This is a genomic window from Rhodobacter sp. SY28-1, assembly GCF_005222785.1.
Taxonomy (GTDB): Bacteria; Pseudomonadota; Alphaproteobacteria; order Rhodobacterales; family Rhodobacteraceae; genus Tabrizicola.
In genome coordinates this window covers 609490-1019816 of record NZ_STGH01000002.1, presented here as the reverse complement: position 1 = coordinate 1019816, position 410327 = coordinate 609490, and the positions used below count along the sequence as shown (strand labels likewise).

At 65.7% G+C, this 410327-nt stretch carries 421 protein-coding genes, 1 tRNA gene, 1 other RNA gene and 2 pseudogenes; 205 read left to right on the top strand and 220 right to left on the bottom strand.

The features are described 5' to 3' along the window. Positions 1–334: 334 nt before the first annotated feature. From E8M84_RS21680 to E8M84_RS14050, 11 genes and pseudogenes are all read left to right on the top strand, one after another. Positions 335–675 (top strand): annotated as a pseudogene (locus tag E8M84_RS21680) (IS3 family transposase); the annotation flags it as partial. Positions 676–738: 63 nt separating this feature from the next. Next, a complete protein-coding gene (locus E8M84_RS21500; protein WP_170971940.1) occupies positions 739–906 on the top strand; it encodes a hypothetical protein in 168 nt (55 codons plus the stop codon). Positions 907–1681: 775 nt separating this feature from the next. After that, a complete protein-coding gene (locus tag E8M84_RS14090; RefSeq protein ID WP_137111793.1) occupies positions 1682–2692 on the top strand; it encodes a substrate-binding domain-containing protein in 1011 nt (336 codons plus the stop codon). A gap of 52 nt (positions 2693–2744) precedes the next feature. Further along, a complete protein-coding gene (locus tag E8M84_RS14085; protein ID WP_205914614.1) occupies positions 2745–4274 on the top strand; it encodes a sugar ABC transporter ATP-binding protein in 1530 nt (509 codons plus the stop codon). Further along, on the top strand, positions 4271–5257 hold the full coding sequence (locus E8M84_RS14080) for an ABC transporter permease (protein WP_137111792.1): 987 nt from the start codon (positions 4271–4273) through the stop codon (positions 5255–5257). Before E8M84_RS14085 ends, E8M84_RS14080 begins: the two co-directional genes overlap by 4 nt. Beyond that, entirely contained in the window at positions 5254–6225 is a 972-nt protein-coding gene (locus E8M84_RS14075) for a sugar-binding transcriptional regulator (RefSeq protein WP_137111791.1), read from the top strand. Before E8M84_RS14080 ends, E8M84_RS14075 begins: the two co-directional genes overlap by 4 nt. Before the next feature lie 5 nt (positions 6226–6230). Then, positions 6231–7211, top strand: a complete 981-nt coding sequence (locus tag E8M84_RS14070; protein WP_137111872.1) for an aldo/keto reductase — start codon at positions 6231–6233, stop codon at positions 7209–7211. Positions 7212–7271: 60 nt separating this feature from the next. Further along, positions 7272–8954: a glycerol-3-phosphate dehydrogenase/oxidase gene (locus E8M84_RS14065; RefSeq protein ID WP_137111790.1), complete on the top strand. Its 1683-nt coding sequence runs from the start codon at positions 7272–7274 to the stop codon at positions 8952–8954. Then, positions 8951–9796, top strand: coding sequence for a class I fructose-bisphosphate aldolase (locus E8M84_RS14060; RefSeq protein ID WP_137111789.1), 846 nt, complete (start codon positions 8951–8953; stop codon positions 9794–9796). Before E8M84_RS14065 ends, E8M84_RS14060 begins: the two co-directional genes overlap by 4 nt. After that, positions 9786–11294 carry an FGGY-family carbohydrate kinase gene (locus E8M84_RS14055; RefSeq protein ID WP_137111788.1) on the top strand — a complete coding sequence of 503 codons (1509 nt, stop codon included), beginning with the start codon at positions 9786–9788 and terminating at the stop codon, positions 11292–11294. Before E8M84_RS14060 ends, E8M84_RS14055 begins: the two co-directional genes overlap by 11 nt. Next, positions 11291–12892 carry a GMC family oxidoreductase gene (locus tag E8M84_RS14050; RefSeq protein ID WP_137111787.1) on the top strand — a complete coding sequence of 534 codons (1602 nt, stop codon included), beginning with the start codon at positions 11291–11293 and terminating at the stop codon, positions 12890–12892. The genes E8M84_RS14055 and E8M84_RS14050 overlap by 4 nt, the downstream gene beginning before the upstream one ends. A 76-nt stretch (positions 12893–12968) precedes the next feature. Here E8M84_RS14050 and E8M84_RS14045 read toward each other — a convergent pair whose 3' ends face one another. Both E8M84_RS14045 and E8M84_RS14040 read right to left on the bottom strand, forming a co-directional pair. Continuing rightward, entirely contained in the window at positions 12969–16127 is a 3159-nt protein-coding gene (locus E8M84_RS14045; protein ID WP_137111786.1) for an efflux RND transporter permease subunit, read from the bottom strand. A gap of 3 nt (positions 16128–16130) precedes the next feature. Beyond that, positions 16131–17270: an efflux RND transporter periplasmic adaptor subunit gene (locus E8M84_RS14040; protein ID WP_170971939.1), complete on the bottom strand. Its 1140-nt coding sequence runs from the start codon at positions 17268–17270 to the stop codon at positions 16131–16133. A 249-nt stretch (positions 17271–17519) separates the two neighbouring features. On the opposite strand from E8M84_RS14040, the gene E8M84_RS14035 reads away from it, so the two are divergent. Together E8M84_RS14035 and E8M84_RS14030 are read left to right on the top strand one after the other, a co-directional pair. Further along, entirely contained in the window at positions 17520–18395 is an 876-nt protein-coding gene (locus E8M84_RS14035) for a PfkB family carbohydrate kinase (RefSeq protein WP_240790388.1), read from the top strand. Positions 18396–18498: 103 nt separating this feature from the next. Beyond that, positions 18499–19344, top strand: coding sequence for an amidohydrolase (locus E8M84_RS14030; protein ID WP_137111783.1), 846 nt, complete (start codon positions 18499–18501; stop codon positions 19342–19344). On the opposite strand, the gene E8M84_RS14025 is transcribed toward E8M84_RS14030, so the two are convergent. Beyond that, positions 19337–20848 (bottom strand): UxaA family hydrolase, encoded by a 1512-nt coding sequence (locus E8M84_RS14025; protein WP_240790387.1) that lies wholly within the window; start codon positions 20846–20848, stop codon positions 19337–19339. The two genes, E8M84_RS14030 and E8M84_RS14025, sit on opposite strands and share 8 nt — an antisense overlap. A 57-nt stretch (positions 20849–20905) precedes the next feature. On the opposite strand from E8M84_RS14025, the gene E8M84_RS14020 reads away from it, so the two are divergent. Together E8M84_RS14020 and E8M84_RS14015 are read left to right on the top strand one after the other, a co-directional pair. Next, positions 20906–21643, top strand: coding sequence for a GntR family transcriptional regulator (locus E8M84_RS14020; protein WP_205914613.1), 738 nt, complete (start codon positions 20906–20908; stop codon positions 21641–21643). Beyond that, positions 21640–22602, top strand: coding sequence for a sugar phosphate isomerase/epimerase (locus E8M84_RS14015; RefSeq protein WP_137111781.1), 963 nt, complete (start codon positions 21640–21642; stop codon positions 22600–22602). The genes E8M84_RS14020 and E8M84_RS14015 overlap by 4 nt, the downstream gene beginning before the upstream one ends. Positions 22603–22681: 79 nt before the next feature. Here the strand turns inward: E8M84_RS14015 and E8M84_RS14010 are convergent, their stop codons facing one another. Next, entirely contained in the window at positions 22682–23704 is a 1023-nt protein-coding gene (locus E8M84_RS14010) for an aldo/keto reductase (protein ID WP_205914612.1), read from the bottom strand. Between the two features lie 90 nt (positions 23705–23794). Between E8M84_RS14010 and E8M84_RS14005 the strand changes: the two genes are divergently transcribed. From E8M84_RS14005 to E8M84_RS13985, 5 genes are read left to right on the top strand one after another with little or no spacing between them, the layout of a single operon-like run. Beyond that, positions 23795–24607 carry a BtpA/SgcQ family protein gene (locus tag E8M84_RS14005; protein WP_137111779.1) on the top strand — a complete coding sequence of 271 codons (813 nt, stop codon included), beginning with the start codon at positions 23795–23797 and terminating at the stop codon, positions 24605–24607. Positions 24608–24617: 10 nt separating this feature from the next. Next, on the top strand, positions 24618–25706 hold the full coding sequence (locus E8M84_RS14000) for a M42 family metallopeptidase (RefSeq protein ID WP_137111778.1): 1089 nt from the start codon (positions 24618–24620) through the stop codon (positions 25704–25706). After that, positions 25703–27178 carry an FGGY-family carbohydrate kinase gene (locus tag E8M84_RS13995; RefSeq protein ID WP_137111777.1) on the top strand — a complete coding sequence of 492 codons (1476 nt, stop codon included), beginning with the start codon at positions 25703–25705 and terminating at the stop codon, positions 27176–27178. Before E8M84_RS14000 ends, E8M84_RS13995 begins: the two co-directional genes overlap by 4 nt. After that, complete coding sequence (locus E8M84_RS13990; protein ID WP_137111776.1) at positions 27175–27720, top strand: SIS domain-containing protein; 546 nt, start codon at positions 27175–27177, stop codon at positions 27718–27720. The genes E8M84_RS13995 and E8M84_RS13990 overlap by 4 nt, the downstream gene beginning before the upstream one ends. Positions 27721–27723: 3 nt before the next feature. Next, on the top strand, positions 27724–28458 hold the full coding sequence (locus E8M84_RS13985) for a creatininase family protein (RefSeq protein WP_137111775.1): 735 nt from the start codon (positions 27724–27726) through the stop codon (positions 28456–28458). 89 nt (positions 28459–28547) lie between these two features. Here the strand turns inward: E8M84_RS13985 and E8M84_RS13980 are convergent, their stop codons facing one another. The 3 genes from E8M84_RS13980 to E8M84_RS13970 are packed head-to-tail and all read right to left on the bottom strand — an operon-like array spanning position 28548 to position 31119. Next, positions 28548–29003: an RbsD/FucU family protein gene (locus E8M84_RS13980; RefSeq protein ID WP_137111774.1), complete on the bottom strand. Its 456-nt coding sequence runs from the start codon at positions 29001–29003 to the stop codon at positions 28548–28550. Between the two features lie 36 nt (positions 29004–29039). After that, entirely contained in the window at positions 29040–30005 is a 966-nt protein-coding gene (locus E8M84_RS13975) for a carbohydrate ABC transporter permease (protein ID WP_137111773.1), read from the bottom strand. A gap of 10 nt (positions 30006–30015) precedes the next feature. Then, positions 30016–31119, bottom strand: a complete 1104-nt coding sequence (locus E8M84_RS13970) for a carbohydrate ABC transporter permease (RefSeq protein ID WP_240790386.1) — start codon at positions 31117–31119, stop codon at positions 30016–30018. Between the two features lie 168 nt (positions 31120–31287). On the opposite strand from E8M84_RS13970, the gene E8M84_RS13965 reads away from it, so the two are divergent. After that, positions 31288–32283: an NAD-dependent epimerase/dehydratase family protein gene (locus E8M84_RS13965; protein WP_137111771.1), complete on the top strand. Its 996-nt coding sequence runs from the start codon at positions 31288–31290 to the stop codon at positions 32281–32283. Here E8M84_RS13965 and E8M84_RS13960 read toward each other — a convergent pair. Continuing rightward, positions 32259–33887: an extracellular solute-binding protein gene (locus E8M84_RS13960; protein ID WP_137111770.1), complete on the bottom strand. Its 1629-nt coding sequence runs from the start codon at positions 33885–33887 to the stop codon at positions 32259–32261. The two genes, E8M84_RS13965 and E8M84_RS13960, sit on opposite strands and share 25 nt — an antisense overlap. A 289-nt stretch (positions 33888–34176) precedes the next feature. On the opposite strand from E8M84_RS13960, the gene E8M84_RS13955 reads away from it, so the two are divergent. From E8M84_RS13955 to rbsK, 3 genes are read left to right on the top strand one after another with little or no spacing between them, the layout of a single operon-like run. Then, entirely contained in the window at positions 34177–35226 is a 1050-nt protein-coding gene (locus E8M84_RS13955; RefSeq protein WP_137111769.1) for an ABC transporter ATP-binding protein, read from the top strand. A gap of 17 nt (positions 35227–35243) precedes the next feature. After that, entirely contained in the window at positions 35244–35696 is a 453-nt protein-coding gene (locus E8M84_RS13950; protein ID WP_137111768.1) for an RbsD/FucU family protein, read from the top strand. Between the two features lie 3 nt (positions 35697–35699). Then, positions 35700–36617: a ribokinase gene (gene rbsK, locus E8M84_RS13945; RefSeq protein WP_137111767.1), complete on the top strand. Its 918-nt coding sequence runs from the start codon at positions 35700–35702 to the stop codon at positions 36615–36617. Between the two features lie 72 nt (positions 36618–36689). On the opposite strand, the gene E8M84_RS13940 is transcribed toward rbsK, so the two are convergent. Both E8M84_RS13940 and E8M84_RS13935 read right to left on the bottom strand, forming a co-directional pair. After that, the gene (locus E8M84_RS13940; protein ID WP_137111766.1) at positions 36690–37511 is read right to left on the bottom strand and encodes a hypothetical protein; all 822 of its coding nucleotides are present in this window, start codon (positions 37509–37511) and stop codon (positions 36690–36692) included. 105 nt (positions 37512–37616) lie between these two features. Then, entirely contained in the window at positions 37617–38297 is a 681-nt protein-coding gene (locus E8M84_RS13935) for a hypothetical protein (RefSeq protein WP_137111765.1), read from the bottom strand. Positions 38298–38421: 124 nt separating this feature from the next. Between E8M84_RS13935 and argE the strand changes: the two genes are divergently transcribed. Both argE and E8M84_RS13925 read left to right on the top strand, forming a co-directional pair. Continuing rightward, entirely contained in the window at positions 38422–39573 is a 1152-nt protein-coding gene (argE, locus tag E8M84_RS13930; protein WP_276607121.1) for an acetylornithine deacetylase, read from the top strand. Positions 39574–39824: 251 nt separating this feature from the next. Then, positions 39825–40235 (top strand): fasciclin domain-containing protein, encoded by a 411-nt coding sequence (locus tag E8M84_RS13925; protein WP_240790385.1) that lies wholly within the window; start codon positions 39825–39827, stop codon positions 40233–40235. A gap of 82 nt (positions 40236–40317) precedes the next feature. Here the strand turns inward: E8M84_RS13925 and E8M84_RS13920 are convergent, their stop codons facing one another. Continuing rightward, on the bottom strand, positions 40318–40923 hold the full coding sequence (locus E8M84_RS13920) for a DUF1287 domain-containing protein (protein WP_137111762.1): 606 nt from the start codon (positions 40921–40923) through the stop codon (positions 40318–40320). Positions 40924–41023: 100 nt separating this feature from the next. On the opposite strand from E8M84_RS13920, the gene mnmH reads away from it, so the two are divergent. Further along, positions 41024–42079, top strand: coding sequence for a tRNA 2-selenouridine(34) synthase MnmH (gene mnmH, locus E8M84_RS13915; RefSeq protein WP_137111761.1), 1056 nt, complete (start codon positions 41024–41026; stop codon positions 42077–42079). A 4-nt stretch (positions 42080–42083) separates the two neighbouring features. On the opposite strand, the gene selD is transcribed toward mnmH, so the two are convergent. The 4 genes from selD to nth all read right to left on the bottom strand — a co-directional run bounded on the left by selD (position 42084) and on the right by nth (position 49332). Continuing rightward, complete coding sequence (selD, locus tag E8M84_RS13910) at positions 42084–44261, bottom strand: selenide, water dikinase SelD (RefSeq protein WP_137111760.1); 2178 nt, start codon at positions 44259–44261, stop codon at positions 42084–42086. A gap of 496 nt (positions 44262–44757) precedes the next feature. Continuing rightward, on the bottom strand, positions 44758–47646 hold the full coding sequence (locus E8M84_RS13905) for an error-prone DNA polymerase (RefSeq protein ID WP_170971937.1): 2889 nt from the start codon (positions 47644–47646) through the stop codon (positions 44758–44760). Between the two features lie 61 nt (positions 47647–47707). Further along, positions 47708–48691 carry an adenosine kinase gene (locus E8M84_RS13900; RefSeq protein WP_137111758.1) on the bottom strand — a complete coding sequence of 328 codons (984 nt, stop codon included), beginning with the start codon at positions 48689–48691 and terminating at the stop codon, positions 47708–47710. Then, positions 48688–49332 (bottom strand): endonuclease III, encoded by a 645-nt coding sequence (gene nth / locus E8M84_RS13895; RefSeq protein WP_137111757.1) that lies wholly within the window; start codon positions 49330–49332, stop codon positions 48688–48690. Before nth ends, E8M84_RS13900 begins: the two co-directional genes overlap by 4 nt. 99 nt (positions 49333–49431) lie before the next feature. Here nth and E8M84_RS13890 point away from each other — a divergent pair, with 99 nt between their 5' ends. From E8M84_RS13890 to E8M84_RS13880, 3 genes are all read left to right on the top strand, one after another. Continuing rightward, a complete protein-coding gene (locus E8M84_RS13890) occupies positions 49432–50262 on the top strand; it encodes a methylated-DNA--[protein]-cysteine S-methyltransferase (protein WP_137111756.1) in 831 nt (276 codons plus the stop codon). A gap of 117 nt (positions 50263–50379) precedes the next feature. After that, positions 50380–51036 carry an OmpA family protein gene (locus E8M84_RS13885; RefSeq protein WP_137111755.1) on the top strand — a complete coding sequence of 219 codons (657 nt, stop codon included), beginning with the start codon at positions 50380–50382 and terminating at the stop codon, positions 51034–51036. Positions 51037–51153: 117 nt separating this feature from the next. Beyond that, a complete protein-coding gene (locus E8M84_RS13880; protein WP_137111754.1) occupies positions 51154–51921 on the top strand; it encodes an FCD domain-containing protein in 768 nt (255 codons plus the stop codon). On the opposite strand, the gene E8M84_RS13875 is transcribed toward E8M84_RS13880, so the two are convergent. Beyond that, complete coding sequence (locus E8M84_RS13875) at positions 51918–52757, bottom strand: GyrI-like domain-containing protein (protein WP_137111753.1); 840 nt, start codon at positions 52755–52757, stop codon at positions 51918–51920. The two genes, E8M84_RS13880 and E8M84_RS13875, sit on opposite strands and share 4 nt — an antisense overlap. 110 nt (positions 52758–52867) lie before the next feature. On the opposite strand from E8M84_RS13875, the gene E8M84_RS13870 reads away from it, so the two are divergent. From E8M84_RS13870 to E8M84_RS13860, 3 genes are read left to right on the top strand one after another with little or no spacing between them, the layout of a single operon-like run. Then, the gene (locus E8M84_RS13870) at positions 52868–53827 is read left to right on the top strand and encodes an acetyl-CoA carboxylase carboxyltransferase subunit alpha (protein WP_137111752.1); all 960 of its coding nucleotides are present in this window, start codon (positions 52868–52870) and stop codon (positions 53825–53827) included. Then, positions 53824–54138: a multidrug efflux SMR transporter gene (locus E8M84_RS13865; protein WP_137111751.1), complete on the top strand. Its 315-nt coding sequence runs from the start codon at positions 53824–53826 to the stop codon at positions 54136–54138. Before E8M84_RS13870 ends, E8M84_RS13865 begins: the two co-directional genes overlap by 4 nt. Then, positions 54135–54620, top strand: coding sequence for a hypothetical protein (locus tag E8M84_RS13860; RefSeq protein WP_137111750.1), 486 nt, complete (start codon positions 54135–54137; stop codon positions 54618–54620). The genes E8M84_RS13865 and E8M84_RS13860 overlap by 4 nt, the downstream gene beginning before the upstream one ends. Positions 54621–54700: 80 nt before the next feature. Here the strand turns inward: E8M84_RS13860 and E8M84_RS13855 are convergent, their stop codons facing one another. The 4 genes from E8M84_RS13855 to E8M84_RS13840 form a co-directional block, all read right to left on the bottom strand. Then, positions 54701–55306, bottom strand: a complete 606-nt coding sequence (locus E8M84_RS13855) for a pyridoxamine 5'-phosphate oxidase family protein (RefSeq protein WP_137111749.1) — start codon at positions 55304–55306, stop codon at positions 54701–54703. Between the two features lie 165 nt (positions 55307–55471). Beyond that, positions 55472–56200 carry a 1-acyl-sn-glycerol-3-phosphate acyltransferase gene (locus E8M84_RS13850; protein ID WP_240790384.1) on the bottom strand — a complete coding sequence of 243 codons (729 nt, stop codon included), beginning with the start codon at positions 56198–56200 and terminating at the stop codon, positions 55472–55474. Further along, on the bottom strand, positions 56197–57093 hold the full coding sequence (locus tag E8M84_RS13845) for an ABC transporter permease (protein WP_137111748.1): 897 nt from the start codon (positions 57091–57093) through the stop codon (positions 56197–56199). The genes E8M84_RS13850 and E8M84_RS13845 overlap by 4 nt, the downstream gene beginning before the upstream one ends. Continuing rightward, positions 57090–57761 carry a cell division ATP-binding protein FtsE gene (locus E8M84_RS13840; RefSeq protein ID WP_137111747.1) on the bottom strand — a complete coding sequence of 224 codons (672 nt, stop codon included), beginning with the start codon at positions 57759–57761 and terminating at the stop codon, positions 57090–57092. Before E8M84_RS13840 ends, E8M84_RS13845 begins: the two co-directional genes overlap by 4 nt. A gap of 178 nt (positions 57762–57939) precedes the next feature. On the opposite strand from E8M84_RS13840, the pseudogene E8M84_RS21960 reads away from it, so the two are divergent. The 5 genes and pseudogenes from E8M84_RS21960 to E8M84_RS13820 all read left to right on the top strand — a co-directional run. After that, a pseudogene (locus E8M84_RS21960) lies at positions 57940–58038 on the top strand (zinc-ribbon domain-containing protein); the annotation flags it as partial. Positions 58039–58050: 12 nt separating this feature from the next. Then, positions 58051–59019 (top strand): hypothetical protein, encoded by a 969-nt coding sequence (locus E8M84_RS13835; protein ID WP_240790383.1) that lies wholly within the window; start codon positions 58051–58053, stop codon positions 59017–59019. 85 nt (positions 59020–59104) lie between these two features. Then, positions 59105–60838 carry a dihydroxy-acid dehydratase gene (gene ilvD, locus E8M84_RS13830; RefSeq protein ID WP_137111745.1) on the top strand — a complete coding sequence of 578 codons (1734 nt, stop codon included), beginning with the start codon at positions 59105–59107 and terminating at the stop codon, positions 60836–60838. A 6-nt stretch (positions 60839–60844) separates the two neighbouring features. Next, complete coding sequence (locus E8M84_RS13825) at positions 60845–61618, top strand: DUF6478 family protein (RefSeq protein WP_137111744.1); 774 nt, start codon at positions 60845–60847, stop codon at positions 61616–61618. A gap of 9 nt (positions 61619–61627) precedes the next feature. Continuing rightward, positions 61628–62002, top strand: coding sequence for a hypothetical protein (locus E8M84_RS13820; protein ID WP_240790382.1), 375 nt, complete (start codon positions 61628–61630; stop codon positions 62000–62002). 93 nt (positions 62003–62095) lie between these two features. On the opposite strand, the gene E8M84_RS13815 is transcribed toward E8M84_RS13820, so the two are convergent. Next, positions 62096–62581 carry a peroxiredoxin gene (locus E8M84_RS13815; protein ID WP_137111743.1) on the bottom strand — a complete coding sequence of 162 codons (486 nt, stop codon included), beginning with the start codon at positions 62579–62581 and terminating at the stop codon, positions 62096–62098. 89 nt (positions 62582–62670) lie between these two features. Here E8M84_RS13815 and E8M84_RS13810 point away from each other — a divergent pair, with 89 nt between their 5' ends. Genes E8M84_RS13810 through E8M84_RS13800 form a run of 3 tightly spaced genes read left to right on the top strand, consistent with a single transcriptional unit; the run spans position 62671 to position 65147 of the window. Further along, positions 62671–63873 carry an NAD(P)/FAD-dependent oxidoreductase gene (locus tag E8M84_RS13810; protein WP_137111742.1) on the top strand — a complete coding sequence of 401 codons (1203 nt, stop codon included), beginning with the start codon at positions 62671–62673 and terminating at the stop codon, positions 63871–63873. Between the two features lie 60 nt (positions 63874–63933). After that, positions 63934–64494 (top strand): 16S rRNA (guanine(966)-N(2))-methyltransferase RsmD, encoded by a 561-nt coding sequence (rsmD, locus tag E8M84_RS13805; protein ID WP_137111741.1) that lies wholly within the window; start codon positions 63934–63936, stop codon positions 64492–64494. Then, positions 64491–65147, top strand: a complete 657-nt coding sequence (locus tag E8M84_RS13800; protein WP_137111740.1) for an HAD family phosphatase — start codon at positions 64491–64493, stop codon at positions 65145–65147. The genes rsmD and E8M84_RS13800 overlap by 4 nt, the downstream gene beginning before the upstream one ends. A 58-nt stretch (positions 65148–65205) precedes the next feature. Here the strand turns inward: E8M84_RS13800 and recR are convergent, their stop codons facing one another. From recR to E8M84_RS13775, 5 genes are all read right to left on the bottom strand, one after another. Beyond that, complete coding sequence (gene recR / locus E8M84_RS13795) at positions 65206–65814, bottom strand: recombination mediator RecR (protein WP_137111739.1); 609 nt, start codon at positions 65812–65814, stop codon at positions 65206–65208. Beyond that, positions 65814–66167, bottom strand: a complete 354-nt coding sequence (locus E8M84_RS13790) for a YbaB/EbfC family nucleoid-associated protein (RefSeq protein WP_137111738.1) — start codon at positions 66165–66167, stop codon at positions 65814–65816. The genes recR and E8M84_RS13790 overlap by 1 nt, the downstream gene beginning before the upstream one ends. 54 nt (positions 66168–66221) lie before the next feature. Then, complete coding sequence (locus E8M84_RS13785) at positions 66222–66683, bottom strand: N-acetyltransferase (RefSeq protein ID WP_137111737.1); 462 nt, start codon at positions 66681–66683, stop codon at positions 66222–66224. Then, positions 66680–68428, bottom strand: coding sequence for a DNA polymerase III subunit gamma/tau (locus E8M84_RS13780; protein WP_137111736.1), 1749 nt, complete (start codon positions 68426–68428; stop codon positions 66680–66682). The genes E8M84_RS13785 and E8M84_RS13780 overlap by 4 nt, the downstream gene beginning before the upstream one ends. Positions 68429–68492: 64 nt before the next feature. Next, positions 68493–69053 carry a TetR/AcrR family transcriptional regulator gene (locus E8M84_RS13775; RefSeq protein ID WP_137111735.1) on the bottom strand — a complete coding sequence of 187 codons (561 nt, stop codon included), beginning with the start codon at positions 69051–69053 and terminating at the stop codon, positions 68493–68495. Positions 69054–69149: 96 nt separating this feature from the next. Between E8M84_RS13775 and E8M84_RS13770 the strand changes: the two genes are divergently transcribed. Continuing rightward, positions 69150–70016, top strand: coding sequence for an alpha/beta fold hydrolase (locus E8M84_RS13770; protein ID WP_137111734.1), 867 nt, complete (start codon positions 69150–69152; stop codon positions 70014–70016). Positions 70017–70091: 75 nt separating this feature from the next. On the opposite strand, the gene E8M84_RS13765 is transcribed toward E8M84_RS13770, so the two are convergent. The 5 genes from E8M84_RS13765 to E8M84_RS13755 all read right to left on the bottom strand — a co-directional run bounded on the left by E8M84_RS13765 (position 70092) and on the right by E8M84_RS13755 (position 72260). Further along, a complete protein-coding gene (locus E8M84_RS13765) occupies positions 70092–70649 on the bottom strand; it encodes a DinB family protein (protein ID WP_137111733.1) in 558 nt (185 codons plus the stop codon). Between the two features lie 136 nt (positions 70650–70785). Further along, the gene (locus E8M84_RS21495) at positions 70786–70941 is read right to left on the bottom strand and encodes a hypothetical protein (protein WP_170971936.1); all 156 of its coding nucleotides are present in this window, start codon (positions 70939–70941) and stop codon (positions 70786–70788) included. 12 nt (positions 70942–70953) lie between these two features. Next, on the bottom strand, positions 70954–71109 hold the full coding sequence (locus tag E8M84_RS21490; RefSeq protein ID WP_170971935.1) for a hypothetical protein: 156 nt from the start codon (positions 71107–71109) through the stop codon (positions 70954–70956). Then, positions 71106–71675 (bottom strand): alpha/beta hydrolase, encoded by a 570-nt coding sequence (locus E8M84_RS13760; protein WP_137111732.1) that lies wholly within the window; start codon positions 71673–71675, stop codon positions 71106–71108. The genes E8M84_RS21490 and E8M84_RS13760 overlap by 4 nt, the downstream gene beginning before the upstream one ends. A 111-nt stretch (positions 71676–71786) precedes the next feature. Continuing rightward, complete coding sequence (locus E8M84_RS13755; protein WP_137111731.1) at positions 71787–72260, bottom strand: Lrp/AsnC family transcriptional regulator; 474 nt, start codon at positions 72258–72260, stop codon at positions 71787–71789. Positions 72261–72455: 195 nt separating this feature from the next. Here E8M84_RS13755 and E8M84_RS13750 point away from each other — a divergent pair, with 195 nt between their 5' ends. The 6 genes from E8M84_RS13750 (at position 72456) to E8M84_RS13725 (ending at position 77056) form a co-directional block, all read left to right on the top strand. After that, positions 72456–72914: an Rrf2 family transcriptional regulator gene (locus E8M84_RS13750; protein ID WP_137111730.1), complete on the top strand. Its 459-nt coding sequence runs from the start codon at positions 72456–72458 to the stop codon at positions 72912–72914. 193 nt (positions 72915–73107) lie between these two features. Continuing rightward, positions 73108–73350: a hypothetical protein gene (locus tag E8M84_RS13745; protein ID WP_137111729.1), complete on the top strand. Its 243-nt coding sequence runs from the start codon at positions 73108–73110 to the stop codon at positions 73348–73350. 89 nt (positions 73351–73439) lie between these two features. Beyond that, on the top strand, positions 73440–74555 hold the full coding sequence (locus E8M84_RS13740; RefSeq protein ID WP_394347424.1) for a sulfate ABC transporter substrate-binding protein: 1116 nt from the start codon (positions 73440–73442) through the stop codon (positions 74553–74555). Between the two features lie 54 nt (positions 74556–74609). Next, positions 74610–75446, top strand: coding sequence for a sulfate ABC transporter permease subunit CysT (gene cysT / locus E8M84_RS13735; protein WP_137111727.1), 837 nt, complete (start codon positions 74610–74612; stop codon positions 75444–75446). Then, positions 75439–76302, top strand: a complete 864-nt coding sequence (cysW, locus tag E8M84_RS13730) for a sulfate ABC transporter permease subunit CysW (RefSeq protein ID WP_137111726.1) — start codon at positions 75439–75441, stop codon at positions 76300–76302. The genes cysT and cysW overlap by 8 nt, the downstream gene beginning before the upstream one ends. Before the next feature lie 10 nt (positions 76303–76312). Beyond that, on the top strand, positions 76313–77056 hold the full coding sequence (locus tag E8M84_RS13725) for a sulfate/molybdate ABC transporter ATP-binding protein (RefSeq protein ID WP_137111725.1): 744 nt from the start codon (positions 76313–76315) through the stop codon (positions 77054–77056). Between the two features lie 205 nt (positions 77057–77261). On the opposite strand, the gene E8M84_RS13720 is transcribed toward E8M84_RS13725, so the two are convergent. The 3 genes from E8M84_RS13720 to ffs all read right to left on the bottom strand — a co-directional run bounded on the left by E8M84_RS13720 (position 77262) and on the right by ffs (position 79711). After that, positions 77262–78707, bottom strand: coding sequence for a glycerate kinase (locus E8M84_RS13720; protein ID WP_137111724.1), 1446 nt, complete (start codon positions 78705–78707; stop codon positions 77262–77264). Positions 78708–78719: 12 nt separating this feature from the next. After that, the gene (locus E8M84_RS13715) at positions 78720–79430 is read right to left on the bottom strand and encodes a GMC family oxidoreductase (protein WP_240790381.1); all 711 of its coding nucleotides are present in this window, start codon (positions 79428–79430) and stop codon (positions 78720–78722) included. A 182-nt stretch (positions 79431–79612) separates the two neighbouring features. After that, an RNA gene (gene ffs / locus E8M84_RS13710) (signal recognition particle sRNA small type) lies at positions 79613–79711 on the bottom strand. Positions 79712–79860: 149 nt separating this feature from the next. Between ffs and E8M84_RS13705 the strand changes: the two genes are divergently transcribed. After that, complete coding sequence (locus E8M84_RS13705) at positions 79861–81234, top strand: aminopeptidase P family N-terminal domain-containing protein (protein WP_137111723.1); 1374 nt, start codon at positions 79861–79863, stop codon at positions 81232–81234. A gap of 102 nt (positions 81235–81336) precedes the next feature. Next, positions 81337–83361 (top strand): FAD-dependent oxidoreductase, encoded by a 2025-nt coding sequence (locus tag E8M84_RS13700; protein WP_137111722.1) that lies wholly within the window; start codon positions 81337–81339, stop codon positions 83359–83361. A gap of 29 nt (positions 83362–83390) precedes the next feature. On the opposite strand, the gene E8M84_RS13695 is transcribed toward E8M84_RS13700, so the two are convergent. Then, entirely contained in the window at positions 83391–83651 is a 261-nt protein-coding gene (locus tag E8M84_RS13695) for an EF-hand domain-containing protein (protein WP_137111721.1), read from the bottom strand. A 368-nt stretch (positions 83652–84019) separates the two neighbouring features. Between E8M84_RS13695 and E8M84_RS13690 the strand changes: the two genes are divergently transcribed. Further along, complete coding sequence (locus E8M84_RS13690) at positions 84020–84925, top strand: LysR family transcriptional regulator (protein WP_137111720.1); 906 nt, start codon at positions 84020–84022, stop codon at positions 84923–84925. A 53-nt stretch (positions 84926–84978) separates the two neighbouring features. Here E8M84_RS13690 and E8M84_RS13685 read toward each other — a convergent pair whose 3' ends face one another. The 3 genes from E8M84_RS13685 to E8M84_RS13675 are packed head-to-tail and all read right to left on the bottom strand — an operon-like array spanning position 84979 to position 87369. Beyond that, positions 84979–85923, bottom strand: coding sequence for an OmpA family protein (locus tag E8M84_RS13685; protein ID WP_240790380.1), 945 nt, complete (start codon positions 85921–85923; stop codon positions 84979–84981). A gap of 19 nt (positions 85924–85942) precedes the next feature. Continuing rightward, on the bottom strand, positions 85943–86638 hold the full coding sequence (locus tag E8M84_RS13680) for a GNAT family N-acetyltransferase (RefSeq protein ID WP_394347423.1): 696 nt from the start codon (positions 86636–86638) through the stop codon (positions 85943–85945). 11 nt (positions 86639–86649) lie between these two features. Continuing rightward, positions 86650–87369, bottom strand: a complete 720-nt coding sequence (locus E8M84_RS13675) for a molybdopterin-binding protein (RefSeq protein WP_137111718.1) — start codon at positions 87367–87369, stop codon at positions 86650–86652. Positions 87370–87463: 94 nt separating this feature from the next. Between E8M84_RS13675 and map the strand changes: the two genes are divergently transcribed. Continuing rightward, the gene (gene map / locus E8M84_RS13670) at positions 87464–88273 is read left to right on the top strand and encodes a type I methionyl aminopeptidase (protein ID WP_137111717.1); all 810 of its coding nucleotides are present in this window, start codon (positions 87464–87466) and stop codon (positions 88271–88273) included. A gap of 56 nt (positions 88274–88329) precedes the next feature. Here map and E8M84_RS13665 read toward each other — a convergent pair whose 3' ends face one another. Together E8M84_RS13665 and E8M84_RS13660 are read right to left on the bottom strand one after the other, a co-directional pair. Further along, positions 88330–89094 carry a molybdopterin-binding protein gene (locus E8M84_RS13665; protein ID WP_137111716.1) on the bottom strand — a complete coding sequence of 255 codons (765 nt, stop codon included), beginning with the start codon at positions 89092–89094 and terminating at the stop codon, positions 88330–88332. Beyond that, positions 89087–89878, bottom strand: coding sequence for a cytochrome b/b6 domain-containing protein (locus E8M84_RS13660; RefSeq protein WP_137111715.1), 792 nt, complete (start codon positions 89876–89878; stop codon positions 89087–89089). The genes E8M84_RS13665 and E8M84_RS13660 overlap by 8 nt, the downstream gene beginning before the upstream one ends. A 139-nt stretch (positions 89879–90017) precedes the next feature. Here E8M84_RS13660 and accD point away from each other — a divergent pair, with 139 nt between their 5' ends. Both accD and E8M84_RS13650 read left to right on the top strand, forming a co-directional pair. Then, positions 90018–90926 carry an acetyl-CoA carboxylase, carboxyltransferase subunit beta gene (accD, locus tag E8M84_RS13655; protein WP_137111714.1) on the top strand — a complete coding sequence of 303 codons (909 nt, stop codon included), beginning with the start codon at positions 90018–90020 and terminating at the stop codon, positions 90924–90926. 3 nt (positions 90927–90929) lie between these two features. After that, positions 90930–92201: a folylpolyglutamate synthase/dihydrofolate synthase family protein gene (locus E8M84_RS13650; protein WP_137111713.1), complete on the top strand. Its 1272-nt coding sequence runs from the start codon at positions 90930–90932 to the stop codon at positions 92199–92201. A 55-nt stretch (positions 92202–92256) separates the two neighbouring features. Here the strand turns inward: E8M84_RS13650 and E8M84_RS13645 are convergent, their stop codons facing one another. Together E8M84_RS13645 and E8M84_RS21485 are read right to left on the bottom strand one after the other, a co-directional pair. Continuing rightward, entirely contained in the window at positions 92257–92883 is a 627-nt protein-coding gene (locus tag E8M84_RS13645) for a TetR/AcrR family transcriptional regulator (RefSeq protein ID WP_137111712.1), read from the bottom strand. A gap of 59 nt (positions 92884–92942) precedes the next feature. Further along, positions 92943–93116: a hypothetical protein gene (locus E8M84_RS21485; protein WP_170971934.1), complete on the bottom strand. Its 174-nt coding sequence runs from the start codon at positions 93114–93116 to the stop codon at positions 92943–92945. Positions 93117–93271: 155 nt separating this feature from the next. On the opposite strand from E8M84_RS21485, the gene mbfA reads away from it, so the two are divergent. Both mbfA and E8M84_RS13635 read left to right on the top strand, forming a co-directional pair. Beyond that, on the top strand, positions 93272–94249 hold the full coding sequence (gene mbfA / locus E8M84_RS13640) for an iron exporter MbfA (protein ID WP_137111711.1): 978 nt from the start codon (positions 93272–93274) through the stop codon (positions 94247–94249). Beyond that, complete coding sequence (locus E8M84_RS13635) at positions 94249–94944, top strand: nitroreductase family protein (protein WP_137111710.1); 696 nt, start codon at positions 94249–94251, stop codon at positions 94942–94944. Before mbfA ends, E8M84_RS13635 begins: the two co-directional genes overlap by 1 nt. 12 nt (positions 94945–94956) lie before the next feature. Here the strand turns inward: E8M84_RS13635 and E8M84_RS13625 are convergent, their stop codons facing one another. From E8M84_RS13625 to E8M84_RS13615, 3 genes are read right to left on the bottom strand one after another with little or no spacing between them, the layout of a single operon-like run. Further along, positions 94957–96033, bottom strand: coding sequence for a PP2C family serine/threonine-protein phosphatase (locus E8M84_RS13625; RefSeq protein ID WP_240790379.1), 1077 nt, complete (start codon positions 96031–96033; stop codon positions 94957–94959). Beyond that, positions 96014–96862 (bottom strand): FHA domain-containing protein, encoded by an 849-nt coding sequence (locus tag E8M84_RS13620; RefSeq protein ID WP_137111708.1) that lies wholly within the window; start codon positions 96860–96862, stop codon positions 96014–96016. The genes E8M84_RS13625 and E8M84_RS13620 overlap by 20 nt, the downstream gene beginning before the upstream one ends. Before the next feature lie 38 nt (positions 96863–96900). Then, positions 96901–98532: a serine/threonine-protein kinase gene (locus E8M84_RS13615; protein WP_137111707.1), complete on the bottom strand. Its 1632-nt coding sequence runs from the start codon at positions 98530–98532 to the stop codon at positions 96901–96903. 393 nt (positions 98533–98925) lie between these two features. Here E8M84_RS13615 and E8M84_RS13610 point away from each other — a divergent pair, with 393 nt between their 5' ends. The 7 genes from E8M84_RS13610 (at position 98926) to E8M84_RS13580 (ending at position 104180) form a co-directional block, all read left to right on the top strand. Next, positions 98926–99861 carry an AEC family transporter gene (locus tag E8M84_RS13610; RefSeq protein WP_137111706.1) on the top strand — a complete coding sequence of 312 codons (936 nt, stop codon included), beginning with the start codon at positions 98926–98928 and terminating at the stop codon, positions 99859–99861. Next, positions 99858–100688 (top strand): S-formylglutathione hydrolase, encoded by an 831-nt coding sequence (fghA, locus tag E8M84_RS13605; RefSeq protein WP_137111705.1) that lies wholly within the window; start codon positions 99858–99860, stop codon positions 100686–100688. Before E8M84_RS13610 ends, fghA begins: the two co-directional genes overlap by 4 nt. Then, positions 100666–101151 (top strand): CAP domain-containing protein, encoded by a 486-nt coding sequence (locus E8M84_RS13600; RefSeq protein WP_170971933.1) that lies wholly within the window; start codon positions 100666–100668, stop codon positions 101149–101151. Before fghA ends, E8M84_RS13600 begins: the two co-directional genes overlap by 23 nt. 174 nt (positions 101152–101325) lie before the next feature. Beyond that, entirely contained in the window at positions 101326–101652 is a 327-nt protein-coding gene (locus tag E8M84_RS13595; RefSeq protein WP_137111703.1) for a hypothetical protein, read from the top strand. A 77-nt stretch (positions 101653–101729) separates the two neighbouring features. Beyond that, positions 101730–102665 (top strand): DMT family transporter, encoded by a 936-nt coding sequence (locus tag E8M84_RS13590; RefSeq protein ID WP_137111702.1) that lies wholly within the window; start codon positions 101730–101732, stop codon positions 102663–102665. Continuing rightward, complete coding sequence (locus tag E8M84_RS13585) at positions 102655–103278, top strand: HAD family phosphatase (protein WP_137111701.1); 624 nt, start codon at positions 102655–102657, stop codon at positions 103276–103278. The genes E8M84_RS13590 and E8M84_RS13585 overlap by 11 nt, the downstream gene beginning before the upstream one ends. Then, on the top strand, positions 103275–104180 hold the full coding sequence (locus tag E8M84_RS13580; RefSeq protein WP_137111700.1) for an ornithine cyclodeaminase family protein: 906 nt from the start codon (positions 103275–103277) through the stop codon (positions 104178–104180). Before E8M84_RS13585 ends, E8M84_RS13580 begins: the two co-directional genes overlap by 4 nt. Positions 104181–104196: 16 nt before the next feature. Here the strand turns inward: E8M84_RS13580 and E8M84_RS13575 are convergent. The 9 genes from E8M84_RS13575 to E8M84_RS13535 form a co-directional block, all read right to left on the bottom strand. Further along, positions 104197–104273: transfer RNA gene (locus E8M84_RS13575), tRNA-Pro, on the bottom strand. 47 nt (positions 104274–104320) lie between these two features. After that, positions 104321–105286 (bottom strand): DMT family transporter, encoded by a 966-nt coding sequence (locus E8M84_RS13570; RefSeq protein ID WP_137111699.1) that lies wholly within the window; start codon positions 105284–105286, stop codon positions 104321–104323. A 110-nt stretch (positions 105287–105396) separates the two neighbouring features. Then, entirely contained in the window at positions 105397–106269 is an 873-nt protein-coding gene (locus E8M84_RS13565) for a DMT family transporter (protein WP_137111698.1), read from the bottom strand. 209 nt (positions 106270–106478) lie between these two features. Continuing rightward, complete coding sequence (locus E8M84_RS13560; protein WP_137111697.1) at positions 106479–107567, bottom strand: glycosyltransferase family 87 protein; 1089 nt, start codon at positions 107565–107567, stop codon at positions 106479–106481. Positions 107568–107571: 4 nt separating this feature from the next. Beyond that, entirely contained in the window at positions 107572–108678 is a 1107-nt protein-coding gene (gene leuB / locus E8M84_RS13555; RefSeq protein ID WP_137111696.1) for a 3-isopropylmalate dehydrogenase, read from the bottom strand. 55 nt (positions 108679–108733) lie between these two features. Further along, the gene (locus E8M84_RS13550) at positions 108734–109816 is read right to left on the bottom strand and encodes an endonuclease/exonuclease/phosphatase family protein (protein WP_137111695.1); all 1083 of its coding nucleotides are present in this window, start codon (positions 109814–109816) and stop codon (positions 108734–108736) included. Next, positions 109800–110819 (bottom strand): hypothetical protein, encoded by a 1020-nt coding sequence (locus E8M84_RS13545; RefSeq protein ID WP_240790378.1) that lies wholly within the window; start codon positions 110817–110819, stop codon positions 109800–109802. The genes E8M84_RS13550 and E8M84_RS13545 overlap by 17 nt, the downstream gene beginning before the upstream one ends. A gap of 108 nt (positions 110820–110927) precedes the next feature. Beyond that, positions 110928–112226, bottom strand: coding sequence for an HlyD family type I secretion periplasmic adaptor subunit (locus E8M84_RS13540; RefSeq protein ID WP_394347418.1), 1299 nt, complete (start codon positions 112224–112226; stop codon positions 110928–110930). Continuing rightward, the gene (locus E8M84_RS13535) at positions 112223–113986 is read right to left on the bottom strand and encodes a type I secretion system permease/ATPase (RefSeq protein WP_137111694.1); all 1764 of its coding nucleotides are present in this window, start codon (positions 113984–113986) and stop codon (positions 112223–112225) included. Before E8M84_RS13535 ends, E8M84_RS13540 begins: the two co-directional genes overlap by 4 nt. Before the next feature lie 198 nt (positions 113987–114184). On the opposite strand from E8M84_RS13535, the gene E8M84_RS13530 reads away from it, so the two are divergent. Together E8M84_RS13530 and E8M84_RS13525 are read left to right on the top strand one after the other, a co-directional pair. Then, complete coding sequence (locus E8M84_RS13530; RefSeq protein ID WP_240790377.1) at positions 114185–114952, top strand: VacJ family lipoprotein; 768 nt, start codon at positions 114185–114187, stop codon at positions 114950–114952. Then, on the top strand, positions 114942–115550 hold the full coding sequence (locus E8M84_RS13525; protein WP_137111692.1) for a phospholipid-binding protein MlaC: 609 nt from the start codon (positions 114942–114944) through the stop codon (positions 115548–115550). The genes E8M84_RS13530 and E8M84_RS13525 overlap by 11 nt, the downstream gene beginning before the upstream one ends. A gap of 12 nt (positions 115551–115562) precedes the next feature. Here the strand turns inward: E8M84_RS13525 and E8M84_RS13520 are convergent, their stop codons facing one another. Both E8M84_RS13520 and E8M84_RS13515 read right to left on the bottom strand, forming a co-directional pair. Further along, the gene (locus E8M84_RS13520) at positions 115563–116549 is read right to left on the bottom strand and encodes a sensor histidine kinase (protein ID WP_137111691.1); all 987 of its coding nucleotides are present in this window, start codon (positions 116547–116549) and stop codon (positions 115563–115565) included. A gap of 106 nt (positions 116550–116655) precedes the next feature. Beyond that, on the bottom strand, positions 116656–118968 hold the full coding sequence (locus tag E8M84_RS13515) for a transglycosylase domain-containing protein (RefSeq protein ID WP_137111690.1): 2313 nt from the start codon (positions 118966–118968) through the stop codon (positions 116656–116658). A gap of 289 nt (positions 118969–119257) precedes the next feature. On the opposite strand from E8M84_RS13515, the gene E8M84_RS13510 reads away from it, so the two are divergent. The 4 genes from E8M84_RS13510 (at position 119258) to E8M84_RS13495 (ending at position 122533) form a co-directional block, all read left to right on the top strand. Beyond that, positions 119258–119596: a P-II family nitrogen regulator gene (locus E8M84_RS13510; protein ID WP_137111689.1), complete on the top strand. Its 339-nt coding sequence runs from the start codon at positions 119258–119260 to the stop codon at positions 119594–119596. A gap of 27 nt (positions 119597–119623) precedes the next feature. Continuing rightward, positions 119624–120991, top strand: coding sequence for an ammonium transporter (locus E8M84_RS13505; protein ID WP_137111688.1), 1368 nt, complete (start codon positions 119624–119626; stop codon positions 120989–120991). Positions 120992–121214: 223 nt separating this feature from the next. After that, complete coding sequence (locus tag E8M84_RS13500; protein ID WP_137111687.1) at positions 121215–121643, top strand: EamA family transporter; 429 nt, start codon at positions 121215–121217, stop codon at positions 121641–121643. Between the two features lie 26 nt (positions 121644–121669). Next, complete coding sequence (locus tag E8M84_RS13495; RefSeq protein WP_137111686.1) at positions 121670–122533, top strand: DMT family transporter; 864 nt, start codon at positions 121670–121672, stop codon at positions 122531–122533. Between the two features lie 239 nt (positions 122534–122772). Here the strand turns inward: E8M84_RS13495 and E8M84_RS13490 are convergent, their stop codons facing one another. The 6 genes from E8M84_RS13490 to smpB form a co-directional block, all read right to left on the bottom strand. Beyond that, entirely contained in the window at positions 122773–124092 is a 1320-nt protein-coding gene (locus E8M84_RS13490; RefSeq protein ID WP_137111685.1) for an acetyl-CoA hydrolase/transferase family protein, read from the bottom strand. Between the two features lie 57 nt (positions 124093–124149). Further along, complete coding sequence (locus E8M84_RS13485; protein WP_137111684.1) at positions 124150–125025, bottom strand: DMT family transporter; 876 nt, start codon at positions 125023–125025, stop codon at positions 124150–124152. 6 nt (positions 125026–125031) lie between these two features. Continuing rightward, entirely contained in the window at positions 125032–126207 is a 1176-nt protein-coding gene (locus tag E8M84_RS13480; protein ID WP_137111683.1) for an amino acid aminotransferase, read from the bottom strand. Positions 126208–126329: 122 nt separating this feature from the next. Further along, complete coding sequence (gene sseA, locus E8M84_RS13475; RefSeq protein WP_137111682.1) at positions 126330–127193, bottom strand: 3-mercaptopyruvate sulfurtransferase; 864 nt, start codon at positions 127191–127193, stop codon at positions 126330–126332. Positions 127194–127281: 88 nt separating this feature from the next. Next, positions 127282–127563 carry a hypothetical protein gene (locus E8M84_RS13470; protein ID WP_137111681.1) on the bottom strand — a complete coding sequence of 94 codons (282 nt, stop codon included), beginning with the start codon at positions 127561–127563 and terminating at the stop codon, positions 127282–127284. A gap of 133 nt (positions 127564–127696) precedes the next feature. After that, entirely contained in the window at positions 127697–128176 is a 480-nt protein-coding gene (gene smpB, locus E8M84_RS13465; RefSeq protein ID WP_137111680.1) for an SsrA-binding protein SmpB, read from the bottom strand. Positions 128177–128225: 49 nt separating this feature from the next. Here smpB and E8M84_RS13460 point away from each other — a divergent pair, with 49 nt between their 5' ends. Beyond that, a complete protein-coding gene (locus E8M84_RS13460) occupies positions 128226–128666 on the top strand; it encodes a potassium channel family protein (protein WP_137111679.1) in 441 nt (146 codons plus the stop codon). A gap of 6 nt (positions 128667–128672) precedes the next feature. Here the strand turns inward: E8M84_RS13460 and E8M84_RS13455 are convergent, their stop codons facing one another. Beyond that, positions 128673–130607, bottom strand: a complete 1935-nt coding sequence (locus E8M84_RS13455; RefSeq protein WP_137111678.1) for a lytic transglycosylase domain-containing protein — start codon at positions 130605–130607, stop codon at positions 128673–128675. A 137-nt stretch (positions 130608–130744) separates the two neighbouring features. On the opposite strand from E8M84_RS13455, the gene dapA reads away from it, so the two are divergent. The 3 genes from dapA to E8M84_RS13440 all read left to right on the top strand — a co-directional run bounded on the left by dapA (position 130745) and on the right by E8M84_RS13440 (position 133723). Further along, complete coding sequence (dapA, locus tag E8M84_RS13450; RefSeq protein WP_137111677.1) at positions 130745–131617, top strand: 4-hydroxy-tetrahydrodipicolinate synthase; 873 nt, start codon at positions 130745–130747, stop codon at positions 131615–131617. Between the two features lie 106 nt (positions 131618–131723). Then, positions 131724–132752 carry a proline racemase family protein gene (locus E8M84_RS13445; RefSeq protein ID WP_137111676.1) on the top strand — a complete coding sequence of 343 codons (1029 nt, stop codon included), beginning with the start codon at positions 131724–131726 and terminating at the stop codon, positions 132750–132752. A gap of 119 nt (positions 132753–132871) precedes the next feature. Then, entirely contained in the window at positions 132872–133723 is an 852-nt protein-coding gene (locus tag E8M84_RS13440; protein WP_205914609.1) for a DMT family transporter, read from the top strand. A 33-nt stretch (positions 133724–133756) separates the two neighbouring features. On the opposite strand, the gene E8M84_RS13435 is transcribed toward E8M84_RS13440, so the two are convergent. From E8M84_RS13435 to E8M84_RS13365, 15 genes are all read right to left on the bottom strand, one after another. Then, positions 133757–135946, bottom strand: a complete 2190-nt coding sequence (locus E8M84_RS13435) for a 3-hydroxyacyl-CoA dehydrogenase NAD-binding domain-containing protein (RefSeq protein ID WP_137111675.1) — start codon at positions 135944–135946, stop codon at positions 133757–133759. A gap of 1 nt (position 135947) precedes the next feature. Further along, complete coding sequence (locus E8M84_RS13430) at positions 135948–136589, bottom strand: hypothetical protein (RefSeq protein WP_137111674.1); 642 nt, start codon at positions 136587–136589, stop codon at positions 135948–135950. Beyond that, positions 136586–137566, bottom strand: a complete 981-nt coding sequence (locus E8M84_RS21480; protein ID WP_170971932.1) for a cupin domain-containing protein — start codon at positions 137564–137566, stop codon at positions 136586–136588. The genes E8M84_RS13430 and E8M84_RS21480 overlap by 4 nt, the downstream gene beginning before the upstream one ends. Beyond that, the gene (locus tag E8M84_RS13420) at positions 137563–138021 is read right to left on the bottom strand and encodes a hypothetical protein (protein WP_137111673.1); all 459 of its coding nucleotides are present in this window, start codon (positions 138019–138021) and stop codon (positions 137563–137565) included. The genes E8M84_RS21480 and E8M84_RS13420 overlap by 4 nt, the downstream gene beginning before the upstream one ends. Beyond that, complete coding sequence (locus E8M84_RS13415; RefSeq protein ID WP_137111672.1) at positions 138018–138488, bottom strand: cupin domain-containing protein; 471 nt, start codon at positions 138486–138488, stop codon at positions 138018–138020. The genes E8M84_RS13420 and E8M84_RS13415 overlap by 4 nt, the downstream gene beginning before the upstream one ends. Before the next feature lie 48 nt (positions 138489–138536). Next, positions 138537–138965 carry a hypothetical protein gene (locus E8M84_RS13410; protein ID WP_137111671.1) on the bottom strand — a complete coding sequence of 143 codons (429 nt, stop codon included), beginning with the start codon at positions 138963–138965 and terminating at the stop codon, positions 138537–138539. A 156-nt stretch (positions 138966–139121) separates the two neighbouring features. After that, complete coding sequence (locus tag E8M84_RS13405; protein WP_137111670.1) at positions 139122–140333, bottom strand: acetyl-CoA C-acetyltransferase; 1212 nt, start codon at positions 140331–140333, stop codon at positions 139122–139124. 18 nt (positions 140334–140351) lie between these two features. Further along, positions 140352–140714: a membrane protein insertion efficiency factor YidD gene (gene yidD, locus E8M84_RS13400; protein ID WP_137111669.1), complete on the bottom strand. Its 363-nt coding sequence runs from the start codon at positions 140712–140714 to the stop codon at positions 140352–140354. Between the two features lies 1 nt (position 140715). Further along, entirely contained in the window at positions 140716–141348 is a 633-nt protein-coding gene (locus E8M84_RS13395) for a glutathione S-transferase family protein (protein ID WP_137111668.1), read from the bottom strand. Between the two features lie 78 nt (positions 141349–141426). Further along, positions 141427–143199 carry an acyl-CoA dehydrogenase C-terminal domain-containing protein gene (locus E8M84_RS13390; protein ID WP_137111667.1) on the bottom strand — a complete coding sequence of 591 codons (1773 nt, stop codon included), beginning with the start codon at positions 143197–143199 and terminating at the stop codon, positions 141427–141429. A 51-nt stretch (positions 143200–143250) separates the two neighbouring features. Next, positions 143251–143625, bottom strand: a complete 375-nt coding sequence (locus E8M84_RS13385) for a MerR family DNA-binding transcriptional regulator (protein WP_240790376.1) — start codon at positions 143623–143625, stop codon at positions 143251–143253. A 241-nt stretch (positions 143626–143866) separates the two neighbouring features. After that, positions 143867–145498: a DUF4139 domain-containing protein gene (locus E8M84_RS13380; RefSeq protein WP_137111665.1), complete on the bottom strand. Its 1632-nt coding sequence runs from the start codon at positions 145496–145498 to the stop codon at positions 143867–143869. A 115-nt stretch (positions 145499–145613) separates the two neighbouring features. After that, the gene (locus E8M84_RS13375) at positions 145614–145991 is read right to left on the bottom strand and encodes a hypothetical protein (RefSeq protein WP_137111664.1); all 378 of its coding nucleotides are present in this window, start codon (positions 145989–145991) and stop codon (positions 145614–145616) included. 92 nt (positions 145992–146083) lie between these two features. After that, a complete protein-coding gene (locus E8M84_RS13370; RefSeq protein WP_137111663.1) occupies positions 146084–147106 on the bottom strand; it encodes an aspartate-semialdehyde dehydrogenase in 1023 nt (340 codons plus the stop codon). Between the two features lie 89 nt (positions 147107–147195). Further along, positions 147196–148365, bottom strand: coding sequence for an MFS transporter (locus E8M84_RS13365; protein ID WP_137111662.1), 1170 nt, complete (start codon positions 148363–148365; stop codon positions 147196–147198). 154 nt (positions 148366–148519) lie between these two features. On the opposite strand from E8M84_RS13365, the gene E8M84_RS13360 reads away from it, so the two are divergent. Beyond that, positions 148520–149566, top strand: coding sequence for a DUF4424 family protein (locus E8M84_RS13360; protein ID WP_170971931.1), 1047 nt, complete (start codon positions 148520–148522; stop codon positions 149564–149566). 81 nt (positions 149567–149647) lie between these two features. On the opposite strand, the gene E8M84_RS13355 is transcribed toward E8M84_RS13360, so the two are convergent. Further along, the gene (locus E8M84_RS13355; RefSeq protein ID WP_137111660.1) at positions 149648–150892 is read right to left on the bottom strand and encodes an MFS transporter; all 1245 of its coding nucleotides are present in this window, start codon (positions 150890–150892) and stop codon (positions 149648–149650) included. Between the two features lie 236 nt (positions 150893–151128). Here E8M84_RS13355 and E8M84_RS13350 point away from each other — a divergent pair, with 236 nt between their 5' ends. Next, complete coding sequence (locus E8M84_RS13350) at positions 151129–152739, top strand: alpha-amylase family glycosyl hydrolase (protein ID WP_137111863.1); 1611 nt, start codon at positions 151129–151131, stop codon at positions 152737–152739. Positions 152740–152785: 46 nt separating this feature from the next. Here the strand turns inward: E8M84_RS13350 and E8M84_RS13345 are convergent, their stop codons facing one another. The 8 genes from E8M84_RS13345 to E8M84_RS13310 form a co-directional block, all read right to left on the bottom strand. Then, positions 152786–154690 carry a beta-galactosidase gene (locus E8M84_RS13345; RefSeq protein ID WP_137111659.1) on the bottom strand — a complete coding sequence of 635 codons (1905 nt, stop codon included), beginning with the start codon at positions 154688–154690 and terminating at the stop codon, positions 152786–152788. Continuing rightward, entirely contained in the window at positions 154687–155523 is an 837-nt protein-coding gene (locus E8M84_RS13340) for an SMP-30/gluconolactonase/LRE family protein (RefSeq protein ID WP_137111658.1), read from the bottom strand. Before E8M84_RS13340 ends, E8M84_RS13345 begins: the two co-directional genes overlap by 4 nt. Next, positions 155520–156125, bottom strand: coding sequence for a 2-dehydro-3-deoxy-6-phosphogalactonate aldolase (locus E8M84_RS13335; RefSeq protein WP_137111657.1), 606 nt, complete (start codon positions 156123–156125; stop codon positions 155520–155522). Before E8M84_RS13335 ends, E8M84_RS13340 begins: the two co-directional genes overlap by 4 nt. Continuing rightward, positions 156122–157033, bottom strand: a complete 912-nt coding sequence (locus E8M84_RS13330; protein WP_137111656.1) for a 2-dehydro-3-deoxygalactonokinase — start codon at positions 157031–157033, stop codon at positions 156122–156124. The genes E8M84_RS13335 and E8M84_RS13330 overlap by 4 nt, the downstream gene beginning before the upstream one ends. Beyond that, the gene (locus tag E8M84_RS13325) at positions 157030–157791 is read right to left on the bottom strand and encodes an SDR family NAD(P)-dependent oxidoreductase (RefSeq protein WP_137111655.1); all 762 of its coding nucleotides are present in this window, start codon (positions 157789–157791) and stop codon (positions 157030–157032) included. The genes E8M84_RS13330 and E8M84_RS13325 overlap by 4 nt, the downstream gene beginning before the upstream one ends. 86 nt (positions 157792–157877) lie before the next feature. After that, positions 157878–158723 carry a carbohydrate ABC transporter permease gene (locus E8M84_RS13320; protein WP_137111654.1) on the bottom strand — a complete coding sequence of 282 codons (846 nt, stop codon included), beginning with the start codon at positions 158721–158723 and terminating at the stop codon, positions 157878–157880. A 1-nt stretch (position 158724) separates the two neighbouring features. Further along, positions 158725–159642, bottom strand: coding sequence for a carbohydrate ABC transporter permease (locus E8M84_RS13315; protein ID WP_137111653.1), 918 nt, complete (start codon positions 159640–159642; stop codon positions 158725–158727). Positions 159643–159704: 62 nt separating this feature from the next. Then, entirely contained in the window at positions 159705–160958 is a 1254-nt protein-coding gene (locus E8M84_RS13310; RefSeq protein WP_137111652.1) for an ABC transporter substrate-binding protein, read from the bottom strand. 104 nt (positions 160959–161062) lie between these two features. On the opposite strand from E8M84_RS13310, the gene E8M84_RS13305 reads away from it, so the two are divergent. The 3 genes from E8M84_RS13305 to E8M84_RS13295 all read left to right on the top strand — a co-directional run bounded on the left by E8M84_RS13305 (position 161063) and on the right by E8M84_RS13295 (position 163692). Then, positions 161063–161848 (top strand): IclR family transcriptional regulator, encoded by a 786-nt coding sequence (locus E8M84_RS13305; protein WP_137111651.1) that lies wholly within the window; start codon positions 161063–161065, stop codon positions 161846–161848. A 17-nt stretch (positions 161849–161865) separates the two neighbouring features. After that, positions 161866–162918: an ABC transporter ATP-binding protein gene (locus E8M84_RS13300; RefSeq protein WP_137111650.1), complete on the top strand. Its 1053-nt coding sequence runs from the start codon at positions 161866–161868 to the stop codon at positions 162916–162918. A gap of 105 nt (positions 162919–163023) precedes the next feature. Beyond that, positions 163024–163692: a hypothetical protein gene (locus E8M84_RS13295; RefSeq protein ID WP_137111649.1), complete on the top strand. Its 669-nt coding sequence runs from the start codon at positions 163024–163026 to the stop codon at positions 163690–163692. Between the two features lie 159 nt (positions 163693–163851). On the opposite strand, the gene trxB is transcribed toward E8M84_RS13295, so the two are convergent. Next, positions 163852–164790, bottom strand: a complete 939-nt coding sequence (gene trxB, locus E8M84_RS13290; protein ID WP_137111648.1) for a thioredoxin-disulfide reductase — start codon at positions 164788–164790, stop codon at positions 163852–163854. A 176-nt stretch (positions 164791–164966) separates the two neighbouring features. Here trxB and E8M84_RS13285 point away from each other — a divergent pair, with 176 nt between their 5' ends. After that, positions 164967–165467, top strand: a complete 501-nt coding sequence (locus E8M84_RS13285; RefSeq protein WP_137111647.1) for an Lrp/AsnC family transcriptional regulator — start codon at positions 164967–164969, stop codon at positions 165465–165467. Between the two features lie 3 nt (positions 165468–165470). Here the strand turns inward: E8M84_RS13285 and E8M84_RS13280 are convergent, their stop codons facing one another. The 4 genes from E8M84_RS13280 to lgt all read right to left on the bottom strand — a co-directional run bounded on the left by E8M84_RS13280 (position 165471) and on the right by lgt (position 168472). After that, on the bottom strand, positions 165471–165665 hold the full coding sequence (locus E8M84_RS13280) for a hypothetical protein (protein ID WP_137111646.1): 195 nt from the start codon (positions 165663–165665) through the stop codon (positions 165471–165473). Positions 165666–165776: 111 nt separating this feature from the next. Further along, positions 165777–166535 (bottom strand): peptidoglycan editing factor PgeF, encoded by a 759-nt coding sequence (gene pgeF, locus E8M84_RS13275; RefSeq protein ID WP_137111645.1) that lies wholly within the window; start codon positions 166533–166535, stop codon positions 165777–165779. Further along, complete coding sequence (locus E8M84_RS13270) at positions 166535–167590, bottom strand: class I SAM-dependent methyltransferase (protein WP_137111644.1); 1056 nt, start codon at positions 167588–167590, stop codon at positions 166535–166537. Before E8M84_RS13270 ends, pgeF begins: the two co-directional genes overlap by 1 nt. Positions 167591–167602: 12 nt before the next feature. After that, entirely contained in the window at positions 167603–168472 is an 870-nt protein-coding gene (gene lgt / locus E8M84_RS13265) for a prolipoprotein diacylglyceryl transferase (RefSeq protein ID WP_137111643.1), read from the bottom strand. 127 nt (positions 168473–168599) lie between these two features. Here lgt and E8M84_RS13260 point away from each other — a divergent pair, with 127 nt between their 5' ends. Further along, positions 168600–168854: an accessory factor UbiK family protein gene (locus E8M84_RS13260; protein WP_128513963.1), complete on the top strand. Its 255-nt coding sequence runs from the start codon at positions 168600–168602 to the stop codon at positions 168852–168854. Between the two features lie 83 nt (positions 168855–168937). Here the strand turns inward: E8M84_RS13260 and E8M84_RS13255 are convergent, their stop codons facing one another. The 17 genes from E8M84_RS13255 to E8M84_RS13180 all read right to left on the bottom strand — a co-directional run bounded on the left by E8M84_RS13255 (position 168938) and on the right by E8M84_RS13180 (position 183273). After that, positions 168938–169696: a TIGR02186 family protein gene (locus E8M84_RS13255; protein WP_137111642.1), complete on the bottom strand. Its 759-nt coding sequence runs from the start codon at positions 169694–169696 to the stop codon at positions 168938–168940. Next, entirely contained in the window at positions 169693–170616 is a 924-nt protein-coding gene (locus tag E8M84_RS13250; RefSeq protein ID WP_137111641.1) for a sulfite exporter TauE/SafE family protein, read from the bottom strand. The genes E8M84_RS13255 and E8M84_RS13250 overlap by 4 nt, the downstream gene beginning before the upstream one ends. A gap of 82 nt (positions 170617–170698) precedes the next feature. Continuing rightward, on the bottom strand, positions 170699–171502 hold the full coding sequence (locus E8M84_RS13245; protein ID WP_137111640.1) for a purine-nucleoside phosphorylase: 804 nt from the start codon (positions 171500–171502) through the stop codon (positions 170699–170701). After that, positions 171502–172470 carry an ABC transporter permease gene (locus E8M84_RS13240; RefSeq protein WP_137111639.1) on the bottom strand — a complete coding sequence of 323 codons (969 nt, stop codon included), beginning with the start codon at positions 172468–172470 and terminating at the stop codon, positions 171502–171504. Before E8M84_RS13240 ends, E8M84_RS13245 begins: the two co-directional genes overlap by 1 nt. Further along, positions 172470–173570 carry an ABC transporter permease gene (locus E8M84_RS13235; RefSeq protein WP_137111638.1) on the bottom strand — a complete coding sequence of 367 codons (1101 nt, stop codon included), beginning with the start codon at positions 173568–173570 and terminating at the stop codon, positions 172470–172472. The genes E8M84_RS13240 and E8M84_RS13235 overlap by 1 nt, the downstream gene beginning before the upstream one ends. Beyond that, positions 173570–175114, bottom strand: coding sequence for an ABC transporter ATP-binding protein (locus tag E8M84_RS13230; RefSeq protein WP_137111637.1), 1545 nt, complete (start codon positions 175112–175114; stop codon positions 173570–173572). The genes E8M84_RS13235 and E8M84_RS13230 overlap by 1 nt, the downstream gene beginning before the upstream one ends. 117 nt (positions 175115–175231) lie before the next feature. Continuing rightward, positions 175232–176227, bottom strand: a complete 996-nt coding sequence (locus tag E8M84_RS13225; RefSeq protein WP_137111636.1) for a BMP family protein — start codon at positions 176225–176227, stop codon at positions 175232–175234. A 157-nt stretch (positions 176228–176384) separates the two neighbouring features. Beyond that, positions 176385–176816, bottom strand: coding sequence for a ribosomal protein S18-alanine N-acetyltransferase (gene rimI, locus E8M84_RS13220; protein WP_137111635.1), 432 nt, complete (start codon positions 176814–176816; stop codon positions 176385–176387). After that, positions 176813–177433 (bottom strand): tRNA (adenosine(37)-N6)-threonylcarbamoyltransferase complex dimerization subunit type 1 TsaB, encoded by a 621-nt coding sequence (tsaB, locus tag E8M84_RS13215; RefSeq protein WP_137111634.1) that lies wholly within the window; start codon positions 177431–177433, stop codon positions 176813–176815. Before tsaB ends, rimI begins: the two co-directional genes overlap by 4 nt. 7 nt (positions 177434–177440) lie before the next feature. Continuing rightward, positions 177441–178004 carry a NifU family protein gene (locus E8M84_RS13210; RefSeq protein WP_137111633.1) on the bottom strand — a complete coding sequence of 188 codons (564 nt, stop codon included), beginning with the start codon at positions 178002–178004 and terminating at the stop codon, positions 177441–177443. 76 nt (positions 178005–178080) lie between these two features. Beyond that, positions 178081–178251 carry a hypothetical protein gene (locus E8M84_RS21475; protein WP_170971930.1) on the bottom strand — a complete coding sequence of 57 codons (171 nt, stop codon included), beginning with the start codon at positions 178249–178251 and terminating at the stop codon, positions 178081–178083. 119 nt (positions 178252–178370) lie between these two features. After that, positions 178371–178736 (bottom strand): diacylglycerol kinase, encoded by a 366-nt coding sequence (locus tag E8M84_RS13205; RefSeq protein WP_137111632.1) that lies wholly within the window; start codon positions 178734–178736, stop codon positions 178371–178373. Positions 178737–178745: 9 nt separating this feature from the next. Then, positions 178746–180392, bottom strand: a complete 1647-nt coding sequence (locus E8M84_RS13200; RefSeq protein WP_137111631.1) for a phosphoethanolamine transferase — start codon at positions 180390–180392, stop codon at positions 178746–178748. 134 nt (positions 180393–180526) lie between these two features. Beyond that, positions 180527–180982, bottom strand: a complete 456-nt coding sequence (locus tag E8M84_RS13195) for a universal stress protein (RefSeq protein WP_137111630.1) — start codon at positions 180980–180982, stop codon at positions 180527–180529. A 55-nt stretch (positions 180983–181037) separates the two neighbouring features. Next, positions 181038–182348 carry an MATE family efflux transporter gene (locus tag E8M84_RS13190; protein WP_137111629.1) on the bottom strand — a complete coding sequence of 437 codons (1311 nt, stop codon included), beginning with the start codon at positions 182346–182348 and terminating at the stop codon, positions 181038–181040. Further along, positions 182345–182854 carry a PaaI family thioesterase gene (locus E8M84_RS13185; RefSeq protein ID WP_137111628.1) on the bottom strand — a complete coding sequence of 170 codons (510 nt, stop codon included), beginning with the start codon at positions 182852–182854 and terminating at the stop codon, positions 182345–182347. Before E8M84_RS13185 ends, E8M84_RS13190 begins: the two co-directional genes overlap by 4 nt. Further along, positions 182851–183273: a PaaI family thioesterase gene (locus E8M84_RS13180; protein ID WP_137111627.1), complete on the bottom strand. Its 423-nt coding sequence runs from the start codon at positions 183271–183273 to the stop codon at positions 182851–182853. The genes E8M84_RS13185 and E8M84_RS13180 overlap by 4 nt, the downstream gene beginning before the upstream one ends. A 108-nt stretch (positions 183274–183381) precedes the next feature. On the opposite strand from E8M84_RS13180, the gene E8M84_RS13175 reads away from it, so the two are divergent. The 4 genes from E8M84_RS13175 (at position 183382) to wecB (ending at position 188167) form a co-directional block, all read left to right on the top strand. Next, positions 183382–183756 (top strand): MerR family DNA-binding transcriptional regulator, encoded by a 375-nt coding sequence (locus tag E8M84_RS13175; protein WP_137111626.1) that lies wholly within the window; start codon positions 183382–183384, stop codon positions 183754–183756. A gap of 208 nt (positions 183757–183964) precedes the next feature. Then, on the top strand, positions 183965–184378 hold the full coding sequence (locus tag E8M84_RS13170; protein ID WP_137111625.1) for a hypothetical protein: 414 nt from the start codon (positions 183965–183967) through the stop codon (positions 184376–184378). A gap of 24 nt (positions 184379–184402) precedes the next feature. Further along, the gene (locus tag E8M84_RS13165; protein ID WP_137111624.1) at positions 184403–186757 is read left to right on the top strand and encodes a M10 family metallopeptidase; all 2355 of its coding nucleotides are present in this window, start codon (positions 184403–184405) and stop codon (positions 186755–186757) included. A gap of 219 nt (positions 186758–186976) precedes the next feature. Further along, positions 186977–188167 (top strand): non-hydrolyzing UDP-N-acetylglucosamine 2-epimerase, encoded by a 1191-nt coding sequence (wecB, locus tag E8M84_RS13160; protein ID WP_170971929.1) that lies wholly within the window; start codon positions 186977–186979, stop codon positions 188165–188167. Between the two features lie 48 nt (positions 188168–188215). On the opposite strand, the gene E8M84_RS13155 is transcribed toward wecB, so the two are convergent. Beyond that, positions 188216–189061 carry a universal stress protein gene (locus tag E8M84_RS13155; protein WP_137111622.1) on the bottom strand — a complete coding sequence of 282 codons (846 nt, stop codon included), beginning with the start codon at positions 189059–189061 and terminating at the stop codon, positions 188216–188218. A 204-nt stretch (positions 189062–189265) separates the two neighbouring features. Between E8M84_RS13155 and ccoN the strand changes: the two genes are divergently transcribed. Genes ccoN through ccoP form a run of 4 tightly spaced genes read left to right on the top strand, consistent with a single transcriptional unit; the run spans position 189266 to position 192702 of the window. Then, positions 189266–190864 (top strand): cytochrome-c oxidase, cbb3-type subunit I, encoded by a 1599-nt coding sequence (gene ccoN / locus E8M84_RS13150; RefSeq protein ID WP_137111621.1) that lies wholly within the window; start codon positions 189266–189268, stop codon positions 190862–190864. Positions 190865–190876: 12 nt separating this feature from the next. Continuing rightward, positions 190877–191620, top strand: coding sequence for a cytochrome-c oxidase, cbb3-type subunit II (ccoO, locus tag E8M84_RS13145; RefSeq protein ID WP_137111620.1), 744 nt, complete (start codon positions 190877–190879; stop codon positions 191618–191620). Positions 191621–191630: 10 nt separating this feature from the next. Then, entirely contained in the window at positions 191631–191822 is a 192-nt protein-coding gene (locus E8M84_RS13140; protein ID WP_137111619.1) for a cbb3-type cytochrome c oxidase subunit 3, read from the top strand. Positions 191823–191826: 4 nt separating this feature from the next. Beyond that, the gene (gene ccoP, locus E8M84_RS13135) at positions 191827–192702 is read left to right on the top strand and encodes a cytochrome-c oxidase, cbb3-type subunit III (protein WP_137111618.1); all 876 of its coding nucleotides are present in this window, start codon (positions 191827–191829) and stop codon (positions 192700–192702) included. Positions 192703–192758: 56 nt separating this feature from the next. Here the strand turns inward: ccoP and E8M84_RS13130 are convergent, their stop codons facing one another. Then, the gene (locus E8M84_RS13130; protein WP_137111617.1) at positions 192759–193442 is read right to left on the bottom strand and encodes a DUF2270 domain-containing protein; all 684 of its coding nucleotides are present in this window, start codon (positions 193440–193442) and stop codon (positions 192759–192761) included. A 194-nt stretch (positions 193443–193636) separates the two neighbouring features. On the opposite strand from E8M84_RS13130, the gene ccoG reads away from it, so the two are divergent. Genes ccoG through ccoS form a run of 4 tightly spaced genes read left to right on the top strand, consistent with a single transcriptional unit; the run spans position 193637 to position 197909 of the window. Then, the gene (ccoG, locus tag E8M84_RS13125; RefSeq protein WP_394347417.1) at positions 193637–195103 is read left to right on the top strand and encodes a cytochrome c oxidase accessory protein CcoG; all 1467 of its coding nucleotides are present in this window, start codon (positions 193637–193639) and stop codon (positions 195101–195103) included. Continuing rightward, complete coding sequence (locus E8M84_RS13120; protein WP_137111616.1) at positions 195096–195548, top strand: FixH family protein; 453 nt, start codon at positions 195096–195098, stop codon at positions 195546–195548. Before ccoG ends, E8M84_RS13120 begins: the two co-directional genes overlap by 8 nt. Before the next feature lies 1 nt (position 195549). Beyond that, the gene (locus E8M84_RS13115; RefSeq protein ID WP_137111615.1) at positions 195550–197751 is read left to right on the top strand and encodes a heavy metal translocating P-type ATPase; all 2202 of its coding nucleotides are present in this window, start codon (positions 195550–195552) and stop codon (positions 197749–197751) included. Continuing rightward, positions 197751–197909: a cbb3-type cytochrome oxidase assembly protein CcoS gene (ccoS, locus tag E8M84_RS13110; RefSeq protein ID WP_137111614.1), complete on the top strand. Its 159-nt coding sequence runs from the start codon at positions 197751–197753 to the stop codon at positions 197907–197909. Before E8M84_RS13115 ends, ccoS begins: the two co-directional genes overlap by 1 nt. Before the next feature lie 84 nt (positions 197910–197993). Here the strand turns inward: ccoS and E8M84_RS13105 are convergent, their stop codons facing one another. The 3 genes from E8M84_RS13105 to E8M84_RS13095 all read right to left on the bottom strand — a co-directional run bounded on the left by E8M84_RS13105 (position 197994) and on the right by E8M84_RS13095 (position 201559). After that, positions 197994–198671 carry a fumarylacetoacetate hydrolase family protein gene (locus E8M84_RS13105; protein WP_137111613.1) on the bottom strand — a complete coding sequence of 226 codons (678 nt, stop codon included), beginning with the start codon at positions 198669–198671 and terminating at the stop codon, positions 197994–197996. A 1-nt stretch (position 198672) separates the two neighbouring features. Beyond that, positions 198673–200619 carry a serine hydrolase gene (locus tag E8M84_RS21675; RefSeq protein WP_276607120.1) on the bottom strand — a complete coding sequence of 649 codons (1947 nt, stop codon included), beginning with the start codon at positions 200617–200619 and terminating at the stop codon, positions 198673–198675. Positions 200620–200863: 244 nt separating this feature from the next. Beyond that, a complete protein-coding gene (locus E8M84_RS13095; RefSeq protein WP_137111612.1) occupies positions 200864–201559 on the bottom strand; it encodes an HAD family hydrolase in 696 nt (231 codons plus the stop codon). Positions 201560–201665: 106 nt separating this feature from the next. Between E8M84_RS13095 and clpS the strand changes: the two genes are divergently transcribed. From clpS to E8M84_RS13080, 3 genes are read left to right on the top strand one after another with little or no spacing between them, the layout of a single operon-like run. Then, complete coding sequence (gene clpS, locus E8M84_RS13090; protein ID WP_170971949.1) at positions 201666–201986, top strand: ATP-dependent Clp protease adapter ClpS; 321 nt, start codon at positions 201666–201668, stop codon at positions 201984–201986. A 45-nt stretch (positions 201987–202031) separates the two neighbouring features. Then, a complete protein-coding gene (locus E8M84_RS13085) occupies positions 202032–203012 on the top strand; it encodes a class I SAM-dependent methyltransferase (RefSeq protein ID WP_137111610.1) in 981 nt (326 codons plus the stop codon). A gap of 13 nt (positions 203013–203025) precedes the next feature. Beyond that, positions 203026–203838: an SDR family NAD(P)-dependent oxidoreductase gene (locus E8M84_RS13080; protein WP_137111609.1), complete on the top strand. Its 813-nt coding sequence runs from the start codon at positions 203026–203028 to the stop codon at positions 203836–203838. Positions 203839–203853: 15 nt separating this feature from the next. On the opposite strand, the gene E8M84_RS13075 is transcribed toward E8M84_RS13080, so the two are convergent. Then, complete coding sequence (locus E8M84_RS13075) at positions 203854–204246, bottom strand: hypothetical protein (protein WP_137111608.1); 393 nt, start codon at positions 204244–204246, stop codon at positions 203854–203856. A 75-nt stretch (positions 204247–204321) separates the two neighbouring features. On the opposite strand from E8M84_RS13075, the gene hemF reads away from it, so the two are divergent. Together hemF and E8M84_RS13065 are read left to right on the top strand one after the other, a co-directional pair. Continuing rightward, positions 204322–205182 (top strand): oxygen-dependent coproporphyrinogen oxidase, encoded by an 861-nt coding sequence (gene hemF, locus E8M84_RS13070; RefSeq protein WP_137111607.1) that lies wholly within the window; start codon positions 204322–204324, stop codon positions 205180–205182. A 138-nt stretch (positions 205183–205320) separates the two neighbouring features. After that, positions 205321–205674 (top strand): hypothetical protein, encoded by a 354-nt coding sequence (locus E8M84_RS13065; protein WP_137111606.1) that lies wholly within the window; start codon positions 205321–205323, stop codon positions 205672–205674. Between the two features lie 49 nt (positions 205675–205723). Here E8M84_RS13065 and E8M84_RS13060 read toward each other — a convergent pair whose 3' ends face one another. Genes E8M84_RS13060 through E8M84_RS13040 form a run of 6 tightly spaced genes read right to left on the bottom strand, consistent with a single transcriptional unit; the run spans position 205724 to position 208954 of the window. Then, positions 205724–205999, bottom strand: coding sequence for a hypothetical protein (locus E8M84_RS13060; protein ID WP_137111605.1), 276 nt, complete (start codon positions 205997–205999; stop codon positions 205724–205726). Beyond that, on the bottom strand, positions 205996–206670 hold the full coding sequence (locus E8M84_RS13055; RefSeq protein ID WP_137111604.1) for a hypothetical protein: 675 nt from the start codon (positions 206668–206670) through the stop codon (positions 205996–205998). Before E8M84_RS13055 ends, E8M84_RS13060 begins: the two co-directional genes overlap by 4 nt. A gap of 37 nt (positions 206671–206707) precedes the next feature. After that, positions 206708–208144, bottom strand: a complete 1437-nt coding sequence (locus E8M84_RS13050) for an APC family permease (protein ID WP_240790375.1) — start codon at positions 208142–208144, stop codon at positions 206708–206710. Position 208145: 1 nt separating this feature from the next. Beyond that, a complete protein-coding gene (locus tag E8M84_RS21470) occupies positions 208146–208316 on the bottom strand; it encodes a hypothetical protein (protein WP_170971928.1) in 171 nt (56 codons plus the stop codon). Between the two features lie 6 nt (positions 208317–208322). Next, complete coding sequence (locus E8M84_RS13045) at positions 208323–208700, bottom strand: hypothetical protein (RefSeq protein ID WP_137111603.1); 378 nt, start codon at positions 208698–208700, stop codon at positions 208323–208325. Further along, positions 208700–208954 carry a hypothetical protein gene (locus tag E8M84_RS13040; protein WP_137111860.1) on the bottom strand — a complete coding sequence of 85 codons (255 nt, stop codon included), beginning with the start codon at positions 208952–208954 and terminating at the stop codon, positions 208700–208702. Before E8M84_RS13040 ends, E8M84_RS13045 begins: the two co-directional genes overlap by 1 nt. A 267-nt stretch (positions 208955–209221) precedes the next feature. On the opposite strand from E8M84_RS13040, the gene E8M84_RS13035 reads away from it, so the two are divergent. The 4 genes from E8M84_RS13035 to glnT are packed head-to-tail and all read left to right on the top strand — an operon-like array spanning position 209222 to position 213508. After that, positions 209222–210118: a glutamine amidotransferase family protein gene (locus E8M84_RS13035; RefSeq protein WP_137111602.1), complete on the top strand. Its 897-nt coding sequence runs from the start codon at positions 209222–209224 to the stop codon at positions 210116–210118. Between the two features lie 4 nt (positions 210119–210122). Further along, the gene (locus E8M84_RS13030) at positions 210123–210812 is read left to right on the top strand and encodes a GXGXG domain-containing protein (RefSeq protein WP_137111601.1); all 690 of its coding nucleotides are present in this window, start codon (positions 210123–210125) and stop codon (positions 210810–210812) included. A 10-nt stretch (positions 210813–210822) separates the two neighbouring features. Beyond that, a complete protein-coding gene (locus E8M84_RS13025; RefSeq protein WP_137111600.1) occupies positions 210823–212151 on the top strand; it encodes an FMN-binding glutamate synthase family protein in 1329 nt (442 codons plus the stop codon). Between the two features lie 49 nt (positions 212152–212200). Continuing rightward, positions 212201–213508, top strand: a complete 1308-nt coding sequence (gene glnT / locus E8M84_RS13020; RefSeq protein ID WP_137111599.1) for a type III glutamate--ammonia ligase — start codon at positions 212201–212203, stop codon at positions 213506–213508. Positions 213509–213673: 165 nt separating this feature from the next. Here the strand turns inward: glnT and E8M84_RS13015 are convergent, their stop codons facing one another. After that, positions 213674–214036: a cupin domain-containing protein gene (locus tag E8M84_RS13015; protein WP_137111598.1), complete on the bottom strand. Its 363-nt coding sequence runs from the start codon at positions 214034–214036 to the stop codon at positions 213674–213676. Positions 214037–214145: 109 nt separating this feature from the next. Here E8M84_RS13015 and E8M84_RS13010 point away from each other — a divergent pair, with 109 nt between their 5' ends. From E8M84_RS13010 to E8M84_RS12970, 10 genes are all read left to right on the top strand, one after another. Beyond that, positions 214146–214559: a universal stress protein gene (locus tag E8M84_RS13010; RefSeq protein WP_137111597.1), complete on the top strand. Its 414-nt coding sequence runs from the start codon at positions 214146–214148 to the stop codon at positions 214557–214559. Between the two features lie 180 nt (positions 214560–214739). Beyond that, positions 214740–216083, top strand: coding sequence for an NAD(P)-binding domain-containing protein (locus E8M84_RS13005; RefSeq protein WP_137111596.1), 1344 nt, complete (start codon positions 214740–214742; stop codon positions 216081–216083). 241 nt (positions 216084–216324) lie between these two features. Then, entirely contained in the window at positions 216325–217713 is a 1389-nt protein-coding gene (locus E8M84_RS13000; protein WP_137111595.1) for an ammonium transporter, read from the top strand. Positions 217714–217726: 13 nt separating this feature from the next. Next, a complete protein-coding gene (locus E8M84_RS21465; protein WP_170971927.1) occupies positions 217727–217891 on the top strand; it encodes a hypothetical protein in 165 nt (54 codons plus the stop codon). Positions 217892–218262: 371 nt separating this feature from the next. Further along, a complete protein-coding gene (locus E8M84_RS12995; protein WP_137111594.1) occupies positions 218263–220026 on the top strand; it encodes an APC family permease in 1764 nt (587 codons plus the stop codon). A gap of 157 nt (positions 220027–220183) precedes the next feature. Next, a complete protein-coding gene (locus tag E8M84_RS12990) occupies positions 220184–221320 on the top strand; it encodes an aminomethyltransferase family protein (protein WP_137111593.1) in 1137 nt (378 codons plus the stop codon). A gap of 53 nt (positions 221321–221373) precedes the next feature. Then, positions 221374–222000 carry a dimethylamine monooxygenase subunit DmmA family protein gene (locus E8M84_RS12985; protein WP_137111592.1) on the top strand — a complete coding sequence of 209 codons (627 nt, stop codon included), beginning with the start codon at positions 221374–221376 and terminating at the stop codon, positions 221998–222000. Next, positions 221997–222959: a PDR/VanB family oxidoreductase gene (locus E8M84_RS12980; RefSeq protein WP_137111591.1), complete on the top strand. Its 963-nt coding sequence runs from the start codon at positions 221997–221999 to the stop codon at positions 222957–222959. Before E8M84_RS12985 ends, E8M84_RS12980 begins: the two co-directional genes overlap by 4 nt. Before the next feature lie 9 nt (positions 222960–222968). Further along, positions 222969–224039 (top strand): DUF3445 domain-containing protein, encoded by a 1071-nt coding sequence (locus E8M84_RS12975; RefSeq protein ID WP_137111590.1) that lies wholly within the window; start codon positions 222969–222971, stop codon positions 224037–224039. After that, positions 224032–225036, top strand: coding sequence for a GlxA family transcriptional regulator (locus E8M84_RS12970; RefSeq protein ID WP_137111589.1), 1005 nt, complete (start codon positions 224032–224034; stop codon positions 225034–225036). The genes E8M84_RS12975 and E8M84_RS12970 overlap by 8 nt, the downstream gene beginning before the upstream one ends. Before the next feature lie 19 nt (positions 225037–225055). Here E8M84_RS12970 and E8M84_RS12965 read toward each other — a convergent pair whose 3' ends face one another. Next, positions 225056–225913, bottom strand: a complete 858-nt coding sequence (locus E8M84_RS12965) for a DMT family transporter (protein WP_137111588.1) — start codon at positions 225911–225913, stop codon at positions 225056–225058. 115 nt (positions 225914–226028) lie between these two features. Between E8M84_RS12965 and E8M84_RS12960 the strand changes: the two genes are divergently transcribed. Together E8M84_RS12960 and E8M84_RS12955 are read left to right on the top strand one after the other, a co-directional pair. Then, the gene (locus E8M84_RS12960) at positions 226029–228398 is read left to right on the top strand and encodes a DUF1989 domain-containing protein (RefSeq protein ID WP_137111587.1); all 2370 of its coding nucleotides are present in this window, start codon (positions 226029–226031) and stop codon (positions 228396–228398) included. 13 nt (positions 228399–228411) lie between these two features. Further along, the gene (locus tag E8M84_RS12955) at positions 228412–228786 is read left to right on the top strand and encodes a group II truncated hemoglobin (protein ID WP_240790374.1); all 375 of its coding nucleotides are present in this window, start codon (positions 228412–228414) and stop codon (positions 228784–228786) included. On the opposite strand, the gene E8M84_RS12950 is transcribed toward E8M84_RS12955, so the two are convergent. The 3 genes from E8M84_RS12950 to cbiB are packed head-to-tail and all read right to left on the bottom strand — an operon-like array spanning position 228783 to position 231770. Further along, on the bottom strand, positions 228783–229688 hold the full coding sequence (locus tag E8M84_RS12950; RefSeq protein WP_137111585.1) for a glycosyltransferase family 2 protein: 906 nt from the start codon (positions 229686–229688) through the stop codon (positions 228783–228785). The two genes, E8M84_RS12955 and E8M84_RS12950, sit on opposite strands and share 4 nt — an antisense overlap. Beyond that, on the bottom strand, positions 229688–230845 hold the full coding sequence (locus E8M84_RS12945; RefSeq protein ID WP_137111584.1) for a peptidoglycan-binding protein: 1158 nt from the start codon (positions 230843–230845) through the stop codon (positions 229688–229690). The genes E8M84_RS12950 and E8M84_RS12945 overlap by 1 nt, the downstream gene beginning before the upstream one ends. 25 nt (positions 230846–230870) lie before the next feature. Next, entirely contained in the window at positions 230871–231770 is a 900-nt protein-coding gene (cbiB, locus tag E8M84_RS12940; protein ID WP_137111583.1) for an adenosylcobinamide-phosphate synthase CbiB, read from the bottom strand. Positions 231771–231994: 224 nt separating this feature from the next. Between cbiB and E8M84_RS12935 the strand changes: the two genes are divergently transcribed. After that, the gene (locus E8M84_RS12935; protein WP_137111582.1) at positions 231995–232348 is read left to right on the top strand and encodes a hypothetical protein; all 354 of its coding nucleotides are present in this window, start codon (positions 231995–231997) and stop codon (positions 232346–232348) included. 66 nt (positions 232349–232414) lie between these two features. Here the strand turns inward: E8M84_RS12935 and E8M84_RS12930 are convergent, their stop codons facing one another. Then, on the bottom strand, positions 232415–232954 hold the full coding sequence (locus E8M84_RS12930) for a murein L,D-transpeptidase family protein (protein ID WP_137111581.1): 540 nt from the start codon (positions 232952–232954) through the stop codon (positions 232415–232417). Continuing rightward, positions 232951–234123 (bottom strand): MalY/PatB family protein, encoded by a 1173-nt coding sequence (locus E8M84_RS12925; protein ID WP_137111859.1) that lies wholly within the window; start codon positions 234121–234123, stop codon positions 232951–232953. The genes E8M84_RS12930 and E8M84_RS12925 overlap by 4 nt, the downstream gene beginning before the upstream one ends. Positions 234124–234329: 206 nt before the next feature. Between E8M84_RS12925 and def (E8M84_RS12920) the strand changes: the two genes are divergently transcribed. Genes def (E8M84_RS12920) through E8M84_RS12905 form a run of 4 tightly spaced genes read left to right on the top strand, consistent with a single transcriptional unit; the run spans position 234330 to position 236516 of the window. Continuing rightward, positions 234330–234842: a peptide deformylase gene (def, locus tag E8M84_RS12920; RefSeq protein ID WP_137111580.1), complete on the top strand. Its 513-nt coding sequence runs from the start codon at positions 234330–234332 to the stop codon at positions 234840–234842. Continuing rightward, entirely contained in the window at positions 234839–235342 is a 504-nt protein-coding gene (gene def / locus E8M84_RS12915) for a peptide deformylase (RefSeq protein ID WP_170971926.1), read from the top strand. Before def (E8M84_RS12920) ends, def (E8M84_RS12915) begins: the two co-directional genes overlap by 4 nt. Beyond that, entirely contained in the window at positions 235339–236229 is an 891-nt protein-coding gene (gene fmt / locus E8M84_RS12910; RefSeq protein WP_137111579.1) for a methionyl-tRNA formyltransferase, read from the top strand. The genes def (E8M84_RS12915) and fmt overlap by 4 nt, the downstream gene beginning before the upstream one ends. Positions 236230–236282: 53 nt before the next feature. After that, positions 236283–236516: a GlsB/YeaQ/YmgE family stress response membrane protein gene (locus E8M84_RS12905; RefSeq protein ID WP_137111578.1), complete on the top strand. Its 234-nt coding sequence runs from the start codon at positions 236283–236285 to the stop codon at positions 236514–236516. Here the strand turns inward: E8M84_RS12905 and E8M84_RS12900 are convergent. The 9 genes from E8M84_RS12900 to E8M84_RS12860 form a co-directional block, all read right to left on the bottom strand. Further along, positions 236509–237009, bottom strand: a complete 501-nt coding sequence (locus E8M84_RS12900) for a transcriptional regulator (protein ID WP_137111577.1) — start codon at positions 237007–237009, stop codon at positions 236509–236511. The genes E8M84_RS12905 and E8M84_RS12900 overlap by 8 nt on opposite strands. Positions 237010–237052: 43 nt before the next feature. Continuing rightward, on the bottom strand, positions 237053–237697 hold the full coding sequence (locus E8M84_RS12895; protein ID WP_137111576.1) for a trimeric intracellular cation channel family protein: 645 nt from the start codon (positions 237695–237697) through the stop codon (positions 237053–237055). Beyond that, complete coding sequence (gene rnhA, locus E8M84_RS12890) at positions 237697–238155, bottom strand: ribonuclease HI (protein ID WP_137111575.1); 459 nt, start codon at positions 238153–238155, stop codon at positions 237697–237699. Before rnhA ends, E8M84_RS12895 begins: the two co-directional genes overlap by 1 nt. A gap of 4 nt (positions 238156–238159) precedes the next feature. Further along, entirely contained in the window at positions 238160–238621 is a 462-nt protein-coding gene (locus tag E8M84_RS12885) for a DUF3429 domain-containing protein (RefSeq protein WP_137111574.1), read from the bottom strand. Between the two features lie 36 nt (positions 238622–238657). Beyond that, the gene (locus E8M84_RS12880; RefSeq protein ID WP_137111573.1) at positions 238658–239134 is read right to left on the bottom strand and encodes a hypothetical protein; all 477 of its coding nucleotides are present in this window, start codon (positions 239132–239134) and stop codon (positions 238658–238660) included. Beyond that, positions 239131–239580 (bottom strand): YdeI/OmpD-associated family protein, encoded by a 450-nt coding sequence (locus tag E8M84_RS12875; protein WP_137111572.1) that lies wholly within the window; start codon positions 239578–239580, stop codon positions 239131–239133. Before E8M84_RS12875 ends, E8M84_RS12880 begins: the two co-directional genes overlap by 4 nt. Then, positions 239577–240530: a 4-hydroxy-3-methylbut-2-enyl diphosphate reductase gene (gene ispH / locus E8M84_RS12870; protein WP_137111571.1), complete on the bottom strand. Its 954-nt coding sequence runs from the start codon at positions 240528–240530 to the stop codon at positions 239577–239579. Before ispH ends, E8M84_RS12875 begins: the two co-directional genes overlap by 4 nt. A 216-nt stretch (positions 240531–240746) precedes the next feature. Continuing rightward, on the bottom strand, positions 240747–241175 hold the full coding sequence (locus E8M84_RS12865) for a YqaA family protein (RefSeq protein WP_137111570.1): 429 nt from the start codon (positions 241173–241175) through the stop codon (positions 240747–240749). A gap of 46 nt (positions 241176–241221) precedes the next feature. Beyond that, on the bottom strand, positions 241222–241797 hold the full coding sequence (locus tag E8M84_RS12860; RefSeq protein ID WP_137111569.1) for an NYN domain-containing protein: 576 nt from the start codon (positions 241795–241797) through the stop codon (positions 241222–241224). A 144-nt stretch (positions 241798–241941) separates the two neighbouring features. Between E8M84_RS12860 and folK the strand changes: the two genes are divergently transcribed. The 11 genes from folK (at position 241942) to E8M84_RS12805 (ending at position 251360) form a co-directional block, all read left to right on the top strand. Next, the gene (gene folK / locus E8M84_RS12855; protein ID WP_137111857.1) at positions 241942–242514 is read left to right on the top strand and encodes a 2-amino-4-hydroxy-6-hydroxymethyldihydropteridine diphosphokinase; all 573 of its coding nucleotides are present in this window, start codon (positions 241942–241944) and stop codon (positions 242512–242514) included. A gap of 120 nt (positions 242515–242634) precedes the next feature. Continuing rightward, positions 242635–242988: a DNA-directed RNA polymerase subunit omega gene (gene rpoZ, locus E8M84_RS12850; protein WP_137111568.1), complete on the top strand. Its 354-nt coding sequence runs from the start codon at positions 242635–242637 to the stop codon at positions 242986–242988. A 28-nt stretch (positions 242989–243016) separates the two neighbouring features. Next, positions 243017–245134 (top strand): bifunctional (p)ppGpp synthetase/guanosine-3',5'-bis(diphosphate) 3'-pyrophosphohydrolase, encoded by a 2118-nt coding sequence (locus E8M84_RS12845; protein ID WP_137111567.1) that lies wholly within the window; start codon positions 243017–243019, stop codon positions 245132–245134. A 38-nt stretch (positions 245135–245172) separates the two neighbouring features. Further along, positions 245173–245880 carry a DUF2062 domain-containing protein gene (locus tag E8M84_RS12840; RefSeq protein WP_137111566.1) on the top strand — a complete coding sequence of 236 codons (708 nt, stop codon included), beginning with the start codon at positions 245173–245175 and terminating at the stop codon, positions 245878–245880. Between the two features lie 41 nt (positions 245881–245921). Further along, on the top strand, positions 245922–246677 hold the full coding sequence (locus E8M84_RS12835; RefSeq protein ID WP_137111856.1) for a pyridoxine 5'-phosphate synthase: 756 nt from the start codon (positions 245922–245924) through the stop codon (positions 246675–246677). A 426-nt stretch (positions 246678–247103) separates the two neighbouring features. After that, positions 247104–247514, top strand: coding sequence for a holo-ACP synthase (gene acpS, locus E8M84_RS12830; RefSeq protein WP_137111565.1), 411 nt, complete (start codon positions 247104–247106; stop codon positions 247512–247514). Between the two features lie 3 nt (positions 247515–247517). Further along, positions 247518–248231, top strand: a complete 714-nt coding sequence (locus E8M84_RS12825) for a hypothetical protein (RefSeq protein ID WP_137111564.1) — start codon at positions 247518–247520, stop codon at positions 248229–248231. Positions 248232–248283: 52 nt separating this feature from the next. Continuing rightward, positions 248284–249084 carry a signal peptidase I gene (lepB, locus tag E8M84_RS12820; RefSeq protein WP_137111563.1) on the top strand — a complete coding sequence of 267 codons (801 nt, stop codon included), beginning with the start codon at positions 248284–248286 and terminating at the stop codon, positions 249082–249084. Positions 249085–249136: 52 nt separating this feature from the next. Next, the gene (gene rnc / locus E8M84_RS12815) at positions 249137–249823 is read left to right on the top strand and encodes a ribonuclease III (RefSeq protein WP_137111562.1); all 687 of its coding nucleotides are present in this window, start codon (positions 249137–249139) and stop codon (positions 249821–249823) included. Between the two features lie 163 nt (positions 249824–249986). Then, positions 249987–250898, top strand: a complete 912-nt coding sequence (gene era, locus E8M84_RS12810) for a GTPase Era (protein WP_137111561.1) — start codon at positions 249987–249989, stop codon at positions 250896–250898. Positions 250899–251024: 126 nt separating this feature from the next. After that, the gene (locus E8M84_RS12805; RefSeq protein ID WP_137111560.1) at positions 251025–251360 is read left to right on the top strand and encodes a DUF1491 family protein; all 336 of its coding nucleotides are present in this window, start codon (positions 251025–251027) and stop codon (positions 251358–251360) included. Here E8M84_RS12805 and E8M84_RS12800 read toward each other — a convergent pair. Then, the gene (locus E8M84_RS12800; RefSeq protein ID WP_137111559.1) at positions 251349–251957 is read right to left on the bottom strand and encodes a Pr6Pr family membrane protein; all 609 of its coding nucleotides are present in this window, start codon (positions 251955–251957) and stop codon (positions 251349–251351) included. The genes E8M84_RS12805 and E8M84_RS12800 overlap by 12 nt on opposite strands. Before the next feature lie 127 nt (positions 251958–252084). Between E8M84_RS12800 and recO the strand changes: the two genes are divergently transcribed. Continuing rightward, positions 252085–252804 carry a DNA repair protein RecO gene (recO, locus tag E8M84_RS12795; protein WP_137111558.1) on the top strand — a complete coding sequence of 240 codons (720 nt, stop codon included), beginning with the start codon at positions 252085–252087 and terminating at the stop codon, positions 252802–252804. Positions 252805–252866: 62 nt separating this feature from the next. After that, positions 252867–254090 carry an MFS transporter gene (locus tag E8M84_RS12790; protein WP_137111557.1) on the top strand — a complete coding sequence of 408 codons (1224 nt, stop codon included), beginning with the start codon at positions 252867–252869 and terminating at the stop codon, positions 254088–254090. Positions 254091–254170: 80 nt separating this feature from the next. Here the strand turns inward: E8M84_RS12790 and E8M84_RS12785 are convergent, their stop codons facing one another. The 4 genes from E8M84_RS12785 to E8M84_RS12770 all read right to left on the bottom strand — a co-directional run bounded on the left by E8M84_RS12785 (position 254171) and on the right by E8M84_RS12770 (position 259808). Further along, entirely contained in the window at positions 254171–255184 is a 1014-nt protein-coding gene (locus E8M84_RS12785; protein WP_137111556.1) for an aldehyde reductase, read from the bottom strand. 101 nt (positions 255185–255285) lie between these two features. Then, entirely contained in the window at positions 255286–257436 is a 2151-nt protein-coding gene (locus tag E8M84_RS12780; protein WP_137111555.1) for a hypothetical protein, read from the bottom strand. Between the two features lie 65 nt (positions 257437–257501). Then, positions 257502–259166 (bottom strand): acyl-CoA dehydrogenase family protein, encoded by a 1665-nt coding sequence (locus tag E8M84_RS12775; RefSeq protein ID WP_137111855.1) that lies wholly within the window; start codon positions 259164–259166, stop codon positions 257502–257504. A 114-nt stretch (positions 259167–259280) separates the two neighbouring features. Then, entirely contained in the window at positions 259281–259808 is a 528-nt protein-coding gene (locus E8M84_RS12770; RefSeq protein ID WP_137111554.1) for a DUF3859 domain-containing protein, read from the bottom strand. 120 nt (positions 259809–259928) lie between these two features. Here E8M84_RS12770 and E8M84_RS12765 point away from each other — a divergent pair, with 120 nt between their 5' ends. Next, on the top strand, positions 259929–260696 hold the full coding sequence (locus E8M84_RS12765) for a sulfite exporter TauE/SafE family protein (protein ID WP_240790373.1): 768 nt from the start codon (positions 259929–259931) through the stop codon (positions 260694–260696). Positions 260697–260771: 75 nt separating this feature from the next. On the opposite strand, the gene E8M84_RS12760 is transcribed toward E8M84_RS12765, so the two are convergent. Further along, positions 260772–262370, bottom strand: a complete 1599-nt coding sequence (locus E8M84_RS12760; protein WP_137111552.1) for a phosphoenolpyruvate carboxykinase — start codon at positions 262368–262370, stop codon at positions 260772–260774. Between the two features lie 359 nt (positions 262371–262729). Here E8M84_RS12760 and E8M84_RS12755 point away from each other — a divergent pair, with 359 nt between their 5' ends. The 8 genes from E8M84_RS12755 (at position 262730) to E8M84_RS12720 (ending at position 268499) form a co-directional block, all read left to right on the top strand. Next, complete coding sequence (locus E8M84_RS12755; RefSeq protein WP_137111551.1) at positions 262730–263431, top strand: response regulator transcription factor; 702 nt, start codon at positions 262730–262732, stop codon at positions 263429–263431. Positions 263432–263443: 12 nt separating this feature from the next. Next, positions 263444–265138 carry a sensor histidine kinase gene (locus E8M84_RS12750; RefSeq protein ID WP_137111550.1) on the top strand — a complete coding sequence of 565 codons (1695 nt, stop codon included), beginning with the start codon at positions 263444–263446 and terminating at the stop codon, positions 265136–265138. 7 nt (positions 265139–265145) lie between these two features. Beyond that, on the top strand, positions 265146–265574 hold the full coding sequence (locus tag E8M84_RS12745; protein ID WP_137111549.1) for an HPr kinase/phosphorylase: 429 nt from the start codon (positions 265146–265148) through the stop codon (positions 265572–265574). A gap of 20 nt (positions 265575–265594) precedes the next feature. After that, a complete protein-coding gene (rapZ, locus tag E8M84_RS12740; RefSeq protein ID WP_137111854.1) occupies positions 265595–266506 on the top strand; it encodes an RNase adapter RapZ in 912 nt (303 codons plus the stop codon). Beyond that, positions 266503–266898, top strand: a complete 396-nt coding sequence (locus E8M84_RS12735) for a PTS sugar transporter subunit IIA (RefSeq protein WP_137111548.1) — start codon at positions 266503–266505, stop codon at positions 266896–266898. Before rapZ ends, E8M84_RS12735 begins: the two co-directional genes overlap by 4 nt. 9 nt (positions 266899–266907) lie before the next feature. Beyond that, complete coding sequence (locus E8M84_RS12730; protein ID WP_137111547.1) at positions 266908–267177, top strand: HPr family phosphocarrier protein; 270 nt, start codon at positions 266908–266910, stop codon at positions 267175–267177. Between the two features lie 46 nt (positions 267178–267223). Next, the gene (locus E8M84_RS12725) at positions 267224–268108 is read left to right on the top strand and encodes a lysophospholipid acyltransferase family protein (protein ID WP_240790372.1); all 885 of its coding nucleotides are present in this window, start codon (positions 267224–267226) and stop codon (positions 268106–268108) included. Between the two features lie 91 nt (positions 268109–268199). Further along, entirely contained in the window at positions 268200–268499 is a 300-nt protein-coding gene (locus E8M84_RS12720; protein WP_137111546.1) for a hypothetical protein, read from the top strand. A gap of 28 nt (positions 268500–268527) precedes the next feature. Here E8M84_RS12720 and E8M84_RS12715 read toward each other — a convergent pair whose 3' ends face one another. After that, on the bottom strand, positions 268528–269403 hold the full coding sequence (locus E8M84_RS12715) for a 3-hydroxybutyryl-CoA dehydrogenase (protein ID WP_137111852.1): 876 nt from the start codon (positions 269401–269403) through the stop codon (positions 268528–268530). A 161-nt stretch (positions 269404–269564) separates the two neighbouring features. Here E8M84_RS12715 and E8M84_RS12710 point away from each other — a divergent pair, with 161 nt between their 5' ends. Beyond that, the gene (locus E8M84_RS12710; protein ID WP_137111545.1) at positions 269565–270419 is read left to right on the top strand and encodes a DUF6473 family protein; all 855 of its coding nucleotides are present in this window, start codon (positions 269565–269567) and stop codon (positions 270417–270419) included. 35 nt (positions 270420–270454) lie between these two features. Here E8M84_RS12710 and E8M84_RS12705 read toward each other — a convergent pair whose 3' ends face one another. The 5 genes from E8M84_RS12705 to E8M84_RS12685 form a co-directional block, all read right to left on the bottom strand. After that, complete coding sequence (locus tag E8M84_RS12705) at positions 270455–271381, bottom strand: electron transfer flavoprotein subunit alpha/FixB family protein (protein WP_137111544.1); 927 nt, start codon at positions 271379–271381, stop codon at positions 270455–270457. A gap of 1 nt (position 271382) precedes the next feature. Beyond that, a complete protein-coding gene (locus E8M84_RS12700; protein WP_137111543.1) occupies positions 271383–272144 on the bottom strand; it encodes an electron transfer flavoprotein subunit beta/FixA family protein in 762 nt (253 codons plus the stop codon). A 205-nt stretch (positions 272145–272349) separates the two neighbouring features. Further along, entirely contained in the window at positions 272350–272922 is a 573-nt protein-coding gene (locus tag E8M84_RS12695) for a cob(I)yrinic acid a,c-diamide adenosyltransferase (protein WP_137111542.1), read from the bottom strand. Continuing rightward, positions 272922–273128 (bottom strand): twin transmembrane helix small protein, encoded by a 207-nt coding sequence (locus E8M84_RS12690; protein ID WP_137111541.1) that lies wholly within the window; start codon positions 273126–273128, stop codon positions 272922–272924. Before E8M84_RS12690 ends, E8M84_RS12695 begins: the two co-directional genes overlap by 1 nt. A 127-nt stretch (positions 273129–273255) precedes the next feature. Next, positions 273256–273984, bottom strand: a complete 729-nt coding sequence (locus tag E8M84_RS12685) for a class II aldolase and adducin N-terminal domain-containing protein (RefSeq protein WP_205914607.1) — start codon at positions 273982–273984, stop codon at positions 273256–273258. Positions 273985–274262: 278 nt separating this feature from the next. Between E8M84_RS12685 and E8M84_RS12680 the strand changes: the two genes are divergently transcribed. Further along, the gene (locus E8M84_RS12680; protein WP_137111539.1) at positions 274263–274694 is read left to right on the top strand and encodes a hypothetical protein; all 432 of its coding nucleotides are present in this window, start codon (positions 274263–274265) and stop codon (positions 274692–274694) included. 51 nt (positions 274695–274745) lie between these two features. Here E8M84_RS12680 and E8M84_RS12675 read toward each other — a convergent pair whose 3' ends face one another. Continuing rightward, positions 274746–274952 (bottom strand): cold-shock protein, encoded by a 207-nt coding sequence (locus E8M84_RS12675; protein WP_103258321.1) that lies wholly within the window; start codon positions 274950–274952, stop codon positions 274746–274748. Positions 274953–275285: 333 nt separating this feature from the next. Here E8M84_RS12675 and E8M84_RS12670 point away from each other — a divergent pair, with 333 nt between their 5' ends. The 6 genes from E8M84_RS12670 (at position 275286) to E8M84_RS12645 (ending at position 279851) form a co-directional block, all read left to right on the top strand. Beyond that, entirely contained in the window at positions 275286–275876 is a 591-nt protein-coding gene (locus tag E8M84_RS12670; protein ID WP_137111538.1) for a d(CMP) kinase, read from the top strand. 76 nt (positions 275877–275952) lie between these two features. Continuing rightward, complete coding sequence (locus tag E8M84_RS12665; RefSeq protein ID WP_137111537.1) at positions 275953–276441, top strand: hypothetical protein; 489 nt, start codon at positions 275953–275955, stop codon at positions 276439–276441. A 176-nt stretch (positions 276442–276617) separates the two neighbouring features. Further along, positions 276618–278297 (top strand): 30S ribosomal protein S1, encoded by a 1680-nt coding sequence (gene rpsA / locus E8M84_RS12660; protein ID WP_137111536.1) that lies wholly within the window; start codon positions 276618–276620, stop codon positions 278295–278297. 178 nt (positions 278298–278475) lie between these two features. After that, on the top strand, positions 278476–278757 hold the full coding sequence (gene ihfB, locus E8M84_RS12655) for an integration host factor subunit beta (protein ID WP_137111535.1): 282 nt from the start codon (positions 278476–278478) through the stop codon (positions 278755–278757). A gap of 72 nt (positions 278758–278829) precedes the next feature. Then, entirely contained in the window at positions 278830–279183 is a 354-nt protein-coding gene (locus E8M84_RS12650; RefSeq protein ID WP_137111534.1) for a LapA family protein, read from the top strand. Continuing rightward, complete coding sequence (locus E8M84_RS12645; protein WP_137111533.1) at positions 279183–279851, top strand: phosphoribosylanthranilate isomerase; 669 nt, start codon at positions 279183–279185, stop codon at positions 279849–279851. Before E8M84_RS12650 ends, E8M84_RS12645 begins: the two co-directional genes overlap by 1 nt. 54 nt (positions 279852–279905) lie before the next feature. Here the strand turns inward: E8M84_RS12645 and E8M84_RS12640 are convergent, their stop codons facing one another. After that, positions 279906–280679: a DUF4394 domain-containing protein gene (locus tag E8M84_RS12640; RefSeq protein ID WP_137111532.1), complete on the bottom strand. Its 774-nt coding sequence runs from the start codon at positions 280677–280679 to the stop codon at positions 279906–279908. A 153-nt stretch (positions 280680–280832) separates the two neighbouring features. On the opposite strand from E8M84_RS12640, the gene trpB reads away from it, so the two are divergent. The 4 genes from trpB (at position 280833) to E8M84_RS12620 (ending at position 283921) form a co-directional block, all read left to right on the top strand. Then, positions 280833–282065 carry a tryptophan synthase subunit beta gene (gene trpB, locus E8M84_RS12635; protein WP_137111531.1) on the top strand — a complete coding sequence of 411 codons (1233 nt, stop codon included), beginning with the start codon at positions 280833–280835 and terminating at the stop codon, positions 282063–282065. A 299-nt stretch (positions 282066–282364) separates the two neighbouring features. Further along, a complete protein-coding gene (locus E8M84_RS21460; protein WP_170971924.1) occupies positions 282365–282835 on the top strand; it encodes a PepSY domain-containing protein in 471 nt (156 codons plus the stop codon). A 90-nt stretch (positions 282836–282925) separates the two neighbouring features. After that, positions 282926–283357 carry a hypothetical protein gene (locus tag E8M84_RS12625; RefSeq protein WP_205914606.1) on the top strand — a complete coding sequence of 144 codons (432 nt, stop codon included), beginning with the start codon at positions 282926–282928 and terminating at the stop codon, positions 283355–283357. Between the two features lie 27 nt (positions 283358–283384). Then, entirely contained in the window at positions 283385–283921 is a 537-nt protein-coding gene (locus tag E8M84_RS12620) for a helix-turn-helix transcriptional regulator (protein WP_137111530.1), read from the top strand. Here the strand turns inward: E8M84_RS12620 and E8M84_RS12615 are convergent. From E8M84_RS12615 to E8M84_RS12605, 3 genes are all read right to left on the bottom strand, one after another. After that, on the bottom strand, positions 283910–284302 hold the full coding sequence (locus E8M84_RS12615; RefSeq protein WP_137111529.1) for a group III truncated hemoglobin: 393 nt from the start codon (positions 284300–284302) through the stop codon (positions 283910–283912). The genes E8M84_RS12620 and E8M84_RS12615 overlap by 12 nt on opposite strands. 40 nt (positions 284303–284342) lie before the next feature. After that, entirely contained in the window at positions 284343–284711 is a 369-nt protein-coding gene (locus E8M84_RS12610) for a DUF2237 family protein (protein WP_137111528.1), read from the bottom strand. 97 nt (positions 284712–284808) lie between these two features. Next, complete coding sequence (locus E8M84_RS12605; protein WP_205914605.1) at positions 284809–286017, bottom strand: NAD(P)/FAD-dependent oxidoreductase; 1209 nt, start codon at positions 286015–286017, stop codon at positions 284809–284811. Positions 286018–286404: 387 nt separating this feature from the next. On the opposite strand from E8M84_RS12605, the gene ileS reads away from it, so the two are divergent. Beyond that, entirely contained in the window at positions 286405–289320 is a 2916-nt protein-coding gene (gene ileS, locus E8M84_RS12600; protein ID WP_137111526.1) for an isoleucine--tRNA ligase, read from the top strand. Between the two features lie 64 nt (positions 289321–289384). Continuing rightward, a complete protein-coding gene (locus E8M84_RS12595; RefSeq protein ID WP_137111525.1) occupies positions 289385–290911 on the top strand; it encodes an AMP-binding protein in 1527 nt (508 codons plus the stop codon). A 93-nt stretch (positions 290912–291004) separates the two neighbouring features. Here the strand turns inward: E8M84_RS12595 and E8M84_RS12590 are convergent, their stop codons facing one another. Further along, positions 291005–291220 carry a DUF1127 domain-containing protein gene (locus E8M84_RS12590; RefSeq protein ID WP_170971923.1) on the bottom strand — a complete coding sequence of 72 codons (216 nt, stop codon included), beginning with the start codon at positions 291218–291220 and terminating at the stop codon, positions 291005–291007. A 103-nt stretch (positions 291221–291323) separates the two neighbouring features. Between E8M84_RS12590 and E8M84_RS12585 the strand changes: the two genes are divergently transcribed. The 4 genes from E8M84_RS12585 (at position 291324) to E8M84_RS12570 (ending at position 293795) form a co-directional block, all read left to right on the top strand. Continuing rightward, a complete protein-coding gene (locus tag E8M84_RS12585; RefSeq protein WP_240790371.1) occupies positions 291324–292193 on the top strand; it encodes a LysR family transcriptional regulator in 870 nt (289 codons plus the stop codon). Then, positions 292193–292636, top strand: a complete 444-nt coding sequence (locus E8M84_RS12580; protein ID WP_137111851.1) for a methylated-DNA--[protein]-cysteine S-methyltransferase — start codon at positions 292193–292195, stop codon at positions 292634–292636. The genes E8M84_RS12585 and E8M84_RS12580 overlap by 1 nt, the downstream gene beginning before the upstream one ends. Then, a complete protein-coding gene (locus tag E8M84_RS12575) occupies positions 292633–292860 on the top strand; it encodes a DUF3253 domain-containing protein (protein WP_137111522.1) in 228 nt (75 codons plus the stop codon). The genes E8M84_RS12580 and E8M84_RS12575 overlap by 4 nt, the downstream gene beginning before the upstream one ends. 98 nt (positions 292861–292958) lie before the next feature. Further along, positions 292959–293795: a DMT family transporter gene (locus E8M84_RS12570; protein WP_137111521.1), complete on the top strand. Its 837-nt coding sequence runs from the start codon at positions 292959–292961 to the stop codon at positions 293793–293795. 57 nt (positions 293796–293852) lie between these two features. Here the strand turns inward: E8M84_RS12570 and E8M84_RS12565 are convergent, their stop codons facing one another. From E8M84_RS12565 to E8M84_RS12555, 3 genes are all read right to left on the bottom strand, one after another. Further along, entirely contained in the window at positions 293853–294557 is a 705-nt protein-coding gene (locus tag E8M84_RS12565; RefSeq protein WP_137111520.1) for a phosphatidylcholine/phosphatidylserine synthase, read from the bottom strand. 66 nt (positions 294558–294623) lie between these two features. Beyond that, a complete protein-coding gene (locus tag E8M84_RS12560) occupies positions 294624–295562 on the bottom strand; it encodes a tyrosine recombinase XerC (protein ID WP_240790370.1) in 939 nt (312 codons plus the stop codon). Next, entirely contained in the window at positions 295550–296248 is a 699-nt protein-coding gene (locus tag E8M84_RS12555; RefSeq protein ID WP_137111519.1) for a DUF484 family protein, read from the bottom strand. The genes E8M84_RS12560 and E8M84_RS12555 overlap by 13 nt, the downstream gene beginning before the upstream one ends. Before the next feature lie 294 nt (positions 296249–296542). Here E8M84_RS12555 and E8M84_RS12550 point away from each other — a divergent pair, with 294 nt between their 5' ends. Next, positions 296543–296971 carry a BrnA antitoxin family protein gene (locus tag E8M84_RS12550; RefSeq protein ID WP_170971922.1) on the top strand — a complete coding sequence of 143 codons (429 nt, stop codon included), beginning with the start codon at positions 296543–296545 and terminating at the stop codon, positions 296969–296971. 9 nt (positions 296972–296980) lie between these two features. On the opposite strand, the gene E8M84_RS12545 is transcribed toward E8M84_RS12550, so the two are convergent. Continuing rightward, on the bottom strand, positions 296981–297871 hold the full coding sequence (locus E8M84_RS12545) for a DUF2971 domain-containing protein (RefSeq protein WP_170971921.1): 891 nt from the start codon (positions 297869–297871) through the stop codon (positions 296981–296983). Positions 297872–298385: 514 nt separating this feature from the next. Then, positions 298386–299039, bottom strand: coding sequence for a fructose-6-phosphate aldolase (fsa, locus tag E8M84_RS12540; protein WP_137111516.1), 654 nt, complete (start codon positions 299037–299039; stop codon positions 298386–298388). Between the two features lie 79 nt (positions 299040–299118). Here fsa and E8M84_RS12535 point away from each other — a divergent pair, with 79 nt between their 5' ends. The 3 genes from E8M84_RS12535 (at position 299119) to E8M84_RS12525 (ending at position 302510) form a co-directional block, all read left to right on the top strand. Further along, the gene (locus tag E8M84_RS12535) at positions 299119–301329 is read left to right on the top strand and encodes a primosomal protein N' (RefSeq protein WP_137111515.1); all 2211 of its coding nucleotides are present in this window, start codon (positions 299119–299121) and stop codon (positions 301327–301329) included. Between the two features lie 123 nt (positions 301330–301452). After that, a complete protein-coding gene (locus E8M84_RS12530) occupies positions 301453–301836 on the top strand; it encodes a hypothetical protein (RefSeq protein ID WP_137111514.1) in 384 nt (127 codons plus the stop codon). Beyond that, positions 301836–302510 carry a toll/interleukin-1 receptor domain-containing protein gene (locus tag E8M84_RS12525; protein WP_137111513.1) on the top strand — a complete coding sequence of 225 codons (675 nt, stop codon included), beginning with the start codon at positions 301836–301838 and terminating at the stop codon, positions 302508–302510. Before E8M84_RS12530 ends, E8M84_RS12525 begins: the two co-directional genes overlap by 1 nt. 48 nt (positions 302511–302558) lie before the next feature. On the opposite strand, the gene E8M84_RS12520 is transcribed toward E8M84_RS12525, so the two are convergent. Genes E8M84_RS12520 through E8M84_RS12505 form a run of 4 tightly spaced genes read right to left on the bottom strand, consistent with a single transcriptional unit; the run spans position 302559 to position 306407 of the window. Beyond that, the gene (locus E8M84_RS12520) at positions 302559–302912 is read right to left on the bottom strand and encodes a hypothetical protein (RefSeq protein WP_137111512.1); all 354 of its coding nucleotides are present in this window, start codon (positions 302910–302912) and stop codon (positions 302559–302561) included. 11 nt (positions 302913–302923) lie between these two features. Beyond that, a complete protein-coding gene (locus tag E8M84_RS12515) occupies positions 302924–304702 on the bottom strand; it encodes an SLC13 family permease (protein WP_137111511.1) in 1779 nt (592 codons plus the stop codon). Further along, a complete protein-coding gene (locus tag E8M84_RS12510) occupies positions 304702–305598 on the bottom strand; it encodes a DMT family transporter (RefSeq protein ID WP_137111510.1) in 897 nt (298 codons plus the stop codon). Before E8M84_RS12510 ends, E8M84_RS12515 begins: the two co-directional genes overlap by 1 nt. Further along, positions 305595–306407, bottom strand: coding sequence for a TIGR00282 family metallophosphoesterase (locus E8M84_RS12505; protein ID WP_137111509.1), 813 nt, complete (start codon positions 306405–306407; stop codon positions 305595–305597). The genes E8M84_RS12510 and E8M84_RS12505 overlap by 4 nt, the downstream gene beginning before the upstream one ends. A gap of 215 nt (positions 306408–306622) precedes the next feature. Here E8M84_RS12505 and E8M84_RS12500 point away from each other — a divergent pair, with 215 nt between their 5' ends. Both E8M84_RS12500 and pdeM read left to right on the top strand, forming a co-directional pair. After that, complete coding sequence (locus tag E8M84_RS12500; RefSeq protein ID WP_137111508.1) at positions 306623–309010, top strand: ligase-associated DNA damage response DEXH box helicase; 2388 nt, start codon at positions 306623–306625, stop codon at positions 309008–309010. A gap of 79 nt (positions 309011–309089) precedes the next feature. Next, complete coding sequence (gene pdeM / locus E8M84_RS12495; protein WP_137111507.1) at positions 309090–309737, top strand: ligase-associated DNA damage response endonuclease PdeM; 648 nt, start codon at positions 309090–309092, stop codon at positions 309735–309737. 42 nt (positions 309738–309779) lie between these two features. Here pdeM and folD read toward each other — a convergent pair whose 3' ends face one another. The 21 genes from folD to ruvC all read right to left on the bottom strand — a co-directional run bounded on the left by folD (position 309780) and on the right by ruvC (position 328477). Then, on the bottom strand, positions 309780–310670 hold the full coding sequence (gene folD / locus E8M84_RS12490; protein WP_137111506.1) for a bifunctional methylenetetrahydrofolate dehydrogenase/methenyltetrahydrofolate cyclohydrolase FolD: 891 nt from the start codon (positions 310668–310670) through the stop codon (positions 309780–309782). Positions 310671–310702: 32 nt separating this feature from the next. After that, complete coding sequence (locus E8M84_RS12485; RefSeq protein ID WP_137111505.1) at positions 310703–311014, bottom strand: chorismate mutase; 312 nt, start codon at positions 311012–311014, stop codon at positions 310703–310705. 60 nt (positions 311015–311074) lie between these two features. After that, complete coding sequence (locus E8M84_RS12480; RefSeq protein WP_137111504.1) at positions 311075–312751, bottom strand: formate--tetrahydrofolate ligase; 1677 nt, start codon at positions 312749–312751, stop codon at positions 311075–311077. A gap of 200 nt (positions 312752–312951) precedes the next feature. Next, positions 312952–313542: an MOSC domain-containing protein gene (locus E8M84_RS12475; RefSeq protein WP_137111503.1), complete on the bottom strand. Its 591-nt coding sequence runs from the start codon at positions 313540–313542 to the stop codon at positions 312952–312954. Next, positions 313542–314354, bottom strand: coding sequence for a methyltransferase domain-containing protein (locus tag E8M84_RS12470; RefSeq protein WP_240790369.1), 813 nt, complete (start codon positions 314352–314354; stop codon positions 313542–313544). Before E8M84_RS12470 ends, E8M84_RS12475 begins: the two co-directional genes overlap by 1 nt. Continuing rightward, positions 314321–315298, bottom strand: coding sequence for a magnesium transporter CorA family protein (locus tag E8M84_RS12465; RefSeq protein ID WP_137111502.1), 978 nt, complete (start codon positions 315296–315298; stop codon positions 314321–314323). The genes E8M84_RS12470 and E8M84_RS12465 overlap by 34 nt, the downstream gene beginning before the upstream one ends. A gap of 81 nt (positions 315299–315379) precedes the next feature. Then, positions 315380–317305, bottom strand: coding sequence for an ATP-dependent zinc metalloprotease FtsH (gene ftsH / locus E8M84_RS12460; protein WP_137111501.1), 1926 nt, complete (start codon positions 317303–317305; stop codon positions 315380–315382). A gap of 84 nt (positions 317306–317389) precedes the next feature. Further along, on the bottom strand, positions 317390–318589 hold the full coding sequence (gene tilS, locus E8M84_RS12455) for a tRNA lysidine(34) synthetase TilS (protein ID WP_170971920.1): 1200 nt from the start codon (positions 318587–318589) through the stop codon (positions 317390–317392). Next, the gene (gene ybgF / locus E8M84_RS12450) at positions 318580–319416 is read right to left on the bottom strand and encodes a tol-pal system protein YbgF (RefSeq protein WP_137111499.1); all 837 of its coding nucleotides are present in this window, start codon (positions 319414–319416) and stop codon (positions 318580–318582) included. Before ybgF ends, tilS begins: the two co-directional genes overlap by 10 nt. A 4-nt stretch (positions 319417–319420) precedes the next feature. Then, a complete protein-coding gene (pal, locus tag E8M84_RS12445; protein WP_137111498.1) occupies positions 319421–319954 on the bottom strand; it encodes a peptidoglycan-associated lipoprotein Pal in 534 nt (177 codons plus the stop codon). Positions 319955–320049: 95 nt separating this feature from the next. After that, positions 320050–321378, bottom strand: a complete 1329-nt coding sequence (tolB, locus tag E8M84_RS12440; RefSeq protein ID WP_137111497.1) for a Tol-Pal system beta propeller repeat protein TolB — start codon at positions 321376–321378, stop codon at positions 320050–320052. Between the two features lie 104 nt (positions 321379–321482). Beyond that, a complete protein-coding gene (locus E8M84_RS12435; protein WP_137111496.1) occupies positions 321483–322703 on the bottom strand; it encodes a hypothetical protein in 1221 nt (406 codons plus the stop codon). A 5-nt stretch (positions 322704–322708) separates the two neighbouring features. After that, positions 322709–323212: a protein TolR gene (gene tolR / locus E8M84_RS12430; protein ID WP_137111495.1), complete on the bottom strand. Its 504-nt coding sequence runs from the start codon at positions 323210–323212 to the stop codon at positions 322709–322711. Between the two features lie 2 nt (positions 323213–323214). After that, on the bottom strand, positions 323215–323910 hold the full coding sequence (gene tolQ / locus E8M84_RS12425; RefSeq protein WP_137111494.1) for a protein TolQ: 696 nt from the start codon (positions 323908–323910) through the stop codon (positions 323215–323217). Positions 323911–324132: 222 nt separating this feature from the next. Then, on the bottom strand, positions 324133–324534 hold the full coding sequence (ybgC, locus tag E8M84_RS12420) for a tol-pal system-associated acyl-CoA thioesterase (RefSeq protein WP_137111493.1): 402 nt from the start codon (positions 324532–324534) through the stop codon (positions 324133–324135). A 44-nt stretch (positions 324535–324578) separates the two neighbouring features. After that, positions 324579–325004 carry an S-adenosylmethionine decarboxylase gene (gene speD / locus E8M84_RS12415; RefSeq protein WP_205914604.1) on the bottom strand — a complete coding sequence of 142 codons (426 nt, stop codon included), beginning with the start codon at positions 325002–325004 and terminating at the stop codon, positions 324579–324581. Then, on the bottom strand, positions 324997–325446 hold the full coding sequence (locus E8M84_RS12410) for a PACE efflux transporter (RefSeq protein WP_137111492.1): 450 nt from the start codon (positions 325444–325446) through the stop codon (positions 324997–324999). The genes speD and E8M84_RS12410 overlap by 8 nt, the downstream gene beginning before the upstream one ends. Positions 325447–325635: 189 nt before the next feature. Beyond that, positions 325636–326262, bottom strand: coding sequence for a hypothetical protein (locus E8M84_RS12405; protein ID WP_137111491.1), 627 nt, complete (start codon positions 326260–326262; stop codon positions 325636–325638). 6 nt (positions 326263–326268) lie between these two features. Continuing rightward, positions 326269–327297, bottom strand: coding sequence for a Holliday junction branch migration DNA helicase RuvB (ruvB, locus tag E8M84_RS12400; protein WP_137111490.1), 1029 nt, complete (start codon positions 327295–327297; stop codon positions 326269–326271). Continuing rightward, entirely contained in the window at positions 327294–327971 is a 678-nt protein-coding gene (gene ruvA / locus E8M84_RS12395; protein WP_137111489.1) for a Holliday junction branch migration protein RuvA, read from the bottom strand. The genes ruvB and ruvA overlap by 4 nt, the downstream gene beginning before the upstream one ends. Next, positions 327968–328477 carry a crossover junction endodeoxyribonuclease RuvC gene (gene ruvC, locus E8M84_RS12390; protein ID WP_137111488.1) on the bottom strand — a complete coding sequence of 170 codons (510 nt, stop codon included), beginning with the start codon at positions 328475–328477 and terminating at the stop codon, positions 327968–327970. Before ruvC ends, ruvA begins: the two co-directional genes overlap by 4 nt. 321 nt (positions 328478–328798) lie before the next feature. Here ruvC and E8M84_RS12385 point away from each other — a divergent pair, with 321 nt between their 5' ends. Continuing rightward, a complete protein-coding gene (locus E8M84_RS12385; protein ID WP_137111487.1) occupies positions 328799–329002 on the top strand; it encodes a DUF1127 domain-containing protein in 204 nt (67 codons plus the stop codon). A gap of 118 nt (positions 329003–329120) precedes the next feature. On the opposite strand, the gene E8M84_RS12380 is transcribed toward E8M84_RS12385, so the two are convergent. The 4 genes from E8M84_RS12380 to E8M84_RS12365 all read right to left on the bottom strand — a co-directional run bounded on the left by E8M84_RS12380 (position 329121) and on the right by E8M84_RS12365 (position 332517). Then, on the bottom strand, positions 329121–329468 hold the full coding sequence (locus tag E8M84_RS12380) for a hypothetical protein (protein ID WP_137111486.1): 348 nt from the start codon (positions 329466–329468) through the stop codon (positions 329121–329123). Between the two features lie 119 nt (positions 329469–329587). Continuing rightward, positions 329588–330460, bottom strand: a complete 873-nt coding sequence (locus tag E8M84_RS12375) for a 50S ribosomal protein L11 methyltransferase (RefSeq protein ID WP_137111485.1) — start codon at positions 330458–330460, stop codon at positions 329588–329590. 101 nt (positions 330461–330561) lie between these two features. Next, entirely contained in the window at positions 330562–331215 is a 654-nt protein-coding gene (gene msrA / locus E8M84_RS12370; RefSeq protein ID WP_137111484.1) for a peptide-methionine (S)-S-oxide reductase MsrA, read from the bottom strand. Between the two features lie 81 nt (positions 331216–331296). Next, positions 331297–332517 (bottom strand): MFS transporter, encoded by a 1221-nt coding sequence (locus E8M84_RS12365; RefSeq protein ID WP_240790368.1) that lies wholly within the window; start codon positions 332515–332517, stop codon positions 331297–331299. A 111-nt stretch (positions 332518–332628) separates the two neighbouring features. Between E8M84_RS12365 and E8M84_RS12360 the strand changes: the two genes are divergently transcribed. The 3 genes from E8M84_RS12360 (at position 332629) to E8M84_RS12350 (ending at position 334278) form a co-directional block, all read left to right on the top strand. Beyond that, a complete protein-coding gene (locus E8M84_RS12360) occupies positions 332629–332919 on the top strand; it encodes a DUF6958 family protein (protein ID WP_137111482.1) in 291 nt (96 codons plus the stop codon). Positions 332920–332994: 75 nt separating this feature from the next. Next, positions 332995–333735, top strand: a complete 741-nt coding sequence (locus E8M84_RS12355; protein WP_137111481.1) for a YebC/PmpR family DNA-binding transcriptional regulator — start codon at positions 332995–332997, stop codon at positions 333733–333735. Between the two features lie 135 nt (positions 333736–333870). Further along, positions 333871–334278 (top strand): cytochrome c, encoded by a 408-nt coding sequence (locus tag E8M84_RS12350; protein ID WP_137111480.1) that lies wholly within the window; start codon positions 333871–333873, stop codon positions 334276–334278. Between the two features lie 4 nt (positions 334279–334282). Here the strand turns inward: E8M84_RS12350 and E8M84_RS12345 are convergent, their stop codons facing one another. Next, positions 334283–335164: a LysR family transcriptional regulator ArgP gene (locus E8M84_RS12345; RefSeq protein WP_137111479.1), complete on the bottom strand. Its 882-nt coding sequence runs from the start codon at positions 335162–335164 to the stop codon at positions 334283–334285. A gap of 85 nt (positions 335165–335249) precedes the next feature. On the opposite strand from E8M84_RS12345, the gene E8M84_RS12340 reads away from it, so the two are divergent. From E8M84_RS12340 to galE, 8 genes are all read left to right on the top strand, one after another. Continuing rightward, positions 335250–335633, top strand: coding sequence for an ACT domain-containing protein (locus E8M84_RS12340; protein ID WP_137111478.1), 384 nt, complete (start codon positions 335250–335252; stop codon positions 335631–335633). After that, positions 335626–336231, top strand: coding sequence for a LysE/ArgO family amino acid transporter (locus tag E8M84_RS12335; protein ID WP_137111477.1), 606 nt, complete (start codon positions 335626–335628; stop codon positions 336229–336231). Before E8M84_RS12340 ends, E8M84_RS12335 begins: the two co-directional genes overlap by 8 nt. Before the next feature lie 164 nt (positions 336232–336395). Beyond that, positions 336396–337295, top strand: a complete 900-nt coding sequence (locus E8M84_RS12330; protein WP_240790367.1) for a DMT family transporter — start codon at positions 336396–336398, stop codon at positions 337293–337295. A 246-nt stretch (positions 337296–337541) separates the two neighbouring features. After that, a complete protein-coding gene (locus E8M84_RS21615) occupies positions 337542–340022 on the top strand; it encodes a DUF2793 domain-containing protein (protein ID WP_205914603.1) in 2481 nt (826 codons plus the stop codon). Between the two features lies 1 nt (position 340023). Next, entirely contained in the window at positions 340024–340395 is a 372-nt protein-coding gene (locus E8M84_RS12320; protein ID WP_137111476.1) for a hypothetical protein, read from the top strand. A 128-nt stretch (positions 340396–340523) separates the two neighbouring features. After that, the gene (locus E8M84_RS12315; RefSeq protein WP_137111475.1) at positions 340524–341828 is read left to right on the top strand and encodes a UDP-glucose/GDP-mannose dehydrogenase family protein; all 1305 of its coding nucleotides are present in this window, start codon (positions 340524–340526) and stop codon (positions 341826–341828) included. A 156-nt stretch (positions 341829–341984) separates the two neighbouring features. Further along, positions 341985–346478 (top strand): calcium-binding protein, encoded by a 4494-nt coding sequence (locus tag E8M84_RS12310; protein ID WP_137111474.1) that lies wholly within the window; start codon positions 341985–341987, stop codon positions 346476–346478. 102 nt (positions 346479–346580) lie between these two features. Further along, positions 346581–347567 carry a UDP-glucose 4-epimerase GalE gene (gene galE, locus E8M84_RS12305; protein WP_137111473.1) on the top strand — a complete coding sequence of 329 codons (987 nt, stop codon included), beginning with the start codon at positions 346581–346583 and terminating at the stop codon, positions 347565–347567. A gap of 3 nt (positions 347568–347570) precedes the next feature. Here the strand turns inward: galE and E8M84_RS12300 are convergent, their stop codons facing one another. The 3 genes from E8M84_RS12300 to E8M84_RS12290 form a co-directional block, all read right to left on the bottom strand. Continuing rightward, positions 347571–348677: a hypothetical protein gene (locus E8M84_RS12300; protein ID WP_137111472.1), complete on the bottom strand. Its 1107-nt coding sequence runs from the start codon at positions 348675–348677 to the stop codon at positions 347571–347573. A 61-nt stretch (positions 348678–348738) separates the two neighbouring features. Next, on the bottom strand, positions 348739–349152 hold the full coding sequence (gene cueR / locus E8M84_RS12295; RefSeq protein WP_137111846.1) for a Cu(I)-responsive transcriptional regulator: 414 nt from the start codon (positions 349150–349152) through the stop codon (positions 348739–348741). Further along, the gene (locus E8M84_RS12290) at positions 349152–351587 is read right to left on the bottom strand and encodes a heavy metal translocating P-type ATPase (protein ID WP_240790366.1); all 2436 of its coding nucleotides are present in this window, start codon (positions 351585–351587) and stop codon (positions 349152–349154) included. Before E8M84_RS12290 ends, cueR begins: the two co-directional genes overlap by 1 nt. Positions 351588–351864: 277 nt before the next feature. Here E8M84_RS12290 and E8M84_RS12285 point away from each other — a divergent pair, with 277 nt between their 5' ends. Further along, positions 351865–352068: a hypothetical protein gene (locus tag E8M84_RS12285; RefSeq protein ID WP_137111471.1), complete on the top strand. Its 204-nt coding sequence runs from the start codon at positions 351865–351867 to the stop codon at positions 352066–352068. 386 nt (positions 352069–352454) lie between these two features. Then, positions 352455–352664, top strand: a complete 210-nt coding sequence (locus E8M84_RS12280; RefSeq protein WP_137111470.1) for a hypothetical protein — start codon at positions 352455–352457, stop codon at positions 352662–352664. A gap of 82 nt (positions 352665–352746) precedes the next feature. On the opposite strand, the gene E8M84_RS12275 is transcribed toward E8M84_RS12280, so the two are convergent. The 13 genes from E8M84_RS12275 to E8M84_RS12215 form a co-directional block, all read right to left on the bottom strand. After that, positions 352747–353988, bottom strand: a complete 1242-nt coding sequence (locus tag E8M84_RS12275; RefSeq protein WP_137111469.1) for an FAD-binding oxidoreductase — start codon at positions 353986–353988, stop codon at positions 352747–352749. A gap of 42 nt (positions 353989–354030) precedes the next feature. Then, positions 354031–355191: an iron-containing alcohol dehydrogenase gene (locus E8M84_RS12270; protein WP_137111468.1), complete on the bottom strand. Its 1161-nt coding sequence runs from the start codon at positions 355189–355191 to the stop codon at positions 354031–354033. Positions 355192–355195: 4 nt separating this feature from the next. Further along, the gene (locus tag E8M84_RS12265) at positions 355196–356572 is read right to left on the bottom strand and encodes an aldehyde dehydrogenase family protein (RefSeq protein ID WP_137111467.1); all 1377 of its coding nucleotides are present in this window, start codon (positions 356570–356572) and stop codon (positions 355196–355198) included. Between the two features lie 68 nt (positions 356573–356640). Beyond that, the gene (locus tag E8M84_RS12260) at positions 356641–357138 is read right to left on the bottom strand and encodes a GFA family protein (protein WP_137111466.1); all 498 of its coding nucleotides are present in this window, start codon (positions 357136–357138) and stop codon (positions 356641–356643) included. 17 nt (positions 357139–357155) lie between these two features. Next, entirely contained in the window at positions 357156–358523 is a 1368-nt protein-coding gene (locus E8M84_RS12255) for a glutamine synthetase family protein (protein WP_137111465.1), read from the bottom strand. A 207-nt stretch (positions 358524–358730) separates the two neighbouring features. After that, positions 358731–359621, bottom strand: coding sequence for a DMT family transporter (locus tag E8M84_RS12250; RefSeq protein ID WP_137111464.1), 891 nt, complete (start codon positions 359619–359621; stop codon positions 358731–358733). 150 nt (positions 359622–359771) lie between these two features. Beyond that, positions 359772–360686, bottom strand: coding sequence for a glyoxylate/hydroxypyruvate reductase A (locus tag E8M84_RS12245; RefSeq protein ID WP_137111463.1), 915 nt, complete (start codon positions 360684–360686; stop codon positions 359772–359774). Between the two features lie 186 nt (positions 360687–360872). Beyond that, positions 360873–361421 carry a DUF1345 domain-containing protein gene (locus E8M84_RS12240; RefSeq protein WP_240790365.1) on the bottom strand — a complete coding sequence of 183 codons (549 nt, stop codon included), beginning with the start codon at positions 361419–361421 and terminating at the stop codon, positions 360873–360875. 78 nt (positions 361422–361499) lie between these two features. Next, the gene (rodA, locus tag E8M84_RS12235) at positions 361500–362639 is read right to left on the bottom strand and encodes a rod shape-determining protein RodA (RefSeq protein WP_137111461.1); all 1140 of its coding nucleotides are present in this window, start codon (positions 362637–362639) and stop codon (positions 361500–361502) included. A gap of 9 nt (positions 362640–362648) precedes the next feature. After that, the gene (gene mrdA, locus E8M84_RS12230; RefSeq protein ID WP_137111460.1) at positions 362649–364595 is read right to left on the bottom strand and encodes a penicillin-binding protein 2; all 1947 of its coding nucleotides are present in this window, start codon (positions 364593–364595) and stop codon (positions 362649–362651) included. Beyond that, positions 364592–365131, bottom strand: a complete 540-nt coding sequence (locus tag E8M84_RS12225; protein ID WP_137111459.1) for a rod shape-determining protein MreD — start codon at positions 365129–365131, stop codon at positions 364592–364594. The genes mrdA and E8M84_RS12225 overlap by 4 nt, the downstream gene beginning before the upstream one ends. Then, positions 365124–366125: a rod shape-determining protein MreC gene (mreC, locus tag E8M84_RS12220; protein WP_137111458.1), complete on the bottom strand. Its 1002-nt coding sequence runs from the start codon at positions 366123–366125 to the stop codon at positions 365124–365126. The genes E8M84_RS12225 and mreC overlap by 8 nt, the downstream gene beginning before the upstream one ends. Before the next feature lie 29 nt (positions 366126–366154). Further along, positions 366155–367192, bottom strand: coding sequence for a rod shape-determining protein (locus tag E8M84_RS12215; protein ID WP_128515005.1), 1038 nt, complete (start codon positions 367190–367192; stop codon positions 366155–366157). A 242-nt stretch (positions 367193–367434) separates the two neighbouring features. On the opposite strand from E8M84_RS12215, the gene E8M84_RS12210 reads away from it, so the two are divergent. The 3 genes from E8M84_RS12210 to E8M84_RS12200 all read left to right on the top strand — a co-directional run bounded on the left by E8M84_RS12210 (position 367435) and on the right by E8M84_RS12200 (position 370158). Continuing rightward, on the top strand, positions 367435–368190 hold the full coding sequence (locus tag E8M84_RS12210; RefSeq protein WP_137111457.1) for an SDR family NAD(P)-dependent oxidoreductase: 756 nt from the start codon (positions 367435–367437) through the stop codon (positions 368188–368190). Continuing rightward, positions 368187–368936: a PGN_0703 family putative restriction endonuclease gene (locus tag E8M84_RS12205; protein WP_137111456.1), complete on the top strand. Its 750-nt coding sequence runs from the start codon at positions 368187–368189 to the stop codon at positions 368934–368936. The genes E8M84_RS12210 and E8M84_RS12205 overlap by 4 nt, the downstream gene beginning before the upstream one ends. A 136-nt stretch (positions 368937–369072) precedes the next feature. Then, positions 369073–370158, top strand: a complete 1086-nt coding sequence (locus E8M84_RS12200; RefSeq protein WP_137111455.1) for a calcium:proton antiporter — start codon at positions 369073–369075, stop codon at positions 370156–370158. A gap of 31 nt (positions 370159–370189) precedes the next feature. Here the strand turns inward: E8M84_RS12200 and E8M84_RS12195 are convergent, their stop codons facing one another. Further along, a complete protein-coding gene (locus tag E8M84_RS12195; protein ID WP_137111454.1) occupies positions 370190–370390 on the bottom strand; it encodes a hypothetical protein in 201 nt (66 codons plus the stop codon). Positions 370391–370486: 96 nt separating this feature from the next. Here E8M84_RS12195 and E8M84_RS12190 point away from each other — a divergent pair, with 96 nt between their 5' ends. After that, positions 370487–371401 (top strand): LysR family transcriptional regulator, encoded by a 915-nt coding sequence (locus tag E8M84_RS12190; protein WP_137111453.1) that lies wholly within the window; start codon positions 370487–370489, stop codon positions 371399–371401. 72 nt (positions 371402–371473) lie between these two features. Here the strand turns inward: E8M84_RS12190 and E8M84_RS12185 are convergent, their stop codons facing one another. Next, positions 371474–373036 (bottom strand): 2-isopropylmalate synthase, encoded by a 1563-nt coding sequence (locus E8M84_RS12185; protein ID WP_137111452.1) that lies wholly within the window; start codon positions 373034–373036, stop codon positions 371474–371476. Between the two features lie 456 nt (positions 373037–373492). Between E8M84_RS12185 and E8M84_RS21880 the strand changes: the two genes are divergently transcribed. Then, positions 373493–374299, top strand: coding sequence for a HipA family kinase (locus tag E8M84_RS21880; RefSeq protein ID WP_346763692.1), 807 nt, complete (start codon positions 373493–373495; stop codon positions 374297–374299). Then, positions 374296–375117 carry a DUF3037 domain-containing protein gene (locus E8M84_RS12175; RefSeq protein ID WP_137111450.1) on the top strand — a complete coding sequence of 274 codons (822 nt, stop codon included), beginning with the start codon at positions 374296–374298 and terminating at the stop codon, positions 375115–375117. The genes E8M84_RS21880 and E8M84_RS12175 overlap by 4 nt, the downstream gene beginning before the upstream one ends. 27 nt (positions 375118–375144) lie before the next feature. On the opposite strand, the gene E8M84_RS12170 is transcribed toward E8M84_RS12175, so the two are convergent. Further along, on the bottom strand, positions 375145–375561 hold the full coding sequence (locus E8M84_RS12170; protein WP_137111449.1) for a tellurite resistance TerB family protein: 417 nt from the start codon (positions 375559–375561) through the stop codon (positions 375145–375147). Positions 375562–375666: 105 nt separating this feature from the next. On the opposite strand from E8M84_RS12170, the gene E8M84_RS12165 reads away from it, so the two are divergent. Then, positions 375667–377247, top strand: a complete 1581-nt coding sequence (locus E8M84_RS12165; protein WP_137111448.1) for a lysine--tRNA ligase — start codon at positions 375667–375669, stop codon at positions 377245–377247. A gap of 52 nt (positions 377248–377299) precedes the next feature. Further along, positions 377300–377893, top strand: coding sequence for a hypothetical protein (locus tag E8M84_RS12160; RefSeq protein ID WP_137111447.1), 594 nt, complete (start codon positions 377300–377302; stop codon positions 377891–377893). 36 nt (positions 377894–377929) lie between these two features. Here E8M84_RS12160 and E8M84_RS12155 read toward each other — a convergent pair whose 3' ends face one another. Continuing rightward, positions 377930–378658: a hypothetical protein gene (locus E8M84_RS12155; protein WP_137111446.1), complete on the bottom strand. Its 729-nt coding sequence runs from the start codon at positions 378656–378658 to the stop codon at positions 377930–377932. Positions 378659–378836: 178 nt separating this feature from the next. Here E8M84_RS12155 and E8M84_RS12150 point away from each other — a divergent pair, with 178 nt between their 5' ends. Both E8M84_RS12150 and E8M84_RS12145 read left to right on the top strand, forming a co-directional pair. Beyond that, complete coding sequence (locus E8M84_RS12150; protein ID WP_137111445.1) at positions 378837–379238, top strand: DUF4864 domain-containing protein; 402 nt, start codon at positions 378837–378839, stop codon at positions 379236–379238. A 289-nt stretch (positions 379239–379527) separates the two neighbouring features. Then, entirely contained in the window at positions 379528–381816 is a 2289-nt protein-coding gene (locus tag E8M84_RS12145; protein ID WP_137111444.1) for a glycosyl hydrolase family 28-related protein, read from the top strand. A 51-nt stretch (positions 381817–381867) separates the two neighbouring features. Here E8M84_RS12145 and E8M84_RS12140 read toward each other — a convergent pair whose 3' ends face one another. Further along, the gene (locus E8M84_RS12140) at positions 381868–382359 is read right to left on the bottom strand and encodes a HugZ family protein (protein WP_137111443.1); all 492 of its coding nucleotides are present in this window, start codon (positions 382357–382359) and stop codon (positions 381868–381870) included. A gap of 103 nt (positions 382360–382462) precedes the next feature. Here E8M84_RS12140 and E8M84_RS12135 point away from each other — a divergent pair, with 103 nt between their 5' ends. The 9 genes from E8M84_RS12135 (at position 382463) to E8M84_RS12095 (ending at position 394170) form a co-directional block, all read left to right on the top strand. Then, entirely contained in the window at positions 382463–384121 is a 1659-nt protein-coding gene (locus tag E8M84_RS12135) for a SulP family inorganic anion transporter (RefSeq protein ID WP_137111442.1), read from the top strand. Positions 384122–384407: 286 nt separating this feature from the next. Then, the gene (acs, locus tag E8M84_RS12130) at positions 384408–386366 is read left to right on the top strand and encodes an acetate--CoA ligase (RefSeq protein WP_137111441.1); all 1959 of its coding nucleotides are present in this window, start codon (positions 384408–384410) and stop codon (positions 386364–386366) included. After that, entirely contained in the window at positions 386366–387031 is a 666-nt protein-coding gene (locus E8M84_RS12125; RefSeq protein ID WP_137111440.1) for an adenylate kinase, read from the top strand. The genes acs and E8M84_RS12125 overlap by 1 nt, the downstream gene beginning before the upstream one ends. A 61-nt stretch (positions 387032–387092) precedes the next feature. Continuing rightward, on the top strand, positions 387093–387350 hold the full coding sequence (locus E8M84_RS12120) for a DUF4212 domain-containing protein (RefSeq protein ID WP_137111439.1): 258 nt from the start codon (positions 387093–387095) through the stop codon (positions 387348–387350). A 13-nt stretch (positions 387351–387363) separates the two neighbouring features. Then, complete coding sequence (locus E8M84_RS12115; protein ID WP_137111438.1) at positions 387364–389319, top strand: sodium:solute symporter family protein; 1956 nt, start codon at positions 387364–387366, stop codon at positions 389317–389319. Positions 389320–389380: 61 nt separating this feature from the next. After that, entirely contained in the window at positions 389381–391204 is a 1824-nt protein-coding gene (locus E8M84_RS12110; protein WP_137111844.1) for a DUF294 nucleotidyltransferase-like domain-containing protein, read from the top strand. Positions 391205–391207: 3 nt separating this feature from the next. After that, entirely contained in the window at positions 391208–391726 is a 519-nt protein-coding gene (locus tag E8M84_RS12105) for a hypothetical protein (protein WP_137111437.1), read from the top strand. 3 nt (positions 391727–391729) lie between these two features. Next, entirely contained in the window at positions 391730–392107 is a 378-nt protein-coding gene (locus E8M84_RS12100; RefSeq protein ID WP_137111436.1) for a response regulator transcription factor, read from the top strand. 5 nt (positions 392108–392112) lie between these two features. Beyond that, positions 392113–394170 (top strand): exonuclease domain-containing protein, encoded by a 2058-nt coding sequence (locus tag E8M84_RS12095; protein ID WP_137111435.1) that lies wholly within the window; start codon positions 392113–392115, stop codon positions 394168–394170. A gap of 70 nt (positions 394171–394240) precedes the next feature. Here the strand turns inward: E8M84_RS12095 and truA are convergent, their stop codons facing one another. Next, complete coding sequence (gene truA / locus E8M84_RS12090; protein WP_137111434.1) at positions 394241–395014, bottom strand: tRNA pseudouridine(38-40) synthase TruA; 774 nt, start codon at positions 395012–395014, stop codon at positions 394241–394243. A 213-nt stretch (positions 395015–395227) separates the two neighbouring features. On the opposite strand from truA, the gene E8M84_RS12085 reads away from it, so the two are divergent. After that, a complete protein-coding gene (locus tag E8M84_RS12085; RefSeq protein ID WP_240790393.1) occupies positions 395228–396643 on the top strand; it encodes a YcjX family protein in 1416 nt (471 codons plus the stop codon). 29 nt (positions 396644–396672) lie between these two features. Further along, a complete protein-coding gene (locus E8M84_RS12080; protein ID WP_137111843.1) occupies positions 396673–397623 on the top strand; it encodes a YcjF family protein in 951 nt (316 codons plus the stop codon). A gap of 164 nt (positions 397624–397787) precedes the next feature. Here E8M84_RS12080 and E8M84_RS12075 read toward each other — a convergent pair whose 3' ends face one another. Beyond that, positions 397788–398804 carry a DUF2332 domain-containing protein gene (locus E8M84_RS12075; protein WP_137111432.1) on the bottom strand — a complete coding sequence of 339 codons (1017 nt, stop codon included), beginning with the start codon at positions 398802–398804 and terminating at the stop codon, positions 397788–397790. After that, on the bottom strand, positions 398801–399475 hold the full coding sequence (gene pth / locus E8M84_RS12070) for an aminoacyl-tRNA hydrolase (protein WP_137111431.1): 675 nt from the start codon (positions 399473–399475) through the stop codon (positions 398801–398803). Before pth ends, E8M84_RS12075 begins: the two co-directional genes overlap by 4 nt. Positions 399476–399548: 73 nt before the next feature. Here pth and E8M84_RS12065 point away from each other — a divergent pair, with 73 nt between their 5' ends. Continuing rightward, positions 399549–400214 (top strand): FkbM family methyltransferase, encoded by a 666-nt coding sequence (locus tag E8M84_RS12065; protein ID WP_137111430.1) that lies wholly within the window; start codon positions 399549–399551, stop codon positions 400212–400214. 117 nt (positions 400215–400331) lie between these two features. On the opposite strand, the gene E8M84_RS12060 is transcribed toward E8M84_RS12065, so the two are convergent. Next, positions 400332–400937 (bottom strand): 50S ribosomal protein L25/general stress protein Ctc, encoded by a 606-nt coding sequence (locus E8M84_RS12060; RefSeq protein ID WP_137111429.1) that lies wholly within the window; start codon positions 400935–400937, stop codon positions 400332–400334. 205 nt (positions 400938–401142) lie between these two features. Between E8M84_RS12060 and E8M84_RS12055 the strand changes: the two genes are divergently transcribed. Next, the gene (locus tag E8M84_RS12055; protein WP_137111428.1) at positions 401143–402288 is read left to right on the top strand and encodes an MFS transporter; all 1146 of its coding nucleotides are present in this window, start codon (positions 401143–401145) and stop codon (positions 402286–402288) included. Here the strand turns inward: E8M84_RS12055 and E8M84_RS12050 are convergent. Genes E8M84_RS12050 through E8M84_RS12030 form a run of 5 tightly spaced genes read right to left on the bottom strand, consistent with a single transcriptional unit; the run spans position 402276 to position 407203 of the window. Continuing rightward, the gene (locus E8M84_RS12050) at positions 402276–403859 is read right to left on the bottom strand and encodes a 5-guanidino-2-oxopentanoate decarboxylase (protein WP_137111427.1); all 1584 of its coding nucleotides are present in this window, start codon (positions 403857–403859) and stop codon (positions 402276–402278) included. The genes E8M84_RS12055 and E8M84_RS12050 overlap by 13 nt on opposite strands. Continuing rightward, positions 403856–405043, bottom strand: coding sequence for a pyridoxal phosphate-dependent aminotransferase (locus E8M84_RS12045; protein ID WP_137111426.1), 1188 nt, complete (start codon positions 405041–405043; stop codon positions 403856–403858). Before E8M84_RS12045 ends, E8M84_RS12050 begins: the two co-directional genes overlap by 4 nt. Then, on the bottom strand, positions 405040–405699 hold the full coding sequence (locus E8M84_RS12040) for a TetR/AcrR family transcriptional regulator (protein ID WP_137111425.1): 660 nt from the start codon (positions 405697–405699) through the stop codon (positions 405040–405042). Before E8M84_RS12040 ends, E8M84_RS12045 begins: the two co-directional genes overlap by 4 nt. Before the next feature lie 48 nt (positions 405700–405747). After that, positions 405748–406671, bottom strand: coding sequence for a cation diffusion facilitator family transporter (locus E8M84_RS12035; protein ID WP_137111424.1), 924 nt, complete (start codon positions 406669–406671; stop codon positions 405748–405750). Continuing rightward, positions 406655–407203 (bottom strand): SH3 domain-containing protein, encoded by a 549-nt coding sequence (locus E8M84_RS12030; protein WP_137111423.1) that lies wholly within the window; start codon positions 407201–407203, stop codon positions 406655–406657. Before E8M84_RS12030 ends, E8M84_RS12035 begins: the two co-directional genes overlap by 17 nt. Positions 407204–407335: 132 nt before the next feature. Here E8M84_RS12030 and E8M84_RS12025 point away from each other — a divergent pair, with 132 nt between their 5' ends. The 4 genes from E8M84_RS12025 (at position 407336) to E8M84_RS12010 (ending at position 410303) form a co-directional block, all read left to right on the top strand. After that, complete coding sequence (locus tag E8M84_RS12025; RefSeq protein ID WP_137111422.1) at positions 407336–408322, top strand: D-glycerate dehydrogenase; 987 nt, start codon at positions 407336–407338, stop codon at positions 408320–408322. 205 nt (positions 408323–408527) lie between these two features. Then, positions 408528–408755 (top strand): hypothetical protein, encoded by a 228-nt coding sequence (locus E8M84_RS12020; RefSeq protein WP_137111421.1) that lies wholly within the window; start codon positions 408528–408530, stop codon positions 408753–408755. A 795-nt stretch (positions 408756–409550) separates the two neighbouring features. Beyond that, entirely contained in the window at positions 409551–409760 is a 210-nt protein-coding gene (locus E8M84_RS12015; RefSeq protein WP_137111420.1) for a hypothetical protein, read from the top strand. A 168-nt stretch (positions 409761–409928) separates the two neighbouring features. After that, complete coding sequence (locus E8M84_RS12010; protein ID WP_137111419.1) at positions 409929–410303, top strand: hypothetical protein; 375 nt, start codon at positions 409929–409931, stop codon at positions 410301–410303. The last annotated feature ends 24 nt before the right edge of the window (positions 410304–410327 follow it).

The following is a 410327-nucleotide window of genomic DNA, read 5'->3' as shown; positions in this document are numbered from 1 at the left end:
AAGAACTTGCTCTTTCAAAGACTTGCGCACCAAGTTGTTGAAATCAAAAGAGTCAGCAAAATCAATGGGTTCGGCTCATAACCTGAAGGCCGCAGGTTCAAATCCTGCCCCCGCAACCACCTTCACCGAACTGCCAAATGGCCCCGCAATCGCGGGGCGTTCTGCGTTCTGCGCCAGGCCAATCCTGGCCGTCAGTGCCCCGTCCAAGGCCACAACTGCCTGGCCGCCTTCCAAAAAGACCTCCTCCGCTGAAACCTCCCCACTCCGAGGTTAGTCTTTTCCTCTAAAGAGGAGACGGACGACGAAGCGCAGCAGGTGCAGCGAAGAACAGGTCATTGGCATCCCGAAGGAGTAGCAGGCCGGACTGAGCGCGGTGGAACTCTGCCGCGAGCACGGAGTCAACGAGGCTGCGCGAGATGACGGGAAAAAAACTTCCTAGGCCCAGTTCTAGGAGGTCTGCGGTGAACTCGGCCATCCCCGAGAAGCGTTTTTCCCAAAGGCGCCCCCGTGCCCTCGTCGGGATCGATCCGCGGGTCTATCGGGATCGTTCGACAAGGGGTGACGACCGGGGGCCCTGCGACAGAGCCAGCGCGAGCTGTCCTCCGAGCGGTGGCGGTTCGGTATCGGCGCCTGCATATCCTGCGCCGCCGCGAGGGCTGGAAGGTCAACTGGAAGTCCGAGATTGGCGAGAAACCGGTGCCGTCTATCCGCTAGCGGTCGACCATCGCCAAGCAGCCATTGGCAAAGGACATCGAAGAATTCGACTTTTCCAGCACGTCAACCAACGAAGGTCTGGTCAAGGATCTGGCTACCAGAAGCTTCGTGTCCATCGCGCGGGCAATCAACGACGCCGCAGGGACGTCAGTTTTGGACCCCGAAAAGGGGGCAGTTTTGCAGGCCGATTGACACTGGATCGCTGATTGCAACGCGACCAAGCCGCATTCCGCGCTCGGCTACCTGTCACCCAAAGCCGACGCCGCAAAACTCACCGCAATGGGCGACCGACATCTCGGGACGGAACGCTCCTCCGCTCGCCCGTTGCTCCCAGAGCGCAACCGCGCCAAGTCCAAACATCGACTCTGGTTCCAGGTGGATGAGTGAGGGGAGCACAGCAACCGTAGCTCTGCTCGGCTCGCTGGCTTCCCACTATTTGACCAGCCACCGCGTCAGCGTCGATAAGCCGATGCCCAGGTCGGCCGCGTCCGGACGCTGGTCCGCGCCAGCCGCACCGCTCACGCCGAGTGGCCAGCCACGATCTGTTCCCGTTTCCCAAAGAACATCTCCTCGCTTCTCAGATGGCGTTCTCCACGTCTTCCGGACAAGTCCAGTCCCGCTTCCTTATGCCCGCAGGCCAGGTCAGCGATTGTACGGGCGCGGCAGCATAGTTGAGCTCTTTGCCAAAGGCAGAACAGCTGCCGGAAAGCTGTGGCGTGATGCCGACTTGCTCAGAGATGCAATCAAATCAAGCCAATAGTGCGGTGGACCCCGGGCCGGACGCGGCGCGGACGCAGGTGCGCATAAGTCGCGGCGCGTCACTGCAATAAATTTCAACATTCGACAGAAATTCTTAAGTCGGTTGACGCTTCGAACTGCTGCCCTTACCGGTTCACATGCAATATCTTGCGTCACGCGGGAAAACTTGCAGAAATGGCGCAGAAGCGCGTCGTCATGGGAGGATCACATGAGCTACGTCAAGGCATTGGTACTGAGCGGGGCATCGGCCGTCGCGCTTTTGGGGGCGTCCCCGGCAGTCATGGCCGAAGGCGGTTTGCGCTGCGAACCGGGCGAAACCTACATCATGAACGTCATGGTCAGCGGGCACCCGTACTGGGTCCCGGTGTTCGAGGGCTTCAAGCAGGCAGCCGAAGCACTGGGGTGCGAGGCTGTCTTCTCGGGCACGCCCGACTATGACATCACCAAACAGATCGCATCCTTCGAGCAGGACCTGGTCACGAACCCGAAGGGCATCCTGCTGCACCCGATGCAGGCAGACCCATTCATCGACCCGATCAACCGCGCCATCGACGCAGGGGTGTCGGTCACGACCTTTGCGGCGGATTCGCCCAAGTCGAAGCGGACGGCCTACATCACCTCGGACAACCTGGCCGAGGCGGCCTTTGCGGCGGAAGAGATCGTCAAGACCGTCGGCGACAGCGCGGAATATGCGGTGCTGGAGAACCCCGGCCAGTCGAACCATGACCTGCGGGTGACGGCGCTGATCGCCTATATGGAAAAGAACTATCCGAACATGAAGCTGGTCGGGCGTCAGGCCACGAACCAGGACCCGAACGCGGCCTTTACCGCCGTGTCGGCGATGCTGCAGGCGAACCCCGATCTCGCGGCGCTTTGGATCCCGGAATCGGGGTCGGCCGAAGGGGCGGTCGCTGCGGTCAAGGCGGCGGGTGACAAGCTGATGATCATCCACGCGGACATCTCGCCCACGACGCTGGAAGAGATCAAGGCGGGGAACATCCACATGGCGCTGAACCCGAACCAGGGCATCCAGGGCTTTGTCGGCTTCATGAACACCTTCCTGGGCGCGCGTCCGGACCTGATCGACCCGTTCAACGACTACAAGACCTCGGGCTACAACCCGATGCAGATCCCCTTCGTGGACAACGGCTTTGCGGTGATCACCAAGGACAACGCCGACAGCTTCGTGCTGGAAGCCTACATGGAAGGCCGGATGTAAGGCCCTTGCCCCGCCGCCACGGTGGCGGGGCGTCCTTTCGTTGGAATGACTGATGACCCTGCCGTCCCCCCTTCTGCAGTTGACCGATATCGCCAAGTCCTTTGGCGCGGTGCGGGCCTTGCGTTCGGGCCAGTTCGAGCTGCGCGCGGGGGAAATCCACGCGCTGGCGGGCGAGAACGGAGCGGGCAAGTCGACGCTGATGAACATCATCGACGGCATCCTGCAGCCGGACAGCGGATCCATCCGAATCGACGGGCATTCCGTGCGGATCGACAGCCCCGCCATGGCGCAGCGGCTGGGGATCGGCTTTGTGCATCAGGAAATTGCGCTGTGTGCCGACATTTCCGTGGCCGAGAACATCTTCATGGCCGAAACCGCCCAGTCCCGGCGCAGGCTGATGGGTGGAGCGGACCTCATCAAGCGCGCCGCCGAGGTCCTGGCACCGCTCGGCGACATTGATCCCCGGCTTCCTGCGGGACGGCTGTCGATTTCCCAGCAGCAGCTGGTCGAGATCGCCAAGGCCCTGACGCTGGATTGCCGCATCCTGATCCTGGACGAACCCACCGCTGCCCTGACCGAGCACGAGGCGCAGAAGCTGTTCGGCATCATGCGCCGTCTTGCCGACAAGGGTATGGGGATCATCTACATCTCGCACCGGATGGCCGAAATCTTCCAGATCTGCGACCGCGTGACCGTGATGCGTGACGGTCAGCATATCCGCACCGACCGGATTGCAGACATCACCCCGGCGGATGTGGTGAATGCCATGGTCGGGCGACAGCTGGACGCGCTGTATCCGCCAAAGCTGGCGGGACCGCGCGGCCCTGAGATCCTGAGCGTCGCGAACCTGACCGACCGGCGCTACAAGGACGTGTCCTTTGCGCTGCACCGGGGCGAGATCCTTGGCTTTGCCGGGCTGATCGGCGCCGGGCGCAGCGAGATCGCCCGTGGCGTGACCCGTCTGGAGGGCAATGCCCGAGGCGAGGTCCGGCTTGACGGCGCCCCGGTGGTCTTGCGCGACTATGCCGACTGCATTGCGAAAGGCATCGTCTACCTGTCCGAGGACCGCAAAGGCGACGGGGTGTTCCTGGACCTGCCGATTGCTGCGAATGTCTCGGCGCTGGACCTGTCGCGGGTGGCACGGCGGGGCATGGTCGACGCGGCGCGCGAGACGGACCAGGCGCAACGCATCGGTGCCACGCTAAAGCTGAAGGCGGCCAGCATGGCGCACCGGGTGGCAAGCCTGTCAGGCGGCAACCAGCAAAAGGTGGCTCTGGCCAAGCTGCTGGCTGTCGAGCCGAAGGTGATCTTCCTTGATGAACCCACGAGAGGCGTCGATGTCGGTGCCAAGGCCGAGATACACGGGATCCTGCGGGCCCTTGCCGAAAGTGGCGTGGGTGTTGCCGTCATCTCGTCGGAGATGCCCGAGCTGATCGGCTTGTGCGACCGGGTGCTTGTCGTCAGTGAAGGCCGGGTTTCCGGTGAGCTTTCGGGGACCGATCTTACAGAAACCAACATCATGACACTCGCCGCGCCCGGTGCGATTTCCGGTGCGACGGCCCTGTCCGGGACACTTGCATGACGACGACCGCCCAAGACCGCAGCCTGCTGTCCCGCCTGTTCGGCGCCCGGGAAACCGGGTTGGTGCTGATAATCCTGACGCTGTTCATCCTGATGTCCTTCGCCAGCCCGCATTTCCTGACCTGGACCAACATGCGGGCGATGACGATGGCCTTTTCGGTCGAGGCGATCGTGGTGGTCGGCATGACGATCCTGCTGATATCGGGCGGGATCGACCTGTCGGTGGGGTCGGTCACCGCCTTGGCGATGGTGATCGCGGGTCTGCTGTTCCTGAACGGGGTGAACCCCTGGCTCGCCTCGCTAATCGCGATTGGCGCCTGCGCCGGGATCGGGGCGGTGATGGGATTCTTCGTCACCTATGTGGGCCTGCACCACTTCATCGTCACGCTGGCTGCCATGGTGATCGCACGGGGCTTGTGCCTTCTCGGCACCGGCGGGCGGCCGCTGGGGCTTTTTGAACTGCCTGACAGCTTCAAGTGGATCGGCATCGGATCGATTGGCGTGATCCCGGTGGCCATCGTGATCTTCGTGATCGTGGTAGTGGTCTTCGACTTCCTTTTGCGGCGGACCACGGCCTTCCGGCTGGTCTACTATACCGGGTCGAACGAAAAGGCCGCCGCCTATTCCGGGATCCGCACCAAGCGGGTGATCTTCCTGACGACGGTCCTTTGCTCCACTCTCTGCGGCGTTGCCGGGATCATCTACATGGCGCGGTTCGGATCGGCCCAGCCCACTTTCGGGGTCGGGATGGAGCTGAATGTGATCGCCGCGGCGGTCATTGGCGGCGCCAGCCTGTCAGGCGGCAAGGGCACCATTTTCGGCGCGATCCTGGGGGCGGTGCTTCTGTCGCTCGTCTCCTCCTCGCTCGCTCTGTTGAACGTTTCGGTCTATTGGCAGGACATCATTCGCGGGTCGATCCTGCTGGCCGCGGTCACCTTCGACCACTACCTCGTCAAACGTCAGGCGGCGGGAGGACGGGCATGACCGAAATGAACGACGACTTCACCTCGATGCGGCAGATGCATGCGGTGTTGGTCCGCCACTTTGTTGAAGGCCGCAAACAGGCCGAAATCGCCGAGGAGATGAACCTGTCGACCTCGAAGGTGAACCGGATCATCGCCCAGGCACGGCGGTCGGGCATGGTGAAGATCAGCATCGAGACACCGTTCCAGCGGCTGATGGACATCGAGCGGCAACTGATCGCGACGGGGCTGGTCGGGGGGGCCATCGTCTCGCCCACGGTGTCGGACAATGACGGGACGCGGCTGGCACAGATTGGGCAGGCGGCGGCGGCGCATCTGGTCGAGACGCTTCGGGATGGCGACATCCTGGGTATCTCGGGCGGCAAGGCGGTTGCGGCGGTGGTGGATGCGCTGTCGGTGGAACGGCCGATCGACGTGCAGGTGGTGCCGCTGACCGGGGGGGTGCAGGGGAAGTTCCACACCGACGTCAACAACCTCGCCTCGCGCATGGCGGAACGGCTGGGCGGGCGGTCGCTGCAACTGCATGCGCCCCTGTTCGCCGAACGCGCGGAACAGCGCGAGATGCTGATGAACATGACGGCGGTGAAAGAGGTGCTGGACCTTGGCCGTCGCGCCACGGCCTGTCTCGTGGGGATCGGGTCGATCACGCAGCCCGGGTCGTCCTATTTCGACCTGCATCCCCTTTCGGCCCCCGACCGCGCGATGCTGCCGGGCCTTGGGGTGATGGCCGAGTTTCTGGGGCATCTGGTGCATGACCGCGGGCAGGTTGCGAACTTCGCGCTGAACCAGCGGCTGGTCGCCCTGCGCCCCGATGAAATCAGGGCTTGTGGCCGGGTGGTCGCGGTTGCCGCGGGCGAAGACAAGGTGGGACCGGTCCGGTCGGTCCTGCGCGGGGGATATGTGTCGATGCTGGTGACCGACGAGGACACCGCGGGGCGGATACTGGAAACGGAAGGAAAATCAAGGTGAGCGACATGTTGATGCGTGAATTTGCCCCGGGTCTTCGGGCCAGCGCTGTCGGCCTTGGGACCTGGGCCATCGGCGGCTGGATGTGGGGCGGCACTGACGATGCGGCGGCCGAGGAGGCGATCCGCGCCGGCCTCGATGCCGGGATCACCCTGATCGACACCGCCCCGGCCTACGGGCTTGGCCATTCGGAAGAGGTCGTCGGCCGGGCGATCAAGGGGCGGCGCGATCAGGTGGTGCTTGCCACGAAATGCGGCCTGGTCTGGCACGCGCAGCGCGGTCCCTACTTCTTCTCGCAGGGCGGCCACGCCGTCCACCGCGACCTCAGCCCCGCTGCCATCCGGCATGAGGTCGAGGAAAGCCTGCGCCGCCTGCAGACCGACCGGATCGACCTGTACATCACCCACTGGCAGGACCCGACCACGCCGATCCCCGAGACGGTCGCGGCGCTGAAGGCGCTGCAGGCCGAAGGCAAGATCTTGGCCTTCGCCGCCTCGAACACCTCGCCCGAGGATCTGGAGGCCTATCGCGTGGCGGGCGGGATCGCAGCCGTGCAAGAGGAATACTCGATGCTTGAGCGCCGGATCGAGGCGACGCATCTGCCTGCCTGCCGCGAAAATGGCATTGCCGTTATGGGCTATTCCGTTCTGGGCCTTGGCCTGCTTTCGGGAGGCATCACCGCCGACCGCGTCTTTTCGGGTGACGACCAGCGCAAGGACAACCCGCGCTTTTCGCCGGAAAACCGCGCCCGGGTTGACCGGCTGATGCAGGTGATCCGGCCGATTGCCGACCAGCATGGCGCAAGCCCCTCGCAGGCGGTCATCGCCTGGACGCTGGCCCAGCCCGGCCTGACCTTCGCCCTCTGCGGTGCGCGCAACCCCGATCAGGCGCGCGAGAACGCCGCGGCGGGTCGACTGCACCTGACCAAGACCGAACAAGACGCCATTTCCCAAGCGATTGACCAGCACCTGAGCCCCATCACCGCCTGAACCGACCCCAAGACCTGCAAGACCACAACGGCGGAGCCCCCCTCCGCGAAGGATGACGTCATGCCTGAAACACGCCAGCAGAGGATCGACAGGATCGCCCGCGATGCGGCGTTCGACGTGATCGTCGTTGGCGGCGGGATCAACGGGATCGGCGTCTTCCACGACCTGGCGCATCAGGGTCTGCGGGTGCTTCTGGTCGAGATGAACGACTTCTGCTCGGGCTGTTCCGCGGCACCGTCCCGCATGATCCATGGCGGCTTGCGGTATCTGGAAAATGGCGAGATTTCCCTTGTCCGCGAAAGCCTGGTCGAGCGTGACCGGCTTCTTCGCAACGCGCCGCACCTGGTGCGCCCGCTGCCGACGACGGTTCCGATCGAACGCCTGGCCTCGGGTCTTGCGAATGCCGCGCTCAATTTCCTGGGCTTTACCGGCCGCCCAAGGCCGCGTGGCGCCGTGCCGATCAAGCTGGGGCTGATGCTGTATGATTTCATGACAAGGGCAGGGCGGGTATTGCCCCGCCACAGGTTCCGCGGGCGTGCGGCGACGCGGTCCGCTTTCCCGGCCCTGCGCCCCTCGATCCGCTTTTCGGCGACCTATTTCGATGCCTGGATTTCCCACCCCGAGCGGCTGGGCATTGAGTTGATCGGTGACGCAACGGCCCGGAACCCGCAGGCGGTGGCGCTGAACTATGCGCGTCTGACGCAGGCCGACGGCGGGCTGGTCCTGACCGATGGCGAGACGGCGCAGACCCTGCCTGTCAGCGCGCGGCTGATCGTCAACGCAACCGGCGCCTGGATCAATGACAGCGCGGCCACCCTGGGTGCGCGGCTGAACGAGCGGCTGGTATCGGGGACCAAGGGATCGCACCTGATCCTGGAAAATCCAGCGCTGATGGCGGCGCTGAATGGCCAGATGATCTACTTCGAACACAGCGACGGCCGCGTCTGCATCGTGTTTCCCTACCTTGGCCGCGTGCTGGCCGGTTCAACCGACCTGCGGGTCGACACGGTCGGCCGGACTGCCTGCAGCCCCGAGGAGCGCGACTACATCCTGGCGGCGCTGCAGGAACTGTTCCCGGCCATCCCGATTGCCGCTGACCAGATCGTCTACTCCTATGCCGGGATCCGCCCCTTGCCGGTCAGCGATGCCGATTTTACCGGGCGCATCTCGCGCGGGCATTCGGTGCGGCGATTGCACGGCGTGGTGCCGCAGATCGGCATGGTGGGTGGTAAATGGACGACCTACCGTGCCTTTGCCGAGGAAACGGTCGACAGGGTGCTGGGCGATCTGGGCCTTGCCCGCAAGACCACGACGCGCGACGTGCCCATCGGCGGTGGCGCTGGCTTTACCGACCGTCTGGTAGCTGACTTGGCGTCCTCGCACGGGCTGACTGCGGAACGCGCTGCATATCTGGTCGATCTTTATGGCGCGCGGGCGGCATTGGTCGCCGATTTCTGCCCCCGGGACGACCGCCCCTTGCCCGGCGTGCCGATGACCGAGGGCGAGGTGCTGTGGGCCCTGCGCCATGAACAGGCGCTGCACCTTGCCGATGTGCTGCAGCGGCGCAGCCCGCTGGCCATTCGCGGACTGCTTTCGCTGCCCCTGATCGACGCGGCAGCGCGGGTCATGGGCGGCGAACTCGGCTGGTCCGAAGCCCACACACAGGGTGAAGTCGCCCGCTTTCTGAACGATCTTTCAACCTGGCACGGGGTCACGCTGGCCCCGAAAGGAGTCCACCCATGAAAATCTCGTCCAAGGCCCGGATGAACCGGCTGTTCCGCAACGGCGGCTGCCTCGACGTGGCCGTCGATCACGGTGTCTGCAACGAGCCGAGCTTTCTGAACGGGCTGGAGGACATGCCGCGTGTCGTCGACATGCTGGTGGGCGCGAGACCCGACGCGATCCAGATGACCTATGGCCAGGCCGACCTCCTGCAAGGGCGGCCCGAACACGACAAGCCTGCATTGGTCCTGCGGCTGGACATGGGGAACCCCTACAATGCAACGCGCCATCGGGTGATGTGGGCCGAATTGCAGAATGCCGCCGACCCGGTGCTTCCGGCCGTGCAGATGGACGCGGCCTGCGTGGTGGTGAACCTGTTCATGCTGCCGGACGAGCCCGACCTGTTCCGTCAGTGCGTGCAGAACATCGCCCGCGTGCGCGAGGATTGCACGCGCTATGGCATGCCGCTGATGATCGAGCCGCTGGTGATGCTGCCCAATGACATTCGCGGCGGCTATCAGGTGGACGGCGACGCCGAGAAGATCGTCACCCTTACCCGCCTTGCGACCGACATGGGGGCCGACATCATCAAGGCCGATCCGACCAGCGACCCGCAGGACTTTCATCGCGTGGTCGAGGCTGCCCGCGTGCCGGTCCTGGCGCGTGGCGGCGGGAAAGAGGATCTGCGGCTGGTGTTGGAGAAATCGGCGGCACTGGTGGCGCAGGGGGCAAAAGGTCTCGTCTACGGGCGCAACATCTATCAGCATGCCAATCCGAAGGCGGTCGTCGCGGCGCTGATGGCGATCATCCATCAAGGTGCCGACGGAGCGGCCGCCTGGGAGGTCTACAACCGTGGCGCCTGACCTGCTGCTTGGCATCGACATCGGCAACACTGTCGTCAAGGCGGTGCTGTTCGATCTGGCGGGTCGACAGGTGGCACGCCACGGGGTCGACGGAACCACGCTGAAGCCCGCGCCGGGCATGGTCGAGCGTCCGGTGGAGGAGCTTTGGGCCAATGCGCGGGCGGCGATCCTGGGCTGTCTGGAAAAGGCCGCCGTCGTCCCGGACCGGATCGCCGCGATTGGTCTGGCAGGTCACGGCAACGGGCTTTATCTGCTGGATCGGGCAGGAGAGCCGCTTCTGGGGATCCAATCCCTCGACAGCCGCGCCGCGGATCTGGCGGCTGAGCTTGACCGCGCCGTCGGAACGGACCTGCACCGCATCTGCGGGCAACGCCCCTGGCCGTCGCAGACACCAACGCTGCTTGCCTGGGTCAAGGCGCATCTGCCAGAGGTCTATGCCCGGGCCGGAACCCTGTGCTTTTCCAAGGATGTCATCGGGTGGCACCTGACCGGCCAGCGCGCCAGCGAAGTGTCGGACATGTCCGGGGCAGGCCTGCTGCGCTTGCCGGAGGCAGAGTATGACGCAGGTCTGCTGTCGCTTTACGGCCTGTCCGACGCCATGCCGCTGTTGCCACGCCTTTGTCAGCCGACCGAGGTTGTGGGTCACGTCACCCCCACGGCTGCCACTGCGACCGGTCTGCGCGCGGGCACCCCGGTCGTCGCGGGATACTTCGATGTCGTGGCCTCGGCACTTGGGTCAGGCGCCATCGGGACGGGTACGGCCTCGATTGTTCTCGGCAGCTGGTCGATCAATCAGGTCTTTGCCAATGCTCCGGCGCGCGACCCTGATGTGTTCATGGTTGCCGCTTTCGGCCCCGGCCGATTTGCCAACATGGACAACAGCGCCACCTCGGCGGCCAATCTGGAGTGGTATGTCCGGACCCTGATCGAACGCGAGGGCCACACAGGCGACGCCTTCGCCGAGGTGAATGCGCTTGTCGGCAAAGCGGCAATCGCCTCCGATGATCCGATGTTCCACCCGTTTCTCTACGGTGGTCGGCAAGGCGCGCATCAGCGGGGTGGCTTTTACGGCCTGGCTGGCTGGCACGACGAAGGCCATCTGCTGCGCGCCCTTTACGAAGGGGTCGCCTTCGAACATCGCCGCCATGTCGAGGTGCTGACAGGCACTGGAACGCGCATCGGACAGGTCTTTCTGTCCGGCGGCGGCACAAGATCGCCACACTGGCCGCAGATGATGGCCGATGTGCTGGGTCTGCCCATCCGTCTGGGAAACGCCGAGGAAACCGGCGCGCTTGGCGGCGCCATCGCTGCCGCAATCGGGACCGGCCTTCATGCCGATGAGGAAACCGCCGTCGCCGCGATGACCACGCAGCGCGCGCTTCTGTCCCCCGATCCGGATCGCAAGGCTCTTCATGATCGCCGCTTTGCGGTCTGGCAGCGCATGACCCGCGCGATGGAGCCGTTCTGGGCCGACCTTGCAGACCTGGGGCGGCCATGACGGACGAAGGCACATATGACTACATCATCATCGGCGCCGGAACGGCGGGCTGTGTGCTCGCCAACCGACTGACCGCCGATGGCAAGACCCGCGTCCTGCTTTTGGAGGCCGGGGGATCGGACCGCTATCACTGGGTGCAGATTCCGGTCGGATACCTGTACTGCATCGGCAATCCGCGCACCGACTGGATGATGAAGACCGCCGCCGAGCCGGGCCTGAACGGCCGCTCGCTCAGCTATCCGCGCGGCAAGGTGCTGGGCGGCTGCACCTCGGTCAACGGCATGATCTACATGCGGGGTCAGGCCGCCGACTACGACCACTGGCGGCAGCTGGGAAATCCGGGCTGGGGCTGGGATGATGTGCTGCCCTATTTCCGTCGCTCAGAGGATCATTGCGACGGCGAAAGCCCGCTGCACGGTGCCGGAGGCGAATGGCGGGTCGAACGCCAGCGGCTCAGCTGGGAAATCCTGCGCGCGGTTCAGGACGGGGCGAAGGAATTCGGCATCCTGCCGCGGGAGGATTTCAACGATGGCACAAACGAAGGCTCGGGCTTCTTTCAGGTGAACCAGGCGCGTGGCCTGCGCTGGAATACGGCGCGCGGCTTCCTGCGCCCCGCCCTGAAACGCGGCAACCTGCGGGTCGTGACGCACGCGCTGGTGCGGCGGATCACGCTGGATGGCCGACGCGCGACGGGGGTGGAATGGCTGTCGGACAACGCCCCCTACCGCGCCAGCGCCGCGGCCGAGGTGATCCTTGCCGCCGGGGCGATCAACAGCCCGAAGCTCCTTGAGCTGTCGGGGATCGGACAATCCGCGCGCCTTGCGTCCCTGGGTATTCCGGTGGCCCTTGACCGGCCCGGGGTTGGCGAGAACCTGCAGGACCATCTTCAGATCCGCACGGTTTTCAAGGTGCGTGGCACAGAGACGCTGAACACCATGGCGGGCAACCTGATCGGAAAGGCGCGCATTGCGCTGCAATACGGGTTGACCCGCTCGGGCCCGATGTCGATGGCACCCAGCCAGTTCGGGATGTTCACGAAGTCGGATCCCGACCGCGAGACGCCCGACCTTGAATACCACGTTCAGCCCCTGTCGACCGACCGGTTGGGCGATCCGTTGCATTCCTTCCCGGCGATCACCGTGTCGGTCTGCAACCTGCGACCGACCTCGGTCGGCAGCGTCCATGCGACGACCGCCCGGCCCGATGTCCAGCCCGACATCCGTCTCAACTACCTCTCCACTCCCGAGGATCGAAGGATTGCCGTGGCGTCCATCCGGCAGGCGCGTCAGATCATGACCGCACGCGCCCTTGCGCCCTTTGCCCCCGAGGAATGGCTTCCCGGGCCGGCCGTCACGACCGATGCCGAACTGGCAGACAAGGCTGGCGACATCGCGACGACGATCTTTCATCCGGTCGGGACCTGCCGCATGGGGAGCGACCCGGAGTCCGTCGTCGACCCGGAGCTAAGGCTGCGCGGCATCGGTGGCTTGCGGGTTGTCGATGCGTCGATCATGCCCAGGATCGTCTCGGGCAACACCGCGTCGCCCGTCATCATGATCGCCGAACGTGCCGCCGACCTGATCCGTCGCCGCCCATGACGGGGGATTGAAGGCTGTTCGCGGAAAAGGTGTTCCCTGGTGTCGACGCCTCGCGCAGCATCGGTCGCGCGTCAGGCTAGGCCGTCCGCCCCGTGCCAGAGCCAACAGCGGTGCCGCGACGGACTGCAACTGCGCCTTGCAGCTCGCTCTGCAGCAGTTCCGTCTCGGCGGCGCGCGATCTGGCGAACCCTGCAAGCAGCAGATAGGCGACGGGAGTGACGTAGAGCGTGGCCAGCGTTGCCAGTCCAAGACCGCCGACGATGATCCAGCCCAGAACTTCGCGCGCCTCGGCGCCCGCGCCCTGCGCCAGGACCAGCGGCAGCCCGCCAAGCACCGTCGCGATCATCGTCATCATCACCGGCCGCAGCCGGACGATAGAGGCCTCTTCGATGGCGTCACGCACTGACGCGCCCCGCTCGCGCAGCTGGTCGGCGAACTCCACGATCAGGATGCCGTTCTTGGCCATGATCCCCACCAGCAGCACCAGCCCGATCTGGGAATAGACGTTCAGGCTGCCCCCCGTCAGCAACAGCGCAAAGACTGCGCAAGCCAGGCCCAGGGGCACGGTCGCCATCACGATGACGGCCGAGACGAAGCTTTCAAACTGCGCCGCCAGCACCAGGAACACCACTGCAAGCGCGATGCCGAAGGTCACGAACAACCCCGCCGAGGTCTCGCCAAGGGTCGCCGCCTCGGCCAGCGGCACAAGCTGCATGTCCTCGCCCAGCACCTCGTCCGCCATGGCCTGCAACTCGGTCAACGCCTCACCCAACGGCAACTCCGGTGTCAGCCCGGCGGTCAGCGGAACCGCCCGCCGCTGCGACTCGCGCCCAAGGTCCGGGGCAACGGCGCGTTCGGTCAGGGTGGCGAAGGACGACACAGGGACCATCTGTCCATCGCGACCAGTGACAAAGATGCGCTCCAGATCGCCGGGATCGTTCACCGGGTCAGAGGTCGAGACCAGCCGGATGTCATAGCTGTCGTCGTCCAGGAACAGCGTACCGACCGTGCGGCCGTCCAGCACCGCCTGGAACGCCTCGCCCAGACCGTCGATCTGGACCCCCAGATCCTCGGCCCGTGCCCGGTCAATCTCGACGAACAGCTGCGGTTGCGTTGTGTCATAGCCGAGGCGCACCTGCCCAAAGCGCGGGTCCTCCTCCATCCGCTCGACCAGCGTTCGCGCCGCGTCCGCCAGCCGCCCGTAGTCGTCTCCGACCAGGGCCACCGAAAGCCCTTGCCCGGCCCCCCTGATGCCCAGCGAGTTCGGCTGGATCGCGAAGGTCCGCACCCCGATGACTCCGCGCAGCTTTCCGTTCAATTCGGCCGCGATGTCCTGCTGGCTGCGGGTCCGATCGGCCCATTTGGCCAGTGTCACGACGATGAAGCCGCGGTTGTCCTGCCCGCCCATCCCGGCGATGGCGAAGACGCTGGTCACCTCGCCCGACGCGCGCAGCGGTTCGACCAGCGCCTCGATCTCCCGCATCTTGCTGTCGGTGTAGTCCAGCGACACGCCCTGCGGCGCCTGCACCGACAACAGGACCGCTGCACGATCCTCGGCCGGGGTCAGTTCCTGGCGCAGCGACCCGAAGCTTGCCACTGCGAGCGCCGCAAACAGGACCGCCAGCGCAACGGACACGATGGGCGCAGCAAGACAGAGGCGCAAGGTGAAGGCATAGACCCGCGCCAGCTTGTCGCCGACAAAGGTCATGATCCCCCGCTTTTCCGCATGCGGCTTCAGCATCCGCGCCGCCAGCACCGGACACAGCGTCAGCGCGGTGATTGATGACAGCAGCACGGCAATCGCCAGCGTGAAGCCGAATTCGCGGAACAGCCCCCCGGTCTGGCCCGGCAGGAAGGACAGCGGAATGAACACCGCCGCCAGCGTCGTCGTCGTGGCCAGGACGGCGAAGAACACCTGCTGCGTCCCCAGAACCGCCGCCGCCCGCGCCCCCATGCCTTCCGACCTGCGGCGCACGATGTTTTCCAGCACGACAATCGCATCGTCGACCACAAGGCCCGTCGCCAGCACAAGGGCCAGCAAGGTCATGATGTTGATCGAAAACCCCACCAGCCAGATCGCCGCCAGCGTGCCGATCAGCGAAACCGGCATCGCGATCACCGGGATCAGAGTCGCGCGGGCGTCGCGCAGGAAGATGAAGATCACCGCCGTCACGATCAGGACCGACAGGCCCAGCGCGATCTCGACCTCGTGGATCGCGCCCTCGATGAAATCGGCGCTGTCCGAGGTGACATACATCTCGACATCGTCGGGCAGCACGGGTTGCAGGTCAGCCACCACCTGCCGCACCGCTTCGGAAATCGCCAGCGAGTTGCCGTTGGCCTGCCGGATGATGCCAAGGCCGATGCCGGTCTGCCCGTTGGCCCGCAGGACCGACGCGCCGGGTTCAGGGCCCAGGGTCACCTGCGCCACATCGCCCAGCCGCACGTCGCCGGCGATGGTCAGCGCCTCGATCTGTTCGGCGGTGCGGATCGCGGCAGTCGTGCGGACCTGCAGGCTTTGCCGGTCCGAACTCAGCGCACCCGCCGGACTGTCCAGCGCGGCGTCGCCCAGAACGGCGCGCAGATCGGCCAGCGACAAGCCCCGGGCCGCCAGTTGCATCAGGTTCACATCCACCCGGAACGCGAGTTCCCGGTCACCGAAGATCTGCAGGTCGGCCACACCGGGCGCGGCCAGCAGACGGCTTTCGGCCAGATCGCGGACCAGCGCCGTCAGCTCATCCGCAGTCCGGCGCGACGAGGTCACCGCAATTCGCAGGATCGCATCGGAATCCGCGTCCGACTTCACCACACGCGGCGCATCTGCGGCATCGGGCAACGAATTCGCCACCCGCGCCACCGCGTCGCGCAGATCGGTCGCCGCCACATCAAGATCAACGTCATCGCGGAACTCGACCGTCACCCGGCTCGAGCCGAAGCGCGAGGAGGACGAGATCGACTTGACCCCCGCAATCCGGCTGACCGCCCCTTCGACAACCGCTGTCACCTCGCGGTCGATGGTTTCCGGTGCGGCACCGGGATACGAAGTCGAGACCGAAACGACCGGCCGGTCGACATTCGGCAACTCCCGCACATCGGCCCCCAGCAGCCCGGCAAGCCCGGCGATGACGATCAGCGCATTCAGCACGAAGGCCAGGATCGGACGGCGGATGAACAGCGCAGTGCCGTGGCTTCCGGCTGCGGGATCGATAGTTGAAGGTGGTTCGCGAAGGTCCATGGCTCAGCTCTCCGGCGCAGTCACAGTCACGTCCGCGCCCGGACGCAGGGCCTGGACCCCTTCAGTCACCACCAGATCCGAGGGTTGGAACTCCGCCTCGACCAGAACCGTCTCGGCATTGCGCTGCAAGATGCGGATCGGCTGACGCGCGGCCTTGGCGTCGCGCACCACCCAGACAAAGGCCCCGTCCGCCCCCCACTGGATCGCAAGCGGATCGACGGCAGGATGCTCCTCGCCAGTGAAGGTCAGGGTGATCTGGAACGCCATCCCGGCGCGCAGACGGTCGTCGGCATTGCCGATGGTCGCCTGCACGCGCAGGGTACGGCTGGCTTCGTCGATGCGGTTGTCGACCGCGACAATGCGACCCTCGATCACCTCGCCCGGCGTTGAAATGGCGGTCGCCTGGACCGCATCGCCCACGGCGACCATCGCCGCCAGACGTTCCGGCACACGGAATTCCAGGATCAGGCTCGACCGATCCTCGATCCGGGTGATCGGCGTCGAGGAGGACACCAGATCCCCGACCTGCGCCTCGACCAGACCGACATAGCCGGCAATCGGCGCAAGCAGGCGATGGTTGGACAGGTCCCGTTCGGCCGATTGCAGGGCAAGCTCGGCGGTCCGCAGGGACAGTTCCGCCTCCTGCCGCTGCAATTCGGTGGACGCGCCAGAGGCCGACAATTGCGCCAGCCGCTCGGCGGTCCGCCTTGCGTCCTCCAGCACCAGACGGCCCCGCTCGACCGCCAGCTGGGCCGTTTCCGCTTCCAGTTCCGCGATGACGTCGCCAGCCGCCACCCGGCTGCCGGGCGCGACCGCAACGGCCTGAAGCCGCCCGGTGACCTCGAACGACAGCTCGACCGCCTGAGCACCTCGGGCAGAGCCGATGGCCGACACCACATCCTTCAGACTCTCGATCCTGAAGGCGCTGGCGACGACCGGAACGCCACCGGCCCCGGGATTTGCTCCGCCCGGGCCTCTCGCCTCCTCACTTTGCCCCGCCGGGACCAGCCCCGCCGCGGCCAGTGGCTGCAGAAGGCCAATCTGGTCCAGCCAGGGCCGGGTTCCGGGGACGAGCCAGGCCGACAGGGGAACGGCGACAGCGCCGACCAGTGCCACAATCGCAAGCTGGGGGATGACCTTCATTGTGTTGGCCTGCTCTCGCAATAGTCGGAAGGCGTCTTGTGAGGACGTCAGGATCACACAAACCTGCAACATCCCGCCCGAATGACAACCCAACAAGTTGTTGATCGGGACATTTGCCGAAAGAATCATCATTGGAGGATCGCATACCAATCAGCGCCGCGCCTTCCGGCCCCTTTTCCCAACGCCGCAATCCGTGCATCCTGCCCGCGCCGGAGGATCGGCCAACTGACGCAGGAAGGAACAGAAACCGTGTCGCGGAACCCTGCGGTCCTTGTCGTCGGCTCGCTGCACCACGACATCATGGTCGAGGCGGACCACCTGCCGCGGGTCGATGAGACCGCGGTCGGGCGGCGCTGGTATCCGAAGTTTGGCGGCAAGGGTGGCAACCAGGCGGTGGCCGCCGGGGCGGCGGGGGCGACCGCGCGCCTTTATGGTGCGGTCGGAAAGGACGGGTTCGGGGCATTCCTGCTGGAGGCGCTGGACCGCGGCCAGGTCGACCGCCGCTATGTGCGCGAACTGGACGGTGTCGGCTCGGGGATGAGCGTGGCGATCCAGGACCAGGCCGGGGACTATGCGGCGACCATCGTCTCGGGCGCCAATCTTCGGCTGGATCCGGCCGGGCTGGACGATCACGCACTCTGGCAGGATGTGCAGGTCGTTCTCTTGCAAAATGAAATCCCTGAAGAGGTCAATCTTGCCGCCGCCCGTGCGGCGCGGAAGCGGAGTGTCCGGGTCATCCTCAACGCGGCTCCGGCTCGGGCGTTGCCGGTGGAGCTGCGCGGTCTGGTCGATGTGCTGGTGGTGAATGCGGTCGAAGCCGAGATGTCCGGGGCGGCCCAGGTGACGGACCTTTCCTCGGCGCTGTCGGCGGCGGTCCAGCTTGCGCAGGAGTACCGGGCCGTCATCGTCACGGCGGGGGCAAGCGGGTTGGCTCTATCTGCGCCCGGGACTGATCCCGTCACCCTGCCGGCGCGGAAGGTGAAGGTGTCCAGCACGCACGGGGCCGGGGACTGCTTTACCGGGACACTGGCGGCCGCACTAGCCTTGGGACAGCCGCTGGTCGAGGCCTGTGCCACAGCCTCGGACGCTGCGGCGCGGCATGTCGCGGGGGAAGTGGCGGCGTAGAGTGCGAACGTTTCGCAAAGTGACCCCGGCCACCGCAGGACGCTGGCCCCGTCCCTTCGTCCCGGTGTAGCATCCCTGAGACGCCCTTTCACGCGAGGCCCGGATGCCCAGCTTTCCGATCATCGACAGCCATCTGCACCTGTGGGACCCCCGGCGCCTGAGCTATCCTTGGCTTTTTGACCCGCTGGACCGGCCCTTCCTGCCTGCCGATTTCAAGGCGGCCAGCGCCGGGGTCGATATTGAAGCGCTGGTCTTCCTGGAATGTGCCGCAGTGCCGGACCAGACCTTTGTCGAGGCGGATCAGGTGCTGGCCTGGGCAGTGGAGGAGCCGCGGATCGCAGCAATGGTCTGCAATGCCCCGCTGGAAAAGGGCGACGGGGTGCGCGCCGATCTGGAACGGCTGGCCGGAATCGACAAGGTGCGGGGCATCCGGCGCATTTATCAGGATGAGCCCGACCCGGCTTTCTGCCTGCGGCCCGATTTCGTGGCGGGCGTGCGGGCGCTGGCGGATCACGGGCTGTCGTTCGATCTGTGCCTGAAGCATCCGCAGCTGCAGTCCACGATCACGCTGGTGGATGCCTGTCCGAACGTGCCAATGGTGCTTGACCACATCGCCAAGCCCGGGATCGCGGCGGGACTGATGCAGCCCTGGGCCGACCAGATGCGCGATCTGGCGCGGCGCGAGAACGTCGTGTGCAAGCTGTCCGGAGTCGCCACGGAAGCCGCCGCCGACTGGACAGCCGAGACCCTGCGCCCCTACATGGAGATGGCGCTGGAGGCCTTCGGACCGTCCCGCATCATGTTCGGCGGGGACTGGCCGGTCTCGACCCTGCGGATCAGCTATCCAGGCTGGGTGGCGGTGGTCGACGAGGTGATCGCCGACCTGTCCGACGCGGAGCAGCGCCTGATCTACCGCGACACCGCGCGCGCCTTCTACCGGCTTACATGACCGCGCCGATCTGCCAGGGCACGAACTCGGCCCCGCCGAAGCCCAGGTCCTCGGACAGGGTGCGCTGACCCGAGGCGACGGCGATGATCTTTTCAAGGATCTCGGCGCCCTTGGCCTCGATGGAGACCCCGTCGATGATGTCGCCGCAGTTGATGTCCATGTCTTCGGCCATCCGGGCATACATCTCGTTGTTGGTGGCCAGCTTGATGCAGGGGCTGGGCTTGTAGCCGGAAACCGACCCGCGCCCGGTGGTGAAGACGATCATGGTGGCCCCGCTGGCGATCTGTCCGGTGACGCTGCAGGGGTCGTAGCCGGGACTGTCCATGTAGACAAAGCCGGGGGAGGTTATCGGTTCGGCGAACTTGTAGACCCCGGACAGGGGCGCGGTGCCGCCCTTGGCCACCGCGCCCAGCGACTTTTCCAGGATTGTCGTCAACCCGCCGCGCTTGTTGCCGGGGCTGGGGTTGTTGTCCATCTCGCCGCCGTTTATCGCGGTGTAGTTTTCCCACCACCTGATCCGGTCGATCAGCTTTTCGCCCACCTCCTGTGTGACGGCGCGGCGTGTCAACAGGTGTTCGGCCCCGTAGATCTCGGGTGTCTCGGACAGGATCGTCGTGCCTCCCATACGCACCAGCAAATCGCTTGCATACCCCAGCGCGGGGTTCGCCGTGATCCCGGAATATCCGTCCGACCCCCCGCATTGCAGGCCGATGACCAGCTTTGACACCGGCGCGGGCACGCGGGCCACCTTGGAGGCCACTTCGGCCATCTCGCGCAGGACCTCCAGCCCCTTGGCGATGGTGGCCCGGGTGCCTCCGGTCCCCTGGATCGTCATGTAGCGGAAGTTGCCGTCGGGGCGCAGCCGTCCCTGGCCGACGAGGTCCGGGACCTGCATCACCTCGCACCCCAGGCCCACCAGCAGGATGCCCCCGAAGTTCGCGTTCCGCGCGTAGCCCTTCAGCGTGCGCATCAGAGTGTCGAAGCCCTCGTTCACCCCGGACATGCCGCAGCCGGTGTTGTGGACGATGGGGACAAAGCCGTCGATGTTCGGCATCGACGACAGGACGGGGTCCTTCTCCGCCGCCTCGGCGATGAAGCGCGCCACCGAGCCGGAGCAGTTCACCGAGGTGAGGATCCCGATGTAGTTCCGCGTCCCCACCTGGCCGTCGGCGCGGGGATAGCCCATGAACTCACGCGGGGGTAGCGGGGGCAGGGGCGTCGCTCCTTCGCCGATGGCATAGTCGGTGCTGTGTGGCCCCATGCCAAGGTTGTGGGAATGGATATGTCCGCCTTCGGGAATGTCCTCGGTCGCCTGGCCGATGGACTGGCCATAGCGCAGCACGATCTCGCCCCTGGCAATCGCCCGCGTCGCCAGCTTGTGCCCGCGCGGCACCGGACCGGGCAGCGGCACTGACACGCCGGCCACCATGGCGCCCTTCGCCAGATCGCCCAAGGCGATGACAAGGTTGTCTCTGTCGTGCAATCGGATAACAGGATCTGCCATCATTTCCCCCAACGCGGCCTTGCTTGACAGGCAGGCCGCCAAGCCTAACATGTTAGCATGCTACAAGCGCCCCGGACCGAACCACAAGACCAGAATGGCGCTGCCATGCTTCTGCCACTGGAACGTTTCCAGGGGTCCTTGGGCCAACGGGTCTATCAAAGCCTGAAACACGCGATCCTGACGCTGGACTTCCGGCCCGGTGACAGCATCCGCAAGCCCGAGATCTGTGACCGCCTTGGCGTCTCGCGCAGCCCGGTCGCCGATGCGGTTGCAAAGCTGGCCTCGGACGGCCTCGTGGATGTGATCCCGCAGGCGGGCACTTTCGTCACCCGCCTGTCGATGACCGACATCCGCGAAGGCGCCTTCATCCGCGAGGCGATCGAGGTCGCCGCCGCCGAACTGGTGGCGGAGCGGATCACCGAGGATCAGCTGCGCGACCTGCGCCGGAACGTCAAACTGCAAGAGGCGCTGGTGGCAGATGGCGACCGGCAGGGGTTCATGGCGCTCGACGCCCAATTTCACGAGCTGATGCTGTCCTACACCGGTTTTCCCCGCTTGCCGCAGGTCTCGCAGACCGCTTGGCTGTCAGTGCACCGCGCGCGCCAGCTGATCCTGCCGGTCGAAGGGCGCCTGGCTGCCACGCTTCTGGAACACCGCGCGATCCTTGCCGCCTTCGAGGAGCGGGACCCCGACAGCGCCCGCCTTGCCGTCCAGCATCACCTGCGCCAATTGCTGACATACCTTGCGCCGCTGGAACGCGCCCACCCCGAGCTTTTCGCAGCCCCTGCCCCATGATCCCGAACAAGCCCCGCTATGCCACCCGCCTGAATGCCTTCAAGCAGAAGGGCGATACAGTGGCCCAGATGATCGCAGCGGCAGGGCAGGTGGGGGGTCTTGATGCGGCCGACCTGAACTTCCCCGACCACTTTGACCACCATTCCCCGGCCGAGCTGTCCCGCATCCTCACTGACAACGGCATGGCGCTGAACGGCCTTGCGATGCGCTACTACACCGACCCGGGCTTCCGTCTGGGCGCGTTCAGCCATCCCGATCCGAAGGTCCGCCGCGCCGCCATCGACCTGACCAAACGCGGGATCGACGCGCTGGCGGCGATGGGCGGGCGGCTGATGACACTGTGGATGGGGCAGGACGGGTTCGACTATTCCTTCCAGGCCGACTACGCCCGGATGTGGGACGACAGCATTTCGGCCATTGCCGAGGTCGCGGACCACAACCCCACCATCGACATCGCCATCGAATACAAGCCGAATGAACCCCGTGCCCATGTCGTGATGCCCGACATGACCACGACGCTGCTGGCTCTGGCCGAGGTCGGCAGGCCCAACACCGGCGTCACTTTGGACTTCTGCCACATGCTGTTTGCCGGAGAGATGCCTGCCCGCGCGGCCATGCTGGCGGGCCGGAAAAGCCGCATCCTCGGCGTCCACCTCAACGACGGTTACGGCAAGCGCGACGACGGTCTGATCGCGGGCTCGGTCCACCCGGTGCAGACAGTGGAGCTATTCATGGCGCTGGACCGGCTGGGCTATGACGGGGTGATCTATTTCGACACTTTCCCCGACCATGGCGGGACCGACCCGGTGGGCGAGGCGCGGGCAAACATCGCTGTCAGCGACCGGCTACGAAGTGTTGCGCGGTCGCTGGCCGGGAATGCCGCACTTGCCGACGCGCAGGCCCGTCAGGACGCCGCTGCGGCCACGCGGATCGTGATGGGCGCACTCTACGGCGCCTGACGCGCTCGTCGGGGACTTCGTCCCTCCTCGCTGGGGCCGCCTTCCGACGAGAAGCCGAAGGCGCACGAGGAGGCAATCCTCAGATCGGCGCGTCCGCCCGGATCAGCCCCTCGGCCCGCAACTCCTGCCACAGTGCTTCCGGAACCTTTGTAGTAGCTGCCTGCAGGTTCGACGCCATCTCTTCCAGTCCCTGCCCACCGGGAATCATCGAGACCACCGCTGGATGTCGCAGCGGGAACTGGAAGGCTGCGTCGACCAGCCGGACGCCATGGCGCGTGCAGGCGGACTGCAGCCGAGCCGCCTTGTCCAGCACCCAGTCCAGCGCCGGGGCATAGTTGTAATGCACACCCGGCTTCGGCCCCACGGCCAGGATGCCCGAGTTGTAGGGCCCGCCCACGACAATCCCGACCCCACGGTCCACGCACATGGGCAGGAAGCTGTCCTGCGCTTCCTGCTCCAGCAACGTATAGCGCCCCGCCAGCAGGAACAGGTCGAAATCCCCCCGCTCCAGCAGCCATTGGCAGGGCTGCCATTCATTGATCCCGCCACCAAAGGCGCGGATCACCCCCTGATCGCGCAAGGCCACCAGCGCCCGGTAGCCGCCCGCCATGAAGGCATCCAGCCTTTCCTGCAACGCCGCCTGCGTGCCGTGGTTGAAGATGTCCAGGTCATGGGCATAGAGGATGTCGATCCGGTCCAACCCGAGGCGTTCCAGCGAAAACTCCAGGCTGCGCATCGTGCCGTCATAGCTGTAGTCGTAGACCTCTTTCCGCGAGGGCACATCGACCCACTTGCCCGCCCCATCGCCCTGACCGGGAGGAACCGCTTTCAGCAGGCGTCCGACCTTGGACGACAGGACATAGGAGTCGCGTGGTTTGTCCCTCAGCAGCCGGTTCAACCGGGTCTCGGACAGACCCAGCCCATACAGCGGCGCGGTATCGAAATAGCGTACTCCAGCGTCCCAGGCGGCCTGCAGGATGGCATGAGCGTCATCATCGCTGATCGCCCGGAACAGGTTGCCCAATGGCGCCGAGCCAAAGCCCAGTTCGGTGAAGGTCAGCCCGCCATTTCCAAGGCGATCCCAGTGTCTTGTGGCCAGCATCCGTGCCCTCCTGCTTGCTGACATGCTAGTATGATCCCGCTTCACGTCCAACGGCTTTCGCGCTAGCGTGACGGTCGCAGGGGGGATCAGATGTCACGTTTTCAAGCCGTCTTCGGCGACCGCAAGCCCGTGATCGCAATGGTGCATCTTGGCGCCATGCCGGGCACGCCACTGCATGATGCCAGACGCGGAGTGGAGGGAATCCTTGCCGACGCCCGCGCCGATCTCAAGGCCCTGCAGGCCGCCGGTTTCGATGCCGTGATGTTCGGCAACGAAAACGACCGTCCCTATGAGTTGCGGGTCGACACCGCCTCGTCTGCCACCATGGCCTATGTCATTGGCCGCCTGCGGGACGAGATCACGGTGCCCTTCGGCGTCAACGTGCTCTGGGACCCGATGTCCAGTTTCGCCGTCGCCGCCGCCACCGGCGCCGCCTTCGTGCGCGAGATCTTCACTGGCACCTATGCCTCGGACATGGGCGTCTGGGCCCCCGACGCGGGCGCTGCTGTCCGTTATGCTCAGCGCCTTGGGGCAGGGGGCGTGGCCCGGCTCTACAATGTCTCGGCCGAGTTTGCCGACAGCCTCGACCGCCGCCCGCTGCCCGACCGCGCCCGTTCCGCCGTCTTCTCCTCGATCCCGGACGCGGTGCTGGTGTCTGGCGCGATCACCGGCGAGGCCGCACGGATGGAGGACCTGGAGGGCGTCAAGCGCGTTCTGCCCAACACTCCGGTGCTGGCGAACACCGGCGTCAAGCACGCCACCGTTGCCGATGTGCTGGCCGTGGCTGACGGCTGCATCGTCGGCTCGGCCCTCAAGGTGGGCGGTGACACCTGGGCCGCCGTCGACCCCGACCGTGCTGCCGATTTCATGACCCGCGCCCGCGCCGCCCGAGGCGGGAAATGAGAGGCGGGAAATGACGCTCCCCTCCGTCGCAGACCTGACCGTCGAACTGATGCTGATCCCCGGCCTCGCGGGCTATGAGACCCGCGTCGCCGCCGCTATCTCGGCGCATCTGGACAGCCTTGGCCTTTCTCACCATTCTGATCGTCTCGGCAACCTGACCTGCACGATCCCCGGCGACCCGGCCCTGCCGCCCGTGATGGTTTTCACCCACATGGACCAGCTGGGTTTCATCGTCCGCAAGATCGAACCCTCCGGCCTCATCCGCCTCGAACGTCTTGGCGGTGTCCCCGAACGCGCCCTGCCCGCGCAAGGTGTCCTCCTTTGCACCGAACAGGGAGACCTCCCGGCCCTCATCGCCAACAAAAGCCACCACGCAACGACCCCCGAGGAGAAATACAAGGTCCTCCCCTACGCCGACCTCTACGTCGATGCCGGGTTCTCGACGAAAGCCGAAGCCGAGGCGGCAGGTGTCAAGATCGGCACGCCCGTCACCTATCTCCCCCGCGCCCTGCAACTGGCCAACAACCGCATCGCCGGGACTTCCGTGGACGATCGCGCGGGCTGCGCCTCCCTCCTGAAACTCGCCGAGGCCCGCAGAGGCAAACCCGGCCCCACCCTTCACCTCGTCTGGTCGGTGCAAGAGGAATACAACCTGCGCGGAGTCCTTCCCGCCGCGACCGCCCTGCAACCCGCCATCGCGTTGCAGATCGACCTCCTTCTCGCCTGCGACACGCCCGACATGACGGCCCGAGGCGACGTCACCCTCGGCGGCGGCCCCGGCATTTCGCTTTACTCCTTCCACGGTCGCGGCACCCTGAACGGCGTCATCCCCCACCCCGCCCTCGTCCGCCTGTTCGAGGACGCCGCCACCAACGCCAACCTCCCCCTCCAACGCTCCGCCCATACCGGGGCGCTCACCGACCTTAGCTACATCCAGTTCATGGGCCCCGAAGGCGTCGCCTGCCTCGATGTCGGCTTCCCGATGCGCTACTCCCACTCCGCCCTCGAAGTCGTCGACCCGCAGGACCTTGATGGCCTCGTTACCCTCGTCGACACCGCCCTTTCCGCCATCACCCCCGACCTCAAGCTCACCCGATGACCCACACACTCGGCATCGACATCGGCACCTTCGAATCCAAGGGCGTCCTCGTCGACGCCCAGGGCCGCATCACCGCCCAGGCCAGCAGACCGCACAAGATGATTGTTCCCCGCGCCGGTTGGGCCGAGCATCGCGCGGATGAGGACTGGTGGGGCGACTTCGTTCACATCACCAAGGCGCTGCTTGCCCAATCCGGCCTTGACCCCAAGGACATCAAAGCCGTCGCAGCCAGCGCTATCGGCCCCTGCATGCTGCCCGTCGATGCCATCGGCAAACCCCTGATGAACGGCGTCCTTTATGGCGTCGACACCCGCGCGACGGACCAGATCGCCGCCCTCAACGCCCAGATCGGCGAGGCGACCATCCACCAGAGCTGCGGCAATGCCCTCACCTCGCAATCGGTCGGGCCAAAGATCCTGTGGCTCAAGGAGACCCAGCCCGACCTCTATGCGCAGACCGCCAAGGTCCTGACCTCCACCAGCTACCTCACTTGGAAGCTGACCGGGGAATATGTGATCGACCACTACACCGCCGCGAACTTCTCGCCGCTCTACGACGTGACGACCCAGAACTGGATCACCGACCTTGCCCCCGACATCATCCCGCTGGACAAACTCCCGCGCCTGATGTGGTCCACCGAGATTGCCGGGCACGTTACCGCAGAAGCCGCCGCCGAGACCGGCCTCGCAGAAGGCACCCCCGTCACCTGCGGCACCATCGACGCGGCGGCCGAGGCGGTCAGCGTCGGCGTCCAGTATCCCGGCGAGATGATGCTGATGTATGGCTCGACCATCTTCATCATCCAGGTGACCGGCCAGCCGGTCCGCGACCCGCGGCTTTGGTATGCCCCCTGGCTTTTCCCTGGCACCCATGCCTCGATGGCGGGCCTTGCGACCTCCGGCACCCTCACCCACTGGTTTCGCGACCAGCTGGCCCGGGACACCGATTTCGCGGCCCTGGTCACCGAGGCGATGGACAGCCCCAAAGGGGCGAAGGGCCTCCTGTGCCTGCCCTACTTCTCCGGTGAACGCACCCCGATCCACGACCCCCACGCTCGGGGCAGCTTCTTCGGCCTGAACCTCACCCACACCCGCGCCGACCTCTTCCGCGCGGTCTGCGAAGGCATCGCCGCAGGCACCGCGCATGTGCTGGAAACCTATGCCGAGGCCGGAGCCTCCCCGGCCCGCGTGCTGGCGGTGGGCGGCGGCACGAAGAACCAGCTCTGGCTCCAGGCGACCTCCGACTTCGGCGGAGTCGCGCAGCATGTCTGCGAAAAGACCATCGGCGCAAGCTATGGCGACGCCTTCCTTGCCGCCTGCGCGATCGGGGCTGCCCAGCCGCAGGACATCCTGGCCTGGAACCCCAACGCGACGACGGTCCAGCCCGAAACCGTTCCCGCCTACGCCACGCAGTACCCGCTCTGGAAGCGGCTCTATTCGCAGACGAAAGACATCATGCAGGCTCTCCCATGAACCCCATGCTTTCCGCCCTGCGAGAGCTGGAAACGGTCGCCCTCACCCTCGACGATGCGCAGGTGGAAGCCGCCTGCCAGACCATCGCAAACGCCGGGAAGATCGTCCTTTACGGCTGCGGCCGCGAAGGCCTGATGATGCGCGCCCTTGCCATGCGGCTTCACCACCTTGGCCTGCACGTTACCATGCAGGGTGACATGGCGGCCCCGCCGCTGGGGACGGGCGATCTGTTCCTCTGCTCGGCCGGACCGGGCGAACTGTCCACCGTCACGGCGCTGATGGGGGTGGCCCAACGCGACGGCGCAAGGGTGCTGATGGTCACGGCCGAGCCGGACAAGCCCAGCCCGGCTCGCGCTGACCAACTGCTGGTGATCCCGGCGCAGACGATGGCTCGTGACCTTGGAGGCATTTCCACCCTGCCGATGGGCTCGCTGTTCGAAGGCGCGATGTTCCTGGTGTTCGAAATCATGGTCCTGCGCCTTGCTACGCTTTTGGGCCAGACGCCTGAGGCGATGCGCGCCCGCCACACGAACTTGGAGTAGGCGATGGACTTCGCCCGCCTCCGCCCGCACCAGCTGCAAGCGGCCATCGCGGCGAACACGCCCGTGGTCCTGCCGATCGGGGTGATGGAGTATCACGGCCAGCACCTGCCCGCAGGTGTGGACCTGCTGGCGGTGACCGAGGTTCTGGCACGGCTGGGCGACGCAATCATCACCCTGCCCCCCTTCGCCTATGGCGCGGCCAGCCATGCCGTGGCGGGGCCGGAGGGGACGGGGACGCTGCACATCGACGCGGGCGCGATCTTGCCGATAGCCGAGGGGCTATTCGGCGCACTTCTGAAGGCAGGCTTCCGCAACATCCGGGGCGTGATCCACCACCAGACCGAAGGCTTCGACCAGGGCATGCCCACCGACCTTGCCTTCCGCCTTGCGGGCCGCAATGCGATCATGCGGTTTCTGGAGGCGACCCGTGGCCCCGGGTGGTGGGGCGAACGGGGGATGCAGGACTACTACGCCCGGCAGGCCGAAGGCGCGGACCCGTTCAACTGGATCCGGATCCATCCCCTCTTTCCCAAGGGCGCGGATTTCCCGTTCGACCATGCCGGGAAAGGTGAAACCGCGCTGATGCAGGCCCTTGCGCCGGACACCGTGGACATGGCCCGAGCCGGGGATGGGGACCACTGGTATACCGGGGACGCTGGGGAGGCATCGCCCGCCATGGGGGAAGTCGGAGTGCAGATCGCGCTGGCTCATCTGCGGCAGGTGCTGGGACTGGGCTGACTCGCCACCCGGAACCGCTCGTCGATGACTTCGTCACTCCTCGCTGACCCACCGACGAGAAGCCGAAGGCGCGCGAGGAGGCGTCCACTCTACAATTCGGGAAGGTCCACCACGCCCTTCTTCAGGATGAAGCAGCCGTAGGGGCCGCTGTCGCTGGTCCGGATGATCGCAAAGGCGCGTTTCGCGGCGGCGTAGAAGTCGAAGCGTTCAAGCGCCTGGATTGACACGGTCCGGCCCTCGGCCTTGTCTACTACGGCCTGCATCCGGGCAAAGATCGGCACTTGGCCGTCAGGGTTGCCCACGACCTGCATGCGAGAGACCGGGGCGGGGACGAAGGTGTCCAGCGGCATCAGCGTCAGGATCGCGCGGGCGGCTGTGGGGATGTCGCAGCCCGCCATGTCGATCAGCCGGCCATAGGTCGTCTCCGCCGCGATGGCCGCCGCCGGGTGATTGACATCACAGATGACCAAGTCATCGCCATGCCCCAGCAGCATCAGGACATGGACGATCTCGGCGCTCAGCCTCTGGTCGATCCCTTTCAGCATGCGATCCCTTTCGTAGGGTGGGCAATCCTGCCCACCTTACTTTACCGCCCCCGCGGCCATGCCCTTGATGATGAACCGTTCCAGCACCACCCCGATCACGATCAAGGGCAGGATCGCGGCAAAGGACAGGGCCGCCATCGACCACCAGTTGATCCCCTGGCTGCCGGTTTGGCTTGCCACCATCACCGGCAGCGTGTTCGCGTGGGTCGAGGTGAGGAGGGCGGCGAAGAAATACTCGTTCCAGGTCAGGACGAGGCTCAGGATGAAGGCCGCCACCATCCCCGGCAGCGCGATGGGCACGATGATCGTCAGGAACGCCCCCCAGATCGACAGCCCGTCGACGAGGGCGGCCTCTTCCAACTCGGTCGGGATCGTCTCGAACTGGTCCTTCATGATCCAGATGACGATGGGCAGGACCGAGAGCGTGTAGAGAAGGATCAGGCCGATCCGGGTGTCAAGAAGCGCCAGCTCCTTGTAAAGGACAAGGAACGGCAGGGCGAGCACGACGGGCGGCAGGATCAGCTGCGACAAGAAGAAGAACAGGATGTCGTCGTTCTTCAACCAGGCCCATTTGTAGCGGAACCGCGACAGGCCATAGGCGGCCATCGCGCCCAGAACCACCGCCAGCGTCGACGACACCAGCGCCACGATAGTGGAATTGCCGAAGCGTTTCAGGAACTCCGCCCGGACGGTGCTTTCCTGGCTCAGGGTCTGGGGAGACAAGCCGATGGATTCCCAGCCCTTCCACTTCGGCGCGTAGAACAGCTTTTTCGCCCAGTCGCCCTCGGGCGTCCAGGATTGCGGGAAGGGAACCATCTGGCCCTGCATCACGTTCGGGGCCATCTTCAAGCTGGTCGTCGCGGTCCAGTAGATCGGGAACAGGCAGATCACCGCCCAAAAGGCGAGGACGCCGTAGATCGCGGTCCGGCTGGCCCACCATTTCATGCGGAAGCCGCGGTCGGTGTCGCTGTCGCGGAAGATCTGGACGGGGGTGTCGGTCATGGTTCCCTCGTCAGGTCCGGGGTTTCGTCAGGCGGTTGGCGAACTTCATCAAGACGGTCATCGCGATGACGATCAGCACCAGGTAGACCATCGCCAGCATCGTGCCGTAACCAACGTTGGACCTTTCCCGGTATTCGCGGAAGATGAAGCTGGTGACGGTGTCCGTGGCCCCCCCCGGCCCGCCGGAGGTGACGGTGATGACGATGTCGGCCAGCTTCAGCTTGAAGATGATGCGGATCAGGATCGCGGTCACCGACACCGGCAGCATCAGGGGGAAGGTGATCTCCCAGAAGCTTTTCCAGCCCGTCGCGCCATCGACGCGGCTGGCCTCCTGCAGTTCCTTCGGGATCGCCTGCAGACCTGCCAGCAGCATGATCATCATGAAGGGAATGAAGGTCCAGGCGTCCAGCACCATGATGGTCAGCTTGGCCATCCAAGGGGATTCAAAGAAACTCGGGTTCTCGATCCCCAGGCTGCGGGCGAGACGCGCGAGTGGGCCGAAGCGGGGTTCCAGCATCGACTTGCCGATCATCCAGCTGACCGCGACGGGCGACAGCATCAGCGGCATCAGGAAGGCCACGCGCCAGAACTTTCGCGCGCGGATCTGGCCGGCAAGGATCAGGGCAAGCCCGAACGCGATGGCGTATTCGACCAGGATCGCCAGGACGTAGATCACCATGTTGCCAAGGGCATTCCAGTAGAACGGGTCGTTCCACATCTGGACCAGGTTCGCGACGCCGTTGAACTGGCGACCGGACAGGCTGGACAGGTTCCAGTTGGAGAAGGCGATGATCAGCCCGAACAAGAGCGGGAAGACGGTCAGCGAGATCACGAACAGCGCGGCGGGCAGGACGAAGAGGGTTCGCTTGCCATGTTCCCCGCGCGTGATGACCTGCGCCCAGCACAGGGCGGTGGCCCAGAGGCAGTAGGCGTACAGCGTCGGGCGCCAGGTGTCGAAGCCGAAGTCATACCAGCCCGCGGTCTGCGCGAACTGGGCCAGCGCCACCAGCGCAAGGACTGCAGCCGCGCCCCAGACGAGGGATTTGCCAAACCGGACCCTGCCGGGGGTGATGTCGTCCGAGGTGACGACGTGCAACTGATCGCTTCCGCTCATAACTGACATGTTAGCCGGGCGACGTGGCGCTTGGGAAGCGGAATTCACCGCCCGGGCATCGCCAACTGCACGCACGGCACCAGCATGGGTCGGTCGCAAACGCCGGGTTGCAATCTGTGGTGAAACCGTGCCACCCCATTCGCGGTGGTAAAGGGTCGGGAACCGCAGATGCGATGTGTCGTCCTGGGTGGTTGCGGGTTCATCGGTTCGCATGTGGTGGACCGGCTTGTCGGTGCTGGCCATTCCGTGCGGGTGGTCTCGCGGCGTCCGGAAGCCCTGCGTGGTCCGGTTAAAGGAGTTGAGTACCGCTTCCTCGACTACGGCAATCGCGCATCCTTTGCGGCGACTATTGCCGGGGCGGACGTTGTCTTCCACATGATCAGCGCGACAACCCCGGCGTCGGGCGACCAGAACCCGATGCTGGACATCGAGGGCAACCTTGCGGCGACGGTCGGTCTTCTGGACCTGATGGAACAGGCCGGCATCCGTCGGCTGGTCTATGTCTCATCGGGGGGAGTGGTCTACGGGACCCCGCAGGAACTGCCGATCCCCGAGACGCATCCGTTGCGGCCGATCAATTCCTACGGGATCGTCAAGGTCGCCATCGAATCCTACATTGACCTTTCTGCACGCACCAAGGGCCTGATGCCGGTGATCCTGCGCCCGGCGAATGTCTATGGCACCCGGCTTGGCCGTGAGGGACACGAGTTTCTGGTGAGCCGGTTGCTGCGGTCCGCGCTATTGGGCCAGCCGGTCAGCATCTGGGGCGACGGGTCGATCGTGCGGGACTACCTGCATGTCAACGATCTGGCCCGGCTGGCCGTGTTGGCAGCGGAAAGCGGGATTACCGGGACCTTCAACGCGGGCAGCGGCACGGGAGTGTCGGTGCGCGCGCTGATCGACCTGGTGTCCGAGGTTTCCGGTCGGTCGCTTGTCGTGGACTATGGCAGCCCAAGGGCCTGTGATGTGCCAGTCTCGATCCTGGACTGCACGCGTGCCCGCGACGTGTTCGGATGGATGCCGGAAGTCGCGCTGCGGGAGGGGCTGGCCCAGACCTGGGCCTGGCATCTGGCGACCAGAAATGAAACGACCCTGCCCGGAGCTATCCCGGACAGGGCCAGTGTCACAGCGTCAGGCGATCACATCCCGAGCGATGCCTTGTAGAGCGCGATCTGGTTGTCGCGGCCGATCTGGTCGGTGATCTTTTCCCAGGCGGCGGCGATGGCGTCCGCAGTTTCCTGGGCCGACTTGTACTGCCCGGCAAAGCCCTTGGCCAATTCGTCCTCGGCCACCGAATAGTACTGGAAGATCCCCGGAATCCGCGGCTCGATCGCGGCGTTCGGGTGGTTGTAGCTGTCGGCGTTGGACCCGAGGTAGTCCTCGATGAACGCCCGGTCGTAGCCCGCCGCTTCCCATTCGTCGTAGTTGAAGTGCGAGTTGCGGTAGGGTTGGAAGCCCGACGGGTAGGCAGCTGTCCACAGGGACAGGTCCTTGCCGCCCAGATGCGCCGCAGCCGACCAGGCGGCCTTGCGCTTCTTCTCGTCGCCGGACACGCGCGAGGTGACGTAGATGCCCCAGCCGATGTAGGCCATCAGCGGCGCTTCGTTCGCGGTTTCCTCCCACGCACCCGCTGCCGAGTTGTAGCGGCGGGTCGAGCCGGGGTTGATCCCGAAGCCGACAACGTCACCCACGACCGAGGTGTCCGAGGTGCGCGCGTTCGAGCCCACGTCGCCCCACCACATCAGCATGGAACCGGTCCCGGCAAGGAACTGGCTGAAGGCGGTGGTGCCGGGGTCCGCGTTGATCTGGTCGGCCGGGTAGGCATTTGCGGCGATCAGGTCCATCACGTCCTGGAAGGCCTGGACCCAGCCGGGGTTGTTGACGCGTGGTTTCATCGTGTCCGGATCGAACAGCCAGGCGCGGTCGTCGGGGTGCTTGACATAGGCAGCCGCGCGGTTGGCGACGAAGTAGAAGCCAAAGCCGCCCCAGCCCTTCAGCGGGTCAAGGTAGCCATAGGCCGGGAGGCCGGTCAGCGGGTCGGTCTGGCCGACAAGCGCCTTCGACACGGCGTTGACGTCCTGCCAGGTCTTCGGAACCTCGGCCCCGCCGATCGCGCCCTCGCCGAAATAGTCTTTCCGGTACGAGAAGGTGTGGCAGTCGCCGTCGATGTTGATGCGGTAGGTCTTGCCGTCCCAGGTGCCGACGGGGGGCTGCAAATAGCCCACGAGGTCGTCGGCCTCGATCTGGGTCTTCACCCAATCCGGCATCTCGTCCAGAAGACCCTTCGACGCGGTGTCGCCCTCGAACGGCGCGCCCATCTCGACGATGTCGAAATCGACGGTGCCCGTGGCGATCGACTGCTGGAGACGCGGGTTGTAGTCGGCCTGGGCGAGGTCGATCCAGTTGATCTTGGCGCCGGTGTAGGCCTCCCACGGCTTTAGGAAGCCACGGAACAGGAAATTGTGCAGGTTCTGGTTGTTGAGGCCCAGGAAGGTCAGTTCCACACCGGCGAATTCACCCTCGGCCACGTTGGCCTTGGTGGCGCCAAGGCAGAGCTCGCCCACCTGCTGCCAATGCGCGTCGGTCGGGCTGCCGGCGCCCACTCCGGGAATTGCCAGGATCTGGGCGCGGATATTGTCCTGCGCCATGGCCGGGCCGCTCATCACCTTCGGCATCGCGGCCATCGCCCCAAGGGCAACCGAGCCCTGCAGCATCCGGCGACGGCTGAGCCGTGACCGGGACATCATCTCGTAAAGTTCGACCTTCAAGGTAGCTCCTCCCTTTGGAACATGCCCGCGTCTGGGGTCCAGATGCGGCTTGGTGTCTGGTTATCGTTGGTGCAGCAACAGCCTGCCTGCGACCCGGCTCCTCCCGTTCCGCGCGGCGACCGATGAACGGATGGGGTCTCCCTCTTCCCCTGTTTGGCAGCTTGCCTTGGTCAGCTTCGCAAGGCGGCAAGGGCCTGTCAAGATTCTAACATGTTAGTATGGTCAGCGGATGGACAGACCCCGCTTGGCTGGGTTACCACTCGATGAGAAGCTCCAGGGAGGCGGGCGCTTGGCCGAAGTGACGATCCGCGCGTTGCGCAAGAATTATGGCGGTCTGCAGGTCATTCACGGCCTTGATCTGGATATTCCCGACGGGGCCTTCGTGGTGCTGGTCGGGCCGTCGGGCTGCGGCAAGTCCACGCTACTGCGGATGATCGCGGGGCTGGAGGAGGTGACCGATGGCGACCTGATGATTGGCGACAAGCGGGTCAACAACCTGCCCCCGTCGGAACGCGACATCGCGATGGTGTTCCAGAACTACGCGCTTTACCCGCACAAGACCGTGGCCGCGAACATGGGCTTTGCGCTGAAGATGCGCGGGATGGAAAAGGACGCGGTCCGGGCCAAGGTCGAACATGCCGCCGCGATCCTGGGGCTGACGCCCTACCTCGACCGCTATCCCCGCGCCCTGTCGGGCGGCCAGCGGCAGCGGGTGGCGATGGGTCGGGCCATCGTGCGCGACCCGCAGGTGTTCCTGTTCGACGAACCGCTGTCGAATCTGGACGCCAAGCTGCGGGTCCAGATGCGGACCGAGATCAAGGAGCTGCACCAGCGGCTCAAGACCACCACGGTCTATGTCACCCACGACCAGATCGAGGCGATGACGATGGCCGACCGCATCGTCGTCATGCAGGGCGGGCGCATCGAACAGGTGGGCGCCCCCTTGGACCTTTATGACCGCCCCGCCAACACCTTCGTCGCGGCCTTCATCGGCAGCCCGTCGATGAACCTGCTTGAGGGCCGCGTTGCGGGCGGGAAGGTCGAAGTGGCGGGCGCTTCCCTGATCATGCCGCCTGGTGCGCAGGTGGCCGAAGGGCAAGAGGTCGTCTATGGCATCCGGCCCGAGCATCTGGCCTTGGCTGACCAGGGCCTGACCGGCACCGTCGCGGTCGTGGAACCCACGGGATCGGAGACCCACGTCGTCATCCGTCTGGAGGGGCGCGAGATGACGGCGGTCTTCCGCAATCGCGTCGCGTTCGGGCCGGGGGCCACGATCACTCTGGCGCCCGATGCCGCGGTGGCGCATCTATTCGACAAGGCGACCGGCAAGCGCCTGTAAGCCAACCGGGGGGAGACATGCTGAAGGGAATCGACAACCGCCTGAATGCGGAGGTGCTTGCCACCTTGCGCGCGATGGGACATGGCGACGTGCTGATCGTGGCCGATACCAACTTCCCGTCGGATTCCGTGGCGCGGGCCACGGTGACGGGCAAGCTTCTGCGGATGGAGAACCTGACCTGTGCCGAGGCGGTGAACGCGATCCTGTCGGTCCTGCCGCTGGACACCTTCGTCGATGATTTCGCCGGGCGGATGGAAGTCGTTGGCAAGCCTGACGAGATCCCGCCGGTGCAGCAGGAAGTGCAGGCCGAGATCGACCACGCCGAAGGCCGCCCTCGCAAGATGGTCAGCATCGAACGCTTTGCCTTCTACGACATGGCGCGGCAGTCCTATGCGGTGATCCAGACCGGGGAGCGTCGCTTCTACGGCTGCTTCATGTTCCGCAAGGGCGTGATCCCGCCGGAGGCCTGACGCATGAAACCGATCATTATCCTTGGCATCTTCGTTGCCGACACCGCCTATCGGGCCGAGCGTCAGCCCAAGATGGGCGAGACGATCCTTGGCACCTCCTTCGTCCTCGGGCCGGGTGGCAAGGGCTCGAACCAGTCGGTTGCCGCCGCGATGGCAGGGGGCCGGGTGCATTTCATCACGCGGTTGGGCGCGGACGCCTTTGCCGACATTGCGCGCGCGACCTGGGCCAAGGCGGGGGTGGTGCCCGAAGTGAAGGTGGACGCCGAAAGCTATACGGGTGCGGCCTATATCTTCATCGAGAATTCTACGGGCAACAACGCCATCATCGTCTCGCCGGGCGCGGCGGGCCGGGTGTCGGCCCAGGATGTCGAGGAAAAGGCCGATCTGATCCGGTCGGCTGCGATCTTCGTGACGCAGCTGGAACAGCCGATCCCTGCGGCCCTTCGCGCATTGCAGATCGCGCGCGAGGCGGGGGTGACCACGATCCTGAACCCCGCCCCTGCGGCGACCTTGTCGGACGAGATGCTGGCGCTGTGCGACTATGTGACCCCGAACGAATCCGAGGCCGAGGCGCTGACCGGCCTGCCGGTGACGACGGTCGATCAGGCGAAGGCGGCGGCCTCGGCGCTGTTGGCCAAGGGCGTGGGGGCGGTAGTCATCACGCTGGGCGACAAGGGGGCCCTTTATCACGATGCGCAGCGCACGGTGCATGTGCCGGTGATCTCGGCCGGTCCGGTCGTGGAAACGACCGGGGCAGGGGATGCCTTCAACGGCGGATTTGCAGTGGCGTTGGCCGAGGGGATGGACGTGATCGACGCGGTCCGCTTTGGCTGCGCCACCGCCGGGATTTCCGTGACGCGTCCGGGGACTGCGCCGTCGATGCCCGCGCGATCCGAGATCGAGGCGCTGCTGGCGCGATGAGCCGCTGGGACAGGGAAAGCACAAGGCCCCGGAGGCAAGTCTCCGGGGCCTTCTTGATTTGGTTGCGCTGGGTCAGTTCGTCAGCAGGTAATAGCTGTTCCGCGACCCGCCCATGTTCTGGACGGTGACGTAGAAATAGCCGTCCCAGGCCGGGGTCCAGTCACAGTAGAGCTTGTCCGACCAGCTGACGTCATAGCAGATGACATTGCCGTTTTCATCGGTCACCGCCACGTCGAGGTTCGCATCACCGTCGCCGACGATGGCGACCTCGGCGTAGGAATTGCCGTAATAGGGGATTTCCCAGACGTCGGTCTGACCCGCCGGCAGGCGCGAGAGCCACTCGACCGCGCCGCCGATCCGCCCGCGCGAACCCTCGGCCATCGCATCGTCGATCAGGCCCAGCACCGCCTCGTCGTCGGCGGCCAGTTCCTTGGCCTTGGCAAACATCGCGTCCGCAGTGACCGGAGCCTCGGCCGCGCCTTCATCCTCGGACGTGGCGCTGAAGAAAGTGGCCTTGGCCGCCGCGCGCGGGGTGCCGTCGTTCATCATCGGCGCCGGGGCCGCCGGGGCTGCGGGGGCGGCCTTCTTGCGGAAGGTTTCCTGGTCGCCCTCGCCGAACGTGATCTTCGCGGGGTCCAGCGCCGCGGGTTCGGCCGATTTGATATCGACCGATGCCGCCAGCTTGGCTGCGGCCAGCACGGTCACGGCATCACCCTGCGCCGCACCCAGCGCGTAGAGGTCCTGCGCGAGCCCCATCGTTGCCGCAGCGCCAGCGGTCGCATCGGCGGCAGCGGCGCCCACGTTGGGCCCGGAATTGTCCTGGGCGAGAGCGGGAAGGACAGTCGCGGCAATCGCGGTGGAGGCGAGGAGAAGCACAAATGTCTTGGGAGTCATGGCGGATCCTGAAGGTTTACCGCGCCGGAGTGGCACGGAACGGCGCAATCCTTGCAGGCCTTTGATCGATTGAGAAGATGTCTTGGCATGACAAATGCCGTCACATCAGCTTCCGACCAGCTGATAACTGTTCTGCACCTGCCCGATGTTGCGGATCTCGACCGTGAAAAAGCCGTTGCGCGCCGGGGTAAATCGGCACAGCGCCGGGGTGAGGCCGGGGGGAAGGGCGCAGACGATGCTGCCGGAGTCGTCGGTCACGGTAAGGCCAAGCGCGCCGTCTCTGTCCCCGATCAGGCCAAGTTCGGCCGGGACATCGCCCGACAGCGCGATGCGCCAGCTGTCGGTCTGGCCGCCTGCCAGAGCCGCCTCGGCCCGGATTGCGGTCGGTTGCCTGCCATGGGGGCGCTGGGCATCCAGATCGTAAGCAAGGTCCTGCAGCGTGATGTCTTCTCCGGCCAAGGCCTGGGCAATGGCCAGCACCTGGGGCGAGGCCGGGTCGGGGGCTGCAGACCGGCCGATGTCCTGGTCCGCCGCGCCTTCGTCCGAAGTGGTTCGGGTCCAGCCGGTCGGCGGGCGCACGGTCACCGACCGAGCCAGCCGGATCGCCGCCAGAAGAAGGATGGGATCGCCCTCGTCCATCGCGGCCAGGTACGATTGCTGCGCCAGGATCAGCCGCCCGGCGGCGCCGTCGGTTCCGGATCGGGCGAGGGCCACGTTCGCCGGATCGGCAAGGGCCGGGCTCGACGCGCAGAGGAGGGCAGCAAGAAGCGGGAGGGCAGGGCGCATCGGACACTTTCGGCAAAGATGCGGCGAGTCTCGCAAAGCCCGCGCATGGCGACAAGGGCGGAACGCACGGATCGGGTGCTTTCCGGGCGGTGGATTTCGCGCTAGCACGGACGAAAGGGAGACGATGATGCGCGAGATACTGGGGCAGCTTGTGGCGTTCGACACGGTCAGCCATCGGCCGAACATGGCTTTGATGGGCTATGTCCGCGATCTGCTGGAAGCGGCCAGACTGACTGTCACGCTGGTACCGGATGCGGGCGGCGGCAAGGCGAACCTTTTCGCCTCGACCGGGCCCGGCGCGGTGGGTGGGGTCATGCTGTCGGGCCATACCGATGTCGTGCCGGTCGAGGGGCAGGACTGGACCGTGCCCCCCTTCGCGCTGACCGAGGCGCGAGGCCGTTATTACGGGCGGGGTGCGGCGGACATGAAGGGGTTCGTGGCCTGTGCGGTGGAGGCGATGCTGCTGGCCGCGCGCCGTCCGCTGAAGGTGCCGCTGCACCTGGCGCTGTCCTATGACGAGGAGATCGGCTGCATGGGTGTGCGGTCGCTGATCGACCTTCTGGCGGCGGCCCCGGTCAAACCCCGGTTCTGCATCGTGGGGGAACCGACGGGAATGCAGGTCGCGACCGGGCACAAGGGAAAGGTCGCGCTTCGGGCAACCTGCCGGGGGCGCGAGGGGCATTCGGCTCTGGCCCCGCTGGCGCTGAACGCTCTGCATCTGTCGGGGGATTTCCTGGGCGCGGTGCGCCGTGTGCAGGCCGAGGTCGCGGCGACGGGGCTTCGGGACGGGGACTATGACGTGCCCTACACGACGCTGCATGTGGGCAAGATGTCGGGCGGGGTGCAGGTCAACATCGTGCCGAACCATGCCGTGCTGGATTTCGAGATCCGGTCCCTTGCTGGTGAGGACGTGGCGGGCTTGATCGGGCGGCTGGAAGCGGAGGCCGAGGCGATCGTCGCGCCCTTGCGGGGCGAGTTTCCGGAGGCGGCTATCACGGTGGAGCGGCTGTGGGACTACCCGGGCCTCGGGACGCCGTCAGACGCCGAGGTGGTGCGGTTCGTGAAGGGGCTGACCGGGGCGAACGGGACGATGAAGGTGGCCTTCGGGACGGAAGGCGGGCTGTTCGATGCCCGGCTGGGCGTGCCGACGGTGATCTGCGGGCCTGGGTCAATGGCGCAGGGGCACAAGCCGGACGAGTTTGTCTCGGTGGAGCAGATCGAGCGGTGTCGAGGGATGCTGGCGGCGCTGGTGGACCGGCTGGAGGCCGGGTTCTGAGGGAAGTGTCCACGGTGGACAGAATCGGATAAGCCTTCAATATTAACACCTTGGTCTTGGATGTTAGGGAAATCTTAGGATTTGCTATCACTATGGCGCACGGGTTCCGCCCGACCGCCCTCAAGCGCCCGAAACAACCTTGGCGCGATAGTGATGCGCCTTTGAATAAACCCGGGCGTGTCACTTACAATTGCCCGACCAAGGCGCCATATCTAATGAAGCGGGCCATCCGTCCGCACAAAAGGACTTTCATGAACATTGTTGAAACTGCCGCCGGTAACCCGGCCTTCTCGACACTTGTGACCGCGCTTTCTGCGGCCAACCTGACCTCTGCCTTGGGCGGCACCGGACCTTTCACGGTCTTCGCCCCCTCGAACGAAGCCTTCGCCAAGCTGCCCGCCGGGACCGTCGATGATCTGGTCCTGCCTGCGAACAAGGCCAAGCTGACGGCCATCCTGAAACTGCATGTCGTCTCGGGCAAGCACATGGCGTCGGAGTTCACCGGCAAGTCGTCCGAGATCGCTACTTTGGGTGGCGAGAAAGTCACCGTGACCGGCAAGGACGGGTCGGTCCATGTCGGCAAGGCCAAGGTCAGTTCGGCCGATCTTGGCGCGTCGAACGGCGTGATCCACGTCATCGACACGGTGATGATGCCAGCCTGACCCTAGGTCTGGTGAGTTGCGAGTGAGGGGGGCCGGTTGGCCCCCCGTTTTCATGCGAAGGCATTCCGTTGCCGGGTGCGACCTACTGCAGAGAGCGAAGCTTTTCGGCCTCATCCGCGCCGATCCGGTAGTGGCCGGTCATCGGGTAGGCGAACAGGATGTCTTCCTCCTGCGCGCCCCGGCCGATGTTGTGCAGGATCAGCGGCGTGCCGTCCGCAGACCGCTGGTCCGAGACGATGCCGATGTGGTCAAGGTTGCCGGGCAGCTTCCAGGTCACGATGTCGCCGGGCAGGAACGGCGCGGGAAGTTCATCCAGGGGCTGTTCGGCCCCGACGCGACTGAACAGCGTCTGCAGGTTCGGCACGCGGCGGTGGTCGATGTTGCGGTCGGTCCGGCTGAGGCCCCAGAGCGGCGGGTAGGCGGCGAAATTGGCCTTCATGTCGCGGTTCACGGCCAGTTGCAGGTCAATCCCCCAGCCGTCGCGCAGCGCGCGGATCACCACATCGGTGCAGACGCCCCGGTCACGCGGCAGGTCGCCGCCGGGGAAGTCGAGACTGACATAGGCCGGATCGTAGGTCACGGTCACACCGACCTGATCGCGCGCGGCTTCGGTCAGGCGCGAGGGTTCCGACCCTGCAAGGACCGGGCCGGTAGTGCAAAGCGACAGGATCAGGGCAAGGCTGCGCATGGATGGAATCATGCGCCTTTCCCGGGCGTAAGGCGAGTGGGGAAATCCGGCGCTTCACGCGCTCTGGCACCTTTCCGCCGGGTTCGGTAAGAGTTTCGTGATGGCAATCACCCTGACCTCTCTGACCGATCTGGCGACGCATGGCTTCGATGACATCATCGACGTCCGTGCCCCTGCGGAGTACGCCGAGGATCACCTGCCCGGGGCTGTCTCGCTTCCCGTGCTGGACGACGAGGAGCGGGCGCGGGTGGGTACGATCTACAAGCAGGTCAGCCCGTTTTCGGCGCGCAAGATCGGGGCGGCGCTGGTGGCGAAGAATGCCTCGATCCATCTGCAGGGTCCTTTGGCCGAGAAGGGCGGGGGCTGGCGGCCTCTGGTCTATTGCTGGCGGGGCGGGCAGCGGTCGGGGTCGTTTGCGACGATCCTTGGGCAGATCGGCTGGCGGGTTGAAACGCTGGTCGGCGGCTACAAGACCTGGAGGAGCCTCGTGGTGCGCGAGGTCTATGACACGCCGGTCCGCGCGCCGGTGGTGGTGCTGGACGGCAATACCGGATCGGCCAAGACCGAGGTCTTGAACCTGCTGCCGCAGTTCGGGGTGCAGGTGATCGACCTTGAGGGGCTGGCGCGGCATCGCGGGTCCTTGTTCGGCAACGTCGGGGTTCAGCCGTCGCAGAAGGCTTTCGAGGGGGCGCTGGCGCTGGCCCTCGCGGGGCTTGACCCGACGCGGCCCGTGGTGGTCGAGGCGGAAAGCTCCAAGATCGGCAACTGCCGCCTGCCGCCGGAGATCTGGAAGGCGATGGTTGCGGCCCCCCGCGTGTCGATCGCGGCCCCGAGGTCCGTGCGGGCGGAGTATCTGGCGCGGGCCTATGCCGACCTGACGGCAGAGACGGATCGGCTGGCGGCGACGGTGGGCCTTCTGCGACCCATGCATGCGGCTGAGGTGATCGAGGGTTGGCTGGCGCTGGCGGCGGCGGGCGACCATGCGGAGCTGGCTGACAGCCTGATGGAGCGGCACTATGATCCGCGCTATGGCAAGCACCGGGCGCGGATGGCGGTGCCGGTCGCGGAACTGGCGGTGGACAGTCTTGCCGCCGCAGACCTTCCCGGCGTGGCCGAGCGGGTCGCGGCGGCGATCAGGACCTTGGCCAAGGGCTGAAACGTCAGGCGACAACCGTCAAGTGCGGTATGCCTGCGGTGATCGTCCCGACAATTGCGGCATCATGGCCAGCAGCCCCGAGAGCGGAGATCAGATCCTTGGCGCGGTCCGCCGGAACAGCGGCAAGCAGTCCGCCCGCAGTCTGGGGATCGGACAGAAGATCGCTGCGGGGGTCCGCCGGCGCGCTCATCCGCCAGCTGACGGCGGCCAGGTTCGCCGGATGCAGCGAGGAGCCTTGGCCTGCCTGAGCAAGCTCCACCGCACCGGGCATCAGGGGGATGTCGCCCAGCCGGATCGTCGCGGCGACCTGTGAGGCGTCGAGTATTTCCAGCAGGTGCCCTGCCAGACCGAAGCCGGTGACATCGGTCATGGCATGGGCATGGGGCGCAAGGATCGTGGCCGCAGACCCTTGCGCGCGGGTCATCTGCCCGATGCAGGCGGTCCAGATTTCGCCCATCAGGAGGCCAGGGACCTGCGCCATCGCCATCTCGGCCGCGAGGATGGTGCCGGAGCCGAGGGGTTTCGTCAGGATCAGCGCGTCGCCCGCTTGCGCGCCGCCTTTGCCGATGGGGCGCGTGGCGGTGCCGGTCACGGTGAAGCCGATGGTCAGTTCCGCCCCTTCGGTGGAATGGCCGCCCACGATGTCGGCCCCGGCGTCGCGGAAGGTCTGCGCGGCCTGATCCATGATCTCGGCCAGCATGCGGGTCTGGAGGTCGGGGCCGAGGGGTGGAAGGGTGATCTGGGCGAGGGCCACCTGCGGTTCGGCGCCCATCGCCCAGACGTCTCCCATCGCATGGAGCGCGGCGATCCGGGCCATCAGGCGGGGATCGTGGCTGAAGGCGCGGAGGTGGTCGGTGGTGAGGACCTGCGCCCCGTTTGGGGTGGCAAGGATCGCGGCATCGTCGCCGGGGCCAGAGCGGACCTCGAGGCGCGCGGGGGCGGGCAGGGTGACGAGGGCCTGGGAGAGGACGTCCGGGCCCAGTTTCGCGCCGCAGCCGCCGCAGAGGGGGCGCTGGTTCAGGTGGGCGGCGAGGCCCTTGGTGGCGTCCGTCGGGGCCTTGGGCCGGGGCATCTGCGGATAGGCGCCGAAGCGGTCCATGAAGCGGCGGTCGATCCGGTCCTTGAGGCGCCAGAGCCGGGGGCCGGTGGCGGTGAGCCCCCATTTCTCGGCGAGCGCGGTTTGGGCGCCCAGGGCGATGAGCTTCAGGTAGTCGGACTGCGGGCGGAAGGGTTTCAGCGGTTTCCCGGTCAGGGCGGCGCGGAGGTTGTGGAGAAGGACCGGAGCGGCACGGACGGCGAAGACTCCGGCCTTGGGGCGCGGGGCGTCGGTCATCGTGGCACAGTCGCCGGACGCGAAGATCAGCGGGTCGGAGGTGCGCAGGGTGACGTCGGTCAGGAGGAAGCCGTCCTGGTGGTCGAGGCCGGTGTTCGCGAGCCAGGGATGCGGGCGGGCTCCGGTCGCGGTGAGGGTGAAGTCGGAGGGCAGGGTTTCGCCGCTGGCGAGAGTGACGGAGGTGGCGTCGGTTGCCGTGACGGCGGTGCCAAGGCGCAGGGTGACCCCGGCCTGCGCGAGGTAGCGGCCGAGGCTGGTGCGGGCGTTGCGCGACAGGGCGGGCAGGAACTGGTCGGCGCGGTCGATCAGGGTGACTTGTGCGTCTGCGCCAAGGGCCTGCAACCGGTGGGAAGAGGCGAGGGCCAGCTCCACCCCGCCAAGGCCCGCGCCCAGGATGGTGATGCGGGGGTTGGGCAGGCGGCCGGTAAGGAAAGTCTCCCACGCGGCGGCGTAGGGGCCGAGCGGCTTGGCGGCGATGGTGGCGGGCGCGCCGGGCAGATCAGAGGTGATGCCGATGTCGATGGCGGCGAGGTCGTAGGGGAGGGGCGGGCGGCCCGCGAGGTGGACAAGCCGGGCGTCGCGGTCGATGCCGGTGGCGCGGTCGAGGATCAGGCGGGCACCGGCGAACCGGGTGAGGCGGACAAGGTCGATCATCAGCTCCTCGCGCCGGTAGTGCCCGGCGATGACGCCGGGGAGCATGCCTGTATAGGGCGCGGCGGGGTCGGGATTGATGAGTGTGAGGCGGGTGCCGGGCAGGGGGGACATCGCCCACATCCTGAGGACCAGCGCGTGGCTGTGACCGCCGCCGATCAGCACGAGGTCCTTGATCTGTGGATAGGCGGGGGTCATCGGCGGCTGGAGTCTTGGGTTGGGGGTTTCGGGTCGGGGATAGCGCAGGCGGGGCGGAAAGGCCATTGCCTGAGCGGGGCAGCTGTCCTCGGGGCATCGAACCCCTCGGACAGCGCTGCCGCGGAAGATGATGGGGCGGGGAGTGAGGGTGGAGAGGGCGGATGCCTCCGGCGGGAGTATTTGTCGAAAAGAGCAAGGGACTAGAAGGTTTCTTTACCCTTTTGCGGTTGTCTTTCCCGGCGGTACAGGGAGGAGTCCCGATGACCGCAAAAGGGCAAGTCGCCCCGGCGGCGTGGGAAGCTCTCCCTTCGCACTGTAAGAGGTGCCGACCGCCGGGGTGCATTGTCCGAGAAAGCAGGCCTGGGCTTGCATTTGCTCTTTTCCCAAATACTCCCGCCGGAGGCATCGACATTGGCCACGGGCGCAGTGGTATCCGACAGACCCGCGGATGCGCCGCCGAGCGGGCCCTCGATGGGCCCCGAGGTGGCTTCCCTGTTCAGGCAGCGTCGAGCGCGGGGCGCAGCAGCGCCATCGGGTGGGATCGCAGCGTCAGGCGCATCGCGACGTAGTCTTCGACCACGGCCTCGCCCATGGTCATCTCGCGGAAGGCGATGGCGGGCTCGGTGATCCCCTCCCCGTCCATATCCCCGGCGAAAAGTGGCAGGGGCGCGCCTGCAGCCAGCGCCTCGGCGGACCAGAGCGCATCGCGGCGGGAGAGGCCCAGGGCCGCGAAGGCGTCGGCTTCGGCGAGGCGGGTCAGCGTGGCGGGGGCGACACCGGCACGGCGCCAGACGTCCTCGACCGTCTGATAGCCGTTGCCGCGCGCCCCGGTGATCCAGCGCGCCTCCTCCTCGGCGATCCCGCGGACCTGGCGGAAGCCGAGGCGGAGCGCGAGTTCCGGTGGTTTGCCCGGGTCGCGATCGGGCCGGTCGAGCCATTCCATCCGGTTGTCCCAGTGGCTGGTCTGGATGCAGGGCGGCAGGACGGTCACGCCATGTTCTCGCGCATCGCGGACGATCTGTGCGGGGGCGTAGAAGCCCATGGGTTGGGAGTTGAGGAGAGCGCAGGCGAAGATGCCGGGGTGGTGGCGTTTGATCCAGGCGCTGGCATAGACGAGGAGTGCGAAGCTCGCCGCATGGCTTTCGGGGAAGCCGTAGCTGCCGAAGCCTTCGATCTGGGCAAAGCAGCGGCGGGCGAAATCCGCGTCATAGCCCTTGGCCAGCATCCCGCCGATGAAGCGGTCGTGGAATTCGCTGACTGACCCATGTTTCTTGAAGGTGGCCAATGATCGGCGCAGGCGGTCGGCCTCGTCGGGCGTGAAGCCCGCGCCGACGATGGCGATCTGCATCGCCTGTTCCTGGAAGAGGGGCACGCCGAGGGTCTTGCCAAGGACGCGACCAAGCTCGTCCGAGGGGAAGCTGACCTTTTCCTGCCCGTTTCGCCTCCGCAGGAACGGGTGCACCATGTCGCCCTGGATTGGTCCGGGCCGTATGATCGCGACCTGGATGACGAGGTCGTAGAAGCATTTCGGCTTCATCCGGGGCAGGAAGTTCATCTGGGCGCGGCTTTCCACCTGAAAGACGCCCAGGGAATCCGCCCGGCAGAGCATGCGGTAGGTCTCCGGGTCCTCGGGCGGGAGCGTCGCCAGCGTGAAGTGCTGGTGGTGGTGCTTGTCGAGAAGGTCGAAGGCCTTGCGGATGCAACTGAGCATCCCCAGCGCCAGGATGTCGACCTTCAGGATCTTCAGCGTGTCGATGTCGTCCTTGTCCCAGGGGATCACCGTGCGATCCTCCATCGTGGCGTTTTCGACGGGGCAGAGTTCATCAAGGCGGCCCTCGGTGATGATGAAGCCGCCGACGTGCTGCGACAGGTGCCGAGGGAAGCCCTGGATTTCGTCGATCAGCGCCATGGTCTGGCGGAGGCGGCGGTCGGTCGGGTCGAGGCCGATTTCCTTGAGCCGCGTTTCGGTCACCCCGCCCGGGCCGCCCCAGCCCCAGATCTGGCTGGACATGGCAGCGAGGGTGTCCTCTGACAGGCCCATGGCGCGGCCCACTTCCCGCACCGCGCGCTTGCCGCGGTAGTGGATGACGGTCGCGCAAAGCCCCGCGCGGTGGCGGCCGTATTTTTCGTAGATGTGCTGGATCACCTCTTCCCGGCGTTCGTGTTCGAAGTCGACGTCGATGTCGGGGGGCTCATTGCGCGCCTCGGAGATGAAGCGTTCGAAGACCATGGTGCCGATTTCCGGCGAGACGGAGGTCACGCCCAACGCGTAGCAGACGACGGAATTGGCGGCGGACCCCCGGCCTTGGCAGAGGATGCCGCGTTTGCGGGCGAAGTCGACGATGTCGTGGACGGTGAGGAAGTAGGGCTCATACCGCAGCTTGGAGATGAGGGCGAGTTCGTGGGCCATCTGGGCGCGGACGCGATCCGGGGGGCCTTCGGGATAGCGCCAGTGCAGCCCCGCTTCGGCAAGGCGCGCGAGGCGCTGGGCGGCGCTTTCGCCTCCTGTCACTTCGGAGGGGTATTCATACTGGAGTTCGTCCAGGGAGAAGGTGGCGCGGGCGGCGATCTCTCCGGCGCGGTGGACCGCCGCTTCGTGGCCCGCGAAGATGCGGAGCATTTCGGTGTGGGACCGCAGGCGGCCTTCGTTGTTCGGCAGCGCCCGGCGGCCAAGTTTGTCGACGGGGACGCCCAGGCGGATCGCGGTCAGGACATCGGCGAGGCGGCGGCGCTTGCCGTGGTGGAGGAAGGGGAGGCCGGTGGCCACGGTGGGGATGTTCAGCGCCTTGGCGTGCCGGGTGAGGCTTTCGAAGCGGGTCGCGTCCTGCCCGTCATAGCGCGGGGCCATCGCAAGGCTGACCTGGCCGGGGAAGCGCTTCGCCAGCTGCCGGGCGTGGGACTGCCAGAGCCTTGGCTCGGCGGTCGTGCCGACGTCGGCCAGGGTGAGGCGCTGGCCATGGGGGAGGAGGAGCATCTCCATCCCCTCGCCCCATTGCAGAAGGTCGGGGAGGTGAAGCGTGCAGTCGCCCTTTGCGGCGCGGAGGCGGCCGAGGCTGAGGAGGCGGCAGAGGCGGCCCCAGGCAGCGCGGTTGCGGGGGAGGACTGTGACCTGGAAGCCGTCGGTGAGGATGATGCGGGCGGCGGGGATCAGGCGGATCTTCGGGCCGCCGTCGCGGGCAAGCTCACGCGCCTTGGTATGGGCGCGGACGATGCCGGCGACGGAGTTCACGTCGGCGACGGCGAGGGCGGGCATGTCCATCTCGGTCGCGCGCAGGATCATCTCCTCGGGGTGGGAGGCCCCGGTGAGGAAGGTGAAGTTGGTGAGTGCGGAGAGTTCGACGAAGGGCAAGGGCGACTCAGGGCAATCAGAACATAACAAGAACATTTTGCCATGATCGGGACGGTCGGGCCAGCCCAAGAATTTTCGGCGAAAATTCTTGGGTGCCCTAGATCAGGCCTTCCTTGCGGAAGAGGGCCTTGAGGTCGGCTTCGGGGCGGGCGCCGAAGTGGGAGATCACCTCGGCGGCGGCGACGCAGCCCATGCGACCGGAGGTGGCAAGCGACTGGCCGGTGGCGAGGCCGTAGAGGAAGCCCGCAGCGAACTGGTCGCCCGCGCCGGTGGCGTCCACGGGGACGACGCGTTTGACCGGGACGATGGCCTGTTCCTCGCCGCGCTGGACGATCACGTCGTGGCCGGAGCGGGTGCAGACGACGAGGCCTGCGTCGGCGGCGGCCTGTTCGAGGGCGGTGGAGAGATCGGTCTGGTAGAGCGAGGACCATTCGTGTTCGTTGCCGATGACGTAGTCGAGCGATTTGACCAGCCGCCGGAAATCGTCGCGGTGGCGGTCGACGCAGAACGGGTCGGAGAGGGCGATCCCGGCTTTGCCTCCGGCGCGGTGGCAAAGTTCCACGGCGCGTTCGAAGGCCTGTTTGCCCTTGGGTTTGTCGTAGAGATAGCCTTCGAGGAACAGGATCTCGGCGCTGCCGGCGACGGTGTCGGAAACGTCGTCGGGGCCGAGTTCCGAGGAGATGCCGAGGTAGGTGTTCATCGACCGCTCACCGTCGGGCGAGACGAAGATCATGCTGCGCGAGGTCGGGAGTTCACCGCCAGGGACGGGCGGGTTGACGAAATCGGTGCCCTCGTCGGCCATGGTGCGGGCGTAGAATTTCCCCAGCGCGTCGTCGTGGACGCGGCCGATGAAGGCGGTGGTGAGGCCGAGGTTGCCAAGGCCCGCGAGGGTGTTGGCGACCGACCCGCCGGGGGCCTGCTGGCGGTTGGTCATCGCGCTGTAGAGAAGCTCTCCGCGTTCGCGTTCGACCAGTTGCATGATGCCCTTCTGGATGCCCATCAGGTCGAGAAAGCTGTCATCGGCAGTGGAGAACACGTCCACAATGGCGTTGCCGATGCCGACGACCTGGTAGGATTTCATGCGGTCTTCTCCGGGTAAAGGCACCAGTCCCGGATCGGGCAGATGCCGCATTTGGGTTTGCGCGCGACGCAGATATACCGGCCGTGCAGGATAAGCCAGTGGTGGGCGTGGTGCTGGTATTCGACGGGGACGTTGTCCTCGATCGCGCGTTCGACCTGCGCTTCGTCCTTGCCGGGGCAGATGCCGGTGCGGTTGCCGACGCGGAAGATATGGGTGTCGACGGCCTGGGCCGGGTGGTGGAACCACATCGACAGGACCACGTTCGCGGTCTTGCGACCCACGCCCGGCAGGGTGACCAGGGCGGCGCGGGAGGAAGGGACCTCGCCACCGAAGTTGTCGATCAACAGGCGCGACAGCTTGATGACGTTCTTCGCCTTGTTGCGGAAGAGGCCGATGGTCTTGATATGCTCGATCAGGCCTTCCTCGCCGAGCGCGAGCATCTTTTCCGGCGTGTCGGCGATCGGAAACAGCTTGCGCGTCGCCTTGTTCACGCCGACGTCGGTCGCCTGTGCCGACAGGGCCACGGCCACCAGAAGGGTGAAGGCGTTGACGTGCTCAAGCTCGCCCTTCGGTTCAGGCTCGATCTCGGCGAAGCGCGCGAAGACCTGTTTCAGGGCGGAGTAGGGGAGTTGCGGGGTCATGCGGCCTTTGCAGCATGAAACCGGGATCGCGACAAGCCGCAGGAAACGGGTCGCGGTTGCGGGGGCGGGCCAATAGATTGGATGGCAAGGAGACCCAAGATGACTGACCAATCCCCGTCCTACCATTACCAGGTGATCGGCCGCGCCTTGCAGGTGATCGACACCGAGGGCCCGGCGCTGACGCTGGAGGACCTTGCGGCGAAGATGAACATGAGCCCGGCGCATTTCCAGCGGGTGTTCAGCCAGTGGGTCGGCGTCAGCCCCAAGCGCTATCAGCAATACCTGACGCTGGGCCATGCGCGGCGGCTGCTGGCGGAACGGCACACGATGCTGGGCACGGCGCTGGAGACGGGGCTGTCGGGGACAGGGCGGCTGCATGACCTGTTCCTGACATGGGAGGCGATGTCCCCGGGCGACTATGCGCGGGGCGGGCAGGGGCTGGAAATCAAGTGGGGCTGGTTCGAAAGCCCCTTCGGCCCGGCGTTGGTGATGGCCACGGCCAAGGGCATCTGCGGCATGGGGTTCGCCGACGAGGTCGGAGCCGAGGCCGCGCTGGAGGACCTGGTCAGCCGCTGGCCGAAGGCGAGGTATGTCGAGGATCCGACGACGATCCGCCCGCTGGTCGACGCGGCCTTTGGCGGGCAGGCCACCAGCCTGCACCTGATCGGTGCGCCGTTCCAGATCAAGGTCTGGGAGGCGCTGCTGGCGATCCCCTCGGGCCATGTCACCACCTATGCCGACATCGCCGGGGCCATCGGCCACCCACAGGCGCATAGGGCGGTCGGGACGGCTGTGGGGCGCAATCCGATCAGTTTCCTGATCCCCTGCCACCGTGCGCTGCGCCGCGACGGAGGCCTTGGCGGCTATCACTGGGGCCTGCCCCGAAAGCGTGCCATGCTGGCCTGGGAGGCTGCGCGCACAGAGATGTGATGCGCGGAACCCTGCCTAAACTGAAGGGAACCCGAAGCCTCTCGACGACGTTGATGTATTGTGGCAGGGGTCTAGCACAGGCCCGCCAATGGGCGATTTTTCGAGGCGAGAGCAAACATGATGATGAAGACCCCCCTGATCCTGGCAACGGCCGGTATGCTGGCGCTGACCGCCTGCGTCGATCCCAATGCCTATCCCGATGACCCGAATGCCCGCACCAAGAACGGTGCCGTGATCGGCGGCCTGCTGGGCGCTGCGGCCGGTGCTGCGACGGCGCGTGACGGTGACGAGTTCAAGGGTGCCGTTCTGGGTGGTGCGTTGGGTGCCGGTGCGGGCGCGATTGTCGGCGCCGACCTTGACCGTCAGGCCGCCGAACTGCGCGGTTCGCTGAACTCCAACATCTCGGTGACGAACACGGGCGAATACCTGATCGTCAACATGCCGCAGGACCTGTTGTTTGCCACCGACAGCGCGTCGGTCCGGTCGGACCTGCGCCGCGACCTGAACACGGTGGCCTCTAGCCTGCTGCGCTATCCCAACAGCCGGATCGAAGTGATCGGCCACACCGACAACACCGGCTCGGCCGCCTACAACCAGGACCTGTCGCAGCGCCGTGCCGTGGCCGTTGCAGGCGTCCTGCGCGATGCGGGCGTCCCGGGTGGTCGCCTTGCGGCCTATGGCCGTGGCGAGGACCAGCCGGTGGCCTCGAACCTGACGCCGGAAGGCCGCGCGCAGAACCGCCGGGTGGAGATCATCATCCGCCCGACCCGCTGATAGGCTTGGACAATTCGGAAAAGGGGCCGGGATCACCCGGCCCCTTTTTCATTGTGATTTGCGGCAATCGGTCATATTTCTGGACCAATCAGCAGGGTCAATGAGGCCGACGGTGCCATGCCATTCCTGAAGGTCACTTCGGAAAAGCTGTCGAGTGCGGTGGTGCGGCAGATCGAGCAGCTGATCCTGCGCGGCATCCTGCGGCCCGGGGAACGGCTGCCGTCCGAACGGGACCTCGCCGAAAAGCTGGGCGTCTCGCGCCCCTCATTGCGCGATGCCATTGCCGATCTGGCCGACCGGGGCCTGTTGGTCAGCCGGGCCGGGTCGGGGATCTTCGTCGCGGATGTGCTGGGTTCTGCCTTCTCGCCTGCGCTGATCGAGCTGTTCGCGTCGCATGACGAGGCGGTCTTCGACTACATCGCCTTTCGGCGCGACATCGAGGGGCTGGCGGCAGAACGGGCGGCGACCCTGGGGTCGGAGACGGACCTGAAGGTGATCGCGACGATCCTTGCCAAGATGGAGGCGGCGCACCAGAAGCGCGACCCGTCGGACGAGGCGCAGCTGGATGCGGAATTCCACATGGCGATCATCGAGGCGAGCCACAACGTCATCATGTTGCACATGCTGCGGTCGATGTTCGACCTTCTGCGTCAGGGGGTGTTCTACAACCGCCAGGTCATGTTCCGGAACCGGATGACGCGGGACCAGCTTCTGGACCAGCACCGGGCGATCAACGCCGCGATCCAGGCGCGCGACGCGCAGGCCGCGCGCGCTGCCGTGGCGGCGCATCTGGCCTATGTCGAGCAGGCCTTTCTCGACCAGATGCGCGCCGAAAAGCATGAATCGATTGCCCGGCAAAGACTGGAGCACGAAGCCAACCGCTAGCCCCTCAGCGGAAGGTGCAACTCGGTCACCAGGTCCTCGGGGGCCGTGTCCATCGGGGTGTTCAGATAGACCTCGAACGAAGGCGTGTCGGCGGGTTCCTCGCCCGAGTTGGGCAGCCAGACCCCGAAGAGTTCGTCATAGGCGGTGGGAAGTCCGGCGTAGGGGCCGGTGTAGGTCAGCACCGCGTGGCGACCGCCCGCAAGGGCCACCGCTTCCAGCGGCGCTGCAAGGTCGGCCGGGCCGGTCAGTTCGAACCCGGCATGGCTGCGCAAGGCCGATTCTGCGACGGACTGCGGGTCATCGTAGAAGACGGCGATCATCCGGCCGGAGTTGCGGAACAGGTCGCGGCTGGCCATCACGGCGCTGAGCTTCTGGAAGGCGCGGGAGATCTCGTGGTAGGCGCCCTTGTGCGGCAGGGCGGCCAGGCGGATCGGGGGTTCGGTTCGGATGATGACGGGGTGCATCGGGGCTCTCCTGGGCTGTGGGGTTCGGACGAAGGGACGCAACTCTCCCCGTTTGCGAAAGGTGGCGGGCGACATCAGGAAGGCGTCCGTGAAGCAGCGGTTGAAGCTGGCGAGGTTGTCCATCCCGACCGAGGCGGCAAGCGCTGCGATCGGCTGGTCGGTCATCACCAGAAGATACGACGCCCGCTGCATCCGGACGCGGCGCACGGCCTGGGCCAGGGTCTCGCCGGTCATCGCGCGGAAGACGCGGTGCCAGTGGAACCGGCTCATCGCGGCGACGTCGGACAGGGCGTCGAGCGACAGGTCCCCGGCGGGATTGTCGTGGATGTGGTCGAGGACCCGCAACAGCCGCTTTTCGTTCGCATTGGTCATGTCATTCCTTTCGCAAGGGCAGACTTGCATGTCCCCGCCGCACAAATCTTGCCGAGTTGCATCAGGCTTGCCCCGCGGGCATATAGAGGCGGTCCCGAAAAGGAAGTGCGATGCAATACCTCGAATTCGAAAAGCCGCTCGCTGATATCGAAGGCAAGGCCGAAGAGCTTCGCGCGATGGCGAAGACGGGCGGCGGCGTGGACATGACGAAAGAGGCCGAGGCACTGGACCGCAAGGCGGACCAGGCGCTGCGCGATCTCTACAAGACGCTGACGCCCTGGCAGAAATGTCAGGTGGCGCGGCATCCGGAACGGCCGCATTGCCTGGACTATGTCGGGCAGCTGTTCACCGAGTTCACTTCGCTGGCGGGCGACCGGGCATTTGCCGACGACCATGCGGTAATCGGCGGCCTTGCACGGTTCAACGACCAGCCGGTGGTGGTGATCGGACACGAGAAGGGCAACGACACCAAATCCCGCATCCAGCGGAACTTTGGCATGGCGCGGCCCGAGGGCTATCGCAAGGCGATCCGTCTGATGGACCTGGCGGACCGGTTCCGCATCCCGGTCATCACGCTGATCGACACGGCCGGGGCATATCCAGGCAAGGGGGCGGAGGAGCGGGGGCAGGCCGAGGCCATCGCGCGGTCGACCGAAAAGTGCCTGGCCATCGGGGTGCCGCTGATATCGGTGGTGATCGGCGAGGGCGGATCGGGGGGGGCGGTGGCCTTTGCGACGGCAAACCGGGTCGCGATGCTGGAACATTCGATCTATTCGGTCATCTCGCCCGAAGGCTGCGCGTCAATCCTGTGGAAGGACGCCGAGAAAATGCGCGAGGCGGCCGAAGCCTTGCGGCTGACGGCGCAGGATCTGCAGAAGCTGGGGATCATCGACCGGATCGTGAAGGAGCCTTTGGGCGGGGCGCAGCGCGCGCCGAAAGAGGCGATCGACGCGGTCGGCAAGGCCATCGAGGCGATGCTGGGCGAGTTGTCGGGCAAGAAGCCCGAGGCGCTGATCAAGGACCGGCGGCAGAAGTTCCTGGACATGGGGTCGAAGGGGCTGGCGGCTTGAACCCCTGGATCATCGTCGCGATTGCCGGGTTGATGGAAACGGGCTGGGCGCTGGGCTTGAAGTATTCCGAAGGCTTCACGCGGCTCTGGCCCTCGGTCGTGACCATCGTGCTGGCGCTGGGGTCGTTCTACCTTTTGTCCGTCGCGATGAAGTCGCTGCCGGTGGGCACGGCCTATGCGGTCTGGGTGGGCATCGGGGCCATCGGGACGGCCATTGCGGCGGTGTTCCTGTTCCAGGAGCCGGTCAACCTGATGCGGGTGACGGGCGTGCTATTGATCCTCGCGGGGATCGTCGCGCTGAAGTTCGCATGATCCGGGGGTTGGTCCTTGCGGCCCTGCTGGCGACGCCAACAGTCGCGGGCACGCTGGACGGGCGGCTGGTGACCTTCACAGTGGAAACCTGGGAAGACAGGGCGGCGCCGCTTCTGGTCGCGCGCGGCCGGACGGTGGTGGTGGGCCAGGGCACCGAGTTCGGGCTGGGCCCCGAGGGGTTCACCGGGGGGCTGGACGTGGTTCCGGTCGCGGTAGAGATCGGGCCGACGCGGATCGAGCTGAGCTATCCGCGCGGGATCGGGCGGTTCTACGAGGCCAAGTTCAACGGCTATGTGCTGCGCTTCGAGACGGACTGCGCGCTGTTCGAGAAGGTGGCTATCGACCCGGCGGGGACCACGATGAAGGTCAGCGAAGTCTGGGCCGAGACCGGGGCACTGTATATCAATGTCTCGGGTCTGGGCTATGGGCCGACCTCTACCTTGGCGCTGGACCTTGAGGTCGCGGACTGCCCACTCAGTTGAGACTGTCCGGCTTGTCGTGCGCCTTCGGCTTCTCCTCGCGAGGCGGTCAGCGATGAGGGACGAAGTCACCGAAGAGCGGTTCACCACATGGTCTGCGCGGCCCGGCCCGGCCAGTTGGCGTCATAGGCCTGGCCGTCGATCCGGCCTTCTGTGATCTCGCGCAGCATGTCGCCCACCGTGGGAAGGCCCTGCGATTGGTCGCCGGAAGTCCATAGGCCTGCGCGGATCAGGGCGCGGGCGCATTGCGAATAGACCTCACTGATGCGGATCACGATGACGGTGCGGGGCTGCCTGCCGTCGCGGTCGAAGCGGGCGCGGAGGGCCGGGTCGGAGGTGAGTTTGGCGGTGCCGTTGACCCGCAGCGCGTTATTCGCGCCGGGGATGAGGAACATCAGGCTGACGCGGCCATCGCGGACGATGTTGCGCAGGCTGTCGATGCGGTTGTTGCCGTACCAGTCGGGCAGCGCGAGCGTCTGCGGGTCGAGGACGCTGACCACCGGGCCTTCGTCGCCGCGGGGGCTGCCGTCGGTGCCTTCCGGGCCGACGGTCGTCAGGATGCAGAAGCGGGAGCGGTCGATCCAGGCGCGGTAGGCCGGGGTCAGGTGCGGCGTGACTTTGACGGTCGCGGCTTCGGCAGGCTGGCCGTAGTGGGTGTGGAGGTCGTCGAGGGTGGTGATCCAGGTCATGCGTGGCGCCTCTGTCTGGCCCCGGAGGGTTTCACACGCTCCGCTGTCCGCCGGTTTCTTGAACCGGTGGCGAAACCGGCTTCCTACCCGTGGAGTATTTCCGACATGGGCAAGATGCACAATGACCGAAGGTTTCCGAGCACCTGGACTCGTCGCTTTCGGTGATTATCGGGCGCTGAACCCGGCTTCGGCCATCAGGCGGTTGGAGTAGGTTTCGACCTCTGCCTCAAGTCGTGCCATGAAGTCGGGGATCGCAAGGCCCGGGGCGATGGGGTCCAGGAATTCGACGACGGCGAGGCCGGGTTTGCGCAGGATGCCGTGTTTTGGCCAGAAGACCCCGACATTCGCCGCGACCGGATGGCAGGGCTGGCCGAGCTGTTCGTAAAGCAGGCCGGTGCCGACCTTGTAGGGCTTGGTGGCACCGGGCGCGACGCGGGTGCCCTGCGGGTAGATGATCAGCTGGCCGGGCTCGGCGGTGCCCTTCGCCACATCGGCCTTCATCTTGGCGATGGCCGCGCCGCGCTTGCCGCGGTTCACCGGCACGCAGCCGATGCGCAGGGCGTATTGGCCGAGGAAGGGCGTATAGAGCAGTTCCCGCTTCATGATGAACTTGCCCGCAGGGACCGCGTTGAAGATCAGGATGATGTCGAGAAAGCTTTGGTGCTTGGCCGCAATGATGCATTCGCCGGTGGGGGGTGTGCCGCGCACTTCGGACCGGGTGCCGCACAGGGCGCGCAGGGTGAAGATCACCCAGCGGCAGAAGGTCTTGCAGGCGACCCGCGCACCGTGGCGGGAGAAGAGCGCCCAGGGGGCGAAGAGGACGGCGATCACGGCCATCGCCAGATACATCTGGATGATGAAGACGAGAGAGAGCAGCCAGCGGATCGGGGTCATGTCAGCTCTCGCAGTTTCTGGAAGGCCGCGCGGCGGGTGGCGAGGAACGCCACGATAGCCGCAAGAGGGGGCAGGGCAAAGGGCCAGAGCCAGCCCAGTCCGGTGAAGCCGAGGCCGGTCAGGAAGCCACCGGCGGCATCGGCAGCGGGAAGGGCGGCGACGCCGATCAGGCCCGCAGCGGCGCCCACGGCGGCCCCGGCCAGGGTGCGGAGCGTGAAGCGGCGGACGAAGGCACGGGCGATGTAGCTGTCCTTGGCGCCAACGAGGCGGAGGACGCGGATCACCTCGGCATTCGTTGCCAGTGCCGCGCGGGCGGCGAGGGTGATCATCGCGGCCATCGCGGCGCCGATCAGCGCGATGGAGAGGCCACCGAGCAGGCGGATACGGCTGGCGGCCTCAGCCAGGGGGCGGCGCCAGCGGGTGTGATCGTCGAGGAGCGCGCCGGGGGCCTCGGCGGCGAGGCGCTGTTTCAGCCCTTCGGAGTCGTAGGGCGGATCGGCCTCGACCACCTCGATCAGGCGGGGGATCGGCAGGGCCTCGACGGGCAGACCGGGACCGAACCAGGGTTCCAGAAGGGCGCGCGTCTCGGCATCGTCCAGCGCGCGGTAGCTGGCGATGCCGGGGGTGGTGGCGAGGGCGGCAAGGATCGCGTCGGTCTGGATCTGCACCTGTTCGGCCGGGGCGGAGAGGCGGATGGTCGAGGTCTTGGCGAGCGCCTCGGACCAGCGGTTGGCAAGGCGACCCGAAGCGAGGGAAAGGGCGAGGGCGAAGACGCAGAGAAAGGTCATCGCGCCGGCGGTGAAGGTGGTCAGCCAGGCGGTCGGGCCGGAAGGCGGAACGACCTCCAGCGCGCGGGTGGCGGGCGAGGCGGGTTTGGCGGCGGGGGGTCTCACAGGTCGGCCCCCGCAAGCTGGACGCGATGTTTCGCAATGCGCAGCACGCGGGCCTGGATCTGCGCCTTGGCCTGGCGGATCAGGTTCAGGTCGTGGGTGGCGACGAGGATGGTCTTGCCCATCTTGTTCAGTTCCACCAGCAGCGTGAGGATGCGCAGGGACATCTCCCAGTCGACGTTGCCGGTCGGTTCGTCCGCCAGGATCACGTCGGGGTCGACGATGACGGCGCGGGCGAGGGCCGCGCGCTGGCGTTCGCCGCCGGACAGTTGCGGGGGCAGCGCGTCGGCGAGGTGCTTGAGGCCGACCCAAGACAGAAGATCATCCAGGTCCTGGGGGCTGCTTTCGCGGTCCGAGACGGTGAAGGGGAGTGCCATGTTGGCGGCAAGGGTCATGTGGTCGAGGAACTTGCAGTCCTGGTGCACGATGCCGATGCGGCGGCGGGTGCGGGCAACATCGTCACGCGACAGCTTGGTCACGTCGTTGTCGAACAGGGTGACGCGGCCCGAGGTCGGGCGAAGCTCGGCATAGGCGAGTTTCAGGAAGGTGGATTTCCCCGCGCCCGACGGGCCGGTCAGGAAATGGAAGGACCCGGGTGCCAGCTTCAGCGACACATCGGACAGAAGCTCGCCTCCGCCATAGCTGTAGGCCACGTTCTCGAATGTGATCACGCCGTTCCCCTGCCGCAGTCCCCAGGGCGTCGGTCTTGTGCAGCGCCCCTGTCACTGCGCTTTCCATCGCACAGGGGGAAACGATTGCACAAGAGCGCGCGACAAGGCCTTGGAACGACAGGAATTAAGGTTTACACCTTTGCGAGGCGACCGGAAAAACAGGCTTTGAGGGACAATAATGCGGTTGGTTTGCCCGAATTGCGAGGCCAAGTACGAGGTACCCGAGGACGCGATTCCGGAAACGGGGCGCGACGTGCAGTGCGCGAATTGCGGACATGCGTGGTATCAGATGCGCTCACGCGCGGCGGTTGCAGAGACGGTGGCGGCGGCCCCGGTGGTTGCGCCGCCAAGTGCCAAGGTCCCTGAGCCAGAGCCTGCGCCAGTGCCGGAACCGACACCTGTGGCGGACACTGCCCCTGTGGTCGAACCCGTCGAGCCGGAGCCTGAGGTAAGGGCCGAGGCCGTGGAGCCGGATGCCCCTGCGGCGGCCATCGAGCCGGTCGTGGAGCCAGTCGTGGAGCCGACGGTCGAGCCGGTTGTCGAGGTGCAGGCCGAGCCGGACCCGGTTGAAGAGCCCAAGGTCGAGATTGTCGCGGCGAGTGCAGACCCGGCACCGATGGCAGCATCCGTTGCCGCCGATCCGGTTGTGGTGCAGCCGGTCGAGACGGATGCGGATGAGGACCTGACGGGTGATCCTCCGGCGGCTGCGGCGGCGGCACCGGCCGCCTATGCGGTGGACGAGTCAGTGCTGGCGATCCTGCGCGAGGAGGCCGAGCGCGAGGCTTTGGCGCGGAAGTCCGATGTCGGGAAGCCACTAGAAGTGCAGGCCGACCTGGGGATCGAGTCCGCCCCGGCGGTGAAGAAAAAGCCGGTCGAGGTCATCAGCACCGATGCGGACACCGTGGCGCCAGCCGAGGATGCGGATGACAAGCTTGCCGGACGCCGGACCCGACTGCCGGATGTTGAAGAGATCAACTCGACGCTGCGGCCCAGCGAGCAACTGATCGACACGGCAGCTGACGAGCCGGGTGACGTCGCGACGGAAGGGCGCAGCAGCTTCCGCAGCGGTTTCCTTCTGGTGATGACGCTCGCGATTGTCGGGGCCGCGCTTTACATCAGCGCCGATGCCCTGGCAGAGGCGGTGCCGGCGCTGGCTGGCGTGCTGAAAGCCTATGTCGGCCTCGTCGACGGGTTGCGTCTGCAACTTGACGGTCTGATGCAAAGTGCGACCGTCGCGATCAACGGCAGCGGTCCCTGAGGCCCAAATCGGCTTGCCCCGGGCGGGGCGGGCCTTTATCCCTTGCGGCGAGCCAACGCATGCCCATTGCCCGCAAGGAGCCGTCATGACCAATCAGCGTTTCGACAAGTCGAAGCTTCCCAGCCGCCATGTGACCGAGGGCCCAGCCCGTGCGCCGCACCGCAGCTATTTCTACGCGATGGGCATCACGGAAGAGGAAATCCACCAGCCCTGGGTCGGCGTCGCCACCTGCTGGAACGAAGCAGCCCCCTGCAACATCGCGCTGAACCGGCAGGCTCAGGTCGTGAAGCATGGCGTGAAGAAGGGCGGCGGCACCCCGCGCGAGTTCACGACGATCACCGTGACCGACGGGATCGCCATGGGGCATGAGGGGATGCGGTCCTCGCTGGCCTCGCGCGATGCGATTGCGGACACTGTGGAACTGACGATGCGCGGGCATTGCTATGACGCGATCGTGGGGCTTGCGGGTTGCGACAAGTCCCTGCCGGGGATGATGATGGCGATGGTTCGCCTGAATGTCCCCAGTGTGTTCATCTATGGCGGGTCGATCCTGCCCGGCCGCTACAATGGCCAGGACATCACCGTGCAGGACATGTTCGAGGCCGTGGGCAAGCACCAGGCCGGGAACCTGTCGGACGCGGAACTGGAAATCATGGAGCGAGTGGCCTGCCCGTCCAGCGGTGCCTGCGGCGCGCAGTATACCGCGAACACGATGGCCTGCGTGTCGGAAGCGATCGGGCTGGCGCTGCTCAACTCGTCGTCCGCCCCGGCGCCATATGAGTCCCGCGACCAGTTCTGCGAGGCTTCGGGCGTGGCTGTCATGAACTTGATCGAGAAGAACATCCGCGCGCGGGACATCGTGACGCGGAAGTCGCTGGAGAACGCGGCCCGCGTCGTCGGCTGCACGGGTGGTTCCACCAACGCGGCGCTGCACCTGCCCGCAATTGCGCATGAGGCGGGGATCGACTTTGACCTGTTCGACGTGGCGGCTTGCATGAAAGACACGCCTTACTTCGTCGACCTGCGTCCGGGCGGGAAGTATGTCGCCAAGGACCTGCACGAAGTGGGCGGTGTGGCCGTGGTGATGAAGGAGCTGGCGAAAGCGGGGCTTCTGCACCTCGACTGCATCACCGCATCCGGCAAGACGCTGGGCGAAAGCCTGGACGAGATCCGCGGCGAGGCGGACGGTCGCGTGATCTATGACATCGGCTCGCCCATCACCAAGACGGGCGGCGTGGTCAGCCTGAAGGGCAACCTTGCGCCCGACGGGGCCATCGTGAAGGTCGCAGGCATGACCGAGGCCGAGCAGAAGTTCACCGGCCCGGCGCGGGTGTTCGAGTGTGAGGAAGACGCCTTCGCCGCCGTCAAGGCGCGGGAATACAAGGAAGGCGAGGTCATCGTTATCCGCAACGAAGGCCCGGCAGGCGGCCCGGGGATGCGGGAGATGCTGGCGACCACGGCGGCGCTGTCGGGTCAGGGCATGGGCAAGAAAGTGGCGCTGATCACCGATGGCCGGTTCTCTGGCGCGACGCGGGGCTTCTGCGTGGGTCACGTCGGGCCGGAAGCGGCGCATGGCGGGCCGATTGCCCTGCTGAAAACAGGCGACATCATCACGCTGAACGCGGTCACGGGCGAACTGTCGGTGGCGCTGTCGGATGAGGAACTGGCCAAGCGCAAGGCCGAGTGGAAGGGACCGCGCAAGACGGCCTATACCTCTGGTGCGGTGCACAAGTTCGCCAAGCTCTGCGGCGGTGCGCGCTGGGGGGCGGTGACGCATCCGGGCGGCAAGGGCGAAAGCCACGTCTACATGGACCAGTAAGGCGTCATGGCCGGTCGCGTCGGGCAGTTTCTGGAAGGCTGGCATCAGCGCCGGGCCGAACAGCGCTGGGCGCGGCTGGCGGGGGCCGTTGGCGATCTGGAAAGCTTCGAGGTCCGCGCCTTGCGGGCCGAAGCGCGCGGCTTGCGGCGCCATCTCGACCGGGTCATGCAGGCGGCGGACGCCCGGATGGCGGTTCCGGCCTTGCAATCGGGCCTGCCCCAGATGCCTCTGGGCACCGACTGGGCCTGGCGTCCCGACCTGTGGCGCGGGGCGCTGGCCGAGCCGGGGGCGGTCGCCCAGTCGGACCGGACCGCGATCGGCGAGAACCTGGCGCTGTATCACGACTGCGCCCTGGGCGAGGTCGTGGTGCGGCAGGTCCGCAACGACAAGGCCGAGGACCGGGCGCCCTATGGGCTGGCCATCGACATCTTCGGCTTCAAGGGCACCTTCCTGTCGCTGGCGATGAACCTGCCCGAAGCGGCGGTCGAGGGCCTGAAGGCGCGGCATCTAGTGCGGGTCGAGATGGTGATCGACACGGAAACCCCATTGCGCGGCTATGCGAGGCTGAACATCAAGCACGGGCCGAACCTGTCGCAGCCAGTCAGCAGCCTGCCGCAGGAGGGTCGCGACAAGCTGGCTGAATTCGACCTTGCCTATGCCGACATGAACGAAAAGCGGGTGGAACGCGCCTGGGTCGACCTGATCCTGAACGACGTCGCGATGACGCGCATCGTGATCCGGGACCTGCTGATCAGCCGCCGGCCTCGGGCCGAGTTGTAAGGGGACAGGATGACCGAGGCGACCAAGATGATGCTGGTCCAGGTCCGGATTGCCGACGGGGTCTGGGAAGGCCTGCTGAGCGGTGCGGACACAGATGCGCCTGCGGTAGCGGCACTGCATGCGGGCCGGGCGGTCGAAGGGGTCGAGGTGACGCCGGTGCCGGGGAAGGCCGGGCAGTTCGCCGTGCGGGTGCCGATCCCGGCCTGGGCCCTGAACGAGGGGGTGCAGACCTTTGTCCTGCAGTCCGGGGGCCAGACGCTGGCGCAGTTCACCCTGGTCGCGGGGCAGCCGCTGGAGGAAGACATCCGGGCCGAAGTCAGCCTGCTGAGGGCCGAGCTGGACCTTCTGAAACGTGCCTTCCAGCGGCACGTCCGCGAGGGGTGACGCCCCCCGGCGACGGCCTCGTCGTGCGCCTTCGTCTACTCCTCGGAGGGCTGACGCCAGCGAGGAGCGACGAAGTCGACGACGAGCGATCCGTCAGAGTTGCGACAAGAGGTGCTCGCCTGCCGAAATCTCGCAGCCGGTGCCAGTTTCCGGGTTGAACTTCGTCACCACCCCGTCCTCGGCCAGAAGCGAATAGCGCTTGGACCGGTTGAAGAAGCCGAGGTGCGGCACGTCGAACGGCTGGCCGATGGCCTTGGTGAAGCTGGCATCCGCGTCGCCCAGCATGGTGATCCCGGCGGCGGTGGCCCCGGTCGCCTCGCCCCAGGCCTTCATCACGAAGGGGTCGTTGACGGCGACGCAGATGATCTCGTCCACGCCCTTTTCGGCGAACTTCTTGGCGGTGCGGATGAAGCTGGGGACATGCGCGGTGGAACAGGTGCCGGTATAGGCACCGGGCAGGCCGAAGATCACCACTTTGCGGCCCTTGAGCCTGTCGGCAAGGCTGACCGTCTCGGCCCCGTTTTCGCCCATCCGGAGAAGGGTGGCGTCGGGAAGTTTCGAGCCTTCGGCAATCGTCATTTTCGGCAGTCCTTTCTGTGTTGGCGCGTTGCACCTGTGATGCCTTGGGTTATAGGGTCCGGCGCGGAACATGCCAGAGGGGGACGGCGATGCGCGTGGTGATCGTGGGGGCGGGGCAGGCGGGCGCGGCACTGTCGGCAAAGCTGCGGGCGCTGGGACATGCGGGCGAGATCATCGTTCTGGGCGACGAGCCGGCCCCGCCCTACCAGCGGCCACCACTGTCCAAAGCCTATCTGCTGGGCGAGATGGAGGAAGACCGGCTGTGGCTGCGTGCGCCCGAGTTCTGGGCGGAGCAGGGAGTCGAGCTGCGGTTGGGTCAGCCGGTGACCGGGATCGACCCGGTGGCCAAGACGGTGACGGTCGGGGGCGAGGCCCTCAGCTATGACCATCTGGCACTGACCACGGGCTCGACGCCGCGCCGCCTGCCCGCAGCCATCGGTGGCGGGCTGGAGGGGGTCTACACCGTCCGTACTCTGGCCGATGTCGATGCGATGCGGGGCGAGTTCCAGCCGGGTCGCAAGGTCATCATCGTCGGTGGCGGCTATATCGGGCTTGAGGCGGCGGCGGTGGCTTCGAAGCTGGGCCTCGACGTCACGGTGCTGGAGATGGCGCCGCGAATCCTGCAACGGGTGGCGGCGCCGGAAACTTCGGATTTCGTGCGGTCGATGCATCAGGCGCATGGGGTGAAGGTGCTGGAGTCCACGGGTCTGGACCGGCTGGTCGGCGATGACCGGGTCGAGGGCGCGCTTCTGAAGGACGGGCGGACGCTGCCGGCGGACTTCGTGATCGTGGGGGTCGGCATCACGCCGAACGCCCAACTGGCCGAGGCGGCCGGGCTGGTGATCGACAACGGGATCGCCACCGACGAGATGGGCTGCACCTCGGACCCGTCGATCTGGTCGGCAGGGGATTGCGCGTCCTTTCCGTGGAAAGGTGGCCGCATCCGGCTGGAATCGGTGGGCAATGCCATCGACCAGGCCGAGGCAGTGGCGGGGAACATCCTGGGGGCGGGCCAGCCCTATCGGGCGAAGCCGTGGTTCTGGTCGGATCAGTACGACCTGAAGCTACAGATTGCGGGCCTCAACATCGGCTATGACCGGGTCGTCACCCGGAAGGGCGAGGGAGAGGCGGTCAGCTTCTGGTACTACCGGGGCGAGGACCTGCTGGCGGTGGATGCGATGAACGACAGCCGGGCCTATATGGTCGGCAAGCGGCTGATCGAGATGGGCAAGTCCCCGGCGGCCGAGGTCATCGTCTCGACCCCCGACCTGAAGGCGCTTCTGAAGGGCTGACCCCCCTCACCCCCGACCCCTCTCCCCAAATGGGAGAGGGGAGACACGCGCGGAGCGGACATGCGGATCATTGGTGGCAGCCGTCGTGGGTTGAAGCTGGCCGAGGTTGGCGAGGGGGATCAGGCTGCCCATCTGCGGCCAACCTCGGACCGGGTGCGCGAGGCGATCTTCAACCTTCTCATCAACGCGCATGGCAACCCGGTCACGGGCGCGCGGGTGCTGGATCTGTTCGCGGGGACCGGGGCCTTGGGCCTTGAGGCGTTGAGCCGGGGAGCGTCGGCGGTGACTTTCGTCGATGATGGCGCGAAGGCGCTGGCGCTGGTCCGGGCGAACATCGCGAAGCTGCAGGCCGAGGGCGAGACGCGGGTGATCCGGCAGGATGCGCGGAAGCTTGGGGCGAATGCAGGTGCGCCGTTCGGGCTGGTGTTCCTCGACCCGCCCTATGGCAAGGGGTTGGGCGAGGTGGCGCTGGCGGCGGCGCTGCGGGGCGGCTGGCTGACCCCGGGGGCGATGGTGGTCTGGGAAGAAGGCGCGGCTCTGGCGGTGCCGCAGGGGTTTGCGATGGTGGACCATAGAAAGTATGGCGACACTGTCGTAACCCTGTTGAAAGCGCCCGCATGACTCATCCGCAAGCTGTCCTGTTCGACTGTGACGGGGTGATCGTCGACAGCGAGAAGCCAAGCTTTCTTCTGTTCGTCGAAGAGCTGGCCGCGCATGGCCTGCCGTTGTCGCTGGAAGAGTTCGAGACCCGCTTTGTCGGCGGGACGGTCGAGATGGTTGCGGCCCGTGCGCGGGAGGCGGGGGCGCGGTTGCCGGAGGACTGGGTGGCCCGGTTCTATGACCGGATGTATGCGATGCTGGCCGCAGGGGTGCCGCTGGTCGCGGGGGTGACCGAGGTGCTGGACCGGCTGGATGCGGCGGGTGTGCCCTATGCGATGGGGTCCAACGGCTCGATGCAGAAGATGCAGATCACGATGGGGCAGCACGGGCTGATGGACCGGTTTCGCGTCGTGCTGTCGGGTCAGGCCATCGGCGCGCCAAAGCCCTTTCCGGATGTCTATCTGCAAGCGGCGGCGGCCTGCGGGGCGGACCCGGCGGGCTGTGTCGTGATCGAGGACAGCGCCTCTGGCGCGCGGGCCGGGCTGGCGGCGGGGATGCGGGTGCTGGGCTATGCCGAGCATGGGGCCGAGACGCCAAGCGCGCGGGCTCTGACCGCGCTGGGCGTGCCGCTGTTTCACCGGATGGCGGACTTGCCGGGGCTGCTTGGGGTTTAGAGCCGCCTCCTCGTGCGCCTTCGGCGTCTCGTCGGGAGGTCAGCGGCGAGCGGTGGCGTCAAATCCTGCGGCGGGCGCGGAGGGCCGCGCCGATGGTGCCGTCGTCGAGGTAGTCAAGCTCACCCCCGATGGGCACGCCCTGGGCCAGCGTGGTGATCTGCGCGTCGGTCCCGGCCAGCGCATCGGCGATGTAATGCGCGGTGGTCTGGCCGTCGACGGTGGCGTTCAGCGCCAGGATCACCTCACGGATGCCTTCATCCGTCACACGGGCGGCAAGGCGGGGGATGCCAAGCTCGTCCGGGCCGATGGCATCCAGCGCAGACAACGTGCCGCCCAGAACGTGGTAGCGGCCACGGAACACCTTGCCGCGTTCCATTGCCCAGAGGTCGGCCACATCCTCGACGACGCAGATTTCCCCGGTCGCGCGGGCCGGATCTGCGCAGATGCCGCAGATGTCGCTGGTGGAGATGTTGCCGCAGATCCGGCAGTCCTTGGCGGCCAGCGCGACCTCGGCCAGCGACTGGGCCAGCGGGGCCATCAGCTGCGCGCGCTTCTTCAGAAGGGTCAGGACAGCCCGGCGGGCCGAGCGCGGACCAAGGCCCGGCAGACGCGCCATCAGGTCGATCAGCGCCTCAATCCCGGTTTCGTCAGCAGGTCCCGAGGGCATCAGGTGGGAAGCTTCATTCCGGGCGGGATGCCGAGTTCGGTGGCAAGCCTGCCCATCTCCTGTTCGGTGCGCAGCTTGCCCTGCTGCAGGGCGTCGCGCACGGCGGCGAGGATCAGGTCCTCGGCCACTTCCTTTTCCGAGGCGACCAGGATGATCGGGTCGATGTCGAGCCCGGTGATGTCGCCCTTGGCAGTGGCGCGGACCTTGACCAGACCCGCCCCGGCTTCGCCCATGACGACGGTGCGGGCCAGTTCCTCGTTCAGTTCGGCCAGCTTGCCCTGCATTTCCTGAGCTGCCTTCATCATCTTGGCCATGTCGCCAAGGCCGCCCAGGTTCCCGAGACCTTTCAGCATGTCGTTCTCCATCCGTTTCGTCAGAGATACGGGTTGCGTGGCAGTGGCGCAAGCTCAGGGCGTGGCGCGGAACAGCATTCGGCGGGGTTGGAACCCGTTGGCGCGGAAGAAGGCATGGGCCTCGGTGTTCGCTTCCCAGGTGTCGAGCATGATCTCGCCGGCCTTGAGGTCGCGGGCGAGCGCGCGGGCAGCGGCAAGGAGGGCGCGGCCCTGGCCCTGGCGGCGGGCTTCGGGGGCGACGGAGATGTGGTCGACCATCAGGCGGCGGTAGCCGGGCGAAAAGATCGACGGGTCGCGGGTGTGAAGCTGGCAGAGCGCGTAGGCCGTGGCCGGATCGCCCGACAAGAAGGCGGTGCAGGAGGGGTCGGCAAGGCGTTCGGCGAACCAGGCGGTCAGGGCCTGAGGGTCGGGATGGGGGTGGAACGCCTCGGGGTAATGCGCGGCGTGCCAGCCCTGCACATGAGCGTTCAGCCGCGCAAGGGTTGCCGCGTCATCCGCTGTGGCGCGGCGGATCATTCCTCGAACGGGTCCCAGCCTTCGTCCACCTCGGGTTCGGCGGTGGGCAGGGCGGCCTCGGCAGCGGCGGCGGTGATGGTTTCGGGAGAGCGGACCTCGGCAATCCGGGCGCCGGGGAAGGCAGAGAAGACCGCCTGCACCAGGGGGTTGCCTTCGGCTTCAGACCGGACCTCGGCCAGTTCGCGATCGCGCTGTTCGGCAATCGTCGGGGCACCACCGGAGGAGACGACCGACACACCCCAGCGCGCGCCGGTCCAGCCTTGCAGGCGTTGGCCAAGCCGGGCGGCAAGGTCCGGTTTCGCGCCGGGCGCGGGTTCGAACTCGATCCGGCCGGGAGAGTAGCGGACGAGGCGGAGACCCATCTCGACCTCGTTCAACAAAAGGATGTCGCGCTTGGACCGGATAAGCTCGACCACCTGCGGGAAGGTGGCAAAGACCTGCAGCTGGCTTTCGGCAACCGCCGGGGCAGCGGCGGTCATTGTCGGGCCGCGGGTCGGCGCAGAGTGGACGGGGGCAAGGCGCGGGCTGTGCACGGTGCCACCACCGCCACCGGCGGGCGCGCCGCCTGGCATCGGCGGGGGACGCGGGCTGTCTTGCAGCTTCTTCACCAGCGTTTCCGGGTCGGGCAGGTCAGCGACATGGGTCAGGCGGATCACCGCCATCTCGGCTGCCATCATCGCGTTCGGGGCCAGCGCGACCTCTTCGATGGCCTTCAGCAGCATCTGCCACATCCGGGTCAGCGCCCGCATCGGCAGGCGGGCGGCCATGTCCTGGCCACGGGTCTGTTCGTCGGGCGGCGTGGTCGGGTCCTCGGCCGAAGCCGGGTTGATCTTGATGACGGATATCCAGTGGGTGATTTCTGCCAGATCGCGCAGCACCGCCATCGGGTCGGCGCCGTCGGCATATTGCGACGACAGTTCGGACAAGGCAGTTGCCGCGTCGCCCCGCATGATCATGTCGAACAGGTCCAGCGTCCGGCCCCGGTCGGCCAGTCCAAGCATCGCGCGGACCTGGTCGCCCGAGGTTTCCCCCGCACCATGCGCAATGGCCTGGTCCATCAGGCTCATCGCGTCGCGGACCGACCCTTCGGCGGCGCGGGTGATGAGGGCGAAGGCCTCTGGCGCAAGCTTGGCGCTTTCCAGATCGGCCACGCGGGCGAGGTGGGCCATCATCACCTCGGGTTCGATCCGTTTCAGGTCGAACCGCTGGCAGCGCGACAGGACGGTGACCGGGACCTTGCGGATTTCGGTGGTGGCGAAGATGAATTTGACGTGGGCGGGGGGTTCTTCCAACGTCTTGAGAAGTGCGTTGAAGGCCGCCGTCGACAGCATGTGCACTTCGTCGATGATGTAGACCTTGAACCGCGCGGATGCCGCCCGGTAGTGGACCGAGTCGATGATCTCGCGGATGTCGCCCACCCCAGTGCGCGAGGCCGCGTCCATCTCCATCACGTCAACGTGGCGGCCTTCGGTGATCGCCCGGCAGGGCTCGCACACACCGCAGGGTTCGGTCGTGGGTCCGCCAGTGCCGTCAGGGCCGATGCAGTTCAGCCCTTTGGCGATGATCCGGGCCGTGGTCGTCTTGCCGACCCCGCGCACGCCGGTCATCACGAAGGCATGCGCGATCCGGTCGGCGGCGAAAGCGTTCTTCAGGGTGCGGACCATCGCCTCTTGACCGATGAGGTCGGCAAAGGTCTGCGGGCGGTACTTGCGGGCAAGGACCTGGTAGGCTTTCTCGTCGGACATGGAACCCTCGTGACTCGGGCGACAGACTAGGGTGCGGGGGGCGGAAGGTCCACCGGGAAGGCGGTCAGGCGGGGCCGTAAAGCCGTGCAGGCAGGCCACGCAGCACGTCGGACTTGCGGCGGGTGCGGGCAAGGGTCCAGCTGCCCTGGAAGCCGATGATGAAGGTCTCGGCCGCGTCATGCGCGGTGTCGGGCGACATGCCCAAAGCCTGACCATAGCGGGCGGCGGCGGCGATGATGCGGTCGAAGGACTGTTCGGCCTGAGCACGAAAACGGTCGTGGTCGGGGCCTTCGAACAACAGGCCGAAGATCGGGCAGGCGTCGGCGCTGTTCAGGATGTCGAACAGCTTGGCCATCTTGTAGCAGAAGGTCGTCACCCCGTGCCGCCAGTCGGGGGCTGCGCGGAAGCTGTCGTCGATCACCCGGATGATTTCGGACGCGGTCCAGTCGGCGGCGGCGCAGGCGAGGTCTGCCTTGCCGTCGGGGAAGTGGTGATAGAGCGAGCCCTTGGGAACCCCGGCCTCGGTCAGGATCTCGGTCAGGCCGGTGCCGTCATAGCCGCGCTGGCGGAACAGGCGCGTGGCGGCCTGAACCAGGCGGTCGCGGGTGGAGGGTTCGTCGGTCATGGTCCGAACATAGGCGGTGACGCGGCTGCGGAAAAGTCTAGACCGATCGGTCCAGTCATGCTACTAGACCAATCGGTCTAATCGACGGAGCTGGCGATGCTGGATGCGACGCTGCAGGTGGGGCAGGATGCCGAAGACCTGGATATTCCCAGTGACGGGGCGGTCCTGCGCGGCCGGATCGTGCGGCCGAAGGGGACGCCACGCGCCGCGCTGGTCCTGCACGGGGCGACGGGCGCCCCCGCCGGGTTCTACCGGGGCTTCGCCGACTGGGCCGCGCGTGAAAGGGACCTGGCGGTCCTGACCTATGACTACCGGGATTTCGGCTGTTCGTTGCGACGGCCGATGCGCGGGTCGAAGGCGACCCTGGCGGACTGGGGTCGGCTGGATCAGGCGGCGGCGCTGGCCGCGCTGGCGCGGATGTATCCCGACACGCCGCTGTGGGTGCTGGGCCATTCCGTCGGAGGCCTCTGGATGGGTTGGCACGCCGCGATGGGGCGGGTCGCCCGTGCGATCACCATTGGTGCGGGGCTGACCCATGTCAGCGACCATCCCTGGCGCTATCAGTGGAAGGCGCGGGTGTTCTGGTCACCTCCGGTCCGGGCCCTGGCGGCGACGGCGGGCTATCTGCCGGGCCGGATGGTTGGCCTTGGTGCCGACCTGCCACTCGGGGTTTATGAGGACTGGCGGCGCTGGTGCATCACGCGCGGCTGGCATCTGTCGGACGTGGGGCGGACTTTGCCCTTGCCCGATCCGGCCCGGGTGACGGCGCGGCTGCGGATGATTGCGGTGGCGGATGACGACTTGGTGCCGCCGCAAGCGGTGTGGCGCGCGCGGGCGCTGTATCCCGAGGCGATGAAGGAACAGAAGGTGCTGCGGCCAGCGGATTTCGGGCTGGCAAGCATCGGGCATATCCCGCCCTTCAGCCGTCGTAACGCGGTGCTGTGGCCCGCGATCCTGGATTGAGGGACGGCTTGTCGGGGACTTCGTTCCTCCTCGCTGGGGCGACCGACGAGGAGACGACGTCGAACGAGGAGGGCTCTAGCGCATCAGGTCGGCTTCGGACCAGCCGAGGCGGCCCATGTCCTCGGCCCGGGCGGCGGCGTCGTCGCCGACGATGAACTCGTCCAGTTGCGGCGGCTTCACCGACGTGGCGGAGAGGAGGCCATGAACCTGCCCGCGGTGGTGGGTCTGGTGCTGGAACAGATGCGACAGCACGTCGTCACGGCGGTCATGCTGGATGCGGGCGCCGCGGTCGATGGCGACGATCTGGACCAGACTATCAGGGGTCAGACTTTCGACATGGGCGAGAAGCGCTTCGTCCGAAGCCGCTTGCCAGGCGGAAAGGGTTGCAAGGTCGGGGCAGAAGGTCGCTTCATCCAGATCGGCGCGGTTCAGAGCGCGGCCGAGGAGCGCGTTCAGGTAGAAGCGGTCGACCATCAGGATGTGGTTCAGCGTCTTCTGGATCGACCCGAAGAAGGCCGGGCGCGGCGCAGTCAGTTCGGCGGGATCGAGGTGCGCGCAAGCGAGGTGCAGGCGGGCATTGGCCAGTCGGTTGGCCTGGGCAAGTTTGCGGAAGGTGCGGCAAGGGTCGGTCAATTCGGAAACGCTGGACAATGGAAGGGCCGGACGACAGGGCGCGGGTTGACCTTAGACTTTTGCAGTCGCTTCGGACACCTCGATTTTCGGCAGTATCGGCAAGGCCGGCGCCCGGGGCGACATTGTCATTAAATGGTCAGCCCAGAAAACCAGCCCCAGCCGCGGCGACGAACCCGAGAAGACTGGCTACAAGCACAATCCTCCGCAGCACCCGCGCGAATTGAGGGTCATCTTCGGCATTGCTGGCCGCAAAAACTTCGGCAAAGTGTTGGTCGAAGCGTCCGTCGATCATCATGCTTTCCCTTCAATCAGTCGTTGCTGAGATGGGCGCGGAAAGCGCCGAGGTGACCTCGTCCGGGGCGATCACCAAAGCCAAAGTCGCGGCATAGGCCAAAAGGAACAGGGTCAGGGCAAGGTAGCCGGAAGGTCCCTGATGCGGCTGGCGGAGAAGGGCCTTCACAGCGCGACCCTCCGGCCAGCCGCTGCGCGCTGAGGATGCACGGAAGATGCGAGCATGAGGCGGTCGCGCAGGACCTTGCCTTCGGGCCAGGGTCCGAAGCCCGAGGCGACGTTGATGTGGCCTGCGAAGCCGAGATCAATCAGATCCGCCTCCCATTCCAGCGCCAGCCCCCTTGCGCGGGTGAAGCGCATCCAAGGGTCGTTTCGGCTGGCCACGACCATGGCGGGGATATCCAGCGATCGTTCGGGAATCGGGCCGAAGTGACCGATGCGGTCACTGCCCGCCGTTTCAGCCGGGGCGACCAGCAGGGCGGCACGGACCCGCAGTTGGGGCCATTTGGTAAGGATGCGCGCGACCAGCACTGCGCCCAGCGAGTGGCCGACAAGGATGCAATCGGGATGATGCAGGATCGTTGAGGCGAGTTCCGTCTCCCACACGGCGGGAACGGGGCGCGAGGCGTCGGACAGGTCGACCATCAGCGCCATCGGATCGGTCGCGGCCCACCAATGCTGCCAGTGCGGGTCGGGCGAGCCGTCAAGGCCAGGAACGATCAGGGTCTTGGTCATCTTGTGCCTCCTTAGACTGCGACTCGGGCTTGCAAAAAATCTAGCGGAATTGTCGTGTATTCGGGTTCCAAAGATGGGCGCAGAAAGGGAAGATTATTCTCTGCCTGCCCGTCAGCGTGATCGGGTGTCGACTGGATAGGCGGTGGTGAACTTCATCCGCTCCATCGCGAAATGGCTGGTTACGTTCTTGATCGGCACCGCGTCGGTCAGCCGCTTGTACAGAGCATCATAGGCCGCCATGTCGGGCACCGAGACGCGGAGGAGGTAGTCGAGCTCTCCCGCCATCCGGTAGACTTCCATGATCTCGGGGGTCGATTCGACCACGGTGGCAAAAGTTTCGCGCCAGGTCGAGGAATGGTCTGGCGCCTCGATGCCGACGAAGACGGTCAAGCCAAAGCCAAGCTTGGCCGGGTTGGCAAGGGCCACCCGACCGGTCAGCACGCCAGCGGCCTCCAGCTTCTGGATCCGCTTCCAGGCCGGGGTCTGCGACAGCCCGGCCTTGTCGGCGATCTGCGCAATGGGCAGCGTCGCGTCGCGCATCAGCTCGGCGACGATCTTGCGGTCGATCAGGTCGAGGTCGGTCATGTCGCGTCCTTTCGGCCAAGTCAGCCAGAAGCATGACGGAAATCACTAAAATGTCTACAGTGTTTATCGTGTATTTGATGCGCATTGTTTTTCTTCGGATTTTGCTGCGATTTTCGGGAAACACTACCTCGCCTTCGTACCCGGTACGGGAATCGCGACATTGATTCTCGACATTCGCGGGCGTAGCCTTCGGGCATGATCACGCAGAAGATGAAATATGCGCTTAAGGCACTTCTGGTTCTGGGCGACGAGGCCGCCAAGGACCGGCCGCTGGCGTTGACCATCGAGGAAATCGCCAAGCGGTCCGGAACGCCGAAGCGGTTTCTGGAGCATATCCTGCTGGAAGTGCGCAATGCGGGCGTGATCGCTTCGACCCGGGGTCGGTCGGGCGGCTATAGCCTCTTGAAGCGCCCGGCCGAGATTTCGATCTCGGAACTTCTGCGCACAATCGACGGCCCCATCGCGCCACTGCCCTGCCTGTCGCGGCGGGCCTACCAGCGCTGCGAGGATTGCACCGACGAGGCCACCTGCCGCATCCGCAAGGTCTTTGCCGAGGTGTTCTGGTCTTACCTGGTCATCATCGACTCGCTGACGCTGGAGGACATGCTTAAGTCCGGCGCGGTGGCGGATCAGGTGATGGGCGCGGCGCAGTAGGCCGGAAGGCGCTGATTTCCTTATGAATCCCATCGATTAGTCCGCCGCATCAGGCGCGGGCGGACGGAGAATAATCTTCTATAATCACGACTGAATTTAGCGTGAATATTCCTTTGCAATACTCGACTGCCTCTGTCGTTATTTGGGCATCGGCCGGGCACTGGGCCTTGCCGCCAAGCGAAGGAGATGACCGATGACCGCAGCCGCGTTCCCCCGCATTGCGTCGGACCAGGCGCCGACCGCCGTGACCCAGCCCCTTCGTCAAGCCTGTGCCGTTCGCCTTGTCGACCGGCGTACCGGGCTGACCCACCGGGTCAACGGAAGCCCGCTGGTGCTGTTCACCCGCAATCCCGTCGAGGCCATCGCCGAGCTTCTGTCCGGCCGTGACGCCGGCGTCTGGGAAGCCCGGGTCGAGCCGATTGGGGGTGCCGCATGACCGCGCTGCATCTGCCGCAATCCATCCTGGGGCTGGTGCCCTACCGCCCCATTCCCCTGCGTGCGCCGCAGGATCTTAAGGAGAATGCCGTGCTTGCCACCATCACAGTCGCCGGAACCGTCACGGCTCAGGGCCCGGTAACCGGGCACCACGACGACGGTCGCGTTACTATCGCCGACGGTCTGCGCCGACTGACCGGCTGGCCCGTCACCCGCCTGAAGGGCTTTGCCACAGCGGCGGCGCTTGCGGTGCTGGGCCTCGGTGCGGCACCGGCCCCGGTTGCGGCGGAGAGCCTGCTGAACGTCAGCTACGACCCGACGCGGGAACTTTACAAGGACATCAACGAGGCCTTCACTGCGTGGTGGACGGCGCAGGGCAATGAAGCGCCGACCATCGAGCAATCGCATGGGGGATCGGGAAGCCAGGCCCGTGCAGTGATCGAGGGGCTGGAAGCGCAGGTCGTCACGCTGGCCCTGTCGGGCGACATCGACAAGATCGCCGCCGAGGGCAAGCTGCCCGCCGACTGGCAGTCGAAGCTGCCGCACAACTCCTCGCCCTATACCTCGACCATCGTGTTCCTGGTGCGGGAGGGGAACCCCAAGGGACTGAACGACTGGGGCGATCTGACCGCCGAGGGCGTCGAGGTGATCACGCCGAACCCGAAGACCTCGGGCGGGGCGCGCTGGAACTACCTGGCCGCCTGGGCCTGGGCGGAAAAGAACGGCCAGGACCCGCAGGCCTTCGTCAAGGCGCTGTTCGAACATGTGCCCGTCCTGGACAAGGGCGCGCGGGATTCGACCACCACCTTCGCCCAGCGGGGCATCGGTGATGTGCTGCTGGCGTGGGAAAACGAGGCCTACCTTGCGCTGAACGAATTGGGCGAGGATCAGTTCGACATCGTCGTGCCTTCGGTTTCGGTCCTTGCCGAACCGCCGGTCGCGCTGGTGGAGGGCAACATCAAGACCGAAGATCAGCGCAAGCTGGCCGAGGCCTACCTGAACTTCCTCTACACCCCCGAGGCACAGGCGATCATCTTCGCGAACTACTATCGCGGCTGGGATACGTCAAAAGCCGCTCCGGAAGATGTCGCCCGCTTCCCGGAGCTTGACCTCGTCGACATCGCCTCGTTCGGCGGATGGTCGGAGGTTCAGGCCAAGCACTTCGCCGACGGCGGGGTCTTCGACCAGATCTACCTTACGCAGTAAGCGCAACCCCTTCGGGCCGGCATCCCAGCCGGCCCGCCCTGCAAAGGACAACCGATGCGCCGCCCCCTTATCCATCGCTCCCCGATCCCGGGCCTCGGGATCAGTGCGGGGATCACCCTCACGCTTCTGTCCCTGGTGGTCCTCTTGCCAATCGGGGCGCTTCTGTTGAATGGTGCCTTGGCCGGACCCGATCGGCTCTGGACCGAGGTCAACACCCCGCGGATCTGGGCCTCGCTTTGGCTCTCGTTCCGGCTCTCCTTCCTGGCGGCCGCCTTCAACCTGGTCTTCGGCGTGGCACTGGCCTGGGTGCTGGGACGCTACCGCTTTCCCGGCCGCCGGTTGATCGACGCGGCTGTCGACCTGCCCTTTGCCCTGCCAACCGCTGTCGCGGGCATCGCCCTGACTGCGCTTTACGCACCGAACGGGGCCTTCGGGGCCTTGGCTCGCGACCTCGGTTTCAAGATCGCCTACACGCAAACCGGCATCTTCATCGCGCTGATCTTCGTGGGCCTGCCCTTTGTCGTTCGCACCGTCCAACCGGTCATCGACGAGATCGAACGTGAGGTCGAGGAAGCGAGCGCCACCCTTGGTGCAACCCGGTTGCACACGATCCGCCATGTTATCCTGCCAATGCTGGCCCCCGCCGCGCTGACCGGCTTTGCGCTGGCACTGGCGCGGGCGGTCGGGGAATACGGCAGCGTGATTTTCATCGCGGGCAACCTGCCGATGCAGACCGAGATCGCACCGCTTCTCATCGTAATCAAACTGGAAGAGTTCAACTACGAGGGCGCCACGGCAATCGGCATCGCGATGCTGGTGATCTCGTTCGTCATGCTCTTCGTCATCAACGGTGTTCAGGTCTGGAGCCGCCGGAGGATCGGATATGTCTGAAATCACCCCGACAACCTTCCGCCCGGCCAGCGAGGATAGCCCGGCGTTCCGCATCGCGTTGACCGTCACGGTGCTGGCGGTGCTGGTGCTCCTCCTGTTCGCGCCGCTTATCGCCGTGTTCTACGAGGCGCTGCGCAAGGGCTGGGTCGAAGCAGTCACCTCCTTGGCTGAGCCCGAAGCGCTGGCGGCCATCCGCCTGACCCTGACCGTCGCGGCCATAGCGGTGCCCCTGAACGCGATCTTCGGGGTAGCGGCGGCCTGGTTCATCACCAAGTACGACTTTCGCGGCAAGGCCTTCCTGATCACCCTGATCGACCTGCCGTTCAGCGTCTCGCCCGTCGCCGTCGGCCTCTGCGTCGTCCTGACCTTCGGCGCGAACACCTGGATCGGCGCCAGCCTCGTCGAGGCAGGCTATCCCATCGTCTTCGCCTTGCCGGGCATCGTGCTGGCCACGATGATCGTGACCTTCCCCTTCGTCGCGCGAGAGCTGATCCCGGTGATGATCGAACAGGGCCGGGCCGAGGAAGAGGCGGCCCTGACCCTGGGCGCAAGCGGTTGGCGCACTTTCCTGACTGTGACCCTGCCGAACATACGCTGGGCGCTGCTGTATGGCGTCCTTCTCTGCAATGCCCGCGCGATGGGTGAGTTCGGGGCAGTGGCCGTCGTGTCCGGCAAGATCCGGGGCCAGACTGCCACGATGCCGATCACCATCGAGATGCTGTACAACGAATACATGTCGGTCGCGGCCTTCGCGCTGGCGGCGGTCCTTGCCTTCCTTGCCTTCCTGACGCTTGGCCTGAAGACCTTCCTTGAAATCCGGCACGCCGACGCGCTTGCCGCCAGCCGCCGCCATTAAGGGGGACACAATGCATATCGAAATCGACGAAATCTCGAAAAGCTTCGGCACCACCGCTGCGCTGACCCCGGTGTCGCTGGCGATCCCCTCGGGCGCATTGGTGGCGCTCCTCGGCCCCTCCGGCTCGGGCAAGACGACGCTTCTGCGCATCCTCGGCGGGCTGGAGTTCCCGACTTCGGGTAGGGTCATTTTCGACGGTGTCGATGCGACAGGACTGAGCGTGCAGGACCGCCGCGCGGGCTTCGTGTTCCAGTCCTACGCGCTCTTCCGCCATATGACCGTCTTCGACAACATCGCCTACGGCCTGAACGCTCGTCCCCGTGCCAGTCGCCCGACCAGGGCCGAGATTTCCCGTCGGGTGACCAAGCTTCTGGAGCTGATCCAGTTGCCCGATATCGGCGCGCGTTATCCTTCGCAGCTCTCCGGCGGCCAGCGGCAGCGTGTGGCGCTAGCCCGCGCGCTGGCGATCGAGCCCCGCATGCTCCTCCTCGATGAACCCTTCGGCGCGCTGGATGCGAAGGTGCGCAAGGAACTCCGTCAGGGCCTGCGCGACATCCACGACACCACCGGCCTCACCACGGTCTTCGTCACCCACGACCAGGACGAGGCAATGGAACTTGCCGACCTTGTCGTCGTCATGTCCGGCTCGACCACAGGCGGCAAGATCGAACAGATCGGCAAACCCCAGGACATCCGCGCCAAACCCGCAACTCCGTTCGTCAAGGAGTTCATCAGCGCCTGCGACTTCGTGTGAGCAAGGTCGTGGATGCGGTCGGCGAAAAAGCGTGAGGTGGCAGTGTTCCGATATGGGTTAGTCATATCGTCTCTTATGAAGTTGGTCCCGTGAGATACTTACCTTCCTGGCTCCAGGTGGTCGGGTGCGGAGTGCATGATGAATCTTGGGACTTTGTGCGAGCACGAAGTCTTAGAGAAATGTGACGACCAAGATGGGTATGCGTTCAGCCCCACTCAATCGGGGATGCCCGAATCCTCCACTGCCGTGATGCAGCAAATTTCCCCGCCCCCGAACTTCCCATGGATTTTGGTTTGGCGATACCGGTCCACGCCACCAGTCGTTTCTGGCACCGTCGTCGCCTATCCGCATCGAGGTGTTGCCAAGGCAACAGCCTCAACTCAGCTGATGGAGTTATCAGGATCGCGCGGAAATCGTTCACGTTGGTGAGGGTAGGCCCAGTAACGATTTGCCCGGAAACTGCAGCTAGGAGTGTGTGTGCGTCGTTGCCGGCAAGCGCGGATGCAGGATCCACGCCGGCCCGCCTTGCTGCGGCTAGTGTGCCAGGGCTGACGCATGCGCCTGCAATCTCTGCAGCGCCGTCCACACCATTTGTATCGCAGAAGAGGACATGGATACTTTCTGCGCCGTTCAGGGTCAGGGCGGCGGCCAGGGCGAACTCTGAATTCGGTCCGCCGATGCCATTGTCGCGCCGAGTGACCGTGCATTCGCCGCCTGAGAGGAGAACGAGGGGCTGGCCGCTGGCCCTGACTTCCGACCGGAGAGAAAAGGCCAGCCGAGCTTGCGCCGCGCCGAGGTCGCGCGCCTCGCCTTCCAGAGCGTCGCCCAGACTGCGAACCCGGCACCCTGCGGTCCCGGCAGCGCTGGCGGCGGCGGAGAGTGACTGGGAGGGCGCGGCGATGATCCTCGCCTCCGCGCGGGCTAGACGGGCATCCTCGGGTGCCACCACGCGGCACGGCTGCTGCAAGAGACTGCGCACCGACGTCGGGACTTCGATGCGGTGACGGTCGATGATTGCCAACGCTTCGGACGGCAGACTGGGTTCGCCTAGCGTCGGCCCTGACGCAATCTGGCTTGCATCGTCGCCCGGCACGTCTGAGATAAGTAAGGTCAATAGCTGCGCTGGGTGGCACGCAGCGGCAAGTTGCCCGCCCTTGACCCGGCTGAGGTGCTTTCGGACCACGTTCATCTCGGCAATGGGTGCGCCCGAGGCGAGGAGCGCGCGGTTGACCGCAACTTTGTCCGCGAGGGTGCGCCCGTCGGCCGGGGCGCAGAGAAGGGAGGACCCTCCGCCAGAGATCAACGCCAGCACAAGATCTTCCGGCCCAAGGTCCTTGACTAGGGCCAGCAGGCGTCGGGTGGCCGCCTCGCCAGATGCGTCGGGAACAGGGTGGGCGGCTTCGACAATCTCGATCCCCTGGCAGGGACGGCCATAGCCGTAGCGCGCAATGACCAACCCTTCGCATGGTCCCCAAGCAGCCTCAGCCGCTTCGGCCATTCGGGCGCTGGCTTTGCCAGCACCGATGACGAGGACGCGTCCTTTCGGTCGTTCGGGCAAATGTGGGGCGACCACCCGCATCGGATCAGCCGTTGCAACCGCCACCTGGAAGAGGTGGGTGAGGAAGGCACGAGGATCACTTGGTAGAGGCATCGTTGCGATCCCTCAGCGAGTCCGTACGTTGCCGGAAATCAGATCACTAGCCTTCTCGGCAAGCATGGCCGTCGGGGCGTTGGTGTTCGATCCGATCAGGCTTAGGAAAACGCTGCTGTCGCAGACCCGCAACCCCTCGAACCCGCGCAGCACCAGATGCGTGTCGACCACGCTCTTGTCGTCGGATCCCATCCGGCAGGTCCCGACCGGATGATACGATGTGCGACAGTGATTGCGCACGAAGCTGCGCAGATCGTCGTCGCTGCGGAGCGAGTCGTCGGGCAGGACCACCTTGCGGACGTATTTGGAGAGGGCAGGCTGCGCGAAGATTTCAAGGCTCGTCTTGAGGCCCTGAACTGTCATTTCCAGGTCATCGGGATGGCCCATGAAGTTGGGGTCAATAAGCGACGGATGATCGGGGTCTGCTGACGAGAGCCGGACCGTCCCGCGCGCCTTCGGGCGCAGGCCGTAGCAGTTAAGGGTGATGCCCGATCGACCCGGCGTTACGCCCGCCACGCAGTCCTCGGCCGACGCTCCGGCAAGGAAGTGAAATTGCAGGTCCGGTATTGACCGATCGTCGCCCGAATACCAGAAAAGGCCGCCCTCGACGACATTGCTTGCCACTGGCCCCGTGCGAAACAGCGCGTATTGCAGGCCAGCCCAAGCCGCCATGTGCGGCTTTCGATATTTGTCCAGGCTTTCATGGCCCGTGAACGCAGTCATTCGTCGTAAAGGCATCAAGACCGGCTTGCCCAAGTCGCGCTCAGGATAGATCACCAAGCCATTTTCGGTTGGACCTGCTCAACTTTCCTGCCCCGCAATGCCCGACCCCATCCTGGCAAAAAAAGTCGCCAACCCCTTGAGTTCAAGGAGGTTATTGCACATCACGACCTTAAGGGGTGATTGGGTGAGAGGCTGGACAACGACCCAAGCGGGGCTCGTTACGGCTGCTTCCTTCCGGACCTGACCGGGTTGGCGAGGCGCCTGCCCGCGCCAACCTCTCGACGGGTCATATAGGCTGGGGCGACGGGATTCGCAAGGAACTCGGTCATGTCGGGACGCTTGCCTCGTCGTTCACTTCGTGTCCTCCTCGGGAGATGAATGCTAGGAGGCACGAAGTGCACGACGAGCGGGGCGAAGCCGAGGGGAAACCATGACACGACTGCAGCGTCTGGACTGGCCGGACAGCGGGACTCCGGACCTGCCACCCGCCTTCTCGCTGGCCGAGGCCGAAGGGCGGCTTCAGTCCGTGCGGGCGGCGATGGCCAGGGCCGGATACGCGGCGCTGGCGATCTACGGCGACCGCGAGCATGCGGCGAACCTGCATTGGCTGACCGGCTTCGATCCGCGTTTTGAAGAGGCGGTGATGGTCGTGACGGCGGGTGATGCGCTGCTGGTCGCGGGGAACGAATGCCTTGCCTACACGGCGATCTCGCCGCTTGTCGCGGCGGGGCGAGTTCGCACCGGGCTCTGCGCCTCGCTGTCGCTGCCCAGCCAGCCGAGGGGGACCAGGCGGCTTTGGGAGTGGCTGGACGAAGTCATCCCGGCGGGCGCAACCATGGGCGCGGTGGGGTGGAAGTGGTACGAAGCAGACGAGCTGCCGCCCGGAACGGATCCGGCGCTGGCGCTGGATGTCCCGGCCTTCCTGGCCGACCCGCTGCGCGACCGCGCTGGGCGGGTCGAGAATGCGACTGCACTTTTCATGCATCCCGGCCATGGCCTGCGGGCGAAAGTCGGCGCCGATGATATCGCTCGGTTGGAGTTTTCGAACCACATGGCCGCCGCGGGTCTGAAACGGATGGTCTTTGCGCTGCAAGAGGGCATGACCGACTTCGCGGCGGTCGAGGCGGCGCGGATCGGCGGCTTGCCCCTGGGCTGCCACATCACCTTCGCCATGGGCGATACCCCTGGCCTCTCTGGCCCCATCGGCGACCGTATCCGGCGCGGGGTCCCTGCCAGCTTCAACATCGCGCATTGGGGCTCGAACATCTGCCGCGCCGGCTGGATGGCGCGGGGGGCGGGGGACCTGCCTGCCAGCGCGGCAGGATATCTGGAGGACTTCGTCTTTCCCTACACCCGCGCGATGTCGGACTGGTGCGCGATGATGCGGCCCGGGGTGGCCGGCGGGGAGGTCTGGGCGATGATCCACGACCGGCTGCCGCCCGAGTTCGGCATCACCCTGAACCCCGGCCACCTGATCGGGCTGGACGAATGGATGTCCTCACCCATCATGCCGGGGTCGGACATTCCGCTCGCCTCGGGGATGGCGATGCAGATGGACGTGATCCCGGCGCATCCCGATTGGGGCTCCACCCGGATGGAGGACGGCTATGTCATCGCGGATGAGGCCCTGCGGGACGACCTGGCGCGGAAGCATCCGAATGTGGCCCGGCGCTGCGCCCTGCGGGCCAAGTTCATGGCAAGCGTGATCGGGATGGAGGTGCCCGACAGCCTCCTCCCCCTCGCTGACACCTGCGGCATCATCGCGCCCTGGCTTCTGGATCCCGCGCAGGTGGTCGTCCTTTGACCAAGGCCCCCACATGGGGAAGGGAGGCGCATGATATGACGCCGCGTTTCGGGTGACGCGCGGGCCGCGCTTCGCCATTCTCCGGCGCCAAGGGAGACCACAATGACCGACTATCCGCATCTTCTGTCGCCGATCACTCTGGCCGGGGTGACCCTGCGCAACCGCAGCCTGATGGGCTCGATGCACACCGGGCTGGAGGAGACGGGGGATTGGGGTCGGGTCGCGGCCTTCTATGCCGCTCGGGCGCGCGGGGGTGCGGGACTGATCGTCACCGGCGGCATGGCCCCGAACCGCGAAGGCGGGGTCTTTCCCGGGGCGGCGGGGCTGTTCAGTGACAAGGACATCGCCAACCACCGCCGGGTGACGGACGCCGTCCATGCCGAGGGCGGCCACATCGCAATGCAGATCCTGCATGCCGGGCGCTATGCCTATGGCAAGGAGTGCGTCGCGCCCTCGGCCATCAAGTCCCCGATCTCTCCCTTCCCGCCGCGTGAGCTGGATGAGGACGGGATCGAAAAGCAGATCGCCGATATCGCCACAGCGGCGGCCCGGGCGGTCGAGGCAGGCTATGACGGCGTCGAGGTGATGGGGTCGGAAGGCTACTTCCTGAACCAGTTTCTGGTGACCCACACCAACCGCCGTACCGACCGCTGGGGTGGCGATTATGCCAACCGGATGCGCCTGCCGGTCGAAGTGGTCCGCCGGGTGCGCGCTGCGATGGGGCCGGCGGCGGTGCTGGTCTACCGCATCTCGCTAATCGACCTCGTGCCCGATGGGTCGACCTGGGAGGAGGTCGTGCAGCTTGCCAAGGCTATCGAGGCGGTGGGTGCCTCGGTCCTCAACACCGGGATCGGCTGGCACGAAGCGCGGGTACCGACGATTGCCACATCCGTCCCCCGCGCCGGGTTCGCCCATCTGACAGCGCGGTTGCGGCCCGAGGTTTCGATTCCCGTCATCACCTCGAACCGGATCAACGCGCCCGAGGTGGCAGAGACGCTGCTGGCGACGGGTGCGGCGGACATGGTGTCGATGGCGCGACCCTGGCTGGCGGATGCCGACTTCATCGCCAAGGCTGCAAGCGGGCGGGCGAAAGAGATCGCGCCCTGCATCGCCTGCAACCAAGCCTGCCTGGACCATACGTTCAGCGGCAAGCTGACCTCGTGCCTGGTGAACCCGCGCGCCTGCCATGAGACAGAGCTTGTCTATACGCCGACCGACAGCCCGAAACGGGTGGCCATTGTCGGGGCCGGTCCCGCCGGGATGATGACGGCCATCGTCGCCGCCGGGCGGGGGCATCAGGTGACGCTGTTCGACAAGGCGACGCAGGTCGGCGGCCAGCTGAACCTGGCCAAGCAGGTCCCCGGCAAGGAAGAGTTCCACGGTCTGGTGGACTGGTTTGCGACCATGCTTACTGCCCCCGGCATCACCCTGCGGCTGGGCCATTCAGCCAGCGCCGATGACCTTGCAGGCTTTGACGAAGTGGTCATCGCCACCGGAGTCACCCCGCGCGATCCGGGGATTCCGGTCGAAGAGGGGGCGAAGGTTCTCTCCTACATCGACGTGCTCCGCGGCGCAGACGTGGGCCGCCGTGTGGCCGTTGTCGGGGCGGGCGGAATCGGGTTCGACGTGGCCGAGACGCTGGTGCACGAGGGGACAAGCCCGACCCTCGACGCGGATCTCTGGCGCGAGGAGTGGGGCGTATCAACGCCTTGGCAGGACCGTGGCGGTCTGGACCCCGAGGGACCGAAGCCGCATCCGCCAGCGCGGGACGTGTATCTGTTGCAGCGCAAGGCCGAAAAGCCCGGGCGGCATCTCGGCAAGACCACCGGCTGGATCCACCGGGCAAGCCTGGCGATGAAACGGGTCAAGATGCAGGGCGGGGTGAACTACGACCGCATAACGCCCGAGGGCTTGTGGATCAGCCACGGGCCGAACCGCGAGCAACCGGAACTGCTCGCGGTCGATGCCGTGGTGCTCTGTGCGGGGCAAGAGCCGGAACGGGGGCTCAGCACCGAGCTGGACCGGCGTGGCATCCCCCACCATCGGGTTGGCGGGGCGGACGTTGCTGCCGAGCTGGACGCCAAGCGCGCGATAGATCAGGCCGCGCGCCTGGCAGCCCGGCTTTAGGGGGCGCTGTCTGCGCCCCCGGGCCTGCCTCAGCCGCCCGACGAGGCTTCCGGCGCGGTGATCACGCCATTGTCGAGCGCAGCCTGCAGCTCGGTCTGGTCGACCGCTCCGTCGGCGTTCGCGTCGATGCCCTTGAAGCCGTCCTCGGTGAGATCCGTCCAGACCGCCTGAAGCTCGGCCAGCGACCACGTGCCGTTGCCGTCGGTATCCGCCACCTCAGGCAGAGTCGCCTGGGCGAAAGCGGCCGAGGCCAGGGCCAGCGGTGCAAGCAGGATTGCGAAGCGTTTCATGGAAGTCTCCTTTTTCTACCCATGATTGCATGGTGCGGGTTTTCCCGCCCCGAGACGTAGCTAGGCGGTCCCGGAAGGATGTTCCATAGGTCCAAGACGGGCAGCCGTATTGGCGACGGATCGTTGCCATTCCGGGGTCAGTGTGCGAACATTTTCCTGCCGACCGGATCGCACCCTCCCTTTTGCCGCGCAGCAAAATACCCCTCTCAGGCGAAGGATTGCCGAACGCCCCGGCGCCGGAGTCGTTTCCCCTGCCACAACGATCCCACACAATACCCCGGATCGGTCGCTCGATTGCCGCCTTCCTGCCCGATTTGCCTGTGAAACCATATTGTCACAAACGGCGTGATTGTTCCCAAGAGGACACTATGGATCGACTGACGGAGATGGAGGCCTTTGCCACGGTTGTGGACCAGGGCGGCTTCACCGATGCAGCCAAGAAGATGGGGATCTCGAAGTCCGCCGTCTCGAAACACGTTTCGGCCCTCGAAGCCAGACTTGGCGCGCGCCTCCTGAATCGCACCACGCGGCGGGTCAGCCCGACCGAGATCGGCCTTGCCTATTACGACCGCGCCCGCCGTGTCCTGAACGACGCCGGCGAGGCGGACGCCCTTGTCACATCCATGCAATCCGCCCCTTCCGGCCTTCTGCGCGTGTCCGTCGCTACCGACTTCGGCGTGAATCTCCTGTCGCCGATCCTGGGGGATTTCCTGCTGGAATACCCCGACATCACCGTGAACATGGTCCTGAACAACCGCTACGTCGAACTGATCAGCGAAGGGTTCGACATGGCGATCCGGGTAGGAGAGCTGGAGGACAGCTCGCTTCGCGCCCGCAAGCTGACCGAGACGACCAAGCGGATGATCGGCTCGCCGTCCTATTTCCAGCGTTTCGGCCGTCCGCAGAAGATCGACGATCTGAACGACCACAAGCTGCTGCACTATTCGAATCAGGCCAATGGCAACGTCTGGAAGATCACCGCGCCCTCGGGCGAAAAGCGGCAGGTCCGGTCTGTCGGCTGGCTGACCGTGAACGACGGGCAAAGCCTGCTCAACGCCGCGATCTCGGGTCTGGGCATCGCCTACCTGCCATCCTTCCTTTACGCCGACGCCATGCGTCAGGGCCAGGTGGAAGAGGCGATCCCAGGTCTGCCGACCGAAGTGCTGGGCATCTATGCGGTCTACCCGCCGGGCCGGTTCACCCAGCCCAAGGTGCGCGCCTTCATCGATTTCCTTGCGCGGCGCTATGCCGACAAGGGACCCGACAACTGGTGAGCCGGGCCATCACCTTCCGCAACTGCTGACGGCCCCTATCCCTCTCACGGCCGTCAACGGGTCGAAGTGACAATCACTTCGACCCGTCTGTTTTTCTGCCGCCCCTCTTCGGTCTGATTCGTCGCGCGCGGGGCGAGGAAGCCCACGCCCTTCGCGATCACCCGGGCGCGGTCGGCGCCGTAGGTGTCGATCAGCACCTCGGCCACCGCCTCGGCGCGGCGTTCCGACAAGGCGATGTTGCCCGCCAGGCTGCCAGAGGCATCGGTATGCCCGACCAGCGCCACCGTCCCCTCGGGGTTGGCCTCCAGCCAGGCGGCTACCGCGGCCAGAGACGGGTAGTCGCCCTCGGTCAGCGTTGCAGCGCCGCTGGCAAAGACCAGATCGTCCAGCACCGCGACACCCGTCTGGTCCAGCGCCTGGGCAAGGCCGCTGTCGTCGGACGGGGTCACGACGGGCGCGGGGGCTGTGACTTCGTCGGGCAGGTCGACCACGGTCTGGGTCACGGGGGCGGTCAAGGGTGCCTTTGACACCCGGGTGATCTGGACATATCCCGCGCTGGCACTGCGGCTGACCAGGATCGACACCGCCTCCTCGCCCGAAACCGCGGACAGGAACCGGTAGTCGGACAGGTCGACATGCATGTCCGGCTCGGGCATCACGTCGGTGCCAAAGCGGAAATCAAATCCGCCGCAGCTGCGCGCCTCGCATTCGAAGATGATCTCGTAGCCGGCGGCCGTCACCTGATCGCGCAGCGGGGCCAGAACGGCAAGCGTCGTGATCCCGCCTGCCTCAAGTCGAAACGCGCGTTGGTCCAGTGCGCCTTCCACCACGCGCGAGGGCACGGTCGACCCGTCGAAGGCGGCGATGGGCAGGTCATAGCTTCCCGGCACTTCGCTCCGGCTCTCCTCGGCCAGAACCCTGGCCGGAAGCTCCAGCGTCAACGCGGCGGCAGGGGTTGCCAGCGACAGGATCAGAACTGATAGGATGGCCTTCGGCACTGCCCGTCGCTTTCCGCGATCATTTCATTCTATAGTGATACTGTCCCACAACGCTCATGCCAAGGCGAGCGTAGAGCGCGCGGGCGGCGGCGTTCTGCCGGGTGACGACCAGCGACAAGCGGGACGCCCCTTCCGCTGCAGCCCAGTTCGCGGCGGCATGCAAAAGCGCCTGCGCCGCGCCCTTGCGGCGTTGCTCCGGGCGGACCTCCAGCGCGTGCAGCATGGCCTCTCGCCCGTGGCAGGCCACGAAGGCCACCCCGGCGGGCCGGTCATCCGTCCGCGCCAGAAGCGCCGTTTTCGGCCCCTGCACCCGATCCATCACCGCAAGGCGGGCCGGACCGATGCCGCCGTCGGCCCAAAGGGCGCGGGCGATTTCCAGGGGCGGCCAATGCGGGAAGGCGGCCAGGGGCGGGAGATCGGCAGTCAGCATCTCGACCCGGGCGGCATAGGCGACCACCGGATCGATCACGCGCCAGCCGCGGCGGTCAAGGGCGCTGTCGAGGGTCGTGTCCGCTTCGCGGATCAGCATCAGCGGTTCCGCCATGGCCGCCTCGACCGCGTCCAGATCGGCGTCCGAGAATGCACCATCGACGCTTGCCGCCGACACCCGCTTGCCGCCCCCAGCCCCGTCGCGCAGGGTGAAGGGACCAAGGCTGCGGCGGCCGGCCGGAGGCCAGGTCGCCTCCATCACCTCGGCCAGAAGATCGGGGGCCAGCGTTTCGGGCGTCATCCGAACAACCGGGTCAGCTTGACCATGGCCTCGTCCAGACGTGCCGGATCGGTGCCACGAACCACCAGATTCGTGCCATGCGCGCCGTTTTGGATGAAGGGGTAGGACCCCATGGACAGGTCCGGAAACTCGGCTGCCAGCGCGCCGAACGGCCCCGCGATCTCGCCCTCGCCCCGCTCGACGCGCAGCGACTGCGACAGAAGCGGGGGACCGCCCGTCAGCTTGGGCAGGACCGAGGCGACCATCGCCTCGAAGATCTTCGGCACGCCCGCCATGACGTGGACATTGCCGATGGTGAAGCCGGGAGCAGTCGAGACCGGATTGTCGATCAGTGTGGCCCCCTCCGGGATCCGCGCCATCCGCTGCCGCGCTTCGTTGAAGGGCAGGCCAGAGCGGTCGTAATGCGCCTGCAAGAGCGCCATCGCATCTTCGCGGTGCCCGATCTTCGCCCCCATCGCCTCGGCCACGGCATCGGCGGTGATGTCGTCATGGGTCGGGCCGATGCCGCCGCTGGTGAAGACATGGGTATACTTGGCCGACAGGGCCTGGACGGCCGCCACGATCTCGGGGTGGATGTCCGCCACGACGCGGGCCTCGCGCAGCGTGATGCCGATGCGGGTCAGCTCGCCTGCCAGGAAGTGCATGTTCGAATCGCGCGTCCGGCCGGACAGGATTTCGTCGCCGATCACCAGGATTGCCGCTGTGGGGTTGGTCATCGGGGGCCTCCGTCTTGCACCTGTGGGTCGGGTATAGCCCCGGCCTCTGGCCATTTCCACGCAAGATAATTATGTAGGGGCCAAGGAGACAGAGATGGACGACGTTCGCGCCCGCATCACCAAGGATGGCATCCGCATCTACGAGGATGCGGATTTCGCAGGCATGCGCACGGCGGGTCGGATCGCGGCCGAGATCCTCGATGCGGTCGCCCCGCTGGTGGTGCCGGGAACGACGACCGGGGTGATCGACGACTTCATCACCGACGAGATCAAGCGCCGCGGCGTCACCTCGGCCACCATCGGCTACAAGGGCTACAAGCACGCCTCGTGCATCAGCGTGAACCATGTGGTCTGCCACGGGATTCCGGGGCCGAAGGTGCTGATGGACGGCGATATCCTGAACGTCGACGTGACCGTGATCGTCGACGGCTGGTATGGCGACACCAGCCGGATGTATGTCGCGGGCCAACTGGCGCGCAAGGCGGAGCGGCTGATCGAGGTCACCCACGAAGGCCTGATGCGCGGGATCGCGGCGGTGAAGCCGGGGAACACCTTCGGCGACATCGGTTACGCGATCCAGTCCTACGTCGAGGCGCAGCGGATGTCCGTCGTCCGCGATTTCTGCGGCCACGGTCTGGGTCGGGTTTTCCACGCCCCGCCGAACGTCCTGCACTACGGTCGTGCAGGGTCCGGTCCTGTGCTGGAGGAAGGCATGTTCTTCACCATCGAGCCGATGGTGAACCTCGGCCGCCCCGAGACCAAGGTTCTGGCTGACGACTGGACGGCGGTCACGCGGGACAAGTCGCTCTCGGCGCAGTTCGAGCATTCGGTCGGCGTCACGGCCACGGGCTGCGAGATCTTCACCCTGTCGCCCGCTGGCAAGTTCCACCCGACCTGGGGTTGAGGGGCTAAAATCCTTAAGCAAGGATTCTGCAGATTTCTTCGAAGAAATTTGGGCCCTCAAATCCCCGCGTACCACTCATACCCGCGGTCGGCCCAGTAGCTGCCCTTGCCAAAGCCCAGCGAGGCCAGACTGTCGGTCAGCTCGATGGTGTGGACATACTTCGCCATCTTGTAGCCCAGCTGCCGCTCCACCCGCAGCCGAAGGGGTGCTCCGTTCGCGACCGGTAAAGGCGCGCCGTTCATTGCATAGGCGAGGATTGTCTGCGGATGGAAGGCGTCGATCAGGTCGATCGATTCATAGTAGAAGACCTCTCCCGACAGGCTCCGCTCGATGGCGTCGAAGCAGTGGAACACGGCATAGCGCGCGGTCACCTTGGGCTGCGCCATCTTGAGGACCGTCCCCAGCGGCACGCCCTGCCATTTGGCGATACAACTCCACCCCTCGACGCAGTCGTGCCGGGTGATCTGGGTGCGCGACGGCAGCGCGGTCAGCTCGGCCAGCGATAGACTTTGTGGGGCATCGACCAGCCCGGCCACCGTCAACCGATAGTCGCGGAAGCCCGCCTCGGCCATCCGGCGATAGTCGGCCCCATCGGGATTGACCGACCCATTCGGCCGCTGGCCCTGCCGGATATCCGCCTCGGAAAACTCGGGCGCGAGCTTCTCGCCAATTAGCGCGCGCTGGGCCGCCTGGGTCAGGCTCTCATGGCTGGCGAAGAGCTTCCGCAGCGCGCTGTCCCCCTCGGTCGCACTGTCAAAAACCTTGCATCCCGACAGCGCAAGGGCCGCCCCGCCCAGGAGGAACTTGCGACGATCAAACATCACGCTCTTCCTCCGTGCGATACCAGCCGGTCAGGATCGACCGCATCTCGTTCAGGGGTCCCGCCAGCAGGATCATCGCCATATGCACGGCAAAGAAGCCCAACAGCGCGACCATGGTCAGGAAGTGGATCGTCCGGGCGGTCTGGCGGCCGCCAAATACCTCCAGCAACCACGGCGCGGCGGCGTTGAACCCTGGCGACATGGAAAGGCCGGACAGGATCATCAGCGGCAGCGCCACAAACAGGACCGAGGCATAAGCCAGCTTCTGTAGCACCGAATACTCCCCCCTGTGGTGAAAGCGCAGCCGGGCATGGTCGACAATGTCCCGGGGCAGGGCGCGCAGGTCGGCCCAAGTCGGGACAAGCTGGCGCAGATGCCCGTTCAAGGCCGAAGCGACCAGCCACAGCGCCAGCGTCCCCACCAGCACCCAGGCAAAGAAGAAATGGATCACCCGACCCGTGGCCAGGCTTGTCTTCGACGGGATGGTCAGTGCCGCCGGGAAGGCTCGCGCCTCGCCACCCGACACGCCAAGCACGCCGGTCGTGTCGAACTCCGCCTCGAAGACCCGCGTCACCCCGCGCAATTCTCCGTCCGCCTCGACTGCGCCGATTTCCAGGATCGCGTTGTCATAGTCGAACCCCGCCTCCTTGCCGATATGCAGGCTGGGAAAGGCGTTGAAGATCTGCAGCCCTGTCAGCATCAGGAAGAACAGGCTGACGGCCCAGACCCAGTGCGTCACCCTGGTGACCAGGCGTTGGCGGTAGACAAGCGGCCCCTGTGGCATCGCATTCCTCCGGTTTCCTGACCGAAGCTACGGGCGGCTCCCCGGGAAGTTTCGCCGCCGATCCGGGGCAGGGGCTGATTGCATTTCCGCCCGCCGGGGCTTATCTCGGGAAGCTGACCAAAGGGGCAGCAGGCACCGCATGAACTGGATCACCAACTACGTCCGCCCGAAGATCAACTCGCTGTTTTCGCGCCGCGAGGTGCCCGAGAATCTTTGGACGAAATGCCCGGAATGCGGGACGATGCTGTTCCACCGGGAGCTTGCCGCGAACCAGAATGTCTGCGGCACCTGCGACCATCACATGGCGATCAGCCCGCGCGAACGGTTCGAGGCGCTGTTCGACGGCGGCATCTACACCGAGGTGAAGGTGCCCGAGGCGGTGGTGGACCCGCTGCATTTCCGCGACCAGAAGAAATACACTGACCGAATCAAGGCCGCGCAGAAAGCATCCGGCGAAAAGGATGCGATGCTGGTGGCCGAGGGCGAGATCGGCCGCACCCCCATCGTCGCCGCCGCACAGGATTTCAGCTTCATGGCCGGGTCGATGGGCATGAACGTCGGCAACGCGATCATCGCGGCGGCGGAACGGGCGGTGAAGCTCAAGCGCCCCTTGGTGCTGTTCTCGGCCTCGGGCGGGGCGCGGATGCAGGAGGGGATGCTGTCCCTCATGCAGATGCCGCGCACCACTGTCGCGGTGCAGATGCTGAAAGAGGCAGGGCTGCCCTATATCGTCGTCCTGACCCATCCGACGACCGGGGGCGTGACGGCCAGCTATGCCATGCTGGGTGACGTGCAGATTGCCGAACCCAACGCCCAGATCGGCTTTGCCGGCGCCCGGGTCATCGAACAGACCATCCGCGAGAAACTGCCCGAAGGCTTCCAGCGCGCCGAATACCTGCTGGACCACGGCATGCTGGACCGTGTTGTCCACCGCAAGGCGATGAAGGAAGAACTCGTCACCCTGATCCGGATGCTGACCGGCCAGCCTCCGGCGATCAAGGGCGACCTGCCCTCGCCAGCCGAAGCCAAGGCCGAAGCGGGCGCCTGAGCCATGACAACCGGTTCCGACGTCATCCTGGAAAGGATGATGACGCTGCACCCCAAGGTCATCGACCTGACGCTGGCGCGCGTCGAACGGCTGCTGCAAGCCCTTTGCAATCCCGAACGCGCGATTCCGCCGGTGATCCACATCGCCGGGACGAACGGCAAGGGCTCGACCCAGGCGATGATCCGGGCGGGACTTGAGGCGGGAGGGGACAAGGTCCACGCCTATACCTCACCTCATCTGGCGCGCTTCCACGAACGCATCCGGCTGGCGGGGGAGCTGATTAGCGAGGAACTGCTGACCCAGCTTCTGGACGAAAGCGTCACCGCGAACGGCCCGGACGAGATCACCTTCTTCGAGATCACCACCTGCGCGGCCTTCCTCGCCTTTGCCCGCGTTCCGGCGGATTGGACCCTGCTCGAGGTCGGCCTTGGTGGCAGGTTGGACGCGACCAACGTCATCGACACACCCCGGCTGACGATCATCACACCGGTCAGCCTCGACCATCAGGCCTTCCTTGGCGACACCGTTGCCGCGATTGCCGGGGAAAAGGCCGGGATCATCAAGCGCGGGGTCCCGGTGATCGTCGGGCCGCAGTCCGAGGAAGGGCTGGCGGTGATCGAGGCGAAGGCCGCGCGCATGGGGGCACCGGCCTGGATCTTCGGCCAGCAGTGGAACGTCTGGGAGGAACGCGGTCGTCTGGTCTATCAGGATGAGAACGGGCTTCTGGACCTGCCCCTGCCGAACCTCCCCGGCCCACATCAGGTGCAGAACGCAGGCGCGGCCATCGCGGCGCTGCGTCTGCTGGGCCGTGATGAAGCCGCCTGCGAGGCGGCGGTGACCCGCGCCTTCTGGCCCGCACGGATGCAGCGCCTGCGTCGGGGCCCCTTGGTCGATCTCGCGCCGACGGTCGAACTGTGGCTTGACGGCGGACACAACCCGGCCGGTGGCGAGGCGGTCGCGGCGACGCTGGCCCGGATGCCCAAGCGCGAGACGCATCTCATCTGCGGGATGCTGAACACCAAGGACGTGACCGGCTACATGCGCCCGCTTGCACCGCAAGTGACGAAGCTGCACGCCGTCTCGATCCCCGGGGAGAAGAACACCCTTCCCGCCGAACTCACTCGCGATGCCGCCCGCGCGGCGGGGATTGCGGCAGAGACGGCAGGCTCGGTCGCCGAAGCTCTGGCCGGGATTGCGGCGACGTCGCCGGACGCGCGCGTGCTGATCTGCGGCTCGCTCTACCTGGCGGGGACCGTGCTGCGCGAGAATGGATAGGCCAAAATCCTTCGAAGGATTTTGCAGAAGTTTTCGAAAACTTTTGCGCCTGGTTTCAGCCGTTCACCCCATACCGCGCCATGAACATGTCTACGGCCCCATGCACTGACCGATGCGTCAGCTCGGGCGTGATGGTCTCAGCCATGCCGAAGATCAGCTTTTCGTGGATCGTCGCCTTGCACAACTGCGCGAACTGGTCCGCCGCAAGGTCCAGATCGTCAATCCGCAGCGCGCCGGACTGCACATAGCAGCCCAGGTGATGCACCAGCCGCGCATGGATCAGGCCCGGCCCAAAGTCGTAGAACTGCCGACCCAGCCCCGGGAAACGCTCACCTTCCCCCACGACGATCCGAAACATCCGCTGCCCGAAATCCGATAGCTGGAACGCGACGATCCGTTCCGCAGCGATGGTCAATGCCACCCGCACCGGGAAATCGCCTTCGACCATCGCCTCGGCTTCCTCGGTCTGGCGGTGGCATTCGCAGCGCGCCACTTCCAGGAACAACAACTGCTTGTCGGGGAAATAGGCGTAGATCGTCGCCTTCGACACCCCAGCCTCACGCGCGATATCGTCGACCGAGGCCCGTTCGAACCCGTCCCGCATGAAGATCTTCCGGGCGCCTTCCAGCACCTGGTCGAACTTGCGGCCGCGCCTGACCCCGTGATCTGCAATGACGTTCATCGGACCCCCTGGCAGGGACCATAGAGCATCGCGGTCGGGCGCGGCAAGCGAAGCTGCGGTCACTCGGCCAGCGTGCAGGTGCCGCCCGCCACAGGGGCTGCGCAGCCCTTGGTCGACGGCGTGACAGTGTCGGTCGGGAAGGTCAGGGTCGGCAGCAGGATGTTCAGCGATTGCGCTGCAACCGGGGCGGCCAGCGACAGGGAAGCGGCAAGAACAAGGGCGATACGTTTCATCTCGATCTCCAATTTGAACTCTACAGTTCAGAATCGTATCTAAACCGCGGAGTTCATTTTGGCAAGTCGATTCTGAACTCATCAGTTTACATTATAACATTGCGCCTGCAGAGCCTTGGCCTACATTAGAATCATTCCAGATAAGGTGCCCGCCAGTGCTCTCCTCCCTGTCTTTCCGCCGCCGCTTTGCCGACCTGTCCGAACAAGAGGTGCTGGCGCTTGCAATTTCGTCCGAAGAGGACGACGCCCGCATCTACCGCAGCTTTGCCGAACGCCTGCGCGCCGACTTCCCGGCCTCGGCGGCGGTGTTCGACGGGATGGCGGTCGAGGAGGACGGCCACCGCCAGCGCCTGATCGACTTGCACCGTGTCCGTTTCGGCGATGTGATCCCTCTGATCCGGCGCGAACATGTCGCGGGCTTCTATGCCCGTCGCCCGGTCTGGCTGTCACAAACCCTGTCGCTGGAAACCATGCGCGGCGAAGCAGCGGGGATGGAAAAGGTCGCGCATGACTTCTATGTCCGTGCCGCCGCCCGGACCCAGGATGCCGCGACCCGCAAGCTTTTGGGTGACCTCGCCGCCGCCGAGGCCGGGCACGAACGCCATGCCCAACGGCTGGAGGAGAAACACCTGTCCGCTGACGCGCGCAGCGATGAGGACCAGACGGCCAAGCGCCAGTTCATCTTGACCTGGGTACAGCCGGGGCTCGCGGGGCTGATGGACGGCTCGGTCTCCACCCTCGCCCCGATCTTCGCCACGGCTTTTGCCACGCAGGACACCTGGACGACCTTCCTCGTCGGCTCGGCCGCCTCGGTCGGCGCGGGCATCTCGATGGGCTTTACCGAAGCCGCGCACGACGACGGCGTCCTTTCGGGGCGCGGTTCTCCTTTCAAACGCGGGCTTGCCTCGGGCGTGATGACCACCATCGGCGGCCTCGGCCACGCTCTCCCGTACCTGATCCCCGACTTTTGGACCGCCACCACCATCGCGATGATCGTGGTCTTTGTCGAATTATGGGCCATCGCCTGGATCCAGAACCGCTACATGGAAACCCCCTTCTTCCGCGCTGCCTTGCAGGTCGTGGTCGGCGGTGCTTTGGTCTTTGCCGCAGGGGTTCTGATCGGGGGCGGGTGATGTATCGCAAGGGTGAGGTCAGCTATCAGGCTTTGCCGTTGCCGGACCGCGTGCAGAAGGACGATGCCGGGGCGCTGGCCGCGGCCCAGGACTTCCTTGCCTACATGCGCAAACGGCATTCGGTGCGGGACTACTCGACCCGTCCCGTTCCCGAGGCGGTGATCGCCGCCTGCATCGCCGCGGCGGGGACGGCCCCCTCAGGCGCGAACCACCAGCCCTGGCATTTCGTCGCGATCAGCGATCCGGCGATGAAGAGCCGCATCCGCGAGGGCGCGGAAGAAGAGGAACGGGCGTTCTATTCCGGCGGGGCGGGCGACGAATGGCTGGCAGCGCTGGAACCGATCGGGACCGGCGTGTCGAAGCCGCACCTGACCGATGCGCCCTGGCTGATCGTCGTCTTCGCGCAGCGCTATGGCGTGACCGAGGACGGCGACCGCTACAAGAACTACTATGTCCCGGAAAGTGTCGGCATCGCCACGGGCATCCTGATCACCGCGATACACCATGCGGGCCTGGTCTGCCTGGAGCACACCCCGAATCCGATGAAGTTCCTCGGCCCCCTCTGCGGGCGGCCAGACCATGAAAAGCCGGTGATGATCCTGCCGGTGGGCTATCCCGCCGACACCGCCACGGTCCCGGAAGTGGCCAAGCGGAGGAAGCCGCTTGACCAGATCATGTCGGTCTTCCGGGCCTGACCGCGAGGGCCGTCAGGCCAGAGCGGCGAACCGGCGCGGGGAGACCGCCTGCGTCGGGGCGACCACGTCTTCTTCGGCGGCCTCCGGCTCGACATCCGGCTCGGCCGCGTCGACCTCATGCAGTTCGGCACCTGGCAGGGTGACCATGGCGGCAACCTCCTCCGGCTCGTAGGCCGGGGTCGCTTCCTTGGCCGGGATCGGCACCAGGTCGGGCTCGGAAACCACCTTGGTCAGGCCGCGCGGGCGGGCGACGGCCACCGAGCTTTTTGCCAGAGGCGTCCCTTTCGCGCGGACCGAGGCGTCATTGACCTTGATGATCGTGAAGCTGATGTTGTCCTGATCCGGATCATCCAGCTTGTAGATCTCTTCCAGCAGCCGTTCGGCGATCTCGGTCGACCGGGACTTGCGATACTTTGCCAGGACCTTGGTGATCTGCGCGTTGGTCAGGAACTGCAGCCCGTCCGACGAACAGATGACGATGTCGCCCGCCTTCAGGTCCACCGGCTGCGCCGGGCAGTCGATCTTGGCGATCTTCGAGCCCATCAGCACCGAAACCAGGCAGTTCCGGTCGGGGTGGTTCTCGGCGACCTTGGCGTCCAGAAGGCCCGACTGCACCATGAAGTCGATCTGCGGCCCCATGGAGTGGTCCTCGTTCAGCTGGCTCAGCTTGCCATTGCGGAACAGGAACAGGGGCGAGTCGCCGATCGAAATCCACCACAGCCGGTTCTCGATCAGCGCCGGGACGACCAGGGTCGCGCCCATGCCTTCGGTCTCGGGGTGGTTGATCGTGTGATCGCGCAGGGTCTGGTTCGCGAACTCGGCCACATTGCGCAGGATTTCCGGGGCCCGGCGTTCGAAGGCCTCGACATCCGCATAGTGGAACTTCAGCTCGGAATAGACTTCCGTCAGGACGATCTTCGAGGCGACGTCGCCAGCGGCATGGCCACCCATCCCGTCGGCCAACACCACAAAGCCTGCCTCGGCTCCGACCGGAAAGTCCGCGGTGATCGCGTCTTCCTGATAGTCCCGCGCCCCCTGGCTGATGCCCGAGGCAACGTCATAGCGCGGTTCACGCGATCGCCATATCATGCCCGTCTCCTTCCGCCTCATAGGACGACCAGTTGAACTCCGGCGTGCAGAGCACCTTCAGGACCAGCGTGGTCTCGCCGATCTGGATCTCGTCGCCGTCACGGGCCGGCTCGGTCGACAGCAGCGGGCGCCCGTTCATGCGCACCAGGTTCGACTTGCCGCCATGGCCGATATGGAATTCGTGGGTCTTCGGATCATAGGCGATGGCGGCATGGTTCTGCCGCGAGATCGCCATGTCGCCGTAGTCCAGCGATACCGTCTGGTCGCTGCCGCGCCCGATCTGCGACACACCCTGCGACAGCGCGAAGGATGCGCCCTTGCCGGGGCCGTCTTTCACGACCAGCCAGCCCGCCGGGAACATCACATAGCCCTTGCCGGCTGCGGGGGCGGCCGCCACGGGCAGGTTCTCGGCGCCCTCGAACAGCGGGACAACCGCCGCAGGCTGGGCCTCGAAGCCCAGGACGCGGGTCTTGGTGCGCGTCGCGCGGCGCGGGGCGGAACCGACCGACCCTTCGCCAGACGGCGCGGCGGCGGGTTTCGGGGTTTCGTCTTCCAGATCCCAGATGCTGCGGGCCGGCGCGGTGACGCCCTCCGGCAGCGGGGCCTTGGCCTTGACCACCCGGCTGGGGCGTGCGACCTGCACCTCCTGCGTGACCTCGGGCTCGGGCTCGGGTGCCGGGGCGGGGGCAGCGGCCGCCAAGGCTTCTCGCAGGCGCTTGACTTCCAGTTCCGCCAGAGCGGCCAGGACCGGGTCAGGTCCCGCCTCGATCGTGCCGGTCGCCGTACCCGCCTCGTCATTCTCGCCGAAGATAGAGCGAAGGAACTTCACGATTGTCTCTCCCAGTCCAGAATTTTCGAACTTGCAGGTTAACCGGACACCCCGAGCCGGAATCCTGCGTCTGTTGTACTTGCACCACGCCGAACTACAAAACTGTAACTTGAAACGCCCTGCGCAAACTCGCGCCGGAGTATATCGCTAAGCGCCGTGTCCGTGCCCAGCGTCTCGCCCGAAGCCGTGTAGACCAGAAGCACATCTCCGACCTGAAGCGTGCTGTCGGCCCCGGCCGGGACCGTGGCCACGACTGTCATCGTGCCAGTGGCGGTTTCAACCGAATCGAACGTCATGCCATTCGGCAGCCGCAGCGAATTCACCACCGGAAGCGTCTCGCCGGTCCGTGCGACCGCGGGCGTCGCCACGCTGGCAGCCTGCTGGGCGGTCGGGCTGCCTGTCTGGGGCAGGAAGTCGGGCAGCGACAGAAGCCCCACCAGAAGCAGGGCCGCCGCAGCGGCGGTGACCAGCACCTCCTTCGGGCTTTGCCGGACATCGATTCGCGTGGCAGCGGGGGCTAGGTCCGCCGGATGCGGGATAGCAGCCGCCACAGGTGCGGGGGCCGGTGCAGCTGCGGGGGCCGGGGCGGCAGCCACGGGGGCCGGTTCGGAAACCACGACCGACGCCTCGGCTGCAACGGCCGCTTCGACCGCGGGGGCTGACTCCACCGACACGGCCTTCGCTGTCACGTCAGGTGCCGCAGCAGAAACGGCAACCGGCTCGCCTTTCGACACCGACTGGGGCAGGCCCAGCATCGCGCGCCATTCGTCGACGGATTGCAGCCGGTCGCGTGGGAAGATTGACATCGCCTTGTCGATCGCACGCAGGAACTCGGCCGGGTAACCCCGGAACCGGCCCGCCAGCGGACGCAGCGGATCGCCCTCTCGCCCGGCAATCGCCGACAGCCGTTCCTGCGAGGTCTTGGGCGTCTCGCCCGAAATCAGGTGGTAGAAGCTTGCGCCCAGGGCATACAGGTCGCTGCACGGCGCCTGCTTGCTGCCATGGACGTAGAATTCCTGCGGCGAATAGCCGTCCTTCACCACGCGCAGACCCGACACCGCCCGGCTTTTCCGGGTGACTTCCTTGCGCGAGGCACCAAAGTCGATCAGCACCGGCTGACCCTTGGCCAGGTCAAGGATCATGTTGTCGGGCGAGATGTCGCGATGCAGCAGGCCATGGGCATGCACATGGCCAACGGCATCCAGCATCGTGTGCAGATGGGCGATGATCTCTTTCGGCGACAGGGGCGGCGCGCTGCCTTCGACCGTCTGCAACAGGTCATGGCCCTGGATGTAATCCATCGCCATATAGGCAGTCTCGTTGCATTCGAAGACCTGATGCACCTTGACGATGTTCGGATGGTTAAGCTGCGAAAGCGTCTGGGCTTCCTGGACAAAGTGGCGGACGGCCGAGCGGAAATCATCGGCCTGCGCCCGCGACCGCGACCCGACCGTCACACCGATCCTGCGGCAATAGGCGCTGGGGAAGCATTCCTTGATGACCACGGTCCGGTCCAGCGAGTTGGTCGCAAGATAGACGATCCCGAACCCGCCGCTGTTGACGAAAGAGGTGATGGTGTACTGCCCGAACAGAAGCTTGGTGCCGACCGCCAGCTCGTCGCTGCTGGGTCCTGCATCACCTGAATCGAATTTTACCGCGGCAGCAGTCATCTTCGTCCCTGTCGAGCCGTACCCAACGTTTCGCCCCCGGAAACGCATCGCGGCATCCCTCAGGTTTAGCCAATGAGTTGGGCCAAAACGTGAAGCCTTTTCGTTCCTTTTTCGCCACAATCGTTCAACCTCTCGATGCGTAAAGTATGATGAATTGACCGCTTGCATCGGCTAATTCCCCTATAAGTTGCGGCGTTAACCAGACTGAACGCATGTCGTGGCAGCAGCAGCGCAACAATGCGTTTCTCTTGCATTGCCCCGCTTTTGCCACATCGCGCACAAGGGCGGGCTGTTGATGCTCCAGGACGGACACGCCCGGCAAAGGGCCATCCGCCGGCCGATTCCTGACACCCGGTCTTGCCCTTTCCGCCCTTGCGTGACACCAGTGCAGCCATGCTGGCGATACTTCTGAAGACGTTGCCGTTTTTCGCCGTGATCGGGGTCGGCTATGTGGCCGGACGCACCCGGTTCTTCTCGGAAGAGGCGACGGCCTACCTGACGCGCTTTGTCTTCTACTTCGCCCTGTCGGCGATGCTGTTCGGCTTTGCCGCCAATCTGGACCTCAAGGCAATATTCTCCTGGCCCGTCGTCTTTGCCTATCTTCTGGCGACCACCGTGGTCTGGCTGATCGTCGCCGCCGTCGCGCTGGTCCGCCGCACCAGCGCGGAAGAGGCGGTGTTCGAGGCCCATACCGGGGTCATCGGCAACGTGGGTTTCCTCGGCATCCCGATGCTGGCGCTGCTTCTTGGCCCGCAGGCGGTGGGGCCGGTCCTCCTGGTCCTGGCAGTCGATCTGATCGTCTTCTCCTCGATCCTGACCATGGCGATCACCGGCCTGCGCGCCGGAAGGGTCAGCGCCCAGACCTTCGCCATCCTTGCGACGGGACTGGCAAAGAACCCGATGATCGTCTCGGTCGTCCTGGGCATCGCTTGGGGCGCGACAGGCCTTGCGCTGCCGGTCCCGGTCAACGAGTTCCTGACGCTCCTCGGCGCTGCTGCCACGCCCTGCGCGCTGTTCGCAATCGGCGCCTCGCTGTCCGGGCGCTCGGCCGAACGGGTCGAGGTCGCGGCCTGGCTCTCCTTCGCCAAGCTGTTTCTGCACCCCGTTGCGGTGGCCGGGTCTTGCTGGCTGCTCGGTGTCACCGGCTATCAGGCTGGCGTGATGATTGCCGCCTCGGCCTTGCCGGTGGCGGGCAACGTCTTCATCCTGGCGCAGCACTACCGCGTCGCGCCGCAACGTGTTTCCACCGCGATCCTCCTGTCCACCGCCGCATCGGTGCTGACCGTGACAGCCGTGATCGCGCTACTCAGCCAGGGGGGCTACATATGAAAACCGTCTCGGAGAACCGGGCCTTCGGCGGCGTCCAGGGCGTCTACACCCATGCCTCCGTCTCTTGCGCCTGCGACATGACCTTCGGCCTCTTCCTGCCCGCCCAGGCCGAGGACGGCCCCGTTCCGCTCCTGTGGTTCCTGTCCGGCCTGACCTGCACGCATGAAAACGCGATGATAAAGGCGGGGGCGCAGCGCTGGGCCGCCGAGGCCGGGATCGCACTGGTCTTCCCCGACACCTCGCCTCGCGGCGAAGGGGTGGCCAATGACCCCGACTTCGCGCTGGGGCAGGGCGCGGGGTTCTACGTCAACGCGACCCAAAAGCCCTGGGCGCCGCATTTCCGCATGTGGGACTATGTGACCGAGGAACTGCCCCGCGTCCTGTTCAACGCTTTCCCCCTTGCGGAAGAGGCGCAAGGCATCACCGGCCACTCCATGGGCGGCCACGGTGCGCTCACCATCGCGATGAGCTTTCCGGGCCGTTTCAAATCCGCCTCGGCCTTTGCGCCGATCTGCAACCCGACGGCGAGCGATTGGGGCCGTCCGCAATTTTCTGCTTATCTCGGGACCGACGAGTCGTCATGGGCGGCGCATGATGCCACCTTGCTGATGCGGCGCCGGGGATTCGATGGCCCGCTGCTGGTCGATCAGGGAAGCTCCGACCAGTTCCTCGACAAGCTCCGCCCCGAAGCGCTGGCCGAAGCGATGGCGCTTGCGCGACAGGGGGGGACGTTCCGGATGCAGAAGGGCTATGACCACAGCTATTTCTTTGTCTCGACCTTCATGGAAGACCATGTGTCCTTCCATGCCCAGGCTTTCCTGGCCTAGCGCCCTCCTCGTTGCCTTCTCGCTGGCTCTGGCCCCACCCGTCAGCGCAAGTCCCGCCGACTCTGTCCTGTCGGCAATCAACGCAGCCCGGGCCAAGGCGGGCTGCGGTCCCCTGCGGGTCAATCCGAAACTGATGGCGGCGGCGAAGTCCCATGCGCGCGCGATGGCCGAGCAGAACTTCTTCGGCCATTCCGGCAAGGACGGCAGCCGGATGTCCTCGCGGATCAAGCGGCAGGGCTACAGTTTCCGGTCGGCTGCAGAAAACATCGCGGCGGGCCAGAAATCGGCGGGCGAGGTGGTGCGCGGCTGGCTGCAAAGCTCGGGCCACCGCCGCAACATCCTGAACTGCCGGATGCAAGAGACCGGGATCGCACTGGTCTACCAGGCCGACGACCGCCCGATCCGCGGCAACCGCGCGGCGCTGCGCTACTACTGGGTCCAGGTCTTCGCCGATCCCGCCTGACCGGCGCGAACGGATTCCACACGTCAGTCTTTTCAAGGGCTTGGCTGTGGGCGGCCAGGTTCTGTTGACGCCGTCCTCTCCACCCCAGACCCCATCCTGCCCAGCCAACGCGCTTGTGCGGCGAAGGCGCATGTGGTCAGGTGCGCCACAAAGCGCCGATCTGGAGAGTTGCGGATGAAGAACCTTGTCCTGGCCATCGTGATAGCGTCGCTCGCCATCCTCGGCTTCTACGCCTACCAGTCCAGCCAGAAGGTGACGTCCCTCCAGGCCGGGCTTGAGGCGACCGAAGCCGCACTGGTGACGATGGAGGGCGAGAAGGCCGCGCTGGAAAAGCAGGTGGCCGACCTGCAGGCGCAACTGGAAAAGATGGCTGCCGACGCCGACGCAGCCGCTGCTGCAGCAACTCCGACCGAAGCGCCTGCTGAAGCGCCCGCAACCGAGGCACCGGCCCCTGACGCGACCGAGGCCCCGGCCCCCGACGCCCCGGCCACCAACCCCTGAGACATCCCTGCCTGCCCGCGCCACCTGATGTCGCAGGCAGGACAGACGGAACCAGGGCGCCCCGCTTCTCTGCCCGCATGGCACGTTCCCCAGCCCTGACCGGCATCCTGTTCGCCATCGGCGGCACGCTGATCTTTTCGATCAACGATGTCTCGATCAAGTTCCTCTCGGACGGCTATGCGCTGCACCAGGTGATCCTGATCCGCGCCTTCGTCGCCATGGCCTTCATCCTGACGGTCATTGGGGTGTCCGAGCGCGGGTTCAGCCAGATCGCCACCAGCCGACCGGTCACCCATCTGGCGCGTGTCCTGATCGTCATGGTGTCGAACGTGACCTTCTTCGTCGGCCTGGCCGCGATGCCCTTGGCCGATGCCGTCGCTGTGGCCTATGTCAGCCCGATCGTGGTCACGCTCCTTTCCATCGTCTTCCTGCAGGAAAAGGTCGGCCCGCGCCGTTGGGCGGCCGTTATCGTGGGCATGCTGGGCGTCATCGTCATGCTGCGTCCCGGCGCCGGGGTGATCCAGCCTGCCGCGCTCCTCGTGCTGATCTCGGCCGTGCTCTACGCCTCAGGCAACCTTCTGGCCCGCCACATGGGCGGCACCGAAAGCGCGATGACCCTGTCCTTCTACGTTCAGGCCGGGTTCATCGTGGTCAGCCTGTGCATGGGCCTCTGGGTCGGCGACGGGCACCTTGCCACCGAAAGCGAGCTTTGGGCCTTCCTGTTCCGCCCCTGGATCTGGCCGCCCATGGCAGATTGGCCGGTCTTCCTGGCCACCGGACTGTCGGTGGGCATCGGCGGGCTGATGGTCACCCAAGCCTACCGCACGATCGAGGCCGGGCTGATCGCTCCCTTCGAATATGTCGGCATGCCGCTCGCCATCCTCTGGGGCCTCGTCGTCTTCGGCACCTTCCCCGATGCCGTGTCCTGGGTAGGGATTGCGCTCATCTGCGGCTCGGGCCTTTATGTGATCTGGCGCGAAACGGTGCGGAAACGGGAAACGGATGCAGCCTGAGGCAGTGATCTTCGACATCGGCAACGTCCTGACCCGTTGGCAGCCCGAAGCCTTCTACGACCGCGTTCTGGGCGAGGACCGGCGCAAACGGCTCTTTGCCGAGGTCGACCTCCACCACATGAACGCGCTGGTCGATGACGGCGCCCTGTTCCGCGAGACGATCTACGACTGGGCCGACCGCCACCCCGACTGGGCCCCTGAGGTCCGCATGTGGTACGACCGCTGGATCGACCTGGCGAGCCCCCGGATCGAAGGCTCCATCGCCCTCCTCCGAGCCCTGCGGCAAAAGGGCGTGCCGGTCTTCTGCCTGACCAACTTCGGCAGCTATTCCTACGAGGAAGCCCGTGACAAACTGGATTTCCTGGGCGAGTTCGACCGGGAGTATGTCTCGGGCCGCCTCAAGGTCTCCAAGCCCGACCCCCGCATCTACCAGGCGGTCGAGGAGGATTGCGGCTTGCCCCCCGACCGCCTGATCTTCGCCGATGACAAGGCCGAAAACATCGTGGCCGCCGCCCGCCGGGGCTGGCGCACGCATCAGTTCGAAAGCTGGCAAGGCTGGGCCGCGCGCCTGGTGGCCGAGGGACTTCTGACCAACGAAGAGGCCGGACTATGACCGTCGAGATGATCCCGCTGGAGGCTGAGGCCCATCTGACCTGGGCGGGCCTGACCGCAGCACTTGAGGCCGGCCACCGCCTGCCCAGGGCCGAGATCGCCGACCTTCTTCTGTATCGCGGCGTGGACACACTTCTGGACCGAGGCGCCTGGATCGACGGGCTGGGCGCGCTGGTCAAGATCGGCACCATCGTCCCCGGCAACGCAGCGCGCGGCAAACCCACGATCAATGGGATCGTCAACCTCTTCGACGACGTGACCGGGGAACTGACGGCCCTTCTCGACTTCCACATGGTGACCAAGTGGAAGACCGCCGGTGACAGCCTCCTGTCCGCCACCCGCCTCGCCAGGAAGGGGTCGCGGAACTTCCTCCTGGTGGGCGCGGGCACCGTCGCGCGAAACATGGTCAGCGCCTATTCCAGCGCCTTCCCCGAGGCCCGCTTCACCATCTGGAGCCGCACCCGCGCCACGGCCGAGGCGATGGGTCTGCCGGTCGCCGACGACCTGGAAACGGCCGTCAAATCCGCCGATGTGATCTGCTGCGCAACGATGGCAACCTCTCCGGTCATCAAGGGCGACTGGCTACAGCCCGGCCAGCACCTCGACCTGATCGGCGCCTACACCCCCGCCATGCGCGAGGTCGACGACCGCGCCATGTCCCGCGCACGTATCTTCGTCGACGCCCGCGCCACGACCGTCCACCACATCGGCGAACTTATAGACCCCATCGCCTCGGGCGCGATCACCGAAGCCGACGTCATCGCCGATTTCTACGATGATCCGGGCCTTTACGCCCGCCGATCCGATGACGAGATCACCGTCGCCAAGAACGGCGGCGGCGCGCATCTGGACCTGATGACCGCGACCTATATCGCCAAGGCCTGGGCCAACCGTTCGCGCTGACGAGATTTCGGGAATTTGGTCGGAGCGAGAGGATTCGAACCTCCGACCCCCTGCTCCCGAAGCAGGTGCGCTACCAGACTGCGCTACGCTCCGACCGTGGGCTGCGGGTTATCCCGTCCGCCCGGCTTTGGCAAGAGGCCTCACGCCTGATCGCCACCCCTTTCGCCCCGCTTCAGCCAGGTTGAAATCCTCGGGAAGGTACCGATCTCCCAGCGCGACCGGTTTTCCAGCACCGGGCGGTTCTGGCTGATCGTCGGAGTGCTTTCGCGCAGTACGATGTAGATCCCCGAGGCGATGATGACGGCCGAGCCGACGCCGGTGTAGAGGTCGACGGATTCGTCAAAGAACAGCCAGCCATAAAGTGCGGCCCAAAGGATCTGGGAATACTGCATCGGGGCCACGATGATTGCCGGGGCGATGCGATAGGCGGCAATGCTGGCAAGCGCGCCAAGGGTGCCAAGAACAGCCATTACCGCGGTCAGCGACAGGTCCTGCACCGGCATGGGCTGGTAGACAAAGGGCATCAGCGCGCCGGTGGTGATGAAGGTCAGGACCATCGGATACAGCATCAGGACGACCGACCGCTCATCCCGCCCGATCTTGCGCACAATGATCGAACTCAGCGACCCCGTCGTGGCCGCCCCCAGCGCCGCCAGATGGCCCAGCGAAAAGCCATCGCCGCTGCCGGGGCGCAGGACGATGATGACGCCCAGAAGGCCCACGATGACCGCAATGCCCCGGCGCAGGCCGACCTTCTCGCCCAGCATCGGGATCGCCATCAGGGTGATGAACAGCGGCATCGCGAAGAAGATCGCATAGCAGGTCGCCATCGGCAGGACGGAAAAGGCATAGAACCCCATCGCCCCGGTCACCACCGCGCTGACAGTGCGGATCGCCGTCCACCAGGGATGCCGGGGGATCAGCGTGCCGTCGCGCCGGTCGGACAAGAGCAGGATCGTGATCAGCGGAAAGCTCATCAGGCCCGCAAAGAACATCGTCTGGAACGAGGAATAGTGACCACCCAGATACTTCACCACGACGTCGTGGGTGGCATAGAACGCGAAAGCGGCCAGCGACAGAAGCGCTCCGCGCAGGGTGGGGGACATCGTGAGTTTTCCGAAGCTTTGGGCACTTGTCGAAGCACCCTGTTAGCGCCAGCACTGTCGCCCGAAACCAGGGCAAGTGCAAGGGCCGGGAGGCGCGCTTTCGGGCCCGGTCACTCGGTTTGGGCGGGCAGGTGCCGGTCCTGCCGGGCAACGACCATGAAGCCGGCCGCCGCGATGATCGCCATGCCGACGGCCGCGTGCCAGGTCATCGGCTCGCCGAATAAGAGGGCTCCGAACAGGGCGGCCCAGGCGATCTGGGAATATTGTGTGGGCGCAACGATGATCGGGGCCGCGGCGCGATAGGCCGCGAAGATCATCAGCGTGCCGCAGAACCCCGCCAGCGACAGACCGGCGACCGTGGCCAGATCGGCCATCGGCATCGGCACATAGCGGCCCGGCAGCAGCAGGAAGGCCGACACCGTCTGCCCCAGCACCGGATACAGCAGCATCGGCACATTCGCCTCGGCCCCGCCGGTCTTGCGGACGATCAGATAGTGGACGGCGGCGAGGATCACCCCGCCGACCGCGGCAAGATGGCCGATGTCGAACTCCACCCGCCCCGGATTCAGCGCCACGACGACGCCGACGAGGCCCAGGATCACCGCCAGCCCGGCGATCAGGTCGATCCGGTCGCCCAGGACCGGCACGGCCAGCAGCGTCAGGACCAGCGGCAGGGTGAAGAAGATCGCATAGGCCTGCGCCAGCGGCATGACCGTGAAGGTGTAGGTGACCAGAAGCCCGTTGCCGATCAGCGCCGCGGTGCGGATCGCCATCAGCCAGGGATGGACAGGGCGCAGCGGCACCGGCGCCTTCAGCCACAGAAGGCCGATCAGGGGCAGGGTGAACAGGCCCGCGAAGGCCACGATCTGCACCGGGCTGTAGGTCCCGCCCAGGAATTTGATCGTGGCATCGGCCAACGAGAACAGGCCAAAGCCCAGAAGCCCGAGATACAAGCCCCGGAAATTGCCAGTGAGAATCGACATGATCGGTTACGGGTGACTCTGGGACGGCACGGGGCACGCTGCGCTGGCACGCATAGCAAGTTCATCGCCGGGCGTCATCGGGCAAAAGCAGGAGCGCGGGCAAAGCGACGAGAGCCTGTCTGACAAAGCTGGACAAGGTTTGGGTCCGACGGCTGGCGGCAACAACAGGCCGGTCTCGGTCTGGCGTCGCAAGCGGCGCCGGGCGGACCTCAGGATGATCGGGGCATCGCTTGCGAACCTGAGGCCGCGGCGGTCTTCAGGACTGCGTAGTACCCCAAGAACACCAATAGCGGCGCAATCGGCAGCCCGATGAGCCATATCGGAATCGCCACCAGAGGGACTACTGCGGCAAGGAACAGACAGGCGCGCCTCTGATCTGCGGCCTTGGACTGTCCGACGATCCGGCTGTAGCACAGCACAAGCGCTCCGGCGGCGATGCCGTAGTCATAGGTCAGCCAGTAGGGCGTAACGACCAGCGTTGTCATGACCAACAGCGCAGCGCGTAGCTCGGCATCGGGACAGTGCCACAGCACTCGGCCACCAGCGGCCAAAGCCGGAATGGCCACCGCGAGATGCAGGGTCAACCCAAGGCCCGGATCAATCTGAAGTACCCGCGTTGTGCCGAACACGCTGGGCATCATCCCAAGGAAGATGCCTTGGAACTCAGTCATCACTCTTGATTGGTAGGGCAGCGTCTCGGTTACATAACCCGTCCAGGTTTCCCATCCGAACAGCCAGCCCGACAGTGCCACCAGCACAACTGTGGTCACCGTGGCCGAGGCGATCACCCGCCATTGTCGTTCCATCACCAGAAAAAGCGGGATCAGCAATCCAAGTTGTGGCTTGATTGTAAGGCAGCCAATCAGAATGCCCGCCAGGATGGGCTGCTTCATCCGCAGCGCCAGCCCGCCCAGCATAAGGGCCGAGGTCAGGAAGCCATTCTGCGCATGCTGGATATTGTTCACGAGGGCGGGCAGGACCAGAACAGCGGTTGCCACGATGCCTGGCCTGACGGAACCAACGAAGCCGCGCAGTGCCAGAAGGTAGACAAGCAGAGTGGTCGTCAGGAAAGCCACAAACGCGGGAACATAGCCGACCAACGACAATGGCCAGACTAGCAGAAGGTAGTGCGGAGGGTAGCTCCAGTTGCGCCAGGGGTAGTCCGGACCAAACTGATCGGTCAGGTGCCGGAAGTACGTCGCCTGATCAGCGTAGAGATCGAGAACCTGACCACCAAGCAATAGCCTTGAGGCGGTCCAGTAGTTAACGAAGTCCTCGCTGATCAGCCATTCTTCCATGCAGTCAGAGGCTTGCGTCCAGCGCCGCGAGGATCGCGTCGCCCATCTGGCTGGTCGAGACCGGAGTGCCGCCCTCCGGGCCCATCAGGTCAGCGGTGCGGACACCATCGGCCAGCACCTTTTCCACGGCCTTCTCGACCCGCGTCGCTTCCTCGCCCATGTCGAACGAATAGCGCAGCGCCATCGCGAAGGACAGGATGCAGGCGATCGGGTTCGCCTTGCCCTGACCCGCGATGTCGGGGGCCGAGCCGTGGACGGGTTCATACAGCGCCTTCGGGCGGCCATTGGCCATCGGCGCGCCAAGCGACGCCGAGGGCAGCATCCCCAGCGATCCGGTCAGCATCGCCGCGCAATCGGACAGCACGTCGCCGAACAGGTTGTCCGTCACGATCACGTCGAACTGCTTGGGCCAGCGCACCAGCTGCATCGCGCCGTTGTCGGCATACATGTGCGACAGTTCCACATCCGGATAGTCGCGGTCGTGCACTTCCTGCACCACGTCGCGCCACAGGATGCCCGATTCCATCACGTTGGCCTTCTCCATCGAGCAGACCTTGTTCGACCGCTTCCGCGCCAGTTCAAAGGCCGACTTCGCCACCCGGGCGATTTCCGATTCCGTGTAGCGCTGGGTGTTGATCCCAACGCGTTCGTTGCCTTCCTTGAAGATCCCCCGCGGTTCGCCAAAGTAGACTCCGCTGGTCAGTTCGCGGACGATCACGATGTCCAGACCGGCTACGACCTCCTTCTTCAGGCTGGAGAAATCGGCCAGCGCGTCAAAGCACTGCGCCGGGCGCAGGTTCGAAAACAGGTCCATCTCCTTGCGCAGGCGCAAAAGGCCCCGCTCCGGTTTGACGGAAAAGTCCAACTTGTCGTACTTCGGCCCGCCCACGGCACCCAGCAGAACCGCGTCCACTTCCTGCGCCTTGGCCATCGTCGCATCCGCCAGCGGCACGCCATGCACGTCATAGGCACAGCCGCCGACCAGGTCTTCGCTGACGTCGAACTGGACACCGCGCTTGGCGCCCATCCAGCCGATGATCTTCTTCACCTCGGCCATGACTTCGGGGCCGATGCCGTCGCCGGCAAGGATCAAAAGGGACGGGTTGGCCATGACATGCTCCGCGAGTGTTGGGTCGGGCAGGGCCTAGCCAAAGCGCCGCGCGGGGTCAAGGTTCCGCGGGCGGCAACTCCAGGTCGACCCAGACCGGAAAATGGCGCGAGGCCAGGGTCAGGTCGGCGGCCAGAGGGCCGGTATCCTGCGGCCACAGCACGCCCGAGCCTGTCACCTTCAGCCCCGCCTCCGGCAGCACATAGTCTAGCCGCAACCCGCCAAGGTCGTCGTAGATCACCGTGTCCAGCGCCGGGTCGCCCGTGTGTGCAGGCTCCTCCCTGTCATGGCTTCCGCGCGGCCCCGGGTCCTGCAGGGCGGGATGCGCCAGCAGGGACGCAATCCCCTCCCGCAGCCCTTCGCCATCCGCCGGGTCCAGGTTGCCGTCGCCCAGAAGGACAAAGGGCGCGGCCGGAGGCGCCATCGGCAGCGAACCCTCCAGGAACAGCCGCCAGAACGCTGCCTCGTCATGGTTGCGGCGGCCGTTGCGGTCTTCGGGCCCGTCAAAGACCGGCGGCGTCGCGTGCCAGGCCAACAGGTGCAACGGGCCGTCCCGGGTGATGAAAGGCACGTCCCAGAACCCGGTGGTGGCCAGCCGCTGCACCGCAACCAGTCCGGGGTCCATGTCGTCGGGCACCAGCGCACCGGGCAGGTCGCGCCAGAGGAAATCGGAAAAGTCCCGCGCCCCGTCCGCGTCGACCGGCAGGCGCGACAGGATCGCCATTCCGCCCTGACCGGAGAAGAGGCCAAAGCCCTGCGCATCCCGCGGGTCGCCGATACGGCCGTTGCCGTCAACGTCGAACCCGGTCTGCATACCGGTATTGGGCCGGAAGGCAAAGCGATGCGGGTATTGCGCGCCCGCCACTGTCAACCGGTCGGCCAGAAGCCCAAGGGCAACGCCGCCCCGGTCATAGTCGAAAGCCGTCAGCAGGATCACATCGGCATCCAGCGCCACCAGCACCCGCACCACGGCCGCGACCTGCGGATCCTCGCCGCGCTCCAGGTCCTGCACCAGAAGTCCCGGCCCGGTCCGGTCCAGCCCGACATTCCAGGTGGCAATGCGCAAGCTCTCCGCGCTGGCCGATCCGGGCAGCAAGGCCAGCGAAGTCAGGGCAACCCCGACCTTAAAGATCCTCGTCATCCTCGTCGTCGTCATCATCGCGGTCCAGCCGGCTCGGCTCGATCGCGCCAAGGACCGCCAGCTTGGCCGCGCGCTTGATCCGGATCATGTCGGCGATGCGCGCCATGGCCACGGCCCGCATGATCAGCGCGGCGGGCAGGTAGGCCCACAGCGCCATCGCCCAGATCAGCGTCTGCGGCGAGGTCAGCGTCTCGGCCGGGATGCCGCGGGTCAGGACGGCGATGATCGCCGGGATCACGAAGGGCAGCAGGAACCCCACCGCCAGGTTCGCATGCGAATCGCGCACCAGTCGGTCGACGACATCGCCGCCCGCCGTCGGCTCGAACGTGGGCAGGTTGACCCAGACGTTGAACGCGCTTTTGGTCGAGGGCCAGCCAGCCAGCTTCAGCACGATGACGAACAGCGCCAGCGAAAACAGCGAGATCAGGTAAGCCGTCCCCGCCGCGACCTTGACCTGCGCGATCTGGGCGGCAGTCGCGGTGTTGTCCAGCATGTAGCTGGCCAGGCGCACCGGCGAATAGGGAAAGTCCAGCGCCGAGCCGATGATCAGACCCAGGGCATGAAACAGCCGGGTCACGGTGGTCGAGTTCTCCAGGTCCGCCACGATGGCCGACAGGAAGACCACGATGGTCAGCATCATCAGATAGCGGATGCGGTTGTAGGGCGCGCCGTCGCGGAACTCGATCAGGCTGGGGTAGACGGCATTGTATTCGAAGAAGACCAGCGCGCCCCCGAAAAGGGCGACCAGGGCCACGATCTGCTTGGTATCGGTGCCGATGCCCGGCAGGATGACCGAGGGCATCACGATCAGGATCATCACCAGGAAGGCCCGGACCGCCGCCGCCGTCGCGCGCAGCATCCAGCTGCGGAACCAGCTGTCCGTCCCGGCCATGCTGCCAAGCCGCAGTTTGCTGCGCAGCCCTTCGATCATCGCGGTCCCGCTTGCCACAATTCCGCCCAATTCTGCTCCGGTTTCCACCGACTCGTTCTGGTTGAGCGCCATCTAGCCCAAGATTTGTGGCCATTTAAGGGTCAGTCTGGGCCAAGTCGCGGGCGTCGTGCAGTATTTCCGGACAATCGCCCGCCCTGTCGGCCTGATCCCGCCTGAGTCTCAGCTTTCGCGGAAGGCGCGGGCGAAGTAGTCGGTGAAGGGCTTCACCAGATAGGCCAGCGGCGTGCGGCGCCCGGTCTGCAGGAAGACCTCGACCGGCATCCCGGGCAACAGCGCGCGGTCGCCCAGGCGCGCCTGCTCGCCCTCGTCCAGCTGCAGTTCGGCCGTGTAGAAGGTGGCGCCGGTGTTCGAATCCGTCAGCGCATCGGCTGACACCAGCGTGACCCGGCCCTTCAGATGCGGCGTGTCGCGTGACGAAAAGGCCGAGAACACCAGTTCCGCCGCCTGGCCCACCGCGACCTCGTCGATATGGATCGGCGCGATGCGGGCGGTGATGATCAGCGGCCGGTCCTGCGGGATGACGAACAGCACCGGATCGGCGGGCCGCAGCACCGCGCGGGGCGTGGTGACCTGCAGCCCCAGCACGATCCCCGCGACCGGCGCCCTGATCTCCAGCCGGTCGATCCGTTCGGCCAGCGCCCGGCGGCGCTCGGCCAGTTCCAGGATGGTCGGCCCGATCTGGCGCAGTTCCGCGGTCGCTTCCTCGCGCCGCCGGGTGGCGAGACTGGAAATCTCGATCTCGATCTCGGTCACCTGGCCCTTGGTGCGCGCAAGGTCGGCAGCCAGTTCCCCAAGTTGCCCCTGCAGCCGCGCCTGTTCGCGTTGCAGCGCCAGCACCGTCCCGGCCTGCGCCAGCCCCTTGTCCAAGAGGCTTTGCTGCGAGGCGAGCTCTTGTTCGATCAGGTCAAGCTGGGTGGCCAGCGCGGCACTTTGCGCGGCAATTCCGTTCGCTTGTTCGGTGATCTGGCCGATGCGCTGGGTCAGAAGTTCGCGCTGTTCGGCCAGCGTCGCCTTGCGCGCCTCGAACAGCCGCTTCTGCCCGTCCAGCTGCACCGCGACCTCGGGCGAGGTTTCGGCCAGCGCCAGGATGTCCGCGTCAAAGCTCAGGCTCTCGGTCCCGTCACGCTCTGCCGTCAGCCGGGCGGACCGGCCCGCAAGTTCCGACAGCTGCCCCTCGACGATGGTCAGTTCCGACCGCAGGGCCGCGCCGTCCAGCCGGATCAGCGGATCGCCCGCCGCAACCCTTGCGCCTTCGGTGACCAGGATCGCCTCGACCACGCCCCCGTCGGGATGCTGGACGATCTGGCGGTCCTGCTCGACCTCGATCTGACCCGGCGCGACGATGGCACCGGAAATCCGGGTCATCGTGGCCCAAAGGCCAAAGCCCGCCACCAGAACCACGGCGGCGGCCAGTCCCAAAAGAACCGGGCGGCGGACCGAAATGCGCGAAGCCATCATGCCACACCCCCGGGCGCTGCGGACTTCGCGATGTCGCCCGCGTTGCGCACCGCCTCCCGAAGCACTGCGTCGCGTGGACCGAAGGCCGCCGTGGCGCCCTCGTGCAGCACCAGAAGCAGCTCGCACTCCTGGATCGCCTGCGGACGATGCGCCATGATCATGACCGAGGCGCCCCGCGCCTTGGCCGCCCGGATCGCCGTGTTCAGCGCAATCGACCCGTCGTTGTCGAGGTTCGAGTTCGGCTCGTCCAGGATCAAGAGCACCGGGTCGCCATACAGCGCCCGCGCCAGACCGATGCGCTGGATCTGGCCGCCGGACAGCTGGCTGCCCATCGTCGCGACCTGCGTGTCATAGCCATTCGGCAGCTTCAGGATCATGTCATGCGCCGCCGCCGCCTGCGCCGCCGCCACCACCCCCGCCGCATCGGCCCCCGGCTGCAACCGCGCGATGTTCTCGGCGATGGTGCCGTCGAACAGGGTCACCCGCTGCGGCAGATAGCCGACGTAGCTGCCCAGGCGGTCGGGGTCGTACTGGTCCAGCGTCGCGCCATCCAGCCGGATGCGGCCTGCGGACGGTGGCCAGACCCCGGTCAACGCGCGCGCCAGAGAGGATTTGCCCGAACCCGACGGCCCGATCACCCCCAGCGCCTGCCCGGGGGGAAGGGTGAAGCTCAGGTTGCGCAGGACGGGCGCGGTGCCGCCGGGCGGCACCACCGTCAGCGCCTGCACCTCGACCTGCGCCTTCGGGCGGGGCAGGTCGGTCCGGGGCGGCAGCGGCGGCGCATTGGCCAGCAGTCCTGCCAGCCGGGTCTTGGCCTGCCGGGCGCGGGTCACCACGGCCCATTGGCTCACCGCTTGCTCCACCGGTTGCAGCGCCCGTCCCATCAGGATCGAGGCCGCAATCATCGCCCCCGCCGACAGTTCTTCCTGCAGGACCAGCCAGGCCGCCAGCCCGAGCATCGCCGATTGCAGGAACAGCCGGAAGGTCTTGATCAGCACCGAATACCGCCCCGCCGCGTCCGAAGCCTGCAGCCCGGCATCCAGCGACGCATCCCGCCGCGCTTTCAGCCGGGCAAAGGCCGCCCCGGCCATCCCCAGCGACTGCACCAGTTCGGATTCCTGCTTCAGGTTCTCGGCCTGCCGCTCGGCGGCCAGGTTTGCCAGGTTCGACGCCTGCAATGGCCCCACGGTGGCGTGCTGGTTCAGCCAGCTCAAGGCCACGATGACCAGACCGCCCGCCACGGCCAGGTAGCCCAGCCAGGGGTGAAAGACGAAGATCGCGGCGATGAACACGGGGGCCCAGGGCGCGTCGAACAGCGCCAGGATGACGGGCGAGGCCCAGAACCGCGCGATCGCGTCCAGATCGCGCTGCGCCGCCTGCGCCGCCACGTCCTGCGGCGCCACGGTCAGGCGGCGAAAGGCGGCCGACAGCATGCGCGGGTCCAGCTGTTCCTGCAGCCGAGCCCCGACCCGCGCCATGATCCGCCCCCGCGCATGGTCCAGGAGGCCCATGATCAGGAACAGGAAGGCCATCAGCAGCGACAGCGCCAGCAGCGTTTCCTCCGACCGCGACACCAGCACCCGGTCATAGACCTGCAGCATGTACAAAGGTGCCGTCAGCATCAGCACGTTGACCAGCGCCGAGAACAGGAAGGCCGTGAGCACCGCCTGCCGCGAGGCCGCGCGGGCGGCAGCAAGTTCGGCCAGCCCGGCAGGGCCTCGGTGCGGGGTCCGGGTCGCGTCGGTCGCGGTCTCTGACATCGGTCCTTCCTTGGCGTCTTCCCGCCATGCGCGACGCATCTGCCACGTTTGACCGTTGTCTTGGTCAATACGGGGTCTTATGCCTTGGCCCACGGCTGCCGAAGACTATTGTTTGCGGCACACGCGCCGGACAGTAGGGAAATGGGTCTGAACATTCCATTTATTTCAAGGCGGTCCTCGCCGATTTCGGCCCTGGTGGTGTCGGCCTGCCTTGTTGCGGGCTGTGCGGCCCCGTCCGGGCCGAACGCGATCAATGACCCGTTCGAACCCGCCAACCGCAAGGTGCATGCCTTCAACAAGGGCGTCGACCGCGCCCTGGTCGGCCCGGCGTCGCAAGGCGTCGGTATCGTGCCCGAACCTGTCCGCCAGGGCGTCGACAACCTCGCCGACACTCTTTCGCTGCCGGGTGACATCGCCAACAACCTCTTGCAGCTTCGGCTGGCCGACGCGGGGCAGAACACCCTGCGGCTGGGTGTCAACCTGACCTTCGGCCTCGCGGGCCTGCTCGACGTGTCCTCGGAACTTGGACTGGACGGCAAGCCGACCGACTTTGGCGAGACGCTGCATGTCTGGGGCGTGGGCGAAGGCCCTTACCTGGAACTCCCGCTCGCCGGACCATCGACCGTGCGCGACACGGTGGGGATGGTCGTCGATACCGCCTTCGACCCGGTCAGACGGGTGTTCCCGGTGCGCGAGGCGAACGCGGCGCTGGGTATCCGGCTCTTCTCACGCCTTGGTGATCGCGCCCGCTTCTCGGATACGGTGGATTCGCTCCTATATGACTCGGCAGACAGTTATGCTCAGGCACGGCTGCTCTACCTGCAGAACCGTCGGTTCACCCTGTCGCGCGGCAAGACTGTGCTCGGCGGGGACGGCGCAAGTGACGACGGGTTCATCGACCCCTATGCCGATGCGCCCAGCGACGACGGCTTTATCGACCCTTACGAGGACCCCTATGCCCAGTGATACGACCCTATCCCGCCGCCAGTTCGGCCTGACACTGGCCGCAGCGGCAGCCGCCTCGGCGCTGCCCTTCCCGGCGCTGGCGCTGACGGCGGATGCGGCGAAGGCGCTGGTCGACAAGACGGTCGCCGACATCAATTCGATCATCAACTCGGGCAAGTCCGAAAGCGCCATGCTGAAGGATTTCGAGAAACTCTTCTCCCGCTACGCCGATGTGCCCGCCATCGCGCGGTCGGTCCTCGGCACGGCGGCCCGCTCGGCCTCGAAGGCCCAGCTTTCCGCCTATACCAAGGCCTTTCAGGGCTACATCAGCCGCAAATACGGCCGCCGCTTCCGCGAATTCATCGGCGGGCGGATCGACGTGGCCGAGGCTAAGGCGCTGAAAAGCTACTTCGAGGTGATCTCGACCGCCCGGCTCAAGGGCCAGTCCCCGTTCGAAGTGCGCTGGCACGTCAGCGACAAGTCCGGGAAAAGCCTGTTCTTCAACATCATCATCGAGGGCGTGAACATGCTGGCGTCCGAGCGCACCGAGATGGGCGCTCTGCTCGACCAGCGCGGCGGCGACCTTGACCGGCTGATCGCCGATCTGAAGACCCTCTGACGCCCGCCCGGATCAGGCGGGGACCGAACGGTCCTCGACCGCGATCCGGTAGCGCAGCCCACCCGGCGCGAAGTCCCGGCTTGCCGTGCCGCCCAGCTGGTTGGGCACGATGGTGTCCAGGATCATCGAGCCAAAGCCGTTCCGGCTGGACGGGGTGACCGGCGTGGAAACGGTTTCCGTCCAGTCAAAGTTGAACCCCTTGCCGGGCGACTTCGACCAGGTGACGTCCAGCTTGCCCTCAGCGTCCCGCAGGGCGCCGTATTTCAGCGAGTTCGTGGTCAGCTCGTGAATGGCCATCGACAACATCAGCGCCTCGCTGGCGCCCAGTGATATGTCCGGCCCGCCAATGGCAATCTGACCGGCAAGATCGCCGTGGCCATGTTCCAGCTGTCGCGCCACCATCTCGCGGATCGACATGCGGTTCCAGTTGCCGCCTGCAAGATAGGAATGGGTCCGCGCCATCGACTGCAGCCGTTCGTCGAACCGCTCCAGGAACGCGGGCATCGTGTCGGCGTGCGCTGCCGTCCGCCGCGCGATGATCTGCACCAGGCTCAGCAGGTTGCTGACCCGATGCTGCATCTCATGCGCAATTGCGGTCTTCATTTCTTCGGCGCGGACCAGCTCGGTGATGTTTTCGGTGATCTGCACGACATGGTCGATGCTGCCGTCACAGTTCGGCAGCGGATTGTGCCGACACCGCCACCAGGCTTCGGTCGTGCGGGTCCGGTCTTCGGGATCGGGGATCGAATAGAACAGCCTGTCGATGGCGTTGCCTTCGCCGCTCAGCGCCAGCCGCATCGACGCTTCAAGCCTGTTGCGGCGCTCTTCGATTTCCGGAAACATTTCAAACAGATGGCGACCGAGAAGGTCGCTCAACTCCAGCCCGACCGTTTGCAGATACATTTCGCTTGCCATGACAAAGCGAAGATCGCGGTCCAGAACCATCATTGATGCTGGCATGTGGCGGAGGATCGCAAGATCCAGGGTCGTGGATGGCATGAATAAGATCCCCAAGCCAAGCTTCAGCTAGCCGCCTTCGCGTCCTCGGCAAGGGGCACGGTTACACTTTAGTTGCGACCCTGTCCCGATTGCCGCAACGGAAGACTCAGTTGCCCAGAAGGTTCTCGATCTGGCTGGCAAGATCGCCGTTGCCGCCACCTTCCACCGGCCCCTCCTGCACCGCGCCCGGGGGCGGGGCCCCGTCATAGACCGGGATGTTCTCGCCTGTCAGCGGGTCGACATAGACCTCATCATAGCTTGGCGCGTTCGGGTCGTCGAAATAGGGCACATCTTCGGCCGCGATCGCGCCTTCCGTCGTGCTGGGGTCGATCGGCACATAGCTCGAATCCGGGATTTCCGTGACCAGCGGCTTGCCGGGCTGGCCCTCGTTGATCCGCACCATCACCTCATGCCAGATTTCCGCGGGCAACCCGCCGCCGGTGACGCCGGACAGCGGGCGGTTGTCGTCATAGCCCATCCAGACGCCCACGACATAATCCGCCGTGAAGCCCACGAACCAGGCATCCCGCGCGCTTTGCGTGGTGCCGGTCTTGCCCGCCGCCTCGCGGTCGTCCAGCCGCGCCCGGCCACCGGTGCCCGAGTTCAGCACCTCGGTCATCATGTAGGTCAGCGCCCGCGCCGCCTTTTCGCTGATGACCCGTTCGCCGATCCCGCCGCCCGCGCCGAACAGGGGCTCGTCCATTCCCTTCAGCTTCAGCGCATCGAACCCGTAAGGCGCGACCGAGGACCCCCCGTTCAGGATGCCTGCAAAGGCCCCGGTCATGTCGATCAGCGTTGATTCCGACACGCCCAGCGCCAGCGCAGGACCATCCGCGAAGTTCTGCGCCAGGCCGAAATCCGTCGCCACCTGCTTCACCAGATCGCGCCCCACCGCCTCGGACACCCGGACCGCCGGGATGTTCCGGCTTTCGGCCAATGCCTGGGTTAGCGTGATCTGGCCCTTGAACTCCTTGTCATAGTTCTGCGGACACCAGTCGCCCGACCCGGCCGTGTAGATGCACAGCGGAGTATCCTCGACCAGATCCAGCGGGCTGTAGCCAAGGTCCATCGCCACGGCATAGATGAAGGGCTTGAACGTCGACCCCGTCTGCCGCACCGCCTGCGTCGCCCGGTTGAAATCGCCCGCGTTCGGCGTGTTCCGCCCGCCCACCATCGCCCTGACCGCGCCGTCCGCGCTCATCACCACGATGGCCGCCTGCGCCTCGGACCCCGCCTTGACCTTGGTCTCGAAGATATAGGCCAGCGCTTCCTCGGCCTGCTTCTGCATCTTCTGGTCCAGCGTCGTCTCGATGATGACGTCTTCCGTCGTGTCCCGCGCCAGATAATCCGGCGTCGTCTCCATCACCCAGTCGGCGAAGTATCCGCCCGACACCTGCTTGGCCGCCTTCGACAGGGTTGCCGGATTGGCCCGCGCCTCGTCCGCCTCGGCCTTGGTCAGATAACCCTGCTCCTCCATCAGCCCGATGACGACCGCCGCCCGGTCCTGCGCCCGCTTGAGGCTGGCCGTCGGCGCATAGGTTGACGGGGCCTTCAACAGCCCCGCCAGCATCGCAGCCTCGGCTGCGCTGACGTCCTTGGCCGACTTGCCGAAATAGCGCTGCGCCGCCGCCTCGAAGCCCCGCGCGCCCGCGCCCAGATAGGCGCGGTTGAAGTAGATCGTCAGGATCTCTTCCTTTGAATACTTCGCCTCCATCGCCATCGCGAAGGGGACTTCCTTGATCTTCCGCCACATGCCGCCCCGGCGGCAGTCCTTTTCGTAGTCGGTCTCCGACTTCCACTGCGTCGGGTCCCACTCGACCCCCAGACACAACAGCTTGGCCGTCTGCTGCGTGATCGTGGACCCGCCGTTGCCCTCGAACGCACCCCGCCCCTCGGACAGGTTGATCCGGATCGCGGATGCAATGCCGCGCGGGCTGATTCCGAAGTGCCAGTAGAACCGTTTGTCCTCGGTCGCCACGACCGCATCATGCAGGTCAGGCGACACGCTGTCCGCCGTCACCATCCCGCCAAAGGTCTCACCCCGCCAGGCAAAGACCTCGCCTTCCCGGTCCAGCATCGTGACAGACCCGCGCGCCCGGCCGTCGACCAGCGCCTCAAGCTCGGGCAGTTGCGCGTAATAGTACCAGACGAACCCGCCCAGGATCAGCGCGCCGATTGCAGTGCCGCGCCAGGCGATGCCCCACAGCACCCGCCATATTGCCAGGATCAAGCCCACGATCAGCCCGTGCTGCCGCGCAGGCCGGGCCGCCCGCCGCCGCGTACGCGGAGCCTTGGGCGACTTCGTCGGCGCGGGCTTGCGTGGCCCGCCCGAGGACGCACCGGACGACCCTCCCGACCGGGAAGTCGCATATCGTTTGTCCGCGACAAGGGGGCCGCGCCCCCGGTTTCCAGTTGCCATGCCTGCTCTTGCCACTCGTGACTAGGGTCATCGTTGGGGTCATTCCGACCCGATTGATCCGCACAGTATCCCGGATTTCCGCGAAAGCGAAGTCAGGTCCTCCGTGATTCGCGTCCCGAATATGCACAATAGTTAGGCGATGCCCGGAAAAAGTGCAAAAAATGTGCACCAACGCCCGTGACCACCCCGCCGCAGGCCGACCAATTCTTGTGCAGCCGCAGCATTCGCCTGCCTCATGGCCCTCGAAGGTCCCACCCCTGGGTGCCTGCCAAAAACAGAGGGGAAAAACGTGAAGCTCATCATTGCAGCAATCAAGCCGTTCAAGCTCGAGGAGGTCCGCGAGGCGCTGACCGCAATCGGCGTGCGCGGGATGATGGTGACCGAGATCAAGGGGTTCGGCAGCCAGTCCGGTCACACCGAAATCTATCGCGGTGCGGAATATGCCGTGAACTTCGTGCCGAAAGTCCGGCTGGAAATCGTCGTCTCCGACGCGCTGTCCGATCAGGTCGTCGCGACCATCCAGAAGACCGCCAAGACCGACAAGATCGGCGACGGAAAGATTTTCGTCCTGGACGTTGAACATGCCGTGCGGGTGCGCACCGGCGAAACCGATGACGACGCGCTGTGAACGGCGGGGAAGAGGGGAACACCTGAAATGACAATCCAAAACAAACTCGCAGGCCTTGGCGCGCTCTCTGCCGCGCTCTTCGCCAGCCTGCCCGCCTGGGCGCAGGAAGCGACCGCCGAGGCGACCGAAGCCGCCGCTGAAGTGGTCGAGGAAGTCGTCCCGGTCATGGACAAGGGCGACGTCAGCTGGATGATGGTCTCGACCGTCCTCGTCCTCTTCATGACGATCCCGGGTCTTGCGCTGTTCTACGGCGGCCTGGTGCGGCAGAAGAACATGCTGTCGATCCTGATGCAGACCACCGTCATCGCCTGCGTGATGATGCTCGTGTGGGTGATCTACGGCTATTCCTTCTCGTTCGGCGGCTCGACCTCGCCCTGGTGGGGCGGCACGGGCAAGCTCTTCCTCTCCGGCGTCACTGCCGACAGCATGTCCGCCACCTTCTCGGCGGGCTACGTGATCCCGGAATACCTGTTCATCGCCTTCCAGATGACCTTCGCGGCGATCACGCCCGCGCTGATCATCGGTGCCTTCGCAGAACGGGTTAAGTTCAAGTCCGTGCTGGTGTTCTCGGTCCTCTGGGGCACCTTCTCCTACTTCCCGATCGCCCACATGGTCTGGGACGCCAACGGCTACCTCTTCGCCAAGGGTGCGATCGACTTTGCCGGCGGCACCGTGGTCCACATCAACGCCGGCATCGCGGCGCTGGTCGGAGCTCTCGTGATCGGCCCGCGCATCGGCTACGGCAAGGACAACATGGCTCCGCACTCGATGGTCATGACCATGATCGGCGCCTCGATGCTCTGGGTCGGCTGGTTCGGCTTTAACGTCGGCTCGAACCTCGAGGCGAACGGCGGCGCGACGCTGGCCATGATCAACACCTTCATCTGCACCGCCGCCGCGACCCTGGCCTGGTGCGCGATCGAAGGGATGCAGCGCGGCAAGGCCTCGATGCTGGGTGCGGCCTCGGGCATGGTGACCGGCCTTGTCGCCATCACCCCGGCCTGCGGCACGGTCGGCCCGATGGGCGCGATCCTCCTGGGCGTGCTTGCGACTCTCGCCAGCTACTTCTTCGTCACCGTGGTGAAGCTGAAGATGAAATACGACGACAGCCTTGACGTCTTCGGCATCCACGGCGTCGCCGGGATCGTCGGCGCGGTGCTGACCGGCGTCTTCTCGGCCGCTGCCTTCGGCGGGGTCAAGGGTGACGACTACGCGATGATGGCCCAGCTCTGGATCCAGATCGAGGGCGTGCTGATCACCATCGTCTGGTCCGGCGTCGTGGCCTACATCGCCTTCAAGCTGGTGGACATGACCATGGGTCTGCGGGTCGACAACGACACCGAGCGTCAGGGCCTCGACCTCACCAGCCACGGCGAACAGGCCTACCACTCGTAAGTGGATCCTGCGGCAGACCCCTCCTCCCGGTCTGCCGCAGTTGCCCGAGACGGCCCGTGGGTCCTCCCCCCACGGGCCGTTTTCGTTTGCGGATGCCCCAGGCGGCAAACAATGTCTCCACCGCGACAAAACCATGCGAAGATGCCGGGGGGCGGCCCTGTTCAGGACAGCTTGGCCCCCGCATCACAATCGCATAGGCTCGCCCCGAAGCGAGGCCGCCAAAATGACATCCAGCTGGCAGTTCTGGGCCGTTCTCTCTGCTGTGTTCGCCGCATTGACAGCGATCTTCGCCAAGATCGGGGTCAGCGGCCTGCCGTCGGACTACGTCACCCTTCTGCGCACCTGTGTCGTGCTTGCCGTCCTTGCGCTTATCGTCGCGGCGACCGGCCAGTGGCAGAGCCCGGCCAATGTCTCATGGAGAACGTTGGGCGCTATCGCACATTCCGGACTTGCCACGGGGGCGTCGTGGCTTTGCTACTTCCGCGCACTCAAACTGGGCGATGCGTCCCGCGTGGCACCTCTGGACAAACTGAGCGTTGTCCTTGTTGCGGTGTTCGCAGCGATCTTTCTGGGTGAACGGCTGTCAGCGCTGAACTGGACCGGGGTTGCGTTTATCGCAACCGGCGCCGTACTGGTCACGCTGAAGATCTAGCGTGCAGCAGGAGCCGAGCCCCCGTCATGCCCCAGGCAGCAAATCCCCTGCGTGGCATCCTGCTAGTCGTTGCCGCAACGCTCCTGTTCGCGGGGGCCGATACGCTGGGAAAATACCTGTCGCTGCTCTACGCTGCCTCGCTGGTCCTCGCCGTCCGCTACAGTGTGAATCTGGCGCTGGTGACGCTGGTCATGGCGCCCCGTCACGGGTTGGCGCTGGTACGGACCCATCGCACCGCGCTGGTGATCTTGCGCGGCCTCTGCCTTGCCCTGGCGTCGATCTTCATGCTCATGGCCCTGAAGGTCATGCCGGTGGCCGAAACCGTGGCGATCATCTACGTCACCCCCGTCCTCGTCATGCTGACCGCAGCGACGTTGCTGGGCGAAAAGGTCAGCCCGCTTGGCTGGGTCGCGGCGGCAATCGGGTTTGCGGGCGTCCTTCTCATCGCCCGGCCTGGCAGTGGGCTTGATCCCTTTGGCGTTGCCCTGGCCTTGCTGAATGCCGTGCTGGCGACAGGCTACCACGTCCTCACCCGGGTTCTTGCCCGGACCGAGACGACGATGGCGCTGTTGTTCCACACCGCGCTGGTCGGCGCGCTGGTCTTCATCGGCCTGACCCTGGCCCTGGGCAGCGAAACCCTGCCAACCGCCTTCGACATCGGCCTGATGGTGGCCCTTGGCACGCTCGCCACCGCCGGACACCTGATGTTCACCTCGGCCTACCGCGAGGCCCCGGCCTCGACCCTTGCGCCCGTCAACTACATGCACATCGCCTTTGCGACGATCCTTGGCTGGCTGGTCTTCCAGCAACTTCCCGATGCGCTCGGCTTTGCCGGCATGGCCCTGATCGCGGCGGCGGGCCTCCTCGCCGCATGGCAGGCCAGCCGGTAGCCCGGCCCCAGCCCCAAGCCCGGCCCCGACCTTTCCCTTCGGAAAATATCCCCACCGGAGGCAACACCCCGAGCCGCTTTGCGTCCTTCACGCAAAGCGGCGAGACAAAAGGTCTTCGCGCCGCAAGGCGCTCAATCTGAAAGCCGCCCCTACCCGCAAGGCGTTAAGAAACCCTGAACGAAAATCGGCAAGATATTGATCTGGAAAGGTTCGGGCGAACTGTCCACCGTGGACACATCTCAGAAGAACCCCCGCGGGATCAGCCGGTGTTCATAGGCATCCCGCTCCAGCTCCTCCCGGAAATCCGGGTGGGCAATCGAGATCAGCGCCCGCGCCCGCTCGGCAATCGACCGGCCTTTCAGGTTCACCATCCCGTATTCAGTCACCACATACATCATGTCCGTCCGGGGCGTCGTCACCACATTGCCCCGGGTCAGCGCCGTCACGATCCGGCTCTTCCTTTCCCCCTTCTTGTCGTAGGTCGAGGCGAGACACATAAAGCTTTTCCCCCCCCTCGACCCGTAAGCCCCGCGCACGAACTGCAGCTGCCCCCCGGTGCCCGAGATATGCCGGAACCCGTCCGTCTCCGACGCCGCCTGCCCCTGCAGGTCGACCTGGGTCGTGTTGTTGATCGACACCACCCGGTCATTCCGCATGATATTGTGCGGCAGGTTGGTGTAGTCGACGGGGTGAAACTCCACCTCCGGGTTCCGGTCGATGAAGTCATACAGGTACTGCGCCCCCAAAGCGAAGGTGCAGACCATCTTCCCCGGATTGAGCTGCTTCCGCGCGCCCGTCACCCGCCCGGCCCGATACAGGTCCACGATCCCATCCGTCATCATCTCGGTATGGATCCCCAGGTCCGACACCGGACTTTCCGCCAGCAGCGAACAGACCGCATTCGGCATCCCCCCGATCCCGATCTGCAGGCAGGACCCGTCCTCAACCTCCGCCGCGATCAGCCGGGCGACGGCCTTATCGACTTCACTTGCCGCTCCCTTTGGCAACTCAGCCATCGGGCGGTCGAGGCCTGGGATGATATAGTCCACCTCCGATACATGGACCCCGGTCCCGTCACCCATCACATAGGGCAGCGTCGGCGTCTCCTCGACGATCACCACCTTGCCGCGTTCGACCAGCGCCCGCATCCACAGCGTGTTAGGGCCAAAGTTGAAGAAGCCGCGGTCATCCATCGGCGCGGTCTTGAAGACCACGATATCCGGCGGGTCGATGAAGCGGCGATAGTAGTCGGGCACCTCGCCCAGGTTCACCGGCAGGTAATGCGCCATCCCGGCGTCATGCTTCCTCCGGTCGTAGCCGGAGAAGTGGGTGGAGAACCAATGGACGTGCTGCGCCTCGGGGTCCGCCTCCAGCACCGCGCGGGGGCGGGCGGTGAGGACGGAGCGGAAGCGGAGGTTCGTGACCTCACCCAGCCGCCGCGCCAAAGCCTCGTCGAACGCATCGGGCTGGCCCAGAACCGCGCCATAGTCGAGCCACATGCCCGACCGGACCAGCCCCGCTGCCTCCTCGGCCGTGATCCGCTGTGCTGCCTTGGCCATCTGATCCCCCCGGATTGTGCGCGCAGTCAAGCACGGGGGCAGGGGGCCTGCCAAGCCTCAGCTGGTCGCCGAGATCAGCGCGGTTCCAAGGACCGCCAGCGCCGCCCCGACCCAGGCCAAGGGGCCGGGCATCCGGCAGTAGACGGCCCAGACCATCGGCAGAATGAGGATCGGCGTGGTCGAGGACAGTGTCGTGACGATCCCCACATCTCCGCGCGCGAGGGCGGCCATCAGGAAGGACATGCCGATGACCATCCCCGCCAGCGCCGAAAACCCGATCTGCCGGACCTCGACGCGCGAGGGCAGGCCGGCAGGCCTGAAGGCAGGCAAGGCGAGGAGCGCGATGAAGAACAGCGCCCCGGTCCCGGACCGGACCACCATCGCGGCCACCGGGTCCGCGCCCTCCAGCATCGCGGGGCGGGCGAGGAGGCTTCCCAGCGCCTGCGCAAATGAGGTGACGAGACCAAGGCCGATCCCTATCCACAAGGGTTTCGGGGTCCGCGCGCCCTCGTCCTGCTTGGGTCCCATCACGGCAAGGGCGATCCCCGCGACGATCAGGCCGACGCCTGCGGCTTGCAGGGGCGAGACTGTCTCCCCCCGGAAGCCGAAGCCGAGGGCCAGCGCGAAGGGGGAAGCGGTGGTGAAGAGAAGCGCCGAGATGCGCGGCCCGGTATACTGGATCGTCGCAATATAGGTCAGCGAGCCGACCATGATGCCCGAGGCCGAGGACGCGGTCAGCCACAAGATCATCTCTAGATCAAGGCTGCGCCAGCCGCCCGTCACGACCACGATCACGGCGGTCATCAGGAACGCGAGGCTCATCTGCCAGCGCGACAGTTGCAGCGGTCGGACCCGACCCGAAACGCTGTCGATGAACATGGCCGAAGCCGCAAAGGCCGCCGCCGCTGCAATAGACAGGACGACGGCCAGCATGATGTGTCAGATCACCTGCGCGATGGCAGCAGCAAGGATCGGCACGGTTTTCGCGTTCAGGCCCGCGATGTTGATCCGGCTGTCGCCGACCATGTAGATGCCGTGTTCTTCCCGCAGCCGGTTCACCTGCGCCTCGTTCAGGCCCAGGCGGCTGAACATCCCCCGGTGGCTGGCGACGAAGTCGAAACGGTCGGTGTTGGTCGCGCGGCGCAGTTCATCGGCCAGCTGCTTCCGCAGCCCCAGCATGTTCTGGCGGACCTCCTCCAGCTCCTGCTTCCACTCGGCGGTCAACGCCTGATCCTCAAGGATCATCGTCACCAGCCGCGCGCCGTGGTCGGGCGGGAAGCTGTAGTTCTGCCGGTTCAGGAAGTTCAGGTTGCCCTGCACCACGGCCTTGCGGTCTGGCGAGGTCAGGGCCACCAGAATACCCGTCCGCTCACGGTAGATGCCGAAGTTCTTCGAGCAGGAGGCGGCAATCAGCACTTCCGGGAAGGCGGCAGCGACTTTGCGGGTCGCGGCCGCGTCTTCTTCCAGCCCATCGCCGAAGCCCTGGTAGGCGAGGTCGACGAAGGGCACTGCGCCCTTCTTCTGCAGCAACGCGATCACCTGATCCCACTGCGCGCCGTCGAGGTTCGCGCCGGTCGGGTTGTGGCAGCATCCATGCAACAGAACCGCATCCCCGCTCGCCACGCCCTCAAGGTCGGCCATCAGGCCCGGAAAGTCGATGCCCGAGGTTGCAACGTTGAAGTAGCGATACTCCACCCCCGTCATGCCGAGGTATTTCACGATCGAGGGATGGTTCGGCCAGGTCGGTGCCGACATCCAGACGCGGGCCTTGGGGTTGGCCATCTTGATCAGTTCCAGCGCCTGCCGGATCGCGCCAGTGCCTCCGGGCGTGGCAACCGAGGCCGCACGGTCGGTGTAGCCCTCGCCCAGGATCATCGAGACCAGCGCGGCGTTGTAGGCGGGCTCACCAGCCAGACCGGTATAGGTCTTGGTCTTCTCCGTCTCCCACAGCTGCTTTTCCGCTGCCTTCACCGCCCGCATCACCGGGGTGAGGCCGGTCGCGTCCTTGTAGACGCCGACGCCAAGGTCGATCTTGGTGGTCCGGGGGTCATCCCGGTACATCGCGATAAGTTGCAGGATCTTGTCCTGCGGCTGGGGATTCAGGGTTTCAAGCATGGGAGTTCCCGGGGTTCTGGACGCCAGCCCAGTGCCACAAGCCGCAGGCGACGACAAGCGTGGAAGGGGGTGGTGATCGCCTGCCGGTCGCGAAAACCGGTATCCACTTTTCGCTGGCAGGCTTACGCCCCCGTCGCCACCCGCAGATCGTCATACATGCCCCATTCCGCCCACGAGCCATCGTAAAGCGCATGGTTCCGGTGCCCCATACGCTCCAGCGCCAGGGACAGGACCGCCGCCGTCACGCCCGATCCGCAAGAGGTGATCGCGGGTTTCTTCAGGTCGACGCCCGCCGCTTCGAAGACCGCCTTCAGCTCGGCCGGCGATTTCATCGTGCCGTCGGGTTTCAAGACGTCACCGAAGGGGATGTTCTTCGACCCCGGGATATGGCCCGAGCGCAGACCTGCCCGCGGCTCCGGCGCCTCGCCCCGGAAGCGGGCAGCGGCGCGGGCATCCAGGATCTCGGCCTCGCCCAGTTTTGCCGCATGGGCGACTTGCGTGACGTCCTTTACCAGATGGTTCTGGCGGGAAACGGTCATGTGCCGGTCGCGGATCACCGGCGGCATGTCCTCGATCTCGCGGCCCTCGGCCTGCCATTTCGGGAAGCCGCCATCGAGCACCGCCACATCCGTCTTGCCCATCAGGCGGAAGGTCCACCAGACCCGGGCCGAGCTGAAGATGCCAGCGCCGTCGTAGACCACGATCTGATGCCCGTCGCCCACACCCATCGCCCGCATCCGGCTGATGAACTTTTCGGGCGGGGGGGCCATGTGGGGCAGGGATGACCGCTGGTCGGAAATCTCGTCGATGTCGAAAAAGCGGGCGCCGGGGATGTGCGCGGCGGCGTATTCAGCCTTGGCATCCCGGTTCATCGCGGGCAAATACCAGCTGGCATCCAGCACCCGCAGATCGGGGTCGCGCAGGTGGCGGGCCAGCCAGTCGGTCGAGACCAGCGTCTTGGGGTCATCCTGCGGCGATGGGGTCATGCGGGCCTCCCGGGGTTGACCCGGATATATGCACCGCCACGGGACCCTTGCAAGCGGCGCGGGGACGTTGGCCCCCGCGCCTGGGGCATTACTTGACTAGAGCCTTCTTCAGCATGCCTACGATCACGGTCAGGATCGCGCCGCCGACACCGCCACCGGCGATAGACTGGACCAGCGCGCCGATGTCGAGGTTCGACAGGTCAAGCCCCGCCCCGCCACCAGCCATCATGCTGGTCAGCATCCCGCCAAGTCCGCCGCCCACGGCGCCTGCGACCGAATTGCCTGCCGTCCCAAGGCTAAGGTTCTTCAGCCCTGCGCCGGCAGCGTTGCCGCCAATCAGGCCAGCGATGATCTGGATGATCAGTTCCATTACCCGTAACTCCCACTTTTCGCCGGTTCCCGTGACCGGGTTTGCCCGGCCTATTCCCCGAACTTGCTGTCCGGTATGGGAAAATGTGCCAGAAAACGGCACATCCGGCAAGAAAAGTCGGAAAAGTGCAAGTTCAGCCGCGGCTGTTCTGCTTCAAAAGACGCGCCTTGTCGCGGTCCCAGTCGCGCTTGGCCGAGGTCTCGCGCTTGTCGGCCAGCTTCTTGCCCTTGGCGATCCCCAGCTTCAGTTTCACGATCCCGCGGTCGTTGAAATACATCTTCATCGGCACGATCGTCATGCCTTCGCGGCCCACCGCGCTCCACAACCGGCTGAGTTCCTTCTTGGAAACCAGCAGCTTGCGCCGACGGCGTTCCTCATGCCCGAAGGTCTTGGCCTGCAGGTAGGGCGCGATATAGCCGTTGATCAGCCACAACTCGCCCCCTTCGACCGAGGCATAGCTTTCCGCAATGTTCGATCCGCCCTGGCGCAGGCTTTTGACTTCCGAGCCGAGCAGCATGATCCCGGCCTCAAGATCGCTCTCGATGCTGTAGTCGAAACGCGCCCGCCGGTTTTCGGCGATGAGTTTGGAGTTGGGATCGGACTTGGCCACCATGATCGTCGTCAGATAAGGTCTGAGACAGGCTTAGTCCAGAAGGGTTGCAATGTTCCTCCAGATCGCACTTGGATCAGGGCTTCTGGTTCTGAATGTCCTGCTCATGGCAACGGCGGCCTTGCTCCTCGAATCCGCCTTCCGGGCTGTTCACCCCTGGCTGATCGCGCCGCCTCAGCGGCCAAAGCTGCTGGTCATGCTGGTGGCCGTCGGGCTATGGGTTCTGGCGGTCATAACGGTCGGGGTGTGGATCTGGGCCATTGCCCTGCACCGGATCGGGGCCTTCAGCACGTTCGAGGAAGCAGTCTACTTCTCGATCGTCGCCTTTTCGACCCTGGGCCTTGGCGACGTGGTGCCGGCAACCGAATGGCGCATCTTCGCGGGGATGGCGGCGGTCAACGGGTTCCTCAGCTTTGGTCTTCTGACCGCCCTGCTGGTCGAGGCGCTGCGTCAGGTCCGGCTGGCGCAGCTGGAGCGGCGGCACGAAAAGTGATCCGTCTCACCCCTTCAATTCCTCGGTGATCCGCACCGGCCCCACGGCACCTTTCAGCTTGGCCCGGTAGATCACCACCCCTTCCGCCACCCGCATCACATAGGTCCGGGTTTCGGAGAAGGGGATCGTCTCGATCCAGTCGACCACGTCCACATCCGGCCGCCTGGGGTCGCCGAATTCGCCGATCCAGCGCCGGGGGCGGCCCGGACCGGCATTGTAGCCGGATGCTATCAGCGCGATGGACGGACCGAATTCCTCGGCCATCTCGGCCAGATAGGCCGCGCCCATCGTGACGTTATAGGCCGGGTCCGCGATCAACTTGGATGCATCGAAGTCCTTGCCCAACTTCTGTGCCATCAACTTTGCCGTCCCCGGCAACACCTGCATGAGCCCGCGCGCATCGGCGCTGGACCGCGCCGCGGGGTCGAACTCGCTTTCCCGCCGGGCAATCGACAGGGCCAGCGCCCGGCTGACCTTCAGGCCATCCGGCACGAAGTCCGGTGTTGGGTAATAGGCATGCGGCAGGATCAGCCCGCGCTCGGCGGCGGCCTTGGCCACCAGCAGTGCCAGATGCGGCTCGCCCCAGGCCAGCGCCATGTCGGCCATCTGCGCAAGGCCGGTCGCGTCCTGGCTTTCGCCCAGATGCAGCAGGAACCGCTTGGCCAGCGTCCGGTCCCCGGCTTTCAGCAGGAGCTCGACTGCGGCGAGGACCGAGGACTGGGTGAACTTCGCCCCGCGCCAGTCCGGTGTCGCGGGGCTGGCGATCAACCCGGCATCCAGCGTCAGCCCCAGCCGTTCGGCCGCCAGAAGCCCGTAGAACGCGGTCTGATGCGCCGCCGCCGCCTTGTAGCTGGCGCTGCCGTCCTTGCCCGCCGCGTCTTGCGCGCGGCCAATCCAGTAATGCGCCCGCGCCAGGCTGATCGGGGTCGTCACCCCCGCCAGAAGGTGCTGGAAATGTTTTTCCGCCGTCGCGGGGTCATTCAGCCGCCGCAGCGCGATGAACCCCGCCAGAAACTCCAGGTCGGCATAGGCCGAGGCACCGCTGTCCGTCGGCAGGAAATGATTTGCAGCCACCCGGTAGGCGTCCTTGGGATCGCCAGTCCGCATCAGATAGCGCGCCAGAACCGCCCGGCGTTCGGCCCAGGCCTGGGGACGGCCAAGCGCCTCGGCCGAGGTTGAACGGTCGAGGATCAGCTCCAGCGCCTCGTCGTAGAGGTCCTTCTTCATCCGCCAGATGAACCGGTCATAGGCCAGTCCCGGATCCCCGGCCTTGGCCTTCGGCACCGCCTCGATCAGCCCGGTGACGCCCTTGCTTTCCGACTGCAGCGCAATCCGCGCGCGGGCAAGGGCCTGCAGGTCCTTCGACACCCGGGGCAGCATGCGCTCAGCCTCTTTCGTCCGGCCTTCCCACAACAGCGTGTCCAGCCGAAGCTCGTGGACAAAGCCTACCGCTTCGGGCGCAAGCGAGATCATCTCTGAGTCAAGGTCAGGCGAAAACGGCAGTTCGGCCCAGGCCCGCATTGCCTCGGTCTCGGCATCGGCGGCACGACCTAAGGCCAGCAGCGCCCGGACATAGGCGATGGCGCCCTTGCCGGTCTCGGGCAGGCCCGCATCGAACCAGGCGGTCACCCGGGCCGGATCGTCGGACCGCGCGACGGCCTCCTCGCCCTTTTCGCGCATCAGGGGCAGGCCGGGCCAGTCAGAGCGCCGCGCAAGGAACTCCTCGTACTCGCCCAGTCGCCCGTCGCCCGCCCGCAGGCGCTGCCATTCGATCACGTCGCGCCCGACGCCCGAAGGTGCCACGGCCAGCGCGCCGTCCCAGTCCTTGCCTGCGGCCAGCTCCAGGGCCGTCCGCATCGCCTGTGTCGTGTCTGCTGCCGCCGGAAGCGTCTGAAGGCCAAGGGCCAGGATCAGCGCCCGGATCATTGTTCTGCTGCTCATGTGCCCGAATCTGCCTGACAGACCGCCGGGGGACAACCCACGAGTGCGTTAGTGCGCAAGACTTGGCAGCGCGCCGGTCTGCGGCTATGAGAAGCGCGCTTAGGCCGGGCAATTCCGCCCATGAGAGGAGAAGCGTCATGATCAGAGGGTCCCTTCCTGCCCTGGTGACGCCGTTCAAGAACGGCGAGCTGGATCTGGTGACGCTGAAGAAACTCGTGGACTGGCATATCGCCGAAGGCTCGCACGGGATCGTGCCGGTCGGGACCACGGGCGAAAGCCCGACGCTCAGCCACGCCGAACACCAGCGGGTCATTGAGGAAGTCGTGTCCATTGTCGCGGGCCGCGTGCCGGTGATCGCGGGCGCGGGGTCGAACAATACCGTCGAAGGCATCAGCCTGATGCGCCATGCCGAAAAGGTCGGCGCCACCGCGGCGCTGGTCGTCACGCCCTACTACAACAAGCCCACGCAGGCCGGCCTGATCGCGCACTACACCGCGCTGCACGACTGCTGCCAGCTGCCGATCGTGATCTACAACATCCCCGGCCGTTCGGTCGTGGACATGACGCCCGAGACGATGGGGACGCTGGCCAAACTGCCCCGGATCATCGGCGTCAAGGATGCGACCGGCAAGATCGAGCGTGTCTCGATGCAGCGCGCCTCTTGCGGGGCGGATTTCATCCAGCTGTCGGGTGAGGATGCTACGGCCCTGGGCTTCAACGCGCATGGCGGGGTCGGTTGCATCTCGGTCACTGCGAACGTCGCCCCGCGCCTGTGCGCCGAGTTCCAGGAGGCGACCCTGCGCGGCGACTATGCCAAGGCGCTGGAGTATCAAGACCGCCTGATGCCGCTGCACGAGGCGATCTTCATCGAACCGGGTCTGGTCGGCGCGAAGTACGGGTTGTCGCTGCTGGGTCTGTGCAGCGAAGAAGTCCGCCTGCCGCTGGTGGGCCTGACGGACGGGACCAAGGCCAAGATCAAGGCCGCGATGAAGCACGCCGGGCTGATCTGAGGCCAAATTCCTTCGAAGGAATTTGCAAATCTTTTCGAAAAGATTTGCGCCCTGCCCGACAGGCGGGGCGCTTGTCATTTCCGCGCCTCCCGATCAAGGTCCGCCCATGCGTAGCTCCAAGACCATTCACGTGATCTCGGCCCATGCTGAGGGCGAAGTCGGTGACGTCATCGTCGGCGGCGTCGCCCCACCCCCGGGTGCAACCCTGTGGGAGATGCGCGAGGCCCTGTGGCGCGACCAGACCCTGCGTAACTTCGTCCTGAACGAACCGCGCGGCGGCGTCTTCCGGCATGTGAACCTGCTGGTGCCACCCAAGGACCCCCGCGCGCAGATGGGCTTCATCATCATGGAGCCCGAGGACAACCCCCCGATGTCCGGGTCTAACTCGATCTGCGTTGCGACGGTGCTGCTGGACAGCGGCATCCTACCCATGACCGAGCCGGTGACGGAATTGGTGCTGGAAGCCCCCGGCGGCCTTGTGACCGTCCGGGTCGACTGCAAGGACGGCAAAGCCGAACGCATCCACGTCCGCAACCTGCCCTCCTTCGCCGACCGTTTGGCCGTGCCGCTGGATGTTCCCGGCCTTGGCCGGATCACGGTCGACACCGCCTATGGCGGCGACAGCTTCGTTGTGGTCGATGCCCAGGCGCTCGGCTTCAGCCATGCGCCCGAGGAAGCCCACGCGATGGCAAAGCTGGGGGTCCAGATCACGAAGGCCGCCGACGAACAACTGGGCTTCCACCACCCCGAAAACCCCGACTGGCGGCACTTCTCCTTCTGTCTTTTTGCAGGCCCGCTGACAAAGGTCGCCGATGGCTGGGAAACGCAGCACGCCGTCTCGATCCGCCCCGGCAAGATCGACCGCTCACCCACCGGGACTGCCGTTTCGGCGCGGCTGGCGCTGATGGCCGCTCGCAACCAGATCGGCCCGGACGAGGTGCTGCGGGCGCACTCGCTGATCGGCGGGCAGTTCGAAGGCCGGATCGTCGGGGCGGCCAAGGTGGGCGACCGGCCCGCGATCCTGCCGGAGATTTCGGGCCGCGCCTGGATCACCGGCACGCACCAGCACATGCTCGACCCCGCCGATCCCTGGCCGCAGGGCTATCGGCTGTCCGACACCTGGGGTGCACGGTAAGTCATGGCCCCGGCAAACGAAGGTCCAGGCGCAACACTTGTCGTCCCGCGCCCCCTCTCCCTGCAAGGCAGAGAGCCGGGGAGGCAGTCTTGCGCCATCAAAACCCGGAAAGACTGACAATGCACCTGACCGACAACCAGCGCGGCGCGCTTTACATGACCGCCTCGATGGCCGGGTTCGCTGTTGAGGACGTCTTCGTCAAGGCTGCCGCCCACACGCTGCCGCTGGGGCAGGTCCTGCTGACGATTGGCCTCGTCGGCATGCTGGTCTTTGCCGCCATGGCCGCCCGGCAAGGCGAGCCCCTCTTGCCACCCGCCTTCCTCTCGCGCCCCATGCTGATCCGCTGCGGGTTCGAGATCACCGGGCGGCTCTTCTACGGCCTCGCCATCACCCTGACCGCGCTGTCGACCACTTCGGCCATCCTGCAGGCGACACCCCTGGTCGTCGTCGCCGGCGCGGCGCTGGTCTTTGGCGAAAGGGTCAGCCCGCAGCGTTGGCTCGCTGTGCTGGTCGGCTTTGCCGGAGTGCTGGTCATCCTGCGCCCTGGGTCGGACTTTTCGACCCTGTCCCTGCTGGCGGTCGTCGGCCTTCTGGGGTTTGCAGGACGCGACCTTGCAACCCGGGCCGCGCCCAAGGGCCTGTCGAACCGGCAGCTTGGCGCCCTGGGCTTCGCCATGCTGGCAGCGGCCGGGGCGATCCTGTTGATCGTTACCGGTGGGGCGCGGATGCCCTCGGGCCTCGACCTTGCCCACCTTGCCGGGGGCGTCGTCTTCGGCATGTCCGGCTATCACGCCCTGACCTACGCGATGCGGACTGGCGAGGTCGGTGCCGTCACACCCTTCCGCTACACCCGGCTGATCTTCGCGATGGTGCTGGCGATGGTGCTCTTTGGCGAACGGCCTGACCTTGCCACCTGGATCGGGGCAGGGCTGGTCGTCGGCTCGGGCCTTTTCGCGCTGACCCGAAAGTAGGGTGGGCAGATTGCCCACCCTACCGACGGTCGCCTAGGCCGCGGCCTTTTCGTCGCCGAACCGGCCGTAGAACGTCTCGCCCTTCTCGGCCATCTCGCGCAACAGCGCAGGCGCGTGGAATCGCGGGCCGAACTGGGCGGTCAGACCCCGGCAGATCTCCACCGCCCGAGCCGCACCGATGATGTCGAGCCACGAGAACGGCCCGCCCGACCACGGCGCGAAGCCCCAGCCGAGGATCGCGCCCACATCCCCCTCGCGGATGTCGGTCAACACGCCCTCTTCCAGAGCCCGTACCGCCTCCAGAACCTGCGCGAACAGGAGGCGATGCTGCACATCGGTCAGCGAGGGCTGCACCTTGTCGAGCGGATACTTGTGGTCCAGCCCCTCCCACAGGCCCAGACGCTCGCCCTTGTCGCTGTAGGCATAGAACCCCGCGTTGCCCTTCTTGCCCAGACGGCCTTGGTCCGCCATCCAGAACAGCACATGGTCCACCGCCTCGTCCGGGTAGTCCTTGCCCATCGCCGCCTTGGTCGCCTTGGCGATCTTCACCCCAAGGTCGATCGAGGTCTCATCGACCAGCTGCAGCGGGCCCAGAGGCATCCCGACCAGCTTCGCCGCATTCTCGACCAGCGCGGGTTCCACCCCTTCGGCGACCATGCGGATGCCTTCGTTGATGTAGGGGATGATGCAGCGATTGGCGTAGAAGAACCGGGCGTCGTTGACGACGATGGGGGTCTTCCGGATCTGCCGCACGAAATCCAGCGCCTTGGCCACGGCCTTGTCGCCCGTCGCCTTGCCGCGAATGATCTCGACCAGCATCATCTTGTCGACGGGGCTGAAAAAGTGGATGCCGATGAACTGCTCCGGCCGCTTCGACGCCGCAGCCAGGCCGGTGATCGGCAGGGTGGAGGTGTTCGTCGCATAGATGCAGTCCGCACTCACCGCCGCCTCGACCTTGTGCGTCACGTCAGCCTTGATCTTCGGGTCCTCGAAGACCGCTTCCACGACAAGATCGACACCCGCCAGCGCTGCATAATCCGTGGTCGCGGTGATCCGGCCCAGCACCTCGGCCTTCTTCTCCGCCGTCACCTTCCCGCGCTTCATGCCCTTGTCAAGGATGCCTTCGGAATGCGCCTTGCCGCGATCTGCCGCCTCCTGGCTGGCGTCGATCAGTACCACCTCGATCCCCGCATTGGCCGAGACATAGGCGATCCCCGCCCCCATCATCCCCGCGCCAATGACGCCCAGCTTCTTCACCGACTGGTCGGCGGCAGCAGGACGGTTCGCGCCCTTCTCCAGCGCTTCCTTGTTGATGAACAGGCTGCGGATCATCGCGCTGGAGGATGGGTTCATCAGCACGCTGGTGAAATGCCGCGCCTCGATCTTCAGCGCGGTGTCGAAGGGCACCAGTGCCCCTTCATAGACCGCGGCCAGCAAGGCCTTCGCCGCCGGATAGACGCCCATCGTCTTGCCATGCACCATGGCCGAGGCGCCGACAAAGGTCATGTAGCCTGCCGGGTGATAGGGCGCGCCGCCGGGGAACTTGTAGCCCTTCTGGTCCCAGGGCTTGACCAGATCGGCGTCGGTGGCCGACAGCACCCATTCCTTCGCGCGCTTGAGCAGGTCCTCGGGCGCCACGACCTCGTCGATCAGCCCGGCGCCCTTGGCTTCCTTGGGCGAGGAAAGCTTGCCTTCCAGCAGGAACGGAGCCGCCATCATCGCGCCCAGCTTGCGCGACAGCCGCGTGGTGCCGCCAGCGCCCGGGAAGATGCCGACCATGATCTCGGGCAGGCCGATCTTGGCCTTCGGGTTGTCGGCGGCGATGATCCGGTGGCAGGACAGCGGCAGTTCCAGCCCGATCCCCAGCGCGGTGCCGGGCAGGGCCGCGACGATGGGCTTGGCCCCTTTCAGCGTCTTCGGGTCCATCCCCGCGCGCTCGATCTTGCGCAGCACATGGTGCATCTGCATCACGCCGTCAAAGATTGCCTGCGCCCCCCCGGCCCGCATCTGCGCGATGACGTTCAGGTCCATCCCCCCGGCGAAATCCTTCTTGCCGCTGGTGATGATGATCCCCTTCACCGCCGCATCGGCCAGCGCCTGGTCGATCAGGCCGTTCAGCGCCAGGAATGCTTCGGTCGACATCACGTTCATCGACTTGGACTGGACGTCCCAGGTGATGGTCGCGACGCCATCGGCATCGGTGGTCATGGTGAAATCGGTCATCTCAAAGCTCCTCGGGCGGCCATGGTTCGGTTTCAAGTCGTGTCAGCAAGATCGGCCAACGCGTATCCTTGGTGGTGTTGTGGGTTTTTGTTGCCTTCCAGACGCCATCGAAGTTGGTGATCCACATCTTCGAATAGTAGTCAGGCAGGACAAGGCGGGACCCATCCATCAATTTGGTCTGATGGATGCCGACAATGCGGTCATTGCTTTCGAAGGTTGCAACCTTGACCGTTTGGACGATCTTCGTGACGCCGCGGCTCAGCACCATTTCCGTGAACTCGTCGAAGCCCTCTTCCAGATCTTCGAGGGTGGTGACGCTCAGGCTTGCGGCTGAGGTCAGGATGGTGAACGGCAGTTGGACGCCGGCGCTGTAGATGTCGAAGCGACCCGCCACGACTGCATTTGCCATGCGAGTCAAGAAGTTCTGCAGTATCTCCGATGCCAACATAGCAGCAAAAACCCTTTTGCCGGAGCGAGGAGCTCGCCGACCAAAGGGGAAGGCAAGATGCGCACGTCCCAATGAGTGAGTTGGAAGCGGACCACATCCGGCGGCACAACGCAAGGGAGCGGGAATGCAAGGCTCATTCAACCCTGCCGCGAAAATCCTGACTTGACGATCGCGGAATTCTTTGATCGCCATCATCTGACCACCGCCTTGGGCCAGCCGGGATAGGGGGTTCCATCCTTGTGCGACAAGGTGCGAAGCCCGTTCCGGCGCGAATAGTGCAGGTCGATGTCGGGGTAGGTCACCTCGTCCTCGGGCAGGCGCGAGCCCGCGACGAAATAGGTGACAGGGTCAGAGGTGCGGTTTTCCAGCTGGTGGGCATTGGGCACTCCGGCCGGCCAGCAGACGCAGGTGCCGGGCGGCAGGTCATGCGCGCCATCGTTTTCGTGCAGGGTGACGGTGCCGGAAAGGGTGTAGAAGAATTCATCCTCGTCCGAATGCCAATGCCGATGGCCAGACCGCGCACCTGGCATCAGCGTTTCGGTGAAGGCGCCGAACTGGGTCAGGCCGCCCGCGTCGGACAAGGGATGCGCGATGTAGTCGCCCAGCGTGTCGAAGGGCGAGTGCGACGCGGGCGGCGGACCCTCGCCCGGGACCGACCCCGTGCGCAGGACATGGGGCCGGGGCGTCCCGTCGAACGGTTTGCCCCAGGGCGCGCGGAGGTTCAGCAACTCCGCCGGCAGAGGCCCGCTTTTCAGGACCGTGCCGTCCGCCGCCTCGATCCGCCAGTCGCTGTCGCCGTTGATCTGGCGGCGGTCCTTGTCGGGATAGGTGCAGATGTCTCCCTTTGCGCGCGACCCCACGATCAGCCAGCGGGCGGGCACATCGCCCCGGTTGGTCAGGTGATGCCCGTTTGGATCGCCATGCCGCCAGGCAACGGCATCGCCGGGGTTGAGGTCGGTCATTCCGTTGTCATCGCGCAAGGTCGCCGTCCCGGACAAAAGGTAGAGGAACTCGTCCTCGGCCGAATGCCAGTGCCGTTGGCTGGACCATGCGCCCGGGTCCAGCGTGTCGAGATAGGCGCCAAACTGCGTCAGCCCGCCCGCGACCGACAGGTGCAGGGTACGCAGGCCCTTCTCGCCACTGGTGGGCGCCAAGGCGGGATCGACGATCATGCACTCAACCCCTCGCGCCGGGTCAGGCCGAACTGGGCTTCCAGAACCTCACGGGTCACCGGCCACCGCTCGGCCTGGATCGCGTAGTGCGCCTCTGAGAACAGCCACATGCCATCCCGGCGGACCAGGGCATGTCGCGAGGAATGCGGCAGGTTCAGCCGCTCGCCATGGGAAATGAGATGCGTGTGATGCCAGCCTTCGATCCGGTCGCGGTCGACGTAATCCGCCGCGCGAGCCACGCGTTCGTAATGCGTGACCCCCTTGTCTAGCAGGGTCAGGTGCAGGGCGTCGAAGGTCGGCCGCAGGTCGTCCACCGTCGACACCAGAAGCCGTGCGGTTTCGGTATGCACTAGGTAAGGCAGGTCGATCTGCGCCGCATAGCGGGCAAAGTCACCCGCGATCACGGCGTCCGAGACCACGTTCAGCGCATCCTGATAGATCGACAGCGGGTTCATCTCGGCCCCGTCCAGTCGCTGCCGTCCTTGTAGGTAAAGCGGGCCTTCCCGCCCTCGATCTCGACCCGCAGGTCGACGTCGGAATAGGTCGCCACTTCGCGCGGGGCCCTGGACCCGATGACCAGGAAACGGGCGACCGCTCCGGTGCGGTTGATGAAGTGGTGGCCGTCGGTCGACCCTGCCGGAAACGCCGCGCAGTCGCCCGCGCGCATCACGGTTTCGCTTGCGTCCTGCACCAGCGTGCATTCGCCTTCGGTCACCATCACGAACTCGTCCTCGTTCCGGTGCCAGTGCCGCAGACTGGACAGCGCGCCGGGTTCCAGGCTGACGAGGTTCACCCCGAACTGGGTCAGCCCGCCTGCATCGCCCAGCCGCAGGGACGACCGCCCCTGCATCATGCTGGCGTAAGGTTCGGGGTAGATCGAGCCGGTCTTCACCGGCACCTTGGCAGGATCAATAACGGGCATCGGGGCCTTCCTCCGGTTGGGCTGCGCCCCGCCGGAACGACCCCGGCGTCAGGCGGTCAGCGCAAGCGCCGCGAACTGCTGGTTCAGTTCCGGCATCGACGTGAGCGTGTAGTTGATCATTTCGACCTGCGGACCGAATTCGGTCTCGCGGCAATAGTAGATAACCGAGGACTTGCGGGTCTCTTCCACCGGAAAGGCCAGCTCGTGCCAGTCGGCCCAGATGCGAAAGCGACCGCCGCGCGGCAATTCGACCGCGTTCACCTGCGGCCGCAAGGTGACCACACCACGCTCCAGTAGCGCCTTGCGCAGCATGTCGAACACCAGATACGCGTCCAGCGGCGAATGCAGGATCATGCAGCGCGACTGCATGTAGATCGGCAGCGGATAGACATACGAGGCAACCATTTCCTCGATGCGACCGGACATGAGCAACTCGCCCCGGCTGCGCAGCACTGCGGTCAGATGTGAATACTCCATGGAAATGCCCTTCAGGCCAACGGGAAGAAGCATCCATCTTGGGAGAATCACCCTTCACGCGACGTAGGTTTGCGACAGGCCGTGGCCGGAAAACGACATCAACGCGGCATTGCATTTCCCGCATGACGTTAACGTCACCCTTGCCACACACAGTCACTAGACCCTCTCGATGATTGTTGCCGCGCCCATGCCCGAGGCGATGCAAAGTGTCGCCAGACCCATCGCCTTGTCCTGCCGTTCCAGCTCGTCCAGCAGGGTCCCGATGATGATCGCCCCGGTCGCGCCAAGCGGGTGGCCCATGGCGATCGACCCGCCGTTGACGTTCACCAGCGCGGGGTCGACGTCGAAGGCCTGCTGGAACCGCAGCACCACGCTGGCAAAGGCCTCGTTCACCTCGAACAGGTCGATGTCGCCGATCTGCAGCCCGCTGTCCTTCAGGATCTTCTGCGTTGCCGGGACCGGGCCGGTCAGCATGATCGTGGGGTCGGTGCCGATCTTCGCGGTCGCCCGGATGCGCGCGCGGGGCTTCAGCCCGTGGGCCTTCCCGAACGCCTCGTCTCCGATCAGCACGGCCGCCGCCCCGTCCACGATCCCGCTGGAGTTTCCGGCGTGGTGGATGTGGTTGATCCGCTCCAGATGCGGATACTTCATCATCGCAACCTTGTCGAAGCCGGGCATCACTTCGCCCATGTCCTTGAAGGCCGGTTTCAGCGCACCCAGCGCCTGCATGTCGGTGCCCGGGCGCATGTATTCGTCGCGGTCCAGAATGGTCAGGCCGTTCTGGTCCTTGATGGTCAGGACGGATTTAGCGAACCGCCCTTCCTGCCACGCCACCGCCGCCCGCCGCTGCGATTCCATCGCCAGCGCGTCAGCCTGATCGCGGGTAAAGCCGTATTCGGTGGCAATGATGTCCGCCGAAATCCCCTGCGGCACGAAGTAGGTCTTCATCGCCAGCCCCGGATCGACGGCAATCGCCGCCCCGTCCGAGCCCATCGCGACCCGCCCCATCATCTCGACCCCGCCCGCGATATAGGCGTGCCCCGCCCCACCCCGGACCTGGTTCGCCGCCAGGTTCACCGCCTCCATGCCGCTTGCACAGAACCGGTTGATCGCCAGCCCCGGAATGCGTTCGTCCAGGTCCGAGGCCAGCACCGCCGACCGCGCAAGGCACCCGCCCTGTTCGCCGACCTGGGTGACGTTCCCCCAGATCACATCCTCGACCGCGTGGCCCTCCAGCCCGTTCCGCTCCTTCACCGCGTTCAGCACCTTGGCCGACAGCGCGACCGAGGTCAGCTCGTGCAAGCTCCCATCAGGGCGGCCCTTGCCGCGAGGGCTGCGGACGGCGTCGTAGATGTAGGCGTCAGACATAGTCGTCTCCTTCGTCGGTCAGAAACTGCAGCAATCAGGCGTGCAGTCGCAATCGGGGGTCAGATCGGCCTTCTTTCCACAGCCACGTGGCAGCACGTCACAGCCAGGGTTGCAGTCGCAGCCAGCGCCGCAGTGATCGTACCATTTTTCTTTCTTTCGCTTCCGCTCGCGCAACTCTTCCGCAGCGTCACGGCATGCTGCAAAGCGTTCGCGAATTGCGGGGATCGCGCGGAGAAGCCCGACCTCGGAGATGACAGCCTTGGCAAAGCCCGAGCAGCCTGTGCCGCCACGCGCGATCCGGTAGGCACAGGAATAGCCTTTGCGCGGCGAGAGGTGCCGCTGATAGCCACCGATGGCTGCAAGGGCGGGGCGAGAAAGCATGTCATTGCGAAACTTGGGGAAAGGCCCGCGTCAGCAGGTCGTAGGGGTGTTTCCAGCCGGGCAGAGCGGCGATGCGGTCCAGCCAGCGGTCGATGTTGGGCCAGTCCTTGCGGTCAAAGCCGAAGGGTTCGGGGTAGTAGAGGTAGCCGCAGCAGGACAGGTCGGCGATGGTGACGGCCTCGCCTGCAACCCAGTTCCGGCCTTCGAGGTGGTCGTTCAGCACGGTATAGGCGGCCTTCAGGCGACCTTGCATGAAGGGGATCACGCCTTCGGGCCGCTTCTCCGGCGGCAGGAAGTTCATCAGAAAGCGCGTGGTGCCGATGGCCGTGGAAAGCTTGTGGTTGTCCCAGAACAGCCAGCGCAGGACCTCGCGCCGTTCCGCCGCCGACCGACCGCCCAGCTTGCCGGTCTTGGAGCTGATATAGTCCAGGATCACCCCCGACTGCGTCAGCGTGGTGTCGCCGTCGATCAGGACGGGCACTTCGCCCATCTCGTTGATCTTCTTGAACTCCGGGCTCCGTGCCTCGCCCTTGAAGAAGTCGACGAAGACCGGCTCCCACTCAAGATCTGCCATCTCCAGCGCCAATGCGCATTTGTAGGCGTTGCCGCTTTCGCCAAAACTGTAAAGCTTCATGCCTTCCTCCCCGAAAGCCGGAACCATGGGCCAGGCCTGCGGGGCGTTTCCCCGTCAGGCCCGCCATCGGGTTGAAGCCTAGAACGCCTCGGCAGGAAGTGCCATGACCGTCTCGGCTCCACTTTCGATCCGCGCAAGGTGCATGGAACAGGCAGGCAGCTGGCGGGCCATGTAGAAACGCCCGGTGGCGATCTTCGCCTCGAAGAAGTCGCGGTCCTGCGCGCCCGCATCCAGCGCCTCGTAGGCGGCCTTCGCCATCCGGGTCCACATCAGGCCCAGGCAGACATGGCCCATCATGTGCATGAAGTCATAGGACCCGGCCAGCGCCGCGTTGGGGTTCTTCATGCCGTTCTGCATGAAGAACATCCCCGCCTGCTGCAAGGCCTTGGACGCGGCCTTCAGCGGCTCGACAAAACCCTTCATCCGCTCGTCGCCGTCATGCGCCTTGCACTCGGCCTTCACCATCTCGAAGAACGCCATGACATGCTTGCCGCCGTCCGTGGCGAGCTTTCGGCCCACCAGATCCAGCGCCTGCACGCCGTTGGCACCTTCGTAGATCATCGCGATCCGGGCATCGCGGGCGAACTGCGACATGCCCCATTCCTCGATATAGCCGTGCCCGCCATAGACCTGCTGGGCCTGCACCGCCATCTCGAAGCCCTTGTCGGTCTGGAACCCCTTCAACACGGGGGTCAGCAGGCCCACCAGACCATCCGCCGCCGCATCGCCCTGATGCGCCCGGTCGATCAGCGTGGCCCCCCAGTAGGTCAGCGCGCGGGCGCCTTCGACAAAGCTCTTCTGCTCCATCAGGTTGCGACGGATGTCGGGGTGGACGATCAGCGGATCGGCGGGGCCGTTGGGGTTCTTCACCCCCGTCACGTCGCGACCCTGCAGCCGGTCCTTCGCATAGGCCAGCGAATTCTGATACGCCGCCTCGGCCACCGCATAGCCCTGCAGCGCCACGCCAAGCCGGGCCTCGTTCATCATCGTGAACATGGCCTTCATGCCCTTGTGCAGGTCCCCCAGCAGCCAGCCCGTCGCCCCGTCATAGTTCATCACGCAGGTCGCGTTGCCGTGGATGCCCATCTTCTCTTCGATCTTGCCCACGGACACCGCATTGCGGGCACCCAGCGAGCCATCCTCGTTCACCAGGAACTTGGGCACGATGAACAGGGAAATCCCCTTGGTCCCCTCACCGCCACCCGGGGCCTTGGCCAGCACCAGATGCACGATATTCGGGGCCATGTCGTGATCGCCGGCCGAGATGAAGATCTTCTGCCCGGTGATCCGGTAGGACCCGTCCGCCTGCGGTTCCGCCTTGGTGCGAAGAAGGCCAAGGTCCGTCCCGCAATGCGGCTCGGTCAGGTTCATCGTCCCGGTCCATTCGCCGGTGACCAGCTTCGGCAGCCATTTCTGCTTTTGCTCATCGGTCCCGTGGACCAGGATCGCCGAATAGGCACCGTGGGTCAGGCCCTGGTACATGTTGAAGGCCATGTTGGCCGATACGAAGGTCTCGTTCACCGCAGTGTGCATCAGGTAGGGCAGGCCCTGCCCGCCGTAATCCGGGTGCGCGTCCAGCGACATCCAGCCGCCTTCGGACAAAGTGCGGAACGCTTCCTTGAAGCCCTTCGGCGTGCGCACCACGCCGTTCTCCAGCACGCAGCCTTCCTTGTCGCCCGTGGCGTTCAGGGGGGTGAGAATGTCCTGAGCTACCTTGGCCGCCTCGTCGAAGACGGCTTCCGTGAAGCTGCGGTCAAGGTCGGAATAGCCGGGGATATCGGCCTCGCTGATCTTGAGCACATCGTGCAGCAGGAACTGCATGTCCTTCACGGGGGCGGTATAGCTGGGCATCTCTCACTCCTCTTCCCTGTCAATTGCCGCGCCGCATTGGGCGCGGGTCGTTCAGGCCGCGCGCTTGGGCACCAGGCCCTTGGCCTCGGCGTCCTGCAGTTCGGCCTTCAGCTCGGCGATGGCGACGTCCAGCTCACTGCGCTGGGCCTCCATCTCGGCCAGCCGCGTCATCGCCAGCTCATAGGCTTTCTGGCGCTGGGCGGTCAGCCCGCCATCGCGGTCGTAAAGGTCCAGCGTCTGCCGGATATCCTCCAGGCTGAAGCCAAAGCGCTTGCCGCGCAGGATCAGCGCCAGCCGCGCCCGGTCGCGCCGGGTGAACAGCCGCCGGGTCCCGATCCGGATCGGGGTCAGCAGCTCCTTGGCCTCATAGAACCGCAAGGTGCGCGGGGTCACGTCATAGGCCTCGCACATTTCGCGAATCGTCATCACGTCACTTGGTACTTGGGTTGTCATCGGTCGCACTCGTCATTTGGGAAGCATCAACTGGCCGGCAGATGCGAACCCATGCCGAAGATTACCAGAGCAGTTGACGTTAACGTCACTGTGACGTCACGTCAGACCCACGCCTGACGTGAAGTCACCGCGCGGCTGGCAGCTTTGGCGGGTGACGCAACGGCAAGGGCCGGGCTGTGCCGGCCCGGCCCTTTCGCATCGCATCAGCCCTGGATCACTGCAGGATCATGCCCTCGGGCCAGGTCAGCGTGTGTTCCAGAGTGATCGTCTCCTTGCCCCCGGCGGGCAGGTCGAACTCCCAGGCCAGGATGCCACGCTGGCCGTCGACATCGGTCTCTGTGGCTTCGGGGCTGGCCGAGACCTCGATCTCCAGATCGTCCTGCTCACTGTAGGGCACCTGGTCCAGGATGCGGACCGGCCAGGCCTCGGTCCCGGTATTCTCCACCGTGATGACCGCACTTTCGATCTGCTGGTTGGCCGTGGTGAACACCCCCGTCTCGCCCCCCGCCCGCTTCGGCATCTCGCGTTTGACGGTCAGCGTCTCGATGGCGCCGAAGCCCACATCCGTCTCCACCCCCGGCGCGATCACGTCCAGCCAGGTGGACCCGACAAGCACCCCCTCGCGGAACAGCATCGCTTGCCCGGGAAGCAGAGGTTCGTCGCTGGCATTGGTGAAGCTGGCGGTGACATAGGCGGTCTTGTCCAGACGCGGGACAGCGACGGCTTCCACCACGGGGGAGAACTCAAGGCTGTCCAGTGCCAGGCGCAGGTTCTCGGCCCCCGTCGCGACAGTGACCAGTTCCGGGTACTGGTAGACGACAGTGTCGCCCTCCATCGCGACCCCGGCAACGATGCTGGCAGGGGCCGCTTCCGCGACGGGTTCCTCCAGCATAGCCTTGTCGGATGCAGACATTGACTTCCGATACAGCTCCTCGGCATCCACTTCCGGCCCGATACTCCGCAGTTGCGGCCAAAGCTGTGACGGCGCGGCCTGTTCAGACGGGCGCGAGGAGGACAGCGTCAGCGCCACCCCGTCCCAATCCTCTCCCGTATACTGGGTGACCAGGACCGACCGGTTGAGGGTCAGCGTGTCACCATCCTTGCGGGTCAGGTTCAGGTCATAGACCGGCTGCCAGCTGGCATTGCCGACATATTGGGTGATCGTCACGGTTTCTTCCCCCGCCTCGGCGGCCGTCACCGCGACCGACAGCGCGGTGTACTCCATGTCTGCAGATGGCAGGGCATCATAGGCGGATTGCGCCTTGGCCAAGGCCTCCTGCGCCTCGGTCACCACCTTCTGCGCCGGGGGAAGCTCGGCCTTTGCGGCCAGCGCCACCTGCCGGGCGGCCAGAGTCTCGGCCCCGATCATCCCGGCCATCGCCTTGATCGTCTCCGGTGTCGCCCCATCCGGCAGCGCGCCACTGAACGACGACAGGAACCGCACCTGCGCCTCTGCTGCCTCGACCTTGGCGGTGACCGCCTCCAGCGCCAGCTGCGCCCGGTCGGCGGAGGCCTGTGCCGCCTCGACCGCGGCCTTGGCGGCGATCTGGTCCTCGGTCAACGGGTCTTCACGCGGGGGCAGCCGGTCGGCGCGCAGGGCGAAGGCGCCCACCTGCAACCCCTCGGACGGGGCAAGGCGGATCATCCCCGCGTCACTCTCCAGCGGCAGGTCGGTGACCAGAAGCTCATGCGCCCCCGCTGCAGGGGCTGTGAAGGTCACCTCCCGCGTCAGCTTCGCGCCATCGGGATAGACGGTGACGGCGGTGATCCGGCTGGTCGCCGCGATCGTGTCGGCGAAGGCGGGCAGGGCGGTGGTGGCAAGCAGGGCGGCAATCAGGGCGCGCATCGGCGGGGCCTTTCGGGTTGAGGTGGCGCGGCGAGGGTAGGCCCAGCGTGTCGCGTGCGGCAAGGCCGGGAAACCCGTCCCAAGGATTGCCGGGCGGACTGCGTCATGGGTTGGATCAGGGGCGCGCAAGCGCCCTGATGGCAAGACCGGGGAGGGGATGGCCGGGAAATCCGCTACCGAAGCGGCGCACGAGGTCGAGATAGGCTGGGCCGACCTGGCTGGATTTGGCGAGGGTCACGCCAGTCGCGAGGTCGGTCAGGACAAGCCCACCGCCAGACGGGGTAAAGCGAACCCCCCGTTCGCCAAGGGCGCGCTGCAAGTCCCCCCAGCTTTCCGAAACCGACAGCGCCTCCGCGACGAGGAGACGAAGTCGAACGAGGAGCCGCTCGTCGGAAACTTCGTTCCTCCTCGCTTTGCGGCTGTCCGCACGCTTCACTTCCAATCGTACCAGATCGCGCAACACCGCGCCGGGCGTCTCGTCCCGGCGCGGCACAGCGCCTCGAACCGCCGCTACAGCACATCGTCGCAATGAAAAAGGGTCTCGGCCATAGGCCAAGACCCTCCCGCATCAGGGTTAAGAAACCCTTAGCCCTTCTTCAGGACCTTCGACCCCAGCAGCTCGGCAATCTGCACCGCGTTCAGCGCCGCACCCTTGCGCAGGTTGTCTGACACGCACCACAGGTTCAGCCCGTTGTCGATGGTCGAATCCTGCCGCACGCGGCTGACGTAGGTCGCAAACTCGCCCACGCATTCGATCGGCGTGATGTAGCCACCGGGTTCCCGCTTGTCGACCAGCATCACCCCAGGCGCCTCGCGCAGGATGTCCTGGGCTTCCTGCCAGTCCAGGAACTCCTCGGTCTCGATGTTGATCGCCTCGGAATGGCCCACGAACACCGGCACCCGCACGCAGGTCGCCGTGACCTTGATCTTCGGGTCGAGAATCTTCTTCGTCTCGGCCACCATCTTCCATTCTTCCTTGGTCTCGCCCGAGTCCAGGAAGACGTCGATATGCGGGATCACGTTGAACGCGATCTGCTTCGAAAACTTCTTCGGCGGCACGTCGTCGGTGGGGTTGTAGACGGCCTTGGTCTGGTTCCAAAGCTCGTCCATCCCTTCCTTCCCGGCGCCCGAAACGGACTGGTAGGTCGACACCACGACGCGGGTGATCTTCGCCCGGTCATGCAGCGGCTTCAGCGCCACCACCATCTGCGCGGTCGAGCAGTTGGGGTTGGCGATGATGTTCTTGTTCTTGTAGCCGTGGATCGCGTCCGCGTTCACTTCCGGCACGATCAGCGGGATTTCCGGGTCGTAGCGGTAGAGGGACGAGTTGTCGATCACCACGCAGCCCGCAGCAGCGGCCTTGGGGGCATAGATCTTGGTCGCCTCCGACCCCACGGCGAAGAGCGCAATGTCCCAGCCGGTGAAGTCGAAAGTGTCCAGGTCCTTGGTCTTCAAAGTCTTGTCGCCAAAGCTGACTTCAGTGCCCAGAGATTTGCGCGACGCCAGCGCGACGATCTCATCGACCGGGAACTCGCGCTCGGCGAGGATGTTCAGCATTTCGCGGCCCACGTTGCCCGTGGCACCCGCGACGACGACCTTGTAGCCCATCGGGGTTCTCCTTTGTCCGTCCCAAAGGTGGGACGGGCGGCTGTTAGCCTAAGGCCGGTTCCGGGAAAAGCGGATTCGACCGGCAGGCTTCAGTCCGTCCGGTCCTGTGACAGAAGATAGACTGCAAGGCCGATGGCGGTGGTGACCGCAAAGAAAAGGAACACCGCCTGAAACGGCGCGGCGGGCACAGCGGCATCGGTCGCGGCATGGATGCGCCCGGTCAGGATCTGCGCGATCCCGATGGGTGCGATGCCGAACAGGTTCAGAAGCGTCACTCCCCGCCCCATCAGATGCGGCGGAAAGAAGGCCCGGCCATGCGCGATGACCATCGGAAAGCTCGCGCCAAAGAACCCGGCCGCGATCAGAAGCGCCGTGGCAATCCAGACGGGGGCGGCGGCGAACCACCATAGTCCGAACAGGCAGACCAGCGTCACCGCGTTGCCGCCGAAGATCACCCACTTCCGGGTGCCAAGCCAGCGATCCATCGGCCCATAGGCGAAGTTGCCCGCGACCATCGCAAGGCCGATCCAAAGGCCGACCCGCCCGATCTCCAGAGGGTCGGCGCCGTGGACATCGGCGAAGTATGGCCCGACCCACAGCCCCCGCAGCCCCGCAATCGGCGTGTAGCAGACCACCATCATCGCCAGGATCGGCCAGATCGCCGGAATGCGCAAAAGGTCCAGCAGCGATCCGCCCCGCGCTGTCTCCAGCCGTTCCGGGTCGCGCACCAGGACCAGGATCGCCAGCGCCACCGCTCCGGTGATCGCCGCCAACCCCATGACCGTCTCGCGCCAGCCAAAGGCCTCGACCGCAGCCGACAGGGGCAACGAGGACGCCACGTTCCCCAGCGACCCCACGCCGATGGTGATCCCCGCCAGCGTCCCGAACACGGCGGGGGAAAACTGGCGTGCGAAGATGAAATAGCTCGCCATCAGCACTGGCGCACAGCCGACCCCGATCAGCGCCATTGCCAGCTTGATCTGGAAGGCATCCGTGGCCTGCGAGAACAGAAGAGCCCCTGCCGCACCGATCGCCATAAGGACGCCCGAGGTCAGCCGCGGGCCGATCCGGTCCAGGCTGGACCCGATGGGCAGTTGCATTGCGGCGAAGGCCAGGAACCACCAGCCCGAGGCCGAGGCAAGGTCAGCGGCCGACACCCCGAGATCGGCCTTCAGCACGGGCGACAGCACGGCCAGGAAGGCACGGTAGAACTGGCTGAGGACATAGGCCAGGATCAGGGCGGCAATGCCGATGCGCATGGATGGTGCCTCTTGGTGGATCGGCCGCTTGTGGCAAGCCGTAGCGGCAGACGCAAGGCATCTTGCCTAAAAAATGGACGATCGGACCGGATCGCCGGGCTTGCACCGATCTGCCCTCCGGCGTCAGATGCGGCCATTCCCTGCGGAGGTTTCGATGCGCCTTTCCCTCGTCCCCTTGCTTCTTCTCGCGGCACCCGCCCTCGCCAACGACGGCTTCGGTGGCCTCTCCGCCACCGGCCTGACCTTCGACCAGACCGAGGCGGTGGCGATGGAGGAGGAGAAGCTTTTCCTCAGCATCGACACCGTCGCCGTCGATTACGTATTCCGCAACCTCACCGACAAGGACGTGACCGGCGAAGTGATCTTCCCCCTGCCGCCCGTGGGCGTCTGGTCGGGATACGAATCCATGATGAACCTGCCCGAAGACCTGACGCAGGAAGACCTCGTGGGCTTCACCGCCACGGTCGACGGCCAGCCGGTCACGGTGAAGATCGACCGCATCGCCGTGGTCGAGGAAGGCTTTGACGAGGATAACCCGCCCTCCAGGCAATACGACAATCCCGGTCGCGACGTGACTGCCGACCTTGAACGCCTCGGCATCCCACTGACGCTGGACTACATGGCCGTGCGCGAGGTCCTCCTGTCCTTCCCCGACGAAAAGCGCCAGGAAGTCGTGGCACTGGGGCTGGGGGAATACTACGAAGGCGACCCGGCGCAGAACGTGCCACCGGATGTCTGGGGAACCTGGGCCATCGTCACCCGCTATCACTGGACGCAGACCTTTCCGGCCGGAAAGCCGCTTGCGGTCAGCCACAGCTACACCAACCGCCCGCCGGGGGGCCTGTTCTACTGGTCCGACCCGCCCGAGGACTACCAGACCTATCTCCGGGATCAGTACTGCATCGACGAAGGCACCTCGAAGGCGCTGGCAAAGACGCTGAGGAACCCCGAGGGCGACGAGTTCGGCAACTATGGCACCGCCTGGAACCTGTCCTACGTCCTGCGCACCGCGAACAGCTGGGCCGGGCCCATCGGCAAGTTCACCCTGACGCTGGACAAGGGCGATCCGAAGAACGTCATCTCGCTGTGCGCCGAGGGCGTGAAGAAGACCGGCCCGACCACCTTTGTCATCGAAAAGACCGACTACACCCCGGACCGAGACCTTGAGGTGCTGATCGTTCAGCCGATGTCCCAGGAGTAGGGCTGCTCGTCGCGCGCTTCGCTTCTCCTCGCTCGCGCCGCCCCGCGACGAGAAGCCGAAGGCGAACGAGGATCCTGCCCCTCAGGCAGCCTGTCCGACGGGCATCACCCTTTCCCGGATCGGCAAGTGCACCAGCGCAGAAAACGCGCCCACGCCGACGCCGATCCACCAGACCAACGTATAGTCGCCGTTCAGGTCATACATCTTGCCGCCCAGCCAGACGCCCAGGAACCCGCCGATCTGGTGGCTCAGGAACACGACGCCGTACAGCGTGCCCATGTAGCGGATGCCGTAGATATGGGCGACGAGGCCAGAGGTCAGCGGGACCGTGGCCAGCCAAAGCGAGCCCATGATTGCCGAGAAGACCAGCACGCTGACTGGCGTGATCGGCAAAAGGATGAACAAAGCCGCCGCGATGGTGCGCCCGACATAGATCCCGAACAGCAGGTATTTCTTCGTGTACCGCTTGCCCAGATAGCCCGCCGTCAGCGTCCCCGCGATGTTGAACAGCCCGATCACCGCAATCGACACCGCCCCCAGCGCCGAAGTCGTGGTGACGCCGATGTTCGACAGCATGCTCCCCGCGTCGATGGGCGAACACAGCTCGGTCACGAAGGCCGGGAAATGCGCGGTGATGAAGGCCAGCTGATAGCCGCAGGAAAAGAACCCCAGGAAAATCAGCGTATAGGACGGGTCCTTGAAGGCGCGGACCAGCACGGTCCCCAGGCTTTCCTCCAGCTCTTGCTTCGAGGCCAGCTGCGGGCTCCGCAGGAAGGGCAGGGCCGCCAGCGTGGTCAGGATCACCACCGCGAAGATCATGAATACAGTCTGCCAGCTGTAGCTCTGCAACAGCCACTCCGCCGTCGGCGCGCCGAAGACCTGACCCGCCGACCCCGCCGCCGTCGCGATCCCCAAGGCCATCGACCGGTTCTCGGCACTCGCCGCACGGCCGACGATGGCCAGGATCACCCCGAATCCGGTCCCCGCAATGCCGAACCCCACCAGGATCGCCAGCAGCTGATGCTGCCCCGGCGTCACGGCATAGGCGGACAACACCAGCCCCAGCGCATACATCAGCGCCCCCAGGATGATCGCCTTGCGGTCGCCGAACCGTTCCGCCATCGCCCCGAACAAGGGCTGCCCGATCCCCCAGGCCAGGTTCTGGATCGCGATCGCCAGGGAAAAGTCCGCGCGCAGCCAGCCGAATTCCGACGCGATCGGGATCTGGAACACCCCGAAACTGGCCCGGATCGCGAACGAGATCATCAGGACCGCACAGCCAGCAATCAGGACGGGGGTGATCAGGGGGGCTTTTGCAGACTGCATCTCGCGCGCCTTAACAGGGTCAGGCGTGGAACCTGCGCCTGCACCCGTGCAGCGTCAACTGCGAACTTGTGACGGTTACACTCCGCCCGTCCCCTGCCTTTCCAATGGCTGCCAAAGCGGCAACCGCGCGACATCGGCCCACAGAAATTGCCCGAAACCCCAATGGAAACCGCTTTGGACTTCCTCTGCGCATGAACCCCGGATATGCCTCGGACAAGTGGGCTGAGGAGGTCTCGATGTCGGACTGGTGGAAAGGTGCAGTGACCTATCAGGTCTATCCCCGGTCGTTCCAGGATTCGAACGGCGACGGGGTCGGCGACCTCCCCGGCATCACCCTGCGCCTGCCGCATCTGGCGGCCCTTGGCGTGGATGCCATCTGGCTGTCGCCCTTCTTCAAAAGCCCGATGAAGGACATGGGCTATGACGTCAGCGACTATTGCGATGTCGATCCGGTCTTCGGCACGCTGGCAGACTTCGACACCATGGTCGCTCGCGCGCATGAGCTGGGGCTGAAGGTCATCATCGACCAGGTCCTCAACCACACCTCGGACCAGCACCCGTTCTTCACCGAAAGCCGCAAGGACCGCGAGAATCCCAAGGCTGACTGGTATGTCTGGGTCGACCCGCGCCACGACGGCACCCCACCCTGCAACTGGCTGTCGGTCTTTGGCGGGCCAGCCTGGCAATGGGATGCCCGGCGCAAGCAGTACTACCTGCACAATTTCCTGACCGCGCAGCCCGACCTGAACTACCACAACCCCGCCGTCCAGGACTGGGCGCTGGAGGCGATGCGCTTCTGGCTGGACCGCGGCGTCGACGGCTTCCGCTTCGACACCGTGAACTACTTCTTCCACGATCCGCTGTACCGCGACGACCCGGCCGACTTCCGGGTGAAGAAGGAACCCGAGGGCAACCCCTATGGGATGCAGTACCACCTGTTTTCCAAGAACCAGCCCGAGAACCTGCCCTGGATGGAACGCATCCGCGTCCTTCTTGACGAATACGGCGCAGCCTCCGTGGGCGAGATGGGCGAGGCCCACCACGCGATCCGCATGATGGGCGAATACACCGCGCCGGGGCGGCTGCATCAGTGCTATTCGTTTGAGCTGATGGGCTACGAATACGACGCCACCTTCTTCCGCGAGAAGGTCGAAGGCTTCTTCAAGGGCGCGCCCGACGGCTGGCCGATGTGGGCGTTTTCCAACCACGACGTCGTCCGCCACGCCACCCGCTGGGCCGAACATGGCAACAGCGTCGAGGATGTGGCAAAGCAGGCAGGGTCGCTCCTTCTGGCGTTCGAGGGCTCCGTCTGCCTCTGGCAGGGCGAGGAACTGGGCCAAACCGACACGCCCCTCGATCTGGAGGAACTGACCGATCCGCAGGGCATCAACTTCTGGCCGGAACCCATTGGCCGCGACAACACCCGCACGCCGATGGTCTGGGATGCCTCTCCCCACGCGGGGTTCTCGACGGTGAAACCCTGGCTGCCGGTCAAGGCCGAACAGGCCGCCCGGCATGTTGCAGGCCAGGAGGGCGCCCAGGGCTCGGTGCTGGAACACTACCGCGCGGCCCTGGCGTTCCGGAAAGGCTCCGCCACGCTGCAGGCGGGCAAGACCCGCTTCCTCGACCTGGGCGAGCCGGTGCTGGGATTCATCCGCGGGGAAGGCGACGGGGCACTTCTCTGCCTCTTCAACCTCTCGCCCGTGGCGCTGTCAGTCACGGTGTCAGGAGTCGATGCGCCGACCGGCCCGTCCCTGCATGCCGTGCTGCAAGGCGACCGGCTGACCCTTGGCCCCAATGCGGCGGCTTTTCTGCCCGTCACCGGAACGGTAACAGTTCAGGACTGACGGCACGGCCGAAATCTCTCGCCGAAAAATTTCGGCCGCCCGTGTCTCAGAGCTGGCTCCACAACACTCCAGCCGGAGGGATCGTGACCCCGCCCCATTCCGCCGGAACCGGGTTGTAATTGAACAGGAACCGGTGCGTGGCGGTATCCCGCCGCCGCAGGCCCTCGGGCAGCGGATCGGTCTCGATGCCTTCCGCAGCACAGGCGCGCTGCAGGATCCGCGTCAGGGCCTGATCGTCCGGCCAGCCACCAAGGTAATGAAGCTTCCCGGCACAGACCAGCGCCGGCCAGCCGTCTTCGGCCACTTCAACCACCTCTGCCCCGCCCTCCAGCTTCTCGCGCCAGTTCACCAGCGCGCCGCCCTGCGCCAGCGGCACCGGCACGTCCGGCGGCAGGCTTTCCACCCGCGCGATCATCGCATCCAGCCCCGGCAGGGCAGGGGGCAGGGGCACCGGGATCGAGAAGTTCAGGGTCTTCGAATTCGTCCGCGGCCCCAGGATCGCCGTGCCGCTGAACCCAGCCAACGCCGATTTGAGCGCATCGGACAGAGTGAACAGCCCCGGTGCCAGCAACAGCTTGTAGCCCGTCAGGTCCGCCACATCGGGGCGCACGATGTCCACGTTCAACCCCAGCCGACGAAGGCCCTTGTAGATGTGGAACACCAGCCAGAAATACTGGAAGCTCCGCCCCTGCGGCTGGATGTCCCAGGCCCAGTCGGACGCATAGTCAAAGACCAGAGCCACGTCCGCCTTGCCGGTCCCGGCCTCCGGCGGCATCGCCGCCAGCTCCTGCGCCACCTGCTCGGCCTCGCTGAAGGCCTGGGCCGGGGCGCTGTCGGGCCGCAGAAGCCCCGCATGCATCTGCTCCTGCGCAAAGGGCGCCTGCCTCCAGCGGAAGTAGCACACGGCCTCGGCCCCATGCGCAAAGGCCTCCCAGGCCCAAAGCCGCGCCATGCCGGGCAGCGGATCGGGGTTGTAGGGCGCCCAGTTCACCGGGCCCGGCTGCTGCTCCATGATCCACCAGCGCCCCCGGCCCACGGCACGGTAGAGGTCATGGTGGAAGGCCTGAAAATCCGGATCCCCCTGCCGCACAAAGCGCCGCTTGTGTTCCGCGTCCGCCGGGATGCGGTCGGACAGGAAGCCCAACGGGTAGCTGTCCCAAGACGCGATATCCAGGTCCGCGCCCACATCCCAATGGTCGAACTCAGTAACCGCCCCCATGAAGTTGTGCGCCACCGGGGCGGCGGAGTGCTTGCGGATGATGTCAACCTGCAGCTTGTTGAAGGCGCGCACCTCGTCGCTGGCAAAGCGGCGGAAGTCCATCACATGGCTCGGGTTCGGCTCGGTCACCGTCAGGTTCGGCAAGCCGATCTCGCGGAAGTCGCGGTATTCCATCGACCAGAACACATTGCCCCAGGCCCGGTTCAGCGCATCCGGCGACTGGTACTTCTGCGCCAGCCAGTCCTGGAACGCCGCCTTCGCGGCCTCCGAATAGCTGAGGGTGGTCGCGTGGCAGGCATATTCGTTGTCGGTCTGCCAGGCCGCGACATGGGGGTTCTTCCCATAGCGTTCCGCCATCAGGCCGACGATCCTCGCGCATTCCGCCCGATAGCCCCGGTGCGAGAAATCATAATGCCGGCGCGAGCCGAACCCGCGGACCCGCCCTTCAGCATCGACCGCCAGCATGTCGGGATGCCTGTCGACCATCCACCGCGGCGGGGTTGCCGTGGGCGTCCCCAACACGACCTTCAGCCCCCGCGCGCCCAGCGTGGCGATCGCCCTGTCCAGCCAGTCCCAGTCGTACCGCCCCGGCTCGGGCTCCATCCGGCTCCAGGCGAACTCACCGATCCTCACCCAAGTCAGACCCAGCCGCGCCATCCGGGCCGCATCCTCGGCCCATTGCGCCTCGGGCCAGTGTTCGGGGTAGTAGCAGACGCCAAGCGTGCGTTTCATAGGATGACCTGCGGTTCGGGAAGCCCCTGGGCGACGCCTTCAAAGGCAAAGACCTGACCCGAGGCCGGATGCTTCGCCCGCGCCTCGGCGTCCATGTGTTCAAGGGCGGTGGTGACGAAAAGCGTTTTCAGAGCGGCCCCGCCAAAGGCCGGACACGAGGACTGCGGCGCGCCGGGGGTTTCTACCGCTTGCAAGAAGGCCCCGTCCGGCCCGTAACAGGCCACGCGCCCCTCGCCCCACTGCGCGTTCCAGAACCGCCCCGCGGCGTCGATCACCGCGCCGTCCGGGTTCAGCCCGGACCGGGCAAAGTCGTGCCAGACCACCGGTTCGCCCTTCGGCCAGCCCGCAGCATCCAGCGCGACCTTCATCACCTTGCCTTCGGCCGTGTCCGAAAAATGCGCCGCCGTCCCATCGGGGGTGAAACAGATCGAGTTCGGGATCGTGATCCCCGGGAACAGCTGCCGCACTTCCCTGCGATGCCAGCGCCAGATCGCGCCAACGCCTTTCTCGGCCCGTCTCCCCATCGTCCCGAACCAGAACCCGCCCTGCCGGTCCGCGCGGCCATCGTTCGACCGGGTCGCCGGGCTGCCGACGCTGGCGACAGGCTGGCGCTCGCCGGTCACCAGATCGAACCGGAACAACCCGGCCTCACTGGCGATCAGAAGCTCATCCGCACTGATCCACCCGGCGGCAGAGACCATCTCGGGAAAGGTCCAGGACCGGGCCTGCGAATGCAGGGTCCGGTTCAGGATGTCGAACCAGAACAGTTCTTGCCGGACGGGGTGCCAAAGGGCGCCCTCGCCCAGTTCGCAGCGACGCGCATCGAAGATCATGCGAACACCTCGTCGTAAGCCGCCACGATCGCCTCCGCGCGGCTGGCAATGTCCGCAGTGGACAGACCCGGCACATAAAGCGCCGTGCCAATGCCAAAGCCCTGCGCCCCGGCCTTCGCCCAATCGGCAAAGTTCGCCGGCCCCGCCCCGCCCACGGCATAGACCGGCAGATCCTTCGGCAATACCGCGCGGATCGCCTTCAGCCCCTCCGGCCCGATCAGGCTGCCCGGGAACAGCTTCAGCCCCGTCGCCCCCGCCTTGATCGCCGCGAAACACTCCGTCGGCGTCATCACCCCCGGCCAGGACGCCATCCCCGCCGCCACCGTCGCCCGGATCACCTCGACATCGGCATTGGGCGACACCACCAGCGTCCCTCCCGCCGCCTTCACGCGGGCGACCTCCTCGACTGTCAGCACCGTCCCCGCCCCGATCTCGGCCTCTGGCACCGCAGCGACCATGGCCGCAATCGACTCAAACGGCGACGGCGAGTTCAACGGCACCTCGATCCGGGTGATCCCCGCCACGACCAGAGCCTTGGCAGCAGCAGCGGCTTCGGGCGGTGTGATCCCGCGCAGGATGGCAATCAGATTCCGGTGTGTCATCTGGTGGTCTCGGTCTGGGGTGAAAGCGAGGCAAGGCCCGCAAGGGTGCAGTCAGTGGCCGACAGGCGTTTCGCCTCGATCCCCTGCAACGCCAGCGCGCGGGCATAGGCAGCCGACAGCTTCTCGGCCCCGATCAGCGTCACACGCTGACCCAGCCAATAGGGCCTTGCTGCCGCCAGTTCGGTGCCGATCAGAAGGCCCGACAACCGCGCCCGCGCCGCCGCCGCCGACAGCCCGGCGATCAGCCCCTCGGCCCGCAGCGAAAACAGGCGCGCGCCCAGTTTTTCCGGCTTCGACAGCGCATCCGAAACCGCCGCGTCAAACGCCGCCTCATCCCAGCCCGTTGCGCCCTGCATCCCGTGCCGCAGGACCGACGCCTCGGACAACAGCGCGAACATCTCGCCGGTCATGAAGGTCTGGAAGCTGACCACCTCGCCCGCGCTGATATGGACCCATTTCGAATGCGTCCCCGGCAAGCACAGAACCCCGTCATAGCCCGGCATCTTCTGCAGCGCGCCCGCGATCTGCGTCTCTTCCCCCCGCATCACGTCCGCCGGACTCGCCTGCTTCAGCCCCGGCGCAATCGACACCCGCAGCCGCGGATCATTCGTCGGCACCTGCACCAGCCCGGCCCGATCGACCGGCGAACACGGCACCGCCCGATAGGGCGCCTCGCACCAGCCCTGCCGACTGCCGACCATGCCACAGGCTACCACTGGCGCCCCGTTGCCCAGCCAGCCCCCGATCAGCCGCACCAGCGCAGGCTCGAACCCCTCGCGCGTCAGCTTGCCCATGCCGTCGTCCGACGCGGCCTCGGCCAGAACGCGGCCATCTGCCCCCATCGCCCAGGCGCGGAGGTTCGACGTGCCCCAGTCGACGGCAATCCAGGCGGGCGCAACTTCGTTCATGACGAGATATACCCTCCATCCAGAACCAGCGTCTGCGACGTCATCATGCGTGAGGCATCGGAGGCCAGGAACAGCACCGTCCCGGCCATGTCCTCTGGCTGGATTTCATCCGGGATGCACTGCCGCGCCAGATGCGCCGCCAGGCTTTCCGGCGTGACCCACATTTCCTTCTGCTTCGCCGTCAGCACCCATCCCGGCGCCACCGCGTTGACGCGGATGTGGTCAGGCCCGAACTCGCGCGCCAGCGTCCGCGTCATCCCGACGATCCCGGCATTCGCGGTGATGTAGGCGGCATAGCCCTTGTCGGCCATCATGAAGCTGATCGAGGAAAAGTTGATGATCGACCCGCCGCCTGCGGCCTTCATCCCCGGGATGACCGACTGGCAGGCAAAGAAATACGACCGCAGGTTCACCGCCATCGACCAGTCCCAGAAGGTCTCGTCGGTCTGCAGAGTCTCGTGCCGCTTGTCGTTGGCGGCGTTGTTCACCAGCACGGTGATCGGCCCATGCACCTTGGCCGCCGTCGAAAGGGTCAGCTGCAACTGGTCGGTAACCGAGATGTCGCACGGCAGGAACAGCGGCCGGTTGCCCGTGGCCTGTTCCATCTCGTCACAGAACGCCGTGGCGTCCGACCTTTGGCAGAAGGCGACCTTCGCCCCTTGGCGCAGGAAGGCCTCGGTCAATGCCGCGCCGATGCCCGACCCGCCGCCCGTGACAAAGACCGACTGGCCCTTGAGATCGTCAAATACCACGCTCATGCCTATCGCCTTTCAAGCTGCCTTGCGTGTTCTTACCCGGCTGTCCTTGCGGTCGCCATAGCAGGCAGACGGAAGGGCCGTCGCCTTCACTTGACCGCCCCAAGCGTCAGGCCTGCGATGAAATGCTTCTGCATCAGGAAGAACATCGCCACCGGCGGCAAGGCCGCAAGGATAGACCCGGCGCTGACCAGATGCCACTGGGCGATCCACTGGCCGTTCAGCGACGACAGACCGGCGGTGATCGGCTGGCTGTCAACGCCTTGGGTCAGCACCGTGGCCCAGAAGAAATCGTTCCATATGAAGGTGAAGACCAGCACCGACAGCGCCGCGATGGCCGGGCGCATCAAGGGCAGGACTATATACCAGAAGATCCGCCATTCGCTGACGCCCTCCACCCGCGCGGCCTCGATCAGCTCGAACGGCAGGGCCTTGATGAAGTTCCGCATGAAGAGGGTGCAGAACCCGGTCTGGAACGCGATGTGAAAGAGGGCCAACCCATACCAGGTGTCGTACATTCCCAGCTGCAGCGTCATGTCGCGGACCGGGACCATCAGGATCTGGAACGGCACGAAGTTGCCCGCCACGAACATGAAGAACACCAGGATATTCGCCCGGAACCCGTAGACAGCCAGCGCGAACCCCGTCATCAGCGACAGGCTGACTGCGCCGATCACCGTCGGGATCGTCACCCAAAGCGAGTTCACCATGTACTGCCCGATGGGCGTTTCGGTGAAGATGAACTTGTAGTTCTCCCACGCAATGCCCGACGGCATCCCAAAGTAGTTCCCTTGCGCCAGGTCCGAGGCCGGGCGCAGGGAGGTGAGCGCCACGCCAAGCAGCGGGAACAGCCAGATCAGGAGTGCGACCGGCAGCGCAATGGTGTAGACCCACTGCGCGGCGGTTGAGGATTTCTGGATCGGACGCGGAAACATCTCAGCGCTCCTTCTCGTCGCGCCACATCTTCCAGATGAAGCCCGAAATGAAAACCATCATGATCAGGAACAGGACCACCGCAATCGCCGCGCCATAGCCCATACGGAACCCGTATTCGCCAAGCGCCATCTCGAACATGTAGTAGGACAGCACCCGCGACGACCCGAACGGCCCGCCGTTCGTCATGATCGACACCAGGTCAAACGACCGCAGCGCCCCGATCACGGTGACGATGACCGCGATGAACGTGGCCGGGCGCAGCTGCGGCAGCACCACATACCACAGCATCCGCCAGCCCTTGGCGCCGTCCAGCCGCGCCGCCTCGATCTGGTCGGGGGCGACGTTGTTCAGGCCGGTCAGGTAGAGGATCATCACATAGGCAATCTGCGGCCAGAGGCCCGCCGCGATGATGCCGTAGGTCACAAGGTCCGGGTCGGCGAGGATGGCAGTGCCCTGGCCGAAGGCGTTTTCGGTCAACAAGTACAAAAGCCCGAAGTTCGGCGCATAGAACCAGGCGAAGATCAGGCCGACGACGACCTGGCTGATAACGAAGGGGAAGAAGAACAAGGACTTGTACAGCCGGATGCCCCTGACCGTCTGGTTCAGGAAGATCGCGATGAACAGCCCGATCGGCAGCGCCAGCATATACAGGACCAGCCATTTCAGGTTGTTCCACAGGCTCGTCTCGAACGCCGGGTCCGTCATCAGTTCGGAGTAGTTCCCCATGCCGACAAAGCGGCCGGTGAACTCGCCATCCTTGTTGTAAAGGCCGTCCCAGTCGTAGAAGGACAGCGTCACGCTCTCCACGATGGGCCACAGCACATAGACCCCGAACATCAAAAGCCCGGGGGCCAGGAACAGCCACGGAGCCACGCTCCTCTGGGTCCAGCGCCGCGGTGTCGAAGCTGCCTCAGCCATGTCTCCCCCCCCCCGGAAAACGAAAAGGCGCCCCCCGTGAGGGGAGCGCCCGTTAGCCTAGATCACTGCGGATACAGCCGCGTGCGGGCCGCTTCCAGACGCTCCAGGATCGCGTCGCGCTGCTCCGGCTGCACCAGGAACTGCTGGAAGCCTTCCATGCCGACCTTGGCATATTCGGCATCCGCGTCGCGGTCCCAGAACTGGGCGATGCCGCCCGTCGCGGTGGACAGCGCCTGGAAGCCCGCGGTCAGGAACGGGTCGGCCGGATCGACCGTCGCGTTCTTGTTCGTCGGCAGCTGACCCACCGCCGCGTTCCACTTGGACTGCGCTTCGGCGCTGGCCACATAGGCCAGGAACGTCTTCGCATCCTCGGGGTTCTTCGCGCCCGAGGTCAGGTGGATCGTGTCGGTCGGCGCTTCTTCGGCCCGGGCGATGCCCGCGGTGATCTCCGGGAACACCATGAAGCCCAGGTTGTCGTTCGTCATCCCGCCTTCCTTGAAGACGCCGACGGCGAAGTTGCCCATTACGTAGTTCGCAGCCTTGCCTTGCACGAGGAGAGCCGCCGCATCCTGCCAGTCGATCGCGGCATGGTTCGCCGTGACGTAAGGCTGCAGCTTGCCCAGGTTGTCGAACACCGCCGCCACTTCCGGCGAGGTCCACGAGACCTTGCCAGCCGCCAGATCGCTGTGGAACTGGTAGCCGTTGGTGCGCATCGACACATAGTCGAAGATGCCTGCCACCGGCCACAGCGCCGACGAACCCGTCGTCACGCAGTCGATGTTCGCGGCCTTGAACTTCTCGCAGTTGGCCAGGAACTGATCCCAGGTCACGCCTTCCGGCCCCGGAACATCCACGCCCGCCGCCTTGTAGGCGTCGCGGTTATAATAGATGCCCCACTGATAGTAGGTATAGGGGACCGCATACTGCTTGCCGTCGATGGTCGACGACAGCACCGACGACGCCAGCGAGTCCATCAGCCCGTTGTTCGCCCAGACGTCCGAGATGTCGGCGAACAGGCCCGCCTCGACGAAGGGACGCATCCGGTTCGCGGCATACCAGTTGGCCAGGTCCGGCGGGTCCGCGGTCAGGAAGTTGCGGATCGCGTTCTTGTAGGCCTCGTGGTCGAAGTTGGTCAGAACCACATCGATCTCGGGGTTCGCGGCCTCGAAATCGGCGATCAGGGCCTCGGCGGCGGCCAGCGGAATCGGGTCATAGTCCGCGTTCCAGGTGACGACGCGCTTGTCCTGCGCGAAGGCCGATGTGGACAGCATGAGTGCTGCCCCGAGCGCGACTGCGCCCGTCAGTTTGTGAACCATGGTTTCCTCCCTTTGGTTTCACTATTTGAAACTTAGTCTTGAATATTGAAAACTATGTCGGCTATCGTCTATCCTGTCAACAACGACGTTCCGGGGAGGGGACGATGGGCGCGGAGGGGCACGCAGACGGAACCGTCGGCAAGGCGCTGGACGTCTTGGACATGGTGGCCAGCCATGGCCACCCCGTGCGCTTCTCCGATCTCCTGGCTGAAGCGGACTATCCCAAGGCCACGCTCTACCGGCTTTTGCAGACCCTGACGCATCAGGGGATGCTGGCTTTGGACCCCGATACCGGCACCTACGCCCTGGGCGTCCGCCTCGTTCGGCTCGCCCATGCTGCTTGGTCTCAGTCCTCGCTCGCTCCCATCGCGCGGCCCTATCTTGATGAACTCGCTGCAAAAACCGGCGAGACGATCCACCTCGCGCAGATGGACCTCGGCCAGGTTCTCTACGTCGATAAACGCAACGCTGCCCGGCCGGTGGAGATGTTCGCCCAGGCCGGTAAGGTCGGCCCTGCCTATTGCACCGGGGTCGGCAAGGCGATGCTCGCCTACTTGCCTGCGGAGGCGCTGGAGGCCGCCCTTGCCCGCCAGTCCTTCCACCGCTTCACCCCCCATACGCTCGCCAGCCGCGCGGCGCTCTTGGAGGAGCTACAGGCGATTCGGCAGCGCGGCCACGCTTGGGATCGGGAGGAGCATGAGGCGGGGATCATCTGCTGCGCCGTCCCGATTCTCTCGCGTCAGGGGCGGGTGATGGGGGCGCTTTCGGTCACCTCGACCACGGCACGCACGACATTGGAGGAGCTCGGGGCGCAGGCCCCGATGATCAAGGACATCGCGGCGAAGATCGCTGCGGAAGCGGAAAGCTGGCGCTTTCCGGAACAGGTTTAACCGGGGGGAGGAAACCCATGACGGGAGTGACGCTGGAAAAAGTCGTCAAGCGCTTTGGCGATGTGCAGGTGATCCATGGGGTCGACCTGACTGTGGACGATGGCGAGTTTTGCGTCTTCGTCGGCCCCTCGGGCTGCGGGAAATCGACCCTGCTGCGAATGATCGCGGGGTTGGAGGAAACCAGTTCCGGCGCCATCCGCATCGGCGCGCGGGACGTGACCTACATCGACCCCTCGGAACGCGGCGTGGCCATGGTCTTCCAGACCTACGCCTTGTATCCCCACATGACGGTCGCCGAAAACATGGGCTTCGGCCTGAAGATGACCGGCCATCCCAAGGCCGAGATCGACCGCAAGGTCGCCGAGGCCGCCCGCATCCTGAAGCTGGAGCCGCTCCTCGACCGCAAGCCCAAGGCCTTGTCCGGCGGCCAGCGCCAACGCGTCGCCATCGGCCGCGCCATCGTCCGGGGGCCAGAGGTGTTCCTGTTCGACGAACCCCTCTCCAACCTCGACGCCGAACTGCGCGTTGAAATGCGCGTCGAAATCGCCCGCCTTCACCGCGAGATCGGCGCCACGATGATCTACGTCACCCATGACCAGGTCGAGGCGATGACTTTGGCCGACAAGATCGTGGTGCTGCGGTCGGGCCGCATCGAGCAGGTGGGAAAGCCCCTCGACCTCTACAATAACCCCGACAACCGGTTCGTCGCGGGCTTCATCGGTTCGCCTTCGATGAACTTCGTCTCCGGCGTGGTCGAGAGCGGTTCGGTGGCGACAAAGGGCCTCGCCGGATCGGTCATAACTTCGGTCGGCCTCCCAGCCTCGGGTGCCGAAGTGACGGTCGGCCTCAGGCCCCAGCACCTGAAGATCGGCCCGGGTGACACGCACCGGGTGGAACTGACCGAGGCGCTGGGCGGCGTCTCCTACGTCCACCTCACCGCGCCGTCGGGCGAAAAGCTGATCGTCGAACGCCACGACCAGGTCAGCCTGGAGCCTGGCGCAAAGGTCGGTGTCAGCTTCGACGCGCGGGACGCGATGCTGTTTGACAAGGATGGGCTGCGGCTGCGCTAAGAACGCCGCTCGTCGTCGCCTTCGGCGCTCCTCGCTAGGTCACCCGCGAGGAGAAGCCAAAGGCGCACGACGAGCGCGCAATGCGCATCTGAAGGATGAAGTGCCATGACCAGTGATAGCGGACCTGCCAAAGGCAAGAAGCGCAAGCCCGCCAGCGTCCGGGGCCTGGAAGAGTTGGGTCGGGAACGCCTGTCGCGCCATTTCTTCATGCGCGACTTTCTCTACTCCGAAATCGGCAACTTCCACGGCATCCAGAATATTCCCGACGATGTGAACCTCGCCCTTCATGTCGGAAGAAGGCTGGCGAGCGACCTTCTGGAACCTCTGGTCGAGACGTTCGGCCCCATCGCGGTCCGATCAGCCTATCGCTCTCCCGCAGTAAACGGCTTCGGTGCAGCGCAAGGTCTCGGCTGCGCCTCGAACGAAGCCAACCGCGCGGCTCATATCTGGGACCAGCGCGATGCCGAGGGCCGCTGCGGTGCCTGCGCATCCGTCGTCATCCCCTGGTTCGCCGATCAGTATGAAAGGGGACGCGACTGGCAGGACCTTGCCTGGTGGCTGTACGACCACCTCGATTTCCACGCAGTAACCTTCTTCCCGAAACGGGCGGCATTCAACCTGACCTGGCGCGAGGCTCCCGAACGGTCGATTTCCTCCTGGATCGGCTCGGTCAGGACTGTCATTCGTCCAGGAGAGTTGCCACCATCCGAAGCCGACCGCTTCAATCGCTATCGGACCTTCCCGCCGTTCCGGGGCATCGTCTACCCCGCGTAGCCAAACGCCTGGGGCCAAGCTTTCGTTGGGGCGCGGCGACAAAAGCCAAGCGACGAGAAGCCGAAGGCGAACGAGGAGCCACGGGTTAAGGAATCCTGAACGCCCAAAGCCAACCCCTTGATCCCAAAGGATCGGCAATTCCGTCCACGCAGGTCAGGCCTAGTGCCCCGCCAGGAACTTCTCCGCATCCAGCGCCGCCATGCACCCCATCCCGGCGCTGGTCACCGCCTGCCGGTAGATGTGGTCCGTCAGGTCCCCCGCCGCGAAGACCCCCGGGATCGCCGTCCGGGTCGACCCCGGCTCCACCACCACATACCCCCCCGAATGCAGCGGCAGCTGGTCTTTCACCAGCTCCGACGCCGGGGCGTGCCCGATCGCCACGAAGAACCCGTCGCAAGGGATCACGCCCTCCGCCCCGGTCTTCACGTTCTGGACCCGCACCCCGGTCACGCCAAGCGGGGCTTCGGTCCCCAGGATCTCGGTCACCGCGGTATCCCAGACGACCTCGATCTTCGGGTTCTTGAACAGGCGGTCCTGCATGATCTTCTCGGCCCGGAAACTGTCCCGCCGATGAACCACCGTCACCTTCGAGGCGAAGTTGGTCAGGAACAGCGCCTCTTCGACCGCCGTATTCCCGCCCCCGATCACCACGACCTCTTTCCCGCGATAGAAGAACCCGTCACAAGTGGCACAGGCCGAAACGCCGAACCCCTTGAACTTCTCCTCCGACTGCAGCCCCAGCCACTTCGCCTGCGCCCCCGTCGCCAGGATCACCGCATCCGCCGTGAAGGTCGTCCCGCTGTCCGCCTGCGCCGTGAAGGGCCGCTTCGACAGGTCCAGGCTGGTGATATAGTCCGAGATCACCTCAGCCCCCATCGCCTTGGCGTGTTCTTCCATCCGCACCATCAGGTCAGGCCCCTGCACCGAATGGTCGCCGGGCCAGTTCTCGACCTCGGTCGTGATGGTCAGCTGCCCCCCGGGCTGCAACCCCTGCACTAGGATCGGGTTCAGCATTGCGCGGGCCGAATAGACTGCGGCGGTATAGCCCGCCGGGCCGGAGCCGATGATCAGAACCTTGGTATGCCGCGTGTCGCCCATGATGTCCCTCGTATGCCGGACCCCGATATAGCCATGCGAGCCGGGGCCGGAAAGCCCCCGCATACCGGCCATACACCGGCTGCAATGACCATCTCGGAATGTTTTCTTGCGCGTTGTTGAAACATAATTGCGCAACCGCTGCCCTGCGCGTAAGTAAGGCAAGGAACGGAGGCACCATGGTCACGCACAAGCTCGATCCCATCGACCGTCAGATTCTGGCGGAACTGCAAGCCGATGGGCGCATGACCAACGTGGAACTGGCCAGCCGCGTCGGAATCTCGGCCCCGCCCTGCCTGCGCCGGGTGCGCGGGCTGGAGGAGCAGGGCTTTATCCGCGGCTACCACGCCGACATCAATGCGCGCGAACTGGGATTCGAGGTGCAGGTCTTCGCGATGGTTCGACTGAACTCACAGGCCGAGGCCGATCTTGCCGCCTTCGAGGCGCGTTGCCGTGCCTGGCCTCTGGTCCGCGAATGTCACATGCTGAATGGCGAGATCGACTTCATCCTGAAATGCGTCTCGCCCGACCTGTCGAGCTTTCAAAGCTTTCTGACGGAAGAACTGCTGCGGGCGGATCATGTGGCCAACGTCAAGACCAGCCTGGTGATCCGCTGTGCGAAGGACGAGCCCGGGTTGCCCTTCGACGTGCTTGAAGCGCGGCTGGCGCGGAACGCCTGACGCTTAGCGCGAAGCGTCGCTGACCTGACGGGTCGCCGTTTTCAGCCTCATGGCAAAGCCCTTCTGACCCGCGACCATCGTCCGGCCGGAGGTCTGGCGCACGGTCGCACGGGCAACCACCCGGCTGTCGGTCGCATCACCCACGGTTTCCAGGATCGACAGGATCCAGCGGCGCTTGGTCTTCATCTGGATGATCATCGGATTCCCCATCGCATGCCAATCAGATGGGTCTTTTCTGGCGGGTGATTGCGGCAGGGTTGCGGAAGAACCGTGCTGCAATCGGAGCATTTCAGGCCCCGTGCCGCCACATCAAAGTCGTATTGTCGAAATCAACCTGCCGTAGTCCGCTTCTCCCGCATGGGTTGTGCGACGGAACGAATAGAACCGGTCTGGATCGCGGTAGGTGCAGTGGCCGGTCCATTCGGCGTGGCCTACCCCGGCCTGGCGCAGCCGGTGCAGGCCATAGCCGGGCAGGTCGAACAGCAGCCGGTCACCCTGGCCGTTGGCGAAGAACCGGGTGCTTGCTTCGTCCTCTGCGCGGAAGCGGTCAAGGAATTCGGGCCCCACCTCATAGGCGGCCTGGCTGATCGTCGGCCCGATCACCGCCACGATCCGCGACCGCTTGGCGCCCAGGCCCTCCATCGCCTCGATGGTAGCCTCCAGCACGCCATCGACCGCGCCGCGCCAGCCGGCATGGGCCGCACCGATCACCCCGGCCTCCGTGTCGGCGAACAGCACGGGTTGGCAATCCGCGGTCAGGACGGCCAGCAGAAGGCCCGGTGTCGCCGTTACCAGCGCGTCGGCCTCGGGCCGGATCGACAAGGGACCGGTGACCGGCAGCGTCCGCGCGGAATGGACCTGGTGCGCCGTGACCAGCGCTTCGGGACCCACGCCCATGGCCTGGGCCACGCGGGTGCGGTTGATCGCGACGATCTCGGTCTGATCCGAAGATCCGGTGCCGCAGTTCAATCCGGCAAAGATGCCCGAGGACGCCCCGCCCTTGCGCGTGAAAAAGCCATGCCGGGCCTGCAGCGCGTCCGAGGTGATGATTTCCAGCGTCGATGGCATCAGATGAATCCGGGAGGCGGCGGGGCACCGGCAGAGCTGACTGCCAGCACCTTGAACAACGAACCCATTTCTTCCGGGTGGGTCAAGCGCCGATGCGCGGCCCAGTGGCTTTCCAGCGCAGCGCCGGTCAGGTTCCGCGCCAGCCTTTCGGCCCGCGCGTCGATGCCAAGCTGGGTAAGGAAGGCGCCCTGCGTAGAGTAGAAAGGTGTCTCGCGTTCCGCGAGTGCCTCGAAATCCACATGAGCGGTCAGGTCAGCCTCGCCGGGATGCGCAAGCGGGTCGTCGAAGGCGTGTCTCCGCAAAGCTTGCAGCGTGTCCCCGCGCGACCGCCAGTCGCCGTAGTCGATGACCAGCGCAAGGCCGCCGTGATGATGCAACCGGTGATGGACCTGCCGCATCACGAAACGGCCGATGCGATTTTCCTCGATCACCATGCCGTCTTCGCGTTGCTGCATGGCCAGCGTGCCGGGAAGCGTCTCGCCCTCTGCCAACCCGAAGGCCAGCGCCCCATCCTGCACACCGATAAGGCGTTCGTGCCAGCCGCCCTTCACGAACTGGTACTGGTGAATCGGCAAGGCATCGAAAAACTCGTTGGCGATCAGAAACAGCGGTTGTTCGGGCAGATCGCCTGCGGCCTCGATCCAGCGCAGGCCCAGATCATGGCCTCGGCTGATCGTGTCGTGCTGCTTCCGGCGCAAGACCGGCGACGCCTCGACCAGGACCACCTGAGCAGCCTGGTTAAAGCCCGGCACGCCCTTTGTGGCCCGCAGGATATCGGCCATCAGCGTGCCACGACCGGGACCAAGCTCGGCCAGCGTGAACGGGCTTGGGGACCCTCGATCAAGCCAGGCCTGAGCCAGCGTCAGCCCGATCAACTCCCCGAACATCTGGCTGATTTCGGGGGCGGTGGTGAAATCCCCGCCCGCGCCGAAGGGGTCGCGCGTCGTGTAGTAGCCGTGGACGGGGTGTAGCAGACATTCCGCCATGTAGTCGGCCACAGAGATCGGCCCGGTCTCGCGAATGCGTTCGATCAGCAGGCGGGCGAGGGGCGTCATCCGGCCCCGCCCTTACTGCGCCCGGGCGCGAAACGCGAACCAGAGGCCAAGGGCAATCATCGGCAGCGAAAGAAGTTGCCCCATGGTCAGCCCCCAGCCACCCCAGTGCAGGGCAAGACCCACCGGGTTGCCTTCGCTGACAAACTGCGCATCCGGCTGGCGCACGAACTCGACCAGAAACCGCGCAAGGCCGTAGCCCACAAGGAACACCCCCATCAGCGCGCCGGGACGCTTGAACCAGCCCCTGCGGAAGGCGAGCCAGAACAGGACCAGCGCCAGCAAGAGCCCCTCCAGAGCAGCCTGGTAGAGTTGGCTCGGGTGCCGGGCGCAAAGGCCCACCAGTTGCGGACAGGTCTGCGCCGCCGTGCCGGGGAAGATCACGCCCCAGGGCAAGTCGGTCGGGCGGCCCCAAAGCTCGGCATTGATGAAGTTCGCCAGTCGGCCCAGCATCAGTCCCACGGGGGTCGCCACGGCCAGAAGATCGCCCATCGAGAGCATGGTGATCCCTTCGCGGCGGCAGAACCAGATGGCCGCGACGACCACGCCCACAAACCCGCCGTGGAAGGACATGCCGCCTTCCCAGACCCGGACGATCTGCAACGGATCGGCCAGATAGGTGGGCAGGTCGTAGAACAGGACATAGCCCAGCCGCCCCCCCAGGATCACCCCGACGATGATCCAGGTCAGCAGCCGTTCCACCTGCTCGGCGGTCATCGGGGGGAACCCGGCCCAAAGCCGCGGGGTGCGGATCGCCCGCAGCACGATCCACCAGCCGAAAAGGATGCCGACGATATAGGCCAGCGCATACCAGCGCAGCGCGAGGGTAAAGCCGAACAGTTCGACTTCGAACAGGTTCGGCGAAATGTCCGGGAAGGGGATCATGCGGGTCCTCGGCAGTTTCCCCGCTTGTCGCGGCGGGGGCGGGTGATGTCAACCGGCGGCGACAACGCACCGCCTTGCCCTGCTGGCGGGGCGGGGCCATATAGGACGCAGCAGCAGGAGGTGGCCCATGCAGACCCGCAACAAGTTCTTCGACGACATGAGCCAGCTCATGACCAATGCGATGGGCGTGGCCCAGGGCGCCAAGACCGAGGCCGAGACGGCGATGAAAAGCTGGATCGACCGCTGGATGGCCGACCGCGATTTCGTGACTCGCGAGGAGTTCGACGCCGCCCGCGCGATGGCGCAGAAGGCGCGGGAAGAGAACGCCGCGCTCGAAGCCCGGATTGCGGCGCTTGAGGCCGCGCTGGCGAAGAAGAAGTGATCCGGTGGAAGGCTCGTCGGTGACGTCGTCCCTTCTCGCTGGCGCGACCGACGAGAAGACGCAATCGAACGAGGAGGCGTTCGTCAGACCCGGATCAGCCGGAATGCCGCCGAGGCGCCCCAGCCGGCCAGGGCCGCCAAGACCAGCGACAGCAGCCCGTAGATCAGCGGCTGCTCTTGCGCGAGGTTGAAGATGAACCGCTCCAGCCCCTCCTTGCGCACCCCGATCACCCTTTCCTGGCTGGCGATCACCCGCTTGTCGCGCAGCAGGAACAGCCGCACCTTGTATTCGCCCTCGGTCAGGTTCGCGGGCAGCACGACGTCGCTGCGAAACAGCGTGTCTTCCGTCAGCTCGACCTTGCCCTCCAGAATCCGGTAGCGCCCCTCGTTCGTGCGCACCCGCAAGAGCGCCAGGATGAACTCGCCCGCCTTGTCGGCCTCGCCCGAAATGCCGATCGCGCGGATCACCCGCTCGATCGTGATGCCGTAGCGCAGGTTGTCGGTGTCCGACAGGATGTGGTTCAACGGCCCGGTGGTCGCGACCGCATAGAAACTCGGCGCGCTGTCGACAAGGACCGAGGCATTGTTGACCCAGATCCCGGCCACACGCCCCTTGCGACGGACAGCGACCGGCGTTGCGGGACCTTCCACCGTCACGATGACTTCCAGTGGTCCCCCTTCGGGCGGCGGGGCATCCCGCTTCACGGCCCCGTAGATCAGGATCTCTGACCCGTCGAAATCGGCCGTGATCGAGACACGATTCTGGCTCATCCCCGCGACGATCTGCTCTTGCCCGGCGGCAGGCAGGGCTAGGGCCAGAAGGATCAGCATCCAGCGGATCATGGCAGCACCCCCGGCGCAACCGAGTAGAGCTCGTCCGGGGTCACCAGCAGGTCGACGGCAATGCGGATCGACACTGTCAGCACCAGCAGAGATAGCAGGATGCGCAGCTGTTCCGCCTTGAGGCGGACGCCAACCCGCGTGCCGATCTGCGCGCCGATAACGCCCCCCAGGATCAGCAGGAGCGCCAGCATCATGTCGACAGTCTGGCTGTTCACCGCGTGCATCACCGTGGTGAAGCTGGTCACGAAGATGATCTGGAACAGCGAGGTCCCGATCACGACCTTGGTCGGCATCCCCAACAGGTAGATCATCGCGGGCACAAGGATGAACCCGCCGCCCACGCCCATGATCGCGGACAGGAAACCCACCGCCACACCGATCAGCGCGGGCGGGATCACGCTGATGTAAAGCCCGCTGGCGCGGAACTTCATCTTGAAGGGCAACCCGTGGACCCAGCTGTGGACATGCGCCCGCCGGACAGGTGCGCCGCCTGCCTTGCGCGATTTCAACAGGCTCCGCAGGCTTTCCTGAAACATCAACGCGCCGATCAGGCCCAGGAACAGCACATATGACAGCTGGACGAACAGGTCGATCTGCCCCAGCCGGGTCATCAGGGCAAAGACCCAGACGCCAATGGCCGAGCCGATCACACCGCCCACCAGCAACACGGTGCCCATGGTGAAGTCCACGCCCTTGCGCTTGAGCTGCGCCAGCACGCCCGAGATCGACGAGGCGACGACCTGGTTCGCACCGGTCGCCACGGCAACAGCAGGGGGGACACCGATGAAGAAGAGAAGCGGGGTTATCAGGAACCCGCCGCCGACCCCGAACATGCCCGACAGGAACCCCACAATCCCGCCTAAGCCCAGGATGAGGAAGGCATTGACCGAAACCTCGGCGATGGGGAGGTAAAGCTGCATGGAAGCGGCCCAATCAGGGGCAAAGCGGCGGGATGTTCAAAGGGTTGCGCGGCTTTGACGGCGAAGTCAAATCCCGATTCGCTTACTTCCGCCCGCGCAGGTATTCCCGGAGAATCCGTTCCAGTTTTGCCGCACCCAGGGGCGCCATTGCCTTGGTGTGTTCGTGGCTGATCTTCTCGTCCGACATGCCGGCCGCCATGTTGGTGATGGTCGAGATGGCGGCAACCTTCAGCCCCAGGAAGCGGGCCAGGATAACTTCGGGCACGGTGGACATGCCCACTGCATCCCCTCCCAGAAGCTTCAGCATCCGGATTTCCGCCGGGGTCTCGAAGGACGGGCCGGAGTACCAGCAGTAGACGCCCTCCGGTAGGTCGATCCCTTCCGCCGTGGCCGCTGCCTTGAGAGCGGAGCGCAAGGTTGGGTCATGGGCATCGGTCATCGGCACAAAGCGCGCGTCGGTCTTTTCGCCGATCAGCGGGTTCAGGCCCGAGTAGTTGATGTGATCCGACAACAGCATCACATTGCCCGGAGGGATGTCGGGGCGCATGGAGCCTGCCGCATTGGTCAGGATCAGGCTATCGGCCCCCAGCGCCTTCAGGACCTGCAGGGGCAGCAGCATCGCGCGAGGATTGCCGCTCTCATAGTAATGCTCGCGCGCGCCAAATACCGCGACGCGGACGCCCTCCAGCATCCCCACATGAAGGTTCGGGTTGTGGCCCGAGACGCCGATATGCGGAAAGCCCGGCAGATCCCCATAGGGGATCGCCACACCGTCCACAGCATGGGCCAGATGTCCAAGGCCAGAGCCAAGGATCAGGCCAACAGCAACCGGTTCGGAACCAGCCCGGGCACAGATCAGGGCGGCAAGCGTTTCGGCGTCGGACATCAGCGTTCCTTGACGTAGGGCTCGCCCCCCGCGCGGGGCGGGATGGCTTTGCCGATAAAGCCTGCCAGCACGATCACGGTCAGGATGTAGGGCAGGGCATCGAGGAAGGGGACAGGAACCTTGAACTGCACCACCGACTCGACCACGTCCGGCCGCAGCGCCAGCGCCTGGAAGAAGCCGAAGAGGAGGCAGGCATACATCGCCTGCACCGGCCGCCATTTGGCGAAGATCAGCGCCGCCAGCGCGATATAGCCGCGCCCCGCCGTCATCTCCTTGCCAAAGCCCGCCTGCAGCGCCGTCGCCATGTAGGCCCCGGCCAGTCCGCAGAGGACCCCGGTAATCATCACCGCCGAAAACCGAAGCCCCTTGACGCTGACCCCCGCCGTATCCACCGCAGCCGGGTTCTCGCCCACCGCGCGCAACCGCAGGCCATAGCGGGTGCGGTAAAGAATCCACCAGGTCAGCGCGACGATGGCGAAGGCCAGGTAGACCAGGATGGAATGGCCCGAGATCACGTCGGCATACAGCGGGCCGATGATCGGCACGGGGCGCAGCGCGTCGGCGAAGGGCAGGGTCAACTCGCCAAACCGAGCCGCCCCCGTCAGCGGCGGGGTGCGCCCGCCCTGGCCGAACAGCGCCTGCGCCGTCAACACCGTCAGACCAGAGGCAAGGAAGTTCAACGCCACCCCGGCGATCAGCTGGTTGCCGCGGAAGGTGATCGAGGTGACACCGTGGATCGCGGCAAAGACCAGCGACCCGGCGATGCCCGCCAGCGCCCCGATCCATGCCGATCCGGTGTAGAAGGCCACCGCGCCCGCGCACATGGCGGCGGTCAGCATCTTGCCTTCCAGCCCGATGTCGAAGACGCCGGAGCGTTCGGAATAGAGCCCCGCAAGGCAGGCCAGCAGCAGGGGCGTCGCCAGCCGCAGCGTCGAGTCGAGGATCTGCAGAAGGGTTGCGTAATCCATCACGCGGCCTCCAGCTTGCGACCACGGAAGAGCGCGAAGATGCGCACCAGAAGCATCCGCACCATCACATCCAGCGCCCCGGTGAACAGGATCACCAGACCCTGCACCACGGTCCGCAGTTCAATCGGGATCTTGGTCCAGAGGCCAAGCTCTGCCCCGCCCTGGAACAGGAACCCGAACAGAAGTGCCGCCAGCACCACGCCCACCGGGTGGTTCCGACCCATCAGCGCGACGGCGATGCCGATGAAGCCCGCACCAGATGCCGAGTTGCCCAGAAGCCGCTCTGCCTCGCCCATCACGTTGTTGATCGCCATCAGGCCCGCAAGGCCGCCCGAGATCAGCATGGCCACCATGATGATCCGCGTCGGGTTGATCCCGGCGTAGCGCGCGGCAGGCTCCGACTTCCCGAAGGCGCGGATCTGGTAGCCAAGCCGGGTGCGCCACAGCAGCAGCCAGACCACCACCGCCATCGCCAGCGCGATGAAGAAGGTGACGTTCGCGGGCACGCCACTGGTGAAGATCAGGTTCAGGCCGGGGATTTCGTTCAGGCTCGGCAGATGCGCCGCCTCGGGGAAATTCGCCGTGGTCGGGTCCATCTTGCCCGGCGGGCGCAGCACATCGACCAGCATGAAGATCATCAGGCTGGCGGCGATGTAGTTGAACATGATCGTGGTGATGACGATATGGCTGCCGCGTTTCGCCTGCAGATAGGCCGGGATCGCCGCCCAGGCCGCGCCGAACAGCGCCGCCCCGCAGGCCGCAGCGACCAGCGCAATCGTCCAGTGCGGCCATGGGATGAACAGCAGCGCCATCGCGACGCCAAGCCCGCCCAACTGCGCCTGCCCCTCGCCGCCGATATTGAAGAGGCCCGCGTGGAAGGCGACCGTCACCGCCAGCCCGGTGAAGATGAAGCTTGTGGCGTAATACAGCGTATAGCCCCAGCCATAGGCATTCATCACCGAGCCTTCGACCATCACCGTGATCGCCTCCCACGGGTCCTGCCCGATGGCGATGATGACCAGCGCCGAGATGATCGCGGCCAGGGTCAGCGAGACGAAGGGAACCAGGGCGACATCGGCCCAGCGTGGCAAACGGTCCATCAGGCGGCCTCCCCTTTGCCGGTGACACCGGCCATCAACAGGCCCAGCTCGCGTTCGTTGGTCTTCTCCGGGTCGCGGAAGCCCATCAGCTTGCCGTCGAACATCACGGCGATGCGGTCCGACAGGCTCATGATCTCGTCCAACTCGACGCTGACCAGCAGGATCGCGGCCCCCGCGTCGCGCAAGGCGATGATCTGGTTGTGGATGAACTCGATCGCGCCGATGTCGACGCCGCGCGTCGGCTGGCCGATGAGGAGAAGCGTCGGGTTCTGTTCCATCTCGCGCGCGACGACGATCTTCTGCTGGTTCCCGCCCGAGAAGGACTTGGCAGGCAGCGTCGCAATCGGCGGGCGGACGTCGAACTTCGCCATCTTCTTCTCGGTGTCGGCGCGGATCGCGTCGTTGTCCATGAAAAGCGCGTTCTTCTGGTAGTCCGGGTCGTTGAAATAGCCGAAGGCCACGTTCTCCCAGGCGGTGAAGTCCAGGATCAGGCCATAGTGGTGCCGGTCCTCGGGCACATGGGCGATGCCCGCGCGGCGGCGGCTTTGTCCGTCGGACCCCGCGCCCGACAGGGGCAGCACCGCCCCCTTCAGCGTCGCGGTCCCGGTCGCGGCCTGCATCCCGCCCAAAGCCGCCAGAAGCTCGGACTGACCGTTCCCCGCCACTCCGGCGATGCCCAGAATTTCACCCGCCCGGATTTCGAAGCTGACGCCCTTCAGCCGTTCGACCTTGTGCTCGTCGCGGACGCGCAGGTCCTTGACGGCCAGCACGACCTCCCCTGGTTTCGCAGGCCCCTTCTCGACTTCCAGCAGGACCTTGCGGCCCACCATCAGCTCGGCCAGTTGCTCGGGGCTGGTCTCGGCGGTCTTGACCGTGGCAACCATCGTCCCACGCCGCATGACGCTGACGTTGTCCGTCGCCTCCATGATCTCGCGCAGCTTGTGGGTGATGAGGATCACCGTTTTCCCCTGGTCCTTCAGCCCCTTCAGGATGCGGAACAGGTGGTCGGCCTCGTCCGGGGTCAGAACCCCCGTGGGTTCATCCAGGATCAGGATATCGGCCTGCCTGTACAGCGCCTTCAGGATCTCCACCCGTTGCTGGTGGCCGACCGACAGGTCCTCGATCAGAGCGTCGGGATCGACGTCCAGTTCATAGTCCCGCGCCAGCCGCTCCAACTCTTTCCGCGCCTTCGACAGCGAGGTGTTGAGCATCTGGCCTTCTTCGGCGCCGAGGATGATGTTTTCCAGCACCGAGAAATTCTGCACCAGCTTGAAATGCTGGAAGACCATCCCGATGCCGGCGCGGATGGCGCTCTGGCTGTCGGGGATCGGGGTCAGCTGGCCGTTGACGAAGATCTGGCCCGCGTCGGCCTTATAGAAGCCATACAGGATCGACATCAGCGTCGACTTCCCCGCGCCGTTTTCGCCGATGATCCCGTGGATCGTGCCCTTTGGCACCGCAATGTTGATGTCCTTGTTCGCCTGGACCGGGCCGAAGGCCTTGGAAATGCCCTTCAGCTCGATGGCGTAGGCCGCATCAGCCATGTCTACCCCCTGTCGCCGGACCCTGCCACTTGTCGCGCGGCTTCATGCGTCCGCCCCTTGCTAAGATGCCGCGCCAAGGGACTGGCGCGGCATCATTCGTCTCAGGCTGCCAGCCGATCAGAACGTGGCGGCCGGGCAGGTGTTGTCCGACATGTAGTCGTGCACGACCAGCTCGCCCGACTTGATCTTCTCGGCGGCTGCATCGACAGCGGCCTGCATTTCCGGGGTGACGAGCGAGGCGTTGTTCTCGTCCATCGCGTAGCCGACGCCATCGTTCGCCAGACCCATGACGTTGATGCCGGGGGTCAGCGCCTCGCCTTCCTTGAAGGCTTCGTAGACGGCGTTGTCGACGCGCTTCAGCATCGAGGTCAGGACCGAGCCCGGATGCATGTAGTTCTGGTTCGAGTCGACGCCGATCGACAGGATGCCTTCGTCGGCCGCTGCCTGCAGGACGCCGACGCCGGTGCCGCCAGCCGCCGCGTAGATCACGTCTGCGCCCTGGGCCTTCTGGCCCTTGGCCAGTTCCGCACCCTTGACCGGGTCGTTCCAGGCCGCCGGAGTCGTCCCGGTCATGTTCAGCACGACCTTGGCGTCGGGCTTCGCCGCCAGCACGCCCTGGGCATAGCCGCAGCCGAACTTGCGGATCAGCGGAATGTCCATACCGCCGATGAAGCCGACAGTGCCGGTCTTGGTGGCGAGGCCCGCCATCATGCCGACAAGGTAGGACCCTTCATGCTCGTTGAAGACGACCGACTTCACGTTCGGCTGTTCGACAACCATGTCGATGATCGCGAACTTGGTGTTGGGGAAGTCCGGGGCGACCTTGTTCAGCACGTCGCCGAAGGCAAAGCCGGTCATGACGACGGGGTTTGCGCCCGCTTCAGCCAAACGACGCAGCGCCTGTTCGCGCTGGGCTTCGTCCTGCATTTCCAGTTCCTTGAACGTGCCACCCGTCTCGGTCGCCCACTTGGTCGCACCGTTGAAAGCGGCTTCGTTGAAGGATTTGTCGAACTTGCCGCCAAGGTCGAAGATGATCGCCGGTTCCGCCGCAGCGACGCCTGCGAACAGTGCGAATGCGCAGGTGGCCCCGGCAAGGGATTTCATAAGGCTCATGGGTAGTCTCCCGGTTGATAAACACTGTATGCCGCCCTGTCCGCCGGTCATCCCGGTCGCGCGCGGTTCCTGACGCTGATTAGTGGGGAACCCCGCATGGGGGTCAAGCAGGATTATTTTCGCATCGGCAGAAAATTGACCTTTTGGTCAAATAACCTTACCGCGCTGCCGCGACCGCCAGTTGGCGCTGCATCACAAGGGCGTCAACCCTGGCCCCGTCGGGTGTCTGGTAGTAGCCCTTCCTGCGTCCTGACGGCGCAAATCCGGTTGATTCGTACAGGGCGATGGCCGGTGCGTTTTCGGCGGAAACCTCAAGAAACGCCTGTTCGGCGCCCCGAAGCCGGGCCTGATACAGGAACCGCGCGACCAGCTTGCGCCCAAGGCCCCGGCGTCGGGCATCGGGAGAGACGGCAAGGGTCAGAAGCTCGGCCTCGCCTGCCACCGCGCGGCCCAGCAGAAAGCCAGCGTCCCCTTCGATCAGAAGGAAGCACAGCGGATCGGCAAGGAAGCTGCTGAAATCCGCGGCACTCCACGGCGCAGGCGTGCGAAAGGACAGCGCGTGAAGGGCGGCAAGCGTTTCCGGCGTCACGGCAGAATCACCGGCGGCGGGTCGGACGGCGGCGCAGCATCGGCGCCGCGCAGGTAGAAGGGCGCGGGTCGGGGCTGCGGGGTCAAGACACGCTCGGCACCGATCCTGGCGATGGCTTCGACCAGCGGCATCGCCGACGGCAGGGCGTTTTCGCCCGCCGCCGAGCCGGTGGCGGCGCAGGCGGGCACCACCCGGTCAGCCAGATGCGCAGGACCGGGTCCTTCCGCGGTGAACATCTGGACATAGACCTGCCCGCGCTTTGCGTCCTCTGCCACGACCACCGGGCGCGGCAGGCCATAGGCCAGCGCTTCCAGCCGCGTGACGCCGACTGCCGGGATGCCAAGCCCCAGCGCCAGCCCCCGCGCCGCCGCGACCGAGATGCGGACGCCGGTGAAGTTTCCCGGCCCGGTGCCAACGGCAATCGCCTTCAGGTCTGACCACCCGATCCCGCCCTCGGCCAGCAACTCCTCCAGCAGCGGGATCAGCCGTTCGGCCTGGCCCTTCTCCATCGGCTCCAGCCGGTTGATGACACGGTCGGAGTCAGACGGGGCGGGCAAAAGCAAAGCGGCCGCGCAATGCGCGGCCGATGTGTCGAAGGCCAGGATCGGCAAAAGCACCTCAGGCTCAGGCGGCGACCGGACGGACTTCCAGCACTTCCGGGATGTAGTGCCGCAAGAGGTTCTCGATCCCCATCTTCAGCGTCAGGGTCGAAGACGGGCAGCCCGCGCAAGCGCCCTGCATGTGCAGGTAAACGACGCCCCGGTCAAAGCCATGGAAGGTGATGTCGCCGCCATCCTGCGCCACCGCCGGACGGACCCGGGTATCCAGCAGCTCCTTGATCTGCCGCACGACGTCACCATCCTCGCCCGTGTGCTCGGCATGGCCGCCACCGGTCGCGCCTTCGCCCTCGATCACGGGCTGGCCGGACTGGTAATGCTCCATGATCGCGCCCAGGATCTGCGGCTTGATATGGGCCCAGTCCACGTCGTCGGCCTTGGTCACTGTGACGAAGTCGGTGCCGAAGAACACGCCCGTGACGCCGCCCGCCGCAAAGATGCGCTTGGCCAGCGGCGATTTCGCAGCCGCTTCGGCGCTGGGGAAATCGGCGGTGCCCAACTCCAGCACGGTTTGGCCGGGCAGGAACTTCAGCGTCGCGGGGTTCGGCGTGGATTCGGTCTGGATGAACATGTTTCCGGTCTCCGACTGTTCCTGTCGGATATGCGCCTTGCCGCTCCCAAGGTCAAGTCTGGAACCGTTCTAAGTTTCACTCCTGCCCGTTGCCCAGGTCCGAGCCCCAGTAGGCATACATCTGCTCGATCTCGGTCAGCCTGCGCAGAACCGGCGCGGGGGTGGGGCGGGGATCTTCCTGATAGTAAGGGTCAAGCGGACCCGGGACGGACACGGCGACCTTGCGCCGGAAAGGAAGGACGGACATCGCATGAGCCTTTCATTTGCAGGCTCCTCCCATGACCGCAAAGATAAGCGCCCCGGCCCGCTGCGCCAACGGCTTTCGCTGCAATGCGGCAATTCCGTCACGTCAACGCAGGCGACTGCCTACCAGATCAGCACGATGCCTGCATAAATCAGCAGAACCCCGATCGTGCAGGCCACCGCCAATGATCCGAGGTCCTTCGCCTCCTTGGCGAATTGCGACCAGCCGGGCGACAGGTGATCGACCAGCACTTCCAGCGCGGTGTTCAACGCCTCGACCGCGATCAGCGCCAGACCAAGCGCCAGAAGCCCCAGCATCTCTGGCACCGTGGCACCGAAGACCACCAGCAGCACCAGCAGCCCGGCAACCAGCGCGACTTCCTGCCGGAAGGCGCTTTCGCGCGACAGACGCTGCAAGCCGCCCAGAGAATAGCCGGCCGCCGCGAAGAAATGCGCGAGGCCCGATTTCCGCGGCGGCTTTTCCTGCACGCTCACCCCTCAGCCCGCCAAGGCCTGACGGCAGGTCCCAGCCAGGTCCAGCGCCGGATCGCGCGCTTCGGTCGTCACATCCACCATCCCCAGCACCGTCGAGAACATGTTGTCATGGCTGACCGGGTCTGCCGCCTTGTCCTTCAGGCAATCCGGGTCGATCCGCAGACTGTCACGGAACCGCCCCGACATCCAGAGCACCATCGGGACATGCGTCTGATGCTCCGGCGCCATGAAATAGGGCGTCCCGTGCAGATACAGCCCGCCTTCGCCCAGGGACTCGCCGTGGTCCGAGACATAGTACAGCGCCGGGACCACCCGGTCGGACGCATCCAGAAGGTCGATCACCTGCGCCAGAAAATAGTCCGTATAGGCGATGGTGTTGTCATAGGCGTTGACGATCTCTTCGGTCGAACATTCGGTCAGTTCAGGCGTCTTGCAGGCAGGCTTGAACAGCTCGCGGTCGGCCGGATAGCGCAGCCAGTAGCTTGGCCCATGACTGCCGATCTGGTGCAGGACGATGACGGTGTTCTTCGTGATCGTGTCGGCCTTTTCCTGCAGCCGCTTCAGGAAGACGCCGTCGATACATTCGGGGAAGCAGAACTCTGCCCCATCTTCGGCGGTCATGACGTGCGGGCGCACCGGCAGCCGGTCGCCGACGCTTTTGTCGCCGGTATTGTTGTCCCACCATTCGACCTCGAACCCCGCGTGCATCAGCACATCCAGCAGGTTCTCGTTCGACAGCCCGCCCTCGTAGGAATAGGCATCCTTGGTCAGGGGCGAGAACATGCACGGCAGCGAGGTCGCCGTCGCCGTCCCGCAGCTGGTGGCATCGGGGTAATAGACGATGTCACGCTTCTTCAGCTCGGCATTGGTGTCCCGCGCATAGCCGCCCAGCGACCAGTTCTGCGCCCGCCCGGTCTCGCCCGCGACGATCACCATCAGCACCGGCTTGTCGACCGTGGCAAGCGTCGCACCCGTCTGCGCGTCGCGGCCCGTCGGCTGAAGGACGATCTGCGTCGACTTGAACATCATCTTGGCATAGCGCAGCGCCCCGGCCATCGGCGCCAGCGGCTGGACCGCCCCCATCAGCTCCTTGTCCGCCCGCAGAACTGTGGAATAGGCCTTCAGGTTGGTGAACAGAAGGCCGACCATCATCGCTGCCGTCACGGCCACAGCCAGCCCGGCGCCCCCTGCCGCGCGCAGGGCCGGGGCCCGCCGGATCCGTACCCACAGCACCAGGGCCGAGGGAATCGCGCCATAGGCCAGCACATGGCCCAGGAAGTGCAGCGTGATCAGATGCTTCGATTCCGCGAAGGTCGTGGTCATCGCGTTCTGGATCATGTCACGGTCGACGACGACGCCCAGGACGTCGACATAGTAGGAGGTGACCCCTGCGATCATCAGCAGCGCGACCAGCACCAGCTTCTGCGCCCGCCGCACCGCAAGGGTCGAGATCACCAGCAGCATCAGCGCCCAGACCGCCCCGGCAAAAACCAGCGCCGTCACGGTGCGGCCCTCGAAGATGCGGAAGAGGTGCCCCCAGAACGTCGCATTGCACAGGGCCAGCAGGTAGGTCGCGACAAGGGCGTTCAGAACGAAGGGCGAAAGCTCGGGTCGGCGGCCATCGGCGGCCGCCTTCAGGGGGATGGTCATGCGGGGATCCTGGTAACGGGGTCTGGTGCGACCCGCGAACAGGATAGGGATGTCTGACAGGACTTGCTGTAAGCGGGCGCTTAATCCGGGTCCCGTGAACCAGACGCTGCCATGTCCCGCTGCCCGCGCAGACGTCAGGTGATGCTTTCCAGCCGCTCCTTCGACAGGTCGCCCGGCACGATGGTGATCGGGATCGGCAGCGTGCCCGAGTTGCGGCTGAGAGCCGTAACCAGCGGTCCCGGCCCGGACTTGTCCGACCCCGCGCCCAGCACTAGGACACCGATTTCCGGGTCCTCCTTCACCTGGGCCAGGATCTCGTTCACCGGATCACCCTCGCGCACCACCAGCTCGGGGTTGACCCCCTGCTTGTCGCGCATCCATTTGGCGAAGACCTCGAAATGCGCCTCGATCCGCTCGCGCGCTTCGGCCCGCATCAGGTCGGCCACGCCCATCCAGGTCTGGAACTCTTCCGGCGGGACGACCGACAGGATCGTCACCCCACCCCCGGTATGCGCTGCCCGAAGCGCCGCGAACCGCATCGCGTTCAGGCATTCGCGGCTGTCGTCCAGCACGACCAGAAACTTCCGCATGTCTTTCCCCTTTGACGGCCGGATCATGGCCCGGCGGCCGGGGGGAAGGCAAGCCTTACCCGACTGTCGCCAGCGCCGGGACCTTGGGGTACAGCCGCCACAGCGTTAGGGTCCGCGTCGCGTTCAGCACCATCAGCGCCGCCCAAAGCCCGTGGTTTCCAAAGCTCGGCACAAGGACCAGAAGGGCGACCACATAGACCAGCACCGATAGCAGCATCGCCCGCAGCATGTCGCCGGTCAGCATCGCACCGATGAAGATGCCGTCGTAGATCCAGGCCGCGATGCCGATCAAGGGCGCGGCGATCAGCCAGGGCAGATAGGCCCGCGCCGCCTCGCGCACTTCGGGCGAGGTTGTGAGGAGGTCGATGATCCACGGCCCCGTCAGCCCGAAGATCACCGCGAGCCCCACCGCCCCGCCGATCCCCCATTGCATGCAGATGCGTCCCGCCGTGCGGACCTCCCGCTCGGACCGGGCGCCTACCGCCTGTCCGACCAGCGCCTCGGCCGCAAAGGCGAAACCGTCCAGCGCGTAGGCGGTGACTTCCAGGAACTGCATCAGCACCTGGTTCGCGGCCAGCGTCACGTCACCGAACCGGGCGCCCAGAAAGACGAAGCTGGTAAAGGACAGCTGCAGGATGATCGTCCGCGCCATGATGTCCCGGCTTGCCGTGAACATCCGCCGCAGCGCCACGCGGTCGCGCAGCCGGTCGATCCCGGCGCGCAGCCCCGGCCCGAAGGCATCGCGTGCCAGCCACAGCGCCAGCATGACCCCGGTCCATTCCGCGATCAGCGTCGCAAAGGCCACCCCCGGAACGCCCCAACCAAGCCCAAGGACGAACCACAGGTCCAGCGCGATGTTGATCCCGTTCTGCCAAAGCTGCAGCACCAGCACGCCCCGGGTCCGGCCCAGCCCGATCAGCCAGCCGGTCAGCGCATAAAGCGCGATGGTCGCGGGCGCGCCCCAGATGCGGATGGCCAGATACTGGCCTGCCAACCCTTCGACCTCGGCACTGGCCGGGGCCAGGCGGAACGCGGCCGCGAACAGAACCCCTTGCGCCATGACCAGCGCCAGCCCCGCCAGCCCGCCAATCATCAAGGCGCGCAATAGAACCGCCAGCCGCTCCGGCTTGTCGCCCGCCCCTTCGGCCTGCGCCGCCAGGCCCGAGGTCGACATCCGCAGGAACCCGAACGCCCAGTACAAGGTCGCCAGGATCACCGCGCCGATGCCCACGGCCCCAAGGCTCGCGGGATCGCCCAGCTGGCCGATCACCGCCGTATCGACAGCCCCCAGCAGCGGCACGGTCGCGTTCGACAGCACGATGGGCCCCGCGATCCGCAGGACCCGGCCATGGGTCAGCTCTGTCACCGCGCAGACCCGGACGGCTTGGCTTCGACGGGCGGCATCAGGAAATGCCCCGTGGCCTGCGCAAAGAGCCGCGCCCGGTTGTCCTGCCAGGCCTCGACATGCACCGACGCATAACGCCGTCCCGACCGGTTGACCCTCGCCCGGGCATAGGCATCGCGCGGCAGGCCCGACCGCAGGTAATCCACGGTGAAATCAATGGTCTTCGGCAGGCGCAGCGGCCCCTCGGGCAGTGCGCCTTCAGTTTCTACCCCGTCCCACAACGTGCTCCAGGCCAGCTCGATCATCGCCGCGATTTCCAGGAACGCCGCCGTCGCCCCCCCGTGCAGCGCAGGGAGGCCCGGATTGCCGATCAGGCTTTCCTTGAACGGCAGGACGGCCGTCAACTCATCGCCGCGCCGGTCGAATTCCACCCCCAGAAAGCGGATGTAGGGCACCCCGTCGACCAGCGTGCGGAGCAGCCCTTCACGACGCTGCTTGATGACATGGACCGGCTCGGGAGCTCTCATGCCTTGCGCTCCACCGTGAAGGCACCGGTCGCCATTGCCACCGGGCGGCTGTCGTCCTCGTCCGTCGCAACTGCCCGGACAAAGGCCACGCTGCGGGTAACATGATGACATTCGGCGCGCGTCCGGATCGTCTGCCCCGGTGTCGCGGGTCGCATGTAGTCGATCCGCAAATCCAGCGTCGCCGTGGAAAACCCCGCCTGCGGATGGCTCATCACCGCCGCCCCGCAGGCCGTGTCCATCAGCGCCGAAACGGCGCCCCCGTGGATCACCCCGGTTTCAGGATCGCCGATCAGCGCAGGCGAATAGGGCATGGTGATGGTGGCAACGCCCCCACCAATTTCTTCCAGCTGCATCCCCAGCGCATGGCTGTGCGGTAGGGCGGCGATGAAACTGCGGGCGGCGTCGGTCGCGTCTGGCATGGGATACCTCGACCGGCATCAAACCGCCGCCTCCGGGCGAAGGCAACCCCCCGAAACCGTTGCACCAATCCCGGGCGCGCCTTAGGCTTCCGTGCGGGAGGACCGCGGATGACCGACACCCGCCTCAGCTTCAAGGAAATGTGCGCCCGGTTCGACGTGACCCCGCGCACCTTGCGCTATTACGAATACATCGAGCTTCTGGCGCCCGAGAAGGAAGGCCGTGCCCGGTTCTACGGTCCCCGGGAAGTGGCACGCATGAAGCTGATTCTGCGGGGGCGCCGGTTTGGCTTTTCGCTGGAAGAGATTCGCCAGTGGCTTCTGATCTACGGGAAAAAGGGCGAACGCCCGCAGCTTGAAGCCTGGCTACAGCTGGCCGATCGGCAACTGGCTGCGCTGGAAAAACAACGCGATGAACTGGAAGGCTCCATCGCCGATCTGCGCGCCCTGCGCGAGACCGCCGTGCAGGAGCTTGAACGCCTGTGACCCCGGATCAAGCCCGACAGGGCCGAAAATCGCCTGGATCGTTGCTGGACGCGCCCCAGTTTCAAGAACGGCAGGCGTTTTGTTGCCGGAACCGACTACTTTCCCGCTTGGACATTGCCAATTGCCGTCAATTTGCCACAAATCCGCCGAACCGATGAAAAGGTTTGCGGGCATTGGTCTGACTCTCTGGGTGTGAAAGGGTGCTGGCATGTGGCGTGCGATATGCCGGTCCGGCTTTGTGGGGGTGATGGTGATGTCAGCAGCGACTGCCGGCGGTGATGCGGTTTCCGAAACCGCGCTTCATTTTTCCTGCACGAGCTCGACCCAAGTCGATACGTCGCGCCTGGCTGACATTTGCGCCGATTTTCTCGACGTGCTGAAGTCGCAACCCGGCTACCTAGTTCTGGACTCGGATGGCTCGGTCCCCGCTGCTGCGCCGGGACTCGAGATTGACGTCATCCGCGCCACCGACATCCAACTTGAACTTGTGCCAACCTGGATTGCGAGGTCCGGCACGCGCACAACATTGCCGTCGACCGGAACGATCGTTGTTGACACCGACATGACTAAGACCATGCGCCGTGACTTGTTCCTGCGCGTCCTCGCCTCTCCTCCACAGTAACCTTTTGTCCGAAGGAAGAATTACATGTGCATTCTTTGCGCGATGCGTGAGCCGCAAGACCCCCTTGCGGGCCTTGACCAGCATACCGATACCAGCGCGCCGGATGGGCTTTCCGCCCCCTGGACCTGGGACCAGATCGCCGCGCAGCTGACGAACGGCTATTGGGGTGGGGTGCAGTACAAGTTCAACCTGAACCAGTCACGGACCTTGACCTACAATGTTACCGGCCTGACCGCGCAGGAGGCGGCCATTGCGGTCGCCGCGCTGGAAGCCTGGAGCGAGGTCACCGGGATCACCTTCGTGGCAAGCACGTCGTCCTCGGCGAACCTGATGTTCGACAACAACAATTCGGGCGCCTACGCCAGCTTCAACATTTCCGGCGGTTTCATCACCCAGTCCTTCATCAACATCCAGCAGAACTGGTATCCAGGGCTCAACCTGAATAACTACAACCTGCAGACCTACATGCACGAGATCGGGCATGCGCTGGGTCTGGGTCACGCCGGCAACTACAACGGCTCGGCAACCTATGGCGTCGACAACCTCTACGACAACGACAGCTGGCTGGCGACGGTCATGTCGTATTTCAGTCAGACCGACAACACGCTGGTCCCCGGCAGCTTCGCCTGGATCGCCACCCTGATGCCCGCGGACATCATCGCCATCCAGAACCTTTACGGCTTCTCGGGCACGACGAACGGCGGCAACTCGACCTACGGCTTCAACTCGAACATCGGCGGCTATCTTCAGACCCTCCTGAACCAGTGGACCGGCGCGATCCCTGCCACCTCCGACGTCTATGTGGGCGACCCGATCGCCTTCACCATCTACGACTCGAACGGCATCGACACGGTCGACTTCTCGAACTTCAGCCAGAACCAGGAAATCTCGCTGATCGAGCTGACCTACTCCGACATCGGCGGCCTGATCGACAACATGACCATCGCCCGCGGCGTGGTGATCGAGAATGCGACCTCTGGAAACGGCAATGACACCCTGACCGGAAACGCGGCCAACAACATCCTGCGCGCCAACGGCGGGAATGACACGTTGAGCGGCAACCAGGGCCATGACACTCTTGAAGGCGGTTCCGGCAACGACTCTCTCTACGGCGGTGAGGGCGATGACCGTCTGGACGGCGGCGCGAACATCGACCGGATGGAGGGCGGCGTCGGCAACGACTACTATCTGGTCGACAATGCCTCGGACAACGTGGTCGAGGCATCGGGCCAGGGGACCGACACGGTCGAGACCACACTGACGAGCTATACGCTCGGGGCCAACGTCGAGATCCTGCTCCTGCGGTCCGGTGCCAATTCGAACGGCACCGGCAACGGGCTGGACAACACCTTGGCTGCGGGCGCGGGCAACGACACGCTGTCGGGCCTCGGCGGGGTGGACTGGCTTTATGGCGACGCGGGCAACGACAGCCTCGACGGCGGGTCCGAGACCGACGCGCTCTGGGGTGGCACCGGGGCCGATACCCTGATCGGCGGCGACGGCGGCGACAACCTGGAAGGTGAGACGGGCGACGACCGGCTCTTCGGTGGCAATGGCGTTGACTGGCTCTTCGGCGGCGATGACCAGGACCGGCTGGAGGGCGGCAACGACACCGATGCGCTGTTCGGCGGCTTTGGCAATGACTCGCTCTACGGCGACAACGGCGGCGACAACCTCGACGGCGGCTACGGCAACGACGTGCTCTACGGAGGGCAGGGAGTCGACTGGCTCTACGGCTCGTTCGACAACGATTCGCTTTATGGCGGCAACGACACCGACGCGCTCTTCGGGCAGGAAGGGAATGACCTTCTCGACGGCGGCGACGGTGGCGACAATCTCGATGGCGGCATCGGCGACGACAACCTGTCGGGCGGGGCGGGCAACGACTGGCTTTACGGCCAGGCAGGCCAGGACTTGCTGAACGGCGGCGACAATGACGACGTGCTCTGGGGCGGTGCCGACAGCGATACGCTGGTCGGCGGCAACGGCGCAGACCATCTGGACGGCGGTGACGGTGCCGACTGGCTGACCGGCGGTGCAGGCCGTGACGTCTATCACGGCGGGGCAGGGGTCGATCACTTCGAGATCATCACGGCGGATGCCGAGGACCTGTTCCTTGACTTCACCACGGGCACCGACCGGGTCGTGCTGGACCGCGCCGGGCTTGGCATTGCCGCAGGGGCGACGCTGGCGGCGATGTGGCAGACCGGGGCAGGCCTTCCGACCAACTTCGGCGGCACCTCGCCTGTCCTGTACTACGACACCAACTTCCGGGCCCTGTTCCTCGATCTTGATGGGGGCTCCAGCAGCAATGCCGTGGCGCTGTTCAGCATGGCCGAGGGCAGCAATCTGGCCCTGGCGGATCTTCTGCTTGTCTGACAGGCGCCATCGACAGCGCGGGGGCCGGGTTCAGGCTCGGCCCCGACCTGCTGTCGATTCCGGCAATCCTGCAACAGACCGCACAACTCTGCGCGCGCCGTGTTGCAGCTTTAGGGTTTCCGAAACATTTATCTGGCGTTCTGTGCGTTAACAGGTCCCGGAAGGAAAGTTACGAACGTGTTGATGGATCGCACCCGGCGCAAACACCGCATACTCGTGATGATCGGCACCCGGCCCGAGGCGATCAAGCTTGCCCCGGTTGCCCTGGCGCTGCGGCGTGAACCCGGCGTCCAGCTGACCGTCTGCCTCTCCGGCCAACACCCGGCAATGGCGCGCGATGCGCTGACCAGCTTCGGCATCGTGCCCGATGCCGAACTGGCGCTGGATGCGACGGCCACCACGGCGGGCGCCCGCTTTACGGATCTGCACCGTGCCATTTCCGCCCTCCTTGACCGCCAGCCGCAGGACCGGATCATCGTGCAGGGCGACACCTCGACCGCGCTCGCGGGGGCCATCGCGGGCTTCCATGCCGGTGTTCCGGTGGCGCATGTCGAAGCCGGGCTCCGCACCGGCAACCTCGCCGGCCCCTGGCCCGAGGAAGGCTATCGCCGGATGATCGCGCCCATCGCCGACCTGCATTTCGCGCCGACAGAACGGGCGCGCCAGAACCTCCTCGCCGAAGGCGTCGACCCGGCAAGCGTCCACCTGACCGGAAACACCGTTGTCGACGCCCTGATCGCAGTCCGCGCCCTTATCGCCAAGTCACCCGCAACCGCACAGCGGCTTGCCGACTGGCGGCACGACATCTCGGGCGGCAAGCCCATCGTCCTTGTCACCCTGCATCGGCGTGAAAGCCATGGGTCAATCCTGACCGGGGTCGCGACGGCGCTGCGCGACCTGGCCGAAGAATTCCGCGACTACGCCTTCGTCCTGCCTGTGCATCCGAATCCGGCGGTTTCGGGCAGCATCCGCAGTGTGCTGGCCGACCAGCCGAATGTCCGCCTGCTCGATCCCCTCGGCTACGAGGACTTCGTATATGTGATGAGCGCGGCCTCCCTGATCGTCACCGATTCCGGCGGCGTCCAAGAAGAGGCGCCCACTTTCGGCGTGCCGATCCTGGTGGTGCGCAACGAATCCGAACGGCCCGAGGCGATTGCCGCCGGATTTGCCCAGCTGACCGGCACGGAACCCGACCGCATCCTTGCGGCAGCGCGCGACATCCTGCAGCGCGGCGGCAAGTCCGACCTTCGCGGCAAGGTCAATCCCTTCGGCGATGGCACGGCGTCCGACCGGATTGTCCGGCTGCTTCTGGCCCGCAACGACGCCGATGCGGCGGCCGATGCGGCGGCAGAGGCGATCGTCGTCGCTCCGCCCGACCTTGCTGCCGATCTCGTGCGCTTCGTGCAGTAACGTGTCGCGGGCGGGCCGCACTTTCGGCCCGCACCGCGACCGACCCGGTCAATGTGCAAGAAGTACCGGGATCTCGGCGCTCTCCAGCATGTCCCGTGTCGCTCCACCCAGGATCGCCTCGCGGAATCGGCTGTGACCATAGGCGCCCATCACCAGAAGACCGGCGTCGAAGTCGCGCAGATGCTGTGCAAGGACATCCGACACGCGGGGCAGGGTCCTGGCCAGAACCACGACCTCGGCCCGGATGCCGTGGCGCACCAGAAGCTGGCACAGAAGGCCGCCGGGGTCTGACCGTTCGGGACCATGCGGCGGCGGATCGATCACGACGATCTGCACCGCCTCGGCCCGGCGCAGGAAGGGCATTGCCCGGCGCGTGGCGACCAGCGCCTCGCGGCTCTGGTTCCAGGCCACGACGATACGCTTGGGATCGCCGGGTTTCATGCCGGAGGGCGGCACGATCAGAGTGGGGGCCATGCCTTCGAACAGGGCAGCCTCGGTGACCGCCTCGTCTTCGACCCCGCGCCCCTTGCCATAGGGCATCGGCAGGATCACCAGATCGGAGTAGCGGGCGCGCGAGGCGACCACATCGGTCAGGGCACCCAACTGGGTGACCACGGAATCTACCGAAGACCGCAAGGCGGGCTGCTGCGCCGCGATGGCCGCACTCAGCGCCTTCTCGCTTTCCCGAGCCTCGGCCTCGGCACGTTCCATTGCCGCGGCGATGACCACGGCCCCTGACCCGACATAGGAATAGCCGACCTGCGTCCGGTCGACCCCAAGCGCCAGGGCATCAAGGTGAGCGTCCATCCCGACGGCAACCTGTGCCGCCGCGGTGACAGTTGTCAGTAACCCCTCAGGCGAGGTGGCGACAGTCAGGAGGGATTTATAGGCCATGTTCAGCTCCCGGATTTGCTACGATGATCCTTGCCGATTCAAGGCTGTCTCACTTTGACGCAGGTCAACTTGGTCACAAAGCTGGTTTGATACAGATCATGGCAGACAGACAGTGCTGCGGCGCAGAAGAACGTGTCGACGAGACCGGCTCGCTCCAGAACATGGGGATGGCAGTCGGCCAGACAAGACGAAGGGACGCAAACAATGTGGGATTACCTAAAATTGGCAGGGCTTGGCCTCGTCGCGGTATGTGCCGCGATCGCGGCGAATTACGCCCATGACCTGGCCTATCAGGTCAACGCGATAACCGTGATGCTGGCCGCGGGCATCGCCTTTCTCTGGGTGGTGCGGACGGCCGGCGATCCGAAGCCGAACCAAAGCCACGAATACTTCGACAGCGTGATCCGCGCCGGAGCCATCGCGACCGCCTTCTGGGGGGCCGTTGGCTTTCTGGTCGGCGTCGTCATCGCGCTGCAGCTGGCCTTCCCGCAGCTGAACTTCGAATGGTTGCAGGGCTACGGCAACTTCGGCCGCCTGCGCCCCCTGCACACCAGCGCGGTGATCTTCGCCTTCGGCGGCAACGCGCTGATCATGTCATCCTTCTACATCGTCCAGCGCACCAGCGCTGCGCGCCTCTTCGGCGGCAGCCTTGGCTGGTTCGTGTTCTGGGGCTGGCAGCTGGTCATCGTCCTGGCCGCCACCGGCTATGTCCTGGGGGCCACCCAGGGCAAGGAATACGCCGAGCCGGTCTGGTACGTCGACATCCTGATCACCGTGGTCTGGGTCGCCTTCCTGATCACCTTCATGGGCACCCTCTTCAAGCGGAAGGAACCCCACATTTACGTGGCGAACTGGTTCCTTCTGTCGATGATCCTGACCGTGGCGATGCTCCACCTCGTGAACAACGCCGCGATCCCGGTGTCGATCTTCGGTTCGGCACAGGTCCAGCTGTACGCCGGCGTGCAGGACGCGATGGTGCAGTGGTGGTACGGCCACAACGCCGTGGGCTTCTTCCTGACCGCGGGCTTCCTGGGGATGATGTACTACTTCGTCCCGAAACAGGCCGAACGCCCCGTCTACAGCTACAAGCTGTCGATCATCCACTTCTGGGCGCTGATCTTCCTGTATATCTGGGCCGGTCCGCACCACCTGCACTACACCGCGCTGCCGGACTGGGCCTCGACCCTTGGCATGGTCTTCTCGGTGATCCTGTGGATGCCCTCCTGGGGTGGCATGATCAACGGGCTGATGACCCTGTCGGGCGCTTGGGACAAGCTGCGCACCGACCCGATCATCCGGATGATGGTCGTCTCCATCGGCTTTTACGGCATGTCGACCTTCGAAGGCCCGATGATGTCGATCAAGGCCGTGAACTCCCTGTCGCACTACACCGACTGGACCATCGGTCACGTCCATTCCGGCGCCTTGGGCTGGAACGGGATGATCACCTTCGGCGTCCTCTACTATCTGGTGCCGCGCCTGTGGAACCGCGAGGGCCTCTACTCTCTCAAGCTGGTCAGCTGGCACTTCTGGCTCGCCACCATCGGGATCGTCCTCTACGCCTCGGCCATGTGGGTCACGGGCATCATGGAAGGCCTGATGTGGCGTGAAGTCGACGCGAACGGGTTCCTCGTGAACGCCTTCGCCGACACGGTGGCCGCGAAGTTCCCGATGTATGTGGTGCGGGCGACCGGTGGTCTCCTGTTCCTGACGGGGGCGCTGATCATGTGCTGGAACCTCTGGATGACCGTCCGTGCGCAACCCGCACGCGTCACCCAGAACTCTGCCGTTCCGGCTGAATAAGGAAACGGACCCATGGGTATTCTTGACAAGCACAAGGTCATCGAGACCAACGCGACCCTGCTGATGATCCTCAGCCTTCTGGTCGTGACCATTGGCGGGATCGTGCAGATCGTCCCCCTCTTCTACCTGGAAAACACCATCGAGAAGGTGGAAGGCGTCCGGCCCTACACCCCGCTCGAACTTGCAGGGCGTGACATCTACGTCCGCGAAGGCTGCTACGGCTGCCACAGCCAGATGATCCGCCCGATGCGGGATGAGGTCGAACGCTATGGCCACTACAGCCTTGCGGCCGAATCCATGTACGACCGGCCGTTCCAGTGGGGGTCAAAGCGCACCGGGCCGGACCTCGCCCGCGTCGGTGGCCGCTACTCGGACGAATGGCACCAGGACCACTTCCAGAACGCCAAGTCCGTGGTGCCGGAATCGGTGATGCCGCCCTATGGCTTCCTTGCCAACCGGATCATCGACGGCAAATACATCCAGGATGTGGTCGCCACCAACCGGATGACGGGCGTTCCCTATGACGACGCGATGGTGGAAAACGCGCTGGCCGACTTCACCGCACAGGCTGACCCTCTGGGCGACAGCTCGGGACTGGAAGAACGCTATGGCGAGGCCGCCTTCGGCACCCCGGTCAACGTCCGCAACTTCGACGGCCAGCCCGAACTGACCGAGATGGACGCCCTGATCGCCTATATCCAGGTCCTGGGCACTATGGTCGACTTCTCGACCTACACCCCTGTGGCGAACCGGTAAGGAGGCAGAAATGGAAACCTATTCCTTCCTCCGCCACATGGCTGACAGCTGGTTCCTGCTGGCGATGACGCTTGGCTTCCTCGGTCTCTGCCTCTGGGCTTTCCGGCCCGGATCGCGCGAGGCGCACCAGGAGATCGCCGCTTCGATCTTCCGCAACGACGACCGTCCTGCGGAAGAAATCCCTGCCAAGAAGGAGGGCTGAGGCCATGGCCAAGCCATTGAAGAAAGAAGTACGGCAGGTCGAAACGACCGGCCACCAGTGGGACGGGATCGAGGAATACAACAACCCGCTGCCGCGCTGGTGGGTCTGGGTCTTCTACCTCACGATCGTCTGGGGCATCGGTTATACCATCGCCTATCCTGCCTGGCCGTTGATCTCCCAGGCGACCCCCGGGCTCCTCGGGGCTTCGACCCGGGCTGATGTGGCAGCGGAAATCGCTTCGGTCGATGCGGGGAACGCGGCGATCAAGGAACGTCTGATCGCGGCCGACCTCAATGCCATCGGCGCCGATCCGGACCTTGCGGGCTACGCCGAACGGGCCGGGGCGGCGGTCTTCCGCACCAACTGCACCACCTGTCACGGCTCGGGTGCTGCCGGGTTCGAAGGCAAGGGCTATCCCAACCTTCTGGACGACGACTGGCTTTGGGGCGGCACGATGGAGGACATCCATCTGACCATCACCCACGGCATCCGCAACACCACCGACCCGGACGCCCGCTATTCGGAAATGCCGAAGTTCGGTCTGGACGGCATCCTGGACGAAACCCAGATCGCCCAGGTGGCAGAGCATGTGCTGGCCATCTCGGGGCAAGAGCATGACGCAGGCCTCGCGGCAGAAGGCGCGACGATCTATGCCGACAACTGCGCCGCCTGCCACATGGAAGACGGCTCGGGCGACCGCACGCAAGGTGCGCCCAAGCTGACCGACGCGATCTGGCTTTACGGCGGGTCGCGCGAAAAGATCATCGAGACGGTGACCAAGGCCCGCTTCGGCGTCATGCCGAACTGGAGCCCGCGCCTCTCCGAAGACGAAATCCGCGCCGTGGCCTTCTATGTCCACGGTCGCGGTGGCGGGGAGTGACGTCCCCGGTTCCCTTGAACCTGAAAGGGGGCCTTCGGGTCCCCTTCTTTTTTGCCTCAACCCATCGAGCTTCCGGGTCCGGCCCGATCCCGGCTGCGCTGGCGGTCCACCCGATTGACCCAGACCACCATCCCGATGCCCGTCGCGATGTAGACGGTTCCCGCAATCAGGACGATCTCTCCGGGAACTGGCCCGATATCCGCCCGGGCCACGAATGCATCGAAGGAAGGAACCGGTGTCGGGTGGACCATCAGCTTGCCCGCATAGGCCAGCGTCTGGATCAAGAGGATCCACAGGTAGTTTGACCGCACCCGCCGCGCCACGGCCACCATGTAGCTGACGTGGTATTGCGGGGTGCTGTAGTCTTTTGCCAGGGTGACCTGCCAGTCCTCCTCGGTATGCAGATCGCCGTCCATCAGCATCGGCACATAGAAATGCCGCTCGATCCAGCGCGCCCTTGCCCGCCAGACGTTGAAGAACCGATAGCGCCGCGCCTCCAGTGTCAGGAACAGCAGGATCAACACGCCGACCAGCACCAGCGGCAGGGGTGAGGCTTCGGGAGAGGAGTAGGTGATCGACAGGGCCACCCCCAAGGTCACCACCGCCCAGTTCGTCGTGGTATCCAATCGGGTGCGCCAGACTGTGCTGCGATAGACCTCGCCCCGGTAAAGATGCGCAATTGCACCGATCTCTGCGGCCGAGAACTCCTCGGTCGCAACAGCCCTGCGTTTGACGGTCATGAGGCCCTCCCCCCTTGCCGCTTGATCCCAGCATGGCAGGAGCCGCGCCATCGGTCAAAGGCAGCGTTATGGCCCGGGGTCGCAGGGATCACGCGGATTTGCGCCGCATTGCCGCATTCCCTCTGTCAACCGGGCGCTGCTATTGATGCAGGTCAAGGCCCGCTTGCCCGGAATGGCCGATTGCAGGCAGGATAATGAACTGGCCCCGCGCCAGTGGTCCCAAGGAAGGCGCTGCCGTGTCCACCCCCGAAGCCGAACCCAGTCTCTACGCTGCCCGCGAGCCGGTCTTCCCCCGCCGGGTGAAGGGCACATTCCGGACGCTCAAGTGGTGGATCATGGGGATCACGCTCGGCATCTACTACATCACCCCCTGGCTGCGCTGGGACCGGGGCCCCAACCTGCCCGATCAGGCGGTGCTGGTGGACCTCGCCAACCGCCGCTTCTTCTTCTTCATGATCGAGATCTGGCCGCACGAATTCTACTTCGTCGCGGGCCTACTCATCATGGCGGGCCTCGGCCTGTTCCTGTTCACCAGCGCCGCCGGCCGCGTCTGGTGCGGCTACGCCTGCCCGCAGACCGTCTGGACCGACCTCTTCATCCTGGTCGAGCGATGGGTCGAAGGCGACCGCAACGCCCGCATCCGTCTGCATCGCCAGCCCTGGAACTGGGAAAAGCTGGTCAAGAACGGCATCAAGTGGTGGATCTGGCTGTTCATCGGCCTCGCCACCGGCGGCGCCTGGGTCTTCTACTTCACCGACGCGCCGACCCTTCTGCGCGACCTCGTGACCTTCCAGGCCCACCCCGTCGCCTATCTCACCATCCTGATCCTCACCTTCACCACTTTCTTCTTCGGCGGTTTCGCCCGGGAACAGATCTGCATCTACGCCTGCCCCTGGCCCCGCATCCAGGCCGCGATGATGGACGAGGATACCCTCACCATCGCCTACCGCGAATGGCGGGGCGAGCCGCGCGGCAAGCAGACCGTGGAGGGCAACGGCGACTGCATCGATTGCATGGCCTGCGTCAACGTCTGCCCAATGGGGATCGACATCAGGAATGGCCAGCAGCTCGCCTGCATCACCTGCGGCCTCTGCATCGACGCCTGCAACGACGTGATGGACCGGATCGGCAAGCCGCGCGACCTGATCGGCTACCTCGCCCTGACGGATGAGACCCGCGAACGCGCCGGCCATACCCCGAAATCCGTCTGGTCCCACGTCTTCCGCGTCCGCACCATGCTTTACACCGTGCTCTGGGCCGGGGTCGGCATCGGCCTGGTCGTGGCGCTTTTCCTCCGCTCGCCCATCGACGTGAACGTGACCCCGGTCCGCAATCCGACCTTCGTCACCCTGTCGGACGGCTCGATCCGCAACGCCTACGACATTCGACTGCGCAACATGCACGGCGAGGATGCCCAGTTCACCATGGCCGTCACGTCGGACGCCTTCGTGACCCTCGGCCTTGAAGGCGAGACCGGCCTCACCGTCACCGTCCCCGCGAACGAGACGATGTCCCAGCGCGTCTACCTGACCGCCGCCCCTGGCAGCCAGGCCGCGCAGGAAGACCGGACCGATGTCCGCCTCTGGGTCGAGGAACAAGGGACGACGAACCGCGTGCACCATGATACGATCTTCAACGGAAAGGAGGACAGCGATGGCTGAACTTACCGGCAAACATGTCCTCGTCATCACCGTCTCGGCCTTCGCCGTCATCATCGGGGTCAATCTCCTCCTCGCCGTGAAGGCGGTCTCGACCTTCCCCGGCCTCGAAGTCCAGAACTCCTACGTCGCCTCCCAGGGCTTTGACGCCCGTAAGGCCGCACAAGAGGCGCTGGGCTGGACGATGACACCGACCTATGCCGAAGGCCGCCTGACCCTGGCCTTCACCGACCGCGACAACCTGCCCGTTACAGTCGACAACCTTCAGGTCCTTGTCGGCCGCACCACCGAAACCAGGTATGACGCCTTCCCCGCTTTCACCCGCGAGGGCGACCATTATGCCGCGGACCTTCCGCTCGCGGATGGCAAATGGATGGTGAAGGTCACTGCCACCTCCGCCGACGGAACGCTTTTCGAGCAGCGCTCCGAACTGTTCGTGAAAGGCTGACATGGCCCTCGCCGAAGACTTCGCCAATACCCGCGCGCCGGTCTCGGCCTGCCCGGCTTGCGCCGTCGTCCCTGCTGCCGAACGCATCGCGGCCCTCCGCGCCGAACGGGCGGGCCGCATCGTCCTGTCCCTGCCGAACGCAGGCGGCGCGCAGTCCATTTCCACCGTCGAGGCCGCCCTTCAGGCCCTTCCCGGCGTCCACTCCGCACGCGTCAACCTCACCCTCAAGCGCGTCAGCGTCGAGGCCGAAGGCCATGTCACCGCCGCCCAGCTGATCGCCGTGCTGGAAGGGCAGGGCCAGGAAGCCCACGAACTTGACCCCGGCCTCCTCTCCGTGACCGAGACCGACCGTCAGGGCCGCGAACTTCTGATGCGCCTCGGCGTCGCGTTCTTCTCGATGATGAACGTCATGCTCCTTTCGGTCGCCGTCTGGTCGGGGGCCGAAGATGCCACCCGCGACCTCTTCCACTGGATTTCCGGGGCCATCGCGCTGCCGACCGTCATCTTCGCCGGACAACCCTTCTTCAAATCCGCCTGGGCCTCCCTGCGCCAGGGCAAGCTCGGCATGGACGTGCCGATCTCCCTCGCCCTGATCCTCGCCTCCTCCATCTCGGTGTTCGAGACGTGGAACTCCGGCCACCACGCCTATTTCGACGCCGCCGTGATGCTCGCGTTCTTCCTCCTCCTCGGCCGTTACCTCGACCACCGGACCCGCGCCATCGCCCGGTCAGCGGCGGAGGAACTGGCCGCCCTCGAAGTCCCCCGCGCGATCCTCCTGATCGACGGCACCGAAGTCGAAACCCCCATCGCCGCCGTCGCCGCTGGCGACATGGTCCTCGTCCGCCCCGGCGCGCGGATGCCGGTGGACGGCGTGGTCCTCCACGGCGCGTCCGAGCTTGACCGCAGCCTCCTCACCGGCGAAAGCCTCCCCGTCCCGGCTGGGCAGGGCACCGTGGTCAGCGCGGGCGAGGTCAACCTGACCGGCCCCCTGACCGTGCAAGTCACCGCCGCAGGCAAGGATTCAAGCCTCCACCGCATGGCCGACCTGGTCGCCGTGGCCGAGGGCACCAAGACCCGCTACACCAGCCTCGCCGACCGCGCCTCGCGCCTTTACTCGCCCCTCGTCCATATCCTGTCCTTCAGCGCCTTCGGCTACTGGATGTGGGCCACCGGCGGCGACCTGCGCTATGCGATCAACATCTCCGCCGCTGTCCTCATCATCACCTGCCCCTGTGCCCTTGGTCTTGCGGTCCCGGCGGTCATCACCTCCGCCTCCGGTCGCCTGTTCCGCAAGGGCCTCCTCATCAAGCACGGCACGGCCCTCGAACGACTGGCCGAGGTCGACACCGTCGTCTTCGACAAGACCGGCACCCTGACGCTCGGCACTCCCGAGCCCGTCGCCCTGACCGACCACCCGCAGGACGCGGTCGCTGTCGCCGCCGCCCTCGCCGCAGGCTCCTCCCACCCGCTCGCCCGCGCCCTGGCCGAGGGCGCGAAAGCCGCAGGCATCGCCCCGGCGCAAGTTACCGATATCCGTGAGGTCCCCGGCCACGGCATCGAGGGCGAATTCAATGGCACCCGCGTCCGCCTTGGCCGCGCCGACTGGTGCGGGGCCGACCCTCTGCCGATGACCGCGACCTACCTGTCGCTGAACGGCCAGACCCATGCCTTCGCCTTCACCGACCGGCTTCGCCCCGGCGCAGAACAGGCTGTCGCCGCCCTGAAAGCCGCAGGCCTGAAGGTCGAACTCCTGTCGGGCGACGCCGAAGCCCCGGTCCGTGACCTCGCAGACCGCCTCGGCATCCCGCAATGGCAGGCCGGGGTCCTCCCCGCCGAAAAGGCCGCCCGCGTCGGGCAACTCTCTGCCGAAGGCCGCAAGGTCCTCATGGTCGGCGACGGCCTCAACGACACCGCCGCCCTCGCCGCCGCCCATGTCTCAATCTCCCCCGCCTCGGCCCTCGACGCAGCGCGGGTCGCCTCGGACATCGTCCTTCTTGGCCAGGACATCGCGCCCATCGGGGACGCTGTGCGGATCAGCCGTCAGGCGACCCGGCGGATGATCGAGAACTTCCTGATCTCGGGCGGCTACAACATCGTCGCCGTGCCGCTGGCGCTGGTCGGCATGGCCACGCCGCTTGCGGCTGCCCTGGCGATGTCGCTATCCTCCATCACCGTCTCGCTGAATGCGATGAGACTGAAGTAATGGAAATCCTCGCGATCCTCATCCCGGTTTCGCTGCTTCTGGGCGGCATCGGCCTCGCTGCCTTCTTCTGGGCCATGCGGACGAAACAGTTCGACGACCCCGAAGGCGACGCGAACCGCATCCTGATGAAGGACTGGGACGACCGTCCAAGGCCCTGAAATCAAAGGTTAACACCACCCTAACGGAAAAGTGCAACCCCTTGATTCCATTGGAATCGCGGCGTTTGTCCACCGTGGACAATGTCAGGCGATCGTCACCGTCGCCGACTGCAGGCCCTCGATTTCAACCTTGCAGGTGTCCCCCCGATTGAGGGGTCCCACGCCAGCCGGTGTGCCGGTAAAGATCAGGTCCCCCGGCGACAGGCTGACCATCTGGCTCAGCGCCGCGATGATCGATTCCGGCGTCCAGATCATGTCGGACGTCAGCGCCTCCTGCCGCACCGCCCCGTTCACCGAACAGCGCAGCCTGGCCACCGGCAGCGGCCCCGGCTTGATCGCCCCCACCACCGCCGACTTGTCGAATCCCTTCGCCATGTCCCAGGGCCGCCGCCGCTCCTTCGCCTCGGCCTGCAGGTCGCGCCGGGTCAGGTCGTTCCCCGCCGCATACCCCCAGATCATCGCTGCCGCCGCCTCTTCCGAGACCATCTTGCCCCCCTTGCCGATGGCCACCACCAGCTCCCCCTCGTGATGGAGGTTCTGGGTGGCCGGAGGGTAGGGAATCCGGGACCCGGACTCGACCACCGCATCGGCTGGCTTCGTGAAGAAGAACGGCGCTTCCTTCTCGGGATCGCCCCCCATCTCCTTGGTATGCTCGGCATAGTTCCGGCCCACGCAGAAGATGCGGCGGACCGGGAACCGTTCGGCACGGCCCGTCACCGGCAAGGTGACCGTTGGCAGGGCGGGGAAAACCAGCGCGACCATGTCAGCCTCCCACTGTTTCGCAGGGGATCGCGCGGGCCGACAGGCGGCGGCAGGCAAGCTCGGCCTGCTCTTCCGTCAGCCCCATGAAGCTCGCCCGCCAGGCCCCGCCCGACTGGGTTGTCTTCCGCAAGCCCTCGTTCAGCGTCGCACTCTCGGCCAGCGCGGTCTTGAGCAGCGCCTTTTCCGCTTCGTAGCGCGAGGGGTACTCGCCGACATTCACCCCGAAATGCCGCCCGCCAGACGTGGACAGCACCACAACGACTTCCTCGTCCTGGTTGACCTCGGCTTCTGCGGTCTCGACCGCGTCGAAGATCGGCGCCTGCCGTTTGGGCATTGCCGGGGCCGCAAGGGCAAGGTCGGTCGCAGGCGGCGCGATTGCCGTGGCACCCGCTACGGTCTCGACCTCCGTCACCTCAGTCATCAGGGCGAGCGGCGCATCGGTCGTGGCTCCGACCCCCGCATCCGTCACGACCAGTTCGGGCGCGGCCTCGGCGACGACAATCTCTTCCGTCAGTGGGGCAGCCTCGGCGACCACGACCTCTTCCACAACCGGGGCGGCAGGGACTTCCTCTGCCGGGGCGGCCTCGGCGACCTGCGGCAGGGCAAGCGTCTCGGGCCGTGCCTTGGGTTTCAGCGCGGCCAGCGCCGGGTCGGTGACAGGTTCAGGAGCAACTTCCGCGACCATCGTTTCGGTCGACGACCCGTTCAGCGCTGCGGCCTGCGCGTCCAGCGTGCCGGGTTCGACCGCCGCCAAAGCCGTTTCCGCCGTCACTTCTTCGGTTGCCAGGGGGACAGTTGCCGCCTCGGCCGCAACTTCGGCAAGCGCAGTTTCCACCGCAGCCGCTTCTTCGGGCGAGGCGGTTGCAGCGGGCGCTTCAGCCGCCGCCATGGCTTCGGCCTGGAACTCCAGCGTGCCTTCCGGCGCAGGCTCGGCGGTCGCTTCGGCCAGCGCGCCGTCGATCCCTTCGGCCATGGCAATCGCCACGGCATCCGGAACCACGGTGGTATCCGGGCGTGCCTTCGGTCGCGGCGAAGACTTCACCTCGCCGGACACCCGGACGGTCTTGCCCGCGCCGCCCGGGGCGTCGATCTCGTCGATCCCGTTCTCCAGCGAAGCAATCAGCGCATCGTCGAGTGGTGCCGCCTGCGGTGGCTGCTCCTTGACCTTGTTCTTTGCCTTGCCAAAACCGATGTCCATCAGCTCGGCCATCTTGGCGTTGCGGTTGGCGGTCGAGGTGCCACCGAAAACCGTGGCAATGATGTGCTTGTTGCCGCGATGGGCCGAGGCAGTCAGGTTGAACCCGGCAGGCGAGGTGTAGCCGGTCTTGATCCCGTCTGCGCCCTCATAGCTGTCCAGAAAACGCGAGTTCGTGTTGGCGACCGTCGCGATCCCGGCATCCGCCGTCCGGCGCGAGAAGATGTGATAGTACTGCGGGAAATCGTAGAACACATGCCGACCGAGGATGTTCATGTCGCGCGCGGTCGACAGGTGCCCCTCGGCCGTCAGGCCGTTCGCGTTCTTGAACGTCGTGTTGTTCATCCCCAGCTGGCGCGCCGTGCGGGTCATCCGCTTGGCAAAGCTGGCCGCGTCACCGCCGATGTGGTCGCCGAGTGCCGAGGCCGCATCGTTGGCCGACTTGATCGCCGCCGCGCGGATCAGGTAGCGCACGGCGATCTTCTGTCCCGGTTTCAGGCCCAGACGGGACGGCGGCTGCGAGGCCGCGTATTTGGTCACCGTCACCTTGGTGTCCAGCGACAGGCGTCCTGCCTCGATTTCCTGGAAGACGATGTAGAGCGTCATCATCTTGGTCAGAGACGCGGGATGCAGCCGCGTGTCCGCATTCTTTTCGTAGAGAACCTCGCCGGTTCGGCCGTCCATCACGATGGCCGCGAAGGGTGCGGCCTGCAACGGAGACGTTACCACGACGGTCGTGACAACAAATGCCAAGAAAATAGCGCGATAAACCCGCCCGAGAAGCGATACCACGTCGCCCACCCTTTGCCTGTTGGCCCGGATTTTCCGGTGCCTTATTCTGCCTCAGGCGAAACGCTAGCACAGGTTCTGTGATCCGAAAACCCAAAAATTCCAAAGGGTTTCATGGTGCAATTGATGTAGTTGCCGGGATGCTTCAGTGCCCGTTCCAAGCGGCCATATCTAGGGGGGTTGCCGTGCCTGGTCGCTAATTGTGGGGTCAGGACCGCAGTCGGTCTACCAGTTCCGGCAGTTCGCCAAGATCCTTGACGACATGGAAGCGGGACTGGTCCGTCGGTGCGGCAGCAGCCTCGAAGGCCCATTCCAAATCCTGCGGCACATGGACACCCCAAGACCCGGCTTGCAGGGCCGGTATGACATCTGATTTCAACGAGTTGCCCACCATCATCGCCTGGTCGGCCCCGGTGCCGTGCCGGGCAAAGGCGGCACGGTAAGTCGTCTCGGTCTTGTCCGAGACGATTTCAACACCGTGGAACAGGTCGCCCAGTCCGGACTGCGCCAGCTTGCGTTCCTGATGCAAGAGGTCGCCCTTGGTGATCAGGACGAGCCGGAACTCGGCCGACAGGGCCGTCACCGTCGCACGGGCATGCGGCAAAAGCTCCATCGGGTGTTCCAGCAGCTGGCGGCCCATGGCGATCAGGTCGGCGATCACCGTGGACGGGACCCGGCCCTCGGTCACTTCCACTGCGGTCTCGATCATCGACAGGGTAAAGCCGTTCACGCCAAAGCCGTAGTAGGCCAGGTTCCGCCGCTCGGCCGCCTCCAGCCGTTCGCGGAGATGAACCGGGTCGGCATGGTCGACCAGCACCTGCAGGAATCGCTCCTGCGTCAGGCGAAAGTAGCTTTCGTTCTGCCAAAGCGTATCATCTGCGTCGAAGCCTATCGTGGTCAGCATGGCCGCCCCTTTTCCCTGCGGCAAAAGAGGCTATATTTCGCAGGTCAGTTGCAACCCCGAATCCCGTAACCGGAGCCCGCATCCCGTGCCATTCCGCCCTGTGACCATGTCGGACAAGACGGATGGCCCGGGGAATGACACCTCGATCCTGACGAAGCCGAAGTCCAAGACGCAGCGTCCGCCGATGTACAAGGTGATGCTGTTGAACGACGACTACACGCCGATGGAATTCGTGGTGCATGTGCTGGAGCGTTTCTTCGGTCTCAACCATGCCCAGGCGTTCGAGATCATGCTGACGGTCCACAAGAAAGGTCTGGCCGTGGTCGGCGTCTTCAGCTTCGAGGTGGCCGAGACAAAGGTGGCGCAGGTGATGGATTTCGCGCGCCGGCACCAGCATCCTTTGCAATGCACGATGGAAAAGGAATGATCGTGCGTTCTGGCGATAGGGACCTTGGGGCCTGAGGCCCCGCCCATGCGATCCGCTCGATTGTCCCTGGCGCTGGAAAGTGGCGCGCTGACCCTTCCTTCTGCCGGGCAGATAGCTGTCTACGGCCCCCGGGCGGACGACGATCTGTCCATGCTGCCGCGCGACCGGGTGGTGGCGCTGACCGGGTTCAAACCGGATCACGATCACTTCGCGGCCAGCGTCTCTGTCGTCCCGGCGGCGCCCTATGCGGCGGCAATCGTCTGCCTGCCTCGCTCGCGCGAGGCGGCGCGGGCGCTGATTGCGCGGGCGGCGGCCGAGGTGCAGCCCGGCGGCTGGATCGCGGTGGATGGCCAGAAGACCGACGGGATCGACACGGCGCTGAAGGACTTGCGCAGCCGCGTCGACCTGTCCGAAAGCCTATCGAAGGCGCATGGCAAGCTGGCCTCGTTTCTTGCCGGACCGGACCTGACAGACTGGTCGGCGCGGCCCAGCGTTGTGGACGGGTTCCAGACCCTGCCGGGGATATTTTCGGCCGATGGGCCGGACCCGGGGTCGGTGATGCTGGCGGCGAACCTGCCCGCAAAGCTTGGCGGCAAAATCGCCGATCTTGGGGCGGGCTGGGGTTTCCTTGCGGCGGAGATTCTGAAACGCCCGGGCGTCAAGCGGCTGGATCTGGTCGAGGCCGAAGCCGATGCCTTGGCCTGTGCGAAGGTGAATGTTCCCGACCCCCGGGCACGGTTTCACTGGGCCGACGCGACCGGTTGGCGGCCCGAGACGCTGCTGGATGCCGTGGTGATGAACCCGCCCTTCCACACCGGGCGGACGGCGGACCCCGCGCTGGGGGCGGCCTTCATCCGGGCGGCCCGGCGGATGCTTGCCCCCGATGGCAGCCTCTGTTTGGTCGCGAACCGCCACTTGCCCTATGATCCGGTGCTGGCCGAGTGCTTCCTAGAGGTCCGGGATGTCGCAGGCGACAGCCGTTTTCGCGTGATCCAAGCCATCAAGCCCAGACGGGCCAAACCCTGATGCGAGGCTAGCCATGTCCTTTTCCGTCTCCGGCAAGACCGCCATCGTCACCGGCTCGGCCTCGGGCATCGGGCTCGCCATCGCGCGGCACCTAGTGGACAAGGGCGCGAACGTGATGTTCGCCGATGTGGACGAGGCAAAGCTTGAGGCCGAGGTCGGCGAAGAGGCGCGCGCCGAGGGGCCGATCCGGATGTTCTCGGGCGACCTGACGGAAAAACTGACCATTGCGAACCTCTTGTCTGCCACGGTCGATGCCTTTGACCGCGTCGACATTCTGGTGAACGCCAATCGCCGCACCTTTGTCTCGGACATTCTTTCCCCCGAAGCTGACGGGGTCGAGGAGTTGTGGCGGCACAACGTCCTGTCTGCGCTGCGGATTTCGCAGATGACGGCCAAGCGGATGATCCAGCATGCCCAGCGGGCCGAGGTCGAGCCGGGCACCATGCTGGGGTCGATCATCAACCTGTCCTCGATTGCCGCCCAGGCGACCCGGCCCGAGCTTCTTGCCTATTCGATGGCTGCTGCGGCGATGGACCAGATGACGCGCTCTCTGGCGGTGGCGCTGGCGCCGAAGGGCATCCGAGTCAACGCCGTGGCCTTCGGCTCGGTGATGAGCGCAAGCCTGCAGTCGGCGCTGAAAGAGAACCCCGGGTTCCGGGACGAGATCACCGAGGCGACGCCGCTGGGCCGGATCGCCGCCCCGATCGAGCTTGCAGAAGCGGTCCAGTTCCTGGCCTCGGACGCATCCGGCTTTGTCACCGGGCAGGTCCTGACCGTGGATGGTGGCCGTGGGCTTCTGGACGTGGTCAGCGCCCCGGCGCACTGACCGGACGGCCCGATCCTATTCCGGGTACTGGGCCTTGCACTGGGCGATCACCGCTTCAGCCTGCCGGGCAAGCTCGCGCCGCTTGGCTTTCAGGCTGTCCAGCTTCCGGGCCTCTTCGTTCAGGTCGATCGCCCTTGCGCGCTGCTTTGTCACCGGGCGTTCATCCAGACACAGCCGCGGCGGGGGCAGAGGCTCGCCCTCGGCGACCGGGGGTACGGGACATGACGTCCAGTAATCCTCGTAGACGGTGATCGTCTCGTAGGCATAGCCCCGGTCCAGATTGCCTTGCGTCTCGGTGATCAGACGGTCGACCGTCCGCAGATCGCGGGTGCTGCGATTGATACACTGTTCCTGTGGGGTGCCACAAGCCGCCAGCAGGACAAGAGGAAGGAAAATCATACGGTTCATCGGGCCACCTTCAAACAGTGGAAAGCGGTGCGTCGCGGTGCTAGGCATGGCTGGAACGCATCCGGAGACTTGACCATGACTGATCCTTTCGAACGCCGCAAGGCAGAGGCCGCCAACTGGTTCCGCAGCTTGCGCGACCAGATCGTGGCGGCTTTCGAAGGGCTGGAGGACAAGTTCGCCAAGGACCGGCCTGGTCGGTTCGAGGTCACACCCACAACCCGCTCGGACGGGGGTGGTGGCATCATGAGCGTGATGCGCGGCGGCGGCGTGTTCGAGAAGGTGGGCGTGAACTGGTCCGAAGTGCACGGTGTTCTGGGCGAGCGCGCGCAGAAGGCGATGGCCGCGCGGGGTGTGCCGGGGATGGCGGAAGACCCACGGTTCTGGGCCAGCGGGATCAGTCTTGTCGCGCATATGCAGAACCCGCACGCCCCGGCGGTCCACATGAACACGCGGATGTTCTGGACCCCTGGCGCCTGGTGGTTCGGGGGCGGGTCGGACCTGAACCCCTGCATCGAATATGACGAGGACACCGCGCATTTCCACGCCGAGATGCAAAAGGCCTGCGACGCGCACAACCCTGATTACTATGGGAAATTCAAGGCCTGGGCGGATGAGTACTTCTTCGTCCCCCATCGCGGCCGGGCGCGGGGTGTGGGGGGGATCTTCTACGACGACCTGAACACGGGCGACTGGCATCGCGACTTTGCCTTCACCCGCTCGGTGGGCGAGGCCTTTCTGCCGGCCTTTCTTCCGGTCACCGAGCGGCGGGTTGAGACGCCCTGGAGCGAGGCGGACCGGGAGGTGCAGGTGGTCCACCGGGGGCTCTATGCCGAATACAACCTGGTCTATGACCGGGGGACCAAGTTCGGGCTGGAGACGGGTCACGACGCCAACGCGGTGCTGATGAGCCTGCCGCCGGTGGCGAAATGGCCGTAAGCGGCGTTCGGTGAGTTAACCCGCTGGGCGGCAAGGATTTTTCCGGTCTGCCTTGCGTCTGCTTTCTGTCTGGCATGTGTATGGCACCTGTCGGGCCGTCCATGCCATTAACCAGAGCGGACGAATCGGGAGGCCGACATGGCGGACATAACGGTGAAGGCGGCCTACGGCTCTGTGGTCGAGGACGAGGGGAACCTCTTCGTCGGCTTTGCCGAAGGTGAGGACGAGGCCGATGGCTACGTTCTGTTCCGGCAGGCCGTGGGCGGCGGTCCGGTCTGGTTCGAGGCCAGTGACGAGAGCTTCGGGGCCGAGGATGCCATCGAAAGCGTCGTCGCCGGGGCGAAGGGGTTCGAGGTGACGATCCGTCCGGACAAGCGCGCGGCGTTCGGGTTTGCGGCGACGGTGGCGGTGCGGGTCGGGCCGGGGTGTGAGGACGGACCAGAAGCCGTGGTGGCGTTGAAGGGTATGCTGGGAGCGGTTTGGCGCGAGTAGCCAAGAGTCTTCGAAGACTTTTGCAAATTCCTTCGAAGGAATTTGGTCTCTACGACTTCGGTTGCGCGTGGCTCCACACCGCGTGTCGGATGCGGGCGGTCTTGTAGGCGTCGAGGATGGCCATCGCCCAGACGAAGAGCCCCCCGGCCATCTTTCCGACGAAGGAGACTTCGGGCGCGGCGGTCTTCAGCGTGAAGGCCCCCAAGAGGATCGCGAAGCAGACGAAGATCAGGCCCCGCACCGGCTGGCGGTTCAGCACCTGGCCGACGCCCGGCAGGAGGATCGCGACGGCCAGGACAAGGTAGGGGTTCAGGGGCTTCTTCATGCGGGGTCCTTCAAGGCCAGCACATCCTTGCGGATCGTGGCCAGCGAGTCGAGCAGGGGTTCCAGCCGGGAAGGGGGCAGGGGGGTGCCGCCCATCTCGGCCTCGCGGAAGATGAGGTAGCGGCCGCGGTCGGCTTCCTCGGCCAGAATGACGATGCGGAGGCCTTTTGGGGAGAGGACCAGTTCCTTGACTCGCGGATCCTGGAACAGCTCGGCATGGGCCGCGATCAAGTCCGGCGGGGGGATGCGCGTTGCGTCTTCGGTGCGGATGGCGATCTCTTTCGGCAGGTTTGCAGGTGTCGGCAGCGACTGGGGCAGGGTGGCGAACTTGGTGAAGGGTTCGTTGCCAGAGGGGCGGGCCAGGAGGTCGAGGGTGGCCTCCAACGGTAGAGGTTCAGGGAGGGTGACCAGGACCCAGAGCGCGGGGAGCTTGCGGAAGGTCAGCGTGTCGGGGATGGCCTGAAGGTCGAAGGCGAGGCCACCGCGGCGGCCGGTCATGCGGGGGAAGCCGGTGGGCTGGACGCGGGTTTCGCCGCCCTCGAAGAGCAGTTTCACCGCGTCGAAATAGCTGGCGCGGGACTGCGCGCGGGTGCGGCTTTCGCGGATCAGGCGGAGGGCGAGCCAGAGGCCGAGGGCGGCGAGGGCGAGGCCGAGGGGAATGAGAGGGGACATGGGAAAAGGCCCGCCCTTTCGGGGCGGGCCATGTGCCTTAGTAGCCCCGGGGTTTCGGCCAGGGCATGGTGAACTGCGCCCCCCGGTTCACGAAGCGATAGCGCCAGAAGTGGAACCAGAGCGACACGACGATGTAGAAGCCGATCATCGCGACAAGCTGGGTCCCGTAGCCGAGGAACACCGCGAAGAAGGTCACGGCGCAGAGGGTCAGCAGCGTGATCGCGGGGATCGGGTGGAACGGGTGTTCATAGCCGCGCTTGATCGTCTCCAACGGCCACTTGCGCCGGAAGAGGATGATGTTGAGCGGCATGAAGGTATAGCCCAGGAGACCCGAGAGGATCGAGAAGGTGATCACCTGGTCCAGGGGCGCACCGAGGGCGAAGATCAGCGCGATGGGAACCAGGAACACGATGGCCCGGTAGGGCGTGCGGTACTTCGGATGGACCGCGCCGAACCAGCCGGGAAGGTATTTGTCGCGGCCCATGGCGAACCAGGCGCGGGACGCGTCGTTGATGCAGCCGTTGGCCGAGGCGAGCGTGGCGAAGAGGGTGCCGAAGCCCAGGAGCCAGACGAGTGCCGTGGAGCCGGAGAGCCGTGCGGTGTCGAAGAGCGGTGCCACGGAGCCGTTGACGCCGTCGCCCAGGAACTCCCACGGCAGGACGCCCGAGCAGACGTACCAGGTGAGGGTCGCAGCGATGAGGAGGGTCATGATCCCGGCCAGCGTGCCGAAGGGCAGCGCGCGGGCGGGGGAGCGGACTTCCTCGGCCGCTTGGGTCGTGCCTTCGATCCCCAGGTAGTACCAGAGGCCGAAGTGCATGGCGGCGAGGACGCCGATCCAGCCGTAGGGCAGTTCATGGCCCTCGAACAGCGCCGCGTGTTCCATGATGCCGCCGCCGAGGATGCCGGAGGTGGAGAGGAACAGGACGATGATGGCGATGAAGGCGATGGCGGTGATGACCAGGTTGAAGGTCAGCGTCGCAAGGACTCCGCGATAATTCAGCCAGGCCAGGAACATGATCACGAGGATGATGAAGGGCCGCTGGTCGAGGTCGCCGGCATGGCCGGTCATCTGCGCCACGACGTAGAAGAGGTAGCCCGCGGTGATCGCGTTGGCGGCCTCAAGCATGGTGTAGGCGAAGACGAGGTAGAGGCCGACGTTGAAGGCCATCAGCGGGCCGATGATGTGCTTGGCCTGGGTGTACTGCCCGCCCGCCGAGGCGACGGTCGAGGTGACCTCCGAGTCGATCATGGCGACGCAGGAATAGAGGATGCCCGCAAACCAGCAGGCGATCAGGGCGGCGTAGGCTCCGCCCTTCCCGACGGCGAAGTTCCAGCCCATGTATTCGCCGACCAGAACGATGCCGACGCCCAGGGCCCAGACGTGGGCGGGACCAAGGACCCGGAGGAGGCCGACCTTGGTGCCGTGCGGCCCCATGCCGTCCATGGTCTGAGAGGTGATGTCCACGTCAGCCATGTCAGTGCCCCTTCCGCTCTTCGGCCATCGCCTCAAGCTCGCCTTCGCGGGATGAGGTGAGGACGTCTTCCGAATAGGTCGAGTCGGTCTTCAGCCAGTCGATAGCCATGTGCAGCCCGAACAGGGCGGAAAGCCCCCAGGCGCCGTATTCAAGCCAGTTCCACAGGTCCATGGCGGCTCACTCCCCGAATTTTTCTGAGATGACCTCGCGGTATTCCACTTCGGAAAACCGCAGGATCAGGAAGTAGTACAGCAGGATGACCGCGATCATCGTCAGCAGCGCGGTGACCGAGAAGCTGTAGTCGAACCGCGCCAAGATCAGGTCGTGCGCGCTTTCGGGCGTGTAACCGAGCGCCTCGTACTTGGCCGCCTGTGCCGCGTTCTGGCCCAATGCCTCCCAGGTCGCTTCGGTGACGGGGGCGGCGACGGTCTTGGCCGCACCCGCCATGCCCAGCCACAACGGCACGAACAGCGCGCCGACGGTCAGGATGACCAGCACGACCACGTCGATCAGTTGGCTGGCCTTGCCCTGTTTCGGGGGTTGGTAATGTGCCATCACCGTCTCCCCTTCGCTTCGTCGAGGAACTTGATGTCGAGACCGTACATGAAGTCGCGGTCCTCGCGGTAATGCCGCAGCATGGCCAGGATGGCGGCGGTGTTGAAGATCAGGACGATGGCGCCGCCGATCAGAAGCAGGGTCCGCGCGCCGCCAGAAGGCGCAAGGTCCCAGGTTGCGAGCGCGACGAAGATCACGGCAAACCAGAGGCCGATCACGAACGCCCATGCCACCAGCACGTCGCGTTTGTGCATCGCCTCAATCCGCTGATTAAGGTCTCCCACATTTCCCTCCCTTGGGCTGTTTGTTCTGCCGCGCCCGACGCAGCCCGGACGTCGTTTCCCTATGCGGCAAAAATGTTTTCCAAAGGGAAAGCTACCTGCGACATTCTGTCAAGAAAAACCGCACATGCCTGATCCTTGGGCAGTGATTTTCCCGACAGGTGAAATTTGTTTCTTACCAGTTGATAGGGTCGGAAAGCGGTGCTAGCGTCGTGGGAACCACTTGAAGGAGACGAATCCATGTGTGGCATCGTTGGACTTTTCCTGAAGGACCCGAAGCTGGAACCGCAGCTCGGCGCCATGCTGACGGACATGCTCATCACCATGACCGACCGCGGCCCCGACAGCGCCGGCATCGCGATCTATGGCGGGGCGAAGGACGGGTTGGGTAAGCTGACGATCCAGTCGGCGAACCCGACGAAGGATTTCAAGGACCTGGACGGCGATCTGCATGACGCCATCGGCCAGCCGGTGACGATGCTGGTCAAGTCGACCCACGCCGTGCTGGAGGTTCCGCTGGCCCAGATGGAGGCGGCCCGGTCGGCCTTGTCCCACCTGCGCCCGGGGGTGAAGGTGATGAGCGCGGGCGACAGCATCGAGATCTTCAAGGAGGTTGGCCTGCCGAAGGACGTGGCCGCCCGCTTCGAGGTGTCGAAGATGAAGGGCACCCACGGCATCGGCCACACCCGGATGGCGACCGAATCCGCCGTGACGACGATGGGCGCGCACCCGTTCTCGACCGGCACGGACCAGTGCCTTGTGCATAACGGCAGCCTGTCGAACCACAACGGCGTGCGGCGGGAACTGAAGCGCCTTGGCATGACCTTCGAGACCGAGAACGACACCGAGGTGGGCGCGGCCTTCATCAGCCACAAGCTGCAGACGGGCGAGACGCTGGGCAACGCGCTGGAAGCGACGCTGACCGACCTCGACGGGTTCTTCACCTTTGTCGTCGGCACCAAGAACGGCTTTGGCGTCGTCCGTGACCCCATCGCCTGCAAGCCCGCCGTCATGGCCGAGACCGACCAGTATGTCGCCTTCGGGTCGGAATACCGGGCGCTGGTGAACCTGCCGGGGATCGAGGACGCCCGCGTCTGGGAACCCGAACCCGCCACTGTCTACTTCTGGGAGCGTTGAGAGAATGCAGACCTTCGACCTGGGGAAGGAGGGCCTGCGGGCACTGAACTCCTCGCTTCACGCCCTGAAGGGCCAGACCAACATGACGGCCTGGGAAGTCATCAACCCCAAGGGCGCGCATGCGATTGCCGCCGGGGTGGACGCGCCGGTGGACATCACGGTGCGGGGCTCGACCGGCTATTACTGCGCAGGGATGAACAAGCAGGCGACGATCCGGATCAAGGGGTCGGCCGGGCCTGGCGTGGCCGAAAACATGATGTCGGGGACCGTCATCATCGACGGCAACGCCAGCCAGTATGCCGGGGCCACGGGCCGTGGCGGGCTTCTGGTCATCAAGGGCAATGCCTCCAGCCGCTGCGGCGTGTCGATGAAGGGGATCGACATCGTCGTCCACGGATCGATCGGCCACATGTCGGCCTTCATGGCGCAGTCTGGCAACCTGGTGGTGCTGGGTGATGCGGGCGACGCGCTGGGCGACTCGCTGTATGAGGCGCGGCTGTTCGTGCGGGGCACAGTGAAATCGCTGGGGGCGGACTGCATCGAGAAAGAGATGCGGGACGAACACTACGCGATCCTGGAGGAGCTGCTGCGGAAGGGCGAGGCCGACCACAAGGCCAAACCCGAGGAATTCCGCCGCTATGGTTCGGCCCGGAAGCTGTACAATTTCAACATCGACAATGCGTCGTCGTACTGAGGCAGTCTGAATGAGCGACTTTCCCCGCACCCCGCCGCGCTATTCGGCCACCTTCACCCCTGCCGTGAACGCCGAGATCCGCCGTGCCGCTGCGACCGGCATCTACGATATCCGCGGCGGCGGCACGAAGCGGCACCTGCCGCACTTCGATGACCTTCTGTTCCTTGGCGCTTCGATCAGCCGCTACCCCTTGGAAGGCTACCGCGAGAAATGCGCGACGGATGTTTGGCTGGGCACCCGGCACGCGAAGAAGCCGATCCATCTTGATATCCCGGTGACGATTGCTGGCATGTCGTTTGGTGCGCTCTCCGGTCCCGCGAAAGAGGCGCTGGGCCGTGGCGCGACCGCTGCCGGGACGTCCACGACGACGGGCGATGGCGGGATGACCGAGGAAGAACGCGGCCATTCCAAGACGCTGGTCTACCAGTATCTCCCCAGCCGCTATGGCATGAACCCCGACGACCTCCGCCGCGCCGATGCGATTGAAATCGTGGTCGGTCAGGGCGCAAAGCCGGGCGGCGGCGGGATGTTGCTGGGGCAAAAGATTTCCGACCGCGTGGCGAACATGCGGAACCTGCCGAAGGGGATCGACCAGCGCTCGGCCTGCCGGCATCCGGACTGGACGGGGCCGGATGACCTTGAAATCAAGATCATGGAGCTGCGCGAGATCACTGATTGGGAGAAGCCGATCTATGTGAAGGTCGGCGGCGCGCGGCCCTATTATGACACGGCGCTGGCCGTGAAGGCGGGCGCGGATGTCGTGGTGCTGGACGGCATGCAGGGCGGCACGGCGGCGACGCAGGATGTGTTCATCGAACATGTGGGCATGCCGATCCTCGCCTGCATCCCGCAAGCCGTGAAGGCGCTGCAGGATCTGGGCATGCATCGCAAGGTGCAGCTGATCGTCTCGGGCGGTATTCGCAGCGGTGCGGACGTGGCGAAGGCGATGGCCTTGGGCGCGGATGCGGTGGCCATCGGCACTGCAGCGCTGATCGCCTTGGGCGACAATGACCCGCGCTGGGAAGAGGAATACCAGAAGCTCGGCACCACGGCGGATGCCTATGACGACTGGCACGAAGGCCGCGACCCGGCCGGGATCACCACGCAGGACCCGGAACTGTTCAAGCGCTTCGACCCGGTGCTGGGCGGTCGTCGCCTGAAGAACTACCTCAAGGTGATGACGCTGGAGGCGCAGACCATCGCGCGGGCCTGCGGCAAGAACCACCTGCACAACCTGGAGCCGGAGGACCTCTGCTCGCTGACCATCGAGGCGGCGGCGATGGCGGGGGTTCCGCTGGCGGGCACCAACTGGATACCGGGACGGAACGGCGGCTGGTAAGGCCGCCGTTTCCTCATCAACGATACAAAAGACTTAGGGAGCTACAGTAATGGCGAAGGACCTTGCCAAGTGGGCGAAGGATAAGGGCGTCAAGTATTTCATGATCTCCTACACCGACCTGTTCGGTGGGCAGCGCGCGAAACTGGTGCCGACGCAGGCGATCAACGACATGGCGGTGGACGGAGCGGGCTTTGCAGGCTTTGCGACCTGGCTGGACCTGACGCCCGCGCACCCCGACCTGATGGCGGTGCCTGACCCTGACAGCGTGATCCAGCTGCCCTGGAAGAAGGAAGTCGCCTGGGTCGCGGCCCGCGCGACGATGGAAGAAAAGCTTGTCGATCAGGCCCCGCGCAACGTGCTGGAGAAGTTGATCGGCGAGGCCGCAAAGGAAGGCCTGCGGGTCAAGACCGGGGTCGAGCCCGAGTTCTTCATCCTGAACGCCGATGGCTCTGGCCCTTCGGATGTCTACGACACCGCCGAGAAGCCCTGCTACGACCAGCAGGCGGTGATGCGGCGCTATGACGTCATCAGTGAAATCTGCGACTACATGCTGGAGCTGGGCTGGGAGGCCTACCAGAACGACCACGAGGACGCGATTGGCCAGTTCGAGATGAACTGGAAATACGACGACGTCCTGCAGACCGCCGACAAGCACAGCTTCTTCAAGTTCATGGTCAAGTCGATTGCCGAAAAGCACGGCTTCCGCGCGACCTTCATGCCGAAGCCATTCAAGGGGCTGACGGGGTCGGGCTGCCATGCCCATATCTCGGTCTGGACGCTGGACGGGAAGAAGAACGCCTTTGCCGACCCGAAGAAAGAGCTGGGTCTGTCCGATCAGGGACGGCATTTCCTGGGCGGGATCATGAAGCACGCCTCGGCCTTGGCGGCGATCTGCAACCCGACGGTGAACAGCTACAAGCGGATCAATGCGCCCCGCACGTCTTCGGGGGCCACCTGGGCGCCGAATACGGTGACCTGGACCGGCAACAACCGGACCCACATGGTCCGTGTGCCGGGGCCCGGGCGGTTCGAGCTGCGGCTGCCCGACGGCGCGGCGAACCCCTATCTGATGCAGGCGGTCATCCTGGCGGCAGGCATCGACGGGGTGCGGACGAAGGCGGACCCGGGACGGCGCTATGATATCGACATGTATCAGGACGGGCACAAGGTGAAGGGGGCGCCGAAGCTGCCGTTGAACCTTTTGGATGCGCTGCGGGAGTATGACCGCGACAAGACCCTGAAGTCGATGATGGGGGACGAGTTCTCGTCCGCCTACCTCAAGCTGAAACACAAGGAATGGAACGACTACTGTTCGCATTTCTCGGCCTGGGAGACCCAGACGACGCTGGACATCTGAGATGTGTCCACGGTGGACAAACGCGGCTATGCCAGCAGTATCAATGGCTTGGTCGCGGACGTACACCAAATCTTAACACCTTGCAGCGGGTGGATTTCCCGCCGCAAGGCCCGCCTTGCCTGACCTGAACCCCCGACTGGCCCCGGAGCAATCCGGGGCTTTTGTTCACTCTACCGGCGTCTCGGGCGCGGCGATGTGGACCGCCAGCAGGCAGCCGTTCGGCGTGTAGGAATTGTGCTCGGTCCCGTCGCGGTAGAAGACCATGTCCCCGGTGCGCAGGATGGTGCCGTCGCTTTCGTGCAACTCGCCTTCCAGGATCAGGAACTGCTCGTCCCCGTTGTGGCGATGCCCGCGCGTCGTCATGCCGGGGGGCATTCGGTAGACATGGAAGCCCGTGCCAAGTTCGCGGTTGTCGTCAAGTTGCAGGACCGCATCCCCCAGGGCAACACCGTCGGGGTAGACGAAAGGCTTGAAAGAGGCCGTATGGATATTGGCGATCCGGCGGTCTTGCGGGGCAATGGGTTTCATGGCGGGCTCCGGGATTTTACCTGCAGGTAAACTTTCTTGACGCAGGTCAAGGCAAAGGGCGGTGTTTCATGGTTGGTGGTGTCCAGAAATTGTGAAGGGATCGGACATCATGACAAGCAAGATACTTTGCCCCACCGATGGAAGCGACCACGGAACTGTAGGGGTCATCCTTGCGGCCGAGGTCTCGAAGGCGACGGGGGGCCATCTGACCATCTGCGCCGTGAACATCGCCCATGGCGGGGTGCGGGGGCCGACGATCAGCCACTGGCAGCCCGATCAGGTGCAGAAGCTGCTGGCCGATGCCGAGGCGCTGGCCCGCAAGGAGGGTGCCGCAGATGTCGGCACCATCGAGGTCGTGGCCCGCGAGGCGGCGCCGGCAATCATCGCCTATGCCGAGCAGAACGGATACACACATATCGTCATGGGCACGGGCGACAAGCGGGGGCTGCAGCGGCTTGTGCTGGGCTCGGTCGCCAGCGAAGTGGCAACGCGGGCGCATTGCACGGTGACCATTGCCCGTTGACCGCGCTTGCGCCTAGAATTCAAGCAACGGTTGTGAATCGGCCCCGGCGGCCAGTGCCGCTGCGGGCCGAATTTGTTTCACAGCAGGAAGAAGATTTGACACAGGCGCAACTCTGCCCCTAGGCTGGCGGAAAAAGATAGCGCCTTGGGCGTAACGAAAAGCCAACATCCGGAGGAAGACATGAAGAAACGAGTCGCGGTCATCGGGGCGGGCCCGTCGGGGCTTGCGCAACTGCGCGCGTTCCAGTCGGCAAAGGCCAAGGGCGAGGACATTCCCGAAGTGGTCTGCTTTGAAAAGCAGTCGAACTGGGGCGGGTTGTGGAACTATACCTGGCGCACGGGCCTTGATGAACACGGCGAGCCGGTCCATTGCAGCATGTACCGCTATCTGTGGTCGAACGGCCCGAAGGAGGGGTTGGAATTCGCCGACTATTCCTTCGAGGAGCATTTCGGCAAGCAGATCGCCAGCTATCCGCCGCGGGCCGTGCTGTTCGACTATATCGAGGGCCGGGTGAAGAAGGCCGGCGTCCGCGACTGGATCCGTTTCTCGACCACGGTCCGCATGGTCAATTACAACGCGGACACGGGCAACTTCACCGTCACGGTGCATGATCTGAAGAACGACCGGATGTATTCCGAGGAGTTCGACAATGTCGTGGTGGCCTCTGGCCACTTCAGCGTGCCGAACGTGCCGGAATACCCGGGTTTCGACAAGTTCAACGGCCGCGTGTTGCACGCCCATGACTTCCGCGACGCGCGCGAGTTTGCGGGCAAGGACCTGCTCCTCCTGGGGTCGTCCTATTCGGCTGAGGATATCGGGTCGCAGTGCTGGAAGTACGGCGCGAAGTCGATCACGGTGGCCTATCGCAATGCGCCGATGGGCTTTGACTGGCCGTCGAACTGGAAAGAAGTGCCGAAGCTGGAGCGGGTGGACGAAAACACCGCCTATTTCGCGGACGGCACGTCGAAGAAGGTGGACGCGATCATCCTGTGCACCGGCTACAAGCACCATTTCCCGTTCCTGCCCGACGATCTGCGGCTGAAGACGGCGAACCGGCTGGCGACGGCGGATCTGTATAAGGGCGTTGCCTGGGTCCACAATCCGAAGCTGTTCTACATCGGGATGCAGGACCAGTGGTTCACCTTCAACATGTTCGACGCGCAGGCCTGGTGGGTGCGCGATGCGATCATGGGCAAGATCAAGATCCCGACCGACAAGGCGGTGCTTCTGAAGGACGTCGAGGACCGGGTGGCGCATGAGGATGCGGGCAAGGATGCCCACGATGCGATCCACTATCAGGGCGACTATGTGAAGGAACTGATCGCCGAGACGGACTATCCGTCCTTCGACGTGGACGGCGCCTGCGAGGCCTTCTTCGAGTGGAAAGAGCACAAGAAGCAGGACATCATGGCCTTCCGCAACAACGCCTACAAGTCGGTGATTACCGGCACGATGGCCCCGATCCACCACACGCCTTGGAAGGACGCGCTGGAGGATTCGATGGAGAGCTATCTGAAGAACTGAGAGCTCTTGCAGGTTTCAAAAGCCCCGGATTATTCCGGGGCCTTTTTCTTTCCGGACTCGAGAGTGCTGAATCTTCGGGCAGGTGTATTCGATTGTGACGAAACTTTGGTCACAATATGTCGAAAGATCGACTCGCCACGAAACAAAGTTGCTTCCCTTCCCTGTATGCAGGCCCGCACCCGCCTAAGCTTTCCATCAGCCCCGGGATGAAACGGGGGCGTACCAGCTGGGGAGTGTTTGCATGGAAGAACAGATTGCCGCCCTCACGGCGGAGCTTGCCAGCATGAAGGAGGGCATGGCCGGGCTGAACCGGACCACGGCCGAGACCTTCTACTGGCTGACCATCCCGCTGATGGTCCTGATCCACGCGGGGTTCCTGTCCTACGAGATGGGAGCCTCGCGCGCGAAGAACGCACTGGCCTCGGGGATCAAGAACATCCTCGCCTTCGCCTTCATCATCCCGACTTTCTACTATGCCGGATGGTTCATCTACTGGGCCTTCCCGACCGGATTCAGCATGGCACCGGGCCCGCTGGGGACTTCGGGACTTGAGTATGCGATTGGCGCGGCGAACCCCGCGGGGTCCGTGATGGGCCCGAACGTGGCCGACAGCGCGACGGGGGTGTTCTTCGGTGCCTTTGCGATGTTTGCGGCGACGACGGCCAGCATCATGTCCGGCAGCCTGATCGAGCGCATCCAGATCGTGGGCTTCACCATCCTGGCCATCGTGCTGGGCAGCTTTGTCTGGATCCTGGGCGCGGCCTGGGGCTGGCATGCGGATGGCTGGCTGGTGACTGCGCTCGGCTATCACGACTTCGGCGCCTCGGGTGTCGTGCACGCCATCGCGGGATTCTTTACGCTGGGGGTCCTCATCAACCTTGGCGCGCGGATCGGCAAGTTCAATGCGGACGGGTCAGCCAACGCGATCGCGGGCCATTCGATGCCGGCGGCGCTGGTCGGGCTGATGCTGATCATCGCGGGCTTCTGGGGGTTCCTGATGGGCTGCGTGATCTTCCCGGGTGAGCCGTGGAGCTGGGGACAAGGCATCTTCCACACGATCTACGGCACGCCCGTGACCCTGTCGGCGATGACCTTCAACATCCTGATGGGTTTTGCCGGGGGCGCGATTGCGGCCTGGGTGATGACGCATGACCCGTTCTGGATGATGTCCGGCGCGCTGGGTGGCATCATCTCGGTCGCCGGTGGGCTGGACCTGTACTGGCCGCCGATGGCCTTCGTCATCGCGATGATTGGCGGGGTCATCATGCCGCTGGTCGCCGGATATGTCGAAAAACTGCGGATCGACGACGCGGTGGGCGCGGTGGCGCTGCATGGCGTGGTGGGGCTGTGGGGTGTGATCGCCGTTGGCATCTTCGCCAGTGGCTATCCGTCGCTGACCGCCGAAGGCGCGCCGACCATCACGCTGTATGGTCAGGTCGTGGGCGCGCTGGTGATGGCGGCCTTGGGCTTCATCCCGGGCTACCTGGTATCGCTGGCGCTGAAGAAGCTGGGGATGCTGCGCGTGCCGAACTCGGCTGAAATCCTGGGCCTGGACAAGGTCAAGGTCCCGGTCGAGGCCTACCCCGAGTTCCTGGGCGCAAGACCCGCGCCTGCAACCCCTGCCGAGTGAAAGGAGACCTGCAATGCTGATCGGAACGACAATCACCGACTGGGCCGCTGTCGAGGGCGCCTATTACGCCGGACAGGGGACCGAAGGCATCTGGCTGGGCCTGTCGATGCTTCTGTGCATCGTCGCGCTTGTGGCGGGCGCCCGGCATGAAAAGGCGGCCTACCGCAAGGCGGGGTAATCTGGGGCCGACAGCGCGGGCCGACTTGACCGAGCGGCCCGCATCGGGTGAACTGCGGACCCGGAGGGAAGCCCCCTCCGGGTCCGCGCAGTTTTTGGGCATGGTGCGCTTTGCGCGCCTGCGCCTTGTTTCGCCGGGAAACAAATATTCGCCTAGATAAAATTTTTCTCGCCTTGTGCGAGAGTCCGTGCTTTCTTCGCGACATCGGGTTGCAGGAAAGGCTGGCCTGACACGATTCTGCGCCGGATGGCGAAGGCTGAGGAGCGGACGAGAGCTCACGACGATCTGGCGCAAAACACCCAACAGGGCATCCGGCAAGACGGGCAACGATAAGCCCAAGGTCGGTCTGCCCGTCCAACAGGAGAGAGGGAATGACGACTGAAACTGGATCGGGCCAGATGGTCCGGGCGCTGACGTGGAAAGGCGCCTTCTGGGTTGCGGCAGGTGTGCCGCCGCTGGTGCTGTTCTCGATCGGCGGTATTGCCGGAACGACTGGAAAGCTTGCCTTCCTGGTCTGGATGATCTCGATGGTGATGGGGTTCCTGCAAAGCTTCACCTATGCCGAAATGGCGGGGATGTTCGGCAACAAGTCGGGCGGAACCTCGGTCTATGGCGCGACGGCCTGGCTGCGCTATGGCAAGCTGATCGCGCCCCTGTCGGTCTGGTGCAACTGGTTCGCCTGGTCTCCCGTTCTGTCGCTCGGCTGCGCGATTGCGGCGGGATATATCCTGAACGCCCTGTTCCCGATCCCCTTGGCCGACAGCCAGCCGGTGCTGGACTGGGTCACGGCAAACATCGCCAGCTACACGGCCGAGACGCAAAGTGTCATCGACTACATGGCCGCGAATGCCGGAACCGCGGTGCAGGACGCGATCAATGCGGTTGCGGCGGCTGACGGCGTTGCGGCGCTGACGCCCGCGTTCCGGGGCTGGGAAGCCTTCGCCATTACCATTCCGGGCCTTGGCACGCTGCACTTCAACTCGACCTTCGTGATCGGCGTGATCCTGATGCTGATCATCCTGATGATCCAGGAACGGGGCATCGCCTCGACCGCCAGCGCGCAGAAATGGCTGGCGATCATCGTGCTGGTGCCCCTGCTGCTGGTCGGTCTGGTGCCGATCCTGACCGGGGCGATCAACTGGATGAACGTCACCAATCTGGTGCCGCCGACCGCTGCCTATTCGGGTGTGGACGGTGAATGGAACATCGGCGGCTGGACGTTGTTCCTGGGCGGTCTTTATATCGCGGCCTGGTCGACCTACGGCTTTGAAACCGCGGTCTGCTATACCCGGGAACTGAAGGACCCCAAGACCGACACGTTCCGGGCGATCTTCTATTCGGGCCTTCTGTGCGTCGTGTTCTTCTTCCTGATCCCGTTCTCGTTCCAGGGGGTTCTGGGGCAAGAGGGGATGCTGGCTGCTGGCATCGTCGACGGCACCGGCATCGGCGAGGCGCTGGGCAACATGATCAGCGACAACCCGCTGGTGACCCATGTCTTCGTCATCCTGATGATCATGGCGCTGTTCCTGTCGATCATGACCGCGATGGCCGGGTCGTCGCGGACGCTGTATCAGGGCAGCCGCGATGGTTGGCTGCCGAAGTACCTGGGCGAGGTCAACAGCCACGGCGCACCGCGCAATGCGATGTGGACGGACTTTGCCTTCAACGTGATCCTCTTGGCGCTGGCCTCGGACGTCGGTGGCTATTTCTATGTGCTTGCGATCTCGAACGTCGGTTACATCCTGTTCAACTTCCTGAACCTTAATGCCGGCTGGATCCACCGCATCGACAGCGCCCACATGGAGCGTCCGTGGAAGGCGCCGACCTGGCTGATCGGGGTGAACACGCTGTTGGCCTTCGTCAACGCCCTGTTCCTGGGCGCTGGTGCCAAGGTCTGGGGCTATGAGAACGCGCTGTGGTCGGGGCTGATCTTCGCGGCCTTCATCTTCCCGGTGTTCTGGTATCGCCATTACATCGTGGATGGCGGCAAGTTCCCGAAAGAGGCCTACGAAGACATGGGCCTGGCCTATGGCGAAATGGGTGAGAAGAAGGCGGGCTTCCTGCCCTACCTTGCCCTGATCCTTGGCGCGTGCGTGGTGCTTTGGTCGAACTGGTTCTTCGTCCTGCCGGGCTGATGCCTGATTGACCGACTGGAAAAGGCCGTCCTTCGGGGCGGCCTTTTCTTTGGGCGAATGTTTTCTGACAAGAAAGATTGTTGCACTTCATTATTGCTTTCTGGCGGGAATCGCCTGACACTCGGCGAAAATCAAAGCCCACTGGGAGGGACTGCGCATGACGAATTCCTGGCGTTTCTCGGCACTCATGGACCGCCACCGCGCCTTGGGGTCGAACCTGGAAGATTGGAGCGGGATGGGTACGGCCTGGTCCTATTCCAAGGGCGACCCGAACGCCGAATACATGGCGATCCGCACCAAGGCGGGGCTGATGGACGTGTCGGGCCTGAAGAAGGTGCACATCACCGGGCACGCGGCGTCGCATGTCATTGATCGCGCCACGACCCGCGACCCGGAGAAGATCGCCCCCGGCAAGTCGCTTTACGCCTGCATGCTGAACGATGCGGGCAAGTTCATCGACGACTGCATCATCTACCGGATGGGGCCGAACTCTTACACCGTCGTGCATGGCTCGGGCCAGGGGCATGAGCAGCTGACAATGGCCGCGACGGGCCGCGATGTGTCGATCCGCTTCGATGATAACCTGCATGACCTGTCGTTGCAGGGGCCCTTGGCGGTGGACTACCTGGAAAAACACATCCCCGGCGTGCGCGCGTTGCCCTACATGGGCCATATGCCGGCGATGCTGTTCGGCAAGCCCATCACCCTGTCGCGCACCGGCTATACCGGCGAGCGGGGGTACGAGATCTTCTGCCGCGGCCAGGACGCGGGCGAAATCTGGGACCGCATCCTTGAGGAAGGCGCCAGCATGGGGATCATCCCCTGCCGCTTCACCACCTTGGATATGCTGCGGGCCGAGAGCTACTTGCTGTTCTTCCCGTTCGACAACTCGGAAATGTACCCGTTCGAGAATGAAGGCCCGGGGGATACCCTGTGGGAGCTTGGCCTCGACTGGACCGTGACCAAGGGCAAGACCGGCTTCCGCGGGGCGGAGGAGCATTACCGGCTGCAGGGCAAGGAACGCTTCAAGATCTCGGGCCTGAAGTTCGAGGGCAAGAAGGTCCCGGGCAATGCGCCGATCTACAAGGACGGCAAGAAGATCGGCGTGGTCACCCAACCGATGTATTCCCCGCTGAACGACTGGGTCGTCGCGATTGCCCGCTTGGACGTCGATTGCGCGAACAATGGCACCGAGGTTGAAGTGCGCTGCGGAACGCATGGCCCGCTGAAGGCGGTGTCGGCCCCGCTGCCGTTCTATGACGTGGAAAAGAAGCGTCGGACTGCCAAGGACTGATCTTTTGGGGCCTGCCTGCGGGTGGGCCCCTTTCTTCCCAAGGGAACTGCCCCGTGAAAGTCGACCTGACCCCCATCGACGCCCCTTCGATCAAGTCGCGCCCGGTCTATGCGCCGCTTGAGGCCCGTCCGGGCAAGCTGCATGTGATCGTCGCCGACTGCGCGGGGGCCGATGCGGTGACCGACATGCTGGCAAAGGCGAACAACCGTTCGGAAATCCTGGGCAGCGCGCATGTGATGTATTGCCCTGGCCCGACGGGGACTGATCTTTCGGCGAAGCTGGAGGGCCTCGGCGCGGCGCAGTTCTTCCGCGCGCCGACCATTCCGGCGCTGCTGCCGCGTCTGGTGCGGGTGCTGTCGGATGCGCATATGGGGACGCAGTTCTATCTGGCGGGCACCGAAAGCCTGATCGGCCAGGCCGAGCGTGAGATCATGGGCACGGGCTTCCCCTTCGCTTCGATCCAGAAGGAACACCGGGGCTCCACCCTGCGCCGCGTGCAGTGTGTGCACTGCAAGGGGATCACCGAAAACGTGGCGACCGACCCGTTCAAGTGCAGCCATTGCGGGCTTAACCTCTTTGTCCGCGACCATTATTCCCGGCGCATGGCCGCCTTCCAGGGCGTGAACATCGACGCCGAAGACCCCGGCCAGGTGCCGGAAAGCGTGGTGAGGTTCAAATGAGCGGGGGCGCAAAACTTCAGGTCCGCGTGGCCGAGGTGGTCGAGGTCAATGACCTCATCAAGCGCTTCCGTTTTGTCTCCCGCGACGGCTCGCCACTGCCCGCGTTTTCGGGTGGCGCGCATACCGTGGTCGAGATGGACGACCATGGCACCCGCAGGCTGAACCCGTATTCACTTATGTCCGACCCTGAAGATCGGTCGGGCTATGAAATCTCGGTTCGGCGCGATGACGTGGGCCGTGGCGGGTCGCTTTACATGCACCGGCACGTCGTGCCTGGGATGGAAATGACGCTGTCCTACCCGGTCAACCTGTTCCCCTTGGACAATCGGGCGAAGAAGCATCTGATGATCGCGGGCGGGATCGGGATCACGCCATTCCTGGCGCAGATCGCGCAACTGACGCACTTCGGCGGCAAGTTCGAACTGCATTATTCCGCGCGATCCAAGCCGCTGGGAGCCTATATGGACCGGCTGACTTCGGCCCATCCGGATCGGGTGCACTGCTACTTCGACGACCAGAAGCAGATGATCGACCTTGGAAAGGTCCTGGAAAATCAGCCGATTGGCACGCACCTTTATGTCTGTGGGCCGAAGGGAATGATCGGCTGGGTGCTGTCCACCGCCGAAAGCATGGGCTGGCCTAGCCAAGCTCTGCACCACGAGGAATTCCTTGCCCCGGGCACCGGCTTGCCGTTCCAGGTAGAGCTTGCAGCCAGCGGCAAGACCATCACGGTCGGCACAACGCAATCGCTGCTGGAGGCGATGGAGGCGGCAGGCGTGGACGCCCCTTACCTCTGCCGCGGCGGGGCCTGTGGTCAGTGCGAAACGAACGTTCACAAATGTGACGGAACCATCCTGCACCGCGACCACTGGCTGTCGCCGGAAGAGCAGGCTGCCAACACGAAGATCATGCCCTGCGTCAGCCGCTTCGAGGGCAAGACCCTTGTCATTGACCGATAGGAGAGAACCATGAGCCTTGATTTCAAGTTCGCTCCCGACGACTTCGGCGGCTTCTTCCGGGACGAGACGTTCCGCGACACCTTCACATATCGCAACAGTGACCCGCGCCGGTTTCCGTTCCCCTTCGACCGCGACGACTATATGTATTCCGTGAACATGGAGCCGCATGTCCCGGGCCGGAAGGGCACGGCGTTCGAGCACACCTTCGACGTGGACGAACACTACGTCGCCGAGATGATCGACCGCGCCAAGGTGCTGGCCGAGGACCCGCTGCGCTGCCAGTCGCTGCCGCACATGACGCTGGCCGGCTGGGACACGCTGGAACTGATCATGGAGACCAAGGCGCGCGATTATCCGCAGTGGTTTTCGCTGACGAAGGACGGCAACCGCTGGCATTGGGTGAACCGGCCGCTGGGTATCGAACAGTCGTTCACATTCCTGGATGAATCGACGCTGCCCTATCCACCATTCGAGTACATCATGCGGCAGACCCAGGGTGACTGGACGCTGCAGGATGAACGCGACGGGACGCTGTGGATGGATGCGGGGATCGCCACATCGCAGGCGGACTGGTCGGTGGACTTTGACGTCGGCATGAACTTCATGGAGTGGCACGCCCCAGTGCCGCTGGCGCACGAGAAGGGTGTCTTTGAGCGGGCGCTGAAGTTCCTGCTGAAGCTCCAGCACGGCGCCCCGGTGCGACGGTTCAACTGGACGATGACGGTGAACCCGCTTCTGGACACCGCGCCCGAGACCTACCCCAAGTGGGGCCCGACCAAGACCACGATCACTCAGGAGAATATGGGGAAGAAGCAGCACCTTCGGGTAGAGCTGCAAAGCCTGTATCGCCTGCCACGTTCAAACGCGATTGCCTTCGACATTCGGTGCTATCTGTGCAGCTTCGAGCAGATCGCCGAGGTCCCGAAATGGGCGCGGCGGCTGCATCGGGTGATCCGCGACCTGCCGGTGGAGCTGGCAACCTACAAGGGCTTCATCCGCAACCGCGATGCGATGGTGGAGTGGCTGTCGAAGTACGATGACGGCACGCCGACCTCGCCCGGCTGGTTCCCCGATGACTGAGCGGGGGCCCTTGAAGCTGGGGTTCCTGATGTTCCCCGGCTTTCCGATGGCCTGCCTGACCTCGGCCATCGAGCCCCTGCGCGCGGCGAACGAGATCACCGGACGGCGGGAATTCGTCTGGCAACTGGTGGCAGAGACCGCGGCGCCGGTGCGGTCCTCGGCCGAGATCGGGTTTGAGCCCGACATCACCTTGTCCGAGGCTGACGGGCTGGATCACCTTTACCTGATCTCGCCGCCGACAGCCGAGTTTTCCGACCCGCGCCGCAGCCCGGCCCGCTTGCGCTGGCTGGACCGGACCGGCGCCACGCTGGGGGCCTTTTCCGGCGGGATCTTCCCCCTGGCCCGGGCGGGACTGATGGAGGGGCGGCCCTGCTCGGTCCACTGGTGCTATGAGGCGGCGTTCAAGGCGGACTTTCCGGACGTGGAGGCGCGCGAGGTCACGATCCTGCGGGATGGGCGGCGGATCACGGCCAGCGGGGCGGGGGCGGTCTTTGACCTGATGCTGCGCTTGATCGAGGAGCGGCTGGGGCGGGACTGCATGACCGAGGTGGCCTGCTGGTTCCAGCACCCCTTCGTGCGCGACGCGGATGCCAGCCAGAAGGTCCCCGTTGCGCGGTCAGGGGGCACGACCGACACCCTTCCGGCGGCGATCCGCGAGGCGATCCGGCTGTTCGAGACCCATGTCGAGGACCCGCTGCGCATCCCCGATGTGGCGTCCGCGGTGGGCCTGTCCGGGCGGCATTTTGAACGCATGTTCAAGCGCGAGACGGGGCAGAGCCCGCTGCGCTATTACCACCACCTGCGGCTGATGAAGGCACGGCAGCGGGTGCTGTATTCCAATGATTCGCTTCGGGAAATCGCGGCGTCGGTGGGCTACATGACCTCCAGCCCGATGATCCGGCACTATACGGAATTCTTCGGGGTCTCACCTCGCGACGAGCGGCGTCTGACCCAGTCGGTCCGGCGCGCGCCGGTCCGGGTTGAAGCGGCGGAGTAGGGTGGGCGGTTCGCCCACCTTACGCTCCCTGCAATCCCAGAACGGCGATGCCGGTGAAGACGGCGGCGATCCCGAACCATTGCACGGCGCGGACACCCTCTTTCAGGAACCAGGCGGCAAGAAGGACCGTCAGCACCCCGAACAGCGATGAGGTGACCGAGGCATATTCGGCCTTGGGCAGTGTGCCCGACGCGGTGACGAGGCCAAGTGCGAGCGCGTCGAAGGCCCCCATCAGGGCGAGAAGGCCAAGCTGTCGGCGGGGCGGGCTCAGGCTGGCGGAGCGGACGAGGGCAAGCGCGACAATGGCGGCCAGCGCGACCACCCGGCCGATCAGGATGACCGGAAGTTCCGAGCCGAGGCGCGTCCCGACCTGACCCAGGGCGAAGGTGGCCGCGAAGCCCATCGCCGAGAGCGCCGCCCAGGCGAGGGCGGTGGCGGGCGGCGCGGCGTAGAGGTGGGGGGCATCGTCGCGGGAGGACATGGCGACGACAGCGATGCCGGTGACGATCAGCACGACGGCCCACCAATCCCCCGGCGAGATGTCGCGCCCCTGCGCGATGGCGATGAGGAGGGTCAACAGCGGATAGGCCCCGATGACGGGTGAGACCAGGCGCACGGGGGCCAAGGAGAAGGCCTTGTAAAGGCTGCCGATGGCGACGGCGAAGGCCAGCCCCCCGGCGATGCTGGCGCCCCAGGCTTTGGCGTTCATGCTGGACCAGTCGGCCAGCAGCGCGAAGGGGATCAGGACAAGGCAACCCGCACCAAGAACGGTGGCGATGATCGGCAGAAGCGTCGCTCCCTGTGAAAGCTTGCGCGCCAGCAGGTCATGGACCGCCCAGATCAGGGCGGCGGTCAGGCCGTAGCCGAGTGCAAGCATTTTGCCGCCTTTTCGCCGTTCGAAGCTTGTGTCAGGCTTACCCTGGCGCTATTCTTCTGGATGAACAAGTTTTATCCTCATTAAACGAACCGTCTGGTCCGATTGCGGGGAAGCCATGCTCGACACCATTTATCCGTCCGTGATCCCCGGTCCACCCCGACCGTCGAGGATTTTGACTCCGCAGGGTTTTTCGCGCAACCACGGGCAGGAGCGGCATGTGGTGGCGGGGGGCGGTGCGGTGCTGTTGCAGGTGTCGGTCGGCGACCGGATTACGCTGGTCAACGACGAGGGCGGGCAGCCGGTGGAGCTGGTGGCTGCGACAAGGGACGGGCGGATCGATGCGGCCATGCTGGGGGGCGCGGCGAATGCGACGGCGGAGGGGTTGAAGGCGATGCTGGCCTCGGGTGAGGAGAGCCTGGGGCGGCTGCGCAAGGGCTTGGCGGCGCGGAAGATCGACCTGGGCAAGGCGGGGGCGGTGCGGCTGTTCTCGGCCGAGACTCCGGCGGGGACGCGGGCAGAGATGACGGCGCTGGATGAGGGGTGGCTGGTGGTCTGTGCGCCAGGGCTGCCGATGGCTCCGGACGCGCAGGATACGGCGACGCCGGTGACGGTTCTGGTGCAGCGGGCCAAGCCGCGGATGGTGGGGCAGTACGACCTGCCGGATCCGCTGGCGGACCCGATCCTGGACCTGCGGGTAAAGTCGGCGACGGCGGAAAGCTATTTCGTCAAGGCGGGGGATTACATCCAGATCCTCGACGTGGACGGGCGGCAGTGCACGGATTTCCAGTGCTTTGACGCGCGGAAGCTGGACAAGGGCATCCAGCATGCGCTGGACGTGACGACCTCGCGCACGCTGATGGGGCACGCCTATTCGATGCCCGGGCTGCATTCCAAATACTACGATCAGGACTGGGTGCCGCTGGTCGAGGTGGTGCAGGACACGGTGGGGCGACACGACGCTTTTGCGATGGCCTGCGCGTCGAAATACTACGACGACATCGGCTATCCGGGGCATGTGAATTGCTCGGACAACTTCAACAAGGCCTTGGCCGGGCACGGGGTGGACCCGAGGCCCGGCTGGATGGCGGTGAACCTGTTCTTCAATACGAACATTGATTCACATGGGGTGCTGATCAGCGACGAGCCTTGGTCCCGACCGGGTGACTATGTCCTTTTCCGGGCGCTGACCGACATCGTCTGCGTGAACTCGGCCTGCCCGGATGACACCTCGCCGGCCAATGGCTGGTACCTGTCGGACATCCATGTCCGCACCTATTCGGGGGCGGAGACGTTCTCCCGTTCCATCGCCTATCGCCCCACGCCTGATGCGGAGCCGAAGATGACCAAGGAAACTGCGTTCCACTCGCGGATCGTCGAGAAGACCCGGCATCACGTAGAATACAAAGGGTATTGGCTGCCGCAGGTCTATTCGGCCAATGGCGCGCTGGAGGAATACTGGGCCTGTCGTCAGGCGGCGGTGGTGCTGGACCTGTCGCCCCTCCGGAAGTGGGAGGTCACGGGGCCGGATGCCGAGGCGCTGATGCAGTGGGTGCTGACGCGGGATGTGAAGAAGCTGTCCCAGGGCCAAGTGGTCTATTCCGCGATGTGCTATGAGCATGGCGGGATGATCGACGACGGGACGCTATTCCGCCTGGGCCGCGATCAGTTCCGCTGGATCGGCGGGGACGACTATGGCGGGGTGTGGATCCGGGAGCAGGCCGAGAAGCTGGGGCTGAAGGTGATGGTGCGGTCGTCCACCGACCAGCTGCACAACCTGGCGGTCCAGGGGCCGAACAGCCGCGAGATCATCAAGCGGATGATCTGGACCGCGCCGCACCAGCCAACGATCGAGGAGCTGGGCTGGTTCCGGTTCACCGTGGGCCGGTTGGGCGGGCCGTCGGGGGCGCCGGTCGTGGTGTCGCGGACGGGGTATACCGGGGAGCTCGGGTTCGAGGTCTTCTGCCACCCGAAGGACGGCGCGGCGGTCTATGACGCGGTCTGGGCCAATGGCGGCGATCTGGGGCTGAAGCCGATGGGGCTGCAGGCCCTGGACATGGTGCGGATCGAGGCGGGGCTGATCTTCGCAGGCTACGACTTCAGCGACCAGACGGACCCGTTCGAGGCGGGGATCGGGTTCACGGTGCCCTTGAAGTCGAAGACCGACGATTTCGTGGGCCGTGAAGCGCTGATCCGGCGGAAGGAACACCCCAGCCGCAAATTCGTGGGGCTGGAGATCGACGCGAACGTCGACGTGGGCCACGGCGATTGCCTGCATGTGGGCCGGGCGCAGGTAGGGGAGGTGACGTCCTCGGTCCGCTCGCCAATCCTCGGCAAGAACATCGCGCTGGCGCGAGTGGATGTGGCGCATGCAGAGGTGGGCACGGCGCTGGAGGTCGGCAAGCTGGACAGCCAGCAAAAGCGGCTGCCGGCGGTGATCGTGTCCTTGTCGCATTACGACCCGAAGAAGACGCGGCCGCAAAGCTGAAGCCATGGAACCGATGATCGACAGGATCGGGGGTGAGCCGCAGGTCAAGCTGCTGGTGAACCATTTCTACGACCTGATCGAGACCCTGCCGCAGGGCGCGGCCATCATGGCGATGCACCAGCGCGGGCATGGGTTGAGCCATGTGCGGCCCGAGCAGTTCAACTTCCTCTGCGGTTTCTTCGGTGGGCGGCGGTACTATCATGAACTCCACGGCCACATGAACCTGCGGGAAATCCACGCCCATGTGGAAATCAGGCGGCAGGATGCCGAGGACTGGCTGGCGGTGATGGACCAGGCGATGGTGGAGACCGGGGTGGCCGAGACGGAGCGCGGGGAGATCATGGCGACCTTCCGGCGGGCAGCGCTGATGCTGGTGAATACGGTTTAGAGACGCCCGTCGAGCAGCGCCTGGACCTTCGCGCGCAGGCCGAGATCGGCGATGATGACGCGGCCGACCTTCACCAGCTCATCTCGCAGATCGACAGACAGGATCTGGGTGCGGCGATAGAAGCGGTCGATCTCCTCGGGCGGGGAGTCGGCCAGGAAGGCCTGCAGTTCAGGGCGGAACTGGTAGGCGCCCTTGGTGATGCGGAAGGGCACGGCGGCAAGCCAGGCGGCCTTGTCCTGGGCGTGAAAGTGCAGAAGCCGGATCTCGGGGTGCCAGTCGGGGGTGCGGACGAACTCCTTGTCGACCATGACGGTGTGGAGGCGGGGCAGGAGGCCCTTGACCCCCGTGCGGTAAGCGACCTTGCCCACGGTGTGGGACATCATCCCGTCACGGATGACCTTGCGGTATGGCCCCAGTGCGGCGCGGCGGCGGGGCCAGTGTTCGTGGCGCAGCGCCGCGCGAAACTCGCGCGCGGTGAAGATGTCGTCGGGGAGGAGCGGGTCGTGCATCGCCTCGAACGGTTCGAACTTGATCGCGATTGTGTCGTCAGGGACATCGGCCAGTATCGCGGCGACGGGGCGGGGGGGCAGAAGGAACTCGTCGACGTCGATGTGGATGATCCAGTCGGTGTGGGCGAGTTCGCGATAGGTGAGGCGCGCGTTCTGGGTCTGGCGGTTTTGGTGCGCGGGCGGGCGCTTCTTGCCGACATGGGTCCAGTGCGCCTCGTCGCACAGGGTGGCGGTGATGCGGGGGTGGTTGGCCAGCAGCGCGGGGATCGGGGCGTCGGGGTCGTCGAAGAAGAGCCAGAGGTGATCCGCGCCGAGGGACAGATGATGGGCGGCGAAGGCAAGGGCCTTCTCCTCGGGTGCCTTGATCGTCGCGACCAGGCCCCAACTGGCCATCAAAGGGCGTCCAAGAGTGCCCGGGTGGGCCAGCCGTCGGCGGGCAGGCCGAGGCGGACCTGTTCCCTCTGCACGGCCGCGCGGGTGCCAGCGCCGAGGATGCCGTCGATCTTGCCGACGTCATGGCCAAGCCCGGCCAGCTTTTCCTGCAGCGCGGTCATGTCATCGCCGGACAGGGCCGGGTCGGGGTTGCCCGCGGCGTAAGGCTCGGCGCCCTCGATCCGGGTGGCGAAATAGGCGGCGGTGGTGACGTAGACGAAGCTCTTGTTCCATTCGAACAGCACGCGGTAGTTCGGGTAGGCGAGGAAGGCGGGGCCGTTGCGGCCCTGCGGCAAGAGGATCGAGGCGGCCAGGCCCGGGGTCAGCGGGCCGTTGCGCGGGGTGACGCCAAGCTCCTGCCAGTCCTCGGTGGACTTCTCCGTGTCGAGGCCGGTCAGCGACCAGTCAAAGGTTTCGGGCAGGGATATTTCGGCCAGCCAGGGTTCGCCCGCGCGCCAGCCGTGGTGCTGGAGCATCCGCGCGCCAGAGAGAATGGCATCGGCCTGCGAGGTCTTGAGGAGGATCAGACCGTCGCCATCGCCATCGACGCCGCGTTCGAGGATGTCCTTCGGCAGCATCTGGACCATGCCGATCTCGCCCGCCCAGGCGCCGGTGGTGTCCAGCGGAAAGTCGTTCATCGCGTGCAGCTGGGCGGCGGCGAGGACCTGCGGTTGGAAGAGTTCGGGCCGGCGGCAGTCGTGGGCGAGAGTGAGGAGGGCGTTGCGCGTGTTGAAGTCACCCTGGACCTGGCCGAAATCAGTTTCGAAGGCCCAGAAGGCGAGCAGGATGCCGCGCGAGACGCCGTATTCGGTCTCGGCGCGGGTGAAGATGTCGTTGAGGGATTCGGACTTTGCGCGGGCGGTGGAGAGGCGGCCCTTGGAGATGAGGGACTGCGAGAAGTCGAGGAAGGTCTTGCGGAAGACGCCCTGGGAGCGGTCGGCCTTCAGAACCTTCGGGTCCTGCCGTGCGCCCTTGAAGAAGGCGGCGGCAGCGTCGGCAGGGACGCCCGCGGCGACGGCTTCGGCCTCCATCTGGGTCAGGAATCCCCCGAAGTCGCCGCCACAGGGGGCCGCAGCGGCGGGGGTGGCGAGGGCGAGGGCAAGAAGGGCGGCGCGCATGAGGTCTCCGGATGTTTCGGAGAAGTTAGGTGAGCGCCACCAGAACGGCAACCGCAAGGAGTGCGCCCCAGACCCGCCACAGCGCGTCGGCGGCGGCGTCGATGTCGTCAGGGCCCGGGTCGCGGCGGCCCTCGGGCCAGACCCAGGGATAGTCCTTACGGACGCCGTGATAGCTGCGCGGGCCGGAGAGGGCGACGTTCAGCACCGGGGCGAGAGCCGCCTCCGGCCAGCCTGCGTTGGGGCTGCGGTGCTTTGGCGCGTCGCGGAGGATGGGGGCGGGGTCGATCCAGCCATGGGTCAGCGCGATGAGGAGCGCGGTCAGTCGGGCGGGGATCAGGTTCAGGACGTCGTCAAGGCGGGCCGAGGCCCAGCCGAAGTCTTTGTAGCGGGGCGTCAGGTGGCCGATCATGCTGTCGGCGGTGTTGACCAGCTTGTAGGCGAGGATGCCGGGCAGGCCGAGGAGGAGATACCAGAAGACGGGGGCGACGACGCCGTCGGACAGGTTTTCGGCCGCGCTTTCGATGGCGGCGCGGCTGATGTCGGGGCCGGTCATTTCGGCGGTATCACGGCCGACGATCATGCTGACGGCATGGCGGCCCTCGGGGATCGAGCGGCGGAGGGCCGTCGCCACGGCGCGGACGTGCTCGACGAGGCTTTTCTGCGCGACGAGGATGGCGACGGCGAGGGCTTCCAGGACGCCATGGTCGGGGATCAAATGGATCAACCAGCCGAGGGTCAGCCCGGTCAGGGCGAGGCCCGCGGCAACCAGCGTGCCCTTGAGCTTGAGGTCGCCGTCGCGGTTGAAGCGGCGGTCGCACCAGCCCACCAGCCGCCCCATCAGGACGGCGGGGTGCGGCAGCCGGTCCCAGAGCCAGCGGGGCTCGCCGAAGGCTGCGTCGAGGAGGAGGGCGACGATCAGGATCATGGCGCTTGGCTATCCCGGGGCGCGCGGTGATTCGCAAGCGTTGAGGGGGGCGTGCGGTGATTTCGCTGCGCAGCAATGTCCGTGCGCGCCGTGGTCAACCAATGGTTGCGGGAATCCGTGGTGTCGGTGCCATGTGGCGTTTACAATCGTGCAATACCCTTGTGGCAACTTGATTTTTCGCCGGTGCGACCCACAATCAGGGTTACGGTGTGTACGAGGCTGCCATGCTTGAGTTTCTGCCGAAGGAAGTGCGCGAAGGGCTGGATGCGGCGCGCAAACGTGATCTGAAGCGCAAGTCGCGGCTTCGGGTGCAGGTCGGCGATGCCGTCTATCCGGTGCTGCGGTTCTGGGATAACGGGTTCGCGCTGGATGCGGATTTCTCGCCCGGCAAGCTGCGCGGGCTGGTCGATGTCTACGACGGCTCGCGACATGTCTTCCAGTGCCTGATCATGGCGTCAAGCATCGAGAACGGCGAACTCGTCTGCGACTTCAAGCGCGCGACGGCGGTGACCGGGCGGGCTCCGCTGGATTTCTGGCGGGATGAGAACGCGCCGGTGGGCTATCTGTCGAAAGCCTAAGCCTCCTCGTGCGCCTTCGGCTTCCGTCGGGGAAGCGGCGAGGCGTGACGAGGTCGTCGAGAAACATCACGGGCGGATTTCGACCTTGGTCCCGATGGGCGTCACCGCCCAGACCTCGCGCATTTCGGCATTGGTCAGGGCGATGCAGCCCGCCGTCCAGTCGCCCTTCAGCTTGAAGCCTTCGGGCAGAGCGTTCGGCTGGCCGTGGATGAAGATGTCGCCCCCAGGCGAATAGCCCGCCTCGGCCGCGCGCTGGATGTCCTCGGCGCCGGGGTAGTTCAGGCCGACGGACAAATGAAAAGCACTTTCAGCGTTGCGGCGGTCGATGGTGAATTCGCCCTCTGGGGTCTTCCCGTCGCCCTGTTGGAGCTTGTCGCCCTCGGGCGTGAAGCCGAGCGCGATCTGGTAGGTGCGCACCGGCTTGCCGTCCTGGATCAGTTGCATCCGGCGGGCGGATTTCTCGATCACGATCCGCTCTACCGTGCCGGTCAACGGCGGCGGCGGCGGCGCTGCCATCCTGACCGGCGGGCTGTACATCGACGCCGCGATGAAGCCGAGACCGATCAGCAGGAACAGGTAGACCAGAAGGCGCAGAAGCCGGATCATTGCAGGTCGGCAAAGGCCCTTTCCAGACGGGCCACTGCATCCACCACCTGGGCGCGGGGGCAGGCGAGGTTGAAGCGCAAGAAGGTCTCGCCCCCGGTGCCGAAGCTGGCGCCGTGGTTGGTGGCGATCTTGGCGGTCTTCTGCACGCGGTCGATGAACTCGCCCTGGGCCATGCCGGTGCCCGAGAAATCGACCCAGGCGAGATAGGTCGCCTCAAGCCGGGTCGAGCGGAGGCCGGGTATCGCATTCACGCCGTCGTCGAACACCTGTCGGTTGCCATCGAGGTAACGCATCAGCGCATCAACCCAGGCGGCCCCTTCAGGGGAATAGGCGGCGGTCGCCATGTGCATCCCGAAGGAATTGGGCGAGATGCCCATTGCGTTCATCGTGTTGGCAAAGGTCTTGCGCAGCGCAGGGTCGGCGATGATGACGTTGCCGATATGGGCGCCCGCGATGTTGAAGGTCTTGGTCGTGGCCGTCATGATGACCAGCCGGTCGGCGATCTGCGGTGCGGCAAGGGCCATGACGGTGTGCTTCTGGCCCGGATAGACCAGGTCGTGGTGGATCTCGTCCGAGACGAGGATCAGGTCGTGCTTCACGCAGAAGTCGGCAACGGCCCGCAGTTCGTCAGTGGTCCAGACCCGGCCGCCGGGGTTATGGGGCGAGCAGAGGATCAGCATCTTCTCTCGACCCGTCAGGCGCTTTTCCCAGTCCGCAGTGTCGATCTGCGCCAAGCCGTCCTGCAGGGTCAGCGGGCATTCGGTCACCTCGCGGCCCGCCGCTTTGATGATCCGGGCGAAGGCATGGTAGACCGGGGTCATCAGGATCACCGCGTCGCCGGGCTGGGTGTAGCTGTGGACGCAGAGCGCTGTGCCGTTGACGAGGCCGTGGGTGGTGAAGATCCAGTCAGGCTGTACCTCCCAACCATGGCGGTTCGACATCCACCAACGGATCGCGTCGAGATAGGCCGTGTCGTCGCCGAAATAGCCGTAGACCCCGTGGTCCAGCATCTTCTGCAGCGCGTCCTGCACCACCTGCGGCGGCTTGAACTCCATGTCCGCGACCCACATGGCAAGGCCTTCGTCCGGTTTCAGACCGTAAAGCGGTTCAAGCATGTCCCACTTGACGCAGTGCGAGCCGGCGCGGGAGATTGGGGTGTCGAAGGTCATGTCCATGGGCCTGTCGTTTGGGATTTTCATCCGATTATTTCATCATGAGCGGGAAGTCATCCCGAATATTATGCTGAACTTGGATACTTGTTCTGAAATTGCGGATCAACGTGGAACTTTCTCCATTCCAAATGTCAACGAGAGAGGAACACACGGCTGCGCGCCTGCCTCTTGCCATCACGGGCCTGCTTTCGTAGATCGCTTGCATGATCCGTCCCATCCTGATCCATCCTGACCCGCGCCTCAAGAAGGTCTGCGATCCCGTGGCGGAAATCACGCCCGAGATCCGGCAGTTGGCCGCCGACATGCTGGAAACCATGTATGACGCGCCGGGCATCGGCCTTGCCGCGCCGCAGGTCGGCGTGACCAAGCGTGTGATCGTGATGGACTGCATCAAGGAGGGCGACCCGGAGCCGATGGCGCTGGTGAACCCGGAAATCCTGTGGTCCTCCGAGGATGTGTCGACCTACGAGGAAGGCTGCCTGTCGATCCCGGAACAATATGCCGAGGTGAAGCGCCCGGCCGAGGTGCAGGTGCGCTGGCTGGACCTTGAGGGGCAGGTGCAGGAACGCCAGTTTGCAGGCCTCTGGGCGACCTGCGTGCAGCACGAGATCGACCATCTGGATGGCAAGCTGTTCATCGACTATCTCGGGCCGCTGAAGCGCCAGATGATCACGCGGAAGATGGAAAAGCTGAAGCGGGAACGGGCGCGGGCGTGACAGTCCGGCGCTGCCTGCCCTGGCCTTCGCCCGTGCTGCGGACCCCGGCGGCGGATGTGGCCGCGATCACCGATGAGGTGCGTAGGGTCTGGGCCGACATGATCGACACGATGGATGCGATGCCGGGCTATGGCCTGGCCGCTGTGCAGATCGGCGTTCCCCTGCGGCTGGCGGTGGTGGATTGTTCCGAAGCGCGGGGGCAGGCGGTCCGGATGGCGAACCCGGAAGTGCTGCATGCCAGCGGGCAGATGCGCGAGCACGAGGAGGCCTCGCCCAATATGCCCGGCGTCTCGGCGGTGATTTCGCGTCCCCGGGCGGTGACGGTGCGGTTCGTGAACGAGCAGGGCGCCGTAGAAGAGCGGGATTTCGTCGGCCTTTGGGCGACATCGGTGCAGCACCAGATCGACCATCTGGCGGGGAAGCTGTACTTCGACCATCTTTCACCGCTGAAGCGCAAGATGCTGATCGCCAAGGCGGGCAAGCTGGGACGGCGCGGATGAAAGTAGTTTTCATGGGAACGCCAGAGTTCTCGGTCCCGGTGTTGGAGGCGCTGCATCAGCGGCATGAGATCGTCGCCGTCTACTGCCAGCCGACGCGCCCGGCGGGGCGGGGCAAGGCGGACCGGCCAAGCCCGGTGCAGGCGCGGGCAGAGGCGTTGGGGTTGCCGGTGCGGCATCCGGTGTCGCTGCGCAACCCGGAAGCGGTGGCAGAGTTCGCGGCCTTGGGGGCCGACGTTGCAGTGGTCGTGGCCTATGGGCTGATCCTGCCGCAAGCGGTGCTGGATGCGCCGCGTCTGGGCTGCCTGAACATCCATGCGAGCCTGCTGCCCCGTTGGCGCGGCGCGGCTCCGATCCATCGGGCGATCATGACGGGCGACCGGGAAACCGGGGTCTGCATCATGCAGATGGAGGCGGGGCTGGATACCGGGCCTGTCCTCATGCGCGAGGCGGTGGGCATCGGGGCCGAGGAGACGACGGCAGAGTTGCACGACCGGCTGAGCGCCCTGGGAGCGCGGTTGATCGTGGAGGCGCTGGAGCGGCCGCCGATCCCTGCGGTCCCGCAGCCCGAGGCGGGCGTGACCTATGCCGCCAAGATCGACAAGGCCGAGGCACGCATCGACTGGACCCGTCCCGCGGTGGAGGTGGACCGGCAGATCCGCGGGCTGTCGCCGTTTCCGGGGGCCTGGGTGGAGGTCAACGGCGAGCGGGTGAAGCTGCTGCGGTCGCGGCTGGCCGATGGCACAGGCGCCCCCGGCCAGGTGCTCGGCGGTTTCACCGTGGCCTGTGGCGAGGGTGCGGTCGAGGTGCTGGAGGCGCAGCGCGAGGGGAAGCGGCCGATGCCTGTGGCCGAGGTGCTGCGCGGGCTGATTTTGCCTGCGGCACTATAGCGCAGGGGCATCGGGGTTCCCATATTCCACGGACAGGAGTGGGGAGGGACGCCATGCCGCTAGTTGCTCTCTTGATCGTCGGGGTTGCCGTGGGCTTTCTGGCCAGCCGCATCCTGAAGGTGAACATGGACACACCGTCGACCATCGCGCTGGGCGTGCTGGGGGCCTTGATCGGCACGGTCGTCCTGCGCGGGCTGGTCATGCTCGCCGGGATCGGGGCCGGGTTCGTCGGCGCACTGCTGGGTGCGCTGATCCTGATCTGGGCGTGGAAATCCTGGGCTAAGTAAGGCGCTTGACCGCGTCCTTCAGGCGGAAGGCCGACTCTCCCGCTGCGGACCAGAGCGCCTGACCCTGCCAGGCTGCGAACAGCAAGGCCGCGCTTTCGCGGGCCTTGTTGCCGTTGCCCATCCGGTCCGTCAGGGCCGCTTCGACGGCCATGCGCCAGTTCGCAGCGCGACCGGCCAGTTCGGGATCGCGCAGGTCAGAGGCAATGGCGGCGGCGTTGACTGGACCGAGCGCCTTGAGAAGCCCTTGCGGCCCTTTCCCGGCAGTCTGGACGACCGCCTCGGCCAGGCGAACGTCCAGCGCGTCCCAGGCGGCCAGTCGTGCAGCGCGCACCATGGCATCGCGGGAGCCGTAGCGCTGGACAAGGCTGGGCGGGGCCAGGCCGGTGGCCGTGCTGACCGTGCCGAAGGACACGGCCTTTTCACCGCCTTCGTCCAGCATGCGCTGGATGATGGAGAAGACCTGGCCGTCCGGGATCACGCGGGTGCGGGGCATGGACGAATCCTAAACGAATGTTCGTTCAGGTGACAAGCAGGATCTAGCGCTTCGGCGACCCTGGTTTCGGTGGTTCGGACTTGTAGACCGGAAGCCGCCATCCCAGCGCAATGCTGCCTGCGCGCAACACGAAGACGAGGCCCGCGCAGATCGCCAGCGACAACCCTTGACCAAGCCCCGCCATCCCCGCCAGCACCGCGCCCAGCGACCCAGCCATGGCGCAGGTCGCATAGAGCTCGCCCTGTTTCAGGACCAGCGGGACTTCGTTGCAGACCACGTCGCGCAGCAGGCCGCCCATGCAGCCGGTCAGCATTCCCATGACCAGGACGATGGGCCAACCCTGCCCCTCGGCCAGCGCAACGGCCACGCCGGCCGGGACGGCGACCGCAAGGGCGAAAGCGTCGAACCACAGAAGCGCGCGGTAGCGGCTTTCCAGAAGATGGGCGGTAAAGAAGACCAGGATTGCGGCAATGGTTGCGACGCCCAGGACCAGCGGATCGGCGACCCAGAAAACCTCGCGGTTCAGGATCGCATCGCGCAGGGTGCCGCCCCCGACGGCGGTCAGGCAGGCAATGAAGATGAAGCCGACGATGTCCAGTTGCGACCGGCTGGCAGCAAGCGCGCCGGTCAGGGCGAAGACCAGCACCGAGGCGTAGTCCAGCCCGTCGAGAAGCGTGAAGGCAGACATCACGCGGGGGCCTTGAACGGCGCCATCCCGGCGCGGGCCAGCGCGTCGGCGCGTTCGTTCTCGGCGTGGCCGGCATGGCCCTTGATCCAGCGCCAGGTGACCTGGTGCCGGGCGGCGGCGGCCTCAAGCCTCTGCCAAAGCTCGACATTCTTGACCGGAGAGCCGCCCGCAGTGCGCCAGTTCTTGCGTTTCCACGCGGGCATCCATTCGGTGATGCCGTTCTTCACATAGGCGCTGTCGGTGACGATGGTCAGTTCGGATGGTCGGGACAGGGCCTCCAGCGCCGAGATCGCGGCCAGAAGTTCCATCCGGTTGTTGGTGGTCAGGGGCTCGCCGCCCTGCAGGGTGCGCTCCTTGATGACGGTGCCGTTTTCCCGCGCGATCATCAGGACTCCCCAGCCGCCGGGGCCGGGGTTCCCGGAGCAGGCGCCGTCGGTATAAGCGAAAAGCTCGGGCATCGCGTCAGGCCTGCAAGGGGATGGCAAGGCAGGCGAGGACGACGACGGTCAGCATGACCCTGAGGCGCAGCCACCAGCGCGGAGCAAGGCCCCAGGCCTGGAAGACGGCGTCGAGAAGGAGAAGGCCGACGAAGCCCGCCGCAAGGAAGATCGCCGAAATGTCCGAGGCATCGTTGACCATGAAGAAAGCCCAGAGCGCCGGGATCACGGAAAGCGTGTAGGCGACAGCGGCCTCGCGCCCCTCGGCGCGGGTCGCAAATCCCCAGAGGACGCCGGACATGAAGGACAGGATCACGGTGCCGTAAGTGATCCCGACAACGGCGCCCACGAACATCGGCGAGACGACCTGCGCCGCCGTCGCCGCGAGATCGGGGAAAAGATGGGTGGTCGCGGACCAGAGGAATGGCAAAAGCCCGGCGAGGCCGAGCAGAAGGGCAGAGCGTGGGATGCGGGTGTCGTCAGTCATGCGGATGATCTAGCCTGCCGTTGGGCGCATGGCCAGTCAGTCCGGATCAGTGAAACGGTCAAAGCGGGGCGGGATCGCGTCCGCGATAGTGGCAAGCACCTTGTTCACCCGTTCGACATCGGCGTCGGAGGGTTGCGAGGGAAGCTCGACCGTCCCCGCCGCCAGATTGACCCGACCCCAGGTCAGCCCGCCGCCCACCATGGGCGTGTCGGTTTCGTTGGCAGGCCGTTCGATCAGCCCGCTTTCGGTTGCCGCTGCCCGGATCGCCGCAAGCGCGGTGTCCGAGACCTTTGCCGTGCGCTGCTTGCAGGCCGGGCCTTCGGTCTCGTAGCCCTTGCAATGCTTCAGTTCCAACTGCCCGTCCTCGCGGATCAGGACGCTGGTTTCCCAGGCATATTCAGGGGGAAGGCTGCCGGAGTTCGTCCAGTAGTCGGCCAGGACCGGGGCGAGCTCGTCGGCCTGGGCAGGCAGGGCGAAGGCGACAAGGAGGGCGAATAGACCGGGGCGGATCATGACAGGTCCTCGACAAGGCGTTGGATGCGTTTCTGACGGGTCGGTTCGGTCTTGGCGGTGGCGATCTGGTAGAGAAGGCCGCGTCTCTTGCCGGGGGTCAGGCTTTCCCACGCCGTCATCACCCCGCTGGCGCGGAGTGCGGCCGCGACGTCGGGGTCAAGGTCGACGCGGTCATCCGCAGCGGGGCGAAGGCGGACTTCGACCGGCTCACCGGGCTGGATGCCGATGCGGTCAAGAAGGCTTTGCCCGGTCCAGAGGAAGGTGCCATCTACAACCGGCGCGCGGGAGAGGGCGAGGTTGACCGGCTGTTCGGCGATCTCGCCCTCGACGCGGCGACAGGGGCCGAGGGCCTCAAGGGCCGCTTTGGGCAGACGGAGGATGGTGTAGGTCGACTTTCCCCAAGCCAGAGGTTCAATGCTCGCTTCGAACGTGACCCAGTCGGTCATGCGGGCTCGCGCAGGATGCGGGGGACCTTGAACTCGATGTCCTCGACGGCGGTTTCCACGAGGTCCACGGTGATTTGGTAGCGGGCGCGGAAGGCGTCGATGACTTCGGTGACGAGGACTTCCGGCGCGCTGGCCCCGGCGGTGAGGCCGATGGCGCGCGCACCTTGGAGGGCACGCCAGTCGATGTCGGCGGCGCGCTGGATCAGCATGGAATAGGGGCAGCCGGCGGCTGTGCCGACCTCGACCAGGCGCTTGGAGTTCGAGGAGTTGGGGGCGCCGATCACGAGGAGGGCGTCGATCTTTGGGGCGACGGCCTTCACGGCGGCCTGACGGTTGGTGGTGGCGTAGCAGATGTCGTCGTGGGCGGGGGCGTGGATTTTCGGGAAGCGGGCCTTGAGGGCGGCGGCGATCTCGGCGGTGTCGTCGACCGAGAGGGTGGTCTGGGTTATGAAGGCGAGCTTGGCCGGGTCGCGGACCTGAAGGGTGGCGACGTCTTCGACGGTTTCGACGAGGAGGACTTCGCCGGGGGGGAGCTGGCCCATCGTGCCGACGGTCTCGGGGTGGCCCTCGTGGCCGATGTAGATCATCTGGGTGCCGGCCTCGTGGTGGCGGGCGGCCTCGTTGTGAACCTTGGTGACGAGGGGGCAGGTGGCGTCGACGGCGATCATCTCGCGGCGGCTCGCCTCGGCCGGGACGGACTTCGGGACGCCATGGGCCGAGAAGACGACGGGGCGGTCGGTGGGGCAGTCTTCCAGTTCCTCGACGAAGATCGCGCCCTGGGCTTTCAGGGCGTCGACGACGAACTTGTTGTGGACGATCTCGTGCCGGACGTAGACCGGGGCGCCCCATTTCTGCAGGGCCATCTCGACGATCTTGATCGCGCGATCCACCCCGGCACAGAAGCCGCGAGGGGCGGCGAGGTAGAGGGTCAGGGGGGGCAGGTCGGGCATCGGGTGGCCTTCGGCAGGGCGGTCAGGGCAGACTTAAGGCCTGTGGGGCGAGGCGTCCAGTGTCCACGCAGGACAGGTTTGGACCCGTCAGGGATTTCAAGGGCTTGGCTGTGGGCGTTCAGGATTGTTTGACCGTGTCCCTCCTCGTGCGCCTTCGGCTTCTCGTCGGTGGGTCCCCAGCGAGGAGTGCCCGAAAGGCATCGACGAGCGGTGCCTTCAGATGCCGAAGGCCGCCGCGCCAAGCCAGCCGAGGGCAATGTAGCGCCCGGTCTTGGCGAGGGCGACCAGGACCAGGAAGACCGGAAACGGCACGCGCAGCACGCCCGAAAGCGCGACGATCATGTCGCCGAAGGGTGCCCAGGACAGAAGGAGGAGCCAGAGGCCCCAGCGGCCCCACCAGCCTTCGGCGCGGGCCATCTGGACAGGGTTCAACGGAAACCAGCGGTGGTCGCGCTGGTCGGCCAGCCAACGGCCAAGCGCATAGGTCACGCAGGAGCCAAGCGTGTTGCCGATCGAGGCGACCACGACCAGCGCAAAGGTATCCCAGCCCGCGGCCTGCAGGCCGAGGAACACGAGTTCCGACTGGAACGGCACCGGCGTCGCGGCCAGGAAGGCCGCAACGAACAAGCCGGTCAGCGCGATCATGCTGCGATCACCGAGTGCTCCCCAGCCACTCCGGCAATTGCAGCAATCACTTCGCCTCGACCGCGACCTCTTCGTTTACCATCGGGCGCGGTTCACGCGGCGGGCGGCCGATGACTTCGCGCAGCTCGTCCAGCTCGATGAAGTTGTCGGCCTGACGGCGCAGTTCGTCCGCGATCATCGGCGGCTGGCTGCGGATCGTCGAGACGACTGACACCCGAACCCCTTGACGTTGCAGGCTTTCCACCAGCGGACGGAAGTCGCCGTCGCCCGAGAACAGCACCACATGATCGACGCGCGGCGCAAGTTCCATGGCATCGACGCAAAGTTCGATGTCCATGTTGCCCTTCACCTTCCGCCGTCCCTGGCTGTCGGTGTATTCCTTCGCCGGTTTGGTGCGCATGGTGAAGCCGTTGTAGTGGAGCCAGTCCACCAGCGGCCGGATCGGCGAGTAGTCGTCGTTTTCAAGCAGCGCGGTGTAGTAGAACGCGCGGAGAAGCTTTCCCCGACGCATGAACTCCATCCGCAGAAGCTTGTAGTCGATGTCGAAACCCAGTGCCTTGGCGGCCGCGTAAAGGTTCGATCCATCAATGAACAGCGCGAGCCGTTCGTCCTTGTAAAACATCTAAAGGTCCCCTCAATGTCGCCGCGCGGAAAGTAAGGTCCGTGTCTTGGGCACGGCGAAATGCATGTTCCCGCGGCTAACCACTGCTGAATATCAGTCGGACATGGTTTCCGACAAGTGAAGTATAGGAAAATGTTCCCACTGATGGTGAAATCCATACACGCATTGGTTGCGCTCGGCGCAAATCTGCCATTCGAGGGTGACCCCCCAGCGGTGACCTTGGAACGGGCAGTGAAAGCGCTTTCCGAAGAAGGCCTTTCCGTTCTGGCAGTTAGCCGGTTCTTTGCCACGCCCTGCTTTCCGGCCGGTGCCGGGCCGGACTATGTCAACGCCGCCGCGGTGCTGGAGGTCGGACCGGAAACTGACGCAACGTCAATCATGGCAACATTGCACCGGATCGAGGGGCAGTTTGGCCGCAAGCGGGAAACACGCTGGGGCATGCGGACCCTGGACATGGACCTGCTGGCACTGGGCGATTCGGTCTTGCCGGACGCGGCAACCCTGGACGACTGGCGCAACCTGCCGCCGGAGATGCAGATCAGGCGCACCCCCGACCAGCTGATCCTGCCGCATCCGCGCCTGCAGGACCGGGCCTTCGTCCTGGTACCGCTGGCCGATGTCGCGCCGGACTGGGTGCATCCGCGCACCGGCCTGACCGTGGCCGAGATGCTGGCTGCCCTGCCGGAGGCGGATCGTGCAGCGGTCAGGCCACTGTGACCCGGTTGTGATCGATCTGCCGGATCAAACCCCCTGAAATTGGCCGATTTGCCGCTTGTCAAGCCTGTCTGACCGGCATAAACAGGCCACTTCCAGCGAAGCTACCGATTGGAGTATCCCATGGCCCGCGTGACGGTCGAAGATTGCGTTGACAAGGTCCCGAACCGGTTCGAGCTGGTGATGCTGGCCGCCCACCGTGCGCGCGAGATCGCCTCGGGTTCGCCGGTGACGGTGGACCGCGACAACGACAAGAACCCTGTCGTGGCCCTGCGCGAGATCGCCGATGAGGCGCAGCAGGCCGAGGTTCTGCGCGAGCGGATGATCGAAAGCTATCAGACCCAGATCGAGGTCGACGAGCCGGAAGAAGACCAGATGGCGCTTCTGATGGGCGGCGAGATGGATCGTCCGATGGTCGATGACATGTCGGAAGAGAAACTCCTCCGCGCCCTGATGGAAGCCCAGGGCGAATTCTGACGGGCTTTTGCCCGGAAGCGGGGCGGTGATGATCGACGTCGAAGACCTCATCGCCCTGGTTCGCAATTACAACCCGCGTTGCAATGCCGACCTGATCCGCAGGGCCTATGCCTACGGGTTCAAGATGCATGAAGGGCAGATGCGGAAGTCGGGCGAGCCCTACTTCACGCATCCCGTCGCGGTGGCGGCGATCCTGACCGAGCAGCGGCTGGATGATGCGACCATCGTCACCGCGCTGCTGCACGACACGATCGAGGACACGCGGTCGACCTATGCCGACCTGTCGTCGATGTTCGGCGAGGAAGTGGCGGAACTGGTCGACGGGGTGACCAAGCTGACCAACCTGCAGCTGTCCAGCACTGAAAGCCAGCAGGCCGAGAACTTCCGCAAGCTGTTCATGGCGATGTCCCGCGACCTGCGGGTGATCCTGGTCAAGCTGGCCGACCGTCTGCACAACATGCGGACGATCAAGTCGATGTCGGCGGAAAAGCAGGCCCAGAAGGCGCGCGAGACGATGGAGATTTTCGCTCCATTGGCCGGGCGGATGGGTATGCAGTGGATGCGCGAGGAGTTGGAGGATCTGTCCTTCAAGGTCCTGAACCCCGAGGCGCGCAATTCGATCATGCGGCGGTTTCTGACGCTGCAGCGGGAAACCGGCGATGTGGTGCACCAGATCAGCCACGACATCACGCATGAGCTGGAGAAGGCCCGGATCGAGGCGGATGTCTTCGGGCGGGCGAAGAAGCCCTACAGCATCTGGCGGAAGATGCAGGAGAAGGACCTGGCGTTCAGCCGGTTGTCCGACATCTATGGCTTCCGGGTGATCTGCAGCAGCGTGGCGGATTGCTACCGCATCCTGGGGGTGATCCACCAGCGCTGGCGGGCGGTGCCGGGGCGGTTCAAGGATTACATCAGCCAGCCGAAGAACAACGGCTATCGGTCGATCCACACGACGGTCAGTGGCCGCGATGGCAAGCGGGTCGAGGTGCAGATCCGGACGCGCGAGATGCACGAGGTGGCCGAGGCGGGCGTGGCGGCGCATTGGTCCTATCGTGAGGGCGTGCGGGCGCAGAACCCCTTTGCGGTTGATCCGGCGAAGTGGATCGCGGGGCTGACCGAACGGCTGGACGAGGAAGACCACGACGAATTTCTGGAACACGTCAAGCTGGAGATGTATTCCGACCAGGTCTTCTGCTTCACGCCCAAGGGCGACGTGATCCAGATGCCGCGGGGGGCGACGCCGCTGGACTTCGCCTATGCGATCCACACCCGGATCGGGAACTCGTGTGTTTCCGCGAAGATCGACGGCATTCGGGTGCCCTTGTGGACACGGCTGAAGAACGGGCAGTCGGTCGAGATCATCACGGCCGAAGGGCAGCGGCCGCAGTCCAGCTGGATCGACATCGTGACGACGGGGCGGGCGAAGGCGGCGATCCGGCGGAGCTTGCGCGAGGAGGACCGCGGGCGGTTCGTCAAGCTGGGGCAGGAACTGGCGCGGGCGGCGTTCGAGAACGTCGGCAAGAAGGCCACGGACAAGGCCTTGCGGACGGCGGCCAAGATGCTGGGGCTGGCGGACGAAGCGGACCTTCTGGCGCGGCTGGGGTCAGCCGAGATGCCGGCGCGGCGGGTGGTGGAGATCCTCTATCCCGAACTGGCGCAGGCCACGGCGGAAGAAGTCGATTCGGGGCGCCCGGTGGCGGGTCTGACGGCGGATCAGGAGTTTCGCCGTGCCCAGTGCTGCCAGCCGGTCCCGGGCGAACGGATCGTCGGCATCACCTACCGAGGGCAGGGCGTGGTCGTCCATGCCATCGACTGCCCTGCGCTGGAAGAGTTCGAGGACCAGACCTCGCGCTGGGTGGACCTGCACTGGCATTCGGGGCGCCACAAGCCGGTGTTCACCATCAGCCTGGACCTGACGATCTCGAACGACGCGGGCGTGCTGGGCCGGATCTGCACCCTGATCGGCGAGCAGAAGGCCAATATCAGCGACCTGCGCTTTACCGACCGGAAACCGGACTTCTATCGCCTCATTGTTGACGTGGATCTCCGGGACGTTGAGCACCTGCACATGGTCATGACGGCGCTGGAAGCCGAGACGGACGTTGCGCAAATCTCGCGTCATCGGGATTTGACACGGCGGCCCTAGGACAGCAGAACGGGCTTAGAGGCGAAAAGGCGGAGAAGTTGGTTTTCAAGCGCAGGGATCCGGTCGGTTGGGGCGCGTGGCTGCGCGAGCAGGTCTACCCAAAATCGGGATTCAAGCGGGCGACCCGCTATGTCGTCTACCGGATGCGCCGCTTGCCGGATCAGCCGCACCGGGTAGCGCGCGGGGTCTTTGCCGGGTTCTTCATCGGCTTCCTGCCCTTGCCGGGCCTGCAGTTCCTGGCGGCCTGGGGGATGGCGCGGCTGATGCGAGGCAATGTGCTGGCGGCGCTGCTGGGCACGTTCAACACCAACCCGCTGACGACGCCGCCGTTCACGGTCTTTGCGGTCTGGCTGGGGCACTGGATGCTTGGCATCGAGGCGCCCTTGAACGCCAAATACATCCTTGGCGCGCTGGAAAACGCCCTACATGACCTGTGGTTCAACTTCATGGCCCTGTTCGGGCCGGAAAAGGCGCAGTGGGACGGGCTGATCCAGTTCTGGAACGAGATCTACCTGCCATGGTTCATTGGTGCGCTGGGCCCGGCCATCGTCATCAGCGCCATCGCCTATTACCTGACGATCCCGTTGGTCGAGGCCTACCAGAAGGCCCGCGCGGCCACGGCGCATGAGCGGGCCGAGCGGCGTGGCAAGATGCGGGCCAAGCTGGCCGAAGCGGCGGCAAGGCTGAAGCGGCGCAACGAGAAGGGCGGCGACGAAGCCGATGACGACACGCCGGGAACGCCCTAGACTGTGCCCGGAAACAGGAAGAGGCTGGGATGACGATGCCAATGCGTGAAGTCGGCAAGCTGCGTCTGGGGGTCAATATCGACCATGTCGCGACCGTGCGGAACGCGCGCGGCAGCGCCTGGCCCGACCCTTTGCGCGCGGCGCTGCTGGCGGAAACGGCCGGGGCGGACGGGATCACCGCGCATCTGCGCGAGGACCGGCGCCACATCCGCGACGCGGATATCGACGCGCTGATGGCGGCCCTGACGGTGCCCTTGAACTTTGAATGTGCTGCGACGTCGGAAATGCAGGCCATCGTCCTGCGTCACAAGCCGCATGCCGTCTGCCTGGTGCCGGAAAAGCGCGAGGAGCGGACGACCGAGGGAGGCCTCGACGTCGCCAGCGACCAGAACCGGCTGACCGATTATATCACTCCGCTGCGTGAGGCGGGCTGCCGCGTCAGCATGTTCATCAGCCACGACCCCCGGCAGATCGAGGCCAGCGCCCGGATCGGCGCGGCGGTGGTCGAACTGCACACCGGGCTGTATTCCGACCTGCTGGCTGACGGCGAAACGGCGCTGGCCGAGCGCGAGCTGGACGCCCTGCGGTCGGGGGCCGAGTTCGCCGCGAGTCTTGGGCTGGAGGTCCACGCCGGGCATGGCCTGACCTATGAGAATGTCGAGCCGATTGCGGCGATCCCGGAACTGGCCGAGCTGAACATCGGCCATTTCCTGGTGGGCGAGGCGATCTTCCGGGGCCTTGGTCCTGCGATCGAGGAAATGCGCCGCCGGATGGATCTGGCGCGTGGGCTGGTTTAAGTCTTGGGCGAGATTGAAGTCAGCGTCAAAATACCAGATATCGGCTCCGCCGGATCAGCGACACCTGCTCAAGTTGCGGCAGTAGAAAAGCTACTTGGCACGAAACTGGACTTCAGACCAAGCGCTGAACAAACCCATCTACTGCTTGCGGCGAAGGGCTTCTCTTCCGCGGTAATTGACAGACTTGCCCGTGAGGGCCGGCCGCTGAGCAGACAGCACCTGGTCGTCCTCGTTGCACGCATCATGCGTGACACGGCCCTGCGTGACTATGTTGGCCAATCCGCATCTAGACGGTTCGCTCGTGGCATAGATTCCCACAGCCCACGGCTTCGTCGAAATGAGCATTCTTGGGCAGTTGCGGAAGCAGGTATCGGCAGTGGAATCTAGAGACGCGGCGCTTCCAATCGTTCAATTAGGACTGCAACGATGATCCTGGGCATCGGCACCGACCTTGCCAATATCGAGCGGATCGAGGCGGTTCTGGCGCGCCATGGCGACCGCTTCAAGGACCGCGTCTTCACCGAGATCGAGCAGAAGAAGGCCGAAAGCCGGGCCCGCGCGGTTGCGGCGACCTATGCGAAACGCTGGGCGGCGAAGGAGGCCTGCTCCAAGGCGCTGGGCACTGGTCTGCGCATGGGGATCAGCTGGAAAGACATGGCGGTGACCAATCTGCGGTCGGGCCAGCCGGTGATGCATGTGACGGGCTGGGCGGCGGAACGGCTGCACGCGATGACGCCTGCGGGTCATGAGGCGGTGATCCATGTCACCTTGACCGACGACCACCCCTGGGCGCAGGCTTTCGTGGTGATCGAAGCAAGGCCCATAGCCAAGGGATAAGCCATGACCCAGACGCAGTTTTCGCCGCGGATCGAAGCCTTGGTCGCGGGTGGGATTGCGGCGGCGGCGCTGGGCGGGGCGGCTTGGCTGGGCTGGATGATCGGCTGGCCCGGCAGCTTTGACACGAGCGATCCCGATTTCGTCAACCCGTTCTCGATCATGATCCTGGGGCTTCTGGGGGCGACGGTCTGGTTCGCGGTCAAGGCCGTGCGTCTTGAACTGCGGTACCGCGCCTTCGGCAATACAGTGCTGGACCTTGACCCGCCAGGCTATCTGCGGCCGGGCGGACCTTTCAGCGGGCGGCTGAAAGTGCAAAAGCCCGTCGCGGCGACCGGGCCGTTCCGGCTGGTGCTGACCTGTTATGACGTTCACGCCTTCGAGGATGACGGGGAGCGCAAGACCTCCAACTTCCCGGTCTGGAGCGACGAACGGTCGCTGCCGCCGGACACGGACGCCACGCAGGGACTGGCCTTCCGGTTCGGGCTTCCCGCCTCGGTCGGGCCAGAGCCGGTGCCGAGCGGCATCCTGCCGGGCGCGGGCAGCCGCTATCGCACGACCGTTCACATTCCGGGGATGCGCAAGGTGGTGGCGGGCAATATCCCCCCTGTTGGTCGGTTCTGGACGCTGGTTGCAACCGCCCCGACGCGCGGACCGGACTTTCGTGCCGAGGTGGTGGTTCCGACCGAGCGGCCGCGGGGTCACAGCCGCTTGCCTTGACTTCGCCATGCGCTTGCGCGCAAGAAGCGGCAAACAATCAAGGCAGGACAATATGGCCAAGGATACCACCGAAGGCGGCATCGTCGAGACACTCAAGACCGTCTTCTGGGCATTGGTGATTGCCATCGGGTTCCGGTCGGTGTTCTTCCAGCCGTTCTGGATTCCGTCGGAATCGATGAAGGACACGCTGTTGATCGGCGACTTCCTGTTCGTCAACAAGATGGCGTACGGCTATTCGCGCTATTCCTGCGAGATCCCCTTCACGACGATCTCCCTGTGCCCGTTCGAGGAGCGTTTCCTGGGCGGAGAGCCGGAGCGGGGCGATGTGGTGGTGTTCCGGCATCCGACGGCGGGGACGGATTACATCAAGCGGCTGATCGGCCTGCCGGGCGACCAGATCCAGATGAAGGACGGGGTCCTGTACATCAACGGCACCGCCGCGCCGCAGGTGGCGGACGGGGTGTTCGAGGAGATCTACGAGCCGCAAGGCCCGATGCGCAACCGCCCGCGCTGCGAGAACGGCGCGGTGGGCGAAGGGGGGCTCTGCACGAAGTCTCGTTTCATCGAGACGCTGCCCGAGGGGCGCCAGCACCATGTGCTGAACATCGATACCGGCGGGCCGGGGGACACGACGGATGTCTTCACGGTGCCCGAAGGGAATTACTTCGTGATGGGCGACAACCGTGACAACTCGACCGACAGCCGGTTCTCGCAGTCGGTGGGCGGGGTCGGCATGCTGCCTGCCAAGTTCCTGATCGGCCGGGCGGACCGGGTGATCTTCTCTTCGGCCGGGACCAGCCTGTTCTATGTCTGGACCTGGCGCAGCGACCGATTCTTCAAGGCGATCGAGTGAAGTGGGGCGAGTGAGGCGGGGCGAGTGAGGCCAAGCGCGTGACGGGGGGCGAGTGAGGCTGTCGGCAGACCTGTTGGCCTTTCAGGGTCGGTTGGGGCACAGGTTCGCCAAGCCCGAGCTTCTGGTGCGCGCGGTGACGCATGCGTCCATCGGCACGGCAACGCGGCCCGACAACCAGCGGCTGGAATTCCTGGGCGACCGGGTGCTGGGCCTGGTGATGGCCGAAGCGCTGCTTGGGGCGGACGAGGGTGCGCGCGAGGGGCAGCTGGCTCCACGCTTCAACGCCTTGGTGCGAAAGGAGACCTGCGCCGATGTCGCGCGTGAGGTCGGCCTTGGCGATGTGCTGAAGCTGGGGCGCAGCGAGATGCTGACCGGCGGGCGGCGGAAAGAGGCGCTGCTGGGCGATGCGATGGAGGCGGTCATCGCCGCCGTCTACCAGGATGCGGGGTTCGAGGCCGCGCGCGCTTTGGTCTTGCGGCTGTGGGGCGGGCGGATCGCGGCGGTGGAGCCTGACGCGCGGGACGCGAAGACCAGCCTGCAGGAATGGGCCCAGGCGCGGGGGATGCCGCCGCCGGGGTATGAGGAGGCCGGGCGGTCGGGGCCGGATCATGCTCCGGTCTTCACGGTGCGGGTGACAATGGCCAACGGCGAGACGGCGGAGGCAACGGCGGGGTCGAAGCGGGTCGCCGAACAGGCCGCAGCGCGGGCGTTGTTGGAGCGGGTGGAGCGGGAGGCTTGACGGAGACGCTCGTCGAGCGCCTGCGTCGCACACATTGCTGTGCGTTGTCGTCCGACGAGTGCACGAAGTGCTCGAGGAGGTTTCCAGAGGCTACCCGATTGCGAACTGGTCTTCTGCGCCCGTTTCGCCTATGGGATCGGCCTAACGAAAGGGTTGCCACCACATGACCACACGCGCGGGCTTTGTTGCCCTGATCGGAGAGCCGAACGCCGGCAAGTCCACGCTTCTGAACCGGATGGTCGGGGCGAAGGTCAGCATCGTCACGCACAAGGTGCAGACGACGCGGGCGCGGATTCGCGGGATCGCGATGGCGGGCGAGGCGCAGATCGTCTTTGTGGACACTCCCGGCATCTTCCGGCCCCGGCGGCGGCTGGACCGGTCGATGGTCAAGGCGGCCTGGGGTGGGGCGTCGGATGCCGATGTGATCGTCCTGCTGATCGAGGCGCATCGCGGACTGACCGAGGGCGCGAAGGCGATCATCGAGCGGCTGCGCGACGAGATGCCGAAGGGCAAGCCGGTGGCGCTGGCGATCAACAAGATCGACCGGGTGAAGGCGGAAACCCTGCTGGCTCTGGCCGAGGAAGCGAACACCGCGTTTCCCTTTGCCAAGACCTTCATGATCAGCGCCGAGCGGGGCTATGGGGTCGAGGACCTGAAGGACTGGCTTGGCGCGAACCTGCCGGAGGGTCCGTGGTATTATCCCGAGGACCAGATCGCCGACCTGCCGATGCGGATGATCGCGGCCGAGATGACCCGCGAGAAGCTGACGCTGCGCCTACATGAAGAGCTGCCCTACCAGCTGACGGTCGAGACCGAGAAGTGGGAAGACAAGCCCGACGGGACGACGCGGATCGACCAGGTGGTCTATGTCGCGCGGGACGGGCACAAGGGGATCGTTCTGGGCAACCGGGGCGAGACGATCAAGGCCATCGGCCAGGCGGCGCGGGCCGAGATTTCCGAGTTCCTGGGGCGGACGGTGCACCTTTTCCTGCAGGTCAAGGTGCGGCCGAACTGGCTGGAAGAGGCCGAGCGCTATTCGGAGATGGGGCTGGACTTCAAGGACGGCGATGCCTGAGGGGGCCAAAAGTCTTGGAAGACTTTTGCAAATTCCTTCAAAGGAATTTTGGCCTGGTTCTGAAACGTTGCGTTCGTGGAGGCGGTGGAGCCTCCGGCGGGAGTATTTGGGACATGGGCAAGCCGCATGAGTGCCAGGTTGGCCAGCGGCATCTGGGTCTCGGCCTATCTGACCCGGCTGCGGCTGGCGGATATACCGGCCTATGTGACGGCGAAGGGTGATGCCGAAGCGGGCGCGGTGGTGGTGAAGGTGGCGCTTCTGGACGGGACGGCGCGGGCCTTTGAGCGGCGGTCGGACCTGATGACCGGAGCGCGGGCCTGGTTCCTGCTGGCCGAGGGGGAGGAGCGCGACGTCGATGCCTTGGTATCGCGGACCAGCGCGCGGGACCCGGACCTCTGGGTGATCGAGTTGGAGGATCGGGCGGGCCGGACGCTGCTGGAAGAAGACGGGCTAGCGGACTGAGGCACGGGCCAGCGCGATCAGGCCGAGGCCCAGGGCGGCGAAGGCTGCGACCATTCCGGCGGTGTTGAGGGCAACCTGGGGCCAGCCGAGACTGTCCGCATCGAGGAACGGATAGGGCCAGAAGCCGGTCAGGGCGCCACGGATCAGCGCATAGATGGCGTAGACTGCGGGCCAGATCAGCCAGGCGGGAAGGTCGCCTGCGGTGACCCGGCGATCCCCGTGCCCAAGCCACCAGAGAAGCGTCAGAACCGGCGTGGCGGTGTGAAGCGCCTGATCGGTCCACCAGGCCAGCCCCTCGGGCGCCCAGAGCCGGGCGAGGAGCGCGTGATAGACCAGGCCCACCATCAGGATCGACAGGAGGAGGCCGCCCTGCAGTCGTGCCGACAGGTGCATCCCGAGGGCGACGGCACCCATCAGAACGGCGACGCCACCGTTCGTCAGGATGGTGAAGTATCCGGCAAGCCACCACAGGGCGGGCGTGTCGAGTGGTCGGCCCGGTGCATCGGCAGCGAGGCGAATCTGCAGGGCGACGGCTGCCCCTGCGGTTAGGGCAGCGGCGGCAGCAAGGGTGCGGGACCGTGCAGTGCTTTGAGACATGGGGGAAGGATAGGCGGCGAGGACGAGGGTTCAATGGGGCTTCACCGGGCCGGGTCGCCACGGGCATGGTGCCAGGCACAGCTGCCCGGCCTTGCGTGGCCTCTGCCCGCATCGGATAGTCGCGCGCATGGATTGGCGCGACGAAGGCATCCTTCTGTCCATGCGGCCGCATGGGGAAAGCTCGGCGATCATCGAGGTGATGACGGCGGAGCATGGCCGTCACATTGGCGTGGTGCGGGGCGGGGCCTCGCGCCGGATGGCGGCGATGTTGCAGCCGGGATCGGGGCTGGTGCTGGACTGGCGGGCGCGGCTGGACGACCACATCGGCAGTTTCACGGTGGAACCCTTGAAAAGCCGGGCGCATCTCTTGGCGGACCGGCTGGCGCTGGCGGGGCTGATGGCGGTCTGTGCCCTGCTGCACGAGGCGCTGCCGGAGCGGGAGCCGCATCCGGAGCTGTGGCGGCGGACGCTGGGGCTGGTGGATGTGCTGGGGCAGGAGGGCTGGACCTCGGATTACGTCCGGTGGGAGCTGTGCCTTCTGGAGGAGATCGGCTTCGGCCTTGACCTGTCGGTCTGCGCGGTGACGGGGGCGGTGGAAGGGCTGGCCTATGTCAGCCCGAAATCGGGGCGCGCGGTGACAGCGGCGGGGGCGGGGGACTGGGCGGACCGGCTGCTGCCAATGCCTGCGGGCCTTGGCGGCCTGGGCCTGTTGGGACCGGATGCGGTGCTGGCGGGATTGCGGCTGACCGGGTTCTTCCTGGACCGGGAACTGCGGCCCGTCCTGCACGAGCGGCCACTGCCCGAGGCGCGGTCCCGGCTGGTCGACCTCTTGTCGCGACGGGCCTGAAACGACGGAAAGTGTCGTGTCCGTGACAGACGGAACCGGGGTCCCGCCGTCCAAGTGACGCCATGGCCTACCGTTACATTCCGCTGGCGCTGCGCCACAGCCCCACCCCCCGGATCGAGCATTTCGCGCTGTTGTCCGGGCTTGATGCCTCGATCCGCGGGATGCTGATCTCGACCATGCCGCTGGTGGTCTATGACGCGCTGGGGGATGCGCAGACGACGTCGGTTGCGTTCTTCATCTCGGGGATCGTGGCGCTGGTTTGGGGGCTGATGGTGCCCTGGGCGGCCAGGAAGATCCCGCGGCGCTGGACCTACACCGGGGGTGTGTGCCTGTACCTGATCGGCAATACGCTGGGCGCGCTGGGGACGGTCTGGTCGGTGCCGATGGCACTGATCTGCAATGCGATGGCGACGGTGACGATCTTCGTCTGCCTGAACGCCTATGTGCTGGACTATGTCGACCGGGCGAACCTGGGGCGGAGCCAGTCGACGCAGATGGTCTATGCGGCCGCGCCCTGGGCGATTGGTCCGATGGCGGGGGTCTGGCTGTATCACCAGTGGCATGCGCTGCCGTTCATCGCCTCCGGGACGTTTGCGCTGATCCTGATGGTCAGTTTCTGGGTGCTGCGGCTGGGCAACGGCAAGCAGATCACCCGGGCCAAGCGTCCGGCGGTGAACCCCTTGGGCTATCTGGGGCGGTTCTTCAGCCAGCCCCGGCTGATCGCGGGCTGGATGTTTGCGGTGATGCGGTCCTGCGGCTGGTGGGTCTATGTCGTCTACCTGCCAATCTTCTGCATCGAGGCGGGGCTGGGCGACAAGGTCGGGGGCATCGCGCTGTCGATCACCAACGCCACGCTGTTCGCGGCACCCGCGCTGAACCGGCTGGCCCGCCGCCTGTCGGTGCGCCGGTCGGTGCGCACGGCCTTCGGGGCCTGCGGGGCGCTGTTCCTGTCGGCGGGTCTTCTGGCATTTCTTCCCTGGATGACCGTGGCGCTGATCATGGCGGCCTCGGTCTTTCTGGTGATGCTGGATGTCGTGGGCGGGTTGCCGTTCCTGATGTCGGTCAAGCCCAGCGAGCGGACCGAGATGTCGGCGGTCTATTCCAGTTTCCGCGACGTGTCGTCCATCGTGACGCCCGGGATGGCCTGGCTGGTCCTGTGGGTGGCGCCGTTGCCGGGGATCTTCATTGCTGCGGGGGCGGGGCTTCTGGCCTCATGGGCGGTGGCGGGGCGGCTGCATCCGCGGCTTGGAGTCGCTCGTCCGTCGCGTGGGGGCGTTCCGGCCTAGGGGCCGCTCCTCGATGGTCTTCGACCACTCGTCGCAGGTCCACGGGCGACGAGAAGCCGAAGGCGAACGAGGAGCAGTCGTCAGGCCCAGACCTTGCCGTGTTTGACCAGCCAGTCGGCCGAGGCGAGGAGTGCCGCCTTGGGGGCGATGAATTCCATCGCCATTTCCTTGACCGCGCGGGCGTTGGACACCCGTTCCAGATGGCCAAGCTTGGGCAGGATGGATTTGATCTGCGGGTCGAACAGGGCAAGGAAACGCACGATCGCCTTCGGTGCCTCGCGCGTCGCGATGCGGCGGGTGGGGTAGGCGGCTTTCAGCGTTCGGCCCATGTCGACGAAGGCCATCGAGCCGGAGGCTGCGATGTAGCGGCGGCCTTCCGTCGCGGGCCGCTGCAGGGCGCGCAGGTGCATCTCGGCCACGTCGCGGACATCAACGATCGGCATGCCAAGCGCGGGCAGCATCGGGTCCTTGCCCTTGAGGAAGCGTTCGACGAGGCCGAGGGAGGAGCCGTAGTGGTCGTCCAGCGGCGGCCCGAGGACGAGACCGGGGTTGATCGTGGTGAGCCGCAGGCCGCGGGCCTTGGCGATCTCCCATGCTGCGCGTTCGGCGAGGGTCTTCGACTTGGCATAGGGCGTGGTCGAGGGCAGGTGGGTGTCGCACCAGTCGGCCTCGTCCTGCAGGGTGTCGGGCTTCGCTTCGTTCAGGACGGCGACGGTCGAGGAGGTGAGGACCACCCGGGTCACACCAGCGGCGGCGGCGGCCTTCAGGACCCGTTCCGTGCCTTCGACCGCGGGGCGGATCAGGACGGCGGGGTCCTTCGGCTGGGCGATGGGAAAGGGCGAGGCGGTGTGGACGAGGGCAGAGATGCCGGCCATCGCCTCGGCCCAGCCGGCATCGGATTCGAGGTCGGCCTGGACAAAGGTCAGTTCGCCCGCGTGTTCGGTCAGGTAGGGAGCGAGGGCAGCGCGGACCTCATCCGTCCGGTCCAGCCGGCGGACGGTGCCGCGGACGTTGTAGCCTGCGTTCAGAAGCTTCAGCGCGACGTGCTTGGCAATGAAGCCGGAAGAGCCGGTCAGAAGGACGGTTTGGGGCATGGGAAGCTCTGGTCTTTACACTGTCAACTTTGGGCTATATGGCCCAGTTTGACCGCGCGACAAGACCAAAGCAAGCGGTCAAACCAGAAGGCGCCGGGCGATCATCCCTCCGACTTGTCAGCTCCGAGGGCCTTGGCCAGCTCGATCTCTGCCTGGCCGAGCTTAGCCTTGATGGTGCCCATCTCGACCTTGTCGGCGGCAAGGAAGAGGGTGGCGAGGTTGACGGCTTCGCCCGGAGTTTTGGCGAGAATGTCGCGGAGTTCCTGCGGGGTGCGACTTTGCGAAAGGAGCTGCAGCGCATCCGCCCGGGAGTCGTGGAAGCTGGCGAGGCGGACATTGTAACGGTAGAGCCCGCCGAGCGTGGCGAGGAGGAAGAGCAAGAGGATGCCGGGGGGAACCTGTGCTGCAAGCGTCTCCCACCAGGATTTCTGTCCTTGGACCTGCTCCGACTGCCACGCCGTTATGCAGGCCGCGGTAAGGTCGAGGGATGGTGGCAATCCTCTACAGACGTCAAGAAAACCCCTAAGCTCTAACAGTTTTCGTTCTCGCAGATATTGCAAAGGATTCAACACAACAGCTCGAAGTTGATCGCTTGTACGACTTTCAATTGTGTTAAGGCCTACGCGCTCTGACTCTAAAAAGCTGAGCCTACTATAGATCTCTGAAATGGGACCTCGATCCCGAACAATTTCTGGAATTCCATTGGCAAAGAACTGTCTTACAGCACTCTGACTTTCGTCGTCTGATCCTACCGGTAACTTACTAGCATTTATTGAAAGACTGTTTGTCGGAGTAAGAGCCGCTCCGTCACTACCAAAAATAAAAATCTCACCGTTAGTTAGGATAGCGGCAGTAAGAAAAGAGTTCGTGTCAGTTGCGACAGACTCAAACCTGGAACCGTCGGCAGACAGTCTTGCAACCTGTCCGTCGCCTCCAAAGACAAAGAGGTCGTCGCCACGAGCTACTCTATTTGCGGAAATGAGGGAGACTTCGATCGGAACAGCCACAAACTGCGAACTCTTAGAAGAAATTCGAAAAGCAATTCCGCCCTCATTCCCTTCTCCAAATACCCAAAGCGCCGTGCCATGGATCAAAGCGTTTCCCAAGGTACTGTCAGTTCCAGTTGGAATTATCTTGAGTTCGTCGCTGTCTGCATTCAGCTTAAGCACCAAGCCGCGATCGCCAAAAACAAAGAGATGCTTGTCGTAGCTGATTGCCTCTGACAGAGAGTATCCTGCGACTGTCGCGATCATCTCGAATTCTGTCTGGTCGCCCGCGAGACGATACACCGAACCACCATAGCTGAGTACATAGAGCCTTTCGCCGTGAATTGTTGGGGAAACGAGGGTATCGCCTGTACCTGTTGCGACTACTTCGAAACGATTGTCGCCAGGCTTCAACCGAAAGGCCTGACCGCCCCAACCAAATACATACAAGTCTCCTTCAAAAACTATCGGCTGCCGAAGCCCACGTCCTAAGTTTGCATCAAATTGCTCGAAGCGGGTGTTGTCAGCACTTAGCCGGGCCACGTTCCCCTCGGTATCAAATAGGAAAAGTTGATCAGAATACACAATTGAAGCGACAACCGAGTCGAGTAGGCTCGTTGGCATAATCTCAAACGAAGACTCATTCGTTCTCAATCTATGTGCGTTACCCCCGTCGTCAAAAACATAAAGCATCTCTTTGTAGATGATGGGATTCCGGAGGTACCCAGTTCCCGCAATTAATGTTCTTTTGAAGCTGTTGCTTTCCCTATCCAAGGTAAGAGCAACTGCACCCTCACCAAACACAAATAGCTGCCCACCAAAAACGATTGGTTCGGACAATAGTGCAAATGTGTCTGTCGACACGGAAAGAAACGTATCCTTTAGTAAATTTTGCAGACCCCGTGATTCTAGTCCTTCCTTCGGCTCTCCTCCAAGAATGAGTGTCCTCCTGTCGGCGTCCAGCTCCTGTTTTCGATTCTCTATTGCCTTTAAGGTGTCTTCAAGAGCTTGTTGGCGTCCATCGAACCAGCCTTGAACGAGGGGCAAGCCAAGGTAGAAGCCAAGCCCCAGAACGACGGTGGCAACAAGCATCCAAAGAAAAATTTGACCGTTGCGCCGAGCGGCTCGTGCTCTGTACCTCAAATGTAGGATCACCCCGCCTAGCGGTCCATCCTTCGCATCCCAATCCAGCTTCAGCCGGGCCGCTTCCAGCTTCCTTCGGCGCACATCTCTCGGTAGGTCGGCAAAGCGTTCGGACAATTTCATCTCCGACGTCAGTGAATACGCTCAGACTGCCGGAAAGGGGATGAAACTTCAATCGTCGCGTGGGTTCACTCCAAGAGCCGCCGCGCGATCACCGTGGCCTGAATCTCGGCGGCCCCTTCGAAGATGTTCAGGATGCGGGCGTCGCAGAGGATGCGGCTGATCCGGTATTCGAGGGCAAAGCCGTTGCCGCCGTGGATTTGCAGGGCGTTGTCGGCGGCGGCCCAGGCGACGCGGGCGCCGAGGAGTTTGGCCATCCCCGCCTCAAGGTCGCAGCGGTGGCCGTGGTCCTTTTGCCAGGCAGAGAAGTAGGTGAGCTGGCGGGCGATCATGATTTCCACGGCCATCATCGCCAGCTTGCCTGAGATGCGCGGGAAGGCGATCAGCGGCTTGCCGAACTGCTGGCGGTCCAGCGCGTATTGCATCCCGGTTTCCAGCGCGGATTGCGCGACGCCGATGGCGCGGGCCCCGGTCTGGATGCGGGCGCTTTCAAAGGTCTGCATCAGCTGCTTGAAGCCCTGGCCTTCGACCCCACCCAGAAGGTTTTCGCCTTTCACAGCGAAGCCGTCGAAGTTGACGGTGTATTCCTTCATGCCGCGGTAACCGAGGACCTCGATCTCGCCGCCCGAAAGGCCTTCGTCCACGAAGGGGGTCTCGTCAGTGCTGGGCGTCTTTTCGGCCAGGAACATCGACAGGCCGCGATAGTCCGTGGTGCCTTCGACAGACCGCGCGAGGACGGTCATCACATGGGTCCGCGCGGCGTGGGTGATCCAGGTCTTGTTGCCGGTGATCTCCCAGTCGTCACCCTTGCGGCGGGCGCGGGTGCGGAGTGAGCCGAGGTCGGAGCCGGTGTTCGGTTCGGTGAAGACCGCGGTGGGGAGGATTTCGCCAGAGGCGAGGCCGGGGAGCCACTTCTGCTTCTGCTCGTCGGTGCCGCCGCAGAGGATCAGTTCGGCGGCAATCTCGCTGCGGGTGCCAAGGGAACCCACGCCGATGTAGCCGCGCGAAAGTTCCTCGCTGACGACCACCATCGAGGCCTTGGAGAGGCCGAAGCCGCCGTATTCCTCGGGGATGGTCAGGCCGAAGACGCCCATTCCGGCGAGGTCCTGGATGACCTCCATCGGGATGAGTTCATCTTTCAGGTGCCAGTCCTGCGCCCGGGGGATGACCTTTTCGTCCGAGTAGCGACGGAACTGGTCGCGGATCATCTCCAGTTCTTCGTCCAGCCCGGTCGCGCCAAAGGTCGCGCGGCCGTGGTTGTCCTGCATGAGGGCCACCAGCACGTCGCGGGCTGCGGCGGTGTTGCCGTGGGCGATCAGCCGGGCTGCGGCGGGGCCAGGGGTCCAGGTCAGGTCAAGATCGGCCAGGCGGGCGATTTCGCCCTGGCTCATCGGCAGGCCGCCGGTGATCTGGGCGAGGTATTCTCCGAAACCGATCTGGAGGATCAGTTCCTCCATCGCGCCGAACTGGCCAGCGGTGGACAGGCGTCCGGCCCAGGCCTGCAACTGGCGCAGCGCCTCGACATAGGTGGCAAGCCAGGACAGCGCATGGGTCTGGAATTGCCGGGCTTCGAGCGCTGCGGCGTTCAGGCGGCCATCAAGCGTCACCGCGGCCTTCAGCTGGTCGCGCGCCTGGGTGAACAGCGCCTCGATCTCGGGCAGGGCGGCGGCGGTCAGGGCCGGGAGGTCGGCAAGAACGGGGCTGTCGGCCATGGCTTGTCCATCATGCGGCATCGGGGGCTCCAGGGCGAGATTCTGCACCTGCGAAGACCTAGCGCCTTTGCAGGTGCAGAGCAACAAGATTTCAATCGTATTGCCAAATGGGACCGAAAATGTCGCAGGCGATTTTCAGGACAGGAGGTTGCAGTCCGAAGTCACCCCCGGCAACTGGTCACCCGGCAGGACGTCGAATTCGACCGAGTAAAGCTGGGTGTCTCCCTCGTAGGCCTCCAGCCGCCAGAGGCCGGTGATCAGTTCCGAGGGGGTTTCGAACATGAAGCCCTGGATCGATGGCTCATGCGCGGCCATGTCGGAGACCCAGTATTCCGGCTGGGTCGCGCCGGGTTTCCAGGTCACGAGCCGGGCGTCGAAGATGTCGCGGTCGGGGACTGCGATGACGGCGAAGGAGATCCCGATCCGGGCGGGCACTTCCTGCTGGCGATGGGTGAATTCCGGCGTGCCGGACAGGAGATTGATGAAGCCGGATTCGGTGCCGGGCGCGGCCTGTGTGCCCTCGGACTCGATGTTGCAGTGCACGCCGAAGGCTTCGATCACGATCCCCGGTGCGGTGCTGGGCGGAGCAGGGTCCGCCAGGGCGGGTCCGGCCGACAGTGCGGCGAGAACGGCAAGGAGTGGCGTCGGAAGGTAGGGTTTCATCTGCGGCGGCCCGGATGCGATGCGCCGATAAAGCCCGGGTGCGAGGCAGAGGTCAATCGCTGGCGACGGGGCTTTCCCTTACCCCGCGCCCCTGCGACAAGGGCGGGCGGAGGATGGGACTTGGAACATTTCACGGCAGGGCTTTCGACCGAGGCGTTTCTGGCGGCGCTGGCGATCACGCTGTTCGCGGGGTTCGTGAAGGGGGCGGTCGGATTTGCGATGCCGCTGATCCTGGTATCGGCCTTTGCGGTAATCCTGCCGCAAGAGGTGGCACTGGCCGGGCTGATCCTGCCGACGCTGGTGACGAACCTTTCGCAGGCCTTCCGGCAAGGGGTGGGACCGGCGGTCGAGACGACGAGGACCTACCGGCGGTTCCTGATCGCGACGGTGATCTGCATCGCGATCTCGGCGCCCTTTGCCGATGCGATCCCGCGCGGGCTGTATCTGCTGATGCTGGGGGTGCCGATCACGATCTTTGCCGCCCTGCAACTGGTGGGCCGCAGCCTGGCGATCCGGTTGCAGCATCGCGACCGGGCGGAATGGGGGCTGGGTATCATCGGCGGGCTGTACGGCGGGGTTTCGGGGATCTGGGGGCCGCCCTTGCTGGTGTTCCTGCTGTCGACCGGGGCGGACAAGCTGCAGATGATCCGGGCGCAGGGCGTGGTGTTCCTGCTGGGCGCAGTGATGCTTCTGGCGGCGCATCTGGGGACGGGGCTGGCCAATGCGCAGACGCTGGGGTTCTCGGCGGCGCTGTGCGGGCCCGCGTTGATCGGGCTGTTCATCGGCTACCGGGTGCAGGACCGGCTGGACCAGGCGCGCTTCCGGCGCTGGACGCAAGGGTTGCTGGTGCTGACCGGGCTGAACATGGTGCGGCTGGCGCTGATGTGAAGCTCGTCGTGCGCTTCGCTTCTCCTCGCGGGGGGGCCACGGAGGAGAAGCTGAAGGCGCACGACGAGGGGTGGATCACCCGATACCCGCTGCCTTCACGTCGGCGTCGATGAAGGGCACATACTGGGCGAAGTTCTTCTGGAACATGGCCACGAGCTTCGCCGCTTGCGCGTCGTAGTCGTTGGCGCTGGTCCAGGTTTCGCGCGGATTGAGCAGGCCCTCGGCCACACCGGGGACCGAGACCGGCACGTCGAAGCCGAAGTTCGGATCGCGGCGGAATTCGCCCTTGGACAGCGAACCGTCCAGCGCCGCCGCCAGCAGCGCGCGGGTCGCGCGGATCGGCATCCGCCTGCCGGTGCCATAGGCGCCGCCGGTCCAGCCGGTGTTCACGAGCCAGCAGGACGCGCCGTGCTTGGCAATCTTCTGTTGCAGCAGCTTGCCATAGACCTCGGGCCGGCGCGGCATGAAGGGCGCGCCGAAGCAGGTGGAGAAAGTGGGCTGCGGTTCGGTGATGCCGCGTTCGGTCCCGGCGGCCTTGGAGGTGAAGCCGGAGAGGAAGTGGTACATCGCCTGGGCCGGGGACAGCCGCGCGATGGGGGGCAGGACGCCGAAGGCATCGCAGGTCAGCATGACGACATGACGCGGGTGGCCGCCAAGGCCGGTGGCGCTGGCGTTCGAAATCGCCTCAAGCGGGTAGGCGCAGCGGGTGTTTTCCGTGAGGCTGCGGTTGGTAAAGTCCAATTCCAGCGTTTCGGGGTCGAAGACCATGTTCTCTACCACGGTCGCAAAGCGGTGGGTGGTCGCGTAGATCTCGGGCTCGGCTTCAGGGCTAAGGTCGATGGTCTTGGCGTAGCAGCCGCCTTCGAAGTTGAAGATGCCGCGGTCGGACCAGCCGTGTTCGTCATCGCCAATGAGCGTGCGGTCGGGCGAGGCGGAAAGCGTGGTCTTGCCGGTGCCGGAGAGGCCAAAGAAGACGGCGGCGTCGACCGGGTTGCCGATGGCGTGGTTGGCGCTGCAATGCATCGCCATGACGCCCTTTTCGGGCAGAAGGTAGTTCAGGACGGTGAAGACGGCCTTCTTGTTCTCACCCGCGTAGGCGGTGTTGGCGATCAGCACCGTCTTTTCGTCAAAGTTCAGGACTATTGCGGTTTCCGTCCGGGTGCCGTGCCGCGCCGGGTCGGCCTTGAAGGACGGCAGATTGATGACCGTCCATTCCGGGGTGAAACTGTCCAGTTCTTCCCGCGCGGGGCGGCGGAGGAGGTGGCGGATGAAGAGGCCGTGCCAGGCGAGTTCGGTCACCACGCGGACGTCGAGGCGGTGGATCGGGTCGGCCCCGGCGTAGAGGTCCTGAACGAAAAGTTCGCGCCCCTGGACATGGGCCAGCATGTCGGATTTGAGACGCGCGTAGGCGTCCGGCGTCATCGCGGCGTTGTTGTCCCACCAGATCGTGTCTTCGGTAGTGGCGGTGCGGACGACGAACTTGTCCTTGGGCGAGCGGCCGGTGAACTGGCCGGTGGAGCAGAGGAAGGCGCCCCCGCGACCCAGACGACCTTCGCCCCGGAAGACGGCAGCCTCGACCAGCGCGGACTCGGCATAGTTGTAGTGGGCCACCGCCACACCCGTGATGCCTTGTGTCTCCAGCGTCTGGTTGGGGTTCACGCGTCCTTGGATCATCCTGCAAGCTCCCGTAGCCGCAAGCCGCTTGCGGCGGTTCAGATGGGTCGGCATCCGGGCCAATGAATGCCGTGACAAGCCCTGGTGGGGGCCAACCACACGGGGGCTATAGCATGGGATTTTTGCACGGGAATAGCGTGATTTCAAACAGTTAGCGCAATCATTCCACCGTTAGCGCCACCATTTTCCGGCAAACCCGGCAGGGTTGCAGAATTGTCGTCGGTATGGGCGAAATTGCCACCACCCCGGCCATTGTTTCAGGGGTGATTCGAATTTCTGTTGATTATCCCGGTGGCAGCCCTGAAAATGCTTGCAAAATAACGATAAGGCAGCTGCAGCAGTTTAAGGGAGGCACGAAGATGTCCCGCATCGCGCTGGTCGACGATGACAGGAATATCCTGACCTCGGTCGCCATGACCCTGGAAGCCGAAGGGTTCGAGGTCGAGACCTACAACGACGGTCAGTCCGCATTCGAGGCGTTCAGCCGCCGGATGCCCGACATGGCGGTCCTCGATATAAAGATGCCCCGGATGGACGGGATGGATCTGTTGCAGCGCATGCGGCAGAAGACCTCGATCCCGGTGATCTTCCTGACCTCGAAGGACGACGAGATCGACGAAGTCCTGGGCCTGCGGATGGGGGCGGACGACTACGTCAAGAAGCCCTTCAGCCAGCGCCTGCTGGTGGAACGCATCCGCGCGCTGCTGCGCCGGCAGGAAGCGATCAATACGGGTGAGGCTGCGGCCACCGAAGAGACCCGGATGATGGAACGGGGTGCCCTGCGCATGGACCCGCTGCGCCATTCGGTGACCTGGAAGGGGAAAGAGGTCGCGCTGACGGTGACCGAGTTCCTGCTGTTGCAGGCCTTGGCCCAGCGCCCCGGTTTCGTGAAGAGCCGCGACCAGCTGATGGATGTGGCCTACGACGATCAGGTCTATGTCGACGACCGGACCATTGACAGCCACATCAAGCGGCTGCGCAAGAAGATGCGGTCGGTGGATGACACATTTTCGGCCATCGAAACGCTGTATGGTATCGGCTACCGCTACAACGAAGAGTGACGGCCGCCTGACATGACCTCGGCCCCCAGGCTTAACCCCAATGACGTCCGGCCCAAGCGGTCGGGCGACGTTCTTTTGGGCGAAGACTGGGTATCGCCGGACGCGACCGTCGAGCGCCTGAAGGAAGGCCGGGGCGGACGCAGCATTGTCGGGCTGAACCGATCGCCCCTGGCGCGGAAGATCATCGTCTTCAACCTGATGGCGCTGGTGCTGCTGGCGGTCGGGGTTCTGTTCATGAACCCGTTCCGCGACAGCCTGGCCCTGCAACGCCAGTTGGGCATGGTGCGGCAGGCGGAGCTTATCGCAGCGGTCTATGAGGCGCATCTGCGACCGGGCAACGCCGGGTTCGACTTCCGTACGCCGTTGCAGGACATCGAGCTGGACCCGGTGCTGGAAGTCTTCGTCTTCGATCCGACCGGCCAGCTTCTGGCCTCGCGCGTGGGGCAAGGGACCGGGACGCTGGTGCCCGACCCGGACCAGCCGACGATCCTGACCGATTTCCTGGAAGGCGTCTGGGATGTGGTGACCGTGCTGTTCCGGCAGGGCCGCCGCGACTGGACCGAGACGATCGATCCGGCCGACAACGCCCGTGCGGCCTTTGAGGGCGCGCGCGCGGGTGAGGTGGTGACCCGCGTCACCCGGAACGGCGAAGGCAACATGTACTTTACCGTGGCCACGCCCATCCTGATCGCCGATGAACTGGTGGGGGTGGTGGCCATCACCTCGAACAGCGAGGAGATCGACCGGCTGGTGCGGTATGAGCGCGAGCAGGTCCTGCAGATGTTCCTGCTGGCGGTGGTGCTGTCGATCAGCCTTAGCCTGATGCTGGCCTCGACCATTTCGAACCCCCTGTCCGACCTGGCTGCCGCTGCCGAAGTGGGCCGTGACCGCGACTCGCGCCGGGTGGCGCCCTCCCGGGTGCGCATCCCCGACCTTGCGGCGCGGCCGGACGAGATCGGGCGGCTTTCCGTGGCCATGCGGGGCATGGTGTCGGCGCTGTATGACCGGATCGACGCCAATGAACAGTTCGCGGCGGATGTGGCGCATGAGATCAAGAACCCGCTGGCGTCCTTGCGGTCGGCTGTGGGCTCGCTGCGCTTCGTCAAGAAGGACGAGCACCGCGACAAGCTGCTGGACGTGATCGAACATGACGTGCGGCGTCTGGACCGGCTGGTCAGCGACATCTCGAACGCCTCGCGGCTGGATTCGGAGCTGGTGAAGGAGGAGGAGGAGGAGTTCAACCTTCTCAAGACCCTGTCCAATCTCTGCCAGTACCTGTCGCAGCAGGCGGGCGAGAAGGGGGTGGATTTCATCATCGACCTTCCGTCCGATCCGATCACCATCCATGGGCTGGAGGCACGGCTGGCGCAGGTGTTCGTGAACCTGGTGACCAACGCGATCTCCTTCTGCGAGGAGGGTGACGCGGTTCGCGTCTGGGCCCGGCGGCGGGAAAACCGGGTGCTGATCGTGGTGGAAGATACAGGACCGGGCATCCCGGAGCAGGCGCTGACCAAGGTGTTCAAACGATTCTATTCCGAACGGCCGCAGTCGGAATTCGGCAAGCATTCGGGCCTTGGCCTGGCGATTTCCAAGCAGATCGTCGAGGCGCATGGCGGGGTGATCTGGGCCGAGAACATCCGCCCGACGGCCGCCGACCCGACCTCGGACCCGCTGGGCGCGCGGTTCGTCGTCGGCCTGCCGGTGTGATCCCCGTGTGACCCAGTCCAGCGAGACGCTGCATGCCACCTGCGTCGCCGTCGACGGGCGGGGGCTGTTGATCCTTGGCCCGTCAGGAGCGGGCAAATCGGCGCTGGCGTTGCAGCTGATCTCGCGCGGGGCGGTGCTGGTGTCGGATGACCTGACGCGGCTGGAGGGGGTGGGCGGAACGCTGTGGGCCTCCTGTCCGAACCCTGACCTACAAGGCATGATCGAGGCGCGGGGGGTCGGCATCCTGCGCGCGCCTTCCGTGTCAGGGGCCGAGGTCGGGCTGGTGGTCGACCTGGGGCAGATGGAAACCGACCGGCTCCCGCCGCGCCGCAAGGTCACGATTCTGGGAATATCGCTCTCCCTTGTGCTGCATGTGCAGAATGACCATTTTCCAGACGCGCTGATGCTTTATCTTCGCCATGGACGTGAGGCATGACCGCCTCGGAACCCCAGCTGATGCCAGACCTGTCGATGGATCATCACCTTGTCTTCGTCACCGGCCCTTCGGGCGCCGGGCGGACGACGGCGATCCGGGTGCTGGAGGATCTGGGCTATGAGGGGATCGACAACATCCCGCTGTCACTGGTCCCGCGCCTGGTCGAAGGCCCGCCGCTGGGTCGTCCCATCGCGCTGGGGCTGGATGTGCGCAACCGCGATTTCAACGCGACCGCGCTGATCGAATTGATCGACAAGCTGACCCGAGACCCCAGGGTGGACCTTGAGGTCCTGTATCTCGACTGCGCGCCGTCGGTGCTGATCCAGCGGTTTTCCGAAACCCGTCGCCGCCATCCGCTGGCCCCGGACGAGACCCCTGCCCAGGGGGTGGAGCGCGAGATCGACCTTCTGACCCCGATCCGGGTGCGGGCCGATCATCTGATCGATACGACGGACCTGACCCAGCACGACCTGAAGGCCGAGATCACCCGCCGGTTCGATGCCGGGGTGACCGGGCGGCTGTCGGTGTCGGTCCAGTCCTTCAGCTACAAGCGTGGCGTGCCGCGCGGGATGGACATGATCTTTGACTGCCGGTTCCTGGCGAATCCCCATTGGCAGGCGGCGCTGCGCCCGCTGGATGGCCGCGACCCGGCGGTCGAATCCTTTGTGCGCCAGGACCCGCGTTTTGCCGAGTTCTTCCAGAAGGTGAGCGAGCTGCTTCTGTTTCTGCTTCCAGCCCATCTGGATGAGGGCAAGGCGCACCTCGCCATTGGCTTTGGCTGTACGGGAGGGCAACATCGGTCGGTTGCCATGGCGGAAATGGTCGGTTCCACGCTTGCGGAAGCCGGCTGGCCGGTGTCAAAACGGCACCGGGAACTTGAACGCAAGGCTGCCACGGTGCAACCCGACGCAATGAAGGTATCACACGCTTGATCGGAATCGTGATCGTGGCGCATGGCGGTCTGGCGCGGGAATATCTCTCGGCGGTGGAGCATGTCGTGGGCAGGCAAGATGGGGTCCGGGCGATTTCCATCGAGGATGACCACGACCGCAGCGCCAAACAGGCGGAAATCTGCGCGGCCGCCGATGCGGTCGATCAGGGCCAGGGCGTGGTGCTGGTGACGGACATGTTTGGGGGCTCGCCGTCCAACCTTTCGCTGCCGGCCTGTGCCACCTCGGGACGACGCATCCTGTACGGGGCGAACCTGCCGATGCTGATCAAGCTTGCCAAGTCGCGCGACCTGGGTGTTCCTGAGGCTGTGGCGGCCGCTCTGGACGCGGGACGCAAGTATATCAACAGCCTGGACCTTGGCAGCGGGGCCTGAGAGACGACCATGACCAGCCGCACTTTGCGTATCGTGAACGAAAAGGGCCTGCATGCCCGTGCCAGCGCCAAGTTCGTCGAGGTGGTCGAGGCGCACGAGGCCCGAGCCAACGTCGCCAAGGACGGGATGGAGGTTTCGGGCGATTCGATCATGGGCCTTCTGATGCTTGGCGCGTCGCGTGGAACCACGATTGACGTGACGTGCACGGGCGATGAGGCGGAGAAACTCGCCGATGCGCTGGAGGCGCTTGTTGCGGCGCGGTTCGGAGAGGATTATTGAGCGGTGATGCCCCGACTCTGTCGGGACCACCGGGGATAGCCGCTTAGTGACCGAACAGACCCAGATCGCCACCGAGACGCCCGTGTCTGCGGCCGGTCGGGTTGACCGTCAGTACGACATGCGTCGGCTGTCCTATGCGGGCACCTTCAAGAACCCCTGGAAGGCCGGGACAATCCGCGCCATCGAATGGCTGACCGCCAAGGTCCAGCTGCTGCGCCTGATCCGCAGCTTTGAAAAGTCGGGTGCGCCGTTCGGGGCGCCGTTCTGGCCCAAGGCGATCCGCCACATGGGCATAAGGATCGAGACCCCGGCGGAGGAGATCGCCCGCATTCCGTCGACGGGGCCACTGGTCGTGGTGTCGAACCACCCCTCGGGCCTGGTGGACGGGATGGTCCTGGCCGAGATGGTCAACCGGGTGCGATCGGACTTCAAGATCCTGACCCGGTCCCTGCTGACCGGCATCCCCGAGGTCGAGGAGTTCATGATCCCCGTGCCCTTCCCGCACGAGGACAACGCGCGCGAACTTGGCCTGCAGATGCGGGAGGAGACGCTGGCGCACCTGAAGGCGGGTGGGGTCATCATCCTGTTCCCGGCCGGCAAGGTCGCGATGAGCGAAGGCTGGTGGGGTCCGGCGGTCGAGGGCGAGTGGAACGTCTTCACCCACAAGATCGTCAAGTCGACCGGCGCGACGATCCTGCCGATCTTCTTCCCCGGCCAGAACTCTCGCATGTTCCAGATCGCTAACCAGCTGTCAGATACTGTGCGGCAGGGGTTGCTGCTGTATGAGATCAAGCGGTGTCTCTTCAAGCCGACCCGGCCCGTGATCGGTGAGCCGATCCCGGCGGAGGAGCTGAAGAAGTGGGAGGGGAACCCGCGGGGGTTCCTGGCCTGGCTGCGGGAGCATACGCTGGGGTTGAAGGGCCGGGCGTAGTGTGGGTGCAGACCCACGACCTGCTCTTTTGGTTCTGCTACGAACTGTAACTTTCAGCATGATGTTGTGCTTGCTGCCGACGGAGGCCTTCGTGAGCTTTAGGGAAATTCAATATGTCGCTGAGAGAGTTCATGACCTCTCTAGCTTCCTAGATTTTTTGGAAGCGCTCATGAACGATTGGGAAGCGGCGACGGTTTCTGAGAAAGCTTCACCTTCGAGCAGCTACTCATCCATGTACGGTTGGGAAAACACAAGCATCGGCTCCTTCCTTGAAGCAGCCATTGCAGGAGCGAGAGACAACAAACTTGGCCAACCTGGCAACTATCTTGCAGACAGTAACCCGTGGAGACAGGCCGCAGAGATAATGCTGTTGGGCAAAATATACGAATGAGATGTCGCTTCTTGCCAGTTGGGTGCATTCACCGCGTCGGCACCGGCACTTCCCCCCGGTAGTCATAGAACCCCCGCTGCGTTTTCCGCCCCAGCCACCCCGCCTCGACATACTTCGTCAGGAGTGGACAGGGCCGGTACTTGGTGTCCGCCAGCCCCTCATGCAGCACGTTCATGATCGACAGACACGTATCCAGCCCAATGAAATCCGCCAGTTCCAAGGGCCCCATCGGGTGGTTGGCGCCCAGCTTCAGCGACTCGTCGATCGACTTCACCGACCCCACGCCTTCGTACAGCGTATAGACCGCCTCGTTGATCATCGGCATCAGGATGCGGTTGACGATGAAGGCCGGGAAATCCTCGGAGCTGGAGGCGGTCTTGCCCAGTTTGCGCACCACTTCATGCAGGGTTTCCCAGGTCTCCTGGTCGGTGGCGATGCCGCGGATCAGTTCGACCAGCTGCATCACCGGGACCGGGTTCATGAAGTGGAAGCCCATGAATTTCTCGGGCCGGTCGGTGCGCGAGGCGAGGCGGGTGATGGAAATCGACGAGGTGTTCGAGGTCAGGATCGTCGTCGGCTTCAGGTGCGGCAACAGGTCCTCGAAGATCGCCTGCTTGACCGTTTCGCGTTCGGTCGCAGCCTCGATGATAAGGTCGCACTGGCCCAGATCGGCCAGCCTCAAGGTCGTCTTGATCCGCTCCATCGCCGCGCGTTTGTCGGCGGGCAGGACCTTTCCGCGCGACACCTGGCGTTCGATGTTCTTCTCGATGGTCGCCAGCGCCTTTGCGAGGCTGTCTTCCGACACGTCGGTCAAGAGGACGCTGTAGCCGGCCAGCGCAAAGACATGGGCGATGCCGTTGCCCATCTGCCCGGCGCCCACGACGCCCACCAGCTTGATCTCCATCGCCTGCACCTCCATCTGTCGATCCCGGTTATGCCCGGCCCGTCCGGCCCGCGCAAGGACAGGCAAAGTGCCGGGCCTTTTAGGCAACCGCCCGATTTTAGCCATTCGGCAACCACTCCCGGCCAGAGTTTGCCCTGGGGTGACTGCAATCGGGTGGTGGGATGATGCATCTCGATGCGGGCGCGGGGGCGCTCGACTATTTTCCGTGCCGCTATGGCGCGTCGAAGGCGCTGTTCCGGGGGCCTGCGCGGGACCTGTCGCGCGCCTACGTCGCGGTGCTGGGCGGATCGGCGAGTTTTGGCAAGTATGTGGCCCGGCCCTATCCGGCGCTGCTGGAACAGGCGCTGGGCCTGCCGGTTGCGAACCTTGCGGCGCAGAATGCCGGGCCGGATCTTTACCTGTCCGACCCGGGTGCCCTGAAGATTGCGGCCGGGGCTGCTGTTGCGGTGGTGCAGGTGACGGGCGTGGAGGGGGTGAGCAATCCCTTCTACACGGTCCATGCGCGGCGGAATGACCGGTTCCTGGCCGCGACCCCGGACCTGCGGGCGCTGTATCCGCAGGTCGACTTCACCGAGATCCACTTCACCCGGCATCTGCTGACCGTGTTGCGCCGCACCGATCCGCAGCGATTTGCCAAGCTGCTGACGGTCCTGCAGCAGACCTGGGTCGCGCGGATGCAGGCTCTGCTAGCGCGGCTGCCCGGGCGGTGCGTGCTCGTCTGGCTGTCCGATGCCCCGCCCCCGACGAGGGCCGATGAGCCGGGCGAAGGGTTTGGTCCCTGGCTGGTCGACAGTCGGATGCTTGCCGCGCTGCAGGGCCGGTTCACGCGGCTGGTCGAAGTGGTTGCCTCACCCGCAGCACTGGCAGAAGGCGCGACCGGGATGCACTTTCCCGAGACCGAGATGCAACAGGCCCGTGCCCTGCCCGGGGCAGCGGTTCATGCCGAGGCGGCGGACCGGCTTGTCCCGGAAGTCGCTTTGCTGGTGGGAATGGAAAAAGGGGCCACCTTGCGGTGACCCCCTCGTAGGGTGGGCGATCCGCCCACCTTACCTTACAGTTTCTCGATCATTTCCGGGACGGCGGTGAACAGGTCGGCGACCAGGCCATAGTCGGCGACCTGGAAGATCGGCGCCTCTTCGTCCTTGTTGATCGCGACGATGACTTTCGAATCCTTCATCCCCGCCAGGTGCTGGATCGCGCCCGAGATGCCGACCGCGACGTACAGATCCGGTGCCACGACCTTGCCGGTCTGCCCGACCTGCCAGTCGTTCGGCGCGTAGCCACTGTCCACCGCCGCGCGCGAGGCGCCCACGGCGGCGTTCAGCTTGTCCGCCAGCTTCTCGATCAGCGCGAAGTCAGCCTGCGAGCCCACGCCACGCCCGCCCGACACGACGATCCCGGCCGAGGTCAGCTCCGGACGGTCGGAGGACGCAACCTTGTCCTCGACCCAGGCCGACATCGACCCGTCAACGCTGGCCGAGACCTTCTCGACCGGGGCCGAACCGCCCTTGCCCGCCGCGTCGAAAGTCGCGGTGCGGATGGTCATCACCTTCTTCGCGTCCGAGGTCTTCACTGTCTGGATCGCGTTCCCGGCGTAGATCGGGCGATCAAAGGTCGCGGCGTCATGCACGGCCAGGACTTCCGAGATCACCATCACGTCGAGAAGGGCCGCCACGCGGGGCAGGACCGACTTCGACAGCGCACCCGAGGCCGCCACGATGTGCTCATAGTCCCCGGCCAGCGACACGACCAGCGCGGCGGTGGGTTCGGAAAGCCCATGGCAATAGGCGTGGTCGTCGGCGAAGAGGACGCGTGCCACGCCGTCCAGCGTCGCCGCCTCGGCCGCAGCGGCATCGCCGCCCGTGCCCGCGACCAGGACCGTGACCGGCCCCAGCGATTTCACCGCGGTCAGGGTCTTGGCGACCTGGTCGGTTGCCAGCTTGCCATCGACAACGTCAGCAAGAAGAAGAACGGCCATCTTACAGCACCCCCGCTTCGTCTTTGAGTTTCGCGATCAGTTCGGCCACCGAGCCGACCTTCACACCCGCCTTGCGGCCCGCCGGTTCCACGGTCTTGACGACCGAGAGGCGCGGCGAGACGTCCACGCCGTAGTCGGCAGGGGTCTTCGCGGCCAGCGGCTTGGCCTTGGCCTTCATGATGTTCGGCAGCGACGCATAGCGCGGCTCGTTCAGGCGCAGATCGACCGTGATGATCGTCGGCATCTTCACGGTGATGGTTTGCAGACCGCCGTCCACTTCGCGGGTGACTTTCGCGTGGTCGCCCTCGATGGCGACTTCCGAGGCGAAGGTGGCCTGCGACCAGCCCAGAAGGGCGGCCAGCATCTGGCCGGTGGCGTTCATGTCATTGTCGATCGCCTGCTTGCCACAAAGGACAAGGCCCGGGGCCTCTTCCTTGACGACAGCCGCCAGCAGCTTTGCCACGGCCAGCGGTTCGATGTCGGTGTGGACGTTGTCGGTCGCCTCGATCAGGATCGCCCGGTCGGCCCCCATGGCGAGCGCGTTGCGCAGGGTTTCCTGCGCCTGCTTGACGCCGATGGAGACGACGACCACCTCGGTCGCGACGCCCTTCTCCTTCAGGCGGATGGCTTCTTCCACCGCGATTTCGTCGAAGGGGTTCATGCTCATCTTGACGTTCGCGAGGTCAACCCCCGACCCGTCCGCCTTCACCCGAACCTTCACGTTGTAGTCGATAACCCGCTTGACCGGGACCAGCACCTTCATGGCCGAAACTCCTCATCCGTCGCAGACCCATGGCCCGCACAAGCTCTCGCCCCGCCTGTTACCGGAACAGGGGCTTTGGGAACAGACCAAATGCGACAGGTTGGCGCGACGCGACGCCGCGTTTTGATCGTCGGGGGCGATCAGGCAAGGCGGTTCGTCGGGAGCCAGAATTCTTCGGCGAAAAATTTTGGCTCCCGATCAGACTTCAGCGCGTCAGGCCGGGGACCCAGAGGACGTCATCCTTGCCGTCGTTGTTGGCGATGCGGCCGGCGACAAAGAACCAGTCCGACAGGCGGTTGAGGTAGCGGACCGCCTCGGGATTCACGTCCTCCATCGTCGCGGTTTCCACGACCAGGCGTTCCGCCCTGCGGCAGACGGTGCGGCAGAGGTGAAGTTGCGCGGCGAGGGGTGAGCCGCCGGGCAGGATGAAGCTGCGCAAGGGCGTCAGCCTTTCGTTCATCGCGTCGATCTCGCGTTCCAGCCGGGTGACCTGGCCCTCGATCATCCGCAAGGGCTTGTAGGACAGCGTCGCATCCAGATGCCGGTCGGGGGTGCAAAGGTCGGCGCCAAGGTCGAACAGATCGTTCGAGATCCGCTTCAAGGCCTCGGCAATCTCTCCGGTCGCGTGCAGCCGGGCAAGGCCCACGGTTGCGTTCGTCTCATCCACCGTGCCGTAGGCAGAGACCCGCAAGCTGTGCTTGGCCACCCGCGCGCCGTTGCCAAGGGCGGTTTCCCCGGCATCGCCGGTCTTGGTGTAGATCTTGGACAGGACGACCATCAGTTGCCTCCCGACCGCAACCAGGCGAAGGCGACGATCAGCACCACCGCCACGAACTGCACGCCAAGCCGCCAGCGCATGATCTTGTTGGCGTTGCGCTTGTTGAACTCACCCCCCTTGGCGAAGGTGCCGATGCCGAAGAGCAGGATGCCCAGCACAACGAAACAGGCGATGGCGGCGAAGATGAACAGCGGATCGGACAGCATGGAAGCACTCCCTTTGAGCCTGATCTAGGGCAGGGTCCGCGAAAAGCGAAGCCGATTCTCCACCCGCGCCCTGCGCCGCCTCAACCCCGCACGATTCTGTCCGGGTCCGCCATGCCGCGACCTGCGGCTACTGCGCGTAGGAGGGGTCTTCGGCGTCGAGGATGGCGCGCAATTCGCGCAGATGCGCCTCGGCAAAGCCGGGATAGCTTTCCCATTCCCGCGCGGTCTTTTCGGCAATCTCGTCCGGCAGCACGCGCAGCGGGCGGCCGGTCTGCAGGGCGCGGATGTAGGTCTCGGCCGCGCGCTCGAAATAGTAGAGGCGGTTGAAGGTTTCGGCCACGGTGCGGCCGATGACCAGCACACCATGGTTGCCCATGACCATCGCCACGGTCTTCGGATTGGCCAGAAGCCCGGCACACCGGGCGCCCTCTTCCTCGAACGCCATGCCGCCGTAGTGGTCGTCCACCACATGCCGGTCGAAGAACATCGCAGAGTTCTGGTCGATTGCATGCAGGCGCGAGTCGGCGAGGCTCGCCAGCACGGTCGCATGCACCGAATGGACGTGCATGACGCAAACCGCATGCGCGCAGGCCCGGTGAATCGCCCCGTGCAGGCCCCAGGCGGTTGGGTCGGGCGCTTCGGGTCGCGACATCGTGTCAGAGTCGTTCGCATCGATCTCGACCAGCGACGAGGCGGTGATCCGGCTGAAATGGCGGCCGTTCGGGTTGATGAGAAACCGCGTGCCTTCGGGGTTAACCGCCAGGGAAAAGTGATTGGCGACAGACTCATGCAGGTTCAGCCGGGCGGTCCAGCGGAAGGCCGCGGCAAGGTCCTGCCGCTGGTCAATGTTCGTCATGTTGACGTGACGGTTCATCTGATCCCTCGTTGCAAATCCGGGCAAACCCACAGAGGGGGGCTGCATTTTCGTCCGAAATAGGTTAACAGCGTCGGAACCGGTTTCCCAGCCGGCTTGCGGATGAGACTGGCTGTCAAGTTTCCCGGGCAATCCTGGCGGCCGCCAACTCTGGCTTGAATGTGGCATTGTATTGGTCACATTCCCGCAAGTTACCTTTTTTCGGGCGAAAGCTCTCCGCATTGTTGGTGTCACTGGCATAAGGTAGTGGAGGAGTGCACATGCAGACTTTCATGCAGACCGATCGCCAGAAGGTCGCCCCGCATACTCTGGGTGTGCGGGTGATGGTCTTGACCGACCAGGGCGACGGCCGCACCTGCCAACGCCTGGTCGAATACGGAAGCCTGGTCGACGCCACGGATGACCTGCACGACGCCGTCGCCACAATCCTGCGGGACCGGGTGGGCTATGACCTGTTCGTCATGGATTGCGACGCATTCGGCGGAATCGCCGGTGCGGAACAGGCGATTTCGGCGCTGATCGCTGGCGATGCGAAGATGCGGGTGATGCTGGTCAGCCGGGAATTCGACGTTCCGGCCTATCCCTTGGGGCGCCGCACGGCGGTCTGCCTGCCCGAGGACGTGTCCGATGCCAGCTTTCGCATCGGCTTCGATCATGTGCTGCGTGACCGCGCAGCCGTCACGATGAACTGAAATGAGAAGGGGGCGGTGAACCGCCCCCGACCAGATCTTGTCCGTCCGGCCTTATGCCAGAGCGAGATTGGTCGCGGATTCGCGCCCGTCACGGCCGGCTTCGATGTCGAAGGTGACCGGCTGGCCGTCTTTCAGGCTGCGCAGACCAGCACGCTCCAGCGCGGTGATGTGCACGAACACGTCCTTCTTGCCGCCTTCCGGGGCGATGAAGCCGTAGCCTTTGGTTTCATTGAACCATTTCACGGTGCCCTTGGCCATCGTGAAGTCTCCTGTCTGTCGTACCGCCCGCGGGATGCAGCGGCTTGGCCCCGTCAGCTGTAGTCGATTGCTGTGGCCGATGGTCGGAGACAGTGGTCGAATAGATAACGTCGCACCGCAGAAGATAGGCGCAATTGGCCCCGATTCCAAGCAGAAATCGTCAGGAATCCGACGGATCCCATGCAGGCGCGCAATGATTTCAACGGCTTGAAAATGTGAACCCCTAAGGCGATCCCCGGCATGCACGATTGCGCTTTTCGACTTCCCCATTTCAAAATACTCCCGCCAGAGGCATCCATGGCCGGATGCGGGTTTGGGCGGCAGGCAGGGGCGATGATCTTCACGGTGGCAATCGATGGGCCCGCAGCGGCCGGAAAGGGCACGATCAGCCGGGCCGTGGCGCAGCGGTTCGGCTTTCGGCATCTGGACACCGGGTTGCTCTATCGCGCGGTGGGGGTCCTGGGCGGCGATCCTGCCGAAGCCGCCCGCCGACTGACGCCCGAGGATCTGGAACGGGGCGATCTCAGGACGCTGGAGGCGGGGCAAGCGGCAAGCCGGGTCGCCGCCCTTCCCGACGTTCGCGCGGCGCTTCTGGACTTCCAGCGCCGCTTCGCGCGCGGCGAGGGCGGGGCGGTCTTGGACGGGCGCGACATCGGCACGGTGATCTGCCCCGAGGCAGAGGTGAAGCTGTATGTCACCGCCAGCCCCGAGGTCCGCGCGCACCGGCGCTGGCTGGAGGTCGGCGGGGATGAGGCCAAGGTGCTGGCCGAGGTCAAGGAGCGCGACGCCCGCGACATGGGGCGGGCGGATGCCCCGCTGAAGGCCGCCGAAGATGCGGCGGTGATTGACACCAGTTCGATGGGGATCGACGAGGCGGTCGAGGCGGCCTGTGTCCTCGTCGCGGAACGGCTTCACGCCCGTTGACCCCGGAGCCTGCGCCTTGCGGGGTTGACGGTGTTGCGGCACTCTGGTCCCAACGAGCCATGCAGAGGAGTTCGCCTTGGCGCTTACCGGTCTGAAGGCGATGCTTGCAGGGGCAGTGCGGGACCGCGCGGCCTCGGTCGGGGTGGTGCTTTTCGCCCTGATGCTGGTGTTGACCGCCTGGGGCCTTGCGGTGATGGCCGCCGTCCTCGCGCTGGCGCCGAGGTTTGGGATGCCACTCGCGCTCTTGGCCGTCGCGGCAGGTTTGGTCCTGGTCGCGATCCTGACGGTCTGGTCCATGTCTGCGCGGAACCGCCGGTCGTCCGAGTTGCGCGCAACCACCCGCGCGCTGTGGGTGGCGACGGCGCTGAATGCGGCAAGCGCGGTCTTGCGCGGCAATCCGGCGATGCAGGACGGCCATGAGCCTGGACCCGAGGCGGAGGGTGGTCAGAAAAGCCACCGCTCGATGTTCCTGATCGCGGGCGGGCTGGCGCTGATCCTGCTTGCCTTGCTGGCCCCCGGCGGCAAGGATACTGGGCAGGGCCCGGGGCCGGACGGTACCGCCTGACCCGGCGCGCGGCGGCTTTCCCTTGCCCAAGCGCAGCTTTCCCACTATAGCGCCCGCATCCTGAGAAGAGTCGCAGCCGCCGGTTTCCCGGACGGATGCGTTTTTTCGTTCAGGGCCAAGACCGGCGGAGCCAACCGCATGGCCAGTGAAAACACGAGAAAAGGAAACTGATCTATATGTGCGCTAAAGCAAGCATGGAAGACTTCGAAGCCCTGTTGAAGGAAAGCTTCGAGATCGACACCCCCGAAGAGGGCACTGTCGTCAAAGGCAAGGTCATCGCGATCGAAGCGGGCCAGGCCATCATCGATGTCGGCTACAAGATGGAAGGCCGCATCGACCTTAAAGAATTCGCCAACCCCGGTGAGCAGCCCAACATCAACGTGGGCGACACTGTGGAAGTATATCTGGACCGCGTCGAGAACGCTCGCGGTGAAGCCCAGATCAGCCGTGAGAAGGCCCGCCGCGAGGAAGCCTGGGACCGTCTGGAAAAAGCCTATGCTGCCGAGCAGCGCGTCGACGGCGCGATCTTCGGTCGCGTCAAGGGCGGCTTCACGGTCGACCTGGGTGGCGCTGTGGCCTTCCTGCCGGGCTCGCAGGTCGACGTCCGCCCGGTGCGTGACGCTGGCCCGCTGATGGGCATGAAGCAGCCGTTCCAGATCCTGAAGATGGACCGTCGCCGCGGCAACATCGTTGTCTCGCGCCGTGCGATCCTGGAAGAAAGCCGCGCCGAACAGCGCGCTGAAGTCATCGGCAACCTGGTCGAAGGTCAGGTCGTGGATGGCGTGGTCAAGAACATCACCGAATACGGTGCCTTCGTTGACCTCGGCGGCGTTGACGGCCTGCTGCACGTCACCGACATGGCCTGGCGCCGCGTCAACCATCCGTCGGAAATCCTGTCGATCGGCGAGACCGTCAAGGTTCAGGTCATCAAGATCAACAAGGAAACCCACCGCATCAGCCTGGGCATGAAGCAGCTCCAGTCCGACCCGTGGGATGCCGTCGAGAAGATGTATGCCATCGGCACGGTCCACAAAGGCCGCGTCACCAACATCACCGACTACGGCGCCTTCGTGGAGCTGGAAGCTGGCGTCGAGGGTCTCGTTCACGTCTCGGAAATGTCCTGGACCAAGAAGAACGTGCACCCCGGCAAGATCGTCTCCACCTCGCAAGAGGTTGACGTCATGGTGCTGGAAATCGACAGCGCCAAGCGTCGCGTTTCCCTGGGCCTCAAGCAGACCCAGCGCAACCCGTGGGAAGTCTTCGCGGAAAACCACCCGGTCGGCTCGGCCATCGAAGGCGAAGTCAAGAACATCACCGAATTCGGTCTGTTCGTCGGCCTCGACAACGACATCGACGGCATGGTTCACCTGTCGGACCTGTCCTGGGACCAGCGCGGCGAAGAAGCCATCCAGAACTACCGCAAGGGCGACGTGGTGCAAGCCGCCGTCACCGAAGTGGACGTCGAGAAGGAGCGTATCTCGCTCTCGATCAAGGCTCTGGGCGACGACACCTTCACCGATGCAGTGGACGGCGTGAAGCGTGGTGCGATCATCACCGTCGCGGTCACCGCGATCGAGGATGGCGGGATCGAGGTCGAATACAACGGCCAGAAGTCCTTCATCCGCCGTTCGGACCTGTCGCGCGACCGCGCTGACCAGCGTCCCGAGCGCTTCCAGGTGGGTGACAAGGTCGACGTGCGCGTGACCAACATCGACCCGAAGACCCGCAAGCTGGGCCTCTCGATCAAGGCGCGCGAGATCGCCGAAGAGAAGGAAGCCGTCGAACAGTATGGCTCGTCCGATTCGGGTGCCTCGCTGGGCGACATCCTGGGCGCGGCCCTGAAGGATCGTAGCTAAACTTCAGGTCGCAATACCTGCGATTGAATGGAAAGGCCCCGCGTACCCCGCGGGGCCTTTTCCTTGGTGCCAAGTCCCCGTTTTTGTTTGTCATGAGGCAAAACCTGTCGCTATAGTCGCCCGAGAACAAGCACGTGGCGGCCGCCTGCCAGGGGCCGAACCACAGGGGGAACTACGGATGATCCGTTCGGAACTGATCCAGAAGATCGCGGATGAGAACCCGCACCTGACCCAGCGACATGTCGAGCGGATCGTGAACACGGTCTTTGAAGAAATCATCGAAGCCCTTGCCAAAGGTGACCGGGTCGAGCTGCGCGGCTTCGGCGCCTTCTCGGTCAAGGCCCGTGATGCGCGGGTTGGCCGCAATCCCCGCACCGGGGCGGCGGTCAAGGTCGACGACAAGAAGGTGCCGTTCTTCAAGACCGGCAAGCTTCTGCGCGACCGGCTGAACGGCAAGTAACCCCGCACGCGCTTGCGCTTCGGCGCTGTGCCGCCGATACTCGGGACGAAACCAGGAAGGGTTGCGTTCCCGATGATCCGCTATCTTCGTCTGTTGTTGCTGGGGCTTCTGGGCCTTGGCCTTCTGACCGTCGCGCTGGCCAACCGGGCGCCGGTCACCCTGCAGCTTCTGCCGACCGATCTTGCGGCCCTGACCGGGCTGACCTGGGCGATGGACCTGCCGCTGTTCGTGGTGATCTTCGGCGGCATCATTGCCGGGGTGCTGATCGGCTTTGTCTGGGAATGGTTCCGCGAACATGGCCACCGCGCCGCCGCCAGCCAGAAGACGCGGGAAGTGGCCCGGCTGGAACGCGAGCTTGCGGTGTTGAAGGACGCAACCTCGGTCCCGCCGCAGGACGAGGTGCTGGCGCTGTTGGAAAAGCGCTGATGCGCGAGGTCAGGGTCAAGATCTGCGGGCTGAAGACGCCCAGGGATGTGGCGGCGGTGGCCAAGGCCGGCGCGGCCTATGCCGGGTTCAACTTCTTTCCGAAATCGCCGCGTTATGTGACGCCCGCCGAGGCGCGGCTTTTGGCCCTGTCCGCCCCCGAAGGGTTGTGCAAGGTCGCGCTGGTGGTCGATGCCGATGACGCGGTGCTGGATGCCATCGTGGCCGAAGTGCCGCTGGACATGCTGCAGCTTCATGGCCACGAAAGCCCGGCCCGCGTGGCCGAGATCAAGGCGCGCTATGGCCTGCCGGTGATGAAGGTGATCGGGGTGGCGGTCGAGGCGGACCTTGCGCCTCTGCTGGACTACCAACTGGTTGCCGATCAGATCCTGGTCGATGCCAAGGCCCCGAAAGATGCGGTTCTGCCCGGCGGCAATGGGCTGACCTTCGACTGGCGGCTTCTGGTCGGGCGCAAGTGGCTGAAGCCGTGGATGCTGGCAGGCGGGCTGACGCCCGAGAATGTCGGGCAGGCGATCCAGCGCACCGGCGCGCGGCAGGTCGATGTGGCCAGCGGGGTGGAAAGCGCTCCCGGGGTGAAGGATGCTGGTTTGATCGCGGCCTTTGTTCAGGCGGCGCAGGGCGTGAAGGACGGCGTGCCGATCCTAAGATGAACTGCGGGCGGTCGCTGGAGACGACCGCCCGCCATGACCCTCGTGCCGGACGACTTACATCGCGGGCAGGACGGTCAAGTCACGGATCGACTCATCCGCGCCGGTCAGCATCCAGGACCCGGTCAGCGCGCCGGTGGCGAGGTCGACGGTATGCAGCCCGCCATTCGCCGCAAGCCAGGCGGTGTTGGTGCCGTCCGCCGTGGTGGCGACGTCAAACGCGACCGGGCCTTCCAGCGCCACACCCAGCTTGCCGATGGCAGCCAGGGTGCCGTCATTCGGCGCGGTCTGCTGGATCAGCCCGGCAATCGTCGCGTCGATGTTGAACATCGCGGTCTTTTCCGGCTTGCCGTAGCTGTTGGTGTAGGCCGCAGCGACGATGTTCGGCGCTTCGCCCGCGTGCATGTCTTCGGCCACATAGGCGAGGCTGCCGTCCACGGTCACTTCGCCGGTATCGGGGTTCACCCGGTGGTTGGTGGTGCCGGTCATGAACCGCAGCCGGTCGGCCGCCGGGTTGAAGTCGACGATCACCGGCCTGTCGACGGACGGCAGCATCACGTTCATCGTCGCCTTCTCGGTGGTGGCGCCGGTCATGTGGTCGATCACCACGATCTTGTGGTCGGCGGTCACGCCCACGACGGTCATGTCGCCGGGGCGGAAGTCGATGCCCAACAGGCGGTCGACGCCTTGAACGTCGACCTTGCCGGTCACGGTGGCGGTGGCGGTGTCGATCCACAGAAGCGTCCGGTCGCCGGACAGGGCGACAGCGGTTTCGGCAGCGGCGGGAAGGGCGGTGGCCGCGAACAGGGCGGCGGTGGCAAGCAGACGCATGGGTAACTCCTTCGGGTCGTTGCAGGATTGCGGCGAAGCTACGGAAGGCCTTCCGGGGAAGTTGCAGCGACGCCGATCACGAAAGCGTCAGACGCGCAGCTTTACCACCAACCGCATTGGCGCTAGATGCAGAGGGAACAACGGGGGTGCGCCATGGCCGAGGACGGGTTGAACAGCTTCATGACGGGGCCGGATGAGCAGGGCCGGTTCGGCATGTTCGGCGGGCGGTTTGTCAGCGAGACGCTGATGCCGCTGATCCTGGAACTGGAAGAGCGTTACAACCACGCCAAGACCGATCCGACCTTCTGGGCCGAGATGGACGATCTGTGGAAACACTATGTGGGTCGCCCCTCGCCCTTGTATTTCGCGCCGCGCCTGACGGAACACCTCGGCGGCGCCAAGGTCTACATGAAGCGGGATGAGCTGAACCATACGGGCGCCCACAAGATCAACAACGTGCTGGGCCAGATCATCCTGGCGCGCCGGATGGGCAAGACTCGGATCATCGCGGAAACCGGGGCGGGGCAGCATGGGGTGGCCACGGCCACGGTCTGCGCGAAGTTCGGCCTCAAGTGCGTCGTCTACATGGGCGCGCATGACGTGGAACGGCAGGCGCCGAACGTGTTCCGGATGAAGCTTCTGGGGGCCGAGGTGATTCCGGTCACTTCTGGTCGTGGCACGTTGAAGGACGCGATGAACGACGCGCTACGCGACTGGGTGACCAACGTCCGCGACACCTTCTACTGCATCGGCACGGTGGCAGGGCCGCATCCCTATCCGGCGATGGTGCGCGATTTCCAGTCGATCATTGGCAAGGAAGTGCGCTGGCAACTGGCCGAGCAGGAGGGTGAGGGTCGTCTCCCGGATGTGGTGGTCGCGGCCATCGGCGGGGGGTCGAACGCGATGGGCCTGTTCTTCCCGTTCCTCGACGACCCGTCGGTGCGGATTGTCGGGGTCGAGGCGGGCGGCAAGGGCGTCGACGACCGGATGGAGCATTGCGCGTCCCTGACCGGGGGCCGCCCGGGTGTGCTGCACGGCAACCGGACCTATCTTCTGCAGGACGCCGATGGGCAGATCCTGGAAGGCTTCTCGATCAGCGCAGGTCTCGACTACCCGGGCATCGGGCCGGAACATTCCTGGCTGCATGACGTGGGCCGCGCCGAATATGTCAGCATCACCGATGCCGAGGCGCTGGAGGCGTTCCAACTGTGCTGCAAGCTGGAGGGAATCATCCCGGCGCTGGAGCCGTCGCACGCCTTGGCGCAGGTGATGAAGCTGGCGCCGACGCTGCCCAAGGACCAGATCATCGTGATGAACATGTGCGGGCGCGGCGACAAGGACATCTTCACTGTGGCCAAGCACCTGGGCGTGCAGATGAAGGTCTGATCGCCAGACAGCGCAGAGCCAGCAGGGCCCGTGGGAAACTGCCGCGGGCCTTTTGCATTCCGGTGGAGGTGTTGCGGTTCGAGGTCCAATCCCGTTCCAGAACCGCGATTTGCCGGTCGCCCCCGCAAAATACGCATAAACTGGGGTTTAGTCCTGCAAACTGGCGGCATAGACCACCCCTGGTAAACTCGGGTGCAATGGTCGGACGGCACTGGATGCGGCTTTCTCTTCCCATGCTCTCGACGGCGGTCAACCTGCCGCTGGACGAGCGGGAACCGCAACCGAATGGAGACCCTCTGATGAAACTGAGAACCAGACTTCTGTGCTACGCCGCCGCCATCGCGCTGACCTCGGGTGCCGCATTCTCCGCCATCGACGGCAACCAGCTGGCCGAGGACTATCTTGCCGCGGGCTATGACTTCGTCGAAGTGAAGGTCGGCCCGACCCAGACCAAGGTCGAGGCGATCAGGGACGGCATCAAGGTCGAGGTGATCTACGACAACGAGACCCTCGCGATCCTCAAGAAGGAATCCGAAGCCGCGGATGACGACGATGCCGACCGGACCGGCAAGCAGGTGAAGACTGTCGACAGCGACTTTGACGACGAGGATGACGATCAGGACGACGATCGCAAGGGTCGTGACGACGACGACGAAGATGATGATGACGACGATGATGACGATGACGGCGACGACGACCGTGGTGGGGACGACGACAATGACGACAGCGATGATGACGACGGCGACGACAGCGACGGGGACGACGACTGAGGCCCCGTACAGTTGCGCAAGCGAAAGCCCCGGTCTTGCCGGGGCTTTCGGCGTCGAACATAGTGGCCGAATGACGATCGGGGTGACGACATGAAACGGCGTACGTTCCTGTCCGGACTGGCCGCAGGCATCGCCCTGGCGACTCCTGTGTTCGCGGAAACCGTGGTGGAAAGCATCATCCGGCAGCTCAGGCGGCTGGGGTTCCGGGGCATCGTGCAAGAGCGGACATTGCTTGGCCGCGTCCGCATTACGGCGATCCGCAAGGATGGTCGCCGCGAAATCATCGTCAATCCGAAGACCGGTGAAATCCTGCGGGACCTGTTCACGCCTATTTCCGGCAATGGCGGGGACGTGGCGATCATCGACGATCGTGACGGTGGGCCGGACCGCGGCGACGACGACGATGATGACGACGACGATGATGACGATGATGACGATGATGACGACGACGACGATGACAACAGCGGCTCCGGCGGCGGAGATGACGACGACGACGGCGGTGGTGATGATGATGACGACTGAGCCCGCCAGCTGCCGCCCGGTCCCGGCGTGAGGCGCGCTGCCCCGTTCATCGCGATCTTCGTGATCCAGGCGTTTTGCGCCTTTTTCTTCGTGTCCGACATTCTGTCCTCGGTCTTGGGCATCCGCAGCACGCCGATCAGCTGGGAAATGCGCGAGGCGATGGAGATCGGTGCTTCGCTGGGGCTGATCCTGGGCGTGGTCGTCGGTGCGCTGATGCTGCGCCGGGCGTTGAAGGAACGGCACCGCGCCGAGGAACAGCTGCGCCGCGCCTCGGGGGCCTTTGCCGATCTGCTGGACGAACACTTCCGTGAATGGGGACTGACACCGTCCGAGCGGGACGTGGCGCTGTTCGCGATCAAGGGCATGTCGACGGCCGAGATTGCCCAGCTGCGCTCGACCAGCGAAGGCACGGTCAAGGCGCAGACCAACGCGATCTACCGCAAGGCCGGGGTGACCGGGCGGCCGCAGCTTCTGTCGCTGTTCATCGAGGATCTGATGCGCGACGACGGCTCGATCCGGCCGATGCCGGAGCCTGCGCCGAAGGCGGCCGTCTCAGCGAAGTGAGGGTGGCGCGCCTGGGTCGCCCTGCATCCCGAACATCAGCCCGCGCCCGATCCGGTGGGCGAGGGTCGACCAGGCTGCGGCAGTGTCGGGCGACAGTTCCCGCTTGAGTACCGAGTCGAACAGGCCGAGCCAGACATCGAACATCCCCAGCCGGACATTCCCGGCGGCGCGGTGGACGGCCAGCGGGTTCCCGTCATAGCTGCGTTCGTGCAGGATCGCGTTCCGCCAGAACCGAGTGATCTTTGCCTCATGCGCGGGCCAGTCGGTGACATGCCTCGCAAACACCGGGCCAAGGCCGGGATGCTCACGAATGCAGGCGTAGAAGGTCGCCACGACGCGGGCGATCTGGTCTTCGGAGACATCGAAGCGCGGCGGGATCATGGGACCTGTGTCGCGCCGACCCGGTGTGGAGTCCACCCGGTCAGTCGGTGGCGTATTGCCGAAGGATGTCGAGCGGGACGATGGCGAGCGTGGCCTGATGCGTCGCTGCGAGGCGGACCTTGGGGGCGGCGCCTTCCTCATGCGCCTGCAGGAACCGGCTGGCGCAGAGGCACCACTGGTCGCCGGGCTTGAGCCCCTGGAACCCGTATTCGGGCCGGGGCGTGGAAAGGTCGTTGCCGAGGTATTTCGACAGGGCCAGAAACTCGGCCGTCATCAGGGCGCAGACGGTGTGGAGGCCCCGGTCCATCGGGCCGGTGTTGCAGCAGCCGTCGCGGAAGAACCCGGTGACGGGGTCGGTCGAGCAGGACTGCAGCTCTTGGCCAAGGACGTTTAGGGAGGGGAGTTTCATGGCGCGAGGATGGCAGGTCGGGGGGGATCTGTCCAGCGATGTCCACGGTGGACAGCGGGTCTGGGCCAAGACAAATCAAGCACTTGGCCGCAGGCGTTCAGGATTTGTGAACCAAGGCTCCCGGTCGGCCTGCGCTGCCTGCACCCTGTGCCTGCCCTGCGATCGGCGGGATCAGGTCACCCGAGACGAGGGCGGAGAGGATGCGGGGCAGGGGCCAGAGGCGGGAAAGCGGCGAGAGGACATGGTCGCGCAGAACCGGCAAGGCGCGGCTGTGCGACTGGTACTGCGGGGTGAAGGCCGCCGACAGCGCCTGGTAAAGCGCAAGGTGCCAGCGGCGCGAGCGGTGGTAGGCGCGGAGGGCCTCGTCCAGCGGTTGTCGCAGGGCCAGCGCCAGCGCCTGGGCATCGAGCAGCGCCATATTGGCGCCCTGGCCAAGCTGGGGGCTGGCGCGGTGCGCGGCATCGCCGATGTGGACCAGGCGGTCGGAGTAGGGTTTGCCGAGTGTGCCATGGGTATAGCGGGCAGCGGTCAGTTGGGCCTTGTCGGAAATCCGGTCGAGGAAGGGGGTCATCGCGGGCCAGAAGGCCCCGACCTCGGCTTTCCACGCGTCGAGCGGTCTTGCGGGCCAGTGGTCCAGCTCTGCGCCGGAAAGCGACCAGAAGACTGCGGCCCGTGGCGTCGGGTCGCCGGGCAGGCAGCCGATGGGCAGGATGCCCGCCATGCGGGAGGCGCGGTGGTAGCGCTGGCGCAGCTCGGTCGCGGGCAAGTCGGTTGCGGGCCAGGGGACATGGGCCCAGACGGCGCCGAATGGCAGGGGACGGGCAGTGAGGGGAGAGAGAAGCGATCCTGCGCCGGAGGCGTCGACGATCAGGTCGAAGGGTCCATGCTCGCCCTGGTCGGTGACAAGGTGGATGCCGGTGGGCGTCGCATGGGTGGACTGCGCCGCCTGGCCGGTCACTGGCGCGATGCCTTGCCCCCGGGCGGCTTGCCAGAGGACGTGAAACAGGCTGGCGCGGTGCATCGCAAGGCCGGGCTGGCCCGCGCGATAGGCGACGTCAAGTGCGACGCGGTCGCCGGAGTGCCCGAGCATCCGGGTGAGCGACGCGCCGAGGCTGCGGGCGGTGTCCCCGGCACCGAGGGCATCGAGGACGGCGAGGCCGACCGGCTGGATGACAAGGCCGGAGCCAAGCGGCTTTGGTGTCTCAAAGCGTTCGAAGAGGGTAACGTCGTGGCCATCCCTTGCAAGCAGGGCGGCGGCGGCGAGGCCTCCCATTCCGGCCCCGGTGATGGCGATCTTGTGCGTCATGGGGCGCATGGGTGGCAGGGGATTTGGCTTCTGGCAAGAGCGCGGGTGGTCGCGGGCGGTTTTCTAGATGAGCGCTGACGCGCGAGGCTTTTGTCTCGTCGTCGGGCTGCGCCTCCTCCTCGGCTGATGGGGGCGCTGCCCGTGCCTCCGGTTTCTTGAACCAGTGGCGAAACCATCGGCACCCCCGGAATATTTGCCGAAGGGAAAGCCGGGGGGCGGGCTGGACCGTTCCCGGGCCTTTGTCTATAAGGCCGCGCATGCAGATGTGGCGGGTTGTTCCTTCGCGAATTACTTGCCCGGCGGGCTGAGGCCCGGCCGGGTTCGTCGTCTTGCCGCTGGCCCGCTTTCCGGGCCGACCTGCCCCTGATGTCTTGAGGTTCCCCTCCCATGTGCGCCGATACCGCCGCTGTTGACTACCGCGATACCGTTTTCCTGCCCGAGACCGCCTTCCCGATGCGGGCGGGCCTGCCCCAGCGCGAGCCGGAATGGCTGGCGCGGTGGGAAAGGATCGGGGTCTATGACCGGCTGCGGTCCTCTGCCGCCGGGCGGGCACCCTTCGTGCTGCATGACGGGCCTCCCTATGCCAACGGGCACCTGCACATCGGCCATGCGCTGAACAAGGTGTTGAAGGACATGGTGGTGCGCAGCCAGCAGATGATGGGCCGGGACGCGCGCTATGTGCCGGGCTGGGACTGCCACGGGTTGCCGATCGAGTGGAAGATCGAGGAACAGTACCGCGCGAAAGGTCTGAACAAGGACGACGTGGACACGGTCGCCTTCCGGCAGGAGTGCCGCAAGTTCGCCGAGGGCTGGATCGACGTCCAGCGCGAGGAGTTCAAGCGGCTGGGGGTCACAGGCAAGTGGGACCGGCCGTATCTGACGATGGACTACCACGCCGAGGCGGTGATCGCGGACGAGTTCATGAAGTTCCTGATGAACGGGTCGCTGTATCAGGGGTCGAAGCCGGTGATGTGGTCCCCGGTGGAGAAGACCGCTTTGGCCGAGGCGGAGGTGGAGTATCACGACCATACCAGCCATCAGGTCTGGGTGCGGTTCCGGGTGATCCATGGCGATGCGCTGTTCACCAAGACGCCGACCGACGTGGTGATCTGGACGACGACGCCCTGGACGATCCCACAGAACCGCGCGGTCGCCTTTGGGCCGGAGATCTCTTACGGCCTGTACGAGATCATCGGGCGGCCGGAGGACAGCCAGGCCACCATCGGGCATCGGGTGGTGTTGGCGGACAAGCTGGCGGAGGCCGTGTTCGGACAGGCCAAGCTGGTCGGGCCGGAGATGGTTCGGCGGCTGGGCGATGTCTCGGCGGCGGACCTGAAGGGAATGGTGCTGGCGCACCCGTTCCGGGGTGTCGAAGGTGGTGCGGCAGAGTGGGACTATGACGTCCCCATGCTCCCCGGTGACCATGTCACCGACGATGCGGGGACGGGGTTTGTGCATACGGCTCCGTCGCACGGCGATGACGACTATCAGCTGGGCGTGAAGTTCGGGCTGCCGATGACCTACAATGTCGAGGCGGACGGGTCCTATCGGGCCAACCTGCCGCTGTTCGGCGGGCAGCACATCATCACTCCGGACGGCAAGGAGGGGCCGGCGAACGTGTCGGTCATCAAGCAGCTGGCCTATTCGGGCGCGCTCTTTGCCAAGGCGAAGCTGAAGCATTCCTATCCGCATTCCTGGCGGTCGAAGGCCCCGGTCATCTATCGCAACACGCCGCAGTGGTTCGTGGCGATCGACCGGGCGCTGGATGACGGGATGTCGACTTACGGCGAGACGATCCGGACGCGGGCGCTGAATTCGATCAATCAGCTGGTGGAGTGGACGCCTTCCACGGGGCGGAACCGCCTGCATTCGATGATCGAGGCGCGGCCGGATTGGGTGCTGTCGCGCCAGCGCGCCTGGGGTGTTCCGCTGACCTGCTTCGTGAAGAAAGGTGCTTTGCCGACCGACGCGGACTTCCTCTTGCGCAACGCGGAGGTGAACGCGCGCATCAAGGCGGCCTTCGAGGCCGAGGGCGCCGATGTTTGGTATGTGCAAGGATTCAAGGAACGCGTCCTCGATGGGATCGTGAATCCGCAGGATTATGAACAGGTCTATGACGTGCTGGACGTCTGGTTCGACTCCGGCTCGACTCATGCCTTCGTGCTGCGCGACCGGGAGGATGGGTCGGCGGACGGGCTGGCGGACCTGTACCTTGAAGGCACCGACCAGCATCGCGGGTGGTTCCATTCCAGTATGCTGCAGGCCTGCGGGACCAAGGGGCGGGCGCCATACCGGGGCGTCCTGACCCACGGCTTCACGCTGGACGAGAAGGGCATGAAGATGTCCAAATCGCTCGGCAACACCGTGGCCCCGCAGGAGGTGATCGGGGAGTATGGCGCGGATATCCTGCGGCTTTGGGTGGCGCAGTCGGACTATACGGTGGACCTGCGCATCGGGAAGGAGATCCTGAAAGGGGTCGCCGACAGCTATCGCCGGCTGCGGAATACCATGCGGTATATGCTGGGGGCCTTGGCGGGGTTCAGCGAGGCGGAGCGGGTGGAGCCGGCCCAGATGCCGGAGCTGGAGCGCTGGGTGCTGCACCGGCTGGCCGAGCTCGACGCCGAAGTGCGCGAGGGCTATGCGAAATACGACTTCCAGGGGGTGTTCCAGAAGCTTTTCACCTTCTGCACGTCCGACCTGTCGGCGGTCTATTTCGACATCCGCAAGGACTCGCTCTATTGCGATCCGGCGACCAGCCTGACCCGCCGGTCCTGCCGCACGGTGATGGACATCCTGTTCCACCGGCTGACCACATGGCTGGCCCCGGTCCTCGTCTTCACGATGGAGGAGGTCTGGCTCGAGCGGTTCCCGGGTGAGGAAAGCTCGGTCCATCTGGTGGACTTCCCGGAGACGCCGAAGGCGTGGCTGGACTCGGCGCTGGCGGCGAAGTGGGAGACGATCCGCGACGTGCGACGCGTGGTGACGGGGGCGCTGGAGGTGCAGCGGACGGCGAAGGTCATCGGGGCGAGCCTGGAAGCCGCGCCGACGGTGTTCGTCTCGCCGCAGATGATGGCGCTGCTGGAGACGGTGCCTTTCGACGAGGTCTGCATCACCTCCTGCATCTGGCTGTCGACAAAGCCCGCGCCGGAGGGCGTCTTCGCGCTGGCCGATGTGCCGGGCGTGGCGGTGGAGTTTGCGCCCGCCAAAGGCCAGAAATGCGAGCGTTGCTGGAAGGTGCTGCCGGACGTGGGCACCCACAAGCACCCCGGCACCTGCCAGCGCTGCAACGACGCGCTGGGCTGACCGGGCGCGGCTGAAACTTTTCGGCGGAAACCGTGGTATCCTTCCCTGAACCGGGGAGGGTGCCATGATCTACACAAGTCCGTATCCGCCGATCAGCCTGCGGGGCGAAAGCATCACCGAGCGTGTCCTGCGCGGGCTGGCGGGGGGCCCCGGCCGGGTGGCGATGATCGACGGCCCCTCGGGCCGCGAGGTCACGACGGAGGCGCTGGAGGTGGGCATCCGGCGGCTTGCCGGGGGGCTGGCGGCGCGGGGGCTGGGCAAGGGCGATGTGGTCGCGATCCTTGCACCGAACTGCCCGGACTATGCTGTGGTCTTCCACGGCGTGGCCTTCGCCGGGGCGACGGTCACCACGATCAACCCGACCTACACCGCCCCCGAAGTGGCGCATCAGTTGCAGGATTCGGGGGCCAGACTTCTGGTCACCATCCCGGCCTTTCTGGAAACGGCGAAGGCGGCGGCCGGGGGGATAGAGGTCGCAGTGATCGGCGAGGCGGAGGGGGCGACACCGCTTGCCGCGCTGATGGGCGCGCCGCTGGCGGCGCAGGTGCCGGTCGACGATGCGGCGGACGTGGCGGTGCTGCCCTATTCCAGCGGGACGACCGGCCTGCCCAAGGGGGTGCGGCTGACCCACCGGAATCTCGTCGCCAATGTCGAGCAGTGCCAAGTCTGCTTTCAAGTGCAGACCGGCGACAGGGTGGTGGCCTTCCTGCCCTTCTTTCACATCTATGGCCAGACCGTGTTGATGAACGTCTATCTGGCGACCGGGGGCACTGTCGTCACGATGCCACGCTTTGATCTTGAGCAATTCCTGACGCTCTGCAGCCGCCATGCGACGCCGACGATGTTCATCGCCCCGCCCGTTGCCGTTGCCCTTGCCAAGCATCCCATGGTCGATCAGTTTGATCTGTCGCCGGTCAAGCGGCTGGTGTCTGGGGCGGCTCCGCTGAGTGCGGAGGTGGCGGAGGCGGTGACCCGGCGCACCGGGGTTCAGTCGCGGCAGGGCTACGGGATGACCGAGATGAGCCCGGTCAGCCACTCGGTCCCCTTTGCGACGTCGGTGCCGGGGGCGATCGGCGTGGCGGTGGCCTCGACCGAGTTTCGCATCGTCGATCCGGCGACGGGGGCCGATGTGGAACCGGGCGGCGAGGGCGAGCTTTGGGTGCGTGGCCCGCAGGTTATGGCGGGCTATCACAACCGGCCCGACGCAACGGCGGCGACCTTGACGCAGGACGGTTGGCTGAAGACCGGCGATCTTGCGCAGGTGGACGGTCAGGGCAACGTCTTCATCCGGGACCGGCTGAAGGAGCTGATCAAGGTCAGCGGCTTCCAGGTGGCCCCCGCCGAGGTGGAGGCGGCACTTCTGACGTCCCCGATGGTGAAGGATGCCGCCGTGCGCGGGGTTCCGGACGACGAGACGGGCGAGGTGCCGGTGGCTTTCGTTGTCCCCGCCGAGGGGGCCGAGGGGGCGGCGATCCGGGCCCATCTGGCGGGGCAGCTTGCGCACTACAAGCTGCCGAAGCGGATCACCTTCATCGAGGCGATCCCGAAATCGGCCTCGGGCAAGATCCTGCGGCGGATGCTGCCGGTATAGCGCAAATCCAAGAATTTTCGGCGAAAATTCTTGGTGGCGTCAGGTTGCGAGGGGAAAAACTTCGCCGGGAGTCCCCAGTCCCCCGGCGAAGAGTCAGGCCGAAGCGCCTACGGGGAGACCGCGGGGCGTCGGCGTCGAATGCAGGCTGGTGGCCTTGACCAGGGCGTCGAACAGTTGGTCGCCCCGGCGCAGCGCGATCAGGTCCTCACGGGTCAGACCGATGTCGCGCAGCAGGTGGTCATCTTCACGTTCCAGCAGGAACGCGGTCGAGCGGCGCAGCTGCAGAAGGGCGAAGAGGCGGGCGAACATGATCTGGTCTCCTTGTGTTGAGACCCAGAGATAGGGCGAGGTTTGACATTTCACAAACGAATAGGTTTGATGGGTGACATAAGTCAGACTCATAGGTTCCGTGATGCAGCCGCTGGAAAGTGACCTGATGCGCAGCTTCCTGGCGGTGGCGGACAGCGGCTCGGTCACGGCGGCGGCCGAGCGGTTGTTCCGGACGCAGTCGGCGGTCAGCCTGCAGGTCAAGCGGCTGGAAGAGAACCTTGGCCAACCCTTGTTCGAGCGGCAGGCGCGGGGCGTCACGCTGACGCCGCGGGGCGAGCAGCTGGTTCCCTACGCGCGCCGGGTGGTGGCGCTGCTGGACGAGGCGGCGGTGGCGCTGCGGGAAAAGCCCCTGGTCGGGCCGGTGCGGGTGGGGATCTCGGACGAATACTCCGGCACCGTCCTGCCTCGCGCGCTGGCCGCGTTCGACGAGCGGCACGAGGGGGTGCAGGTTTCAGTCCGGGTGGATCACTCCTCGGCCCAGATCAAGGCGCTGGAGGCGGACGAGATCGACCTCGGGGTGATCTACGACTGGGAGTATGTGCAGGAAGGCGAGGTGTTGTGCATCGACCCGACGGTCTGGGTGACCTCGGTGACCCATGCCCAGCACCTGCGGCGGCCAGTGCCGGTGGCGGTCTACTTCCAGTCGGAGTGGAGCCGGGACTATGTCGAGGTCTCCTTGAACCGTCTGGGGATCGACTGGCGGGTGGCTTGGTCCTGCGACATGGCGGGGGGGTTCCGGGTGGCAGTGATGAACGGGATGGCCATCGCGCCCCTGTCGCGCAGCACGATCCCCGCGGGTTGCCGGGAACTGACGACCGAGGACGGCTTTCCCATCGTCGACAATGCGCGGGTGGTCCTGCGACGCAACCCGCGCGGGACATCTCCGGCAGTGGAGGGGATGGCCGAGGTCCTGCGCCAGGCCTTTGCGCCCTTGCGTGAGGGCAAGACGTGATCCGGGCGGGCCTGGTGGGGCCGTTCGGGCCGGTCTGTCTGGTGGAACGGGACGGAGTGTTGGCGGGACTGGAGTGGCGCTTGCCGGAGGAAGCGGGCCGGACGGCGCTGCTGGACGAGGGTCTGGTGCAGCTGGCGGCCTATTTCGCGGGGCGGCTGACGCGGTTCGATCTGCCGCTGGACTGGGGGACGGGGCTGAATGCGGCGGTGCGACGCGCGATGGCCGACATTCCCTATGGCCAGACGCGGACCTATGGCCAGATCGCCAAGGTCGTGAGTGCTGCGCCGCAGGCGGTGGGGCAGGCCTGCGGGGCCAATCCGCTGCCGATCCTGATCCCCTGCCACCGGGTCATGGGGACCGACTGGTTCGGCGGCTTCTCGGCCCCGGGCGGGGTAGAGACGAAGGCGGCGCTTCTGCGGCACGAGGGGGCGCTTCTCATATGAGCGACCGGATCAGGGCGGCGATCCTGGACTTGGCCCTTCAGCGGGGGCGGGACAAGTCGCTGTGTCCGTCCGAAGTGGCGAAGGCACTGTCGGCGGACTGGCGCCCCCTGATGCCCGAGGTGCGCGCGGTGGCCGCGGCAACGCCCGAGATCGTGGCAACGCAAGGCGGGATCGAGGTCGACCCGCTGGCCGCGCAGGGACCAATCCGGCTGCGGTTGCGCTGACCCTATCGAAAGCGGGGGTCTGGACCTATCGGCGCGCTTGCGCCTGTCCGTGGGCGGGCTTACGCCTGCCTGTGACAGTTCCATGACAGGTGCGCGCTTTGAGCCTTGGCATCTTCCTGGCCGTCCTTGGCGCGGCCTTCCTGCATGCGCTTTGGAATGCGCTGATCAAGCTGGGGACCTCGAAGGTCGGCGGGATGGTGATCCTGTCGATCGTCGAGGTGCCGATCGGGCTGGTGGTGGTGATGCTGTCCCCGGCAATCGACCGGGCCGCGATCCCCTGGGTCATCGCGGCGGGCTGCACCCATTTCGCCTACAAGTTCTTCCTGACCTATGCCTATGACCGCGGTGACCTGAGCCGCGTCTACCCCATTGCCCGGGGAGCGGCGCCGATGATTGTGGCGCTGTTCGGCGCGGCCTTCCTGGCCGATGCGGTGACGCAACAGGAATACATCGCCATAGCGGTCCTGGCTGCCGGTATCCTCTTGATGGCGCGGGGGGTCTTCACCAGCGGCGAGGACCGCAAGCTTCTGCCCTTTGCTTTGGGGTCCGCCTGCGCCACGGCGACCTATACGCTGATCGACGGACTGGGCGCGCGGGTCTCGGGCTCGCCCGCCGCCTATGTGGCCTGGGTGTTCGTGGCGGATGGCACCTTCTTCACCCTGGGCATGCTGGCCTTGCGCGGCTGGGACGTGATCCCCCGCAACTGGCATGCCTGGCGGATGGGGGCCTTCGCTTCGGCCGCAAGCTACGGCGCCTATGCGGTGTCGATCTGGGCGATGACCTTCGCACCCATCGCGGTGGTGGCCGCACTGCGCGAGACCTCGATCCTGTTCGCCGTGCTGATTGGCTGGCTGGCCTTTGGCGAGCGGATGACGGGGGAAAAGGCGCTGGCAGCGCTGATCATCGTGGCCGGGGTGATGCTGACGCGGTTGTGACGGGACCAAATTTCTTAAGCAAGAAATTTGTCAAAATCCTTGCTTAAGGATTTTGGGTCACCGTACCCGGCGGATGCCTTCGGGGATGATCTGTTGGGCGATCCCGGCCAGGCAGAGATACAGCGACGTCAGCACCAGAAGCCACTTGGCGATGGGCCCTTCCTGGAAGTCCCACCAGGCCGCCCAGCCCGCCAGCGCGATCCAGGCGATGCAGACGGCCAGAGACACCTCGTACCAGCGGCTGGTCCGGACGGGGTGAATGAACTTCAGGTTGGTGAACATGGTGATCGTCAGAAGGATCACCACCATAAGGATCACCATCTCTCCGGGCTGGGTGGCGAAGAGGACCAGCACCACCATGTTCCAGCAGGCCGGGAAGCCCGCAAAGCTCTTGTCCTTGGTCTTCATTCGCGTGTCGGCGAAGTAGATCACCGACCCGTAGCAGATCACGATGATCGCAAGCCAGCCGGTCCAGCCCGGCAGAAGCCCGGACTTGAACAACGCGAAGGCCGGGATGAAGACATAGGTCAGATAGTCGACGATCAGGTCCATCAGGACCCCGTCGTAGGTCGGCCAGTTCTTACGGACATCGAAGCGCCGTGCCAAGGGCCCGTCGATCCCGTCGACGATCAGCGCGACGACCAGCCAGAGGAACATCAGGCTCCAGTTGCCTTCGACGGCAGCCAGCATGGCAAACATCGACAGGACTGCGCCAGAGGCGGTGAGGAGATGGACGGACAGGGCTTTCAGGCGCGGGTTCATGGGAAGTTGATGGCCGATTATCGCAAAGGGTGCAACCAAAAGGCCGCGCTGGCCTGGGTCTGGAGGTCAGGCGCGGGGGTGGGATTTCTCATAGACCTCCATCAGCCGGGTGGCATCGACAGCGGTATAGGCCTGGGTTGTCGAAAGTGAGGCATGGCCCAGAAGTTCCTGGATCGCACGCAGATCGCCGCCTGCTGACAGAAGGTGGGTTGCAAAGCTGTGGCGCAGGGCATGGGGCGTGGCCGTCGCGGGCAGGCCGAGGCGCAGGCGAGCGCGCTCCATCGCGGCCTGGATCAGCCGGGGATTGACCGGGCCACCGCGTGCGCCGCGGAAGAGGGGTGCGTCGCTTGCAAGGTCGAAGGGGCAGAGGGCGACATAGGCCGCGACGGCCTGTGCTGCAGCGGGCATGACCGGGACCAGCCGGGTCTTGCCGCCCTTGCCGGTGATGCGAAGCACCGGCGGCAAGGGATGCGCCGCCCCCGTCAGCCCCAGCGCCTCGGAGATCCGCAGGCCAAGGCCATAGAGCAGCGTGGCGATGGCGGTGTCGCGGGCGGCGATCCAGTCCTCACGGGCATCCGCGCCGATCTCGGTCAGAATTTCCGTTGCTCCGTCTTCACTTAGCGGTCGCGGCAGCTTGCGGCGGAACTTCGGCGCGCGGGTGGACAGGACTGTCGTGGCGTCGCCTCCGGTTCGCTCGGCCGCCCAGGCAGTGAAGCCCTTCACGGCCGACAGGGCACGGGCCAGCGAGCGCGCGGAAAGGCCCCGGCTGCGTTCCTCGGCCATCCAGGCGCGGAGGTCGGACTGGGTGGTCGAGATGACCGAGGCGATGCCCCCGGCCCCGCCCCGGTGGGCGGCGAGAAACTTCAGAAAGCGGGTCACGTCGCGGCGGTAGGCTTCGATCGTGTTGGCCGCGGCCCCGTCAAGCGCGGCGAGATGGGTCAGCCATTGCGTCAGCGCGGCCCCAAGCGCGGGGGCCAGGAAGGGGTCGGCGGTCAGCCCAGCCACCGCCGCATCGTCCGTTCGAAGACCCCGGCGAAGAAGGCCAGGAGGTCGGTGCCATGGGTCGACTTGAACTGGTTCGGGTCTTCGGAGGCAAAGACCAGCATCCCCGGCAGGCGGCCCGGGCCGAGGTCCAGCTTCATCAGCGCCTCGGACTGGATGCCTTCGGCGCGGGCACCATAGAAGTCGGCGGCAAGGCCGGTCACCGACCGCAGGACCACGCTTCGGCCCGGACCATTTCGCCCTTTTGTCAGATAGTTAGCGACAAATCCGCGGGGCACGACGGTCAGCACTTCGCCCAGGCGGCGGAGGGTTGGGTCGCCTTCGCTGTCCTCTTGCAGGCTTTCCAGCACCAGGCGGACATGGTCAACCCGCAGGGTCTGCGCGACCTCGCCCGAGAGGGCGGCCATGAAGGCCTCGAAGTTTGTCGGCTCTAGCATTTGTAGAACAGCGCGGTGCACCTGGTTGGTTCCGGCGAGGTTCTCATAGGCCGCCGCGATGACCGAACGGTGGGTGTCCTCCAGACGATCCAGCCTGGATTCAAGGCGTTGCATGGCGATGCCGCGCAGATCGACGATGTTCTCGCCAAGGCTGCGTTCGTTCGCCGAGACCAGCGCGTTCATCACGTCGCGGTCGTCCAGCAGGCGTTCGGGTTCGGCAAGGATGCGGTCGCGCAGGTCGGGTTCGATCATCGGGCGGGCCAGGGTTCATGCGAATTCGGCCGCAGTATAGGCGACCCGCCAAGGGCTTGGCGACAGGATTAACACATGAGCCCAAAGGGGACCGGCAGGGATGCAACACTGCGTCTGGAACGCGTCTGGCTTTGGTATGGAAAGGGTCCATACGCGCGTATCGGTCGGCTGACGTTAACCTTTGGGCGCGAGGGTGGGCGCCGCAAAGGACCCAGCCATGCCCGACCTGAAGAAACAGACCCCCCGGCAGCGTGCCAAGATGACCTACATGATGGATGTCATGCGGCGTCTGGAATGGGATCTGCACAACACCATCGAACTGACCGGGCGCTCCCGGAGGAGTGGCATCAGATCGCCACGGCGACGCCCCGCGCGGCGAAGGTGAAGGTGACGCTGGCGCTGGAGGCGGATTTGCTGAAGTTCTTCCGCTCGATGGGCGAGGGCTACGGGCCGCGGATCAACGACGTCTTGCGCAGCTACATGCACGCGCGGCTGGCCGGGGTGATCCGGGGGGCCGAGACGCTGGCGCATTACCGGGAGCGGGAGGAGGCCTGGTCGGGCGAGAAGCCTGCCTTTGGGGATGTGGCGAAGGCGATGGGCGGGGAGTGGGAGGACGCGGGGCCGGGGGTGGTGCAGGCGGAGCGGGTCTTCATGCAGGAGAGGATGCAGAAGGGGGTGGCGGAGGGGGAGGAGCGGGTGTTCGGCGGGCCGTTGGTGAGGTGAGGGGGGTGGTTAGCGAATTAGGCACTCTGACTGCATGACTTCGAAACTTGTGAATCCATGTTGGTTAAGCTTTTCCGTTACTTCAGGAACTGAACAAGGGCATTTCGGTCCCAGTATCACGCGTTCAATGGCTTTCTCTGGCCAGTGAACACCTTTCGCATACTTGCCGAATTGAATGGGTGCATACGAGACCTCGGTTTCGTCTCGGGCTCTCCTCCGAAGCAGAGTGTAGTAGGGTCGACCATCCGGATACTCGGAAGCGGGAATGTCTACTCCATTGATCTGAATACCTGCTTCTTTCGCGACTGCAGCATGGGTGCAGCGTATTTCGTTCTCATACTCCCAAATTTTGTGTTTAGTAGATACAATCACCGAGACCGTCCGGGTAGCGGCAGACAGCCAATCAAGGTCAGACACAGAGTACACAGCTTCCCGCTCAATGACGCCTGATAGAAGATCACGAAGCAGTTGCCGCCAACTATCGATAGTGTCATCTTTGATGTAATTTACCTTCTGAATTCTAACGGGCATAGAGCGCACAGCTGTCGGCCTAAACCCAATGGAAAAACCCGCATAATTTCCTCCATATGCGCTCCACATTGGCAAGTTGTCGCCTGATGTGGTGAAGGAAGCAGACAGCAAGCCTCCCTTCTCGAGATAACTCAGCACCCGAGAAACAAAGACTGAGATAGGTAAGCCTCTTTGGCCGCGAAAATCCTTGTCTCTTAGTAGCTTTACTGCTTTGAGAAATTGGTCTCGACCAAGGGTTATTTCTCGCGGGTCGTTTGTAAAGCGGAGGTCTGTGAACCATATCGATTTGCTGGATATAATCCCTTCAAATCCAGAAAGCGTCGTATACTGGTACAATGTCGTTGTAGGATTGAACTCCAGGAAGGCCAAGAATGCGTTACCCTTAATTTTGGTTAGGCACTGAAATTGCCACATCAGCTTTTCATTGGCAAGTAAAGTAGCAATTTGTGAGCAACGAACGGCGAGAGTGTGCTGCGCTGTAGCACACCCTACGATGGGCAGGTAAAATGCTTACTGGTCAAACAGAGCCACTCCTTGGCCCGGAATCAAGGCGCTTGCGCCGCCGGGCCGCGCCCTCCCTCCCCCCGGGAGGGCGCTCTTGACGTGTCACGCGCAGAACTGCGGTGGGAGGGGGTGAAGAATAAAGTGCCCGGGAACCAGCGGGGTTTGCGCCCGCCCGAGGGAGGGCGCGGCCCTGTGTGGTGCGGGGGAGTCGGGGTGAACCCCGACCTACGGGTTCGGGGAGTCGGGGCGGGTCCCGAACTGCCTGTAATCCCCGCGCAGGCGGGGATCCATCGTTGGGCGTTGAAAGTGGATCCCCGCCTGCGCGGGGATGACAGGTGATGTGGAGTGGCAAGGGGGGCGGGGGTCGCCGCGGTCCCGCTTACAGGATCTTCTGACCCGTCTTCGCCCAGTCGGCGGTGAACTGGTCGAGGCCCTTGTCGGTCAGCATGTGGCTCGCCAGGGCCTTGATCACGTTCGGGGGGGCAGTGACGACGTCGGCTCCGATCAGGGCGCAGTCCTTGACGTGGTTGGCGGTGCGGATCGAGGCCGCAAGGATCTGGGTCTTGAAGTCGTAGTTGTCATAGATCGTGCGGATGTCGCCGATCAGGTCGAGGCCGTCGAGGTTGATGTCGTCCAGCCGCCCGATGAAGGGCGAGATGAAGGTCGCCCCGGCCTTGGCGGCGATCAGGGCCTGGTTGGCGGAAAAGCAGAGGGTGACGTTGACCATGAAGCCCTCAGACGACAGGGTCTTGCAGGTCTTGAGGCCGTCCCAGGTCAGCGGGACTTTCACGGCGATATTGGGGGCGATGGCGGCCAGTTTGCGGCCCTCGGCGATCATTTCGGGCGCGGTCAGGGCGACGACTTCGGCCGAAACCGGGCCTTTGACGAAGGAGCAGATCTCTTTGGTGACCTCGATGATGTCGCGGCCGGATTTTAGGATCAGCGACGGGTTGGTGGTGACGCCGTCGACCATGCCGAGGTCGTGAAGCTCACGGATGGCGTCGACGTCGGCGGTGTCGATGAAGAATTTCATTGGGGGCCTCCTTGGCGGTTGCGGGGGGTGCAACGCGGGGGTTGAATGCTCTCGGGTCGCGGTTTAGCCCAAACGGCGGATGAGCGAAAGGTTTCAGGTGGCGGACCGGGTCTATCAGGCGGGCGATCTGGTCGGGGTGCTGACGACGGAGCCTTTGGGCCGCGTGCTGGACTATCGCGCGCCGGAGGGGGGCTGCGGGGACGGGGATTTCGTCGAGGTGCCGCTGGGGCCAAGGCGGGTGCTGGGGGTGGTCTGGGGGCCTGCGGTTGGCGGCTGGGACCCAGCGAAGGTGCGGCCGGTGGGGCGGGTGCTGGACGCGCGGCCGATGCGGTTGGAGTTGCGGTCGTTTCTTGGTCGGGCGGCGGAGTATACGCTGACGCCGTTGCCGGCGATGCTGCGGTTGGCGACACGGACTCCGGGGTTGGGGGAGCCTGCGTCGGTGAAGCGGGTGTATCGGCTGGCGGGGGCGGTGCCGAACAGTCTGACCGAGGCGCGGCATCGGGTGGTGGAGGCTTTGCGGGCGTTTGGCGGGGCTCCGGTGACGCTGGGCGAGCTGGTGGAGGCTGCGGCCTGTGGCAGTTCGGTGGTGAAAGGCCTGGTGAAGCTGGGGGTGGTGGCGGAGGAGGATGCGCCGCGGGATACGCCCTATCCGCGCTTGAAGGCCGATGTGGGAATGCGGCTGGAGGGGGAGCAGGTCGCGGCGGGGGATGCGCTGGTCGCGGATGTGGCTGCTGGCGCGTACGCGGCGACGCTGCTGAAGGGGGTGACGGGGTCGGGGAAGACCGAGGTTTACCTTGAGGCGGTGGCGGAGTGTCTTAGGGCGCGTCGGCAGGCGCTGGTGCTGTTGCCGGAGATTGCCTTGACGGCGGAGTTTTTGACGCGGGTGGAGGCTCGGTTCGGGGCGCGGCCGGCGGAGTGGCACTCGGGCGTCACGATGACCGAGCGGCGGCGGCTGTGGCGGATGGTCTCCGAAGGCGGGGCGGAGCTGGTGGTGGGCGCGCGGTCGGCGCTGTTCCTGCCGTTCCAGGACCTCGGGCTGATCGTTGTCGATGAGGAGCATGACACCTCCTACAAGCAGGAGGACGGGGTCTTGTACAACGCGCGCGACATGGCGGTGCTGCGGGCGGCGATTGCGGGGTGTCCGGTGGTGCTGGCCTCGGCGACGCCGTCGCTGGAGACCTGGGCCAATGTCGAGGCGGGGAAGTATCGGCGGCTGGATCTGGGGTCCCGGTTCGGCGCGGCGGAGATGCCGGAGATGCGGGCGATTGATATGCGGACCGAGCGGCTGCCGGGGGATCGGTGGATTTCGGAGACTTTGGCCGGGAAGGTGCGGGCCGTTGTGGGGCGCGGGGAGCAGGCGCTGCTGTTCCTGAACCGGCGGGGGTTTGCGCCGGTGACGCTCTGCCGGGCCTGCGGGCATCAGGTGGGCTGCGACCACTGCGATGCGCGGATGGTGGAGCATCGGTTCCAGAAGCGGCTGGTCTGCCACCAGTGCGGGGCGACGAAGCCGGTGCCTTTGGCCTGTCCCTCCTGCGGGGTGGAGGGCCGGATGGCCGCCGTGGGGCCGGGGGTGGAACGGCTGGCGGAGGAGGTGGCGGCGCGGTTCTCGGAGGCTCGGGTGGCGGTGCTGTCGTCGGACCTGTTTGGGTCAGCCCGCGCGCTGAAGGAGAAGATCGCCGAGATTTCGTCAGGCGGGGCGGACATCATCATCGGCACGCAGATCGTGGCGAAGGGGCACAACTTTCCGCTGCTGACGCTGGTGGGGGTGATCGACGCCGACCTTGGCCTGCAGGGGTCGGACCTGCGGGCGGCGGAGCGGACGTTCCAGCTGATGCGTCAGGTCGCGGGCCGGGCGGGCCGGACGGCAGAGCGGAAGGGGGAGGCCTGGCTGCAGACCCACCAGCCGGAGCATCCGGTGATCCGGGCGATCCTGGGCGGCGACGAGGAGGCGTTCTGGCGGGCCGAGGCCGGGGAGCGGCGGGCCTCGGGTGTGCCGCCCTATGGCCGGATGGCGGGGATCATCCTGTCGTCGCCCGACGTGGCTGCGGTGTTCGATTTCGGCGGGGAGCTGGCGCGGCGGTGTGAGCCGTTGAAGCGGATCGGGGCGGAGGTCTGGGGGCCTGCTCCGGCGCCGATTGCCCGGGTCCGGGGGCGGCACCGGGTGCGGCTGTTGGTGAAGGCAGAGAAGGGGGCCCCCTTGCAGGCGGCTTTGGCGGAGTGGCTGGCGGGGTTCAAGCTGCCGAGGGATTTAAGGCTGGCGGTGGATATTGATCCGCAGAGTTTCTTGTGAGGGGGCAGCATTCGTTCGACAGTCGGAGCAGAACACTTCTTATTGACGGCTGTTATTCTAGAGGCTAACCAATTGATGGAGCGCATTTGGACCCTTCATGATGTTACCGCGAGAACCATCCACATGCTCAATTATGTAATCGCATTGGGTATTCCTCTGGTGCTGATCTTGCTTGGCGCTTTGGCGAAGAAGCTAGTTCGTGGAACTACTTGGGAAGCGCGTGATTTCTTTCTTGGAGTTGAGCTATCAATATCAGCAGTTAGCTCTGCGCTCATATATATATTTGAGCTTTCTAAGTCTGTGACGGGCCAAGAAAAGAGCATATCACTCGGGATCTTTACGGCAACTAGCCTTCTCCTGTTTTTTGCTGTGATGGCGTTCCATCAGGATTGGGAGAAGAAGCCACAAGATATCAAAGGTCAGAGAATTTGGCTAGGAGGTGTGTGCAACTTAATTGGTGTAGTCCTTCTTTCTGGATTTGTTCTTTTCGTGAAGGGAATTCAATAATGAAGGACTCGCGCGCATTCACATCTGCTGTAATGGCGGCATCGCTTGCGGCAGCAATTGGAGGGAGCGTTTCCCTTGTTTCTGAGTCCCTGTTTGTGGGCACCGGAGATCGTTGGTTCGATGGCTTCAAGATTGAGATTTTCTTCGCTTTGATGGCAACATTGCTGGCGGGGGCGTCAGTTGTAACAATGATAGAGATAACTAGGCGCAACCGGCTTAAGCGTCGCGCCCGTCGAGTCTTTATCATCTACTCCCGAAAAGACCGCGAGAAGGCTGCAGAGGTTGCGAGGGTTCTGAGACAAGCCGGTGTTGAACCTTGGCTTGATTTTGAAAACATCGTAGCTGGTGAAGTTTGGAGGGATGTCGTTCGTAAGGCATTAGATGATAGTGCAATGGCAATCGCTATCTTCTCAGAGAATTTTGGCGAATCTGATTCTGTTAAAGATGAGCTGGACCAAGCTATCAAGACGCTTGAGTCAAGTGACAAGGTAACTAGCCCTATTATTCCGCTCTTGTACTCAGGCGGCGAAATTCCAGTTCGACTTCGACATATCCACTACGTTGATATGGAGCAAAAAGACTCGAGCGAGTTCTTGGTTCGGAGTGTTGAGCGTGCGATGGATCGCGTGCTTGAGTCGTTGGACGGCTCTGAAGATATGCGAGCAGGAAACTAGGCAATCAAGCCATGCCTAGGATGCGCTACAGCGCACCCTACGACATCACTAGTCTACAGGCGGCGGGGAGACGAAGACGTGGTCGCGGCCCATGGCGTCGGTGATGGTGACCTCGGCCATCGGGGGGACGGAGCCGTCGGCTCCCAAAGCTTCGGTCAGGCCGGTGAAAAGCTGGCGCAGGAGGTTCGGGTTGGTGACCTCGCGCACGGAGTAGCCGAAGCCCGGGCCGCAGTTTTCCAGCCGGCCGGACCCGCCCTCGGCCCGCCAGTTCGCGCGGCAGACGGTGCCGTCGGCGAGGGTCAGGGTCAGGACCTCGGACGACAGGCGCGCGGCCTGGGGCACGGGGGGTTGGCCTGCGGAAACGCATCCGGCCAGCAGTCCGACGATCAGGAAACGGCGCATTGTCTTTCCTTTCACAGCGGCCAGATCAGCGGGATCAGGGCGCAAGACACCAGCATCACGATGATGTTCAGGGGGACGCCGACGCGGGCGAAGTCCGAGAACTTGTAGCCGCCCGGCCCGTAGACCATCATGTTGGTCTGATACCCCACCGGCGTCGCGAAGGCGAGGGTGGCGGAGAACATCACGGCCACCACGAAGGGGCGGGGGTCGTGGCCGAGCGTTTCGGCCAGTTCGATGGCGACGGGGGTGTAGATCACCGCGACGGCGTTGTTCGACAGGAACTCGGTCAGGACAAGGCCGATGAAGTAGACCGCCAGGATCAGCGCGAAGGGGCCGAGCGTGGCCATCCAGGGTGCGACGGCGTTCACGATCATTTCCACGGCGCCGGACTGTTCGAGGCCTTGGCCCACGGCGAGCATGGCGAAGATCATCGCCAGGAGGCGGCCGTCGATGAAGGAGAAGGCCTCGTCACTGTCGACGCATTTGGTGATGAGGACGCCCGCGACGGCGATCAGGGCGAGGGGCAGGATCGGGGCCACGTCGAGGGCCGAAAGCGTGACGATCAGCGCCATCGCGGCAAGGGCGATGGGGGCCTTCGACCGGCGATAGGCCATGACGCGAGGGCGGTTGACGTCGAGAAGGTTCATGTCGGCGGCGAGGCGCTGGATGTCCTCGATGGTGCCCTCGAGAAGGAGCGTGTCGCCGACGCGGACGATCAGGTCGTCGAGCTGCCGCCCGATGTTCTGGTTGTGGCGGTGCACGGCCAGGACGTAGACGCCATAGCGGCGGCGGAGGCGCAGGTCGCCGAGGCGGTGGCCCTCCATCCGGCAGCCGGGGCCGATCAGGACCTCGACCGTCTCGGTGTTGACCGAGGAGAGCTTGTCGACGAGATGCACGTCCTTGCGTTCGTGCAGGCCCATGAGTTCGGTCATCTCGGTCCTGAGGACGACGCGGTCGCCGGCTTGCAGCGTCACGGGGGCAAGGTCGCGGCGGAGCGAGGCGTCACCGCGCAGGACGTCAATCACCCGCACGCCGTCGCGCTTGAAGATGTCGATGTCCATCACCGGCTGGCCGATCAGGGTCGAGTCCTCGGGGACGGCGACTTCGGTGAAGAACTTCATCTTCCGCTTTTCGCTGAGGAGGACCCCCATCGACTGCCGGTTCGGCAAGAGCCGGTCGCCGAACAGCAACAGGAAGGCGCCCCCGGCCAGGGTGACCGCGATGCCAAGCGGTGCGATCTCGAACAGGCCGAAATGGTCCAGCCCGCGGTCCGCCGCGACCCCGTCCACCAGAAGGTTGGTCGAGGTCCCGATCAGCGAGATCATCCCGCCCAGGACGGTCATGTAGGACAGCGGGATCAAGAGCTTGGAGGGCGCGCGGTTGATCTTGATCGCCAGCTGGATCACGACCGGGATCATCACCGCGACGAGAGGTGTGTTGTTCATGAAGGCCGAGGCAAGGGCAGTCGCCCCGATCAACACGATGATCGTCATCTTCGGCCGGTCGCCGGCATGCCGGGTCACCTCCGAGATCACGGCCTCGACCGCGCCGGTGCGGACCAGGCCGCCCATGATGAGGAACATCATCGCGATGGTCCAGGGCGCGGGGTTGGCAAGGACCGAGGTCGCCTCTTTCACCGGCAGGATGCCCAGGATCAGCATCAGCGCCGCCCCGCCGATGGCCGTCACTTCGACCGGAGTGCGTTCCAGCACGAAGAGGACGAACATCACCGCCAGGATCGTCAGGGCGACCCAGGGGGCGGCCTCGGCCGGGATCGAAATGCCGAACATCAGGTCCTCACCGTCTTGGTCCGTTCGCGCGGCTGGACCAATGCCACCCCCGCCAGCATCACCGCCACGGCCAGCCAGACCGTGACAGAGGGCCGTTCACCCAGCAGCAGCATCGCCCAGATCATCCCGGCCCCTGTCACCAGATAGCTTGACTGCGACGCGAAGACCGACCCCGCCCGGGCCGCCAGCCAGACATAGGTCGCGTACAAGAGCCCGTGCAGCGCCGACGACAGAATGAGCGCCCATTCTGGGCGACCCATCGGCCAGGGGACATAGCGTTCCCCGCCCATCAACATATGCGGCAGGATCAGGAGCACGGCGACGACGCTGACCCCGAACATCGCCTGCACGGCGTCCATACCGGCGGTGCCGAAGCGGGCCACGAAGGTTGCCTCCAGCGCGTAAAGCAGGGGTCCGCACAGGGCGAGTGGCAGGAAGCCGATCATTCCGGGGTCCGGCAGGCTGGTCGATGGCAGGGCAATCAGCGCCACGGCTGCAAGGCCCAGCAACAGTCCCAGCAGGCGGATGGCGTCAAACCGTTCCATCCCGACGGCAAGCGCCAGGGGGAAGGCCATCAGGGGGATCGTCGAAATGATGATCGACATGATCCCCGAAGGCAGGCGCTCGGCCGAGATGTAGAAGGTCAAGCCGGGCAAGAGGGTGCCAAGCACCGCGACCACGACGTAGAAGGTCAGCGCCCGGGGCGTGAACACCAGCCCCCGACCGCGGGCGAGAGAGATGGCCCCAAGGACGACGGTGCAGACCACTGCCTGCCAGAAGGTTAGCTCCAGCGCACTTGCGCCGCTTTGGGTCGCGATCTTGCCAAGGGGTTGGGTAGCACCCCAACCGACACCCAACCAAAGCAGGGTCAGCGGGAACAGCCAGCGTCCAGTCAAGGCGTTGCCTCCTGCAGCTTGCCGCCCACCCGGATCATCCGCACCTTCGTGGCCAGACCGGTCTTGTCGTCCGTCTCGACATAGACCCCGGACAGCGTCGCCTCGCCATTCGCCGGTTCGAACCGGCCCTTCGCCATGCCGGTCAGGAAGCGGCGCAGGGGCTCCAGCTTTTCCATCCCGATGACGCTGTCGTAGTCGCCGCACATGCCCGCGTCGGACTGGAAAGCCGTGCCCTTGGCCAGGATCATCGTGTCGGACGTGGGCACATGGGTATGGGTCCCGACCACAAGGCTGGCCATCCCGTCGCACCAATGGCCCATTCCCATCTTTTCCGACGTGGCCTCGGCATGGAAATCGACAATCGCTGCCTGCACCACACCGCCCAGAGTGTGCTGCTTCAGCACGGTTTCCAGTGCCGAGAACGGGTCATCGAAGGGCCGCTTCATGAAGACCTGACCCAGGGCCTGCGTCACCAGAACCTTCCTGCCATGCGTCGCATCGAACACCCGCGCGCCCCGGCCCGGCGCGACCTTTGAGAAGTTCAGCGGCCGCACGATCCGCGGCTCGGTCTCGATGAAGGACAGCATATCCTTCTGGTCAAAGGCATGGTCGCCCAGAGTCAGGCAATCCGCCCCCGCCGCCAGCAGTTCCTTTGCATGGTCCCCGGTGATCCCGGCCCCCTGGCTGGCATTTTCGCCATTCACGACGACGAAATCCAAGCCCCAGGCTTGCCGAAGTCCCGGCAGCCGCTGTGTAATCGCCGTCCGACCCGACCGGCCCACGACATCGCCAAGGAACAGAATTCTCATACGCCCCGGATTAGGCGCGCGGCAGGGGTCGGGCAAGCAGTTTGGCGGGTTTCGGGGAAGAAATATCTGCGAAAAGCCCAAGCTCCCAACCGCGACCCGGGCCATGGGAAAACCGCCCGCAAAGAGGAATTCTCCCCGGAAATTCTTCGCCGGACGCGGCAGCGACAGCGACAACTCCGTTCCCCATCCCGCCGCGCCGCACTATCTCTACCCTCATGACGATGCTTCCCCCCGCCCTGTCCGACTGGTTCGCCGCCAAGGGCTGGACGCTGCATCCGCATCAGGAGGAGATGCTGGCGCGCAGCGGTGACCCCGCCACGCTTCTCATTGCGCCGACGGGGGGCGGCAAGACCCTGGCCGGATTCCTTCCGACGCTTGCCGAACTTGGGCCCACTCCACCGGCTGGCCTTCATACCCTCTACGTCTCGCCCCTGAAGGCCCTGACTGCCGACATCCGCCGCAATCTCGGGACCCCCATCGAGGGCGCAGGCCTGAAGATCCGGGTCGAGGATCGCACCGGCGACACAAGTTACACTCAACGGCGACGGCAGCGCGCCGATCCGCCACACATCCTGCTGACAACGCCAGAGAGCCTGGCGCTGCTGTTGTCCTATGAGGACGCCCCCCGCATCTTCGCGGGCTTGCGGCGCGTCATCATCGACGAAATCCACGCGCTGGCCGAAAGCAAACGCGGCGACCAGCTTGTCCTGCAGATCGCCCGCTTGCAGTCCCTGAACCCCGGCCTGCGCCGTGTCGGCCTGTCCGCGACGGTGGAGAACCCGCCCGCTTTGGCCCGGTTCCTTGCACCGGAGACCACGATCCTGCAGGCGGACCCCGGCCCCGATCCGGATATTTCGATGCTGGAAACCGACGCCCCGCCCCCGTGGAGCGGCGGCGGTGGGCGGTATGCCATCCCCGCGATCCTGAACGAGATCACCCGCCACAAGACCACGCTGATCTTCCACAACACCCGGGCGCAGGCCGAGCTGTTCTTCCACGACCTGTGGCTTCAGAACACCGAGGACCTGCCGATCGGCATCCACCACGGCAGCCTCTCCCGCGAGCAGCGGGAACGGGTGGAGCAGGCGATGACGGCGGGGGCCTTGCGGGCGGTGGTCTGCACCGGCTCGCTGGATCTGGGGATCGACTGGGGCGACGTGGACCTGGTGATCCAGGTTGGCGCACCGAAGAACGTCAAGCGGCTGGTGCAGCGGATCGGGCGGGCGAACCACCGCTACAACGCGCCGTCGAAGGCTTTGCTGGTGCCCGCGAACCGGTTCGAGGTGGTGGAATGCCAGGCGGCGCTGGACGCTGTGCGGGCGCATACGCTGGACGGCGAGCCGCGGGGGCCGGGGCCGCGGGATGTCCTTTGCCAGCACATCCTGGCCACCGCCTGTGCTGGGCCGTTCGAGGCCGACGCGCTTTACGCCGAGGTCATCACGGCGGGACCCTATACGGGCCTGAAGAGGGGAGAGTTCGACGCCTGTCTCGATTTTGTGGCCACCGGCGGCTATGCGCTGCGGGCCTACGACCGCTGGCAGCGGCTGAAAGAGACGGGGGGCAAGTGGCACCTGCGCGACCCCCGTGCCGCCGCACTGATCCGGCAGAATCTCGGGACGATCATCGACATCGAAACGCTGAAGGTCCGGTTCCGGGGGTATGGCACCCCACTGGGCGAGGTGGAGGAAAGCTTCGCCGCCACCCTGACCCCCGGTGACACCTTCCTGATCGGCGGCCAGATCGTCCGCTACGAGGGCCTGCGCGAGATGACGGTGGAGGTGTCGAAAACCCCCGGCCGCGACCCCAAGGTCGCCGTGTTCAACGGCACCAAGTTCGCCACCTCGACGCTGCTGACCGACCGGATCCTGGAAATCTTCCAGCAGGAAACCTGGCCCGACCTACCCACCCACACCGCCTGGTGGCTGGCGAAACAGCGTGAGGTGTCGCAGCTGCCCGACCCTTCTTCCCTGCTTCTGGAATCGTTCCCCCACGACGGGCGCGAACACCTTTGCGTCTACGGCTTTGCGGGACGGAACGCCCAGCAGACCCTCGGCCTCCTCGTCACCAAACAGATGGAGACGCAGGGGCTTGCCCCCCTGGGCTTTGTCGCCACCGACTATGCCACGCTGATCTGGGGCCTCGACCCCGTCACCGATCCCGGGCCCCTGTTCGACCTCGAAACCCTGCGCGATGGCCTTGACACCTGGCTTTCCGAAAATGCGGTGATGAAGCGTACCTTCCGCTCCACCGCCATCATCTCGGGCCTGATCGAGCGCACGCATCAGGGCCGTCGCAAGACCGGGCGGCAGGCGACGTTCTCGACCGACATCCTGTACGACACGCTGCGCCGCTATGACCCCGACCACCTCCTCCTACAGATCACCCGGGAAGAGGCCTTGCGCGGCCTCATCGACTTTTCCCGGATCGAGGCAATGCTCGCCCGCGTCGGCGACACGATCGTCCTGAAACGCCTGACCCGCGTCACCCCCCTCGCCGCGCCGATGTTCTTCGAGCCCGGCCGCATCCCCGTCCAGGGTGAGGGCCGCGACCGCCTAGCCACCGCCCAGGCGCAGGCCCTGATGGAAGCTGCAGGCCTGGCCTAAGTCCTTGCCCATGTTGCAAATACTCCCCGCGGAGCGTCCGCCCTTGCCAGAAGCGCTGTGCTTTGGCAGGTAGGCACCCATGCACCACGCGCTTTTCTTCCACGGCGAGACGCTGCACCTGATGTCCTCTGGCGCGCTTTACTGGCCCGCCCGCAAGACCCTTGCCGTCTCGGACCTGCACCTTGGGAAATCCGAGCGTCTTGCCCGGCGGGGGGGCACGCTATTGCCCCCCTACGAGACGCAGGCGACGCTGGAAAAGCTTGATCGCGATCTTGAAGCCACCGAGGCGGAGGCCGTCATCTGCCTTGGCGACAGCTTTGACGACCTCGCGGCCCTGGACGGGATTGAGGAGGCCTCCCGCCTCTGGCTTGTCCGTCTCATGGCGGGGCGCAGCTGGACCTGGATCACCGGAAACCATGACCCCGGCCCGATCGAGATCGGCGGAACGCATCGGGCAGAGCTGAAGCTGCAACCCTTCACCTTCCGCCACATTGCCGAACCCGGTGAGCGGGCGGAGATCTCGGGTCATTACCACCCCAAGGCCCGTCTGGCCGGCCAGTCGCGGCCCTGTTTCCTGGCCGATGCGCAGCGGCTGATCCTTCCCGCCTATGGGGTCTATACCGGGGGTCTGCGGTCGCATGACGCCACGCTCACCGCGCTCATGGCAAAGGACGCGCTGGCCATTCTTACCGGCCCGCGCGTCCTTGCGATTCCGATGCCCAGGTAAGGCAAGCGTAGGGTGGGCGATCCGCCCACCCTACCTGTTCGTTCAGGCCGTCAGCCCCTCAGGCTCCGCCAGCCCGTTCGCGCGGCAGCAGGCCGTCAGCGTGTTCGCCAGAAGGCAGGCGATGGTCATCGGCCCCACCCCGCCCGGAACCGGGGTGATCGCCCCAGCCACGGCGGCAGCACTTTCATAGTGGACGTCGCCGACCAGCTTTGCCTTGCCGTCGCGTTCAATGCGGTTGATGCCGACGTCGATCACCGTCGCCCCCGGCTTCACCATGTCGCCGGTCACCATCTCGGGCCGCCCGACGGCAGCCACCAGGATGTCGGCGCGCTTGCAGACCTCGGCCAGGTCCTTGGTCCGGCTGTGCGCGATGGTCACCGTGCAGCTGTCGCCCAGCAGAAGCTGCGCCATCGGCTTGCCGACGATGTTCGAACGACCCACAACCACGGCATTCAGGCCCGCGAGCTTGCCATGATGATCCCGCAGCATCATCAGGCAGCCAAGCGGCGTGCAGGGCACCATCGACTTCTGCCCGGTGCCCAAGAGACCAACGTTCGAAATATGGAATCCGTCGACATCCTTGGCCGGGTCGATCCGGTTGATGACAAGCTCGGAGTTCAGGTGGCCGGGCAGCGGCAATTGCACAAGAATCCCGTGTACCTTGGGGTCAGCGTTCAGCCTGTCGATCAGGGCAAGAAGCTCTGCCTCGCTGGTCGAAGCGTCCAGCCGATGTTCGAAAGAGGACATTCCAACTTCGATGGTCGAGGCATGCTTGTTGCGGACATAGACCTGGGAGGCCGGGTCCTCGCCCACCAGCACGACGGCCAGACCGGGCTGGATACCGTTCTCTTCCTTCAGCCGCGCCACATGTGCCGCCACCTGAGCCCGCACTGTGGCCGCGAAGGCCTTGCCGTCGATCACCTTGGCCGTCATTGTCGTCTCTCCCTAGCGGCCAGCCGTCAGGCCTAGCCCTTCCGCAATGTGTCCGGCCCAAGCTTGCTTTCCTCGCGCGCGATGGACCAGTCGATCAGCCGCCGCCACAGCTTTTCCACCAGGTCGGGCGGCAGCCCGTAGGTGGCGGCGTGGCGGCGGACGTTTGTCACCACTTCCTCGACCCGCGACCCGATCCTTGCCGGCAGGTCGACCTCGGCCTTGATCTCCGCCGCCCGGTCGATGAATGCCGCCCGTTCCGCGAACAGCCGGACGAGGTCTTCGTCCAGCCGGTCGATCTCGGCCCTGATCTCGGCCATTGTCGTGCAGTCGGCGGGCTTTGGCATCTTCGGTCTCCCCTCGCAGGCCCCCCCGAGATAAGGGGAAGGCCCGCGAAGGGCAACGCGTCAGAACAGCCCTTCGACGTGACCCTGGTCGTTCAGCCGGATCACCTCGGCTGACGGCACCTTGGGCAGGCCCGGCATGGTCATGATCTCACCGCAGATCGCGACGATGAAGCCAGCGCCCGCCGAGAGCCGCACCTCGCGGACCGGGACGGTGTGGCCCGTGGGGGCGCCGCGCACGGTCGGGTCGGTGGTGAAGCTGTACTGGGTCTTGGCCACGCAGATCGGCAGGTGGCCGTACCCGGCGGCTTCCCAGGTCTTGAGCTGGTCGCGGATCGACTTGTCGGCGATCACGTCATCGGCGTGGTAGATCCGCTTGGCGATGGTCTGCAGCTTCTGGAACAGCGGCATGTCATCGGGGTAAAGCGGCGCGAAGTTGGCAGCGCCGGATTCGGCCAGCTGTACGACCTTGTTCGCCAGATCCTCGATGCCCGCAGAGCCGTTGGCCCAGTGCTTGCACAGGATCGCCTCGGCGCCCTGTTCGGCGACATAGGCCTTGACCGCGGCTACTTCGGCATCGGTATCGCTGTAGAAGTGGTTGATCGCCACGACCACCGGCACGCCGAACGACTTCACGTTGGCGATGTGGCGGCCAAGGTTCGGGCAGCCCTTCTTCACCGCATCAACGTTTTCCGCGCCGAGGTCGGCCTTGGCGACGCCGCCGTTCATCTTCATCGCGCGGACGGTGGCGACAATCACCGCGGCCGAGGGCTTGAGGCCCGCCTTGCGGCACTTGATGTCGAAGAACTTTTCGGCGCCGAGGTCAGCCCCGAAGCCGGCTTCGGTCACGACATATTCACCCAGCTTCAGCGCGGTCTTGGTCGCGATGACCGAGTTGCAGCCGTGGGCGATGTTGGCGAAGGGGCCGCCGTGGACGAAGGCCGGGTTGTTTTCCAGCGTCTGCACCAGGTTCGGCTGCATCGCGTCTTTCAGGAGCACGGTCATCGCGCCGTCGGCCTTGATGTCGCGGCAGTAGATCGGCTTCTTGTCGCGGGTATAGGCCACGACGATGTCGCCCAGACGCTTTTGCAGGTCGTCCAGGTCGTTCGACAGGCAGAGGATCGCCATGACTTCGGACGCTACGGTGATGTCGAACCCGGTCTGGCGCGGGAAGCCGTTCGAAACGCCACCCAGCGACACGACGATGTCGCGCAGCGCGCGGTCGTTCATGTCCATGACCCGGCGCCAGACGACGCGGCGTTCGTCGATGCCCAGGTCGTTGCCCCAGTAGATGTGGTTGTCGATCATCGCCGACAGGAGGTTGTGCGCGCTGGTGATCGCGTGGAAGTCGCCGGTGAAGTGAAGGTTCATCTCCTCCATCGGCACGACCTGGGCCATCCCGCCGCCAGCCGCGCCACCCTTCATCCCGAAGTTCGGGCCAAGCGAGGCTTCGCGGATGCAGATCACCGCCTTCTTGCCGATCCGGTTCAGACCGTCGCCCAGACCCACCGTGGTCGTCGTCTTGCCTTCGCCCGCCGGGGTCGGGTTGATCGCGGTGACGAGGATCAGCTTGCCATCCTTCTTGCCCGCCAGCGACTTGATGAACTCCTGGCTGACCTTGGCCTTGTCGTGGCCGTAGGGGAGCAGATGCTCGGACGGGATGCCCAGCTTGGCCCCGATCTCCATGATCGGCTTCTTCTTCGCTTCGCGCGCAATCTCGATGTCGGTCTTGAAGGCCATGTGTGTCTCCCCAATGGGCTTATGTGCGGGCAAATATGCCGTTTGCGACGTGATACCGGGCGGAGGGCCCTTGTCGAAGGCGTTTTGCGACCTAAAGACCGCGAAAATCGCCTTGTCCGGTTTCCGATACGAAACTGGCCCCGACGGAACGGAAATTTTCACCACATTTAACTATTTTTCCGCTGGGTCGCGGGACTGGTTCAGCTGTCCGGGCGCCAGCCCCGCTGCGCCGGGACATGCAGGCGCACCACGTCGCCAAGCCGCAGGACGCCCTCGCGCTCGATCCAGGCTGTGATACCCCGCTTGCCCTCGGCCGCGCGCTTGAAGCCCTTGCCCTGACCCGGCAGAGCCTTCTCGATCGTCACGGCGGGTTCCTGGCAGGGCAGGTTCTCCATGTCGACAACCAGCGTGACCCCGTCCGGGCCTTGCAGGCGGCTGGAGGGCGGCAGGTGGGTCAGGTCCGGGATACCCTCCAGCACGAGGGAGGCCCCGACCCAGGCGTAGTCCATCCGCGCAAGGCCCATGTCGGCGGCGACTTCGGCCATTTCCTCGGCGCTGACGATGCAGAGCTGCCGGACGTTCCGGATCGTGGTGTTCTTTGGATACTGCTTGGTCACCCGGCTGCAGGAGGGCCGGGTCAGCCCTGCGTGCACCTCGCCGTCGAACCCGGCGAAGGTCAGCGGCATCTCGGTCAGAGGTTTTGCGGTGATGACCAGCTTTTCCACCGGCACGGGCTGGTAGCCCAGCCAGACGACGCGGGCGGTGTGGTCGGTGGGGATCAGGGCTGGCATCAGGGTCGCTCCAGGACAAAGAAGACGCGGGTGAAGGGGAAAAGGACCCGGCCATCGGGAAGGGGCGGATAGGCCGTCGCCAAGGCGGTGTCGTAGGCTTCGAGATAGGCACGACGCTCGGCCTCGGTCAGGCCTGCCACATAGGGCCGCATGGCGGTCGATTCGGTGAAGGCGCGGACCGGGTGGCCCTGGGACACGGGGTCGAGGATCTGGATGTAGTCGGTTGTCCAGGCGGTCACGGTGCCAAAGTCCCGAAGGAGGTGAACGTAGTCTCCGGCAAGCAGCACAGGGGTCCGGGTCACCGGATCGCGTCCGGGGAACAGGCGGCCTGCCACCTCGCGCAGCAAGCGATGCGACGGCGCCTCGCCCTGGCGCGGCATCTGCACCGCCAGCACCCCGCCGGGCGCCAGCATCCCGGCCAGCCGCGGCATGAGCGTCGCGTGGTCCGGCAGCCAGTTCAGCGCGGCGTTCGAGAAGATCAGGGCGGGCGGGCGTTCGGGCTGCCACTCGGCGATGTCCGCCAGTGTCGTGTGTTCATAGCAGCGCCGCAGGGAAGCATTGGCCAGCATCGCCTGAGAGGAATCGACCGCCACAAGGCAGCGGGTCGGATAGCGCGACACCAGCGCCGGACCCACGGCGCCGTCGCCGCAACCAAGGTCGACGACATCGCCCGGCGGCAGGTCGGGCACCTGCGCCAGAAGGTCCAGTGCGGGACGCAACCGCAGGTCGCGGAACGCGCCATAGCGCGCCGGGTCCCAGTCGACGGGCTTCGGAACCGTCACAGCCATTTCTTCCAGCGGAAGATCAGCCACGGCACAAGCGCCGAGACGACCATCAGCCCCAGCGCCATCGGGTAGCCCCAGCGCCAGGACAGTTCAGGCATGGTGTCGAAGTTCATCCCGTAGATGCTGGCGATCAGGGTGGGGGGCAGGAAGACGAAGGCCACGACCGAGAAGATCTTGATGACGTCGGACTGCCGGATGTTGATGACCCCCAGCGTCGCATCAAGGAGGAAGCGCACCTTTTCGGATTGCGCCACCGCCACCTCGCGCAAGCTGCGCAGGTCCTGCAATTGTGCCATAGCCACCGGCATCTGCCGGGTCTGCAGACAAGGCCCACCCGCGGCTTCGGGCGTCGCGGTCAGATAGGTCAGAAGCCGAAGGATGGTTGACAGGCTTTCGTTGGCCTTCGAATTCATCGCCTCGGCCCGCCCGATCCGTTGCAGGACCGCCTGCAACGTCTCGGCCTTGCCCGAGGGCCTGTGTGCCGCGAAGATCGCCTTCGACAGCACCTCGTGGCTTCTCGCCTCGGCCTCCAGGATATCCGCCAGCCGGTCGACGATGGCTTCCAGCAGCCCGAGCAAGGCGTCTAGGCCAGACTGCAGCGCAGTGTCGTGCCGCGCGGCCCAGTCGGCGAAATGGGCCAGCGATCCGGGATGATGGTAGTGCACCGTCACCAGCCGATCCGGCAGGACCACGAAGGTCACCGGCCCAAGCTCGGTCTCGCGCGCCTCGTGGCTGGCGACGACCTGCGCGGTCAGGAACAGCGCCCCGCTTTCGCGATAGATGCGCGAGGAGGCCTCGATTTCCTGCATGTCCTCACGGGTGGGGATGTCGATGCCAAGCGCGGCTTCGACGGCATCCTCTTCGGCCTCCGAGGGGGATTCGAGGTCGATCCACAGGGCGTCGCCCAGATGCCGGTCTGCAAGGTCCAGAAGTTCCAGACGCGCGCCCTTGGTTGCGAATGCCTTGATCATCCGTGATCTCCCTGCAGCGCGGGCAGGTTAGCGGCGCGGGCCGGAAAGCAAAAGGCCCCGACGGTGCGGGGCCTTTCGATCTTAGAGTGGTGCGGGTTCCGGTTCCGGACCGGGCTTCTTGGCCCGCGCCTTGGTCTTGGGGATCGCCGCGACCGAGGTGGTGCCGCCGCCCGAGGATGGCTTGTCGGCGCTGTCGTCGCCGCCCAGAGGCTCGCCCGCGACAACCTTGCGGATCTCGTCACCGGTCAGGGTTTCGTATTCCAGAAGTCCCTTGGCCAGCCGCTCCCATTCGTCGTGCTTTTCCAGCAGGATGCGACGGGCGGTCTCGTAGCCTTCGTCGATGATGCGCTTCACTTCCTGTTCGATCAGCCGCTTCGTCTCGGCCGAGACCGAGAAGCCGCCGGTGTTGCCCTGGTAGCCTTCCGCCGCCTCGGCATAGTCGATGTTGCCCACGACATCCGACATGCCCCAGCGCAGCACCATGGCGCGGGCCAGCGCCGAGGCCTGCTGGATGTCGCCCGAGGGGCCGTTCGAGACCGAGTCCGCGCCGTACTTGATGATCTCGGCGGCCTTGCCGGCCATGGTCATCGCGATCCGCTCTTCGCACTGGTCGCGGTGCCAGTTCAGGCGGTCGATTTCCGGCAGGCTCATCACCATGCCAAGTGCGCCGCCGCGCGGGATGATCGTGGCCTTGTAGACCGGGTCGCACTTCGGCAGCGCCATGCCGACGATGGCATGGCCAGCCTCGTGATAGGCGGTCATTTCCTTCTGTTCCGGGGTCAGGACCATGCTGCGCCGTTCCGCGCCCATCATGACCTTGTCCTTGGCATTCTCGAAGTCGATCATCGTGACAAAGCGGCGACCGGCACGGGCGGCCATCAGGGCGGCCTCGTTCACCAGGTTCATCAGGTCGGCACCCGAGAAGCCGGGCGAGCCGCGCGCGATGGTGCGCAGGTCGACGTCCGGGCCCAGCGGCACCTTGCGGGCGTGGACCGACAGGATCTTCTCGCGCCCCTTGATGTCGGGGTTCGGGACGTGGATCTGGCGGTCAAAGCGGCCGGGGCGCAGCAGAGCCGGGTCCAGCACGTCCTTGCGGTTGGTGGCGGCGATGATGATGACACCTTCGTTCGCCTCGAACCCGTCCATTTCGACCAGAAGCTGGTTCAGCGTCTGTTCGCGTTCGTCGTTGCCGCCGCCGATGCCCACGCCACGGGCGCGGCCCACGGCGTCAATCTCGTCGATGAAGACGATGCAGGGGGCGTTCTTCTTGGCCTGTTCGAACATGTCACGGACACGGGAGGCACCCACGCCGACGAACATCTCGACGAAGTCGGAGCCGGAGATCGTGAAGAAGGGCACGCCCGCCTCACCCGCGATGGCGCGGGCCAGCAGGGTTTTACCAGTGCCGGGCGGGCCGACGAGGAGGGCGCCCTTCGGGATCTTGCCGCCCAGACGGCTGAACTTCTGCGGGTTGCGCAGGAATTCGACGATTTCTTCCAGTTCTTCCTTGGCCTCGTCGATGCCTGCGACGTCGTCAAAGGTCACGCGGCCCTGCTTTTCGGTCAAGAGCTTGGCGCGCGACTTGCCAAAGCCCATCGCGCCGCCACGGCCGCCGCCCTGCATCCGGTTCATGAAGTAGATCCAGACGCCGATCAGCAGAAGGAACGGCAGGAAGGACAGAAGCACCGAGACGAAGCCCGATTGCGCCTGCGGCTCGGCCTCGACCTCGACCCCCTTGGCGATCAGCTCGCGCGCGAGGTTGTCGGTGACGATGTCGCCCGCTGGCTTGATCGCGACGAAGGTTGCGTTGTCCTTCGTCGTCACGACGATCTTTTCGCCGTCCAGCACCACCCGCGACACCTGCCCGGCGTCGACCCGTTCGATGAAGTCGGAATAGGACAGCGACCGTGAGGACATGGTGGTCTGGTTGCCCGAGAACAGCTGGAACAGCGCCATGACCAGAATCAACAGCACGACCCAGAACGCGATATTGCGTGCATTACCCAAGGTAAGGGATCTCCCGAATGCGCCGTGCTCCTCCCATGAGGCCAAGGCGGCTTTGTGTACAAGATAGACTTTTGGCCCGCAGGTTCAATCCACGAGTCCGAAAAGGTGAAACGGTGCGTCCAGTTCCGCCTGCCAGGCGCCCGGATGCCCTGCCAAAGGCGCCGCCAGCAGGATTTCGCCCTGCCAGACCCCCGGCGTGACCACCAGAACCTCACGCGGCAGGGCCGTCATGCGCCAGTCCTTGACTTGACGCAGCCCCTCGGCCCCAAGCGCGCGCACCTCGCCCTGCGGCCCTGTGACGCGCCAGCGCCCGTCCCAGAGGCCGCCGACCGCGACCGGGTCGCCCACAGCGCGGGGTTCGCGCATCAGCCATCCGGCCCGCGCCCGGCAACCGGCCAGCGTCGCGTCCTGCCCGCGGGACAGGGCAAGCATCAGTCGTTCAGTCTCTGCCGCCCGGGGGGGATACCCGGCCTTAGTGAGCCACATAAGCCCCGCCAGCACGACCTGCCGCTGCACCTCGCCGGGTTCTGTCCAGAGGCCCGCGTCGAAGCGAAGCGCTCCGGCCTGTTCCGCGACATGCCGTCGCGCTGCGGTGACCGCTTGCGCCACCAGCGACGCCTGCGCCCGCGCCAGATGCCCGGCCACCTCGGCGAGGCGGTCCACGGTGATCCCCAGCGGAGCCAGCGCCGCCAGCGCCTTGCGCGCCTTTACCCGGGTAAAGCGGTCGTTGTCGTTCGTCGGATCGTCGATCCAACCGATACCTTCCGACCGCAGCCACACGCGCAACTCCTCGCGCCCCGCGGACAGGAGCGGACGCCGGAACCGAAACCCGCCCCCCTCCCACGCGGGCCGCATGCCCGAAAGCCCCGCCAGCCCCGCACCCCGCGCCAGACCCATCAGCACCGTCTCGGCCTGATCGTCCCGGGTGTGGCCCAAGGCGATCACGCCGATCCCCCGCGACCGCGCCCAATCGCCGATCAGCGCCTTCCGTGCCCGCCGGGCCGCATCCATCAGGTTGCCGGTGACTGCGCCATGCTCCCAGACCCGCAGCTCATGCCGGACGCCGATTGCGCGGCAAGCTTCCGCGACACTCGCCGCTTCGGCTGCACTCTCGATTCGCAGTTGGTGATCCACCGTCACTGCCTCGACCCGCAGCCCCGCGCGCAGGCACAGATGCAGAAGGGCGGTGGAATCCCCACCGCCCGAAAGCGCAACTCCGATGGTGTCCCCGGCAGGCAACCCGTCGCGGATCAGCCCGACCAGCCGGTCATCGCCTACTGGCACCCGAAGCCCTGCATCGCCACGGTGGACTGCGTGGCTGCCATGCTGCCCGGGAACCGGTTGCCGACTTCGGCCAAGGTCACGCAGGCTTCCTGCACCTGACCCAGGGCGCCCAGCCCCTCGCCCAGCTTCAACAGCGCGTCAGGGGCAAACGGGCCTTCGGGGGCTGCCGAGAACGCATCCAGATAGGCCCGCGCTGCATTGCCGGTGTCGCCGGTCTTGGTCAGCGCCTCGCCGCGCAGGTAATGCGCCTCGGGGACTAGCGGCCCGCCAGGATAGGATTGGGCATAGGTCGCAAAGAGCGCTGCAGCTCCGGGAAAGTCACCCTGACCGAGCACCTCCTTGGCCCGGTCTAAGTCTGCCTGTTCCGCCACGGCAAGTTCGGTCCCGCCCGTCGCCGGGGCCGTGCCCACGCCGGTGTCGGTCGCGACCGGAGCCGGGGCTGCGCCGGTGTCACCGCCCAGAGTGGGCGTCGAGCCCAGCGTTGCCGGGTCGCAGCCTTCGGTCACTTCGCACAGCCGGTATTCGATGTCGCCAATCCGGTTTGTGCCGTCCGAGACCACCCGGTTCAGCTTCAGCTCGACCTCTTCGGTGCGGGCGGTCAGGCGGGCAAGCGTCGCCTCGATCGTGTCCATCCGCTGCAGGGCATCGCCACCCGCCGCCCCGGTCGCCGCCGCGCCGGACGAAATGAGCTCGGCCTTCAGCGCGTTGAACTCGGCCGCCAGCGCGCCAAGCTCGGCGCGGATGTCGGCCAGGGTCTGCGCCCGGTCCTGGGCATGACCCAGGACCGGCAGCAGGCAGAGGGCAACGGCAAGGCCAAGCCGACGCATCAGGTCAGACCCCTGCGCCTGCCGACAGCACGGTCACCGCGCGACGGTTCTTGGCATAGCAGGCCTCTTCCGAGCAGACCTCAAGCGGGCGTTCCTTGCCGTAGCTGATCGTGCGCAGGCGGCCTGCGGGCACGCCCTGGCTGATCAGGAAGTTCTGCACCGCGGCCGCACGCTTGGCGCCGAGGTTGAGGTTGTATTCCCGCGTGCCCTGTTCGTCGGCGTGGCCTTCGATGATCGCGGCGTAGCCCGGGTTGGTCATCAGCCACTGCGCCTGACGGGTCAGGACCGCACGGCCTTCGGGCGAGAGCGTCGACTGGTCCACCGCGAACAGGACGCGATCGCCGACGGTCTGGTTGAAATAGGCAATCGAGGTCGGGTTGTTCGGATCGCCAAGGCCCGTGGTGTCGATCCCGCCCGCGCCCCCGGCTCCACCGGCTCCGCCCGCGCCACCGGCTCCGGCGCCATAGCGGTCAGGGTTGTTGCAGGCCGCAAGGCCCAGGACGGCGATCAGGAGAAGCGACTTCGCAGCAAGGCTCATGGGGGGTCATCCTTCTTGTTGGCTCGATTGCGGTCAGATTATCAGCTTTGGGCCGCCGTGTGAATCGGCGGCCCGATGATTTTGTCGTTCACATTTCACGGCAGAAGCGGCGACCAGGCGGGGTCGGAGGCCGGGCCGTCGGTCGGGATCTGCTTGAGGTTCCGCCCCGTGATGTCGACCGACCAGAGCGAGGTCTGCCCGCCTGCTCCACTCGTTTCGCGGGTGAACATCAGGACGCGCCCGTTCGGGGCCCAGGTCGGGCCTTCATCCAGGAAGCTGGCGGTCAGGAGGCGTTCCTCCGACCCGTCGGTGCGCATCACACCAATGTGGAAGCGGCCCGCGTTCTGCTTGGTGAAGGCGATGTAGTCACCGCGCGGGGACCAGACCGGGGTGCCATAGCGCCCCTCGCCCCCCGAAATCCGGGTGCCTTCGCCGCCACTGGCGGGCATGACGTAGATCTGCTGCACGCCGGTCCGGTCGCTTTCAAAGACGATCTGGCTGCCATCCGGGCTGAAGCTGGGGGCCGTCTCGATGGACGGCGAATTGGTCAGCTGCGTCAGCGCGCCCGAGTTGAGGTCCAGAAGGTAGATGTCGCTGTTGCCGCCGCGTTCGAGGCTGAAGACCACGGTCTGGCCATCGGGCGAGAAGCGCGGGGCGAAGGTCATGGTGCCCGGCTGTTCCTCCAGCGCGCGGCGCTGCAGGCTGGCCACGTCCATCAGCGTGATACGCGGGAAGCCGGTTTCAAAGCTGGTGTAGACGATCCGGTCGCCGGCGGGCGAGAAGCGGGGGGCCAGCACGATGGCGTTGCTGTCGGTCAGGTAGGCGACGTTGGCGCCGTCGTAGTCCATGACGGCCAGCCGCTTGAGGCGGGCGTTCTTCGGGCCGGACTCGCTGACGAACACGACGCGGCTGTCGAAATAGCCGCCTTCGCCGGTGATCTTGGAATAGATCACGTCGGCCACCTTGTGCGCCATCCGCCGCCAGCCGTCGGTCGTGCCGGCGAATTGCAGGGCCGCGCCTTCCAGCGTGTTGCCGTTGAAGACGTCATAAGCGCGGAACTTCACCGTGATCCGGTCGCCCGCGACGCTTACCGCGCCGGTGACCAGAACCTGGGCATTGATCGCCTTCCAGTCCTCGAACGCCACGCCACCGTCAAAGCTGGTGATCCGGCTGATATGCGCCTCTTCGCCGATGTTGCGGAAGAAGCCGGTGCCTTCCAGGTCCGAGATAACCACGCGGCTGATTTCCCGCGCATAATCCCCCGCGCCGCCTTCGTCGATGAAGGTGGGCACCGCGATGGGCATCGGTTCGATAACGCCGGGACCGATGACGATCCGCGGCGGTTCCTGCGCAAGGACCGGGGTCGCAATCAGGGTGCCGATCCCGAAGGCCAGCGCCAGAAGCGTTCGGAAGGTTGTTCTCATGGGTCTGATCATCGGCCTCATGCTCCGTTCTTTTGTTTGTGCTTGCCCGCCTGCCCGGCGAGAGAAAAGGGGAAAAATGCCCATCCGGTTCCACGACTGGCTGCTCATCGCGCTCTCATCCCATTGGCATCGAAGACCAGATCAAGCACGCGCCAGGTGTCGTATTTGTCCGGAGGCAGCGGAAGTCCGCCGTCCTGATGCGCCCGCGTCACCGCGCGCTTTGCCGTCGCAAACAGGGTGTCGATCCCCGTTGCACTCGGCCCTTCGGCTTCGAGCTGCTGGAAGTCGATGGGCGTTCCGTCCTGCGAGAAGGTGACCCGGATCACCACCATCGAGCTCATCGCATCGGTCGAGGACGCGCCGAGGTTCCATTTCCGCGCGATGGAGGAGGAGATGTTGCCCATCTCGCCGCCCGTCAGCGGCGGGCCTTGCGGCAGGTCCTGTCCACCGGCCGCAGCGGGCTCTTCCACCGGTTCGTCCGTGGCCTCGCCCAGAAGCGCGTCGATCGCGTCCTGGGTTTCCGTATCGTCCACCGGCTGCACGTTCAGCTCGGCCGATTCCCGCGGCTCTTCGGCAGGTTCCTCGACAGGGGCTTCTTCGGCAGCCACTTCCGGCTCGGGCGCGGGTTCAGGCTCCGGCGCGCGTTCGGGGCGTGACTTCGGGCGGATCGAGGTCTGCATGCCCGTCTCGGCTTCATCCTCGACATTTGCCTCGGTCTGGGTCACGTCGCCGGTGTCCTCGGCCACGGTTTCCTCGGTCGGCTCCTGCTCGATCACCTCTTCGGCCGCCGGGTCTTCGGCAACGGCGGGTTCGGGCGTGTCCGACGTCTCGGCCTCGGTCTCGGGCTGGACAGGATCGGGGGCGATGATTTCTTCGGCCTCGGGAACCGGCTGGATTTCCAGCGATTCCGAGGGCAGAACCTGTTCGGTTTCGGCCTGTGGCAGATCGTTGGGCGCGGGCTCGGGTTCCGGAAGCGGCTCCGGCTCCGGTTCGGGCAGGGGTTCCGGTTCGGGCAAGGGTTCCGGTTCGGGCAGGGGCTCGGGCTCCGGTTCCGGTTCCGGCTCGGGTTCCGGCTCTGGCGGTGGCTCCACCACGTCTTCCGGCCGGGCCTGCGGGCGGACGGGAGTATCCTCCTCTGCCGGGGTTGCCGTCGCCGCAGCCTGCAGCGCGTCAAACTCGTCCGAGGTAATCATCGAGACGGAGGTCACGATGATGTCTTGCGGTGGTGCATCCGCGAACAGCCAGTCGCCGACCAACGCAAACAGGATCAACCCTGCGTGCCCGATCGCCGATACAACCGTTCCCGTCTGGAACCGCGTGTCCATCCGCCTCAGCCGCCGTCGTTTCCAGCATCAGACGCAGCGCCCGAGCCGAAGCTTGGCCCGTCGCCATCCGTGACAAGGCCGATCTCGTTGAACCCGCCTGCGTTCAGGGCGCCCATGACCTGCGCCACCCGTTCATAGGGAATGGCGCCATCGGCACGCAGGAAGATCTTCTTCGAGGTCCGCTCGGCCGCAATCGCCGACAGCTTCGGGATCATCTCGGCATCCGTGACCTCGGTCGTCTGGATCGCCAGCCGCCCGTCCGCCGTGATCGTCACCGTCAGGGGCTCCTCCTGTTCGGTCGGCAGGGCCGCCGCCGCGGTCTTCGGCAATTCGACTGGCACCCCCACCGTCAGCATCGGCGCGGCCACCATGAAGATGATGAGCAGCACCAGCATCACGTCGACCATCGGCGTGATGTTGATCTCGCTCATCGCCGCAGAGCGGCCGCCCCGGCGACGGCCGCCGCGCCGTCCGCCGCCACCGCCGCCCGTTCCCACACTCGCGCCCATGGTCAGGAGTCCAGCTGGCGCGACAGGATCGTCGCGAATTCGTCGGCAAAGCTTTCATAGCCGCCGAGCACCCGGTCGATGTCGGCAGACAGCTTGTTGTAGAAGACCGCCGCCGGGATCGCCGCGACCAGACCGACGCCGGTGGCCAGAAGCGCCTCGGCGATACCGGGGGCCACGACGGCCAGGCTGGTGTTCTGGCTGATGGCGATCTGTTCGAAGCTGTGCTTGATCCCCCAGACCGTGCCGAACAGACCGATGAAGGTCGCGGTCGAGCCGGTGGTGGCCAGGAAGCTGAGACCGCGGTTCATGAACTCGGCCTCGCGCGCGATGGCGACGTTCATCGCCCGGTCGATGCGGGACTGCGCCCCCGCGATCAGCCCGCCGTCCTGCTTGTGGGACCGCCGCCATTCCAGCATGCCCGCCGAGAAGATCTTTTCCGACGACCCCTGCGGGTCCGGCCCGATCTTTTCGTACAGTTCATCCAGCGGCTCACCCGACCAGAAGGCGCGGTCGAAGATCGAGGCTTCACCCTTCGCCTTCCGCAGCATGATGTGCTTCTGGATGATGATCGCCCAGGACCAGAATGACATGATCAGCAGCATCAACATGACGATCTTCACCGTCAGGGTCGCGCGTGCAAAAAGGGCGAACATGGAGAAATCAATCTCCTGCGCCAACGCAAGGGTGTCCGTTTCCATACGCCTGCTCTTGTTGATCGGGCCGTTTCTCGGCTCCGTTAGCGCTGATTCTAGCAAGAGTGCAGGGGGAATGCCAACACAAGTCTGTGGTGGGCAGGGTTTCGCTGGCGGGTGACGGCATTTGTCATCCGCGGGCGGCGCCTCCTCGTTCGACTGCGTCTCCTCGTCGGTGGGTCTCGCCGCGAGGAGGGACGAAGTCTCTGACGAGCCGTCGCGTCAGCCTCAGTGCAGCGGCCCAGACAGCCGCGCCCGCACCTCGGCCGGAAGCCGCGCGGCATGGCCATCCTCGGTCAGGCAGACCAGCGTCACTTGGGCCGCGAACAGCCTCTCACCCCCGCGCAGGACCACCTGCTCCAGCACGATGCGGGCCCCGCCCAGGGATTGCAGCCGGGTCTCTACCACCAGGTCATCGGCGAATTTCGCGGGGCGCAGGTAATCGGCCTCGACCCGGCGGACGGCGAAGACGATGCCGTCACGCGCCTTCAGTGCGACCTGATCGACGCCAAGGCTGGCGACCCATTCGGTCCGGGCGCGTTCGATGAACTTCAGGTAATTGGCGTAGTAGACGATTCCCGCGAGGTCCGTGTCCTCGTAATAGACCTTCACCCCGAACCTGTGCGTCACGCCGGTGCCTCCTGCCGCTGCCGGTGCGGCATAGCACGACCGGATCAGAAAGCGGCAAGGTTTTCGGCTGGATAGCGCAAGCCGCGTTCCTGGACATGCACCTCGGCATCGACCAGCCGGAAGGCATGCAACAGCCGGTCGAGCGTCGCCTGCCGGTCCAGGCCGGTCTGGCAGGTGTAAAGGTCGATGGTCACGAAGCCGCGGCCCGGGAAGGTGTGAAAGCTGATATGGCTTTCGGCGATCATCACAAAGCCCGACAACCCGCCCGGGTCCTTCAGGCAGTTCGGGCCGACCTCGACCACGACGGGTGCGCATATCGGGTGCATCCCCATCTCTCCCGGCAGGTCAAGCAGCAGCTGGCGCAAGGCGGGCGCGTCGGTCATCAGCGGGCCCGAGGCCGAATAGCCGTCGATCATCAGATGGACCCCGAACGGTTCCTGCCGGGGCAGGGCGGGCGACAGTTCAGTCATTGGCAAGCCCTTTCGCGGGCGATCTGACGGGGCGCAGCCGGTCGTAGATCAGATGGAAGACATAGGCATAGGCAGCGTAGAGCAGCGTAAGTCCGAGGTCGGCCAGCAGTGCCGCCCAGAAGCCCATGCCCCCCAGCCAGATCAGGATGGGCAGAGTGACGATGACCGTCGTAGCCTCGTGGCTGGCGGCATGGACCAGGCGCCAGCCCTGCGGCCGGTCGCTGGCCAGCCGTCCGCTGAGGCGCAGGTCGGCCCAGTCGAACAGGGTGTTGTGGATTGGCGACCAGATCATGACGGCGACCGACAGGGCCAGCATCAAGGTGAAGGCCTCGCCCGTGGTCCCGCCGCCGAACAGGGCGACCAGGGGTACCGAAAGGCAAAGCCCGCCAGCCTCGTAGGCAAGGGTCTGGATCAACCGCTCTCGCGGGGAACGCAGGGACATTGGGGGCACCGGAATGGGGGCCGGGGGGGGGGGGGGAGAAAAGGGACGTGGGCAGAATGTCTGGGGCAATGTTTACCACAGGCGCACGAGCCGGCCGCGTGAATTCATCGCAAAAAGGCAGGGCTGCGGGCGGGTCTTAACAAAACCCTACTGAAATCGAACAAGGCGCTGATATGGGTAGGAAATAGGTTAGTTGTCCACCGTGGACACCCGCGCCGCCAGCCGCAGGGCATGGGACGGATCGCGGGCGACGACTGGCATCGCCGGGGCATAGCCGGCCCGGATCACCGCCCCGATCTGCGGCCGCAGGATCACCCTTTCCCCGACCTTGGCCAGCAGGGATGTCCCGTTGAAGGCCCGGTCCGACCAGAGGACGATGGTCAGCGCCGCCTGGGCCAGGGCCAGCGTCTCCGCCTCCATCGCCGCCAGGGCCGCGTCCATCTTGAGGAAGACAAAGGCCGCCTTGATCGCGCCGTCGCGGTCGAAGCGGAAGATCCGGTACTGGTTCGCCCCGCCCGCCTCCAGCCGCGCCACAAGGGCGGGCAGTTCCGGGACCAGCCGACCTAGGTCCCGGACCTCCAGCAGCTCGGCCCAGTCACGGAAGCAGAAGACCATCAGGTTGACGCCCAGTTCCGGGTCGGTCTCGGCCATACTGTGACCGGCAAGCGCCACCACCGCCTCGAAAGCCCCCTTGAAGACCGAAAGCGACGCATCGTCCACCCCGAAGACCACCGGCACGATGGGTCGCCCCCAGCGCGCGAAGAGGTACTGGCCGTCGCTGCGGGTAAACAGAGCTTCGATCTCTCCTGGTGCCATCGGTGCCTACTTGCCCCCGAACAGGTCCGCCTGCGCAGCGGTCTTCGGGGCTTCCAGCCCCAGGTGCCGCCAGGCCTTGGCCCCCAGCATGCGCCCGCGCGGGGTGCGCAGGATCAGGCCCTGCTGGAGAAGGTAGGGCTCGATCACCTCTTCGATGGCATCCCGCGGCTCGGACAAGGCCGCCGCGATGGTCTCTACCCCGACCGGCCCGCCGCCGTAGTTTTCGGCCAGCAGGGTCAGATAGCGACGGTCCGCACCGTCGAGGCCAAGGTTGTCGACCTGCAGCCGGGTCAGCGCCCGGTCGGCAAGTTCGCGGCTGATCCGCCCACCCGCCTCGACCAGCGCGAAGTCGGCCACCCGCCGCAGAAGCCGCCCGGCGATGCGGGGCGTGCCGCGGGCGCGGCGGGCGATCTCGCGGCAGCCCTCGGGGTCTGCCTGCAGGCCCATCAGGCGGGCGCCGCGGGCGACGATCTCGTAAAGCTCGGCGTCGGAATAGAACTCCAGCCGGGTCGGGATACCGAAGCGGTCGCGCAGGGGGGTGGTCAGGAGGCCCAGCCGGGTGGTCGCGCCGACCAGCGTGAAGGGCTGCAGGTCGATCCGCACCGTCCGAGCGGCGGGGCCTTCGCCGATGACGAGGTCCAGCGCGAAGTCTTCCAGCGCGGGATACAGCACTTCCTCGACCACCGGGGACAGGCGGTGGATCTCGTCGATGAAGAGGACATCGCGGGGTTCGAGGTTGGTCAGGATCGCCGCCAGGTCGCCGGGCTTGGCCAGCACGGGGCCCGAGGTCATGCGGAAGCCGACCCCCAGCTCGCGCGCCATGATCTGCGCGAGCGTGGTCTTGCCCAGACCGGGGGGGCCGTGGAACAGCGTGTGGTCCATCGCCTCGCCGCGCATCCGGGCGCTTTCGATGAAGACGGCCAGATTCGCCCGCGCTTCGGCCTGCCCGATGAATTCGGCCAGCATCTGCGGGCGGAGCGCCTTGTCGGTATCCTCGGGCAGGCGTTCGGGGCGGAGGGTGGGGTCGGATGTCATTTCGGCGCCAACAGCTTCAGCGCGGCACGGATCAGCCCGGCCGCGTCCGCGTCAGGCATGTCGCCGGCCACCGTCGCCACGGCCTGCGCTGCATCGCCTTGGCCGTAGCCGAGGTTCACGAGGGCCGAGAGCGCATCGGCCGACGCCGCGGCCCGCCGAGCAGCGCCTTCGTCGACCTTCGCCGCCTTGCGGGGGGCGGGGGCTGCGACCGGCTCGACCACCACATCGTCCGCCACCGCCGCCGAGGCGAGGCCCGCGCCGTGTGCCATCACGCCCGGCGCCTTGGCCTTGAGTTCCAGGATCACGCGCTGGGCGAGTTTGGGGCCGACGCCGGGGGCGGCCTGCACCGCCCGCGCGTCACCCAGGGTGATCGCGCGGCCGACTCCTTCTGCCCCCAGGGTGCCGAGGATCGCCATCGAGGCCTTCGCGCCAACACCCTGCACGGTCATCAGAAGCTTGTGCCACTCCTTCTCCAGCATGGTCGGGAAGCCAAAAAGCTGCAGCAGGTCCTCGCGCACCAGAAGGTCGGTGTAAAGCGACACGGCCTCACCCACACCCGGCAGGCCCGCAAGCGTTCGTTCGCTGACGTAGACGATATAGCCGACCCCGCGCACGTCGATCAGGACGTGGTCGGGGCCCCGCCAGTCGAGCCGCCCGGAAATCCGCCCGATCATTCGGCTGCCCTCAAGGCTGCCGCGAGTCGGCCCGAGGATTGGACGTGGTGCGCATGGCAGATCGCCACGGCCAGCGCATCCGCCGCATCGGGCCCTGCAACCTTCACCCCGGGGAACTGCAGCTTGACCATGTGGTCGACCTGCACCTTGGCGGCATGGCCCACACCGACCACGGTCTTCTTCACCGCGTTCGGGGCATATTCCCCGACCGCAAGCCCGAACTGCGCCGGAACCAGCAGAGCAATGCCCCGCGCCTGGCCCAGTTTCAGCGTGGCCACTGCGTCCTTGTTGACGAAGGTATGTTCCACCGCCGCCGTTTCGGGCAACCAGGCCCGGAAAACCTCGGTCAGTTGTGAATGCAGCGAGAGGAGCCGGGCAGCAAGATCGCCATCCTGCCCGTCGGAATGGCAGATGCCGTTCGCGACATGGGTGAGACGCGACCCGGCCACGTCGATCACGCCCCAACCAAGGTTCCGCAATCCCGGATCGATGCCGATGACGCGCATCGCTGCCCCTGTTCCTGCCCTTGGAGACCGGGTTAGCACGAAAAGCGAACATCAGCCAATGGCTTTCCGGCAAGGGCTGACATCTGCGCGGTGTATTTTGCGCTTGCAGAAAGCGACCGGCTGCGTCAGTAATACGACACTTTCCAGCGGCCACACTGGAAGGCTATGAAAAAAATGACAAAATGTTGACACACGTCATGCGGCGGCTGCATGGCGGCTTTGCTCGTCCATCGCTTGCTTTGCACATGCAGCACAACTATCTGACTTGGCATGGAGGAATAGGCCTCCGATTTGTGCAGTTTGAAAACAAGGATGCAAGCCATGGCCGCTGTCGAGACGACCCGCCCGGCGCCCTACGGCGCCATCACCACCTACCGTGCCATCAACGCCCTGTCGAACGTCGTTCTGTCGTTCCAGGCGTGGAATGATGCCCGCGTGACGCGCAAGGCGCTGAACAAGCTTTCGGATCGCGAGCTGGACGATATCGGTCTGTGCCGCGGCGACATCGCGTCGATCGGCCGCTGAGCCGACCCTGGCCGAAAGGCCGGACGGGATACGAAGCCGAGAGTGAGAACGTGAAAACGGGCCGCATCAACCGATGCGGCCCTTCTTCATGGAATGAACGACGATCAATCGCTGAAGATCAACGCGGAAACACGGATTGCAGTTGGCCCGAGACCCAGAGGGTGACCGGATCCGCATGCATCAGCCAGGCGCCCACCGGATCGAAGCCTTGACCGGCCGCAAGCGCACTGACGCGGTTTTCGTAGGTCTGTGCGCCGACGAAGTAGTGGATCACACCCTTCACCCCGACGCCCATCGCAACGACCAGCAGCAGGGGCTTGGCCAGCTTCATCAGCCGACCGGCGCCGCGTCCCGCCGACCGGCGGTTGACGGTGCCTGCGGCTTCGAACCCGTAGCCCTTGGCATGGGATTTCTCGATCCGCGAAACGCGGCTGTAGAAATCATTCAGATTTGGATCAACCCACATATCTTTCACCCAGAGTAGCAGCTCTGACGATTAATTTCTGCCGCATGCTTATGGCGAAAATGCGGCGGATGGCTCAGGTTGTGGACTTCCGGGGCCTCAGTCAAGGATTGTCCACGATTTCAATCCCTTTGTAGAACAAGCGTCGACCATTCCCCGATATCGTTCCGACTTTGCAGACAAAGTCCTGCCGCAACGTAAGCGGCCGTCACCGAATCTGCTTGCACAGCGAGTAAACCCGACAGGATCGCTCTACCCCCGGTTGCGAGGTGAGTCGAAATTGCTGGCGCAAGCTCGATCAGCGGGCCTTTCAGGATGTTGGCGAAGATCAAATCGTAGGGCGCGGCTGCCAAAATGTGGCGATGGTCGAGACCCGCGGCCTCCAGACACTCGACGCGACCCTCAAGACCGTTGATCGCGACATTTGCTTCGGCGACTTCCACGGCAACCCGGTCGATGTCGCTGGCGATGATCCGGGCGTCAGGCAGGGTGGCAGCCGCGGCCATCGCCAGGACCGCCGTGCCGCAGCCGATGTCGGCGACCTTGGCGGGACGCCAGCCTTCGGTCAGCAGCTTGTCGAAAGCCAGAAGACAGCCCAGCGTCGTGCCGTGGTGGCCGGTGCCGAAGGCGACGGTCGCCTCGATCTGCAGGGGGACCCGGCCGGGGGGGACCTTGTCGGCGTCGTGGCTGCCGAAGACGAAGAAGCGGCCGGCATCGACGGGCGACAGTTCGCGCCGGACATGGGCGACCCAGTCGACCTCGGGCAGTTCGGACAGGGCGAAGGGCTTGGCGCCGAAGGCGGTGGCCAGCACTTCCAGCATCACCTGGTCCGGGGCTTCCAGGAAATAGGCGCCAACTTCCCACAGACCCGAGCCGTCCTCGATCTCGAAGACGCCGACGCCGGTGGGTTCGGGGTCCATCCGTTCCATGGCAGAGGCGAGGGCCTGTGCAGCCTCTTCGCCGGGCAGGGTGGTCAGGGCGGAATAGGTTGGCATGGGCGGCACTCCTTTGCCTTGGCCTTACGCCCAAGACTGCCGCCCGGCAAGTTGCGCCCCGGGGCACCCAAGATTTTTCGGCGAAAAATCTTGGGATTCGCTCAGGCCCGGACGCCGGTTCCGATCGGGCAGGTCACGCCGGTGCCGCCGACGCCGCAATAGCCACCGGGGTTCTTGGCGAGGTATTGCTGGTGGTAATCCTCGGCGAAGTAGAACGTGGGCACCGGCAGGATCTCGGTCGTGATGGGACCCATGCCAGCGGCCTTCAGCGCCGTGGCGTAGACCTCTTTCGAGGCTTTGGCGGCGGCCATCTGCTCGGGCGTGTAGGTGTAGATCCCCGACCGGTAGGTCGAGCCCACGTCATTGCCCTGCCGCATGCCTTGCGTCGGGTCATGGCCTTCCCAGAAGACCTTGAGCAGGTCTTCGTACGATACCTTGGCGGGGTCGTAGATCACCCGGACCACTTCGTTATGGCCGGTCAGCTGGGTGCAGGTTTCCTTGTAGGTCGGGTTCGGCGTGAAGCCGCCCGCGTAGCCGACCATGGTCAGCCAGACGCCCGGGGTCTGCCAGAACTTCCGCTCGACCCCCCAGAAGCAGCCCATGCCGAACATCGCCTCGGCCATGCCCTCGGGCACCGGGGATTTCAGCGGGATGCCCGACAGGAAATGCGTCTCTGCCGTCGGCAAAGGCTCGGCCCGGCCGGGCAGGGCATCTTCGGGGCGGACCATTTCCATCGACTTGCGGGTGAAGAACATCTGGGGACCTCCGTTTCTGCAGGGGAATATAGCGCGGCGGGGCGCTTTCCCAAGCCGCGTTACAGCGCCTTCACTGCGGGGTTACTCTGCCGCAACCGGAAGCCCGCGCGAAAAGACCGTCTCATGCCCCGGTGCGGGATGGCGCGGGATCAGGCAGATCAGCCCGACCGCGACCAGGGCCATCCCGGCGCCCATCAGGAAGACGTAGTCCGGGGACTGCGCCCAGAGATAGCCGAGTGCGGCCGGAAGGAAGACCGCGGCAATGTGGTTGATGGTGAAGGCCACGGCGGCGGTCGGGGCGATGTCGCGCGGATCGGCGATCTTCTGGAAATAGGTCTTCAGGCTGAAGGACAACGCGAAGAAAAGCTGGTCCAGGATATAGAGACCGCTGGCCACGATCAGACCCCAGCCGAACCAGTAGAGCCCGCCGTAGGCCAGGAAGACCAGGGTCAGCCCGATGTATTCGAAGCCCATCACGTTGCGTTCGCCGTACCGGCCCAGGGCGCGGCCCATGGCGGGGGCCACGGCCATGTTGATCAGGTAGTTCAGCAAGAGGAGCAGCGTCATCTCGGACACTTTCATCCCGAAGCGTTCCACCATCATGAAGCCGGCAAAGACCACGAAGATCTGCCGCCGCGCCCCGGCCATGAACTGCAGCGCGTAGTACAGCCAGTAGCGGCGCCGCAGGACCATGTGCTTGTGCTGAGGGTGCGGCGACTGGAACTGCGGATAGGCCAGCGCGGCGAAGAGGACGATCAGCAGGGTCAGGCCGCCCGAGGCGAGGTAGACCGTGTTGTAGTCCAGCCCGATGGCGTCCCAGAGCGCGACGATGGCGCCATAGGCGGCCAGCGAGGCCCCGGCGCCCACGGCGACGATCCGGCCCAGGACGATGGGCGCGCGATCCTTGTCGATCCATTGCAGTTGCAGCGACTGGTTGACCGTCTCGAAGTAATGAAAGCCGATGGACGACAGCAGCGTGCAGACCAGGATGCCGGTGAAGGACGGGAACCAGCCGGTGACGGCCGTCGCGGCCCCCAAGAGCGCCAGGGCCAGCAGCGCCAGCACCTGTTCGCGCATCACCAGTAGCACGAGGATGACCCCGATGGCCAGAAACCCCGGAATCTCGCGCACGGTATGCAGCCAGCCGATTTCCTTGCCGGTGAAGCTTGCCACCTCGATGACGAAGTTGTTCAGAAGCGCCGACCAGGTGGCAAAGCTGAGCGGCATCGCCGCCGCCATGAGGTACAGGAGCGCCTCGGGCCGTTGCCAGCGCGGGAGGTCCGCCGTTTGCGAGAGAGGCATCAAGGTTTGCGACATTCGCCCGGAATACAGTTCATCCGGTCGAAGGCAAAGGCAAAGCTTGTGCCCGGAACAATTCCACGCCACGCTTTTGGTGCAACGCGAGGGCCCGCGATGAGTGACAAGATCGACGTCCAGAACGTCGGGCAGCCCGGGAAGACCTATCGGGTCGACGCGGCGAAGTATGCCGAGATGCGCAAGGCCGTGCTGGCGGTCACCCCCGCCGACCCGCCGGGGATCACGCCGGCAGCGATCATCGCGGCAGTCAAGCCGCACCTGTCTGCGGCGCTGTTCCCGGGTGGCGAGACGGCGGGCTGGTGGGTCAAATGCGTGCAACTGGACCTTGAGGCGAAGGGCATCCTGCGCCGTGCCCCGAATGCTCCGGTCCGGCTTCATCGCAGCTGACCGGGCCGGGGTTGCCCTTCGGCCCGTGGCGGGTGTAGAGGGGCGCATCACCGAAACGGGACCGAGGGTAGGGCCATGGCAGGCCATTCGAAATGGGCGAACATCCAGCATCGGAAGGGCAAGCAGGACAAGCTGCGCTCGAAGATGTTTTCCAAGCTGTCGAAGGAAATCACCGTCGCGGCCAAGATGGGGATGCCTGACCCCGACATGAACCCGCGTCTGCGGCTGGCGGTGAAGGCGGCGAAGGCCGTGTCGATGCCCAAGGACGTTATCGACCGCGCGATCAAGAAGTCCCAGATGGGCGACGGGGCGGATTACACCGAGATCCGCTATGAAGGCTATGGCGTGAACGGGATCGCGATCATCGTCGAGGCGATGACAGACAACCTGAACCGCACCGCGTCGAACGTGCGGTCCTATTTCACCAAATGCGGCGGGAACCTGGGCACCACGGGCAGCGTCGCGCACAGCTTTGACCGGGTGGGCGAAATTTCCTATCCGGCCAGCGTCGGGTCTGCTGATGACGTGATGATGGCTGCGCTTGAGGCAGGCGCGGACGACGTGGAGTCGGACGAGGACGGCCACTGGATTTATTGTAAGGTCGAGAACCTGTCCGAGGTGTCGGACGCGCTGGAAAAGGCGCTGGGCGAGTCGACGGAATCGAAACTGGTCTGGAAGCCGCAGACCTTGACCGAGGTCGATCTGGAGACCGCGCAGAAGCTGATGCGGTTGGTTGACCTGCTGGAAGAAGACGACGACGTCCAGACGGTCACGCACAATTTCGACGTGCCCGAGGATGTGGCCGCCCAGCTTTAGGGCCTGTCACAACGCTGCGCCACGGATTTGGGGCCCCTTCGGGGGCCTTTTTCCTTGGCGACTGACCTGCATCAAGGCCGCGGCTTCGTGGCGGGTCTAGCCTTCAATCGAAAGATTTGAAGGGAGGGTCCGGCCATGCGGGGTTTGGCTTTGGTGATCGTGCTGGCGGCGGGTGCGGCCTGGGCGGAAAGTGAGGATGTGCCGGGAGATCCGCAGGCGGGGGCAGAACTGTTCCAGGCGCGCTGTGCCGTCTGCCATGGGATCGAAGCCCGGGGAAACGGGCCGATGGCTCCGGTCCTGCTTCTGCAGCCAGCCGATCTGACGACGCTGATTGCGCGGTATGATGGGGTCTTTCCGCTGGAACGGGTGGCCGCACGGATCGACGGGCGCGACCCGCTGGTCTCACACGGCAGCGACATGCCGATCTGGGGCGAGTTGTTCCAGGGCCGCGATGTCGTCCTGAAGACCGACGCGGGCCAGCCCCTGATGACCAGCCAGCCGATTGCCAATCTGATCGCCTGGTTGCGGACGATCCAGGAATAGCGGCCTACGCCGGGACGAGCGAGCGCCTCGCCGTGGCGCTGAGGGCTTTGGTCACCGGGGCGAGCGCTGGCGCGGCAAGGCGGGTGAACTGCCAGTGCAGGGCCACATCGAGCGGCGTGTCGGGGATCAGTTCGACCAGTTTGCCGGTGGCGAGGTGGGGGGCGACCAGGGGTTCGGGGTTCATGCCCCAACCCAGCCCCGCAAGGCAGGCGTCGACAAAGGCTTGTGACGACGCCATCCGGTGCGTGGGCAAGAGCGGGCGGGACAGACCCTTGACCCGTTCTGCGGCCCAGCGTGTCTGCAGCCGGTCCTTGTCCGAGAAGGTGAGGGTCGGGGCCTCTCCCATGGCCTTCGCGATGACGCCCTGCGGGAACCAGCGTTCGAGGTAGGCGGGCGAGGCGGTCGCGCGGTAACGCAGCGACCCAAGCGGGAGCGTATCGCAGCCTTGCAGGGGGCCGGGGTGCGCGGTGATGGCGGCCACGACCTCGCCCCGCCGCAGCCAGTCCTGGCTGACGTCCTGGTCATCGATGACAAGATCGAAAAGCAGGCCCTCGGTCGCGGCGAGGGCCGGGATGACCCAGGTGGCCAGGCTGTCAGCATTGACCGCGATCCGCAGCGTCGCGGGGCCGCGGGACAGGCCGAGGTCCTGGGCAAGGGTGCGCTCCCGCAAGGCTATTTCGTCGTGGTGACAGATGAGACGCAGGCCGGTCTCGGTGGCCTGGCAAGGTGCGCCCCGGCGGATGAGCAGGGCACCCGTCCCCTCCTCCAGCGCCTTGATCCGCTGCGAGACGGCCGAGGGCGTGACATGCAGTTCGGCCGCCGCAAGCTCGAACGACCCGCGGCGGTGGACGGCGGCAAGGGCGGCAAGCTGGGCAGGGTCAAGCATTAGCAACGCTTAATCAGAGACAGGAAGATTAACTGGAGTTTGTTGGATCGGGGCCGTAGGTCAAGGGAAAAGCGGAGGGCCTGCGATGGGCGAGACCGATCTGAAGGTGCTGCTGGCGACGATGGAGCCGGTGCTGCATCCCGAGCCCTACGGCTATGGGGTCTGGACCGGCGGGGTCCTGTCGATCACGCCCTTTGCCACGGTGGCCGAGGATGAGGGCATGACCGTTGTTGCTCCCCTTGCCGAGATGCGGGCGGCGGGGTTCCAGTCCGACCCCTGGGCGCGGATCAGTCTGACGGTCCATTCGGACCTTGCGGCTGTGGGACTGACGGCGGCCTTCGCGGGGGCGCTGGGCCGCGAGGGGATCAGCTGCAACGTGATCGCAGGCTTCCATCACGATCATCTGTTCGTGCAGTGGGACCGGCGGGCGGATGCGATGGCGGCGCTGAGGCGGCTTGCACGTGCTTGAAGCGGCGGTGAAGGGGTATTTCGTGGCGCTGAGCCTGATCCTGGCGATCGGGGCGCAGAATGCCTTCGTCCTGCGGCAGGGCTTGCGGCGCGAGCATGTGGGGGCTGTCGTCGCGGTCTGCGCGCTGTCGGATGCGTTGCTGATCGGGGCCGGGGTGGCGGGGTTCGGGTCGCTGTCGACGGCGGTCCCATGGTTCGGCGAGGCGATGCGCTGGCTGGGGGTGGCGTTCCTGGCGGTCTACGGGGCGCTGCGGTTCCGGGCGGCGGCGCGGGGTGGGGAGGCCCTGCGGCCGTCCGAGGCGGGGGCGGCCTCGTTGAGTTCGGTGCTGTGGACCTGCCTTCTGCTGACCTGGGCCAACCCGCATGTCTATCTGGATACCGTGGTGCTGATCGGGTCGATCTCGGCCCAGCACGCCCCGCACCAGGGGGTGTTCGGGGTGGCGGCGGCCTGCGCCTCGTTGAGCTTTTTCGCTGCGCTGGGCTTCGGGGCGAGGGTGCTGGCCCCGGTGTTTGCAAGGCCCGCGGCCTGGGTCTGGCTGGAGGTGGGCGTGGGGGTGACGATGTGGGCGATCGCGGCGGGGCTGGCGTTCGGGGGGTGATGAGTCCACGGTGGACATTTCCCGGGACGTGAACGATTTCAAGTGGTTGGCGTTCTGCGTTGGGGTTGTGTTCACCGTGTTCCCGACCACGGTGCGCTGTGAGCCACACCCTGCGATGATGGCGGCACCTTGCCTTTGGCCATCGCTTCGGCTTCTGTCCGGCCATGCGTGCAGTGAACGACTTGGGGCGGCCCCTTGAGGGGGCCTTGTGGATGGCGGGGGCCGGGATTTCCTTTGTGGGGGTGAACGGGATTGTCCGTTACCTCGGGACGGAGCTGCCGGCGGCGCAATCGGCGTTCATCCGGTTCGGGTTCGGCTTGCTGTTCCTCCTCCCCGCCCTCTGGGCGATGCGGGGGATGCGGTTCGCGCCGGGGGTGGGGCGGATGTTCGCAGGCCGCGGGGCGCTGCATGTCGTGGCCGTGATCCTGTGGTTCTATGCGATGGCGCGGGTGCCGGTGGCGGAGATGGCGGCGATTGCCTTCCTGGGGCCGGTGATGGTGCTGGTGATCGGTGGGCTGCTTCTGGGCGAGGGGCTGGGGGCGCGGCGGGTGGCGGCGGTGCTGGTGGCGGTCGCGGGCGGGTTGATCGTCTTGCGGCCGGGGCTGCGGGAGCTGTCGCTGGGGCATCTGTCGCAGCTGGGGGCGACAGTCTTCTTCTCGATGAGTTACATCATCGCCAAGCGGCTGAGCCGGGAGGCCCCGGCCTCGGTCATCGTGGCGGTCCTGTCGGTGACGGTGACGCTGGGGCTGTTGCCGCTGGCGCTGTGGCAGTGGCAGCCGGTGCGATGGGAGCAATGCGCCTGGCTGGCGGTCGTGGCGGGGTTGGCGACGCTGGGGCATTACGCGATGGCCAAGGCGTTCCGGGCGGCGCCGCTGGCGGTGACGCAGCCGGTGACCTTCCTGCAGCTGATCTGGGCGGCGCTGCTGGGCGCACTGGCCTTTGGCGAGCCGGTGGAGGTCTGGGTCCTGGCCGGGGGTGCGCTGATTATTCTGGCGATCAGCGCGAACACCTGGGTCGAGGCGCGGCGGGAGCGACAGGCCCCGGCTTTGGTCGAGGACCCCTGAGAGGGGCGGTGGGCGGATCGCCCACCCTACATCCGCGCGCTGCATGGAGGTCGGTCCGGGGTGGCGGCGCAGGCGGCCTCCGGCGGGAGTATTTGCGACATGGGCAAGACATGTCACCAGGGGCGATAGCCTGTGGTGCGCGGGTCTGGTGTTGCGCGGGGATGAGGTTCGCCGCGCGGTCTGATCAGCGGGTGTGAACGAAGCTTTCTTACGGTCGCGGGCCAAGGCGATCCCCGGAGGTTTCTGATGCCCGACGATACGACGATCCTGTCGCTGCCCCTGATCCTTCCGGCGCAGGCGCAAAAGCATGTGACCCATAACGAGGCGCTGGTGGCGCTGGACCTTATCGTGCAGCTGGCGGTCATCAACCGGACGCTGACCACGGCTCCGGCCCTGCCGTCGATTGGCGACCGGCATATCGTGGCGGCGGGGGCGACGGGACCTTGGGTGGGGCAGTCGGGGCGGATCGCGCTGTTCACCGAGGCGGGCTGGCAGTTCACGCAACCGCTGCCGGGCTGGCAGGCCTATGTGATGGCGGAAAGCCAGATGGCGTTCTTCAACGGGCTGACCTGGATCGCGCTGTCGGACGGGCCGTTCACCGTCGGGCAGCTGGGCGTGTCGGCCACGCCGGATGCGACGAACCGCCTGGCGGTGTCTTCTCCGGCAACGCTGTTGAACCACGCGGGGTCGGGGCATCAGCTGAAGCTGAACAAGGCGGTGGCGAGCGATACGGCGAGCCTGCTGTTCCAGACCGGGTTCGGCGGTCGGGCCGAGATGGGGACGGCGGGGTCGGACGATTTCTCGGTCAAGGTGAGTGCCGATGGGAGCACCTGGTTCACGGCGCTGGAGGCGGATGCGGCGACGGGAGAGGTGACGCTGCCGCAGCCGGTGCATCTGGGCGGTCAGGCCGTGGACCCGGCGAGCCCGGCGGACGGGACCTTGTGGCTGAACACCACGACCGGCGAGGTCAAGGTGCAGAGCGGCGGGGTCACGCAGACTGTCGGCGGCGGCGGTGGCGGAGTTGCGGATGGGGACAAGGGCGACATCACTGTGTCAGGCGGCGGGGCGGCCTGGACCATCGACACCGGCGCGGTCAGCCTGGACAAGCTGGCCGACATCGCGACGGACAGCTTCCTTGGGCGCGATACGGCGGGGACCGGGTCTCCGGAAGTGCTGACGGCGGCGCAGGCGCGGGGCATCCTGAACGTGGCGGACGGGGCGACGGCGAACGCATCGGACGCGAGCTTGCGCGACCGGGCGACGCATACCGGAACGCAGGCTGCGGCGACCATCACCGGCCTGGCGGCGGTGGCGACCAGCGGGTCGGCGAGCGACCTTTCGGCAGGGACGCTGCCTGCGGCGCGGTTTGACGACACGGCGCACGGCAGCCGGGCTGGGGGCGCGCTGCATGCCGAGGCGACTGGAGCAGTCGCGGGCTTCCTGTCGGCGGCGGACAAGACCAAGCTGGATGCGATCACCGGCACCAATACGGGCGATCAGACGATCACGTTGACCGGCGAGGTGACCGGGTCGGGGACGGGGTCCTTTGCGGCAACCATCGCCGGGAATGTGGTGACGAATGCCAAGCTGGCGGACGTTGCCTCGGGGACGTTCAAGGGCCGCGCCACGGCCGGGACGGGCGATCCGGAGGATCTGACCGGGACCCAGGCGACAGCGCTCTTGGACGTGTTCGGATCGGCGGACAAGGGTCTGGCCCCGGCCTCGGGCGGGGGGACGACGAACTTCCTGCGCGCGGATGGGACCTGGGCTGCCCCGTCGGGTGGTGGCGGTGGAAGCCCTGGCGGGGCCTCGGGCGAGATCCAGTTCAACAACGGCGGCGCCTTTGCCGGTGCGGCGGATGTCGAGATCGAGGGTGGGCAATTGCGTTTGCCGCTGATCTCGACGCCCGCAGCCCCGGCAGCGGATGGGCTGAAACTTTTCGGACGCAAGGTCGGCGGGCGGATGATGCCGGCCTTCATGGGGCCGAGCGGGCTGGACAGTTCGATCCAGCCGACCTTTGCCCGCAACAAGATGGGCATCTTCCTGCCGGCCGGTAACGGTGGTGCGGACACGCAGCTTGGCATCGTGATCAGCGCGACCGGCACGGCGACCACGGAAAACGTGGCCACCACGAGCCTTTTCACCTACATGCGGCGGCGGTCGTGGCGGGTGACCACGGCCTCGACGACGGCAGTGGCGGGCATCCGGGGCGGGGCGCTGCAGTGGACGCTGGGCGGAACGGCGGCGACGCTGGGCGGGTTCCATCTGGTCTGGCGCTGGGGTCCGGCGACGGGGGTGGCGACGGCGACGCACCGGGCCTTTACCGGCATGCGCAACACCACCGCGGCACCGACGGATGTCAACCCGTCAACCCAGACCAACCTTTTCGGGATGGGCTACGATTCCGCCGACACGAACATCCAGTTCATGCACAATGACGGCTCGGGCACGGCCACGAAGATCGACCTCGGGGCCAGCTTCCCGAAGCCCAACGCCGACCTCACCTCGGTCTACGAGATCGCGATGTTCTCACCGCCCGGGACGACGCAGGCCCTGCACTACGAGGTGACGAACCTCGTCTCGGGGGCGGTGACGACGGGGACGATCACGACCGACATTCCGACAACCTCGACGCTGCTGACCCCCTACGCCTGGATGAGCGTCGGTGGCACTTCGTCGGTGATCGGTCATGCGACCATGGGCCTTTATATCGAAAGCGACTACTGACATGACCCTGCACGTTCTGTTCACCGAAGATGGAATCCCGGGCTGGATCGGCAGCGAAGCACGCGAGGGCAGCGAGCCGGTCGAGGGGCTGACGGTCGAGTATCTGGCCGGGCACCGCCGCACCGCCAAGGGCAAATGGGTGGCACGCGGCCCGGTCGCTGCGGCAACGCCCACCGAGGAAGAGATCGCCGCGCAGCGCGAGGCGGACCATCAGGCGGCGCTCGCCGCGCGGGACGAGGCGCTGCGTCAGGCGCTTGCGGCGGAGGCCGACCCCTTGTTCTTCCGCTGGCAGCGCGAGGAGGTCGCCAAGGAAGACTGGCTGGCAGCCGTGGCCGAGGTCAAGGCGCGTTTTCCGAAGCCCGAGCCGGTCTGATCGCTGAGGGGGGCCTGTCCGCAAGGATGGGCCCCAGTCAGTTGGCGTCGCCTGGCCTGCGTTGCAGCGTTTGACAGCCCTTGCTGCGCCCTGCATAGACAGGCGCGTGGGTTCAGCGGGGCGGTTCAATGCGGATTGCGATGATCGGGACGGGATATGTCGGGCTGGTCTCAGGCGCCTGCTTTTCCGACTTTGGCCATGATGTGATCTGCGTCGACAAGGACGCGGCCAAGATCGAGCGGCTGAACCAGGGCGAAGTGCCGATCTTCGAACCCGGGCTCGAGGCGTTGATCGCCAAGAACACCGCGGCGGGGCGGCTGTCGTTCACCACGGACCTGGCTGCGGCGGTGGATGGGGCCGAGGCCGTCTTCATCGCGGTCGGCACGCCCACGCGGCGGGGGGACGGCCATGCCGACCTGACGTTTGTTATGGCCGCTGCCGCCGAAATCGGGCGGGCGCTGACCGGTTACGCGGTGGTGGTGACCAAGTCCACCGTTCCGGTCGGCACCAATCGCAAGGTGGCCGAGGCGGTGCGCGAGGCGAACCCGAAGGCCGCATTCGATGTCGCCTCGAACCCCGAATTCCTGCGCGAGGGGGCAGCGATCGACGATTTCATGCGCCCGGACCGGGTGGTCGTGGGGGCCGAAACGCCGAAGGCACGGAAGGTCATGGCCGAGCTTTACCGGCCCCTTTCCTTGCGGGAATTCCCGATGGTCTACACCGGGCTGGAAAGCGCCGAGATGATAAAATACGCGGCGAACGCCTTCCTTGCGACCAAGATCACCTTCATCAACGAGATCGCCGCCCTGTGCGAAAAGGTGGGCGCGGATGTGAAGACTGTCGCCAAGGGCATCGGCATGGACGGGCGCATCGGCGACAAGTTCCTGCATGCCGGGCCGGGCTATGGTGGCAGCTGTTTTCCAAAGGATACCAAGGCCCTGGCCCGGATCGGGCAGGAACATGCCGCACCCATGCAGATCGTCGAGGCGGTCATCAAGGTGAACGAGGAAGTGAAACGCCGGATGATCGAGAAGATCGTCGATCTCTGCGGCGGGTCGGTCCGCGACAAGACCATCGCCGTCCTTGGCGTGACCTTCAAGCCCAACACCGACGACATGCGCGAGGCGCCGTCGCTGACCATCGTCCCGGCGCTTGTGGGTGCTGGTGCCAAGGTGCGGGTCAGCGATCCGCAGGGCAAGCACGAAGGCGAGGCGCTTCTGGCCGGAGTGAAATGGGTCGACAACCCCTACCAAGCGGCGAACGACGCCGATCTGGTCGTGCTGCTGACCGAGTGGAACGAGTTCCGGGGGCTCGATCTGGCCAAGCTTGCCCGCAAGATGGCAACGCCGCAGATGGCCGACCTGCGCAATATCTACGACCCGGCCGAAGTGCGCGAGGCGGGGTTTACCGCCTATGTGGGGGTCGGCCGCTAGGACCCCGCTCCCGCCCTGATCCGAGGGGCCCGATCCTGGGGCCTTTGTCGAAAATCCGGACCTTTTGCCCCGATTGCGCCCTGATCGGATCACCGGGCATTAGGACTTAGCCCCGCATCCTCGACCCCGGGTAAATGGGTGTGTGTGGGGCCGGAAGTGATCAACTTTCTGGTGACGGAGACGTTCACGGCTGCGCCGCTGAACATGGTCTCGGGTATCTGCGATCTGGAGCTTGTGGTCCAAGGCGGCAAGATTGTGCTGTACACCGCCACCCGGGCCGGGGGTGGCGTGCTGGCGCTGGAGGTCGGCACGACGCTGACGCTTCTGGATCAGGAAAGCATCTCGCCCGGCATGGCTCTGCCGACTGAGGCCACCATCGAGACGGTGACGATCAACGGCGTCACCCATCTGATCGTGACCGGGGCGAACCAGGCCGGGGTCAATGCCTTTGCCATCACCGGGACCGGCACGCTGAACCCAGCTATCCAGCTGCCCGGCAGTCTGTCCGGCGCGATTTCGGCGCAGGCGGTGCTGCAGATCGGCGGGGCGACCTATTTCTACGCCGCGCGAATGGGTGAAAGCACGATCTACACCTATTCGGTCGCGGCAAATGGCACGATGACCTTGGTCGGCAGCAAGGTGCTGGACAGCGTGCATCCCGGGGTCGACATCGGCTCGATGATCCCGGTGACGGTGGACGGCCAGCAGTTCCTGGTCAGCCTGTCGCTGGAGGCGGACGTGGTGCGCGCCTTTCCGGTGGGCGCAAACGGCGCGCTGGGCAATGCGACGGCCGTGGGCGCGCCGCAAGGCCTGGGGATCAACGAACCCTCGGCCGTCGAGGTGGTCGAGATGGGCGGGACGACCTTCCTGATCGTGGGGGCGACCAACTCCTCGTCGATCAGCGTGATCGGGCTGGCGGCGGATGGCACGATGTTCGTCACCGACCATGTGATCGACACGCTGGACACCCGGTTCCAGGGCGTGCAGGCGATGGCAACGGCGCAGGTGGGCGACCGGGTCTTCGTCATCGCGGGCGGGGGCGATGACGGGTTGACCGTGATGACCCTGATGCCGGACGGGCGGCTTCTGAAGTGCGGCCAGCTGCTGGGCGACCTTGGCCTGCCCATCGACAACATCACCGCCCTGGCCGCGCAGGTGGTGGGCGGGGTGATCGAGCTGTTCATCGCCACCGAAGGAGCCGGCATCACCCGGCTGCAGATCGATCCCGGCACTCTGGCGCCAATCCAGACCGGCACGCTGTCCACTGCCACCCTGACCGGCACGGCGGGTGGGGACATGATCATCGGCGGGGACGGGACCGAACAGATCCTGGGCGGGCTGGGCGATGACATCCTGGCCGATGGCGGCGGCTGCGACACGCTGTTCGGCGGCGCGGGCGCCGATATCTTCGTGCTGGGCGCGGACGGTGCGGCGGACTGGATCGGCGACTACCAGTTCGGCATCGACAAGATCGACCTCTCGGCCTGGGGACCGATCCATTCGCTGGCCGCGTTGACCTTAACGGCGACCCTGACCGGGGCGATCATCACCTACGGCGACGAGGTGCTGGAGCTGGTCACGCCGAACGGGATGCCCCTGGTGCCCGGCCTGTTCCAGCTGACCGATTTCATCGGGCTCTGGCACGCCATGCCCACCCAGCCCGACCCCGCCAACCTGCGCTATGGCACGAACCAGGTCGACGTGCTGACCGGCGGCAGCGGCGACGACATGTTCCTCGTCTCGGTCGGGGCCGACACGATCAACGGCGGCGCGGGCTTTGACACCATCGTCCTGACCGGCGCGACGGCGGGCATCCGCGTCAATCTTGAGGCGTTGAACCAGAACACGAACATCGCCACCGGCCAGACCTATGTCTCGATCGAGGGGATCATCGGGTCCTATTTCTCGGACACGTTGACCGGGAACTCCGATGGCAACCGGATCGAGGGGCTGGACGGCAACGACCGTCTGTCGGGCGTCGCGGGGAATGACACGCTTCTGGGCGGGAATGGCAACGACTCGCTTCTGGGCGGGCTTGGTGCCGATGTGCTGGACGGCGGCGTCGGACGCGATCGGGCAAGCTATCGCGAGGCGGTAATTGGCGTCATCGCCGACCTCGGCAATCCGGCGGTCAACACGGGCGAGGCGGCAGGCGACAGCTACATCGCCATCGAGGATCTGGAGGGCACGGGCTACAATGACACGTTGGGCGGCGATGCCCAGTCCAACAACCTGCTGGGGCTGGAGGGCAATGACCGGCTTGACGGGCGGGGCGGCGCGGACAGCCTCTATGGTGGCGAAGGCAACGACACCCTGATCGGCGGCGAGGGCGGCGACCGGCTGGAGGGCGGCAACGGCACCGATTTCGCCAGCTATGACACCGCGACCAGCGCGGTGCGGATCGACCTTGTCACCCCCGGCCTGAACCTGGGCGACGCGCTGGGTGATACCTTCATCACGATCGAGGGGTTCGTCCTTTCCGGCTTTGCCGACACCTTCTCCGGCTCCAATCTGGCCGAGCAGGCGTTTGGCGGCGCGGGCAATGACACTCTGTCCGGCCTTGGTGGCGCTGACCTTCTGTCAGGCGGGTCCGGCAACGATACGCTTTATGGCGGGGACGGTGACGACACGCTGGTGGGCGGCGCCGGGGCGGACCGGATCGAGGGCGGCGTGGGCAACGATCTGGTCAGCTATGCCGATGCAACGGCGGGGGTGCGGGCCGATCTTGCGACACCCGGGCTGAATACGGGGGACGCGGCAGGCGACAGCTACCTGACCGTCGAGGGTCTGGAAGGATCGACCTTTGCGGACACGCTGGCCGGGGACTCCGGGGCGAACCGGATCTTCGGCCTGCAGGGCAATGACCAGATTTGGGGCCGCGCGGGGAACGACATCCTGTATGGCGGCGACGGCGACGACACGATCCTGGGTGGGACAGGGTCGGACACGATCTTCGGCGGCGCCGGGTTCGACATCGCCTCCTATGCCGAAAGCGCAACCGCCCTGCGGGTCGACCTGGCCACAGCCGCCAACTCGACCGGCGAGGCGTTGGGCGACAGCTTCGACGGGATCGAGGGGCTTCTGGGCGGCACCGGGGCCGACACGCTGCAGGGCGACGGGCAGGCCAACCTCTTGATGGGCGGGCTTGGCAACGACAGCCTGGAGGGGCGGTGTGGCAACGATACCCTGCAAGGCGGCGACGGGCTGGACACGCTGCTGGGCGGCGACGGGAACGACCGGCTGGAGGGCGGGCTTGGCAACGACCGGCTGGAAGGCGGCCTGGGCAATGACAGCCTGATCGCGGGCGACGGCAACGACCTTCTCTACGGCGACAGTGAAAGCGACACGCTGGAAGGCGGGGCGGGAAATGACACGCTGTACGGCGGCGACGGGGATGACCGTCTGGACGGCGGAACCGGCAACGACCGGATGGAGGGTGGGCTTGGCAACGACCTCTACCTGGTGGACAGCGTCCTTGACGTGGTGGTCGAAGCCGCCTCGGCCGGGACCGACACGGTGCAGACGGCGCTGACGACCTACACTCTGGCCGCCAACGTCGAAATCCTGGTGATGACCTCGGGACTGAACTCATCGGGCACCGGCAATGCGCAGGACAATACGCTTGCCGCGGGCGCGGGAAACGACACGCTGTCCGGGCTGGCCGGCATTGACTGGATTTACGGTGACGCGGGCAACGACAGCATTGACGGCGGGACCGAGACTGACGCGCTGTGGGGCGGCAGCGGCGACGACACCATTCTGGGGGGCGATGGCGGCGACGGGCTGTTCGGTGAGACCGGCAATGACCGGCTGTTCGGCGGCAACGGGGTCGACTGGCTGTTCGGCGGCGACGGCGACGACCGGCTGGAGGGTGGGAACGACACCGACGCCCTGTTCGGCGCCTTCGGCAATGACACGCTTTATGGCGACAACGGCGGCGACAACCTCGACGGCAGCTATGGCAACGACGTGCTCTATGGCGGGCAGGGTGTGGACTGGCTCTACGGTTCGTTCGGCGAGGATTCGCTCTATGGCGGCACCGAAACCGACGCGCTGTTCGGGCAGGAAGGCTTTGACCTGCTGGACGGGGGCGATGGCGGCGACAACCTGGATGGCGGGTCGGGCAGCGACAGCCTGTATGGCGGCGCGGGCAATGACTGGCTCTATGGCCAGGAAGGCACGGACCTGATGTACGGCGGCAGCGACGACGATGTGCTGTGGGGCGGGGCCGACAATGACCGGCTGTATGGCGAGGCGGGCAGTGACCACTTTGATGGCGGCGATGGCGACGACTGGCTGACAGGGGGGGCCGGGCGCGATGTCTATCACGGCGGGGCGGGGGTCGATCACTTCGAGATCATCACGGCGGATGCCGAGGACCTGTTCCTCGATTTCACAAGCGGAACCGACAAGGTTGTGCTGAACCGTGCCGCCCTGGGCCTGGCGGCTGAGGCGACGCTGGCGGGGATGTGGCAGACCGGGGTGGCGCTTCCGGGCAACTTCGGCGGCACCTCGCCCGTGCTGTTCTACGACACGAACTTCCGCGCGCTGTTTCTGGACCTCGACGGCGGGTCCTCGGCCAATGCCGTGGCGCTGTTCAGTCTGGATGAAGGCCTGAGCCTTGCCCTTGCCGACCTGCTGCTTGGCTAAGCAGGCGGGTCGCGAAGCCCGGAACGCACTGGACATTGCGGGGGCTTTCAACGCAAACCATCGGCGCGATGGTTGGCAGTTTGCAGTCTTGGGCGGTGTGAGATGACAGAACGGATATTGGTGACGGGCGGGGCGGGCTATATCGGCGCGCATGCCTGCAAGGCCCTTGCCCGCGCCGGGTATGAGCCGGTGGTCTTCGACAACCTGTCGACCGGCTGGTCGGGGGCGGTGAAATGGGGCCCGCTGGTCAAGGGTGACCTGATGGATCGGGCGCAGATCGACGCGGCCCTTGCCGAGTATCGCCCCGTCGCGGTGATGCATTTCGCAGCCCTCTCGCTGGTGGGCGAGTCGATGAAGGACCCCGGGAAATACTGGCGGGTCAACGTCACCGGCGCCTTGAACCTGTTGGAGGCCTGTGCGGCAGCGGGGGTGAAGAACTTCGTCTTCTCCTCGACCTGTGCGACCTATGGCGATCAGGACGGGGTTCTGCTGACCGAGGACACGCCGCAACGGCCGATCAACGCCTATGGCGGGTCGAAGCTGGCAATTGAACAAATGCTGCGCGATTTCGGGGTTTCAGCCGGGATTTCGCATGTGATCTTTCGATATTTCAACGTCGCGGGCGCGGACCCCGAGGGCGAGATCGGCGAACAGCACACGCCGGAAACCCATCTGATCCCGCTGATGCTGGACGCCGTCGCAGGCAAGCGCCCGGCGCTGACGGTCTTCGGCACGGATTACCCCACCCCCGACGGGACCTGCGTGCGCGACTATGTCCATGTCTCGGACCTGGCCGATGCGCATGTGCTGGGCGTGCAGCGCCTTCTGGCGGGTAAGGGCGACGGGGTGTTCTGCCTGGGCACCGGGCGCGGCTTTTCGGTGCGCGAGGTGATCGAGGCGAGCCGCATGGTCACCAACCGCGAGGTGCCGGTGGTGATCGGCGACCGGCGTGCAGGCGATGCGGCGGCTCTGGTGTCCTCGTCGACCCATGCGATCCAAGAACTGGGGTGGGAGCCGGAACGGTCGACCCTGCGGCAGATGATCGGCGATGCCTGGGCCTGGGCACAGAAGCCCGGGTTCACCGAGTAAGCGTCACAAGTCCCAGTCGAGTGCCGCCTTCTTCGGCGCGCTTGGCGCCGGGGCCGCCCCGCCCAGCCAGGACCCGCGCAGGGGCACCTTGCGTTCAGCGCCCCAATCGCCGGTGATGGTCAGCACGTCGCCCTCCAGCATCACCCCCGCCACCGACTGGCCTTCCGGCCAGGCGATTGCGCCGATGACATGGCGCACCTCGACCGTACCCTGCGGGTCAAGACGGACCAGCGGCGGCTGCCCGGCGGCAGAGAGGGGATCAGGTTCTTCCCGTGACGACAGCCCCAGCATCGGCAGCGCCGCGCCTTCCTCGACCCCCAGACAGCCACGGTGGCGACCGTTCCACGGCGCATAGTCGCGCCCGCCGTTCGAATGCCACAGCATGGTCATCGGCAGCATCACCGGGTTGCGCAGCGACAGGAACAGATCGCCCTCGGTCGGTCGGACTACGGCGGTCCAGCCCAGGCGGGACGAGGGATCCTCGATCCCTGCGACGAAATCCTCGTGCGCCTCGCCCCAGGGGTAACGATGCAGGTTGACCGTCCCGCCATCCGCGCCCGGAAACTCGGCCGCGTCCTCGGCCCGTCGGGGATAGGCGAGGCAGGACCGTCCGCGCGCCGTCTCCAGCGGCTCGGCCAGCGTCTCCCACCAGCGCTTGCGCGAGAAGGACAGCTTTGCCCCGTTCGGAACCGAGACCATCGCGTGGTTGGCGACCGGCAAAGGGCCGGAGCCACCGATGAACAGGTGGCGCTGGTAGACGAAGGGATGCCCGTCGCTGACCGACAACTCCTTGACCACGGTCGCGCCCTGCACTGCGCCCGTCAGTACCGCGCGCAGCGTGCCGGGGGCGGAGGGGACCACCTGCCAGTCGCCATTCGCCGTCAACCCGTGCAGCCCGTGGTCCGAGGCCCCCATCGGCGCGGCAAGGAAATCCCCGGCCAGCCAGGCCTGATGCGGCGGGGCGTCGGCGGGAACCTCGTCCCTGCCCCAGGGCGCGCGGTGCAAGGGCGCGATGTCCTGCCCGGCATCGGTCACAGTCAGCCCGTCCAGCACCCCGCCACGCGGCTGGAAGTCAAAGCGGATGCCCTGGGCAGAAATCCTGTTCGTCATGCGCTACGGTCCTTGCGTTGCAGGCCAAGCTTGGCCCGGCCGGCAACCCTGCGCAAGCTGTTCACTGCGCCTGGGAGGGGGCAGGCGCAGGACCGCCCAGGTCCTCCAATATCGGGCAATCCGGCCGTTCATCCCCAGCACAGCAATGCACCAGATGGGTCAGCGAGGCTTTCATCGCCTCCATCTCGCGGATGCGCTGGTCCAGCGCGTTGATCTGGTCCTGCGCCAGCCGCTTGACATCGGCGCTGGCCCGGTCGCGGTCGCGCCACAGGGCCAGAAGGTCGGCCACTTTCTCCATCGGAAAGCCAAGGTCGCGGGCACGGCGGACAAAGCGCAGGATCTGCACGTCCTTCGGGCCATAGGTACGATAGCCCGATCCGGTGCGCCCAGCCGACGGGATCAGGCCGGTCTCCTCGTAATAGCGGATCATCTTGGCCGACACGCCGCTGGTCCGTGCGGCTTCTCCGATGGTCATCATGTGCGGGCTCCATAGCGTTTCAGGCGAAGGGCGTTGGTCAGGACGAAGACCGAGGACAGGGCCATCGCCCCGGCGGCAAGGACAGGGGACAGAAGGATGCCGAAGGCAGGGTAGAGGACCCCCGCTGCGACGGGGATCAGCGCGGCGTTGTAGGCAAAGGCCCAGAACAGGTTTTCCTTGATGTTCCGCATCGTCGCGCGGCTAAGGCCTATGGCATCGGCCAGCGCGGGCAGGCGGCCCGAGACCAGCACCACATCCGCCGCCTCGATGGCGATATCGGTGCCGGTGCCCATGGCGATCCCCACGTCGGCCTCGGCCAGCGCCGGGGCGTCGTTGATCCCGTCGCCGGCAAAGGCCAGGGTGCCCTGCGCCTTCAGTTCGTGCAGGGCCGCAACCTTGCCTTCCGGGGTGACCTCGGCCACCACCTCGTCGATCCCAAGGTCGCGCGCAATGGCCCGTGCCGTCCGCGCGTTGTCGCCGGAAATCATCGCGAGCCGCAGCCCCATTGCCTTGAGCCGCGCGATGGCATCCGGCGTCGTCGGCTTCACCGCATCGGCCACCGACACCAGCGCCACCGCCTTGCCGTCCCGCGCGGCAAAGACCGGGCTTTCGCCACGGTCGGCCAGTCGTTCGGCCTCGGCCATGAAGGCCGCGATGTCGACGCCGCGCTTGCCCATCTCGCGCGCCGAGCCGAGCGCGATCTCTGCCCCTCCGACCCGGGCCTGGACGCCATGGCCGGGCTTGGCCAGGAACCCCTCGACCGTGGGCAGGGCCATGCCTTCCGCCGCAGCAACGATGGCGCGGGCGATGGGGTGTTCCGACTGCGCCTCGACTGCCGCCAGCACCGGCAACAGCGCCGCTTTCGTCTCGCCTTCGGCAGGATGGAAGCCGGTCAGTGCCGGGCGGCCCTCGGTCAAGGTCCCGGTCTTGTCGAAGGCCATGACCTTGACGCCTTGCAGGGCCTGCAGCGCCTCGCCCTTGCGGAAGAGAACGCCAAGTTCCGCCCCACGCCCGGTGCCGACCAGGATCGAGACGGGTGTGGCAAGGCCCATCGCACAGGGGCAGGCGATGATGAGGACGGCAACCCCGTTGACCAGCGCCATCGGCAGCGCGGGCGCGGGTCCGAAGATCAGCCATATGAGGAAGGTCAGTGCCGCCAGCCCCATCACCACGGGGACGAACCACAGCGTCACCTTGTCGACCAGCGCCTGGATCGGCAGCTTGCCGCCCTGCGCCGCCTCGACCATGCGGATGATCCGCGCCAGCATCGTGTCGGCGCCCACCGCCACCGCCTCGATCACCAGCGCTCCGGTCTGGTTCACCGTCCCGCCGATCACCGATGCACCAGCGACCTTCTCGACCGGCACCGGCTCACCTGTCACCATCGCCTCGTCGATCCAGCTTTCGCCCGAGACCACCCGCCCGTCGACCGGCACCCGCTCGCCCGGGCGCAATTCCAGCATGTCGCCGGGGCGGACCTCGGCCAGAGGCAGGTCGACCACCCGGTCCCCGCGCCGGACATGCGCGAGGACGGGTTGCAGGGCGACAAGGCGGGCAATCGCCTCGGACGACCGGCCCTTGGCCCGGGCCTCCAGCAACCGGCCCAAGAGGATCAGCGTCACGATCATCGCGGCGGCCTCGAAATAGACTGCGACGGACCCGGGCGGCATCAGGCCCGGCAGAAAGGTCGCCAGCGTCGAATAGGCCCAGGCCGCGCCGGACCCCACCGCTACCAGGGAAGACATGTCGGGTGCGCCTTTCAGCAGCGCCGGGATGCCGCTCAGGAAGAACCGGCGTCCGGGGATGGCCAGCACCAGCGTCGTCAGGGCGAACTGGATCAGCCAGCTGGTGCCCTGGCCGATCGTTCCCATCACCCAGTGGTGAAAGGCCGGGATCAGGTGGCTGCCCATCTCCAGGACGAAGACCGGTAGGGTCAGGATGGCTGCAAGGATCAGATCACGGCGCAGGTCCTCCGCCTCGCGCGCGCGCCGCTGGGTGGCTGGTTCCTCGGTGGCCTGGGCCAGCCGGGCGGCATAGCCCGCGCCCTTCACGGCCGAGATGAGCGCCACAGGGTCGGCGATCCCCTCCACCCGCGCGCTTTCGGTCGCCAGGTTCACCGTTGCCTCCGTGACGCCCGGAACCGCCTGCAAGGCGCGTTCCACCCGCGCCACGCATGAAGCGCAGGTCATCCCCTCGATGACCAGTTCCCGGGTAGGGGACGTCACGCTGTAGCCCGCCTTGACGACCGCGCCGATCAGGGCATCGGCAGACGCCGTTCCCTGCACTTCGGCGGTCTCGGTGGCCAGATTGACAGACGCGCCCGTCACTCCCGGCACGGCTTTCAGCGCCCGTTCGACCCGCCCGGCGCAGGACGCACAGGTCATGCCGGTTACCGGCAGGGCGATGGAGAAGTCAGTGCTGTGTTGGGTCATGATCCGCCCTCTTTCCACTTCCGGCCGCAGAATTGCGGGCCGTCACTTCGGGGACGTTCCAGCATATGGGGCTTCCCATGATAGGAAGGTCAAGGGGGATGGTACGAGAATCTTTGCAGCCGGTCGAACAGGCCTGCTGGGCTGCGACGGCAGAGTTGTGCGCGGGCAACTCTTTCACTGAAAGTTGTGGCCCTGCGACGGCATTTCTTGCCCCGATCCGGGGCGCGGTTTATCCGGAAAGTGCAAGCTGCCCCTGGAACCTTGGAAGGATTTGGTCATGAAGAAACTTGCTGCGCCGCTTCTCGCCTTCACCCTGGCGTTCACCTCGACCACCGCATTCGCCGGTGGCCCGGTTGTCGTCGAGGAAGAGCCGGTGGTCGAAGCCGCCTCGCCCCGTTCGGGCTGGATCGTTCCGGTCGTTGTCGGCCTGATCCTGATCTGCGCGGTTGCCTGCGGCAACGACGACGAGCCGCAAACCTGAGCCGATCCCGGACTGGCGCTGAAGGCCTGACCTGACGCGACTGCCCAGACCTACCCTGAACCCGGTAGCGCAAGCTGCCGGGTTTTTCCTTGCCGCGCCTTCAGATCCGCCCATGTCGTGACCTGGGTCCGGATCAAACCCCGAGGCCCGTATTCGAAGACGCGGAAGACATCTGCTCCGCCACGCGACATTATGGGAAAACAAGGAAGTCGGTGCGACAATCCCTGCAATCGGTCGATGGGCCGTTGCCGTTGCCGAAGCGGAGTTGTGTGAGCGCAACTGTTTCACGGGAAATTCCGGTCTTGTGATGGCCTTTCTTGCCCCGTTCCAGATCCAGGTATACTCCGAAAATGCAAGCTGCCCTCTGAACCTGGAAGGATTTGGACATGAAGAAACTTGCTGCGCCGCTTCTCGCCTTCACTCTGGCTTTCACCTCGACCACCGCATTCGCCGGTGGCCCTGTAGTTGTCGAGGAAGAGCCGGTGGTCGAAGCCGCCTCGCCCCGTTCGGGCTGGATCGTTCCCTTCGTTGTCGGCCTGATCCTGATCTGCGCGGTTGCCTGCGGCAACGACGACGATGACAACGGTGGCGGCTGATCGAAGCCGGGACCGCCGTTGACGGCCTGACCCTACCCTGAACCCGGCAGCGCAAGCTGCCGGGTTTTTCCTTGCCCCTCCGTCAGAACCGCGTCGGCCGGTAGGGCGCGATGTTGATCCCCGTTGGATGCCCGTCGATCAGGCCCGCGACGATCCGCGCCGTCACCGGGGCCAGCGTCACCCCGAGATGCCCGTGGCCGAAGGCATGAATCACTTCGCCGCCTCCGCGCGACGGGCCGATCACCGGCAGACTGTCGGGGATCGAGGGGCGGAAGCCCATCCATTCTCGGTCCGGGGGGCCAAGCTGGGGAAAGAACGCCCGCGCGCCTTCGACCAGCTTCGCGATACGGTGGGGGGAAGGCGGTAGGCTGAGCCCACCCAGTTCCACGGTCCCGGCTACCCGCAATCGGCCCGCCATCGGGCAGAAGTAGAAGCCCCGCGCCGTGGGACAGGCGGGGCGCGTGAGCAGCGGTTCGGCCATGTCCCATTCGACATGATAGCCCCGCTCGGTATCCAGGGGGATGCGGTCCCCGACCTGCCGCGCCAGGTCGCGCGAATGTGCCCCGGCGGCGATGACGACACGGCGGGCGTGCAGGTGCAGGCCCGGCCCCTCGATCACCACGCCATCCGCCCGCCGCTCCAGCCGGTCCGCCCGGGCCTGGATATGCCGGGCGCGGGGCAGGACGGCGGCGGCGATCAACCCCATCATCCGGCCCGGGTCATCCAGAAAGGTCGCCCCGGTGAAATACGCCGCCCCGCCAAGCCGCGCGGGCAGGCCAGGCTCCAGCTCGGCCAGGCTTTCGGGGCCGATCAATTCGACATCCACCCCCAGCGCCCGGCGACGATCCAACTCGGCCCAGGCGGCAGTGAAGGCCTTGGGCGTCTCGTACAGGTAAAGACAGCCGCGCCGTTGCAGGATGCCCGCCCCCTGCACCCGCAGCACAAGATCATCCCACAGCGTCGCCGCATCCGACAACAGCGCCGCCAGCGCGCGGGCGTTGCGTTCGGCCTGGGCGGGCAGCGACTGCCAAAGGAACCGCAGAAGCCAGGGCGCCAGCGAGGGCAGTGCACGATGCCGGATCGCCAGCGGAGAGGTCTTCGAGAAGAGAAGCGAGGGCAACGACCGCAGGACATCGGGCGTGCCGACCGGGCTGGTCGCGTAACCGGCGATGGTCCCCGCATTGCCGTAGCTGGCCCCCATGCCGGGATGGCCGGGATCGACCAGCACCACCTCGTGGCCCTGGTCGATCAGTTCCAGCGCGATGGCCAGCCCCACCACGCCCGCGCCGATCACGGCGATGTCGGTCGTTTCGCGTGTCGTCACCGCCGGGCGAACTCCGCGGCAGGGTGGGCGGGCCTGCCCACCTTACAGACAGGCCTCGAACAGCGCGCGCGTGTTCTTCTTGGTCATCTTGACCGGGTTGCCGCCGCAGGACGGGTCCTCCAGCGCCATCTTGGTCAGCATGTCGAGGTCGGGGTCCTTGACGCCCAGCTTGGTCAGGTTTTCCGGGATGTTCAGCGTCGTCCGCAGGTCAAGGATGCGCTGGTAGAACCCCTTGTAGCCGCCCTTGATCCCGCAATAGGCCGCCGCCGAGGCCAGCCGGTCCTTCACCGCCTTGCGGTTGAAGTCCAGCACCATCGGCATGACCACGGCGTTCGTGGTGCCGTGGTGCGTGTTGTAGACCGCGCCGATCGGGTGGCTGAGGGCATGGATGGCCCCAAGCCCCTTCTGGAACGCCACCGCCCCCATCGCCGCTGCCGACATCATATGCGCGCGGGCGTCGAGGTCGTTCGGGTCGGCGTAGACCTTGGGCAGGTTCTCGAACACCAGCCGCATCCCTTCCAGCGCGATGCCTTGCGACATCGGGTGGTAGAAGGGGCTGGAGAACGCCTCCAGGCAATGCGCCAGCGCGTCCATGCCGGTGCCTGCGGTGATGAACTTCGGCATCCCGGTGGTCAGCGCCGGGTCACAGATCGTGACGGCGGGCATCAGCTTGGGGTGGAAGATGATCTTCTTCTTGTGGGTCTCGCTGTTCGTCAGCACCCCCGCCCGGCCCACTTCTGACCCCGTCCCGGCGGTCGTCGGCACCGCGATGATCGGGGCGATCTTCGAGGCATCGGCGCGAGTATACCAGTCGTCGATATCCTCCAGCTGCCAGACTTTCAGCTTCTTCGGCTGATGCGCCATCAGGGCGATCATCTTGCCCAGGTCCAAAGCCGAGCCACCGCCGAAGCAGATCACCCCGTCGTGGCCTCCGCCAAGGTAGACCTCGATCCCGGCGGCCATGTTGATTTCGTTCGGGTTCGGGTCCACGTCCGAGAAGACCGCGCGGCCAAGGCCACCGGCCTCCAGCACGTCCAGCGCGCCTTTGGTGATCGGCAGGCTGGCCAGCGCCTTGTCGGTCACAAGGAGCGGCTTCGTCAGGCCGATGGACTTGGCGTGATCGGCCAGTTCCGCGATCCGGCCGACGCCGAACTTGATCGCGGTGGGGTAGGACCAGTTCCGGTTGGGAACGTTGTGGGTCATGACGTTAGACTTTCTTGAGGTGATAGGATTTCGGCCGGGTCACCGAATGGAACCCGAGATAGGAAAGCGACGTCCCGCGCCCGGTGTCCTTGACACCGGTCCAGGTCAGGGCGGGGTCAAGGTAGTCGGCCCGGTTCATGAAAACGGTCCCGGTTTCGACCTGCGCGCCAATGGCGGCGGCGGTGTCGTAGTCTTCGGTCCAGATGCTCGCGGTCAGGCCGTAGGGCGAGTCGTTCATCAAGCGGATCGCCTCGGCGTCGTTCTTCACCGGCATGATACCGACGACGGGACCGAAGGATTCTTCCTTCATCACCCGCATCGAATGGTCGACGTTGATGAGGATTTGGGGCGCGAGGTAGGCACCCCCGTCATCGGCGAACTTCTTCGGGTCGAGAAGCGGCTTCGCACCCTTGGCGATGGCCTCCGCCGTCTGGTCGCGCACCGTCTGGGCGAACCGCTTGTGCGCCATGGGCCCGAGGGTGGTCGAGGCGTCGAAGGGGTTGCCAAGCTTCAGCTGGCCGACCCAGGCCACGGACTTCTCGACGAAGCTGTCGAAGAGCTTTTCGTGAACGTAAATGCGCTCGATGCCGCAGCAGCACTGACCCGCGTTGTACATCGCGCCGTCCATCAGGACATCGACCGCGAGGTCCAGGTTCGCATCCTCACGCACATAGCCCGGGTCCTTCCCGCCAAGCTCCAGCCCCAGGGCCGTGAAGGTCCCCGCGGCTGCGCGTTCGATGGCCTGCCCGCCGCCGACCGAGCCTGTGAAGTTCACGAAACCGAAGCTGCGTTTGGCGATCAGGGCTTCGGTCGTGGCGTGGTCAAGGACGACGTTCTGGAACACGTCCTGCGGAACTCCGGCGGCATGGAAGGCCTCGGCCAGCCGTTCGCCCACCAAGAGGGTCTGCGAGGCGTGCTTCAGCACCACCGTGTTACCGGCGATCAGCGCAGGGACGAGGGTGTTGATCGTGGTGAGGTACGGATAGTTCCACGGCGCGATGATGAAGACGACGCCCACCGGTTCTCGCGCGAGGTAGCGGCGGAACTTGTCGCTGTCCTCGATCATTTCGGGCGCGAGGGTCTTGGCGGCGATCGAGGCCATGTAGTCGGTGCGGGCATTCACCCCGCCGAACTCGCCACCGTAGCGGGTCGGGCGGCCCATCTGCCAGGCGATTTCCTCGACCACCACCTCGGACATGGTGTTCAGCTTCGCGACCCCGGCCTTGACCAGGGCGATCCGCTCTTCCAGCGGACGCGCGGCCCAGGGCTTCTGAGCGGCCTTCGCGCGGGCTACGACGGCATCGGCGGCGTCAGCCGACAGCGGCATCCGCTCGGCATAGACCCGGCCATCGACGGGAGAAATCAGTTGGATAGGTTTCATGTCAGTCCTCGTCTGTCGGGATTTTCCCAACGATTGTCTTTCGGGCCAGGGTCGCCCCGGCCCACGTGTCAGGTTGGCGGCCAGACCGCAGTGTCGTGGTCCGGATGCTGAAGGTTGCTTTGGCGGATCAGGTCGAACCGCTCGACAGTGTCGCCGACGCCATTATCGCCCTCACCTGTCTGGGTCGAGGGCAGATGCGTTATCTCGGCCAGCCAAGGCTCCATCGCTTCGGTGCCGACGTTATGCTCGGGCCGGATCTCGGCATGGCGGTCAAGCGAACCGATGGTGACATCGACCCTTGGCCGTGACAACGCCTCATAGGTCAGGGGCGTCCCGCAGTCGCGGCAGAAGCCACGTAGGGCATCTGCCGAGCTTTGGAAATGCGCGATGGCGCCACGCGTGACCCGGAAGAAGTCGCGATGCGAGCCAGCCCAGGCGGCAAAGGGGCCTGCCACCTGCTTCTGGCACATGCGACAATGGCACAGGCAGGCGTTGTCCGGGGGAACGGTGAACTCGTACCGCACCGCCCCGCACTGACACCCGCCTGCCCACTTGTCTTCCGTCATGATCTCCTCCCGCGGGCTCAGGCGCGTTCCAGCAGACGCTCGCGTTCGAAATCCGTGACGACGCGATCGGTCTCGGAAATCTCCCACTGGGCGGCGTGGTGATAGTGGTCGATCACGTCGTCGCCGAAGGCCTGCCGCAGCATCGTCGACTTGTTCAGCAAGTCCGCCGCCTCGCGCAGGGTGTGCGGGATCTCGCGGATGCCCTTGGCCGAATACATGTCGCCCCGCATTTCGGGTTCCAGCGCCATCTTCTTCTCGATCCCGTCAAGACCCGCGGCCAGCAGCGCCGCGCAGGCAAGATAGGGGTTCACGTCGGACCCCGGAATGCGGCATTCCACCCGCACGGCCTTGGTATGGACGCCGCAGACGCGGAAGCCTGCGGTCCGGTTGTCCGCGCTCCACACGGCCTTGGTGGGGGCGAACATGCCGATGGTGAAGCGCTTGTAGCTGTTCACATACGGAGCGAGGAAGGCGGTGATGTCGCGGGCGTGGTGCAGCTGGCCCGCCAGGTAGTGCTTCATCAGGTCGGACATGCCGTGGCTGTCAGCCTTGTCGGCAAAGCTGGCCTTGCCGTCCTTCGACCAGAGGCTCTGGTGGATGTGGCTGGACGACCCTGCCCGGCGGTGGTCGTATTTCGCCATGAAGGTCACCGACTTGCCCTTGGACCAGGCGATTTCCTTGATCGCGTTCTTGATGATCACGTGGTTGTCGGCCGTATCCAGAGCGTCCGAATAGCGGTAGTTGATCTCCTCCTGCCCCGCCTCGGCCTCGCCCTTCGAATTCTCCACCGGGATGCCCGCGCCATACAGCCCGTTCCGCACGGCGCGCATGACGTCCTCTTCCTTCGTCGTCTGGAAGATGTGGTAGTCCTCGTTGTAGCCGCCCACGGTGCGGAGCGCGTTCAGCCCCCCGTCGCGGAGGTTCTCGTAGGAGTTCTCGAACAGATAGAACTCCAGTTCGGTCGCCATCATGGGTTCAAACCCCATCGCTCGGGCACGTTCGACCTGCCGCTTCAGGATCGACCGAGGCGCGTGGGGCACGTCGGCATGGGTGGCGTGGTCCTGGGTGTCGCCCAGCACAAGGGCAGTCCCAGGCAGCCAGGGCAGGCGGCGCAGCGTCTTGAGGTCGGGCTTCAGCGTGTAGTCGCCATAACCCGTCTCCCAGGACGAGGACTTGTAGCCCTGCACCGTGTTCATCTCCATGTCCACGGTGAGAAGGTAGTTGCAGCAGTGGGTTTCCTCCCAGCCGCCGTCCACGAAGAACTGCGCGTGGAAGCGCTTGCCCATCAGGCGGCCCTGCATGTCGATGCCGGCCGCGATCACGGTGTCGATTTCGCCGGATTTCACGGCCTTCTTCAAGTCGTCTAGGGTCAGATTACCAGGCATGTCGCGCCTCTTTCCTGAATGTCGGTTTCTGGGGAGGGGGCCTCGGCCCCGGGGACGAAGGGGACAAACCCCGACGCACCACCGAATTCAGGCTTGCGCGGCCAGCAGGGGCCGCCCTCGGTATCTTGCGGCTCGGACCGCATCTGATCACTCTCCCCGGGACTCGCGCTGCATCGTGGCCCGCGAATTTGATCAATCATTCACAGGTCAGGGCGTTTCCGCAACCCCCTGCGCGCGTGGCCCCCGCGCGCCCATCACCGCGTTCAGCGCCACGGCGGCCAGAAGCACCCCGCCGCCGATAAACGTGGCGGCACTCGCCGTCTCGCCCAGCAGGACAAACACCCAGATCGGCGCCAGCAGGACCTCGATCAGCGACAGAAGCGTCAGCTGCGCCGCCGGGATGACCTTTGAGCCCAGAGTGTAGGCGACCATGCCAAGGGCCAGGATGCCCATCCCCATCACGACCGCCACCCCCATGTCCCAGGTCGAGACGCGGATCGGCTGGCCCTGCAGGGTCAACACGGCCCCCGCCACGATGACCGAGAACACCGCGCCCAGCATCGACACCGGCAGCATGTCCCCGACCTTGCCCCAGCGCAGCGCGACCGAGAAGGCGCCGAACCCCGCCGCCGACAGAAGCGCCGCGAGGTTGCCGTGCAGCGCTCCAAGCTCAAGGCCCTCGCGGACCATCAGGTACATGCCGAAGACCGCAAGGCCGATGGCTGCCCAGGTCCAGCCCCCGACCCGTTCCCCCAGCAAGATCCAGCCCAGGACCGCCGCCACGAAGGGCGAGGCGGTGAACAGGAAGACAGCATTGGCGACGGTGGTCGACTGGATCGCGTAGATCGCGCCCGCAAAGGCGAAGACCAGGCCGAACGCGCCCACGGTCCCGGCGATGCCGATCCGGCGGATCGACTGGAAGGGCCTGCCGCCCGAAGTCCAGATGGTGAAGGCAAAAAGGACCGGCACCACGCCGACGGACCGCCAGAACAGGATCTGCCAGACCGTCGCATCCTCGATCTGGCGCAGCATCAGGCCCATCAGCGACCAGAGCGCCCCCGCCGCCAGAACCAGTGCCACGCCCTGCCCGTATCGCATTTCCGCACCTCGTTTGCAGAAGTGCTGGCATGGAGCGCGGGTTCCAGCTGTCCCGTTCGCGACCTGTTGCGCCCGGGGCGGCTCTTCGCTTCCGTCGGTCGCTTCTCGCGAGGTCAGCGAAGAGCGACCGAAGCAAGCGAGGAGCGGCGGTCAGTAGCCCCGCGCCCGGTCGACTAGGTAGAGAAAGGGCTCCCCGGCCTCGCCCCGCCGGATGTTTTCGGCGATCACGCGGGACGAGGTCAGCGCACGGGTGTCGGCGGCGATGTGGGGGGTGACGGTGATCTTCGGGTGCGACCAGAAGCGGTGATCCTGCGGCAGGGGTTCGACGCGGAAGACATCCAGCGTCGCGTGGCCGATCCGGCCCGCGTCAAGGGCCGCGAGGAGGGCGTCGTCGTCGATCAGGGCGCCCCGGCCGGGGTTCAGGATGACGGCCCCGCGGGGGAGGAGGGCGAGGCGGTCGGCGTTCAGCAGGTTCTCGGTCTCCGGCGTCTTGGGCAGCAGGGTCACCAGGATCTGTGCGGTGGACAGCGCTTTGCGCAGCCCGTGTTCGCCATGCAGTTGGCCGGGTTTCTCGCTGCGGCTCCAGCCGGTGACAGGGAAGTTGAGGGCGCGGAGGGCATCGGCGCAGGCGGAACCCAGCGCGCCCATCCCAAGGATCGTGACCGGGCGTTCGCGGGCCAAGGGTGGGCAGGTCGGGTCCCAGACGTGGCCGGGGTTCACTATGTGGCGGTCCATCCCCAGGTGGTGGCGCAGGGTGTGGCCCACGACCCATTCCACCATCCCCTCGGTCAGGCCGGGGTCGACCATCCGGCACAGGGGCTGGGTCAGGGTGGGGTTGCCTACGATCCGTTCGACACCGGCCCAGAGGTTCAGGACGGCCTTCGTCCGGGTGTAGGGGGTGAAGTCCTGCAGGGGCGAGGCGGGGGCGTAGACGATGTAGTCGACCTGGGCCGGGTCGGCCTCGGTGACAAGGGTGGCGTCGATCCCGGCTTCCTTCAGGGCGGCGGGGAGGGTGTCGCGATATTCCGGCCAGAGAGCAGGGGTGGCGAAAAGGATGAGGGGCATGGGGGCTTTCCGGGCTGTCCACGGTGGACGGATTTCAGGGGTGAAGGATTTCAACAGGTTGGGCGCGGGCGTTAGGGATTTGTCAAGGTTTTCCGACGCGCGGGCGGTTGGACGGGTCCCGGAGTTTTCGAGAATTCCGGATCGGAGCCTTTGAAGGCCAAGGTGCGATTCCGTCGAAGAGATCGCCTACAGTCCCGCCGTCACGGCGGCATTCACTGCCAGCGCCAGGATGCCGGTGTTGTAGAAGAAGCTTGCCACACCGTGCAGCATAACCGCGCGGCGCAAGGGGCGCGTGGTCACCTCGACGTCCGAGACCTGCGCGGTCATGCCGATGGTGAAGCTTGCATAAAGGAAATCCCAGGCATCGGGGTCGCCCCGTCCGGGGAAGGCAAAGCCTGTCCCCGCTTCCTTGTCCCGGTAGTGCAGGTAGGCATAATGAAAGGCCATCAGCGTGTGGACCGTGGCCCAGCCAAGCGGCAGGCTGACCAGGGCCATCAGCCGCGCGCCAAGGCTGCTTTCATCGGCGTTCAGCACCAGAAAGATCGCGGCCACACTCACCAGCACGGCCAAACCGGCCAGAAGCAGGATCAGGGCCACGCCCTCGTCCTCGTCCTCGGCATGGCGGCGAAGATCGTCAGGGCCGGTCTGGCCGACGATGCGGAGGGTGAGGAGAAGGTAGGTCAGAAACAGAAAATCCGCCCCCGCCAGCAGGGAAAAGACGGGCGCAAAAGACAAAGTCCATGCCGCCAGGCCCGCGCAGAGCCCTAGAAAGAAAGAGAGAAGAAAGCGTCCGTGCCGCCTGAACAGTCGCACCTAGCGTGGCCTGTGGACATGGGCGCTTTGCACAAGGCCAAAGCCCACCAAGAGCACCATCATCGCCGAGCCGCCGTAGCTGAGAAGCGGCAAGGGAACGCCCACGACCGGGGCCATCCCCATCACCATTGACAGGTTCACCGCGATGTAGAAGAAGAAGTTCGCCGCCACCCCGATGATGAGAAGCGCCGAGAACCGGTCGCGGTTCTGGAAGGCCGCAACCAGGCAGAAGCCGATGATGAGGGCGTAGAGCGCCAGAAGCGAGAAGGCCCCGACAAAGCCAAACTCCTCGGCCAGCGTGGTGAAGATGAAGTCGGTGTGCTTTTCCGGCAGGAAGTTCAGCCGCGATTGCGTGCCCTGCATGAAGCCTTTGCCGCTCCACCCGCCGGACCCCAGCGCGATCTTCGCCTGGATGATGTTGTAGCCCGCGCCCAGGGGGTCGGCGGACGGGTCGAGGAAGGTGTCGATCCGCTTGTACTGGTAGTCATGCAGGAACTGCCACGGCGTGCCGCGCAAGGTGAAGACGCCCACGACAGCCGCGACCCCCAGCGCGATCACCGCACCGAAATACCACAGCGACACGCCAGCGGCGAACATCACGGTGGCGCCCGCCAGGATCAGCATCAGCGAGGTGCCGAGGTTCGGCTGCATCAGGACGAGGATCGTTGGCGCAACAATCATCAGGACCGGCAACAGCACATAAAGCGGCCGCGAGACCAGCTTGGGGTCCAGCCAGTCGTAATAGACCGCCAGCAGCATCACGAGCGTGAACTTCATCATCTCGGAGGGTTGCAGCCGGATGAAGCCAAGGTCGATCCAGCGCTGCGCCCCCATCCCGACCGCGCCGAAGAATTCCACCAGCAGCAGCAGCAGGAAGGCGACGATATAGGCCACGCCCGACATCGACCGCCAGAACCAGATCGGGATCATCGCCACGATGAACATCAGCACCATGCCGACGCCGAACCGTTCCATCTGCGGTCGCGCCCAGAGGTCGAGGTTCCCGCCCGCGATCGAATAGAGCATCAGGAAGCCGACCGAGGCGACGGCGGTGACAAGCACCACCAGCGGCCAGTTCAGGTACAGGATCTTGCGGATGCCCGTCGGCGCAAACTTGACGCGGTATTCCAGGAAACTCATGCGTCCCCCTTACGTTTCGGTCTGCACGGGCGGCTGCCCGGTGACGGGGTCGCGCAGGGGAAGTTCCTTCAGCATCGTCTCGATCCGGCCGCGCTGGCTGGAAGGATAGGCCTCCAGCGACGGCAGCCCGCCGGACATCGCCCGCAGGATGATATCCCGCGCGATGGGCGCGGCTGCGGTCGAGCCGCCCCCGCCATGTTCCACCACGACCGAAATCGCATAGCGCGGCGCGTCGAACGGCGCATAGCCCACGAACAGCGCATGGTCGCGGCGGTTCCAGGGCAGGTCGTCGTTCGAGATCACCCCGGCCGCGCGTTCTGCCGCCGAGATGTTGCGCACCTGGCTGGTCCCGGTCTTGCCCGCCATCACCATCGTCGGCTCGACGATGCGGCTGGACTTTGCGGTGCCGTGCTCTCCGTTCACCACCGCATTCATCCCGGCCCGCACTGCGGCCAGGTATTCCGGCGACACTTCCAGCGGCGGCGCTTCGGGAATCGGCAGTTCCTGGTCGTTGACCATCCGCACCAGCCGCGGCGCCACGGCGCGCCCGCTGGCGATGCGGGCCGTCATCACCGCCAGTTGCAGGGGCGAGGTCAGCACATAGCCCTGCCCGATCGAGGCGTTGATCGTGTCGCCGATCCGCCATTCCTGCTTGTGCCGGGCCAGCTTCCAGGCCTTGTCGGGCATGTTGCCCTCGGTCACCGCGGACATCGGGATTTCGAACTTGTGGCCAAGACCCAGCTTGCGGCCCATCTCGGCCATCCGGTCGATGCCGACCTTCTGGGCCACGTCGTAGTAGAAGACGTCGCAGCTTTTCTCCAGGCTTTCGCTCAGGCCGACCTGGCCGTGGCCGCCGCGCGAATGGCAGTGGAACCGCCGGCCGCCGAATTCAAGGTATCCGGGGCAGTAGACGGAATGGTTCGCGTCGATCACGCCGGCCTCTAGTGCTGCCAGCGCCGTGACCATCTTGAAGGTCGATCCGGGGGGATAGGCACCCGAGACGGTCTTGTTCGCCAGCGGCCGGTGGTCGTTCTCGGTCAGCAGGTTGTATTCGGCGTGGCTGATCCCGCGCACGAACAGGTTTGGGTCAAAGGACGGCGACGAGGCGATGCAGATGATGTCGCCGTTGGTCACGTCGATCACCACGGCGGCGGCACTTTCCTGGCCCAGCCGGGCCTGGGCAAAATTCTGCACGTCGGCGTCGATGGTCAGCCGGATGTCGTTGCCGGGGTTGCCTTCCTGACGCTCCAGCTCGCGCATGACACGCCCGGCCGAGTTGACCTCGATCCGCTTGGTTCCGGCCTCGCCCCGCAGGGTGTCTTCCATCCACTTCTCGACCCCGATCTTGCCGATCTGGAACTTCGGGATGCGCAACAGCGGATCGGGCGAGTCCACCCCTTCCAGGTCCTTGTCGGACACGGGGCCGACATAGCCCACGACATGGGCAAAGTCGAAATCCAGCGGATAGCGGCGGGACTGGCCGACCTCGGGCACGACGCCGGGCAGGGCCGGGGCGTTGACCGCGACCTTCGAGAAGTCGTCCCAGGACAGGCGCTCGGCCACGGTGACCGGCACGAAGGCCGACAGGGCGTTCACCTCTTCGATGGCCTGCTCCATCTCTTCGGCGGTCATCGGGATGATGGTGGCCAGCCGCCGCAGCACCAGATCCACGTCACCAGCCGCCTCGCGGGTGATGACGACGCGGTAGTTCTGTTCGTTCCCGGCGATGACCTTGCCGTTGCGGTCCTGGATCAGCCCGCGTTCCGGCGGGATCAGGCGGATGTTGATCCGGTTCTCCTCGGCCAGAAGCTTGAACTCGTCGGCCTGATCGACCTGCAGATAGCGCATCCGGACGCCAAGAACGGCGATCATCGCCCCCATCGCCCCGCCCAGAAGAAGGGTGCGCCGGTTCAGCGTGCGATTGCTTTCCTCGGTGTCGCGGGCCGTGCGTCTCACAACCGTCTCCCGAAATCGTCCACTTCGCCCGTTGCGGGCTTTCTCAGGTCAAGGGCCAGCCGCGACAGGCCCACGACCACCGGATAGACTGCGATCGACCACAGGACCTGCACGATGGCAAAGCCGAAGGGGGCCTGCGGCACGAAGGCGATGCCCAGCACCAGTCGGTAGACAAGGATCATGCCAAGCATCAAGCCCGAGACCAAGAGCCACTCGACCAGGAAACTTAACTCTCGCGTGAGCGCGATGCGACCGCGCAGGAATTCGGTCGTCAGGATCACGATGGCGGCCCAAAGGCCCGGGGGCCGCATCAGGATCAGGTCCTCGCCGAGGAAGACCACCAGGATCAGCGGCATCGGCAGAAAGTCGGGGCGGCGGACGATCCAGGCCAGGGTCACGCACAAAAGGATGTCCGGCCCGGGCAGTGCCCCCGGCGCATTGCCCAAAGGCAACAGCCGCAGGAACAGCAGCATCAGCGCGATGGCCAGGAACAGGCCGCGGAAGATCCAGTGCTCTTGCCGCCAGAACTCAGCCATCGCCGGCCTCCGGCTCGGGGCTTTCGGCCGCGCCGGACCCGGCTGCCTCGACGTCGCCACCTTCCGTGGCTGTCGGCGGGGCCGCCGCTGCTGCCTCGGCCGCCCCGGTCGAGGTGTCGGGCAAGGGCAGCGTGGCAGGGGGCGCCACCAGGCTGCCAGGGTCGGTGATCGGCTCCAGCTCATGGCTGCGCAGGACGCGCAGGAATTCCAGCCGCTGATAATCCGCCGCCAGCACCACCCGCAGCCGCTTGTCGGTGCCAAGCGCCACCTGACCGACCAGCAGCCCCGCCGGGAACACCGCGCCGTCGCCCGAGGTCACGACCCGGTCGCCCGGACGCACTTCGTCGGTATCCTCGACAAATTCCAGCGGCGGCAGGGGCGAGTTGTCGCCGGACAAAAGCGCCTTTTGCCCCGAGGGCTGGATCGTCACCGGAATCCGGCTGTTGGAATCGGTGACCAGGATCACCCGCGACGTGCGCGGGCCAACCCCGGAAATCCGGCCCACCAGCCCGATCCCGTCCATCGTCGCCCAGCCGTCACGGATGCCGTCGCGCTCGCCCACATTCAGCAGCACCGACTGCCGGAAGGGCGACCCGCTATCCGCCATCACCACGCCGGTCACATGGGTCAGCTTCGGGTCCAGCCGCACCTTGTTCAGGTCCAGAAGCCGCGCGTTCTTTTGCTCCAGCTGCAGCGCGGCCTCTTTCCAGGCCTTCATCTGCTGCAGCTCTCGCTTCAGTTCCTGGTTCTGTTCGTAGATGCGGGTATAGCTTTGGAAGTCGTCGATCATCCCGGCGACCGCCGTCACCGGCGCCATCGCCCAATCGAGGTTCGGCACCACCGCGTCGATCAGCGCCGCGCGAAAGCGTTCGACCCGCGGGCTGTCGATCCGCCACAACAGGAAAAAGGCCAACAGCACCAGCACGGCCAGCCAGACCAGAAGCCTGCGCAGGGGCCGCGAGTATTCCTCGGGTGCGGTGCGGTTCTTGGCCAATTGGTCAGGCCTTTTTCAAGCGGGATGGCTTAGGTGTCGTAGTCGATCACATGCCGAAGCTGCTTCTCGTATTCCAGCGCTTTCCCGGTCCCCAGGGCAACACAATTCAGTGACTCGTTGGCCACGCTGATCGACAGCCCGGTCTGTTCGCGCAGGGACAGGTCGAGTTCCCCCAAGAGCGCCCCGCCGCCGGTCAGCATCACGCCCCGGTCGACGATGTCGGCCGCCAGGTCCGGCGGGGTGGCTTCCAGCGCCTGCATCACCGCATCGCAGATCTGCTGCACGGGTTCGGCCAGCGCCTCGGCCACCTGGGCCTGATTGATCTCGGTTTCCTTCGGCACGCCGTTCAGAAGGTCGCGGCCCCGGATGGTCATCGAGGACCCGCGCCCGTCATCCGGCATCCGCGCCGTGCCGATGGAGGTCTTGATGCGTTCCGCCGTCGATTCCCCGATCAGTAGGTTCTGGTGGCGGCGCAGGTAGGAGACGATCGCCTCATCCATCCGGTCACCACCGACGCGGACCGACCGCGCATAGACGATGTCACCCAAGCTGAGGACCGCCACTTCCGTGGTCCCGCCGCCGATGTCGACGACCATGTTGCCCGTGGGTTCCGTGATCGGCATACCCGCCCCGATGGCCGCCGCGATGGGTTCGGCGATCAGCCCGGCGCGCTTGGCGCCCGCCGACAGCACCGACTGGCGGATGGCGCGCTTTTCCACCGGCGTCGCGCCGTGGGGCACGCAGACGATGATCTTGGGTTTCGAGATGGTCGACCGCTTGTGCACCTTGCGGATGAAATGCTTGATCATCTCTTCCGCCGCCTCGAAGTCGGCGATCACCCCGTCGCGCATCGGGCGGATCGCCTCGATGGTTCCCGGCGTCCGGCCCAGCATCAGCTTGGCATCCTCGCCCACCGCGAGGACGACCTTCTTGCCGTCCTTGTTGTGATAGGCCACCACCGAAGGCTCGTTCAGCACGATCCCCTTGCCACGGATGTAGACCAGCGTGTTCGCGGTCCCGAGGTCGATGGCCATGTCCGAGGAAAACAGGCTTGGGAAAAGCGACATGAGAGGTCCTTTGGTGGTCTCTGGGGCAAGCAACGATCTTGGCCCCGACTCGGGGGTCCGACGGGGCTGCCTCTTATAGGGGCAGGGCGGGGGGAAGCGGAAGCCCTGCTACCCGATGCTGGCTCAATTCCGCGTGCTGGCAGAAATCCGACATTTCTCTTGCAGTTTTCTGCCTTTCTTCAGTGCTGAATTGCAGTTTTGCGATATCCTTGCGGTGATGAGATCCAAGGCGGGGGGAAACCATGACCAAAGTGGCAGGGAGGGTTGCGCTGGTGACAGGGGCGGGAAGCCCCGGGGGAATCGGTTTCGCCATCGCCCGGGGACTGGTCGCGGGTGGGGCGAAGGTCGCGGTGACGGCCACGACCGACCGCATCCATGCGCGCGCCACCCAGCTCGGCTGCTTTTCCCATGTCGCCGATCTGACCGATCCCGACCAGGTGGCAGGCCTGTTCCGCGCGGTCGAGGATGCCCTGGGACCGGTCGAGATCCTGGTGAATAACGCCGGCATGACCCAGTCGGGCAAGGAGGTCGACCGCGCGCGCCTGGCCGGCTGGACTGACGCCGCCTGGGCGCATCACATGGCGCTGAACATCAACACCACCTTCCACTCATGCCGCGCGGCCCTGCCCGGAATGGCCGCGCGGGGCTATGGGCGGATCGTCAACATCTCTTCGGTCACCGGGCCGGTGGTGACCATCGACGGATCGTCTGCCTATGCCACGGCCAAGGCGGCGATCACCGGCATGACCCGGTCGATCGCGCTGGAATACGGCGGCAGCGGGGTGACCTGCAACGCGGTGCTGCCCGGCTGGATCCAGACCGAAAGCTCGTCCGAGGACGAGATCCGCGCAGGACAACGCACCCCCGCAGGCCGTCCAGGGACACCGGACGAGGTGGCCGCCTGTGCCCTGTTCCTGGCCTCGGAGGAAGCGTCCTACGTTACTGGCGCGATGCTGGTGGTGGATGGCGGCAACACGCTGCAAGAGATGAAGGGATGACCGCGCCCGAGTTCCTCCCCGGCGTTTCGGCAGCGGCAGTGCTGGCCGCTCTCGCGCGGTCCCCGGGCAACGAGGTCGCCTCGGGCAAGTTCGGCTCGCCCGAGTCTTCTTCAGCGCTGGCGGTGAATGCCTTCGGCTGGTTTCTGGACCGCCCGAGCAGCCTGCCACCCTTGCCGGGTGTCCCGATGGGCCAGCCGCAGACCGTCGACATCGAGGCCGAGCTGCGCTTTCCATGGTCGGGCGGTCGGCATCCCTGGCTCGACGCGGCGATCACCACAGCGACGACGCTGGTCGGGGTAGAGTCCAAGCGTTATGAGCCGTTCCGTCCGGGCAAGGCCACCAGATTTTCCGAAGCCTTCGACAGCCGCGACTGGGGCAAGGGCATGGCGCGCTACACCGCGATGCGGCTGGCGCTGATCGAAGGGCGGCAGGCCTATCGCTGCCTTGATGCGGTGCAACTGGTGAAGCACGCCTATGCGCTGCGTACCCAAAGCGTGAAGCGCGGCCTGGGGGCTGTGCTGGTCTATCTGCACGCGTCCCCGGCGATCTGGGCCAGCGGCAAGCCGATGTCTCCCGACGCAATCGCGCGGCATGCAGCCGAGATCGCCGACTTTGCAAGCGCGGTAAAGGGCGACGACGTCAGTTTTGTCGCGCTGCACTGGGCCGACCTTCTGGCCGACTGGGCCAAGGCTCCGGCGCTGTCGGCACATGCGGCGGCGATCACCGCGCGTTTCGGCCCACTTTAGCCGCGCGCAAGCGGACCCGCCGGGACAATGCCCGTTGCGCGTTGCGCTGGACGCCGTCCCTCGGGATGTTATCGTCCTGATCGCATGGCCGGACAGGCCTGCAGCCATTGGCTCTGACCAACGGGAAAGGCAGCGCATGTCCCTAGCTACGGGCACACCGGCCTGGTCGTGGATCCTTCCGCTTGTTGCGACTGGCATCAGCGTGATCGGAATGTCCGTCCTGCATGGCAGTCTGCCGCTCCTTGTGCTTGTGATTGCCGTTCCGATCCTCTTCGCGGCAGTGTTCGCCGCCGTCCACCACGCCGAGACGGTGGCCCACCGGATCGGCCAGCCATTCGGGTCCATCATCCTGGCGCTGGCAGTGACCGTGATCGAGGTGTCGCTGATCATCTCGATGCTCTTGTCCACGCCCGAAGCCGACAGCAGCATCGCCCGCGACACCGTCTTTGCGGCGATCATGATCGTCCTGAACGGCATTGTCGGGCTCTGCCTTCTGACCGGCGGGATCCGGTTCCACGAGCAAAGCTTCCAGGCCCGCAGCGCCAGCGCCGCGCTGGGGGTCCTCGGGACGCTGGCGGTGCTCTGCCTGGTCCTGCCGAACTATACGACAACGGTGCCGGGGCCGGTCTACGCACCAGCCCAGCTGGTCTTTGTCGCCGTCATGTCACTGGCGCTGTACGGGTTGTTCCTGTTTGTCCAGACGATCCGGCACAAGGACGACTTCAAGGAGGAGGCCGAGGCGGATGACCATGGCCCGCCGCCCGACCGGCGCGACTTTCTGATCGCGCTCGGCCTGCTGCCCTTGTCCTTGCTGTCGGTCGTTCTTCTGGCCGAGCTTCTGTCGCATCCCGTCGAGGCGGCGATTGCGCGGTCAGGCCTGCCTGCGGAACTGATCGGCGTCGTCATCGCGCTGATCGTGCTGATGCCCGAGGCGGTCGCCTCCCTGCGCGCGGCGCGGGCCAACCGCTTGCAGACCAGCATCAACCTGGCCCTCGGGTCGGCACTGGCGAGCCTCTGCCTGACGATACCCGCCGTGGCCCTGATCTCCTTGGCCCTGGGACAGACGCTTGTCCTTGGGCTTGAGGCGGAACATATGGTCCTTCTGGTCCTGTCGCTGTTCATGGCGACGCTGACGCTGGCCACAGGTCGAACCACCATCCTGCAGGGCGGCATCCATCTGGTGATCTTCTTCGCCTTCCTGACCATCGCGGCCATTCCCTGACCCCGCTGGGCAGCGTGCAGGTCAGCCCGCCTCAGACGCCTGCAAGCCTGCGGGTCGGCTGGCAGGCGCAGGACGGGGTGGTCCCGGCCGGCCGGTCCGGGGCCTCGCCCAGCACCCGCGCGCGAAGGCCTTCCCGTTCCAGCCCCATATCCTCAAGCATCCGGTCGCTTACACCCTGCAGCCCGACCAGCGCACCTTCGGCTTCCCACCATCTCTTGATAAGTTTCCACATGATCCTGTCTCCTGTTCTTGATGCCCCCTTCTGCCACAGGACGATTTATGCGATAATCCGACAGTATCGGAATAAGCTTTGAAGTGGGGCTAAGGAATGCGCGGCGGCGACTATGCGGAACTGCGGGCCTTTGCCGCCGTCGTCCGGCACGGCAGCTTTACCCGCGCGGCGGCGCATCTGGGGGTTTCGCCCTCGGCTCTCAGCCAGACCATCCGCGCGCTGGAGGATCGGCTGGGCCAACGACTTCTGAACCGGACGACGCGGTCAGTCGCGCCCACTGCGGCCGGGCAGGCGCTGGCAGAGCGGCTCCTGCCGGTGCTGGACGATCTGGACGGCGTGGTGGACACCGCATTCGCCGCGGCAGGTGAAGTGTCAGGGCGTTTGCGGCTGGACGTGGTCCGGGTCGCGATGCCGCATCTGGCGCGTCTGGTGCCGGGATTTCTGGCGCGCTACCCCCGGGTGCGGCTGGAGGTCGCCTCGAACGACGCGCTGGTCGACATCGTGGCTTTGGGGTTCGACGCAGGCATCCGGCTGGCCGAACGGCTGGAAGGCGACATGATTGCCGTGCCCTTCGGCGGCGATCTGCGGATGATCTGCGTCGCCGCCCCAGACTATCTGGCGCGCCATCCGGAGCCGCTGCATCCGCGTGACCTTGCCGACCACGCCTGCATGGTCACGCTGACGCCTTCCACCGGGACGCCCTACCGCTGGGAGTTCGAGAAGGAGGGCGAAGCACTGCGGATTGCCGTGAACGGTCCGCTCATCTCACGCGACACGGATCTGCGTGTGGCCGCCACGGTTGCGGGCGTCGGGATCGGGTTTTTCTTCGAGGATGAGGTGCGGGACCTCATTTCTGCCGGTCGGCTGGTGCAACTGCTTGCCGACTGGACTCCAGCTTTTCCGGGGGCCTACCTGTATTTCCCCAGCCGCCGCAACCCCGCGCCACCCCTGCGGGCTTTCGTTGACTATGTGCGGGAGATGGGCCGTGGGCAGACCTTTCCAGAAGGTTAACGTCCGCAGAATAGATGTTACATAACAGAAGGTTGCCCGAAATGTCCACCGTGGACATTTCGGGCCTTTCCGTCACTCGCCGTGGTAGGAGACGGTCTTCACATCCTCGCCCGGGGCGGTCTTCTGCCGCCGGACAATCAGTCGGTTCAGCGCGTTGATATAGGCCCGGGTCGAGGCGACGATCGTGTCGGTATCGGCCGAGGACCCCGTCACGATCCGCCCGTCTTCCTGCAGCCGGACGCTGACCGTCGCCTGCGCATCGGTCCCCTCGGTCACCGCATGGACCTGGTAGACCTCCAGCCGCGCCTTGTGGGGGAAGAGCATCTTCACGCAGTTGAACGCCGCATCCACCGGGCCGTCGCCCGTGGCGTCGATGTGATGGTCCTTGCCGTCGATGGTCAGGATCATGTCCGCCTCTTGCGGCCCTTCGGTCCCGCAGACCACCCGCAGCTTCTTGAGCTGCAGGTATTCGTAGGCGTCGTTGGTCTGCTCATCGCTTACCAGCGCGATCAGGTCGTCGTCGTAGACCTCCTTCTTCCGGTCGGCCAGAGCCTTGAACCGGACGAAGACGTCGTTCAGCTGGTTATCGGCCAAGTCGAAGCCCAGCTCCTTCAGCTTGGCCCGCAGGGCGGCGCGGCCGGAATGCTTGCCCATCGCGATGTTCTTCTGGGTCAGCCCAATATCCTCGGGCCGCATGATCTCGAAGGTCTGGACGTTCTTCAGGACGCCGTCCTGATGGATGCCGGACTCATGCAGGAAGGCGTTCTTGCCGACGATGGCCTTGTTGAACTGGACCGGGAAGCCCGAGACCTGGCTGACGCGGCGGGAGAGGTTCATGATCTTGGTGGTGTCGATCCCGGTCTGGAACGGCAGGATGTCGTTCCTGACCCGCATCGCCATCACGACCTCTTCCAGCGCCGTGTTCCCCGCCCGTTCGCCGAGGCCGTTGATCGTGCATTCGATCTGTCTTGCCCCGGCTTCCACGGCGGCGAGGGCGTTGGCGGTCGCCATGCCGAGGTCGTTGTGGCAGTGGGTGGCGAAGATGATCGTGTCGGCTCCCGGCACGCGTTCCAGGAGCATGTGGATGATCTTCGCGGACTCCATCGGGTAGGTGTAGCCGACAGTGTCGGGGATGTTGATCGTCGTCGCCCCGGCCTTGATCGCGATTTCCACCACGCGGCAGAGGTAGTCGTTCTCCGTCCGGGTCGCGTCCATCGGGGACCACTGGACGTTGTCGCAGAGGTTCCTCGCGTGGGTCACGGTTTCATGGATCCTCTCGGCCATCTGGTCCATGTCCAGGTTCGGGATCGCGCGGTGGAGGGGGGAGGTGCCGATGAAGGTGTGGATGCGCGGGGAGCGGGCGTGTTTGACGGCCTCCCAGCAGCGGTCGATGTCCTTGAAATTCGCGCGGGCGAGGCCGCAGATGGTGGAGTTCCGGCTCCGCTTCGCGATCTCGGTCACGGCGGCGAAGTCGCCTTCGGAGGCGATGGGGAAGCCGGCCTCGATGATGTCGACGCCCATCTCGTCGAGGAGGGAGGCGATCTCCAGCTTTTCCTCGTGGGTCATGGTCGCGCCGGGGCTTTGTTCGCCGTCGCGGAGGGTGGTGTCGAAGATGACGACCTTATCCTGAGTCATGTCGGGGTCCTTCTCTTAGCTGCGGTGCTGGGGGGCGCTGGTCACCTCTGAGCGGTCGCGCCCGGGGGCACGCTCAGAGGCGGCTAAGAAGGAGGAGACCACGGGGCAAGAGGGGGCGAGCGGTCGCCCCGAGGGAGTGGATATGATAGCCCCTGATCATGGGGGGCGACTATACGGGGGAAATCGGGGAAGGGAAGGGGGTTTCTTGGGGGCGGGGGCCGCAAGGGACTCCGGTGGGGTGTCCACGGTGGACGGATGGGGGTAAGCGGTTGATTTTGCTGGGGAATGGGTGTGGACGGTAAGGGTTTGTTAAGGGGGTGGTTAATGGAAGTGCTATATGCCCGCCGCAGCTTGCGGGCGCCTTTCACACGACCTCGCGCAACGGTTGCACTTGCAAATGATGCTGGGAAGAAGTCATTGTAATTGAGCGACTTATCTTAGTGGGCAGGCTTTAGCTTGATCTGTCATCTATCCGGTATCGCATCGCGACCTGACTACGGTCGAACCAGACCTGTAAGGGTCGTCGCCGAAGCGCCTGATGGCACTGAGTTCGAAGCTTACCTAAAGGCACCGCATCTAGGTGATAAGCCGTTCCCTTACCTCTTGGAGCGTGAGTGGTTCGCAGGACGTTTGGCTCAGCAACTCGGCTTGCCCTGTGCACTGCCTTTGCAGATACAGCTTACGCCAGAGGTTGTGGCTGGCGAGCCAGACGTCCATCTCAGGACACGTCTTCAGGCAGGTCCGGAAATTCTGTTCGGATCGCTGAGCGGCGGCCCGGGCTGGATTGAGTGGAGCGACTCCATGTCGATCTCGCGTGACAACGTCCAACTGTCGGCAGAGATCTATCTGTTTGACACCATCATCCAGAACTGGGATCGCTGTGTTCCGAACCCCAACATCCTAGTTAAGGGTGACCGCTTCCTGATGATCGATCACGGAGAAGCGTTCATAGCGGCCACTGGAACTGACGCCGAACGTGACTATCATACAGTCCCGTGGATGCTCGGTGGAGTGCAGAACCATGCAGGGGAGTTCGAGGCTCATCCACTCTGGTCAAAATTGCGCCCCAAGAATCGGGTAGATTTTGTGGCTGCGGCGGACCGCTGGAAACACTTGCCTAACGACGTTTTCGACCTTATCGCCGCAGATGTGCCCCCGTGTTGGAACCAGTCTGCAGCTTCGCGGATTGTTTCCTATCTGAACGAAGCTGTGAAGAAAATCGACGCTATCGTCGCCAACGTAGAACAAAACTTTGAAAGATGAGTAAGCAGGTCTACTCCTATGCCGTGTTGCAGTACCGCCACGACGTTTGGGTCGGCGAGGCGCTTAACATAGGTGTTTTGCTGTCTTGCGAGGCAAAGCGCTTCCTCAAGTTCAAGTCGAGAACGGGGCAGGGTCGTATCGCGAGCGCGTATCCGGACCTTGAGTTTGGAGCACTTCGTGATGCCGTTAAAGCACTTGGACGGCGGTTCGAGCGGCTGGCCACCAAGTCTGGCTTCTTGGTACCTTCCGGAGCGGCTGCGGACATTGGACGAAAAGTGCTAGTTCCGGACGACAGTAGCCTTTCATGGGGTGTGTCTGGAACGGGGTTAGCCGACGATCCAGAGGAGGCGCTGGAAAAAGTCTACGCCCGCTTTGTGGGTCGGTACGATCAAGCTACAGGTCGCGAAGCCCGTACCGATGAAATGGTGTTCGAAACGGTCAAGAAAAAACTTGAGATTGCAGAGCTGTATCAGAGGGTTAGACCTCACGTTGTGAAGTCCCAGTTCGCGGAAATTTCCTTCGACCACGCTATCGAAAACGGAGTATGGCATGTGATCCAGCCGCTTAGTTTCGATTCGGCGGACGAGGATCGTATGCTGGACAAAGCTGCGAGGTGGGCCGGTCGTCTGCAAAGCATCTCTGGCTGTGAGGGAAAGGTCCGTCCGTACTTTGTTACTGGTCGACCATCCGAAAGCCGGTTGGTGCCTCACTACAAAAAGATGGTTGAGTTTCTCAGGTCCAGCCCCATGGAACCTGTCGTTATGGACGAGTCGCACTCGGGAGAGTTGGTTGCGGCAATCGCCAAGAACTTGACCTGAACAGCGAAGCGTCTACCGAAGATAACCTCACACCCCCATATGCCGCACCCGCGCGCCCCACTCGATGGCGGCGGCGTGGAGGCGGTCGATCTTCAGCTCCTCGCGGACCTCTTCCAGCATGCGGAGCTCGACCTGGGAGTGCCTCCCGTCCGCGGTGACCACGTCGCAGGCCAGCGCATAGGCGGTCTCGTAGAGGCGCTCGGGCAATGCCTCGCGGATCAGGCCGAAGAGGGCGGCGAGGCCGTCTTCCTCCTCGAACAGGTCGAACACCGTGCGGGTGACGCGCTGGATGCGGTCGGGGTCGTAGGTGGCGAAGGCGGGCATGTGGTTGACCATGCGGGTGATCGCCACCAGCTCGGCGGTGCGCATGTTCTCGTCCGAGGCGGAGCAGGCGACCATGACGGCCACAAGCGCGTCTTGGGGGGACATGGCGGATTCGGGCATTTGCGGCTCCTGACACGGGTTTGGCTGGCAGATTATTGACGCTGGCGTGGGGGGGCAATAGAGGACGGGCGGTCGGGGGTTGGCCCCGTTTCAGGAGAGATGACGATGAGTGCGTTGCGCGATGCGGCGATGAATTCGAAGGCCTGGCCCTTTGAAGAGGCCCGCGCGGTCCTGAAACGGTACGAGAAGGCGCCGCCGAAGAAGGGGTATGTGCTGTTCGAGACGGGCTATGGGCCGTCTGGGTTGCCTCACATTGGCACGTTCGGGGAAGTGGCGCGGACGACGATGATCCGGCGGGCGTTCGAGATCATCAGCGACATTCCGACGCGGCTGATCTGTTTCAGTGACGACGTGGACGGGATGCGGAAGGTCCCCGAGAACGTGCCGCAGCAGGAGATGTTGCGCCAGCACATGCAGAAGCCGTTGACCTCGGTTCCCGATCCGTATGGGGAGTTCGAGAGTTTCGGGCACCACAACAACGCGATGCTGCGGCGGTTCCTGGATACGTTCGGGTTCGAGTATGAGTTCATCTCGGCCACCGAGTTCTACAAGAGCGGGCGGTTCGACGACACGCTGCGGCTGTGCGCGGAGCGGTATGACCGGATCATGGCGATCATGCTGGCGAGTTTGCGGGAGGAGCGTCAGCAGACCTACAGCTGCTTCCTGCCGATCCATCCGGAGACGGGGCGGGTGCTGTATGTGCCGATGAAGGAGGTCAATGCGAAGGACGCGACGATCACCTTCGATGACGAGGCGGGGCGGGAGTGGACGCTGCCGGTGACGGGCGGGCATGTGAAGCTGCAGTGGAAGCCGGACTTTGGCGCGCGCTGGGCGGCGCTGGATGTGGACTTCGAGATGTACGGGAAGGACCACAGCACGAATACTCCGATCTACGACGGGATCTGCGAGGTGCTGGGGGGGCGGAAGCCGAACCACATGACGTACGAGCTGTTCCTGGATGACCAGGGGCAGAAGATTTCGAAGTCCAAAGGGAACGGGCTGACCATCGACGAGTGGCTGACCTATGCGGCGACGGAGAGCCTGTCGTACTTCATGTACCAGAAGCCGAAGACGGCGAAGCGGATGCATTTCGACGTGATCCCGCGGGCGGTGGACGAGTATCACCAGCAGTTGAAGGCGTACCCGGCTCAGGACGTGGCGGGGCAGGTGAACAATCCGGTGTGGCACATCCATGGGGGGAAGCCGCCGGAGTCGAAGATGGTGGTCAGCTTCGGGATGTTGCTGAACCTGGCGTCGGTGGCGGCGGCGAAGGATGCGGCGGGGCTGTGGAAATTCATCCGGCGGTATGCTCCGGAGGCTTCGCCGGAGAAGAACCCGGACCTGGATGCGGCGGCGGGGTTCGCGGTCAGGTATTTCGCGGACAAGATCGCTCCGACCCGGGTGTTCCGTCTGCCGGACGCGAAGGAGCGGGCGGCGATGGAGGATCTGGTGGGGCGGCTGAAGGTCTGGGATGGCGGGCTGGACGACGAGGCCTTGCAGTCGATGGTCTTTGCGGTGGGCAAGGAGCATGGGTTCGAGCCGCTGCGCGACTGGTTCAAGGCGCTGTACGAGGTGCTGCTGGGCGCGTCGGACGGGCCTCGGTTTGGCGGGTTCATCGCGCTTTACGGCGTCGAGGAGACGGTGGCGCTGATGGAGCGGGCGCTGAAGGGCGAGCTGGTCGGCTGACGGTTCCGCGGTCCGGTGCTATCCTTCGCGGCAGGTTGCGGCGGAGGGTGGCATGGGGCGTGAGGCGGAAGGGCATGCGGTCTGGCGCGGGCAGTCCGGCGCGGTTAAGGCCTATCTGGAGAGAGACGGGATCATCCTGCGGGGTGAGGTGCGGGGGAAGCTGCCGCGCGCGGGCCTGATGGGGTGGCGCGTGGATGGCGAGGACCTGTGCCTGCGGTCGGATGGAGAGCCGCTGGTCCTGACGCTGGGCGCGAAGGAGGCGGCGGCTTGGGTCAAGGCGCTGGAGAAGCCCTTGCCCTCGCTGGCGGCGAAGCTGGGGGTTTCAAGCGCGGCGCGGGCCTGGGTAATCGGGGGGCCGCGGCCGGAAGAGATCGCAGTGGCGGTGGCCGGGGCTGAGGTGCCCGGGCCGGAAGGTGCGGCGGTGATCGTGGCGGTGCTGAGCGGGCCGGGGGATCTGGAGGCGGCTTTGGCGGCGGGGCGGCAGCATGGCCTGCGGGTCTGGTGCGTGCATGGCAAGGGCAAGGGCGCGGCGGTACCGGATGCCTTGGTGCGCGAGGCGTTCCGGGCGGCGGGCTGGATGGACATCAAGGCAAGTGCGGTGTCCGAGGACTTCACGGCAACGCTGTACCGGCCCCGGGGGGAGTGACCCGCAGCGCCCAAAGGCAGTGCGGGTCGCAGTGTCTTAGCCGAACTTCAGGAAGAACTTGGAGTAGGGGACTTTCAGCCCACCGATGGCGGCCTTGATCGCGGCGTCATCCCCGGCGCGGGCCGCGGCGAGCAACTGGTCCACCGAAGCCTGCATCGCCCCGGAGAGAGCGGCATAGTCGGCGTCGCTCTCAGCCTTGGCCGGGGGAGACGACAGAATGTCCTGGGCGAGGTAGGCCAGCACGGCGGAATGTTCGAGGACGGTCTGGTTGGCGGCCGCATCGAGGGTCGTAAGGTCAAGGGCAAGGATCTGCTCCATCTCGGCGTGATAGGCGTTCATGCGGTCGGAAAAGGTTTCGATCCCGTTGCGGGCGTGAAGCGCGCTGAACGCCTCGCGGACATGTTCCAGGGTCTCGTGGCTTTCGGGCAGGTCGCCCTTGCCCACGGCCTCGCTGGCCTTGGCGAGGCGGCTGGAGACCTCGGCGATCATCTCGGGCCATTGCGGGTCGGCCTCATACTGCGGGGGAGGGGTCTGGCCGTAGGTGGACACAAGGGCATCCCACTGCTTTTGCAGGCCGGTCAGAGCGGCGGCGGACTTTTCGGCATTGCCGGAGTTGGTGGCGAAAAGGGCGGTGCGGTAGCCGGCATACATCTCGCCATAGGCGGATTCGAAGTCGGTGACGGGGCCGGCAAGGACGGGGTCGACAAAGGCCGGGGTGGTGGAGAGAAGGAAGGTAAGGGCGATGACTGGCAGCTTGCGTGGCATGGTGGCCTCCGTTGGGGGTGTTGCGCCACGGACTTTCGCCGGAAGGCGGGCGCGGGACCTTGATGCAGATCAGTTTAGATAGAAAACTTTGAAGCTGTAAATCTGATGGGTTGGTTTGACTTCTGGCCGAACGGCCTAGGTAGATTTTTACGGGGACGTCGAAAAGGGAACTTAGCCCATGCGCAATGGTCTATACGCCGTTCTGCTGGCCGCCTGCCTGGCCTTGCCCGCTGCCGCCCAGGAAGAGCCGATCCGGAACACCATCCAAAGCCAGATCGACGCCTTTCTGGCCGATGATTTCGCCCGGGCCTTCACCTTTGCCAGCCCGAACATCAAGGGCATCTTCGGCACGCCCGAGAATTTCGGGGCAATGGTCAAGCAGGGCTATCCGATGGTCTACCGCCCGGCCCAGGTCGAGATGGGCGAGTTGCGCGAGATCGCGGGGAACCTGTGGCAGCGGGTGCGGGTCGTCGATCAGGCGGGGGCGGCCTGGTATCTGGACTACATGATGATCGAGACGGCCGAGGGCTGGCAGATCAACGCGGTCCAGTTGTTGCCCGCGCCTGACGTGGGTGTCTGACGCGCCTTACCGGGCGTTTGCTCCCTCGATCAGGCGGGTCCCCCCCTCACCCTGACCCTCTCCCCCCGGGGGAGAGGGGACGCGGGCTGCAAGGTCTGTTCCCGGACCTTCGACGCTGCGTGGGTGTTGCGCGCAGGGCGTCTGGTCCGCGCGTAGCCGTGAGCGGCGGTTAAACCTTCCTTGCTACCCACTGTGCCCCATGGCGGCGCGGTTTGTCATCGGTGGCCTTGGGGCACCCTTGACGCATCGCCCGTGGCAGTGGCGCGAAGCGAGGCAAGGGAAATCGACAATGAACAAGGCTATCACTGACGGGCTGGTCCTGATGCCGCCGCCGTTTTCGGCAGGCCTCAACCTCTGGTCGCGCGAGGACGGGACGCCCGGCTCGGGATCGTATCAGGGCCAGCCGAACGCGGCGCTGGTCACGAACGACCAGGATTTCGCGGGTTGTCTGGAGCTGCAGAAGACCGAGGCGACCCAGAAGCTGCGGTCGTTCGCACAGACGCCGATCCAGCCGGGGCTGTACCTGCGGGTGACGGCGCGGGTGAAGGCGGTGTCGGGCAACCTGCCTTCGGTCCGGATCGCCGCGTGGGCGGGGGATGTCAGCGGGCAGAACGTCGTGGGCCTGCCGCAAACCGGGCCGTCAGTTGCGCTGACCTCATACGGCACGGTGGTGACGGTCAGCGCGATCATCTCTCCGGCCAACCGGACGGGGGTGACGCTGCCCTGGTCCCTGCAGTCGATCTATGCCCATGTCGGCCTGGACCTGACCGGGGCGAATGGCGGTGTGGTGCGGATTGACGACATCGAGGTCGAGGATGTGACCAACATCTTCATCCGCAAGCTGATGGACTGGGTCGATGTCCGCGACTTCGGCGCGCTGGGTGACGGGACGACGAATGACGCTCCGGCCTTCCTGGCGGCGGATGCGGCGGCGGCGGGTCGTGAAATCCTGGTGCCCTCGGGCGTGTTCCGGCTGACGAGCGATGTCACGATCAACAGCCGGATCCGGTTCGAGGGCACGCTGTCGATGCCGTCGAACCGCAAGCTGACGCTGACGCGGAACTATGACCTCGACACCTATGGCCAGGCCTTCGGGTCGGAACTGGAGGGCTTCAAGCGGGCGCTGCAGGCGCTGTTCTTCTTTACCGACTATGTCACGCTGGACCTGTCGGGGCGGCGGGTGGACATCCCCGAGCCGATCGATGTGGCGGCGCTGTCGGGCGTCACCAGCTTTTCCAGCCGCCGCGTCGTGCGCAACGGCTCGCTGAACGCGGTGGCGGGGCCGAACTGGGCGACGCAGGACGTGACCTCGGTCGCGACCTATTCGGCGGCGACGAACACCACGCTGACGGGCGTGGCCAACGTGGCGAACATCCCGGTGGGTGCGCTGGTCATCGGGACGGGGGTGGGCCGCGAAGTTTATGTCACGGCCAAGAACGTGGGCGCAGGCACGGTGACGATCAGCCAGCCGCTGTATGGTGCGGTGGGGACGCGGAGCTATACCTTCCGGCGGTTCAAATACATGCTGGACTTCAGCGGGTTCGAGCTGTTGTCGCGGTTCGAGCTGGAGGACATCGAGTTCAACTGCCTGGGTGTCGGCTCGGGCGTGATGCTGCCGATGTCGGGGTCGACCCAGCGCTTCATGTCCTGCACCTTCAACCGGCCGCTGGACCGGGGGATTAGTTCGGCCGGGTCGGGCTGTCAGGGCATGTTCGTCGACATGTGCCAGTTCCTGTCGAACGAGCAGTCGGTGCCGGCGGTGGACCGGACCACGATCGCGATGAACGTGCAGGCGAACGACACCAAGCTGCGCAACAACCGGATCGTGCGGTTCGCGCATTTCGCGATCATGAACGGGACCGGCCACCTGATCCACGCCAACCACTTCTTCCAGGGCGACAGCGTGACGGCAGGCGTGCGGCGGGCGGGGCTGGTGTTCACCCAGACCAACGTCTCAACCGTGGTCACCGGCAACTACATCGACAACTGTTTCATCGAATGGGGCAACGAGCATGACTCGGCGCCGGAGGAGAATGGCGAGTTCTCCTTTGGCGGCCTGAACATCGTCGGCAACGTGTTCATCGCGTCGGATTGCACGACGGCGTTCCGCTGGATCGTGGTCAAGCCTTACGGGGCGGGGCATTTCTTCAGCGGCTTCACGGTGCAGGGCAACAGCTTCCGCTGCTTTGGCGTGATCGTGGACCGGGTCGACATGGTGGACACGACCTTTGCGACGCTGGACTTCACCCGGTCGCGGAACGTGCGGGTTGAAGGCAACAGCTTCAACAACGTCAGCCAGTGGATCATCAACCCGGTGCAGGTGATCCATACCCAGAACACGGCATCAGAGACCTGGAACGTCAGCGCGGGCGGGTTCGTGCCCTTCGGCGGGCGGATCCGGATGGTGGAGGCGGTGGCGCCGGAGGGGATCATCACCAACGCCTCGAACGCGGCGCGCTATGTGTTCCCGTATTCCGTGCCGGGGACGGGTGTGACCGGGAACGAGGCTCAGATCCGCTGGGGCGAGACGGTCAAGGGGAAGGCGCTGGTGACGATGCGGATGGACGTTCCGGCCTGAGGTTATGGTCAGTCAGGCAGGGGGCGGTCCTTCGGGGCCGCCCTTTTGCGTTTACAGGTCTTCGGGGCTGATGTGGAAAGCCCGGGCGAAGCCGCCATTCAGGAGGGCCGAGGCGGGCTGCAGGCGGACGAAAGCGAAGTCCGGCAGGTCGATGTAGGCCCGCGCCTTGGGGCTTCGCTGCAGCCAGCGATCGCGCAAGGCGGGGCGGGCCGGGTCGTCTGGCGCCACGAACTGCGCCCGGGCGCGGATCATCAGGCGGGGGTGGATCAGGGGATCGCCGGTATCGCCGACCTCGCCCAGCATCAGCGCGCAGTCGGGCCGGTCGCGGAGCGCGCGAAAATGCGGCGCGAGGCCGGAGATCAGGGTCAGCAATCCCGCCTGCGGGTCGCGGGCAAAGGCGATGCGGCTGATCCCAGGGGTGCCGGTGTCGGGGTCCTCCCAGGCAAGGGCCGCATGGCTGAGGGTGAGAAGCCGGTGGGCAAGTTGGCGGGCGTCCTCGGTGGCGGGCTGGACGGGGTCGGGGCGGGTGGGATTGGGGGTCATCGCTCGCAAAGATGTTGACAGCGGGGGGGCGGAGGACTCATCTGGCGGCATTCATCTTGCATCGCCAGCATTTCCTGGTCGTTTCCCTGGCCTGGACGCCATCATGACCGACACCGCGCGGGGCCACAATGGCCTGACCGAGTTCCTGCCGAAGCTCTTGACCGTCTGGCGAGAAGGCTATGGGCTGGCCGACCTGCGCGCCGATGCGCTGGCGGGGCTGACGGTGGCCATCGTCGCGCTGCCCTTGTCGATGGCCATCGCGATTGCCAGCGGTGTCGGCCCGGAGCGGGGGCTGTTCACCGCCATTGTCGGCGGCTTCCTCGTCAGCGCGCTGGGCGGGTCACGCTATCAGATCGGCGGGCCTGCGGGGGCGTTCATCGTCCTTGTCTCGGCCTGCGTGCTGGCGACGGGGGTCGAGGGGCTGATCCTGGCCACGCTTCTGTCCGGCCTGATCCTGATCGTGGCGGGGGTGCTGCGGGTCGGGACCTACATCCGTTATATCCCCTATCCGGTCACCGTAGGGTTCACGGCCGGGATCGCCGTCATCATCTTCGCCAGCCAGTTGCGCGAGATGTTCGGGCTGACCCTGCCGGGGGACGAGCCGGGCGAGATCCTGGAAAAGGTCGAGGCGCTGTGGGCGGCGCGCGGGTCGGTGACCTGGGCTGCGGTCGCGGTGGCGGCGCTGACGGCGGCGGTGATCCTGGGGCTGCGGCGTCTGCGCCCGCATTGGCCCGGGATGCTGATTGGTGTGACCCTCGCCTCTGTCGTGGCGGCCCTGTTCGGCCTGCCGGTCGCGACCATCGGCACGCGGTTTGGCGACCTGCCGCAACTGTTGCCCGCACCCGCGCTGCCCGACCTGTCCGGGCCCGCCGTGCAGGCGGCCTTGCCCTGGGCGGCAAGCTTTGCCCTGCTGGGCGCGATTGAATCGCTGTTGTCCGCCGTGGTCGCCGACGGGATGTCGGGCGCGCGGCACCGGTCGAACGCGGAACTGGTGGCGCAGGGGGTGGCCAACATCGGCTCGGCAGTCTTTGGCGGGTTCTGCGTTACCGGCACCATCGCACGGACTGCAACCAATGTGCGGGCTGGCAGTCACGGGCCGATCTCGGGCATCCTGCATTCCCTGTTTCTCCTGGTCTTCCTGATGGTCGCGGCGCCGCTCGCCGCCTACATCCCGCTGGCTGCCTTGGCGGGCGTTCTGGGCGTCGTGGCCTGGGGCATGGCCGAACGGCATGAGTTCGCGGCCCTGCTGCGGTCGTCGCGGGGGGATGCGCTGGTGGTCAGCGTGACCTTTCTTCTGGTGGTGTTCCGTGACCTGACCGAAGGCATCGTCGTGGGCTTTGCACTGGCTGGTCTGGTCTTCATCAAGCGTATGTCGGACACCGCCGAGGTGCGCACGCGTGCGGAACACCACGATACCCCACGCGCCGACCGCGTGGTCTATCATCTGGAAGGTCCGTACTTCTTTGGCGCCGCAGCCCAGTTGGGCGGGGTGCTGGACCGGATCGCCGAGGCGCCGCGCGCGCTGGTGCTGGAGATGTCGGGTGTCCCGCTGATCGACAGTTCTGGCGCGCGGGGTTTCCATTCGCTTGCCGCCCGCGCCCACCGTCAGGGCGGGCAGCTGTATCTTGTGGGCCTGCGCGACAAGCTGCGGCGGCAGTTGCAGGCGCAGGGCCTGAACGAGCCGGAAGTGCGCTTTCTGCCCGATCTGGCGGCGGTCGATGCGCTGCTGGATGCAGCGCAACCTGGCGACGAATCACACTGATCTGCCAAGCACCTGACGGTTAGCGCCACCATTATCCCGGAGCGCCGCGGTCACGCGACCGTGAGCGGTAACGGCCGTGTGAAACCAAGCACTTGGCTGCCGCAATTTTCACACATTTTCAAGATTGACGCCAATGCAGTCAAGGAATTTACAGAATTTTATAGCAAAAATAGGGGGTTACGAAATTCTTTACGAAGTGATAACTTCTACGCAGGAAAGAGGGTTCCTGGCCAGTTACTGATATTGTCGAAGGGTGCCTGTCACAGCCCTTTGGGAGGAGAAGAGAATGAGCGAAGCAGCCAAGTCCGTCTATCCACCGTCCAACGATTTCGTCGCCAAAGCGCATGTCGACGCCAAGACCTATGAGGCGCGTTACGCGGCCTCGGTCCAGGACCCTGCGGCGTTCTGGGGTGCGGAAGGGCAGCGGATCGACTGGATCAAGCCCTACACCCAGGTCAAGAATACCTCGTTCGCGCCGGGCAATGTGTCGATCAAATGGTTCGAGGACGGCACGCTGAACGTCAGCGCCAACTGCATCGACCGCCACATGCTGACCCGCGCCGACCAGACCGCGATCATCTGGGAACCCGATGATCCGAAGACCCCGGCCAAGCACATCAGCTACCGCGAGCTTCTGGAGCAGACCTGCCGCCTGGCCAACGTGCTGAAGGCGCATGGCGTGACCAAGGGCGACCGGGTCGTGCTTTACATGCCGATGATCCCGGAAGCGGCCTATGCGATGCTGGCCTGCACCCGGATCGGGGCGATCCATTCCATCGTCTTTGGTGGCTTCTCCCCCGACGCCTTGGCGAACCGCATCAACGACAGCGACGCCAAGCTGGTGATCACCGCCGACTGGGCGCCGCGGGCGGGCAAGAAGACGGGCCTGAAGGACAACACCGACAAGGCGCTCTTGCATTGCTCGGACAAGGTGAAGGTGCTTGTGGTCAAGCGCACCGGCGACCAGACCTCCTGGGTCGAGGGCCGGGATTTCGACCTGAACGCCGAGATGGCGGCGGCCAGGCCCTATTGCCCCTATGTCGAGGTCGGCGCGGAAGACCCGATGTTCATCCTGTACACCTCGGGCTCGACCGGCAAGCCGAAGGGCGTGGTGCACACCACGGGCGGCTACCTGGTCTATGCCTCGATGACGCAGCAGATGACCTTCGACTACCATGACGGCGATGTGTTCTGGTGCACCGCGGACGTGGGCTGGGTCACCGGGCACAGCTATATCGTCTACGGGCCGCTGTCGAACGGGGCCACGACGCTGATGTTCGAAGGCGTGCCGAACTATCCCGACGCGGGCCGGTTCTGGGAGGTCTGCGCCAAGCACAAGGTCAACCAGTTCTACACCGCGCCGACCGCGATCCGGTCGCTGATGGGGCTGGGGACGGAGTGGGTGGAGAAGCACGACCTGTCGTCGCTGAAGCTGCTGGGGTCGGTGGGTGAGCCGATCAACCCGGAAGCCTGGGCCTGGTACAACACCCATGTCGGCAAGGGAAAGCTGCCGATCGTCGACACTTTCTGGCAGACCGAAACCGGCGGCCACATGCTGACGCCACTGCCGGGGGCGATCCCGACCAAGCCGGGTTCGGCCACGAAGCCGTTCTTCGGGGTGCAGCCGGTGGTGCTGGATGCGGCCTCGGGCGCGGTGCAATCCGAGACGGAAACCGAGGGCGTCCTTTGCTTTGCCGACAGCTGGCCGGGGCAGATGCGGACGTTGTGGGGCGATCACGCCCGGTTCGAGGAAGCCTATTTCAGCCAGTACAAGGGGTACTACTTCACCGGCGACGGCTGCCGCCGCGATGCGGATGGGTATTATTGGATCACCGGGCGCGTGGATGATGTCATCAACGTCTCGGGCCACCGGATGGGCACGGCGGAAGTGGAGTCGGCTCTGGTCGCGCATGAGGCTGTCGCCGAGGCGGCTGTGGTGGGCTACCCGCACGACATCAAGGGGCAGGGCATCTATGCCTATGTCACGCTGATGAAGGGCATCGAGCCTTCCGAGGACCTGCGCAAGAAGCTGGAAGCCTGGGTGCGGACCGAGATCGGGCCGATCGCGAAGCCCGACCTGATCCAGTGGGCCCCCGGCCTGCCGAAGACCCGCTCGGGCAAGATCATGCGCCGCATCCTGCGCAAGATCGCCGAGAACGACTTCGGCTCGCTGGGCGATACCTCGACGCTGGCCGATCCGTCGGTGGTCGACGACCTGATCGCCAACCGCATGAACAAGGGTTGATGATGGGTCCTGTCCTGATCCTTCTCGGACCTCCCGGCGCGGGCAAGGGCACGCAGGCGCGGATGCTGGAAGAGGACTTCGGTCTGGTCCAGCTTTCGACCGGCGACCTTCTGCGCGCCGCCGTTGCAGCGGGGACCGAGGCGGGGCGGAAGGCCAAGGCGGTGATGGAGGCCGGGCAGCTGGTGTCGGACGACATCGTGCTGGCGATCCTGAAGGACCGGATGGCGCAGCCGGATGTGGCGAAGGGTGTCATCCTGGACGGCTTTCCGCGCACGGCTGGGCAAGCGGCGGCGCTGGACAAGCTCTTGGCTGACGCGGGCCAAAAGGTCACCGCCGCCATCAGCCTGGAGGTCGAGGACGAGGCGATGGTCGCCCGAGTCTCGGGCCGCTACACCTGCGCCGCTTGCGGCGAAGGCTATCATGACGAGTTCAAGCAACCCGCCCAGGCGGGTGTCTGTGACAAGTGTGGCGGCACGGCGTTCAAGCGCCGGGCCGACGACAACGCCGAAACGGTGCGCGAAAGGCTGCAGGCCTATCACGCCCAGACGGCGCCGCTGATCGCGCATTACGACCGTCTGTCCGTTCTGGAACGGGTGCCGGCGATGGGGTCCATCGACGGTATCCGCGCCAGTCTGGCCGACATCGTGGGGCGCGTTTCAGCCTGACGGGAGGGGCCGTCCCCCTGGATCCCCCGGGGGTGCGGAAAACAAGAAAGGGAGAATACTCATGGCAGACAAATCTTCTGCCAACGCCTATTGGGCAGCAAACGTCCGGATCATCCTGATTTCTCTGGCGGTCTGGTTCGTCTGCTCCTACGGCCTTGGCATCCTGCTTCGTCCCGCGCTGAAGGGCATCATGGTCGGCGGCGCCGATCTTGGGTTCTGGTTCGCGCAGAACGGGTCGATCTACGTCTTCATCGTGCTGATCTTCGTCTACGCACGGATGATGGGGAAGATCGACAAAGAACACGGCGTGGAAGAGTAGGGGGCAGAGACAGATGGATCAGTTTACCCTTAACCTGATCGTGGTTGGCATCACCTTTGCCATCTACATCGGGATCGCGATCTGGGCCCGGGCGGGCTCGACCGCTGAATTCTACGCCGCGGGCCAGGGTGTTCCCCCGGTCATGAACGGCATGGCGACGGGCGCGGACTGGATGTCGGCGGCCTCGTTCATTTCGATGGCAGGCATCATCGCGCTGGCCCCGGCTGGCGGGTACGAGCAGTCGGCCTTCCTGATGGGCTGGACCGGCGGCTATGTGCTTCTAGCCCTGCTGCTTGCGCCTTACCTTCGGAAATTCGGCAAATTCACCGTGCCGGAGTTCATCGGCGACCGCTTCTATTCGGGCGGTGCGCGTCTTCTGGCGGTCATCTGCCTCATCATCATCTCGGTCACCTACGTTATCGGCCAGATGCGGGGCGTCGGCGTGACCTTCTCGCGCTTCCTGGAAGTCTCCACCGACACCGGCCTTTATATCGGTGGCGCGCTGGTGTTCATCTACGCCGTGCTTGGCGGGATGAAGGGCATCACCTACACCCAGGTGGCGCAGTATGTCGTGCTGATCATCGCCTACACGGTTCCGGCGATCTTCATCTCGCTGCAGCTGACCGGCAGCGCGCTGCCGCAGCTGGGTCTGATCGGCGGATATGCACCGCAAGGTGGCGAAGTGTCGATGCTGGCCAAGCTCGACAGCGTGGTGACCGAGCTGGGCTTCAAGGCCTATACCTCGGACTCGGCGAACATGTTCAACATGTTCCTGTTCACCATGTCGCTGATGATCGGCACCGCGGGTCTGCCGCACGTCATCATCCGCTTCTTCACCGTGCCGAAAGTGGCCGACGCCCGGTCTTCGGCCGGCTGGTCGCTGGTGTTCATCGCGCTGCTCTACACTGTCGCTCCGGCGGTGGGCTCGATGGCCCGTCTGAACCTGACCACCACCTTCTGGCCCGGCGCTGAAACCGGGACGGCCCTGTCGGCCCCGGCGCTTTCGATTGCCGAGATCGACAGCAACCCGGAACTGTCCTGGATCCGCACCTGGGAGAAGACCGGTCTTCTGGCCATGTCGGACAAGAACGGCGACGGCATGATCCAGTACTTCAGCGAGCCGAAGCCCGTGGCCGACGCTGGCAAGGCGCTGGCCGATGCGCAGAAAGCCCTGACCGATGCTGCCGCCGATGCCGACAAGGCGCCGCTGGAAGCCAAGGTCGCCGAAGCCACCACCGCTCTGGACGCGGCGCTGGCGGAAGCCAAGCTGGGCGACAAAACGCTGGCTGAGCTGGGCTTCAAGGGCAACGAACTGACCAAGGTCGACAACGACATCATGGTTCTCGCGAACCCTGAAATCGCTGCTCTGCCCGGCTGGGTCGTGGCTCTGGTGGCTGCCGGTGCGCTGGCTGCCGCTCTGTCGACCGCTGCCGGTCTTCTGCTGGCCATCTCGTCGGCCATCAGCCACGACCTGATCAAGGGTTCGATCAACCCGAACCTGTCGGAAAAGGCCGAACTGATGTGGGCCCGTGTCGCGATGACCGGTGCCATCATTGTGGCGACCTACCTTGGCCTCAACCCGCCCGGCTTCGCCGCGCAGGTGGTGGCGCTGGCCTTCGGCCTCGCGGCCGCGACGATCTTCCCGACGCTGATGATGGGCATCTTCTCGAAGCGCATCAACAAGGAAGGGGCGATCGCAGGGATGTTCGCGGGGTTGGTCTTCACCTCGGTTTACATCTTCATGTACAAGGGCTGGTTCTTCTTCCCCGGCACCAACTGGCTGCCCGACACCCCCGATCAGTACTTCTTCGGCATCTCGCCGCTGTCGATCGGGACCATCGGCGCCGTGGTCAACTTCGTCGTCGCCTTCGTGGTGTCCGGCGCGACCAAGGCCCCTCCGCAGCACGTTGTCGACCTGATCGAGTCGATCCGCGTGCCGAAGGGCGCGGGCCAGGCCCAGTCGCACTAAGCACTCTGCGCCTCCGGGGCTTTCCCCGGGGGCGCTTCCCCTTTTACCGGACTTTGGGATGATGGATCAGGACAGCACCCCGCTACTGGCCTTCCTGGAGACGGTGCATCCCTATGACAGCCTGCCGCGGGACGAGATGGCGCGGGTCGCCGCCTCCTTCAGCCGCAGGCATTACGACGACGGTGTCGTGATCTATTCGGCCGGCACTCCGATGACCGGCATCTACCTGATCCTCGACGGGTCGGTCGAAGTGCTGGAGCCTTCGGGAGGCCTGGTGTCCCTGCTGGGACCCCGGAACAGTTTCGGCGAACGCGGACTGATGCGCGACGGAGTTGCGGTGACAACCGCGCGGGCCACCGAGGGCGCGGACATCCTGATGCTTCCGCAAGCCGAGTTCCGCCGCCTGATCGCGACCTATCCGGCCTTCGAGCGGTTCTTTCACCGGGGCCGCCAGCACGAGAACCGCGAGGCCGACATCTCGACCCGCAAGGTCGGCGACCTGATCGCCCGCGCTCCCATCGCTGTCGGCCCCGGGACCTCGATCCGCGAGGCGGCAGAGAAGATGCGCGAGGCGCATATCTCGTGTCTGGCGATCACGGAAGGCGAGCGGTTGGTCGGCATCGTCACCGCGCGGGATTTCGTGAACAAGGTGCTGGCGCAAGGGCTGGACCCTGCGGCCCCGGTCAGCACGGTGATGGCTGCCGATCCGATGGTGCTGTCGCCCGAGAGCCTTGGGTCGGACGTGCTGAACCGGATGCTGGAACACCGGATCGGGCATCTGCCGGTGGTGGATGACGGCAAGCTGGTGGGGATGATTACCCAGACCGATCTGGTGCGGTTCCAGGCGGTCAGCTCGGCTCTGCTGGTCCGCGATGCGGCCACGGCGCAGACCGTGGCAGAACTGGCGGAAAACACGGCGCGCATCCCGCGTCTGCTGGTGCAGCTCGTGGGTGGCGGGTCGGCGCATGAGGTGGTGACGCGGCTAATTACCGACATCGCCGACACGGTGACGCGGCGGCTGCTGGCGATGGCCGAGGCGGAACTGGGTCCGGCCCCTGTGCCGTATCTGTGGCTGGCCTGTGGCTCTCAAGGGCGGCAGGAGCAGACGGGGGTCAGCGATCAGGACAACTGCCTGATGATCGACGATGCCGCGACCGAGGCCGACATGGCCTATTTCGCGCGTCTGGCGAAGATCGTCTCGGACGGGCTGCACGCCTGCGGCTATGTCTATTGCCCCGGCGACATGATGGCCACCAACCCGCAGTGGTGCCAGCGCATGTCGGTATGGCGCGGCTATTTCCGCAAATGGGTCACGACCCCGGACCCGATGGCGCAGATGCTGGCGTCCGTCATGTTCGACCTGCGCCCGATTGGCGGCACGGCCAGCCTTTACACCGACCTGCAGGCCGAGGTGCTGGACATGGCGGCGAAGAACTCGATCTTCGTGGCGCACATGATCTCGAACAGCCTCAAGCACACGCCGCCGCTGGGCCTGTTGCGCGGCTTTGCGACGATCCGCTCGGGCGAGCACAAGAACCACATCGACCTGAAGATGAACGGCGTTGTGCCGGTGGTGGACCTGGGCCGCATCTATGCGCTGATCGGCGAACTTCCCGCCGTGAACACGCGCGCCCGGCTGGAAGCCGCGACCGAGGCTGGCGTCATCAGCGCCAGTGGCGGGCGCGACCTGATCGAGGCCTACGACCTGATCGCCCATGCAAGGCTGGAGCATCAGGCCCGGCGGGTGAAGGGCGGCGAGAAGCCGGACAACTTCATCGCGCCCTCGGAACTGTCGGATTTCGAACGCAGCCACCTGCGCGACGCCTTCGTGGTCGTCCGCACCATGCAATCCGCCGTCGGGTCCGCCCGCGGCGCCAGGAGTTGACGAATGGCCCTTGAACTGATCGGAGCCCTGATCGCCGCCGCCGCTCTTGGCCTGCTGGCCTGGGCGCTTCGCCGCTGGCGCCCCGGCCTGCCGCGCTGGCTGGTCCCCTTTGCCGCCGCCGTCGGCCTGATCGGCACGACGCTTGTGCTGGAATACACCTGGTACAGCCGCGTCTCGGCCGAATTACCCGCGGGCCTTGAGATCGTGAAGGTCGAGGAAGAGGCGATGCCCTTGCGCCCGTGGACCTATCTCAAGCCGATCACCATGCGGTTCTGGGCCATCGACCAGCGCAAGCGGATGATCCATCCCCAGGTCGGAACCCTGCGACTGCTGCCGTTGTTGAAGTTCGCGCGCTGGCGGCCGGTCGAAAGCGGTCTCATGGCCTTCGACTGCGCCGGGGCGCGGCAGGTCGCGGTGGTCGAGGGGGTGGAGATCACCGAGACGGGAGAGTTGACAGGGGCAGACTGGCAGGCGGCGCCCGAGGGCGACACCCTGCAGGCCGCCGCGTGCAGGGAGGGGTGAGGGATGGACCGCAAGCCGCGCATCCTTGTGGTCGAGGATGAGGACAACATCGCCGTCGCGCTGGATTACCTGATGACCCGCGAGGGCTACGACCACGACCGGGTGTCGAACGGGGCCGATGCGCTGCCGCGCATCCGTGACACCCATCCCGACCTTGTCCTTCTCGACGTCATGCTGCCCGAGGTGTCCGGCTACGAAATCTGCGAGGGCATCCGCATCGACCCGACGCTTGCGGACGTGAAGGTCCTGATGATGACGGCGCGCGGATCGGCCATCGAACGGCGCAAGGGGCTGGCGCTTGGCGCGGATGGCTTCATCTCGAAACCATTTGAGCTGAAGGACCTGCGCGACGAAGTGCGTCGCCTTCTGGGCGGGACCTGAGGCCGATGCTGACCCGCCTTTCCCTGCGCCTGCGGGTCTTCCTGATCTTCGCGGGTCTTGCCGCCGCGATCCTGGTCGCCACCGCCATCGGCCTCTGGCTTGGCTACAGCCGCCTTGGGCAACCCGGCGTGGGGCAGGGGTTCGTGCAGGCGGGCGTGCTGGCTGGGTTTGCCGCACTGGGTCTGGTAGCCGCAGTCTGGTACCTGTTCGACCTGAACGTGGCCAAGCCCATCGAGACCCTCTCCGGTGCCCTGCGCGCCCGCGCCCATTCCGACGTCACCGCCGAGATGGATGCCGCCATCGCGCGCTATCTGGGTGACCTCGCCCCCGCGGCCCAGGCCGCCGCGCAATCCCTGGCCGAGACACGGTCCGCCCTGGCCGAGTCCGTGGCCCGCGAAACCCTGCGACTTGGTGCCGAAAAGGCCCGGCTGGAGGCGCTGCTGTCCGATGTGCCCGTGGGCGTCATCCTCTGTTCCGCCGATCATGCGCTGGTGTTCTACAACGGCCCCGCCGCCGACATCATCGGCACCAATCGGGGGCTGGAGGCGGGGCTGGATCGCAAGCTGTTCGATTACCTCCATGCCGCCCCCCTGCAACTGGCCCATGAGCGGCTGGTTGCGACAGGAGACCCGGATGCGGTGTCCGACCTTCTCTGCACCACGACGACCGGCGCGCGGGTTCTGGCGGCACGGATGCGGCTTCTGGGCGATGGCGGCACGCAAGGCTATGTGCTGACGCTCCGCGACATCACCGCTGACATGGCGGTCGATGCCCGGCGTGAGGCGATGCTGGAGGGCGCGCTCGACAGCCTGCGGCGGCCCGCGGCGGCCTTGGCCACGCTGGTCGGCGTGATGCCCGATGAGGCGCTGCCCGCCCCAATGCAGGGTGCGCTGCGATCCGAGGTCGCGCGGCTGAGCCAGGCCGTCACCCGCTTTGGCACCGCCCGGGACGAGGCCCTGTCCGAGGCCGGGGCCCTGCCGCAGACCCGCGCCTTCGACCTGGGGCAGGGCCTTGCCGTCCGGCTGCAGGCGCAGGGCATCACGGTCACGACGGAAACCGCCGACCTGATCCTGCGCTGCAACGGCTATGAGATCCTGACGCTTCTGGAACATCTCGCCCGGCATCTTGCGGACCGCGGGGCCCTGCTTCTGACCATCGAGGAAGAGGACACCGGTGCTGCGATCCGCCTCTCATGGACCGGCCCGCGTGTCGGCGTGGGCGAACTGGACCGCTGGCTTGCCGTCCCGCTGTCCGATGACTTTGACCGCCCCGCCCGCAGCGTCCTTGCCGCCCACGCGACCGAACTTTGGCCGGAGGTCCTGCCCGACGGCCGCTCGGCCCTTTGTCTGCCGATCCGACAGGCCCGCCGCGCCGTGGCCCGCCCGAAGCCGGTGGCGCGCAAGGTGGTCTATGACTTCGACCTCCTCTCTCCTGCCCGCACCGACCGTCTGGCCGAAGCGCGGCTGGACCGACTGACCTATGTGGTCTTCGACAGCGAGACGACGGGCCTCAACCCCCGCCAGGGCGACGAGATCGTCCAGCTGGCCGCCGTGCGGATCGTCAATGGTCGCCGGGTGGAGGGCGAGGTCTTCGACACGCTGGTCAATCCGGGACGCGCCATTCCCCCGGTTTCGACCGAAGTGCACGGGATCACCGACGCGATGGTCGCCGATGCGCCTGGGGTCGCCGATGTGGTGCGCTGGTTCCACAAGTTCGCGGAAGGGGCGGTGCTGATCGCCCACAACGCCCCCTTCGACATGGAATTCCTGCGCCGGGTCGAGGGGCAGCTGGGCGTGACCTTTGACATGCCGGTTCTCGATACCGTGCTGTTGTCGGCGGTGGTCTATGGGCAGTATGAGGTGCACAGCCTGGACGCCCTGTCGCACCGGCTGGGGATCACCATCCCCGAAGAGGCGCGGCATACCGCTCTGGGCGATACGCTGGCCACGGCGGATGCGTTCCTGAAGCTGGTGCCGATGCTGGCTGGGCGGGGGCTGGAGACGTTCGGTGCCGTCTTGACCGAAGTCCGGAAGCATGGGCGGCTTCTGAAGGACCTCAACTGAGCCTCCTCGTTCGACTTCGTCTCCTCGTCGGTGGCAGCCGCGCGAGGAGGGACGAAGTCCCCGACGCGCCTTACCCCGCGAAAGGGTCGGCTGGATAGGTCACGCCCACAAGATACAGCCCCTGAGATGGGCAGACCGGGCCGCAAGCCGCCCGGTCGCGGGCCGCCAACGCCGCGCGCACGTCCACGGGGCTCCAGGCCCCGGCGCCAACGCGTTCCAGCGTGCCGACGATGGACCGCACCTGGTTGTGCAGGAAGCTGCGGGCGGCAAGGTCGAAGCGGTACTCGGTGCCGCCGGGGTAGGGGTGTTCGCTGATCTCGACCCGGTCCAGCGTCTTCACCGGGCTTTTTGCCTGGCAGAGGGTGGAGCGGAAGGTGGTGAAGTCGTGGCTTCCGATCAGTTCGGCAGCCCCGGCGCGCATGGCCTCGATGTCGAGGCGGTTCAGCACCTGCCAGACCAGGCCCCGGTCATGCGTGACGGGCGCGCGGCGGGCGACAAGGCGGAAGGTGTAGCGCCGCCCGGTGGCCGAAAAGCGGGCGTGGAAGTCGTCCGGCACCCGCGCCACGGCGAGGATCGCGACCGGATCGGGCCGCAGATGGGCGTTAAGGGCGGAAGCGAGCTTGAACGGGTCCCAGTCCTTGCCCAGGTCGGCATGCGCCACCTGCGCCGTGGCGTGGACGCCTGCGTCGGTCCTGCCCGCGGCGGCGATGGTATGGGGGCCGGGTTCCAGTTTGCCGAGTGCGCGTTCGACGGCCTCCTGCACCGAAGGCAGCCCCTGCGCCTGCCGCTGCCAGCCCGCAAACGGGCCGCCGTCATATTCGATCTGCAGGGCATAGCGGGGCATGGGCCCCTTGCTACCCCGGAAGCGGGCCCTGGCGCAATCCTTGCCAGATGATGAACGCCCGCAACCAAGTGCTTGAAAACATTGAACATGAAAAGCCCGTCCTGCGTGGACAGCGCCCGCGTAGGGTGGGCAATCCTGCCCACCCTACCCACCCGCCTTCCATTCCCGTCCGGCTCACCCTATCTTGACCCGGCGAAGGAAAGGGACGCGGACGTGGCATTCTCCGGGTTGACGGACGGGATCACCCGCGGGATCGAAGGCGCGGGAGCCACCCTTTCCGAGACGTTCTTCGACACCACCCTCCGCCTCGGCGTGACCGGCCTCTCGCGTGCGGGGAAGACCGTCTTCATCACCGCCCTCGTCGCCAACCTGTTGAACCGGGGCCGGATGCCGCAGCTTCGCGCGCAAGCGGAAGGCCGCATCCAGGCCGTCTATCTGCAGCCCCAGCCCGACGTCACGCTGCCCCGCTTTGATTTCGAGGCGCATCTCGCCGCCCTGACCGGCGACCAACCCCGCTGGCCTGCCTCGACCCGCGCGATCAGTGAGCTTCGCCTGTCGTTCCGTGTCCAGCCCGCCGGGTTCTTCTCCTCCTGGCGGGGGCCGCACACGCTGCACCTCGACATCGTCGACTATCCGGGCGAGTGGCTTCTGGATCTGTCGCTGCTTGAACAGACCTATGACCAGTGGTCCGAGGCCACGCTCGCCCGGCTGGAAAAGCGCACCGAAGCGGCGGAGTTCCTGGCGCTGGCACGGGCCGAAGATGGGGCGCTGAAACTTGATGAGGCCAAGGCCCGGCAGTTGGCCGAGACATTTACCGCCTACCTCACCGCCGCGCGCGACCTGGGCCGGGTTGATGTCACCCCCGGCCGGTTCCTGTTGCCCGGCGATCTGGCCGGGTCGCCGGTCCTGACCTTCGCGCCGCTGCCCAGGCCCGCGACCACGGGCCGGTCGAGCCTCTGGCGCGAGATGGAGCGGCGGTACGAGGCTTACAAATCCCGCGTTGTCCGGCCCTTCTTCCGTGACCACTTTGCGAAGATCGACCGTCAGGTCGTGCTGGCCGACGTGCTGGGTGCGATCCATCAGGGGCCGCGGGCGGTGGAGGACCTGCGGCGGGTGATGGCGGAGATTCTGTCCAGTTTCCGACCAGGGCGGAACACCTGGCTGTCGGGTCTGTTCGGCACGCACCGGGTCGAACGCATCCTGTTTGCGGCGACCAAGGCCGACCATCTGCACCACGAACAGCACCCGGCCTTGACCGCAATCACGGCAAGCCTTCTGGCCGAAGCGAAGCAACGCGCGGACTTCTCCGGCGCGCGGACCGAGGCGATGTCTCTGGCCTCGCTGCGGGCCACGGTGGAGGAGGTGGTCATGCGGGATGGAGGCGAGGTTCCGGCGGTGCGAGGGGTCCTGCAGTCCACAGGCAAGCCCGCGCTGATGTATCCCGGTGCGCTGCCGTCGGACCCCGCGCGGCTGTTGTCCCCCGCGCGGGAGGGGGCGGAGACCTGGCTTGATGCCGACTACAGCCTGATGACCTTTGCTCCGGCCCGGCTGAACCTGAAGCCCGGGGAAGGTCCGCCGCATATCCGGCTGGACCGGGCCGTCGAGTTCCTGATCGGAGACCAGCTGTGAGCCGCCCGCCGAAGCCGTTCCTGGAGGAAATGGAGGAGGCCGTCGATCCGTCGCTCGCGCCGCCGGTGCCGGATGCATTGCCGGAAGGGCAGGCGATGCAGGCGGTGGCGGCTCTGTCGCAGAAGCGACCCTCGGTCCTCTGGCGCTTTGCGGTCTGGGCGTTCGGGGCGCTGTTCAGCTTTGCCCTGTCGGTCGCCGCCTATGATTTCGTGACCGGCCTTATGGCACGGAACGTGGTGCTTGGCTGGATCGCCTTTGCACTTGTGATTCTGGCAGTGCTGGCTGGCCTGGTGCTTGCCCTGCGCGAATGGGGGGCCTTCCTGCGGCTGGGGCGGCTGGACAGTCTGCGGGCGCGGGCGGTGGAGGCGCGGGCCGCGGCCGACTTGAAGGGGGCGCGGCGGGTGGTGTCGGGGCTGGTCGGTCTCTACTCTGCGCGGGGCGATACGGCCTGGGGCCGCGCGCGGCTGGCCGAGCGGGAGGGCGAGGTGATGGATGCCGATGCCCTGCTGGCGCTGGCGGAGCGGGAGTTGTTGACGACGCTCGACGCCGAGGCGCGGCTGGTGATCGAGGGCGCGGCGCGGCAGGTGGCGACGGTGACGGCGCTGGTGCCCTTGGCTTTGGCCGATGTGGCAATGGCGCTGGTCGCGAACCTGCGAATGATCCGGCGGATTGCCGAGATCTATGGTGGGCGGTCGGGAAGTTTTGGGAGCCTGAAGCTCCTCCGCCGGGTCTTCGGCTCGCTGCTGGCGGCGGGGGCCTTGGCACTGACGGACGACATGATCGGCTCGGTCGCGGGGGGCGGAGTACTGTCCAAGCTGTCGCGCCGGTTCGGCGAGGGGGTGGTCAACGGCGCGCTGACGGCGCGGGTCGGGGTGGCGGCGATGGAGCTGTGTCGGCCCATGCCTTTCGTGGCGCTGGAGCGGCCTGCGGTGTCGTCGCTGGTCAGCCGGGCGCTGACGGGCTTGGTGTCGCGCGGGTAGGGGCGGTTTTCGAAAGGAGCGCTGGCGCGCGAGCCTTTTGTCTCGTCGTCGGGCTGCGCCTCCGCCTCGGTCATCGGGGGCGCTTCGCCCCCCCATGCCAGCGGTTTCTTGAACCGATGGCGAAACCACTGGCATACCCCGAGGATATTTGCGGAAGAGAAAGTCTAAGGCGGCGGTGCCTGCCAATCGACCCAACGGCCGTGGAAATCGGCGCGGCCGAGGAGGATGGTTTCGCCTGTGGGCCAGAGCGTCAGGGTGAGGGCAGCACCCGGGGTCTGGCCGTCGGCTTCCATTGACAGGCGGGCGAGGGGGGCGGTTTGGCCGTAGCGGTCGAAGGCGGCAAGGGCGCAGGCCTGCGTGGCGGGTGGGAAGTATTGCCACGCGACCGTGTGGAAGACGAGGTGCAGGGCACCGGGGATCGGGGTGGCGAGGCGGGTTTCCAGCCAGTCCGCGGCGTCGGCCCGGTCGACCTGAGGGTGGAGCTGTTCGGCAAGGTCCAGCGCGGTGCGGGTTCGGGCGATGCGGTCGGGCTGGTCGGGCCAGAGGTAGGCCAGGAGGCGCAGGCGGTCAGCGACGCGGTCCAGCGGGTTCAGGTCTGTACCGCGGCGGTCGAGGACGGTTGGTGCGGAGTTGGGCGGCGGGGCTCCGGTCCAGTCCGGGGTCAGGGTGAGGGCAGGGTTGGCAGGGCCGAGGGTCTGGTCGCCGATGCGCAGGGCGTAGCGGTCCCAAAGGAGGTTCAGTCCCGCGCTGGCGCCGAGTTCGCTGAGGACCAGCGGCATGCCGAAGCGCGCGGTCAGCCAGTGGGCAGCGGCGATCAGGGGGGCGGAGCGGCGGACCTCGTTCGTCTGGGGCGGGGAGGTGAGCCAGTCGAGGAGGAAGGCGGGATGCGCCCGGATCGTGGCGAGGGCGGTGTCGGTTGGGTCCATGCTCGACGCGTAGGCGGTGGCCAGCGCCGGAGCCTTGTCCGTCAGGACCAGGGCGTGGAGGCCTCCGGCGAGGCGGAGAGGGACGGAGTCGGCCATGGAGGAGGGGTCGCCCTGCCAGCCGAGGACGCGGTCGGCGACGGGGTCGCCGGGTTCCAGTCGGTCCGCAAGGCCCGTCATCAGGCGTTCCATCAGCTGTGAGCCGAGGGCGGCGCAAGCCTTTGCCTGTTGGCGGAAGGCCTGGCGGACGGGGGTCACCGGAACTTGTCCAGCAGCTTCTGCATATTGCTGCGGGTGTCTTCTTGCGGCTGGGGCGCGGGGGCAGGGGCCTCGGGCTTCTCTTTCGTCGTCGAGGACCGGGGCGGGGCGGTGCGCAAGGAGACGGCATTCATGAACTTCTGGCCGTCACCTGCAGCAAGCGCCTCGGCCCCTTCGGAAATGCCGCGGAGGAGGTCCTCCAGCCACTCGGCATCCGCCTTGGCGAAGTCGTGGAGGACGTATGCAGCCACAGCGTCCTTGTGGCCGGGGTGGCCGATCCCAAGGCGGACGCGGGCGTAGTCGTCGCCGAGATGGCCGTGGATCGAGCGCAGGCCGTTGTGCCCGGCGTGTCCTCCGCCCTGTTTGAGGCGAAGCTTGCCGGGGGCGAGGTCAAGCTCGTCATGGAAGACGGTGAGGTCGGTGAGGGGGAGTTTCCAGAAGGCGACGGCGGCCTGGACGGATTGGCCGGACAGGTTCATGAAGGTTTCTGGCTTCAGAAGCGCGACCTTTTCGGTGCCGAGGCGGCCTTCGGCGACGAGGCCCTGGAAGGCCTTGCGCCAGGGGGTGAAACCGTGGTCGGCAGCGATGCGGTCAACGGCCATGAAGCCGATGTTGTGCCGGTTGCCGGCATATTTCGCGCCGGGATTGCCGAGGCCGACCCAGAGTTTCACCTTTGCTCTCCCGCTTTGCGCGTCGGGTGCGATATAGCGGGGGTCGGGCAGTGAGACAACCAAGCGGGACGAGATGCGCAGCTTCACCCTTCGCGGCCTGACACTTTTCCTGCCGGAAGCGGCGCTGAAGGGGAACCTGGAGCGCGCCTTGTCCAGTGGCCGGTACGAGAACCATGAGGCGGATGCGCTTTTGCTGCATTTGCGGCCGGGAGACCGGGTGCTGGATCTGGGGGCGGGGCTGGGGTTCATCTGCGCGCTTGCGGCGGGCGTGCTGGGCGAAGGCGCGGTGATGGGTGTCGAAGCGGGGCCGGAGACGGTCAAGCTGGCGCGGCGGAACCTGGCGGCGAACGGGTTTGACGGCGTCAAGGTGTTGAAGGGCGCAGTGGTCGGCAAGGGGGAAGGTCAGGTGGAATTCGGGCAGCGACCGGCCTTCTGGGCGAGCGCGCTGGCGGGGCCGGACGGATGGCCGGAAAATGCCGAGGTCATCCGGGTGCCCGCACGGCCCTTGGGCAAGCTGCTGGCGAAGTTCGCGCCAACGGTGATTTCCTGTGACATCGAGGGAGGCGAGCTGGGCGTGCTGACCGAGCCTTTGCCGGGTGTGCGGCTGGTGGTCGTCGAGACGCATCCACAGGTCTATGGGCCGGATGGGGTGGCGCAGATCGTGGCGGCGCTGCGGGCGCAGGGGTTCGAGGAAGCCGAGGGGGCGAAGAAGGATACGCTGGTGTTCCGGCGCCCTTAGGGCGGCGTCTCGTCGCTGCGGATCACGCGACGAGGAGCCGAAGGCGAACGAGGAGGCTTCGCCGACAAGGAAACGGGGGACCCGAAGGCCCCCCGCGCCATGAGCGTTTCGAACCGCTTAGGCCGAAGCTTCGGCGTTCTCTTCCGACACGAGGCCCGACGGGGCCGCGATATTTGCGATCACGAAGTTCCGCGCGATGGTCGGCTTGGCGCCAGCCGGCAGTTCCACGTCGTCGATGTGGATGACGTCGCCGATCTTCTTGCCGGTCAGGTCGACCGTGATGTGATCGGGGATGTCGCCTGCGGTGACTTCCAGTTCGACTTCGTGCCGGACCACCGTCAGGGTGCCGCCGCGCTTGAGGCCCGGGCTGGCTTCCTGATTGATGAACTCGACATGGATGAACAGCTCGATCCGGCTGTCATCGTGGATGCGCATGAAATCGACATGCGTGGGCAGATCCTTGACCACGTCGCGCTGGACGCCCCGGCACACGACGTGCACGTCGGGCTGGCCTTCGACCTTGAGGTTGAAAAGCGTCTGCAGGAACCGGCCCTGCCGCAGCTTGGTCAGGAGGTAGTTGTATTTCACCTTGATCGGCGTGGGCTCAGCCCCGTCGCCATAGATGATGCCAGGTACGTAGCCCTCACGACGGGCTTGACGGGCGGCCCCCTTGCCTGTCCCCGTCCGTACCTCGGCGGTAAGATCGACGATCTCGCGTGCCATAGGTCTTCTCCATAAATAAGTCCGCCATCCTCCAAGGGTGCATGGCGCGACCGGGGGGCTATAGCGACGAATCGTCGGGAAGGAAAGCGGGAAGTTGTGGCGGAAACGGGTGTCGCTCTCGGGGGGGTGCGGCGTCGCGGGCAGGCAGGATGGAACCCGGCGGACAGGCTAGCAGTCATGCTCTTGCGTTCAGGAGTCCCCTTCCATGTTCCCGCTGTCCACCGTCGTCCATGCCCGGCCCGCGATAGCGGCCTTTGCGGCGATGGGGGTGCTGTGGGGGACGTTTGCGGCGGTGCTGCCGGACCTGAAGGCGATGCTGGATGTGGACGAGCGGCAGCTGGGGCTTCTGATCTTCTGCACGCCGATTGCGGCGATTTCGGCGATGCTGGTGGCCCCGGCCTTCGGGGCGGCGCTGGGGCGGATCGCCCTGCCCCTGTCGGTTGCGATGATGGGGCTGGCCTTCATGCTGCCTGGACAGGCCTCGGTGATCTGGATGTTTCCGCTGGCGATGGCCTTTGCCGGGGCGGCGACCGGGTTGACCGATGTCCTGATGAACGCCCGTGTCGCAGCGATGGAGACGAGCCGGGGCCTGCACCTGATGAACCTGACCCATGCGGCCTATTCCTTCGGCTATGCTGGGGGCGCGGTGCTGACCGGCGTGCTGCGCGGGGCGGGTTGGGGGCCGGGATGGGTGATGGCGACGATGGGCGGGATCGGGCTGTTGTGCGCGCTGGCCACGCTGGAGCCTGACGGGCGGATCGACGGCTTGCGCAAGCCCAAGGACGGCAGTGCGGTGCCCCTGGGGCTGGTGCCGGTGATCGGGGGCGGGATCGTGTTGATCGCCTTCATGACCGAGAACGCGTCGGAGAACTGGTCGGCGCTGCATATCGAGAAGACGCTGGGCGGCAGCCCCGAGGAAGGCGCACTGGGTCCGGCGATGCTGGCCCTGACGATGGGCTTTGCGCGACTGGGGGGGCAGGCGCTGGCGGGGCGGATCGACCCTTTCACCCTTTTGCGCGGCGGGGCGGTGATCGCGGCCATCGGTGCGCTGATCGTGGCGCAGGCGGGGTCGCCCCTGGTCGCCTACGTCGGGTTCTTCATCACCGGGATCGGCGCTTCTGTCCTTGCACCGACGGCGTTTTCGTTGGTCGGGCAGTACAGCGCCCCCGAAGCCCGCGCCCGCGCCATCGCCCGGGCGACGCTGCTGGGCTACTTCGGCTATTTCGTCGGCCCGCCGCTGCTGGGCCTGATCGCCGGGACCTTCGGGCTACGGATGGCCTTTGTCTTTGCCGCCTGCCTGGTCGGGATGGTCTTTGTCCTTGCGCCCTTGATGGCGCGTCAGCGGGCCTGAACCTCCAGGAGACGCGGGCCGTCCTGCGGGGTGTCGAGGATTTCGGCCAGTTCGGCCGGGTCCTGCGCCACGCGGGCAAAGGGCAGATCGCAAGCCATGGCGAAGTGTTCCATGTCCAGAGGCGAGGGGTCGCAGCCGAGGATCGGGCTGACCTTGGCCTGGCGCATCGCGTCGGCGATTTCGCGGAAGCCGGAGTTGTTCCAGACGATGAAGGTGATCGGCAGCTTTTCGTCCAGCGCTGTGCGCAACTCTCCGGGTGAGAATTGCAGGCCGCCGTCGCCGATCAGGCAGACGACGGGGACGCCGGGGGCGGCGATGGCGGCACCGACGGCGGCGCCGGGGCCGTAGCCGAGCGCACCATAACCGGTGGCGGCGTTGAACCAGCCGCCGGGGCGGTCGTGGTCGTAGTAGAGGTTCGCGGCATAGACCGGCTGGGTGCTGTCGCCGACGATGATCGCCCGCGGCATCGCGTTGCGGATCGCCTCGACCATGTCGAGCTGTGCGGGCATCAAGTCGTTTAGGCTGGCCAGTTCGGCGCGGGCGGCCTGTCGGGTGGCCTCGGCGCGTTCGGCCCCCTCGCGGTTGGCGCGGATGGTCATCGGCATCAGCGCGGCCATCATGGCGCCTGCATCGGCCTTGATCGGCATCTTGGCCGGGTGCCGTGCCAGCTGGTCGGCGCAGATGTCGATGCGGATCATGCCGGACAGGTCGGGGACCTTGCCGTTGACATACATGTCATAGTCGGTCGGCCCAAGCTCGGTGCCGATAGCAAGGATCTGGTCGGCCTCGGCAATCAGCTTGCGGACCGAGGCGAGGCTGGGCGAGGCCGGAACCGTCAGCCGGTGGCCGAACATCGCGCCGCGGGCGTTGACGGTCTGGATCACCGGGGCGTCGATGGATTCGGCAAGCTTCTGCAGGGCTGTCTCGGCCCCGCGGGTGCCGCCCCCGGCGAGGATGACGATCTTCTCGGCCTCGTTCAGCGTGGTGGCAATGCCGCGCAACCGGCCAAGCGGCAGGGGCACAGCGCTGCCGGAGACCACCGGGGGCGGCAGTTCGGGGCAGGGCTGGGCCATCATGTTGGTGGAAATCTGGATATGTGCGGGGCCGGGACGACCGGCGGTCATCGCGGCAAAGGCGCGGTCCAGAACCTCGCCCAGTTTCTTGGGGTCGGTCACGGTTTCGGTGTGGCAAAGGGAGGCCACCATCGCGCCTTGGTCGGGCAGTTCGTGCAGGCGGCCCAGGCCTTTGCCCAGCGTGTCGCTGCGCCCGAGGCCCGAGACGACCAGCATCGGCACTGAGTCGGCCTTTGCCTGCGCCATGGCGGTCAGGGTGTTGGTCAGGCCCGGCCCGGTGATGACGAAGGCTGCGGCGGGTTTGCCCGCGACACGGGCGTAGCCGTCGGCCATGAAGCCCGCGCCCTGTTCGTGGCGGGGGGTGACGTGGCGGATCTTGTCGCCTGCGGCAGCGAGGCCGCGGTAAAGCTCGATGGTGTGAACGCCGGGGATGCCGAAGACGGTGTCGATGCCGCGCGCGATCAGGCCTTCGACAAGGCGGATGCCGACAGTGGTCATGCTGCGTTCCCCAGGATGCTGGCCGCATGGGCGGCGATGCGGGTGGCGGCGAGCGTGGTGCGGTCGTCCGGTTGGGTCAGCGACAGGCGCAACCAGCCTGCAAGCCCGGCGCCAAAGCTTTCGCCGGGCATGACGGCGACCTTCTGGTGATCCAGAAGTCCGCTGGCAAAGGCCTCGCCCGACAGGCCGGTGGCGCGGACGTCGACTAGGGTGAACATCCCCGCCTCGGGACGGTGGACGCGCAGGCCACCGACGCCATCCAGCGTCTTCGCAAGGATCGCGGCACGGCGGGAGAAGCGGTCGACCATCCCCTCGGCCACGGGCGAAGGTTCGGAAACTGCAAGAGCAGTGAGGTCCGCAATGAAGGGTTGGCTACCAAAAAGCATGGTTTCTGAAAGTGGCAGCATCCGCGCGCAGAATTCAGCCGGGCCGACGCACCAGCCGGACCGGAACCCCGGGGCTGCGTGGGACTTGGAGATCGACGAGGCGATGATGGTGCGTTCCGCCAGTTCGGGGAAGTCCAGCGGTGAGGCGAAGGGGACGTTCGGGAAGACGAGATCCTCGTAGACCTCGTCCGAGAGAATCCAGAGGTCATGGGCCTTGGCAAGCGCACCAAGCGCACGGATGTCCTCGGCCCGCAGCACGGCACCGGTGGGGTTGTGCGGGGTGTTGAGGAACAGGACGCGCGAGCGGGGCGTGATCCGGGCGGCAACGTCGGCGACCTGAATCCGGAAGCCGTGTTCGGGCTTCAGGGGCACCGGGACCGCGCTGGCGCCGGTCTGGGTGATCAGGCCTTCGTAGGTCGCATACATCGGGTCGCCGATCAGCACCTCGTCCCCGGCTTCGACCAGGGCGCGCAGGACGCCGTAAAGCACGGTCTGGGTGCCGGGCAGGCACATGATCTGGTCGCGGCCGATCTCGCGCCCACGGCGGGCCGAGTAGCGCGCGGCCAAGGCGGCAACGACGCCGGGTTCGCCCCGACCGTTGGAATAGCCGGTGCGGCCTGCTGCCATCGACTTGGCCGCCGCTTCGATGAACCGGGGCGGCGTGGGCACGTCAGGCTCACCGATGGTGAGCTCGATGATCTCCTCGCCTGCGGCTTTCATCGCACGGGCGCGGGCATGCAGCGCCCATTTCGCGCCGCCCAGTCCGGCGAGCCGGTCGGTGACGGAGGCGTATCTCATGCGGTCTTCCTTCCAAAGTCGGGCAGCAGGGCCGTATGGGCCAAGAGGTCAATGCCGAGGATCGCACCGGCCGAGCCAAGGCCGATCGAGACGATCTCGCCCGGCGCAAAGGAGGCGGACAGAAGCGAGCCCTCGACCCAGAGCCCGTCGATCAGGGCATTGCAGGCGATGGCCTCGCGGCGGGTCTGCCCCGGTTCAGTGTCGCGCGGGAGGGCTTCGATCAGTTTCTGCAAGGTGTCGCGATAGGCCAGATAGCCTGCCTCGTGCACGGCCAGAAGATCGGGATCGCTGCGCACCTTGTGCATGTAGCCAGCCCAGAGCACCACGGCACCGGCATCCAGCACCGGCGGGCGCAGGGAGGCGGCGATGAAGGCTGCGAGACGTTCGGCGGGCTGCGCGCCCACGCCTTCGATGGCGTCCGAGCCCTTGGCGGTCATCCCGTCCATCAGGGTCCGGTAGGCGGCGCGGTTCAATTCGTCCTTGGACTGGAAATAGTGCCGGATCAGCCCTGGCGTGACCCCGGCCCGCTCGGCGATGGCGCGGACTGTCGCGGCCTCGGGCCCGCCTTCGGCAACCAGCTCCTGAGTTGCGGCGATCAGCGCCGAACGGCGGTTCTCTTCGCTTTCGCGGCGGTAAAGGCGGCGGGCGGGTTGCATCGGGTCACCTGTTATACGCGCGTATAATCGCCTGATTGCTGCCTGCCGTCAACCGGTTGGCGACGGGCCCGACGCCTGATCCCGATAGACATCCTTGTGGATGATGACATCGGCCTGCGGATAGGCCGCGAGGATGGCCCGGCGCAGGCCCGCGCCGATGTCGTGCGCCTCGCGCAGGGACTGGTCGCCGTCCAGTTCGATATGCAGGTTGACGAAGACGCGGCTTCCGGCGCGACGGGTCTTCAGATCGTGAAACCCGCGAACCCCGGGCCAGTCGCGGGCGATTTGGGCGATACCTTCCAGGATCGCCGGATCGGCCGCCCGGTCCATCAGCGCGTCCCAGGCATCCCTGCCGATCCGCAGCGCGCCGATGGCCATGACCCCTGCCGCGATGAGCGCCACCACCGCGTCGACCGAGCCAATCCCGAACTGGCTGGAGATCCACAGGGCCAGGATCGCACCGAGGCTGGGGAGAAGGTCGCCCAGATAGTGCAGCCGGTCCGCCGCCACGACCTTGCTGCCGGTCTTCCGTGCCACGCGGCCCTGCCACCAGACCAGGCCCAGGGTCAGCGCGATGGAGAGCACCATCACGATCAACCCACGGCCTTCCGATGACAATTCGGGTGAGGTGGCCGCGGACAGCCGGGCGACGGCCGTCCAACTGATGAGACCGGCAGACACCATGATGAAGGCCGACTGCCCCAGGGCAGCAAGGTCCTCGGCCGAGGTGTGGCCGAAGGCGTGATCCTCATCGGCGGGGCGTGCGGCGTAGACGATGGCGGCGGCGGCCCCAAGGGACATGATCAGGTCCATCGCGCTGTCGGCCAGCGAGGCGGCAATCGACAGGGCGCCGGTTTCGGCCAGCGCCCAGAGCTTGAGCGCGACAAGGATGCCCGCCACAGTGACCGAGGCGATGCCGGCCGAGATCGTCAGCCGGACTTTCCCTTCGGTCGGGCTATTCGATGATTTCATCGGACTTCACACCCCAGAGCGCGGTCTTCAGCATCCAGCCGCGCGTGCCGTCCAGCGATACGCGGCACCAGTCGGGATTGCATTCCAGAAGCCGCCCGATCACGCCCAGCTCGGCCTGGGCGATAACGGTCGCGCTGTCGTCCGGGGCTTCGCGCAGTTCGGCCATGTCGAGCGTCACCAGCGCGCTGCGCACCCCGGACAGAAGCGAGTAGTGGACCCAGCCGCCCGCGCCTTCGGAATCCTCGACCCGGCGCCAGTTCTCGTATTCCGCAGTGATGCGAAGGGGCATGCCTGCGCGGGTGAAGACCCAGTCGATTCGGTGCGTGAGGCCAGGCCCGCGGCGTGCGTTGCCTTCGCTGCCCTTCAGGGACACGAAGCGCGGCAGGGGCAGGTTCGTCACGCAGCCGACATCCGGCTGGCACTGCTTTTCCGGCGGCTTGTCCGAGGTGACCGGCGCGTCGGTTTCCTGGGCCAACAGGGAAGTGCCGCACAGCGCACCCACAAGTGCCAGAACGCCCGCTATCCGCATCATCTTGTCGCCTTTTCGGGTGTCGCCACAGCGCACCGTCCCCGTTACCGCTCAGCCTTGGGTCTTGTGCATCGCCCCGCTTGGCTGCACCTTGCCCCAAGGACGCCGGATTTGGAAGTGTCGGGGAGATCACGCATGCCTGCCAGCCACCTGACTGTGGTCGTGACGCGACGGTTGCCCGAGGCGGTCGAGACGCGGATGAAGGAGCTGTTCGACGTCGAACTGCGCGACCCGGATGTGGCGATGACGCGCGAGGAACTGGCGGCGGCGATGCGACGGGCGGATGTGCTGGTGCCGACGATCACCGATACGATTGATGCGGGGCTGCTGGCCCAGGCGGGGGAGAAGCTGAAGCTGATCGCCAACTACGGGGCCGGGTTCGATCACATCGACGTCTCGACCGCCCGGCAGCGCGGGATTCTGGTGTCGAACACGCCCGGCGTATCGACCGAGGATACGGCGGACATGGTGATGGCGCTGATGCTTTCGGTGACGCGGCGCATTCCGGAAGGCCTGCAGATCATGCAGTCCGGCAGCTGGACGGGTTGGTCGCCGATGGCGAACCTGGGCGGACGGCTGGGCGGGCGTCGGCTGGGCATCCTGGGGATGGGACGCATCGGCCAGGCTGTCGCGCGGCGGGCGCGGGCCTTCGGGCTGCAGGTGCACTATCACAACCGAAAACGCCTGCGGCCCGAGATCGAGGCCGAACATGAGGCGACCTACTGGGAAAGCCTGGACCAGATGCTGGCGCGGATGGATATCGTCAGCGTCAACTGCCCGCATACGCCGTCGACCTTCCACTTGCTGAACGCGCGGCGGCTGAAGCTGATGAAGCCTTCGGCGGTGGTGGTGAACACGTCGCGGGGAGAGGTGATCGACCAGAATGCCCTGACCCGGGCGCTGCGGGCCGGGGAACTGGCCGGGGCGGGTCTTGACGTCTATGAACACGGCACCGACATCAATCCGCGGCTTCTGGAGCTGCCGAATGTCGTCCTGCTGCCCCATATGGGATCGGCCACGATCGAGGGCAGGGTCGAGATGGGCGAAAAGGTCATCATCAACATCAAGACCTTCGCCGACGGGCATCGGCCGCCCGACCAGGTGGTGCCCGGGATGTTCTGACAGCGCCCCGGGCGTCGAAGGTCCGACCCAACGCATAGCCCTGCCTCTCGTCCAGCCCACAACCTATCGGCGAATCGACCGAGATTCCTGTGGAGAAATTGTTTCCACCGGCCCGGATTGATTGCAGCGAGCATCTTCGCGCACTAAGGGTTTGTGACAAGATTGCGGCAGTCAGGCCGCACCCTGGGGACATGGAGAGAAACGAATGCGCACTATCCTGAAATCGGCGGTGCTTGCAGCGACAGTCCTTGGCAGTACGGTCGCGCATGCCGGCGGCCCCGTGCTGATCGAGGAAGGCAACAACGAAGTGGTCGAAGCGACGACCGTGCGTTCGGGCGGCATCCTGCCGGTCCTGGGGGCGCTGGTTCTGGTGTGTCTGGTGGTTTGCGGTGGCGGCGATGACGATCCGGCGCCGGTTGAACCGCCGAAGTAAAGGTTTCCGGCAGTAAGAGCGCAATTCAGTCAGTGGCGCTGATACACGCTGGCAAGACGACTGGAATACATGGTGCTTGCCGTACAATCGGCAGGCATTTCTGGTTTTGTTGCAAGAAAGCCAAAGTTTGCCAATGAATGGCACAACTTCCGACGAATCGTTGTATGGGGATTTTCTGCTGCCTAGCCTGATTTCGGGATCGGCGACCGCCGGTGCCGGATGTCTCCGGACAACAGAAAGGATACTCCATGGTGAAATCTGCTGCGCCCTTGCTGGCGCTTGCGATGACTGCGTCCTCTGCCTTCGCGGGCGGGCCGGTCGTGATCGAAGAGGAAGGCCAGCCGGAAGTCGTCGCTGAATCGCCCCGTTCGGGGTGGATCGTTCCGGTCGTTGTTGGCCTGGTCCTGATTTGCGCAATTGCTTGCGGAAATGACGACGAAGAAACCACTCCGGTTCCGCCTCCGCCTCCGCCGCCGCTGCCTCCGCCGGCCTGAGGCACTATCAGTTACGCATCTTTGGCGCGGCAGACGGACTTGTCTGCCGCGTCATTTTTTTTCGGCCCTGAGGTGACCGCGCAGTCCTGGGGGCAAGGTCGGACGGGTGGCCCCGAAGGTGCCGTCTGAAGGTTCCTGAGACACGATGTGATCCGCCGCCCTGGCGGTGTGAGGCAAGATTGGTACAGGTGTGACCTGATGCGCACGACGGTCTGCATCTTGCTTGCAATTCCAAAAGCCCGATGCAATGTGATTCCATCCGATGGGTCCATGCCGTCGCGTGAAAGAAGGGAAACTGAAAATGAAACGTATTGCTGCATCTGTTCTGGCGCTGACCACCGCGTTCACCGCCTCGACCGCCTTCGCTGGTGGCCCGGTTGTCATCGAAGAAGAAGGCCAGCCGGAAGTCGTTGCTGATTCGCCCCGTTCGGGCTGGATCGTCCCGGTCGTTGTCGGCCTGGTCCTGATCTGCGCGATCGCTTGTGGCAGCGACGACGACACCGCCGAGTAATCACTCGGGCAGGACTGTCGTCTCACCATTGAGGACGACTGAACCTGCCACCGTCGATCTTCTGAACGGCAGCGCCTTGGGTGCTGCCGTTTTTTTGCGTTGCTTGTTCAGCGACGCGCCCGGTCTGAATCGATTGCAATACTCTTCGGTCAGGCAACGACTTGGCCATTGATCAGCTTGGATGTGAAGCAAGTTTGGCACAGCCAGGATCTGTCAAAGGCAGCCTTGCTGGTTAAGCTTGAATATCCGAATGCGTCGAACAACTGTCCGACATCGGCCGAAGAAGAGCCGAAACAAGACATGAGGAAGCAGCAAATGAAGAAACTTGCATCCGCCATTCTGGCGTTCTCGATGGCGTTCGGAGCCACGGCCAGCTTTGCCGGCGGGCCGATGGTCATCGAAGAGGAAGGCCAGCCGGAAGTCGTGGCCGAGTCGCCCCGTTCGGGCTGGATCGTCCCGGTTGTCGTGGGCCTGGTGATTGTCTGTGCAATCGCCTGTGGCAATGACGACGAACCCGATCTCTTGACCGTTAGCGAACAGTAATCTCGGCGGCGCGGCAGCCTGACG

Coding starts and splice junctions, on each gene's coding strand:
- E8M84_RS13365 (WP_137111662.1), bottom strand. CDS start 148,365: ATGCGCATCGGCATTGCCGCCCTGATCCTGGCCTATGTCCTCAGCCAG.
- E8M84_RS13180 (WP_137111627.1), bottom strand. CDS start 183,273: ATGCCAGACGCGACCGACGCCGCCCGCAGTTTCATCGCCGCCCTACCG.
- E8M84_RS12615 (WP_137111529.1), bottom strand. CDS start 284,302: ATGATCCCGCCGCGCTTCGATGTCTCCGAAGACCAGATCGCCCGCGTC.
- E8M84_RS13705 (WP_137111723.1), top strand. CDS start 79,861: ATGACACGACTGCAGCGTCTGGACTGGCCGGACAGCGGGACTCCGGAC.
- E8M84_RS13445 (WP_137111676.1), top strand. CDS start 131,724: ATGCGTAGCTCCAAGACCATTCACGTGATCTCGGCCCATGCTGAGGGC.
- E8M84_RS12500 (WP_137111508.1), top strand. CDS start 306,623: ATGACGATGCTTCCCCCCGCCCTGTCCGACTGGTTCGCCGCCAAGGGC.
- E8M84_RS13255 (WP_137111642.1), bottom strand. CDS start 169,696: ATGATCCGCTGGATGCTGATCCTTCTGGCCCTAGCCCTGCCTGCCGCC.
- E8M84_RS12060 (WP_137111429.1), bottom strand. CDS start 400,937: ATGGCACGCGAGATCGTCGATCTTACCGCCGAGGTACGGACGGGGACA.
- E8M84_RS13965 (WP_137111771.1), top strand. CDS start 31,288: ATGCGATGTGTCGTCCTGGGTGGTTGCGGGTTCATCGGTTCGCATGTG.
- E8M84_RS14070 (WP_137111872.1), top strand. CDS start 6,231: ATGTTGATGCGTGAATTTGCCCCGGGTCTTCGGGCCAGCGCTGTCGGC.
- E8M84_RS12355 (WP_137111481.1), top strand. CDS start 332,995: ATGGCAGGCCATTCGAAATGGGCGAACATCCAGCATCGGAAGGGCAAG.
- E8M84_RS13235 (WP_137111638.1), bottom strand. CDS start 173,570: ATGGACCGTTTGCCACGCTGGGCCGATGTCGCCCTGGTTCCCTTCGTC.
- truA (WP_137111434.1), bottom strand. CDS start 395,014: ATGCCCCGCTATGCCCTGCAGATCGAATATGACGGCGGCCCGTTTGCG.
- E8M84_RS13420 (WP_137111673.1), bottom strand. CDS start 138,021: ATGAACCCGCTGTCGATCTATCAGGATGCGCTGAACGTGGTCTCGGAC.
- E8M84_RS12730 (WP_137111547.1), top strand. CDS start 266,908: ATGACCAGCCGCACTTTGCGTATCGTGAACGAAAAGGGCCTGCATGCC.
- E8M84_RS13460 (WP_137111679.1), top strand. CDS start 128,226: ATGTTCCTCCAGATCGCACTTGGATCAGGGCTTCTGGTTCTGAATGTC.
- E8M84_RS12300 (WP_137111472.1), bottom strand. CDS start 348,677: ATGACGAACAGGATTTCTGCCCAGGGCATCCGCTTTGACTTCCAGCCG.
- E8M84_RS13480 (WP_137111683.1), bottom strand. CDS start 126,207: ATGCTTGAAACCCTGAATCCCCAGCCGCAGGACAAGATCCTGCAACTT.
- folK (WP_137111857.1), top strand. CDS start 241,942: ATGGTGAAATCCATACACGCATTGGTTGCGCTCGGCGCAAATCTGCCA.
- E8M84_RS12185 (WP_137111452.1), bottom strand. CDS start 373,036: ATGACTCAGGATAAGGTCGTCATCTTCGACACCACCCTCCGCGACGGC.
- E8M84_RS12880 (WP_137111573.1), bottom strand. CDS start 239,134: ATGATCCGCCCCGGTCTATTCGCCCTCCTTGTCGCCTTCGCCCTGCCT.
- E8M84_RS13325 (WP_137111655.1), bottom strand. CDS start 157,791: ATGAGCGTGGTATTTGACGATCTCAAGGGCCAGTCGGTCTTTGTCACG.
- hemF (WP_137111607.1), top strand. CDS start 204,322: ATGACTGATCCTTTCGAACGCCGCAAGGCAGAGGCCGCCAACTGGTTC.
- E8M84_RS12280 (WP_137111470.1), top strand. CDS start 352,455: ATGAAGAAACTTGCTGCGCCGCTTCTCGCCTTCACTCTGGCTTTCACC.
- E8M84_RS12535 (WP_137111515.1), top strand. CDS start 299,119: ATGAGCGAAAGGTTTCAGGTGGCGGACCGGGTCTATCAGGCGGGCGAT.
- E8M84_RS12705 (WP_137111544.1), bottom strand. CDS start 271,381: ATGGCCGTTCTTCTTCTTGCTGACGTTGTCGATGGCAAGCTGGCAACC.
- pal (WP_137111498.1), bottom strand. CDS start 319,954: ATGAGCCTTGCTGCGAAGTCGCTTCTCCTGATCGCCGTCCTGGGCCTT.
- E8M84_RS12780 (WP_137111555.1), bottom strand. CDS start 257,436: ATGAAATTGTCCGAACGCTTTGCCGACCTACCGAGAGATGTGCGCCGA.
- E8M84_RS13405 (WP_137111670.1), bottom strand. CDS start 140,333: ATGTCTGACGCCTACATCTACGACGCCGTCCGCAGCCCTCGCGGCAAG.
- E8M84_RS12025 (WP_137111422.1), top strand. CDS start 407,336: ATGCCTGCCAGCCACCTGACTGTGGTCGTGACGCGACGGTTGCCCGAG.
- E8M84_RS12885 (WP_137111574.1), bottom strand. CDS start 238,621: ATGACTGACGACACCCGCATCCCACGCTCTGCCCTTCTGCTCGGCCTC.
- E8M84_RS13295 (WP_137111649.1), top strand. CDS start 163,024: ATGACCAGTGATAGCGGACCTGCCAAAGGCAAGAAGCGCAAGCCCGCC.
- E8M84_RS13385 (WP_240790376.1), bottom strand. CDS start 143,625: ATGACGATTCGCGAAATGTGCGAGGCCTATGACGTGACCCCGCGCACC.
- E8M84_RS13970 (WP_240790386.1), bottom strand. CDS start 31,119: ATGAGCGGAAGCGATCAGTTGCACGTCGTCACCTCGGACGACATCACC.
- E8M84_RS12750 (WP_137111550.1), top strand. CDS start 263,444: ATGACCTCGGCCCCCAGGCTTAACCCCAATGACGTCCGGCCCAAGCGG.
- E8M84_RS12670 (WP_137111538.1), top strand. CDS start 275,286: ATGATCTTCACGGTGGCAATCGATGGGCCCGCAGCGGCCGGAAAGGGC.
- E8M84_RS12210 (WP_137111457.1), top strand. CDS start 367,435: ATGACCAAAGTGGCAGGGAGGGTTGCGCTGGTGACAGGGGCGGGAAGC.
- argE (WP_276607121.1), top strand. CDS start 38,422: ATGATGCGCGAGATACTGGGGCAGCTTGTGGCGTTCGACACGGTCAGC.
- E8M84_RS13560 (WP_137111697.1), bottom strand. CDS start 107,567: ATGGAAGAATGGCTGATCAGCGAGGACTTCGTTAACTACTGGACCGCC.
- E8M84_RS13305 (WP_137111651.1), top strand. CDS start 161,063: ATGGGCGCGGAGGGGCACGCAGACGGAACCGTCGGCAAGGCGCTGGAC.
- recR (WP_137111739.1), bottom strand. CDS start 65,814: ATGCCCTCGGGACCTGCTGACGAAACCGGGATTGAGGCGCTGATCGAC.
- E8M84_RS13040 (WP_137111860.1), bottom strand. CDS start 208,954: ATGCACAAACGCGACGTGCTGGTGGCATGGGCGTTCGTGATCGGCCTC.
- E8M84_RS13980 (WP_137111774.1), bottom strand. CDS start 29,003: ATGCTGAAAGGGATCGACCAGAGGCTGAGCGCCGAGATCGTCCATGTC.
- E8M84_RS12805 (WP_137111560.1), top strand. CDS start 251,025: ATGAGTGCCAGGTTGGCCAGCGGCATCTGGGTCTCGGCCTATCTGACC.
- E8M84_RS13310 (WP_137111652.1), bottom strand. CDS start 160,958: ATGGTTCACAAACTGACGGGCGCAGTCGCGCTCGGGGCAGCACTCATG.
- E8M84_RS13870 (WP_137111752.1), top strand. CDS start 52,868: ATGCAATACCTCGAATTCGAAAAGCCGCTCGCTGATATCGAAGGCAAG.
- E8M84_RS13550 (WP_137111695.1), bottom strand. CDS start 109,816: ATGACGAGGATCTTTAAGGTCGGGGTTGCCCTGACTTCGCTGGCCTTG.
- E8M84_RS12095 (WP_137111435.1), top strand. CDS start 392,113: ATGCTGACCCGCCTTTCCCTGCGCCTGCGGGTCTTCCTGATCTTCGCG.
- clpS (WP_170971949.1), top strand. CDS start 201,666: ATGTCGGACAAGACGGATGGCCCGGGGAATGACACCTCGATCCTGACG.
- E8M84_RS13625 (WP_240790379.1), bottom strand. CDS start 96,033: ATGATATGGCGATCGCGTGAACCGCGCTATGACGTTGCCTCGGGCATC.
- E8M84_RS13585 (WP_137111701.1), top strand. CDS start 102,655: ATGCAGCCTGAGGCAGTGATCTTCGACATCGGCAACGTCCTGACCCGT.
- E8M84_RS12270 (WP_137111468.1), bottom strand. CDS start 355,191: ATGACCCACAACGTTCCCAACCGGAACTGGTCCTACCCCACCGCGATC.
- E8M84_RS12980 (WP_137111591.1), top strand. CDS start 221,997: ATGAGCGGGGGCGCAAAACTTCAGGTCCGCGTGGCCGAGGTGGTCGAG.
- E8M84_RS13060 (WP_137111605.1), bottom strand. CDS start 205,999: ATGAAGAAGCCCCTGAACCCCTACCTTGTCCTGGCCGTCGCGATCCTC.
- E8M84_RS12925 (WP_137111859.1), bottom strand. CDS start 234,123: ATGACCTTCGACACCCCAATCTCCCGCGCCGGCTCGCACTGCGTCAAG.
- E8M84_RS13920 (WP_137111762.1), bottom strand. CDS start 40,923: ATGCGCAGCCTTGCCCTGATCCTGTCGCTTTGCACTACCGGCCCGGTC.
- E8M84_RS13370 (WP_137111663.1), bottom strand. CDS start 147,106: ATGGGCTACAAGGTCGTCGTCGCGGGTGCCACGGGCAACGTGGGCCGC.
- E8M84_RS12710 (WP_137111545.1), top strand. CDS start 269,565: ATGATGCATCTCGATGCGGGCGCGGGGGCGCTCGACTATTTTCCGTGC.
- rsmD (WP_137111741.1), top strand. CDS start 63,934: ATGCGGATCATTGGTGGCAGCCGTCGTGGGTTGAAGCTGGCCGAGGTT.
- E8M84_RS12865 (WP_137111570.1), bottom strand. CDS start 241,175: ATGATCGCGCTGACCGGCTTGTTCGTTGCGGCCTTCCTGGCCGCGACG.
- E8M84_RS13715 (WP_240790381.1), bottom strand. CDS start 79,430: ATGACTGCGTTCACGGGCCATGAAAGCCTGGACAAATATCGAAAGCCG.
- E8M84_RS13950 (WP_137111768.1), top strand. CDS start 35,244: ATGCTGAAGGGAATCGACAACCGCCTGAATGCGGAGGTGCTTGCCACC.
- E8M84_RS13815 (WP_137111743.1), bottom strand. CDS start 62,581: ATGACGATTGCCGAAGGCTCGAAACTTCCCGACGCCACCCTTCTCCGG.
- lgt (WP_137111643.1), bottom strand. CDS start 168,472: ATGATCCCCTTCCCGGACATTTCGCCGAACCTGTTCGAAGTCGAACTG.
- E8M84_RS13785 (WP_137111737.1), bottom strand. CDS start 66,683: ATGATCCGCCGCGCCACAGCGGATGACGCGGCAACCCTTGCGCGGCTG.
- E8M84_RS12955 (WP_240790374.1), top strand. CDS start 228,412: ATGATCGACAGGATCGGGGGTGAGCCGCAGGTCAAGCTGCTGGTGAAC.
- E8M84_RS12225 (WP_137111459.1), bottom strand. CDS start 365,131: ATGGCTGAGTTCTGGCGGCAAGAGCACTGGATCTTCCGCGGCCTGTTC.
- E8M84_RS13880 (WP_137111754.1), top strand. CDS start 51,154: ATGCCATTCCTGAAGGTCACTTCGGAAAAGCTGTCGAGTGCGGTGGTG.
- E8M84_RS13665 (WP_137111716.1), bottom strand. CDS start 89,094: ATGTTTGATCGTCGCAAGTTCCTCCTGGGCGGGGCGGCCCTTGCGCTG.
- E8M84_RS13340 (WP_137111658.1), bottom strand. CDS start 155,523: ATGATCTTCGATGCGCGTCGCTGCGAACTGGGCGAGGGCGCCCTTTGG.
- E8M84_RS13565 (WP_137111698.1), bottom strand. CDS start 106,269: ATGTCGATTCTCACTGGCAATTTCCGGGGCTTGTATCTCGGGCTTCTG.
- E8M84_RS12695 (WP_137111542.1), bottom strand. CDS start 272,922: ATGGTCGTCCTGTCCAAGATCTACACCAAGACCGGCGATGCCGGGGAA.
- E8M84_RS21480 (WP_170971932.1), bottom strand. CDS start 137,566: ATGATCGTCGATCCCGCCTTGGCGCCCACCAGTGGCGAGAAGGGCCTG.
- E8M84_RS12165 (WP_137111448.1), top strand. CDS start 375,667: ATGAGTGCGTTGCGCGATGCGGCGATGAATTCGAAGGCCTGGCCCTTT.
- E8M84_RS12140 (WP_137111443.1), bottom strand. CDS start 382,359: ATGACCCCCAATCCCACCCGCCCCGACCCCGTCCAGCCCGCCACCGAG.
- E8M84_RS13700 (WP_137111722.1), top strand. CDS start 81,337: ATGACCGACTATCCGCATCTTCTGTCGCCGATCACTCTGGCCGGGGTG.
- E8M84_RS14000 (WP_137111778.1), top strand. CDS start 24,618: ATGACGCTCCCCTCCGTCGCAGACCTGACCGTCGAACTGATGCTGATC.
- E8M84_RS13825 (WP_137111744.1), top strand. CDS start 60,845: ATGGCCGGTCGCGTCGGGCAGTTTCTGGAAGGCTGGCATCAGCGCCGG.
- E8M84_RS12565 (WP_137111520.1), bottom strand. CDS start 294,557: ATGAACCCGCGCCTGAAAGCCCTGTCCGTCCATCTCCTCACCGCCTCT.
- E8M84_RS12785 (WP_137111556.1), bottom strand. CDS start 255,184: ATGCCCCAAACCGTCCTTCTGACCGGCTCTTCCGGCTTCATTGCCAAG.
- galE (WP_137111473.1), top strand. CDS start 346,581: ATGACAGAACGGATATTGGTGACGGGCGGGGCGGGCTATATCGGCGCG.
- E8M84_RS14015 (WP_137111781.1), top strand. CDS start 21,640: ATGATCCCGAACAAGCCCCGCTATGCCACCCGCCTGAATGCCTTCAAG.
- ispH (WP_137111571.1), bottom strand. CDS start 240,530: ATGCCCGACCTGCCCCCCCTGACCCTCTACCTCGCCGCCCCTCGCGGC.
- E8M84_RS12715 (WP_137111852.1), bottom strand. CDS start 269,403: ATGGAGATCAAGCTGGTGGGCGTCGTGGGCGCCGGGCAGATGGGCAAC.
- glnT (WP_137111599.1), top strand. CDS start 212,201: ATGGCGAAGGACCTTGCCAAGTGGGCGAAGGATAAGGGCGTCAAGTAT.
- E8M84_RS13860 (WP_137111750.1), top strand. CDS start 54,135: ATGATCCGGGGGTTGGTCCTTGCGGCCCTGCTGGCGACGCCAACAGTC.
- ccoS (WP_137111614.1), top strand. CDS start 197,751: ATGGAAATCCTCGCGATCCTCATCCCGGTTTCGCTGCTTCTGGGCGGC.
- E8M84_RS12190 (WP_137111453.1), top strand. CDS start 370,487: ATGCGCGGCGGCGACTATGCGGAACTGCGGGCCTTTGCCGCCGTCGTC.
- E8M84_RS13285 (WP_137111647.1), top strand. CDS start 164,967: ATGGTCACGCACAAGCTCGATCCCATCGACCGTCAGATTCTGGCGGAA.
- E8M84_RS21485 (WP_170971934.1), bottom strand. CDS start 93,116: ATGAAACGTATCGCCCTTGTTCTTGCCGCTTCCCTGTCGCTGGCCGCC.
- E8M84_RS13580 (WP_137111700.1), top strand. CDS start 103,275: ATGACCGTCGAGATGATCCCGCTGGAGGCTGAGGCCCATCTGACCTGG.
- E8M84_RS13200 (WP_137111631.1), bottom strand. CDS start 180,392: ATGACCATCCCCCTGAAGGCGGCCGCCGATGGCCGCCGACCCGAGCTT.
- fsa (WP_137111516.1), bottom strand. CDS start 299,039: ATGAAATTCTTCATCGACACCGCCGACGTCGACGCCATCCGTGAGCTT.
- ruvB (WP_137111490.1), bottom strand. CDS start 327,297: ATGACATCCGACCCCACCCTCCGCCCCGAACGCCTGCCCGAGGATACC.
- E8M84_RS13725 (WP_137111725.1), top strand. CDS start 76,313: ATGCATATCGAAATCGACGAAATCTCGAAAAGCTTCGGCACCACCGCT.
- ccoO (WP_137111620.1), top strand. CDS start 190,877: ATGGGTATTCTTGACAAGCACAAGGTCATCGAGACCAACGCGACCCTG.
- E8M84_RS13515 (WP_137111690.1), bottom strand. CDS start 118,968: ATGGCAACTGGAAACCGGGGGCGCGGCCCCCTTGTCGCGGACAAACGA.
- E8M84_RS12170 (WP_137111449.1), bottom strand. CDS start 375,561: ATGCCCGAATCCGCCATGTCCCCCCAAGACGCGCTTGTGGCCGTCATG.
- msrA (WP_137111484.1), bottom strand. CDS start 331,215: ATGTTCTTCACCCGCAAGTCGATGGAAATGGTCCGCCCCGAAGATGCC.
- E8M84_RS14010 (WP_205914612.1), bottom strand. CDS start 23,704: ATGCTGGCCACAAGACACTGGGATCGCCTTGGAAATGGCGGGCTGACC.
- E8M84_RS13875 (WP_137111753.1), bottom strand. CDS start 52,757: ATGACCAATGCGAACGAAAAGCGGCTGTTGCGGGTCCTCGACCACATC.
- E8M84_RS13250 (WP_137111641.1), bottom strand. CDS start 170,616: ATGCAGCTTTACCTCCCCATCGCCGAGGTTTCGGTCAATGCCTTCCTC.
- E8M84_RS12135 (WP_137111442.1), top strand. CDS start 382,463: ATGACCGACACCGCGCGGGGCCACAATGGCCTGACCGAGTTCCTGCCG.
- E8M84_RS12465 (WP_137111502.1), bottom strand. CDS start 315,298: ATGATCAAGGCATTCGCAACCAAGGGCGCGCGTCTGGAACTTCTGGAC.
- E8M84_RS12790 (WP_137111557.1), top strand. CDS start 252,867: ATGGCCTACCGTTACATTCCGCTGGCGCTGCGCCACAGCCCCACCCCC.
- trxB (WP_137111648.1), bottom strand. CDS start 164,790: ATGGGCGACACGCGGCATACCAAGGTTCTGATCATCGGCTCCGGCCCG.
- E8M84_RS12550 (WP_170971922.1), top strand. CDS start 296,543: ATGGGATCTGCACAACACCATCGAACTGACCGGGCGCTCCCGGAGGAG.
- E8M84_RS12160 (WP_137111447.1), top strand. CDS start 377,300: ATGGGGCGTGAGGCGGAAGGGCATGCGGTCTGGCGCGGGCAGTCCGGC.
- ybgF (WP_137111499.1), bottom strand. CDS start 319,416: ATGCGTCGGCTTGGCCTTGCCGTTGCCCTCTGCCTGCTGCCGGTCCTG.
- E8M84_RS13155 (WP_137111622.1), bottom strand. CDS start 189,061: ATGGCCTATAAATCCCTCCTGACTGTCGCCACCTCGCCTGAGGGGTTA.
- E8M84_RS12525 (WP_137111513.1), top strand. CDS start 301,836: ATGAAGGACTCGCGCGCATTCACATCTGCTGTAATGGCGGCATCGCTT.
- def (WP_137111580.1), top strand. CDS start 234,330: ATGATCCGTCCCATCCTGATCCATCCTGACCCGCGCCTCAAGAAGGTC.
- E8M84_RS12350 (WP_137111480.1), top strand. CDS start 333,871: ATGCGGGGTTTGGCTTTGGTGATCGTGCTGGCGGCGGGTGCGGCCTGG.
- pgeF (WP_137111645.1), bottom strand. CDS start 166,535: ATGCCATCGACGCTGGAAATCATCACCTCGGACGCGCTGCAGGCCCGG.
- E8M84_RS13080 (WP_137111609.1), top strand. CDS start 203,026: ATGTCCTTTTCCGTCTCCGGCAAGACCGCCATCGTCACCGGCTCGGCC.
- E8M84_RS12435 (WP_137111496.1), bottom strand. CDS start 322,703: ATGGACACGCGGTTCCAGACGGGAACGGTTGTATCGGCGATCGGGCAC.
- tolR (WP_137111495.1), bottom strand. CDS start 323,212: ATGGGCGCGAGTGTGGGAACGGGCGGCGGTGGCGGCGGACGGCGCGGC.
- E8M84_RS12755 (WP_137111551.1), top strand. CDS start 262,730: ATGTCCCGCATCGCGCTGGTCGACGATGACAGGAATATCCTGACCTCG.
- E8M84_RS12835 (WP_137111856.1), top strand. CDS start 245,922: ATGCGTGAAGTCGGCAAGCTGCGTCTGGGGGTCAATATCGACCATGTC.
- E8M84_RS12605 (WP_205914605.1), bottom strand. CDS start 286,017: ATGACGCACAAGATCGCCATCACCGGGGCCGGAATGGGAGGCCTCGCC.
- E8M84_RS13105 (WP_137111613.1), bottom strand. CDS start 198,671: ATGGTCGCGCTGGTTTTCCCCGCCCTGCCAACGGTCACCTTGCCGGTG.
- E8M84_RS13490 (WP_137111685.1), bottom strand. CDS start 124,092: ATGGCCAAGGCAGCACAGCGGATCACGGCCGAGGAGGCAGCGGGGCTG.
- E8M84_RS21495 (WP_170971936.1), bottom strand. CDS start 70,941: ATGATCGACGGACGCTTCGACCAACACTTTGCCGAAGTTTTTGCGGCC.
- E8M84_RS12105 (WP_137111437.1), top strand. CDS start 391,208: ATGGCCCTTGAACTGATCGGAGCCCTGATCGCCGCCGCCGCTCTTGGC.
- E8M84_RS13720 (WP_137111724.1), bottom strand. CDS start 78,707: ATGCCTCTACCAAGTGATCCTCGTGCCTTCCTCACCCACCTCTTCCAG.
- E8M84_RS12020 (WP_137111421.1), top strand. CDS start 408,528: ATGCGCACTATCCTGAAATCGGCGGTGCTTGCAGCGACAGTCCTTGGC.
- E8M84_RS12700 (WP_137111543.1), bottom strand. CDS start 272,144: ATGAAGGTGCTGGTCCCGGTCAAGCGGGTTATCGACTACAACGTGAAG.
- accD (WP_137111714.1), top strand. CDS start 90,018: ATGAACTGGATCACCAACTACGTCCGCCCGAAGATCAACTCGCTGTTT.
- E8M84_RS12365 (WP_240790368.1), bottom strand. CDS start 332,517: ATGCCTCTCTCGCAAACGGCGGACCTCCCGCGCTGGCAACGGCCCGAG.
- E8M84_RS13810 (WP_137111742.1), top strand. CDS start 62,671: ATGCGCGTGGTGATCGTGGGGGCGGGGCAGGCGGGCGCGGCACTGTCG.
- E8M84_RS12945 (WP_137111584.1), bottom strand. CDS start 230,845: ATGCGCGCCGCCCTTCTTGCCCTCGCCCTCGCCACCCCCGCCGCTGCG.
- E8M84_RS13355 (WP_137111660.1), bottom strand. CDS start 150,892: ATGCAGTCTGCAAAAGCCCCCCTGATCACCCCCGTCCTGATTGCTGGC.
- acpS (WP_137111565.1), top strand. CDS start 247,104: ATGATCCTGGGCATCGGCACCGACCTTGCCAATATCGAGCGGATCGAG.
- fmt (WP_137111579.1), top strand. CDS start 235,339: ATGAAAGTAGTTTTCATGGGAACGCCAGAGTTCTCGGTCCCGGTGTTG.
- E8M84_RS12640 (WP_137111532.1), bottom strand. CDS start 280,679: ATGCGTCTGCTTGCCACCGCCGCCCTGTTCGCGGCCACCGCCCTTCCC.
- E8M84_RS13990 (WP_137111776.1), top strand. CDS start 27,175: ATGAACCCCATGCTTTCCGCCCTGCGAGAGCTGGAAACGGTCGCCCTC.
- E8M84_RS13820 (WP_240790382.1), top strand. CDS start 61,628: ATGACCGAGGCGACCAAGATGATGCTGGTCCAGGTCCGGATTGCCGAC.
- E8M84_RS12285 (WP_137111471.1), top strand. CDS start 351,865: ATGAAGAAACTTGCTGCGCCGCTTCTCGCCTTCACCCTGGCGTTCACC.
- E8M84_RS13570 (WP_137111699.1), bottom strand. CDS start 105,286: ATGTCCCCCACCCTGCGCGGAGCGCTTCTGTCGCTGGCCGCTTTCGCG.
- E8M84_RS13415 (WP_137111672.1), bottom strand. CDS start 138,488: ATGCCCGTTATTGATCCTGCCAAGGTGCCGGTGAAGACCGGCTCGATC.
- E8M84_RS13000 (WP_137111595.1), top strand. CDS start 216,325: ATGGAAGAACAGATTGCCGCCCTCACGGCGGAGCTTGCCAGCATGAAG.
- E8M84_RS12340 (WP_137111478.1), top strand. CDS start 335,250: ATGGGCGAGACCGATCTGAAGGTGCTGCTGGCGACGATGGAGCCGGTG.
- speD (WP_205914604.1), bottom strand. CDS start 325,004: ATGACTGAACTGTCGCCCGCCCTGCCCCGGCAGGAACCGTTCGGGGTC.
- E8M84_RS13675 (WP_137111718.1), bottom strand. CDS start 87,369: ATGACCAACCCCACAGCGGCAATCCTGGTGATCGGCGACGAAATCCTG.
- E8M84_RS13495 (WP_137111686.1), top strand. CDS start 121,670: ATGCCCCAGGCAGCAAATCCCCTGCGTGGCATCCTGCTAGTCGTTGCC.
- E8M84_RS12115 (WP_137111438.1), top strand. CDS start 387,364: ATGGATCAGTTTACCCTTAACCTGATCGTGGTTGGCATCACCTTTGCC.
- E8M84_RS13790 (WP_137111738.1), bottom strand. CDS start 66,167: ATGCTGAAAGGTCTCGGGAACCTGGGCGGCCTTGGCGACATGGCCAAG.
- E8M84_RS13760 (WP_137111732.1), bottom strand. CDS start 71,675: ATGACCAAGACCCTGATCGTTCCTGGCCTTGACGGCTCGCCCGACCCG.
- E8M84_RS12760 (WP_137111552.1), bottom strand. CDS start 262,370: ATGATCCAAGGACGCGTGAACCCCAACCAGACGCTGGAGACACAAGGC.
- E8M84_RS14050 (WP_137111787.1), top strand. CDS start 11,291: ATGACGGACGAAGGCACATATGACTACATCATCATCGGCGCCGGAACG.
- E8M84_RS12520 (WP_137111512.1), bottom strand. CDS start 302,912: ATGCGCCGTTTCCTGATCGTCGGACTGCTGGCCGGATGCGTTTCCGCA.
- E8M84_RS12905 (WP_137111578.1), top strand. CDS start 236,283: ATGCCGCTAGTTGCTCTCTTGATCGTCGGGGTTGCCGTGGGCTTTCTG.
- E8M84_RS13045 (WP_137111603.1), bottom strand. CDS start 208,700: ATGGCACATTACCAACCCCCGAAACAGGGCAAGGCCAGCCAACTGATC.
- E8M84_RS13745 (WP_137111729.1), top strand. CDS start 73,108: ATGACCGCAGCCGCGTTCCCCCGCATTGCGTCGGACCAGGCGCCGACC.
- rodA (WP_137111461.1), bottom strand. CDS start 362,639: ATGAGTTTCCTGGAATACCGCGTCAAGTTTGCGCCGACGGGCATCCGC.
- E8M84_RS13855 (WP_137111749.1), bottom strand. CDS start 55,306: ATGACCTGGATCACCACCCTCGACGACCTCCACACCCACTACGGCCAG.
- E8M84_RS14090 (WP_137111793.1), top strand. CDS start 1,682: ATGAGCTACGTCAAGGCATTGGTACTGAGCGGGGCATCGGCCGTCGCG.
- E8M84_RS12845 (WP_137111567.1), top strand. CDS start 243,017: ATGATCGACGTCGAAGACCTCATCGCCCTGGTTCGCAATTACAACCCG.
- E8M84_RS12555 (WP_137111519.1), bottom strand. CDS start 296,248: ATGATCGAACCCGACCTGCGCGACCGCATCCTTGCCGAACCCGAACGC.
- E8M84_RS12040 (WP_137111425.1), bottom strand. CDS start 405,699: ATGCAACCCGCCCGCCGCCTTTACCGCCGCGAAAGCGAAGAGAACCGC.
- E8M84_RS13170 (WP_137111625.1), top strand. CDS start 183,965: ATGTGGCGTGCGATATGCCGGTCCGGCTTTGTGGGGGTGATGGTGATG.
- E8M84_RS12385 (WP_137111487.1), top strand. CDS start 328,799: ATGGCCGCTGTCGAGACGACCCGCCCGGCGCCCTACGGCGCCATCACC.
- E8M84_RS13350 (WP_137111863.1), top strand. CDS start 151,129: ATGTCGGACTGGTGGAAAGGTGCAGTGACCTATCAGGTCTATCCCCGG.
- E8M84_RS12680 (WP_137111539.1), top strand. CDS start 274,263: ATGCAGACTTTCATGCAGACCGATCGCCAGAAGGTCGCCCCGCATACT.
- nth (WP_137111757.1), bottom strand. CDS start 49,332: ATGACCCCGCAACTCCCCTACTCCGCCCTGAAACAGGTCTTCGCGCGC.
- E8M84_RS13835 (WP_240790383.1), top strand. CDS start 58,051: ATGCGCTCACGCGCGGCGGTTGCAGAGACGGTGGCGGCGGCCCCGGTG.
- E8M84_RS12485 (WP_137111505.1), bottom strand. CDS start 311,014: ATGCCAAAGCCCGCCGACTGCACGACAATGGCCGAGATCAGGGCCGAG.
- E8M84_RS12595 (WP_137111525.1), top strand. CDS start 289,385: ATGATCTACACAAGTCCGTATCCGCCGATCAGCCTGCGGGGCGAAAGC.
- E8M84_RS13025 (WP_137111600.1), top strand. CDS start 210,823: ATGAGCGACTTTCCCCGCACCCCGCCGCGCTATTCGGCCACCTTCACC.
- E8M84_RS13360 (WP_170971931.1), top strand. CDS start 148,520: ATGCGCCTTTCCCTCGTCCCCTTGCTTCTTCTCGCGGCACCCGCCCTC.
- E8M84_RS12330 (WP_240790367.1), top strand. CDS start 336,396: ATGCGTGCAGTGAACGACTTGGGGCGGCCCCTTGAGGGGGCCTTGTGG.
- E8M84_RS13755 (WP_137111731.1), bottom strand. CDS start 72,260: ATGACCGACCTCGACCTGATCGACCGCAAGATCGTCGCCGAGCTGATG.
- rnhA (WP_137111575.1), bottom strand. CDS start 238,155: ATGCCCGAGCTTTTCGCTTATACCGACGGCGCCTGCTCCGGGAACCCC.
- E8M84_RS13075 (WP_137111608.1), bottom strand. CDS start 204,246: ATGAACCGTATGATTTTCCTTCCTCTTGTCCTGCTGGCGGCTTGTGGC.
- E8M84_RS21465 (WP_170971927.1), top strand. CDS start 217,727: ATGCTGATCGGAACGACAATCACCGACTGGGCCGCTGTCGAGGGCGCC.
- E8M84_RS13985 (WP_137111775.1), top strand. CDS start 27,724: ATGGACTTCGCCCGCCTCCGCCCGCACCAGCTGCAAGCGGCCATCGCG.
- leuB (WP_137111696.1), bottom strand. CDS start 108,678: ATGGCCAACCCGTCCCTTTTGATCCTTGCCGGCGACGGCATCGGCCCC.
- E8M84_RS12320 (WP_137111476.1), top strand. CDS start 340,024: ATGACCCTGCACGTTCTGTTCACCGAAGATGGAATCCCGGGCTGGATC.
- E8M84_RS12975 (WP_137111590.1), top strand. CDS start 222,969: ATGAGCCTTGATTTCAAGTTCGCTCCCGACGACTTCGGCGGCTTCTTC.
- E8M84_RS12775 (WP_137111855.1), bottom strand. CDS start 259,166: ATGCCGCATGATGGACAAGCCATGGCCGACAGCCCCGTTCTTGCCGAC.
- E8M84_RS12155 (WP_137111446.1), bottom strand. CDS start 378,658: ATGCCACGCAAGCTGCCAGTCATCGCCCTTACCTTCCTTCTCTCCACC.
- E8M84_RS13470 (WP_137111681.1), bottom strand. CDS start 127,563: ATGGAACTGATCATCCAGATCATCGCTGGCCTGATTGGCGGCAACGCT.
- E8M84_RS13410 (WP_137111671.1), bottom strand. CDS start 138,965: ATGGAGTATTCACATCTGACCGCAGTGCTGCGCAGCCGGGGCGAGTTG.
- E8M84_RS13115 (WP_137111615.1), top strand. CDS start 195,550: ATGGCCCTCGCCGAAGACTTCGCCAATACCCGCGCGCCGGTCTCGGCC.
- wecB (WP_170971929.1), top strand. CDS start 186,977: ATGATCGGCACCCGGCCCGAGGCGATCAAGCTTGCCCCGGTTGCCCTG.
- E8M84_RS13995 (WP_137111777.1), top strand. CDS start 25,703: ATGACCCACACACTCGGCATCGACATCGGCACCTTCGAATCCAAGGGC.
- E8M84_RS13645 (WP_137111712.1), bottom strand. CDS start 92,883: ATGAACGTCATTGCAGATCACGGGGTCAGGCGCGGCCGCAAGTTCGAC.
- E8M84_RS12195 (WP_137111454.1), bottom strand. CDS start 370,390: ATGTGGAAACTTATCAAGAGATGGTGGGAAGCCGAAGGTGCGCTGGTC.
- E8M84_RS13120 (WP_137111616.1), top strand. CDS start 195,096: ATGGCTGAACTTACCGGCAAACATGTCCTCGTCATCACCGTCTCGGCC.
- E8M84_RS12645 (WP_137111533.1), top strand. CDS start 279,183: ATGCGCGAGGTCAGGGTCAAGATCTGCGGGCTGAAGACGCCCAGGGAT.
- sseA (WP_137111682.1), bottom strand. CDS start 127,193: ATGACCCCATCGCCGCAGGATGACCCCAAGACGCTGGTCTCGACCGAC.
- E8M84_RS13050 (WP_240790375.1), bottom strand. CDS start 208,144: ATGGCTGACGTGGACATCACCTCTCAGACCATGGACGGCATGGGGCCG.
- E8M84_RS12200 (WP_137111455.1), top strand. CDS start 369,073: ATGTCCCTAGCTACGGGCACACCGGCCTGGTCGTGGATCCTTCCGCTT.
- E8M84_RS13850 (WP_240790384.1), bottom strand. CDS start 56,200: ATGACCCCGATCCGCTGGCTGCTCTCTCTCGTCTTCATCATCCAGATG.
- E8M84_RS13245 (WP_137111640.1), bottom strand. CDS start 171,502: ATGTCCGACGCCGAAACGCTTGCCGCCCTGATCTGTGCCCGGGCTGGT.
- acs (WP_137111441.1), top strand. CDS start 384,408: ATGAGCGAAGCAGCCAAGTCCGTCTATCCACCGTCCAACGATTTCGTC.
- mnmH (WP_137111761.1), top strand. CDS start 41,024: ATGGCAATCACCCTGACCTCTCTGACCGATCTGGCGACGCATGGCTTC.
- ruvC (WP_137111488.1), bottom strand. CDS start 328,477: ATGCGCGTCATCGGCATCGATCCGGGATTGCGGAACCTTGGTTGGGGC.
- E8M84_RS12250 (WP_137111464.1), bottom strand. CDS start 359,621: ATGCGATACGGGCAGGGCGTGGCACTGGTTCTGGCGGCGGGGGCGCTC.
- E8M84_RS12685 (WP_205914607.1), bottom strand. CDS start 273,984: ATGACGAACATTGACCAGCGGCAGGACCTTGCCGCGGCCTTCCGCTGG.
- E8M84_RS13935 (WP_137111765.1), bottom strand. CDS start 38,297: ATGCGCCCTGCCCTCCCGCTTCTTGCTGCCCTCCTCTGCGCGTCGAGC.
- E8M84_RS12150 (WP_137111445.1), top strand. CDS start 378,837: ATGCGCAATGGTCTATACGCCGTTCTGCTGGCCGCCTGCCTGGCCTTG.
- E8M84_RS13940 (WP_137111766.1), bottom strand. CDS start 37,511: ATGACTCCCAAGACATTTGTGCTTCTCCTCGCCTCCACCGCGATTGCC.
- E8M84_RS13140 (WP_137111619.1), top strand. CDS start 191,631: ATGGAAACCTATTCCTTCCTCCGCCACATGGCTGACAGCTGGTTCCTG.
- E8M84_RS12650 (WP_137111534.1), top strand. CDS start 278,830: ATGATCCGCTATCTTCGTCTGTTGTTGCTGGGGCTTCTGGGCCTTGGC.
- E8M84_RS13335 (WP_137111657.1), bottom strand. CDS start 156,125: ATGACACACCGGAATCTGATTGCCATCCTGCGCGGGATCACACCGCCC.
- E8M84_RS13540 (WP_394347418.1), bottom strand. CDS start 112,226: ATGATGGCTTCGCGCATTTCGGTCCGCCGCCCGGTTCTTTTGGGACTG.
- E8M84_RS12860 (WP_137111569.1), bottom strand. CDS start 241,797: ATGTTTTACAAGGACGAACGGCTCGCGCTGTTCATTGATGGATCGAAC.
- E8M84_RS12480 (WP_137111504.1), bottom strand. CDS start 312,751: ATGGCCTTCAAGACCGACATCGAGATTGCGCGCGAAGCGAAGAAGAAG.
- E8M84_RS12625 (WP_205914606.1), top strand. CDS start 282,926: ATGAAACGGCGTACGTTCCTGTCCGGACTGGCCGCAGGCATCGCCCTG.
- E8M84_RS13770 (WP_137111734.1), top strand. CDS start 69,150: ATGCTGGATGCGACGCTGCAGGTGGGGCAGGATGCCGAAGACCTGGAT.
- ileS (WP_137111526.1), top strand. CDS start 286,405: ATGTGCGCCGATACCGCCGCTGTTGACTACCGCGATACCGTTTTCCTG.
- E8M84_RS13030 (WP_137111601.1), top strand. CDS start 210,123: ATGCAGACCTTCGACCTGGGGAAGGAGGGCCTGCGGGCACTGAACTCC.
- E8M84_RS12965 (WP_137111588.1), bottom strand. CDS start 225,913: ATGCTTGCACTCGGCTACGGCCTGACCGCCGCCCTGATCTGGGCGGTC.
- era (WP_137111561.1), top strand. CDS start 249,987: ATGACCACACGCGCGGGCTTTGTTGCCCTGATCGGAGAGCCGAACGCC.
- E8M84_RS13240 (WP_137111639.1), bottom strand. CDS start 172,470: ATGGATTACGCAACCCTTCTGCAGATCCTCGACTCGACGCTGCGGCTG.
- E8M84_RS13165 (WP_137111624.1), top strand. CDS start 184,403: ATGTGCATTCTTTGCGCGATGCGTGAGCCGCAAGACCCCCTTGCGGGC.
- E8M84_RS12375 (WP_137111485.1), bottom strand. CDS start 330,460: ATGCCAACCTATTCCGCCCTGACCACCCTGCCCGGCGAAGAGGCTGCA.
- E8M84_RS12410 (WP_137111492.1), bottom strand. CDS start 325,446: ATGTCCCTGCGTTCCCCGCGAGAGCGGTTGATCCAGACCCTTGCCTAC.
- E8M84_RS13440 (WP_205914609.1), top strand. CDS start 132,872: ATGCACCTGACCGACAACCAGCGCGGCGCGCTTTACATGACCGCCTCG.
- E8M84_RS21460 (WP_170971924.1), top strand. CDS start 282,365: ATGAAACTGAGAACCAGACTTCTGTGCTACGCCGCCGCCATCGCGCTG.
- yidD (WP_137111669.1), bottom strand. CDS start 140,714: ATGCTTTCTCGCCCCGCCCTTGCAGCCATCGGTGGCTATCAGCGGCAC.
- E8M84_RS13925 (WP_240790385.1), top strand. CDS start 39,825: ATGAACATTGTTGAAACTGCCGCCGGTAACCCGGCCTTCTCGACACTT.
- E8M84_RS13320 (WP_137111654.1), bottom strand. CDS start 158,723: ATGTTTCCGCGTCCGATCCAGAAATCCTCAACCGCCGCGCAGTGGGTC.
- E8M84_RS12585 (WP_240790371.1), top strand. CDS start 291,324: ATGCAGCCGCTGGAAAGTGACCTGATGCGCAGCTTCCTGGCGGTGGCG.
- E8M84_RS12990 (WP_137111593.1), top strand. CDS start 220,184: ATGACGAATTCCTGGCGTTTCTCGGCACTCATGGACCGCCACCGCGCC.
- E8M84_RS13130 (WP_137111617.1), bottom strand. CDS start 193,442: ATGACCGTCAAACGCAGGGCTGTTGCGACCGAGGAGTTCTCGGCCGCA.
- E8M84_RS12800 (WP_137111559.1), bottom strand. CDS start 251,957: ATGTCTCAAAGCACTGCACGGTCCCGCACCCTTGCTGCCGCCGCTGCC.
- E8M84_RS14045 (WP_137111786.1), bottom strand. CDS start 16,127: ATGGACCTTCGCGAACCACCTTCAACTATCGATCCCGCAGCCGGAAGC.
- E8M84_RS12175 (WP_137111450.1), top strand. CDS start 374,296: ATGAGTAAGCAGGTCTACTCCTATGCCGTGTTGCAGTACCGCCACGAC.
- E8M84_RS13610 (WP_137111706.1), top strand. CDS start 98,926: ATGCTGGCGATACTTCTGAAGACGTTGCCGTTTTTCGCCGTGATCGGG.
- E8M84_RS12575 (WP_137111522.1), top strand. CDS start 292,633: ATGAGCGACCGGATCAGGGCGGCGATCCTGGACTTGGCCCTTCAGCGG.
- E8M84_RS13650 (WP_137111713.1), top strand. CDS start 90,930: ATGACAACCGGTTCCGACGTCATCCTGGAAAGGATGATGACGCTGCAC.
- E8M84_RS12215 (WP_128515005.1), bottom strand. CDS start 367,192: ATGTCGCTTTTCCCAAGCCTGTTTTCCTCGGACATGGCCATCGACCTC.
- ccoG (WP_394347417.1), top strand. CDS start 193,637: ATGAACTGGCCCCGCGCCAGTGGTCCCAAGGAAGGCGCTGCCGTGTCC.
- E8M84_RS13660 (WP_137111715.1), bottom strand. CDS start 89,878: ATGCCACAGGGGCCGCTTGTCTACCGCCAACGCCTGGTCACCAGGGTG.
- E8M84_RS13545 (WP_240790378.1), bottom strand. CDS start 110,819: ATGGCGCTCAACCAGAACGAGTCGGTGGAAACCGGAGCAGAATTGGGC.
- E8M84_RS12970 (WP_137111589.1), top strand. CDS start 224,032: ATGACTGAGCGGGGGCCCTTGAAGCTGGGGTTCCTGATGTTCCCCGGC.
- E8M84_RS14085 (WP_205914614.1), top strand. CDS start 2,745: ATGACCCTGCCGTCCCCCCTTCTGCAGTTGACCGATATCGCCAAGTCC.
- E8M84_RS12590 (WP_170971923.1), bottom strand. CDS start 291,220: ATGTTCGCCCGCCTCTTCGCCCTTCTGCAGCTGCGCCGCTCGACCGCG.
- E8M84_RS14005 (WP_137111779.1), top strand. CDS start 23,795: ATGTCACGTTTTCAAGCCGTCTTCGGCGACCGCAAGCCCGTGATCGCA.
- E8M84_RS13975 (WP_137111773.1), bottom strand. CDS start 30,005: ATGACCGACACCCCCGTCCAGATCTTCCGCGACAGCGACACCGACCGC.
- E8M84_RS13055 (WP_137111604.1), bottom strand. CDS start 206,670: ATGTCCCCTCTCATTCCCCTCGGCCTCGCCCTCGCCGCCCTCGGCCTC.
- E8M84_RS12065 (WP_137111430.1), top strand. CDS start 399,549: ATGCGCAGCTTCACCCTTCGCGGCCTGACACTTTTCCTGCCGGAAGCG.
- E8M84_RS13315 (WP_137111653.1), bottom strand. CDS start 159,642: ATGGCTGAGGCAGCTTCGACACCGCGGCGCTGGACCCAGAGGAGCGTG.
- E8M84_RS13885 (WP_137111755.1), top strand. CDS start 50,380: ATGATGATGAAGACCCCCCTGATCCTGGCAACGGCCGGTATGCTGGCG.
- E8M84_RS12110 (WP_137111844.1), top strand. CDS start 389,381: ATGGATCAGGACAGCACCCCGCTACTGGCCTTCCTGGAGACGGTGCAT.
- E8M84_RS21470 (WP_170971928.1), bottom strand. CDS start 208,316: ATGGACCTGTGGAACTGGCTTGAATACGGCGCCTGGGGGCTTTCCGCC.
- rapZ (WP_137111854.1), top strand. CDS start 265,595: ATGCCAGACCTGTCGATGGATCATCACCTTGTCTTCGTCACCGGCCCT.
- E8M84_RS13505 (WP_137111688.1), top strand. CDS start 119,624: ATGACAATCCAAAACAAACTCGCAGGCCTTGGCGCGCTCTCTGCCGCG.
- E8M84_RS13780 (WP_137111736.1), bottom strand. CDS start 68,428: ATGTCCGACGAGAAAGCCTACCAGGTCCTTGCCCGCAAGTACCGCCCG.
- E8M84_RS13280 (WP_137111646.1), bottom strand. CDS start 165,665: ATGATCATCCAGATGAAGACCAAGCGCCGCTGGATCCTGTCGATCCTG.
- E8M84_RS13085 (WP_137111610.1), top strand. CDS start 202,032: ATGCGATCCGCTCGATTGTCCCTGGCGCTGGAAAGTGGCGCGCTGACC.
- E8M84_RS13800 (WP_137111740.1), top strand. CDS start 64,491: ATGACTCATCCGCAAGCTGTCCTGTTCGACTGTGACGGGGTGATCGTC.
- E8M84_RS13095 (WP_137111612.1), bottom strand. CDS start 201,559: ATGCTGACCACGATAGGCTTCGACGCAGATGATACGCTTTGGCAGAAC.
- E8M84_RS13900 (WP_137111758.1), bottom strand. CDS start 48,691: ATGAAATCCTACCAGGTCGTCGGCATCGGCAACGCCATTGTGGACGTG.
- E8M84_RS14065 (WP_137111790.1), top strand. CDS start 7,272: ATGCCTGAAACACGCCAGCAGAGGATCGACAGGATCGCCCGCGATGCG.
- E8M84_RS12100 (WP_137111436.1), top strand. CDS start 391,730: ATGGACCGCAAGCCGCGCATCCTTGTGGTCGAGGATGAGGACAACATC.
- E8M84_RS12875 (WP_137111572.1), bottom strand. CDS start 239,580: ATGACCGACTGGGTCACGTTCGAAGCGAGCATTGAACCTCTGGCTTGG.
- E8M84_RS13905 (WP_170971937.1), bottom strand. CDS start 47,646: ATGTTCTTGTTATGTTCTGATTGCCCTGAGTCGCCCTTGCCCTTCGTC.
- map (WP_137111717.1), top strand. CDS start 87,464: ATGGACGACGTTCGCGCCCGCATCACCAAGGATGGCATCCGCATCTAC.
- E8M84_RS14020 (WP_205914613.1), top strand. CDS start 20,906: ATGCTACAAGCGCCCCGGACCGAACCACAAGACCAGAATGGCGCTGCC.
- E8M84_RS13015 (WP_137111598.1), bottom strand. CDS start 214,036: ATGAAACCCATTGCCCCGCAAGACCGCCGGATCGCCAATATCCATACG.
- cueR (WP_137111846.1), bottom strand. CDS start 349,152: ATGACCATCGGAGAAGCCGCACGGACCAGCGGCGTGTCGGCCAAGATG.
- ruvA (WP_137111489.1), bottom strand. CDS start 327,971: ATGATCGGGCGGATTTCCGGGCGGCTCGACTGGCGGGGCCCCGACCAC.
- E8M84_RS12960 (WP_137111587.1), top strand. CDS start 226,029: ATGCTCGACACCATTTATCCGTCCGTGATCCCCGGTCCACCCCGACCG.
- E8M84_RS14080 (WP_137111792.1), top strand. CDS start 4,271: ATGACGACGACCGCCCAAGACCGCAGCCTGCTGTCCCGCCTGTTCGGC.
- lepB (WP_137111563.1), top strand. CDS start 248,284: ATGGCCAAGGATACCACCGAAGGCGGCATCGTCGAGACACTCAAGACC.
- E8M84_RS13270 (WP_137111644.1), bottom strand. CDS start 167,590: ATGACGCCCCTCGCCCGCCTGCTGATCGAACGCATTCGCGAGACCGGG.
- E8M84_RS13260 (WP_128513963.1), top strand. CDS start 168,600: ATGCAGACCCGCAACAAGTTCTTCGACGACATGAGCCAGCTCATGACC.
- E8M84_RS12080 (WP_137111843.1), top strand. CDS start 396,673: ATGGAGGAGGCCGTCGATCCGTCGCTCGCGCCGCCGGTGCCGGATGCA.
- E8M84_RS14025 (WP_240790387.1), bottom strand. CDS start 20,848: ATGGCAGATCCTGTTATCCGATTGCACGACAGAGACAACCTTGTCATC.
- E8M84_RS12825 (WP_137111564.1), top strand. CDS start 247,518: ATGACCCAGACGCAGTTTTCGCCGCGGATCGAAGCCTTGGTCGCGGGT.
- ccoP (WP_137111618.1), top strand. CDS start 191,827: ATGGCCAAGCCATTGAAGAAAGAAGTACGGCAGGTCGAAACGACCGGC.
- rbsK (WP_137111767.1), top strand. CDS start 35,700: ATGAAACCGATCATTATCCTTGGCATCTTCGTTGCCGACACCGCCTAT.
- E8M84_RS13695 (WP_137111721.1), bottom strand. CDS start 83,651: ATGAAACGCTTCGCAATCCTGCTTGCACCGCTGGCCCTGGCCTCGGCC.
- E8M84_RS13005 (WP_137111596.1), top strand. CDS start 214,740: ATGAAGAAACGAGTCGCGGTCATCGGGGCGGGCCCGTCGGGGCTTGCG.
- E8M84_RS13010 (WP_137111597.1), top strand. CDS start 214,146: ATGACAAGCAAGATACTTTGCCCCACCGATGGAAGCGACCACGGAACT.
- E8M84_RS12895 (WP_137111576.1), bottom strand. CDS start 237,697: ATGTCTGCCTTCACGCTTCTCGACGGGCTGGACTACGCCTCGGTGCTG.
- E8M84_RS13300 (WP_137111650.1), top strand. CDS start 161,866: ATGACGGGAGTGACGCTGGAAAAAGTCGTCAAGCGCTTTGGCGATGTG.
- E8M84_RS13525 (WP_137111692.1), top strand. CDS start 114,942: ATGCCCAGTGATACGACCCTATCCCGCCGCCAGTTCGGCCTGACACTG.
- E8M84_RS13595 (WP_137111703.1), top strand. CDS start 101,326: ATGAAGAACCTTGTCCTGGCCATCGTGATAGCGTCGCTCGCCATCCTC.
- tolQ (WP_137111494.1), bottom strand. CDS start 323,910: ATGGAAACGGACACCCTTGCGTTGGCGCAGGAGATTGATTTCTCCATG.
- E8M84_RS14075 (WP_137111791.1), top strand. CDS start 5,254: ATGACCGAAATGAACGACGACTTCACCTCGATGCGGCAGATGCATGCG.
- E8M84_RS13500 (WP_137111687.1), top strand. CDS start 121,215: ATGACATCCAGCTGGCAGTTCTGGGCCGTTCTCTCTGCTGTGTTCGCC.
- E8M84_RS12935 (WP_137111582.1), top strand. CDS start 231,995: ATGCTTGAGTTTCTGCCGAAGGAAGTGCGCGAAGGGCTGGATGCGGCG.
- E8M84_RS12030 (WP_137111423.1), bottom strand. CDS start 407,203: ATGATGCGGATAGCGGGCGTTCTGGCACTTGTGGGTGCGCTGTGCGGC.
- E8M84_RS12290 (WP_240790366.1), bottom strand. CDS start 351,587: ATGACCCAACACAGCACTGACTTCTCCATCGCCCTGCCGGTAACCGGC.
- rpoZ (WP_137111568.1), top strand. CDS start 242,635: ATGGCCCGCGTGACGGTCGAAGATTGCGTTGACAAGGTCCCGAACCGG.
- trpB (WP_137111531.1), top strand. CDS start 280,833: ATGGCCGAGGACGGGTTGAACAGCTTCATGACGGGGCCGGATGAGCAG.
- E8M84_RS12950 (WP_137111585.1), bottom strand. CDS start 229,688: ATGGCCAGTTGGGGCCTGGTCGCGACGATCAAGGCACCCGAGGAGAAG.
- E8M84_RS21615 (WP_205914603.1), top strand. CDS start 337,542: ATGCCCGACGATACGACGATCCTGTCGCTGCCCCTGATCCTTCCGGCG.
- E8M84_RS12995 (WP_137111594.1), top strand. CDS start 218,263: ATGACGACTGAAACTGGATCGGGCCAGATGGTCCGGGCGCTGACGTGG.
- E8M84_RS13230 (WP_137111637.1), bottom strand. CDS start 175,114: ATGGCTGATGCGGCCTACGCCATCGAGCTGAAGGGCATTTCCAAGGCC.
- E8M84_RS13390 (WP_137111667.1), bottom strand. CDS start 143,199: ATGCCCAGCTATACCGCCCCCGTGAAGGACATGCAGTTCCTGCTGCAC.
- E8M84_RS12690 (WP_137111541.1), bottom strand. CDS start 273,128: ATGCTGTCCGATCCGCTGTTCATCTTCGCCGCCATCGCCTGTTTCGTT.
- rpsA (WP_137111536.1), top strand. CDS start 276,618: ATGTGCGCTAAAGCAAGCATGGAAGACTTCGAAGCCCTGTTGAAGGAA.
- E8M84_RS12205 (WP_137111456.1), top strand. CDS start 368,187: ATGACCGCGCCCGAGTTCCTCCCCGGCGTTTCGGCAGCGGCAGTGCTG.
- cysW (WP_137111726.1), top strand. CDS start 75,439: ATGTCTGAAATCACCCCGACAACCTTCCGCCCGGCCAGCGAGGATAGC.
- E8M84_RS12610 (WP_137111528.1), bottom strand. CDS start 284,711: ATGAAACTCCCCTCCCTAAACGTCCTTGGCCAAGAGCTGCAGTCCTGC.
- E8M84_RS13035 (WP_137111602.1), top strand. CDS start 209,222: ATGTGTGGCATCGTTGGACTTTTCCTGAAGGACCCGAAGCTGGAACCG.
- E8M84_RS13210 (WP_137111633.1), bottom strand. CDS start 178,004: ATGTTCATCCAGACCGAATCCACGCCGAACCCCGCGACGCTGAAGTTC.
- cbiB (WP_137111583.1), bottom strand. CDS start 231,770: ATGATCCTGATCGTCGCCCTCCTCCTCGACGCAGCCTTCGGCGAGCCC.
- E8M84_RS13590 (WP_137111702.1), top strand. CDS start 101,730: ATGGCACGTTCCCCAGCCCTGACCGGCATCCTGTTCGCCATCGGCGGC.
- E8M84_RS12405 (WP_137111491.1), bottom strand. CDS start 326,262: ATGGCACCAGGAGAGATCGAAGCTCTGTTTACCCGCAGCGACGGCCAG.
- E8M84_RS13615 (WP_137111707.1), bottom strand. CDS start 98,532: ATGACTGCTGCCGCGGTAAAATTCGATTCAGGTGATGCAGGACCCAGC.
- E8M84_RS13225 (WP_137111636.1), bottom strand. CDS start 176,227: ATGAGCCTTATGAAATCCCTTGCCGGGGCCACCTGCGCATTCGCACTG.
- E8M84_RS13195 (WP_137111630.1), bottom strand. CDS start 180,982: ATGCGGAAGTTTCTGGTCGTGCTGGACGACAGCCGCGAATGCCTGAAC.
- E8M84_RS13430 (WP_137111674.1), bottom strand. CDS start 136,589: ATGATGGCGATCAAAGAATTCCGCGATCGTCAAGTCAGGATTTTCGCG.
- E8M84_RS12015 (WP_137111420.1), top strand. CDS start 409,551: ATGAAACGTATTGCTGCATCTGTTCTGGCGCTGACCACCGCGTTCACC.
- E8M84_RS13185 (WP_137111628.1), bottom strand. CDS start 182,854: ATGAGAGCTCCCGAGCCGGTCCATGTCATCAAGCAGCGTCGTGAAGGG.
- E8M84_RS13345 (WP_137111659.1), bottom strand. CDS start 154,690: ATGAAACGCACGCTTGGCGTCTGCTACTACCCCGAACACTGGCCCGAG.
- ihfB (WP_137111535.1), top strand. CDS start 278,476: ATGATCCGTTCGGAACTGATCCAGAAGATCGCGGATGAGAACCCGCAC.
- E8M84_RS13690 (WP_137111720.1), top strand. CDS start 84,020: ATGGATCGACTGACGGAGATGGAGGCCTTTGCCACGGTTGTGGACCAG.
- E8M84_RS12345 (WP_137111479.1), bottom strand. CDS start 335,164: ATGCTTGACCCTGCCCAGCTTGCCGCCCTTGCCGCCGTCCACCGCCGC.
- E8M84_RS12675 (WP_103258321.1), bottom strand. CDS start 274,952: ATGGCCAAGGGCACCGTGAAATGGTTCAATGAAACCAAAGGCTACGGC.
- E8M84_RS12265 (WP_137111467.1), bottom strand. CDS start 356,572: ATGAAACCTATCCAACTGATTTCTCCCGTCGATGGCCGGGTCTATGCC.
- dapA (WP_137111677.1), top strand. CDS start 130,745: ATGATCAGAGGGTCCCTTCCTGCCCTGGTGACGCCGTTCAAGAACGGC.
- selD (WP_137111760.1), bottom strand. CDS start 44,261: ATGACCCCCGCCTATCCACAGATCAAGGACCTCGTGCTGATCGGCGGC.
- cysT (WP_137111727.1), top strand. CDS start 74,610: ATGCGCCGCCCCCTTATCCATCGCTCCCCGATCCCGGGCCTCGGGATC.
- E8M84_RS12245 (WP_137111463.1), bottom strand. CDS start 360,686: ATGCCCCTCATCCTTTTCGCCACCCCTGCTCTCTGGCCGGAATATCGC.
- E8M84_RS13890 (WP_137111756.1), top strand. CDS start 49,432: ATGACTGACCAATCCCCGTCCTACCATTACCAGGTGATCGGCCGCGCC.
- ilvD (WP_137111745.1), top strand. CDS start 59,105: ATGACCAATCAGCGTTTCGACAAGTCGAAGCTTCCCAGCCGCCATGTG.
- E8M84_RS12045 (WP_137111426.1), bottom strand. CDS start 405,043: ATGAGATACGCCTCCGTCACCGACCGGCTCGCCGGACTGGGCGGCGCG.
- E8M84_RS12120 (WP_137111439.1), top strand. CDS start 387,093: ATGGCAGACAAATCTTCTGCCAACGCCTATTGGGCAGCAAACGTCCGG.
- E8M84_RS13775 (WP_137111735.1), bottom strand. CDS start 69,053: ATGACCGACGAACCCTCCACCCGCGACCGCCTGGTTCAGGCCGCCACG.
- E8M84_RS12055 (WP_137111428.1), top strand. CDS start 401,143: ATGTTCCCGCTGTCCACCGTCGTCCATGCCCGGCCCGCGATAGCGGCC.
- E8M84_RS12050 (WP_137111427.1), bottom strand. CDS start 403,859: ATGACCACTGTCGGCATCCGCCTTGTCGAAGGCCTGATCGCGCGCGGC.
- E8M84_RS13065 (WP_137111606.1), top strand. CDS start 205,321: ATGGCGGACATAACGGTGAAGGCGGCCTACGGCTCTGTGGTCGAGGAC.
- E8M84_RS12360 (WP_137111482.1), top strand. CDS start 332,629: ATGAGTGACAAGATCGACGTCCAGAACGTCGGGCAGCCCGGGAAGACC.
- E8M84_RS14030 (WP_137111783.1), top strand. CDS start 18,499: ATGCCCAGCTTTCCGATCATCGACAGCCATCTGCACCTGTGGGACCCC.
- E8M84_RS13435 (WP_137111675.1), bottom strand. CDS start 135,946: ATGACCGATTTCACCATGACCACCGATGCCGATGGCGTCGCGACCATC.
- folD (WP_137111506.1), bottom strand. CDS start 310,670: ATGACGGCCAAGGTGATCGACGGCAAGGCCTTCGCGGCCACAGTGCGG.
- E8M84_RS13635 (WP_137111710.1), top strand. CDS start 94,249: ATGTATCGCAAGGGTGAGGTCAGCTATCAGGCTTTGCCGTTGCCGGAC.
- E8M84_RS12255 (WP_137111465.1), bottom strand. CDS start 358,523: ATGCCTGGTAATCTGACCCTAGACGACTTGAAGAAGGCCGTGAAATCC.
- E8M84_RS13485 (WP_137111684.1), bottom strand. CDS start 125,025: ATGCTGGCCGTCGTCCTGTCTATTGCAGCGGCGGCGGCCTTTGCGGCT.
- E8M84_RS12930 (WP_137111581.1), bottom strand. CDS start 232,954: ATGATCCGGCTTCTGCGCCTTCTGGTCTACCTGTTCCTGCTGATCGGT.
- tolB (WP_137111497.1), bottom strand. CDS start 321,378: ATGAGAACAACCTTCCGAACGCTTCTGGCGCTGGCCTTCGGGATCGGC.
- E8M84_RS14040 (WP_170971939.1), bottom strand. CDS start 17,270: ATGAAGGTCATCCCCCAGCTTGCGATTGTGGCACTGGTCGGCGCTGTC.
- E8M84_RS14060 (WP_137111789.1), top strand. CDS start 8,951: ATGAAAATCTCGTCCAAGGCCCGGATGAACCGGCTGTTCCGCAACGGC.
- E8M84_RS13175 (WP_137111626.1), top strand. CDS start 183,382: ATGACCGACACCCGCCTCAGCTTCAAGGAAATGTGCGCCCGGTTCGAC.
- E8M84_RS12770 (WP_137111554.1), bottom strand. CDS start 259,808: ATGAAACCCTACCTTCCGACGCCACTCCTTGCCGTTCTCGCCGCACTG.
- E8M84_RS13600 (WP_170971933.1), top strand. CDS start 100,666: ATGCCCAGGCTTTCCTGGCCTAGCGCCCTCCTCGTTGCCTTCTCGCTG.
- E8M84_RS12260 (WP_137111466.1), bottom strand. CDS start 357,138: ATGACGGAAGACAAGTGGGCAGGCGGGTGTCAGTGCGGGGCGGTGCGG.
- E8M84_RS12145 (WP_137111444.1), top strand. CDS start 379,528: ATGAACAAGGCTATCACTGACGGGCTGGTCCTGATGCCGCCGCCGTTT.
- E8M84_RS12035 (WP_137111424.1), bottom strand. CDS start 406,671: ATGAAATCATCGAATAGCCCGACCGAAGGGAAAGTCCGGCTGACGATC.
- E8M84_RS13380 (WP_137111665.1), bottom strand. CDS start 145,498: ATGCGCGCCCTGATTGCCGCCCTGCTTGCCACCACCGCCCTGCCCGCC.
- pdeM (WP_137111507.1), top strand. CDS start 309,090: ATGCACCACGCGCTTTTCTTCCACGGCGAGACGCTGCACCTGATGTCC.
- E8M84_RS13330 (WP_137111656.1), bottom strand. CDS start 157,033: ATGAACGAAGTTGCGCCCGCCTGGATTGCCGTCGACTGGGGCACGTCG.
- E8M84_RS12505 (WP_137111509.1), bottom strand. CDS start 306,407: ATGAGAATTCTGTTCCTTGGCGATGTCGTGGGCCGGTCGGGTCGGACG.
- E8M84_RS13455 (WP_137111678.1), bottom strand. CDS start 130,607: ATGAGCAGCAGAACAATGATCCGGGCGCTGATCCTGGCCCTTGGCCTT.
- E8M84_RS13750 (WP_137111730.1), top strand. CDS start 72,456: ATGATCACGCAGAAGATGAAATATGCGCTTAAGGCACTTCTGGTTCTG.
- E8M84_RS12900 (WP_137111577.1), bottom strand. CDS start 237,009: ATGCCCCGCACCCGCGTGATCCCGGACGGCCAGGTCTTCTCCATCATC.
- E8M84_RS12515 (WP_137111511.1), bottom strand. CDS start 304,702: ATGTTCGGCATTTCGATCCCGGCCGAGGCCGCCCCCTGGGTCGCCCTG.
- E8M84_RS13395 (WP_137111668.1), bottom strand. CDS start 141,348: ATGAAGCTTTACAGTTTTGGCGAAAGCGGCAACGCCTACAAATGCGCA.
- smpB (WP_137111680.1), bottom strand. CDS start 128,176: ATGGTGGCCAAGTCCGATCCCAACTCCAAACTCATCGCCGAAAACCGG.
- E8M84_RS13520 (WP_137111691.1), bottom strand. CDS start 116,549: ATGCCATCCACGACCCTGGATCTTGCGATCCTCCGCCACATGCCAGCA.
- fghA (WP_137111705.1), top strand. CDS start 99,858: ATGAAAACCGTCTCGGAGAACCGGGCCTTCGGCGGCGTCCAGGGCGTC.
- E8M84_RS12125 (WP_137111440.1), top strand. CDS start 386,366: ATGATGGGTCCTGTCCTGATCCTTCTCGGACCTCCCGGCGCGGGCAAG.
- ccoN (WP_137111621.1), top strand. CDS start 189,266: ATGTGGGATTACCTAAAATTGGCAGGGCTTGGCCTCGTCGCGGTATGT.
- E8M84_RS12315 (WP_137111475.1), top strand. CDS start 340,524: ATGCGGATTGCGATGATCGGGACGGGATATGTCGGGCTGGTCTCAGGC.
- E8M84_RS12380 (WP_137111486.1), bottom strand. CDS start 329,468: ATGTGGGTTGATCCAAATCTGAATGATTTCTACAGCCGCGTTTCGCGG.
- E8M84_RS12530 (WP_137111514.1), top strand. CDS start 301,453: ATGCTCAATTATGTAATCGCATTGGGTATTCCTCTGGTGCTGATCTTG.
- E8M84_RS12475 (WP_137111503.1), bottom strand. CDS start 313,542: ATGCCAGCCCTGATCCCCACCGACCACACCGCCCGCGTCGTCTGGCTG.
- E8M84_RS21475 (WP_170971930.1), bottom strand. CDS start 178,251: ATGTCCGTCCTTCCTTTCCGGCGCAAGGTCGCCGTGTCCGTCCCGGGT.
- E8M84_RS13535 (WP_137111694.1), bottom strand. CDS start 113,986: ATGTCAGAGACCGCGACCGACGCGACCCGGACCCCGCACCGAGGCCCT.
- recO (WP_137111558.1), top strand. CDS start 252,085: ATGGATTGGCGCGACGAAGGCATCCTTCTGTCCATGCGGCCGCATGGG.